398 protein-coding genes, 8 tRNA genes and 12 pseudogenes (2 of these 418 cut by a window edge) are annotated in these 456,071 nt (G+C 73.2%); 198 read left to right on the top strand and 220 right to left on the bottom strand.

What is annotated here, in order from left to right; translation table 11 throughout:
- Positions 1-968, top strand: the end of a protein-coding gene (hrpA, locus tag KSE_RS20505; protein ID WP_033259394.1) for an ATP-dependent RNA helicase HrpA. It extends 3,007 nt beyond the left edge of the window; 968 of the gene's 3,975 nt are visible here — the last part of the coding sequence; the start codon falls outside the window, past its left edge; its stop codon occupies positions 966-968.
- Positions 969-1,084: 116 nt separating this feature from the next.
- Positions 1,085-1,158 (top strand) — tRNA-Asp (locus KSE_RS20500).
- 405 nt (positions 1,159-1,563) lie between these two features.
- On the opposite strand, the gene bldC is transcribed toward KSE_RS20500, so the two are convergent.
- Together bldC and KSE_RS20490 are read right to left on the bottom strand one after the other, a co-directional pair.
- Entirely contained in the window at positions 1,564-1,770 is a 207-nt protein-coding gene (bldC, locus tag KSE_RS20495) for a developmental transcriptional regulator BldC (protein ID WP_014137253.1), read from the bottom strand.
- 547 nt (positions 1,771-2,317) lie between these two features.
- Entirely contained in the window at positions 2,318-3,220 is a 903-nt protein-coding gene (locus tag KSE_RS20490; RefSeq protein WP_407927444.1) for a hypothetical protein, read from the bottom strand.
- Positions 3,221-3,391: 171 nt separating this feature from the next.
- Between KSE_RS20490 and KSE_RS20485 the strand changes: the two genes are divergently transcribed.
- Positions 3,392-4,534 carry a Glu/Leu/Phe/Val dehydrogenase dimerization domain-containing protein gene (locus KSE_RS20485; RefSeq protein WP_033259393.1) on the top strand — a complete coding sequence of 381 codons (1,143 nt, stop codon included), beginning with the start codon at positions 3,392-3,394 and terminating at the stop codon, positions 4,532-4,534.
- 378 nt (positions 4,535-4,912) lie between these two features.
- Positions 4,913-5,158 (top strand): DUF3073 domain-containing protein, encoded by a 246-nt coding sequence (locus KSE_RS20480; protein WP_014137250.1) that lies wholly within the window; start codon positions 4,913-4,915, stop codon positions 5,156-5,158.
- A gap of 151 nt (positions 5,159-5,309) precedes the next feature.
- On the opposite strand, the gene purM is transcribed toward KSE_RS20480, so the two are convergent.
- The 3 genes from purM to KSE_RS20465 all read right to left on the bottom strand — a co-directional run bounded on the left by purM (position 5,310) and on the right by KSE_RS20465 (position 9,103).
- Positions 5,310-6,386: a phosphoribosylformylglycinamidine cyclo-ligase gene (gene purM / locus KSE_RS20475; protein WP_014137249.1), complete on the bottom strand. Its 1,077-nt coding sequence runs from the start codon at positions 6,384-6,386 to the stop codon at positions 5,310-5,312.
- A 92-nt stretch (positions 6,387-6,478) separates the two neighbouring features.
- Positions 6,479-8,059, bottom strand: a complete 1,581-nt coding sequence (gene purF, locus KSE_RS20470; RefSeq protein WP_014137248.1) for an amidophosphoribosyltransferase — start codon at positions 8,057-8,059, stop codon at positions 6,479-6,481.
- 228 nt (positions 8,060-8,287) lie between these two features.
- Entirely contained in the window at positions 8,288-9,103 is an 816-nt protein-coding gene (locus KSE_RS20465; protein ID WP_014137247.1) for a hypothetical protein, read from the bottom strand.
- A 126-nt stretch (positions 9,104-9,229) separates the two neighbouring features.
- Here KSE_RS20465 and KSE_RS20460 point away from each other — a divergent pair, with 126 nt between their 5' ends.
- Together KSE_RS20460 and KSE_RS20455 are read left to right on the top strand one after the other, a co-directional pair.
- The gene (locus KSE_RS20460) at positions 9,230-10,513 is read left to right on the top strand and encodes an adenylosuccinate synthase (protein ID WP_014137246.1); all 1,284 of its coding nucleotides are present in this window, start codon (positions 9,230-9,232) and stop codon (positions 10,511-10,513) included.
- Between the two features lie 125 nt (positions 10,514-10,638).
- Complete coding sequence (locus KSE_RS20455; RefSeq protein WP_014137245.1) at positions 10,639-11,232, top strand: GNAT family N-acetyltransferase; 594 nt, start codon at positions 10,639-10,641, stop codon at positions 11,230-11,232.
- A 22-nt stretch (positions 11,233-11,254) separates the two neighbouring features.
- On the opposite strand, the gene KSE_RS20450 is transcribed toward KSE_RS20455, so the two are convergent.
- From KSE_RS20450 to KSE_RS44865, 3 genes are all read right to left on the bottom strand, one after another.
- Positions 11,255-11,677, bottom strand: a complete 423-nt coding sequence (locus tag KSE_RS20450) for a DUF350 domain-containing protein (RefSeq protein ID WP_014137244.1) — start codon at positions 11,675-11,677, stop codon at positions 11,255-11,257.
- Positions 11,678-11,766: 89 nt separating this feature from the next.
- Positions 11,767-12,258, bottom strand: a complete 492-nt coding sequence (locus tag KSE_RS20445) for an LURP-one-related/scramblase family protein (RefSeq protein WP_014137243.1) — start codon at positions 12,256-12,258, stop codon at positions 11,767-11,769.
- Between the two features lie 72 nt (positions 12,259-12,330).
- Complete coding sequence (locus KSE_RS44865; protein WP_231873197.1) at positions 12,331-14,544, bottom strand: aminoglycoside 3'-phosphotransferase; 2,214 nt, start codon at positions 14,542-14,544, stop codon at positions 12,331-12,333.
- A gap of 164 nt (positions 14,545-14,708) precedes the next feature.
- On the opposite strand from KSE_RS44865, the gene KSE_RS20435 reads away from it, so the two are divergent.
- On the top strand, positions 14,709-16,535 hold the full coding sequence (locus tag KSE_RS20435) for an NHL domain-containing thioredoxin family protein (protein WP_014137241.1): 1,827 nt from the start codon (positions 14,709-14,711) through the stop codon (positions 16,533-16,535).
- Between the two features lie 42 nt (positions 16,536-16,577).
- Here the strand turns inward: KSE_RS20435 and KSE_RS20430 are convergent, their stop codons facing one another.
- On the bottom strand, positions 16,578-17,879 hold the full coding sequence (locus KSE_RS20430) for a M18 family aminopeptidase (protein ID WP_014137240.1): 1,302 nt from the start codon (positions 17,877-17,879) through the stop codon (positions 16,578-16,580).
- A 303-nt stretch (positions 17,880-18,182) separates the two neighbouring features.
- Positions 18,183-20,012 (bottom strand): acyl-CoA dehydrogenase, encoded by a 1,830-nt coding sequence (locus KSE_RS20425; protein ID WP_014137239.1) that lies wholly within the window; start codon positions 20,010-20,012, stop codon positions 18,183-18,185.
- A gap of 213 nt (positions 20,013-20,225) precedes the next feature.
- Between KSE_RS20425 and KSE_RS20420 the strand changes: the two genes are divergently transcribed.
- The 3 genes and pseudogenes from KSE_RS20420 to KSE_RS20410 all read left to right on the top strand — a co-directional run bounded on the left by KSE_RS20420 (position 20,226) and on the right by KSE_RS20410 (position 22,132).
- Complete coding sequence (locus KSE_RS20420; RefSeq protein ID WP_014137238.1) at positions 20,226-20,717, top strand: SseB family protein; 492 nt, start codon at positions 20,226-20,228, stop codon at positions 20,715-20,717.
- A gap of 135 nt (positions 20,718-20,852) precedes the next feature.
- Positions 20,853-21,083 (top strand): annotated as a pseudogene (locus KSE_RS20415) (pirin family protein); the annotation flags it as partial.
- A gap of 92 nt (positions 21,084-21,175) precedes the next feature.
- The gene (locus tag KSE_RS20410; RefSeq protein WP_041293901.1) at positions 21,176-22,132 is read left to right on the top strand and encodes a pirin family protein; all 957 of its coding nucleotides are present in this window, start codon (positions 21,176-21,178) and stop codon (positions 22,130-22,132) included.
- A 133-nt stretch (positions 22,133-22,265) separates the two neighbouring features.
- Here KSE_RS20410 and KSE_RS42245 read toward each other — a convergent pair whose 3' ends face one another.
- The 3 genes from KSE_RS42245 to KSE_RS42240 form a co-directional block, all read right to left on the bottom strand.
- Positions 22,266-23,105, bottom strand: coding sequence for a DUF6551 family protein (locus tag KSE_RS42245; protein WP_148283130.1), 840 nt, complete (start codon positions 23,103-23,105; stop codon positions 22,266-22,268).
- Positions 23,106-23,114: 9 nt separating this feature from the next.
- Complete coding sequence (locus tag KSE_RS40215; protein WP_231873196.1) at positions 23,115-23,705, bottom strand: hypothetical protein; 591 nt, start codon at positions 23,703-23,705, stop codon at positions 23,115-23,117.
- Positions 23,706-24,111: 406 nt separating this feature from the next.
- Positions 24,112-24,465 (bottom strand): hypothetical protein, encoded by a 354-nt coding sequence (locus tag KSE_RS42240; protein ID WP_148283129.1) that lies wholly within the window; start codon positions 24,463-24,465, stop codon positions 24,112-24,114.
- A gap of 167 nt (positions 24,466-24,632) precedes the next feature.
- Between KSE_RS42240 and KSE_RS20405 the strand changes: the two genes are divergently transcribed.
- Positions 24,633-25,166 carry an NUDIX hydrolase gene (locus tag KSE_RS20405; RefSeq protein ID WP_014137235.1) on the top strand — a complete coding sequence of 178 codons (534 nt, stop codon included), beginning with the start codon at positions 24,633-24,635 and terminating at the stop codon, positions 25,164-25,166.
- Here the strand turns inward: KSE_RS20405 and KSE_RS20400 are convergent, their stop codons facing one another.
- Positions 25,167-26,480, bottom strand: coding sequence for a hypothetical protein (locus tag KSE_RS20400; protein WP_014137234.1), 1,314 nt, complete (start codon positions 26,478-26,480; stop codon positions 25,167-25,169).
- Positions 26,481-26,653: 173 nt separating this feature from the next.
- On the opposite strand from KSE_RS20400, the gene KSE_RS20395 reads away from it, so the two are divergent.
- From KSE_RS20395 to KSE_RS38645, 10 genes are all read left to right on the top strand, one after another.
- The gene (locus KSE_RS20395; protein WP_014137233.1) at positions 26,654-27,091 is read left to right on the top strand and encodes an ATP-binding protein; all 438 of its coding nucleotides are present in this window, start codon (positions 26,654-26,656) and stop codon (positions 27,089-27,091) included.
- Complete coding sequence (locus tag KSE_RS44860) at positions 27,088-27,285, top strand: hypothetical protein (RefSeq protein ID WP_014137232.1); 198 nt, start codon at positions 27,088-27,090, stop codon at positions 27,283-27,285. Before KSE_RS20395 ends, KSE_RS44860 begins: the two co-directional genes overlap by 4 nt.
- 105 nt (positions 27,286-27,390) lie before the next feature.
- A complete protein-coding gene (locus tag KSE_RS41360; RefSeq protein WP_106437698.1) occupies positions 27,391-27,519 on the top strand; it encodes an albusnodin family lasso peptide in 129 nt (42 codons plus the stop codon).
- 78 nt (positions 27,520-27,597) lie between these two features.
- The gene (locus tag KSE_RS20390) at positions 27,598-29,289 is read left to right on the top strand and encodes an albusnodin/ikarugamycin family macrolactam cyclase (protein WP_014137231.1); all 1,692 of its coding nucleotides are present in this window, start codon (positions 27,598-27,600) and stop codon (positions 29,287-29,289) included.
- On the top strand, positions 29,286-29,903 hold the full coding sequence (locus KSE_RS20385; RefSeq protein WP_033259392.1) for a lasso peptide biosynthesis B2 protein: 618 nt from the start codon (positions 29,286-29,288) through the stop codon (positions 29,901-29,903). Before KSE_RS20390 ends, KSE_RS20385 begins: the two co-directional genes overlap by 4 nt.
- Positions 29,904-29,914: 11 nt before the next feature.
- On the top strand, positions 29,915-30,472 hold the full coding sequence (locus KSE_RS20380) for a GNAT family N-acetyltransferase (RefSeq protein WP_014137229.1): 558 nt from the start codon (positions 29,915-29,917) through the stop codon (positions 30,470-30,472).
- A gap of 1,893 nt (positions 30,473-32,365) precedes the next feature.
- Positions 32,366-32,755 carry an SCO3933 family regulatory protein gene (locus KSE_RS20375; RefSeq protein ID WP_014137228.1) on the top strand — a complete coding sequence of 130 codons (390 nt, stop codon included), beginning with the start codon at positions 32,366-32,368 and terminating at the stop codon, positions 32,753-32,755.
- Between the two features lie 127 nt (positions 32,756-32,882).
- A complete protein-coding gene (locus KSE_RS20370; protein ID WP_014137227.1) occupies positions 32,883-34,271 on the top strand; it encodes an FtsK/SpoIIIE domain-containing protein in 1,389 nt (462 codons plus the stop codon).
- A gap of 300 nt (positions 34,272-34,571) precedes the next feature.
- Positions 34,572-36,032: a replication initiator gene (locus KSE_RS20365; protein WP_014137225.1), complete on the top strand. Its 1,461-nt coding sequence runs from the start codon at positions 34,572-34,574 to the stop codon at positions 36,030-36,032.
- Positions 36,029-36,673 carry a recombination directionality factor gene (locus KSE_RS38645; protein ID WP_014137224.1) on the top strand — a complete coding sequence of 215 codons (645 nt, stop codon included), beginning with the start codon at positions 36,029-36,031 and terminating at the stop codon, positions 36,671-36,673. The genes KSE_RS20365 and KSE_RS38645 overlap by 4 nt, the downstream gene beginning before the upstream one ends.
- A gap of 71 nt (positions 36,674-36,744) precedes the next feature.
- Here the strand turns inward: KSE_RS38645 and KSE_RS20355 are convergent, their stop codons facing one another.
- Entirely contained in the window at positions 36,745-38,487 is a 1,743-nt protein-coding gene (locus KSE_RS20355; RefSeq protein WP_231873195.1) for a recombinase family protein, read from the bottom strand.
- A gap of 38 nt (positions 38,488-38,525) precedes the next feature.
- On the opposite strand from KSE_RS20355, the pseudogene KSE_RS20350 reads away from it, so the two are divergent.
- Positions 38,526-39,257: pseudogene (locus KSE_RS20350) on the top strand (pirin family protein); the annotation flags it as partial.
- Between the two features lie 75 nt (positions 39,258-39,332).
- On the opposite strand, the gene KSE_RS20345 reads toward KSE_RS20350, so the two are convergent.
- The 4 genes from KSE_RS20345 to KSE_RS20330 all read right to left on the bottom strand — a co-directional run bounded on the left by KSE_RS20345 (position 39,333) and on the right by KSE_RS20330 (position 42,666).
- Positions 39,333-40,205: a phosphotransferase gene (locus KSE_RS20345; protein WP_148283127.1), complete on the bottom strand. Its 873-nt coding sequence runs from the start codon at positions 40,203-40,205 to the stop codon at positions 39,333-39,335.
- 143 nt (positions 40,206-40,348) lie between these two features.
- The gene (locus tag KSE_RS20340) at positions 40,349-40,576 is read right to left on the bottom strand and encodes a hypothetical protein (protein WP_231873194.1); all 228 of its coding nucleotides are present in this window, start codon (positions 40,574-40,576) and stop codon (positions 40,349-40,351) included.
- Between the two features lie 157 nt (positions 40,577-40,733).
- The gene (locus KSE_RS20335) at positions 40,734-41,222 is read right to left on the bottom strand and encodes a hypothetical protein (protein WP_014137219.1); all 489 of its coding nucleotides are present in this window, start codon (positions 41,220-41,222) and stop codon (positions 40,734-40,736) included.
- 16 nt (positions 41,223-41,238) lie between these two features.
- Positions 41,239-42,666: a hypothetical protein gene (locus KSE_RS20330; protein WP_014137218.1), complete on the bottom strand. Its 1,428-nt coding sequence runs from the start codon at positions 42,664-42,666 to the stop codon at positions 41,239-41,241.
- A gap of 704 nt (positions 42,667-43,370) precedes the next feature.
- Here KSE_RS20330 and KSE_RS41355 point away from each other — a divergent pair.
- The 5 genes from KSE_RS41355 (at position 43,371) to KSE_RS40210 (ending at position 47,166) form a co-directional block, all read left to right on the top strand.
- On the top strand, positions 43,371-43,502 hold the full coding sequence (locus tag KSE_RS41355; RefSeq protein WP_106437696.1) for an albusnodin family lasso peptide: 132 nt from the start codon (positions 43,371-43,373) through the stop codon (positions 43,500-43,502).
- A gap of 78 nt (positions 43,503-43,580) precedes the next feature.
- Entirely contained in the window at positions 43,581-45,260 is a 1,680-nt protein-coding gene (locus tag KSE_RS20325; RefSeq protein WP_033259390.1) for an albusnodin/ikarugamycin family macrolactam cyclase, read from the top strand.
- Positions 45,257-45,886: a lasso peptide biosynthesis B2 protein gene (locus tag KSE_RS20320; RefSeq protein WP_014137215.1), complete on the top strand. Its 630-nt coding sequence runs from the start codon at positions 45,257-45,259 to the stop codon at positions 45,884-45,886. Before KSE_RS20325 ends, KSE_RS20320 begins: the two co-directional genes overlap by 4 nt.
- Positions 45,883-46,437, top strand: a complete 555-nt coding sequence (locus KSE_RS20315) for a GNAT family N-acetyltransferase (RefSeq protein WP_014137214.1) — start codon at positions 45,883-45,885, stop codon at positions 46,435-46,437. The genes KSE_RS20320 and KSE_RS20315 overlap by 4 nt, the downstream gene beginning before the upstream one ends.
- A gap of 150 nt (positions 46,438-46,587) precedes the next feature.
- The gene (locus tag KSE_RS40210) at positions 46,588-47,166 is read left to right on the top strand and encodes an excalibur calcium-binding domain-containing protein (protein ID WP_014137213.1); all 579 of its coding nucleotides are present in this window, start codon (positions 46,588-46,590) and stop codon (positions 47,164-47,166) included.
- On the opposite strand, the gene KSE_RS20300 is transcribed toward KSE_RS40210, so the two are convergent.
- On the bottom strand, positions 47,163-48,113 hold the full coding sequence (locus tag KSE_RS20300) for an IS481 family transposase (protein WP_014137212.1): 951 nt from the start codon (positions 48,111-48,113) through the stop codon (positions 47,163-47,165). The two genes, KSE_RS40210 and KSE_RS20300, sit on opposite strands and share 4 nt — an antisense overlap.
- A 261-nt stretch (positions 48,114-48,374) precedes the next feature.
- On the opposite strand from KSE_RS20300, the gene KSE_RS20295 reads away from it, so the two are divergent.
- The 3 genes from KSE_RS20295 to KSE_RS20285 are packed head-to-tail and all read left to right on the top strand — an operon-like array spanning position 48,375 to position 51,057.
- Entirely contained in the window at positions 48,375-48,881 is a 507-nt protein-coding gene (locus KSE_RS20295) for a SigE family RNA polymerase sigma factor (RefSeq protein ID WP_014137211.1), read from the top strand.
- 44 nt (positions 48,882-48,925) lie between these two features.
- On the top strand, positions 48,926-49,846 hold the full coding sequence (locus KSE_RS20290) for a hypothetical protein (RefSeq protein ID WP_148283126.1): 921 nt from the start codon (positions 48,926-48,928) through the stop codon (positions 49,844-49,846).
- Positions 49,843-51,057 (top strand): hypothetical protein, encoded by a 1,215-nt coding sequence (locus KSE_RS20285; RefSeq protein ID WP_014137209.1) that lies wholly within the window; start codon positions 49,843-49,845, stop codon positions 51,055-51,057. Before KSE_RS20290 ends, KSE_RS20285 begins: the two co-directional genes overlap by 4 nt.
- A 157-nt stretch (positions 51,058-51,214) precedes the next feature.
- Here KSE_RS20285 and KSE_RS20280 read toward each other — a convergent pair whose 3' ends face one another.
- On the bottom strand, positions 51,215-52,117 hold the full coding sequence (locus KSE_RS20280; protein WP_014137208.1) for a hypothetical protein: 903 nt from the start codon (positions 52,115-52,117) through the stop codon (positions 51,215-51,217).
- 110 nt (positions 52,118-52,227) lie between these two features.
- Between KSE_RS20280 and KSE_RS20275 the strand changes: the two genes are divergently transcribed.
- Entirely contained in the window at positions 52,228-52,788 is a 561-nt protein-coding gene (locus tag KSE_RS20275; protein ID WP_014137207.1) for a maltokinase N-terminal cap-like domain-containing protein, read from the top strand.
- 19 nt (positions 52,789-52,807) lie between these two features.
- Here KSE_RS20275 and KSE_RS20270 read toward each other — a convergent pair whose 3' ends face one another.
- Positions 52,808-53,629, bottom strand: coding sequence for a hypothetical protein (locus KSE_RS20270; protein WP_014137206.1), 822 nt, complete (start codon positions 53,627-53,629; stop codon positions 52,808-52,810).
- A 175-nt stretch (positions 53,630-53,804) separates the two neighbouring features.
- Here KSE_RS20270 and KSE_RS45885 point away from each other — a divergent pair, with 175 nt between their 5' ends.
- Positions 53,805-53,936: a hypothetical protein gene (locus KSE_RS45885; protein ID WP_255518965.1), complete on the top strand. Its 132-nt coding sequence runs from the start codon at positions 53,805-53,807 to the stop codon at positions 53,934-53,936.
- A gap of 86 nt (positions 53,937-54,022) precedes the next feature.
- On the top strand, positions 54,023-54,262 hold the full coding sequence (locus tag KSE_RS20265) for a DUF5302 domain-containing protein (RefSeq protein ID WP_014137205.1): 240 nt from the start codon (positions 54,023-54,025) through the stop codon (positions 54,260-54,262).
- A 143-nt stretch (positions 54,263-54,405) separates the two neighbouring features.
- Here KSE_RS20265 and KSE_RS20260 read toward each other — a convergent pair whose 3' ends face one another.
- The 6 genes from KSE_RS20260 to KSE_RS20235 all read right to left on the bottom strand — a co-directional run bounded on the left by KSE_RS20260 (position 54,406) and on the right by KSE_RS20235 (position 59,611).
- Positions 54,406-55,272, bottom strand: coding sequence for an alpha/beta hydrolase (locus KSE_RS20260; RefSeq protein ID WP_014137204.1), 867 nt, complete (start codon positions 55,270-55,272; stop codon positions 54,406-54,408).
- A gap of 125 nt (positions 55,273-55,397) precedes the next feature.
- Entirely contained in the window at positions 55,398-56,021 is a 624-nt protein-coding gene (locus tag KSE_RS20255; protein WP_014137203.1) for a TetR/AcrR family transcriptional regulator, read from the bottom strand.
- Positions 56,022-56,227: 206 nt separating this feature from the next.
- Positions 56,228-56,461, bottom strand: a complete 234-nt coding sequence (locus KSE_RS20250; RefSeq protein ID WP_033259405.1) for a hypothetical protein — start codon at positions 56,459-56,461, stop codon at positions 56,228-56,230.
- Between the two features lie 329 nt (positions 56,462-56,790).
- Positions 56,791-57,180: a YciI family protein gene (locus KSE_RS20245; RefSeq protein WP_033259404.1), complete on the bottom strand. Its 390-nt coding sequence runs from the start codon at positions 57,178-57,180 to the stop codon at positions 56,791-56,793.
- A gap of 245 nt (positions 57,181-57,425) precedes the next feature.
- On the bottom strand, positions 57,426-58,760 hold the full coding sequence (locus KSE_RS20240) for an MFS transporter (RefSeq protein ID WP_014137200.1): 1,335 nt from the start codon (positions 58,758-58,760) through the stop codon (positions 57,426-57,428).
- A 167-nt stretch (positions 58,761-58,927) separates the two neighbouring features.
- Positions 58,928-59,611 (bottom strand): ATP-binding protein, encoded by a 684-nt coding sequence (locus tag KSE_RS20235; RefSeq protein WP_014137199.1) that lies wholly within the window; start codon positions 59,609-59,611, stop codon positions 58,928-58,930.
- Between the two features lie 230 nt (positions 59,612-59,841).
- Here KSE_RS20235 and KSE_RS20230 point away from each other — a divergent pair, with 230 nt between their 5' ends.
- The 9 genes from KSE_RS20230 (at position 59,842) to KSE_RS20190 (ending at position 70,034) form a co-directional block, all read left to right on the top strand.
- The gene (locus KSE_RS20230) at positions 59,842-60,681 is read left to right on the top strand and encodes a hypothetical protein (RefSeq protein ID WP_014137198.1); all 840 of its coding nucleotides are present in this window, start codon (positions 59,842-59,844) and stop codon (positions 60,679-60,681) included.
- Between the two features lie 156 nt (positions 60,682-60,837).
- Positions 60,838-61,566: a YcnI family copper-binding membrane protein gene (locus KSE_RS20225; RefSeq protein ID WP_014137197.1), complete on the top strand. Its 729-nt coding sequence runs from the start codon at positions 60,838-60,840 to the stop codon at positions 61,564-61,566.
- 115 nt (positions 61,567-61,681) lie between these two features.
- Entirely contained in the window at positions 61,682-62,371 is a 690-nt protein-coding gene (locus KSE_RS20220; RefSeq protein WP_014137196.1) for an SCO family protein, read from the top strand.
- The gene (locus KSE_RS20215; RefSeq protein ID WP_014137195.1) at positions 62,368-62,850 is read left to right on the top strand and encodes a copper chaperone PCu(A)C; all 483 of its coding nucleotides are present in this window, start codon (positions 62,368-62,370) and stop codon (positions 62,848-62,850) included. The genes KSE_RS20220 and KSE_RS20215 overlap by 4 nt, the downstream gene beginning before the upstream one ends.
- Before the next feature lie 30 nt (positions 62,851-62,880).
- On the top strand, positions 62,881-64,896 hold the full coding sequence (locus KSE_RS20210) for a FixH family protein (RefSeq protein ID WP_231873193.1): 2,016 nt from the start codon (positions 62,881-62,883) through the stop codon (positions 64,894-64,896).
- Positions 64,893-66,137 carry an iron uptake transporter deferrochelatase/peroxidase subunit gene (efeB, locus tag KSE_RS41345; protein ID WP_014137193.1) on the top strand — a complete coding sequence of 415 codons (1,245 nt, stop codon included), beginning with the start codon at positions 64,893-64,895 and terminating at the stop codon, positions 66,135-66,137. The genes KSE_RS20210 and efeB overlap by 4 nt, the downstream gene beginning before the upstream one ends.
- A 134-nt stretch (positions 66,138-66,271) precedes the next feature.
- Positions 66,272-67,207 (top strand): prephenate dehydratase, encoded by a 936-nt coding sequence (gene pheA / locus KSE_RS20200; RefSeq protein ID WP_014137192.1) that lies wholly within the window; start codon positions 66,272-66,274, stop codon positions 67,205-67,207.
- A 702-nt stretch (positions 67,208-67,909) separates the two neighbouring features.
- Positions 67,910-69,190 (top strand): serine--tRNA ligase, encoded by a 1,281-nt coding sequence (gene serS, locus KSE_RS20195; protein ID WP_014137191.1) that lies wholly within the window; start codon positions 67,910-67,912, stop codon positions 69,188-69,190.
- 28 nt (positions 69,191-69,218) lie between these two features.
- Positions 69,219-70,034, top strand: a complete 816-nt coding sequence (locus KSE_RS20190; protein WP_014137190.1) for an HAD family hydrolase — start codon at positions 69,219-69,221, stop codon at positions 70,032-70,034.
- Between the two features lie 74 nt (positions 70,035-70,108).
- Here KSE_RS20190 and KSE_RS20185 read toward each other — a convergent pair whose 3' ends face one another.
- The 10 genes and pseudogenes from KSE_RS20185 to KSE_RS44850 form a co-directional block, all read right to left on the bottom strand.
- On the bottom strand, positions 70,109-71,944 hold the full coding sequence (locus tag KSE_RS20185) for an LCP family protein (protein ID WP_014137189.1): 1,836 nt from the start codon (positions 71,942-71,944) through the stop codon (positions 70,109-70,111).
- Between the two features lie 248 nt (positions 71,945-72,192).
- On the bottom strand, positions 72,193-73,026 hold the full coding sequence (locus KSE_RS20180) for a chitosanase (RefSeq protein ID WP_014137188.1): 834 nt from the start codon (positions 73,024-73,026) through the stop codon (positions 72,193-72,195).
- Positions 73,027-73,169: 143 nt separating this feature from the next.
- Entirely contained in the window at positions 73,170-74,186 is a 1,017-nt protein-coding gene (locus KSE_RS20175; protein ID WP_014137187.1) for an N-acetylglucosamine kinase, read from the bottom strand.
- Between the two features lie 44 nt (positions 74,187-74,230).
- Positions 74,231-75,520: a 6-phospho-beta-glucosidase gene (locus tag KSE_RS20170; protein ID WP_014137186.1), complete on the bottom strand. Its 1,290-nt coding sequence runs from the start codon at positions 75,518-75,520 to the stop codon at positions 74,231-74,233.
- Positions 75,520-76,410 carry a carbohydrate ABC transporter permease gene (locus tag KSE_RS20165; protein ID WP_014137185.1) on the bottom strand — a complete coding sequence of 297 codons (891 nt, stop codon included), beginning with the start codon at positions 76,408-76,410 and terminating at the stop codon, positions 75,520-75,522. The genes KSE_RS20170 and KSE_RS20165 overlap by 1 nt, the downstream gene beginning before the upstream one ends.
- 5 nt (positions 76,411-76,415) lie before the next feature.
- Complete coding sequence (locus KSE_RS20160; RefSeq protein ID WP_014137184.1) at positions 76,416-77,375, bottom strand: carbohydrate ABC transporter permease; 960 nt, start codon at positions 77,373-77,375, stop codon at positions 76,416-76,418.
- A 10-nt stretch (positions 77,376-77,385) separates the two neighbouring features.
- Complete coding sequence (locus KSE_RS20155; protein ID WP_014137183.1) at positions 77,386-78,735, bottom strand: ABC transporter substrate-binding protein; 1,350 nt, start codon at positions 78,733-78,735, stop codon at positions 77,386-77,388.
- A gap of 142 nt (positions 78,736-78,877) precedes the next feature.
- The gene (locus KSE_RS20150; protein ID WP_014137182.1) at positions 78,878-80,071 is read right to left on the bottom strand and encodes an ROK family transcriptional regulator; all 1,194 of its coding nucleotides are present in this window, start codon (positions 80,069-80,071) and stop codon (positions 78,878-78,880) included.
- A gap of 154 nt (positions 80,072-80,225) precedes the next feature.
- Entirely contained in the window at positions 80,226-81,065 is an 840-nt protein-coding gene (locus tag KSE_RS44855; protein WP_231873393.1) for a chitosanase, read from the bottom strand.
- Between the two features lie 51 nt (positions 81,066-81,116).
- Positions 81,117-81,527: pseudogene (locus KSE_RS44850) on the bottom strand (discoidin domain-containing protein); the annotation flags it as partial.
- A 288-nt stretch (positions 81,528-81,815) separates the two neighbouring features.
- On the opposite strand from KSE_RS44850, the gene KSE_RS20140 reads away from it, so the two are divergent.
- The gene (locus KSE_RS20140) at positions 81,816-82,625 is read left to right on the top strand and encodes an HAD family hydrolase (protein WP_014137180.1); all 810 of its coding nucleotides are present in this window, start codon (positions 81,816-81,818) and stop codon (positions 82,623-82,625) included.
- A 274-nt stretch (positions 82,626-82,899) separates the two neighbouring features.
- Here KSE_RS20140 and KSE_RS20135 read toward each other — a convergent pair whose 3' ends face one another.
- From KSE_RS20135 to KSE_RS20080, 11 genes are all read right to left on the bottom strand, one after another.
- On the bottom strand, positions 82,900-83,700 hold the full coding sequence (locus KSE_RS20135; protein ID WP_014137179.1) for a class I SAM-dependent methyltransferase: 801 nt from the start codon (positions 83,698-83,700) through the stop codon (positions 82,900-82,902).
- Positions 83,701-83,743: 43 nt separating this feature from the next.
- On the bottom strand, positions 83,744-84,607 hold the full coding sequence (locus KSE_RS20130) for a phytanoyl-CoA dioxygenase family protein (RefSeq protein ID WP_014137178.1): 864 nt from the start codon (positions 84,605-84,607) through the stop codon (positions 83,744-83,746).
- Positions 84,604-86,754, bottom strand: a complete 2,151-nt coding sequence (locus KSE_RS20125) for a phosphoketolase family protein (RefSeq protein WP_014137177.1) — start codon at positions 86,752-86,754, stop codon at positions 84,604-84,606. Before KSE_RS20125 ends, KSE_RS20130 begins: the two co-directional genes overlap by 4 nt.
- Positions 86,751-87,869, bottom strand: coding sequence for a nucleotidyl cyclase domain-containing protein (locus tag KSE_RS20120; RefSeq protein ID WP_014137176.1), 1,119 nt, complete (start codon positions 87,867-87,869; stop codon positions 86,751-86,753). The genes KSE_RS20125 and KSE_RS20120 overlap by 4 nt, the downstream gene beginning before the upstream one ends.
- A gap of 30 nt (positions 87,870-87,899) precedes the next feature.
- Positions 87,900-88,613 (bottom strand): HAD family hydrolase, encoded by a 714-nt coding sequence (locus tag KSE_RS20115; RefSeq protein WP_081539511.1) that lies wholly within the window; start codon positions 88,611-88,613, stop codon positions 87,900-87,902.
- Positions 88,610-89,809 (bottom strand): enolase C-terminal domain-like protein, encoded by a 1,200-nt coding sequence (locus KSE_RS20110; protein ID WP_014137174.1) that lies wholly within the window; start codon positions 89,807-89,809, stop codon positions 88,610-88,612. The genes KSE_RS20115 and KSE_RS20110 overlap by 4 nt, the downstream gene beginning before the upstream one ends.
- Complete coding sequence (locus KSE_RS20105) at positions 89,809-90,873, bottom strand: hypothetical protein (RefSeq protein ID WP_014137173.1); 1,065 nt, start codon at positions 90,871-90,873, stop codon at positions 89,809-89,811. Before KSE_RS20105 ends, KSE_RS20110 begins: the two co-directional genes overlap by 1 nt.
- A gap of 97 nt (positions 90,874-90,970) precedes the next feature.
- Positions 90,971-91,399, bottom strand: a complete 429-nt coding sequence (locus KSE_RS20100; protein ID WP_033257655.1) for an ATP-binding protein — start codon at positions 91,397-91,399, stop codon at positions 90,971-90,973.
- 192 nt (positions 91,400-91,591) lie between these two features.
- Positions 91,592-92,044 carry a DUF6221 family protein gene (locus tag KSE_RS42235; protein WP_148283125.1) on the bottom strand — a complete coding sequence of 151 codons (453 nt, stop codon included), beginning with the start codon at positions 92,042-92,044 and terminating at the stop codon, positions 91,592-91,594.
- Positions 92,045-92,132: 88 nt separating this feature from the next.
- Complete coding sequence (locus KSE_RS20085) at positions 92,133-93,371, bottom strand: helix-turn-helix domain-containing protein (protein WP_014137170.1); 1,239 nt, start codon at positions 93,369-93,371, stop codon at positions 92,133-92,135.
- An 84-nt stretch (positions 93,372-93,455) separates the two neighbouring features.
- Positions 93,456-94,583, bottom strand: coding sequence for a helix-turn-helix domain-containing protein (locus KSE_RS20080; RefSeq protein WP_014137169.1), 1,128 nt, complete (start codon positions 94,581-94,583; stop codon positions 93,456-93,458).
- Between the two features lie 315 nt (positions 94,584-94,898).
- On the opposite strand from KSE_RS20080, the gene KSE_RS20075 reads away from it, so the two are divergent.
- On the top strand, positions 94,899-95,618 hold the full coding sequence (locus KSE_RS20075; RefSeq protein ID WP_014137168.1) for a FadR/GntR family transcriptional regulator: 720 nt from the start codon (positions 94,899-94,901) through the stop codon (positions 95,616-95,618).
- Between the two features lie 63 nt (positions 95,619-95,681).
- Positions 95,682-96,929: a CynX/NimT family MFS transporter gene (locus KSE_RS20070; protein WP_014137167.1), complete on the top strand. Its 1,248-nt coding sequence runs from the start codon at positions 95,682-95,684 to the stop codon at positions 96,927-96,929.
- Between the two features lie 70 nt (positions 96,930-96,999).
- Here the strand turns inward: KSE_RS20070 and KSE_RS20065 are convergent, their stop codons facing one another.
- From KSE_RS20065 to KSE_RS20015, 11 genes and pseudogenes are all read right to left on the bottom strand, one after another.
- The gene (locus tag KSE_RS20065) at positions 97,000-97,716 is read right to left on the bottom strand and encodes an ABC transporter permease subunit (protein ID WP_014137166.1); all 717 of its coding nucleotides are present in this window, start codon (positions 97,714-97,716) and stop codon (positions 97,000-97,002) included.
- Positions 97,717-97,726: 10 nt separating this feature from the next.
- A complete protein-coding gene (locus tag KSE_RS20060) occupies positions 97,727-98,644 on the bottom strand; it encodes an ABC transporter ATP-binding protein (protein ID WP_014137165.1) in 918 nt (305 codons plus the stop codon).
- A gap of 9 nt (positions 98,645-98,653) precedes the next feature.
- Complete coding sequence (locus KSE_RS20055; protein WP_014137164.1) at positions 98,654-99,550, bottom strand: ABC transporter permease; 897 nt, start codon at positions 99,548-99,550, stop codon at positions 98,654-98,656.
- On the bottom strand, positions 99,547-100,581 hold the full coding sequence (locus KSE_RS20050; RefSeq protein ID WP_014137163.1) for an ABC transporter ATP-binding protein: 1,035 nt from the start codon (positions 100,579-100,581) through the stop codon (positions 99,547-99,549). Before KSE_RS20050 ends, KSE_RS20055 begins: the two co-directional genes overlap by 4 nt.
- 126 nt (positions 100,582-100,707) lie before the next feature.
- Positions 100,708-101,733: a hypothetical protein gene (locus tag KSE_RS38640; protein WP_014137162.1), complete on the bottom strand. Its 1,026-nt coding sequence runs from the start codon at positions 101,731-101,733 to the stop codon at positions 100,708-100,710.
- Positions 101,730-102,596, bottom strand: coding sequence for a hypothetical protein (locus KSE_RS42910; RefSeq protein WP_014137161.1), 867 nt, complete (start codon positions 102,594-102,596; stop codon positions 101,730-101,732). Before KSE_RS42910 ends, KSE_RS38640 begins: the two co-directional genes overlap by 4 nt.
- Positions 102,593-103,510, bottom strand: coding sequence for a hypothetical protein (locus KSE_RS38635; RefSeq protein ID WP_014137160.1), 918 nt, complete (start codon positions 103,508-103,510; stop codon positions 102,593-102,595). Before KSE_RS38635 ends, KSE_RS42910 begins: the two co-directional genes overlap by 4 nt.
- Positions 103,511-103,544: 34 nt before the next feature.
- Complete coding sequence (locus KSE_RS38630; RefSeq protein WP_014137159.1) at positions 103,545-104,285, bottom strand: hypothetical protein; 741 nt, start codon at positions 104,283-104,285, stop codon at positions 103,545-103,547.
- A 435-nt stretch (positions 104,286-104,720) separates the two neighbouring features.
- Entirely contained in the window at positions 104,721-106,037 is a 1,317-nt protein-coding gene (locus KSE_RS20025) for a hypothetical protein (protein ID WP_014137158.1), read from the bottom strand.
- Positions 106,038-106,434: 397 nt separating this feature from the next.
- Positions 106,435-107,478 (bottom strand): aspartate carbamoyltransferase, encoded by a 1,044-nt coding sequence (gene pyrB / locus KSE_RS20020; RefSeq protein ID WP_014137157.1) that lies wholly within the window; start codon positions 107,476-107,478, stop codon positions 106,435-106,437.
- 204 nt (positions 107,479-107,682) lie between these two features.
- Positions 107,683-108,363 (bottom strand): annotated as a pseudogene (locus KSE_RS20015) (LLM class flavin-dependent oxidoreductase); the annotation flags it as partial.
- A gap of 22 nt (positions 108,364-108,385) precedes the next feature.
- Here KSE_RS20015 and KSE_RS20010 point away from each other — a divergent pair.
- The 8 genes from KSE_RS20010 (at position 108,386) to KSE_RS19975 (ending at position 117,829) form a co-directional block, all read left to right on the top strand.
- Positions 108,386-109,819 (top strand): recombinase family protein, encoded by a 1,434-nt coding sequence (locus KSE_RS20010; RefSeq protein WP_014137155.1) that lies wholly within the window; start codon positions 108,386-108,388, stop codon positions 109,817-109,819.
- Between the two features lie 767 nt (positions 109,820-110,586).
- On the top strand, positions 110,587-110,844 hold the full coding sequence (locus tag KSE_RS20005; RefSeq protein WP_148283124.1) for a hypothetical protein: 258 nt from the start codon (positions 110,587-110,589) through the stop codon (positions 110,842-110,844).
- A gap of 278 nt (positions 110,845-111,122) precedes the next feature.
- A complete protein-coding gene (locus KSE_RS20000; RefSeq protein ID WP_014137154.1) occupies positions 111,123-112,577 on the top strand; it encodes a DnaB-like helicase N-terminal domain-containing protein in 1,455 nt (484 codons plus the stop codon).
- 262 nt (positions 112,578-112,839) lie between these two features.
- Positions 112,840-113,973, top strand: a complete 1,134-nt coding sequence (locus KSE_RS19995; RefSeq protein WP_014137153.1) for a DUF2637 domain-containing protein — start codon at positions 112,840-112,842, stop codon at positions 113,971-113,973.
- Between the two features lie 249 nt (positions 113,974-114,222).
- Positions 114,223-114,771, top strand: coding sequence for a plasmid mobilization protein (locus KSE_RS19990; RefSeq protein WP_148283123.1), 549 nt, complete (start codon positions 114,223-114,225; stop codon positions 114,769-114,771).
- On the top strand, positions 114,768-116,555 hold the full coding sequence (locus KSE_RS19985) for a relaxase/mobilization nuclease domain-containing protein (RefSeq protein ID WP_014137151.1): 1,788 nt from the start codon (positions 114,768-114,770) through the stop codon (positions 116,553-116,555). Before KSE_RS19990 ends, KSE_RS19985 begins: the two co-directional genes overlap by 4 nt.
- A 79-nt stretch (positions 116,556-116,634) precedes the next feature.
- Positions 116,635-117,360: a hypothetical protein gene (locus KSE_RS19980; protein WP_014137150.1), complete on the top strand. Its 726-nt coding sequence runs from the start codon at positions 116,635-116,637 to the stop codon at positions 117,358-117,360.
- A gap of 133 nt (positions 117,361-117,493) precedes the next feature.
- The gene (locus tag KSE_RS19975) at positions 117,494-117,829 is read left to right on the top strand and encodes a hypothetical protein (RefSeq protein ID WP_014137149.1); all 336 of its coding nucleotides are present in this window, start codon (positions 117,494-117,496) and stop codon (positions 117,827-117,829) included.
- Between the two features lie 44 nt (positions 117,830-117,873).
- Here KSE_RS19975 and KSE_RS19970 read toward each other — a convergent pair whose 3' ends face one another.
- Together KSE_RS19970 and KSE_RS19965 are read right to left on the bottom strand one after the other, a co-directional pair.
- Positions 117,874-118,449, bottom strand: a complete 576-nt coding sequence (locus tag KSE_RS19970; protein ID WP_014137148.1) for an HD domain-containing protein — start codon at positions 118,447-118,449, stop codon at positions 117,874-117,876.
- Between the two features lie 22 nt (positions 118,450-118,471).
- Complete coding sequence (locus KSE_RS19965; protein ID WP_269450338.1) at positions 118,472-119,527, bottom strand: helix-turn-helix domain-containing protein; 1,056 nt, start codon at positions 119,525-119,527, stop codon at positions 118,472-118,474.
- A gap of 671 nt (positions 119,528-120,198) precedes the next feature.
- Between KSE_RS19965 and KSE_RS19960 the strand changes: the two genes are divergently transcribed.
- From KSE_RS19960 to KSE_RS19935, 6 genes are all read left to right on the top strand, one after another.
- Positions 120,199-121,338 (top strand): sugar-transfer associated ATP-grasp domain-containing protein, encoded by a 1,140-nt coding sequence (locus KSE_RS19960; protein ID WP_033257660.1) that lies wholly within the window; start codon positions 120,199-120,201, stop codon positions 121,336-121,338.
- Between the two features lie 2 nt (positions 121,339-121,340).
- Positions 121,341-122,243 (top strand): hypothetical protein, encoded by a 903-nt coding sequence (locus KSE_RS19955; protein WP_033257661.1) that lies wholly within the window; start codon positions 121,341-121,343, stop codon positions 122,241-122,243.
- A gap of 127 nt (positions 122,244-122,370) precedes the next feature.
- Complete coding sequence (cysS, locus tag KSE_RS19950) at positions 122,371-123,756, top strand: cysteine--tRNA ligase (RefSeq protein ID WP_014137144.1); 1,386 nt, start codon at positions 122,371-122,373, stop codon at positions 123,754-123,756.
- The gene (locus KSE_RS38625; RefSeq protein WP_014137143.1) at positions 123,753-124,346 is read left to right on the top strand and encodes a 2OG-Fe(II) oxygenase; all 594 of its coding nucleotides are present in this window, start codon (positions 123,753-123,755) and stop codon (positions 124,344-124,346) included. The genes cysS and KSE_RS38625 overlap by 4 nt, the downstream gene beginning before the upstream one ends.
- 294 nt (positions 124,347-124,640) lie before the next feature.
- Positions 124,641-125,546: a hypothetical protein gene (locus KSE_RS19940; protein ID WP_231873190.1), complete on the top strand. Its 906-nt coding sequence runs from the start codon at positions 124,641-124,643 to the stop codon at positions 125,544-125,546.
- 45 nt (positions 125,547-125,591) lie between these two features.
- Positions 125,592-126,479, top strand: coding sequence for an LLM class flavin-dependent oxidoreductase (locus tag KSE_RS19935; protein ID WP_014137141.1), 888 nt, complete (start codon positions 125,592-125,594; stop codon positions 126,477-126,479).
- Positions 126,480-126,597: 118 nt separating this feature from the next.
- On the opposite strand, the pseudogene KSE_RS19930 reads toward KSE_RS19935, so the two are convergent.
- Positions 126,598-126,819, bottom strand: a pseudogene (locus KSE_RS19930) (LLM class flavin-dependent oxidoreductase); the annotation flags it as partial.
- Positions 126,820-126,880: 61 nt separating this feature from the next.
- On the opposite strand from KSE_RS19930, the gene KSE_RS19925 reads away from it, so the two are divergent.
- Together KSE_RS19925 and KSE_RS19920 are read left to right on the top strand one after the other, a co-directional pair.
- Positions 126,881-127,129, top strand: coding sequence for a type II toxin-antitoxin system CcdA family antitoxin (locus KSE_RS19925; protein WP_014137139.1), 249 nt, complete (start codon positions 126,881-126,883; stop codon positions 127,127-127,129).
- A complete protein-coding gene (locus tag KSE_RS19920) occupies positions 127,126-127,527 on the top strand; it encodes a PIN domain-containing protein (RefSeq protein ID WP_014137138.1) in 402 nt (133 codons plus the stop codon). The genes KSE_RS19925 and KSE_RS19920 overlap by 4 nt, the downstream gene beginning before the upstream one ends.
- A 48-nt stretch (positions 127,528-127,575) precedes the next feature.
- On the opposite strand, the pseudogene KSE_RS44845 reads toward KSE_RS19920, so the two are convergent.
- Positions 127,576-127,746 (bottom strand): annotated as a pseudogene (locus KSE_RS44845) (LLM class flavin-dependent oxidoreductase); the annotation flags it as partial.
- Here KSE_RS44845 and KSE_RS19915 point away from each other — a divergent pair.
- The 4 genes from KSE_RS19915 to KSE_RS19900 all read left to right on the top strand — a co-directional run bounded on the left by KSE_RS19915 (position 127,737) and on the right by KSE_RS19900 (position 130,077).
- Positions 127,737-128,048: a hypothetical protein gene (locus tag KSE_RS19915; RefSeq protein ID WP_014137136.1), complete on the top strand. Its 312-nt coding sequence runs from the start codon at positions 127,737-127,739 to the stop codon at positions 128,046-128,048. The pseudogene KSE_RS44845 and the gene KSE_RS19915 overlap by 10 nt on opposite strands.
- A gap of 38 nt (positions 128,049-128,086) precedes the next feature.
- Complete coding sequence (locus KSE_RS19910; RefSeq protein WP_014137135.1) at positions 128,087-129,331, top strand: hypothetical protein; 1,245 nt, start codon at positions 128,087-128,089, stop codon at positions 129,329-129,331.
- 75 nt (positions 129,332-129,406) lie between these two features.
- Positions 129,407-129,688 (top strand): hypothetical protein, encoded by a 282-nt coding sequence (locus KSE_RS19905; protein ID WP_231873189.1) that lies wholly within the window; start codon positions 129,407-129,409, stop codon positions 129,686-129,688.
- The gene (locus tag KSE_RS19900) at positions 129,685-130,077 is read left to right on the top strand and encodes a type II toxin-antitoxin system VapC family toxin (RefSeq protein WP_014137133.1); all 393 of its coding nucleotides are present in this window, start codon (positions 129,685-129,687) and stop codon (positions 130,075-130,077) included. Before KSE_RS19905 ends, KSE_RS19900 begins: the two co-directional genes overlap by 4 nt.
- Before the next feature lie 136 nt (positions 130,078-130,213).
- On the opposite strand, the gene KSE_RS19895 is transcribed toward KSE_RS19900, so the two are convergent.
- The 4 genes from KSE_RS19895 to KSE_RS42225 all read right to left on the bottom strand — a co-directional run bounded on the left by KSE_RS19895 (position 130,214) and on the right by KSE_RS42225 (position 131,951).
- Positions 130,214-130,693 (bottom strand): hypothetical protein, encoded by a 480-nt coding sequence (locus KSE_RS19895; RefSeq protein WP_033257662.1) that lies wholly within the window; start codon positions 130,691-130,693, stop codon positions 130,214-130,216.
- 21 nt (positions 130,694-130,714) lie between these two features.
- Positions 130,715-131,080 (bottom strand): RHS repeat-associated core domain-containing protein, encoded by a 366-nt coding sequence (locus KSE_RS45880; RefSeq protein WP_237419322.1) that lies wholly within the window; start codon positions 131,078-131,080, stop codon positions 130,715-130,717.
- Positions 131,081-131,172: 92 nt separating this feature from the next.
- Positions 131,173-131,643 (bottom strand): hypothetical protein, encoded by a 471-nt coding sequence (locus KSE_RS19890; protein ID WP_033257663.1) that lies wholly within the window; start codon positions 131,641-131,643, stop codon positions 131,173-131,175.
- Between the two features lie 92 nt (positions 131,644-131,735).
- Positions 131,736-131,951, bottom strand: a complete 216-nt coding sequence (locus KSE_RS42225; RefSeq protein WP_148283122.1) for a hypothetical protein — start codon at positions 131,949-131,951, stop codon at positions 131,736-131,738.
- Between the two features lie 143 nt (positions 131,952-132,094).
- Here KSE_RS42225 and KSE_RS19880 point away from each other — a divergent pair, with 143 nt between their 5' ends.
- Together KSE_RS19880 and KSE_RS19875 are read left to right on the top strand one after the other, a co-directional pair.
- On the top strand, positions 132,095-133,285 hold the full coding sequence (locus KSE_RS19880) for a hypothetical protein (RefSeq protein ID WP_041293900.1): 1,191 nt from the start codon (positions 132,095-132,097) through the stop codon (positions 133,283-133,285).
- A 219-nt stretch (positions 133,286-133,504) separates the two neighbouring features.
- Positions 133,505-134,572: a ParB-like protein gene (locus tag KSE_RS19875; protein WP_033257666.1), complete on the top strand. Its 1,068-nt coding sequence runs from the start codon at positions 133,505-133,507 to the stop codon at positions 134,570-134,572.
- 93 nt (positions 134,573-134,665) lie between these two features.
- Here KSE_RS19875 and KSE_RS19870 read toward each other — a convergent pair whose 3' ends face one another.
- Positions 134,666-135,514 (bottom strand): LamG domain-containing protein, encoded by an 849-nt coding sequence (locus KSE_RS19870; RefSeq protein ID WP_033257667.1) that lies wholly within the window; start codon positions 135,512-135,514, stop codon positions 134,666-134,668.
- Positions 135,515-135,778: 264 nt separating this feature from the next.
- Between KSE_RS19870 and KSE_RS19865 the strand changes: the two genes are divergently transcribed.
- The 3 genes from KSE_RS19865 (at position 135,779) to KSE_RS19855 (ending at position 138,208) form a co-directional block, all read left to right on the top strand.
- On the top strand, positions 135,779-136,252 hold the full coding sequence (locus KSE_RS19865; RefSeq protein ID WP_051055286.1) for a hypothetical protein: 474 nt from the start codon (positions 135,779-135,781) through the stop codon (positions 136,250-136,252).
- 98 nt (positions 136,253-136,350) lie between these two features.
- Positions 136,351-137,319, top strand: a complete 969-nt coding sequence (locus tag KSE_RS19860; RefSeq protein WP_014137125.1) for a hypothetical protein — start codon at positions 136,351-136,353, stop codon at positions 137,317-137,319.
- 73 nt (positions 137,320-137,392) lie between these two features.
- On the top strand, positions 137,393-138,208 hold the full coding sequence (locus KSE_RS19855) for an HAD family hydrolase (RefSeq protein WP_014137124.1): 816 nt from the start codon (positions 137,393-137,395) through the stop codon (positions 138,206-138,208).
- On the opposite strand, the gene KSE_RS19850 is transcribed toward KSE_RS19855, so the two are convergent.
- The 17 genes and pseudogenes from KSE_RS19850 to KSE_RS19775 form a co-directional block, all read right to left on the bottom strand.
- On the bottom strand, positions 138,186-139,067 hold the full coding sequence (locus tag KSE_RS19850) for a DUF72 domain-containing protein (RefSeq protein ID WP_014137123.1): 882 nt from the start codon (positions 139,065-139,067) through the stop codon (positions 138,186-138,188). The two genes, KSE_RS19855 and KSE_RS19850, sit on opposite strands and share 23 nt — an antisense overlap.
- A 92-nt stretch (positions 139,068-139,159) precedes the next feature.
- Positions 139,160-140,944, bottom strand: a complete 1,785-nt coding sequence (locus KSE_RS19845; RefSeq protein WP_014137122.1) for a sensor histidine kinase — start codon at positions 140,942-140,944, stop codon at positions 139,160-139,162.
- A 92-nt stretch (positions 140,945-141,036) separates the two neighbouring features.
- Complete coding sequence (gene cydD, locus KSE_RS19840) at positions 141,037-144,516, bottom strand: thiol reductant ABC exporter subunit CydD (RefSeq protein WP_014137121.1); 3,480 nt, start codon at positions 144,514-144,516, stop codon at positions 141,037-141,039.
- Between the two features lie 17 nt (positions 144,517-144,533).
- A complete protein-coding gene (gene cydB / locus KSE_RS19835; RefSeq protein ID WP_014137120.1) occupies positions 144,534-145,538 on the bottom strand; it encodes a cytochrome d ubiquinol oxidase subunit II in 1,005 nt (334 codons plus the stop codon).
- Positions 145,539-145,549: 11 nt separating this feature from the next.
- On the bottom strand, positions 145,550-147,091 hold the full coding sequence (locus KSE_RS19830) for a cytochrome ubiquinol oxidase subunit I (RefSeq protein WP_014137119.1): 1,542 nt from the start codon (positions 147,089-147,091) through the stop codon (positions 145,550-145,552).
- Between the two features lie 262 nt (positions 147,092-147,353).
- Entirely contained in the window at positions 147,354-148,820 is a 1,467-nt protein-coding gene (locus KSE_RS19825; protein WP_014137118.1) for a sensor histidine kinase, read from the bottom strand.
- Position 148,821: 1 nt separating this feature from the next.
- Positions 148,822-149,583 carry a response regulator transcription factor gene (locus KSE_RS19820; RefSeq protein ID WP_231873188.1) on the bottom strand — a complete coding sequence of 254 codons (762 nt, stop codon included), beginning with the start codon at positions 149,581-149,583 and terminating at the stop codon, positions 148,822-148,824.
- Positions 149,584-149,760: 177 nt separating this feature from the next.
- The gene (locus tag KSE_RS42905) at positions 149,761-150,354 is read right to left on the bottom strand and encodes a DUF5666 domain-containing protein (RefSeq protein WP_014137116.1); all 594 of its coding nucleotides are present in this window, start codon (positions 150,352-150,354) and stop codon (positions 149,761-149,763) included.
- 12 nt (positions 150,355-150,366) lie between these two features.
- Complete coding sequence (locus tag KSE_RS19810; RefSeq protein WP_014137115.1) at positions 150,367-151,569, bottom strand: ABC transporter permease; 1,203 nt, start codon at positions 151,567-151,569, stop codon at positions 150,367-150,369.
- Positions 151,566-152,345 carry an ABC transporter ATP-binding protein gene (locus KSE_RS19805; protein WP_014137114.1) on the bottom strand — a complete coding sequence of 260 codons (780 nt, stop codon included), beginning with the start codon at positions 152,343-152,345 and terminating at the stop codon, positions 151,566-151,568. Before KSE_RS19805 ends, KSE_RS19810 begins: the two co-directional genes overlap by 4 nt.
- The gene (locus KSE_RS19800; RefSeq protein ID WP_014137113.1) at positions 152,345-153,700 is read right to left on the bottom strand and encodes an efflux RND transporter periplasmic adaptor subunit; all 1,356 of its coding nucleotides are present in this window, start codon (positions 153,698-153,700) and stop codon (positions 152,345-152,347) included. Before KSE_RS19800 ends, KSE_RS19805 begins: the two co-directional genes overlap by 1 nt.
- Before the next feature lie 194 nt (positions 153,701-153,894).
- Positions 153,895-154,305, bottom strand: a pseudogene (locus KSE_RS19795) (IS110 family transposase); the annotation flags it as partial.
- Positions 154,306-154,540: 235 nt separating this feature from the next.
- Positions 154,541-155,671: a methyltransferase domain-containing protein gene (locus KSE_RS19790; RefSeq protein WP_014137111.1), complete on the bottom strand. Its 1,131-nt coding sequence runs from the start codon at positions 155,669-155,671 to the stop codon at positions 154,541-154,543.
- Between the two features lie 338 nt (positions 155,672-156,009).
- Positions 156,010-156,174 carry a hypothetical protein gene (locus KSE_RS42900; protein WP_157850034.1) on the bottom strand — a complete coding sequence of 55 codons (165 nt, stop codon included), beginning with the start codon at positions 156,172-156,174 and terminating at the stop codon, positions 156,010-156,012.
- Between the two features lie 278 nt (positions 156,175-156,452).
- Positions 156,453-157,307 (bottom strand): helix-turn-helix domain-containing protein, encoded by an 855-nt coding sequence (locus KSE_RS19785; protein ID WP_014137110.1) that lies wholly within the window; start codon positions 157,305-157,307, stop codon positions 156,453-156,455.
- A gap of 7 nt (positions 157,308-157,314) precedes the next feature.
- Positions 157,315-157,830: a DUF6879 family protein gene (locus KSE_RS19780; RefSeq protein ID WP_033257668.1), complete on the bottom strand. Its 516-nt coding sequence runs from the start codon at positions 157,828-157,830 to the stop codon at positions 157,315-157,317.
- The gene (locus tag KSE_RS19775; RefSeq protein ID WP_014137108.1) at positions 157,808-158,035 is read right to left on the bottom strand and encodes a BAR domain-containing protein; all 228 of its coding nucleotides are present in this window, start codon (positions 158,033-158,035) and stop codon (positions 157,808-157,810) included. The genes KSE_RS19780 and KSE_RS19775 overlap by 23 nt, the downstream gene beginning before the upstream one ends.
- A gap of 141 nt (positions 158,036-158,176) precedes the next feature.
- Between KSE_RS19775 and KSE_RS42895 the strand changes: the two genes are divergently transcribed.
- Both KSE_RS42895 and KSE_RS42890 read left to right on the top strand, forming a co-directional pair.
- Entirely contained in the window at positions 158,177-158,317 is a 141-nt protein-coding gene (locus KSE_RS42895) for a hypothetical protein (RefSeq protein WP_157850035.1), read from the top strand.
- A 42-nt stretch (positions 158,318-158,359) separates the two neighbouring features.
- Positions 158,360-158,518 (top strand): hypothetical protein, encoded by a 159-nt coding sequence (locus tag KSE_RS42890; RefSeq protein ID WP_014137106.1) that lies wholly within the window; start codon positions 158,360-158,362, stop codon positions 158,516-158,518.
- Positions 158,519-158,663: 145 nt separating this feature from the next.
- Here KSE_RS42890 and KSE_RS19770 read toward each other — a convergent pair whose 3' ends face one another.
- A complete protein-coding gene (locus tag KSE_RS19770) occupies positions 158,664-159,956 on the bottom strand; it encodes a TrpB-like pyridoxal phosphate-dependent enzyme (protein ID WP_014137105.1) in 1,293 nt (430 codons plus the stop codon).
- Between the two features lie 101 nt (positions 159,957-160,057).
- Positions 160,058-161,134: a histidinol-phosphate transaminase gene (hisC, locus tag KSE_RS19765; RefSeq protein ID WP_014137104.1), complete on the bottom strand. Its 1,077-nt coding sequence runs from the start codon at positions 161,132-161,134 to the stop codon at positions 160,058-160,060.
- A 287-nt stretch (positions 161,135-161,421) separates the two neighbouring features.
- Between hisC and KSE_RS19760 the strand changes: the two genes are divergently transcribed.
- The 3 genes from KSE_RS19760 (at position 161,422) to KSE_RS19750 (ending at position 164,999) form a co-directional block, all read left to right on the top strand.
- Complete coding sequence (locus tag KSE_RS19760; protein ID WP_014137103.1) at positions 161,422-162,579, top strand: LacI family DNA-binding transcriptional regulator; 1,158 nt, start codon at positions 161,422-161,424, stop codon at positions 162,577-162,579.
- Positions 162,580-162,767: 188 nt separating this feature from the next.
- Positions 162,768-163,952 (top strand): metallophosphoesterase, encoded by a 1,185-nt coding sequence (locus KSE_RS19755; protein ID WP_014137102.1) that lies wholly within the window; start codon positions 162,768-162,770, stop codon positions 163,950-163,952.
- A gap of 177 nt (positions 163,953-164,129) precedes the next feature.
- The gene (locus tag KSE_RS19750) at positions 164,130-164,999 is read left to right on the top strand and encodes a hypothetical protein (protein WP_014137101.1); all 870 of its coding nucleotides are present in this window, start codon (positions 164,130-164,132) and stop codon (positions 164,997-164,999) included.
- Positions 165,000-165,020: 21 nt separating this feature from the next.
- Here the strand turns inward: KSE_RS19750 and KSE_RS19745 are convergent, their stop codons facing one another.
- A complete protein-coding gene (locus KSE_RS19745) occupies positions 165,021-165,437 on the bottom strand; it encodes an ATP-binding protein (protein WP_231873187.1) in 417 nt (138 codons plus the stop codon).
- 238 nt (positions 165,438-165,675) lie between these two features.
- Between KSE_RS19745 and KSE_RS46375 the strand changes: the two are divergent.
- From KSE_RS46375 to KSE_RS19725, 4 genes and pseudogenes are all read left to right on the top strand, one after another.
- A pseudogene (locus KSE_RS46375) lies at positions 165,676-166,595 on the top strand (helix-turn-helix domain-containing protein).
- Positions 166,592-166,789 carry a DUF397 domain-containing protein gene (locus KSE_RS19730; RefSeq protein WP_014137097.1) on the top strand — a complete coding sequence of 66 codons (198 nt, stop codon included), beginning with the start codon at positions 166,592-166,594 and terminating at the stop codon, positions 166,787-166,789. The pseudogene KSE_RS46375 and the gene KSE_RS19730 overlap by 4 nt, the downstream one beginning before the upstream one ends.
- 345 nt (positions 166,790-167,134) lie before the next feature.
- Entirely contained in the window at positions 167,135-167,299 is a 165-nt protein-coding gene (locus KSE_RS40190) for a hypothetical protein (protein ID WP_231873186.1), read from the top strand.
- Positions 167,296-167,583 (top strand): hypothetical protein, encoded by a 288-nt coding sequence (locus KSE_RS19725; protein ID WP_014137095.1) that lies wholly within the window; start codon positions 167,296-167,298, stop codon positions 167,581-167,583. The genes KSE_RS40190 and KSE_RS19725 overlap by 4 nt, the downstream gene beginning before the upstream one ends.
- Here KSE_RS19725 and KSE_RS19720 read toward each other — a convergent pair.
- Positions 167,554-168,975, bottom strand: a complete 1,422-nt coding sequence (locus KSE_RS19720; RefSeq protein ID WP_014137094.1) for an MFS transporter — start codon at positions 168,973-168,975, stop codon at positions 167,554-167,556. The genes KSE_RS19725 and KSE_RS19720 overlap by 30 nt on opposite strands.
- A gap of 122 nt (positions 168,976-169,097) precedes the next feature.
- Between KSE_RS19720 and KSE_RS19715 the strand changes: the two genes are divergently transcribed.
- Complete coding sequence (locus KSE_RS19715; RefSeq protein WP_014137093.1) at positions 169,098-170,093, top strand: Lrp/AsnC family transcriptional regulator; 996 nt, start codon at positions 169,098-169,100, stop codon at positions 170,091-170,093.
- Between the two features lie 14 nt (positions 170,094-170,107).
- Here KSE_RS19715 and KSE_RS19710 read toward each other — a convergent pair whose 3' ends face one another.
- The 3 genes from KSE_RS19710 to thiC all read right to left on the bottom strand — a co-directional run bounded on the left by KSE_RS19710 (position 170,108) and on the right by thiC (position 174,147).
- Positions 170,108-171,319: a M20 metallopeptidase family protein gene (locus KSE_RS19710; protein ID WP_014137092.1), complete on the bottom strand. Its 1,212-nt coding sequence runs from the start codon at positions 171,317-171,319 to the stop codon at positions 170,108-170,110.
- 264 nt (positions 171,320-171,583) lie between these two features.
- Positions 171,584-172,129 (bottom strand): Uma2 family endonuclease, encoded by a 546-nt coding sequence (locus KSE_RS19705; RefSeq protein ID WP_014137091.1) that lies wholly within the window; start codon positions 172,127-172,129, stop codon positions 171,584-171,586.
- 224 nt (positions 172,130-172,353) lie between these two features.
- Complete coding sequence (gene thiC, locus KSE_RS19700) at positions 172,354-174,147, bottom strand: phosphomethylpyrimidine synthase ThiC (RefSeq protein WP_033257699.1); 1,794 nt, start codon at positions 174,145-174,147, stop codon at positions 172,354-172,356.
- A gap of 241 nt (positions 174,148-174,388) precedes the next feature.
- Between thiC and KSE_RS19695 the strand changes: the two genes are divergently transcribed.
- The 7 genes from KSE_RS19695 to KSE_RS19665 all read left to right on the top strand — a co-directional run bounded on the left by KSE_RS19695 (position 174,389) and on the right by KSE_RS19665 (position 181,880).
- Positions 174,389-174,589, top strand: coding sequence for a hypothetical protein (locus KSE_RS19695; protein ID WP_014137089.1), 201 nt, complete (start codon positions 174,389-174,391; stop codon positions 174,587-174,589).
- 199 nt (positions 174,590-174,788) lie between these two features.
- Positions 174,789-176,270 (top strand): SPFH domain-containing protein, encoded by a 1,482-nt coding sequence (locus KSE_RS19690; protein WP_033257700.1) that lies wholly within the window; start codon positions 174,789-174,791, stop codon positions 176,268-176,270.
- Between the two features lie 128 nt (positions 176,271-176,398).
- Positions 176,399-177,406, top strand: a complete 1,008-nt coding sequence (locus tag KSE_RS19685; protein WP_014137087.1) for a 3-oxoacyl-ACP synthase III family protein — start codon at positions 176,399-176,401, stop codon at positions 177,404-177,406.
- Positions 177,403-178,248, top strand: a complete 846-nt coding sequence (locus KSE_RS19680; RefSeq protein WP_014137086.1) for a glycosyltransferase family A protein — start codon at positions 177,403-177,405, stop codon at positions 178,246-178,248. The genes KSE_RS19685 and KSE_RS19680 overlap by 4 nt, the downstream gene beginning before the upstream one ends.
- A gap of 39 nt (positions 178,249-178,287) precedes the next feature.
- Positions 178,288-179,763 (top strand): AMP-binding protein, encoded by a 1,476-nt coding sequence (locus tag KSE_RS19675; protein WP_014137085.1) that lies wholly within the window; start codon positions 178,288-178,290, stop codon positions 179,761-179,763.
- Positions 179,764-179,862: 99 nt separating this feature from the next.
- A complete protein-coding gene (locus KSE_RS45875) occupies positions 179,863-180,915 on the top strand; it encodes a cytochrome P450 family protein (protein ID WP_014137084.1) in 1,053 nt (350 codons plus the stop codon).
- A 53-nt stretch (positions 180,916-180,968) separates the two neighbouring features.
- Positions 180,969-181,880 carry an NAD-dependent epimerase/dehydratase family protein gene (locus tag KSE_RS19665; protein ID WP_014137083.1) on the top strand — a complete coding sequence of 304 codons (912 nt, stop codon included), beginning with the start codon at positions 180,969-180,971 and terminating at the stop codon, positions 181,878-181,880.
- Here KSE_RS19665 and KSE_RS19660 read toward each other — a convergent pair.
- The 3 genes from KSE_RS19660 to KSE_RS19650 form a co-directional block, all read right to left on the bottom strand.
- The gene (locus tag KSE_RS19660; RefSeq protein WP_014137082.1) at positions 181,858-182,058 is read right to left on the bottom strand and encodes a hypothetical protein; all 201 of its coding nucleotides are present in this window, start codon (positions 182,056-182,058) and stop codon (positions 181,858-181,860) included. The two genes, KSE_RS19665 and KSE_RS19660, sit on opposite strands and share 23 nt — an antisense overlap.
- A gap of 189 nt (positions 182,059-182,247) precedes the next feature.
- Complete coding sequence (gene tenA, locus KSE_RS19655) at positions 182,248-182,904, bottom strand: thiaminase II (protein WP_014137081.1); 657 nt, start codon at positions 182,902-182,904, stop codon at positions 182,248-182,250.
- A gap of 87 nt (positions 182,905-182,991) precedes the next feature.
- On the bottom strand, positions 182,992-183,309 hold the full coding sequence (locus KSE_RS19650) for a cupin domain-containing protein (protein WP_014137080.1): 318 nt from the start codon (positions 183,307-183,309) through the stop codon (positions 182,992-182,994).
- A gap of 118 nt (positions 183,310-183,427) precedes the next feature.
- On the opposite strand from KSE_RS19650, the gene KSE_RS19645 reads away from it, so the two are divergent.
- A complete protein-coding gene (locus KSE_RS19645; RefSeq protein ID WP_014137079.1) occupies positions 183,428-183,802 on the top strand; it encodes a phage holin family protein in 375 nt (124 codons plus the stop codon).
- Positions 183,803-183,878: 76 nt separating this feature from the next.
- Here KSE_RS19645 and KSE_RS19640 read toward each other — a convergent pair whose 3' ends face one another.
- The gene (locus KSE_RS19640; RefSeq protein WP_014137078.1) at positions 183,879-184,307 is read right to left on the bottom strand and encodes an SsgA family sporulation/cell division regulator; all 429 of its coding nucleotides are present in this window, start codon (positions 184,305-184,307) and stop codon (positions 183,879-183,881) included.
- A 259-nt stretch (positions 184,308-184,566) separates the two neighbouring features.
- Positions 184,567-185,403 carry an IclR family transcriptional regulator gene (locus tag KSE_RS19635; RefSeq protein WP_014137077.1) on the bottom strand — a complete coding sequence of 279 codons (837 nt, stop codon included), beginning with the start codon at positions 185,401-185,403 and terminating at the stop codon, positions 184,567-184,569.
- Positions 185,404-185,766: 363 nt separating this feature from the next.
- On the opposite strand from KSE_RS19635, the gene KSE_RS19630 reads away from it, so the two are divergent.
- A complete protein-coding gene (locus tag KSE_RS19630) occupies positions 185,767-186,294 on the top strand; it encodes an NUDIX domain-containing protein (RefSeq protein WP_014137076.1) in 528 nt (175 codons plus the stop codon).
- 23 nt (positions 186,295-186,317) lie between these two features.
- On the opposite strand, the gene KSE_RS45870 is transcribed toward KSE_RS19630, so the two are convergent.
- The 4 genes from KSE_RS45870 to pdhA (KSE_RS19610) all read right to left on the bottom strand — a co-directional run bounded on the left by KSE_RS45870 (position 186,318) and on the right by pdhA (KSE_RS19610) (position 191,600).
- The gene (locus KSE_RS45870; protein ID WP_014137075.1) at positions 186,318-187,943 is read right to left on the bottom strand and encodes an FAD-binding oxidoreductase; all 1,626 of its coding nucleotides are present in this window, start codon (positions 187,941-187,943) and stop codon (positions 186,318-186,320) included.
- A 170-nt stretch (positions 187,944-188,113) separates the two neighbouring features.
- On the bottom strand, positions 188,114-189,412 hold the full coding sequence (locus KSE_RS19620; RefSeq protein WP_033257704.1) for a dihydrolipoamide acetyltransferase family protein: 1,299 nt from the start codon (positions 189,410-189,412) through the stop codon (positions 188,114-188,116).
- A 5-nt stretch (positions 189,413-189,417) separates the two neighbouring features.
- Positions 189,418-190,425, bottom strand: coding sequence for an alpha-ketoacid dehydrogenase subunit beta (locus tag KSE_RS19615; protein WP_014137073.1), 1,008 nt, complete (start codon positions 190,423-190,425; stop codon positions 189,418-189,420).
- On the bottom strand, positions 190,422-191,600 hold the full coding sequence (pdhA, locus tag KSE_RS19610) for a pyruvate dehydrogenase (acetyl-transferring) E1 component subunit alpha (RefSeq protein WP_033257670.1): 1,179 nt from the start codon (positions 191,598-191,600) through the stop codon (positions 190,422-190,424). Before pdhA (KSE_RS19610) ends, KSE_RS19615 begins: the two co-directional genes overlap by 4 nt.
- Positions 191,601-191,747: 147 nt before the next feature.
- On the opposite strand from pdhA (KSE_RS19610), the gene KSE_RS19605 reads away from it, so the two are divergent.
- On the top strand, positions 191,748-192,215 hold the full coding sequence (locus KSE_RS19605; RefSeq protein WP_033257671.1) for an Lrp/AsnC family transcriptional regulator: 468 nt from the start codon (positions 191,748-191,750) through the stop codon (positions 192,213-192,215).
- A gap of 12 nt (positions 192,216-192,227) precedes the next feature.
- On the opposite strand, the gene KSE_RS19600 is transcribed toward KSE_RS19605, so the two are convergent.
- From KSE_RS19600 to KSE_RS19590, 3 genes are read right to left on the bottom strand one after another with little or no spacing between them, the layout of a single operon-like run.
- Positions 192,228-192,749, bottom strand: a complete 522-nt coding sequence (locus tag KSE_RS19600) for a hypothetical protein (protein WP_014137070.1) — start codon at positions 192,747-192,749, stop codon at positions 192,228-192,230.
- Positions 192,746-193,330, bottom strand: a complete 585-nt coding sequence (locus KSE_RS19595; protein WP_014137069.1) for a TetR/AcrR family transcriptional regulator — start codon at positions 193,328-193,330, stop codon at positions 192,746-192,748. The genes KSE_RS19600 and KSE_RS19595 overlap by 4 nt, the downstream gene beginning before the upstream one ends.
- Positions 193,331-193,378: 48 nt before the next feature.
- The gene (locus tag KSE_RS19590; RefSeq protein WP_014137068.1) at positions 193,379-194,422 is read right to left on the bottom strand and encodes a glycosyltransferase family 2 protein; all 1,044 of its coding nucleotides are present in this window, start codon (positions 194,420-194,422) and stop codon (positions 193,379-193,381) included.
- Positions 194,423-194,570: 148 nt separating this feature from the next.
- Here KSE_RS19590 and KSE_RS19585 point away from each other — a divergent pair, with 148 nt between their 5' ends.
- From KSE_RS19585 to KSE_RS19570, 4 genes are all read left to right on the top strand, one after another.
- Positions 194,571-195,836: a glycosyltransferase family 39 protein gene (locus tag KSE_RS19585; protein WP_014137067.1), complete on the top strand. Its 1,266-nt coding sequence runs from the start codon at positions 194,571-194,573 to the stop codon at positions 195,834-195,836.
- Positions 195,837-196,138: 302 nt separating this feature from the next.
- A complete protein-coding gene (locus KSE_RS19580; protein ID WP_148283119.1) occupies positions 196,139-196,582 on the top strand; it encodes a hypothetical protein in 444 nt (147 codons plus the stop codon).
- A gap of 99 nt (positions 196,583-196,681) precedes the next feature.
- On the top strand, positions 196,682-198,376 hold the full coding sequence (paaN, locus tag KSE_RS19575) for a phenylacetic acid degradation protein PaaN (protein WP_014137065.1): 1,695 nt from the start codon (positions 196,682-196,684) through the stop codon (positions 198,374-198,376).
- Positions 198,377-198,528: 152 nt separating this feature from the next.
- Positions 198,529-199,095, top strand: a complete 567-nt coding sequence (locus KSE_RS19570) for an AAA family ATPase (protein WP_014137064.1) — start codon at positions 198,529-198,531, stop codon at positions 199,093-199,095.
- Positions 199,096-199,156: 61 nt separating this feature from the next.
- Here the strand turns inward: KSE_RS19570 and KSE_RS19565 are convergent, their stop codons facing one another.
- Complete coding sequence (locus tag KSE_RS19565; RefSeq protein WP_081539499.1) at positions 199,157-200,392, bottom strand: glycosyltransferase; 1,236 nt, start codon at positions 200,390-200,392, stop codon at positions 199,157-199,159.
- A 129-nt stretch (positions 200,393-200,521) separates the two neighbouring features.
- Between KSE_RS19565 and KSE_RS19560 the strand changes: the two genes are divergently transcribed.
- From KSE_RS19560 to KSE_RS19545, 4 genes are all read left to right on the top strand, one after another.
- The gene (locus KSE_RS19560; protein WP_014137062.1) at positions 200,522-201,997 is read left to right on the top strand and encodes an FAD-dependent monooxygenase; all 1,476 of its coding nucleotides are present in this window, start codon (positions 200,522-200,524) and stop codon (positions 201,995-201,997) included.
- A 177-nt stretch (positions 201,998-202,174) separates the two neighbouring features.
- Positions 202,175-204,352, top strand: a complete 2,178-nt coding sequence (locus KSE_RS19555) for a protease pro-enzyme activation domain-containing protein (protein ID WP_014137061.1) — start codon at positions 202,175-202,177, stop codon at positions 204,350-204,352.
- A gap of 249 nt (positions 204,353-204,601) precedes the next feature.
- Entirely contained in the window at positions 204,602-205,699 is a 1,098-nt protein-coding gene (locus KSE_RS19550; RefSeq protein ID WP_014137060.1) for a hypothetical protein, read from the top strand.
- 294 nt (positions 205,700-205,993) lie between these two features.
- Positions 205,994-207,313: a peptidoglycan-binding protein gene (locus KSE_RS19545; RefSeq protein WP_033257710.1), complete on the top strand. Its 1,320-nt coding sequence runs from the start codon at positions 205,994-205,996 to the stop codon at positions 207,311-207,313.
- Positions 207,314-207,373: 60 nt separating this feature from the next.
- Here KSE_RS19545 and KSE_RS19540 read toward each other — a convergent pair whose 3' ends face one another.
- From KSE_RS19540 to KSE_RS19520, 5 genes are all read right to left on the bottom strand, one after another.
- Positions 207,374-208,033: a TrmH family RNA methyltransferase gene (locus KSE_RS19540; protein WP_014137058.1), complete on the bottom strand. Its 660-nt coding sequence runs from the start codon at positions 208,031-208,033 to the stop codon at positions 207,374-207,376.
- Positions 208,030-210,174, bottom strand: a complete 2,145-nt coding sequence (locus KSE_RS19535; RefSeq protein ID WP_014137057.1) for an FUSC family protein — start codon at positions 210,172-210,174, stop codon at positions 208,030-208,032. The genes KSE_RS19540 and KSE_RS19535 overlap by 4 nt, the downstream gene beginning before the upstream one ends.
- A 38-nt stretch (positions 210,175-210,212) precedes the next feature.
- Positions 210,213-211,313: an HTTM domain-containing protein gene (locus tag KSE_RS19530; protein WP_014137056.1), complete on the bottom strand. Its 1,101-nt coding sequence runs from the start codon at positions 211,311-211,313 to the stop codon at positions 210,213-210,215.
- Positions 211,310-211,936, bottom strand: a complete 627-nt coding sequence (locus tag KSE_RS19525; protein ID WP_051055284.1) for a DUF5819 family protein — start codon at positions 211,934-211,936, stop codon at positions 211,310-211,312. The genes KSE_RS19530 and KSE_RS19525 overlap by 4 nt, the downstream gene beginning before the upstream one ends.
- A gap of 62 nt (positions 211,937-211,998) precedes the next feature.
- Positions 211,999-213,120 (bottom strand): rhodanese-like domain-containing protein, encoded by a 1,122-nt coding sequence (locus KSE_RS19520; RefSeq protein WP_014137054.1) that lies wholly within the window; start codon positions 213,118-213,120, stop codon positions 211,999-212,001.
- Between the two features lie 213 nt (positions 213,121-213,333).
- Here KSE_RS19520 and KSE_RS19515 point away from each other — a divergent pair, with 213 nt between their 5' ends.
- Entirely contained in the window at positions 213,334-215,976 is a 2,643-nt protein-coding gene (locus KSE_RS19515; RefSeq protein ID WP_014137053.1) for an ATP-binding SpoIIE family protein phosphatase, read from the top strand.
- A 50-nt stretch (positions 215,977-216,026) separates the two neighbouring features.
- Here KSE_RS19515 and KSE_RS42210 read toward each other — a convergent pair whose 3' ends face one another.
- The gene (locus KSE_RS42210; protein ID WP_148283118.1) at positions 216,027-216,701 is read right to left on the bottom strand and encodes a hypothetical protein; all 675 of its coding nucleotides are present in this window, start codon (positions 216,699-216,701) and stop codon (positions 216,027-216,029) included.
- A gap of 298 nt (positions 216,702-216,999) precedes the next feature.
- Positions 217,000-218,742 carry a phosphatidylglycerol lysyltransferase domain-containing protein gene (locus KSE_RS19505; RefSeq protein ID WP_014137051.1) on the bottom strand — a complete coding sequence of 581 codons (1,743 nt, stop codon included), beginning with the start codon at positions 218,740-218,742 and terminating at the stop codon, positions 217,000-217,002.
- Positions 218,743-218,970: 228 nt separating this feature from the next.
- Here KSE_RS19505 and KSE_RS19500 point away from each other — a divergent pair, with 228 nt between their 5' ends.
- On the top strand, positions 218,971-219,639 hold the full coding sequence (locus tag KSE_RS19500; protein ID WP_014137050.1) for a response regulator: 669 nt from the start codon (positions 218,971-218,973) through the stop codon (positions 219,637-219,639).
- Positions 219,636-220,805 (top strand): sensor histidine kinase, encoded by a 1,170-nt coding sequence (locus KSE_RS19495; protein WP_014137049.1) that lies wholly within the window; start codon positions 219,636-219,638, stop codon positions 220,803-220,805. Before KSE_RS19500 ends, KSE_RS19495 begins: the two co-directional genes overlap by 4 nt.
- Here KSE_RS19495 and KSE_RS19490 read toward each other — a convergent pair.
- Positions 220,802-221,809 (bottom strand): putative LuxR family transcriptional regulator, encoded by a 1,008-nt coding sequence (locus KSE_RS19490; protein WP_014137048.1) that lies wholly within the window; start codon positions 221,807-221,809, stop codon positions 220,802-220,804. The two genes, KSE_RS19495 and KSE_RS19490, sit on opposite strands and share 4 nt — an antisense overlap.
- A 176-nt stretch (positions 221,810-221,985) precedes the next feature.
- On the opposite strand from KSE_RS19490, the gene KSE_RS19485 reads away from it, so the two are divergent.
- Positions 221,986-222,510, top strand: coding sequence for a GNAT family N-acetyltransferase (locus tag KSE_RS19485; protein ID WP_014137047.1), 525 nt, complete (start codon positions 221,986-221,988; stop codon positions 222,508-222,510).
- A 47-nt stretch (positions 222,511-222,557) separates the two neighbouring features.
- Here KSE_RS19485 and KSE_RS19480 read toward each other — a convergent pair.
- Positions 222,558-222,641 (bottom strand) — tRNA-Leu (locus KSE_RS19480).
- Positions 222,642-222,994: 353 nt separating this feature from the next.
- Between KSE_RS19480 and KSE_RS19475 the strand changes: the two genes are divergently transcribed.
- From KSE_RS19475 to pknB, 6 genes are all read left to right on the top strand, one after another.
- Positions 222,995-223,876, top strand: coding sequence for an FhaA domain-containing protein (locus tag KSE_RS19475; protein ID WP_014137046.1), 882 nt, complete (start codon positions 222,995-222,997; stop codon positions 223,874-223,876).
- A 12-nt stretch (positions 223,877-223,888) separates the two neighbouring features.
- On the top strand, positions 223,889-224,410 hold the full coding sequence (locus KSE_RS19470) for an FHA domain-containing protein FhaB/FipA (protein WP_014137045.1): 522 nt from the start codon (positions 223,889-223,891) through the stop codon (positions 224,408-224,410).
- 45 nt (positions 224,411-224,455) lie between these two features.
- On the top strand, positions 224,456-225,976 hold the full coding sequence (locus KSE_RS19465; RefSeq protein ID WP_014137044.1) for a PP2C family protein-serine/threonine phosphatase: 1,521 nt from the start codon (positions 224,456-224,458) through the stop codon (positions 225,974-225,976).
- Positions 225,977-226,012: 36 nt separating this feature from the next.
- Complete coding sequence (locus KSE_RS19460) at positions 226,013-227,656, top strand: FtsW/RodA/SpoVE family cell cycle protein (protein ID WP_014137043.1); 1,644 nt, start codon at positions 226,013-226,015, stop codon at positions 227,654-227,656.
- Positions 227,653-229,110: a peptidoglycan D,D-transpeptidase FtsI family protein gene (locus KSE_RS19455; RefSeq protein WP_014137042.1), complete on the top strand. Its 1,458-nt coding sequence runs from the start codon at positions 227,653-227,655 to the stop codon at positions 229,108-229,110. Before KSE_RS19460 ends, KSE_RS19455 begins: the two co-directional genes overlap by 4 nt.
- Before the next feature lie 280 nt (positions 229,111-229,390).
- Positions 229,391-231,445, top strand: coding sequence for a Stk1 family PASTA domain-containing Ser/Thr kinase (gene pknB / locus KSE_RS19450; protein ID WP_014137041.1), 2,055 nt, complete (start codon positions 229,391-229,393; stop codon positions 231,443-231,445).
- A gap of 94 nt (positions 231,446-231,539) precedes the next feature.
- Here pknB and KSE_RS19445 read toward each other — a convergent pair whose 3' ends face one another.
- From KSE_RS19445 to KSE_RS19425, 5 genes are all read right to left on the bottom strand, one after another.
- Entirely contained in the window at positions 231,540-232,274 is a 735-nt protein-coding gene (locus KSE_RS19445; RefSeq protein ID WP_014137040.1) for a class E sortase, read from the bottom strand.
- 27 nt (positions 232,275-232,301) lie between these two features.
- Positions 232,302-233,264, bottom strand: a complete 963-nt coding sequence (locus KSE_RS19440) for a class E sortase (RefSeq protein WP_014137039.1) — start codon at positions 233,262-233,264, stop codon at positions 232,302-232,304.
- Between the two features lie 4 nt (positions 233,265-233,268).
- The gene (locus KSE_RS19435) at positions 233,269-233,931 is read right to left on the bottom strand and encodes an aminodeoxychorismate/anthranilate synthase component II (RefSeq protein ID WP_014137038.1); all 663 of its coding nucleotides are present in this window, start codon (positions 233,929-233,931) and stop codon (positions 233,269-233,271) included.
- Between the two features lie 58 nt (positions 233,932-233,989).
- Positions 233,990-234,160, bottom strand: a complete 171-nt coding sequence (locus tag KSE_RS43400; RefSeq protein ID WP_014137037.1) for a hypothetical protein — start codon at positions 234,158-234,160, stop codon at positions 233,990-233,992.
- 149 nt (positions 234,161-234,309) lie between these two features.
- Entirely contained in the window at positions 234,310-235,068 is a 759-nt protein-coding gene (locus tag KSE_RS19425) for a DUF881 domain-containing protein (protein ID WP_051055281.1), read from the bottom strand.
- Between the two features lie 166 nt (positions 235,069-235,234).
- Between KSE_RS19425 and crgA the strand changes: the two genes are divergently transcribed.
- Positions 235,235-235,489: a cell division protein CrgA gene (gene crgA, locus KSE_RS19420; RefSeq protein WP_014137035.1), complete on the top strand. Its 255-nt coding sequence runs from the start codon at positions 235,235-235,237 to the stop codon at positions 235,487-235,489.
- Between the two features lie 253 nt (positions 235,490-235,742).
- On the opposite strand, the gene KSE_RS19415 is transcribed toward crgA, so the two are convergent.
- Together KSE_RS19415 and KSE_RS19410 are read right to left on the bottom strand one after the other, a co-directional pair.
- Entirely contained in the window at positions 235,743-236,666 is a 924-nt protein-coding gene (locus tag KSE_RS19415; protein ID WP_014137034.1) for a rhomboid family intramembrane serine protease, read from the bottom strand.
- A gap of 141 nt (positions 236,667-236,807) precedes the next feature.
- Positions 236,808-237,335 carry a peptidylprolyl isomerase gene (locus KSE_RS19410; protein ID WP_014137033.1) on the bottom strand — a complete coding sequence of 176 codons (528 nt, stop codon included), beginning with the start codon at positions 237,333-237,335 and terminating at the stop codon, positions 236,808-236,810.
- A 166-nt stretch (positions 237,336-237,501) separates the two neighbouring features.
- Between KSE_RS19410 and KSE_RS42205 the strand changes: the two genes are divergently transcribed.
- Positions 237,502-238,428: a DUF5324 family protein gene (locus KSE_RS42205; RefSeq protein WP_014137032.1), complete on the top strand. Its 927-nt coding sequence runs from the start codon at positions 237,502-237,504 to the stop codon at positions 238,426-238,428.
- Between the two features lie 76 nt (positions 238,429-238,504).
- Here KSE_RS42205 and KSE_RS19400 read toward each other — a convergent pair.
- The 14 genes from KSE_RS19400 to dnaA form a co-directional block, all read right to left on the bottom strand.
- Positions 238,505-238,577 (bottom strand) — tRNA-Ala (locus KSE_RS19400).
- 110 nt (positions 238,578-238,687) lie between these two features.
- Positions 238,688-238,816: a DLW-39 family protein gene (locus tag KSE_RS44820; protein ID WP_014137031.1), complete on the bottom strand. Its 129-nt coding sequence runs from the start codon at positions 238,814-238,816 to the stop codon at positions 238,688-238,690.
- A 100-nt stretch (positions 238,817-238,916) separates the two neighbouring features.
- On the bottom strand, positions 238,917-239,306 hold the full coding sequence (locus KSE_RS19395; RefSeq protein WP_014137030.1) for a DUF6191 domain-containing protein: 390 nt from the start codon (positions 239,304-239,306) through the stop codon (positions 238,917-238,919).
- Between the two features lie 77 nt (positions 239,307-239,383).
- The gene (locus tag KSE_RS44815; protein WP_014137029.1) at positions 239,384-240,406 is read right to left on the bottom strand and encodes a hypothetical protein; all 1,023 of its coding nucleotides are present in this window, start codon (positions 240,404-240,406) and stop codon (positions 239,384-239,386) included.
- Between the two features lie 285 nt (positions 240,407-240,691).
- Positions 240,692-240,765, bottom strand: a tRNA-Ile gene (locus KSE_RS19385).
- A 16-nt stretch (positions 240,766-240,781) separates the two neighbouring features.
- Entirely contained in the window at positions 240,782-242,167 is a 1,386-nt protein-coding gene (locus KSE_RS19380) for an SAM-dependent methyltransferase (RefSeq protein WP_014137028.1), read from the bottom strand.
- Between the two features lie 235 nt (positions 242,168-242,402).
- Positions 242,403-243,047: a DUF3566 domain-containing protein gene (locus KSE_RS19375; protein WP_014137027.1), complete on the bottom strand. Its 645-nt coding sequence runs from the start codon at positions 243,045-243,047 to the stop codon at positions 242,403-242,405.
- A 147-nt stretch (positions 243,048-243,194) separates the two neighbouring features.
- Complete coding sequence (gene gyrA / locus KSE_RS19370; protein ID WP_014137026.1) at positions 243,195-245,798, bottom strand: DNA gyrase subunit A; 2,604 nt, start codon at positions 245,796-245,798, stop codon at positions 243,195-243,197.
- A gap of 38 nt (positions 245,799-245,836) precedes the next feature.
- Positions 245,837-247,852, bottom strand: coding sequence for a DNA topoisomerase (ATP-hydrolyzing) subunit B (gene gyrB, locus KSE_RS19365; RefSeq protein ID WP_033257672.1), 2,016 nt, complete (start codon positions 247,850-247,852; stop codon positions 245,837-245,839).
- Between the two features lie 250 nt (positions 247,853-248,102).
- Positions 248,103-248,615 carry a DUF721 domain-containing protein gene (locus KSE_RS19360; RefSeq protein ID WP_014137024.1) on the bottom strand — a complete coding sequence of 171 codons (513 nt, stop codon included), beginning with the start codon at positions 248,613-248,615 and terminating at the stop codon, positions 248,103-248,105.
- A 49-nt stretch (positions 248,616-248,664) separates the two neighbouring features.
- A complete protein-coding gene (gene recF / locus KSE_RS19355) occupies positions 248,665-249,828 on the bottom strand; it encodes a DNA replication/repair protein RecF (RefSeq protein WP_014137023.1) in 1,164 nt (387 codons plus the stop codon).
- Between the two features lie 36 nt (positions 249,829-249,864).
- Positions 249,865-250,740, bottom strand: coding sequence for a phosphogluconate dehydrogenase (NAD(+)-dependent, decarboxylating) (gene gnd / locus KSE_RS19350; RefSeq protein ID WP_014137022.1), 876 nt, complete (start codon positions 250,738-250,740; stop codon positions 249,865-249,867).
- A gap of 143 nt (positions 250,741-250,883) precedes the next feature.
- Positions 250,884-252,014, bottom strand: a complete 1,131-nt coding sequence (gene dnaN / locus KSE_RS19345; RefSeq protein WP_014137021.1) for a DNA polymerase III subunit beta — start codon at positions 252,012-252,014, stop codon at positions 250,884-250,886.
- Between the two features lie 1,265 nt (positions 252,015-253,279).
- Complete coding sequence (gene dnaA / locus KSE_RS19340) at positions 253,280-255,169, bottom strand: chromosomal replication initiator protein DnaA (protein WP_014137020.1); 1,890 nt, start codon at positions 255,167-255,169, stop codon at positions 253,280-253,282.
- A gap of 430 nt (positions 255,170-255,599) precedes the next feature.
- Between dnaA and rpmH the strand changes: the two genes are divergently transcribed.
- The 9 genes from rpmH (at position 255,600) to KSE_RS19300 (ending at position 262,298) form a co-directional block, all read left to right on the top strand.
- The gene (rpmH, locus tag KSE_RS19335; RefSeq protein ID WP_014137019.1) at positions 255,600-255,737 is read left to right on the top strand and encodes a 50S ribosomal protein L34; all 138 of its coding nucleotides are present in this window, start codon (positions 255,600-255,602) and stop codon (positions 255,735-255,737) included.
- A gap of 19 nt (positions 255,738-255,756) precedes the next feature.
- Positions 255,757-256,185, top strand: a complete 429-nt coding sequence (gene rnpA / locus KSE_RS40180; RefSeq protein WP_014137018.1) for a ribonuclease P protein component — start codon at positions 255,757-255,759, stop codon at positions 256,183-256,185.
- The gene (gene yidD / locus KSE_RS19330) at positions 256,182-256,496 is read left to right on the top strand and encodes a membrane protein insertion efficiency factor YidD (protein WP_014137017.1); all 315 of its coding nucleotides are present in this window, start codon (positions 256,182-256,184) and stop codon (positions 256,494-256,496) included. Before rnpA ends, yidD begins: the two co-directional genes overlap by 4 nt.
- Before the next feature lie 3 nt (positions 256,497-256,499).
- On the top strand, positions 256,500-257,693 hold the full coding sequence (yidC, locus tag KSE_RS19325; protein ID WP_014137016.1) for a membrane protein insertase YidC: 1,194 nt from the start codon (positions 256,500-256,502) through the stop codon (positions 257,691-257,693).
- 52 nt (positions 257,694-257,745) lie between these two features.
- Positions 257,746-258,267, top strand: coding sequence for a Jag family protein (locus tag KSE_RS19320; protein WP_014137015.1), 522 nt, complete (start codon positions 257,746-257,748; stop codon positions 258,265-258,267).
- A gap of 142 nt (positions 258,268-258,409) precedes the next feature.
- A complete protein-coding gene (gene rsmG, locus KSE_RS19315; protein ID WP_014137014.1) occupies positions 258,410-259,192 on the top strand; it encodes a 16S rRNA (guanine(527)-N(7))-methyltransferase RsmG in 783 nt (260 codons plus the stop codon).
- Positions 259,193-259,398: 206 nt separating this feature from the next.
- Positions 259,399-260,463 carry a ParA family protein gene (locus KSE_RS19310; protein ID WP_456236166.1) on the top strand — a complete coding sequence of 355 codons (1,065 nt, stop codon included), beginning with the start codon at positions 259,399-259,401 and terminating at the stop codon, positions 260,461-260,463.
- Positions 260,460-261,530: a ParB/RepB/Spo0J family partition protein gene (locus KSE_RS19305; RefSeq protein ID WP_014137012.1), complete on the top strand. Its 1,071-nt coding sequence runs from the start codon at positions 260,460-260,462 to the stop codon at positions 261,528-261,530. Before KSE_RS19310 ends, KSE_RS19305 begins: the two co-directional genes overlap by 4 nt.
- Before the next feature lie 150 nt (positions 261,531-261,680).
- Positions 261,681-262,298, top strand: a complete 618-nt coding sequence (locus KSE_RS19300) for a GNAT family N-acetyltransferase (RefSeq protein ID WP_014137011.1) — start codon at positions 261,681-261,683, stop codon at positions 262,296-262,298.
- A 260-nt stretch (positions 262,299-262,558) separates the two neighbouring features.
- Here the strand turns inward: KSE_RS19300 and trxA are convergent, their stop codons facing one another.
- The 7 genes from trxA to KSE_RS19265 form a co-directional block, all read right to left on the bottom strand.
- On the bottom strand, positions 262,559-262,885 hold the full coding sequence (gene trxA / locus KSE_RS19295; RefSeq protein ID WP_014137010.1) for a thioredoxin: 327 nt from the start codon (positions 262,883-262,885) through the stop codon (positions 262,559-262,561).
- A gap of 205 nt (positions 262,886-263,090) precedes the next feature.
- Positions 263,091-264,059, bottom strand: a complete 969-nt coding sequence (trxB, locus tag KSE_RS19290) for a thioredoxin-disulfide reductase (RefSeq protein WP_014137009.1) — start codon at positions 264,057-264,059, stop codon at positions 263,091-263,093.
- Between the two features lie 155 nt (positions 264,060-264,214).
- Complete coding sequence (locus KSE_RS38615; RefSeq protein WP_014137008.1) at positions 264,215-265,216, bottom strand: anti-sigma factor family protein; 1,002 nt, start codon at positions 265,214-265,216, stop codon at positions 264,215-264,217.
- The gene (gene sigM, locus KSE_RS19280; protein WP_014137007.1) at positions 265,213-266,040 is read right to left on the bottom strand and encodes an RNA polymerase sigma factor SigM; all 828 of its coding nucleotides are present in this window, start codon (positions 266,038-266,040) and stop codon (positions 265,213-265,215) included. Before sigM ends, KSE_RS38615 begins: the two co-directional genes overlap by 4 nt.
- A 112-nt stretch (positions 266,041-266,152) precedes the next feature.
- On the bottom strand, positions 266,153-268,423 hold the full coding sequence (locus tag KSE_RS19275) for a protein kinase family protein (protein ID WP_014137006.1): 2,271 nt from the start codon (positions 268,421-268,423) through the stop codon (positions 266,153-266,155).
- Positions 268,424-268,710: 287 nt separating this feature from the next.
- Positions 268,711-271,074 carry a murein biosynthesis integral membrane protein MurJ gene (gene murJ / locus KSE_RS19270; protein ID WP_014137005.1) on the bottom strand — a complete coding sequence of 788 codons (2,364 nt, stop codon included), beginning with the start codon at positions 271,072-271,074 and terminating at the stop codon, positions 268,711-268,713.
- Positions 271,075-271,122: 48 nt separating this feature from the next.
- Positions 271,123-273,459 (bottom strand): DUF6049 family protein, encoded by a 2,337-nt coding sequence (locus KSE_RS19265; RefSeq protein ID WP_014137004.1) that lies wholly within the window; start codon positions 273,457-273,459, stop codon positions 271,123-271,125.
- Between the two features lie 272 nt (positions 273,460-273,731).
- On the opposite strand from KSE_RS19265, the gene KSE_RS19260 reads away from it, so the two are divergent.
- Entirely contained in the window at positions 273,732-275,177 is a 1,446-nt protein-coding gene (locus tag KSE_RS19260) for a CCA tRNA nucleotidyltransferase (protein ID WP_014137003.1), read from the top strand.
- Between the two features lie 25 nt (positions 275,178-275,202).
- Here the strand turns inward: KSE_RS19260 and KSE_RS44810 are convergent, their stop codons facing one another.
- Positions 275,203-275,919 carry an LppU/SCO3897 family protein gene (locus KSE_RS44810; RefSeq protein WP_051055279.1) on the bottom strand — a complete coding sequence of 239 codons (717 nt, stop codon included), beginning with the start codon at positions 275,917-275,919 and terminating at the stop codon, positions 275,203-275,205.
- A 66-nt stretch (positions 275,920-275,985) separates the two neighbouring features.
- Positions 275,986-277,287: an MFS transporter gene (locus KSE_RS19250; protein ID WP_014137001.1), complete on the bottom strand. Its 1,302-nt coding sequence runs from the start codon at positions 277,285-277,287 to the stop codon at positions 275,986-275,988.
- A gap of 163 nt (positions 277,288-277,450) precedes the next feature.
- Here KSE_RS19250 and KSE_RS38605 point away from each other — a divergent pair, with 163 nt between their 5' ends.
- On the top strand, positions 277,451-279,268 hold the full coding sequence (locus KSE_RS38605; RefSeq protein ID WP_014137000.1) for a peptidoglycan-binding protein: 1,818 nt from the start codon (positions 277,451-277,453) through the stop codon (positions 279,266-279,268).
- Between the two features lie 81 nt (positions 279,269-279,349).
- Here the strand turns inward: KSE_RS38605 and KSE_RS19240 are convergent, their stop codons facing one another.
- Entirely contained in the window at positions 279,350-280,432 is a 1,083-nt protein-coding gene (locus tag KSE_RS19240) for an inositol-3-phosphate synthase (RefSeq protein ID WP_014136999.1), read from the bottom strand.
- Between the two features lie 146 nt (positions 280,433-280,578).
- Complete coding sequence (locus tag KSE_RS19235) at positions 280,579-281,244, bottom strand: PadR family transcriptional regulator (RefSeq protein WP_014136998.1); 666 nt, start codon at positions 281,242-281,244, stop codon at positions 280,579-280,581.
- A 308-nt stretch (positions 281,245-281,552) separates the two neighbouring features.
- Here KSE_RS19235 and KSE_RS19230 point away from each other — a divergent pair, with 308 nt between their 5' ends.
- Together KSE_RS19230 and KSE_RS19225 are read left to right on the top strand one after the other, a co-directional pair.
- The gene (locus KSE_RS19230) at positions 281,553-284,261 is read left to right on the top strand and encodes a transglycosylase domain-containing protein (protein ID WP_014136997.1); all 2,709 of its coding nucleotides are present in this window, start codon (positions 281,553-281,555) and stop codon (positions 284,259-284,261) included.
- 265 nt (positions 284,262-284,526) lie between these two features.
- Complete coding sequence (locus KSE_RS19225) at positions 284,527-286,089, top strand: glycosyltransferase family 87 protein (RefSeq protein ID WP_106437686.1); 1,563 nt, start codon at positions 284,527-284,529, stop codon at positions 286,087-286,089.
- Positions 286,090-286,156: 67 nt separating this feature from the next.
- Here KSE_RS19225 and KSE_RS19220 read toward each other — a convergent pair whose 3' ends face one another.
- The 3 genes from KSE_RS19220 to KSE_RS19210 form a co-directional block, all read right to left on the bottom strand.
- On the bottom strand, positions 286,157-287,188 hold the full coding sequence (locus KSE_RS19220; RefSeq protein WP_014136995.1) for an alanine racemase: 1,032 nt from the start codon (positions 287,186-287,188) through the stop codon (positions 286,157-286,159).
- A 55-nt stretch (positions 287,189-287,243) separates the two neighbouring features.
- Positions 287,244-288,362, bottom strand: coding sequence for a lipid II:glycine glycyltransferase FemX (locus tag KSE_RS19215; RefSeq protein ID WP_014136994.1), 1,119 nt, complete (start codon positions 288,360-288,362; stop codon positions 287,244-287,246).
- 189 nt (positions 288,363-288,551) lie between these two features.
- Positions 288,552-288,869: a hypothetical protein gene (locus tag KSE_RS19210; RefSeq protein ID WP_014136993.1), complete on the bottom strand. Its 318-nt coding sequence runs from the start codon at positions 288,867-288,869 to the stop codon at positions 288,552-288,554.
- Positions 288,870-289,102: 233 nt separating this feature from the next.
- Between KSE_RS19210 and rpsF the strand changes: the two genes are divergently transcribed.
- From rpsF to rplI, 4 genes are all read left to right on the top strand, one after another.
- On the top strand, positions 289,103-289,393 hold the full coding sequence (rpsF, locus tag KSE_RS19205) for a 30S ribosomal protein S6 (RefSeq protein WP_014136992.1): 291 nt from the start codon (positions 289,103-289,105) through the stop codon (positions 289,391-289,393).
- Between the two features lie 101 nt (positions 289,394-289,494).
- Complete coding sequence (locus KSE_RS19200) at positions 289,495-290,097, top strand: single-stranded DNA-binding protein (RefSeq protein ID WP_014136991.1); 603 nt, start codon at positions 289,495-289,497, stop codon at positions 290,095-290,097.
- 68 nt (positions 290,098-290,165) lie between these two features.
- Complete coding sequence (gene rpsR / locus KSE_RS19195) at positions 290,166-290,402, top strand: 30S ribosomal protein S18 (RefSeq protein WP_014136990.1); 237 nt, start codon at positions 290,166-290,168, stop codon at positions 290,400-290,402.
- 17 nt (positions 290,403-290,419) lie between these two features.
- A complete protein-coding gene (gene rplI, locus KSE_RS19190; protein ID WP_014136989.1) occupies positions 290,420-290,866 on the top strand; it encodes a 50S ribosomal protein L9 in 447 nt (148 codons plus the stop codon).
- A 108-nt stretch (positions 290,867-290,974) separates the two neighbouring features.
- Here rplI and KSE_RS19185 read toward each other — a convergent pair whose 3' ends face one another.
- Positions 290,975-292,348 carry an MATE family efflux transporter gene (locus KSE_RS19185; RefSeq protein WP_014136988.1) on the bottom strand — a complete coding sequence of 458 codons (1,374 nt, stop codon included), beginning with the start codon at positions 292,346-292,348 and terminating at the stop codon, positions 290,975-290,977.
- A gap of 444 nt (positions 292,349-292,792) precedes the next feature.
- Between KSE_RS19185 and dnaB the strand changes: the two genes are divergently transcribed.
- Positions 292,793-295,663: a replicative DNA helicase gene (dnaB, locus tag KSE_RS19180; RefSeq protein WP_014136987.1), complete on the top strand. Its 2,871-nt coding sequence runs from the start codon at positions 292,793-292,795 to the stop codon at positions 295,661-295,663.
- A 171-nt stretch (positions 295,664-295,834) separates the two neighbouring features.
- Here the strand turns inward: dnaB and KSE_RS19175 are convergent, their stop codons facing one another.
- The gene (locus tag KSE_RS19175) at positions 295,835-297,079 is read right to left on the bottom strand and encodes a hypothetical protein (RefSeq protein ID WP_014136986.1); all 1,245 of its coding nucleotides are present in this window, start codon (positions 297,077-297,079) and stop codon (positions 295,835-295,837) included.
- Positions 297,080-297,355: 276 nt separating this feature from the next.
- Here KSE_RS19175 and KSE_RS40175 point away from each other — a divergent pair, with 276 nt between their 5' ends.
- On the top strand, positions 297,356-298,219 hold the full coding sequence (locus KSE_RS40175; protein WP_014136985.1) for a hypothetical protein: 864 nt from the start codon (positions 297,356-297,358) through the stop codon (positions 298,217-298,219).
- A gap of 192 nt (positions 298,220-298,411) precedes the next feature.
- On the opposite strand, the gene KSE_RS19160 is transcribed toward KSE_RS40175, so the two are convergent.
- Positions 298,412-299,626, bottom strand: coding sequence for a GNAT family N-acetyltransferase (locus KSE_RS19160; protein ID WP_033257734.1), 1,215 nt, complete (start codon positions 299,624-299,626; stop codon positions 298,412-298,414).
- A gap of 115 nt (positions 299,627-299,741) precedes the next feature.
- On the opposite strand from KSE_RS19160, the gene KSE_RS19155 reads away from it, so the two are divergent.
- Complete coding sequence (locus tag KSE_RS19155; RefSeq protein ID WP_014136983.1) at positions 299,742-300,293, top strand: HD domain-containing protein; 552 nt, start codon at positions 299,742-299,744, stop codon at positions 300,291-300,293.
- A gap of 283 nt (positions 300,294-300,576) precedes the next feature.
- Positions 300,577-302,016 (top strand): hypothetical protein, encoded by a 1,440-nt coding sequence (locus KSE_RS38600; RefSeq protein ID WP_014136982.1) that lies wholly within the window; start codon positions 300,577-300,579, stop codon positions 302,014-302,016.
- A gap of 86 nt (positions 302,017-302,102) precedes the next feature.
- On the opposite strand, the gene manA is transcribed toward KSE_RS38600, so the two are convergent.
- The gene (gene manA / locus KSE_RS19145) at positions 302,103-303,302 is read right to left on the bottom strand and encodes a mannose-6-phosphate isomerase, class I (RefSeq protein ID WP_014136981.1); all 1,200 of its coding nucleotides are present in this window, start codon (positions 303,300-303,302) and stop codon (positions 302,103-302,105) included.
- A gap of 201 nt (positions 303,303-303,503) precedes the next feature.
- On the opposite strand from manA, the gene KSE_RS19140 reads away from it, so the two are divergent.
- The 3 genes and pseudogenes from KSE_RS19140 (at position 303,504) to KSE_RS19125 (ending at position 306,692) form a co-directional block, all read left to right on the top strand.
- The gene (locus KSE_RS19140) at positions 303,504-304,448 is read left to right on the top strand and encodes an MBL fold metallo-hydrolase (protein WP_148283117.1); all 945 of its coding nucleotides are present in this window, start codon (positions 303,504-303,506) and stop codon (positions 304,446-304,448) included.
- Between the two features lie 10 nt (positions 304,449-304,458).
- Positions 304,459-305,466, top strand: a pseudogene (locus KSE_RS46370) (NTP transferase domain-containing protein).
- Between the two features lie 35 nt (positions 305,467-305,501).
- Positions 305,502-306,692, top strand: a complete 1,191-nt coding sequence (locus KSE_RS19125; protein WP_407927472.1) for a molybdopterin molybdotransferase MoeA — start codon at positions 305,502-305,504, stop codon at positions 306,690-306,692.
- A gap of 125 nt (positions 306,693-306,817) precedes the next feature.
- Here the strand turns inward: KSE_RS19125 and KSE_RS19120 are convergent, their stop codons facing one another.
- Entirely contained in the window at positions 306,818-307,876 is a 1,059-nt protein-coding gene (locus KSE_RS19120) for a potassium channel family protein (RefSeq protein ID WP_051055880.1), read from the bottom strand.
- Positions 307,877-308,076: 200 nt separating this feature from the next.
- Between KSE_RS19120 and KSE_RS19115 the strand changes: the two genes are divergently transcribed.
- From KSE_RS19115 to KSE_RS19095, 5 genes are all read left to right on the top strand, one after another.
- Positions 308,077-309,060 carry an NAD(P)H-quinone oxidoreductase gene (locus KSE_RS19115; RefSeq protein WP_014136975.1) on the top strand — a complete coding sequence of 328 codons (984 nt, stop codon included), beginning with the start codon at positions 308,077-308,079 and terminating at the stop codon, positions 309,058-309,060.
- Between the two features lie 103 nt (positions 309,061-309,163).
- Positions 309,164-310,288, top strand: a complete 1,125-nt coding sequence (locus KSE_RS19110; RefSeq protein ID WP_014136974.1) for a hypothetical protein — start codon at positions 309,164-309,166, stop codon at positions 310,286-310,288.
- Between the two features lie 76 nt (positions 310,289-310,364).
- Positions 310,365-310,982: a bacterial proteasome activator family protein gene (locus KSE_RS19105; protein WP_014136973.1), complete on the top strand. Its 618-nt coding sequence runs from the start codon at positions 310,365-310,367 to the stop codon at positions 310,980-310,982.
- Between the two features lie 102 nt (positions 310,983-311,084).
- Positions 311,085-312,434 (top strand): protein kinase domain-containing protein, encoded by a 1,350-nt coding sequence (locus tag KSE_RS19100; protein WP_014136972.1) that lies wholly within the window; start codon positions 311,085-311,087, stop codon positions 312,432-312,434.
- Positions 312,435-312,651: 217 nt separating this feature from the next.
- A complete protein-coding gene (locus tag KSE_RS19095; protein ID WP_014136971.1) occupies positions 312,652-314,376 on the top strand; it encodes a protein kinase domain-containing protein in 1,725 nt (574 codons plus the stop codon).
- Positions 314,377-314,411: 35 nt separating this feature from the next.
- Here KSE_RS19095 and KSE_RS19090 read toward each other — a convergent pair whose 3' ends face one another.
- Together KSE_RS19090 and KSE_RS19085 are read right to left on the bottom strand one after the other, a co-directional pair.
- Positions 314,412-315,497 carry a phosphotransferase enzyme family protein gene (locus KSE_RS19090; protein ID WP_014136970.1) on the bottom strand — a complete coding sequence of 362 codons (1,086 nt, stop codon included), beginning with the start codon at positions 315,495-315,497 and terminating at the stop codon, positions 314,412-314,414.
- A 67-nt stretch (positions 315,498-315,564) separates the two neighbouring features.
- A complete protein-coding gene (locus KSE_RS19085) occupies positions 315,565-316,224 on the bottom strand; it encodes a response regulator (RefSeq protein ID WP_014136969.1) in 660 nt (219 codons plus the stop codon).
- 316 nt (positions 316,225-316,540) lie between these two features.
- Here KSE_RS19085 and pdhA (KSE_RS19080) point away from each other — a divergent pair, with 316 nt between their 5' ends.
- Genes pdhA (KSE_RS19080) through KSE_RS19070 form a run of 3 tightly spaced genes read left to right on the top strand, consistent with a single transcriptional unit; the run spans position 316,541 to position 320,104 of the window.
- Positions 316,541-317,692, top strand: coding sequence for a pyruvate dehydrogenase (acetyl-transferring) E1 component subunit alpha (gene pdhA / locus KSE_RS19080; protein WP_033259635.1), 1,152 nt, complete (start codon positions 316,541-316,543; stop codon positions 317,690-317,692).
- Complete coding sequence (locus KSE_RS19075) at positions 317,692-318,666, top strand: alpha-ketoacid dehydrogenase subunit beta (protein WP_014136967.1); 975 nt, start codon at positions 317,692-317,694, stop codon at positions 318,664-318,666. Before pdhA (KSE_RS19080) ends, KSE_RS19075 begins: the two co-directional genes overlap by 1 nt.
- A gap of 13 nt (positions 318,667-318,679) precedes the next feature.
- Positions 318,680-320,104, top strand: a complete 1,425-nt coding sequence (locus KSE_RS19070) for a dihydrolipoamide acetyltransferase family protein (protein ID WP_014136966.1) — start codon at positions 318,680-318,682, stop codon at positions 320,102-320,104.
- 87 nt (positions 320,105-320,191) lie between these two features.
- Here the strand turns inward: KSE_RS19070 and KSE_RS19065 are convergent, their stop codons facing one another.
- Complete coding sequence (locus KSE_RS19065; protein WP_014136965.1) at positions 320,192-320,455, bottom strand: helix-turn-helix domain-containing protein; 264 nt, start codon at positions 320,453-320,455, stop codon at positions 320,192-320,194.
- 262 nt (positions 320,456-320,717) lie between these two features.
- Here KSE_RS19065 and KSE_RS19060 point away from each other — a divergent pair, with 262 nt between their 5' ends.
- Positions 320,718-321,941 (top strand): M64 family metallopeptidase, encoded by a 1,224-nt coding sequence (locus KSE_RS19060; protein WP_157850085.1) that lies wholly within the window; start codon positions 320,718-320,720, stop codon positions 321,939-321,941.
- A gap of 65 nt (positions 321,942-322,006) precedes the next feature.
- Positions 322,007-323,353: an MFS transporter gene (locus tag KSE_RS19055; RefSeq protein ID WP_014136963.1), complete on the top strand. Its 1,347-nt coding sequence runs from the start codon at positions 322,007-322,009 to the stop codon at positions 323,351-323,353.
- Here the strand turns inward: KSE_RS19055 and KSE_RS19050 are convergent, their stop codons facing one another.
- Complete coding sequence (locus KSE_RS19050; RefSeq protein WP_014136962.1) at positions 323,354-324,181, bottom strand: maleylpyruvate isomerase family mycothiol-dependent enzyme; 828 nt, start codon at positions 324,179-324,181, stop codon at positions 323,354-323,356. It abuts the gene before it with no gap.
- A 158-nt stretch (positions 324,182-324,339) separates the two neighbouring features.
- Here KSE_RS19050 and KSE_RS19045 point away from each other — a divergent pair, with 158 nt between their 5' ends.
- The 3 genes from KSE_RS19045 to KSE_RS19035 all read left to right on the top strand — a co-directional run bounded on the left by KSE_RS19045 (position 324,340) and on the right by KSE_RS19035 (position 327,028).
- Positions 324,340-325,137, top strand: a complete 798-nt coding sequence (locus KSE_RS19045; protein WP_014136961.1) for a carbon-nitrogen family hydrolase — start codon at positions 324,340-324,342, stop codon at positions 325,135-325,137.
- Positions 325,138-325,348: 211 nt separating this feature from the next.
- A complete protein-coding gene (locus KSE_RS19040; RefSeq protein ID WP_014136960.1) occupies positions 325,349-326,335 on the top strand; it encodes a GntR family transcriptional regulator in 987 nt (328 codons plus the stop codon).
- A gap of 45 nt (positions 326,336-326,380) precedes the next feature.
- A complete protein-coding gene (locus KSE_RS19035) occupies positions 326,381-327,028 on the top strand; it encodes a hypothetical protein (protein WP_014136959.1) in 648 nt (215 codons plus the stop codon).
- Positions 327,029-327,080: 52 nt separating this feature from the next.
- On the opposite strand, the gene KSE_RS19030 is transcribed toward KSE_RS19035, so the two are convergent.
- On the bottom strand, positions 327,081-327,866 hold the full coding sequence (locus KSE_RS19030; protein ID WP_033259636.1) for an SLATT domain-containing protein: 786 nt from the start codon (positions 327,864-327,866) through the stop codon (positions 327,081-327,083).
- A gap of 494 nt (positions 327,867-328,360) precedes the next feature.
- Here KSE_RS19030 and purD point away from each other — a divergent pair, with 494 nt between their 5' ends.
- The 4 genes from purD to KSE_RS19010 all read left to right on the top strand — a co-directional run bounded on the left by purD (position 328,361) and on the right by KSE_RS19010 (position 334,187).
- Positions 328,361-329,605, top strand: coding sequence for a phosphoribosylamine--glycine ligase (gene purD, locus KSE_RS19025; protein WP_014136957.1), 1,245 nt, complete (start codon positions 328,361-328,363; stop codon positions 329,603-329,605).
- Positions 329,606-330,033: 428 nt separating this feature from the next.
- Positions 330,034-331,524: a hypothetical protein gene (locus KSE_RS19020; protein WP_014136956.1), complete on the top strand. Its 1,491-nt coding sequence runs from the start codon at positions 330,034-330,036 to the stop codon at positions 331,522-331,524.
- A gap of 163 nt (positions 331,525-331,687) precedes the next feature.
- Positions 331,688-333,229, top strand: a complete 1,542-nt coding sequence (locus KSE_RS19015; RefSeq protein WP_014136955.1) for a N,N-dimethylformamidase beta subunit family domain-containing protein — start codon at positions 331,688-331,690, stop codon at positions 333,227-333,229.
- A gap of 58 nt (positions 333,230-333,287) precedes the next feature.
- A complete protein-coding gene (locus KSE_RS19010) occupies positions 333,288-334,187 on the top strand; it encodes a phosphoribosylaminoimidazolesuccinocarboxamide synthase (RefSeq protein WP_014136954.1) in 900 nt (299 codons plus the stop codon).
- A gap of 39 nt (positions 334,188-334,226) precedes the next feature.
- Here KSE_RS19010 and KSE_RS19005 read toward each other — a convergent pair whose 3' ends face one another.
- The 7 genes from KSE_RS19005 to KSE_RS18975 form a co-directional block, all read right to left on the bottom strand.
- Complete coding sequence (locus KSE_RS19005) at positions 334,227-334,841, bottom strand: response regulator transcription factor (protein WP_033259638.1); 615 nt, start codon at positions 334,839-334,841, stop codon at positions 334,227-334,229.
- Positions 334,838-336,082: a sensor histidine kinase gene (locus KSE_RS19000; RefSeq protein ID WP_014136952.1), complete on the bottom strand. Its 1,245-nt coding sequence runs from the start codon at positions 336,080-336,082 to the stop codon at positions 334,838-334,840. The genes KSE_RS19005 and KSE_RS19000 overlap by 4 nt, the downstream gene beginning before the upstream one ends.
- 39 nt (positions 336,083-336,121) lie before the next feature.
- Positions 336,122-336,949: an ABC transporter permease gene (locus KSE_RS18995; RefSeq protein WP_014136951.1), complete on the bottom strand. Its 828-nt coding sequence runs from the start codon at positions 336,947-336,949 to the stop codon at positions 336,122-336,124.
- A complete protein-coding gene (locus KSE_RS18990) occupies positions 336,946-337,947 on the bottom strand; it encodes an ABC transporter ATP-binding protein (RefSeq protein ID WP_014136950.1) in 1,002 nt (333 codons plus the stop codon). The genes KSE_RS18995 and KSE_RS18990 overlap by 4 nt, the downstream gene beginning before the upstream one ends.
- Before the next feature lie 161 nt (positions 337,948-338,108).
- A tRNA-Gly gene (locus KSE_RS18985) sits at positions 338,109-338,181 on the bottom strand.
- A gap of 51 nt (positions 338,182-338,232) precedes the next feature.
- Positions 338,233-338,305, bottom strand: a tRNA-Gly gene (locus KSE_RS18980).
- A 154-nt stretch (positions 338,306-338,459) separates the two neighbouring features.
- Positions 338,460-338,777 (bottom strand): histone-like nucleoid-structuring protein Lsr2, encoded by a 318-nt coding sequence (locus KSE_RS18975; protein WP_014136949.1) that lies wholly within the window; start codon positions 338,775-338,777, stop codon positions 338,460-338,462.
- A 445-nt stretch (positions 338,778-339,222) separates the two neighbouring features.
- Here KSE_RS18975 and purS point away from each other — a divergent pair, with 445 nt between their 5' ends.
- The 4 genes from purS to KSE_RS18955 all read left to right on the top strand — a co-directional run bounded on the left by purS (position 339,223) and on the right by KSE_RS18955 (position 343,364).
- Entirely contained in the window at positions 339,223-339,513 is a 291-nt protein-coding gene (purS, locus tag KSE_RS18970) for a phosphoribosylformylglycinamidine synthase subunit PurS (protein ID WP_014136948.1), read from the top strand.
- Positions 339,510-340,187, top strand: coding sequence for a phosphoribosylformylglycinamidine synthase subunit PurQ (gene purQ / locus KSE_RS18965; protein WP_014136947.1), 678 nt, complete (start codon positions 339,510-339,512; stop codon positions 340,185-340,187). Before purS ends, purQ begins: the two co-directional genes overlap by 4 nt.
- A complete protein-coding gene (gene purL / locus KSE_RS18960) occupies positions 340,187-342,442 on the top strand; it encodes a phosphoribosylformylglycinamidine synthase subunit PurL (protein ID WP_014136946.1) in 2,256 nt (751 codons plus the stop codon). Before purQ ends, purL begins: the two co-directional genes overlap by 1 nt.
- Positions 342,443-342,551: 109 nt before the next feature.
- The gene (locus tag KSE_RS18955) at positions 342,552-343,364 is read left to right on the top strand and encodes a maleylpyruvate isomerase family mycothiol-dependent enzyme (RefSeq protein ID WP_041293897.1); all 813 of its coding nucleotides are present in this window, start codon (positions 342,552-342,554) and stop codon (positions 343,362-343,364) included.
- A 16-nt stretch (positions 343,365-343,380) separates the two neighbouring features.
- On the opposite strand, the gene KSE_RS18950 is transcribed toward KSE_RS18955, so the two are convergent.
- The 5 genes and pseudogenes from KSE_RS18950 to fbaA all read right to left on the bottom strand — a co-directional run bounded on the left by KSE_RS18950 (position 343,381) and on the right by fbaA (position 346,928).
- Complete coding sequence (locus tag KSE_RS18950; RefSeq protein ID WP_014136944.1) at positions 343,381-344,226, bottom strand: DUF3152 domain-containing protein; 846 nt, start codon at positions 344,224-344,226, stop codon at positions 343,381-343,383.
- A gap of 142 nt (positions 344,227-344,368) precedes the next feature.
- Entirely contained in the window at positions 344,369-344,689 is a 321-nt protein-coding gene (locus KSE_RS46365) for a nucleic acid/nucleotide deaminase domain-containing protein (RefSeq protein WP_407927471.1), read from the bottom strand.
- Positions 344,690-344,767: 78 nt separating this feature from the next.
- A pseudogene (locus tag KSE_RS46360) lies at positions 344,768-345,231 on the bottom strand (SUKH-4 family immunity protein); the annotation flags it as partial.
- Positions 345,232-345,368: 137 nt separating this feature from the next.
- On the bottom strand, positions 345,369-345,782 hold the full coding sequence (locus KSE_RS18940; protein ID WP_014136942.1) for a DUF3151 domain-containing protein: 414 nt from the start codon (positions 345,780-345,782) through the stop codon (positions 345,369-345,371).
- Between the two features lie 123 nt (positions 345,783-345,905).
- Positions 345,906-346,928 carry a class II fructose-bisphosphate aldolase gene (gene fbaA, locus KSE_RS18935; RefSeq protein WP_014136941.1) on the bottom strand — a complete coding sequence of 341 codons (1,023 nt, stop codon included), beginning with the start codon at positions 346,926-346,928 and terminating at the stop codon, positions 345,906-345,908.
- A gap of 279 nt (positions 346,929-347,207) precedes the next feature.
- Between fbaA and KSE_RS18930 the strand changes: the two genes are divergently transcribed.
- Positions 347,208-347,930 carry a DedA family protein gene (locus tag KSE_RS18930; RefSeq protein WP_014136940.1) on the top strand — a complete coding sequence of 241 codons (723 nt, stop codon included), beginning with the start codon at positions 347,208-347,210 and terminating at the stop codon, positions 347,928-347,930.
- Positions 347,931-348,048: 118 nt separating this feature from the next.
- Here KSE_RS18930 and pyrE read toward each other — a convergent pair whose 3' ends face one another.
- The 4 genes from pyrE to KSE_RS18910 all read right to left on the bottom strand — a co-directional run bounded on the left by pyrE (position 348,049) and on the right by KSE_RS18910 (position 352,086).
- Complete coding sequence (gene pyrE / locus KSE_RS18925) at positions 348,049-348,585, bottom strand: orotate phosphoribosyltransferase (RefSeq protein ID WP_014136939.1); 537 nt, start codon at positions 348,583-348,585, stop codon at positions 348,049-348,051.
- Between the two features lie 32 nt (positions 348,586-348,617).
- On the bottom strand, positions 348,618-349,499 hold the full coding sequence (locus KSE_RS18920; protein WP_014136938.1) for an SRPBCC domain-containing protein: 882 nt from the start codon (positions 349,497-349,499) through the stop codon (positions 348,618-348,620).
- 138 nt (positions 349,500-349,637) lie between these two features.
- Positions 349,638-351,344, bottom strand: a complete 1,707-nt coding sequence (locus KSE_RS18915) for a spermine/spermidine synthase domain-containing protein (protein ID WP_081539483.1) — start codon at positions 351,342-351,344, stop codon at positions 349,638-349,640.
- Positions 351,345-351,423: 79 nt separating this feature from the next.
- On the bottom strand, positions 351,424-352,086 hold the full coding sequence (locus tag KSE_RS18910) for a DUF2617 family protein (protein WP_014136936.1): 663 nt from the start codon (positions 352,084-352,086) through the stop codon (positions 351,424-351,426).
- Positions 352,087-352,557: 471 nt separating this feature from the next.
- On the opposite strand from KSE_RS18910, the gene KSE_RS18905 reads away from it, so the two are divergent.
- Complete coding sequence (locus KSE_RS18905; RefSeq protein ID WP_014136935.1) at positions 352,558-352,953, top strand: hypothetical protein; 396 nt, start codon at positions 352,558-352,560, stop codon at positions 352,951-352,953.
- 333 nt (positions 352,954-353,286) lie between these two features.
- Here the strand turns inward: KSE_RS18905 and KSE_RS18900 are convergent, their stop codons facing one another.
- On the bottom strand, positions 353,287-354,456 hold the full coding sequence (locus tag KSE_RS18900; RefSeq protein WP_014136934.1) for a pyridoxal phosphate-dependent aminotransferase: 1,170 nt from the start codon (positions 354,454-354,456) through the stop codon (positions 353,287-353,289).
- A 190-nt stretch (positions 354,457-354,646) separates the two neighbouring features.
- A complete protein-coding gene (locus tag KSE_RS18895) occupies positions 354,647-355,195 on the bottom strand; it encodes a type III secretion system chaperone family protein (protein ID WP_014136933.1) in 549 nt (182 codons plus the stop codon).
- A 305-nt stretch (positions 355,196-355,500) separates the two neighbouring features.
- Between KSE_RS18895 and KSE_RS18890 the strand changes: the two genes are divergently transcribed.
- Complete coding sequence (locus KSE_RS18890) at positions 355,501-356,412, top strand: hypothetical protein (RefSeq protein ID WP_148283116.1); 912 nt, start codon at positions 355,501-355,503, stop codon at positions 356,410-356,412.
- Between the two features lie 54 nt (positions 356,413-356,466).
- On the opposite strand, the gene clpB is transcribed toward KSE_RS18890, so the two are convergent.
- Positions 356,467-359,070: an ATP-dependent chaperone ClpB gene (gene clpB, locus KSE_RS18885; protein ID WP_014136931.1), complete on the bottom strand. Its 2,604-nt coding sequence runs from the start codon at positions 359,068-359,070 to the stop codon at positions 356,467-356,469.
- A 101-nt stretch (positions 359,071-359,171) separates the two neighbouring features.
- Complete coding sequence (locus KSE_RS18880; RefSeq protein ID WP_014136930.1) at positions 359,172-360,143, bottom strand: LysR family transcriptional regulator; 972 nt, start codon at positions 360,141-360,143, stop codon at positions 359,172-359,174.
- Between the two features lie 70 nt (positions 360,144-360,213).
- Between KSE_RS18880 and KSE_RS18875 the strand changes: the two genes are divergently transcribed.
- The 8 genes from KSE_RS18875 to KSE_RS18840 all read left to right on the top strand — a co-directional run bounded on the left by KSE_RS18875 (position 360,214) and on the right by KSE_RS18840 (position 368,492).
- On the top strand, positions 360,214-361,314 hold the full coding sequence (locus KSE_RS18875; RefSeq protein ID WP_014136929.1) for an SLAC1 family transporter: 1,101 nt from the start codon (positions 360,214-360,216) through the stop codon (positions 361,312-361,314).
- A gap of 676 nt (positions 361,315-361,990) precedes the next feature.
- Positions 361,991-363,181: a LuxR family transcriptional regulator gene (locus tag KSE_RS18870; protein WP_148283115.1), complete on the top strand. Its 1,191-nt coding sequence runs from the start codon at positions 361,991-361,993 to the stop codon at positions 363,179-363,181.
- Positions 363,174-364,259, top strand: coding sequence for a LuxR C-terminal-related transcriptional regulator (locus tag KSE_RS18865; RefSeq protein ID WP_033259640.1), 1,086 nt, complete (start codon positions 363,174-363,176; stop codon positions 364,257-364,259). The genes KSE_RS18870 and KSE_RS18865 overlap by 8 nt, the downstream gene beginning before the upstream one ends.
- 77 nt (positions 364,260-364,336) lie before the next feature.
- On the top strand, positions 364,337-364,552 hold the full coding sequence (locus KSE_RS18860) for a hypothetical protein (protein WP_014136926.1): 216 nt from the start codon (positions 364,337-364,339) through the stop codon (positions 364,550-364,552).
- Positions 364,545-365,552, top strand: a complete 1,008-nt coding sequence (locus tag KSE_RS18855) for a LuxR C-terminal-related transcriptional regulator (RefSeq protein ID WP_014136925.1) — start codon at positions 364,545-364,547, stop codon at positions 365,550-365,552. The genes KSE_RS18860 and KSE_RS18855 overlap by 8 nt, the downstream gene beginning before the upstream one ends.
- Entirely contained in the window at positions 365,549-366,502 is a 954-nt protein-coding gene (locus KSE_RS18850; RefSeq protein WP_014136924.1) for a LuxR C-terminal-related transcriptional regulator, read from the top strand. Before KSE_RS18855 ends, KSE_RS18850 begins: the two co-directional genes overlap by 4 nt.
- Positions 366,499-367,512: a LuxR C-terminal-related transcriptional regulator gene (locus KSE_RS18845; RefSeq protein ID WP_014136923.1), complete on the top strand. Its 1,014-nt coding sequence runs from the start codon at positions 366,499-366,501 to the stop codon at positions 367,510-367,512. The genes KSE_RS18850 and KSE_RS18845 overlap by 4 nt, the downstream gene beginning before the upstream one ends.
- The gene (locus KSE_RS18840; protein ID WP_014136922.1) at positions 367,509-368,492 is read left to right on the top strand and encodes a LuxR C-terminal-related transcriptional regulator; all 984 of its coding nucleotides are present in this window, start codon (positions 367,509-367,511) and stop codon (positions 368,490-368,492) included. The genes KSE_RS18845 and KSE_RS18840 overlap by 4 nt, the downstream gene beginning before the upstream one ends.
- 7 nt (positions 368,493-368,499) lie before the next feature.
- Here KSE_RS18840 and KSE_RS18835 read toward each other — a convergent pair whose 3' ends face one another.
- Positions 368,500-369,108, bottom strand: coding sequence for a TIR domain-containing protein (locus KSE_RS18835; RefSeq protein WP_014136921.1), 609 nt, complete (start codon positions 369,106-369,108; stop codon positions 368,500-368,502).
- Positions 369,109-369,444: 336 nt separating this feature from the next.
- Here KSE_RS18835 and KSE_RS42885 point away from each other — a divergent pair, with 336 nt between their 5' ends.
- Complete coding sequence (locus KSE_RS42885) at positions 369,445-369,603, top strand: hypothetical protein (RefSeq protein ID WP_157850087.1); 159 nt, start codon at positions 369,445-369,447, stop codon at positions 369,601-369,603.
- A 95-nt stretch (positions 369,604-369,698) separates the two neighbouring features.
- Here the strand turns inward: KSE_RS42885 and KSE_RS18830 are convergent, their stop codons facing one another.
- From KSE_RS18830 to dnaK, 5 genes are all read right to left on the bottom strand, one after another.
- Positions 369,699-370,682: a helix-turn-helix domain-containing protein gene (locus KSE_RS18830; protein ID WP_014136920.1), complete on the bottom strand. Its 984-nt coding sequence runs from the start codon at positions 370,680-370,682 to the stop codon at positions 369,699-369,701.
- A gap of 199 nt (positions 370,683-370,881) precedes the next feature.
- Positions 370,882-371,406, bottom strand: a complete 525-nt coding sequence (locus KSE_RS18825) for a heat shock protein transcriptional repressor HspR (protein ID WP_014136919.1) — start codon at positions 371,404-371,406, stop codon at positions 370,882-370,884.
- Between the two features lie 7 nt (positions 371,407-371,413).
- Positions 371,414-372,559, bottom strand: coding sequence for a molecular chaperone DnaJ (gene dnaJ, locus KSE_RS18820; RefSeq protein WP_014136918.1), 1,146 nt, complete (start codon positions 372,557-372,559; stop codon positions 371,414-371,416).
- 136 nt (positions 372,560-372,695) lie between these two features.
- Positions 372,696-373,286, bottom strand: a complete 591-nt coding sequence (gene grpE / locus KSE_RS18815; protein ID WP_014136917.1) for a nucleotide exchange factor GrpE — start codon at positions 373,284-373,286, stop codon at positions 372,696-372,698.
- A complete protein-coding gene (gene dnaK, locus KSE_RS18810) occupies positions 373,283-375,130 on the bottom strand; it encodes a molecular chaperone DnaK (RefSeq protein ID WP_014136916.1) in 1,848 nt (615 codons plus the stop codon). The genes grpE and dnaK overlap by 4 nt, the downstream gene beginning before the upstream one ends.
- Before the next feature lie 328 nt (positions 375,131-375,458).
- On the opposite strand from dnaK, the gene KSE_RS18805 reads away from it, so the two are divergent.
- The 5 genes and pseudogenes from KSE_RS18805 (at position 375,459) to KSE_RS18785 (ending at position 382,542) form a co-directional block, all read left to right on the top strand.
- The gene (locus KSE_RS18805; RefSeq protein WP_014136915.1) at positions 375,459-377,690 is read left to right on the top strand and encodes a (Fe-S)-binding protein; all 2,232 of its coding nucleotides are present in this window, start codon (positions 375,459-375,461) and stop codon (positions 377,688-377,690) included.
- 284 nt (positions 377,691-377,974) lie between these two features.
- Positions 377,975-379,030: a LamG domain-containing protein gene (locus KSE_RS18800; protein ID WP_014136914.1), complete on the top strand. Its 1,056-nt coding sequence runs from the start codon at positions 377,975-377,977 to the stop codon at positions 379,028-379,030.
- Between the two features lie 236 nt (positions 379,031-379,266).
- Positions 379,267-380,340 (top strand): annotated as a pseudogene (gene manB, locus KSE_RS18795) (mannose-1-phosphate guanylyltransferase); the annotation flags it as partial.
- Positions 380,341-380,572: 232 nt separating this feature from the next.
- Complete coding sequence (locus tag KSE_RS18790; RefSeq protein ID WP_014136912.1) at positions 380,573-381,565, top strand: Yip1 family protein; 993 nt, start codon at positions 380,573-380,575, stop codon at positions 381,563-381,565.
- A gap of 83 nt (positions 381,566-381,648) precedes the next feature.
- Entirely contained in the window at positions 381,649-382,542 is an 894-nt protein-coding gene (locus KSE_RS18785; RefSeq protein ID WP_014136911.1) for an alanyl-tRNA editing protein, read from the top strand.
- 94 nt (positions 382,543-382,636) lie between these two features.
- On the opposite strand, the gene dcd is transcribed toward KSE_RS18785, so the two are convergent.
- Positions 382,637-383,212 (bottom strand): dCTP deaminase, encoded by a 576-nt coding sequence (gene dcd / locus KSE_RS18780; protein WP_014136910.1) that lies wholly within the window; start codon positions 383,210-383,212, stop codon positions 382,637-382,639.
- Positions 383,213-383,283: 71 nt separating this feature from the next.
- A complete protein-coding gene (locus KSE_RS18775) occupies positions 383,284-383,505 on the bottom strand; it encodes a hypothetical protein (RefSeq protein ID WP_014136909.1) in 222 nt (73 codons plus the stop codon).
- Between the two features lie 157 nt (positions 383,506-383,662).
- Between KSE_RS18775 and KSE_RS18770 the strand changes: the two genes are divergently transcribed.
- The 4 genes from KSE_RS18770 to KSE_RS46500 all read left to right on the top strand — a co-directional run bounded on the left by KSE_RS18770 (position 383,663) and on the right by KSE_RS46500 (position 398,425).
- Positions 383,663-383,736 (top strand) — tRNA-Gly (locus KSE_RS18770).
- Between the two features lie 1,021 nt (positions 383,737-384,757).
- Positions 384,758-389,014: a ricin-type beta-trefoil lectin domain protein gene (locus KSE_RS18765; protein WP_231873185.1), complete on the top strand. Its 4,257-nt coding sequence runs from the start codon at positions 384,758-384,760 to the stop codon at positions 389,012-389,014.
- 391 nt (positions 389,015-389,405) lie between these two features.
- Positions 389,406-396,629, top strand: a complete 7,224-nt coding sequence (locus KSE_RS18760) for a polymorphic toxin-type HINT domain-containing protein (RefSeq protein ID WP_014136906.1) — start codon at positions 389,406-389,408, stop codon at positions 396,627-396,629.
- Between the two features lie 732 nt (positions 396,630-397,361).
- Positions 397,362-398,425 (top strand): IS630 family transposase gene (locus KSE_RS46500; protein ID WP_456236164.1). Its coding sequence is split into 2 segments (ribosomal slippage): positions 397,362-397,809 and positions 397,809-398,425, totalling 1,065 coding nucleotides; the frame shifts between segments, so codons are not numbered across the junction.
- A 105-nt stretch (positions 398,426-398,530) separates the two neighbouring features.
- Here KSE_RS46500 and KSE_RS42880 read toward each other — a convergent pair.
- Positions 398,531-398,671, bottom strand: coding sequence for a hypothetical protein (locus KSE_RS42880; protein ID WP_157850116.1), 141 nt, complete (start codon positions 398,669-398,671; stop codon positions 398,531-398,533).
- A 1,056-nt stretch (positions 398,672-399,727) separates the two neighbouring features.
- Positions 399,728-400,210: pseudogene (locus KSE_RS40160) on the bottom strand (tyrosine-type recombinase/integrase); the annotation flags it as partial.
- 70 nt (positions 400,211-400,280) lie between these two features.
- On the opposite strand from KSE_RS40160, the gene KSE_RS44800 reads away from it, so the two are divergent.
- Together KSE_RS44800 and KSE_RS43850 are read left to right on the top strand one after the other, a co-directional pair.
- The gene (locus KSE_RS44800) at positions 400,281-400,475 is read left to right on the top strand and encodes a helix-turn-helix domain-containing protein (RefSeq protein WP_014136903.1); all 195 of its coding nucleotides are present in this window, start codon (positions 400,281-400,283) and stop codon (positions 400,473-400,475) included.
- Positions 400,476-401,128: 653 nt separating this feature from the next.
- On the top strand, positions 401,129-401,539 hold the full coding sequence (locus KSE_RS43850; protein ID WP_014136901.1) for an integrase core domain-containing protein: 411 nt from the start codon (positions 401,129-401,131) through the stop codon (positions 401,537-401,539).
- A 1,381-nt stretch (positions 401,540-402,920) separates the two neighbouring features.
- Here the strand turns inward: KSE_RS43850 and KSE_RS40155 are convergent.
- Genes KSE_RS40155 through KSE_RS18720 form a run of 3 tightly spaced genes read right to left on the bottom strand, consistent with a single transcriptional unit; the run spans position 402,921 to position 405,892 of the window.
- Complete coding sequence (locus KSE_RS40155) at positions 402,921-403,742, bottom strand: Eco29kI family restriction endonuclease (RefSeq protein WP_014136900.1); 822 nt, start codon at positions 403,740-403,742, stop codon at positions 402,921-402,923.
- A 9-nt stretch (positions 403,743-403,751) separates the two neighbouring features.
- A complete protein-coding gene (locus KSE_RS41290) occupies positions 403,752-404,594 on the bottom strand; it encodes a very short patch repair endonuclease (protein WP_106437683.1) in 843 nt (280 codons plus the stop codon).
- Complete coding sequence (locus tag KSE_RS18720) at positions 404,591-405,892, bottom strand: DNA cytosine methyltransferase (protein WP_014136898.1); 1,302 nt, start codon at positions 405,890-405,892, stop codon at positions 404,591-404,593. The genes KSE_RS41290 and KSE_RS18720 overlap by 4 nt, the downstream gene beginning before the upstream one ends.
- 115 nt (positions 405,893-406,007) lie before the next feature.
- Between KSE_RS18720 and KSE_RS18715 the strand changes: the two genes are divergently transcribed.
- Together KSE_RS18715 and KSE_RS18710 are read left to right on the top strand one after the other, a co-directional pair.
- On the top strand, positions 406,008-406,859 hold the full coding sequence (locus tag KSE_RS18715; protein ID WP_014136897.1) for a GIY-YIG nuclease family protein: 852 nt from the start codon (positions 406,008-406,010) through the stop codon (positions 406,857-406,859).
- Between the two features lie 51 nt (positions 406,860-406,910).
- The gene (locus KSE_RS18710; protein WP_231873184.1) at positions 406,911-407,600 is read left to right on the top strand and encodes an Eco29kI family restriction endonuclease; all 690 of its coding nucleotides are present in this window, start codon (positions 406,911-406,913) and stop codon (positions 407,598-407,600) included.
- Positions 407,601-407,718: 118 nt separating this feature from the next.
- Here KSE_RS18710 and KSE_RS18705 read toward each other — a convergent pair whose 3' ends face one another.
- From KSE_RS18705 to KSE_RS45865, 3 genes are all read right to left on the bottom strand, one after another.
- Positions 407,719-409,002, bottom strand: a complete 1,284-nt coding sequence (locus tag KSE_RS18705) for an MFS transporter (protein ID WP_014136895.1) — start codon at positions 409,000-409,002, stop codon at positions 407,719-407,721.
- 7 nt (positions 409,003-409,009) lie between these two features.
- Positions 409,010-409,657: a pyridoxamine 5'-phosphate oxidase family protein gene (locus tag KSE_RS18700; protein WP_014136894.1), complete on the bottom strand. Its 648-nt coding sequence runs from the start codon at positions 409,655-409,657 to the stop codon at positions 409,010-409,012.
- Between the two features lie 154 nt (positions 409,658-409,811).
- Entirely contained in the window at positions 409,812-412,979 is a 3,168-nt protein-coding gene (locus tag KSE_RS45865; protein WP_014136893.1) for a BTAD domain-containing putative transcriptional regulator, read from the bottom strand.
- A 403-nt stretch (positions 412,980-413,382) separates the two neighbouring features.
- Here KSE_RS45865 and KSE_RS18690 point away from each other — a divergent pair, with 403 nt between their 5' ends.
- Complete coding sequence (locus tag KSE_RS18690) at positions 413,383-414,672, top strand: flavin-containing monooxygenase (RefSeq protein WP_014136892.1); 1,290 nt, start codon at positions 413,383-413,385, stop codon at positions 414,670-414,672.
- 253 nt (positions 414,673-414,925) lie between these two features.
- Here the strand turns inward: KSE_RS18690 and KSE_RS18685 are convergent, their stop codons facing one another.
- The 11 genes from KSE_RS18685 to KSE_RS18635 form a co-directional block, all read right to left on the bottom strand.
- Positions 414,926-416,035: a tryptophan dimethylallyltransferase family protein gene (locus KSE_RS18685; protein WP_202523324.1), complete on the bottom strand. Its 1,110-nt coding sequence runs from the start codon at positions 416,033-416,035 to the stop codon at positions 414,926-414,928.
- A gap of 242 nt (positions 416,036-416,277) precedes the next feature.
- Positions 416,278-417,606, bottom strand: a complete 1,329-nt coding sequence (locus KSE_RS18680; RefSeq protein WP_014136890.1) for a cytochrome P450 — start codon at positions 417,604-417,606, stop codon at positions 416,278-416,280.
- A gap of 15 nt (positions 417,607-417,621) precedes the next feature.
- Entirely contained in the window at positions 417,622-418,233 is a 612-nt protein-coding gene (locus tag KSE_RS18675) for a GTP-binding protein (RefSeq protein WP_014136889.1), read from the bottom strand.
- Positions 418,208-418,588, bottom strand: a complete 381-nt coding sequence (locus KSE_RS18670) for a DUF742 domain-containing protein (protein ID WP_014136888.1) — start codon at positions 418,586-418,588, stop codon at positions 418,208-418,210. Before KSE_RS18670 ends, KSE_RS18675 begins: the two co-directional genes overlap by 26 nt.
- Positions 418,585-418,986, bottom strand: a complete 402-nt coding sequence (locus KSE_RS18665) for a roadblock/LC7 domain-containing protein (protein ID WP_014136887.1) — start codon at positions 418,984-418,986, stop codon at positions 418,585-418,587. Before KSE_RS18665 ends, KSE_RS18670 begins: the two co-directional genes overlap by 4 nt.
- Positions 418,983-420,257 carry a sensor histidine kinase gene (locus KSE_RS18660; protein WP_014136886.1) on the bottom strand — a complete coding sequence of 425 codons (1,275 nt, stop codon included), beginning with the start codon at positions 420,255-420,257 and terminating at the stop codon, positions 418,983-418,985. Before KSE_RS18660 ends, KSE_RS18665 begins: the two co-directional genes overlap by 4 nt.
- Positions 420,258-420,868: 611 nt before the next feature.
- Complete coding sequence (locus tag KSE_RS18655) at positions 420,869-422,629, bottom strand: proline--tRNA ligase (RefSeq protein ID WP_014136885.1); 1,761 nt, start codon at positions 422,627-422,629, stop codon at positions 420,869-420,871.
- Positions 422,630-422,726: 97 nt separating this feature from the next.
- On the bottom strand, positions 422,727-423,350 hold the full coding sequence (locus tag KSE_RS43630) for an LppU/SCO3897 family protein (RefSeq protein WP_014136884.1): 624 nt from the start codon (positions 423,348-423,350) through the stop codon (positions 422,727-422,729).
- 299 nt (positions 423,351-423,649) lie between these two features.
- A complete protein-coding gene (locus tag KSE_RS18645) occupies positions 423,650-424,294 on the bottom strand; it encodes a hypothetical protein (RefSeq protein WP_014136883.1) in 645 nt (214 codons plus the stop codon).
- 47 nt (positions 424,295-424,341) lie between these two features.
- Entirely contained in the window at positions 424,342-425,880 is a 1,539-nt protein-coding gene (locus KSE_RS18640) for an LCP family protein (protein ID WP_014136882.1), read from the bottom strand.
- Between the two features lie 263 nt (positions 425,881-426,143).
- On the bottom strand, positions 426,144-426,371 hold the full coding sequence (locus KSE_RS18635; RefSeq protein WP_014136881.1) for a hypothetical protein: 228 nt from the start codon (positions 426,369-426,371) through the stop codon (positions 426,144-426,146).
- 161 nt (positions 426,372-426,532) lie between these two features.
- Between KSE_RS18635 and KSE_RS18630 the strand changes: the two genes are divergently transcribed.
- Positions 426,533-427,729: an ROK family transcriptional regulator gene (locus KSE_RS18630; RefSeq protein WP_014136880.1), complete on the top strand. Its 1,197-nt coding sequence runs from the start codon at positions 426,533-426,535 to the stop codon at positions 427,727-427,729.
- Positions 427,730-427,781: 52 nt separating this feature from the next.
- Here KSE_RS18630 and KSE_RS18625 read toward each other — a convergent pair whose 3' ends face one another.
- The 3 genes from KSE_RS18625 to KSE_RS18615 form a co-directional block, all read right to left on the bottom strand.
- Positions 427,782-429,068, bottom strand: a complete 1,287-nt coding sequence (locus KSE_RS18625) for an RNA polymerase sigma factor (RefSeq protein WP_014136879.1) — start codon at positions 429,066-429,068, stop codon at positions 427,782-427,784.
- Positions 429,065-429,418, bottom strand: coding sequence for a YciI family protein (locus KSE_RS18620; protein ID WP_033258831.1), 354 nt, complete (start codon positions 429,416-429,418; stop codon positions 429,065-429,067). Before KSE_RS18620 ends, KSE_RS18625 begins: the two co-directional genes overlap by 4 nt.
- 228 nt (positions 429,419-429,646) lie before the next feature.
- Positions 429,647-430,447, bottom strand: coding sequence for a GNAT family N-acetyltransferase (locus KSE_RS18615; RefSeq protein WP_014136877.1), 801 nt, complete (start codon positions 430,445-430,447; stop codon positions 429,647-429,649).
- A 97-nt stretch (positions 430,448-430,544) separates the two neighbouring features.
- Here KSE_RS18615 and KSE_RS18610 point away from each other — a divergent pair, with 97 nt between their 5' ends.
- The 6 genes from KSE_RS18610 (at position 430,545) to KSE_RS18585 (ending at position 434,297) form a co-directional block, all read left to right on the top strand.
- On the top strand, positions 430,545-430,961 hold the full coding sequence (locus tag KSE_RS18610; RefSeq protein ID WP_014136876.1) for a MerR family transcriptional regulator: 417 nt from the start codon (positions 430,545-430,547) through the stop codon (positions 430,959-430,961).
- A 25-nt stretch (positions 430,962-430,986) separates the two neighbouring features.
- Positions 430,987-431,301 carry a thioredoxin family protein gene (locus tag KSE_RS18605; protein ID WP_033258830.1) on the top strand — a complete coding sequence of 105 codons (315 nt, stop codon included), beginning with the start codon at positions 430,987-430,989 and terminating at the stop codon, positions 431,299-431,301.
- Between the two features lie 137 nt (positions 431,302-431,438).
- The gene (locus tag KSE_RS18600) at positions 431,439-432,479 is read left to right on the top strand and encodes a membrane protein (protein ID WP_014136874.1); all 1,041 of its coding nucleotides are present in this window, start codon (positions 431,439-431,441) and stop codon (positions 432,477-432,479) included.
- A gap of 54 nt (positions 432,480-432,533) precedes the next feature.
- Positions 432,534-432,956: a MarR family winged helix-turn-helix transcriptional regulator gene (locus KSE_RS18595; RefSeq protein WP_014136873.1), complete on the top strand. Its 423-nt coding sequence runs from the start codon at positions 432,534-432,536 to the stop codon at positions 432,954-432,956.
- Between the two features lie 25 nt (positions 432,957-432,981).
- Positions 432,982-433,416 carry a PPOX class F420-dependent oxidoreductase gene (locus tag KSE_RS18590; RefSeq protein ID WP_014136872.1) on the top strand — a complete coding sequence of 145 codons (435 nt, stop codon included), beginning with the start codon at positions 432,982-432,984 and terminating at the stop codon, positions 433,414-433,416.
- Between the two features lie 83 nt (positions 433,417-433,499).
- The gene (locus KSE_RS18585) at positions 433,500-434,297 is read left to right on the top strand and encodes a MerR family transcriptional regulator (protein WP_014136871.1); all 798 of its coding nucleotides are present in this window, start codon (positions 433,500-433,502) and stop codon (positions 434,295-434,297) included.
- 119 nt (positions 434,298-434,416) lie between these two features.
- On the opposite strand, the gene KSE_RS18580 is transcribed toward KSE_RS18585, so the two are convergent.
- The 3 genes from KSE_RS18580 to KSE_RS18570 all read right to left on the bottom strand — a co-directional run bounded on the left by KSE_RS18580 (position 434,417) and on the right by KSE_RS18570 (position 439,028).
- Complete coding sequence (locus tag KSE_RS18580) at positions 434,417-435,433, bottom strand: helix-turn-helix domain-containing protein (RefSeq protein WP_014136870.1); 1,017 nt, start codon at positions 435,431-435,433, stop codon at positions 434,417-434,419.
- Positions 435,434-435,839: 406 nt separating this feature from the next.
- Positions 435,840-437,333: an aminopeptidase P family protein gene (locus tag KSE_RS18575; protein ID WP_014136869.1), complete on the bottom strand. Its 1,494-nt coding sequence runs from the start codon at positions 437,331-437,333 to the stop codon at positions 435,840-435,842.
- A 135-nt stretch (positions 437,334-437,468) separates the two neighbouring features.
- Positions 437,469-439,028, bottom strand: coding sequence for a PP2C family protein-serine/threonine phosphatase (locus KSE_RS18570; protein ID WP_014136868.1), 1,560 nt, complete (start codon positions 439,026-439,028; stop codon positions 437,469-437,471).
- A 393-nt stretch (positions 439,029-439,421) separates the two neighbouring features.
- Between KSE_RS18570 and KSE_RS18565 the strand changes: the two genes are divergently transcribed.
- Positions 439,422-440,084, top strand: coding sequence for a bifunctional DNA primase/polymerase (locus KSE_RS18565; RefSeq protein ID WP_014136867.1), 663 nt, complete (start codon positions 439,422-439,424; stop codon positions 440,082-440,084).
- A gap of 206 nt (positions 440,085-440,290) precedes the next feature.
- Here the strand turns inward: KSE_RS18565 and KSE_RS18560 are convergent, their stop codons facing one another.
- The 4 genes from KSE_RS18560 to KSE_RS18545 all read right to left on the bottom strand — a co-directional run bounded on the left by KSE_RS18560 (position 440,291) and on the right by KSE_RS18545 (position 444,381).
- Positions 440,291-441,268: a DUF5926 family protein gene (locus KSE_RS18560; RefSeq protein ID WP_014136866.1), complete on the bottom strand. Its 978-nt coding sequence runs from the start codon at positions 441,266-441,268 to the stop codon at positions 440,291-440,293.
- Between the two features lie 77 nt (positions 441,269-441,345).
- Complete coding sequence (locus tag KSE_RS42195; protein ID WP_202523935.1) at positions 441,346-441,861, bottom strand: ATP-binding protein; 516 nt, start codon at positions 441,859-441,861, stop codon at positions 441,346-441,348.
- A 258-nt stretch (positions 441,862-442,119) separates the two neighbouring features.
- Positions 442,120-442,920 carry a glycerophosphodiester phosphodiesterase gene (locus tag KSE_RS18550; protein ID WP_014136864.1) on the bottom strand — a complete coding sequence of 267 codons (801 nt, stop codon included), beginning with the start codon at positions 442,918-442,920 and terminating at the stop codon, positions 442,120-442,122.
- Positions 442,921-442,998: 78 nt separating this feature from the next.
- Positions 442,999-444,381, bottom strand: coding sequence for a purine-cytosine permease family protein (locus tag KSE_RS18545; protein WP_014136863.1), 1,383 nt, complete (start codon positions 444,379-444,381; stop codon positions 442,999-443,001).
- Between the two features lie 384 nt (positions 444,382-444,765).
- Between KSE_RS18545 and KSE_RS18540 the strand changes: the two genes are divergently transcribed.
- The 4 genes from KSE_RS18540 to KSE_RS18525 all read left to right on the top strand — a co-directional run bounded on the left by KSE_RS18540 (position 444,766) and on the right by KSE_RS18525 (position 448,089).
- Complete coding sequence (locus tag KSE_RS18540; RefSeq protein WP_014136862.1) at positions 444,766-446,466, top strand: S1C family serine protease; 1,701 nt, start codon at positions 444,766-444,768, stop codon at positions 446,464-446,466.
- Positions 446,467-446,524: 58 nt separating this feature from the next.
- A tRNA-Ser gene (locus KSE_RS18535) sits at positions 446,525-446,610 on the top strand.
- A gap of 252 nt (positions 446,611-446,862) precedes the next feature.
- Positions 446,863-447,618: a GAF domain-containing protein gene (locus KSE_RS18530; protein WP_033258828.1), complete on the top strand. Its 756-nt coding sequence runs from the start codon at positions 446,863-446,865 to the stop codon at positions 447,616-447,618.
- Positions 447,619-447,636: 18 nt separating this feature from the next.
- Positions 447,637-448,089, top strand: coding sequence for a hypothetical protein (locus KSE_RS18525; RefSeq protein WP_033258827.1), 453 nt, complete (start codon positions 447,637-447,639; stop codon positions 448,087-448,089).
- A 108-nt stretch (positions 448,090-448,197) separates the two neighbouring features.
- Here KSE_RS18525 and KSE_RS18520 read toward each other — a convergent pair whose 3' ends face one another.
- Positions 448,198-448,434 carry a hypothetical protein gene (locus KSE_RS18520; protein WP_014136860.1) on the bottom strand — a complete coding sequence of 79 codons (237 nt, stop codon included), beginning with the start codon at positions 448,432-448,434 and terminating at the stop codon, positions 448,198-448,200.
- Between the two features lie 107 nt (positions 448,435-448,541).
- Between KSE_RS18520 and KSE_RS18515 the strand changes: the two genes are divergently transcribed.
- Positions 448,542-449,906: an FAD-binding oxidoreductase gene (locus KSE_RS18515; protein WP_014136859.1), complete on the top strand. Its 1,365-nt coding sequence runs from the start codon at positions 448,542-448,544 to the stop codon at positions 449,904-449,906.
- A 551-nt stretch (positions 449,907-450,457) separates the two neighbouring features.
- A complete protein-coding gene (locus tag KSE_RS18510) occupies positions 450,458-450,790 on the top strand; it encodes a hypothetical protein (RefSeq protein ID WP_014136858.1) in 333 nt (110 codons plus the stop codon).
- Positions 450,791-451,009: 219 nt separating this feature from the next.
- On the opposite strand, the gene KSE_RS18505 is transcribed toward KSE_RS18510, so the two are convergent.
- Positions 451,010-451,861, bottom strand: a complete 852-nt coding sequence (locus KSE_RS18505; RefSeq protein WP_014136857.1) for an EamA family transporter — start codon at positions 451,859-451,861, stop codon at positions 451,010-451,012.
- A gap of 275 nt (positions 451,862-452,136) precedes the next feature.
- Here KSE_RS18505 and KSE_RS18500 point away from each other — a divergent pair, with 275 nt between their 5' ends.
- The 3 genes from KSE_RS18500 to KSE_RS18490 all read left to right on the top strand — a co-directional run bounded on the left by KSE_RS18500 (position 452,137) and on the right by KSE_RS18490 (position 455,922).
- The gene (locus KSE_RS18500) at positions 452,137-453,234 is read left to right on the top strand and encodes a DUF1906 domain-containing protein (protein ID WP_014136856.1); all 1,098 of its coding nucleotides are present in this window, start codon (positions 452,137-452,139) and stop codon (positions 453,232-453,234) included.
- 345 nt (positions 453,235-453,579) lie between these two features.
- A complete protein-coding gene (locus tag KSE_RS18495; protein WP_014136855.1) occupies positions 453,580-455,271 on the top strand; it encodes a long-chain fatty acid--CoA ligase in 1,692 nt (563 codons plus the stop codon).
- Positions 455,272-455,391: 120 nt separating this feature from the next.
- A complete protein-coding gene (locus KSE_RS18490) occupies positions 455,392-455,922 on the top strand; it encodes a DUF4396 domain-containing protein (protein WP_014136854.1) in 531 nt (176 codons plus the stop codon).
- A gap of 19 nt (positions 455,923-455,941) precedes the next feature.
- Here KSE_RS18490 and KSE_RS18485 read toward each other — a convergent pair whose 3' ends face one another.
- Positions 455,942-456,071: the final stretch of a PepSY domain-containing protein gene (locus KSE_RS18485; RefSeq protein ID WP_014136853.1), read on the bottom strand. 623 nt of this gene lie beyond the right edge of the window; only the last 130 of its 753 coding nucleotides appear in the window; its start codon lies beyond the right edge, outside the window — the gene reads right to left on this strand; its stop codon occupies positions 455,942-455,944.

The following is a 456,071-nucleotide window of genomic DNA, read 5'->3' as shown; positions in this document are numbered from 1 at the left end:
CCGAGTCCAAGGACCTGGAGGAGCTGCGGCTGAAGCTCCAGCCGAAGCTGTCCGAGACGCTGTCCAGCGCCGCGTCCGGCCGCGGCATCGAGCGCACCGGCCTGACCGCCTGGCCGGCCGACCTGCCGGTCCTGCAGCGCACCTTCGAGCAGCGCTCCAAGGGCCACTCGCTGCGCGCCTACCCGGCGCTGGTGGACGAGGGCACGACGGTCGGCATCAAGCTGTTCGACACCCCGGAGGCCCAGCAGCGGGCGATGTGGGCGGGCACCCGCCGGCTGCTGATGCTCCAGGTCAACTCCCCGGCCAAGTCGATCCAGGGCCGGCTGGGCAACCAGGCGAAGCTCGCCCTGTCGTACAACCCGCACGGCTCGATCCCGGCCCTGTTCGAGGACGTGGTGGCGGCGGCGACCGACCGCCTGATGGCGCTGAACGGCGGCGTGGTCTGGGACGCGGAGGCGTTCGGCGCGCTGTACGACAAGGTCCGGGCGGACCTGTACGAGCTGTCGGCGGACACCACGCTGAAGACGGCGACGGCGCTGATCGCCTTCCACAAGGCGTCCACCCGGCTGAAGTCGGTCTCCAGCCCGGTGCTGCTGTCCGCGGTGAACGACGTCCGGCTGCACCTGGCCTCGCTGGTGCACCCGGGCTTCGTGACCGCCACCGGCTGGTCGCGGCTGGGCGACCTGAAGCGTTACCTGCTGGCGGTGGACCGCCGGTTGGAGGCGCTGCCCAACCACCCGCAGCGCGACCTGCAGAACCTGGTGAAGGTACAGGCCGTGCAGCAGGCGTACGGGGAGCTGCTGGCGAAGGTGCCGGCCGGGCGGGAGCCGTCGCCGGAGGTGAAGGCGGTCCGCTGGATGATCGAGGAGCTGCGGGTGAGCTTCTTCGCCCAGGGCCTCGGCACGCCGAGTCCGGTGTCGGAGAAGCGGATCCTGAAGGCGATGGAGGCCGCGGCGGCCACCCTCTGACGGCCGGGCCGGGCCGGCTCCGGGGGCCTCCGGAGCCGGTTCGACCTGGGGGGTCGTGATGCAGTACAGTCTGTCTTGTTCGCAGGCGAGAGCAGGCGGGCAAGGATCAGAACACTGGTCCCGTGGAGCAGTTGGTTAGCTCGCCACCCTGTCAAGGTGGAGGTCGCGGGTTCAAGTCCCGTCGGGATCGCAGTAGCGTAAGGCCCGGAACCGTAAGGTTCCGGGCCTTATCGCATTTCCGGGCGCCACACAAGGCGGGGCGGCTGTGATCACCGTCACTGAACCCCTTTTGAGATGCCACTTCGTGACCATCTCCGCAAAGTGCCCTGATTTAATATGTAAAATTGTACTGCCTTTCCCGGTAATGCCCCCCTCTCCCAACCGCCCCAAAGGGAATCGTCCGTTCCGCCCGGCCGGCTCCTTCTGCGGCCCTTCCGCAGCTCTTCCGCCCCCTTCCGCCGCTCCCGGGCGGCGACTTCCGGACACGCGTGAGGGCCGCCCCCTCCGACCCGGCGGAGTCGGAGGAAGCGGCCCTCAGGCTGTCGGCGGCGCCCCGGCCCGGCGGAGTCGGGGGGCTGCCTGGGAAGAACGGGGGTCAGGCCTCGGTGCGCTGGGCCGGAATACCGGCCAGCAGGGCACGCACCTCCGCCTCGCGGTAGCGGCGGTGGCCGCCGAGCGTGCGGATCGACGTGAGCTTGCCGGCCTTGGCCCAGCGCGTCACGGTCTTCGGGTCCACACGGAACATGGTGGCGACCTCTGCCGGCGTCAGCAGGGGCTCGGCGTCAGGGGTACGAGCGGTCATGAGCGGCCTCCTCGGAGAACCGAACCAGGGCGGTTCTATCCTTCAAATTCTGCACCTTGGCCCGCGATGCCCGAAATGGCACGGACGGGCCGAGTCGGTTATAGGACGAACGGCTTGTCCCGGTGTCTACAACTACACCATCCGTCCAGCCCCATCGGCCAAACCGTCAAAATTGACCCCTCACGGGTTCAAGAGCGACGGAAGGCCCCGGACCACCCCATAGCGGACAGTCACGCGGTGGTGACGTCCGGTCACGGTGCGACACGCCTGTGTGTGCTTGGGCTGGTTGTCCCATTTTGGCATATAGGTCTGAGTTCGCGTCAACGGTGAGTAGTATCACGTTCCATGGGGATTGACCCGATCCGGGACCATGGTCCCGGAAATCGTCCCAATGGTATGGACCATCCTCCCGCGCGGCACCGGGATCAGGCCAGTGGCATTTTCATGACGCGCCCTCAGGGCCCAAAGGTTGCCACCGACCTCTGTCAGCCGCTCCGGGGCGCCCGCCCCGGAGCGGCCTGCGAGCGGCTCGCCGCGCGCTCCCGGCTCAGGACGCCTGCCGCAGCGCCAGCACCCGCCGCCAGCGCGCGGTGAGCCGCTCGTAGGCCCGCAGCGCCGCCGCGGCGTCCCCGGCCCGCAGCGCGCCCAGCCCGTCCGCGAGTTCGCCCACCGAGTGCTCCTCGGCCAGCGCGCGTGGGCCGAGCAGCCGGGCCAGGCCGCCGTAGTCCAGCTCCACCAGCGAGCGCGGGTGGAACTCCTCCAGCCAGCGCCCGACCTCCTCGGCGCCGTCCGCCAGCGACCCGCCCGGCGTCCGCTCCCGCAGCACCCGGTAGGCCCGGGCCACCCGGCGGCGGGCCTGCGCCATCGGCGTCAGGTAGAACAGCGCGGCGGGCTCCGGCCGCTCGTCCTCCCCGGAGGAGCCGTACTCGCCGGCCGGCACGTGCCGCCGGTCCTCCTCGCCGAACGGCAGGAACCAGTGCAGCGGCACCTCCCAGCGGCTGGAGGCGATCCACGGCCGGGCGTCGGGGTGCTCCTGCTGCCAGTGCGCCCGCCCGGCCTCCGCGGCGGCCCGCAGGGCCGGCGGCAGCACGGTGTCCACCAGGTGCGCGGGCAGCGTCCGCTGGAGCTCCTGGAGGGCCTGCCAGGCCCGCAGCCGGGTCGTCCAGGGGCAGACGTGCAGCACCCCGTCCAGCAGCCGCAGGTAGGCCCGCCCGTCCTCCTGCTCGGGCAGCGGACGGGGCGTCAGGGCCGCCAGCTCGGCCAGCGCGGCCCGCTGTTCGGCCAGCGCCGCCGCGGTCACCGGCCGGTCCGGGCCCTCGGCGTCGGGGCCGTGCGCGGCCGCGCGGGCCTGCCAGCGGGCGCGGTCGGGCTCGGGGAAGGCGGCCAGCGGCTCGTAGACCCGCAGCTGGGCGGTGTACGGCGGAAGCACGGTCGTGCGCCAGACGGTCACGCTCCGCATCGTCGCACGCGCCCCCCGGAAGCGTCAGGGTGTCGGCCGGAAGGCTTCGGTCGTTGTGCCTCCGGGGTCTCCGAGGGGCAGATTCGAAGGCGGCCCCGCCACTAGGCTTCGACCAGACGCCCGCACCACCGCCGCGGGCCATCCCCTACTGGAGTCACCACCGTGACCGACGTACACACCACGCACCCCGCACCAGGCGTGCTGAGCCGGGTCTTCGGAGCCGGCACCGAGGACGGGGGGCACGAGCAGGTCGTGCTCTGCCACGACCGCTCCTCCGGCCTCAAGGCGATCATCGCCATCCACTCCACCGCGCTCGGCCCGGCCCTGGGCGGCACCCGCTTCTTCCCGTACCCGACCGAGGAGGAGGCGCTCCAGGACGCGCTGAACCTCTCGCGCGGGATGAGCTACAAGAACGCCCTCGCCGGGCTCGACCTCGGCGGCGGCAAGGCCGTCATCATCGGCGACCCGGCCCAGGACAAGAACGAGGCCGTGCTGCGCGCCTACGGCCGCTTCGTCGAGTCGCTGCGCGGCCGCTACGTGACCGCCTGCGACGTGGGCACCTACGTGCAGGACATGGACGTGGTGGCCCGCGAGACGTCCTTCGTGACCGGCCGCTCGCCCGAGCACGGCGGCGCCGGCGACTCGTCCATCCTGACCGCCTTCGGCGTCTTCCAGGGCATGCGCGCCTCCGCGCGGGCCCGCTGGGGCCAGCCCACCCTGCGCGGGAAGCGGGTCGGCGTGGCGGGCGTCGGCAAGGTCGGCCACTACCTGGTCGGCCACCTGGTCGAGGACGGCGCCACCGTGGTCGTCACGGACGTCTCCGAGACCGCCGTGAACCGCGTCCGGGCCGCCCACCCGGAGGTCGGGGTGGCGGCCGACACCGCCGCCCTGCTGGCCTCCGGCCTGGACGTCTACGCCCCCTGCGCGCTCGGCGGCGCGCTGACCGACGAGACCGTCGGCGCGCTCGGCGCGGCCGGCACCGCGATCGTCTGCGGCGCGGCCAACAACCAGCTCGCCCACCCCGGCGTCGAGAAGGACCTGGCCGAGCGCGGCATCCTGTACGCGCCGGACTACCTGGTGAACTCCGGCGGCGTGATCCAGGTCGCCGACGAGATCGAGGGCTTCGACTTCGACCGGGCCAAGAAGAAGGCCACCCGGATCTTCGACACCACGCTGGAGATCTTCACCCGGGCCGCCGCCGACGGGATCCCGCCCGCGCTGGCCGCCGACCGGCTCGCCGAGAAGCGGATGCGGGAGATCAGCGCGCTCCGCTCGGTGCTGCTCCCGGCGGCCCGCCGGAGCTGACCGCCGGCTCCGCGGCGCCGTGGTGCGCGGGGCCGGAACGCCGGGCCCCGCGCATCACGATGTGGAACCGGATTCTCACTCCGTCCCCCGATCGGGCGATACCGCGCCCCCTTCGGGGGATAATCTCTGCAGGAACGACGGAACCGGCCCTGGGCCGGACAGCCTGCGAAAGGCCCGGAATTCCCCTCTGACCTGGGCGGACCTGGTTCGGGGGGGCTCGGGTGCGCGCCACGTGACACCGGCGACGTACCGTCCGGCGGCGGAAACAGGTACCGTTAATGCTCCAAGGGACGGTTTCCCACTTCGGGCGGGCCGGACCTGATCATCAACACGTGTCAGACTCGGGGCCGTGAGCCCCACCGTTGAGGGGGTCGACCCATGGGGCGCGGCCGGGCCAAGGCCAAGCAGACGAAGGTCGCCCGCGAGCTGAAGTACAACAGCGGCGGGTTCGACGCTAACCGTCTGTCTCACGAGCTGGGTGTATCTCCGTCCACCGCGATCGAGCCTGAGCCGATCGAGGACGACGACGACGAGGACGACCCTTACGCGGTGTACGCGGACATGTACAACGACGACGATGACGACGAGGACGAGGACACCCCTCCGGCTCGTCGCCGCGCGTAACGCTCTTCGACCGGACCGGTCCGGCCGCCCCCCGCGGGCGCCGGGCCGGTCTTCGGCGTGCCCTCGGCAGGGCGGGCCGGCCGGGCCGGGGAGCGCGAGGGGCCCCGCCGCGGTGCGGCGGGGCCCCTCGGTGTGCCCGGGAACGCGGGGCTCAGAAAGCCTCGTAGGCGTTGTACAGCGCGGCGCCGCCGTCGTGCTCGGCGGTGCGGTCGACCACGTCGCCGAGCAGCCAGGCCTCGACGCCGCGGTCCTCCAGGACGGCGAGGACGGTGTCGACCGACTCCGGCGGGACGACGGCGACCATGCCGACGCCCATGTTCAGGGTCTTCTCGATCTCCAGGGTCTGCATGGCGCCGACCTTGGCGACGGTCCGGAACACCGGGAGCGGCGTCCAGGTGCCGCGGTCCAGCCGGGCGTGCAGGCCGTCCGGAATGACCCGGGCCAGGTTGGCGGCCAGGCCGCCGCCGGTGACGTGCGAGAAGGCGTGGATCTCGGTGGCGCGGGTGAGCGCCAGGCAGTCCAGCGAGTAGATCTTGGTGGGCTCCAGGAGCTCCTCGCCGAGGGTCCGGCCGAACTCCTCGACCCGGCGGTCCAGCGACCAGCCGGCCTGGTTCAGCAGCACGTGCCGGACCAGCGAGTAGCCGTTGGAGTGCAGGCCGGAGGCGGCCATCGCGATCACCACGTCGCCCGCGCGGACCCGCTCCGGGCCGAGCAGGGCGTCCGCCTCGACCACGCCGGTGCCGGCGCCCGCGACGTCGTACTCGTCCGGGCCGAGCAGGCCCGGGTGCTCGGCGGTCTCGCCGCCGACCAGCGCGCAGCCGGCCAGCGTGCAGCCCTCGGCGATGCCCTTGACGATCGAGGCGACCCGCTCCGGGACGACCTTGCCGACGCAGATGTAGTCGGTCATGAACAGCGGCTCGGCACCGCACACCACCAGGTCGTCGACGACCATCGCGACCAGGTCGTGGCCGATGGTGTCGTGCTTGTCCAGAGCCTGGGCGATGGCGACCTTGGTGCCGACGCCGTCGGTGGCGGTGGCCAGCAGCGGGCGCTCGTAGCGCTTGAAGGCGGAGGCGTCGAACAGTCCGGCGAAGCCGCCGAGCCCGCCGACCACCTCGGGCCGGCTGCTCTTCTTCACCCACTGCTTCATCAGCTCGACGGCGCGGTCGCCGGCCTCGATGTCGACACCCGCGGCGGCGTAGGTCGCCCCGGTCTCGTTGCTGGTCACCTGGTGTGGCCCTTTCGAAGTGGTGGTGCCGCCTCCCCCGGCCGGGGCCGGGAGCGGTGCCCCCGGCCACGTGCCGGGGGCGGTGCGCACGGTTACGGGCGTCGCAGCGCGTCCGCCGCGCCGGCGCCGCCCAGCAGCGACTGCACGCCGTCGAGGTCGCTGGTCTGCTTGCCGCCGCGGACGGGCTGCTTGGCCTGCCCGCCGGCGATTTCGGCTTCGAGGAGGAGCTTGCCGAGCAGCGCCGGGTCGGGCAGCTCCATCGGGTACTCGCCGTCGAAGCAGGCCCGGCAGAGCTGGTCCTTGGGCTGCTTGGTGGCCTCGATCATCCCGTCGATCGAGATGTAGGCCAGCGAGTCGGCGCCCAGCGAGCGGCCGATCTCGTCGACCGACAGGCCGTTGGCGATCAGCTCGGCGCGGGTGGCGAAGTCGATGCCGAAGAAGCACGGCCACTTCACCGGCGGCGAGGAGATCCGGATGTGGACCTCGGCCGCACCGGCCTCGCGGAGCATCCGGACCAGCGCGCGCTGGGTGTTGCCGCGGACGATCGAGTCGTCGACGACCACCAGGCGCTTGCCCCGGATGACCTCCTTGAGCGGGTTGAGCTTGAGCCGGATGCCGAGCTGCCGGATCGTCTGGTTCGGCTGGATGAAGGTCCGGCCGACGTAGGCGTTCTTCACCAGGCCGGAGCCGAACGGGATGCCGCTGGCCTCGGCGTAGCCGATCGCGGCGGGCGTGCCGGACTCCGGCGTGGCTATCACCAGGTCGGCCTCGGCCGGGGCCTCGGCGGCCAGCTTGCGGCCCATCTCCACCCGGGAGAGGTGCACGTTGCGGCCGGAGATGGTGGTGTCCGGGCGGGCCAGGTACACGTACTCGAAGACACAGCCCTTGGGCTTGGCCTCGGCGAAGCGCGAGGTGCGCATGCCGTTCTCGTCGATGGCGATCAGCTCGCCGGGCTCCACCTCGCGGATGAAGCTGGCGCCGACGATGTCGAGGGCGGAGGTCTCGGAGGCGACCACCCAGCCGCGCTCGATCCGGCCGAGCACCAGCGGGCGGATGCCCTGCGGGTCGCGGGCCGCGTAGAGCGTGTGCTCGTCCATGAACACCAGCGAGAAGGCGCCCTTGACGTCGGGCAGCACCTTGCGGGCCGTCTCCTCGATGGAGAGGTCCGGGTGGCCGGCCAGCAGGGCGGTCAGCAGGTCGGTGTCGTTGGTGGCCGCGGTCCGGCCGGAGCGGGAGACGTGCTCCTCGCCCGGCAGTTCGGCGACCATCGCCGCGAGTTCGGCGGTGTTGACCAGGTTTCCGTTGTGGCCGAGGGCCAGCGAACCGTGGACGGTCGCGCGGAAGGTCGGCTGGGCGTTCTCCCAGACCGAGGACCCGGTGGTCGAGTAGCGGGCATGTCCGACGGCGATATGCCCGTGCAGCGACCCCAGGGAGGTCTCGTCGAAGACCTGGGACACGAGCCCCATGTCCTTGAAGACGAGAATCTGGGAGCCGTTGCTCACTGCGATGCCCGCGGATTCCTGTCCGCGGTGCTGCAGGGCATAGAGGCCGAAGTACGTGAGCTTCGCGACCTCCTCGCCGGGGGCCCAGACCCCGAAGACGCCGCAAGCGTCCTGGGGGCCCTTCTCGCCGGGGAGCAGGTCGTGATTGAGTCGTCCGTCACCACGTGGCACGTCTCCGAGTCTAGGGCAGCCTGGGCGAACGGCCTGATGGCAGGCTCCTGGTACGCGCGTAGATACCGCCTCTTACCAGCTTTTCGGACAGCGGGCGGCCACCTTCACGCCCTTGTCATCAGGGCTTCGCACAGCGGACGGGCGCCCGGAACGTGAGCCTGCTCACCCTGGGTGACCGACAGCCCGGAAGCGGCCCGTCGGAGCCCGGAAGCAACCCGTCGGGGCCGTTCAGGGGGTCGGCAGCAGCAGCTGCCAGGACTCCGGGCGGACCGTCCAGGTGCGGTGCCGGACCGGGCCGACCGGGCAGCCGTCGGCCTCGTAGCCGAAGCCGCGCCCGGCGACGGTGAGCCGGCCGGCCCGGTGCCGCTGCGGGCGGCCGTCGAGGTCGAGGGCGAGCTCCATCGCGCCGTCGACCACGGCCACCCGCAGCTGGCGGACCCGCTGGTGGACGTCGGCCAGCAGGCGGCCGTCGGCCTCGATCCGGAGCTCCTCCGGGCCGGCGGGACTCGCCTGCTCGGCCGCAGCCAGTTTCGCCCATAGCGAACGCCATCCACCCGTTCGGCCCTGCCGGGGGCCGGTGAAGCGCACTTCGGCCAGCACCACGCCGCCGCCGTCGTCCAGCAGCAGGTCGAGCCGGCGGGCGGCGCCGGCCAGCACCGCGCGGGCCGCCGCGACCGGCTCGGCGGGCACGCCGAGCAGCCGGGCGGTGGCGGTGGCGACCGGTCCGCCGACCGGGACCAGGCCGACCGGGTCGGCGTCCAGCTCGCGCTGCCGGTGCAGGGCCTGGAGCACCCGCTGCAGGGCCTGGTCGGAGCCGATCACCACGGCCCGGCGCCGGCCCCGGTGGGCGAGCACCCGGTCGAGCTCGGACGGGCTCTCGGGCAGCGCGATCTTCACGTCGGCGCCGCCGCACAGCACGTCCTTGGCGATCCGCACCGACTCGCCGTCGGCCTCCCGCGCCGACGGGTCGAGCAGCACCAGCAGCGGCCCGGGGCCCCCGGCGGCGTCCGGGGACTGGGATGCGGGCGTGGACAGCGACGACACGACCGGTCCTTCCTCAGGTAATCTCTCGGTGCAAGAGCCCCTTGCGCCATTGCGCCAGGGGCTTCGTTCATCTCGGGCCAGACTGCGGTCTACGCAGGATGCCCCAACCGGAAGGGGTGTACGCCTGTGCCGGCACTCGTGCTCGTTGGTGCCCAGTGGGGAGACGAGGGCAAGGGGAAGGCGACCGACCTCCTCGGCGGCTCCGTCGACTACGTCGTCCGCTACCAGGGCGGCAACAACGCCGGTCACACGGTGGTCATCGGCGACCAGAAGTACGCCCTGCACCTGCTGCCCTCCGGCATCCTCAGCCCGAACGTCGTGCCGGTGATCGGCAACGGCGTCGTGATCGACCCGGGCGTGCTGCTCTCCGAACTCAAGGGCCTGGACGAGCGCGGCATCGACACCTCGAAGCTGCTGATCTCGGGCAACGCGCACCTGATCACCCCGTACCACCGGACGCTGGACAAGGTCACCGAGCGCTTCCTCGGCAAGCGCCGGATCGGCACCACCGGCCGGGGCATCGGCCCCGCCTACGCCGACAAGATCAACCGCGTCGGCATCCGGGTCCAGGACCTGTTCGACGAGTCGATCCTGCGCCAGAAGATCGAAGCCGCGCTGCACGACAAGAACCAGCTGCTGGTCAAGCTCTACAACCGGCGCGCGATCCCGGCCGAGCTGGTGCTCGAGGAGTACCTGGGCTACGCCGACAAGATCAAGCCGTACCTGGCCGACACCACCCTGGTCCTGGACGAGGCGCTGAAGGCGGACAAGGTCGTCCTGCTGGAGGGCGGCCAGGGCACCCTGCTGGACGTCGACCACGGCACGTACCCGTTCGTCACCTCGTCGAACCCGACCTCGGGCGGCGCCTGCACCGGCTCCGGCATCGGCCCGACCAAGATCGACCGGGTCATCGGCATCCTGAAGGCGTACACCACCCGCGTCGGCTCGGGCCCGTTCCCGACCGAGCTGCTGGACGCCGACGGCGACGCGCTGCGCCGGATCGGCGGCGAGCGCGGCGTCACCACCGGGCGCGACCGGCGCTGCGGCTGGTTCGACGCGGTGATCGCCCGCTACGCGACCCGGGTCAACGGCCTGACCGACTTCTTCCTCACCAAGCTGGACGTGCTGACCGGCTGGGAGCAGATCCCGGTCTGCGTCGCGTACGAGATCGACGGCAAGCGGGTCGAGGAACTCCCCTACAACCAGTCGGACTTCCACCACGCGAAGCCGATCTACGAGAACCTCCCCGGCTGGACCGAGGACATCTCGAAGGCCCAGACCTTCGCCGACCTGCCGAAGAACGCGCAGGCGTACGTGAAGGCGCTGGAGGAGATGTCGGGCGCCCCGATCTCGGCGATCGGCGTCGGCCCCGGCCGGACCGAGACCATCCAGGTCAACTCCTTCCTGTAAGGCGCGCGAAGAGGCCCGGCGCCCCCCGGTCGAGCGGGGTGCCGGGCCTCTCGCACGCCCGGACGCTTTTGCACTAGTGCAATTGAGACTTGCTACTGGTGCAATGTGCCCCTACGGTGGGGCGCATGACCGCGAAACTGCCCGCACCCGTCCTGCTGACCGGCCGGCACGTCCGGCTGGAGCCGCTGACCCGCGCCCACGTGCCCGACCTGTTCGCGGCCGGCGGCGGGGACGAGGAGGTGTGGCGGTGGATCCCGGTGCCCGTGCCGCGCACCGAGGCGGAGATGGCGGCGGTGGTCGACGCCCGGCTCGCCGACCGGACCAGCACGCCGTTCGCGGTGGTCGAGCGGGCCGGCGGCCGGGCGGTCGGGGTGAGCTGCTACTTCGACGCCAGCGCCGCCGAGGAGCAGCTGGAGATCGGCGGCACCTGGTACGGTCGCGCGGTGTGGCGGACGGCGGTCAACACCGAGGCGAAACTGCTGCTGCTCGGACACGCCTTCGAGGACCTCGGCATGGGCCGGGTCTACTGGAAGACCGACCACCTCAACGAGCGCTCGCAGAACGCGATCCGCCGCCTCGGCGCCTCCTACGAGGGCACCTTCCGGCGCGCCAAGCGGCGGGCCGACGGCAGCTGGCGGGACAGCGTGTACTTCTCGATGCTGGCCGACGAGTGGCCCGCCGCCCGGGCCCGGCTGACCGAGCGGCTGGCGGCCGGCTGAGCGGGCCGCCGGCAGCCGGCGGTCAGTAGATGGCGGCGGAGACGATCGCGGCGACCGCCAGGTTGGTGGAGGCGGTCACCCAGACCGCCGGGTGCGGCTCGTCGTCGACCAGCAGCTCGCCGAGCCGGCCGGGCGTGACCAGGTCGAGCACCCGGAACGACACCGCCATCAGCAGCAGGCCGAACAGGCCGAACACGGCGGCCGCGACCAGGCCCTTGACGAAGTCCTGGTAGGTCGACATCACGGCGGTGAACACGATCGCGCCGATCGCCAGCAGCGCCGAGCTGAGCACGACGGCGGCGTTCCGGTTGCGCTCGACCCAGATCTGCCGGCGCAGCTCGCCGGGCGTCAGCGCGTCGACCAGCAGCACCCCGAGCAGCAGCAGGACCAGGCCGACCGCGCCGTACGCCGCCGCGTACCCCAGCTGGTGAAGGATGTCGTTCATGCCCGCGGCTCCCGCCCCTCCGGCCCGTCCGCCCTCCGCCGCCGTGCCGAGGACCGGCACAACATAGCGCACGGGCCGGCCGGCGGGGCTCAGTCGTTGTGCTCGACCAGGCGGTCCAGGCAGACCGCGATCGCGATCATCAGCGGGACGTCGGCGCCGTCCTCGACCTCCACGCCGTAGGTGTCGCGGATCCGGAACCACTTGCGGGAGACCTCGGCGAGGCGGTGGCCGTCGCCCTTGACGGTGTACTCCTTGTCGAGCAGGTCGCCGTGCACCTCGTACTCGCCGCCGTCCGCCAGCTCCACGTGGTACTTGTCGTGGAACGGGGTGAACAGCTTCTTGCGGACGGTCGCGACCACGTCCCCGTCCGCGTTCTCGATCTTCATCGCGTCGCGGACGGTCAGCACCTTCTCCCGGATGGTGGCGACCGTGTTGCCCTCGGTGTCCCGCAGTTCGAAGGTGTCGCGCAGCCGCAGCACCTTGCCGTCCACCAGGAACGCCTTCTCGCCGTGCTCGTCCTCGACCCAGTAGTCGTCACCGACCGCGAAGAGGCGCTCCTTGACCACGAACTTCCGACCCATGTCCCCGACTCCTCGTCCGGTGGTGCCCGCCGGCCCGTCGTCGGGCGGCACCGGACATGGTGCCACCGGCGGCTACGACAAGTCCCACAACAGGCGGTAGTAGTCGAGCCGTTCGGCGTCCGGCTCGACGCCGTACGCCGCCAGCAGCGGGAGCTCCCAGCCGGGGCCGTAGTTCCACACCGTGCTCCAGGACGCCACCGCGAGGTCCGCCCAGCGGTCGGCGACGCCCAGCGCGCCCAGGTCGACGTGCCCGGACGGGCGGCCGTCGTCGCCGACCAGGGTGTTGGGCGCGCACGGGTCGCCGTGGCAGACCACCGCGCGGTCCACCGGCGGCGGGTCGGCCAGCACGGCCAGTGCCCGCTCCACCGTGCCGTGGTGGCGCAGCGCCGGGTACCACTCCTCCGGGGGGCGGCGCAGCTCGGCGGCCCGGGCGACACGCTCCGCGGTGGACCACTCGTACGGGCAGTCGGCGACCGGCAGCGCCTCGTGCAGGGCCCGCAGGCCCTCGCCGATCGCCCGGACCGCGGTCTCCGGGTCGGCCCGCAGCTCGGGCTCGACGGCGGAACGCCCCGGCAGCCCAGCCGTCAGCAGCCAGCTGCCGTGCTCGTCGCCGCCCAGCCCCAGCACCTCCGGGACGGCGGTGAACGGCCGGGCCCAGCGCGTCCGTTCCGCCTCGACCGCGAGGTCGACCCCGCTGCCGGCCGGCGCCCACTTCGCGAACCGGCGCCCCGGCCCGTCGCCGAGCCGGAAGGTCACGCCCTTCAGCTCGTTGCGCCACACCGCGGCGATCGGCTCGCCGACCGCCAACTCGACGACGGCGGCCGGGATCTCGGTGTCGCCCTCGGGGGCGTGTGCGATCATTCCGCCATTGTCACGCGGGCGCGGCTCGGCGGGCACCCGGTTTTCCGGGCGGCGCGGGCCGTCACCGCCGGGGAGCTCACCCCGGAGGCGGCCGGGCGGATGCTCGCCGACCTGCTGAACCGCCTGCACGCCGTGCCGCCGCGCGGCGCCGCCCGGCCCGGCCCTGCTCGTCCCGCTGCTGCGCGACCTGCCCCCGCTCGCCGCGCACCACCTCGCCGCCGCCCGGGCCCGCCGCGCCGCCGACCCGATGCTGGACGCCGCGGAGCACGCACGGCTGGACGCGGCCCTGGCGCTGGTCCGCGCCTGCGCGGCGGAGGCGGCGGGCTGAACGCTCAGGCCGTCGCCGGGGGCGCCGATCAGCCCGGTCAGGAACTCCAGCCGGGCGGTGGCCGGGCCGGCCTCGCGGGCCGCGGCCAGCGCGGCACGGGCCTCCTCGGGGCGGCCGGCCCGGTGCAGGGCCAGCGCCAGGGTCGCGTACGCCATGCCGCAGCGCAGCGGGAAGCTGCCGACGGCGGCCGCCGAGCGGGCCTCGTCGATCGCCAACCCGCCCTGGCCCAGGGCGAGTTCGCGCAGAGCCTCCAGGTCGCTGCCGGTCCGGTGCGCGCGCGGCAGCCGGCGGGCGGCGGCGTACCGGGCGTGGAAGGCCGCGCGGTCGGCGTCGTCGGCGGCGCCGGTCTCGTCCAGGTAGGCGAGCGCCCGGGCGTGGACCAGGACGGCGGTGCCGTCGCCGGCGGCGGCCACCTCAGCGGCGAGTTCGGCGGTCTCGCGGTACCGGCCCTCGGCGATCAGCACGGCCATCCGGACGTCCCGGCTGTCGAGCCCGGGCGGCAGCGCGTCCAGCAGCCGGCGGGCCTCGGCGACGTCGCGCTGCACCGCCTCGGTCACCTCCAGCAGCGCGGGGGCGGGCGCGGCGGCCGCGGGCGTCGCCTGGTGTCCGAGCAGCAGCACCACGTGGCCCGCCGCTGCCAGCAGGCAGACCATCGCGGCGGCCCGGCCGAAGTCCCCGCCCGTGAGTGCGAGCAGCCCCGCGCCGAGCAGGACGACCGCGCAGTACGCCGACAGGCCCGGCAGCAGGCCGCGCCCGTCCGCGGGTGCCTCCCGGCTGACGCCGAGCGGCCGCACCAGCGGCAGCGGGAAGCGGCGCAGCTGCCAGCCGCCGTGCACCCGCCGCGAGGAGCGCAGCGGGGCGCCGGCCCCGAACGTCCAGCCGCCGACCCGCAGTCCGGCCCGCCGTCCGGGCCCGAGCAGGTAGGCCGCCCAGAGCAGGCCCGCCGCGACCGGCCCGGCCAGCAACCCGGCGTTGAACCCCCAACCGATCCGCCCGTCCCGCGGGTCCCAGCAGGCCAGCCCCAGCACCGCCGCCGCCGCGACCGTCCCGTACCTCCGGCCGCTCCGTTGCCGGCGCCGTCTCAGTGCATCGTCCACGACGGGGGCTCGTGCCAGAACGACGCCCGCGCCGACAGCCCTTTCCGGCCCGGGGCCGGAGTCCGCGCCCTTCTCCCCGGCGATCAGCGCCCCGGAGCCGTAGCCGATCGCGTTCACCCGCTCTGCCCGGAATCCCGGTCCGGGTCGTGGGGTTGGATAGGACCATGACTTCTCGTGCACGCGTCCGGGCCCCCGAACTGGTCGGCAAGGGCGGATGGCTGAACACCGGCGGCAAGGACCTGTCGCTGGTGGACTTCCGCGGCAAGATCGTGATCGCGGACTTCTGGACTTTCTGCTGCGTCAACTGCCTTCACGTCCTGGACGAGCTCCGGGAGTTGGAGGAGAAGCACCGGGACACCGTGGTGATCGTCGGCGTGCACTCGCCGAAGTTCGTCCACGAGGCCGACCACCGGGCGGTGGTCGACGCGGTGGCCCGGTACGAGGTGCACCACCCGGTGCTGGACGATCCGGAGCTGGTGACGTGGAAGCAGTACGCGGTGCGGGCCTGGCCGACGCTGGTGGTGATCGACCCGGAGGGGTACGTGGTCGCGCAGCACGCCGGGGAGGGGCACGCGCACGCGATCGCGAAGCTGGTGGAGGAGCTGGAGGCCGAGCACGCGGCGAAGGGCACGCTGCGGCGCGGCGACGGGCCGTACGTGGCGCCCGAGCCGGCCGCGGGTGACCTGCGGTTCCCGGGGAAGGCGGTGCTGCTGCCGGACGGGCACTACCTGGTCGCGGACTCGGGGCACCACGCGCTGGTGGAGCTGGACGCGGACGGCGAGACGGTGCTGCGGCGGATCGGCGACGGCGTGCGCGGGCTGGTGGACGGCCCGGAGCCGCGGTTCAGCGAGCCGCAGGGCCTCGCGCTGGTCCCGGCCGGGCTGGCGCCGGAGCTGGGCTACGACGTGGTGGTGGCCGACACGGTGAACCACGCGCTGCGCGGGGTGCGGCTGGCGGACGGCTCGGTGACCACGCTGGCGGGCACCGGGAAGCAGTGGTGGCAGGGTTCGCCGACGGCCGGTCCGGCGCTCGGGGTGGACCTGTCCTCGCCGTGGGACGTCGCGTTCTTCGACGGCGAGGTGTGGATCGCGATGGCGGGCGTGCACCAGCTGTGGGCGTTCGACCCGGTGGCGGGCACCGTCCGGGTCGCGGCCGGCACCACCAACGAGGGCCTGGTCGACGGCCCGCCCGGCGAGGCGTGGTTCGCCCAGCCGTCCGGCCTGGCGGTGTCCGCGGACGGCGAGCGGCTGTGGGTGGCCGACTCGGAGACCTCCGCGCTGCGCTGGGTTTCACGTGGAACCCACGAGGTGCGCACCGCCGTCGGCACCGGCCTGTTCGACTTCGGGCACCGCGACGGCGCGGCCGGCCAGGCGCTGCTGCAGCACCCGCTGGGGGTGACCGTGCTGCCGGACGGCTCGGTGGCGGTCAGCGACACGTACAACCAGGCGCTGCGCCGCTACGACCCGGCGGCCGGCGAGGTCAGCACGCTGGCCACCGACCTGCGCGAGCCGTCCGGCGCGGTGGTGGTGGACGGCGACATCGTGGTGGTGGAGTCGGCCCGGCACCGGCTGACCCGGCTGCGGCTGCCCGAGGAGGCGGTCCGGGTGGAGGCGGTCGCGCACCGCACCCGGCGGGCCGCGACCGAGGTCGCGCCCGGCGCGCTCCGGCTGGACGTGGTGTTCTCCGCGCCGAACGGCCAGAAGCTGGACGAGCGCTACGGCCCGTCGACCCGGCTGCTGGTCAGCTCGACGCCGCCGGAGCTGCTGGTCTCCGGCGCGGGCGCGGACAGCGCGCTGAGCCGCGAGCTGGTGCTCTCCGGCGAGGTCGCCGAGGGCGTGCTGCACGTCTCGGCGATGGCGGCGTCCTGCGACGACGACCCGGCGGTCGAGTACCCGGCCTGCCACGTGCACCAGCAGGACTGGGGCGTGCCGGTGCGGCTGGTGCCGGGCGGCGCGAGCCGGCTGCCGCTGGTGCTGGCCGGGATGGAGTGACGGCGCGCGTACGGGGGCGGGCCCGCCCCCGTGCGCCCCGGCTCAGCCCTCCAGGAACGCCTTGATCGCGCTCGCCAGGTAGTGCGGGTCCTCGGCGCCGCACAGCTCGCGGGCGGAGTGCATGGACAGCGCGGCGATGCCGCAGTCGACGGTGGTGATGCCGAGCCGGGCCGCGGTGATCGGGCCGATCGTGGTGCCGCAGGGCATCGCGTTGTTGGAGACGAAGGTCTGCCACGGCACGCCGGCCTTCTCGCAGGCGGCGGCGAACACCGCCCGGCCGATGCCGTCGGTGGCGTACCGGTTGTTGACGTTGACCTTGAGGATCGGGCCGCCGTTGGGCATCGGGTGGTGGCCGGGCTCGTGCCGCTCGCTGTAGTTGGGGTGCACGGCGTGGCCCATGTCGGAGGAGAGGCAGACGGTGCCGGCCAGCGCGCGGGCGCGGTCCTCCAGGGTGCCGCCGCGGGCGTGGCAGGAGCGCTCCAGCACGTTGCCGAGCAGCGGGCTCTGCGCGCCGGTGTCGGACTCGCTGCCGGTCTCCTCGTGGTCGAACGCGGCCAGCACCGGGACGTACGGCAGCTCGCCGCCGGCCTCGGCGACGGCGGCCAGCGCGGCGGCGGCGGCGTGCACCGACAGCTGGTTGTCCAGCCGCGGGCCGGCCAGCAGCTCGCGGTCGCGGCCCAGGTAGGCGGGCGGCTGCACGTCGTGCGCCATCAGGTCCCAGCCCGTGACGTCGGCGGCGGCCAGCCCGGCCCGCTCGGCGACGTACTCCAGCAGCGCGCCCTCGGTGGTGCCGCCGATTCCCCAGATCGGCGTCAGGTGGCGCTGGCGGTCGAGCTTGAGGCCGTCGTTGACCCCGCGGTCGAGGTGGATGGCCAGCTGCGGGACGCGCAGCAGCGGCTCGTCCAGCCGCACCAGCCGGGTGGTGCCGTCGCGCAGCACGAGCCGGCCGGAGAGCCCGAGGTCCCGGTCCAGCCAGGTGTTGAGCGGGACGCCGCCGTAGATCTCCACCGCGACCTGCCGCCAGCCGGCCGAGCTGGTGTCGGGCACCGGCTTGACCCGCAGGTTCGGCGAGTCGGTGTGGGTGCCGACCACCCGGTACGGGGTCGCCGCGGTGGCGTTCTCCGGCACGTACCAGGCGATCAGGGCGCCGCCGCGCACCAGGTAGCGGCCGCCGCTGCCGCCGTCCCAGGCGTCCGTCTCGCTGACCCGCCGGAAGCCGACCCGTTCCAGCCGCTCGGCCGCGCTCGCCACCGCGTGGTACGGGGACGGGGAGGCGGCCAGGAAGGCGACGAGGTCGTCCGTGTGCTTCCGGTCGAAGTGGGCCGTTCGGGCGGCGGTCGACATTTTGCTCCTGGGTAGAGGGCGGGGCGGGCCTGGTGGGGTTGCGGGTCCGCACCACGAGCATATGCCCGTACACGGACAGGACCGCCGGAAGTCCGCAACGGTGACACAACAGTGAACGGAGCGCTACACAACGCCTCCGACCGGCCCCGGACGCTCCCGGACGACGCCCCGGACGGCACCCCTGGACGACGTCTCTGGACGACGTCCCGGCCGGCGCCCCGGAACGACGCCGCGGGGCCCGGTGCAGTACCGGGCCCCGCGGGGTGAGGGTGGGTCAGGCGGTCCGGTGGGGGCCGCGCCGGATCAGAACGCCTCCTCGGCCAGCTCCATCAGCTCGTTGTCGACGTTCTCGGCGATCTGGCGCTGCGCGGCGGTGGTCGGCAGCACGGTGCGGGCGAAGTGCTTCGCGGCGGCGACCTTGCCCCGGTAGAACGGGACGTCCTTATCGGAAGCGCCCGCCTCCAGCTTGGCCAGCGCGACGGCGGCCTGGCGCAGCAGCAGCCAGCCGACCACCACGTCGCCGGAGACCAGCAGCAGGCGGGTGGTGTTCTGGCCGACCTTGTACATGTTCTTCGGGTCCTGCTCGACCGCGGTCAGGTCGGCGATCAGGGTGCCGACGATGGCCTCCAGGTCGCCCGCGGCCTTGGCCAGCAGGTCGCGCTCGGCGGCCAGCGCGGCGCCGCCCTCGCCGGTGGCGAGGAACTTGCCGATCTGCTCGTTGACGGCGGTCAGCGCCTGGCCGCCGTCCTTGACGATCTTGCGGAAGAAGAAGTCCTGGCCCTGGATCGCGGTGGTGCCCTCGTACAGGGTGTCGATCTTGGCGTCCCGGATGTACTGCTCGATCGGGTACTCCTGCAGGTAGCCGGAGCCGCCGAAGGTCTGCAGCGACTGGGCGAGCTGCTCGTAGGAGCGCTCCGAGCCGTAACCCTTCACGATCGGCAGCAGCAGGTCGTTCAGGCGCTCGGCGGCGGCGTCGTGCTCGCCGCGCAGGCGGGCGGCCAGCATGTCGTCCTGCACCGAGGCGGTGTAGAGGACCAGGGCGCGCATGCCCTCGGCGTACGCCTTCTGGGTCAGCAGCGAGCGGCGCACGTCGGGGTGGTGGGTGATGGTGACGCGCGGCGCGGTCTTGTCCATGAACTGCGCGAGGTCGGCGCCCTGCACGCGCTCCTTGGCGTACTCCAGCGCGTTCAGGTAGCCGGTGGAGAGGGTGGCGATGGCCTTCGTGCCGACCATCATCCGGGCGAACTCGATGATCTTGAACATCTGGCGGATGCCGTCGACGGTCTCGCCGAGCAGCCAGCCCTTGGCCGGGTGCTTGGCGCCGAAGGTCATCTCGCAGGTGTTGGACGCCTTGAGGCCCATCTTGTGCTCGACGTTGGTGGCGTAGACGCCGTTGCGCTCGCCGAGCTCGCCGATCTCCCAGTCGAAGTCGTACTTCGGCACGATGTACAGGCCCAGGCCCTTGGTGCCCGGCTTGCCGCCCTCGGGGCGGGCCAGCACCAGGTGGACGATGTTCTCGGACATGTCGTGCTCGCCCGAGGTGATGAAGCGCTTGACGCCCTCGATGTGCCAGGAGCCGTCCTCCTGCTTGACCGCCTTGGTGCGGCCGGCGCCGACGTCGGAGCCCGCGTCCGGCTCGGTCAGCACCATGGTGGCGCCCCAGAGCCGCTCGACCATCCGCTGGGCGACCTTCTGCTGCTCCTCGGTGCCCTCGTCGAAGACGACGCCGGCGAAGGCCGGGCCGGAGGAGTACATCCAGATCGCCGGGTTCGAGCCGAGCACCTGCTCCGCGTACGCCCACACCAGCGAGTTCGGGGTGACCTGGCCGCCGATGCCCTCCGGGATGCCCAGGCGCCACCACTCGGCGTCCATGAAGGTCTGGTAGCTCTTCTTGAAGGTCTCCGGGATCGGAGCGGTGTTGGTCTCCGGGTCGAACACCGGCGGGTTGCGGTCGGCGTCGACGAACGAGGCGGCGAGGTCGTTCTCGGCCAGCCGGGAGATCTCGCTGAGGATGTTCTTCGCGGTGTCGACGTCCATCTCGGCGAACGGACCGGTGCCGTACACCTGGTCGCGGCCGAACACCTCGAAGAGGTTGAACTCCACGTCCCGCAGGTTGGACTTGTAGTGACCCATGACCGTTTCTCCGGTTCGTCTGCTCCACGGGCGGCCGCTTCCGGCGCACCGCTTACCCACCAGTACGCCCCATGATGCTACCCGTTGGTAACTTGTTCAAGCCCCCTGACGTGACAGGGGTATGAACGTGGTCACGTCCCACAATGGCGCCCCGCCCGGGATTGTGCGGATCACCCGCCCCCAAGCGGGTCGCGGCCCGATAGCCTTGTCCCCGTGTACGGCTACGAGCAGAGCGCCTACCAGGACCCCTACCAGCAGCAGCAGATGCAGCAGGGGATGTCCGGCATGCCCGGCCCCGGGTACGGCGACCCGCAGGCCGCCCAGCAGTCGCTCTACCCCGAACCCTCGCCGCCCTCGCTCGCCGACGCGGTGCGCGCCTTCACCACCGGCGCGATGCCGGTCGAGGACTTCCAGGCCATCTTCATCACCTCCAAGGTCTACTGCCCGCGCGGCGACCGCCCCGGCTTCCTGGCCCTGCACAACACCCCGACGCCGGTGATCCCGATGTTCAGCTCGCTCAAGGAGCTGAAGCGGTACGCCGGCAAGGAGTCCAAGCACTTCTCGGTGACCGGCGCCGAGATCCTCGACCTGCTGCCCACCGGCTACGGCTTCGCCCTGGACATGGAGGGCGAGCACCGGATGGTGTTCGACGCCCGCGCGGTCGAGCAGATGGTGGACTTCACCATGCGCCGCATGTACGGCTGACCCCTCCCTCCCCCTCCCCCCTTCCCTCCTCTCGGGCGGGAATGCACCCACATAGTTCAACGTTCAACCTTGCGAGTGGTTGATAGTTGAACTACTGTGGTGGACGTAGGCCACAGACCGCCGAAGGAGGCCGACATGCCCGCCGTGACCGTCGAGAACCCGCTGACCCTGCCCCGCGTCACCACCCCCGACGCGGTGCACAGCACCGCCCGCCCGGTCCTGACCGTGGCGACCGCACCCGAGGGCTACGAGGGCGAGGGCTTCCCCGTCCGCCGCGCCTTCGCCAAGATCAACCAGAAGTTCCTCGACCCGTTCATCATGATGGACCAGATGGGCGAGGTGGACTACGAGGCCGGCGAGCCCAAAAGCTAGCCCAGTTGGGGGACTACCCGCAACGAGGGTCTGACCTGCGGAAACGCAGCTGAACGTCCGAAACCGAACCCATCGAGGAGGCCGACATGCCTGCCGTGACCGTAGAGAACCCGCTGATCCTGCCGCGCGTGGCAGCCCCCGCCGAGGGCGCCAACGCCCGCCCGGTGCTGGCCGTCGCCACCGCCCCGGAGGGATTCGAGGGCGAGGGCTTCCCCGTCCGCCGCGCCTTCGCCAAGATCAACCAGAAGTTCCTCGACCCGTTCATCATGATGGACCAGATGGGCGAGGTGGACTATCAGGCGGGCGAGCCGAAGGGGACGCCTTGGCATCCGCACCGGGGCTTCGAGACGGTCACCTACATCATCGACGGCACGTTCATCCACCGGGACTCGCACGGTGGCGGCGGTACCATCACCGACGGTGACACCCAGTGGATGACGGCGGGCTCCGGCCTGCTGCACATCGAGACCCCGCCGGAGTCGCTGGTCATGTCGGGCGGCCTGTTCCACGGCCTGCAGCTCTGGGTGAACCTGCCCGCCTCGGACAAGATGATCGCCCCGAAGTACCAGGACATCCGCGGCGGCAGCGTCAAGCTCCTCGCCTCGGCCGACGGCGGCGGCCTGATCCGGGTCATCGCGGGCGAGATCGACGGCCACCAGGGCCCCGGTGCCACGCACACCCCCATCACGATGATTCACGCGTCCGTGAACCCCGGTGCGCAGGTCACCCTGCCCTGGCGCTCGGACTTCAACGCCCTCGCGTACGGCCTGGCCGGCAGCGGCTCGGCGGGCGAGGAACGGCGTCCATTCCGGATGGGCCAGGCGGTGGTCTTCGGCGACGGCGACAGCCTGACGATCCGCGCCGACGACAAGCAGGACTCGCGGTCGGCCAACTTCGAGGTGGTCCTGCTCGGCGGCCTCCCGATCCGTGAGCCCGTCGCCCACTACGGTCCGTTCGTGATGAACAGCCACCGCGAACTCCAGCAGGCCATGGAGGACTTCCAGGCCGGCCGCCTCGGCACTATCCCCGCCGACGCCCAGTAGGCGCCTATCTATGACGGTGCCTCCGCCGTCTGCACCACCTGTACCCGGGTGCAGACGGCGGAGGCACCGTCATACGTCTTACTGCTCTGCCCTGGAGAAGCTGCGGGCGGGAAGAATTTTTTGGCCGATTTATTCAGCCACCGATATTTTCTTGTACCTCACCCGATCGCGGGCCAGGAGGTCCCCATGTCGGCAGCTTGCCCGACCGTCGACCAGTGTTATAGGTCAACCGAATCACCTGGTCCACACCCTGGACTACAGTGCAGCTAGTTGCTTCCCGGAAACCTCGGCCCTTTCCAAGCAGACTGACGGGCCCACCCGCATGCCCGGCCAGCTTCTTGACCAAAACCGCCTCGTCGAGGTCTGGACAGGTCCTCAGAACAGATTCAAGCCCTTGCAGGATATGCGCGTTAACGGCATCTGGAATGTGCCCCCAAGCTCGCGTGACAATAGAAAGGCACCTTCGAAGAAGGTCGCCCGGGTTCCCAGGCACAGCTCGATAGATTGCCGTCATGGCAGCAACCGCATGGATCGTCTTAGCACCCGTCCCGTCTGCGATCTTCCAGCCAGCATCACCAGCGATTTTAACAATCGCCATCGCTTCTTCTCTGCCGGCAGTAACCTCTGCGAGGAACTTGTAGATGGGCTGGACTCGCCTATTGTCATTCAGCCCGAGAAATAGCTCCGCTTCCTCGGAAATTGTAAGTCCGTGGAAGACTTTCATGCCGATCTTGATATCGGCCCGATCTGCGGCCTTGCACAAAGCTCCACGATTCTGACCATCAACCCAGATATAGGTGCCGTCGATACGAGCCGAAACGGTGGGGACCCCCAGGCGTTTGACGTCAAATCCTTCGCGAAGCTTTCGCACGACCCATGTTTTGTCTACTGGCCTTGTATTAACCTGGGGGTCGGTAGTGATGGCCGAAGGGGCCAGTTCCTCAATGGTCGAAGTGTGGGAGGTTCTCAGCATCGGTATCTCCTAGAGCATGGACTGGATTCTGCTCAGAACTTTCTTGCTGCGTCGAATATCGGCACCCAACTGGGCCCTTTCGGCAGCCGTTAGCGGGCAGAGTTCACTGACTGCCGCCAATCCCGCACAAACTCCGGCAATACTGTCGATTCCGCGCCGAATATCGACCAATTGCCTTCTTGGTCCAGGAATTGACTCGGGGGATCGAGTTTCTTCTCGCGCAGGAAGATCCTTGACAGCATCACCGCCGGTGCCCTTCGGCTTATCCAGCTGATCCAAGCGATCGGGAATATCTCCCACTTGAAGCAAGGAGTGCAGATATTCGATTGCAGAGTAGCTCTTCCAGCCACTTGGCGGGCACTCGTAAGCTTCGACCATGAGGCGGAGAATTTTCCGCGCCCTATCAATATCCGCATCAGAAGAGATGGCCTCTTCCTGGGATTTGTGAATTACCGACCTGACTCGCCAGAGGGTGCTAGAAGAAAGGCCGACAGCCGGAGCCGTGTGCTTGTCGAACGGGAAGGAGCGAGACGACTCCCCATCTGGTCGCGGCACACCGTACAGAACGGCGGCGAGATCAACACGCTCGCGCAGGCTCATGGGGATCTCTGTAGCGGAATCGGAAGACTTAAGCTGCTCTTGCATGATTTCAGTTGCACACCGAAGGTCGTTCGCCACAAAAGCAGAAATCCGAGTGATCCCCGCCCGCTTACAGGCTGCCACCCTGCGGTATCCACTGAGAAGAGTCCTACCGTCAGAAAAAAGAACTACAGGCTGGACTAGCTTTTGCGAGGCAAGCGAAGCGACTAGGGCACGCAGATCTCCCAGTGATCCTCGAACCTGGGAGGTGGTTCTAATATCAGAAATAGAGATCTTAATATTTGCCTTCACGCTCCAGCTCCTCCGTGGCCTCATCGGGCAATTATCGGCCTCGGAGATATTTACGCAGAAGCACATGACGCAGGGCAAAAAAGTTCTCCGTCATGGGGCCATAGACCCGCAGAAATTACGCTGTTCGGGTGAACCAATCCAGGGGGTCGGGGCTAGGCAGGCACGTTGGTCTCGCTTCGTCGTAGTACTCGGCACAGCTCCGGCATGTGCCGAGCTGCACGCTTCCCACCACCGATGTATCCAGACTGCCCATGACGGAGGCCTTTACGACGTCGCCCGGCCTGTAGAAAATCGGCTCATCAGTACGGTTGGACGAGGCATAGCCAAAGGCAGATGAGACCAGCAACAGCCCTCCCCATTGCTGGAGCTGCCTGGAACCGGCCAGCTTGGCCGCGATGAACACTCCCATGTCGCCGAACGCTGGTGGAGGCACCGCATGGTCAAAACGGTCGTAGGGGGCGGCTGCCACTTGGGCAGCATGGCTAGGGCCGTCTCACCTGGGCGTCGTCAGTCCTCCAGGGCGGCCGCCATCTGCCCCGCCTCCATATTCGTCACTCTGACGCAAATTCGCCGGAGTGAGACCACCGCACTGCGTTGGTCTGACATGCTGAGGGTCCGTCGAGAGGGGCCGCAGCGATGCAGTGGAAGATCCACGGGGAACGTCCGATCTACGAGAACCCATGGGTGAACCTCTGGCTGGCTGACGTCGAGCAGCCTGATGGGCATCGTTGGGAACACCACGTGATCAAGTTGCGGCACCTGGCCGTCGCCGCCGTCGTGAACGGCGAACGGCAGGTGCTCATGATGTGGCGGCACCGCTTCATCACCAACACCTGGGCCTGGGAACTCCCGATGGGTCTGATCGAGCAGGGCGAGACCCCGGCGGACGCGGCGGTTCGGGAGGCGCTGGAAGAGACCGGCTGGAAGGTCGGCGAGGTCAAACCGCTGATCTACGCGCAACCGGCCAACGGGATCACCGACTCTGAGCACTTCGTCTTCCGCGCCGAGGCGGTGGAGTACATGGGCCCTCCGACGGAACGCAACGAGTCCGACCGGATCGAGTGGATTCCCTTGGCCGATCTGCGCGGCATGATCGACCGCCGCGAGATCGTCAGCAGTGGGACGCTGGTGGGCGTGCTCTACCTGCTGCTGGACGAGGCCGGGATCTGATCAGACGGTCACCTCGGCAATTCGTGTGACCACGTTTCGCACGGCCGTCGCGTCCGAGTAGGGCTCCAGAAGGTGCCGGAACTCCTGGAGGTGCGCGATCACCCTGGGGGATTCCACGATCGTTGCGAGGTCGAGTGCTTCCCCCACGGTGGCGCAAGCCAACTCGACCTTGTGGCGCTGGAGTTGGGTCCTGGCAAGCCAGAAGGTGTGGAAGGCGCGACCCCGGAGGTTCGTCGTGGGCCCGGCCGTCAGGGCGTCGGCGATCAGAGGTTCCGCCGCATCGGCGTCGCCGAGTTGGCCGAGGGCGATGCCGGTGTCCACGGTCAGCTTGGTCCGGTCGAAGTACTGGACCCACGCAGGATCGTCGTCCGCTTCGCTGATCCTCTCGAAGTAGTGGTGTGCCTCGCCGATCGCCTGATGGGTGGCCTCGTGGTCGCGGGCGCTGGCGTGGCCGAAGGCTTCACGAATGGACAGCATGGCCATCAGTCTCGGCGTACCGCCGTCAAGGCGTGCGCTGTCCTGCGCCGCCCGGACAAGTGCGATGGCGTCCCGAGGCTGGTCCTGGTAGGTCGCCTGGAGGCTGAGGCAGGCGAGCACGTTGGCGATGAACGGCCGGTCGTCGATCTCTCTCGCAAGGCGCAGGGACTGGGTGAAGTAGCTGCGAGCCGTGCTGTACTGCCGTGCGTCGAAGTACGTCCACCCGGTCAGGCGTGCGAGTTCGGCGGCAATGCCATGGAGACTGCGCCGGTAGTTGGGATCGGCCGTGTCCCGCAGTATGTCCGTGACGTACCTGAGCTGCCCGATGACCGCCGGGCGCAGAGCCTCCCCGCCGTGCTCGTCGTCGCGCCGCCAGTAGTCCTCAATCGATGCCTGAAGCGAGCGCAGCACCGTTGGCGTGACCTTGGTGCCGGCCGCGATGGCAAGGATGCTGTCCAGCTCGCTGCCGGGCAGCGCAGCATCAACCGGCCTGGTTTCCTTCGGAGTTCGGGCGGTCGGCACCGGGCGCTGGACGGGTACCGCCGGACGCTCCCAGCTTCGGACCGCAAGGCCGAGCATGTGCCCCGGAATCCGTAAGCCGTCCGCGATGCGCTCGATGACGGTCATGTTGGTGATCTTCCGCTTCCCCGAAATGACCTCACCCACCCTGCTTGGCGTCAGCTCGCAGGCGCGGGCGATCCGTGAAGGGTGGTAACCGCCTCTGCTCTTGGCCAGTTGGAAGATCCGAGCAAAGTCGCGCGCGGCGCACGCTGTGATCATCTCGGGTTCCGCCAGCAACCGGCCCGGCAGCCCGCGCGGCGCTCCGTACTCCGTCATGTCCGGCCTCCCCGGCGCCCTAAAGATCATCGCTCAGTGTTACGCGGGATAACTGACCGCGAGTTTACCCACGGTGGGTACACACGCTGGCCTTATCGGGAAAGGGGTCCTTTCTGGATTCTGGGACTCCTTCCGGGAAACCCCGGAGACCCGACCGAGACGGAGGCCGGCCCGTGCTGATCGGCCCGCTGGACACCACCCCCATCGACGTACCGATCGTGCAACCTACCGATTCGAGCTGCCTGCTGAGGCTCCCGTGCTGCCCCCAATCGGCCGGTTTCGCACGTAAGTTGGTGCGCTCTGCCCTGACGGCATGGTCCGCTCCGGAGTTGGACGACGTGGCCGCGCTGCTGGTCACCGAGCTGGTGGCCAATGCGGCGAAACACACGGGCTGTACGCGGATCGCGGTCGCCGTGCGGCGTCAGTCCTCCTCGGTGCGGGTGGGGGTCCGGGACTCCTCCGGTGAACTGCCTGCGCTGATGGCTCCCGCCCACGAAGCGGAGTCCGGTTACGGCCTGGGACTGGTCGCGGCACTCGCCCAGCGGTGGGGCGTGGAGTGCGCCCCGCGCGGCAAGTGGGTCTGGTTCGAGCTGAGGGTGGAAGCAACGTGAGTGATCTGTACGGAGCAGGCCGTCATCGCGGGAGCAGTGACGACCCGATCGAAGCGGTCGTGACCTTCCTGTGGCTGCTCGGGAACCTGGTCACCGTCCTGGTACTGGGGATGACGGCCTTCCTCCAAGTCGGTCACGGCCGCTTGGAACCGGTGGTGGCTCTCTCCGAGCCGGACCGCGAACCGGCGGCCTGATCGGCCCTGTGGCTCCCCGGGCCTCGTGAGTGTGGCCGGAGTCCGGGGCATCGATCCGCGGCGGGTTCTCCCGCCCCGAGTGGACCGGCAAAGGAGGTGATCAACATGCAGGAACTCACCCAGCTCGACGGAGAACCGGAGGAGGAGACCGTGCTCCTCGGTGACGCGGCGCTCCTGACTAAGGGCAGCTCGAACAACAGCGTGGAAGCCAAGCGCTCCCCGTACGACGCCTGACAGGTGATGGCGCGGCGGCACCGTCCGATTCCGGTGCCGCCGTGTCGTCGGTGGAGCACAGGTCACGGAGATGATCACATGAAGTGGTTCGGTGGGATGCTCGGCCGCCCCGTCGGCGCTCCGGTGCCGGTCGGCGCGCGGGTGCTGTGGCGCGGAGCGACGGTCTGGTCCGCCGGTGATGTGCCGGTGCGTCAGGCGCGGGGAGCCGGTGGGCTTCGGCTTGCGGTGTTCGGGCCGTGCGGTGCGACCGGCACCGAGTTGACCCGGCTTGTCGAGCGTGCCGAGTTCGGCCGGATCGACGCTGCGGCCGTCGCTTGGTCCGGCGCGTACACGTTGGTGCTGGACGACGGGCGCGGCACGGTGACGGTCTGGGCGGACCCCGCCGGTGCTGCTCCCGTCTACCTCTCCACTGCGGGCAACAACCCGGTATGGGCGTCGAGTTCGCTCGCACTCGCCTCCCTGGTCGGTGCCGGCCCCGATACTGCCTGGCTCGCCGCGCACCTTTCCGACCCCACTGCCTGGGTGCCCGGCCGCTCGGCCTGGACGGGGGTGGAACAGCTCCCGCCCGGGTATCGCTGGACGGCCACCGAACACGGGACCTGTGCGATCACGCCGTTCCGGCGGGAGCTGCGGTTGGCCTGGTCCGATGCTGTGCAGCGGCTCCGTGAAGACCTTACGGACGGCGTGGCGATCCGGGTCACGGACCGCATGGCCTCCTCTGACCTGTCGGGGGGCCTGGACTCCACCACCCTCGCCGTACTGGCCTCGAAGTGCGGCCCGGTGGTCGGCCTCACCTACCACCCCAAGGGCCGCGAGGAAGGCGGGGACCTCGACCACGCCCGTACCGTCGCCCACGCATTCCCCCGTATCCGCCACCGGTTGATGGCGCTCGGGCCGGAGCACCTGCCCTTCACCGACCTGGGCACCCTCCCCCTCACCGACGAACCCGCCCCGTCCGCGATCACTTCCGCTCAACTCCTCGCACAGTTCCGCCACTTGGCATCCGACGGGATCGCGGTACATCTGACCGGCGACGGCGGTGACTCGCTGTTCATGCCTCCTCCGGCCCATCTCGTGGACCTCGCGCGCTCCGGCCGACTGCTGCGGCTGGCCCGCGATGCCCAGACCTGGGCGCGGCTGTACCGCACGAGTCCGTGGAAAGCCGTGGCCTCCGTCGTGGGCGACCCCGGTGCGACGGCCGTCCCGATGCCATGGCTGACCACCAACACCCTCGACCTCGCCGCGTCCGCCACCATGCCGCACCCCGACACCAGCGGCCTCGGGCACGCCGATCGACTGCTGCTGCAAGAAGCCCGCTACGTCGGCCGTACCGCCGCGACGGAGAACCAGCTCGCCGCCGTGCACGGCATCACCATGCACAACCCCTTCACCGACACCCGCGTTGTGGAGTCGGTCCTCGCGGCCCCGGCCGCCGACCGCTGGTCGGCCCGCCGCTACAAGCCGATGCTGTCCGACGCCGTGGCCGGACTGCTTCCGCCGAGCGTCCTCGGCCGGGGTGCGAAAGGCATCTTCACCGCCGACCACCACCAGGGGCTACGGGCCAACCAGAGCGCGGTCCTGGACTTGGTAGACGGCCACCTCGCCGCCCTCGGCCTGCTCCGGCCGGCTGCTCTGCGCTCGCTGCTGCGCAATGCCGCCCTCGGGGCGGACGTCCCGTGGGGTCTGATCGAACCCGTCCTGGGCACCGAGCTGTGGCTCCGCGCCGCTGAGTCGGTCACCCGGACCGTCCGTTGGGAGATCCCGGCATGAGGCCGCCCCTCCCGACGGTGCACACCGTCACCGCCCTGACCCGCCGGGCGGGCGTGGTCGTCAACTACCGCAACGGGGAGACCGTCCTCCTCACCGGCGACGCGCTGAACCGGTGGCTCGCTGCTCTGGAGAACAGCCCCGCGCCCGCTCCGGTACTCGTCCACGACCCGGCCGTCTCCTGGGGCACCAGCGAAGTGCCGGTGCGCCTGCCCGCCGTCGGACGCCCGCCGCTGGCCTGGCGGATCGCTGCAACCGCCGTGCTGGCTACCACCCTTGCGGTTCGTACGGCCGGTCCCCGATCGGAGCGGTTCGGACGGCTGCGCCGCCTCGCCGAGACGGGCAGCGCGCTGCCGCCGCCCTCCGCCGCGCACGCGAGCCTCGCCGTCCGCTCGATCCGCTGGGCTGCCGGAAACGTTCCCGCCCGGGTCGCCTGCCTGGAAGAGTCGGCCGCGGCTGCCCTGCTGCTCACCCTCGGCGGGCGCGGCGGTGTCTGGCGCCACGGCATCGCCACCGACCCGATACGGCTGCACGCCTGGATATGCGACGGCGACGGCCGTCCGGTCGAAGAACCGGCGCACACCGACCACTACACCCCGATCAACCCCCGACCCTGAACGAGGCACCCATGTCCCGCACCCCGCTCGTCCTGCTCGACGGCACCCGCGTCAGCCTGGCCATGCCCAGCCGTGACCACCTGGAGGAGTACCACCGCTGGGAGAACGACCCCGGCACCATCCTCGGCTTCGGTACCCAGGTCGCCCAGTCCTGGGAGGTCCGCGCCGGTGGCTGGGAGGCGCAGGGCCGCAACCGCAACTATCCGCAGTTCGAGGTCATCGGCACCACCGACCACACCCCCCTCGGCCTGACGACCCTTCAGATTGACCCGGCCGTCCGCACCGCCGAGTTCGTCATCCTCCTCGCCCCCGAAGCCCGGGGTAAGGGCCTCGCCACCGAGGCGACCGCGCTCACGCTGCGCTGGGCCTTCCAGTACGCCGCCCTGCGCACGGTCTGGCTCAAGGTCCTCGAACCCAACGTGGCGGGCGTCGCCGCCTACCAGAAGGCCGGGTTCAAGCCCGCCGGCCGCCTGCGCCAGTCCGGATTCTGGCTCGGCCGCCTCTGCGACGAACTCCTGATGGACGCCACGGCGGAGGACAACCTCCTGATGCCCTGGACGGGTGTCTGACCCAACGCCTGACGGATCGACACAGGCTGCCCCTGGCGTTCGACAGGCGGGGGCAGCCGCATGAGGAAACCAGGGGATTTGATGGGTGAATTGCGTGCCCCGGGGCTGGTGGCCCTTGATGATCAGGTCCGCGCTGCGGGTGTTCATGCTTCGCTGTGGCTGACTGCGCAGGGCAGAAGAGAGTCCGCTCTCCCAGTGGCCCAGGCTCCGCGATGGCAGCGTGATGCCTTGGCCTTGATGATGGCCGTGAGCGAACGGGGCTCGCTCAGGTCGTGCGGACATCTGACAGACAGCCCGCAGCCGGTTGCTCTGCTGGTTGAAGAACCGGGGGTGCTGCTGTGCCTCGTCTGCTACAAGGCGAAGGAAGCGGATCGACGCTGCTCGGAGTGCGGCCAACCTTCCGGGAGGCTGTCGCTGGAGGGTGGTGTTGAGGATGCGATCCGTGGCCCGCTGGTGCTCTGGTCGCGGTGCAGGTGCATGCATTGCGTGCGGTCAACAACTTCTCCCGGCGGGACATTTGGCCACGAATAGGTATGCAGCGCAGGCATGTTGAACTCGCGCAGCCAGCACCAACAGAGGGCGTTCCCTTGTCGGGAAACCGACGATGGGGACCATTCCGGCCGGGCTCCCCGTAGCTGCCGAGAGTAGGGGTGGGCGGGTTCGGTCAAGCCCGCTTCCTGGAGCAGTAGTTGGCGATGGTGGCCAGCGTTGCGGGCTTGACGGGTTCCGTCCGCCCCGGATCATCGAGCAGCGGGGAGCCTGGACGAACGGCGCTCAGCCATCGGCTGTGACCTGCTCACGGTGCCGCCTGTGCCTGTCCGGGCTCCTGCCGGGCCCCGTGCCGCCTTCCGAACACGTTCTTGCGCCGCCAGTGGGGCCGCCCTTAGCGGGGCGCGAGACAGGAGCGGCGGGCGGAGACGCGGCGGCGCGCGGCCCGCCATCGGCGGGCCGCCCTTGATCCAGTAAAGAAAGTCTGAACACGCCCTTTCGGCTCCGCGTTCGCCTTCCCGGCCGTGTGTCCTCCGACCGTGCCCACTTGGCCGACAGCGGTTCCAAGATCCGACAGCGGCCCTGCCTCCGCCCTGCCCGCCCCCGCTGCCGTCGATCGCCTCACCGCTAGCCCGTGGGCGGTACTGCTCCGGGCTCTGCCTCGCCTTGCTCCCCGGCGTGTTCCGGAAGGCCGGTGCGGGCGGCTACCACGAGACCAGCCGGACGGGTTCGGCCGCCGGGGCCCGAGGGTGGGTCGTGCGGGGCTTCGGAGCGACCCGCGCAGACGCCTAGCACAAGATCAGCCCGATACGTCGGGCCGTCGGTGGCGGAGGGTGGGAACGCGGCCGGGTCGTCTACCAGCTTTCTCCGGCCGCACCAAGCCTGAAAACCGCAGCAAACTGCTCTCACGACGTGCCGCAGAGCCCCGAAAAGGCCATGTGGCACACACCACAAAGCAATTTGCTGCCGCCTTCAACTCGCTTGCAGCGAAAGAAGATTAACAAACTCGGAGGGTTCCAATGATGAGACAGGCAGGGGCCTGATAGCAGCAGGTGTGTCTCCCCGCCAAGTAGATGACACGGAGATACGGTCTGCGAAATTCTGTTGTCTGCGCCGCCGTCCGGAGCCACTGCCCAGCGAAAGGAAGCACCGGACCGGCGGCAGGGTGTGGGTTGCGCCACACTCCGGGTGGGCTGGTCGTTCTCGCCCGCTCGTGCCGTTTCTCATCGTCTCTCGCTTGCTCTCGGGCCGGTCGTGCGGGCTCCGAAACGCCCCTCGACAGCACCGGCAGGCGTCGGTTTCTCTTGTCCCGCACACCCCGCTCGACGGGGTGAACAAAGGGCCGGAGAAACGTTTCTCCACCTTCCCCCTCCCCTTTTCCCTTACCCCTTCCTGGAGTTTTCCATGGCTCGTATCACCATCCGTCCCGACCTGACCGGCACCGTCCACATGGTCGCCTCCCCGCCCGCCGTGAAGCTGGCGGACGCCTCGACCGGCCTGGTCGCCACCGACCGCGAGAGCGGCGCGACGCTCTACACCGTGCAGTTGGTGGAGACCTACGAGGGCACCGCACAGCTGATCAAGGTCACCGTCCCGGAGGGCGGTGTGGACACTTCCCTCGCCCCGGGTTCGGTCGTGCGCCCGGTCGGCCTGGTCGCCACCCCGTGGGCGAACGTCTTCAACGGCCAGGTGTCCAACGGCGTCGCCTACCGCGCCGAGTCGCTGTCTGTCCTCTCGGCCGTCGCGCTGCCCGCGAACGCCGCCGTGGCCGCGCCGAAGGCGGCCAAGTCGTGATCGGCAGAGCCGCCCCGGCCGGGCCGGTGGAGCCTCCCCTCCTCGGCCCGGCCGGGCCCTGCCCCCATGCTCTCTCCTGCCGGGCCCGCACACCCGGCACCGCGCCAACTCCCCTCAGGACACCCTCTTGTCGCTCACCCCAAGCCCCACCCTCGGGGCTGACTTTCTGCCCGCCCTGATCCGGGCCTTCCCCGCCCCGCTGCTCTACGGCCTCGCCGCCCTGCTGCTGGTGATGTTCGCCCGGGGGCTGTTCGTCGCCGGCCGCTACATCGCCTCGGACCGGGACACCCGGACCAGCCGTCGTCAGGCGTTCTGGATTCGCCGCCGCTGGGCCCGCCTGTCCAAGGCCCTCGGCCTGGTGACCGTCGACCGCCACCCCACCCTCGGACAGACCGTCGTCATCGACGGCCAGCGACGACGCGAACCCGCGATCCACGTCCCCAAAATCGCCACCAAGTGCGACCGCTACGGCGTGCGGATCACCGTCCGCACCACCCCCGGTGTCGGCCTCGCCGAATTCCAGCGCCACGCCGAGCACTTGGCGGAAGCCTGGAACTGCACCCGGGTCTCCGTCGCCGTGGACCGGCCCGGCTACCTGGTCCTGCGCGCCGTGCGCACCGAACCCCTCGCCGCCAAGCGCACCACCGCCCCGGACGGCTCCGCGCCCGCCGACCTGTCGGTGTGGGACCTCGGCCTCGATGAATACGCCGTGCCCGCCGTGCTGCGCATGGCCGAGGTGCCGGGAATGCTGGTCGGCGGCCTACCCGGCAAGGGCAAGAGTTCGCTGATCAACGGGCTGCTCTCCCAGCTCGCCCCATCCGGGGCCGTGCAGTTCGCCGTCGCCGACGGCAAGGTCTACAAGGCCGAGGAAGGCGACTACGCGGACGTGGCGGAGCGCCTGTTCGCCTTCGCCGGCGCGAACCTGGAGGAGGCGAACACCCTCTTCAAGCGCCTTGTCCAGCTCCGCCGCGACCGCGCCGAGCAGATCCGCCGCACCCTCGGTGTAACGAACATGTGGCACCTCGGCCCCACCCCGAAGTGGCCGCTGGTCGTCCTGGTCGTGGATGAGGCTCACACCTTCTTCCGGGACTTCCGGGGCAGTGACCCGGAGACCAAGCGTCTCGCGGCCCTCGCGCAGGAGAACGCCCGGCTGGTGGAGGAACTGGTCAAGATGGGCCGCGCGCCCGGCTTCCTGGTCATCCTGATCACCCAGAAGCCCACCGGCGACGCGATCCCCACTGCGATCCGCGACGTGTGCCCGGTCGCCCTCTCCTTCGCCCAGCGCAGCACCGAAGCCGCGGTGGCCACCCTCGGCGACAACATCCGGAAGTGGAAGGACATGGACCCCAGCACCATGCAGCACCCCGACTTCGTCGGCGTCGCCGTCATGGCCCGCGAAGGCCACGAAGGCTTCATCCGGGTCCGCACTCCCTACGTCGCCCCCGCCTACGTCGCCCGCATCGCCAAGGCCACCGCGCACCTCACCACCGACCCCGCCCACCTCCTCGCGGCCTGACGGAAGGAGAACCGCCGTGAAACCCGCCCTTCCGCTCCTCCGCCGCACAGTGGCCGCCCGACCGCCCATCCCGTCCCGCCGGACGCCCGACCGGCACCGCAACACCGCCCCCGTCCGGATCACCCGGAACCTGATCCGAGGCCCGCGCCGCATCTGTCTGCGCCTGCCGATCTGACCGCCACCGCCTGACCCACCCCTCACCCGCCTCGCGCCGACCGCGAGCACCGCAACCCCTCGCGGTCGGCGCGACGGCACCCCCATGCCCGAACCCCTCCCCAACTGCCCGGAAGGACAGCCCCGATGACCGAACCCGACCCCCGCACGGTCCCCTCCCTGTTCACCCGGGACCTGATCACCCTCGCCCAGCGCGACGACTTCGACCGCATCGAACACGCCGTCCAGCGCCTGGCCGGCTGCACCCAACCCGTCCAACTGACCGGCCGCACCACCACCCTCGACGCCACCACCCACGAAGTGCTCCGGCACTACACCACCGACACCGAACCCCTCGGCCGCCTCCTCGTCGCCTGCGGCAACCGCCGCGCGAGTCGCTGCCCGGCCTGCTCCCGCACCTACGCCGCCGACACCTACCACCTCATCCGCGCCGGACTCTCCGGCGGCAAGGGCACCCCCGAACAGGTCCGCACCCACCCGCGCGTCTTCGCCACCCTCACCGCCCCCACCTTCGGCCCCGTCCACAACCGCCCCACTACCCGCACCGGCAAGCCCTTCCCCTGCCGCTGCGGCACCCTCCACGGAGCCGACCACCCCACCCTCGGCACCCCGCTGGAGCCCACCGCCTACGACTACACCGGAGCCGTCCTCTTCAACGCCCACGCCGGAGCCCTCTGGGCCCGCTTCACCACCTACCTGCGCCGAGCCGTCGCCCACGCCGCCGGACTCACCACCACCGAACTGCGCGAGCACTGCCGCGTCTCCTTCGCCAAGGTCGCCGAGTTCCAAAAGCGCGGCCTGGTCCACTTCCACGCCATCGTCCGACTCGACGGCCCCGACGGCGGAACCACCGCCCCGCCCTCCTGGGCCACCCCCGACCTGCTGACCGGCGCCGTCCGCCAGGCCGCCGAACGCGCCGTCGTCACCGTCACCAGCGACGCCATCGGCGAACGCCAACTCCGCTGGGGCGCACAGATCGACGTCCGCGAGATCGCCCGCCCCGACCGCACCGCCGACCCCGCCGAACCGCTCACGGACGCCGCCGTCGCCGGCTACATCGCCAAGTACGCCACCAAGAGCGCAGAGGGCACCGGCACCATCGACCGCCCCCTGTACTGCGCCACCTGCAAGGGACGCGGCCGGACCCCCACCGTCCCCGGCCTCACCGCCGAATGCCGCACCTGCGACGGCACCGGCCTCGCCGACCCCCTCGCGGACCTCAAGGTCGCCGCCCACGTCCGGCAGATGATCCGCACCTGCTGGCACCTCGGCGCACTCCCCGACTTCGCCGGGCTCAACCTCACCAAGTGGGCCCACATGCTCGGCTTCCGGGGCCACTTCTCCACCAAGTCCCGCCGCTACTCCACCACCCTCGGCACCCTGCGCGGAGCCCGCCGCACCTGGCAGGCCGAACAGGCCCGCATCCGCGACGGACGGCCCGTCCTCGACCCCGCCACCACCCTCGTCCTGTCCGACTGGCGCTACCTCGCCACCGGCTACACCCCCGGCGAAGAACTCCTCGCCCAAACCGTCCGCGACAACCGCGCCGCCACCCGACGCCTCAAGCGGGAGGGGGACAGCAAGTGACCGTCCTCGCCCTACCGCTCACGGACGAACACCTTCCTCTGTGGCCGACGGCTCCGACCACGGGACGCTTCTACACCGGGCGTCGGAAGGAGAACCGCCCTGAGTCGCTGCCGAGTTGGCGGCTGTCCGACACCACTGCGGAAACGGCCTCGGCCGTCGCCCTGGTCCTCGGCGGCCTGCCGACGTTGGACGACGGACAAGCCGATCTGGTGACTCGCTCGGCCGTTCTTCCGGTTGTCCTCGACAGCCCCGCCGCCGTGTCCACCGAACTGCGGCTGTGGGGCCCGAAGGGGCTCGTCCACCACTGCGACGGAACGCTGTTCCTATCGCCTTCCGACCTGCGCGGTATGCCGTGCGGCTGCCCCGTCTCGGCCGGCGAACGCTCCGCGCTCGCCAAGCGGCTCCAAGCTCCGCAACCGGAGACCACAGTCTCCTTCCGGCTCGCCGGACACCCGGAGCTGGGCCGGTTCGAGTTCCGGTCGCCCTCCCGGCTGTTCGCCGACTCCGCCGCCGAGGTCCGTTCCCGGCTCGTCGGGGCCACGGGCGACACCATCTGCCGCCTCGCCCTCGAACTGGTCACCGTCCTCGTGTCCGGTGGCGCTGAACTGTCCTTCCGAGCACCACGGTTGGCCATCGACTGATCACTGCCCAACACAGAGAGCGTGCCCCGAACATCACCGTTCGGGGCACGCTCTTTCTGTTGCTCTTGCCGCTACAGGGCTCGTCCGGCGCTCTCCTCCGCCTGCTCGCTCCGCTTCGCAAAGTCGATCGTCACCCGCTCGTGAACGGGCGTCCGCCCACCGCGCTCCTTGGACTTGTAGACGGTGATGCGGTCCACGAAGAGCTTGATGAACTTCCGGCGCTCCGCGATGGTCGCACCCGCCCACCAGGAGCCCGGGCCGATCGGGTCGGCGGCCGGGTCTGCGGGCAGCCACTCCGCGATGGGGATCACCGGCGTGATGACCTCCTCCAACGTCGCTATCCGGGCCTCTGCGGCTTCGAGCAGGCTCAGCAGGGCAGTCTCCTCCGCAATGAACCGGCGTCGGCCGATGTCACCCCGGAAACCGCCCGCCTTGCGGTCGTCGTACAGATCTTCGAGGGCTCGCACGGCGTCAGCCCTCTCGGCCACCAGCATCGCGCGTTCACGGGCATGCTCGGGTGCCTCGTTGGCCACGCCGAAGCGACGAGTGGCCTCGGCGAGGACGGCCAGCGCTTCATGATCGTTCTCAACCTCGCGCAGCAGGGCGAAGACGCTCCGGGCCGTGTGGTCGTCAAGCGCTGGCTGGCTGATGGTGCACTCCCCGGCGTGCTGGCCCGGCAGCACCTTGCGGCGGCGGCACCGATATGACCGCTTGACCCTGCTGGCGTCGCCATGCGAGGTCTTCACCGCACCGCACTCGCAGAACAGCACGTCCATCGCACTGAGCAGCGCTTGGCCCCTCGACAGGCCCTTTCCTCGGCCCCGGCCGTCAAGCCACTCCTGGAGTTCGTACCACTCCTCGGGCGGGATGATCGGGTCGTAGATCTGGAGCGGCTTCATGGTCTCGGGGTCTCGCAGGATGCGGTAGCTCTCGATCTGGGTCGTCGTCTGGCCGTCCTCGGTGATCTTGTACACAGGTATGGCCGCGAACCCGGCTATCCGAGGATCGCGCAAGATGCGCTTGACGGTCTTCGTGTCCCACGCGCTGTCCTTGGTCTTCTTCCCGTAGGTCGCTCCGCGCGTGGGCACGATGACCTCGTTGTTCATACTGTTGACGATGCCACCCAGCGAGCCCGGGTGCCGTCGCTGCTTCGGGTCGTACGGCTCGTCCTTGTGCTTCTTGATCGTCGCCCACCAGCCCTGAATGACCTCGGGCTCTTTCTCCGTGTGCACCAGGATCTGGACGACGATGGGCTTGCCGTCCGCCGTGAACCTGGTCACTGCCTTGAGTTCGAACCCGTACGGAGCCTTGCCTCCGGTGTACCCGCCGAGGTCACGGGCGGTGTTCTTCGCCCCGGCGACGGCTTCGCTCTTGTTCTTGCTCTCGTTGTGGGACTGGTCGAGCCTCATGATCAGATGGATCAGGTCCACCAGGTTGCCCTTGCGGAACTCACCCTCGGTGACACTGACGATGGTCACGCCGAGGTTCAGCAGCTCGATCACGATCGGGATCGCATCGAGCGGGTCCAGCCGGGACAGGCGGCTGATGTAGTAGACGATCAGCAGGTTGATCCGGCCCGCGCGGCACGCCTGCAACAGCTTCTCGAAGTCCGGCCGCTCGACCCCCGTGAAGGCGGAGATGCCGAGGTCTTCGTAGTGGGTGATGGACGCGGCGTTGCGCTTCCTGGCCTCCTCAACGCCTTTTTCGCGCTGAGTGATGGTGGACGCCTCGCTCGCGTTCTCCCGCGCGTCGGACTGGCGGGAGTAGATGGCCGCATGGACGTCCATACCGGTGATGACGTTTGGTGTGGACACAAACGATGATGTTACTGGTCCCCTAACTGGCATAGGTCAAGGGCACCCCCTGGCACCCGCACCGCGGCTTCGAGACCGTCACCTACATCATCGACGGCACCTTCATCCACCGTGACTCGCACGGCGGCGGCGGCACCATCACCGACGGCGACACCCAGTGGATGACGGCCGGCTCCGGCCTGCTGCACATCGAGACCCCGCCGGAGTCGCTCGTCATGTCCGGCGGCCTCTTCCACGGCCTCCAGCTCTGGGTCAACCTGCCCGCCTCGGACAAGATGATCACCCCGAAGTACCAGGACATCCGCGGCGGCAGCGTCAAGCTCCTCACCTCGGCCGACGGCGGCGCGCTGATCCGCGTCATCGCCGGCGAGATCGACGGCCACCAGGGCCCCGGCGCCACCCACACCCCCATCACCATGGCGCACGTCTCCCTCACCCCCGGCGCCCAGCTCACCCTCCCCTGGCGCCCCGACTTCAACGCCCTCGCCTACGGCCTCGCCAGCAGCGGCTCCGCCGGCGCCGAACGCCGCCCCTTCCACACCGGCCAGGCCGTCGTCTTCGGCGACGGCGACACCCTCACCATCCGCGCCGACGAGAAGCAGGACTCCCGCTCGGCCACCTTCGAGTTCGTCCTCCTCGGCGGCCTCCCGATCCGCGAGCCCGTCGCCCACTACGGCCCGTTCGTGATGAACAGCCACCGCGAACTCCAGCAGGCCTTCGAGGACTTCCAGGCCGGCCGCCTCGGCACCATCCCGGCCGACGCCAACTGACCGACTGCTGGCAGCCGAAGAGGCTGAAACCCTTGGTGGCCCCGGGTGTTCACCCGGGGCCACCAAGGGATCGCGTCAGTGCCAGCCGGTGCGGAACCCGATCCAGGTCCGGCCGACGGCGGCCATGGCGGCCTGGTAGCCGCGCAGGTAGGGCACCCCGGGTGGGGCGGGGAGGCGGGAGCCGCGTTCCCAGTAGCCGGCCTGGGCGGCGGCGAAGGCGGTGATCGCGTCCGGTGGGGCGGCGGCCCAGGAGGCGACGTCCGCGATGAGGGCTTCGGCCTGGGCGGGGGTGTGGCCGGCGCGGATCAGTTGGGGGACCAGGAAGGCGGGGTCGATCCAGGCGGCGCCCTGGTGGAGGTAGGCCCAGTCGATGGCGAGGGCGTCGCCGTCGCGCATGAGCATGTTGTCGGCGCGCAGGTCCACGTGGAGGAGGCAGTCTCCGGCGGATTCGGCGAGCCAGTCGCGCTCGACGGCGGCGAGCCGGTCGAGGTGGCGCGCGGACCACGAGTCGAGCTCGGCCTGTTGGTCGGCGAGTGCCTGCCAGCCGTGGAAGCCGCCTTCGAGGACCGCGGCGACGGTCGGGGCGTCGGGGATCGGGGACGGGCTGACTGTCTTGGGGAGTTGGTCGAGCAGCCGGATGACGGCGGGGAGGTCGGCCGAGCCGGGGCTGAGGTCGGGGTGGCCGCCGTCGATGTCTTCGAAAGCCATCAACAGCCACCCGCCCGCCTCCCAGGAGTCGAGCATCCGCGGTACGGGGACTTGGTGGCTCAGGCTGCGGTTGATCGTCGCTTCGTCGGCGTACATCCCGTGGACGGGGTGGTCGGTGGCGACGCCCTTGAGGAACACCGCCCGGCCGTCGGCGAGGGTGGCACGGACTGCGAGGCCGGGGCTGAATCCGCCGGTCTGGGCCTGGGAGCCGGCGACGGGCGAGCCGAGGACCGCTTGCACGGACTCCCGCACGGGGAAGGGGAGTTCATCCCAGGAGGGCCTCACGGACGTGCGCGAGGAGAGATCGTTTGTGGGCACGGTACCTTCCTGATTCGGTCGGTCGGTCGAGCCTAGGGTGGCGGGAGGTGCGGGCTCCACCGAGTTCACTCTTCGGTGGTCCACCTGGCGAGGTTGTCGGTGACGCGGGCGGCCAGGAGGTCCATCAGGTACTCGGTGGCCGGCCCGCCGAGGGGAAGGGTCGGTATGACAGTCCTCGCGCGGTCGGCCAGGGCTTCGGCGCGGCGGCCGGTCGCGCGGAGCGCGCCACTGGAGACGAATGCGTCCCTGATCGCCGGGATGTCGTCGGCGGTGGCCGTCTGCCCGGAGAGCACGGCTTCGAGGACTTCAAGGCCGGCCGCCTCGGCACCATCCCGGCCGACGCCAACTGACCGACCCGCTGACGACGGCACGGAGCCCGCGCGCATCCTCTCCCCCGAGGGTGCGCGCGGGCTCCGGTCGTTCGGGCGGGTGCGGCAGGCCCCGCTCCGGTCAGCCGCTCCGGCGGGCCGCCCCGTCCGGCCACACCACCGTCACCGGCACTCCGGCCTCCCGCGCACCGGCCACGGTGTCCGCCGTACCGCCGCGCCCGCTGCCCGGCCGGCCGTCCCAGACCGCGAAGAGGTGGTCGGCGCGGCGGAGCAGTTCCCCGTTCGCGGCTTCGTACGCCTCGCGGTCGGCCTCGGCGTGCGGCATCACCACCACCTCGGCGGCGGCCCGGTGGAGGCGGTCGAACTCCTCGGCGTGGTCGGGCTTGACCTTGGCCTGCCGGTAGTCGGCCGACGGGACCACCACGACCAGTTCGCCGCCGAGCGACAGCACCGCGTCCGCGAAGATCGCGTCGGCGCCCTTCGCGATGCAGGAGACGCCGGTGAGCCCGTCGGCGGCGTGCTCGGCCAGTGCTGCCCCGAGGGCTTCGCGGACCAGGAGGACGCTCTCCTCGGTGAGGTCCATGTGGCCGGTGACGGCGATGACGGTCATGCCCGTTCCCCTTCGGTCAGTTCGCCAGTAGCTCGCGGATGCTACCGCGGGCCTCCCGCACGGCCGGGTTCGTCGAGTGGCCCACGGTGTACTGGTAGAGACCGCCGAGCTGGGTCCGGACGCGGTCGGACTTGGTGCGTGAAGCGGCGACCACGGCATGCCTGGTCCCCTCGACCGCGGCAGTGATGTCGCCGGCCAGGAACCGGGTCTCGGCGAGCCCGATCCAGTCGAGCGCGTGGGACCGCCCCGCCTCGGCTCCGCGTGCTGTCAGCGCGGCACGGATGTGTTCGGCCGCCGCTTCGGCATGGGTCCGCGGGTCGGTACGGGCGAGATCCAGCAGCCGGCCGCCGGTCACCCCGGAGATCTCGGCCTGGTCGAAGTAGGCGATCCAGTGGGGTTCGTCGTCCGTCGACCGGACGGAGGACAGTTCCTCCTCCGCCTGGCCCGTCGCACGGCGGAAGGCCGCCACCCGCCCCATCGCCGCGTAGGCCCATGCCTCGCGGGTCCGCAGCATGGCCCGGACGCGGGGGCCGGTGTGGCCCTGGCTCCCGTCCTGGGCGAGCCTGACCAGCTCGAGGGCATCGCCCGGTCGTTCGGTGTAGAGCATCTGCCGCGCCATGCCGGCGAGGACGTTCGCGCCGAATGCCCGGTCTCCTGCCTCGTGGGCGGAGCGGAGGGCGAGCCGGTAGTAGTCCTGGGCCCGGCGCTGGTACCCGGAGTCCCACATCATCGTGGCGACGGTGCCCGCCAGTTGTGCCATCACACCGTGCAGGCGCCGCTCGATCTCCGGGAGCTGGCGGTCTTCGAGCGCTGCGGCGGTGTCGTTGAGCTGACCGAGGACGGCCTTGGCCCGCAGGCCGCCGCCGTACCGGTGGTCCCACTGCCGGAAAGCGACGGCGGAGTGTTCGAGCTGGGCCACGTCGTGTCGACCGAGTCGTCCGGGACGGACACGTTCCGACGCGGCGGCGGGTGCGGCGAGCCACCCTTCGAGCGGGTCCAGGAGGGAGGTTCCGGTGATGGCGGTTGCGGCCAGCAGGCGGGCGGCGGTACGTCTGTCCGTAGCGAGATCAGTTCTCGTGAGGCGGGTGGCGAGTGCTGTTGTCATCTCCGGCCGCCACGGGAGGTCGCCGTCCGGAAGGCTGGCCCCGGCCGGTTGCTGCGGTTGTCCGGTATCGGATTCCCAGGGGCGCGATGCCAGTCCGAGGTAGTGGCCGGGAATCCCCATGCCGTCGGCGATTCGGGCGATCACCTCGTAGGAAGTGATCCGCTTCGCCGGGTCGGACATGATCGTGGAGACCTTGCCCGGAGTGAGCTGGCAGGCTGACGCGATCCTGTTCTGCGAGTACCCGCCGTACTTCTTGATCAACCCGAAGGCCGCGGCGAAGTCGTGCTCGGCGAGCGCCAGGCGGAGGTCTTCGCGCGCCAGTAACTCGGCAGACAGCAAGGGGCCTCGGGTCGGGCCTGAATGCGTCATCGAGCACTGCCTCCACTGGGGAGCATGGCGGGATACGGGTCGTCAAAAACCGCTCTGGTCACCAGTATTACCTCCTCGGTAACACCTCGCGGGCATCGTCTGGGATCTGTACCGGATCGATCCTTCTTGTACGCGCTTCACAGCGCGGTCCGAGATTTCGGACCCGAAAGGACGACATCGCCGCCGGTCGAAGGCACGTGCCGGCAGTGGCGCCGCCCGACCCGTTCGGGACAGGAGGTCAGATGTCCGCCAGCGTTGTGGCTCGGCTCGCCGGGCCTCCGAGCCGTCAGCCTTCCGAGCTGGTGGCCGTACAGCCGGGGGACGGCGGGTGCCAGATGCTGCTGCCGTGTGCTCCGGAGTCCGCTTCGGCCGCACGGTGGCTGATCGAGTCCGCGGTCGCGGTGCGGCGTCGCCCTTCGGTGCTGCGGGTCGGGGTGCGGGACTCGTCGTGCGAACTGCCTGTCCTGACGGCACTCGTCTTCGGTGCGGAGTCCGGTGACGGCATCGTGAGTGACCGGCACGCCGTCGGCGGCCGCGCTGTCCGTACCGGACCGCGATGTACCGCTGTGAGTGGCACCCGATGACTCCCCGGGCTCCGCGAGTGTGTCCGGAGCCCGGGGCCCCGATCCGCGGCGGGATCCTCCCGCCCCCGTGCTGCAAGGGAGGTGATCAGCATGCAGGAACTCACCCCGCTCGACGGCGAGCCGGAGGGGGAGACCGTGGTCCTCGGCGACGCGGCGCTCCTGACCAAGGGCAGCTCGAACAACAGCGTCGAAGGCAAGCGCTCCCCGTACGACGCCGGCTGACGGTCGGCGGGGCGGCGGCACCTCCCAACCCCGGTGCCGCCGCGCCGTTGGTGGAACACAGGTCACGGAGTTGATCACATGTGGTGGTTCGGAGGGACGCCCGGTCGGAGTACCGGTTCCCCGGTGGGTGCTCGGGGCGTGTGGCGCCGACCGGATCTCTGGTCGGCCGGGATGCCGGTACGTCAGGTGTGCGGTGCCGGCGGGCTGCGGCTGGCGGTGTTCGGGCCCTGCGGCGCGACCGACGCGGAACTGGCCCGTCTCGCCACGGTCGCCGACATCGACGCGGTGGCCACCGCCTGGTCCGGCGCGTACACGCTCGTGCTGGATGACGGACGCGGCGCGCTGACCGTGTGGGCGGACCCCGCCGGAGCGGCCCCTGTCTACGCCACCCGTACGGCCAACGGCCCTGTGTGGGCGTCGAGTTCACTCGCGCTGGCCTCGCTGACCGGTGCCGGCCCGGACACCGCGTGGCTGGCCGCGCGCTTGGCCGACCCCACCGCCTGGGCGTCCGACCGCTCGGCCTGGGTCGGGGTGGAGCAGATCCCGCCGGGACACCGCTGGACGGCCACCGAACGCGGAGCCTGCACGATCACGCCGTTCTGGCGCCGCCTCGAACTGGCCTGGCCCGACGCCGTGCGGCGACTCCGTGACGACCTGGCCGGTGCGGTGGCGGTCCGGGTCACGGACCGGGTGGTCTCCTCGGACCTGTCCGGCGGCCTGGACTCCAGCACCCTGGCCGTCCTGGCCGCGCGGCACGGGCCGGTGACCGGCTTCACCTACCACCCCAAGGGCCGCGATGAGGGCGGGGACCTCGACCACGCGCGTGCCGTCGCCCGTGCCGTCCCCCGCATCCGCCACCGGCTGATGGCGCTGGGGCCCGAACACCTCCCGTTCGCCGGCCCCGGCACGCTCCCGCCCACCGACGAACCCGCCCCGTCCGCGATGACCTTCGCCCAACTCGACGCGCAGCTGAGCGCCTTGGCATCGAACGGCGTCAGCGTGCACCTGACCGGCGACGGCGGCGACTCGCTGTTCATGCCGCCCCCGGCCCACCTGGCGGATCTCGCCCGCTCCGGCCGCCTGCTGCGCCTGGCCCGCGACGCCCAGACCTGGGCCCGGCTGTACCGGACGAGCCCGTGGACGGCCGTGGCCTCCGCCGTGGGCGACCCCGGCAAGCTCGGCACCACCGCGACGATGCCCTGGCTCACCGCCGACGCCCGCGACCTCGCCGCGTCCGTCACCACCCCGCACCGCGACACGGGCGGTCTCGGCCACGCGGACACCCTGCTGCTCCAAGAGGTCCGCCACGTCGGCCGCACCGCCGCGACGGAGAACCAACTCGCCGCCGCCCACGGCATCACCATGCACAATCCCTTCACCGACACCCGCGTCCTGGAGTCGGTCCTCGCCGCGCCCGCCGCCGACCGCTGGTCGGCCCGGCGCTACAAGCCGATGCTGTCCGACGCCGTGGCCGGACTGCTCCCGCCGAGCGTCCTCGATCGGGGCGCGAAAGGCGTCTTCACCGCCGACCACCACCACGGGCTACGCGCCAACCAGGCTGCCGTCCTGGACCTGGTGGACGGCCACCTCGCCGCCCTCGGCCTGCTCCGGCCCGCCGCGCTGCGCTCGCTGCTGCGCAATGCCGTCCTCGGGGCGGACATCCCGTGGGGCCTGATCGAACCCGTCCTCGGCACCGAACTTTGGCTCCGCACCGCCGAGTCGGCCGTCCGGGCGATCCGCTGGAAGAACACGGCATGAGGCCGCACCCGACCGCCGACACCGTCACCGCGCTGACCCGCCACGCGGGCGTGGTCGTCGACTACCGCACCGGCACGACCGTCCTGCTCACCGGCGACGCGCTGAGCCGCTGGCTCGCCGCCCTCGAAGGCAGCTCCGCGCCGGCCCCGGTGACGGTCCCCGACTCGTCCGTCTCCTGGGGCACCAGCGAAGTGCCCGTCCGGCTGCCGGCCCTCGACCGGCCCCCGCTTCCCTGGCGGCTGGCGGCAACCGCCGTACTGGCCGGCACCCTCTGCGTCCGTACCCTCGGCCCCCGCGCGGAGCGGTTCGGACGGCTGCGCCGCCTCGCCGAGACGGGCGACGCGCTGCCGCCCCCGTCCGCCCGGCACGCCCGCCTCGCGGTGCGCTCCGTCCGCTGGGCCGCGCGGAACGTCCCCGCGCGGGTGGCCTGCCTGGAAGAGTCGGTCGCCGTCGCGCTGCTGCTCGCGCTCGGCGGGCGCGGCGGTGCCTGGCGCCACGGCATCGCGGCCGATCCGATCCGGCTGCACGCCTGGGTCTGCGACGGCGACGGGCGACCGGTCGAGGAACCGGCGCCCACCGACCGCTACACCCCGATCAACCCCCGACCCCGAACGAGGCGCCCGTGACCCGCACCCCGCTCGTCCTGCTCGACGGCACCCGCGTCAGCCTGGCCGCCACCAGCCGCGACCACCTGGAGGACTACCACCGCTGGGAGAACGACCCCGGCACCATCCTCGGCTTCGGCACCCAGGTCGCCCAGTCGTGGGAGGTCCGCGCGGCCGGTTGGGAGGCGCAGGGCCGCAACCGGGACTACCCGCAGTTCGAGGTCGTCGACGCCGCCGACCGCGCCCCGCTCGGTGTCACCACGCTCTCGATCGATCCGGCCGTCCGGACCGCCGAGTTCGTGATCCTCCTCGCCCCCGAAGCCCGCGGAAAGGGCTTCGCCACCGAGGCGACCGTGCTCACCCTGCGCTGGGCCTTCGAGTACGCCGCGCTGCGCATGGTCTGGCTGAAGGTCCTGGAGCCGAACGCGGCGGGCCTCGCCGCCTACCGGAAGGCCGGGTTCCGGCCCGCCGGCCGCCTGCGCCGGGCCGGGTACTGGCGCGGGCGGGAGTGCGACGAGCTGCTGATGGACGCCACGGCGGAGGGCTTCCTGCCGGCGGCGGGCGCGGCCTGACCGCTCGCGGGTTCCGGGGGCGGTCGGTGTCCGGTTGGCGGACGCATGGCTTCCGTTTGGTCACGGCTTTGCCGAAGCCGCGCGCGGGGGCCGGGCGGGGCGAAAGGATGTTTACGCATCAACAACGTTCGATCGTCGGAGGAACCCGCCGTGCACCCGTACCAAGCCCCCGCGCCGCCGCCGCCGGATCAGCGGACGACGGGAAACCGCCTGGTGCGGATCGCGCTGCTGGTGTTCCTGCCGCCGGTGGCGGCCGTGCTGGTGTGGCGTTCGCGGCGGCTGCACGTCGGGGTGAAGGTGGCGCTGACGGCGTGGTGCCTGTTCATGTCGCTGTTCTGGCTGGCGGCGACCTTCGGGTCGGACCAGAAGAAGGACGACGCTCCCGTGCCCGCCGCCACCGTCACCGTTACCGCCTCGCCCTCGCCCTCGGCGAGCCCGACGCCGACGCCGACGCCGACGCCGACCCCGACGCCGGAACCGACCCCGACTCCCACGCCGGAGCCCACCCCGACGCCCACGCCCACGCCCACGGTGCCGGTGCCCGCCGTGACGACCAAGGCGGCGGAGCCCACCCCCGAGCCGGAGGAGCACACCACGGCGCCGGCCGCCGCGTACTACAAGAACTGCACGGAGGCGAAGGCCGCCGGCGCCGCGCCGCTGCACCGCGGGGAGCCCGGCTACCGCGCCGCGCTGGACGCGGACCACGACGGGGTCGCCTGCGAGCGCTAGCTGTTCTGACTCGTGAGGTTGGGGACGCGGCTGGCGGGTGGCAATCCCCTGAGTGCGGTGTGTCCGCGGTGGTGATTGTAGGTGTGGAGCCAGACGGGGAAGGCGTTCCGGCGTTCCTGTTCGGTGCGGTAGGGCCTGGCGTAGGCCCACTCGTCGAGCAGGGTGCGGTTGAAGCGTTCGACCTTGCCGTTGGTCTGCGGCCTGTAGGGGCGGGTGCGCTTGTGCGTGACGCCGCCGGCCGCGAGGGCTTCGCGCCACAGCCGGGAGCGGTAGCGGGAGCCGTTGTCGGTCAGTACGCGTTCGACGGTGATCCCGGCCCGGGCGAAGAACTCGTTCGCCCGAGCCCAGAACGCGGTCGCGGTCTCCTTGCGCTCGTCCGTGAGGATCTCGCTGTAGGCCAGGCGGGAGTGGTCGTCGACCGCGTTGTGCGGATAGCTGTAGCCGACGCCCGATCGGGACGGGCTGCCTCTGCGTCCGCGTACCTTGTGGCCGCCTCCGTCGGGGATGTTGCCGAGCTTCTTGATGTCGACGTGGACCAACTCTCCCGGTGTGGAACGCTCGTGGCGTCGTATCGGGCGTCCGGTGGCACGGTCGAGGTGGGCCAGGCGGGCGAGCTGGTAGCGGGCGAGGACCCGGTGCGCGGTGGCCGGGTTGAGTCGCAGCAGGTAGGCGATGCGGGCCGGTCCCCAGCGGCGGAGCACGCGGACCTTGATGATCCGGCGTTCGGTGCGGGTCGGGGTCCGGCGGGGGCCGCGGTGAGGTCGTGAGGATCGGTCGGTCATGCCGGCCTCGCCGAGCATGCGGTAGCGGTCGGCCCAGCGCTTGGCCGTGGTCGGGGAGACCTGGAAGCGCTCGGCGGCCCGCCTCAGCGGCCACCCGTCCTCGACCACGCAGCGGGCCAGGCGCAGGCGTCCGGTCTCGGTCAGCGGTGCGTTACGGTGTGGCATGAGGGCCTTTCTGGGAGCCGGTGCAGATGTCGCAATCCACACCGAGCCAGAAGGCCCTCACTCATTTCAAGATCGCACTGCCGTGAACCCCGTCACCAACCTCCGTGGTCAGTACAGCTAGCCGAGCGGGTGCCGGGAGCCCGGTCGTGCCGTCCTTCGACGGTGCGGCCGGGCTTCCGGCGGTTCGGGGCTCAACCTTCCGGGGGGCTCGCGCATTGGGAACGGTTGACAGGGGCGGACGGCCGGAGGGCGGGGGCGCGGATGCGCGGGCAGGACGAGTTGAGCTTCGAACGGTACGCGGCGGGGGCCGGACGGCGGCTCTACCGGACGGCGTACCTGCTGTGCGGGGACCGGCACCGGGCCGAGGACCTCGCCCAGACCACGCTGGCCAAGCTGTTCGCGCACTGGCGGCGGGCGTCCCGGATGGACCACCTGGACGCCTACGCCAGGACGGTGCTGACCCGGACCTTCCTCGGCGAGCAGCGCCGGCGGGCGGTGGCCCGGCGGCTCGGGGTGCTGGCGGCGGCGCCGCCCGAGGCGGCGCCGGGGCAGGACTCCGACCTGCGGGTGACGCTGCTGCTCGCGCTCGCCGAACTGCCCGCCCGGGCAAGGGCGATGGTCGTCCTGCGGTACTGGGAGGACCTGAGCGTCGAGACCGTCGCCGAGCTGCTGGGCTGCAGCACCGGCACCGTCAAGAGCCAGTGCTCGCGCGCCCTGGCCCGGCTGCGCGAGCAGTTGGGCGAGCCGCACCCGTACGCGTCGGCGTGAAGCCCGCGCCCGCGCCCGTACCCGTACGCGCCCCTGCCGGGCGGATGACCGTTGTAGCCGAGACCGTGATCGTGGAGGAGTGGGACATGCAGGAACAGGCCCCCGAGGGGTTCTTCGTCCGGGAGGCGATGGGCCGGGTCACCGACGACCTGGCCGAGCCGCCCGGCTTGGCGGCCGGGGCGGTCCGGGAGGGTCGGCGGCGGCGGTGGCGGTCGCGGCTGGCGGTCGGCGGGGCGGCGCTGGGCACGGCCGCGCTGGCGGCCGCCGGGCTGGCGGCCGTTCCCGGCACGGGCGGCAGCGGCGGCGGGGGGGTCGGCGGGGCGGGGGTGCTGCAGCCGGCCGGGCCGGGCGACCGGGTCTTCCCGACCGTCCGGATGACGACCATCCCGCCGCCGGAGCCGACCGGCACCCGGGCCCCGACCGGCCCCGCCGGGTCGCCGTCGCCCAGCCCGGACGCCGAGCAGCTGCGCTGGATCGAGACCTACCGGCAGGCGACGGCCGGCGCGCTGCAGGACCTGCTGCCGCCGGAGATCGGCGCCATCAGCGTGGTCGCCGACGGGGTCTACAGCTACCTCGGGCGGTCCGCGAACGGCGAGTACCCGCTGGTCTTCTCGGTCCGCCCGCACAGCGAGGGCGCGCCGCAGCGGAACTGCCCGCAGGAGGGGCAGCCGTCGAAGTACGGGGAGTGCCGGACGGTCCGACTGGTCGACGGCGCCTCGGCCACCGTCCGGGTCTCGCCGAGCGACGGCGGGCTGGACTCGACCGAGGCGTTCTTCCGACTGGAGCACAGCGACGTGCAGGTGATGGTCATCTCGGACGTGCCGAGGCGCCGCTCGTCGCCGGTGACGGTGGACCAGCTGATCGCCTTCCTGAACGCGCCGCGCGTCCAGGAGCTGCTGCACCAGGCCGACCTGCACCCGGTGGACAGCGCCCAGGAGATCCACTACGAGGGGGGAAACCCGTGACCCGCCGCCGCGGCGCCGCCACCACCCCCGCCGTCCCGGCCGTCCCGATCGTCCTGGCCGCGCTGGCCGCGCTGCTGCTGACCGGCACCCCGCCGGCCACCGCCGCGGACGCCCCGCCGCCCACCGCCGCGGACGCCCGCTCCGCGCCCGGCTGGACGGTGGACGCCTTCCCGGCCGGCAACGCCGCCCTGCAGGACGTGGGACGCGGCGGCGGCCGGAGCGCCTGGGCGGTCGGCCGGCGGGAGATCGGGCTGGAGCGGGGCCGCATCAGCTACCAGCCGGTCGCCTTCGTCCGCGACGAGCCGGGCGCCGCCTGGCGCCAGGTCGAGCTGCCGGCCGGCCTGGAGGCGTCCACCGTCGCCCCCGACGGCGCCGGCGGCACCTGGGTGACCGGCAGCCGGCAGGGCGACAGCGTCCCGCTCGGCCGGTACCGCGCCGGACGCTGGCAACTGCAGGAGGTGCCGCTGCCCGCGCACGTCACCGGCGGCGGCCTCACCGCCCTGGCCTCGGCGGGCGGCCCCCGGGACGAGTGGGCGGTGGGCTACTACCAGCCGGACGACCTGCTGACCTTCCACGGCCTGATCGAGCACGGGGACGGAACGTCCTGGCAGCCGGTGCCGGTCCCCGACCTCGGCACCGACTACTGGACGCTCACCGACGTCGCCGCCGCCGGCCCGTCCGACGTCTGGGCGGCCGGCTCGGTCGGCACCGCGGACGGCTGGACCAACCCGTTGCTGCTGCACTACGACGGCCGCGCCTGGAGCAAGGTCGCCGCCCCCGACCTGGACGCCCGCTACGGCGACCTCGTCCGGCTGGTCGTCGCCGGGCCCGGCGACGTCTGGGCGGTCGGCACCGAGACCGGCCCGACCCGCCAGGACCGGACGCTGGTCGCGCACTTCGACGGCCGCGCCTGGACCGTCCAGCCGACCGGCCTCGGCGACGGCAAGGCCACCGGCGCCGCCCGCACCCCCGACGGCGTCGCCGTCGTCGGCTACCGCCGCACCGGCGGCGGCTACCAGCCGATCGGCGCCCGGCTCACCCGGCACGGCTGGGAACCGCTCGGCCTCCCGGCGGGCCCCGGCCCCGAGGGCCGGATCCCCGGCGGCGTCCTCTCCGCCGGCGAGCACCTCACCGTCGTCGGCGTCGCCCCGACCGGCCGGGCCCCGGACGGCGCCCCGCTGCCGCCGCTGCCGTTCTCCCTCACCCGCTGACCGGCTCATCTCGATGACCGGCCGGTCCCGCTGACCGGCCGCCGCCCGGTGAACCCGCCGGCGCGGGCGGCGGCCTTCCACCGCGACCCTCCGGACGCCCCGCGCGTCCGGAGGGTCGCGGCGCGTCAACGGGATTGAGCGGACGACTGGTTGACGGTCAGTCCCGGGGCTGCCGCTGGGCGTGCAACTGCTCGAGTTCGGCGAGGGCGGCGGCGCCCACCTCGGCCTTGGTCGGCTCCGGGCCGATGCCGCCGGCGCTGCCGCCGGCGTCACCGTCGCCCTCGCCGGGCGCGAGCTCGGGCTCGGGCTCGCTGGCGCGCAGGCGGCGGAGGGCGTCGGTGAGGCGGTCGGTGGTGGCGCGGAGCCGGACGGCGCGTTCGGCGTGCAGGCCGGTCATCGGGTCCTCGACGACGGTGATCGGGATGCCGCGGGCGCGGGCGGTGGCGAGGATCGCCTCGCCCGCCTCCGGGATCAGGGTGAGCGCGGAGGCCGCGAACAGGCCGCCGGCCAGGTTCTTCGGACGGCCGATCAGGTTCTTGGCGACGATCTCGCAGGGCAGCGAGCGCTCCTGCCGCTCGGCAGCGGCGGTCGCGGCCATGGCGACCGTGAGCAGCGCCTCGGCGGCCCTGGTGACCAGCCACTTGCGGCCGGGGACGGGCGGCAGGAACTCGCGGATCCGGTCCACCTCGCGGTCGACGACCACGTCCGGCAGCAGGTCGAGGGTGCTGTGGCAGCGGATCTCCAGCACCTTGCCCCAGGGCGCCGACTCCCCGTCGAAGCCGACCTCGTCCGGTCCGACCGCGACCTGGCCGAGCCCGTCCAGCATGTGCAGCAGCCGCACCGCCGGGCCCGGGACGTGCGGCAGCCGGCCGACCAGGCCCGCGAGCGAGACCTCCCACTCGGCGGTCAGCGGCACCTCCGGCTTGGGGTGGGTCTCCAGCGCCCGGCGCGCCCAGTCCGAGCCCGCCTTGGCGCGCGCCGAGGCCACCGCCCCGGTCACCGCGCCGAGCGCCGCCCCGGCCCGCCGTCCGGCCCCTTCGCCGACCTGCCTGATCCCCACGCGTCCGTCCTCCCCCGTCGGCCTGTTGCGGCGCACCACGCTACCGGCCGCCCGCCGGGTTCGTAGGCTGGCGTACCGACAGCTACCGCGAGCGAGCACGGGAGAACGACGTGGCGACGATCCACCGCACCACCATGGAGCCGGGCAAGTTGGAGCTGCTGGCGGCCTGGCTGCCCGGACAGGAGTGGTTCCGGCCGGGCGGCGGCGAGTTGGTGCGGGCCGGGGGCTTCCGGCTGGACGACCCGGCGGGGGAGGTCGGGATCGAGCTGATGGTGGTCGCGGACGGCCGGGACGCCTACCTGGTGCCGATGGCCTACCGGGGCGCGCCGCTGGCGGACGCGCCGGAGGGCGCGCTGATCGGGACGGCGGAGCACGGCGTGCTGGGCACCCGCTGGTTCTACGACGGCGCCCAGGACCCGGTGGTGCGCGCCGAGTTGGCGCGGCTGCTGCGCGGGGAGGCGGTCCCGCAGCGGCAGAGCGAGAGCGACGCGGTGGACGAGGACGTGGCGGTCTCGCCGGCGTCCGGCCCGGTCGAGCCGGTGCTGCGCCGGGTGCTGGCCCCGCTCGGGGAGCCGGCCGGGGACCCGGCGCCGGGCGAGGCGGTCGCCGCCTACACCGCGCCGGACGGCTCGGTGCGGCGCGCGGTGTTCGTGGCGGACGGACGAGTCTGACGGACCGTCAAGTCGGCTGCTAAAGGCGGGCGTAGAGCGCGGCGGCGTCGTCGTGGGCCTTGCCGCGGGGCCAGCGCAGGCAGTCGGCGTCGGAGCGTTCGGCGGCCCGGACCTGGGCGATCAGCTCGGCCGGGCCGGCCTCCGCGAGCAGCCGCACCGCGTCGGCCCAACTGCCCAGCCCAAGGCGGTCGGTGTAGCGGGCGGCGCCGTCCGAGAGGGCGGCCACGCCGTACAGGTCGCCCCGGGCGACGGCGCCGGTCTCGGCGTGCTCGGCGGCGTGCGGGGTGGCGGCGGCGATCCACGGGCCGTGGCCGGTGTTCCGGGCGGCCCGGACCGCGACGGCGTACCGCATGTACAGCGCGGCCCGCTCGGCCGTGCCCTGGACGGTCGACCAGACCTGGCGGCGCAGCGCCTCGCCGCCGGGGAAGCGCTGGTTGTCGCCGATCACCCGGGGCGGGCCGTCCTTGAGGTGCAGCACGAGCAGCGAGTCGCCGAGCGCCAGGTACTCCAGGGCGTCCTCGCGCAGCCGGGCGGCGACCACCATGGCGGCGGGGGTGGCCGGGTTCGCCAGGTCGCAGTCGTCCGCGTGCAGGGCGGCGGTCTCGGCGATGGCGTCGGCCAGGCAGTCGGCGGCCGGCCGGTCGGTCCGGTCGGTGAGCCGGGCCAGCAGGTGGACGCCGAGCCGGCGCACGTACCAGGCGATGCCGTGGCGGCAGCCGGAGTCCAGCGAGTCCGGGGCGCTGGAGCCGTCCAGGAGGACGAGTGCCTCCGGGGTGGCGACCGCGAAGTCCTCGTTGGCCCGGTCGGGGCGGCGCGCGTCGACTGCCAGCTCTACCCGCATGCCCTCCAGTCTGCGTCCGCCGCCCGGTCTCGAACAGGGGGGCGACGTCGATCCGTCCCGGAAGTGGCGCGAGATTAATCGGACATAATGGTGCAAAGTCGAGCAATCGACTACGGCCCCCGGGCCCGCGGCCCCCCGCAGGCCCCGACCACTCCCCTCGCGACAGGAGCGACCCATGGTCTGGCAGTTCTTCGTACTGGTGATCGCCTCGATCGGCTTCCCGGTCCTCACCCTGCTCTTCATGATGGGCGGACTGGAGTACCACGACCGGCCGGCCCAGGCCCAGGGCGCGGCGCGCCAGGGCTGACGGAGGGCGATATCGACTGACAGCACCCCCGGTCGGCATGGCAGGGTGTGCTCCAGCACACCCGCTCCCGTCCAGGAGGTCCTCACATGAGCAGCGACACCGCCCCGACCGCCGAGCCCGCGCCGGAGACCCCCGCCGCCGAGGTCGACGCCGGCGAGGAGACCGCCGCCCCGGACGACCAGAAGGCCAAGTTCCTGGCCGCGCTGCAGCGCAAGGGCGGCAAGAACCCCGGCGCGACCGGCGGCCCCGGCGGCGACTCGAAGATCCACGGCACGCACGGCGCGGCCGGCGGCAAGCGCACCTTCCGCCGCAAGAGCGGCGGCTGACCGCCCGCCCCCGACCGGCCCCGGACGGCCGGCTCCGCGCCCCGCGCCCGGAGCCGGCCGTCCGGCGTTCCGGGAGCCGTCCGGCGTTCCGGGAGCCGTCCGGCGTTCTTCCTTCCGGCGTTCCGGCCCCGGGCCCCGCGCCCTCAGGCCGCGGCGGCGGACCGCGACTCGGCGAGGAAGGCGAGCACGTTGTCGACCACCGTCGGCTCGGACAGCACCCGGCGGTGCCCGAGGCCGCGGGTGGTGATCAGGCGCAGCCGCTCCTCCCCGTACGCCGCGAGCAGCAGGCGCGACTGGCGGTACGGGACGACGTCGTCGTCCTCGTCGTGCACCGCCAGGATCGGCGCGTCGACCAGCTCCGGGTGGCGGGTGGCGTCGAAGCGCCGCCAGACGTCGCCGGCGCCCGGCAGCAGGACCCGCTCGATCCGGCGCGCCAGATCCCGCTCCAGGCGCTCGTTCAGGCCCATGATGGCCGCGAACCCCTCGACCAGGTAACCGAATTCGGCGAGCCCCGCGATCGAGACGAACCGCCCGACCGGCACCCCCTCCGCCATCGCGAGCAGCGTGCAGCAGGCCCCGAAGGAGTGCGCCACGGCCGCCTCGAACGGGCCGTGCCGCTCGGCCAGCCGACCGATCAGCTCGCGGTACTCCAGGATCGTGGTCGCCCGCCCGCCGGAGTCGCCGTGCCCCGGCGCGTCGAAGGCGACCGGGCTCATCCCGAGGTCCAGCAGCCCCTGCACGTACGGCGCGAACCGGGACGCCCGGGACCGCCAGCCGTGCACGAGCAGCACCGGCCGCCGCCCGTCGCCCCAGCGGTAGACCCGCACCCGCTTCCCGTTCACCACCAGCTCCCCGGTCACCGCGCGCCCGTGCGCCTCCTGCTCGGCCGGGCGGACCCGGCTGCGCCGGATCGGGTGCCGGAACAGTTCGAAGGCCACCCGCCCCGGCGGGGCGACGGCGATCCGGGAGGTGGCGTTCAGGGCGGTGCGCACGAGAGCGGTAGCAGCCATGGGCGAGATATTAGCACGACCGTTCGTGCAGTTTTAGGGGTGCGGAAAGGGCGGCGAACCGTGGAACACGACCCGCCGCCCTGCCTCTGCCTGTGCCTGTGCCCCTGCCCCTGCCCGCGCCTCGCTCAGGCGACCGACGGGCACCCGAGCAGTCGGCGGATCGCCCGCATCGTGCGGTCGTAGCGGGACGGGTCGTCGTGCAGCACCGCGAGGCTGTTCGCGCTGTCCATCAGACCGGTCAGCAGCATCGCCAGCTCCTCCGGCTCGGCACCCGCCGGAAGCTCACCGGACGCCTCGGCCGCCCGGACCAGGCCGACCACCAAGCCCTCCCACTCCAGCGCCGCCTCGGCCAGCGCGTCCCGCACCGGACCGGGCTGGGCGTCGAACTCGGCCGTCACCGAGTAGAAGAAGCAGCCGCCGTCGAAGACCCGGCCCCGCGAGTACTCCAGCCAGTACTCGCACAGCGCCAGCAGCCGGGCCACCCCCTCGGGCCGCTCCAGCGCCGGGGTCACCACCCGGTCGTAGAAGATCCGCTTGGCCGCCCGGACGGTCGCCAGCTGCAGCTCCTCCTTCGACCCGAAGCCCGCGAACACCCCGCTCTTGCTCAGCCCCAGATCGCTCGCCAACCGCCCGATCGACAGCGCCCCCAGCCCCTCGACCGAAGCGATCTGCACCGCCCGCCCGAGCACCGCCCGCCGCGTCTCGTTCCCGCGCTGGACCCGGCCGTCCGTGCTGGAGTCGATGGCCACGGGAACACCTCCGGCGGAACGGTACGAGGACACCGCCAGGGTACGCCGGAGCCCCCCGCCCAAAGGGACCGCACCAGGCGGCCCAGCGGGCGGGCGGGCCGGCAGGCGGGCGGCCCGGCGGGCGGGCGGCCCGGCGGGCGGGCGGCCCGGCGGGCGGGCGGCCCGGCGGACGGGCGGGCGGGCGGACGGAGAAGCGGGGACGGCCGTCAGCCGGTGTGCTCGTCCGGGAGGTAGGGGGTCTCGCGCAGGAAGAGCGCCCCGCAGGTGTGGCAGTTGTGGTCGGGGTCGACCGTCCAGCGGGTGGCGTCCTGGAGGGGGGCGTCGGCGGCCAACTCCCGGCCGCACAGTGCAGTGAGGTCCGCGTCGCGGACGATGTGCCAGCTGACCACGGAGTCCGTGGCGCCGGTCGGGCCGGTCTCGGCGCGCATCTGGTGAATCATGATCACCATGGTCCGCCGCCCGGGCCGGACCGGCAATTCGCGCCGGGGGCGGGATCGAGGGTGGGGCCGGGGCGGGGTCCGTGCCTGAGCATCGATGCGACGGCATCAATGTCGCGACACCGATGACCCGCCATTCATGCTCCGCCACCGATGACACGACATCGATGCGCCATCACCAATGACACGACACTGATGTTGCGACACCGATGACACGACATCGATGCCGTGACACCGATGACTCGTCATTGGTGCCCCGTCATCAATGTCACGACACCGATGTGCCGTCACTGATGCCGCGACATTGATGCGACAACATCGATGACCCGTCATCAATCTGCCGCCGGGGGCTCCGACATCAGCTCCCGCACCTCGATCGGCATGTTCATCGGCCTCCCGTCATGACCCGGCGCGGCCGAGAGCAGGGCGGCGATCTCGACCACCCGGGCCTCGTCCGCGCTGTCGACCATCCACCAGCCGAACAGGAACTCCTTGCCGTCGGGGAACGGCCCGCCGGTGACGGTGGGCTCGCCGGCGGTGGCCCGGACGATCCGGGCGGTCTCGGGGAAGGCCAGACCGCGGGCCTCGACCAGTTCGCCGGTGGCGGTCAGTTCGGCCACCGACCGGCGCATGTGGGCGACGTGTGCGGCGACGGCGTCGGCGGGCCAGGTGGGGATCGGCGGGACGTCGGTGTCGTGCGCGCTGAAGTGCATCTGCAGCATGTAGGTCACGGCGGGGCTCCTCGCGGTACGGGCGCTACGGGCGGTACGGGCGGTACGGGCGGCGGCGGGGGCTCGTCCCTCCGCGCTGCTCCGTACCGGGGTCGGAGCCGGGACGCCGTTCTCGACATCTCGGCCCCGGCTCCGGCTCCAACCCCGACCCTGACGTCCGCCCCGACCCTGACGTCCGCCCCGCCCCGACCCGCCCCGCCCCGGTTCGGTTCGGGGGAGCCGGCCGCCGCCGTGGCTCAGATCGCCGGGCGCAGGGCCCGCCACGCGGTCAGGGTGGCCAGCAGGAGGGCGGCGCCGGAGATGGCGAAGCCGATGCGGGCGTCCACGTGCTGAGAGACGAAGGTGACGGCGAGGCCGGTGAAGGGGAGGGTGCCGGTCATCGCGCTGCCCCAGAGGGACATCACCCGGCCGCGCATCTCGGGGGCGGAGCGGAGCTGGGCGAGGGTGTTGGCCGTGGCGATGAACCGGATCGAGGTGAAGCCGACGGCGGCCATGCCGAGCACCGCGACGTGGATGGTCGGGGAGAGCGCGGTGAGCAGGATCGCGGCCGAGGTGGCCAGCGCCAGGGTGCGCACCCGGCGCGGGGTGGGCTCGGGCGCGGCGGCGGCGAACAGGGCGCCGGGCAGGCCGCCGATGCCGAAGGCGGCCATCAGCAGGCCGTACCCGCCGCCGCCGTAGTGCAGGGAGTAGCTGACCAGCGGCGGGAGGGTGAGGCCCATCGCGAAGATCAGGCCGCTGGCGGCGGACATCGGCAGCAGGCCGCGGATGAGCGGGGAGTGCCAGGCGTACGACAGCCCGGCCCGGGCGCCGGCCTTCGGGGCGTCGACGGGGGCCGGGGAGGCGGCGGCCGGGGGGACCGGGGAGGCGGCGGCCGGGGCGTCGACGGGGGCCGGGGAGGCGGCGGCCGGGGGGACCGGGGCGGCCGTCTCGGGGCGGGGGCCGCCGCTGGGCGGGCGGAGCTTGATCAGGGCGATCATCGGCGCGGTGTAGGCGAGCGCGTTGAAGGCGAAGCAGAACGCGGGGCCGTTGGTGGCGAGCAGGGCGCCGGCGATGCTGGGGCCGATCACCCGGGAGGCGTTGAGGGCGACCTCCCAGAGGCCGACGGCGCTGGCCACCGCCCCGGCGCCGACCAGGTCGACCACGAAGACCTGGCGGGCGGGCGAGTCGACGGTGGCGATCAGTCCGGCGCAGGTGGCGAGGGCCAGCAGGATCCAGAGGTGGATGCCGCCGAGGGAGACGAGCAGGGCCAGTGTCAGGCCGATGGCCATCATCAGGCCCTGGGTGATCAGCAGCAGGCGGCGCCGGTCCCAGCGGTCGACCAGGGCGCCGGCCCACGGGCCGAGGATCAGGGTGGGGCCCCAGGAGCAGGCCGTCAGGATGGTCAGCCAGACGGCGTCGTGGGTGAGTTCGAGGATCAGCCAGGACATCGCGACGCCCTGCGCGAGGGCGCCGGACGCGGACGTGAGCTGGCCGTAGAACCAGATGCGGAAGTCCCGCCCCTGCAGGGCCTGCCCCATCCGGGCCAGGGCGCGACGGGAGGCGGAGGCGGGCTCCGCGGTGGTGGTGGTCATGGTCCCTCCGATGGAAGGTCTAGACCTTAACCGGAGCCCCGGCGCGGCCCGCCAGCGAGTTTCGGAGCGTGAGATCGACCACGGAGGAGCGCCCGGGGAGCGGGCCGGCGAAGGGCCACCCGGCAATCAGCAGGCAGGCAGAGAGAAAGGCAGACAGGCAGGCCGGCTCAGGAGGCGGTGCGCAGCATGGCGGCGGCGGAGCCGGGGGTGAGCAGCTTGTCGAAGCTGACGGTGGCGCCGCGCAGCGGGTGGGTGCGGAGCTGGACGTGGTCGGCCAGGGCGTGGATCAGGAACAGGCCGCGGCCGCACTCGGCGTCCAGGTCGGGGACGGTGTCGGCGCAGGGCGCGGGGACGGCCGGGCGCAGCGGGGGGAGGACGTGGGTGTCGTAGGGGGCGGGGCGGTCCGCGGCGGGTCGGCGGGCGGTGAGCACCCGGGCCGGGACGGAGGCGCGGCCGCGGCGGGTGCGGCAGCGCGGCGCGGGCCGTTCGGCGGTGGGCCGGCGGGGCGCGGCCGGACGCGGCGCGGGCCGGTCGGCAGAAGCGGAAACGGAAGCGGAAGGGGAAGCGGGAGCGGGAGCGGGAGCGGCGGCCGGGAGGGCCGGGCTGGTGTTGGCGACCTCGATCCGCAGCAGGTCGCCGCTGCGCGAGGCGGTGACCTGGAAGGTGTCCCCGGCGTGGGCGGGGGCGGCGTGCTCGACGGCGTTGGCGCACGCCTCGGTGAGGGCGAGGCCGAGGTCGAAGGCGACCTGCGGGTCGACTCCGGCGGAGTCCATGGCGCCGAGCAGGATGCGGCGGGCGAGTGGCACGCTGGCCGGATCGCGCTTGAGGTGCAGAGTCCACCAGATTTCCACGGGATGTCCCTCCTGGCTGCGGCTCCACATACAACTAGCTATCTCCTCGGCGGCGCGCGGTGAATCGTCCGCCGGAGCCAAGCCCGCCCGTTCGGCGGATGGACTGGTCCTGTCGGGTGTGCCGATCAGCGCGCGGACGGGTGAGTGCGCCGGGCGGTTTCTCGCCATTCGGGGCGGGTTGCGGCCCCTGCCCCGGGGGCCGGTGTAGGCGGTGAGATGATGGCCCGGCCATGACTGAGCCCACCGCCGCCGCCCGCCGGGGCGCCGCCGTGCCCGCCGTGCGGATGCCGGTGGCCGCCTGGGACCTGCGGCTGTTGCGGGCGGTGCCGTTCGCGCTGGTGTGCACGCTGGTCGCGGCCTTCGGACACGCGCGGGCGGGTGGCGCGGTGGCGCCGGAGGTGCTGCTGCCGGGCTTCGCCGCGGTGTGCGCGGCGGCGGCGCTGGCCGGCGGGCGGGAGCGCTCGCTGGCGGCGATCGCGGCGGCGCTGGCCGGTGGGCAGGTGGGGCTTCACCTGCTGTTCCACTACCTGGGCGGCGGCCTGTTCGGGGCCGCTCCGATGGCGCACGCGGGAATGGCCGGAAACGGTTCCACGGCGTCCGTGGACCCGCTGGCGGTGGTCGCGGGCCGGCTGCTGTGCGACGACGCCCCGGGCAACGGGCTGACGGTCGTGCCGCTGGACACCACGCCGGAGCAGGTGGTGAGCGCCGCGGGCCTGGATCCGCAGGCGGTGGTGGCCGCCGCCGCGCCGCACGCCTCGGCCTGGCTGGGGCTGACTCCGGCGATGCTGCTGGGCCACTTGGCGGCGGCGCTGGTCGCGGGCTGGTGGCTGCGGCGCGGCGAGGCCGCGCTGTGGCGGCTGCTGCGGGCGGTCGCGCTGACCGCGCGGGAGTGGGCGGCGCCGGTGCGCACCGCGGTGGCGCTGCTGACGGCGCTGCTGCTGGGCACCGGGCGTCCGGTCGCCGCGGCGCGCCGGGCCGGGCGCCCGGAGGACTGGCCGCTGCCCGCCGCGGCGGCGCTGCGGCACAGCGTGCTGCGCCGGGGACCGCCGGTGGCGGCGTTCGCGCGCTGACCGGGTCCGGGGAGGAAGTGTCCGGGGCCGGGGCGCGCACCGCTGCCGCCGTGCCCGCGCCGTGAGCCTTCAGCCACCGGCGGGCCGGACGGGTCCTGTTCCTCCCCCGTGCCGACGCGCACCGCCGCGCGGCCCCCTTTCCTCAGGAGTCCCCTGATGCGTTCGCTTTCCGCCCGTCGTTCCCTCGGCACCCTGGTCGTCGCGGCCGGCGCCCTGCTGGTGTCCGCCGTCCCCGCCTTCGCGCACGTCACCGTCCAGCCGGGCAGTGTCCAGCAGGGCGGGTACAGCGCCGTGGCGTTCCGGGTGCCGAACGAGAGCGACACCGCCTCGACCGTGAAGGTCGAGGTCAACCTGCCGATGGACCACCCGATGGCCTCGGTGCGGACCCAGCCGATCCCGGGCTGGACGGCCGTGCTGGAGAAGTCGAAGCTCGACAAGCCGCTGGACTCGCACGGCCAGCAGATCACCGAGGCCGTCTCGAAGATCACCTGGACCGCGAACGACGGCACCAAGATCGGGCCCGGCCAGTACCAGGACTTCGCGGTCTCGCTCGGCGCGCTGCCGACCGACACCGACAAGCTGACCTTCAAGGCGCTGCAGACGTACGACAACGGCGACGTGGTGCGCTGGATCGAGGAGGCCAAGGACGGGCAGCCCGAGCCGTCCAAGCCCGCCCCGGCGCTGAAGCTGGCCAAGGCCGCGGACGCCGCCGCGGCCGCCGACCACCACTCGGCGGACTCCACCGGCAAGCAGGAGGCCGCGGCGCCCGCCGCGAAGTCCTCCGACTCGACGGCCCGCACGCTCGGCGTGGTCGGCATCGTGGTCGGCGTGCTCGGCGCGGCGCTCGGCGCGGCCGGGCTGCGCCGCCGTTCCGACCGGTCCTGACCCCCGGCCGGAGCGGGGCCGCGCACGCCCGGCGGCCCCGCCCCGGCCCCCTCGCCGCGACACCCGTCGCCCCGCCGTTCAGACCCGAAGCTCCCCGTACGAACAGGACAGTCCCTTGGCCTCCCTCCGTCGCCCCCGTCGCCCCCGTTCCCGGTTCCTGACCGCCGCCGCCCTCGTGCTGGGCGCCTCGCTCGCGCTGTCCGCCTGTTCCTCGTCCGGGGGCGGCGGGGAGAGCACGGGGGCGGCGAAGGTCAGCAAGAAGGCCTCGACCAGCCGGTACCAGGGCACGGTGCTGAGCAAGAACTTCGAGAAGCCGGACCTGGTGCTGGACGACACCTCCGGGCAGCCGTACGACCTGCGGGCCAGGACCGCGGGCAAGACGGTGCTGCTGTTCTTCGGGTACACCAGCTGCCCGGACGTGTGCCCGACCACGATGGGCGACATCGGGGTCGCGATGTCGAAGCTGACCGCCGAGCAGCGGGAGAAGCTGGCGATCGTGTTCGTCTCGACCGACCCGGAGCGGGACACCCCGCAGGTGCTGCGGACCTGGCTGGACTCGATGGGCAAGGACTTCGTCGGGATGACCGGCGACCTGGCGAAGGTGCGGGCCGCGGCCAGGCCGCTGGGCATCGCGGTCGAGGACCCGGTGGTCGACGCGAAGGGCGCGGTGACCTCCACGCACGGCGCGCAGGTGCTGGCGTTCCTGCCGACCGACGACAAGGCGCACCTGCTGTACATGGCGGGCACCTCGACCGACGTCTACAAGCACGACCTGGCGCTGCTGGCGGACGGGGTGGCGGTGTGAGCCGGGCCTTCCGGCGCGGCGCGCTGGGCGGGGCCGCGCTGGCGGCCGTGCTGGCGGCGGGCGCGCTCGCGGTGGCGTTCCAGTCGGACGGGGAGGGCGACGGGGTGCCGCGGCTGACCGTCGCGGACCCGTACATACCGCTGCCCGCCACCCCCGACGGGATGGGCGCGGGCTACCTGACCGTCCGCAACGACGGCGGCGCGGACACCCTGGTGAGCGTGAGCAGCCCGTCCGCCGGGTCGGTGACGATGCACCGCTCGACCGACACCTCGATGGAGGCGGTCGCGGCGATGGACGTCCCGGCCGGCGGCACCCTCGACCTGGCCCGCGGCGGCGCGCACCTGATGATCATGGACTGGGTGAAGCGGCCCGCGCTGGGCGACGAGCTGGAGCTGGACCTGCGGTTCGCCAAGGCGGGCACGGTCGTGGTGAAGGTTCCGGTGAAACCCCTGACGTACCGTCCGGGTACGGGCGACTGACCGGCGATGGCGAGAAGAGGCAGGCACGTGGTGACAGGGGCGAGGCGGCGGCTCGGCGCGCTGCTGGCGGTGCTGGTGGCGGCGCTCGGGCTGGTGCTCGGCGGGGCGACGGCGGCGTCCGCGCACGCCACCCTGGAGCAGACCGACCCGGAGCGGAACTCGGTGGTGGCGACCGCGCCCGCCGCCGTGACGCTGACCTTCAGCGAGGGCGTGTCGCTCTCCCCGGACTCGGTGCGGGTGCTCGACCCGCAGGGCAACGCCGTCGACGACGGCAAGCCCGGACACGTCGACGGCCGGGACACCACCGCCCGGGTCGGACTGCGGGCGAACCTCGGCAACGGCACCTACACGGTGGCCTGGCGGGCCGTCTCGGAGGACTCCCACCCGATCGGCGGCGCGTTCACCTTCTCGGTCGGCGCCCCGTCCGACACCTCGGTGAACGCCGCCGCCGTGCAGGGCGCCAAGGCCGACGGCGCGGTCGCCTTCGCCTACGGCACCGCCCGCACCGTCGCGTACACCGCGTTCGCGCTGCTGGCCGGCGCCGCCGCGTTCGTGATCGTGGTGTGGCCCGGCGGCGCGGCCGTGCGCGGCGTGCAGCGGCTGCTGATGTCCGCCTGGGTCGCGCTGCTGCTCTCCACCTGGGCGGTGCTGATGCTGCGCGGCCCGTACGAGCGCGGCACCGGCCTCGGGCAGACCTTCGACCTGTCGCTGGTGCGCGCCACCCTGGACGAGCGGATCGGCACCGCGCTCGCCGCCCGGATGCTGCTGCTCGCCGCCGCCGGCGTCTTCCTGTCGCTGCTGGTCGGCCAGTTGGGGCAGCAGCAGCCCGCACCCGCCCCGGTGGACGCCGCGCCGGACGAGGACGCCGACCCGGAGGAGGCCGAGCTGCGCCGGCTGGAGCGGGCCGCCGCCGAACGCCCGCAGCGCGACACCCGGCTCGGCCTCGGCCTGGCCGGACTGGCCCTGGCGCTCGCGCTCTCCGCGACCTGGGTCGGCGCCGACCACTCCGCGGTCGGCATCCAGGTCGCCCTCGCGCTGCCGCTGGCCGCCCTGCACCTGCTCGCGATGGCCGGCTGGCTCGGCGGCCTGGCCGTGCTCGCCCTCGGCCTGCGCCGCGGCCTGACCGCCGCCGCCGTCGACCGCTTCTCCCGGCTGGCGTTCTGGCTGGTCGCGGTGCTGGTGGTGACCGGCGCCTACCAGTCCTGGCGCGGCCTGGGCTCGTGGAGCGCGCTGGTCGACACCGAGTACGGGCGACTGCTGCTGATCAAGGTCGGCTGCGTGGCGGCGATGCTCGGCGTCGCCTGGATCTCCCGCGCCTGGACCGCCCGGCTGCGCACCGCCGACGAGCCGGCGCGGGCCGGGACCGCCACGGACACCCGCACGGACACGGACCTGGACGCGGACACGGACGCGGACGCGACGGGCGCCGCCGACACCGCCGACGCCGATCCGGAGCGGGCCGCCCAGCTCGCCCGGCAGCGGGCGCTGCGGGACCGCGCCCGGGGCGAGCGGGCCGCCGCCGGCTCGCCCGCGCGGGCCGGGCTGCGGCGCAGCGTGCTGGTGGAGACCGCGGTCGCGGTGCTGGTGCTGGTGGTCACCACCATGCTCACCAACTCGCCGCCCGGACGGGTCGCCCAGGCCGTCGCGGACGCCCCCGCCGCGTCGGCCCCGTCGGCGGGCGCCTCGGCGGTGCCGGGCCGGACCCAGGAGCTGAAGCTCCCGTACGACACCGGCGGCCGCACCCCGAACGCGAAGGGCACCGCCACCGTCACCGTCAACCCGGTCGCCACCGGGCCGAACGCGGTCACCCTGAAGCTGGTCGACGGCGCCGGGCAGCCCGTCGAGGTGCCGGAGGTCGAGCTGGCGTTCACCCTGCCCGACCGCGACCTCGGCCCGCTGCCGGTCACCCTGCGGGCGGAGGGCGCCGGGAGCTGGACCGGCACCGCGCAGCTGCCGCTGAACGGCGTGTGGGTGGTGTCGGTGACCGTCCGGTCCTCCGACATCGACCAGGTGACGGCGACCCAGCAGCTGAAGGTGGGGCCGTGAGCGGGCAGTCGACGACACCGGCCGGGTCCGGCGGGCTGTCCCGGCGGGCGGTGCTCGGCGGGGCCGGGGCCGGGCTCGCGGTGGGCGCGGCCGGCGGGGCGTGGGGCGGCCGGGCCTCGGCGCAGGCGCCGGCGGCCGCCGGGCCGGGCCTGGGCGCGGCCCGGGTGCCGTTCCACGGGGCCCGGCAGGGCGGGATCACCGAGCCCGCGCAGGCCCGGGTCGAGTGGGCGGCGTTCGACCTGCTGGCCAGCACCGGGCGGGACGGGCTGGCCGCGCTGCTGCGCGGCTGGTCCGCGGCCGCGGCCCGGATGGCGGCGGGCGAGCCCGCCGCCGAGGGCGAGAACCAGATCGCGCTGGACGCCGGACCGAGCTCGCTGACCGTCACCTTCGGCTTCGGCGCGGGCCTGTTCGACAAGGCCGGCCTGGCCGACCGCCGCCCCGCCGCGCTGGCCGCGCTGCCCGCCTTCCCCGGCGACGCGCTGGACCCGGCCCGTTCGGACGGCGACCTGTGGGTGCAGGTCGGCGCGGACGACGCGCTGGTCGCGGTGCACGCGCTGCGGGTGCTGCTGCGGCTGGCCACCGGGCTGGCCGCGCCGCGCTGGCTGATGTCCGGCTTCGCCCGGACGCCCGGCGCGACGCCGCACCCGATGACCGGCCGCAACCTGATGGGCCAGGTCGACGGCACCAACAACCCGCGGCCGTCCGACCCGGACTTCGAGGCCGCCGTGTTCGCGACCGGCCCCGACTGGATGGCGGGCGGCAGCTACGCCGTGCTGCGCCGGATCCGGATGCTGCTGGAGGGCTGGGACACCCTGCCGCTGGACAAGCAGGAGCGGATCATCGGCCGCCGCAAGAGCGACGGCGCCCCGCTCTCCGGCGGGCCGGGCGCGGTCGAGCGGACCCCGGTCGACCTGGCCGCCACCGACCCGGACGGCGTCCTGCGGATCGCCCCCGACGCGCACGTCCGGGTCGCCGCGGCGGCCTCCAACGGCGGGGCGGCGATGCTCCGGCGCGGCTTCTCCTTCCACGACGGCCTGCTGCCGGACGGCTCCCCCGACGCCGGGCTGCTGTTCGCCGCGTACCAGGCCGACCCGGCGCGCGGCTTCGTGCCGGTCCAGCAGCGGCTCGCCCGCGGCGACGGCCTCTCCCGCTACCTGCGGCACGAGGCGTCCGCGCTGTTCGCCGTCCCGCCGGGCGCCCCGGCGGGCGGGTACGTGGGGCAGCAGCTGCTGGAGGGCTGAGGGGCGTAGCACGCCGCCGCCCGGGCCGGTGCCCGTAGTGCGGAACGCGGGCGGGCCGGGGGGCGGGAGTGGCTATGGTGACGGGGTGGGCCGGGGCTGTCCACGCGTACGCGCTGTGAGTTTCGGAGGCGGTCATGTCGGCGACCCGTTACACCTATCTCGGACCCGCGGGCACCTTCACCGAGGCCGCGCTGCGGACGCTGCCGGAGGCGGCGACCCGGGAGCTGACGCCGGTGGCGTCGGTGTCGGCGGCGCTGGACGCGGTGCGGGCGGGCGAGGCCGCGGGCGCGATGGTGGCGATCGAGAACTCGGTGGACGGCGCGGTCACCACCACCAGCGACGAGCTGATCAACGGCAGCCCGCTGATGATCTACCGCGAGGTGCTGCTGCCGATCTCGTTCGCGGTGATGGTCCGGCCCGGGACGGCCGCGGGCGACGTGAAGACGGTCAGCGGCCACCCGGTGGCCCAGCCGCAGGTGCGGCACTGGCTGGCCGCGAACCTGCCGGACGCGCAGTGGGAGTCGGCGGCGTCCAACGCGGAGGCGGCCCGGCTGGTGCAGGAGGGCCGCTACGACGCGGCGGTGGCGGGCGCGTTCGCCGCCGAGCTGTACGGGCTGGAGGTGCTGTCGGACGCGATCAACCCCGCGACCTCGCCGACCACCCGGTTCGTGCTGGCGGGCCGGCCGGGGCGGGTCTCCTCGGCGACCGGCTGGGACAAGACCTCGATGGTGGCGTGGCTGCCGGACGACCACCCGGGCGCGCTGCTGGAGCTGCTGCAGGAGTTCGCGGTGCGCGGCATCAACCTGATGCGGATCGAGTCCCGGCCGACCGGCGAGGGCATGGGCAGCTACTGCTTCCTGTTCGACTGCGAGGGGCACCTGAGCGAGCGGCGGGTCAGCGAGGCGATGATGGGCCTGAAGCGGATCTGCCCGCAGGTGCGCTTCCTCGGCTCCTACCCGCGGGCCGACAAGGGCGCCGCCTCCCCGCTCCGCAACGGCACCTCGGACCTCGACTTCGCCAACGCCTCGGACTGGCTCTCGCGCTGCCTGGACGGGCGCGGGGAGCTCTGACCCGCGCCCCCGGCGCACCCCGCGCACCCGGGGGGCGCGAATCCGGCCGGGTCGGGACCGCACGCGGTTGCGACCCGTTCATTTTCGACACGCCCGGACGTCACCTGGCCGGCCGAACCCCGTTCACCAGCGGCGCGGCGGGCCGCGGGCCGGGCGGCGGCGGGCGGGGCGGTTCATCCACAGGGCGGCGGGCGGCGTCCACAGGCGCGGTTGTCCCCAGCTGACGGGCAGTTATCCACAGGGGCGGGTCCCGGTCGACAAAACGGTAAAGAAACCGTCGAGCCCGGTCAGATCATCAGCTAGGGGCGCGGAGTGGACTTATCGGACCAGAGTCGCCCTTGCGCCGACAAATCACCTGGGCGAGCGAGCGAATTCCCTCACTCGGGAAGCCGAATCGGGGTTTGAAACCTGGAATTCCCGGTTCGGACGTCTGCGGCCCTTCGGTTTCCCGCTGTCCACAGGCCCGCCCGGACGCCTGTGGATAACCCGCTCCCGGCGGAGTTGTCCACCGGGGTTATCCACAGGCGGAGCGGAGTTATCCCCAGGGTCGGGACGGCTTTCCCCAGGCCCCTTCCACACCCCCCGCCGACGGCCCGGCGCATCATGCCACATTCCCCGACAGAAACGGACACAACGCCCAAGTCGGCATCGGCCGGATTCCGCTCCCCGGACCGTCCGCCCGCCACCGGTAGGCTGGAGCCCGTGATCGACCTCCGCCTGCTCCGTGACGACCCCGAGCGCGTGCGCTCCTCGCAGCGCTCCCGTGGTGAGGACGTCGACCTGGTCGACGCCCTGCTCTCAGCCGACGAACGCCGCCGCGCGTCCGGCACCCGCTTCGACGAACTGCGCGCCGAGCAGAAGCAGCTCGGCAAGCTGGTGGCCGCCGCCAAGGGCGAGGAGAAGGCCGCGCTGCTGGCCCGCACCAAGGAGCTGGCCGCCGAGGTGAAGGCCGCCGACACCGCGCAGGGCGAGGCGAAGGAGGAGGCCGAGCGGCTGCAGCGCGCGCTGGCGAACCTGATCGACCCGGCCGCCCCGGTCGGCGGCGAGGAGGACTTCGTCACCCTGGAGGAGGTCGGCACCCCGCGCGACTTCGCCGCCGAGGGCTTCGAGCCCCGCGACCACGTCGAACTGGGCCGGCTGCTCGGCGCGATCGACACCGAGCGCGGCGCCAAGGTGGCCGGCGCCCGCTCCTACTACCTGACCGGCCCCGGCGCGCTGCTGGAGCTCGCCCTGGTCAACATGGCGATGGCCCAGGCCGGCGCCGCCGGCTTCACCCCGATGATCACCCCCGCGCTGGTGCGCCCCGCCGCGATGGACGGCACCGGCTTCCTCGGCCAGGCCGCCGAGAACGTGTACTACCTCGCGGACGACGACCGCTACCTGGTCGGCACCAGCGAAGTACCGCTCGCCGCCTACCACATGGACGAGATCCTGGACGCCGACAAGCTGCCGCTGCGGTACGCCGGCTTCTCCTCCTGCTTCCGCCGCGAGGCCGGCACCTACGGCAAGGACACCCGCGGCATCATCCGGGTCCACCAGTTCGAGAAGGTGGAGATGTTCGTCTTCACCACCCCCGAGGACGCCGAGGCCGAGCACCGCCGCCTGCTCCAGTGGGAGAAGGACTTCCTGAACGCCCTGGAGCTGCCCTACCGGGTGATCGACGTCGCCTCCGGCGACCTCGGCTCCTCCGCCGCCCGCAAGTTCGACATCGAGGCGTGGGTCCCGACCCAGGGCAGGTACCGCGAGGTCACCTCCACCTCCAACACCACCGAGTACCAGGCCCGCCGGCTCGCCATCCGGATGCGCGACGCCGACGGCGTCCGCCCGCTGGCCACCCTCAACGGCACCCTGGTCGCCGTCCCCCGGGTGATCGTCGCGCTGCTGGAGAACCACCAGCTCCCCGACGGCTCGGTCGCCCTGCCCGAGGCCCTGCGGCCCTTCCTCGGCGGGAAGTCCGTGCTGGAGCCCGTCGCCGCCCGGTAACACCCCTTCGTCCAGGAGCACCCGCGCCATGAGCACCCACGCCCTGCCCTACCGGCTGGTCGCCACCGACCTCGACGGGACGCTGCTCACCAGCGCCGAGAACGTCTCCGCCCGCACCCGGGAGTCCCTGGCCGCGGTCACCGCGCTCGGGGCCAAGCACATCATCGTCACCGGCCGCTCCGCGGGCTGGACCCGGCCGGTGCTCGACGAGATCGGCTACACCGGGATAGCGGTCTGCGGGCAGGGCGCCCAGGTCTACGACGCGGGCGCGCACAAGCTGCTCACCTCCGTCACCCTGGACCGGCAGCTGGCCGCGCTCGCCCTCGCCAAGATCGAGGCCGAGGTCGGCCCGCTGGCCGTCGCCGCCAACCAGGACGGCCTGGACGGCGAGGTGCTGGCCGGCCCCGGCTACAAGCTGCGGATCGGCACCGAACTGCCGCTGCGCCCGGTCGCCCCCGAGGAGCTGCTGGCCACCCCGGTCAGCAAGCTGTACATCCAGCACGCCGAGCTGACGGACGACCAACTCGCCTCCGCCGCCCAGTCGGTGGCCGGCCAGCTGGTCGGCATCACGATGGCCGGCGAGGGCATCGTCGAGCTCCTCCCGCTCGGCCTGACCAAGGCCACCGGCCTCACCCTGGCCGCCCGCCGGCTGGGCGCCACCGCCGCCGAGACCATCGCCTTCGGCGACATGCCCAACGACGTCCCGATGTTCCGCTGGGCCGGGTACGGCGTGGCGATGGGCAACGCGCACGAGCAGCTGCGCGCGGTCGCCGACGAGGTGACGGTCGGCAACGACGAGGACGGCGTGGCCGTCGTGCTGGACCGGGTGTTCGGCCTCGCCTGACACCGCGCCCCGCACGGCCCGCCGCCCCGGCCCTTCCCGGAGGGCCGGGGCAGCACGCGTCCTGGCGGGGCCGGTCAGCCGTAGCTGAGGTCGGAGCAGGCGTCCTGGTCCGCGGAGCGGGCGCCCTCGGCGACCGCCGAGGAGACCGGGCCCGGGTCCTTGCTCGCTGCGGTCGTCCCGCCGCCGGCGGTGCCCGCGTAGTCCTTGCCGAGGACCAGCGTGACGCCCGCGCCGCCGCCCGCCTCGACGGTCGCGCCGGGGAACAGCGCGGCGACGGCCTGCGCGTTCGCCTTCTGCCCGGCCGAGCCGTACTGGACCACCGTGGTGGCGTGGTTCTGGCTGGGCGCGTTGCCGGTCGTGGTGACGGTGTAGTTGGCGCCCTTCAGGGTCGCGGCCGCCTTGTTGCCGAGCCCGCCCGTGGTGGTGCCGTTCAGGACGGCGACCTTCACGCCGGCGCCGTTGACCGGCGCGGCCGGGGTAGCGGCCGGGGTCGCGGCCGGCGCCGGGTCGGCCGCCGGGGTCGGCGTCGGGCTGGCGCTGCCCGCGCTGGCGTCCTTGCCGTCCAGCGTGCGGTCGGCCCGCAGGGCGGCCCACAGCTGGTCGACCTCGGGGTGGTTGAGGCCGATCCGCTCGCCCTGGTAGTGCCAGGGTGTGGTGAGGAACTTGATGTTGGACAGGTCGATGCCCTTGAGCGTCATCGCCAGGTCGGTCAGCTTCTGGATGCTGTTCAGGCCCTCGTCCACCGTCATCGACCTGGTGGCGGCGTCAGCCAGCGGGTACAGGGCGGTCGGGCTCATCCCGTTCGACTTCACCTGCTTGATCAGCGCGGACAGGAACGCCTGCTGACGCTTCATCCGGCCGACGTCGGAGCCGTCGCCGATGCCGTGGCGCAGCCGGACGTAGTCCAGCGCGGACTGGCCCTCGACCTTCTGGACGCCCTTCTGGTAGACCACCTTGCCCTTGCGCGGCAGGTTCGGGTTGAGGTCACGCTCGTAGATGTCGTTGGGCAGGCAGACCTCGACGCCGCCGACCGCCTTGGTCATGTCGGCGAAGCCCTGGAAGTTGACCACGATGGTGTGGTCGACCCGCAGGTTGGTGAGCTTCTCGACGGTGTTCTGGGTGCAGGCCGGGTTGCCCGCGTCGGTGTCGCCCACCGAGAAGGCGCTGTTGAACATGGCGCTGGGCTGCGGCTTGGTCCACTTCTTGGTCGGCAGCATGCAGGCGGGTATCTCGACCAGCGCGTCGCGCGGGAACGAGATGCCGACGGCGTGCTTGTGGTCGGCGTAGACGTGCAACAGGATCGTGGTGTCGGAGCGGGCGCCGCCCTCGTCACCGCCGCCGAGGTCCTTGTTGGCGCCGTCGCGCGAGTCGGAGCCGATCAGCAGGATGTTCATCGGCTTGTTGCCGTCCGCGTCGGCCTGCGCCTCCGGCGGGCGGCTCTCGCTGACGCCCGCGCTGTCCCAGGAGCTCAGGTTGGAGTTCAGCTTCCAGTAGAGGAAGCCGCCGGTGCCGACCACGGCGAGGCTGGTGCCGACCAGGGCCCAGATCACGATCCGCTTGGTCCGGCGCGGCTTGCGGCGGCCCTGCGCGGCCCGGCGGGCCTCGGCCCGACCGCCGCCACCGCTGCCGCCGCCGCTGTTCCCGCCGCTTCCGCTTCCGTTGCCGCCGCCGCGCCCGCCCGCGCCGCCGCGGCCCTGGGCGGCCCGGCGGGCCTCGGCCCGGCCACCGGTCGCGGGCGCGGTCGCGGGCGCGGGGGCCGCGTCGTGGCCGCCGGAGCGGCGGCGCGGCAGGTTCGGCGCCGGGGCGTCGTCCCGCGGGGGTGCGTCCTGCCGGTAGGAATCGTCCTGCTGGGAGTGGTCCTCCCACCAGCCGGCGGCCTCACCCGACGACCCCGCCCTCTGGCCTGTCATACACCTGCACCCTTCACCGGAGGCCGCCCGCTGGGCCGCCTCTGCCACCGCTCCGTCTGCGCGGTGGACGTCGGCGGACGGATGAAGCTGGAGAGCGGAGCATACAAAGGGATCATTTCCGGGTCACTGCCCGGGGCACCACTCCGTGCAATGGAACGCCCGTGTGCGGACCGCCGGTTCCCGCCCCGGGGTGTGAGCCGCACAACGCGGCGGCTCCTCCCCCGGGTCGGGACGTCCCGGGAAGGGGGCTAGGAGATCGTGTGGGTCGCGCCGAACGCGGTGACGGTGAAGGGGCCGTCGAGGTTCCGGTTGCCGGTGCGGGCGATGCGGCGCAGTGCCTCGACCCGGTCGACGGACTGGCTCCACTCCGCCTGGGTCGCCGAGTTCGCGGGGTGGGTCAGGTCGTCGATCCGGACGTCGAAGAAGGCGTCCAGCCAGGCGTCCTCGCCCGCTGCGGCCGGGGTGCCCGCCTTGGCGCTGGTACGGGCGATCAGGGCGGGCAGCGCGTCGTACTCGGAGCCGTTGCCGTGCTGGACGGAGGCGTCGAACAGCTCCGCGCGGGCCAGCGCGGTGGTCAGGCCCAGGCGGTCGGCGTCCGCCATCGCCGGGGCGAAGTAGCGCTCGTCGACCTGCGCGTCCTGCACCCGCCGGAACGCCGGGTCGTCCGCCGCCCGCTTCCACGCCGTGACGTAGTCCGCCTCCGGCAGCCCGGAGGTGTCGCCGCTGCCCGCCGCGGCCAGCCGCTCCAGCTCGGGGACGAACGCGGCCAGCGGGTTGTCCGGCACCTGCTCGGTGTAGGCCCGCACCACCTTCAGCGCGTCGCCGTCGTTGGTGGTGAACCCGGCCCGGCCCGCCGTCACGCCGCGGCCGTCGTTGATGTTCTCCGCGTAGCCGTACTGGATCACCGTGGTGCCGTTCTCGAACACGCTGATCAGCTGGTCGGCGCGGCGCCGCTGGTCGGTGGTCAGGCCGCCGCCGGCCGCGGCCGAGGCCGGCACCAGGTTCAGGCCGAGCACGAGGGCGGCCGCGGCGGCGGCGCCGGCCAGCAGGGTGCGGCGGGCGAGGGGGCGGGCAGGGCGCATCGGGTTCTCCTTGCGAAAACGGTCGGGGGTCGTTCCTGGCGGTGGGTGGAACCGTGGACGCCGCCGGCGGGAGCGGTACGCGGCAGTGCGGTGCCTCGGACGCTCCCGCCGGCGGCGGGTCTCGGGGGGTGCGGCGCAGGAGGTCAGATCGCCGCGGGGGACGCGCTGGGGTAGGCGTCGCGCAGGCGCTGCTGGATCTCGGGTGCGGCGCCCAGGTGGTCCAGGCCGAGCAGGGCGGCGCCGAGGACGGGCGGGGCGACGACGACGCGGGGTTCGGCGAGGGGGGCGTCGGCGGCGAGGCGGGCGGTGAGGTTGTCGAGCAGCAGCGGCTGGCGGGAGGCGAGCACGCCGCCGCCGAGGACGACCGGGACCGGCCGGTCGAGCAGGTCGAGGCGGCCGAGGGTGATCACGGCGAGCCGGGCGATCTCGGCGGCCTGCCGGTCGATCACGGCGAGCGCGGTGGCGTCCCCGGCGTCGGCGGCGGCGAACAGCACCCGGGTGATCTCGTGCAGCCGGGTGCGGTCGATCCGGCCCAGGTGGATCGCCTCGGCGACGGCGTTGGCGCCGGCCAGGCCGAAGTGGGCGCCGATCATCGGGGAGAGCAGGGTGGGTGCGCCGCGGCCGTCCTCGGCCCGGGCGGCGTGCCACATGGACTCCTCGGCGAGTCCGCCGCCGCCGCCCCAGTCGCCGGTCAGCGTGCCGAGCGCGGGCCAGCGGGCGGTCTGCCCGTCGGGGCGCAGGCCGACGCAGTTGATGCCGGCGCCGCAGACCACGGCGACGCCGAGCGGTCCGTCGGTGCCGGCCCGCAGCAGGCCGAAGGTGTCGTTGGCGACGTGCGTGGACGGTGCCCAGCCGTGGCCGGTGATCGCGTCGTGCAGTTGCTGTTCCTCGATCGGCAGGTCGGCGTTGGCCAGACAGGCGCTGACGTGGGCCGCGACCGGGCCGTCGGGGGCCAGCCCGGCCTGCGCGGCGGCGGACCGGACCAGCGGGACGAGCGTGGCGACGGCGGCGGCCGGGCCGGTGTTCTGCGGTTGGAAGCCACCACCGCGGGCGGTGCCGAGGACCCGTCCGTCGGTGGAGACCAGGGCGACGTCGGTCTTGCTGTTGCCGGCGTCGACGGCGAGGACGCCGGGCAGGTGCTCCGGGTGCGGTCGGTTCATCGGTGCGTCCCCCCGTGGTGGTGCGTGCTGGCCATGTTCGGTGCTCACGCCCAGTTCAGGTGGTGGCGGTTGTGGGCGAGGAGGCGGTCGGTGAGGTGGTCGGCGAGGTCGATCTGGCCGATCAGGGGGTGGGCGAGGAGGGCGTCGAAGACGCGGTCGCGGCCGCCGTGGAGGGCGGCGTCGAGGGCGAGGTGTTCGTAGGCGGTGACGCTTGCGATCAGGCCGGCGTAGAGGGGTTCGAGGGGGCGTTGGGGCAGGGGGCGGACGCCGGTGGCGTCGACGGTGGCGGGGACCTCGATGACGGCGTCGTCGGGGAGGAAGGGCAGGATGCCGTCGTTGCGGGTGTTGACGACCTGGACGGTGGTGCGGTGGTCGGTGCCCAGCAGGGAGGCGATGAGCTGGACGGCGGCTTCGGAGTAGAAGGCGCCGCCGCGCTGGCCGAGGAGTTCGGGTTTGGTGTCGAGGGCGGGGTCGGCGTACAGCTCCAGGAGCTGCTTCTCGATGGCGGCGACCTCGGCGGCGCGGGAGCCCTTGTCCTGGAGTTCCTTGACGACCTGGTCGTGCTGGTAGAAGTAGCGCAGGTAGTAGGAGGGGACGACGCCCAGGCGCTGGATGACGGGCAGGGGGAGGTGGAGGTCGGCGGCGATGGCCTGGCCGTGTTCGGTGAGCAGTCGGGGCAGGACTTCGGTGCCGGTGGTGGCGTCGGGGGTGTCCAGGAGGGTGACGCCGCGTTCCCAGGTGAGGTGGTTGAGGCCGACGTGGTCGAGGCGGACGAGTTCGGGGTCGACGCCGAGGTGGGTGGCGAATTTGCGTTGGAAGCCGATGGCGACGTTGCACAGGCCGACGGCTTTGTGTCCGGCGCTCTGCAGGGCGCGGGTGACGATGCCGACGGGGTTGGTGAAGTCGACGATCCAGGCGTGGGGGTTGGCGGCGCGGACGCGTTCGGCGATGTCGAGGACGACGGGGACGGTGCGCAGGGCTTTGGCGAGGCCGCCGGCGCCGGTGGTCTCCTGGCCGACGCAGCCGCATTCCAGGGGCCAGGTCTCGTCCTTGTCGCGGGCGGCTTGTCCGCCGACGCGCAGTTGGAGCAGGACGGCGTCGGCGTCGTGGACGCCGGTGGTGGTGTCGGTGGTGGTGGTGACGGTGGCGTGGTGGCCTTGTCTGGCGAAGATACGGCGGGCGAGGGCGGCGATGAGTTCGAGGCGGTCGGCGGCCGGGTCGATGAGGACGAGTTCGCCGATGGGGAGGGTGTCGCGCAGGCGCGCGAAGCCGTCGATGAGTTCGGGCGTGTAGGTGGAGGCGCCGCCGACGATGGCGAGTTTGAGTGCGGACATCAGCCCTTGACCCCTGTCAGTGTGACGCCTTCGACGAAGGCGCGTTGTGCGAGGAAGAACAGGATCATCACGGGGGCCAGGACTAGGAGGGTCGCGGCCATGGTGAGGTTCCAGTTGGTGTGGTGGGCGCCTTTGAAGGATTCCAGGCCGTAGCTGAGGGTCCAGGCGCCCGGGTTCTCGGAGGCGTAGATCTGCGGTCCGAAGTAGTCGTTCCAGCAGGAGAAGAACTGGAAGAGCGCGACGGCGGCGATGGCGGGCCTCGCCATGGGGAGGATGACGCGCAGGAGGGTGCGCAGTTCGCCGCAGCCGTCGATGCGGGCGGCTTCGACGTATTCCTTGGGGATGGTGAGGAGGAACTGGCGGAGCAGGAAGATGGAGAAGGCGTCGCCGAAGGCCATCGGGATGATCAGGGGCCACAGGGTGCCGGACAGGTGCAGTTGTTTGGCCCAGAACAGGTACATCGGGATGACGGTGACCTGGGGTGGGAGCATCATCATGGAGACGACGGCCATCAGGGCCAGGTTGCGGCCGCGGAAGCGGAAGCGGGCCAGGGCGTAGGCGACGGGCAGGCTGGAGGCGATGGTCAGCGCGGTGCCCAGGGCGGCGTAGAGCAGGGTGTTGCGCCACCAGGTGAGGAAGCCGTCGGTGTTCCACACCTTGGTGTAGTTCGACCACTGCCAGTGGTGGGGCCACAGGTCGGAGGTCAGTGCCTGGCGGTCGGTCATCACCGAGGTCAGGAACACGAACACGAACGGCAGCAGGAAGAACAGCGCGGCGGCGATCGCCAGCGAGTGCACCGCGACCCAGTTCAACACCGCCTTGCGACGGGCCGCCCGGAGCGCGAGGGTGCGGGGCACGACCTTGGTGGGGAGCGAGGGTGCGAGGGTCATCGTGCTCAGTCCTCGGAGTTCAGGAAGCCGGCGCGGCGGCGCATCAGCAGCGAAGTGAAGGCCATCGAGATCGCGAACAGGATGATCGCGACCACGCAGGCCGAACCGGTGTCGAAGCGTTGGAAGCCGAGGTTGTAGACCATCTGCGGCAGCGTCCAGGTCGAGCCGTGCGGGTAGCCGGGCTCGAACTGCTGGCCGGAGCCGCCGATCACGCCGGAGGCGACCTTCCCGGCCACGATCGCCTGGGTGTAGTACTGCATCGCCTGGATCACCCCGGTGACCACGGCGAACACCACGATCGGCGCGATGTTCGGCAGCGTGACGAACCGGAACCGCTGCGGGGCGCTCGTGCCGTCCAGTTCGGCCGCCTCGTACTGCTCCCGGGGGACGTCCAGCAGCGCCGCCATGAAGATCACCATCAGGTCGCCGATGCCCCACATGGCCAGCATGGTCAGGGCCGGCTTCGACCAGGACGGGTCGGTGAACCAGCCGGGCTGCGGCAGGCCGATCTCGCCCAGCAGGTGGTTGACCGGGCCGGTGCCCGGGTTGAGCAGGAAGGCGAAGGCCATCGTGGCGGCCACCGGCGGCGCCAGGTAGGGCAGGTAGAAGGCGGTGCGGAAGAACCCGCTGCCGGTCTTGACCTTCGTCACCAGCAGGCCGACGCCCAGGCCGAACGCCACCCGCAGGGTGACCATCACCGCGACCAGCCAGAGCGTGTTGCCCATCCCCTGCCAGAACGAGGGGTACTTGGTGAAGACGAAGTCCCAGTTCCGCAGGCCCACGAAGGTCGGCGCGGCGAACCCGTCGTAGTTCATGAAGGAGAAGTAGACGGTGGACAGCAGCGGGTAGAGGAAGAAGAACCCGAACCCGATCAGCCACGGGGAGAGGAAGGCCGCCGTGCGGGCGGCCTCCCGCCGGCGCTTGCGGCGCAGCGCCGGCGGGAGGGTGGAGCTCACGTGTGCCATGGTGTGTACGTCACTTCGCCTGGGCGATGGCGTCGTCGATCTCCTTGGCGGTGGCCGTCAGGCCCGCCCTGAGGTCGTTCTGCTGGCCGGATTCGACGGCGTAGCTGAGGTTCTGGAGGGAGACCTGGTAGGCGCCGCCGTTGACGCTGGCCGGGGTGGTCGAGGAGTTCGGGTTCTTCGCGACGTCGACGAAGGTGCGGAAGTTGGGGTCGGCCTCCAGCTTCGGCGAGTCGAGGGCGGCCAGCGTGCTGGGGACGTTGTGGATGGCGTTGGCGAAGGAGACGACGGCGTCGGTGTCGGTGGTGAGGTACTTGACGAAGGTCCAGGCGGCGGTCTGCTTCCTGCTGCCGTTGGCGATGCCGACGATGGTGCCGGTCTGGTAGCCGCGCCCGTACGTGGAGGCCTGGTCGTCCGGCACCGGGAACGGGGCGGTGGCCCACTCGAAGTCGGGCTTGTCCTCGGCGAGGGAGGCGGTGCGCCACTCGCCGTCCAGGCTCATCGCGACCTGGCCGGTGGTGAAGGGGTTCTTGGCGCTGAACTCGTCGCCGAACGAGGTGCGGTACTTCTCCAGCTTGTCGAACCCGCCGAGCCGGTCGACGAGTTGCTTCTGCCAGCCGAGCGCGGCGGCGACGGTCGGGTCGGTGGCGATGTCGGACTTGCCGTCGGGGCCGAAGTAGGTGCTGCCGTACTGGCCGAGGTAGTGCGCGATCGCGGTCTCGTAGCCGTGGTAGTTCGGCATGAAGCCGAGCTGCTTGTAGGAGTCGCCGTCGGTGACGGTCAGCTTGGCGGCGTCCTCGGCGAACTCGCCGAAGGTCCTGGGCGGCGCGGTGATGCCGGCGGCGGCGAAGGCGGTCTTGTTGTAGAAGAGGCCGTAGGCGTCGCCGAGCAGCGGCAGCGAGCACTGGTTGCCCTGGTACTGGCTGTACTTGAGCATCGCGGCGGGGAAGGTCTTGGCGGGGTCGACGCCGTCCTTGGCCAGCATCGGGGCGAGGTCGGCCCACACGTGCGAGGAGCAGAACTTGCCGACGTTGTCGGTGGAGAACGAGGAGACCACGTCGGGGGCGTCGGGGCCGCCGGCGCGCAGGGCCTGCTGGGCCTTGTCGTCGGCGATGTTGCCGACCACCTTGACGTGGATGTTGGGGTGGAGCTTCTCGAAGGCGGCGACGTTGTCGTTGATCGCCTTCACCTCGTTGTCCTGGCTCCAGCCGTGCCAGAAGGTGATCGTCACGTCCTGGCCGGACGCCGAACCGTCCTGGCCGCCACCGGAGTTGGTGCCGGTGCAGGCCGAGGCCAGCAGGGTCGCGCAGACGGCGGCGGTGATCCCGGCCAGCGAGCGGCGGTGTCTACGGGTCAGATCCACGGTGGTGCTCTCCTTGCGAAGGTGGGGGCAGGGGGCGCAGGGCCCTGCTCGCGCGGGGGCGTGAGCGGGGGCGGGACGGGTCGGGGACGGGTCTGGACGGGACGGATCTGGACGGGACGGGGACGGGTCTGGACGGGTCGGGTCAGTGGGTGCTGAAGAGGGCGTCCCGGGCGGTGGTCAGCGCGCGTTGCAGGGCGCCGGTCAGGACGGGCGGCCCCGGCACGGCGGACAGCCGCACCTCCGGCCGCGGGATGGACGTCCGGCCCAGGGCGTCCTGGACCAGCTCCCGCAGGGGCTCGCCGCCCGCGGTCAGGGTGCCGCCGGAGAGGACGACCAGCTCCGGGTCGACCACCGAGGCGATCACCGCCAGCCCGACCGCCAGCCGCTCGGCCAGCTCCGCCAGGAAGCCCTCGCCGCCGGGGGCGGTCAGCGCCCCGGCGACCGCCTGCGCGGCGTCGGTGCCGGGCAGCCCGTGCTTGCGGGCCAGCGCCAGCACGGCCGGTCCGCCGGCCAGGTCCTGGAACCCGCCGGAGGGGGTCCGGCGGGCGGTCAACGACACCGGCGGGGCGTCCGGCACCGGCATGTAGCCGACCTCGCCCGCACCCCCGGTGAAACCCCGGTGGGGCCGGCCGGCCAGCACGACCGCCGCGCCGATGCCCTCCTCGGCCCACAGCAGCACGAAGTCCTCGCGGCCCGCCGCCGCCCCGCCGGCCTGCTCCGCCACGGCGGCCAGGTTCACGTCGTTCTCGAACGAGACCCCGGCGGCGACGGCCTCGGCGAGTTCCGCCGCCAGTCGCGGCGAGTGCCAGCCGGGCAGGTGCGAGGCGTAGCGGAGCTTCCCGGTCACCGGGTCCGGCGCGCCGCCGATCCCGACCACCACCTCGCGCAGCGCGCCCGGCGCCAGCCCGGCCCGGCGCACCGCCTCGGCGACCGCCTCCGCGGTCCGCGCCACGGTCTCCGCGGCCGGCCGGCCCCGGGTCGGCACGTGGTGCTCGGCCAGGACCGCGCCGGTGATGTCGGCCACCGCGACCCGGGTCCCGGTGCTGGTGACGTCCAGCCCCGCGACGTGTCCGGCCGCCGGGTCGACCTGGTAGAGCTGGGCGTTGGGCCCCGGCCGCCCGGCCATGGTGCCGACCGGCATCACCAGTCCGACCGCCTCCAGCCGGGCCAGCAGCAGCGAGGCGGTGGGCTTCGAGAGCCCGGTCAGGCTGCCGAGCTGGGCCCGGGAGAGCGGGCCGTTCGCCAGCAGCAGCTCCAGCGCCGCGCGGTCGTTGATGGCCCGCAGCAGGCTCGGCGTACCGGCCTGCGGGGGGCGGGGCGGCTTTCGGGTGGTCATGCGTCGGCCCTCCTCCGCGACTGCCGGGATCGAATGTTAGGAAAGTTTCCAAACAATGGATGGGACTGTCAACGGCGGAGACCCGTTCGTTACCGCGGGCCCCGCCCCGGGGCTCCCGGCGGCCGCCACCGGACGGCCGCCGGGAGCCGCCGGCTCAGGAGGTGATGCTGTAGGGCTCGCCGTAGACGCTCCAGGTCAGCGGCGTGTGCAGGTCGAAGTTGCCCTCGTTGAGGAACTTCCGCTGCTCGGTGCTGACCCGGGTGGTGTCGCTGTGCGCCGCCTCCTTGCGCATCTCCGCCTCGCGCGCGTCGAGGAAGGCGTTCAGCCAGGTGGTCTCGTTGCCGCCCTGCGCCGGGGGCTTGGCCTTGGCCAGGGCCGCCGACCGGATCGAGGCGAGCCCGTCCGGGCCGTGCATGACGGCCGCGTCGTAGTACGCGAACTGGCCGAGCGCGCGCAGCCCGTCCTTCTTCGCCTGGGCGACGGCCGGGTTGAAGTACACCCGGTCCCGCTCCGACTCCTGGGTCTGGGTGAAGACCGGGTCGGTGGCGGCCTGCTTCCAGGCCGCCGGGAAGCCCGGGTCGAGGCCCTGGTGCGAGTCGGTGCCGTTGACCGAGCGGAGCGCCGGCAGGTAGGAGGCCAGCACGTTGCCCGGCTTCTTGGCGGTGTACGCCTCGACCAGGTCGAGCATGTCGCCGGTGCCGGAGCAGAAGCCGATGATGCCGGCGGTGTAGCCGCGGCCGTCCTTGATGTCCTCGATGTAGGAGAACTGGGCGCGCCAGTCGAGCGAGGAGTTCTCCGCGCTGGAGACCAGCTTCATGGCGATCTCCTTCTTCGCCGGGTCGTCCAGGTTGACGCCGCCGGTCGGCGGCGTGGTCGACGACGAGGCGCTCGGCGAGGGGGAGGCCGTGGGCGACGCCGACGCGGAGGCGGAGGCGGTCGGCGAGGGCGAGGCGGTGCTACCCCCGCCGGTGCCGTACGCCTCGACCTCCCACAGCGAGTAGCCGTAGGCGGTGCCGCGCTGGGTGCCGTAGACCCGCAGGTAGCGGCCGGTGCCGCTGACCGCGAGGTCGTCGGTGCCGCCGTCGCCGCTGCTGGTGGAGTAGACCTGCCGCCAGGTGGAGCCGTCGTCGGAGAGCTCGACGCGGTACGCCTTGGCGTACGCGGCCTCCCACTTGAGCACGACCCGGTCGACGGCGGTGCCGGCGCCCAGGTCGATCCGGATCCACTGGTTGTCGACGCCCTCGGTGCTGGACCAGCGGGTGGTGCCGGAGCCGTCGACGGCCTTCGCGCCGCTGTAGCCGCTGGCCTCGGTGGAGGAGACGGTGACCGGCTTGTTCAGCGCGAGGTTGGTGCCGGCGGCGGTGGCCGGCGACAGGCCGCCGATCGCGACGGCGAGCAGACCGCCGGCGACGGCGACCGCGACGGCGGTGCCGCGCTTGCTTCCGATGAAGGACATGCCACTCCTCATGTGGGGGACGGGATGGGCGTGCACTCACTCCATTGATTAAGAAACTTTCCTAATCAATGGGGAGCGAGCGTAGGGCCAGGCCGCGACGTCCGCAATCCCCCCGCGCCAACCGGCCTGCGGCCGGGGCGAGTCGGCGCCCGGGTCGCTTGACAGGCCGTCCGGGCCCGCCCATGATGACCGACCATCAGGAAGCCTTCCTGTTAGTCGAGCCCGCCCCGAACGGAGCCCCCGCCGATGGCACCCCGCCGATGACACCCCGCCGATGACACACCGCCGATGACACACCGTCCGCCCAGGCTGGTCGCCACCGACCTCGACGGCACCGTCGTGCGCAGCGACCGCACCGTCTCGCCCCGGACCGTCGCCGCCTTCGCCCGGGTCGAACGGGCCGGCGGCCGCTTCGTCCTGGTGACCGGGCGGCCGCCCCGGCTGATGGGCCCGATCGCCGCGGCGTTCGGCGGCCGCGGCACCGCGATCTGCTCCAACGGCGCCTTCGGCTACGACCTGCGCACCGGCACCGTGACGGCCGAACGCGCCATCCCGGCACCGGCCCTCGCCGAGGCGGCGGCCCGGCTGCGCGCCGCCGCGCCGGGCATCGGCCTCGCGGTCGAGTACGCCCACGAGCTGGCCGCCGACCACGCGTACGAGCCGGGCGAGTGGGACGCCGACCTGACCGTCCGGCGGGTCCCCGACGCCGAACTGTTCGGCCGCCCCGCGCCGAAGCTGATCGGCCGCCACCCCGCACTGGACGCCGACGCGCTGCTGGCCCTGGCCCGCCCGGCGCTCGACGGGCTGGTGAGCGCCTACCACTCCAACGGGGACCGGCTGGTGGAGGCCGTCGCGGCGGGCGTCAGCAAGGCCGCCGCGCTGGACGAGCTGGCCGCCCGCGCGGGCATCGCCGCGGCGGAGGCGGTCGCCTTCGGGGACATGCCCAACGACCTCCCGATGCTGGCCTGGGCCGGCACCTCCTACGCGGTCGCCAACGCCCACCCCGCCGTCCTCGCCGCCGCGGACCGGGTGATCGGCGGCCACGACGAGGACGGCGTGGCGGAGGTCCTGGAACGGCTCTTCCCCGCCACGCCCTGAGCCCCGTCCGCCCGTTCTGCCACCCGCCGCGCCGCCCGCTCCGCCACCCGTTGTGGGCGGGCGCCGAAGATGACAGTTGACAAGCACCCTGACCTGGGCCCTGTCATCTTGCTTCCGTCAAGTGGCTCCCCTGATGAGCCGACCCAAATGACAGCCCCCCGGCCCTCGGTCCCTGGCCACCGACGTTGGACTCCGATTCGGAAGACGCGCTTCGCAAGCCGGCGGTCACGCTCTTGGCCATCTCCGCCTCGTTCGTCCTGGTTCCCGGCATCGGTCAGGGCCGGGTGGCGATGATCGCTTCGGTGCGGATGCGTTCGTCGAAGCGGCCCTCCGGGCTGAACGCGACGAGGGCCTCGCGCAGGTCGTACTCGAACGCGTCCTTCTGGTCGCCGAGTTGGGCCGGACTGCTGTAGCTGTAGGAGAACTGCAGGCCGACGACCTCGTCCAGTGTACGAGGGAGGGTGCGGTCCCAGTGGGCGGTCTCGATCTCGGAGAACGGGGAGCGGGCGACGACGTCCTGGTGGCGCTCCTTGGGGTGGCTGTAGGTGCTGGAGCCGGCCCGGCGTTCGGGACCGAGGTAGCGGGTGCGGACCTCGGCGATCACCTCCAGCCAGGGGGCGGGTTCGACGTCGCCGGGGGCCCCGCCGGAGGCCAGGACGACGGCCCCGCCGGGGGCGATGAGGTGGTCGAGGTCCTTGAGGAGCTGGTCGCGGTCGGTCCAGTGGAACGCGGCGCCCATCACGGTCAGCAGGACCTGGCCGAGGTCGAGGGTGTGCAGGGTGGTGGAGTCGCCCTGGAGCCAGGTGATGTTGGTGGTGTCCTCGGCGTCGGCAAGTTTGCGGCCTTCGGCGAGCATGCCGGGTTCGGGGTCGACGGCGACGACCTCGCCGACCAGGCGGGCGAGCGGGAGGGCGAGGACGCCGGTGCCGGTGCCCAGGTCCAGGACGCGCTGGGTGCCGTCGAGGGCGAACTTCTCCTTCAGCAGGCCGTAGAGCTCCGGGTCGTAGCCGGGCCGGAACTTCGCGTAGTAGGGGGCGGTGGAGGCGAACAGCTCGCTGGGCGTGTAGGCGGTCATGGTCACCAGTCTTTCGCGGACGCGGGTGCGGTTCGGGTGGTTTTCAGGAGGAATGCGCGGGTGTCTGGTTGACGCGGTCCCACCACTGCTGGACGGCCCGGGCGCCGGCGCCTTCGTGGGTGACCGAGCCGTCCTCGTTGCGGTCGGGGGCGCCCAGCAGCTGGCGCTCGACGTCGCCCAGATCGGTGCGTTCGCGCAGGTGCAGGGCGGGGTCGTCGAGGTCGGCGAGCCAGCGGTAGCCGTACTGCATCATCACCGCGAGGCGGGGGCGGCCGGAGGTGTTGAGGCCGCCGGCGTGCCAGGTGCGGTTCTCGAACAGGAGGACGTCCAGGGGGCCGAGGTCGGGGGTGATCGCGCGGGGCGGGTCGATGGCGCCCTGGGGGACGCTGACCGGGCCGGGGTCGTGGCTGCTGCCGGGCAGGACCATGGTCAGGCCGGCGTCGGGGGTGATGTCGCTGAGGTAGTAGGCGGCCTTGATCGCGAACCTCGGGATCTTCTCCCGGCCGAGGTCGCGGGTGGCGGCGGCCATGTCCCGGTGCCAGCCGTGCCGGGCGGGGACGCGGATGGTGCGCTTCCCGCCGGGCGGGATGGACGGCATGAAGATCAGGTTGCTGGACATCAGGTGCAGGTTCGGGCTGAGCAGGCCGACGATCGTGGGCAGGACGGCCGGATTGGCGACCAGCGGCAGGAAGACGTCGTCCATGGCGACGACGCCGCGGAAGCCGTCCTTGCCATCGGTGCTGCGGTCCCGGCCGGCGGTCCGGTCGCCGGCCAGCAGCCGCAGGCTCGCCTCGGCGAGCTTCTCCCGCAGTTCGGGGCTGATGGCGTCGCGCAGGATCAGGTAGCCGTCGCGATCGAACGCGGCGAGCCGGTCCGGGTCGGGCGGGGCCGGAAGGGGGCGGGTCATCGGCGGTTCTCCTCGATGAGTCGGGTCGCGCGGGCGGACAGCGCCGGGGCGGACAGGTCGGCGTGCTCCAGCAGCCGGTCGTTGCTGGCGGGGCGGCCGGGGTCGCGGTAGCCGACCACGTGGAAGCGCTCGGCCTCGCCGCGGGCCGCGAGCAGGGCCCGGACGGCGCCGGGGAAGGTGGGGACGGCCAGCAGGACCGGGCAGTTGTCGCCGAACAGCTCGGTGAACGCCTGCCGGGTCAGCGCGGCCGGCCAGGTTCCGGCCGGGCCGAGGACGGTGAGGTCGTTGATGTGCAGGTATCGAATCGTCGTGGCGGCCCGGGTGCGGCGGAGGGCGCTTGCGGCGTCGGCGAGTTGACGGGCCGGGATGTCCCCGGCGGAGGCCAGGACCAGGTCCGGTCGGCCTGGGCCGAAGGACAGGTGGGACCAGATCGCGGCCCCGCGGCTGAGCTCGTCGCGGAACGGGCCGGGCGGGAAGCTCACCCCGCCGTGCTTGTCGGTGATCAGGAAGTTGACGCGGTCGCGGCTGGCGAGCATCGCCGCGAGGACGGCGGCGGCCCGGGTGGCGTCGGCGGGGGTGTAGACGTGCACCGACGGGTCTTCGAGTTCGAGCATCGCCGAGGCCAGGCCGGGGTTCTGGTGAGTGTAGGTGTTGCGCCAGCCGAGCGAGGTGATCAGGTAGTTCACCGAGGGCAGGTTCGCGTGCCCGGCCGCGTAACGCAGGTTGCGGTGCTTGAGGTGCTGGACGAGCAGGCTGGTGTTGACTGGGGCGAACGCCTCGTAGGTCGCCAGCAGGGCGTCCCGGCCGGTCTCGGTGTAGCCCTGGAGCCAGGCATGGCAGATCTCCTCGTTGAGGATCTCCACCGCCCAGTCGGGAGTGCTGCCGTCCAGGTCGAGGCGGAGCCGGTTGGAGGCGATCTCGTCCGGGCTGAACAACCGGAACCCGGGATGCTCGGCCCGGGCCCGCAGGACCGCGCTGACGTCCGCCCGACTCCGCTGCGGCCCGGTCCCGAGCCGAACCGCCGGCTGGGCGACGGGCGGCTTGAGCGCGGGGCCCGGCAGTGCCTGGCGGACCAGGTCGGCCGGGCGGCCCTGGGCGGTCAGCAGCTCGGCCGGCCGGTAGGAGGCGAGCCAGTCGGCGAGGGCGGCGAACTCGGCGTCGTCCTCCAGCGGGCTGGCCAGCGGGGTCTTGTGGACGGCGGGTGTCCCGGCGATCTGCCGGCCCGCGACGTGCTCGGGGCCGGTGTGGCCCTTGGGCATGGTCAGCACCACCACCGGCTGCGGGCCCGCCTCGCCGAGCGGCCGGAGCATCGTGAACGCCTCGCCGAGCAGGCGCCGGAAGTCGGGCAGGTCGCTGCCGTCTGCGACCAGCGGCAGATAGCCGAGCCCGGTGAAGTAGGCGCCGATCTCCTCGCCGGTCAGGCCGACCAGCAGGGACGGGCCACCCATCCGCAAGCCGTTGGCCAGCACCACGGGCAGCACCGCCCCGTGCTCGCCGCTGCCCGCCAGGGCCCGGCGGGCGAGCCAGGCCGCCGCGGTGGCGCCGGTCTCCAGCTCGCCGTCGCCGATCAGCGGGACGACGAGGCGGTGCGGGGCGTCCAGGGCCATGCCCTGGGCGATGGCGAGCGCGGGGCCGAGCTGCCCGCCGGTGTGCCGGATGCCGGGGATCAGCGGGGTGATCTCGGAGCCGAACCGCTGGGCGTCGGGGAAGCTCGCGACCAGGGCCCGCAGGTCGGCCAGCGTCCAGGCGTCACTGCCGGCCTGGGGCAGGTTCTGGTTGAGGTAGGCGTGGGCGAGCGCGGACGGTCCGGCGTGTCCCGCGCCGTGCAGCACCAGCAGCTCGGAGTCGTCCGGCCGGTGGGCGGTGAGCGGGCCGAGGTGGGCGAGCAGGTAGTTCACCGGCGGGCAGACGCCCCAGTGGCCGCGCGGGGCGGCCTTGAGGTCCTCGTGCCGCAGCGGCCGGGCCAGGCGCGGGTTGTCCGCGAGATAGAGCTGGGCGGCGGACAGGTAGTTCAGGGCCCGCCAGTAGGCGTCGACGGCCTCATCCGGGACGGCGGCGCGGGCCTCGGCGGCGGCCCGTCCCCAGTCGGGCAGGCCGGCCCCGGCCTGGGCGGGACGGGGGTCGGTGGTGCTGAGGGCGGTGGTCACTTCGGGCTCCGGGTGCGGGCGGCGGCGACCGCGGCGGTGATGCGGTCGGTGCGGACCTGGGGGTCGGCGGACTCGGTGATCAGGTGGAGCATCTGGGCGCGTTCGTGGGCCGGAAGTGCCGACCAGTCGGCCCCGGCCTCCGTCAGGGCGGCGGCCAGGTCGTCGGGGACGCGGTGCGAGGTGGCCTCGCGGATTCCGCGCAGGACGAGGGGGACGCCCGCCCGGTCGGCCGGGCGCTCGACGGGAAGGGCGGCCTGGCCGGCGGCGGAGACGGCGACCAGGGTCCGGGCGCCGGTCTCGGGGAAGGTGACCCGAAGTCGGCGTCCGCGCAGGCCGGCCGGGCCCTGGCAGGGCAGCAGCAGGACGGGCCGGCCGCCCAGGCGGGAGGGTCGGGCTGTCACGTGCAGCACCCGGCCGGGCGCCGGCAGCGGCTGCAGCGTGCCGGCCGGGCCGGTGCCGGGGGCCTCTGTGACGGCGATGACGCCGCCTTCGGTCCCGGCGGTGCGGCGGGCGGCCTTGTGGGCGAACAGACAGCGGTCGACGGTGGCCAGCAGCCGGTCGGTGTAGGTGTGCTTCCAGGCGTTCCCCGCCCGGTCGGCGGGCAGGTGGCCGGGGCCTGCGACGGCGAGCGCGAAGGACACCCGGGTGGGCAGCACCTCGGCGAGCCGGTCGCGCAGGCCGCAGAGGGCCTGGTGGAAGGCCGCGGGGTCGTCGACGGCGGCGGCGATGATGACCTCGTCGCCGCCGAAGGTGGCCGCGCAGGCCGCCTCCCAGGGCTGGTCGCGGAACCAGGTGCGGGTGGTCGCCCCGAGGCGAGCCATGACCTGGTTCCCGGCCAGGTGCCCGAAGCTGGCCGCGTCCGTGGCGTTCGCCTGCTCGACGTGCTCCTTCAGCCCGTCGACGTCGCCGATCGCCAGGGCGACCAGGCCGCCCGACTCCAACTCGGCCGCGAGCGCGCGGGGGATGGAGCTGTGGAAGTCCGGGAAGGCGACCAGCCCGGTGAGCGGGTCCTCCCGGCTGCCGGTGCACCACTGGCGAAGCGGCATCGCCGACGGGTCGAAGTAGGGCACTGACGTGGCGAGCACGTCCGTGGTGGTGTTGGCGCTCTGGTCCATCGGTGGACCTCCCCCAAGGTGTGAGTGGGATCAGCTGCCGGCGGGCAGCAGGTGGCGGAGCGTGCGCAAGGTGCGGATCGTGACGGTCGGCGGCTCGGCCGGCTGCGGCAGCCGGGTGTCGCCTGGACGGTGCAGGTAGGCCGCGTGCCAGCCCGCCGCGACGGCCCCGGCGGCGTCCGCGAGGGCGGAGTCCCCGACGTGCAGCAGCTGGTGCGGATCCAGGCCGGAGATCGCCTCGACAGCGGCGAACGCGCCCGGCTCGGGCTTGCAGAAGCCGGTGTCGGCGGAGTGGACGACCGCGTCCAGCAGCGCGTGGAAGCCGGGCTCTGGGTCGGGGATCGAGCACCCGAGCGAGTTGGTCATCGCGAACAGAGCGAACCCGCGGGCCCGCAGCAGTTGCAGGGCCGCGAGTGCATCGGGGAACAGCTGCGGGGACGCCGCCCGGGTGCGGGCGCCCTCCAGCACCCGGTGCAGCGGCTCGAACGCCTCCGGGCGGCCGAAGTCGCGGGCGAGTTCTCCCGCGAGGTCGGCCGGGGTGACGCGGCGGCGCTTCGCGCGGCCCTTCATCACCTCCCGGGCCTCCTCCAGCGTGATTCCCAGGACGTGGGCGACCTGCCCGGTGGTCGGGTGGGTGTCGGTGACCAGCAGGGTGCCGCCCAGGTCGAAGCAGACCCCGCGGACCGGGGCCCAGAGCGCACTGCGCTCGGCCCCGGTCAAACGCGGCCGCGTCTGACGGCTGGTCATCGGCCCACCGACCAGACGGGATCGTCGCCGACGGTCAGCAGCCGTCCGGCCAGCCCCGGGCTGGTGCGGGCCGGGAGCCAACCGCCCTCAGCCGTCAGCGGCTGGTGGTGGATCTGCTGCCGCAGCGGCTCGACGGTCAGGTGGTATTCGACGGCCGGGATCTTGTCGCGGCAGCAGAGTGCGGCCAGCGCAAGCGCGGCGTCCAGGTGGGCCCCGTGCGGAAACACCGGGATGCCCAGGTCCGCGGCCGTCTCGACGGTGTGCAGAGCCCGCGCCAGGCCACCGCCCCAGCCCACGTCGACCTGCCAGACGTCCACCTGTCCGCCGGTCAGCAGCCTCGCCTGCTCGGCCTCGTCGACTGCGTGCTCGCCCGCCGCGAGCGGAACCCCGATGTGGACCGATCGCAGCCGCTGCCAGCCCCAGGAACTGGCCGGTACCAGTTCCTCCGCCCAGTGGACCCCGATGTCCGCGAGGACCGGCAGCAGGCGAAGCGCGTCGTCCAGGTGGCAGTGGCCAAGGCCGTCGACCATGAACGGCCCCTCCCCTGCGGCCTCCCGCAGCCGGCCCAGAACCTGGGCGACCGCGCGGGGCCCGGCGAGGATCAACTGCTTGGTCAGCGGCCACTTCTGGCCCCAGAACCCGGCCGCCGCGACCCAGGCCGCCGCCTCCGCCGCGTCCAGATGCGCGGGGTCCAGGCCGAGCGCGGACGCGTAGGCCGGGACGCGGGAGCGGACCTGCCCGCCGAGCAGGTCGACCACGCTCCGGCCGGCCGCGGCCGAGGCCAGGTCCCAGCAGGCCAGCTCGATCGCGGACGCGGCCTGCCGTGCGTGCGGGCCGCTCCGGTGGCGGCCGGTCGTCCTTCGGTAGGGCAGGCGGCGGTGCTCGGCGACGTCGTGACCGATCAGGCCGGCCGCGTGGTCGTCGCGAATCACCTGCAGCACCACTTCGCTGACCGGGCCGTGCCAGCCGAGCCCGCCGTCGGCGACCAGGCAGAGCGCGAACCGCTCGCGGTGCTCGGCCCACTGGGGCCCGGCCGGCTCGACCGCGACGGCCGCGATCTCCTTCGGCAGAGAGGCGGGCAGGCCCGGCGCCTGCGGGGGCAGGTGCCATGCCTGGACCTCCCGGATCACGGTGCCTGTCTCCCGGACCGGCCGGGCACCATTGCAGCGGGCCGCCTCGAGGGGGGTGGTGGCCATCAGATCCTCGCTCCGGTGAGCTCTTCCCCGGCGAAGGTGAAGCACCACGGGCTGCGGTAGTTCTGCCACCAGGCCGGCCGCAGCCCGGTGTCCACGAACAGCTCCTCGATGTTGCGACGCATCGTCAGGTGCCACTCGATCGTGTCGGAGCCGGGCGTGCGGTAGACGTCCATGAACGGGTTGTGGGCCTGGTAGGTCTGGAACCGGGGGAACGTCGTGGTGACGGGCACGAAGTGCTTGAGGTTCTCGACGGCCGGCTCGATCGGGTCCAGGCCGACGATGTAGGTGAAGTCGGTGGTGATCCTCCTGTCCTTCGCCGCCCCGAGGGCGGTGACCATCTGCCCGGGGGTGAGCTTGGCCTTGGACTCCTTGAGGATCTGGCGCCGCTCGGTGAAGCACTCGGCGGTCAGGGTCAGGTGGAACGGCCCCAGGTCGGCGGCGGCGTCCAGCCCGGCCTCGGCGGTCAGCACCGAGGACAGGAAGTGCAGGGTGCCGGTGCAGCCGTTAGCGCCCATCGCCGTACGGACTTCCGCCAGGTGCTCGAGCGCGAGGTGCTCATGGAGGAAGCAGCCGGTGCAGACCGTCACCGTCTCCACCGGTGTGAGGTCCTTCATGCCGGAGTTCGCGGCGAGCGCGCCGAGGTAGCCGGCCAGGTCGAGGGCTTTGATCTTCGGGTCGGAGGCGTCCTCGAGGGTGTTCGGGCAGAACACGCAACCGGTGCACTGGGAGCGGGCGTTGGAGTTGAGGGTGAGCATCTTCTTGCCGTTGCGCCAGTAGCCGAGCACGGCGTCGTCGTCCTCGATGCCGTCGACCTCGCCGACCTTCACCCCGCCCAGGCGGAGCTCGTGCTCGTCCAGCTCGAACGGGGAGTCCTGGCGGCCCAGGGACAGGATCAGGAACAGCGGGTCGGCGGGGCGGGAGTCCAGGCGGAGCCGGAAGCGCATGCGGGGCTTGGCCAGCGGCGAGCGGGCACCGCAGGCGTTCAGGGCGATCAGCAGCACGTCCTCGGTGTTGACGTTCCACTGCTTGGCCACCTTCTCCAGGTGGGCGACCGATTCGAGCATCTCTTGTCTCCGTCTCGCAGTCGTGTGCGGGCAGGACACGGCCAGGCCGGTCGGTGTCCGTGAGGAGCGGTCGTGCGAGGTGCGGCGGTACCGGAGTTCAGGCCGCGACTGCGGCCGCGGCCAGCGGCAGGCGGACCACGACCGCCTTGCCGCCGGTGGAGGCGTCGTCCACGACGTCGTGGCTGCCGTGGATCTCCTCGACCAGGCCCTTGACCAGGGCGAGCCCCCAGCCGCCCGCGCTGTGCGGGGCGGGCAGGGCCTTGGGCCGGCAGGGGTGGGCGTCCGCAACGGACACGGTCAACTCGCCCTCGTCCGCACTCAGTTCGATCGTCGCGGTCGGCGAGAGAAGAGCCGCATGCCGGACGACGTTCGTGACCAGCTCGCTGACGATCAGGCAGGACAGTTCCACCAGCTCGCCGTCCAGAGCCCAGCTCTCGAGGACGTTGCGGGTCTCCCTGCGGGCGAGCGGAACGTGCTCGGCGATCGGCAGGACCTGGAAGACGTGGCTCAACGCGTCGGCGGACATCGCAGTCCCTCCCTCCGGGCGACTCGGACGCCCTGTGATCACAGAAGGTAATGGACTGGACACGTTGCGGTGTTCACGGCTGTGAACACACTGCTCCGGGACAGCGGTCACGGGCCTTGTCGGCGAAGTCACCTGGTGAGACGTCAGAAGCAGGTGGCCGTCGAGCGCGATTGCGAGGGGTTCAGCGGCCGGTCAGAACTCACGGAGCGTCCAGGCGGGGTCGTAGTCGGGGTGGTTCTGGTAGGCCATGGCCAGTGCCCGGACGGCTTCCCGCAGGGCGGCCCAGCTCTCGGAGCCTGCCGGTGCCACCTCGGAGAGGTCGATGATCAGGCGGCGGGAGTCGATGTTGGTCCGGCCCCGGTTGGGGTGCCAGGTCTCAAGGTGGTCGGCGACGTGGCGCCAGGTCTGCACTACCTCGACGTCATGGTCATCGATGACCTTGCCGCTGCGGGGCGGGCGATGTCGCCAGGCGGTGCCGTCGCCCGAGGTGCCCTCCTCGTCCTCCTGGAGTCGGGCGTGCAGGAAGGCGGCGAGCGGGTCGTGCCGACGGTGCTCGTGGGGACGGGCTTCGAGTTCCGGTCCCAGTTGTGAGCGGTTGGGCGTGTGCTCGAGGCAGTAGGTCGGCCAGCCGGTCCGCCCGCGCATCAGCGTCCCTTCGCCCGGCTTCACCAGCCTGCGGCAGGTGGGTCAGAAGTCCTCGTACTTATTCGCCGCCATCGGATCATTGTGCGGTTCAGAGCTGCAGACCCATGCGGTGGGCCAGGCCGCGCAGGTCCCGGGCGGCGTGCGTGGGCAGCTGCCGGTCCAACAGGTCGGAGACGGTGTCGCGCACCAGCGCGTTGGCGTGGATGCGCTGGGGCGCGACGTGTTCGGCGGCCAGCAGCGAGGCGACCGCCTCGGCGTCCCGGCCGCGCAGGTGCGCGAGCGAGCGCCCCAGGTCCGCGCGGAAGGCGGCTTCCCGGCCCGGGGCGGACAGGATCTGCGGACGCACTACCCCGCCCGCGGTGACGGCCTGGCCGTGCCAGCCGAGGTCGGTGTTCAGGCTCACCTGGTGGATGCCGACGTTGGTGGGGCCGAAGTTCAGGTGCCATGCCTTGGTCTCGCCGGTGCGGGCGGCCAGGTCGGCGGCTTCCACCAGGTGCTGGTGGACCTCGTGGGTCCGCTCGGTGCCCGAGCGGCGGACGTCCTGGGTCAGGCAGGTCGCCTGGATCAGGTGCAGTTCGCCCAGCAGCGCGTGTGCGGCCGGGGTCACCAGGTGCCGCGCTACCTGATCCGCGGCCTGTTCGGCGCGGGCCAGGGCCTGGACTGGACTGCCGGCGGCCATGAGCACGTGGGTGTGGAAGAACCCCGACAGCGCGTGGTAGATCGGGTCGTCCAGCTCGGCGATCGCCTCGGCGGCCCGGGTGACAGCGATGAACGCCAGGTCGGTGTAGCCGAGGTTCTTCAGCAGCAGCGTGCAGGCCGGGTGGTAGGCGTCCGCCAGCAGCCGCAGCAGCACCTGCCGCCGGGGGCCGGTGGCCGCGTCGGCCGCCGCGTGCAGGTCCCCGAGCAGGCCGGGAAGCACGGCCGCGACCTGACCGTACTCGCAGGCGTGGTAGAGCCGGTTGGCCTCGGCGACCCGCTCGGCCAGCCCGCTGACCGGACCGATCGGCGGTCCCTGGTCCGGTGGCAGGCCCAGGTTGATGCCCATCAGCGCCAGGCGAAGCGCCGGAATGGCCTCGTGCGCGCTCGTCGCCGACGGATCGGCGGACGCGTAGGGCTGGCCGGTCAGCTCCGACGGCGCGATCCGCAGGCCCTCGGCCAGTGCGTTGATGTGACCGGTACGGTCCAAGTGGCGCTGGCCGTTCTCCACCATCGACAGGAAGCCGACTGACAGTCCGGACAGTCCCGCCAGCGTCCTCAGGCTCATCCCGCGCTGGCGGCGAGCCGACCGCAGCCGCTGGCCGATCTGCTGGGCCTGCTCTTCGCTCATCGTGTCCACCCTCGCGGTTTCCGGTGACCAAGCCGTAGCGTAAGGCGGCCGACGGACCGTCAGAACAGGTTCGCCCGAACCGGGTCACCGCATCCCGGCCCGCTCCGCGATCCAATGAACCTCTTCCGCTGCCGCCCGGTCGACGCGGGAAGGCAGGACGGCCAGCAGCTCACGGGCGAACGGGGCCAGGCGGACCCGCAGCGGCGCCTCGGCCTCCGCCTGGACCAGCAGGCGGACCGCGATCTCCTCCCGGCCGAGGCGTGTGTGCGCGGAGGCGGCGGTCACCAGCAGCCGGGCCCGCCCGGCCGCCTCCATCGTGCCCAGATCTGTCGCCCGGGCGTGTTCCACCACCTCGTCCGCGGCCCCTGCCTCCGCCGCGACCACGGCGTAGGCCGCCGACACCGCCGACCGCTCCCGGGCGTCCTGGGCCTGCGCGAGTGCCTGCCGCAGAAGCCGCTCGGCGACTGCCCGCCGCCCGGCCGCCGCGTTCGCCAGCGCTTCCAGCAGCGGCAGGTCCAGGCCGCCACCGACGCCTCGGGCCCGCTCGGTGCGGGCGAGCGCGAACTCCGGCATCCCCATGTCGATCAGCAGCCGGGCTTCCTCGGCCAGGACCGACACCGGCTCCGGCCCGCCGGGACGGGCCCGATGCAGCAGCGTCCAGGCCAGATCCCGGTATCCGAGGCGTCGCAGCAGCCCGGCCGCCGCGACGTGCCCGCGCACGCGCAGCTCGGCCGCCCGCTGCCGGGCGGCAACGGATGACGCTTCAACGAGAGCGTCACCCAGGCGGATCAGGCCCGGCAGGGCGAGGGCCAGTGCGTGTTCGTCCCCGGCTGCCTCGGCAGCCAGAACCCGCGCGGTTCGCTCGTCCAGGTCATCCACCGACCCGATCGGTGGGGCCGGGCTCGTGCCGGCGAGTTCTCTCCGCAGGTGGAACGCGACGGCCCGCACGGTGGTGTGCTCGTCTCCGGCGGGCGAGTAGGGCTGCCCGGTCAGTTCCCCGGCGTCCAGCCGCAGGGCTCCCGCCAGAGCGGCGAGCTCGCCGCGGCGGTCGACCCACTCCCGGCCGCCTTCGAGGTCCGCGAGGCGGTCCGGTGAGATCCCGGTCCGTACCGCGAGTTCCTCGACGCCGACCGCCCGGCGGGCCCGCCAGAGCGCCAGACGCCCGCCTATCGTGCCGCCGTCCGCTTGGTCGCCGTGCTCGTCGTGCCTCACGGGGCTTGCCCAATCCTCCGCCGTCGCAGCCGTGCCGTCCGCAGGCCGGCTCTCTCCGGTCCGCGGAATCCCCCGTACGAGCGCATGCGCCCTTCGCGTGCATCACAGTAGTGCCATGCCGCGGCGGCGCGAACGCCCGGCAAGGGGCGAGGGCCCGGGTCAGGGGCGCTGGCGGCGGTGGTCCTCGCGGGCGTTCGCGCAGCGGTGCGGGGCGGGGCCGTCGGCCACCTCCGGGGCCAGTTGTAGGATGACCGGGCAAGCGGTTGTAGGATGACTGGTGTCGGTCGGTCGGTGAGCGCGGAGAGGAGCCCGGGCGTGGAGGGATTGCAGGCTGCGGGGCGGCGGTCGCTGGTGGACGAGGCGATCGAGCAGTTGCGGGAGCAGCTGGCGTCCGGGGTGTGGCCGGTGGGGGCGCGGATTCCGACCGAGCACGAGTTGGCCGAGCGGTTGCGGGTGGGGCGCAACACGGTGCGGGAGGCGATCCGGGTGCTGGTGCACGCGGGGATGCTGGTCTCGCGGCAGGGGGAGGGCACGTTCGTCCGGTCGACCAGTGATCCGGCGGCGGTGCTGCGCGGGGTGCAGCGTTCGGGGGTGCGGGACGTGCTGGAGGTGCGGGCCGCGCTGGAGGCCGAGGCGGCCCGGCTGGCCGCCGTCCGGCACACCGCGGCGGACCTGGCCCGGATGCGGGCGGCGCTCGCCCGGGAGGCCGAGGTGATGGCCGCGCACCCCGAGCGGGCCGGGCGGGAGGCCACCGTCGAGCACGACCTGGAGTTCCACACGGCCGTGGTCGAGGCGGCGCACAATCCGGCGCTGACCGAGGTGTACCGGTACTTCGGGGCCTCGGTGCGGGAGTCGATGCGCACCGCGTTCGGCGACCGGGACATGCCGGAGGTGGTGATCGCCACCCACGAGGCGCTGGTCGACGCGATCGAGAGCCGGGACCCGGAGCGTGCCGAGGCGGCCTGCCGGGCGCTGCTGGCGGAGCCGACGGCGGCGGTGGAGCAGTTGCTCGCCGCGATCGCCGCGCGGAAGTGACGCGGACCCCGCGCCCGTAGCCCGCCCGTCCCGTACCACCCCGCACAGAGAGCCAGCCCAGCCATGTCCGCCGCCCGTGCCGTTCCGCCCGCCCTCGACCGTGAGGTCCGTACCCGAAGCGCCGCCCGTTTCGCGCACCCGGCCCTGCTGCTGGCCGGGATCGTGCTGGTCGCCCTGAACATGCGGGCCTGCCTGGCGGCGGTCTCCCCGATGGTCGCCGAGATCCAGCGGACCTTCGGCCTGTCGGCGACCGCGAGCGGCCTGATCACCACCGTGCCGGTGCTGTTCCAGGGCGTGGGCGCGCCGCTCACTCCCCGGCTGACCCGGCGCTTCGGCACCGAGCGGGTGGTGCTGGGCGCGGTGCTGGCGCTGGGCGCGGGCGTGCTGCTGCGGGTGCTGCCGTCGGTGGCGGCGCTGTACGCGGGCTGCGTGGTGATCGGCGTGGCGATCGCGGTGCTGAACGTGTCGATGCCGGGCCTGGTGAAGCGGGAGTTCCCGCACAAGGCCGCGATGATGACCGGCGTCTACTCGACCACCATGCTGGTCGGCGCGACCATGGCGGCCGCCCTGTCGGTGCCGTTGGAGCGGGCGCTGGGCGGCGGCTGGCGGGCCTCGCTGGGCGCCTGGTCGGTGCTGGCGCTGGTCGCCGCGGTGGCCTGGCTGCCGCAGGTGCTGCGGGCCCGGCAGGAGCGGACGGCGCCGGTGCGGGTGGCCGGGCCGGTCGCCCCGCCCAAGCCGGTGGGCAGCCCGTGGCGGTCGGCGCTGGCCTGGCAGATCAGCGTCTTCATGGGTGTCTCCTCGCTGCTGGTGTACACGCTGGTCGCCTGGATGCCGACGATCCTGGCCGACCACGGGATGCCGCGCGGCGAGGCGGGCCTGGTGTTCGCGTTCAGCAACCTGGTGCAGGTGGTCGGCGCGTTCCTGGTGCCGCTGCTGGCGGGCCGGATGACCCGGCAGCGCGGCCTGGCGCTGGCGATGGCCGGGTTGAACGGCGCGGGCGTGCTGTGGCTGCTGCTGGCGCCGGTCTCCGGGGCGTGGTTCTCGGCGGCGGTGCTGGGCCTGGCGCAGGGCGGCTCGCTGGGCCTGGGTCTGGCGTTCATCGTGCTGCGCACCGACAGCGTGCCGGGCGCGGCCCGGCTGGGCGGGATGAGCCAGGCGGTCGGCTACCTGGTCGCGGCGGCCGGCCCGGTCGGCGCGGGCGCGCTGCACCAGCTGACCGGCGGCTGGGACGTGACGCTGGTGGTGCTGCTGGCGCTGGCGGCGGTCGCGGCGGTGGCCGGCTGGGGCGCGGGGCGCGACCGGACGGTCTGAGCGGGGAGAGGCGGGGAGAGCGGAACGGCGGGGACGGTCGGTGACCGTCCCCGCCGTGTTGTCCGGGTGGCTACTCCTCGCCGCCCAGGGTGAGCCCGGCGAGCTTGACCGAGGCGAGCGCGGTGGCGCCGATCCCGACGATCGCCAGCAGCCAGATCGCGGTGGGCAGGCCGACCGGGGCGATCACGGTGCCGTCGGCGGCGACCGCCTTGGTCAGGGACAGGCCCCACTGCTGGATCGAGAAGGTCCGGGCGCCCTCGACGTAGTTGCCGATCAGGCTCTCCCAGATCAGCGCGTACGCCAGGCCGGCGATCACCGCGTGCCGGGTGACCACGCCCAGCAGCAGGAACAGCGCGCTGTACGCGGCGCCGGCGGCGAGCGCGCCGACGCCGTAGCCGAGCGCCACCCGGTCGCCGCCGCCGTACAGCACCAGGCCGGCGACGAAGGTGGGGACGGCGGCCAGCAGCCAGGTGCTGCCGATCGCGACGGCCAGCTTGGTGGTGACGATCTTCCAGCGGGGCAGCGGTTTGGCGAGCAGGTAGACGATCGAGCCGTCCTCGATCTCGGTGGCGATCACGCCGGTGCCGACGATCAGGCCGGTGATCGGCACCAGGGTGCCGAGCGCGAGGTTGCCCAGGAGGTTGTGCGCGAGGTCCAGCCGGTCCAGGTCGCTGTTGCGGGCGACCACGGAGATCGCCAGCAGCAGGACCGGGACGGCCAGCAGGATGAGGACCCGGCGGCGGCCGAACAGGCCGCGCGCGGTGAGCCGGGCGACGGTGGTGTTCATCGGGGGCCCTTCAGGACGAGACCAGGTACGAGAAGACGCTTTCCAGCGACTCGTCGGCCGGGGAGACGGTGTACAGGCGGATGCCGGCCGCCCTGGCGACCTTGGGCAGCAGGGTGGTGAAGCCCTGGAAGTCGACCGCCTGGACGCTCAGCGCCTTCTCGGCGTCGTCGAAGGCGATGCCGGAGGTGGAGCCGTCCGCGATCAGCGCCGCGGCGAGCCGGCGGTCGTCGCTGGAGCGCACCAGGTAGCGGTGCGGGCGGTCGGTCATCAGGCGGCGGATCTCCCGGAAGTCGCCGGACGCGGCGTGCCGGCCGGCCACCACCACCTCGATGTGGCGGGCGAGTTGCTCGACCTCCTCCAGGATGTGCGAGGAGAACAGCACGGTCCGCCCGTCGGCGCCGAACCGGCGCAGCAGCTCCATCAGGTGCAGGCGCTGGCGCGGGTCCATGCCGTTGAACGGCTCGTCGAGCAGCAGCACCTCGGGGTCGTGGACCAGCGCGGACGCCATCTTGACGCGCTGCTTCATGCCCTTGGAGTAGGTGCCGGTCTGCCGTTCCTGGGCGTACGCCATCTCGACCAGGGCGAGGGCCCGCTCGGCGGCGGCGCCCGGGTCGGCCAGGCCGTGCAGTTCGGCGTTGGCGAGGACGAACTCCCAGCCGGTCAGGTAGTCGTACATCGACTCCTTCTCCGGGACCAGGCCGACCTTCCGGTAGACCTGCTGGCTGCGCCAGATCGCCTGGCCGTCCAGCGCGACGGTGCCGGAGGACGGCCCCAGGAAGCCGCTCATCATGTGGATGAGGGTGGACTTGCCGGCGCCGTTGGGGCCGAGCAGGCCGGTGACGCCCGGCCCGATGGTCATCGTGACGTCGTTGACGGCGACCACGTTCCCGAACCAGCGGGAGACCTTGTCGATGGTGATGACGGCCATGGCTGCCTCTCAGACGTTCCGGTAGCGGCGCAGCACCAGCGCGTAGCCGCCGGCCGTGAGTGCGAGGAGGACGAGGGCGAACACCGCCGTGCCCGCGGCGCCCGGGGCGTGCAGGACGAACAGCTCGCCCTTCTGCAGGCCGAAGAGCTGGTTGACCAGGGCGTCGACCAGCTGCGACGGGGAGATCAGGTACGCCCAGGAGGCGGACTCCTGGCGCAGCGCGTCGAAGCCGCCGTTGATCGCGTAGACGATCGAGGCCAGCGCCCGGGTGATCATCAGCACGCCCATGATCGCGGCCACGCCGAAGCCCCGGCGCGGGGTCGCGGCGGCGATCAGCAGGCCCAGCGCGGAGTACACCAGCGCGTACAGCACCGCGGCGGCCAGGCCGTACAGCAGGTGCACCAGGTTGTCGCCGACCGGGAACTTCGCCAGCAGCGCGCCGACGAACAGCAGCAGCAGCGGCGCCGACAGCACGATCATCAGCGCGCTGAACATCGCGGCGAACTTGGCCGCCACGTAGTCGCCGCGGGTCGCCGGGCGGGAGAAGTACAGCGGGACGACGTGGTGCCGCAGGTCGCGCGACATCAGCACCGGCGCCTGCGCGGCCAGGAAGATCTGCGGCAGCACGGCGAGCGTCGACAGGTAGGCCGCGTAGTCCAGCGGCATCTTGTCCATGCCGACGAACAGCGCGATCGCCAGCATCGCCAGCGCGGGCGCGGTCATCGCGCCGAACAGCAGGAACGGCAGCACCTTGGACTTGCCGGAACGGCCCAGGCCGAACGCGGCCCGCAGGCTCTGCACGTACAGCGACCGGGTGGCGTACCGGCGGCCCAACCGCGGTCCGCCGTAAGGGCGGTAGCCGATGTCGTGGATGACGCCACCGTGGGCGTCGGCGGGAGTGGTCATGCCTGCTCGCCTCCTGCGGACGCGTCCTGGAGGGCGTCGTGGTCGGGGGTGCCGGGTGCGTCGGGGGTGCCGTCGGGCGCGCCGGGCTGGCCGGCGGGTTCGTCGGCGCGGGTGCTGAAGATCTCGGCGACCCGGTGGCGGCGCTGCTCCAGCCGCACCAGGCCCAGGCCGAGGTCGTCCACGGTGTCGCGGACGGTGTCGTACGTCTCCTCGCCGGCGATCTCCACCAGCAGGATCCGGCTGCCGTCCGGACGGACCGTCAGGCCGGCCGCGGTCAGCCGCTCGGTGAGGACGGCGTCGGCGTCGAAGGCGCGGTCCGTCGGGTGGTCGGTGACCTCGACGGCGAGCAGTCGGGTGCTGCCGGTGAACGAGGCGGTGGAGGAGGAGCGCAGCAGCTTGCCGCCGTCGATCACCACCAGGTGGTCGCAGGTCCGCTCCAGCTCGCCCAGCAGGTGGGTGGTGACCAGCACCGAGATGCCGAAGTCGCTGTGCACGCGGCGGATCAGCGCCAGCATCTCGTCCCGGCCGACCGGGTCGAGGCCGTTGGTCGGCTCGTCCAGCAGCACCAGCTTCGGGTCGTGGACGAGGGCCTGGGCCAGCTTCACCCGCTGCTTCATGCCGGTCGAGTAGCCGCCCATCGGGCGGTAGCGCTCCTCGTACAGGCCGACGTGGCGGAGGGTGTCGGCGGTGCGCTCGCGGGCCGCGGCGGCCGGCAGGCCGGACATCCGGGCCATGTGCACGACGAACTCGGTGGCGGACACGTCCGGCGGCAGGCAGTCGTGCTCCGGCATGTAGCCGACGTGCTCGCGGATCTCCGGACCCTGGGTGGCGATGTCCAGCCCGAGCACCTGGCCGGTGCCCTCGGTGGCCGGGGACAGCCCGAGGAGGATCTTGATGAGGGTGGACTTGCCCGCGCCGTTCGCCCCCACCAGGCCGACCACGCCCGGCTGCACCTCAACGGTGAGCCGGTCGAGCGCGGTGACCCGGGAGAACCTCTTGGTGAGGCCGTCCGTCTTGATGACTGTGGACACGGCATCAACGTAGCCCCGCGCCCCGGTCCGCGGAATGCGCTGGGAAGCCGGGCTTCCCTCACCCCACGGGATGACCCGCCCGGCCCGCCCCCTAGGGGAGGAGCGGACCGGACGGCTGAGTCGGCGTCAGTACAGCATGCCGCTCTGCAGCGCGAACACCTGCCGGAACGCCTGCGTCGGGACGCCCTTCGGGTTGGTCAGCTGGACCAGCGCGACCACGTCGCCGCTCTGCAGCCAGCCGATCCGGCCGGTCGCCAGGCCCGCCACCTGCTCGTCGGACACCCGGATGTCGGTCTCCCCCAGCGCCACCGGGTACTTGCTCTCGGCGTCCAGGTGGGTCGCCCCGATGTCCTTCGTCGAGGTCTGCTGGTAGGCGCGGGCGAAGAAGTCCGCCGCCTCGTCCTTCGACCCGAACCGGAACAGCCGCAGCTCGGTGCGCGTCCCGTCGGCCGCCGTCCAGCCCTGGGCGGCGGCGCCCCGGCAGGCGTCGGTGGTCAGCCGCAGCGCGTACGCGTCGTCCTTCGCCAGCATCGCGTCCCGGTCGCACGGGATCCAGCGGCCCGGCACCGACGGCAGGCCCGGGGACGGCGAGGCCGCACCCGAACCGGACGGCGAGACGGAGGCCGACGGGGACGCGGACGGCGACGCCGAGACGGACGCCGACCCGGACGCCGAGACGGACGCCGACGGCGCGGTGGCCACCGCGCCCTTCGGCAGCGGCAGCAGCAGGCCGCGCAGGTCCGCCGCGTGCGTCCGCATCTTGTACTCGTTCGGCGGCGAGGCACCGGCCGGCAGCGGCGGGAGCGCCAGCTCCGGGAACTCGTACCGGCCGTCGTTCGGCGTGGCCAGGCCCGGGATGTCGGTGCGCTCCGGCAGCGTCACCAGGACCGCCGCCGCCACCCCGGTCACCACCGCCAGCAGCGCCGCCGCGCCCAGCTGCCGGCGGCGGCGGCGCGCGGCGCGCTCCTCCGGCGTCCGCTCCGGCGCGGGCGCCGCGGCCGGCGGGGCCGGGAACAGCGGCTGCTCGGCCCCTGCGTCCGGGGTGACCGGGGCGGCCGGCTCGGGCGCGGCCTGGGCGGCCGGATCGGGTGAACTCGCCTGCTGGGCCGGGACGTTCGGCTCCGGCGGGAGGGAAGGGGTGTCGCTGCTCATACGGAGGCTCCCGGTCGGGCCAGTCGGTCCAGTTGCTGACGGAACAGGTCCACGACCTTGTTCTGGTCGAGGGGTGCTATCCCCGAGACCCGCATCTGCACCAGCAGATCGCCCTCGGCCGAGTAGCAGGTGACGTAGTCGAGCTGGTCGCCGGCCTCCAGCGTGGGCAGTCCGCAGCGGGCGTCCGGGTGGCCCGGCACCTGCGGGCCGCGCCGGAACAGGTCGCTGTCGTCGACCAGCGCGCCGAACAGCGCGTTCTGCCGCGACACCGTCTGCTGGTTGAACTGGCTGAGCTTCAGCACCGCCATCAGCCGGCTGTCCGAGCGCGCCAGGCTGCGCACCCCGACCCCGGTGAAGTGCAGGGTGGAGAGCGCGTCCTTCAGCTCGCCCCGGTACTTCTCCGGGACCTCGGAGACCATCTCCTCCTGCGCCCGGGCCAGTTCGTCGCCGACCAGCTCGTTGTCGTTGCCGAGGCCCTTGTAGTCCGGGCCGAGCCGGTAGCCGTCGGGCACCGGCAGCAGCAGGTCGCGCAGGCTGCCGAAGTGGTTGCCGTTCGACTTGGCGCCCCACGGCGCGGGCGTGCTCGCCGACGGCGCGGGCGCCGGGGCGGTGGCCGCGGCGACCGGCGCCGCGCCCCCGTCGTCGTAGCCGACCCGGATGACCACCTCGCCGATGCCGACGCCGAGCAGCGCCGCCGCGAGCACCGCGGCGACCGCCTTCGGGGCCCGCCGCGCACCGCGCCGCGGCTGCTGCGGGTCGAGGGCGGCGGGCTCGGACGCGGGCTCGGACGCGGTGGTGGGTTCGGGCGCGGTGGTGGGTTCGGGCGCGGGTTCGGGCGCGGTGGTGGGTTCGATGTCGGTCACGCGAGTCGCTCCCACTGCCGCTTGGCGATGTCTTCGAGTTGCGCGCGGTCCACCGCGTTCTTGGCGTACACCTGGACGGTCATCACCACGGTGCCCTTCCGGGCGGTGGCCTCGCCGTAGTAGTACTTCTCGGTGCTGCGCGCGTAGTTGAAGGTCTTCTTCGAGATCAGCAGGTAGCTCTCGTCGTTGCCCGGGAACTTCGAGACGTCCATGTCGACGGTGCTGTCCGGCGTGACCCCGGTGATCGCCTGGAGGGCGGAGTCCGGCGCGTACTGCACCAGCATCACCCGGTAGAGGTCCCCGTTGCTCTCCCAGCGCACCGTGGCGGCGCGGCGGAAGCCGTTGCTGAGCATCTCGCTGAACATGCGCTGGCTGTTGCCGAAGGTCTCCGCCCGGTCGGCCGGGGAGAGCCAGCCGTCGCCGTCGCCGTCGGTCCGGTCCTCGGTGCCGGACGGGCGGTCGACCAGCAGCTTGCGCAGGTCGCCGTCGATGTTCAGGGGCTGCGGCCCGGCGGCGGCCAGCGCCTTCGGGTCGACCCGCTCGGCGGGGTACGAGGGCTTGGGCGCGGTGATGGCCGGCAGCGGCGTCGGCGGCCGGGAGGACTGGATCGCGTAGCCGACCGCGGCGCCGATCACCGGCCCGGCCAGCACGGCCGTCAGGAACAGCGCGCCGGCGCCGATCCGCCGCTTCGGCCGGGCGGGCTCGCCGCCCGCTTCGAGCAGGTCGGTGGCGTCCGACGGCTCGGTGGCGTCCGGCACGGCGTGCGGGGCGGCGTACGGGACGAGCGGGGCGGGCGGGGCGAACGGGTTCGGGGGCGCGGCGGGTGCGGCGGGTGCGGCGGGTGCCGCCGGCGCGGCGGGTGGCGGCGCGGCGGCCGTCCCGGACTGCCCGGAGTCCGCGGGTTCGGTGCTCAACTGATGCTCCTGGGAAGAGAGTTCGGGACGTCCGTCAGCCGTTGGCGAGGCGGTCGTGGGCGCGCTTCATCGCGTCGGCGAGCAGCGCCTTGTCGGGGTCGCCCTGCACGTCGACGGTGACCTCGTAGACCACGTCGCCGACCACGCCGATGCCGATCAGGTGGCCGGTGTACGCCTGCTGCTCGGGCTTGAAGATGTAGCCCTTCGCGTTGGACACCCCGGCGATGTCGAAGGAGTCCTGGTCGAAGCTGCTGTTGTCGGCGAAGCCCTGGGCGCGGTCGGTCCGGCTGAACCGCTTGAGGTCGATCCGGACCTCGCTCTTCCCGTCCCGGGTGCGGTAGGTGCGGGTGGCCGCGTCCTTGAAGTTCCAGGAGTCGAGGACGCTCTTGATGTCGACGTTCTTGCTGTACTGCGCCTGCAGGTCCTCCATGCTCATCATCGCGCCGTCCGGGGAGCCGTACGGGTCCGCGTCGTCGGGCACGGGCAGCAGGAAGTACCGCAGGTCGCCGCTGTGCTTGCCGCCCGAGACGCTGCCCTGCAGGGTGCTGGACGGGCGCGGGGCCGGGGGCGGCGGCGGGGGCGTGCTGGGCGTCGGGCTCGGGGTGGGCGTCGGAGCCGCGCTCGCGCTCGCGCTCGCCGACGGGGAGGCGCCGGACCCCGACGGGGCCGGCGCGGCGGCCACCGCGCGGTCGGCGCGGTCGGGCTTGCCCACCGCGACGGTGACCACCGCGCTGGCGGCGGTCACCGCGAGCAGACCGGCCACCGACAGGGCCACACCGACCGCCCGGGGCAGCCGGCGCGGGGCGCCCGGAACCGGCGGGGCGCCAAAAGCCGTCGAGGCAAGAGAAGTTGACTGGACGTCAGAAAGCGTCGGCGCAGCGGGAGTCGGCGACTCCGGCGGGGCCGGCGCGGCGGGGTGGGGCCCGGCGTCCGGAGCTGCGGGGACGGCGGGCGGGGCTTCCGGAGCGGCCGGAGCCGGTGTCGGCTCAGCGGACGGTTCGGGAACGGACAAGGGTCTCCCCCCAGGGTTCACATGGCTGTCCGCGCGGCCGCGCGAGCCGTCCCCCCGGCCGGCCCGAACGCGGTCGTCATCACGCGGTGCACGAATTATGTGAGACCTGTGCGCCCCTCAACAACACGGTTCCGCGGTCCATTCGCCATAATCCACAGCCAAACGGACAGCCCGTGATGCAACCGCAACCAGGCGCGGTCAGCTCCCCTCCGGACCCTCTCCGGCGCCCGGCCCGGCCGGTGCGGCGGGCGGCGTCGCGGGCGGGGTCGCGGGCGGCGTCGGAACCGGCCCGGCGGGCGGGTACGAAGCGGGCGGGTACGAAGCGGGCGGGTACGAAGCGGGCTGGGCCGGGGCGGGCACGGTGGCCTGCGGGTAGCCGGAGGACTCGGCGAAGTGGATGCCCGCGGCCTCGGCCAGCGCGACGTCCAGGCGCTCGGTGCGGATCCGGCGGTCGATGTAGAGGACGCCGTTGGCCAGCGGCACCAGCGGGGAGGTCATCGTCGTGGTGAGCAGCCCCAGCAGCGCGGAGGCCAGCAGCAGGGTGGTCATCGAGCCGTGGCTGGTGGTGCCCAGGGTCGAGCCGTCCCCCGAGAAGTCCGCGCTGGCCGGCATCACGATCGCCAGGATGATCCGGAACGGGAAGCTGAGGATGCTGGTCGCGATCCCGCCGAGCACCGTGACCAGCAGGGTGAGGCCGAGGGTGCGCCACCAGTTGCCCCGGTTGAGCCGCCAGGCGCGGCGGACCGCCGCCACGGCGGTGCCCTCCTCCAGGACCGCCGCCGGGATCTGCAGCGACAGCCGGACCATGGTGTAGATCCCGCCCGCCACCAGCACCAGGAACAGCAGCACCAGCAGCAGCCAGACCGCGCCCGGGGCGTCCGTGCCGGCGAGCAGGATCAGCAGACCGGTCATCAGGACGTACGCCAGGACCACCGAGCCGAAGGTCAGCGCCAGCGCGGCGAAGGTCGTGGCCAGCCGGGGGCGGGCCTCCTTCCACGCCTGGGCGGCCTTCATCGGCCGGCCGAGCGTCGCGGCCCGCAGCACCACCGTGACCAGCGGCCCGGCGGTCGCGTACAGCAGGAACGACACCAGCGTGAGCATGCCCACCAGCAGCAGGATCGGCCGGAACACGTCCCACGCCTGGTCGGCCGTGACGTCGTCACCGGCGTTCACCAGGGCGTTGAACCCGTCGGCGAGCGGGCCCGCCAGCAGGACGCAGCCCACCGCCAACGGCACGGCGAGGACGCCGACGACCGCCAGCAGCGGCAGGTAGACCGCGGCGGTGTAGCGGCGCAGGGTGTCGAAGACCGCGCTGAACATGTCGCCGAAGGTGAGCGGGCGCAGCGGCAGCACGCCGGGCTTCGGCGCGATCGGGGGGAGGGCGCCCCAGGGGTTCTGCTGCCCCCAGCCGCCGGTGCCGCCGCCGGGCGGGCCGTAGCCCGGCCATCCGCCCGGCCCCTGCGGCTGGCCGCCACCGTACTGCTGCTGCCCCGGGCTGCCGCCGTCCCAGCTCATCCGTACCCCTCCAAGAGGCGCCTTGCCTGGCCCGTCCGTCGGGCTCCCCGCCGAGCCTAGGGCCCGGTCCGGACCACGGCCGAAGCGCCCCCTCGGACCGGACCGGGTCCCGCGCGGCCGGACCGCCCGGCCGCGCGGGCGCGGACCGGACGGGCCGTCACGAACGGTGCGCGGAGAAAGGGGACCGGCTCCGGGGAGGAACAGGGAGAAGGCGCCCGCCGCCGCGGCCGGAACGAGGGGGTTTCGGCATGCGGAGAAATCCCTTCCGGGGCGCTCCGGTTTTGTCGCGGCACCCGTGCCATTCCCGGCGCCATTCCCGGTGCCATTCCCCGTGCGCGCGATTCCGGGAACGGGTGCCGGTAATCGGGGACGCCGGGGGTGCGCTCGCGCCGTCGGCTCAGCGGGCGTTCTTGTAGAACGGGGCGTCCTCCGGCCCGGTGTACTCCGGGCGGTACCAGGTCGCCGGGCGGAGCGAGTCGGCGACCGCGTCGGCCACGCCGAGCACCGAGGCGAACAGCGCCATCCGCATCGGGATGCCGGCGTCGGTCTGCCGGAACACCGCCAGCCGCGGGTCGCCGTTGAGGTCGGTGGCCAGGTCGTTGGAGCCCGGGCGGCCGTCCCGCGGCAGCGGGTGCATGATCACCGTGTCCGGGCCGCCGACCTCGCTGAACAGGGCCTTGTCGATCCGGAAGTCGTCGCTGTACGGCACCGGCTTGTCCGCGAACCGCTCGGTCTGCAGCCGCGTCGTGTAGATCACGTCGGCGCCCTTCAGGCCGGTCCGCGGCTGGTCGCTCTGCTCGACCCGGTGGCCGCGGTTCTCGGCCAGCTCCATCAGCTCGACGGGCATCCCGAGCGAGTCGGGGGCGACGCAGACGATGGTCAGGCCCTCGTAGCGGGAGAGCAGCTTGATCAGCGAGTGCACCGTGCGGCCGTGCCGCAGGTCGCCGACCAGGGCGATCCGGCGGCCGTCCATCGGGAGGCCGATCCGGGCGAACTCCCGGTGCAGGGTGAACATGTCGAGCAGCGCCTGGGTCGGGTGCTCGCCGGCGCCGTTGCCGCAGTTGACCACCGGGATGTTGGTCGCCGCGGCGAACTCGTGCACGGCGCTCACCTCGGGGTGGCGCATCACCACCAGGTCGCAGTAGCCGGTGACCACGCGGCTGGTGTCGGCCAGCGACTCGCCCTTGGAGATCGACATGATCTCGGCGCCGGTGCTGCTGGTCACCCCGCCGCCCAGGCGCAGGAAGGCCGTCTCGCAGCTGAGCCGGGTCCGGGTGCTCGCCTCGAAGAAGAGGCTCGCCATCACCGCGCCCTCCAGCACCCGGGTGACCTGCCGGCCGCGGGCCACCGGTGCCAGCACGTCCGCCAGTTCGAAGAGCTCCTCCAGTTGGTCCCGGTCGAAGAGGTCGCTGGAGAGAATGTGCTTTCCGATGAGAGACATGGCGGTCCGACTTCCTCTGGTGACTCTGCTGCATTCGGGGCGCCCGCCAGTTTACGGGGCGGGCGATTCCGCGGTTATCCGGCTTCCCGCCGCCCCCCGGGAAACGGCGGCGCGGCGGGAAGCCGGAGCCGTCCGGATTCGGCGGCGGACGGACACCGCCGGCCGCGCCGCCGACCCGCAGCGCCGACCGCGCAGCCGGGATCCTCAGCCGAGCTGGGCGAGGCCCTCGGTGGCGATCTCCTCGAAGACCGCGAGGTCGTTGGCGAAGATCGAGTCCGGGACCGGCCAGTGGATCACCAGCTCGGTGACGCCCAGCTCCCGGTAGGTGCCCGCCCAGTCCACGAACGCGCCCACCGACCGCAGCGGCTGCTCCGCCGTCGACCCCTGCAGCAGCACCTTCTCCAGCTCGCCGACGTCCCGGCCGGCCGCCGCGCAGGCCGCCGCCAGCTTCTCCAGCTGCCTCGCGACCACCCCGGGCGCCTGCTCCACCGGCACGTCCGCCGGCCCGCGCGGGTCACCGTACGTCACCCAGCCCTGCCCGTGCTCCGCCGCCAGCCGCAGCCCGCGCGGCCCGGTCGCCGCCACGTAGAACGGCACCCGGGGCGTCTGCACGCAGCCCGGGATGTTCCGCGCCTCCACCGCCGAGTAGTACGTGCCCTCCCGGGTCACCGCGTCGTGCGTCAGCAACTCGTCCAGCAGCCCCACGAACTCCCCGAACCGGTCCGCCCGCTCCTTCGGCGACCACGCCTCCTGCCCTATCGCCGTCGCGTCGAACCCCGTCCCGCCCGCCCCGATCCCCAGCGTCAGCCGCCCCCCGGACACGTCGTCCAGCGTGATCAGCTCCTTCGCCAGCGTCACCGGATGCCGGAAGTTCGGCGAGGCCATTCCGCCTTCATACAATCGGTCCATGCGACGTAACGGGAAGCGGGAGCCGGAGATCATCCCGGGCGAGGCGGCAGCGATCTACTGCCGGATCTCCCAGGCGGACGACGAGGATCAGACCGGCGTGGACCGCCAGGAGCGGATCTGCCGGGAAATCGCCGAGCGCCGGGGCCTGGTGATCGACCCCCGCCATGTCTACGTCGACAACAGCCGGTCCGCGTGGCGCCGCAACCGGAAGCGTCCTGGCTGGGACGAGCTACTCGGGGCCGCGAGCGGCCGGGAGTTCCGCCACATCATCGCTTACCACCCCGACCGCCTGATGCGGCAGCCGAGGGACCTCGAAGAGTTGCTCACGGTCTCCGACGAGCACCAGATCCTCCTGCACGGGGAGGCGAACCGGCGGAACCTCTCGGACCCCGATGACCGGTTCATCCTGCGCATTGAGGTGGCCCACGCCTGTCGGTCGTCGGACGACACCTCGCGGCGGCTCAAGTCAGCGCTCCAGGACCGGGCGGATGCGGGCCTGCCCCACTCGGGCAAGCGTCGGTTCGGCTACGAGGTGGGCGGCATGAAGATCATCGAGGAGGAGGCGGAGATCGTCCGCGAGATCTTCGACCGCTACCTCAAGGGCGAGAACCCCTATGCCATCGCCCTCACGCTGCACAAGCGCGGCATCAAGACGGTGTACGGGAAGGCGTGGACTCAGGGCACCGTCCGCGCGCTGCTCGACTCCCGGCACGTCGCCGGAATCCGCATGCACCAGGGCGAGGAACTCGGGCCCGGCAACTGGCCCGCCATCATCGACGCCGGCACCTGGGAGGAGACACGCGCCCGGCGCGAGTTCCGATCACAGATCCACCAGACCAACCTGCAGCTGCGGAGGTTCTACCTGCTGCGCGGCCTGGTGATGTGCGGCCGGTGCGGCACCCTGATGTCCGGCACCAAGGTCGGCGGCTCCCCCTCGTACCTCTGCGTCCGAAGGACGCGCAACGACGACAAGAAGTGCGTCCGACGGATCGCGGCCATCAAGCTGGAGGACTTCGTCCGGGACGCAGCGATCGACCTCCTCGGCAAGCTCACGGTCTCGGGGCAGTTGGCCACCACCTCGCTCACGGACAGCGCCGCCGAGGCGGTCGAGGCGGACCAGCAGCAGCTCGCCGAGCTGAACGAGATGTGGACGGCCAAGGAGATCAGCACGGCCGAGTACCGGAAGATGAGGAAGGAGATCCAAGCACGCATCGCCAAGGCTCAGCGGCGGGTGGCAGTGCGGCCGATGAAGCTCCTCGAAGGGCTGACCGGACCCGGCGCGCGAGATGCCTGGTTCGCGGAGGAGATGACCGACGATAGGCGGAACGCGGTGCTGCGGTTCCTGTTCTCCGGGGTGATCATCGACGCCTCTACGAAGACCCCTGGCCTCTTCGACTGGGACCGGATCGGCATCGAGCAGAACCAGCTCTGACCGACATCCCCAAGAAGCGGCCAGCCCGCTAGCACAAGATCGGCCGAACGCATCCGGCCGAGAGTGGTCGATCGTGGTCTCGGGGGCCCGGTGGAGGGTCCGCCGTCCGAAGAGGGTGCCGTGGCCTTACCACATGATCGGCCCGATACGTCGGGCCGCGCGGGGGCGATCGTGGTGTTGCGGACCCGGTGCGGGCCCGGATAGCTCCGGGAGGAGGAAAGGCGTGAGTCGCATTTCGAGGAGGAGATCCAACGCCGCGATCAGGAGCGTCGCAGAGGAGCTTCGTCCCAGGTCGGAGGTGCTGTGGGAAATCCGGCAACGATCTCGCCGGACTCCTTGCCCGGTGGATTTCAGCGAAGTCCTTGCTCGGGAGATATCGCGGCTGCTTGAGTAATCGCATCCCCAGGTTCTTCGCCTGCGATCTCCCTTGTCCCTGCGACCTCCTGCCCGGCGCGGTCGCGCCGTCTATCACCGTCTTCCGGCCGGACCAAACCGGCCATCCCGTGGTCACTTGTGTGCGGCGACGGCCTTCGTGCCGTCGCCGGATGCCCCAGCCTGCCCTGAAACGAGGAGCTTCTGACATGACGTAGCCGCCGAGGAGCGTGCCGATACGCCTGCCAGCGTCCGGCCCGCAGCCCTGGTCCGGGCCTGGTGTTGGAGCACCAGGCCCATGGCCGCCGACTCCCTGACGACCGCCCACAACCCGCGCGACCCGGGTGCACCCCGAGGGGCCTGCCAGCCCCGTACCCGGCCGCGAGGAGGCTCAGTTGACCCTGCCCGCACACCCCGACCCCATGCACTCTCCCGGCGCCGACGGGAACGTGATCTTCCTGCGCCGACCCGGCGCCGTCCAGGCCAGTGCGGTCAGTGACCGTTCACTCTCGGGACAGCCGGCCGACGATCGCGCACGCGCCCTGGAGCGCGTCTGCTCCGGCTTCCGGACGACGATCAGCCCCCGCAGCGCGGCCCGCCTAGCCGACCTGATGGGGAGCGCCTCGGCCGGTGCCGTGGCTCGCGCGGCCTGACCGCGCCCACCCCGGGCCCCGCGCACGGCGCGGATTTCCCGGGGAAAAGGGGTCGGCCCCTGGTGTTGGAGCACCAAGGGCCGAGACGACTCCCTGACGACCGCCCACAAATAACGATCAACACGGGTGCCTTCGGCCTGCCAGCCGCAGGGCACCGCGCAAGGAGCTCCGTGTCCCAGCGTACGTTTCCCAACCCCCGGACCGCACCCCCCTTCCAGGACGACGATCCCGCCGCTCCGGCTCCGGCTCCGGCTCTGGGCGGGCTGGGCGGATTGCCGGTGCCGCCGCACGACCTGGACGCCGAGGCGATGGTGCTGGGCACCGGCATGTTCCAGGCGGAGGCGATCGACGTGATCCGCCCGATCCTGGAGCCGGGCGACTTCTACCGACCCGCCCACAGCGACATCTGGCGCGCACTGCTCGCGCTGCGCGACGAGGGCGCCCCGACCGACCCGACCGCGGTGGGAGCCCAGCTCGCCAAGGGCGGCAACCTCAGCCGCGTCGGCGGCCCCACCTACCTGCACCGCCTGTTCACCGCCTCCGTCCCGGTCTCGGGCGCGGACTACCACGCGCAGATCGTGCGGGAGAAGGCCGAGCTGCGGCGCTGGCAGGCCACCGCCGTTCGGCTGCTGCAGCAGTCCGGTGCCGAGGGCGCCGACCCGGAGCGGATCCGGGCCGCGCTCGACGCGGAGCTGACCTCGTCCGCCGACCGTGGCTTCGGCGTACGCGGGCAGCGGCTGACCAGGTTCGCGGTGGACGGCTGGTCCTTCGTCCAGGACCTCGGCGACCAGGTCGCCCCGATTTGGGGCAGCCGCGAGCAGACCGCCTGGGCGGACGGCGAGTCCCTGATGCTGGTCGGCCCGCCCGGGGTGGGAAAGACCACGATCGCCCACCAGGTCGTCCTGGCCCGCCTCGGCCTGCTGTCGGCCGTGCTCGACATGCCGGTCGCCGAGGGCGAGCGCGTCCTGTACCTGGCGATGGACCGCCCGCCGCAGATCGCCCGCGCCTTCGCCCGCCGTGTCATGCCCGCCGACCATCGCCACCTCGCGGAGCGGCTGGTGTTCTGGACCGGCCCGCTCCCCGCGTCGCTGGACCGGGAGCCGAACCTGCTCGCCGAGATGGCCGAGGCCCACCGCGCGGACACCGTGGTCATCGACAGCCTCAAGGACGTCGTCGGCAAGCTCACCGACGACGAGGCCGGCCTCGCCTACAACAACGCCCGCCAGCGGCTCCTGCGCTCCGGCACCCAGCTGCTGGAGCTGCACCACCAGCGCAAGTCCGGCGGGGACGCGAAGCGCGGCGAGCGGCCGGTCCTGGACCGGGTGTACGGGTCGGCGTGGTTCACCGCCGGAGCGGGCAGCGTGCTGTTCCTCGCGGGCGCGGCCGGGGATCCGATCGTGAAGCTGCACCAGCTCAAGACCGTCACCGGCGACGTCGGTCCGCTGTCGGTGGTCCACGACCACACCCGGGGCACCTCCACCGTCGAGGCAACCCTCGACCCGGCCGCCATCCTCACCGCCGCCCCGCAGGGCATGACCGCCCGTGAGCTGGCCTGCCGCCTGACCGGAGAGGCGGATCCCGACCGCTCCGACATCGAGAAGGCCCGCAGGCGCCTGGAAACCCTGGTCAAGACGGGCCGGGCCACCCGGCAGGACGGCGCCACCGGCGGGAGCGGTGGCGGCCAGCAGACCCGCTACCGCTCCACCGTCCGCCACATCGCCGCCGTCTCCTGACCGGCCCACCGCGCCGACGACTGTCTCGTCGGCGCGGTCCACGTCGCCGATCACGCGCCACCGGCCACGCCGGCCGCCACGCATCCCGCTCACCGCGCACGCAGCACGGTGAAACCGCAGGTCACAGACCCACGCGCTTCTGCATGCCGTTCACGCGGCCCCCGCTGCACGCGCGTTCCCCTCCTTAAGAGGGGGAACGCGTGCGCGCCCTGCGGCCTGGGCCTGCCACCACTCCCGACGATCTCGGAGCACCAGCCCTCTCATGCCCAACACCCCACCCCGCCGCACCACTCGGACCGAGCGGCGTGTCAGCGCCTGGGACCGCGTCGCGGTCGCCCTCCTCGGTGCCGCGGGCTTCGTCCTGTCCTACGACGCGCTGCAGCAGATGGCCGCCGCGATCCACGTCCGCGGGCCGCTGACCTACGTCTTCCCGATGGCCCTCGACGGGTTCATCGCGTACGGGGTGCGCGCCCTGCTCGTCCTGCGCGCCGCCCCGTGGCCGGCCCGCGCCTACACCTGGCTGCTGTTCGCCAGTGCCACCGCCGCCAGCGTCTGGGCCAACGCCCTCCACGCCGTTCGCCTCAACCACCTGCCCGACGACGGGGGCGGGCTGCGGCTGGGCGACAGCGTGGTCGGACTGCTGTCCACCCTCGCCCCGCTCGCCCTCGGTGGCGCGGTCCACCTCTTCATCCTCATCACCCGCCACGGTCCCCGTCCGGACCACTACCCCGTTCCGGACGCCGACGCAGCCCCGACCCGGACCGCGACGGCCAGGGTGTCCGGAACTCCCGGCGGTCACACCGGTGACCCGTCAGCCGCCCCGGACCACGGGGTGGCTGCGGAGCACGGCCACGAGTTCGGGCACCGGTCCGCGGCAACCCTCGGCAGCGTCCGGTTGGCTGAAGCCGGGACCGGTGGCCCGTCCGCAACTCCCGCAGGCCACCGGTCCGGGGACCGGACCGTCGAGGAGCCCGCGCGTCCCGTCGAGCTCACTGGCTGCGAAGTCGCAGGTCAGGGCCTGTCCGGAATTCCCGCCGACGAGCGGACGGGCGATGCTGCCATCGGTCCGGAGATGGCATCGGTGCCCGGCCCGGTGGGCGAGGAGCATACCGGGACTCCGGACGGCGTCGACGGTCGGACCGTCGGGGACGACCTGTCCGGAACTCTCCCGCCGGATCGGACGGGCAGGCCAGTCGGCCGTCCGCCGGGTGCGTCCGAGGAAGTGCTCGCCGACATCGGCCGCCAGGCGTGGCAGCGGACCGGACGGCTCAGCCGCGCCAGTGTCCGCAAGGCCGTCCGCTCCCAGGGCGTGACGATCTCCGGCGACCGCCTCACCGACGTCATGACCATCCTGCGCGCCGAGAAGCACGCCGCCGACCGCCGGGACCACCGCTGACCCGAGCCCCATCGGCCGTCAACCCGACCCCCACCCGCAGGCCCTGCCTCCATCCCCCCTCCACCATCAGCCCACTCCCGGAGCACCCACGTGACCGCCATCCGACAGACCCCGCCCGAGCACCCGACCAGTGCTGTAACCTCACTGGGCCGCAATGGAGTTGACTACCGGCAGGTCGACAGCGGAGCAAGCGAGTGCGTGCGGGGCCCCTACGGGGCCACGCACGCGGGCGCCCCCGCCCAGGGGGGCGTGGACGGGCCGGTGCTGCCGAGGGCGGCAGCACCGGGGCTTCACCGCGAGGGCGCGGCGAAGCAGGAAGAGACGCCCGCCGTCGAGCCGACCGTGCCCGCTCGCCCTGCCGACCGTGCTGAGGGCGCGAGCGTCCGCGGTCCCAAGCGCCGCCGCCGTGACAACGCGAACCCGAAGACGAAGAAGCTCGGCTTCCGCTGCACCGCGGAGCGCGCAGCGCAGATCAAGCGGCTCGCGCGGGAGACCGGCCTGAACGTGGCCGACTACCTGGAGCGCCAGGCGCTGACCCCGGGCGGCGCCGGCATGGTGTCCCGGGACGAGCAGTTGGACGAGGCTGTGCAGGCGCTGGATGCGGTGCGGTTCCAGGTCGCCCGGGTCGGCGTGAACGCCAACCAGATCGCCTTCCAGCTCAACGCCCAGCTCGGCATCGAGCACGGCCCTGCGCAGGCCACCCTGGACAAGGCCACGACGCTGTTGGTCGAGGCGCGCCGGGCCGTCGCGCAGGTCGACGTTGTGGCGATGCGTCTGGCGAAGGCCGTTCGCCGGTGATCACCACGGCCCGCTCCGGCACGAACACGCTCAAGGCGCTCAAGTACCTGTACGGTCCGGGCCGGCGCAACGAGCACACCGACCCGCACCTCGTCGCGTCCTGGGACGGCCTCGCGCCCGACCCGGGCCGCGACTGGGAGGCCACTCTCGCGCAGTTGCGGGACGCCCTCGACCTGCACGTCGTCCGCTACGGCAGGCCGGTCGCCAAGCACGTCTACCACCGCATGGTCCGCGCCGACCCCGGCGACCGGAACCTGAGCGACGAGGAGTGGGGCCAGGTCGCCCGCCGGGTCGTGGCCGCCGCCGGCATCGTCCCCGACGGCGACCCGGAAGGCTGCCGGTGGGTCGCCGTGCACCACGGGGACAACCACATCCACATCCTTGCCACCACGGTGCGCGCCGACCTGACCCAGGCCCGTCTGCGGGGCGACCAGTACCGGACGGAAGCCGAGCTCACCAGGATCGAGAGTGAGTTGGGGCTCAAGGACTGGTCCGGTACCCGCACCCGCGAGTACCGGGCCGGTATCCCCAAGCGCGCCAAGAGCCCGGAGCTGCGCAAGGCGGAGCGGCTGGGGCAGGGGGAGACCGGGCGGGAGCGGCTTCGGACCGGTGTTCGCCGGGCCCTGGCCGGTGCGGCCGACGAGGGAGAGTTCCTCGCCCGCCTCACCGCGCAGGGCATCGCCTTCGAGGTCCGCCGCCTTCCCTCCGGCGACGCCAAGGGCTACACGTTCGCCCTGCCCACCGGCGACCCGGGCCCTCCGGTGTGGTTCTCCGGCAGCCAGCTCGCCGCCGACCTCACCCTGCCCAAAATCCACGAGCGCTTCGCCGCCGGCCTCGACCAGCCCGCACCCAACCGCCCTGGCGACCAAGGGCGTCCGGCCGCGGTCCGCTACCGGGCCAGCACCACCGCCGACCGCGTAACCCGCAGCTTCGACGATGAGCCCCAAGCCGGGCAGGTCGCCGCGGTGGTCAGCGGCACGATCGAGACGCTCGATGCCCTCGCCCTCACCAGCCCCGTCCTGTCCAGGAAGGAGATCAACCAGGCCGCCCGCGCCCTTGAATACGCCGCCGTCGCCCGCACCCGCACCGCCCGCAGCGACCTGCGCACGATGCGCTCGGCCGCCCGCGAACTCCTCTACGCCGGCCCCACCGGCGGCCGAGGAGAGGAAGGCACGGCCGCCGCCACCATCCTGTCCAGCCTGATCCTGCTCGCGCTCGTCATCGCCAAGTGGCACGCCGCCCAAGGCCATCGGCACCAGGCCGACGCCGCCCGCACTGCGGCCGACCACCTGCGCACCGCCTACGGCAGGCACGCCGGACGACCGATCGCACTGCTCGACACCCGGGGCCGCCAGCTCCCGGAGCCGGTCCGCGAGCGGCAGACGGCGACGGTCCGGCAGGTGCTGCCCGCCGACCAGGCCGTCCGGGTACTCGCCGAGGACGACTGGGCGGCGCTCGCGGCCACATTGGCCGAAGCCGAAGCAGCAGGCCACGACCCCGCCGTCCTGCTCACCCACGCCGCCGGCCGCCGGGAACTCGCCAGCGCCGACTCGCCCGCCGCCGTCCTCACCTGGCGCATCCGCCGAGACGCCCGCCTCCCGGTACCCGCCCCGACCATCACGCCCGAAGACCACCGCACCGCGGCAGCGCTGTCCAGGAGCACCGCCGCCCGCCCCGCCCAGCCAACTCCCCAGCCCGGCATGTCCCGTGGCCCATCACTACCGGCCGCCCCAGTGCCGGGACCGCTGGCGACCACATCGCATCGACCCGTCCACCGCCCCTGAACCCGGCCTAGGAGCCCGGAGCACCCCCCCACCCCCGTCACGCCATCAGCACCCGCCTCTCTCCAGGAGATTCACCACCTTGTCCCAGCCCGACTGCCCCCTCGACATCCTCCGCCTGCTCATCGACGCCGACTTCACCATCCGCCCCGACACCGGCACCTGGTCCCACCGCGACGGCCGCCCCTTCACCGAGACCGAGCAGAACCTCGCTCACCAGGCCACCGACCTGGAGCTCGAAACCCTGATCTTCGCGTACAGGCTCGGCCTCGCCCAGGGCCTCTGCGACGACCCGGCCCGCGTTGCCCGCGTCCTCCTGCACCGGTATGCGCGCAACCTCCCCGACGGCACCGCCCGCGAGGACATCGTCGCCGCCATGACCGGCGAGGACCGCACCGAGTACGAACGCCTGAGCTACTGGGCCCGCACCGGCATCCGTCCCGAGGTCGTCGCGCTGCTGCTCGACGCCGACCTTCCCGCGTTGATCGCCACCAAGACCTTGACCCACCGCGACGGACGGCCCTTCACCCAGGCCGAACAGGCCCTGGCCGCCACTTGCACGGACCGGGAGACCGAAGCCGTCCTCGCACAGATCAAGCTCGAACTCGACTTCGACACCGAACAGGAAGCCGACGCACCCCGCGCCATGGAGGCCCTGCTCGCCAAGTACTACGGCCACGTCCCCGCCGGAACCCTGATCGGCGACCCCGGCGCCGCCATGACCGACGAGGACCGCGCCGAGTACGAAAGCCTCCTGTACGTCCTTGCGCCCGAACCCGGAGACCTCCTCGCCCACGGCGAGGACTGACCTCCAACGCCCTTGCGCAGGCGACGGCTTGGTCAAGGTGTCGATGTGATGTCTTCAGCGGCGGTCGGGAACTTGCCGGCCGCCGCACGTCTTGTGCTCCCTTGCACCACGCCACCGCGCTTGAAGGGACCGCATGACCGACTACGACCCCGACTTCCACACCCCCGCCCCCGAGCCCCACCGCCCGATCGTGCGAGCCGTCCCCCATCCCGCCGAACTCGATGCCCGCGGCATCCCCATCGTCTGCGCCCGCTGCCATGCCCGCCGCGACTGGCTCCTGCTCAACGTCCGCCACCACGTCTTCGTCCGCTGCCGCTGCGCACACGAGTGGGAGGAACCCGACCTCACCCGCGCCTACTTCGACCAGCACTTCACCGAACCCGAACACGAGTGGGAGGACTTCGACGAGGGCATGAGGGCGCTGGGCTTCGACGGCCTGCTCGCCGGAGTGGTGTGGCACGTGGCCTGAACATGGGGGAGGCCGCCGGACGGTGGTGGCCTCCCCGCGCCTGGTCAGCCGAGATAGACCTTCTGCCACTCCAGCGAGGTCATGTTGAGCGCGGCCTCGGCCAGGGTACGGGCGGAGTCGGTCTTGAGGCTGCCGAGGCTGCTGTCGATCCAGGGCTGGACGTTCTGGTAGCCCTGTTCGCGGTACTCCACGGCCTGGATCAGGCATTCGAGCTTGTCGGCGTCGTGGGCCACGGTGACTTCGAGGCTCTCGGCGTTCTCGTACTCCTCGACGATCGCCTGGACGCCGGCGAGGACGGACGGGTGCGCCGCGCTTACCTGATCGGCCGTCACCTTCTCGTTGGAGGAGGCGGTGAGATAGCGCCGACCGATGTGCGGGATGTCGCCGATCCGGGTCTCCTGCGTGTCGTGGAAGGTGCAGAGCAGCGCGACCTTCGCCGGGTCGGCGCCTTCCATCATCGCCAGCACGGCACCGACGACCGCGGTGCGGAAGCTGTGCTCGGCGATGGTCTCCGGGTCCTTGACGCCGGCGATCCACCAGCCGGACCGCTTGGCCCGCTTGAGCATCCCCATCTCCAGCAGGAAGCTCGCGGTGCCCTGCGACTGCTTGTCGTCCGTCATCGCCGTCCTTCGGTGCGTTGGATCAGTTACCGGTTGTGCCGAATCCGCCTATCCGAAGACCGTAGTGCACGGCCTCCAGCTCGCGGCGGGACTGCGTAGAAAGACTGTCCCCGTCGAGGAGGACTTGAACCCGCGAGTTCAGGTCCTGGGCGATGTGCGGGTCGGCTTCGAGCAGTCCCCGTCGTGCGATCAGCAGGGCCCAGATCGAGTGCACGTACAGGTCCGTGTATTCGACTGCCCGATCGAGTCGGACCGCGAGCTGCCGCAGCAGCGCGGAGCCGTCCCAGGCGGGGCGGTCGCGTTCGGCCATGAAGCTGTCGTCGGTCTGCGGGCGGGAGTCCAGGCCGAGCCAGTGGGCCCAGTAGTTGAGGTTCGCCGCTTCGGCTGCGTCGTTGTCGGTCAGGGAGCGGGCGATGAAGTCCCGCAGCAGGTCGGGATCGCCTTGGCGGGCGAGGGCTGCGGCGACCGATCGGGCCTCGGCCCAGCGGGGCGACCATCCGGATACGGAGGCCGTGAGCCGTCCTCGGCGCCGCATCGTGTCGAACCAGGCCGCCGCGTCCCAGTCGCGGTCGTAGGAGGACAGGTAGAACACCTGTCGTCGCAGCAGCGCGACATCGTCGCCATCACGGTCTGCCCGCTCCGCGTGCTGGCGGAGGATGTCGAAGAACCGGGCGCGGTCGGCGGTGTCGAGAAGCGGAGCGACAGCGACCGGGCCTCGTCGGGCTGCCGGGATGCTCAGCTTCGCGGACACCATGCCGGGGAGCACCCCGCTGACCGCCCACCCGATCATGTGGGTGGTGTCGCGCGTCAAGACCCAACTGGCGAGCGGGTGTTCGTCGAACGGCCGGTCGCCGGTGCCCCCGCTCAGGATCTCGGCGAGGATGAAGTCGGCATCCATAGCGATGTTGAGTGCGTCGACCAGAGCGGGTGGCGCGCCCAAGCGGATGAGCTTGCGGCGCATGGCAACGAGATTGCCGGCCCTCGTCGCTGACAGCGGACGGCGGCCGGACTCCCAGCCCTGCAGGGTGCTCTTGTCTACGCCGAGGTCAGCAGCCAACTCCTCCTGGGTACGCGGGATTTGCTCCCGGATGACCTTGAACAGGAAGCCGGCGACCAGGCCGTCCGGCCCACGTTCGGGCGTACTCCGACCGCCAGTCAGTGTTTCTCCACGCCGCGATGGCGTACGAGCAGGCATTCCGTGCGCCCCCTGGCCTCGATCGTCCGGGTAACTCGTACCGGCAGTCCGTCGAACCTCTGCATCACTGCCCGTAGTTTCATCGCTACGGCATCGCACGCGATGAGGGAAGCCTAGTTCCTGCACGGCTCCTCGGGTCTCGATCCGCGAGATGCCCGCCGCTCCGAAGGAAAGTGAAGCCGGAACCTCCGGCTCCTGGGGCCTTCGGAGCGGCCACCAGCCGGCGGTCCCGCCCAGTGAAAACCCCCGCCTGGGCGGGACCGCCTTCAAGCCACCGAGGGGAGCCGAGGGCACCAGTCATGGACGCAGCCGTGAACCAGCAACGGGGTCGCCATCGTGGCGAGCGCCGCGACCCCGTGGGAACCACACTCACCGCTCTGTGGGGGCTGGGGCACATCGTCGTGCTCACGCTGCTCGGGATCGCGATTCAGCACCAGCCCAGTGCGGGGCACGGGGCTGCGACACCGCCCGCGCGTTCCCTCCCCGACCACGAACCGGCCGCCTAGAGCGCGCCCAGCACCATCCGACCTCGCACGAGCGGAAGGAACGATGAATTGAGGTTCAACCTCCGCGCCAACATGCTCGACGAGTTCTTCCGGGCCTGGATCGGCCCGAAGGTGACGGCCCCGCTGTGGGTCGCCCACCAAGTCGAGAACACCGTGAAGACCTACCTGCCGATGTACCGGCAGACAGCCGATCGCAAGCCGATATCCCAGATCGGGTTCGAGTTGGCTGCCCTGACCGCCCAGTGGCGCTGTCTGCCGTTCCACTACTTCCGGTACGAGCTCTACCGGACCGGAGTGGACCTCACCTCGGCAGCGGCGTACGTGCCCGACACCGTCTTCTACAGCCGCCTGCTGCCCGCGGTGAACCGCTCCGCCCTCCTCCTGGACGACAAGATCGCGTGCAAGCGCATCCTCGGCGACGCGGGCGTCCCCCAGCCGCTACTCCTGATGACCGGCGAGCAGGGATCCTGGTTCGACCGGGCTGGGCGACCGGTGCCGGCCGACTCCCCCGCCGCACTGGACACTGCCCTTGGTGGCATCGCCGAGGTGGTGATCAAACCGGCCAGGCACACCAGCGGCGGCGCCGGCGTCCTCGTCCTCGACAACGAGGGCGGTGAACTGCTCCAGCAGGACGGCACGCCGTTCTCATTGGCCAGGTACGGCGCGAAGTGGGGAGGCTGGCTGATCGAGGCGTTCGTCCATCAGCACGACGAGCTGGCCGCGTTCAACCCCTACTCGCTAAACACCTTCCGGGTCATCACCCGCCTCCACCCGCTGGACGGCCCCCAGGTCCTGCACTGCCTGTTCAAGAGCAGCACGACCACGGACGCCGTCGACAACGCCTGCAACGGCGGCCTGTACGTGCGGGTCGACGCCACCACCGGCAGGGTCGACGACACCGCGCACACCACCGCCCTCACCCGCTACAGCCACCACCCCATCTCGGGCCTGGCCTTCGCCGACCAGAAGATCAGCACCATCCGCCAGGTCATCGAGGCAGCCGAGCGGGCCGCCGTCCACTTCCCCCGCACGCCCGTCATCGGCTGGGACATCGCCGTGGACAACGACGCCCAAGCGCTCATCGTCGAGGGCAACAGCAGCCCGAGCCTGATGAACCTCCAGCGCACCCACGGCGGCCTGGCCGGCACCCTCGGAAGGTCCTTGATCACCGACCACAGGAGGTCGTGAACATGCGCCGCACACCGAACAGCGCCCTCGAACTCGCGCGCGAGGCGATGACGCCACTGCTGACCGAGTGGATCGCCAAGCCCGAGGTCCAGGCCCTCTACATCCTGTCCTCCAGCGCCGACTGCCCGTCCAACCCGACCTGCTTCGACGAGGAGTCCGACTTCGATGTCGCCGTCGTCCTCGACATCCCGCTGCAGGCCGCCGAGTGGCGCCCCCACCTCGCCGACACCTGCGAGGTGATCGCCGACCGGATCCCCGACTGGGTGCCGAGGTTCCTCTTCCACGTCCCCGTCCCCTGGGGCTCGATGGAAGTCAACGTCCACCAGCTCATCTACCAGTACGAGTGCGACCCCAGGACCAACTGGCCCGGCGAGAAGTGTGACACCTACCTGCACAAGGCCCAGGTCCTCCACGACCGCAGCGGCTCGTTCCAGCAGCTCATCCACCACAAGGCCCACGCCGCCCGCACCCAGCTCGACCTGGAGCGCGAGCGGCTGGCCAACCGGATCACCTGGGACGTGCGGGAGATGTCCCTGCGCCAGGCCCGTCGGCTCGGCCCCGAGGCCGGCCACTACCTGCTCAACCTCGCGGTGGACGAGGTGATCGACTGCATCTACGCCGCCGCCGGTCAGTTCATCCCGAACAGGAAGTGGAAGCTCTCCCAGCTCGTCAGCCGCGACTTCATCACTGCGGACCAGTCCGAGATCCTCCACGAGGCGATCCGCTGCTACCCCGCCAGCCAGAGCGACCTGGAACGCCGGGTCGAGGCGCTGGAGAAGTTCTGCGCGAGCGTCGACGGCTTCGTCATCGGCGGGCCCGAGGCCCAGCAGCTCCGCAGCCACTACCAGCGCAGGCTGCAGCTGCGGGGGTCGCGGTGCGCGGATCCGGACGGAGCGGCCTGGTAGCAGCCGCGCGATAGGCTTCAAGGCCCTGTCGAAACCGGCCTGACGGTCAACCAAATCGGTTTATCGGAAAGGCTGTTGGGTCGGTTTCGGCGCACGACAGATCACCGACCGGGGAGAGGTCCGAGAGATGGCCATCAGGCTGCACAACACGCTGACCAAGCGCAAAGAGGAATTCGTCACCATGACGCCCGGCGTGGTCAGGATGTTCGTCTGCGGCCCGACCGTCTACGGGCTGAGCCACGTCGGCCACGCGAAGACCTACACCCAGTTCGACCTCGTCGCCCGCTACCTGAAGAAGCGCGGCTACCAGGTCACCTACGCCCAGAACCTCACCGACGTCGACGACAAGATCATCCGTCGCGCCAACGAGCTGGGCATGGACCCCCGCGACCTCGCCACCGAGTACGAGAAGCACTACCTCGACGACATGGCCGCCCTGCACAACACCAACGTCGACGTCTTCGGCCGCGCCCACGACCACATCGACGAGATCGTCGCCCAGGTCCAGCAGCTCATCGAGCGCGGCCACGCTTACCGGCTCGACGACGGCTGGTACTACGACCTGACCACCTTCCCTGGCTACGGCAAGCTCTCCGGCCGCACCGAGGTCAAGGCCGAGGACTCACTCGCCCGGGTGGACGAGAACGACCAGAAGCGCAACCCCGGCGACTTCGCTCTCTGGAAGGCCCGCAAGCCCGGCGAGCCCTACTGGGCCACCGCCCTCGGCGAAGGCCGGCCCGGCTGGCACATCGAGGACACCGCCATCACCGAAGCCCTCTTCGGCCCCCAGTACGACCTGCACGGCGGTGCCGTCGACCTGATCTTCCCGCACCACGAAGCCGAGATCGCCCAGATGGAGGCCGCCTCCGGCCTCGACCCGCTCGCCCGCTACTGGATGCACACCGGTCTGCTCCGCGTCGACGGCGCGAAGATGTCCAAGAGCACCGGCAACTTCCTGACCATCCGCGACATCCTCAAGACCGCGGACTTCCGCACCCTGCGCTACGCCTTCCTCAGCCAGCACTACCGCTCCTCCATGGAGCTGAACGACACCACCCTCGAACAGGCCCGGGCCGCCCGCCGGCGGGTGGAGAACTTCGCCCGCCTGATCGACCGCAACCACGAGGACAGCCCGGCGAGCGCAGCCCTGGCACGCAACGCCCGGGAGGCGATCTTCGAGCGCCTGGACGACGACCTCGACACCCCCGGCGCGCTCGCCGTCCTCTTCGACTACATCCGCGAGCAGAACCGGCGCGAGGAGCCTCCCGGCACTGCCGCCCTGGCGCTGCTCCGCGAACTCGACGAGCTCTTCGACGCCTTCGACCTCGACGACCGCACCACGGACGACGCCGAGATCGAGGCCCTGCTCGCCCGCCGGCGCGAACTGCGGCAGGCCCGCAGGTTCGAGGAAGCCGACGAGATCCGCAAGACCCTGCACCAGCGGGGGATCGTCATCGAGGACACCCCCGACACGACCCGATGGTGGTTCACAGAAGAGGTGACATCCGTATGACCTCAGCACCCTGGAACACGCTCGGCCCGCTCACCGTCGACAACGCCCTGCCCGCCGTCCTGTGCGAGGAACTGCTCCGGCACTTCGAGCACAGCACCCAGCGCCCCCGGAGTTACCAGGGCGTCGTCGACGAGGCGCTCCGCAAGTGCGAGTACGTCGAGGTGCCGGAACACCTCGCCGCTCTCGTCACGGCCGCCGTCACGCCGCACATCGACACCTTCTTCGGCGTCGAGAGCTACCCCGTCCCCGGCCAGCCGACCCTGATCTACCGCTACGGGGTCGGCGCCGGATTCGTCACCCACCACGACGAGGTGACCGCCGTCGAACTCGAACGGGCCGCCACCAACGGCCAGCCCGTCATCGGCGGTGACCTCACCACCGTGCTCTTCCTCAGCGGCCCCGACGAGTACGACGGCGGCGCCCTCTACTTCGAGCAGCCGCCGCTCGACCTCCGTCCCGCCAAGGGAGCGCTCGTCGCCTTCCCCGCCACCCGCGACTTCATGCACGGCGTCCGCCCCATAACGGCCGGAGCCCGGTACACCTTCCTGAGCCGCCGGTTCGTGAAGAGTTCGGTCCTGAGCGCCGCCTGACCTGCCCAGCCAGGCAACGGAAGGGGGCACGTCAGCTTCGGGACAAGGCCGTCTGGCCGCCCAGGAACTGCGGTACCCACACCGACCAGCACACATGGCTGGCCAGCGGCAGATGGTGAATGTGATCAAGGCCGCTAGCATCAACGTGCCTTGTGTGCCTGGTCGTTGTGGTACGTTCCGTGGTCCACCGAAAATAGGTGACCCCGGCGGTGCGCTAACACCCCGGGGTCCGGCAACAGGAGCGATCAACTCCCGATGCGTGTTCATCGTAGCGCCCACGCGCGCCATTACACCGTGCTGCCCAACGCGATGCTGCAGTACCGGTACCTGTCCTACACCGCCCGCGGCCTGCTTGCGGACCTTCTCTCCCGCCCCGACGGCTGGCGCGAGGACGGTCGGCACATGGCCGACACCAGCCCGCAGGGGCGCGGCGCGATCCGCAAGGCCCTGAAGGAGCTGACCGACGCCGGCTTCTACCGGGTCGAGAAGATCCGGATGCCCGACGGCAGAATCGTCAGCGAGATCCACGTCTACGACACCCCGCAGCTCCCGCCGCTGCCGGGTGCCACCCGTCCGGTCTCCGGTGGAGCGACCACCGGCGGTGCTGACGCCCTTCCAAAGGACCGGTACCAAGAAACCTCCCACCCCGCCGAGCCGGAGGCCGTTTCCGACGCTGCGCCGCAGGCGAAGGCGGGAGGGCGGGAGGAGAGCTGCCAGCAGGACAGCGAGGAGCCCACTGCGGTACCGGATGAACAACTCCGCGAGGCGGTCGCGGTGCTCTTCCGGGCGATCCGCCCCGAACCCCGCCTGCGCCTCGGTCAGGCCGAAGCCGAGGAACTCGCGCCCCTGGTCGCCCAGTGGCTGGAACGCGGCGCGACCCATGCCGACCTCGCCCATGCCCTGCTGCCGGGCCTGCCCGTCCCGATGCACTCACCGGCGGGGGTGCTCCGCGACCGCCTGACCCGCAAGATGCCGCCCGTCCAGGCCGCTGTACGACCCGCAGCCGCCCGGTACGCCGAGTGCGCCAAGTGCCACGACCCAGTGCCCCGCCCGGGTATCTGCCGCCCATGCGCGGGCCTCACAGCTCGAACTAGCGCGGTCGGAAAAGGATCGGATGTGGCGACTGCTGGTGCCGCGCGGGTCAGGGCCGCCCTGCAATCCGCGATGGCCAGTGGGCGACGCTCTCACGCCGCTGTGTGAGGCGCATCCGGCGCACGGCCAGTACGTCCGGCTAGGCTCGACGGCATGCGTCTGAGCACCGTGATCCTCCCCATCCACCGGTGGAGCGAGGGGCAGAAGATCTGGCGACGAGCCGAGGAACTCGGCTTCCACGCGGCCTACACCTACGACCACCTGTCGTGGCGGAGCTTCCGCGAGGAGCCCTGGTTCGGATCGGTCCCGACGCTGACGGCGGCAGCGGCGGCCACCGAGCGGCTCCGGTTGGGAACCCTGGTAACTTCGCCAAACTTTCGCCACCCCGTGACGCTCGCAAAGGAGTTGATCACTCTGGACGACGTGTCCGGCGGTCGCGTCACCCTGGGGATCGGGGCCGGGGGGACGGGGTTCGACGCGACGGCGATGGGACAGGAAGCGTGGTCGCCGAAGGAGCGGGCGGACCGGTTCGCGGAGTTCGTGCCGCTGCTGGACGAGTTGCTGCGGGAGGACGCCACCACGCGGGAGGGCACGTACTACTCGGCGGTGGAGGCGCGGAACATCCCCGGCTGCGTGCAGGTGCCACGAGTGCCGTTCTACGTGGCGGCGACCGGGCCGCGCGGGCTGAGGCTCGTCGCCGAGCACGGGCAGGGCTGGGTGACGTACGGCGACCCGAAGGGGCCCGCGGACGTGCCGGTCGAGCAGGCGCCGGCGGTGATCGCCCAGCAGATCGGGAAGTTGACGGCCGCCTGTGAGGCGACCGGGCGGGACGTGGCGACGCTGGAGAAGGTACTGCTCCAGGGTTCGACCGCGGAGAAGCCGCTCCAGTCGCTGGACGCCTTCGTCGACTGGGCCGGCCGCTACCAGGAGTTGGGCATCACCGAGTTGGTCGTCCACTGGCCGGTACCAGACTCGATCTTCGAGAACGACCTCGGCGTCTTCGAACGGATCGCCACCGAGGGCCTGGCCCAGCTCGGCTGAGAGTCACCGCCGGAGCGGGCCGTTCACCGTCCGAGCGCGCTCCGGCGGCTTCCGTGCGGGCCTTCATCGGCCGAATTCGGGCCGTTTCCGCAGGTCAGCATGTGATGCATGAAAAAGGATTGACTGACGTCACCAGCGTCCCCAACCGGATCCGCTCCGTCGCCCCGGCCGCCGCCGTCAGGGTCGGCACCGACCCGAACCACGGCTCCTCCCGGAAACTCCGCCAACTCAGGTGGTCGTACGTGTAGGCCGCGTGGAACCCCAGCTCCTCGGCCCGCCGCCACACCTGCCGCCCCTCGCTCCACCGGTGGATGGGGAGGATCACCGTGCTCAGTCGCATGGCCTGACACTATGCCGCCGAACACCCGCGAGCCGCATGCACACCGCAGTATGCTTGGCGTATGGCAGCCACTACGCGCATCACGGTTACTCTGCCGACGGAGCAGGTGGCCGAACTCAAGAAACTCACGGACAACGTGTCCGCCTACGTGGCGGAAGCCGTCGCACGACAGCTCCGACTGCAGCTGCTCGCCGAAGACCTCCGCCAGTACCAGGAGGAGCACGGCGCCTTCACCGAGGAGGAGAAAGCGAGGGCACACGAGGAGATCTTCGGGTCGGACGAGGCGACTCGGTCGGCGGAGGCCGCGTGAGCGAGCGCTTCGCGACGGTCGTTCTCGACTCCCAGGGGCTGTCCGCGTGGGTTGCGCAGGACCGCCGTCTCCTCGTCAAGCTGGACCTGTTCGTTTCCATGGGGGCCGAACTCGTGACCTGCGCGAACACCATCGTGGAGGTCATCAATGCCCGAGTGAACAGGGCACGACTGAACTGGGTGCTCTCCCGGGTCAGGGTCGAGTCCGTCACCGAGCCTGCGGCCAAAACAGCGGCGGACCTGCTCGTGGAAGCCGGCCTGCACGGTCACAAATACGCGATCGACGCCACTGTTGCCGAGATGGCACTCCGCCAACCAGGACCGGTGGCCATGCTCACCTCAGACGTCGACGACATGGCGAAACTCTGTGGCTCCCGGATCCGACTCATCGCGATCTGACTCCAAGCGGAGCCGAATGCTTCTGGTGGGCGTTCCCGCAGGTCAGTGCGTGATGGGCGAACGAGGATGGACCGACGTCACCAGCGTCCCCAGCCTGATCCGCTCCGTCGCCGTGGCCGCCGCCGTCAGCGTCGGCACCGACCCGAACCACGGCTCCTCCCGGAAACTCCGCCAGCTCAGGTGGTCGTACGCGTAGGCCGCGTGGCGCCATGCGTGCACTGGGCAGGGCCGAGCTTGAAGCCCTGATCGCTGAGGCCACCGTCGATGCCTACGGCGAGGACGAAGAGCTGACGGGCCTGTTCACCATGATCGAGGAGAGTCTGGCGGTGCCGTTCGGCACGACGGTTCTCGGTGTCGAGGTGATCGTGCGCGGGGTCGACCTCGCCCAGGACGGCCGGATCGTCGCGTTGTGCTCGCGCGGCACCGCTCGACAACGGATCGGAATCCTGGAGTTGCCGATGCCGACGCCTGCGCCGGACGGCGTCGAGTGGATCGAGGCGTACCGCCACTGGTCCCGTTGACACCACGCAACTCACGTATCGCCTCGGGAGGGCAGGGGATGGCAATCGCCGTTGGGGACGCAGGCCACGACACCGGTGAGTCCTCGCTCGAGGATCTCATCCACCGCGCCGCCGAGCTGAAGGGTGAGCTGGTCGCCTTCGGGCAGAGTGCGCGCTTCGACCGGTGGCTGACCCCGCTGCTGCTGGAAGCCGCCGGCCCCGAGCGGCGGCTGGACGAGACCGAGGCGATCCGGATCATCGACCATTTCATCCTGCTGTACCGCCTGCCGGACGGTTCGACCGTGGTGGACCGGTTCGTCACCGGACGGCGGGACTTGACCGAGGCCGAACGGGAGCTGCTGCTCGGCTGGCGTGACCCGGTCGAGGGAATCTTCGAGGTCCGACGCAAGGACGAGGATGCCGTAGTCCTGCTGAACCTGCTGGACGACCTGGAGTACCGCACGTACTCGAACGCCGGGCGGGCGGCGTTCCGCGGAGTGTCCCAGGGAGGATTCCTCCTCACCTGCCTGGTGCCCCTCCGCCCGGCCGACGGGACGTGGCTGATCTCCGGGGCGATGGAGTACCACCCCAAGTCCACCGCCACCGAGATCGCCCAGGCCGCGGTCCAACTGGTAGCCAGCCGACCTGAGTTGGTCTTCCACAACCCCGAGAAGATCGAACAGGGCTGGCAGCGGATGCGGGACGACCGGGCCGCCTTCGTCGAGTTCTGCGGCGGTGACGAACTGGTCCTCGCCCCCGCCGCAGTCGAGGAGCTGCTCAACGCCTACTACCGCCATCGGCAAGAGGCCGCCATCGCCGTACACCCCGACCGCGCACGGGGCGGACGGCTGCCCGGGCTGGACTTTCCGGCGTTCGAGCTACCGTCCGACCTCGCGGATGCGGAGTCCGTCGGTGTCATCTTCGACGACACCGACGGACTCAACTTCTACGCCGACTACGGGATGCTGCGCGACCTGTTCACCGACCCGGACCTGACGGGCCGCAGGAAGCACCAGGACCTGCTGCGCACGTACCTGCGCGAGGAGTCGATCGAGCCACTGCCGATCCGCCGCCTGGCCGCCGCCCACCCTGAGACGGCCGACACGGTCTTCCAGCGGCTGCTGCGAAGGCCCGGATTCACCTGGGCCGAGCACGGTGAGGAACTGCTGCGCAGGCGCAAGCCCTGGTACTACGCGCAGGCGCCGCGGCCCGGCGTCTCCGTGATCGGCGAGCGCCTCGGCGAACTCGCCGGCGGCGGGCGACCACGAAAGTTCGCGAAGGCACGACGTGGATCGCGACCGTGATCACCAGGGCTCGAGTGCTGGAACGAAGGCAGCACAGGGGACCGATCTTCACAAGTGATGTACTACACTTTTTCCATGGATACGCCTCGCTCCGGCAAGACCCGTGTCACCAGTGTCTCCTTGCGCGCCGAGACGCTGGAGGCGATTCGCGCGCGCGCCGGGAAGCAGGGCGTCTCCTCGTACATCGAGGAGGCCGTGCAGCGGCAGCTCCAGCGCGAAGCCATCGACGAGTACATCGCCACCGCCGAAGCGGAGCACGGCCCTGTCGACCCGGCCGAAGTGGCGGCCAGGGCCGAACGCATCCGAGCCCACCACGCCGCCCACCGCGACAACTCGGCTCCGGCGGACGCCGCGTGAGCGGAACGCTCGTTCTCGACAGCGAAGCACTCTCCAAGCTCTCCCGCCGCCACCGTGACATGACGGTCTGGCTGGACGTCGCCCGCAACCTCGACCTTCTGGTCGTCACCAGTGCGGCGACCCTGGTGGAGGCCCGCGATCCGAAAGTGCCGCAGGCAGCGTTCGACCACGCCGTCTCGCTGGCCAAGGTGCGCACCGTCACGGAGGAGATCGCACGCGCCGCGAGCAAGCTCCTCGCAGCCGAAGGGCTGCACGGTCGCAAGTACGCCATCGACGCGATGCTCGCGGCCACGGCCCACCTCGAACGCGGTGACGTCACCGTGGTCACGAGCGACACCGACGATCTCCGCCGACTCTGCCATCCGCGGGTGGCAGTCGAGCCGATCTGAGCGTCCCATCCGACGACCTGCCGCGTCTTCGCAAGTCAGACCGTGATGGGCGAACGAGGCTTGGCCGACGTCACCAGCGTCCCCAACCGGATCCGCTCCGTCGCGAACGCCACGGGACGCCGCGGGACGCCGCGGGTCAGGCTTCGAACGCACGCCGGAAGTCGTCGAGTACGCCCCGGGAAAAGCCGTCGTCTTCGGGGTTCGCCGGAGTAACGAGGGAGACCAGGAAGAACTTGGACAGCACCAGTTCGGTGCCTGCGGCCGACCGGCCCACTTCCTCGTTCTCCGTGTCCACGTTTTCCAGCCGCGCACCGATCCGGGCCCGGTGGAAGCTGTAGAAGAGCGAGAAGGGGCCCTCCCCCTTCTCGTCCAGGGCGTACCCGTGCTCTTCCCAGAACTCCTCCATCGGCGCCCCGCTGGAGAACGTCAGGATCTCCGGATACTCCTCGTCGGGGTCGACAGCCGGCCGCCATCCGGCATCCAGCGCATCGGCGGCGGGTGCGCCGCAGAAGTAGAGGGCCGGCCACCGCTCGCGCTGCGCCCGGGCGAAACGGATCACGCATTCCTCGAACGAGGAATCGATCACAAAATCCGTCGAGAATCCACTGATCTCCATCGAACCCCTCCTACTGCTCCGCTAGCTCTCCTTGTTGGTGAAGTGTCGGATGGTGACCAGTTCGGGCGGCTTGGGGGTCTCCGGCCGGCCGGAGCGACGGTCTCCCCGGTGCGGAGAGAGCCCGAGATGGCCGCTCCAGGTGTGCGGGTTGTGGACGTAGGTCTCGTTGTTGAGCACCGGAGCGAGACCGAGCGGGTCGGGGCTGGTGTACCGGGCCGTCTCAGGGTTGTAGTAGCGGTGGAGGTTGTCATGAGGCTGCCGGCGGCGTCGTAGGCGTAGCTCTCGTTCCGCTCGGGGACTGCACGGAGACGACCCGGCCGACGGGGTCGAGGCCGAAGGCGCGCGGGCCGTCCAGGGCGTCCCGACTCCTCGTCGGTGCGCGGACAGGAACCGCCGGAAGTCCGCCAGGGAAATCTCCGGGTCACGTCACCTCACGTCGTCCACCGGGATCCTGAGCGGTTCACGGGCCTCGCCGGGTATCACCCGATCACCTGCCCGGCTTCTACGGGGACGGGGGCGGAGCGCACCAGCCAGATGTCGTACTCCTCGGTCGTCACGCCGCAGGAGGTGCGGCCGTCGCGCGCCATGGTGACGAACTCGGGCTGCTGCGGGCCGTCGGTGAGGTGCGCTGCCAAGCGCGCGTCGTCGTCCCGGCGGACCAGGGCCCATCCGAGGCAGCCCATGCCGCGGCCGCCGACGTGGATGAGGAAGGTCCCGTCGGGGGCGAACAGTCCGGACTCCCGCGAGAGCCGCAGCCAGTGCTCGTCGACCCGTGCGGCCCAGTCGGGGGCGCTGAGCGCGACGGTGGCGTCGGGTTCGACGAGGAAACCGGAGACCGACGGCCAGACCTCGCCCGGGGAGGGCAGGCCGGTGGCGTCCGGCGTGCCGAGGACGGTGAGGCCGGCCGCTTCCAGGAGCAGCCTTCTCGAATCCTCCGGGGAGGCTGGCATCATTTCCTCCGATGGAAAAAGTGGTGACCTCCGCCGGGCTTGTCGATCTTATCGTAGCGCTCCATCTTCGCGTAAGCCTAGAGCGAATTTTCTCATCCGGAATTGACCAGTTCCCGACTGTCCTCACCCTTGGGTTTTCCGACTTGAAAGCTCAGGCCGGCGAGATCTTCGACGTGTTCCACGACCACGCGGGAAACTTCTTCTGTCCCTAATTGACGGAAATTTCCCCAGTAGGTGAGATCGTTGGAATGGAGGCGTCGACGCTCGGGATTGTCGGGCGGGAAATCCTGCTCGTACTCGGGCTTCATCCGGTACTCCCAGAAGCCGTCCTCGAAACCCGTCCTGCCGGCGCCGACGTCGGCGCCGGCCCTGCGCGTGAGCCGCCGGCGGGGGAGGTTCCGGCAAGGCCGAGGGGTGGTGGCCGTGTGCCCGCTAGCGTGGTGCCGTGGACATGGATACGCGCTTGCTCGCCGATCTCGTCGAACGCTCGGCCGAGTTGAAGGGTGAGCTGGTCGCCTTCGGGCAGAGTGCGCGCTTCGACCGGTGGCTGACGCCGCTGCTGCTGGAGGCGGCCGGCCCGGGGCGGGAGTTGGACGAGACCGAGGCGATCCGGATCATCGACCGCTTCCTGCTGCGGTACCGCCTGCCGGACGGTTCGACCGTGGTGGACCGGTTCGTCACCGGACGGCGGGACTTGACCGAGGCCGAACGGGAGCTGCTGCTCGGCTGGCGTGACCCGGTCGAGGGAATCTTCGAGGTCCGACGCAAGGACGAGGATGCCGTAGTCCTGCTGAACCTGCTGGACGACCTGGAGTACCGCACGTACTCGAACGTCGGGCGGGCCGCCTTTCGCGGGGTCTCCAAGGGAGGATTCCTGCTCACCTGCCTGGTGCCCCTCCTCCCCGCCGGCGGGGCGTGGCTGGTCTCCGGGGCCATGGAGCACTACCCCAGGGCGTACGCCGCCGAGATCGCCGAGGCCGCGCTGCGGTTGGCGGTCAGCGAGCCCCGGCTGGTCTTCCGCAATCCCGAGAAGGTCGAGCAGGGCTGGCAGCAGATGCGGGAGGACCGGGCCGCCTTCGTCGAGTTCTGCGGCGGCGACGAACTCGTCCTGTCCCCCGCCGCGGCCGAGGAGCTGCTCAACGCCTACTACCGGCACCGGTGGGAGGCCGCCCCCGCCGCGCGCCCCGGCCGTGGACGGGGCGGGCGGCTTCCCGGGGGCGGACTTCCCGGGGCGGACTTCCCGGTCTTCGAGCTGCCGCCCGGGCCGGCGGCGGCGAACACCGTCGGCGTCATCTACGACGAGGTCGACGGGCTCAACTTCTACGCCGACTACGGGATGCTGCGGGACCTGTTCGCCGACCCGCACCTGACCGGCCGGCGGAAGCACCAGGACCTGCTGCGCGTGTACCTGCGCGAGGAGTCGATCGCGCCGCTGCCGATCCGCCGCCTGGCCGCCGCCCACCCGGGGACGGCCGACACGGTCTTCCGGAAGCTGCTGCGGCAGCCCGGATTCACCTGGGCCGAGCACGGTGAGGAACTGCTGCGCCGGCGCAAGCCCTGGTACTACGCGGACGAGCCCCGCCCGGGCGTCTCGGTGATCGGCGAGCGCCTCGGCGAGCTCGCCGCGGGCGGCCGGCGGTGAGAGAGCCCGCGGGAGCAGCGCGCGTCCCGACGGCCTCGTCCGGGTGAAACGCCGGCGGGGCCGGTGGCGGCGGTGAGGTCCAGGTGGTCCGGCATTCCGTGCGGCCGGGGTGGCGGATCGTCCGCCCGCGTTCTCCGGGAGTCCACGGCGGCGTCCCCGGGTGTTGGCCGGTCGCTGGGACGCTCACGGCCCGGATCAAGCCATCTCGCAGGGAGTGCCATGCGTCTTCGAGTCCCGTCCGCCGTGCCGCTGTTGGCGGTCGGCGCGGCCCTGGCCACCGTCGCCGCCACCGCCCCGGCCGCGTTCGCCGCGCCGGGTGCGCCGGGTGAGCGCCCGTCGTTCTGCGGGCACGACAACCGCAAGACGCCGTTCGCCGGGTACCTGTGCGCCCAGCCGGGCCAGTTGCTGGACGTCCGGATCGGCGACGTGCACCCGACCCAGCCCGCGCTCGGCTACGACGAGGTGTACTACAAGCTGGGCCGCTACACGCTGGGCAAGGACGCGATCAACAAGAAGTTCAGCGACTGGTGCGAGGCCGACGGCCGGGTCGAGGCGGTCGCCGCGCAGCCGGGCGCGCGGCTGGACGACCCGTCCTCGTTCACCTGCGCGCTGCCGGTGGGCGCCGAGACCGCGAGCAGCACCGCCGCGATGAAGACCGTGGTGATCGGCCCGGGCGGCGAGCCGTTCCTGACCGACGGCCACCACACGCTGACCTCGTTCTACGAGACCCCGGACGGCGGCGCGGACCTGCACGTGCGGCTGCGGGTGCTGGCCAACCTGAGCACGCTGACCCAGAAGGACTTCTGGGCCCGGATGCGGGCCGAGAAGTGGGTCTACCTGAGCGACCCCGAGGGCCGCCCGGTCAAGACCAACAAGCTGCCGACCTCGGTCGGCCTGGCGAACTTCCAGGACGACACCTACCGCAGCCTGCTCTACTTCGGCCGCGACATCGGCTACACCCAGAACTCGGTGCCGTTCCAGGAGTTCTACTGGGGCAGCTGGATCCGCGACGCCGCGCCGGTCGACCTCTCCACCTGGGACCGGAACGACCTGGCGAGCTACCTGGCCGCCGTGAAGAGCACCACCCAGGCGATGACCGCGCTCCCGAAGACCGCCCCGGTCGACAGCGGTTTCACGGCCGGCGACCTGTCCGCGCTGGACCAGTGGAACGCCGGGAAGCCCGCCAACAAGGGCGAGTTCGACAAGCTGAGCAAGCCGTACACCGACGCCAAGCCGGGCAAGCTGGCCTACGCGCTGGAGTACAAGAAGGTCAACAACCTCGGCTGACAGGCTGGTTGACACCGCGACGGCACCCGCCCCCACGCCCTCGGGGACGGGTGCCGTCCGCTGGGCCCACCGAATGGACTCAGCGCTCAGGGCTCAGGGGGCGGCGGACGCCCCGGGGGCCAGGAAGCGCTCGAACGGGGTCGGCGGGCCGGGCTTCGCGTCCTTGAGCGCGCCGACCTGCTCGGCGGTCAGCGCCCGCTTCCAGAGCCGGACGTCGGCGATCGCGCCGTTCCAGGGCTTCACCCACATGCCGCTGGAGCGGATCCGGCCGAACTCCAGCGGGCCGGTGCTGGGGATGATCCGCGGCGCCGGCGAGGTCTGGGCCAGGACGCCGTCGACGTACAGCGCGATGGTGGCGTCCTGCTTGCTGTAGACGCCGGTGAGCAGCGTCCAGCGGCCCGCCACGGTGTCGGCGGCGGAGACCGCGGCGACGCTCCTGCCGACCTCGGCGTCGGTCTGGACCTTGAAGACCCAGCGGTTGCGGACCGTGTCGGTGGCGTCGTCCCGGCCGAGGAAGAAGGACGAGAACGCCGCGGCGTTCTGCGAGACGGCGGCCTTCGGGCCGCTGTCGGTGTCGACCCGGACCAGCGCGGAGACGGTGAAGTCGGCGCCGGTGTCGAGCGCCGCGCCCTCCGCCTCGGCGTAGCCGTCGGCGTTGCCGGTGACCAGCAGGGCCTGGCCGTCGTACCCGCCGGTGGTGCCGAGCGACGCGGTCGGGCCAAGGGTCAGCCTGGGCGTGGCGGCCGACGGCTCGGGCGGCGGCGCGCTGCTCGCGGCCCGCACGCTCGGCCCGCTCGGCCGGTCCGGCCCGTCCGGCCCGCCGCCCGGCAGGACCAGGACCAGCACCAGGGCGCCCGCGCCGAGCACCGCCGCGGCGGCGACGGCCGCGCCGAGCAGCAGCTTCCGCCTGCGGCGGGCCTCCCGCTCCGCGGCGTCGGCCATCGCCTGCCAGTACTCCGTGCTCCCGGAGCCCGGCCCTCCGCCCATGCCTGTGTTCGCCACGTCCCCCGCCCGTCCCCATCGGTCCGTGGCCGGTCCGCGCCCGGCCTGCTCCGTGGACGAAACTCTAGGCGCCCGGGTCGGGTTCGGGGGCCGGAACCGGGACCGGAACCGGAACCGCGGCGGACCCGGACCTGCCCCGGTGCGGCCCGGGCCGGTGGGCCGATCTCGCCCTTTCGCATACCGGGCAGGGGTATGGTGAGCGGAATGGAGCGGACAGCGCGGACCACGGGCCCCGCACCGGCCGGCCGGACGGCCGCCCGGTGGGCGGTGCTGTGCGCCCTGCTGCTCGGACTGTTCCTGATGCACGGCAGCCCGGCGAGCGCCACCGGCTGCCACCCCGCCGCCCCCGTCCCCGCGCCGCACCACGCGCCGGCGGCCGACCCCACGATGGCGGCCGCCCCCGCCCCGCACCACGCGCCGGCGGTCGGCAGCGCCCGGCCCGGGGCCGACCCGGCGAGCGCCACCGTGCCCGTGCGGCACGGGAGTTCGGCGTCCGGCTGCGTCTCCACCCAGGCCCGTGACCGCGCGCCGGTGCCCGCCCCGGGCGCGGCCCTGCCGCCGCACCCGCCGCTGCCGCCGCTCGCCGCCCCCGGCGGGGCCGGGGCCGAGCGGGGCGGGCGGGCCCCGCCGGACGACGGGCGGGACGTCCTGCTCCGGGTCTGCGTCGCCCGCAGGTGAGGGCGCCACCCGGCCGGTTCCGCGCGTCCGCGGCCGGCCGGGCGCCGCGTCCTGTCCGCGACCGCGCACCCGCGCGCGCACCCTGGAGCGAACCCCCGATGACCCGCACCCGTACGACCACCCCCCTGACCACCCCCCTGACCACCTCCCACCGGACCCGCCGCGCCCTGCTCGCCGCCGCCGCGGCCGGCGTGCTCGCCCTGACCCTGGCCGCCTGCGGCAGCGGCGGCATGGGCGGCATGGACCACGGCACCGCCCCGACCACCCCCGCCCCCGCGTCCGCGTCCGCCACCGGCCACGACATGGCCGCGATGGGCGGCATGGAGGGCATGGACCACGGCACCGCCCCGGCCGGTGCCGCCGGGGCCGACGGCCTGGCCGCCGAGCGCGGCGGCTACCGGCTGGACGGCGCGCTGGCCGGCTCCGAGTACCGGTTCACCGTGACCGGGCCGGACGGCCGGGTGCTCACCTCGTACCGGCCCGACACCACCAAGGAGATGCACTTCTACGCGATCCGCGCCGACCTGTCCGGCTTCCAGCACCTGCACCCGGTGCGGGCGGCGGACGGCGGCTGGACCGCCCCGCTGGCCGCGCTGGCCCCCGGCGACTGGCGGATGTACGCCTCGTTCGTGCCGGGCGCGGGCAGCGGCGCGGGCACCGGCCTGGTGCTCAGCCGGACGGTGACGGTGCCGGGGCAGGCCGAGCCGGTGCCGCTGCCCGCGGCGGCCGGCAGCACCACGGCGGACGGCTACACGGTGACCGTCGCGGGCGCACCGAGGGCCGGGACGGCCGGGGAGCTGACCGTCACCGTCAGCAGGGACGGGCAGCCGGTCACCGACCTGCAGCCGTACCTGGAGACGTACGCGCACCTGACCGCCTTCCACGCCGGCGACCGGGCGTTCGCGCACCTGCACCCGGAGGCGAAGGCCGTCGAGGGCGCGGGCGGCGGCCCGACCCTGGCGTTCCACGCCGAGCTGCCGAAGCCGGGTGACTGGAGGCTGTTCCTGCAGTTCCAGACCGGCGGCACGCTGCACACCGCCGCGGTCACCCTGAACGTCGCGGCCTGAGCCCGTCCCCGGGGAACCGGTCCCGTCCGCACGAACGGGACCGGTTCCCCGGGGAGTGCGCGAAGATGGACGGATGACCGCCTCCCCGCGCCCCCGCCTGATCGCCACCGACCTCGACGGCACCCTGCTGTGCTCCGGCGGCACGGTGACCGCCCGGACGGCCGCCGCGCTGGCCGCCGCGGAGGCCGCCGGGGTGCAGGTGGTGTTCGTCACCGGGCGGCCGCCGCGCTGGATGCGGCACCTCGGCCCGCACATCGGCGGCCACGGCGTGGCGATCTGCTCCAACGGCGGCGCGGTGGTCGACGTCCGGCGCGGCGAACTGCTGGAGACCTGTCCGCTCGACCCGGCCGGCGCGCTCGCCGTGGTGGAGCTGCTGCGGGCCGAACTGCCGGGCACCGCCTTCGCGTTCGAGTTCCCCGGCGGCTTCGCCCGGGAGCCGGAGTACAACGTGGCGATGTGGGAGTCCGACAAGGAGCACGCGGTCGGCCCGGCGGCCGAGCTGCTCGCCGCCGGGCTGGTGGACGGCCTGTTCAAGGTGCTCGGCAAGCACCCGGACCTCTCCCCCGACGCCTTCCTGGACCGGGCCAGGGCGGTGGTCGGCCCGCGCGCCGAGGTCACCCGCTCCAGCCCGATCCCGCTGATCGAGATCAGCGCCCCCGGCGTCACCAAGGCCAGCAGCCTGGCCCGCTGGTGCGCCCAGCAGGGCATCGGCCCGGCCGAGGTGGTGGCCTTCGGCGACATGCCCAACGACCTGGAGATGCTGGCCTGGGCCGGCCAGTCCTACGCCGTCGCCAACGCCCACCCGCTGGTGCTGGCCGCGGTCGCCCGGCACACCGTCAGCAACGAGCAGGACGGCGTCGCCGCGGTCATCGAGACCCTGCTGGGCTGACCACCGTCCCCAGCGGAGCCAGCAGGCCGGCCATCGTCTCGGCGGCCCGGACGGCGGCGTCGCCGCAGCAGTTGTTGAACAGGACGTGCGTCTCCCGGGCCCGGTCGGCCAGCGCCCGGATCCGCTCCACCCAGGGGGCGAGCTCGGCCGGCGCGTAGTCGTGCCGGTAGCGGTCCTCCTTGGAGCCGGTGCCCCAGGCCGGGCTGCGGCCGTGGAAGCGGACCACCGCGAGGTCCCGGGAGGTGACCTCGGCGACCGGCGGGACGGAGCCGGGCAGGCCCTGCGCGGTGTCCACCGCCACCGCGGCCGCGTCCAGCCCGGCCAGCAGGGCGCGGGTGGCGTCGGCCTGCTCCGGCCGCCACCAGCCGGGGTGGCGGAACTCCACCGCCAGCGGCCACCCGGCGGTGCGCTCCCGGCAGGCCCGCAGCACCGCCCGGGCCGGGGCGCCCGGGGCCAGCCCGGGCGGGAACTGGAAGAGCAGGGTGCCGAGCCGTCCGGCCGCGCGCAGCGGTTCGAGCGCGCCGCTGAACCGGGCCCACACCTCGTCCAGCAGCCCCGGGTCGTCCCGCCGGACCGGGCGCAGGTCGGCGGGCAGCGCGGCGGCCCGGGTGGGGTGGCCGGTGAGCAGCGAGAACGCCTTGACGTCGAAGCGGAAGCCGGCGGGGGTGCGCTCGGCCCACAGGGCGCTGTTGCGGGTGCTGGGCAGCGCGTAGTAGGTGGCGTCGACCTCGACCAGCGGGAACCTCGTCGCGTAGTGGCGCAGCCTGCCCTCGGCGTCCCGCCGCCCCGGCGGGTACCAGCCGCCGGCGACGAGTGCGCGGTCCGTCCAGGAGCAGGCGCCGACCCTGATCTCTCCCATGCGCCGCGCCTTCCCGGTCCGGACGGATCGATGCCCGCCGGCCCGGACGGATCGATGCCCGCAGGCCCGGGCTCGGAGCCGGGCGGTCCCGGTCAGAGCCGGGCGGTCCAGCGGACCCGGGTGCCCCGGTCGCCCGGTCCGGGCTCGTGCCAGGCGTCGCCGCCGAGCGCCTCGGCCCGGCGGGTGAGGTTGCGCAGGCCGGAGCGGCGGCCGCCGGGCGGGATGCCGACGCCGTCGTCGGTGACGGTGAGCAGCACGCCGGGCGGGCCGGTGCGGGAGGGCGAGAGCGGGCGGCCCTCCGGACCGAGGTGGACGGTGGCGTCCAGCTCGACGGCGACCCGGGAGGCGCGCGCGTGCCGGGCCGTGTTGGAGAGCATCTCCCGTAGCGCGGCCAGCAGTTGGCGGGAGGTCTTCTCGCCGACCAGGCTCTCCACCGGGCCGGTGAAGGTGATGGTGGGCTTGAACCCGAGCGCGGCGGCGGCCTGGCTGCCCTCGCGCAGCACCCGGGTGCGCAGGGTGTCCGGCTGGTCGTCGGTGTCGCCGTGCTGGAGGGCGTAGATGGTGGTGCGGACCTCCTGGATGGTGGCGTCCAGCTCGTCGACGGCCTGGCCGATCCGCTCCTGCACCTCGGGGACGGCGGCCCGGCGGGCGGCCGACTCCAGCATCATGCCGGTGGCGAACAGCCGCTGGATGACCAGGTCGTGCAGGTCGCGGGCGATCCGGTCGCGGTCCTGGAAGACCGCCAGCCGCTGCTGGTTGCGCTGGTACTCGGCCAGCCGGAGGGCGAGCGCCGCCTGCGCGGCGAAGGTCTGCGAGAGCTGCCGCTCGGTCTCGGTGAACGGCGCCGTCCCGGCCCGCCGCCACACGCACAGCGCGCCCAGCACCCGGCCAGCGGAGACCATCGGAACCGCCATCGCCGGGCCGAACTCCCTTGCCAGCCGGTCGAACTGGGCGTCGGACGAGGTCTCCGGGGCGGTCGCCAGGTCGTCCAGGTAGACCGCCTCGCCGGCCAGCACCCGGGGGGCGAAGCCGTGCTCGGGCAGCAGTTCGCCGGTCAGGTGCCCGGCCTGCTCGCCGGAGGCGTGCGCGACCCGCATCCGGTCCTCGCCGGCCGGCAGCAGGATCATCCCGAGGGCGCCGTCGGCGAGTTCGCGGACCTGCTCGGCGGCGACGGTGAGCGCGATCTGCGCCTCGTCGGTGGAGAGCAGCGCGGTGGTCACGGCGGCCGCGCCGGTGATCCAGCGCTCGCGGCGGCGGCCCTGCTCGTACAGCCGGGAGTTCTCGATCGCCACGCCCGCCGCCGCGCCGAGCGCCAGCACCACCTGCTCGTCCTCGGGCGTGAACGCGCCGCCGCCCTTCTTGCCGGTCAGGTAGAGGTTGCCGAACACCTCGCCGCGGACCCGGATCGGCACCCCGAGGAAGGACACCATCGGCGGGTGGTGCGGCGGGAAGCCGACCGAGCGCGGGTCGGTGGACAGGTCGGTGAGCCGCAGCGGGCGCGGGTCGTCGATCAGCGCGCCCAGGATGCCGCGGCCGGTCGGCAGGTGGCCGATCTCGGCGGCGGTCGCGTCGTCGATGCCGATGTGGATGAAGTCCGACAGGCCGCTGCCGTTCGGGTTCACCACGCCCATCGCGGCGTAGTCGGCGTCGACCAGCTCGGCCGCGCCGGCCGCGATCCGCTGCAGCGTGGCGTGCGGGTCCAGGCCCGCGCCGACCGACACCACCGCCTCCAGCAGGCGCTGCATCCGGTCGGTCACCGCGGCGGCCGACTGCAGCCGCTCGGAGACCTCGGTGACCAGGGTGTCGAGCCCGAGCGAGGAGATCTCGGGGATGCGCGGCCGTTCGCCCTCGGCGTCCGGCTGGTCCGGCGTCTGCATGTCACCAGTGTGCACGTCTGTCATGGTTTGCCCCATTCCCCGTGGCGTCCTGTCCCGACCGACCCGATCAGGCCGCGACCCGACCGACCCGGTCAGACCGCGACCCGCTCGCCCGCGGCCACCCGCTCGCCCGCCCGCTCCCGTTCGACCAGTTCCGCCAGCCGCCCGCCCGGCCGCCCCGCCAGCTCGGACCAGCGGCCGCGCTCGACCACCCGGCCGGCGTCCAGCACCAGCACCTCGTCGACCGCGTCGTCGTCCAGCCCGGCCAGCCGGTGGGTGATCAGCAGCGTGGTGCGGCCCGCGGTGGCGGCGAGCAGGTCGGCGGTCAGCGCGTCGGCGGTCGGGACGTCCAGGTGCTCGGCGGGCTCGTCCAGCACCAGCACCGGGAAGTCCGCGAGCAGGGCCCGGGCCAGTGCGAGGCGCTGGCGCTGGCCGCCGGAGAGCCGGGCGCCGTGCTCGCCGACCATGGTGTCGAGGCCGGCGGGCAGGCCGTCGACCCACTCCAGCAGCCGGGCCCGGTCGAGGGCCGCCCGGAGCGCGGCCTCGTCGGCGTCCGGCCGGGCGAGGCGCAGGTTCTCCCGCACCGAGCTGTCGAAGACGTGCGCGTCCTGGGCGCACAGCCCGACCACCCGGCGGACGTCCTCGCCCGCCAGCTCCCGGGTGTCGGTGCCGTCCGCCAGCCGGACCGCCCCGGCGGCGGGCTCGACGAACCGCAGCAGCGCCTGCGCCAGCGTGCTCTTGCCCGAGCCGGACGCGCCGACCACCGCGATCCGCCGCCCGGCGGCCAGCTCCAGGTCGACGCCGCGCAGCGCGTCCCGTCCGGCGCCCGGCCAGCGCACCGTCAGGCCGTCGACGGTGATCGGCAGCGCGGCGGCCGGCAGCGGCTTCGGCGCGTCCGGCTCGCGGACCGGCAGCGGGGCCGCCAGCACCTGCTCCAGCCGTTCCCGGGCGGCCCGGGCCCGCTCCCGGTACCGGACGGCGAGCGGCATCCCGGCCACCGCCTCGAACGCCGCCAGCGGGGTCAGCACCACCACCGCCAGGCACACTCCCGGCAGCGCCCCCGACGCCACCCCGCGCACCCCGACCGCCGCCGCCGCGACCACCGTCAGGCCGGACACCAGCGCCACCAGCCCGGCCGAGAGGCCGCCCGCGGCGGCCGAGCGGGCCGCCAGCCGGGTCAGCGCGCCGTCCGCGGCGGCCGCCGCGCCGAGCCGGGCCGGCAGCGCGCCCGCGACGGTCAGCTCGGCCGTGCCGGTCAGGGTGTCGACCACCGCGGTGGCCAGTTCGCCCCGGGCGGGCGCGTGCCGGCGCTCGGTCCGGCCGGAGATCCGGCGCTCCAGCGCCGGGACGCCCGCGCCCGCCAGCAGCAGGCCGAGCGCCAGCAGCAGGCCGGCCGCCGGCAGGAAGAGGGCCAGCGCCGCGGCCGCGCCCAGCGAGACCGTCGCGGCGACGGCGGCGGGCAGCCGCCAGCGCAGGTGGAAGTCCTGCACCGCGTCGACGTCCGCGACCAGCCGGGAGAGCAGGTCGCCGCGCCGGAACTGCGGCAGCCCGGCCGGGGCGAGGCGCTCCAGCCGCCGGTAGACGGCCGTCCGCACCCCGCCGAGCGCCTTCAGCACCGCGTCGTGCGCGACCAGCCGCTCCGCGTACCGGAAGACGCTCCGGCCGATCCCGAAGGCCCGCACCGAGGTCACCGCGACCATCAGGTACAGCACCGGCGGCATCTGCGAGGCCCGCGAGATCAGCCAGCCGGAGGTGCCCATCAGCGCGACGGCGCAGCCCAGCGCGAGGGCGCCGAGCAGGACGGCGAGCCGGAACCGGGGGACGCGCTGCCGGACGGCCCGCTCGGGGAGCGGCTCCTCTTCGGGCCGGGGCAGCGGGACGGTGCCTTCCGCTTCGCGCGGTTCCGGGCGCTCCTGGTGGTGCGTCCGCTCGCGCGCCCGCGGCGGAGCCGCCGGGCCGGGCAGGTGGACGTGGTGGTCGGCGAGGGCGGTGAGGGCCGGGCGGTGGGTGATCAGCAGGACGGTGCGGTCGAGGGCGCGCAGGGTGTCGAGGAGGGCGGCCTCGGTGACGGGGTCGAGGTGGGCGGTGGGTTCGTCGAGGATCAGCACGGGGCGGTCGGCGAGCAGGGCGCGGGCCAGCGCGAGGCGCTGGCGCTGGCCGGCCGAGAGGCCGTGGCCGTTCTCGGCGAGCCGGGTGTCGGGGGTGGTGAAGTCGGCGTGCGCGGCGGCGAGGGCGGCGGCGAGTTCGGCGTCGGTGGCGTCGGGGCGGGCGAGCCGGACGTTCTCGGCGACCGTCCCGGCGAACAGGTGCGGGTGCTGCGGGAGCCAGGCGATCCGGGCGTGCCAGCTCGCCGGGTCGGTGTCGGCGAGGTCCTGCCCGTCGATCAGGATCCGGCCGCCGTCGGGGCGGACGAAGCCGAGCAGGGCGTCGACCAGGGTGGTCTTGCCGGCGCCGCTGGGGCCGGTGAGGACGGTGGTGCGCCCGGCGGGGACCTCCAGCGAGACGCCGGCCAGGGTGTCGCCGGGGCGGCCGGGGCGGCGGACGGTGAGGTCCTCGACCCGGATGCCGGTGCCGGCCGGCGCGGGCCGGGTGCCGGCGGCCGGCAGCGGGGTCTCCAGCACCTCGAAGATCCTCCCGGCGGCGGCCAGGCCCTCGGCGCTGGAGTGGTAGAGCGCGCCGACCTGGCGGATCGGCAGGTAGACCTCGGGGGCGAGGACGAGCACCAGCAGGCCGGTCTCCAGGTCGAGGGTGCCGCGCACCAGCCGGAAGCCGATCGAGACGGCGACCAGGGCGACCGACAGGGTGGAGAGCAGTTCCAGCGCGAAGGAGGAGACGAAGGCGAGCCGCAGGGTGCGCAGGGTGGCCCGCCGGTAGTCCTCGGTGATCCGGCCGATCGCGGCGGCCTGGGCGCGGGCCCGGCCGAAGACCTTGAGGGTGGGCAGGCCGGCGACCACGTCGAGGAAGTGGTGGGAGAGCCGGGAGAGTCCGGCGAACTGGCGGTCGGTGCGGGCCTGGGTGGCGTACCCGATCAGGATCATGAACAGCGGGATCAGCGGCAGCGTGACGCAGACGATCGCGGCGGACTCCCAGTCCGCGCCGAGGATCCGGAGCAGCACGACCACCGGGACGACCACGGCGAGGGCGAGCTGCGGCAGGTAGCGGGCGAAGTAGTCGTCGAGGGCGTCGACGCCGCGGGTGGCGAGGGTGGCGAGGTCGCCGGTGCGGCGGCCGGTGAGGTAGCCGGGGCCGAGCGCGGTGGCGCGGTCGAGCAGCCGGCGGCGCAGCGCGGACTTCACGGTGGCGACCGAGCGGTGCGCGGTCAGTTCGGTCAGCCAGGCGACCAGCGCCCGGCCGAGGGTGACCGCGGCCAGGCCGAGCAGCTGCCCCCAGAGCGTGGAGCGGCCGTCCTGGAAGGCGCCGACCACCAACGAGGCGATCAGCGCGGCCTGCGCCACCAGCAGGAGCGCGCCCGCCCCGCCGAGCACGACGGTGCCGGCGAGGAAGGCGCGGGTGGTGCGGGCGTGCGCCAGCAGCCGGGGGTCGATCGGACGCGTCCGCTGCCGGCGTTCCATCGGGTTCTGCTCCTGGGTCAGTGGTGGGCGGCGGGGATGTGCTGGACGCCGATCCGGCGCCGGAAGACCCAGTAGGTCCAGCTCTGGTAGAGCAGCACCAGCGGGGTGAAGACCGCCGCGACGACGGTCATCACCTTGAGGGTGTAGCCGGAGGACGCGGCGTTGGAGACGGTCAGCGACCAGTCGGGGTTCAGCGTCGAGGGCATCACGTCGGGGAACAGCGACAGGAAGAGCATCCCGACGGCGGCCACCACGGTCAGGCCGCTGAGCGCGAACGCCCAGCCCTCGCGGGCCAGCCGGTTGGCGCCGAGCGCGCCGAGCAGGGCGAGGACGGCGACCACCAGGGCGGCCAGGCTCCAGCCGTTGCCGGAGTGCGCCTGCGTCCAGACCAGGAAGACCAGGGCGAGCACGGCGGTGGCCAGGCCGAGGCCGGTGGCCTGGGCGCGGGCCCGGACCCGGATCTCGCCGGCGGTCTTGAGCGAGGCGAACACCGCGCCGTGGAAGGTGAACAGCACCAGGGTGGTGAGGCCGCCGAGCAGCGCGTACGGGTTGAGCAGGTCCCAGAGCGTGCCGACGTAGTTCTTGTCCCGGTCGATGTCGACGCCGTGCACGATGTTGGCGAAGGCGACGCCCCACAGGAAGGCGGGCAGCAGCGAGGTCCAGAAGATCGCCAGCTCCCAGTTGCGCTGCCAGCGCTCGCCGTCGCGCTGGTGCCGGTACTCGAAGGAGACGCCGCGGACGATCAGGCAGACCAGGATCAGCAGCAGCGGGATGAAGAAGCCGCTGAACAGGGTGGCGTACCAGTCGGGGAAGGCCGCGAAGGTGGCGCCGCCGGCGGTCAGCAGCCACACCTCGTTGCCGTCCCAGACCGGGCCGATGGTGTTGATCAGGACGCGGCGCTCGGCGGTGTTCCGGGCCAGCGTCCGGGTCAGGATGCCGACGCCGAAGTCGAAGCCCTCCAGGAAGAAGTAGCCGATCCACAGGACGGCGATCAGGATGAACCAGAGGTCGTGCAGGTGCATGTGATCCGTCCTCAGTACGCGAAGGCGAGGGGCTGGTCGGCGTCCTCGTCGTCGGAGGGACCGCGCAGGGTCGGGTCCTTCGCGGGCGGCCGCTCGGACGTGTCGGGGCCGGCCGCGGCGTACTTGGCGAGCAGCCTGACCTCGATCACGGCGAGGATCGCGTAGAGCGCGGTCAGCGTGGCCAGGCCGACCACCTGGGTGCCGACGGTGACGTTGGGGGAGACCGCGTCGCGGGTGCGCATCAGGCCGAAGACCACCCAGGGCTGGCGGCCCATCTCGGTGAAGATCCAGCCGAAGCTGTTGGCGAGCAGCGGGAAGCCCATGGTGAGGATGCCGATCCGCCAGCTCCACCGGGTGAGGAAGACGTTCATCTCGCGCTTCTTCGTGAGCATCAGCTTCGGCGGCTCGTCCTCGCCGGTGCGGTGCTCGGGGGCGAGCCAGAACGTCCGGCGGGTGGTCCACAGGCCGATCAGCGCGGCGACGAAGGACGTCATGCCGAAGCCGATCATCAGCCGGAAGCCCCAGTAGGTGACGAAGATGTTCGGGATGTAGTCCTCGGGCTGCCCGCCGTACTTGGCGGCCTCGGCGGCGGCGGTGTCGTTGATGCCGGGCACCGAGGAGGAGAAGTCGTTGTGGGCGAGGAAGGACAGTATCCCGGGGATCTCCAGCTCGACCGAGTTGTGGCCCTGGGTGACGTCGCCGATCGCGAACACCGAGAACGGGGCGGGCGCCTGGGTGTCCCAGAGCGCCTCGGCGGCGGCCATCTTCATCGGCTGCTGCTCGAACATCACCTTGCCGAGGGTGTCGCCGCTGATCGCGGTGCCCAGGCCGGCCACCACGGCGATGGCCAGGCCGACCCGCAGCGAGGTGCGCATCGCGGCGGTCTTCCGCCGGTCGGCCTCCTTGCCGCGCTTGGCCCGCCACAGGTGGTAGCTGGCGATGCCGACCACGAAGGCGGCGCCGGTGAGGAAGGCGGCGGTCAGGGTGTGGAAGACCTGGACGACGGTGGTGTTCTGGGTCAGCACCCGGACGATGTCGGTGAGCTGGGCCTTGCCGGTGGCCGGGTCGATCTTGTACCCGACGGGGTGCTGCATCCAGGAGTTGGCGGCCAGGATGAAGTAGGCGGACAGCGCGGTGCCGATCGCCACCAGCCAGATGCAGGCCAGGTGGACCTTCTTCGGGAGCCGGTCCCAGCCGAAGATCCACAGGCCGATGAAGGTGGACTCGAAGAAGAAGGCGATCAGCGCCTCCATCGCCAGCGGGGCGCCGAACACGTCGCCGACGAAGCGGGAGTAGTCGGACCAGTTCATGCCGAACTGGAACTCCTGGACGATGCCGGTGACCACGCCCATCGCGATGTTGATCAGGAAGAGCCGGCCCCAGAACTTGGTGGCGTGGAAGTACTTCTCCTTGCCCGTGCGGACCCAGGCGGTCTGCAGTCCGGCCACGATCGAGGCCAGGCTGATCGTGAGGGGCACGAACAGGAAGTGGTAGACGGTGGTGATGCCGAACTGCCATCGCGAGATGGTCTCGTGAGCGACTGCTAGGTCCACTGCGCCCTCTCTCGGTTGTGCGCATAACGGGATACAAGGCACATGTAGCACCCAGGCGTGCCATACCCGCCCAAGCTTGTCCGCTTGTGAACGTGAACACGTTCACAAAGGCAGTATCCACGATGCTTATCGGAGTGGACGCGCGGGGGTGGGTGTTTTCGGACAAGCAGATGATCCGCTCCCCGTTCGGCCCTTCACAAGCAGCGGCCGGGCCGTCCCGCTGTACCGAACGGCGCTTGACGCCGACCCCGCTGACGGGACGTCAGCGCTGGTGGGGCAGCGAGAGTCGGAAGGCCGCGCCGTCGCCCGGCGCGGTGCGCAGGGTCAGCTCGCCGCCGTGCGCCGAGACCAGGGCGCTGGCGATCGCCAGGCCGAGCCCCGATCCCCCGGACTGGCCGGCCCGGCGGCTGCGCGAGGCGTCCGCCCGGTAGAAGCGCTCGAACACCAGGGCGGCCTGCTCCTCGGTCAGCCCCGGCCCCCGGTCGGCGACCTCCAGCAGGCAGCCGCCGTCGGAGCGGCCCACGCCGATCCGCACCGCGGTGCCGGGCGGGGTGTGCTTGACCGCGTTGCCGACCAGGTTGGTCACCACCTGGCGCAGCCGGGCCTCGTCGCCCAGCACCGGGGCGGGCTGCGGGGCGCCCAGGCCGTTCGGGCCGGTCAGCGCGACCGGGCGGCCGGGGTCGAGCGCGGTCAGGTCGTGCAGCGCGTCGGCGGCCAGCGTGCGCAGGTCCATCGGGGCCAGGTCGAGCGGGCGCTCCTCGTCGATCCGGGCCAGCATCAGCAGGTCCTCGACCAGCGCGCCGAGCCGGACCGCCTCCGACTCGATCCGGTCCATCGCCCGGTCGACGTCCCGCAGCGCGCCCATCCGGTGCAGCTCGGCGAAGCCGCGGATGCCCGCCAGCGGGGTGCGCAGCTCGTGCGAGGCGTCGGCGACGAAGCGCCGCATCCGCTCCTCGGAGGCGGCCCGGGCGGCGAACGCGGTCTCGATGTGGGTGAGCATCCCGTTCAGCGCGGCGGACAGCCGGCCCGCCTCGGTGCGGGCGGGCAGCTCCGGCATCCGGTACGACAGGTCGCCGTCGGCGATCCGCTGGGCGCCCGCCTCCAGCTGGCGCAGCGGCCGCAGCCCGGCCCGGACCGCGAACGCGCCCAGCACGGCCAGGCCGGCCAGCACCGCGGCGCCGATGCTCAGGAAGGTGGTGCGCAGGTGCGAGATGGTCGACTGGACCTCCGCCAGCGGCACCGCGACCTGCACGTACTTCGGCCCGGCCGGGTCGGCCGCGGCGGCGGACCGCTGCAGCGGCAGCACCATCGAGCGCCACTCGCTGGAGCGCGGCCCGGAGGCGGTGAACGGGTCGGCCAGCCGCTCGGTCAGCCCCTTGCGGTCCAGCGCGGGCAGCTGCGGCGGCGGGTCGGACTCGCTCAGCGGCTGCCGGATCACCGACTGCACCGCGCCGTCCTCGCCCAGGTAGCGCACCACGTACTCGCTGGGCAGGCTCTGCCCGGTCCGGCGGACCCCGCCCTGGGCGCTGCTGAACACCGAGCCGCCGGTCTGCTTGGACGGCGCCCGGCGGGAGAGCGGCTCGGCGAACCGGTCGAGCTGCTCGTCGACCCGGTCCACCAGTTGGCCGCGGACGGTGCCCAGCACCAGGGTGTCGCTCACCACCAGGCCGGTGGTGACCAGCAGCAGCGCCAGCACCAGCAGCCGCACCCGGAGCGAGAAGCGGGCCATCTCAGCCGTTCGGCGGGCGGCGCAGCGCGTAGCCGATGCCGCGCACCGTGTGGATCAGCTTGGGGCCGTGGCCCGGCCCGGAGTCGAGCTTGCGGCGCAGGTAGGAGATGTACGACTCGACGATGGAGAGGTCGCCGCCGAAGTCGTAGGCCCACACGTGGTCGAGGATCTGCGCCTTGGAGACCACCCGGCCGACGTTGGCCATCAGGTAGTGCAGCAGCTTGAACTCGGTGGGGGAGAGCGAGACCGGGACGCCGCCGCGGGTGACCTCGTGCGCGGCCGGGTCCAGGGTGAGGTCGGCGACCACCAGGCGGCCGTCGTCGGCCGGGCCGCCGGCCCGGCGCAGGATCGCCCGGATCCGGGCGATCAGCTCCTCCAGGCTGAACGGCTTGGTGACGTAGTCGTCGGCGCCGACCGCCAGGCCCTGCACCTTGTCGCCGGTGCCGTCCTTGGCGGTCAGGAACAGCACCGGGACGTGCTCGGGGCTCTGCGGCCACTGGGTCTGGTCGCGCAGCCGGCGCACCACGGTGAAGCCGTCCAGGTCGGGCAGCATCACGTCCAGCACCACCAGGTCGGGGCGCTCGGCGGCGACCGCGTCCAGCGCCTCCTGGCCGGTCGCGGCGGAGGCCACCCGGAAACCGGAGAAGCGCAGGCTGGCGGAGAGCAGCTCGCGGATGTTCGGTTCGTCGTCGACCACCAGCAGGAAGGGCTCGCCCCCGGCCTGGACCGTCGGGACCGGGTTCGACTGCACTGCGCCTGACACGATTGCTCCGCCTCCCGGCCGGACGAATGGGCCACCCCGGACACCACGGGGTCTGTCCGCGGCGTCCGCCGGACCCGTCCGGCCGAACACCGTCAGACAGACCCTAGCCCGGTCAGGCTACGCAAAGCGGATGAAGATTGGATTAGTCATCCGCTCGTGCCCGAACCGGTACCGGAATCAGCGGTTCCCGCTACCGCCGGTGGTGCCGGTCCCACCGCCGCGGTTGCCGCCGAAGCCGCCCGCCGCGCCGCCCTCGGTGAGCTGGGTGGCGCTGTAGGAGCCGTCCGCGGCCTTGCTGCCCAGCACCGTGACGGTCTGGCCGGGCTGCAGGTCGCCGACCTTGCCCTCCTTGGTGGTGGTGACCTTGGTGGAGTCCTGGGTGGTGACCTTGACGGTGTTGCCGTTGGCGTCGGTCAGGTAGACGGTGTCGCCCTCCACCGACTTCACGGTGCCCCGGGTGAAGCCGCCCGCCGCGCCGCCGCCACCGCCGTTGCCGCCGCCGGGGAACTGGCCGCCGCCGTTGCCGCCGCCGTAGCCGCCGCGGCCGGTGCCGGGGGCGCGGTCGGATCCGGCGCCCGCCCGGGTGCCGCTCCCGGTGCTGCCGCTGTCCTTCTGGTACCAGGCGCCGCCGGCGAAGGAGAGCACGGCGATGACGCAGCCGGCCAGCGCCAGGGTGGGCCAGGGGAGCTTGCGGCGCGGGGGCGCGGCCAGCTCGGCGGTGATGTCGCGGGCGTCCGGCGCGGTGGCCAGCAGCTCCTGGTCGTCTGACATGGGGCGTTCCTTCTACTCGTGCCGGAGGGCGTCGATCGGGCGCAGCGAGGCGGCCCGGTTGGCGGGGTAGCTGCCGAAGAACAGGCCGATGGCGACGGCGATGGCGAACGCGCCGAGCACCGACTCGGGGATCACCACGGGCTTGATGCCGACCACCGGGAAGTGCGAGCCGGCGATCCCGGCGGCCACGCCGAGGCCGGCGCCGATCACCGACAGCAGGGTCGACTCGGCGAGGAACTGGCCGAGGATGACCGCGCGGGGCGCGCCGAGCGCCTTGCGGATGCCGATCTCCCTGGTCCGCTCGGTGACCGTCACCAGCATGATGTTGGTGATGCCGATGCCGCCGACCAGCAGCGAGATCGCGGCGACCGCGCCGAGCAGGACGGTGAAGGTCCTGGTGGTGGACTCGCGGGCGGTCAGCAGCGAGGTCTGGTTGCTGATCCGGAAGTCGGCCTTGGCGGCGTCCTTGACGGCGTGGGTGCCCATCAGGATCCGGGTGATGTCGGACTGTGCCTCGGTGGTGGTCTCGGCCGAGGCGGCCTGCACCAGGATCTGGTTGACCGAGCCGAAGCCGGTGAACGCGTTCTGCACGGTCGGCAGCGGCGCGACCAGCACGTCGTCGGGGTCGTTGAAGCCGGTGGAGCCCTTGGTCTTCAGCACCCCGACCACGGTGAACGGGGTGCCGCCGACGGTGATCTTCTTGCCGACCGGGTCCTCGGCGGCGAACAGCTCCTTGGCGGTGGTCGAGCCGAGCACCGCGACCTTGCGGGAGTTCAGCACGTCGTCGGCGGAGAAGTAGTCGCCCTTGTCGACCTTCAGGTTGGCGGTCTCGAAGTAGGCGGGGTAGGTGCCGACGATCTGGCCGGGCTGGTACGAGATGTTCCCGTACAGCGCGGTGCCGCTGGTGGTGACCACCGGGGCGACCGACTTGATGGACGGGGTGTCGGCGGCGGTGGCGAGCGCCTTGGCGTCCTCCACGGTGAGCTTCTTGGCGGCGGTGGCCGAGCCGCGCGAGGCGGCGGAGGAGACGGTCAGCGCGTTGGTGCCGAGCGAGGTGATCGACTCCTTGACCGCCACCGAGGAGCCGTTGCCGACCGCCAGCAGCAGGATCACCGAGGCCACGCCGATCAGCACGCCGAGCATGGTCAGCGCGGAGCGGACCTTGTTGGCGGCCAGGCCGCCGACCGCGAAGCGGAGCATCTGCCAGGCGATCACGCGACCACCCCCGCGGTCGCGGCCAGGGCCGGCGGCGGTCCGTCGACCGGGGCCTGCCGGACGTCCGAGACGACCGCGCCGTCGACCAGCCGGACGACCCGCTTGGCGTGCAGCGCGACCTCGTCCTCGTGGGTGATCACCACCACGGTGCGGCCGCGCGCGTTGAGCGCGTCGATGACGGCCAGCACCTCCTCGGTGGAGCGGCTGTCGAGGTTGCCGGTGGGCTCGTCGGCGAGCAGCATCGCGGGCGCGGTGACCAGCGCCCGGGCGACCGCGACGCGCTGCTGCTGGCCGCCGGAGAGCTGGTTGGGCTTGTGCCCGGCCCGGTCGGCCAGGCCGACCAGGCCGAGCGCGGCCAGCGCCCGGCGGCGCCGCTCGGCGGCCCGGACGCCCGCGTAGGCGAGCGGCAGCTCGACCTGGGCGAGCGCGGTGGTGCGGGGCACCAGGTTGAAGGACTGGAACACGAAGCCGATCTTGCGGTTGCGGACCAGCGCGAGCTGGCCCTCGTCCAGGTGGCCGACGTCGGTGCCGTCCAGCAGGTAGCGGCCGGTGCTGGGCACGTCGAGGCAGCCGAGGATGTTCATCAGGGTGGACTTGCCCGAGCCGGAGGAGCCCATCACCGCGACGTAGTCGCCCTCGGCGATGTCCAGGTCGACGCCGAGCGGCTCACCGCCGCCGGTCATCGGCCCGCGCAGGGCGTGCACGACGGCGTCGCCGTGCCCGTACGACTTGGTGACCCGGCGGATCTGGATCACCGGGGGCTTGCCGGCGCGCATCAGCGGGTGCCCCCGCCGCCGCCGCGGGTGCCGCCGCCGAAGCCGCCGGACGCGCCGCCGAGGCCGCCCGCCGCGCCGCCGGCGCCCGGGAACTGGCCGGACGGGAAGCCGTTGCCGGTGCCCGCGGTGGTGGAGGTCAGCTCGACCTTCTCGCCCTCGGTGAGGCCCTCGGTGACCTGCACGGTGCTGTCGCCCTCGATGCCGACGGTGACCTGCACCCGCTCGGTGGAGCCGTCGTCGTGCACGACGGTCGCGGTGCGGGTGGCGCCGGTGCCCTGGAGGGCCGCGGTGGGCACCGACAGGGCGTTGTCGGCGGAGCCGGTGGTGACCGAGATGGTGGCGCTCAGGCCGGTGCGCAGCGCCGAGGTGTCGGAGCCGATCCGCAGCGTCGCGCCGTACTGCACGGCCCCGTTGGTGGAGCTGGAGGGCAGCGAGGAGACCGACAGCACGGTGGCCTGGAGCTTGGTGTCGGACTGCGCGTTCAGGGTGACGGTCGCCGGCTGGCCCTTCTTCAGCTTGAGCGAGTCCAGCTCGGAGAAGTTCGCGGTGACCTCCATCCCGGACGGGTTGGTCAGCACGATGAAGCCGGCCGGGGTGGTGCTCGAAGCGCCGCCGCCGGTCGAGGTCTTGGCGCCGGACGAGGTGCCGCCGGAGGAGGACGAGCCGCCGGAGGAGCCGGTGCCGGAGACGTTCTCGCCGACCTTGCCGGAGATCGAGGCGACGGTGCCGTCGGTGGTCGCGGTGAGGGTGGTGCCGGCCAGCGCGTCCTTGGCGTTGGCGAGCGTCGTCTCGGCGTTGTCGACCTGCTGCTGGGCGGAGGCCACCTGGGCCTGGTCGACCTTGACGGTGGTCGTGGTGGTCGGCTGCGGGGTGCTGCTCGCCCCCGCGCCGCTCGCCCCCGCGCCGCCGGTGCCGCCGGTGCGGTTGGAGCCGGACGTGCCGGGCACCGTGGTGGTGACCGTCTCGCCGGCCTCGGCCTTGGCCAGGTTGGCCTCGGCGGTGTTCAGCGCGGCCTGCGCCTGGTCGACCTGCTGCTGGACGGCGGCGGTGTCGACGGTGGCGAGCACCTGGCCCTTCTTCACCGCGTCGCCGACCGCGACCTTCACCGAGGTGAGCCTGCCCCCGGTGGTGAAGTCCTGCCCGGCGTCGGACGGGGAGAACAGCGTGCCCGATCCGGACACGGTGGCCTGGACCGTCCCCTTGGCGACCGTGGCGGTCCTGACCTTGGAGCCGGTGGCGGCCTTGCTCGTGCCGCTGTCCAGGGTGGTGTACGCCAGCGCGGCCCCGCCGAGCAGGGCCACGCCGAGCGCGGAGTTGACGAGGACGGCCCCACGCCGTCGCGGAAGCACCTTCATGGCGCAGAAGCATCGCCCCGCGCTCTTGCGCCGTTCTGTGCGGATCCTGGGCGCCGGCTGGGAGCGCCGATCCGGACAGACCGGTGCGCACCGACCGCCCGGGGGGCGGTGGCCTACCGGCGGACCACCAGCCCTTGACCCGACTCCCAGCGACCTCCCAGCGAAGTCCCGTCAGCGCTTCACCCGGGCGTCCGGCGGGCGATCCGCAGGACAGGGACGGCCCCGACCGCGCCGTCCCGGCTCTTGGGAATTCCGGTGGTCCGGCCCGACAGGACGGCCGTCGCGGCGGCGGGGGCATCGATCGGGTCGGATTTGCCCTTCGTGCGCCGGGTCTCGCGGTCGGGCCGGTCAACGTCGACGACCGTGACGCCGGCGGCGATCAGCACGCGCGCCAACTCGGCCCCGTAGGCGCCGGTGCCCTCCACGCCGACTGCGCTCAGGGCGCCGTGCGAGCGCATCCAGTCCAGGAGGTCCCGGTAGCCGCGGACGGTGGTGGGGAGCTCCCGGTCGGCCAGGTGCCGGCCGATGGGGTCGACCACCGCCGCATGGTGGGTCAGGCCGTGGGTGTCGACTCCGCCGGTGATCTCCCGGCCGCCAGGCGTCATGCTGGTCGTGCCCGTCCTTGCCGCTTGTCCGAGCCGGGGGCGGCACGCGCCGGTCGGGCGGGTGGACAAGGCAGTGGTGGGGCCTCTGGCCAGGCTCCCATGAAGTCACAAGCGCCCGTGCGGCCGCGTGCGTGGTGACGCCCGGCAGGCCGACAAATCCCAAACAGGACAGTCGAGACGTCAGTCAGTCGGCGAGTCAGACCCACCCGCAGCGTCACCACGGACATCATCACTGTCAGTCGACGACGTTGCCGGGGTCGTTCAGCCAGACGGTCTGTTGGCCGTCTGGGGTGAGGGTGAGGCCGAACTGGGACAGCGACGGCTTGCCCTCTTCCAGCCACCAGAGGCGGGCTGCGGTGATCTCGTCCCAGAGCCGGCGGGGACCGGCTTGGAGAAGAGCGTCCTCGGCGTCCCACTCGTGGTAGTGGACTGACGCCCACGAGCCTGCTCCGTCCGACATGTGCATCCGGTAGGTGCTGGTGCGGTCGGCGGTGTCCCAGCGGTGTTCGAAGCGGACTCCGGGCACCCGGAGTCCGATGGTGAACGCGGCGTCCACGTCCTCCAACGCCATTCTGGGATCCATCGGGGATGCGCTGAGGACGCTGGGGATCTCGGCGAGATCGGTTACCCGATGCGGCCGTTGGGCGCGCATCCACATGAAGGTGACGTTGTCGACGAACCGGCCGTAGGTCGGTTGGCCGTGTTCGCCGATGACGAGGCGCAGCAGCCCGGCGTTGGCGAACGGGGTGCCCCAGGGGGTGACGATGATGCCGCCGGGGGTGGTCTGGTCGATCCAGGCGCGGGGGACGGTCTGGACGGCCGCGGTGGAGTGGATGCGATCGTATGGAGCGTTGGGCAGCCAACCGGCGAGGCCGTCGCCGATGATGCGGGTTGGGTCGAAGCCGGCCTTGGCGAGCGCGGACGTGGCTCCAGCAGCCATTGCCTGATCGACTTCGATGGTGGTGACTCGTTGCTCTCCGAGCCGGGCGGACAGTAGGGCACTGGTCCAGCCGGTGCCGGTGCCGATGTCGAGGACGGTGTGTCCGTCGGCGGCGTCGAGGTGTCGGAGCATGGTGGCGACGAGGGACGGCATCGACGCGGAGGACGTTGCGGTCCCTGGCCCGTCCTCGGCCCCGTCGTCGAGCTGGGTGACGACGACGTCGTTCGCGTTGACCAGCGCCCACCAGTCGGTGGGGTCGTTGCTGCGGGTGATCCGGCGGTAGCCGGTGGGGTGGTCGGTGTCGGGGGCCCAGACGGTGTCCGGCACGAAGGCAGAGCGCGGGGCGCGCTCGAACGCGCCCCGCCACTCCTCGCCCAGGACACCAGCCGAAGTTAGTTCGGCGAGCAACTGCGCGTATTTGTCCATCAGTTGAAACTCACTTCTTCGGGGGCCACTGGCCGTCGGACTCCTTGGGGGTCTGCTTCTTGTCCCCTTCGGATCCGCCCTTGCCGTCACCGTGCTTACCCGCCATGGCTGGTTCTCCTGTCGCTCAGTTGGTCCGCTTGGTGGGGTGGGTGCAGCTTCGCGTCGGCCTGCTGCCGGGGCCGGTGTCGCCGGGCGGGCGCTCGGTGGGAGTGGGGGTTGTCATACTGGTCCCTCCTTCACGACGTGCGGATTCTGAGGGCTGGTTGGCGTTCGGATTGCGCGGTGTTGCCGGCCCGCCCCGGCCGGGTTCTTGGCAGAGCGGCGGCCGGGGCGGGAGTTCAGGGGCGTTGCGTGGCGCTGGCGTCGCCGAGGTAGGGCTCGCCGGCGTTCAGGAGGGGGAGTCCCTGGCCGGATTCGCGGGCGGCGAGGATCTCGCTGCGGGCGGCGCGGGCGCCGTTGAAGTAGCCGCCGATGCCGAAGATGCTGGTGGCGAACGAGTCCACGGGGTGCCCGTCAGGCGACGTCGTCCTGCGTGGACCGGCTGTGGTGGGCTGGGATCGGCTCGTCGGACGAGGTCGCCGACCGGAGGGCGCGGGTGCCGTCGGTCGGGTCGACCGCGTAGGTCTTGATCACGAGGCTGGGCTGCGAGGCCGGTACTTCGGTTCCTGTCCCGAGGCCGCCATGGGGTTGCTCCCGTTCGCCGGTCGAGTGTTCCTGCTTGACACGACGTTAGGAGCAGGGCGAGGGGCGTCTCCAGGAACTTGCTCGAACTTGCATGGATTCACCTGAGCGCGTCGATGGCCCCCGTGATGAGGGCGCGAGCTTTCGCGCCGTAGACGGCGATGGTGGCGAGGGTGGTGAAGGTCCGCGCGTAGAGTTCGATCTCGCGCGGCTGTGTGACGGTCACCTCGGCGGTGACGAGTTCGACGAGGACGCGTTCCTCGTCGAAGATCCAGAACCCTTCGACCGGCCACATCGCCCGGTGAGCCGACGTCGGTACGATCCCGATGCTGACGGACGGCAGTGTGGTCGCGTGCAGTAGGTAGCCGAGCTGTCCGGCCATGGTCTCGTCGTCGGCCACCCGCGCACGGAGGACTGATTCCTCCAGGAGGAAGGCGAAGGTGCCACCCTGGTGCAGCACCTGCTGGCGTTCGATGCGGGCGGCCACCGCGGCGTCGGTGTCGTCGGGGATGTGCTGAAACGCGATGATCGCGCCCATGAGCGCTGACGCGTATGCGGGTGTTTGGAGTAGGCCGGGGCAGACGCCGGGCTCGTAGATTCGGAAGTGTCGAGTGCGCTGGTAGAGCGGCACGGCGGCCTGCTGGACATGTCGTAGACCGGCCCGTGTTCGGCGGCGCCACTCGACGTACATGCCTTCGACGCTGTGCGCTGTGGCAATCAGATCATCCGCCTGCTCGGGGACGCCACAGAGTACCGTCCACAAGCGAATGTCCGACTCCGTAGGGGACGTTCGGCCGCTTTGCAGCCGTGAAGCCTTGGACTCGTGCCAGCCTGCGAGGGAGGCCAACTCCCGCGCTGTCAGGCCGGCGCCTTTCCGGATGTCCTTCAGCCTCTTGCCGAGGTCGAATCGGGCTTGTCGGGCGCTGGAGGACGGCGACTGCTGTGGATGGTCCATCGATCGATCAGGCGGGGTGGTAGTCCTCGTGCGGCACGGCACGTTCCCAGACCGCTGCGAACGCGTCGGAGCAGAGCTTGACCACAGCCGGATCGGTGACGGTCTCCGTGTCGGCCCAGTCGCCGTCTCCAGAGAAGTGGTTGATCAGTGCCAGACGGTCGTCGAAGATCCAGAAGTCGTTGCCGGGCAACGCCAGATCGGTAGCGAGCCTCCGGGGTAGCCAGCGGACCTGTTCGCCCGCCTTGACGTTGTGCGGGGCAGTGATCTCGTGTTCGAAGCGGATGTAGTCGCTCACCGGCTCGGAGACGATCCGGGCGCGGCGGACCTCTACGCCTCGGTCTACGGCCGAGCGGACCAGCGTCCGCCACTCCTGACTTTCCGGGTCGTCGAGGTCGAGCCGACGATCTTCCAGCCACGCCAGGTACGACGGGTCGTCCAGCATGTAGCCGTCCCGCATCTCCAAGTGGACTGCGGAGCTGCTACTTGCTTCGAACAGTTCCTCAAACGTCCTCTCCGAAGCCACCGTTCACCTCCGGGAAGAACTGCACCATGCGCTGCGGGAATTCGATCACGGTTTCGTGGTCGGGGATGTCCATCTGGGCGAGCCGTTCCGCGTCGAGGACCTTCCAGCCCTGCAACAGGTAGTTGCCGGTCTCCTCGTCCAGGTAGACGGTCGGTGATCCGCTGTTCTTGCTGTCGGGGTCCGTGCCGAGCTTGCGTAGGGCCATGATGTCGCTCCCAGGCAGTTGCGGACGATCGTTGTGCTAGAGCCTGCCCCATCCGCCGGCTGGGCGCGCCCAGCTTTCTCGAACTTGCTGCTGTGTGTGCGATTCGAAGTTCCGCCACGCCATCGGGAAGAGGTGGACGCCGTGGCGACGAACCAGAACCTGAGGGACCCCGACGTGGCGCTGGAGTGGATCTGGGAGTGGCGCGCCAGCGGCGAGAAGATCGCGACGTCGACCGGCCACACCGACGGCCGGTCGATCACGGTCCGGGTGATCGACCGGTGAGCCGCGACGGCGGCGACGTCACCTTCGACGGCCCTCTCCAGCGTGCTGGCGGTGCTGTGGCCGCCGTGCACCTGCTCGGCCGGGGTGTGCGGCCGGCGGATCCCGGTGTTCCGCTGGGAGGACGGCGAGGAGCCGACCGCCGACGACATGGAGGAACTGGCCAACGACATCGCCGACCATCTGCTGCCCGGCGGCGTGTAGTCGGCTCTTGCCCTGCTTACTGCCCGCCGTCCTCCGGAACTGGTGGGTGTTTTGACGCGCCCGGGTGCCCGGGCCGGACCCGGATGGAGCTGTCCTGCGGGCCGCGATCTCCTCGCGGACAGCGTCACCACGAACATCATCACTGTCAGTCGGTGAGCCGGCCGGCGAAGTGGTCCAGGTACGCCTGCATGTCGAAGTGCCCGTGTCCGGAGAGCGCGAACACGATCGCCTTCGACTCGCCGGACTCCCGGCAGGCCAGCGCCTCGTCGACCGCCGCCCGCACCGCGTGGGTGGACTCCGGCGCGGGGACCACGCCCTCGGCCCGGGCGAAGGCCACGCCCGCCTCGAAGCAGGCGGTCTGCGGCACGGCGACGGCCTCGATCAGCCCGAGCTCCTTGAGGTGGCTGACGATCGGCGACATGCCGTGGTAGCGCAGCCCGCCGGCGTGGATCGCGGGCGGGGTGAAGCCGTGCCCGAGGGTGTGCATCTTCATCAGCGGGGTGGTGCCGGCGCTGTCGCCGAAGTCGTAGTCGTAGCGGCCGCGGGTCAGCGAGGGGCAGGACGCGGGCTCGACCGCGACCGCCCGCACCGGGCGGCGGCCCGCCAACTGCTCGCCCAGGAACGGGAAGGCCAGGCCGCCGAAGTTGGAGCCGCCGCCGGCCGCGCCGATCACCACGTCCGGGTAGTCGCCGATCCGGGCGAACTGGGCCAGCGCCTCCTGGCCGATCACGGTCTGGTGCAGCAGCACGTGGTTGAGCACCGAGCCGAGCGCGTACTTGGCCCGGCCGCCGGCCGCCGCGACCCGCTCGACCGCCTCGGAGATCGCCAGGCCGAGGCTGCCGGTGGCCGCCGGGTCGGCCGCCAGCGCGGCCCGCCCGGCGGCGGTCAGCTCGGACGGCGAGGCGTGCACCGCGGCGCCGTAGGTCTCCATCAGGGCCCGCCGGTACGGCTTCTGGTCGTAGGAGACCCGGACCATGAAGACCTCGCAGTCCAGCTCCAGGAAGGAGCAGGCCAGGCCGAGCGCGCTGCCCCACTGCCCGGCGCCGGTCTCGGTGACCAGGCCGGTCACCCCGGCCGCCTTGTTGTAGTACGCCTGCGCCAGCGCGGTGTTGAGCTTGTGCGAGCCGGTCGGGTTGCCGCCCTCGTACTTGTAGTAGATCCGGGCGGGGGTGCGCAGCGCGCGTTCCAGCCGCTCGGCGCGGACCAGCGGCGCGGGGCGGAAGCGGCGGTACAGGTCGAGGACGGCGCCGGGGATGTCGACCTCGCGCGGGCCGCCGAGCTCCTGGGCGGCCAGTTCGGCGGGGAACAGCGGGGCCAGGTCGTCGGCGGTGACCGGTTCCTTGGTGCCGGGGTGCAGCATCGGCGGGACCGGCGCGGGCAGGTCCGGTCGGATGTCGTACCAGGCGGTGGGGGTCGGGTCGGTGTCGTGCCGGGTCATCCGGGCTCTCCCTGCGGTGCGTCGGGCGCTTGCCGCAGGGAGTCCTTCCCCTCCGGACCGTGCGGGCAACCCCGTTGCCCGCACGGTGGGGTGACGACCACTCAGAGCTCCTTGCGGAACGCCTCCGCGGCGCCCAGGAACAGGTCGTTGCCCTTGACCTCGCCGATCGAGACCCGGACGCCCTCGCCGGCGAACGGGCGGACCACCACGCCGGCCTCGGCGCAGGCGGCGGCGAAGTCGAGGGTGCGCTCGCCCAGCCGCAGCCAGACGAAGTTGGCCTCGGAGTCGACGACCGTCCAGCCCTGGGCGCGCAGCGCGGCGGTGACCCGGGCGCGCTCGGCGACCAGCGCGTCGACCCGCTCCAGCAGGGCGTCCTCGGCGCGCAGCGAGGCGACCGCGGCGTCCTGGGCGAGCTGGCTGACGCCGAACGGGACGGCGGTCTTGCGCAGCGCGTCGGCGACCGGCTCGTGCGCGATCGCGAAGCCGACCCGCAGGCCGGCCAGGCCGTACGCCTTGGAGAAGGTGCGCAGCACGCAGACGTTGGGGCGGTCGCGGTAGAGCTCGACGCCGTCGGGGACGTCGGCGTCGCGGATGAACTCGCGGTACGCCTCGTCCAGCACCACCAGGACGTCGGCGGGGACGGCGTCCAGGAAGCGGACCAGCTCGTCGCGGTGGAGGGCCGCGCCGGTCGGGTTGTTCGGGTTGCAGACGAAGACCAGCCGGGTGCGGTCGGTGATCGCGGCCAGCATCGCGTCCAGGTCGTGCGCCTCGTCGGCGGTCAGCGGGACCGGGACGGGGGTGGCGCCCGCGACCTGGGTGATGATCGGGTACGCCTCGAAGGAGCGCCAGGCGAAGACCACCTCGTCGCCGGGGCCGGCCGCGGAGAGGATCAGCGACTGGGCGACGCCGACCGAGCCGGTGCCGGTGGCGACGTGCTCGGCGGGGACGCCGAAGCGCTCGGCCAGCTCGGCGACCAGGCCGCTGACCGCCATGTCCGGGTAGCGGTTGAAGGAGCCGGCGGCGGCGACCGCGGCCTCCAGCACGCCGGGCAGCGGCGGGTAGGGGTTCTCGTTGGAGGAGAGCTTGAAGGCGTCGGCGCCGGCCGGCTTGCCCGGCTTGTAGCTGGGGATGCCGCCGAGGCTGGGGCGCAGGCGGGGGCCGTGTTCGGGCTGGACCACGGGTTTCTCCGTTTCTCGTTTCTCGGCGGTGGCGCCGTTCCGCCCCCGGTCGGGTGCCGTGAACGATACCGACCGCCCTCACCCGTGCGGGTGAGATGCTCGTCCGGGTTACGGGCGCGGTTCAGCCATTCTGCCCGGTTCCTTTGGCACATGTCAGAGGTATCCGGGCCGGAAAAGGGCCGTGATCGAAGGGCCGGTGTCGCTGGTGCCCGAGGAGAAACGTATCTCCGACGTCCTGTAGCGAACCGGTCACGGAACGCCGTCACGCGCCATACGATCGGTCCGCCATGACAGCAGCAGCCAACCAGAACGGTCGACGGGCCACCGCGTCCCGGCGCCTGGAGCGGGCCGGCATCCGGGACGTCGCGGCGGCCGCCGGCGTGTCCATCACCACCGTCTCGGACGCCCTGAACGGCAAGGGACGCCTCCCGGACGAGACCCGCAGCCGGGTCCGCGAAGTCGCCGAGCGACTCGGGTACCGGCCGTCCGCGGCCGCCCGCACCCTGCGCACCGGGCGGTCCGGGCTGATCGGCCTGACCGTCACCACGTACGGCGAAGAGCCGTTCACCTTCACCGAGTTCGCCTACTTCGCGGAGATGGCCCGGGCCGCCACCAGCGCCGCGCTCGGGCGCGGCTACGCCCTGGTGGTGCTGCCCGCCTCGTCCCGGCACGACGTGTGGAGCAACATCGCGCTCGACGGCACGGTGGTGATCGACCCGCCCGACCAGGACCCGCTGGTCACCGAGCTGTACCGGTCCGGCGTCCCGGTGGTCTCCGACGGCAAACCCGGCAACTGCCCGGTCACCGCCTGGGTCGACAACGACCACGAGGCCGCCGTGCTGGGCATCCTGGAGCACCTGAGCGAGGCCGGCGCCCGCCGGATCGGCCTGCTCACCGGCACCTCCACCGACACGTACACCCGGCTCTCCACCGAGGCGTACCTCGGCTGGTGCGACCGGGTCGGCCAGGAGCCGGTGTACGAGGCGTACCCGGCCCACGACCCGGCGGCCGGCGCGGTCGCCGCCGACCGGCTGCTGGCCCGCCCGGACCGCCCGGACGCGGTCTACGGCCTGTTCGACCCGAACGGCACCGACCTGCTGGCCGCCGCCCGCCGCTACGGGCTGCGGGTGCCGGACGACCTGCTGCTGGTGTGCTGCAGCGAGTCCGACGTGTACGCCAACACCGAACCGCCCATCACCACGCTGTCCCTGAAACCCCGTCGGATCGGCACCACCGTGGTCAACCTGCTGATCGACGCGATCGAGGGCGTCGACGCGGGGACCGGCGCCGCCACCGGCCGGCTCTTCCCGCCGCGCTACCGGACCGCCGGGACCGGGCCGCCGCCCGGCACCCTGATGCCCACCGAGCTGATCGTCCGGGCCTCCTCGCAGCGCCGCACCACCCGCACCACGGTCAGCCCGCCCCGTCCGCCCGGCGAGGTGTAGCCGGGCCGCCCGCCGGACCGCCCGGCCGCTCCCGGCCGCGCCCGCCCGCACCGCCCCGCCCAGACCACCGCAGACCGGTGCAGACCGGACGGCGGGCGGCCCGGCCCGGGACGGAGCGGGCGGGCCGACAGAAATCGGATACCGACCAGGTGAGGACGACGGGAGAGTGCGCTTCCTATGATGGGCGAATGACACCCGAGGACCTTTTCCGCGAGCCCGAGCACCCGCACTCGGGCCCCCGCCCCCGCCAGGACCTCGACGTGCTCCCGCAGGGCTCCTACTTCGAGCCGGCCGCACCGGCCGGCTACCCGTACGAGGAGACGCACAGCACCTACGGCGGCGCCCGCTACCTCGAACAGCACTGGGCCCCCGCAAGCCAGTTCGGCACCGAGTTCGGCTCCGAGTTCGGCACCGGCCCCGGCGCCGGCGAGCAGCCCGCCCCCGGCCACTACGCGCCCACCGGGCGGCCCCCGCACGAGGACCCGCCGACCATCGAACTCGGCCCGCCGATCGACAACCCGCCGGTCGAGGTGCACTTCCCGTACCCGCAGCCCGAGCCCGGCGAGGGGCCCGGCCCGCTGTTCGTCATCGGCGACGTGCACGGCTACCTCGACGAGCTGCTCGCCGCCCTGCACCAGCAGGGCCTGATCGACACCGAGGGCCACTGGTCGGCCGGCCGCTCCCGGATCTGGTTCCTCGGCGACTTCACCGACCGCGGCCCCGACGGCATCGGCGTCATCGACCTGGTCATGCAGCTCGCCGCCGAGGCCGCCGCCGCCGGCGGCTACTGCCGGGCCCTGATGGGCAACCACGAACTGCTCTTCCTCGGCGCCTCCCGCTACGGCGACGAGGCCGTCCAGTCGACCGCCGGCACCGCCTCCTTCCTCGCCGCCTGGCGGCTCAACGGCGGCCAGCAGCACGACCTGGAGCGCCTGCAACCGCACCACATCAGCTGGCTGTCCCGGCTGCCCGCGATGGCCCTGGAGGACGGCCACCTGCTGCTGCACTCCGACACCACCGCGTACCTGGAGTACGGCGAGACCATCGCCGACGTCAACGACGCCGTGCACGCCCTGCTCGCCGACGAGGGCATCGACGAGTGGTGGGACGCCTTCCGCAAGTTCACCAAGCGCTTCGCCTTCCGCGGCCAGGCCGGCACCATGGCCGCCCAGGAACTGCTCGCCGTCTACGGCGGCTACCGGGTCGTCCACGGCCACAGCCCGATCCCGTACCTCACCGGCGACCAGCCCGAGGACGGCACCCCGCCGCACGTGCCCGGCCCCTACATCTACGCCGACGAGCTGGCCATCGCGATGGACGGCGGCGTCACCATGGACGGACGCCTGCTGGTCGCCCGGCTGCCACTGAACTGACCCCCGCCGAAGCCCCCCGGAACTGAACACCTGAACGGCAACCGACCGGCCGCACAAGGGAACTGAGTACACGGAAGTTCCGGAAAGAGGCTGTCGGCCCGCTCCCGCGCGCCCCTACCATCGAGGCCACCGACCTCCGTCGACCTCGCGGAGTCGCCCTCGCGGAACGGGGTACCCATGAGCAACCCCCCGCGCCTGCTCGCCGAGGACCGCGCCGACTTCGCGCGGCTGCTCGACGAAGCACTGCGCGACACCGGCGTCCGACAGGCCCTCGCCGAACCCGGACGCCACCTCACCGCCGAACAACTGCACACCAAGGCGCTCGCCGACGCCGACACCGTCGCCGCCCCGGCCGCACCCGAGTACGCGCACTACCTGGCGCTGCGCACCGCCCTCGCCGAACACCCCGGCAGCGCGCCGCCCGCCGGCGCCGGACTGTTCCCCGTCCTCACCGTGCTCACCCCCGTGCTGGCCGGCACCGCCGGACTCGTCCTGCTGCTGGTCGGCTGGCTGCTGCGGACCGCCAGCCCCACCCTCGCACTCGGCCGCTCCACCGTCACCGCCGGCGTCATCGCCCTCGCCATCGCCGCCGCCGCCCTGCTCATCGGCGGCGCCGGACTCGTCCTCACCGCCCTGCGCGACGGCTCCACCGCCCCCGGCCAGGCCGACCCCCAGCAACACGCCGACCTCGCCGAAGCCCGCGACGCCTGGCGGCGGGCCCTGCGCGAACGCGCCCTGCTCCCCTGGCTGCACGCCAACCTCGCCACCACCCCCGCCACCGGCCCGCTCCCCCCGCCCCGCACCGCCCCGCCCGACCTGCACAGCCCCGGCTACAGCTCCGCCGCCTACAGCAGCCCCGGCTTCACCAGCCCCGGCGTCGAGGGCCTCACCGACGACCGGGGCCGCCCCCGCGACCACCCCGCCGAATTCACCGGCCCCGGCTACTCCTCCCCCGACTTCACCAGCCCCGGCCCCGAGGGCCTCACCGACGAACACGGCCACCTCCGCCCCGACGGACCGGGCTTCACCGGCCCCAACGAGGTCTGAGCGGTTCCCCGAGAGAGCGGTTCACGCCGTCACCTCGGCCCAGACCGCCTTCCCGCAGCGCCCCCGGACCTCGACGCCCCAGCCGACCGAGAGGTCCGCCACCAACCCGAGCCCCCGTCCGCCCTCCCGCTGCCCCTCTCCGGCGCTGCGCCGACGGGGCAGCGCGGCGGAGGTGTCGGCGACCTCGATCAGCAGCCGGTCCGCCCGCAGCGCCATCAGCACCGTCGGCCGGCCCCCGTGACGCACCGCGTTGGTCAACAGCTCGGACAGGACCAGACAGGCCGCCCAGTCGTCCCGGCCGAGCGCCCGCAAGGTGTCGCGCAACAGCCGCCGGGCGATCGGGACACCGGCCGGCGCCGCCGGCGGGCGCAGGTCGAACCGGAAGAGCTCGGGCGGCGAGGTGTCCCCCTGGGCAGGCGGTACAGGCGTTTCGAGCATGGCAGGCTCCAGTTCCCGGTATCCGTACGCTCGCCGACCGCGCTCCGTGGCCTGCCCGTCGACCACCGTCCGTGGCGAGGGCGGGATCGGGGGTGCGCTTCGGAGCCGCGCTGACCGGTCGTCAGCGGGCGATGCAGGGCCACCGTAGGGCAAGAAGGGCCAATCTTGCTACCGATACGGGATTTCATCACCCGGGCGGGGAAATCCGCCCGCCCCGCCCCCGCCCCCGCCGATCGAGATGGACCCGCTCCGACGCCGTACGGCACACTGGCGACACCTGCCAGGAGAGGGACGCATGCCACCCCGAACGTCACCCACCGTGCGCCAGCAGCGGTTGGGCATCGAACTGCGGAAGATGCGCGTCCAGGCCGACATGACCCCGCAGGCCATGGCCGCGGCCCTGGGCACCGACCCGCCCAAGATCGCGCAGATGGAGTCCGGCAAGGCAGGCATCAGCGCCGACCGGCTCCGCTCCTGGGCGGCCGCCGGCAAGTGCGACAACACCCGGCTGATCGACGCCCTGACCGCCATGACGCAGGACCGCGGCAGGCACTGGTGGGACGAGTACCGGGGCAAGCTCTCGGCGGGGTTCCTCGACACCGCCGAGATGGAGTGGCACTCCAGCGGCTCGGTCTCCTGGGCGATCACGTACATCCCCGGGCTGCTGCAGACCGTCGCCTACGCCGGCGCCATCTTCGCCCGGGTCAGGCCGCCGCTCCCGCGCCACGAGGTCGACCTGCGCACGGCGTTCCGGATCCAGCGGCAGAGCATGAGCGTGGGCGGGGAGAAACCCCACACTCCTTCATCCACGAAGCCGCACTGCGCATGCGATTCGGCGGCCCCGCGATCCTCCGGGCGCAGCTCGACAGCCTGCTGGAGGACTCCGAGCGGCCCAACGTCGTGATCCGGGTGGTGCCCTTCGAGGTGAACACCTTTCCCGGGCAGGCGGAGAACCTGCGCCTGATCGCCGGTGTCGTCCCCGAACTCGACACGGTACAGGTCGACCTCACCCACGGGACCCAGTTCGTGCATTCCGAGGCCGAACTGCACACCTACCGCAATATGATGGTCGAGGTGGAGGAGGTCGCGCTCTCCCCGCAGGAGTCGCGAGACTTCATCCACCGCGTCGGCAAGGAACTGAAAGGCAAGGCACGATGAGCAGCTGGCAGAAGTCCACCTTCAGCGGTGACTCCCACGAGTGCGTCGAGGTGCGGACCCTGGACGGGATGGTCGAGGTCCGCGAGTCGGACACCGGCGAGGTCGTCATCCGCACCACCCCGAGGAAGTTCGCCGCCTTCCTCAAGGGCGCCCGGGCCGGCGAGTTCGACCACCACGGCGACTTCTCCGCGTAGCGCCCGTACCGCTGCTCCGGCAGCGATCGCCGTCGCCCCCGCCCTCGCGGCGGGGGCTTCTCCAGTTTTCGGAGCAGCCTTGCTCCTCGACGGAGAGTAGGTCTACGGTTACGGCGAGCGCAGCCAGTCGGGCGGCCGTTGAGTCGGAGCGCAGCCATGTCTTCGGTGGATTCCCCCTCCGGCCGGTCCGGGAGCAGCACCCGTCCTCCCGTTCCGCCGGGATCAAGTCCCTTACCGCACAACGGCGTTTCCGCCGAAGCCCGCGTCCGGTGGATCACCGACGCGCTGCACCGGCTGACCGGCCGGCCGGCCGCCGCCGTGCGCCTGCGCGGAGGTGTCGTCCGGGTGACCGTCCGGATCGAAGCGCCCGGGGCGTCGGGCGAGCTGACGCTGGCGGTGATCCGGGTGCTCGCCCGGGGCGATCGGTTCGGGCACACCAGCAAGGCCGGCTGGGAACGGCTGTGGGCCGAGGTCGACCAGGCCCCCGAGAGCAAGGCGCCGCTGCTGTGAGACTCGTCGACCACTACGCGGCCGACCATCCGACCCTGCTGTGGTACGCGGTCGGGGAGGATCCCCGGGGTCTGCTGCTGGCCCAGTCGGGCGACGGCGTCTTCCTGACCGTCGCGGCCGATCACCACCGCCGCTTCCTGGTCCTCCCGCCCGACGAGTGGGCTGACCTGTGCGACGCCGTCAAGTCCGGTGAACTGGACGGGGTGTTGGGCGGACGCGTCCTGTGCGCGGATCCGCACCGCCCGCTGGATCCCCTACCGGTCGAGCAGCGGTCGACCGCCTGACCCGCGCGCCGCCCGCAGGGCCAGCGCGACCGGCACGCCCAGTCCGCAGGCCGCCGCGCAGCCCGCCCAGATCAGCGTGTAGGCGCCCTCGGCGGGGGTGCCCGGGTGTAGGAGCAGGTGGTCGAGGACGGCGGCGGCGAGGACGCCCGCCGCCGCGCCGGCCAGGGACTTCAGGGTGTTGTAGACGCCCGTTCCGATGCCGGTCTGGTCGGCGGGCAGCCGGCGCATCAGCAGGGCCGGGAGCAGGCTGAGGCCGAGGCCCGCGCCGTAGCCAGCCAGGGCGCCGCCGAGGACGAACTGCCAGGCGGCGGCGTGTCCGAGGGCGATCGCGCCGTAGCCCGCGGCGCACAGCGCGAAGCCCGCGGCGAGGACGGCGGAGGCGTCGTGGCGACGGGTCAGCCGGTGGGCGGTGAGCGCGCCCAGGGTGGCGGCCGCCGTCTGCGGGAGCACCAGCAGGCCGAGCAGCAGCGGCACCGCGGCGAGGCCGTAGCCGGTGGTGGCCGGGTCGGCGGCCTCGAAGGCGAGCGTCGGGCCCTGTGCCCCGTACAGCGCGCAGCCGAGCAGGAAGCTCAGGCCGAACACCGGGGCGGTGGCCCGGCGGGCCAGCAGCCGGACGTCCACCATCGGTTCGGCGGAGCGCAGTTCCTGCCGGACGAACAGCGCCAGCAGCAGCGCCCCGGCGCCCAGCAGCGGCAGCACCGCCGCGGCCGGCAGTGCCCCGCTCGCGCCCAGGGCGGAGAGCAGCAGGGTCAGGCCGAGCGAGAGCAGGGCCGTGCCGGCCCAGTCGATCCGGCCGGCCGCCCGGGTCGCCGACTCGGGGACGAGCCGCCAGACCACCGGCAGCGCCAGTACCGGCAGCACCGCCAGCGCCCACAGCAGCGGACGGGTCGCCGCCGGGTCCGCGCCCAGCGCGCCGACCGCGATCGCGCCCAGCGTCGAGCCGACGGTCAGCGCGCCGACCAGCGGGCCGACAGCCCGGCCGCCGCGCTCCTCGCCGAGCCGGTCGCGCAGGATCGCGAACTCCAGCGGCAGCCAGCACGCCAGGAACCCGGAGAGCGCCCGCCCGGCCAGCAGCACCGGCAGGTCCGGTGCCAGCGCCGTCACCGCGAAGCCCAGCAGGGTCAGCAGCACGGTGGCCCGCAGCAGCCGGCGGTGCCCGTACAGGTCGCCCAGCCGGGAGGTCAGCGGCACCGCGACGCCCGACACCAGGAACTCCACCCCCAGTGCCAGGCTCAGGTCGGAGGCGCGCAGGCCGAGGTGCTCGCCCAGCCGGGGCAGCAGGATCGGGAAGCCGCCCTGCAGCACGCCGCTGGCGAACTCCACCAGTGCCAGCAGCGGGACGACGGCGGACAGCGCGGGCCGGGTGGGGGGAGGTGCGACGGCGACGGTCATCGGCGGTTCCGTGGGGGGTGCGGAGGGTGGTGGGGGTGGCGGCAAGGATGGCTAACCTGGAGGCCACCGCACCGCCCACGCACGAATCCGTTCCTGCGGCCGACCCCGCGCAAGGATCAGCCATGATCGACGAACTCGACCTGGCGCTCGTCGACGCCCTCCGGGTCGACCCGCGAGCCCCCTGGTCCCGGCTGGCCGCCCCGCTCGGCGTCGACCCGGCCACCCTCTCCCGGCGCTGGGCCCGGCTCGCCGCGAACGGCGACGCCTGGGTGACCTGCTACCCCTCCGCCGACCGGATCGGCCGCGGCCTGACCGCGCTCGTCCAGGTCGACTGCCCCGCCGACCGGGTCGGCGCCGTCGCCGCGGCGCTGGCCCGGCACCCGCAGACCGCCAGCATCGAACTGGTCACCGGCGACGCCGACCTGCTGCTGACCGTCGCCGCGTACGACCACGCCGCCCTCACCGGGTACCTGGTCGACCGGCTCGGCACCGTCCCCGGCGTGCTGCGCACCCGCACCACGCTGGTCGAACGGACCCTGGTCGAGGGCAGCCGGTTCTCCAACGGCGCCCTCGACGCCGAGCAGCGCCGCGCCATCGCCGCGCCCCCGCCCGGCGCCGCCCGGCCGGGCGCCGACCGGCGGGTCGAGGAGGACCTCGCGCTGATCCGGGCCCTCGGCGCGGACGGCCGGATGCCCTACGCCGCGCTCGCCGCCCGCACCGGCCTGCCCGCCAGCACCGTCCGCCGCCGGCTCGCCGAACTCCGGGCCGGCGGCCGGGCGGTGCTGCGCTGCGACGCGTCGCCCCGGGTCACCGGCCACCCCGTCGGCGCGATGCTCTGGCTGGACGTCCCGCCCGCCGCCCTCCCCGACGCCGCCCGCCGGCTCGCCGCCCTGCCGCAGACCCGGATGTGCGCGGTCACCGTCGGCCCCGCCAACCTCGCCCTCTACCTGATCGCCCCGCAGCTCCCCGACCTCCGCCGGATCGAGCAGGACCTGGTCCAGCACCACCCGGCGATCCGGGTCCGCGACCGGCACGTCACGCTGCGCACGCCCAAGCTCGTCGGCCACCTCCTCACCCCGGACGGCCGCCGCACCGACTACGTCCCGATCGAGCCCTGACCCCTCAGGGCGGCTCAGCCGCGCCCGAGGGCCAGCGCGGCCAGCAGCGCGGCCGCGTCCCCGAGCACCCCGTCGTCGAAGCGGGCCTCCGCGGAGTGGTTGTACGGGGCGGTGAACGGGTCGGTGTCCGCCGGGCAGGCGCCGAACATCACGTACGCGCCGGGCACCTGTGCCGCCAGCACCCCGAAGTCCTCGGAGCCGGCCAGCGGCCTGGGCATCTCGACGTAGCGGTCGTCGCCGAGCAGCGCGCGCGCCGTCCGCTCGGCGTACGCGGCCTCGGCGGGGTCGTTGACCGTCACCGGGTAGCCGTGCTCGACGACCGCGTCGACCTCGCAGCCGTGCGCCGCGCCGATGCCCCGGACCACCCGGACCGCCTCGGCCAGGACCAGTTCGCGGGCCGCCGGGGAGAACGAGCGGACGGTCGCGCCGAAGGCCGCCTCGTCCGGGATGACGTTCTCGGCGGTGCCCGCGTGGAAGGTGCCGACCGTCAGCACCACCGGGTCGAAGGCGTCGAAGCGCCGGGTCACCATGGTCTGCAGGGCCAGCACCGCCTCGCAGGCGACCGGGACGGGATCGAGGGCCAGGTGCGGGCTGGAACCGTGGCCGCCGCGGCCCCGGACGACGACCCGCAGGGTGTCGGAAGCGGCCATGATCGGCCCGGGCCGCCCGGCCACGTACCCGGCGGGCAGCAGCGCGGCGCCGACGTGCAGGGCGTACGCGGCGGAGACCCGTTCGCCGGCCGCGTCCAGGACGCCGTCCTCGACCATCAGCGCCGCGCCGCCCCCGCCCTCCTCGCCCGGCTGGAACATGAACACCACGCTGCCGGCCAGCTGTTCGCGCCGCTCGGCGAGCAGCCGGGCCGCGCCGACCAGCGCGGCGGTGTGCAGGTCGTGCCCGCAGGCGTGCATCGCGTCGGGAAGCTCCGAGGCGTACGGGAGGCCGGTGTTCTCCCGGACCGGCAGCGCGTCGAGGTCGGCGCGGAGCAGCACGTTCGGGCCGGGACGGCCGCCGCGCAGCACCGCGGTGACCGAGGAGAGCCGCTCGCCGAGGGTGACCTCCAGCGGGAGGCCGTCGAGCGCGGCGAGCACCCTGGCCCGGGTGCGCGGCAGGTCGAGCCCGATCTCGGGCTCGCGGTGCAGGGCGCGGCGCAGTGCGACGAGTTCGGGCCGGAGCGCGGCGGCGTCGCGGCGCAGTCCGTCGAGCGGGGAGTGAACGTCGGCCGGCATGGGGGCGCCTCCAAGGTGGACGGGGAACGGACGGTTCCCCCGCATCCTCACCCCGGCCCGCGCCGCCGGGCCGCAGGCGCACGGATCCCCCGCGAGCGGCGGGCGCCGCGCACGGATCTTCCAGCCCGGCCCGCACCCCGACCGGCCGGAACAGCTGGTAGCCGTACGTCGTGCACGGGGTCCCCCTTCGCCACTCGCGGCCCTCGCGAACGCCCCAGGTCAACAGCGGCACCGGACGCTACTGGCCGTTCCCCGCCCCGGGCCTCAGTACGGGAGCAGGACGGCGGTGTCGAGGACGAAGCCGAAGGGCTCCGGGATGTGGACGCTCTCCCCGAAGTCGGCGTCCTCCCGCATCCGGTAGCGCCCGGCCTCGGGCTCCCCGAAGAGGGTGACGGTCTTCCGGGAGGCGTCGACCAGCAGGTAGAGCGGGATCCGCATCAGCGGATAGTCGCGGAGCTTGCCGACCCAGTCGTTCTCCGGGTTCGACGGCGAGACGATCTCGACGGCGATGAGCGCCGGTTCGGCCGGAACCTCGTTGGCCGTGGTGACCATGGCGTCCTCCGGGAGGTACGTCAGGTCGGGGTTGCGCAGCTTGGCGACCTGGGGGGACACCAGGTCCATGTTCCCGGTGGAGAGGTAGCCGTCCGGCGCGTGCGCCTCGAACTGCCGGCGGACGACCGAGAGGTTCCGCTCGTGGATGGCCGACGGCGACGCCTGCACGATGATGACGTCACCGGAGAACTCGATCTTGAAGTTCGACGGTGCGGACCTGCGGAATTCCTCGATCAGGGCGAGGTGCTCCGGGTTCATCTCTCCTCCGTGGCAGCGGCCGCCCCCACGTTACCGGCGCCGCGCGCTCAGCGCGGGACGTCGCGCACGCTGTGCCGGAGGACGTCGGGCAGGACGCCGGCGGCGGTGACGAGGGCCGCCTCGCGGGCGGCCCCCCTGGCCGCCCGGCCCACAGTCGACTGACGGGCCGTCCGGTTGACGGCCCGTCCGGTCGGGGTCGGGCGGCGGTGCGGCGTGACGATCCGTCAGTCGGCCAGCGGGAGGTAGACCTTGTTGCCCTGGGCGGCGAACTCGGCGGACTTCTCGGCCATGCCGGCGAGGGCGACGCGTTCGGCCTGTTCGGCCTCGCCGCCGTGTTCGTCGCGGATCTGGCGGCTGATCTTCATGGAGCAGAACTTCGGTCCGCACATGGAGCAGAAGTGCGCGGTCTTGGCGGGTTCGGCGGGGAGGGTCTCGTCGTGGAAGGCGCGGGCGGTCTCCGGGTCGAGGGCCAGGTTGAACTGGTCCTCCCAGCGGAACTCGAAGCGGGCGTCGGAGAGGGCGTCGTCCCAGAGCTGGGCGCCGGGGTGGCCCTTGGCGAGGTCGGCGGCGTGGGCGGCGATCTTGTAGGTGATGACGCCGGTCTTGACGTCGTCGCGGTCGGGGAGGCCGAGGTGTTCCTTGGGGGTGACGTAGCAGAGCATCGCGGTGCCCCACCAAGCGATCATCGCGGCGCCGATGCCGGAGGTGATGTGGTCGTAGCCGGGTGCGACGTCGGTGGTCAGCGGGCCGAGGGTGTAGAACGGGGCCTCGTCGCAGATCTCCTTCTGCAGGTCCATGTTCTCGCGGATCTTGTGCATCGGGACGTGTCCGGGGCCCTCGATCATCACCTGGACGTCCTTGGCGCGGGCGATCCGGCCGAGTTCGCCGAGGGTGGTGAGTTCGGCGAACTGGGCCTCGTCGTTGGCGTCGGCGATCGAGCCGGGGCGCAGGCCGTCGCCGAGCGAGAAGGTGACGTCGTAGGCGCGCAGCAGGTCGCAGAGTTCCTCGAAGTGCGTGTAGAGGAAGTTCTCCTGGTGGTGCGCCAGGCACCAGGCGGCCATGATCGAGCCGCCGCGCGAGACGATGCCGGTCTTGCGGCGGGCGGTCATCGGGACGTAGCGCAGCAGCACGCCGGCGTGCACGGTCATGTAGTCGACGCCCTGCTCGCACTGTTCGACGACGGTGTCCCGGTAGACCTCCCAGCTGAGTTCCTCGGCCCGGCCGTCGACCTTCTCCAGCGCCTGGTAGAGCGGGACGGTGCCGATCGGGACGGGGGAGTTGCGCAGGATCCACTCGCGGGTGGTGTGGATGTTGCGGCCGGTGGAGAGGTCCATGACGGTGTCGGCGCCCCAGCGGGTGGCCCAGGTCATCTTCTCGACCTCCTCCTCGATCGAGGAGGTGACGGCGGAGTTGCCGATGTTGGCGTTGATCTTCACCAGGAAGTCGGTGCCGATGATGGCCGGTTCGACCTCGGGGTGGTTCACGTTGACCGGGATGACGGCCCGGCCGCAGGCCACCTGGTCGCGGACGAACTCCGGCTCCAGGCCCTCCCGCAGCGCGACGAACTCCATCTCGGGGGTGATCAACCCACGCTTGGCGTAGGCGAGTTGGGTGACGGCCACGCCGTCGCGGGCGCGCAGCGGGCGGCGCGGGCGGCCCGGGAAGACGGCGTCCAGGTTGCGCAGGTCGCCGCCGCGCGGGGAGGTGTGCCGGACGCCGTCGTCCTCCGGCCGGGCCTCCCGGCCCTCGTACTCCTCGACGTCGCCGCGCCGGCGGATCCAGCCGTCGCGCAGCGGGGCCAGGCCGCGCCGGACGTCGGTGGGCTGCTCCGGGTCGGTGTACGGGCCGGAGGTGTCGTACAGCGGGACGGTGCGGCCGTCGGTCAGCCGCACCTCCCGGTAGGGGACCCGCAGGTCGGGGCTGCTGCCCTGGCGGTACGCCTTGTGCCAGGCCGGGGTCGGGTAGCCGGTGGTGGTCGGCTGCTGCTGGGCAGGCTTGTCTTCGGCGAATGCGGTCATGCGGTACTCCACTCCCTACGCCGGCATTACCCGGTCAGGTTCCTGCGGTCGGCGCAGCGGGTGGCACGCGTGCCGCGTGCCGTCAGCGCCCTCTCAGCCCGGTGCTCCGAGCTCCCGTTCCGCGCAGGGGCGTTCGCCGCCTGCGTTCGCCGTTCACCGTAGGGCACCCGGCACGGCTGGTCCAGCACGCCCGGGGTCCGGACGCTGTTCAGGCCACCGTCGGGCGGGGGAGAATCCGAGGATGATCGGACTGGTGGGACGGGTGTCGGGGCGGATCGGCGCGGGCCTGGTCGGCGAGGTGATGGTGCACGTTCCCGAACGCCTGGGCACCGAGGCGTTCCTGGCCTACCGGGCGGTGCCGGGCGAACCGCTGGAGCCCGGGACGATGGTGGTCGTGGTCGAGTACCAGCCACCGCGGACGGTCTACGTCGAGCCCTTCTGAAACCGCTCTCTTCCTGCGCTTCCGACGGCCTCCGCAAACCTGCGGCGGCCGTTTCCGGACAGTGAGAGTTCCCACCCGCCCGCCCCCTTCCTCCCCGGGCGGCGGCGGGCGGAGAATGCCGCTGCCACCGGCTTCCGCGCCCACTACTGCACCACCCAGCGCAGCCACGGACCGGTGTGCCATGAAGGGGGAGATCGCGATGCTGATCGGCATCGTCGGAGCGGTCGTGGCAGGTCTGGTCCTGCTGGTGCTGCTCTTCAAAATGATGTGGCGGGTCGCCGAACCGAACGAGGCGCTCGTCATCTCCGGTTCCAGGCACGGCGAGGGACTCGGCTTCCGCGTGGTCACCGGACGGGGCACCCTGGTGATCCCCGGCGTCCAGGCGGTCCGGCGGCTCTCGCTGGACCTCAACGAGGCCGCGCTGGACGTCGAGTGCGTGACCTCGCAGGGCATCCCGGTGCACGTCAAGGGCGTCGTCATCTTCAAGGTCGGCGACGACCCGGCGTCGATCGCGAACGCCGCGCGCCGCTTCCTGGACCAGCAGAAGATGATGGGCCAGCGGGTGCACAACGTGTTCGCCGGCCACCTGCGCTCGATCGTCGGCGGGCTGACCGTCGAGGACATGATCCGCGACCGCGAGCGGCTCACCGGCGAGACCCGCTCCGCCTCGGGCATCGAGATGGAGAAGCTCGGCCTGATCATCGACTCGCTGCAGATCCAGGAGATCCTGGACCCGACCGGCTACATCACCAACCTGGCCGCGCCGCACGCCGCCGCCGTCCAGCGGGACGCCCGGATCGCGGCCGCCGAGGCCGACCGCCGGGCCACCGAGGCCGAGCAGGAGGCGTTCGCCCGCAAGGCCGAGGCGACGCGCAACTCGGGGATCCAGCAGGCCGGTTACCAGGCCGAGATGGACACCGCGGCGGCCCGCGCGCTGCAGGCCGGGCCGCTCGCCCAGGCCGCCGCCCGGCAGGAGGTCGTCGTCCAGGAGACCAAGGTCGCCGAGCTGGAGGCGCACCGCAAGGAGCAGCAGCTGCAGGCCGACGTCCGCAAGCCGGCCGACGCCCGCGCGTACGAGACCCGCACCAAGGCCGAGGCCGACCGCGACGCCCGGATCTCCGCCGCCGAGGCGCTGTCCCGGGAGACCGAGCTGAAGACCGCCGCCGAGGCCAACCGGGTCAAGGTCGCCGCGGCCGCCGAGGCCGAGGCCACCCGGGCCCGCGGCCTGGCCGCCGCCGAGGCCACCCGGGCCACCGGCGAGGCGCAGGCCGCCGCCGAGGCCGCGAAGGGCCTGGCCGAGGCCGAGGCGGCCCGCGCCAAGGGCCTCGCCGAGGCGGAGGCCACCCGGGCCCAGGGCCTGGCCGAGGCGGAGGGCATCAAGGCCCGGGCCGCGGCCCTGGCCGAGAACCAGGAGGCCGTGGTCGCCCAGCAGTTGGCCGAGAACTGGCCCGCCATCGTCCGGGCCGGCGCGGACGCCTTCGGCAACGTCGAGCACATGGTGCTGCTGAACGGTGCCGAGGGCATGTCCGAGCTGTTCGCCAAGGCGCTCACCATGGGCGGCACCGGCCTCGGTCTGGCCCGCCAGCTGCTCGGCTCGATGAACGCCGCACCCGCCACCGCTCCCACCAGCGAGGCCCCGGCCGCCCAGGCCATTCCGGTGCAGGTGGACAGCGACAACTGACGCTCCGGCCGGGGGCGTTCGGCCCGGACGGCGGCACCACCGCCGTCCGGGCCGTCTCCGCATTCCCCGGCCGCGGCTGAGTACCCGTACTCACGCCCCGCCGGCCGCCCCGGCGCGAGCATCGGGGCATGGACCCGCTGCCCCGCGTCGGAATCACCGCCGTCGGCTCCCACCTCCCGCGACAGGCCGTCAGTTCACGGCAGTTGCAGGACGAGGTGGCCGCCGGCGCCCGCCTCCCGCTGCCCGACGGCATGTTCGAGAAGGCCACCGGCATCCGCACCCGCCGCTTCGCCGGGCCGGACGAACACCCCTCCACGCTCGCCCTCGGCGCGGCCCGCCGCGCCCTCGCCCGGCGCGGCCTGGAGCCCGCCGACCTCGACCTGCTGCTGTTCGCCTCCGCCTCCCGGGACGTCTGCGAACCCGCCACCGCCCACCTCGTCCAGGCCGAACTCGGCTCCCGCGCCCACGCGTTGGACGTCTCCAACGCCTGCAACAGCTTCCTCAACGGGATCGACACCGCCCGCGCGATGATCCTGGCCGGCCGGGCCCGGCGCGCCCTGGTGGTCACCGGCGAGACGCCCAGCCGGGCGATGCGCCGCGACCCGTCCGGGCTGGCCGAGTTCCGGGCGGGCTTCGCCGGCTACACCTTCGGCGACGGCGCCGCCGCCGTCCTGGTCGAACGGGTCGAGCGCGGCGGCATCCTGGACGTCGAGACCCAGACCGCCTCCGAGCACTGGGAGGTCGGCGGCATCCCCGGCGGCGGCTCGCGCCACCCGCGCGGCGACGAGTGGAGCTACTTCCGGGGCGGCGGCAAGGAGTTGCGCGGCGTCTTCGAGGAGATCGGCGCCGACATCCTGACCCGGGTCGCCGCCCGCACCGGCCTCGGCTGGGACGCCTACGCCCGCGTGCTGGTCCACCAGGTCACCCTGCCGTACCTGGAGCGCTTCGTGGAGCTGACCGGCGTCCCCGCGGAGAAGCTGGTCGTCACCGTCCCCGAGCTCGGCAACCTCGCCTCCGCCACCATCGGCGTCCAACTCGATCTCGTGATGGACGAGTTGGAGCCCGGCGAACGCGTCCTGATGGTCGGCCTGGGCGGCGGCGTCAGCCTGATGACGATGGTCTGGGAGAAGTCGTGACCGCGCCCCGGAGGGCCGAGCCCCCGACGACCGAGCCGCCGACGGCCGAGCCGCGCGGCACCGAACCACGCGGCACCGAACCACGCGGCACCGAGCCGACGACGACCGAGCTGTGGGTCGTCGTCCCCGCCTACCAGGAGGCCGACCGGATCGGCGGCACCCTGCGCGCCCTCGCCGCCCAGCGCGACCGCGACTTCACCCTGCTGGTCGTCGACAACGGCTCCACCGACTCCACCGCCGAGCAGGTCCTCGCCTTCGCCCGCACCGCGCCGTTCCCGGTCCACCTGATCACCGAGCCCGAGAAGGGCGTCGGCTGCGCCGTCGACACCGCCTTCCGGCACGCCATCGGCCGCGGCGCGACCCTGCTCGCCCGCACCGACGCCGACTGCCTGCCCGAACCCGGCTGGGCGGGCGCCGCCCGGGCCGCGCTGCGCGCCTCCGGCGGGCTGGTCTGCGGGCGGGTCACCGCCCGCCGCGACGAGCACGGCCCGGCCGGACGCGCCGTCTTCCGCGTCCTGGTCGCCCTCGGCGCGCTCTTCGGCCGGATCCGCCCCGCCCACCGCCGCCGGCACGGCTACCTCACCCCGTACCGGATGCACGCCGGCAACAACATGGCGATCACCGCCGCCCTCTACCTCGCCACCGGGGGCATGCCCCGCCGCCCCTCCCCCACCGACCGCGCCTTCATCAACCTGGTCCGCCGCCGCACCACCGCGATCGTCCACCGGCCCGACATGGTGGTCCAGAACTCCACCCGCCGGATCCGCGCCTACGGCCTGCGCGGCACCGCCCGCTGGTACCTCGAACGCGGCGCGGGCCGGCGCGACGCCGACGTCCGGTAGTCCGGTAGTCCGGCCCCCACCCACCGAAAGGACCCCGCCGTGCTCGACCAGCTCGCCCGCACCCTGCGCGAAGGCGCCTCGCGCCCCGCGCTGCTCGCCGCCACCCGCACCGGCAGCCCGCGGGTGCTGGCCCGCTGCGGCGACCTCGCCGACCTCGCCGAGCGGTACGCCGCCGCGCTGCACCACGGCCACGGGCTGCGGGCGGGGGACACCCTGGGGCTGGCGGTCCGGCCCGGGCCGGGGGCCCTCGCGCTGCTGCTGGCCGCGGACCGGCTGGGCCTGCGGTGCGCGGTGTTCGACCCGGGCGCGGGGCCCGAGGTGCTGCGGGCCCGGCTGGCGCTGGCGCCGCCCGCGCTGGTGGTGGCGGACGCGGCCGCGCAGGCCGTCGCGGGGTGGGCCCGGCCGCTGGCCCGGCGGCTGCGGCTGGAGCTGCCGCCGCTGGCGGCGTTCGGCCCGGTGGCGACGGTCGGCCCGCGCCGGCCGTGGTGCGCCCGGCCGCTCGCCGAGCCGACCGGGCCGGCCCCGGCCCGGTACGAGGGCGACGGGGACGCGGTGGTCGTGTTCACCTCCGGGACGACGTCGGCGCCGCGCGCGGTGGTGCACTCGCGGGCCTCGCTGGCGGCCGGGATGCGGGCGGTCGACGCGCTGGTGCGCCCCCGCCCGGGGCGGACGGTGCTGGGCGGGACGACGTTCGTGCTGGTCCCGGCGCTGGCCGCGGGCGCGGTCGTCGCGCTGCCGGCCGTCCGCACCGCCGTGCTGCAACGGCAGGTCGACCGGCTCGCCCCGGACGAGACCTACCTGACGCCGCCCCGGCTGCGGCCGCTGACCCGGCTGACCGGCCGGGTCTGGACCGGCTCCGCGCCCGCCGACGCCGGCCTGCTGCGCCGGGCGAAGCGGGCCGGCGCCCGGGAGGCGTGGGGGGTGTACGCGCTGACCGAGCTGTTCCCGGCCGCGGCCGTCGAGGAGCGCGACAAGAGCGCCCACGACGGCCCGGGCGACCTGCTCGGCCACCCGCTGCCGGGCGTCCGCACCCGGCTCGCGGACGACGGCGAACTGCTGCTCGCCGCCCCGGCGGCCCGCGACCGCTACCTCGGCGAGGACCCCGACCCGTGGGTCCGCACCGGTGACCGGGCCCGGCTCGACCCGGACGGGCGGATCGTGCTGGCCGGGCGGCTCAAGGACATGGTGCTGCGCCGCGCCGAGAACATCTACCCCGGGCTGTACGAGCCGTCCCTGCACCTGCCGGAGGTCGAACTCGCCGTCCTGGTGGGCGTGCCCGACCCGGACGGCGACGAGCGGCTGGTCGCCCTGGTGCAGCCCCGGCCCGGCGCGGACCCCCGCCGGCTGCGCGCCGCCCTGCACGCCCCGCTGGCCCGGATGGGCACCGCCCGCCCGGACGCCGTGCTGCTCGGCCCCGTCCCGCTGACCGGCCGCTCCCGCAAGCCCGACCGGCCGGCGGCCGCCCGCTACTGCGCCGCGCACCTCGCCCGCGCGAAGCCCCGCCGGGCCCGCTGACCGCGCCGGACCGCCGCCGTCCCGAGCCGCCGTCCCGAACCACCGAACCGAACCACCGAACCGAACCGCCGAGCCGAACCAGCCACCCCGGAGCCCCCGTTGACCGCAGCCCGGCGCGCCGACCGCGCCGTCTACCTGTTCAGCCACCCACTGCTGTTCGCCCTGCTCGGCGCGACCAGGCACCGCCCGGTGCTCCGGCTCGGCCGGACCGTGCTGGTGCACCACCCGGACGCCTACCGCGAGGTGCTGACCCGCGTCCCGCTGGACCGGACCGCCGAGCGCACCACCGGCGGCACCGCCGCCGCGCTCACCGGCGGCGGGCTGCTCTTCGACCAGCAGGGCGACGAACACCGCTCCGCCCGGGGGGAGTTGGCGCGGCTGCTGGGCCCGGCGGGGGTGGCCGCGCTGCGGCCCGAGTGGCAGCGGATCCTCGATCGGTACCTCGGCGGCCTGGAGGCACCGGTCGACCTCGTCCCGGCCGTCCGCGAGCTGGCCGGCGCGACCGCCGCCGCGCTCACCGGCAGCGCCGCCGACCCGGTCCGGCTCGCGCTGGCCGCCGAACGGGCCGCCGCCGCCACCGCCCGCGCCCACCTGCCCGCGCTGCTGCCCCGCCCGGGCGGCGAGCGCCGCGCCCGGGCGGCCGCGCTGCGGCTGAGCCGGCTGCTGCCCGACCCGCGCGACGCGATGCTCGCCACCGCCGCCGTCAACACCACCCTCGCCGCGCTGCCCCGCGCCGCCGCCTGGTGCGCCCGCGAGCGGCTCTGGGACCGGGCCCGCGCGGACGCGCCCGGGCTGGCCGCCGAACTGCTCCGCCGCACCGCCGCCTCCCCCGTCCTGCCGCGCGCCGCGGCCGCCGACGCGACCGTGCTGGGCCACCGGATCCGCCGCGGCGACCGGCTGCTGCTGGTCGCCCGGCACGCCGCCGAGGCCCAGCACGACGCCCCCGCCCACCCGTACGCCACCCGCGCGCCGTTCGGCCTCGGCCCGCACAGCTGCCCGGGCGCCGCGCTGGCCCGCGCCCAACTCGCCCTGCTGCTCACCACCCTGGCCCCGCACCGCCCCCGGGCCGTGCGCACCGTCCCGCACCCGACCAGCGCCCTGCCGTCCTACCGGTCCTGCCTGCTGCGCTCCACGGCGGGGCCGAGCTACTGACCGGGCCCGTCCCGAAAGCCCGTCCCCAGAGCCCGACCCGAAAGGTCCCGCCCGTGCCCCCGCTGACCATCGCGCTGACCGGCGCCACCGGCTTCTGCGGCTCGCACCTCGCCGCGCTGGCGACCGCCCGGGGCCACCGGGTGCTGGCGCTCGGCCGCCGTCCGGCCCGGCACGGCACGCACCTGCCGTGGGACGCCGCGTCCGGGGCGGTCCCGCCGGAGCTGCGGGCGGCGGACCTGGTGGTGCACTGCGCGGCGGCGGTCGGCGACCACCCGCCGGGGTCGCCCGCCGAGCGCGAGCAGTACGCGGTGAACGTGCGGGCGACCGAGCGGCTGCTGGCGGCGGCGGCCGGCCGCCCGTTCGTGTTCGTGAGCAGCGCCAGCGTCTACGACCCGCGCCCGGACCGCTCGCTGGTCGGCGAGGAGCACCCGACCGCGGGCGGCCACCTGAACGCGTACGGCCGGACGAAGTCGCTCGCGGACGCGCTCGCGCTGGCGGCCGGCGCCGTGGTGCTGCGCCCGCGCGCGGTGTACGGGCCGGGGGACCCGCACCTGGTGCCGCGGCTGCTGGCGGCCGTCCGGTACGGGGTGCTGCCGCTGCCGGGCGGGGACGTGCCGCTCAGCCTGACGGCGGTGGAGAACCTCGCCGAGGCGTGCCTGCTGGCGGCCGGCTGGCCGCCGGGGGCGTACAACGTCGCCGACCGCGCCCCGTACGCCCGGGACGCCGCGCTGCGCGCCGTGCTGGCCGCGCACCGCCGCCGGGCCCGGCTGCTGCACGTGCCGCCGCGGCTGGCGGCGCTGGCGGCCGGCCGCCGGCCCGGGGTGACGGCGTACGCGCTGGACCAGCTCGCGCACCCGGTGGTGCTGGACACGCGGAAGTCCCGGTCCCGGGGCTTCACCCCGGGCCGGGACCTCGGCGACTACCTGGCGGCGGGCGCCGGCGTCAGCTCTTCGCGGCCTTCTTGAGCAGGATCACCACGACCGCCGCGATGCCGACCAGCACCAGCACGTTGATCGCGAAGCCGACGATGCCGGCCACCACGCCCACGATGGTCCAGAAGACCTTCCAGGCGACGATCAGCAGCAGGATCGGGACCACGATGTTGCGCACCCACGAGGGCAGCGACTTCCAGAACCCGGCCATGTCCGTACCTTCTCCCCTCGGGGTCGGTGCCGGTGTTTCCGGCTGCGTTCCCGCTCCCTCGATCTCGACACTTCGATCGTAGGCGGGCCGGGGAGCCGAAATCGAGGGGGGACGGCCCGGAGAGAACCCGGAGATCCTCCCCTGAGACCGGGGCCGGTCCGACCTGGGGGAGACCCCCGGGGTGGAGCCTCAGACCGGCCACCGCTCGCCGCGCCAGGCGGCGTCCCAGAACATCCACTCGTAGCGCGAGGTGGTGGTGAAGTGCTCGACCACCCGCCGCCGTTCGGCCGCCGAGAGCTCGTCGCCGACCCGGTCGGTGAGCTCCAGGACGCGGCGCACCACGCTCTGGAAGCCCTCGTCGCCGTACGCGGCGATCCACTTGGCGTACAGCGGGTCGGGGGAGGAGCGGCGGGCCAGCTCCTCGCCGACCCGGGCGTAGATCCAGTAGCAGGGCAGGACGGCGCCGAGCGCCTCCGCGAACGAGCCGCCGTACGCGGTGGCCAGCAGGTAGGAGGTGTAGGCGCGGGTGGTGGGCAGCACGGTGTCGTCGCCGTCGGCGGGCCCGCCGAGCGCGGCCGTGAACTCGCCGTGCATGTCCTGCTCGGCGGCGATCGCGCCGACCGCGTCGTTGGCGAAGGCCAGCACGTCGTCCTCGCCGGGGGCCTTGGCGGCGCAGACGGCCAGCGCGCGGGCGTAGTCGCGCAGGTAGTGCGAGTCCTGGACGACGAAGTGCCGGAACGCGGCGCGCGGCAGGGTGCCGTCGGCGAGGCCGAGCAGGAAGGGGTGGTCCAGGATCCGGCGGTAGGTCGGCTCGGCGGCCGCCCACAGTTCGTCGGTGAGCTTCACGGGTCGGTCCTCCTGCGCGGGCGCGGGCCCGGTGGTCGCGGGCCCGGTGGTCGCGGGCCCAGTCGTCGCGGGCCTGGTGGTCACGGGTCAGTCCTCCGGCGGGGAGAAGACCACGAGCACCCGCAGTTCCTCGGTGATGTGGTGGAAGCGGTGCTCCGTCCCGGCGGGGACGAACACCACGCTGCCGCGCCCGACCGTGGCGGTCTCCCGGCCGACGGTCAGCTCGGCCCGGCCGCTGACCACCAGGTAGATCTCGTCCTGGGCGTGCGGGGTCTGCGGGTCGGTGTCGCCGGGGGAGAGCGCGTACAGGCCGGCGGACATCGTCGGCTGCTTCAGGAAGCGCAGGTACGCGCCGCCGCTCTCGGCGCGCTCGGCGTCGAGTCGGTCCAACCGGAACAGCTTCATCGGGCCCGGCTCCTCTCCCTGGTCGGGGCCCATTCAACCGCACGGCCGCCGGGCCGCCGCGAGAACACCCACCCGGGGAGCTTCCGCCCGGGCGGCCGGGCCTGCCACCATCCGCAGCATGAAGAATTTCGTGATCAAAACGCTCATCAACGCGGCGGCGATCTGGGTCGCCGCCTGGATCGTCACCGGGATCACGCTCACCGGCGACGACTGGCAGCACAAGACGCTCACCGTGCTCGGCGTCGCGCTGGTCTTCGGCGTGATCAACTTCCTGATCAAGCCGCTGGTGAAGCTGTTCTCGCTGCCGCTGTTCTTCCTCACCCTGGGGTTGATCACCTTCGTGATCAACGCCCTGATGCTCTGGCTGACCTCGTGGGCCTCGGACAAGCTCAGCCTGGACTTCCACGTGGACGGCTTCTGGTCGGCGCTGCTCGGCGCGCTGATCATCAGCCTGGTGTCCTGGGGCCTCAACCTGGCGCTGAAGGACGACTGACCGGCCGACGGACGGCGGTGTCGCGCCGTCTGACAGCCGGTCAGCCGCGCGGGCGGGCCCCGGAACGCACCCGGGGTCAGCCCGCGTTCTCGTGCCCGGTGGTGGAGAGGATCGAGGCGAGCTCCTCGTCCAGCTCCCCGCCGGACAGCTCCTGGCCCATCGGGACCAGCCGGTCGGTGCGGGCCAGGAAGGCCAGCAGCGGCGGGGCCGCGGCCCGCATCAGCGCGTCGCCCTCGGGGGAGCGCAGCACCAGGCAGACCTCGGCCAGGTCGTCGCCGACCGGGTGGATGTGCACGTCGCCCTCGCCGGTGGGGCGGCTGAGTCCGTCGACGAGCAACTCGCGGGCGAAGACCCAGGTGACGGGCTCGTCACCGGGCAGGTGGAAGGTGAAGCGGACGGCGAACGGGTCGTCGCCGTCGTAGTCCAGGTCGACCACGATGCGGAAGGACAGCTCGCTCGACACCACGAGGTGCATCGCCATCTGGGCTTGGACCGTGCTGTGCATGCGCCAGTACCTCTCGTTCTGCCCGCCCGGTGCGCCGCGGTGCGCGCGGTGGGTGCGGCATATCGGTTCGATCTTGTTCGCTGTGCTGGAACGGCACCCCGCTGGGGCTGGTCCGTCAGGTCGTGCGGGTACCTGCGGACGGGTGGCTGCGTCTGTGCGTCTTTGTCCCCTGTTTCCCCGTTCGAACCCCATCGTCCCTGTTTGGCGGCGATGCCGACAAGGTTCGCTTTTTCAAATGGTGAACGAACGCCTCACGGAATCACCTCACCAGCCCACCCCCGTCCCCACGGACGAACGCCGGGAACATCGCCCCGACCAGCGACCGCAGCCGGGCCGCGGCGGGGCCGAGCCGCTCGGCCTGTTCCAGCGGCAGCGAGATCGCCATGGTGGCGACCACCGAGCCGACCGTGATCGGGACGGCCGCGCAGACCGTGCCGAGCGCGTACTCCTGACGCTCCAGCACCGGCATGGTCGGCCGGACCCGCTCCAGCCGGCGCAGCACCGAGCGGACGTCGCCGGAGGTGGACGGGGTCAGCGCGGCGGGCCGGTGCCGGGAGAGGTGGTCGAGCCGCTCCTCGGTGCCCAGTTGGGAGAGCAGGCAGAGGCCGATGGCGTGCGCGTGCGCGGTGGCCCGGAAGTCGGCCCACTCCTCGACCTGGGGCTGCGCGGCGCCGGAGACCGCGTCGACCAGCAGCACCTCGCCGTCCTCGTAGACCGCGTAGTAGACGGCGGCGCCGAGCTCGTCGCGCAGCTCCTCCATCCGGCCGCGCAGGTCGACGTGCTCGGCCTGCCGGGTGTCGGCGCGGCTGATCCCGTCGACCGAGGCGCCGTAGTAGAACCGGCCGCCCTCGCGGCGCAGGTAGCCCTCGTGGGTGAGGGTCCGCAGCAGGTGGTAGGTGGTGCCGAGGGGGAGCCCGGCGCAGCGGGCGAGCTGCTTGGCGGTGGCGCCGTGGACGTGCGAGCCGACCGCCTCCAGCAGGCGCAGGGCGCGCTGCACCGAGGTGATCAGGGTGGGCGCCCGCGGCGCGCGTATGTCGCCTTCGGCGGCCGTGGCCGCCCCCGGGCCCGCGGGTTGCCCGATCCGGTGCATGCTCATCCCCATCCCCCGGGTATCGAATGGCACTCGGAGGAGACTGCTCCGAATCCGCCCGGCAGGCGGACATTTGAGCACAGGGCGGGCATCCCCGCAATGACAATGACGTACACATGGGGCAATTCACCTTCAATGCGAAGGTTTTCAGCCAAACCACCCCGAAGATTACGAGGCGTCAGCTCGTCCCGTGGCGCGAATCGAAGATCCATAGCCGATGTGTCCATCGCCACGGCCTGACACCCCCGGGCATGCCGCTCCCCCCGTACGGCGCAACAGGTTCCGCCCTTTCGCCCCCTTGTGCGAGTTTCGCGCCCGCCGCCGCGCGGGAGACTCCCGCACAACGCTCGCGCCCCGGAGGTGGCCGCCATGTCGGGCCCGGTCCGTCCAGTCGTCAAACGCACCGCCCGCGCGATCCTGCTGGAGGTCGACCCGGACGACCCGCACGCGCCCGCCTCGCTGGTGCTGATCCGCCGGGTCCGCCCCGGTTCCCCGCACCCGTACTGGATCACCCCCGGCGGCGGCGTCGAACCCACCGACCGGACGGTCGTCGCGGCCCTGCACCGGGAGGTGGACGAGGAGTTGGGCGGCAAGGTGACCGACGTGGTGCCCGCCTTCGTCGACACCGTCGCGCAGTCCCACCACGACGACGGCACCCCCGCCCACCCGCACGGCGTCAAGGTGCAGCACTTCTTCGTCTGCCGGCTCGCCGCGCTCGACGAGACCCGCCGGCACGGGCCCGAAGTCGACCGGCCCAACGGCGAGTACGCGATCGTCCGGGTCCCGTTCACCCGCGAGGGCGTCACCTCGGTCAACGTCGTCCCTCCCAGCCTCCGCGCCTACCTCGCCGCCAACATCGAGGGCGTCCGCGCCCTGCTCGCGCCGGACTTGGGCTGACCCGCCGTCAACCCCCTTCAGCCCTACCGGTCCACCGGGTCGTGCCGGACGCTCCCGTCCGGCACCCCGCAGCGCCGCAGCGCCGCCGCCCCCGAACGCACCATCGCCGCCGGGCCGCTCAGGTACGCCGCGAAGCCGTGCCACGGCGCGTACCGGGCCACCACCTCCGGCAGGTCGCCGACCAGCACCCCGGCGGGCGCCCCGGCCGGCTCCGAGACCACCGGACGGACGGTCAGCCAGGCGTTCCGGGCGGCCAGTTCGCGCAGCTCCTCCAACCGGTACAGCCCGTCCGCCCGCCGCGCCCCGTAGAACACCTCCACCCGGCGCCCGGCCGCGCCCCGCTCGGCGACCTCCTCGACCAGCGCCGCGACCGGCCCGATCCCGGTGCCGCCACCCAGGCAGAGCAGGTCCCCGCCCGCCGCGTGGTCCACCGTCATCGCGCCCTCCGCCGCGCCGAGCCGCAGCACGTCGCCCGGCCGGGCCCGGTGCACCAGCGCGTTGCTCACCCAGCCCGCCTGCACCGCCTTCACGTGCAGCGTCAGCAGCCCGTCCGGCCGCGGCGCCGAGCCGAACGAGTACGGCCGCCACACCCGCGGCCACCACGGCGTCTCCACCGCCGCCCACTGCCCGGCCCGGAACGGGTACGCCTGGTCGGGGCGGAGCGTCAGCACCGCGACGTCCCGGGTGGCCTGGCGGTGCTCCACCACCTCGGCCTGCCACCACGGCGGGGCCGTCCGGGCCTCCTCCTCCGCGCCCTCCACCATCAGCCGGGAGGCCAGCGCCAGCAGCCGCCGGCAGGCCGCCTCGGTGCGCCCGTCCCAGCCGCTGCCGCCGTACCGGGCCAGCGCCGCCACCAGGCAGTCCGCCACCGAGGCGTAGTGCCGGGTCAGCGCCCCGTACTTGCGGTGCCGACGCCCCAACGGGCCCAGGTAGTCGCGCAGCGCCTCCGGGTCGCCCGCCCGGACCGCGCACAGCCGCAGCGCCTGGAACAGCCGGGTCCGCTGCTCGTCCATCGCGGCCGGGAACATCGCCCGCAGCTCCGGGTGGCGCAGGAACATCAGCGCGTGGAAGTGCGCCATCGCCCGGTCCGCCTCCGGCGCCACCGCGGCCAGGCTCGCCCGCACCAGCACCAGGTCCTCGGCGCTCGGCGGCAGCGGCTCCACCGGGTCGGCCGGCTCCAGCACGGGCGGCGGCTCGACGGCCGACTGCACGACGCCCCACGCCCGGCTCCACCGGTCGTCCGGGCCCACCCAGTTCAGCGCCGGCGCCCGCCGGAACAGCGGCTCGAACCCGGCCGGGGCGGACGACGCGGCCTGGGCGACGGGCACCGGCGCGGGCGCGGCCGGCCGGAAGGCGGGCAGCGGCGGCACCGACACCGCCGAGGGCACCGCCGGCGCCCAGGTCGGCTTCGCCGGAACGGCCGGCACCGGGGTCAGCCCGAGCGGCCCCGGCGGCGGTACCGAGGGGACGGCCGGGGACGGCTCCGGCCGCTCCACGGCGGTCGGGGGTTCGTCGGCCGGCTCGGCCGGACCGGCCGGGGCGGGGGCGGGCGCGAGCTCGGCACCGGGCGCCACGGGGCCGGGCGTGGTGCCCCGGCCGGCCCCGGCCTTCGACGACCTGCTCTGCAGGACGAGTTGACGAGTGCTCAAGGGTTCGTTCCGCCTCCGGTCGACCTGTCTGCTGACGCCCCAGCACCCTGGCACCGCCCGCACAGTTCATCCGAAGAATCCGGCGAACCCCGGACACCCGGCCGGTCCACCCGCTACTCTTCCCGGCCGCACGCCCGGCCGGGCCCCGGGCGCGCCCCCGAAGCCCGGTCTCAGAGCGCCCGCAGCAGCAGCCCCGGCCGCTCCACGCAGTCCGCGACGAACCGCAGGAACCCGCCCGCCGTGCCGCCGTCGCAGACCCGGTGGTCGAAGGTGAAGGACAGCTGGACGACCTGGCGGACCGCCAACTCGCCCTCGTGCACCCACGGTTTGGCGGTGATCCGGCCGACCCCGAGCATCGCCGCCTCCGGGTGGTTCAGGAGCGGCGTCGACCCGTCCACCCCGAAGACGCCGTAGTTGTTCAGGGTGAACGTCCCGCCGGTCAGCTCGGCCGGGCCGAGGCTGCCCGCCCGGGCCCCCTCGGTCAGCCGGGCCAGTTCGGCGGAGAGCCGCTCGGTGCCCAGCCGCCCGGCGTCCCGGAGCACCGGCACCAGCAGGCCGCGCGGGCCCTGCGCGGCGAAGCCCAGGTGCACGGCGGGGTGGCGGCGCAGCGCCTCGCCCTCGACGCTCGCGTTCAGCTCGGGGAAGCGCTCCAGGCCGGCCAGGCAGATCCGGGCCAGCAGGGCCAGCACGCTCACCTTCGGGCCCGGCACCCGGTTCAACTCGGCGCGCAGCTCCGTCAGTCCGGTCGCGTCGGCGTCCACCCAGCAGGTCGCGGCGGGGATCTCCCGGTGGCTGCGGGTCAGCTTCTCGGCGACCGCCCGGCGCAGCCCGCGCAGCGGCACCAGCTCGCCGTCCGGGCCCGCGGCCGCCCCGGCCGCCCCGGCCGCCGGGCCGGTTCCACGTGGAACAGCGGTCTTCTCCGGGACGGCGGTCGCCAGGATCGCCCGCTCCACGTCCCGCCGGGTGACCAGCCCGTCCGGCCCGCTGCCGGCCACCGCGGCCAGGTCGAGGCCGTGCTCGCGGGCCAGCCGGCGCACCAGCGGCGAGATCACCGCGACCACCGCCGGAGCCGCGGCGGGGACGGGGACGGCGGCAGGGGCCGGCCCGGCGCCCCCCGGCAGCACCCGCCGCCGGCCGGGCCGCCGGGTCTCGGCGACCCCGTAGCCGACCAGCGGCCGCTCCACCGCCGGCTCGTCCGCGCCGCCCGGGGCGCCGCCGGGCGCGGGCGGGACGGCGACGGTCACCAGCGGGGCGCCGACCGGCACCTCCTGCCCGACCTCGCCGTACCGCGCGGTGACCACCCCGCCGTACGGGCAGGGCACCTCGACGACCGCCTTGGCGGTCTCCACCTCCACCACCGGCTGGTCGACGGCGATCACCTCGCCGACCTCGACCATCCAGCGCACCACCTCCGCCCCGGTGAGGCCCTCACCGAGGTCGGGCAGCCTGAACTCGCGGACCACCGGCACCGCCATCACTCCTCCCATTGGAGCCGGGCGACGGCGTCCAGGATCCGGTCCACCCCGGGCAGGTGGTGGTGCTCCAGCATCGGCGGCGGGTACGGGATGTCGAAGCCGGTGACCCGCAGCACCGGCGCGGCCAGGTGGTGGAAGCACTTCTCGGTCAGCCGGGCGGCGATCTCCGCCCCGGCGCCGCCGAACCCGGCCGACTCGTGCACCACCACGGCCCGGCCGAGCGAGCGGACCACCGCGCAGGCGGTCTCCTCGTCGAACGGCACCAGCGAGCGCAGGTCGAGCACCGCCAGGTCCCACCCCTCGGCCTTCGCGGCCTCGGCGGCCTCCAGGCAGACCGGCAGCGAGGGCCCGTAGCTGACCAGCACCGCCGAGGTGCCGGGGCGGCGCAGCACGGCCCGGCCGACCGGCTCGACGGCGGCCGCCGGGTCCCACTCCGCCTTGCCCCAGTAGAGCCGCTTGGGCTCCAGGAAGACCACCGGGTCGTCGGAGGCGATCGACTCGCGGAGCAGCCCGTACGCGTCGGCGACGGTGGCGGGGGTGACCACGTGCAGGCCGGGGGTGTGCGCGTAGTACGCCTCGGAGGCGTCGCTGTGGTGCTCGACGCCGCCGATGCCGCCGCCGTACGGGATCCGGACGGTGATCGGCAGCGGGAGCTTCCCGGCGGTGCGGTTGCGCATCTTGGCGACGTGCGAGAACAGCTGCTCCAGCGCCGGGTAGGCGAAGGCGTCGAACTGCATCTCGACGACCGGGCGCAGCCCGTACATGGCCATGCCGACGGCGGTGCCGAGGATGCCGGCCTCGGCCAGCGGGGTGTCCAGGCAGCGGTCCGGGCCGAACTCGGCGGTCAGGCCGTCGGTGATCCGGAAGACGCCGCCGAGCGCGCCGACGTCCTCGCCGAGGACGTGCACGGTCCGGTCGGCGCGCATCGCGTCGCGCAGCGCGAGGTTGAGGGCCTGCGCCATGGTGCCGGTGCGCAGGCCGTGCTGTTCGGTGACGGCGGTGCTCATCGGCCGGGCACCCCGCTCCCGGTGCCGTCCTCGGCCTCGGCCTCGGCGGCGAGTTCGGCGGCCAGCCGGTCGGCCTGTTCGCGCAGTTGCTGGGTGGGTTCGGCGTAGACGTGCGCGAACAGCGACATCGGGTCGGGCGCGGGGTCGGTGTGGAACTCGGCGCGCATCCGGGCGGCCAGCCGCTCGGCCTGTTCGGCGGCGTCGGCGACCAGCCGCTCGTCGAGCAGGCCGCGCTCGCGCAGGGCGTCCTCCAGCAGCCGGACCGGGTCGTGCGCCCGCCAGGCGTCGACCTCCTCGGGCTGCCGGTAGCGGGTGGCGTCGTCGGCGTTGGTGTGCGCCTCGATCCGGTAGGTGAGCGCCTCGACCAGGGTGGGGCCGCCGCCGGCCCGGGCCCGCTCGACGGCCTCGGTGAGCACGGCGTGCACGGCCGCCGCGTCGTTGCCGTCGACCAGCCGGCCGGGCACGCCGTAGCCGACGGCCTTGTGGGCGAGGGTCGGCGCGGCGGACTGCCGGGTCAGCGGGACGGATATCGCGTAGCCGTTGTTCTGCACCAGGAACACCACGGGGGCGTGCAGCACGGCCGCGAAGTTCAGGCCCTCGTGGAAGTCGCCCTCGCTGGTGCCGCCGTCGCCGAGCAGGGCGAGCGCCACGGTGTCGTCGCCGGCCAGCCGGGCGGCGTGCGCCAGGCCGACGGCGTGCGGGACCTGCGTCGCCAGCGGGGTGCACAGCGGGGCGGTGCGGGTGGCGCGCGGGTCGTAGCCGGTGTGGGCGTCACCGCGCAGCAGGGTGAGCGCCTGCAGCGGGTCGACGCCGCGGGCGACCACGGCGAGGGTGTCCCGGTAGGACGGGAACAGCCAGTCGGCGGGGCGCAGCGCGAGCGCGGCGGCGACCTGGCAGGCCTCCTGGCCGGTGGAGGCCGGGTAGACGGCGAGCCGGCCCTGCTTGGTGAGGGTGGTGGCCTGCTGGTTGTAGCGGCGGCCGGCGACCAGCCGCCGGTACAGCTCGCGCAGCAGCTCCGGGTCGGTGCCGGCGGCCGCGGGGGTGCCCAGCACCCGGTACGGCTCGGCGTCGGGCAGCAGCGGGGCGGGGTCGGTGCGGGGCGCGGTGGCACCGGGCCGCCAGCCGGGGACGGGGGCGGCCTCGGCGGGCTGGTTCCTGTGGTCCAGGACGGTCATCTCGGGCACCTCCGGGGTGGTGGGGGCTCCCTACCGATTGTTCGGTCGTCTGTTCATCTTGACCATATCCCCGTCAAGACGGTGGACAGTCGGCCGAAAGGGGGGTCTGCTGGGGCCAGCACGTCCAATCGCGAGGGGTGGGGGGCCATGTCGGCTGAACAGGTGTCCAGGCTCGACCGGGTCGACCGCTCGATCCTGCGGCTGCTGCGGCAGGACGGCCGCGCCTCGATCCGCTCGGTGGCCGAGCGGGTGCACGTCTCCCGGGCGAACGCGTACGCCCGGATCTCCAGGATGGTCGACGACGGCGTGATCCGCGGCTTCACCGCCCGGGTCGACCACGAGAAGGCCGGGCAGGGCGCGTCCGCGTACGTCACGCTGCGGATCGTGCAGAACTCCTGGCGCACCGTGCGCGAGCAACTGCTGCGGCTGCCGGGGGTCGCGCACATCGCGCTGGTCGGCGGCGACTACGACGTGCTGATGCTGGTCCACACGGCGGACAACCGGGCGCTGCGCGAGCTGGTGCTGGGCAGCATCCAGTCGATCCCGGAGGTGCTGGGGACCCGCACCATGCTGGTCTTCGAGGAGACCGACCAGATCCCGGCGGACGGGCTGTAGGCCCTGCCCGGCTCAGTCCTCGCCGGTGGAGACGGCCACCACGGTGTACCCGTTCCCGATGCCGACCAGCGCGGCGTCGAAGGTCCAGACGGTGACCGGGCTCCAGCTCGCGTTGCGCCCGGCGGGCGGGGGGTGGGCGGCGTGGCCGTTGGCCCGCCAGTCGGCGTCCGGGCCGAGCAGTTCGGCCAGCGGTCCGGCCAGCACCCGGGCCTCCCGGACGGCGCTGAGCGAGCCGTACACCAGGTTCTGTCCGAGCGTGAAGGCCATCCAGTCCGCCGCGTCCGCCGCCGGGACGCGCACCTTGAGCCGTTCGTGCAGGTCCCGGGCGCTCGCGGGGCCGTGGTGCCGGCGGCGGCACCGGCAGGCGGCGAGCGGGTGCACCGTGCCGTCGGGCTCCAGCGCGTCCCAGCAGAGCCGGCCGTGGTCGAGGCCGCGGTCCTCGCCGATCACCACCCGCAGGTCCTCGGTGCGGCCGGTCCACTCGTCCAGCAGTGCGCGCAGCGCCGCCAGCTCGCCCGGCAGGTGGACGCTCACCGGGCGCGCAGGCCCTCGAAGGCGAACCGGGCGACCGCGTCGGGCAGCGCGTCGGCGCCGCGCTGGCCGGGGCGGTACCACTCGACCAGCGAGTTGACCGTGCCGAACAGCAGCCGGGTGGCCAGCCGGGGCTCGACGTCGGCGCGCAGCTGCCCGGCGGCGACGGCGGCCTGGACGAGTTCGGCGACCCGGTGGTCGAAGTCGCGGCGCCGCTCCAGCGCCCACAGCTCGGTGGCGGTGTTGCCGCGCACCCGCAGCAGCAGCGTCACGTACGGCAGTTCGGCGATCAGCACCTCGGCGGTGCGGCGCACCACGTGCTCCAGCCGGTCCACCGGGCGGCCCGCGGCGGCGGCCGGCTCGTCGAGGATCGCGAACAGCGCGTCCAGCGCCCGGCCGACGGCGAGCCGCAGCAGTTCCTCCTTGCCGCGCACGTGGTGGTAGATCGAGGACTTCGAGATCCCGGCGGCCCTGGACAGGTCCTCCATCGAAGTGCCGTCGTAGCCGCGTTCGTTGAAGACCCGCACGGTGACGGCGAGCAGCGAGTCGACGGTGTAGGCGGCGCGCGTGGAGTGGTCGGCCATGCTGACGAGTATCCCCGGGCCGGGCGCGCCGCGCCCCGGGGGGTGGCCTCAGCCGCCGAGCCCGGCTCCGGGCCCGCTACCGCTCCCGGCGCCGAGCCCGGCGCCGGTCTCCCCGGCGGTGTCCCGGGCGGTGTCCCGGGCGGTGTCCCGGGCGGTGTCCTCGGCGATGAAGTAGGCGGGGCGGCGCTGCACCGCGGTGTAGATCCGGGCCACGTACTCGCCGAGCAGGCCGACGCAGATCAGCTGGATGCCGCCGATGAACAGCAGGCCGACGAAGAGCGAGGTCCAGCCGGGCACGGTGGCGCCGAACAGGTAGACGGTGAGCGAGAAGCCGAGCAGCAGCAGGCAGGTGAAGAAGGCGACGGTGCCGAGCCAGGTGGCCAGCCGCAGCGGGGCGGCGGAGAAGCCGGTGACGCTGTCCAGGGCGAGCCGGACCATCTTGGCCAGCGGGTACTTGGTGCTGCCGGCCACCCGCTCCTCGCGGACGTAGCGCACCTCGCCGCTGGGGAAGCCCAGCCAGGGCACCAGCAGCCGGTAGACCCGCTGCTGGTCGGGGAGTTCCTTGAGCGCCTCGACGGCCTCCCGGCTGAGCAGCCGGAAGTCGCCCGCGTTGGCCGGGACCTGGCGGCCGACCAGGCGGCGCATCAGCCAGTAGTAGCCGCCGGCCGTCCAGCGCTTGAAGCCGGTGTCGGTGGAGCGGTCCTCGCGCACCCCGTAGACGATGTCCAGGCCCTCGGCGCGGGCGAGTTCCAGCATCTCGGGGATCTTCTCCGGCGGGTCCTGGAGGTCGGCGTCGATGCTGGCCACGTAGTCGCCGACGGCGTGGTCGAGGCCGGCGGTGAGCGCCGCCTGGTGGCCGCTGTTGCGGCGCAGCCGGACCATCCGCAGCTCGGGCCAGTCGGCGGCCAGGTCGCGCAGCAGGGCGGCGGTCTTGTCGGCGCTGCCGTCGTCCACCGCGACCACCTCGTAGCGGACGCCCAGGCCGTCCAGGACGGGCCGCATCCGGGCGGCGAAGGAGGGGAGCGCGTCCTCCTCGTTGTACATCGGGACGACCACCGACAGCAGGGTGCCCGCTCGCGCCGCCGCGCTCATCTGTCTCTCCCGCCGGGTGGTGACGTCCGTCTGTTGCTGGGGAGTGTAGCCACGTGCCCTCCCATCAGGTACAGACCAGAGGTATGTGCCGTAGGCTCGCCCGAGCATCCGGGCGGCCCGGCGGGGCCCGAGACCCAGACAGGACCTGATGGCGATGGCAGCGAGCCCCGACACCGAAGTGGTCGAGCGACCGGACCCGCCCGCGGACGCCGGCACGGCGCAGGAGGGTCCGCGCGCCTGGCTGCGCCGGGCGGCGGCCGAGTACGGGCCGGCCCTGGCGGTGTTCGCGGCGGTCCGGCTGATCGCCTTCACCAGCTTCATGTGGCTGCTGTCCTGGTCGGGCGAGTACCTGACGAAGAACCCGAGGTTCGGCGGCGGCAAGCACGTCTGGGACGTGCTCGGCGGCTGGGACGGCTGGTGGTACCAGCAGGTCGCGCTGAACGGCTACGACCCGAAGCTGGTGCCGACCACCTCCGGGCCGTGGACGCTGGAGCAGAACTCGGTCGCGTTCTTCCCGCTGTACCCCGGCATGATCAAGATGGTCTCGACGGTGACCGGCCTGGGCCCGCAGGGCGCGGGCATCGCGGTGTCGGTGCTGTCCTCGTTCGTCGCGGCGGCCGGCGTCTACGCGGTGGCCAAGCTGCTGGCCGGGCGGCGGGCGGCGGTGATCGCGGCCGGCGTGTGGGGCGTCTTCCCGGGCTCGGGCGTGGAGTGGGCGGTCTACTCGGACTCGCTGTTCGTCGCGCTGGCCGCCTGGGCCTGCTACTTCGTGCTGACCCGCAACTGGCTGGCCGCGGGCGTCACCTCGTTCGTCGCCGGCCTGAACCGCCCGACCTCGGCCGCGCTGGCCGCCGCGGTCGGCGTGGCCGCGCTGATCGCGCTGTGGAAGCGGAAGGACGGCGTGCTCGGCCCGCTGTCCGCGCTGGTGATCGCCCCGCTCGGGTTCGTCGGCTACATCGCCTGGGCCAGCTGGCGGATGGGCAGTTGGAGCGCCTACTTCGAGCTGCAGCGCGGCGCCTGGCTGCACTACTTCGACTGGGGCAAGCACACCGGCAACGTGATCGAGAACCTGCTCTTCGGTCACCACGACTACATCTTCGGCTACCCCACCGAGGACCTGATCGCGCTGTTCCTGGTGTTCAGCCTGCCGATCCTGATCTTCCTGCTGGTCCGGATGCGCCCGCCGGTCTTCCTGCTCGTCTACACCGGCATCACCATCGTGCTGGTCCTCGGCAGCCAGCAGATCTTCGGCAACACCTCGCGCTACCTGCTGCCCTGCTTCCCGCTCTTCCTGCCGATCGCGGTCGCCCTCAAGCGGCTCTCCCGCGCGTCGCTGGCGGTGACCCTGGGCACGATCGCGGCGGCCTCCGGCTGGTACGCCGGCTACGTCCTGTTCGAGCTGGGCATCCCGTAACCGGCGGTCAAGCCGGGGTGAAGAACCGCCGCCCGGTGCGCGGGGCCCACTCCGCGCACCGGCATGCTCACGCATCCGCTCCCGGTACGAACGAACCACGGACGCACCGCATGCGCACCACCCGGCCGTCGGGCCGCCCGCGCCCTCGCCGCCCTCGCCCTGGGCGGGCCGGCCGCCTGCGGCCCGACGACCGCCCCGGGAGCCGCGGCCCCGTCCCCGCCTCCCCGACGCCGACCGGTCAGCCCGCGGCCGAGGTCGCCGCGAACGCCAGGGCCGCGGGCGCCCGGCTGCACAGCGCCACCATGGCCATCAGCCTCCCGGGCCACGACGGCGGCCCGCTGGAGGGCACCTTCTCCGCCGACACCGACGGCGGCCGCACCGGGCACGTCGCCATCACCGGCATGGGCGCGGCCGGCACCTGGTTCCCGGACACCCCCGGCGACCCGTTGGACTCCTCCTCCTGCTGCGAGCCGGACCTGCGGATCCAGCGGCAGGCCGGCCTGAACGAGGACGGCACCCCCGGCCGGAACCTGGCCGCCGCCGCCCCCCGGCGGGTCGACGGGGTGCCGACCGGCACCGTCACGCCGACCGACCCCCGGGGCCTGCTAGTCCGCTACGACATCGCCGCCGAGGGCGAGCCGCGGGTGCTGTCGACGGAGAGCGGCGCCGGGAACACGACCGCGCGGTTCAACGGCTTCGACCAGCCGGTGCGGGCCGCCGCGCCGGCCGCCCCCCGGCGCGGCTGAGGCCCGCGCCCGGCCGGAAAGCCCGGCAGGGCCCTTGCACCGACCGATCGTTCGGTTACCCTGAGGAGCGTCCCGCCCCGCCCCCGTGAGGAGCGCACCATGGCCGCTGCGACCCCCGCCCTGCCGGTCGCCGAACTGCTCGCCCGCCACCAGGACACCCTCGACCGCGCGCTGACCGCGATCGCCGAACGCGACTACTGGTCGCCGTACCCGGAGTTCCCCAAGGCGTACGGCGAGAGCGCCGCCGCCGACGGCAAGGCCGCCTTCGAGGCGCTGCTGGGGCGGGAGTTCGAGCTGCCCGGCCACCCCGGCGGCGGCACCCCGGTGACCGGCGAGAGCTCCCCGTACGGCCTCGAACTCGGCGTCTCCTACCCGCACGCCGAGCCGGACGCGCTGCTGGCCGCGCTGGCGGCGGCCCGGCCCGGCTGGGCGCGGGCGACGCCGGCCGAGCGGGCCGCGGTCTGCCTGGAGGTGCTGGCCCGGATCAACGCCCGCTCGCACGAGTTCGCGCAGGCCGTGACGCACACCACCGGCCAGGCGTACGGCATGGCCTTCCAGGCCGGCGGCCCGCACGCGCAGGACCGCGGCCTGGAGGCGGTGGCGTACGCGTACGCCGAGCAGACCCGGCTGCCCCGCTCGGCGCGCTGGACGAAGCCGCAGGGCAAGCGCGAACCCCTGGTGCTGACCAAGGAGTTCACCGTCGTCCCGCGCGGCACCGCGCTGCTGGTCGGCTGCAACACCTTCCCGACCTGGAACGGCTACCCGGGCCTGTTCGCCTCGCTGGCCACCGGCAACGGCGTGCTGGTCAAGCCGCACCCGCGCGCGGTGCTGCCGCTGGCGCTGACCGTCCGGATCGCCCGCGAGGTGCTCGCCGAGGCCGGCTTCGACCCGAACCTGGTCTGCCTGGCCGCCGAGCACGAGGGCTCGGCGATCGCCAGGACGCTGGCGCTGCGGCCGGAGGTGAAGCTGATCGACTACACCGGCTCCACCGGCTTCGGCGACTGGCTGGAGGACAACGCCCGGCAGGCGCGGGTCTACACCGAGAAGGCCGGCGTCAACACCGTCGTCATCGACTCCACCGACGACTACCGCGGCATGCTGGACAACCTGGCGTTCGCGCTCAGCCTGTACAGCGGCCAGATGTGCACCACCCCGCAGAACCTGCTGATCCCGCGCACCGGCATCCGCACCGAGGGCGGCGAGCGCTCCTACGAGCAGGTGGTCGCCGACCTCGCCGCCGCGATCGAGGGCCTGCTCGGCGACGACGCCCGGGCCGCCGCGATCCTCGGCGCCGTGGTCAACCCGGCCGTGCTGGCCCGCAGCGCCGCCGCCGCCAGCGGCGAACTGGGCGAACCCGCCCTCGCGCCGAGGGTGGTGGCCTCCGCCGAGTTCCCCGGCGCGACCATCCGCACCCCCGCCCTGCTGAAGGCCGACGCCGACAAGCCGGACGACCGCGCCCGCTTCCTGACCGAGTGCTTCGGCCCGGTCTCCTTCGCGGTCGCCGTCGAGTCCACCGCCGCCGCCGTCGACCTGCTGCGCCGCACCACCACCGAGCACGGCGCGATGACCGCCGGCGCCTACACCACCGACCCGGCCGTCGAGTCGGCCCTGGTCGACGCCTGCCTGGAGGCCGGCGTCTCGCTCTCGCTCAACCTGACCGGCGGCGTCTACGTCAACCAGACCGCCGCCTTCTCCGACCTGCACGGCACCGGCGCCAACCCGGCCGCCAACTCGGCGTACTGCGACGCCGCGTTCGTCGCCGACCGGTTCCGGGTCGTCGAGGTCCGCAAGTAGCCCGGGCCGTCCCCGCGGGTCCCGCCCGGTGAAGGCCACGGGCGGGGCCGGCGGGGGCGGTCGCCGAACCGGCCGGCCCCCGCCGACCCCCGACCACCCGGCAGAATGTGCGTGGCCGTCACCACCCGGGTGGGCCGGAACAGGGGGCGGCAGTGCGGGAACTCGGTTCCGCGGTGATCCTGGTCACCGGGGTCATGGCGTCCGGCAAGTCCACCGTCGCCCACCTGCTGGCCGAGCGGCTCCCGCGCTCCGTGCACCTGCGCGGCGACGGCTTCCGCCGGATGATCGTGTCCGGCCGCGAGGACTTCACCCCCCGGCCGTCCGCCGAGGCCACCGCGCAGCTGCACCTGCGCTACCGGGCGGCCGCGGCGGTCGCCGACCTGTACGCGGGAGCGGGCTGGACCGTCGTCACCCAGGACGTCGTCCTGGGCGAACACCTCGACGCCTACCTCGACCTGGTGACGACCAGACCGCTCTACCTGGTCGTCCTCGCCCCGACCCCCGCCGAGGTCGCCCGCCGGGAGGCCGGCCGCCCCAAGCACGGCTACCGCGGCCCCTGGACGGTCGAACTCCTCGACGAGGCCCTGCGCCGCACCCCGCGCAAGGGCCTCTGGCTGGACACCTCCCACCAGACCCCCGCCCAGACCGCGGACCGGATCCTCGCCGACCTCCCCGCCGCCCGCGTCGACACCGGGCCGGAGGTGGGCGACGGCACGTGACCGACGGGCAGCGGGCCCGGTCCGGAGAGGAGGAGGGGCGGAGGGGTCGGGGTGCGTCCGCTCAGGCGCGCCGCGGGTTGAAGACCCACACCCGCAGCAGGACGAACCGCGCCAGCGTCGCGGCCGCGTTGGCCGCGACCAGCACCGCGAGTTCGACGCCGTGCCCGGCGTCCGGCGAGGCGAGGTGCAGTGCGGTGACGGCGCCGCTGGTCAGGGCCAGGCCGACCAGGAAGGCCAGTCCGCCCTCCAGTTGGTGTCTGAGGGCGTCCCGGCGGCCGGTCACGCCGAAGGTGAAGCGCCGGTTGGCGGCGGTGTTGAAGACGGCGGTGACGGCCAGCGCCAGCGCGTTGGCGGCCAGCGCGGGGACGAGCTGCCGCAGTCCCAGGTAGAGCAGCAGGTAGGCGAGCGTGCACAGGCCGCCGATCGCCGCGAAGCTGACGGACTGCCAGCCCAGGCCGGGCGGCACCCTGGCCTGCCGGACCAGGTCGGGCAGGTCGACGCTGCCGCGCCCGGCCAGGGTGCGCCGGGCGACCCGGGCCATGCCCCTGAGGTCGTCGATCACCGTGCGGACGATGTCCACCCGGCTGTCCGGGTCGTCCACCCAGTCGACCGGCACCTCGTGGATCCGCAGTCCGGAGGCTTCGGCGAGCAGCAGCAGCTCGGTGTCGAAGAACCAGGCGTCGTCCTCGACCTGGTCGAGCAGCCGCTTGACCACCTCGGTGCGGCCGGCCTTGAACCCGCACTGGGCGTCGGAGAACTTGGCCGCCATGGTGGCCCGCAGCAGGAAGTTGTAGGTCCGCGAGATGAACTCCCGCTTGGGGCCGCGGACCACCGCCGAGCCCCGGTGCAGCCGGCTGCCGATCGCCAGGTCGCTGTGGCCGGAGAGCAGCGGCGCGACCAGGGGCAGGAACGCCTCCAGGCCGGTCGACAGGTCGACGTCCATGTAGGCCACCACGTCGGCCTCGCTGGCGCCCCACGCCTGGCGCAGCGCCCGGCCGCGGCCCTTGAGGTCGAGGTGCACGGCGCGCACCGGCCCGAGCTCGGCGGCGAGCGCGGTGGCGACCTCCCAGGTGGCGTCCACCGAGGCGTTGTCCGCCACCGTGATCAGGTAGTCGTACGGGAACGTCTCCGCGAGGTAGGCGTGCAGCTCACGGACGCAGCGCTCCAGCGAGTGCTGCTCGTTGTACACGGGTACGACGATCTCCACGAGCCTGGTCCTGACCACGGTGTCGGCCGGGTCCCGGCCGTCGACCGCCGGAACGGACCGCGGGGTCTGGCGCATCGCTGGCTGTGTCATGGAAAGGAGGTTCACAGCCCCTGATGGGCCCGCGATGATGGCAGTCTGAGAGCCCGCTGAGAACCCGGCGCCGCGGGACGGCGGCCCGGGGCCCGGCCGGCCGCGCGGCAAGACGAACGGGAGTGACGGATGTCCGAGACGGAGTTCACCGCCGACGTGCTGGTGGTCGGCGCCGGCCCGACCGGCCTGCTGCTGGCCGGCGACCTGGCCGCGGCCGGGCTGCGCGTGACGGTGCTGGAGAAGCGGGCCGAGGAGTCCGGCCTGACCAGGGCGTTCGCCGTGCACGCCCGCAGCCTGGAGCTGCTGGACGCCCGCGGCCTGGCCGACGAGCTGATCGCCACCGGCCGGGCGGTGCCCTCGCTGCGGCTGTTCGGCCGGATCCGGGTCGACCTGGCGAACCTGCCCACCCGCTTCCCGTTCGTGCTGGTCACCCCGCAGTACAACACCGAGCGGGTGCTGCGCGAGCGGGCCGTCAAGGCCGGTGCCGACCTGCGCCGCGGCGCCGAGGTGACCGGCCTGCGGCAGGACGCCGGCGGTGTCGTGCTGACCGCCCGGACCGCCGACGGCGAGCGGGAGTTCCGGGCCCGGTACGCGGTCGGCGCGGACGGCGCGCACTCGGCGGTGCGCGACCTGCTGGGCATCCCGTTCCCCGGCGAGTCCGTGGTGCGCTCGGTGATGCTGGCCGACGTCCGGCTGGCGGACGAGCCCGAGGAGCCGCTGACGGCGGGCGCGGGCGAGGCCGGGTTCGCCTTCCTGGCGCCGTTCGGCGACGGCTGGTACCGGGCGATCGGCTGGAGCCGCGAGGACCAGGCGGCGGACTCCGACCCGGTGGTGCTGGGCGAACTCGCCGACCTGCTGCGCGAGGTGACCGGCCGTGACCTGGGGGTGGGGGAGGCCCGCTGGACCTCGCGCTTCCACAGCGACGAGCGGCAGGCCGCCAGTTACCGCTCCGGCCGGGTCTTCCTGGCCGGCGACGCCGCGCACTGCCACTCCCCGGCCGGCGGCCAGGGCCTGAACACCGGCCTGCAGGACGCCGCCAACCTGGGCTGGAAGCTGGTCGCCGCCGTCCGCGGCTGGGCCCCGGACGCCCTGCTGGACACCTACCAGACCGAGCGGCACCCGGTCGGCCGGGCCGTGCTGCGCTCCTCCGGCGCGCTGGTCCGGCTCGCCCTGGGCCGGCACGCCCCGACCCGGGCGCTGCGCTCGGCGCTCGGCGCGGCCGGCGGCCACCTCGGCCCGCTGGCCGAGCTGGGCGCCAAGCAGGTCTCCGGCATCGGCTACGCCTACCCGGCCGAGAAGGGCGCCCACCCGCTGGTCGGCCGCCGGGTCCCCGACCTGCGGCTGGCGGTGGACGTGCCGGGCGGCCCGGCCCGGCTGCACGAGGCGCTGCGCTCCGGCAAGGCGGTGCTGGTCAGCAACGACGAGCTGTCGGTGGCCGACTCCTGGGCGGAGCGGGTGGTCACCGCCGCCCCGGCCGACCCGCACGGCAAGCTGCGCGACACCGTGCTGCTGGTCCGTCCGGACGGGCACGCGGCCTGGGCCTGCGCCGACCCGACCCGGGGCGAGCTGCGGGCGGCGCTGAGCCAGTGGCTGGGGCGCCCCTGACATTCAGTTCCGCCGGCCCGCGAATTGAACCAATTCACTGAATTGTCCGACACTTTCACAGTTGACTGTTTTTTAGTAAGCAATTGCCCGGCCATGGGCCCATTCCTGTGAGCTCTCTGAGAGATTCTGGCGAGCGTTTTCGAAACCCGGAACGCCGCCAGATTTCCGGAGGAGCCCGTGCGACCCCGCTCGCTCGCCCTTGCCGCCGCCCTCGCGGTCCTTCCCCTCGCCGCGATCAGCCTGGGAGCCGTCCCCGCCCAGGCCGCGCCGTCCCCGAACGCCACCGCCCGGGTGGCCCTGCCGCAGACCGTCACCCCGGCCGTCGCCCGCTCGCACCGGCAGGGCGACGTGCCGGCCGACCGCGAGATATCCGTGGCGGTCTCGCTGAAATTGCGGAACACCGCCGAACTGGACCGTTTCCTGACCGCGGTCGCCACCCCCGGCACCGCCGAGTACGGGCACTACCTGACGCCCGCGCAATTCACCGACCGATTCGGACCGACCGCGGCCGACGTCGAACGGGTCCGGGCGTTCCTCACCGCCCAGGGCCTGCGGGTCGACTCGGTCAGCGCCAACCGCCAGGTGGTGAACGCCACCGGCACCAGCGCCCGGCTGTCCGCCGCGTTCGGCACCCACGAGTCGACGTACACCGACCCGCAGCAGGGCGGCCGGGCGTTCTTCGCCAACGACGCCGCCGCCTCGGTCCCGGCCGAGCTGGCCGGCCTGGTCGAGGGCGTCAGCGGCCTGAACGACCACACCGTGCGCACCAGCCGGATCGCCAAGCCCGGCGCGGCCGCCCCGCAGGCCACCCCGCTGGCCACCCCGTCCGGCTTCGGCCCGGCCGCCTACGACGGCGCGTACCGGCTGAACCAGCTGGGCGCGGACGGCACCGGCTCGACCGTCGCGCTCTGGGAGTTCGACGGCTACAAGTCCGACAACCTGACCGCCTACGACAGCCAGTTCGGCCTGTCCGGCCCGGCGGTGAGCACCGTGTCGGTGGACGGCGCGAACTACGACTCGGCGCCCGGCGGCGGCCAGGGCGAGGTGGAGCTGGACTCCGAGATCGTCCGCGGCGTCGCCCCGAAGGCCACCCAGCTGGTGTACGAGGCGCCCAACAGCGACCAGGGCGAGATCGACATGGCGGCGAAGATCGTCGCGGACAACCGGGTCTCGGTCATCTCGATCTCCTGGGGCTCCTGCGAGCCGGACACCACGGCCGCCTCGATGACGGCGGTGAACAACTCCTTCAAGCAGGCCGCCGCCCAGGGCATCTCGATCTTCTCGGCCTCCGGCGACGACGGCTCCCGGGACTGCACCCGCTCGACCTCGGGCTCCACCGTGAAGGCCGTGGACTTCCCCGCCTCCAGCCCGTACAACACCGGGGTCGGCGGCACCAACCTGAAGGTCTCCGGCACCGCCTACGCCTCGGAGAGCGCCTGGTCGACGGCGGGCGGCGGCGTCTCCACCCAGTTCGCCAAGCCGAGCTGGCAGACCGGCACCAACGTCACCGGCACCCTGCGCACCGTCCCGGACGTCTCCTCGAACGCCGACCCGAACAGCGGCTTCGCGATCTACACCCAGGGCAGCACCAGCCCCGGCTGGCAGGTCTACGGCGGCACCTCGGCGGCCGCCCCGCTGTGGTCCGGCTTCGCCGCGCTGTACAACCAGAAGGCGCTGGCCGCCGCCAAGCCGGTGCTCGGCGAGGCCAACCCGAAGATCTACGCCGTCGCCAACTCCGCCTCGTACGGCGGCGCCTTCCACGACGTCACCACCGGCGCCAACCAGGACTTCCCGGCCAAGGCCGGCTACGACCAGGTCACCGGCTGGGGCACCCCGGTCGCCGACGGCCTGGCCGCAGCGCTGCTCGGCTCCGGCGGCACCACCCCGCCGCCCACCGGCTGCACCGCCGCCCAGCTGCTCGGCAACCCGGGCTTCGAGACCGGCACCGCCGCACCGTGGACCTCCTCCACCGGCGTGGTCGACAACAGCGCCTCCGAGGCCGCGCACGGCGGCTCCTGGAAGGCGTGGCTGAACGGCTACGGCTCGGCCCACACCGACACCCTGAGCCAGTCGGTGGCGGTCCCGGCCGGCTGCGCCGCCAAGCTGACCTTCTGGCTGCACGTCGACACCGCCGAGACCAGCACCACCACCGCGTACGACAAGCTGACCGTCTCGGTCAACGGCACCACCGCCGCGACCTACTCCAACCTGGACCACAACACCGGCTACGCGCAGCGGACGGTCGACCTGTCCGGGTACGCCGGGCAGACCGTCACGGTGAAGTTCACCGGCGTCGAGGACGCCTCGCTGCAGACCTCGTTCGTGGTCGACGACACCGCGCTCACGGTGTCCTGACCCCTCGTCCGCACCGCTGCCGGAGGCCCTGGGCAGAGCCTCCGGCAGCGGTGTGTCCGGAGTGTTTCCGGTTCGATCCGCGCGCGAAATAGTTGTCGTGACCACTGTCATATGTCCGGATTGATGACGTAGCCTCTCAACCCTCAATAGGGTTCCCACACGCTCGGCGGCGCACCACCGAAGCCCCGTCGACGCACCGTGGAGCCGGGGGGCGATCCCGCCGAACCCGCCGGGTGGGGAAGGTGTCGCATGGGTTCACAACAACCGCAGCACTCCGGCCGGCTCCGCCTGGTCGGCCAGCGCGAGCACAGCGGCGAGCACGGCGGTGAGCGCAACGGCGAGCGCAACGGCGGGCACAGCGGCGAGCAGCCGCCGTCCGAAGCCCGGATATCCGCCCCGGGCGGGCCCGCCGCCGCGCCCGCGGGGATGTCCGCGGCCGCGGCGCCGGCCGCCCGGGGCGGCTTCGCCGAGGTGCTGAACGCCGCGATCGAGAGCAGCGGCCTGAGCCTGGACCGGATCCGGGCGGCGCTCGCCAAACAGGGCGTCAGGGTCAGCGTCACCACCCTCAGTTACTGGCGGCGCGGCCGCAGCCAGCCCGAGCGCGCCACCTCGCTGCGCGCGGTCCACCTGCTGGAGGAGCTGCTCGGCCTGCGGCACAGCGCGCTCACCGCGCTGCTCGGCCCGCCCCGCCCGCGCGGCCGCTGGGTCACCCAGGGCCCGGCCCCCGACGGCCTGCGGCTGGAGCAGGTCTGGCCGGGCCAGGACGAGCTGGTCGAGGTCTTCGCCGAGCTGGACGCCCCGCCGGCCGGCCAGCTGGAGCGCCAGTCCATCCACGACGCCTACTACGTCGACGCCTCCCGGCGCGGCTACCTGCTGCGGATGCGCCAGGTGGTCCGGGCCACCGTGGACGGCGTCACCCGGCACGTGGTGGTGCACAAGGCGGACGAGGGCGTCGAGAGCTGCCCCGAGGTCACCGCCGTCCGGCACGCCCGGCTCGGCCGGGTCCGCCGCCGCCCGCTGAGCGGCCTGCTGGTCGCCGAGCTGCTGCTGGACCGGCCGCTGGCCCTCGGGGACACCACCGTCCTGGAGTACGAGGTGCACATCCCCGACTCCGGGCCCACCATCGACTACGGGCGGTTCTTCCCCGCGCCGGTGCGGGAGTACGTCCTCCAGGTCCACTTCGACCCCGGCACCGTTCCCGTCCAGTGCGAGCGCTTCGACCGCGCCCCCGGCACCGAGGTCGACCGGCACCGCGAGCCGCTGTGGATCGGCGCCTCGGCCAGCGCGCACGTGCTCACCGCCGACCAGCAGCCGGGCCAGGTGGGCATCCGCTGGCAGTGGGAGTAGCGCCGCACTCCTCCGCTTCCCTCCCCATTCTTCCCCATCCTTCCCTTTCGGGACCATTCCTTCCCTTTTGCTCCCTTTCCTTCCACTTTGTCACCTTTCGCACCATTGGCGTGCTTTGTCCACCCGTCAGCACCGGATCCGCCGCTCCCCCGCGCCACGCCCGACCCCGCGGGGCGCGCGTTCACCCGAACCGCCCTGCCCGGGAGCCGACCGGCTGGTCCGCACCGCCCCCGCCGAGGAACGTGAGTCCCACTCACCGCGCTCACCGAGGAAAGGCGGGTCCCACCCGTGCTGATGGAGTTCAGCGACGTCGAACCGGACGACTCCTGCGCCTGCGGCGGCTGCGCCGACCGCCGCCGCTCCCGGCTGCTGGCCGCCCGCTCCGGCCCGCGCACCGCCCCGCGCCGGGCCCGCCGGGCGGCCGTCCTGCTGGCCGCCGCCGGCAGCGTGCTGGGCGGCGCCGCGGCCTCGGTGGCCGCCGCGGCCGCGCCGCGCACCGACAGCAGCCCGCTGATACCCGACTCCCCGCAGGGCGGGGTGGCCGGCCCGTACGGCGCGGACGCCGCCCGCCGCTCGATAGCCCCGCAGCCCGCCACCACCCGGGCCGAGATCATGCGGCGGGCGCAGACCTGGGTCGACCAGAAGGTGCCGTACAGCATGAGCAGGTACTGGTCGGACGGCTACCGCCAGGACTGCTCGGGCTTCGTCTCGATGGCCTGGGGCCTGGGCAGCAGCCAGACCACCTGGACGCTGCCGGACTTCGCCGAGCGGATCGGCAAGGACGACCTGCAGCCGGGCGACGCGCTGGTCTACAACAACCCGAAGGACCCGGAGGGCGGCTCGCACACCGTCCTGTTCGGCGGCTGGCTGGACGCCGCGCACACCCGCTACACCGCCCTGGAGCAGACCCGCCCGGGCACCACCAGGCGCAGCACCCCGTACGCGTACTGGAGCAACGCGGGCGGCTACCTCCCGTACCGCTACAAGGGGCTGAGCCAGCCGATGCCGGCCCCCGAGGACGCGGACGCCTTCCCGGGGGCGGACAAGTTCGGCCCGGGGAAGGTCAACCCGTACGTGACCCGGCTGGGAAGGATGCTGGTCGAGCGCGGCGGCGGCCGGTTCTACCGGGAGGGGCCCAGCCCGGACTGGGGCGAGGCCGACCGGCAGGCCACCGAGGCGTTCCAGCTGGCCCAGGGCTGGCGCGGCGCCGAGGCCGACGGCTACCCGGGCAAGGACACCTGGGACTTCCTGGTCCACCACAAGGGCAAGGACATCGCGCCCGCCGCCACCCCGGGCACCCCGAGCACCCCGAGCACGCCGACGACCCCGACGACGCCCCCGCCGCCGGCCCCCAAGCCCCCGCCGCCCGCCGCCGTCCCGCCCTTCCCGGGCGCCGACCGGTTCGGCCCCGGCCGGGTCAACGACGACGTGCTGCTGCTCGGCCGGCAGCTGGTGGCCAAGGGCCACGGCGCCGCCTACCGGGAGGGCCCGAGCCGGGACTGGGGCGAGGCCGACCGGGCCTGCGTCCGGTCCTTCCAGCTCGCCCAGGGCTGGACCGGCGCCGAGGCCGACGGCTACCCGGGCCCGCACACCTGGCGGCTGCTGTTCTCCTGAGCCCGGCCGGCGGGAGCGCGCGCAGGACGGCGGGAGCGCGCTCAGGCCGGCCCGGCGCGCTCAGGCCGGCCCGGCGTGCTCCCGCACCCAGGCGTGCATGGCGATCGCGGCGGCCGCGCCCGCGTTGATCGAGCGGGTGGAGCCGAACTGCGCGATCGAGCAGACCGCCGTCGCGTGCCGCCACGCCTCCTCGGTCAGCCCGGGGCCCTCCTGCCCGAACAGCAGCACGCAGCGCTCCGGCAGCCGGAAGGTCTCCAGCGGCACCGCGCCCGGCAGGTTGTCGATGCCGATCACCGGCATCCCCAGCCCGGCGGCGTAGGCCGCCAGCGAGGCCACCGAGTCGTGGTGGCGGACGTGCTGGTAGCGGTCGGTGACCATGGCGCCGCGCCGGTTCCAGCGCCGCCGCCCGACGATGTGCACCCCGCCGGCCAGGAAGGCGTTCGCGGTGCGCACCACCGAGCCGATGTTGAAGTCGTGCTGCCAGTTCTCCACGGCGACGTGGAAACCGTGCCGCCGGGTGTCCAGGTCGGCGACGATCGCCTCGTGCCGCCAGTACCGGTAGCCGTCGACCACGTTGCGCCGGTCGCCCGCGGCCAGCAGCTCCGGGTCGTAGCGGGGGTCGTCGGGCCACGGCTCGGGGTGCGGGCCGACGCCGATCTCGCGGTCGTCGGCGAGGTGGTCGTACTGCTCGCCCAGCTGGGGCACCGAGGTGTCGCTCACGCCCCCAACGGTACGGGCTCGGGCCTGGCCTCCCGCGGCCGCGTCCGGACCGCGCGCTCCAGCTCGGTGAGGGCCTGCACGGCGAGCCGGGCGCCGGCCCGGGTGACGTCGGTGCGGTCGTCCGGCGGCAGCTTGGCGAGCTGGTGGTCCCAGGTCCGGTGGGCGTCCCGGAGCGCGGTGAAGTCGACGTCCTGGCCGAGCAGGATCGCGGCGGCGGCCAGCGCGGTGGCGTCCCGCAGCTCCTCGCCGAACGCGCCGGCGCCGGGCACCGGCGGGGAGTCCTCGCCGGGCAGGTGGGCCTCCAGCAGCACGGTGCAGCGGTCCAGCATGCCGACCGCCGAGCGGGCCCTGTCGAACTGCTTGCGGCTCAGCTCCGGCACCTGGTCGGAGTGCCGCACCGGCTCCACCTCGGCCCGGTCCAGCGCCGCCAGCATCTCGCTGCGGGCCTCCCGCACGTCCAGCAGCGCCGGCCGCACGTCCCGCTCGGCGTGCCCGCCCGCCGGGTCCCCGTACGCGGTGAACACCGCCGCCGCGTACCGCCCCGCCGAGGCCAGCCACTCGGCGAGGCGCTCCGGCAGCCGGGCGGTCTGCCAGGTCGGGAACAGCGCGTACGCGGCGAGCGCGACGAAACCGCCGAGCAGCGTCATCGACACCCGGTCGAACGCCAGCTTCACCGGGTCGCCGGGCTGCAGGCCGAGCAGGAACACCACGTACGAGGAGATCGCCACCGTCATCACCGCGTACCCGGTGCGCATGGTCAGGTAGGCCAGGCCCATGCAGGACACCGCCAGCACCGCCAGCACCCAGTTCCCCGGGTCGAAGAGCTGCACCACGGTGGTGGACAGCAGCACCCCGGCCGCGGTGCCCGCCACCCGGGCCACGCCCCGGCTGAAGGTCTGCGCGAAGTCCGGGCGCATCACCATCGCCGAGGTCATCGGCGCCCAGTAGCCGTGCTCGATCCGCAGCAGCCGGGCCGCCAGGTACGCGGAGGTCACCACCACGGCCATCCGCACCGCGTGGTGGAAGATCGCCGAGTGCCGGTGCAGCTGCCGCCCGACGGTGGCCAGCGCGGCGGGCGCCACCTTCACCAGCGGCGGACGGCGCAGCCCGGTGGCGGGCGGCGCGCCGCGGGTCGGGACGGTGGTGCGGTCCTGCCGGTCGAGCCGGTCGGCGGCCCGGCCCAGCAGGCCGGAGAGCCGGCGGGCCGAGCGGCGGGCGCCGCCGCGCAGCAGGTCCTCGCCGGTGCCGGGGCGGGCCAGCGCCAGCGCCGGGGTGTCCTTCGGCAGCCGGACCGGGTCGCCGCTGCGGATCGCCCGGGCCAGCGCGTCCAGCACGTCGGCGGCGGCGGCCAGCACCTCGCGGGCCCGGTCCCGCTCGGCGCCCTCCTCGGCGGCGCCGACCCGCGGGTCGGCCAGCGCGGCCAGCGCCGGGCGGATCCGCTCGGCGATGGTCCGCAGGCCGCGCAGCTCGGGCGGGCGGCGCTTGGCCTGCCAGGCGGTCAGCCGGGCGGCCTGCCGGCCGACGATGAACGGCTCCGGGTCGACCTGTGCGACCGGGTCGTGCCGCAGCCGCCGGGCGTAGTCGCCCAGGCCCGCGTAGATGTCGGCGAGCGCGTCGCGCTGGGCCCGCCAGCTGTCGATCGGCCAGACGGTGACCACCAGCGCCTGCACGGCGCCGCCGACCGAGCAGAGCAGCCCGTGCTCGATCGCGGTCGGCACCGACACCGGCAGCTGCACCACCACCATCATCACGGCCAGCGTGTTCGCGGCGACCACGCCCGCGGTCGGCCCGATCGCCCAGGCCAGCCCGGCGCCGAACGCCCACAGCGCCAGCAGCACCGGGAACGCCCCCGGGACGCCGACCGCGACGTACCCCAGGAACGTCGACAGGCCCAGCCCGGCCGCCGCCGCCAGCGCCAGCGAGGCGCGCGGCCGGAACGAGCGCTGGAAGGTCGCGGTGCCCGCGATGAACGCGCCCATCGCCGCCGAGGTGGCCTGGGCGGGCCCGTAGAGGAACAGCACCGGGAAGACCACCAGCGCGGCGGCCACCGCCCCGCGCAGCGCCCGCCGGGGGTTGGTCAGCGAGCGGTCCACGGTCAGCCCGGCCTTCGCGGTGTCGCGCAGGGCCGTGAACCAGGACATACCGCGAGCTTAACGACTTTTCGCCCACCGGCTCGTCGTCAGTCGCGCTGCTCGCCCACCGGCTCCGCGACGACGGGCGGCTCGTCGACAGCCGGGTCGGCCGCGGCAACCGGGTCGGCCGGGTCGGCCGTGGCAACCGGGGCGGCCGGCTCGGGCCCGACCGGCGGAGCCGCCCGCCGCCGCAGGCCGGTCAGCCGCGCCTGCACCGCCAGCAGGAAGGCCGTCGGCAGGAACACCGCGTCCGCCGCGACCATCGCCAGCGAGAAGAACGGCAGCCCGAGCAGCAGCGCGATCGCCAGGTGCTCGCACACCATCACCGCCAGCAGCACGTTCTTCAGCCGCCGGGCGGCCAGCGAGAACGGGAAGCCGACCTGCATGACCACGGTGCCGTAGGTGAGCGCGAAGGTGACCAGCAGGCTGCCGCCGAGCAGTCCGGACAGCTCCGGCCAGGGCGTGAAGTAGCCGAGCTTGAGCGGGTAGAAGACGGCGGTGCCGTCCTGCCAGCGGGCGCCCTGGACCTTGTACCAGCCGGCCGTGGCGTACACCAGCACCACCTGGGCGGCGACCACCAGCATCGCGCAGTTGTGCAGCATCGCGGCCAGCGCGTCGGCCAGCGCCCGCGGCTCGCCCCACTCGGCCGGGTCCTTGCCCGGCCGGCGGGCCCGGCGGCGGGCGTCCAGCGACCAGACCGTGCCGCAGCGGGTGAACACCAGGTAGATCGCCATCAGGTGGACGAGGTTGTCGCCGCCGTCGCCCAGGAAGACGTTCCGGTTCTGCAGCGACAGCACGGTCAGCGCGAACAGCACGGCGGAGGCCCTGGTCCGCCAGCCCAGCGCGAGCGCGCCGGCCGAGAGCAGCGCCAGCAGGTAGACCGCCTCGAACCACCAGCGGCCGTCGCTCCAGGAGAGCGCGGTGAAGGCGTGGGTGTCGGCCAGCAGCCGGGCGTTCAGCTCGGCCGACCAGGGCGAGCGGTCGCCGTACAGCACCCGCCGGTCGGGCCACTCGCGGAGCAGGAAGGCGCCCCAGGTGCCGGCCACGCCGATCCGCAGCACGGCGGCCTGGTAGGGGGCGAGGGTGGTCAGCAGCCGGGGCAGCGCGGCCTTCGCGGCGGCGGTCGTCCGGGTCGCGGCGGGGATCACGTCAGGCCCTTCCAGTCCGCTTCCCCGACCGGCCACCAGGGCAGCTCGCGGCTGTGCGGGGCGGTGTCGGTCTGCTGCCGGCTCCAGGCGGGCGGGGCGACCGCGGTGACGGTGACCCGCAGCTGGACCTGGATCGCCCGGTCGCCGCCGCGGCCGATCCGCTGCAGCGCGATCCGCTCCAGGTAGCGCTCGGCCAGCTGCCCGCGCGAGCCGTCCGCGGCCTTCGCGTCGTTCTCGCCGTGGGTGGACTCGTAGAAGTCCCAGGCCCGGCGCAGCAGGTTCTGGTCGAGGTGGCTGGGCGCCGGGTCGTGCCGGATCGCCGCCCAGTCCTCGGCGGTCAGGCCGTGCCAGTCGCCGGTGGCGACGGCCCCGTCCGCGCCGATGGTCTGCACCCGGGCGTCCACCGCGACGTTGCGCTGCAGCGGGTCCGGCGCGAACAGCTTCCAGTTCTGCTCGAACTCGGGGTACACCACCCAGTCGACCTGGGTCCGGTACTCCTGGGAGACCGAGTTGGCGGGCGCCACGTGCAGGAAGAGCGCGCCGAGGAACGCCAGGACCGCGGACCCCAGGCCCACCCCGGCGAGCACCAGCACCACCCGGGCGGGCTTGGACCAGACGCGCACGGCGGACATCCTGCCGTACCGACCAGCCGTTCGAACAGGGGTCCGCCCCCTTGCGACCGCTCCTACAGGACGAAGGGCTGCTGACCGGTGCCGCTGACCATCGGGCGGCCCGCCGCCTCCCAGGCGAACATCCCGCCGTCCACGTTGACCGCGTCCCGGCCGTTGCCCACCAGGTACTGCACGACCTGCGCGGACCGGCCGCCGACCCGGCACATCACGTACAGCCGGCCGTCGGGCAGCTCGTCGAGGCGGGCCACCACCTGGCCGATCGGGATGTGCAGCGCGCCCTCCACGTGACCGGCGTCCCACTCGTCCTGTTCGCGGACGTCGAGCAGGACGGCGTCGGCGGGCACCGAGGCGGCGTCGGCGGTGGGCAGCTGAGCGAACATCGGGGGCGTCTCCTGAGGGGTGTCGGACGGTTCTTTCGCGCCATTGTCGGGCAGCAGCGCCGCCAGTCTCGCCTGCCGTTCGGCGGCGGTGGCCAGCAGCCGCTCGGCGAGGTCCTCCAGCAGCCGCTCCGGCTCGTCCGGGCGCAGCAGCAGGACCTCGCCCATCGGGGTGCGCTCCAGCCGGACCCGCTCCACGGCCAGCGCGGTGATCCGGCCGGTCAGCCACTCCAGCCGCTGGCGCAGCCAGGCCAGCCGGTCGGGGGAGTCGGCGGCGGGCGCGGAGTCCGGCGAGGAGGACCACTCCTCGGCCAGCCGCTCCAGCTCCTCGGCGTCGGCCAGCGCGTACGCCTCGTTGACCCGGGCGATGAACGCCGAGCGGCGCTCCCGCTCGTCCGGGTCGGTGGTCAGGTCGGGGTGCGCCCGGCGGGCCAGCTCGCGGTAGACCCGCTGGGCCTCCTTGGCGGGCCGCACCCGGCGGGCCTCCGGCTCGCCCTCGCGCGGGCCGCGCTCCTCGGGCGGCTCGACCCGCTCCCGGGCCTCGCGGGCCCGCCGCAGGTCCTCCGGGTCGCCGCTGAGCGCCGCCACCGTCTCGGCGATCAGCGCGTCCAGCTCGTCCAGCTCGGCGTAGAGCGGGCCGAGCAGCTGGTGGTGGGCCAGCGCGAAGTTGTCGATCTCCACCCGCAGGGTGGCCACGTCGACGTCCAGGGTCAGCCAGGCCAGCTCGGCCGCCGCGACCCGCTCCTCCAGGTCCTGCCGCTCCGGATCGGCCCACACCTCGACGCTCGGTACGCTCACCCTGGCCACCCTACCGGGGCACGGCGCACCGCCGATCGGGTGGCGCCGGGGCACCCCGGGGGCGCGCGGCCGACGACACGCAACTGATACGGACGAATCTGCCCGATTAGCTACCTCACGTCGGCATCTCCGTGCTTCATTGGAGGGCGCGCGCAAGGACGCGCGCACCGGCCAGGAGGAGCAGCGAGCACAAAAAGGGGCAGACCGATACCCATGGTGGACCAGCCCGATTCCCCACCCCCCGCCGGAGTGGTCGCCCTGCTCCGGGTCGCCGCCGTGCTGGTCGACCCCGACGGCCGGATCGCGCTGTGGAACCGCACCGCGGAGGAGTTGTTCGGCCACCGCGCCGAGGTCGCCCTCGGCCGCGCCGCGCACGGCCTGCTGCCCGCCGTCGACCCCCGGTCGGACGGCCCCGCCCACCAGTGCGACGCCTTCGACACCCTCGACGACCTGGCCCTGACCGGCCCCTGGGCCGGCCCGATGACCGTGCAGGACCGCGAGGAGCGGCCGCGCGACGTCCTGTGGTGGGCCTACCCGCTGGTCGAGCCGACCGGCCGCTCGCTGCTGGTGCTGGCCGCCGACGCCCGCCCGCTGCGCTCCGCCGGGCCGAGGATCGCGCTCGGCGAGCGCCTCGTCCCGTACGCCGCCGCGCCCGCCGCGGCCCGCCCGCGGCAGGTCGCCGCCGCGTTCGCGCCGCCCGGCCCGGCCGCCGCCGCCGGGGCGCTGGCCGCGCTGCTGCCGCCGGGTGCCGAGGAGCGCCGCCGCCGGGTGGCCGAGGCGCTGGCCGAGGCCGGCCCGCCCGCCCTGCGGGTGGACGGCGCGATCCGGCTGCCGGTGGTGCCCTACCAGACCTCCCCCGAGGGCGCCGGCACCGCCCGGCTGGCCGCCGGGATCGGCCGCCGCTACCCGACCGCCCAGCAGCGGGCCGCCCGCCGCGCGGACGGGCCGCCGCCGGGCACGGGTGCCGCGGGCCCCGCCGGGGTACGGATACCGCCGGCCGGGCCGGCCGTCCGGCGGCCCGGCAGCACCGTCCCTGGACCACGCGAAGCCGCCGCCCACGGCCCGAACCCGGGAGGCCCCGCCATCGACCCCGCCGCAGCCGCCGTCCCCGAACCGACCTCCGCCCCCGCCGCCGCCGTCCCACCGAGCCGGACCGCCGACCCCGGCACCGGCGTGGAGGTGGTCCGCGGCCTGCCCGACGACGGCGACCTCGCGCTGCTCGCCTCGGTCGGCAGCCAGGTCGGCACCACCCTCGACCTGGACACCACCGCCCGCGAGCTGTGCGAGGTGCTGGTCCCCCGGGTCGCCGACTTCGCCTGCGTCGACCTGCTCGACAGCCTGATCTCGGACGGCGAGCTGCCCGTCGACCCGCCCGGCGACACGACGATGCTGCGCCGGGTCGCCCGCACCTTCAACCCGTCCCCGCAGCGCTGGGACCACGTCCTGGACGAGGGCGCGCTGCTCGCCATGCCGCGCTCCACCCCGCCCGGCCTGGCCCTGCAGGAGAACCAGCCGGTGCTGGTGCCGCTGATCTCGGCGGACGTCGCGGTCGACTACGCGGCCTCGCTCGGCGGCCCCGAGCTGGAGCCGGCCGTGGTCGGCCGCTCGATGCTGGTGCTGCCGCTGTCCGCCCGCGGCGCGGTGCTCGGCATCCTGAAGCTGCTGCGGCTCTCCGACCGGACGCCGTTCAGCCGCTCCGACGCCGACACCCTCAAGGAGATCGCCGCCCGGGCCGCGCTCTCGCTGGACAACGCCCGGCTGCACCGGGCCGAGTCCAAGGTCGCCACCACCCTGCAGCGCTCGATGATCCCGACCCGCCCGCCGCGGATCCCCGGCGTCCAGGTCGCCCACCGCTACATGCCGGGCGACCGCAAGGCCGAGGTCGGCGGCGACTGGTTCGACGCCATCCAGCTGCCCGGCAGCCGGGTCGCCCTGGTGGTCGGCGACGTGATGGGCCACGGCCTGCACTCGGCCGCCGCGATGGGCCGCTTCCGCACCGCCATGCAGACCCTGGCCGCCCTCGACCTGCCACCGGGCCAGCTGCTGCGACACCTCGACAACCTGGCCCACAAACTCGGCGACGACCACCTGGCGACCTGCCTGTACGCCGTCTACGACCCGATCAACCGGACCTGCGAACTCGCCTCGGCCGGCCACGTCCCGCCGGTCCTGGTCCACCCCGACGGCCGCGGCGAACTGCTGGAACTGCCCTCGGGCGCGCCGATCGGCGTCGGCGGGGTGCCGTTCCAGACCAAGAAGATCGACGTCTCGGACGGCTCGATGCTGGTGATGTGCACCGACGGCCTGGTCGAGGTCCGCGGCGGCGACATAGGAGAGGGCCTGGCCGCGCTCTGCGGCAACCTGATCGACCCCAAGCAGACCCCGGACGAGGCCTGCGACACCGTGCTGAACACCCTGCACTCCGAGGACCGGCAGGACGACATCGCGCTGCTGGTGGCCCGCTTCGACGGCGTCCCGCCGACCGAGGTCGCCACCTGGCAGCTCGGCGTCACCGAACTGGAGGTCGGCCGGGCCCGCCGGCTGGTCCGCGACCAGCTCGCCGCCTGGCAGCTGACCGCGCTCACCGAGACGGTCGAACTGCTGGTCTCCGAGCTGGTCACCAACGCCGTCCGGGTGGCCCGCGCCGAGGTGCAGCTGCAGCTGATCCGGGTCGACAAGCTGCTGGTCGAGGTCAGCGACGACAACCACAACCTGCCCTCGCTGGAGCCCGCCGACGCCGACGCCGAGCACGGCCGCGGCCTCAACCTGGTCAGCAAGCTGGCCGAGAAGTGGGGCACCTCCCGCAAGGCGGTCGGCAAGGTCGTCTACTTCGAGATGCCGCTGCCGCGGAGCTGAACCGGAGCCGGACCGGAGCCGGACCGGGAGACCCGCCGCCGAGGGCCGGGTCAGGGCGTGATGACGGCCCTGGTCCGGCCCTGGGCGGCCACCGAGGCGGCCGCGCCGACCCCGGTCAGCACCCGCGGCCAGTAGTCGCCGAACACCTCCACCCAGATCGCGATCAGCACCGCCGCGCTGATCGCCACCAGGTGCTCCATCCCGGCCAGGTTCGGCAGCAGCACCGCCTCCACCGCCATCGACACCACCACCGCGCCGCCCGTCCACCACGCCCGGCAGCGGAACGCCACCACCACGGCCAGCGCCACCACCGCCGCCGACGGGCCGGTGTCCCGCACGTGCGCCACCCACCGCGGGAAGCCCAGCGCGTGCTGCGGCCCGAGCGCCACCCCGACCCGGGCGAACAGCGTGCCCGCCAGGGTGCAGGCGTACGCGACCACCAGGGTCAGCCGGCGGCCCAGCACGATCTCGGCCACCCCGAACACCAGGAACACCTGCGCCAGCGCCCCCCACACCGGCAGGTCCAGGGCCGGCACGTACAGCGACAGCGGGGTGCGCAGCAGCGAGACGTCCAGCGGCAGCGCCGCCTTCACCACTCCGATGTCGGCGACGAACCGGTCCCCGCCCGGCAGGTGCTGCACGATCGAGAACAGCAGCACCAGCAGGGTCGCCGCGCTCGCCAGCGGCACGGCGGCGAATTTCCGCCGCACCAGCTGGTCCTTCACGGAGGCGAAAAGCTCCCCCCACTCAGCGACCGCGGCGCGGCGGAATACCGCCCACCACTTCGGTCGCACGCCCCCCGCGTGGGTGATCTTCTGCACGTCCCGGTTCTCCCGTCCGACTTATCCGCCGACCTTCGCCGTCGATTACCGCGCCTCGTACCCGACACTACGCAGCGGACCGGCCCCCGGCATCAGCTCGGAGGCCATTCCCCCGTCATCCCGGAGAATGACTCCGGGCCCGCTCCGCCCCCCGGCGGAGGGACCTCCCCCCTCCCGTGCCGAACCGGCCGGGAGCCTCCGCTCAGCGGTGCCGGCGGCGGAACAGCACCGGCATGCTCGGCACCGTGATGAAACCCTCCGCGCGGGCCGAGGCGATGCCGATCCGGGGAATCTCACTGCTCTTCTCGAAGAGCAGATAACGCGGTTCCCAGATCGGCCGGTATTTCGCGTTCGCCCGGTAGAGCGACTCGATCTGCCACCAGCGCGAGAAGAAACCCAGCACCGCGCGCCACAGCCGCAGGACCGGGCCGGCGCCCAGCTTGGAACCGCGCTCGAAAACCGACCGGAACATCGCGAAGTTCAGCGAGACCCGTTCCAGTTCGACCTCCCGCGCGCGCTGCAGCAGCTCGATGACCATGAACTCCATCAGGCCGTTCTCGCTGTCCCGGTCCCGGCGCATCAGGTCCAGCGACAGGCCGTTCGCGCCCCACGGGACGAAGCTGAGCAGCGCCCGCAGCTCGCCCTCGCCGTCGAAGCACTCCAGCATCACGCAGCGCCCGTCGCCCGCGTCGCCGAGCCGGCCCAGCGCCATCGAGAAGCCGCGCTCGGTCGCGCCGTCCCGCCACTGGTCGGCCTTGGCCACCAGCTCCGCCATGTCGCACTCGGGGATGTCGCCGTGCCGGCGGATCCGCACCGTGTACCCGGCCCGCTTGACCCGGTTGTAGGCCTGCCGGACCACCCGCATCGCCCGGCCGTCCAGCGAGAACTCGTCCAGCTCGACGATCGCCTCGTCGCCCAGCTCCAGCGCGTCCAGGCCGTGCCGGGCGTAGATCACCCCGGCCTCCTCGGAGGCGCCCATCACGGCCGGCACCCAGGCGTGCTCGCGGGCCTCGGCCAGCCAGGCGTCGATCGCCCCCGGCCAGGCCTCCGGGTCGCCGATCGGGTCGCCCGAGGCCAGCGTGACCCCGCCGACCACCCGGTACGCCACCGCCGCCTTCCCGGACGGCGAGAACACCACCGCCTTGTCCCGGCGCAGCGCGAAGTAGCCCAGCGAGTCCCGCTCGCCCTGCTTCTCCAGCAGGGCCCGCAGCCGGTCCTGGTCCTCGTCGGTCTGCAGCTCCTCGCCGCGCGGCGAGCGAAACGCCACCCACAGCACGAACAGGAACAGCACCGCGCTCATCGCGTTGATCGCCGCGTTCACCCAGGTCGGCACCAGCACCACGTCGCGGATCCGCTCGGCGGGCTCCAGCGTGATCATCCGGTGCACCGCGTAGCTGAACCGGGTGCCGAAGCCCGCGCCGGAGACCTCGTTGGTCAGCTGCACCAGCACCGAACCGACCAGCCCGCCCAGCGCCAGCCCGCCCACCGCGGCGGCCGCCGCGGTCTTCGGGTTGGAGCGGTCGCCCTTCGAGGTGAACTCCCTGCGGGAGACCAGCAGCGCCGCCAGGAACAGCCCGGTCAGGACCACCGAGAAGTAGTTCCAGACGTGGTCCTTGTAGTGGTCGCCCCAGGCCAGCAGCACCAGGAAACCGAGGAAGGTCGCCCCGGACAGGCCGGTGTTGAAGATCCACGCCGCCCGCTTGCGGCGGCGCATCGCCACCGCCAGGAACAGCGCCAGCAGCACCGAGGTCAGGCCCGCGGTCATCAGGTAGGGGGTGAAGAACTCACCCGTGTTGTGCCGCCTGACCTCGTCCCGGAACGGCACCGAGAGCACCGCCACCAGGTTCAGCAGCGCCAGCAGCCGCAGGTACCAGACGGTCGACGCGGCGGCCCGCGGCCGCCACCGCTCCAGCGGACCTGGGCCTTCGCCCCCGGTCGGGGACACGGCGGGGGAATCCGTCTTCACAGTGGACACAGCAACCATTCCAGACGATCGATCACAGGGGCGCATCCGCTCGCGGTTCGGCGCACTCGACCCCGATTTCCATGGTTGCCCAGCGGAGATGAGAATTGCGTGAATCCGGTAGCGGATTCCCACCCCCGCCGATCGGCGGGGGTCCGGGAACCGCGCCGGGACCGAACCCGCCCCCACCGGGGAGAGACAGGGAGAGACATGACGCCGACCCGGGTCCTGATCGTGGACGACGAGGTGCTGGTCCGCTCCGGACTCGGACTGATCGTCGGCACCGCGCCCGACCTGGAGGTGGTCGGCGGCTGCTCGGGCGGCCAGGCCGAGCGGATGGTCCGCGAGCTCGCCCCGCGGGTCGTCCTGCTCGACGTCCGGATGCCCGACCTGGACGGCATCAGCGTGCTGCGCCGGCTGCGCGCGCTGCCCGAGCCGCCCGCCGTCGCGATGCTCACCACCTTCGACACCGACGAGCACATCGGCACCGCGCTGCGGGCCGGCGCCGCCGGGTTCCTGCTCAAGGACACCGCCCCCGAGCAGCTGGTGCACGCCGTCCGGGTGCTCGCGGCCGGCGGCAGCGTGCTCTCCCCCAGCGTCGCCCGCACCGTGATCAGCGGCTACGTCGAGGGCGGCGCCGCCGACACCACCGCCGCCACCCTCACCGGCCGGCTCACCGGCCGCGAGCTCGACGTGCTGGCGCTGCTCGGCGAGGGCCTGTCCAACGCCGAGATAGCCGACCGGCTGTTCCTCGGCACCGGCACCGTCAAGGACCACATCAGCGCCATCCTGGGCAAGCTCGGCGCCGCCAACCGCGTCCAGGCCGCCGTCATCGCGCACCGCGCCGGACTGGTCCGCGACCGGCGGGACGGCGAGTGACCCCCGAGGAGCCCGCGGAGCCCGCCGCCCCGCGCCACCTCGCCTGGCTGCGCTCCCCGCGCACCGCCCTGCTCGCCCCGGTGCTGCTCGCCGCGATGGACTCCGCGCTGGTCGCCAAGGGCTCCGAGCCCTGGCAGCTGGCCCTCTCCGCGCTCTCCGTGATCGCCCTGCTCTGGCGCCGCCGCCGCCCGCTGCTGGTCGCCCTGCTCACCCTGCCCGGGGCGTTCTTCAACGAGATCTGGCTGGCCCCGGTCACCGCCGTCTACTCGGTCGCCGCGGTCCACCCCAGGCCGCCCGTCCCGGTCGCCTGCGCCACCGCCTTCGCCCTGGTCGAGTTCTTCCACTGGCCGCTCGCCCCCGACCTGTTCGAACTCAGCCGGGACAACGCCCTGTACGCCATCCAGTCGGTGATGCTCGGCGCCGGCCCGGCCGCCCTCGGCATGCTCGCCCGCACCCGCGGCGAACTCGCCGAACGGGTCACCGAACTCACCGCCGGCCGCCGGCGCGAGAGCCGGCTGCTCGCCGAGCGGGTGCTCGCCGCCGAACGCGCCCGGCTGGCCCGCGAGATGCACGACGTGGTCTCCCACCAGGTCAGCCTGATCTCGATCCAGGCCGGGGCGATCCAGGTCGCCAGCACCGACCCCGCCTCCCGGGACGGCGCCCGCACCATCCGCGAGCTCTCCGTCCGCACCCTGGACGAGCTGCGCCAGATGGTCGGCGTGCTGCGCGCCGCCGGCGGCCCCGGCACCCCGCTCGCCCCGCAGCCCACCCTGGCCGACCTGCCCCGGCTGATCGAGGGCAGCGGCCTGTGCGTCACCAGCCGCCTCGACCCCGGCCGCCGCGCCTGGCCCGAAGCCGTCGAACGGGCCGCCTACCGCACCGTCCAGGAGGGCCTGACCAACATCAGCAAGCACGCCCCCGGCGCCCCCGTCACCGTCCGGGTCACCGGCCGCGGCGGCCGGCTGCACGTCGAGGTCCGCAACGGCCCCCCGCCGGCCCGCCCCGCCGACCCCGCCGCCGACCGGCCCGGCCTCCCCCTCCCCGGCGGCGGCCACGGCCTGATCGGCCTGCGCGAACGCGCCGCCCTGCTCGGCGGCACCTTCACCGCCGCCCCCACCCCGGACGGCGGCTTCCTGCTGCACGCGGTGCTGCCCGCCACGGCCTAGGAGGGCCCGCCCTCCTCCCCCGCCAGCCCGAGCCGGGCCGCCAGCACGCCCGCCTGGAAGCGGCTCTCGACGCCCCACTCGCGCATCAGCTCGGCGATGTGCCGGCGGCAGGTGCGCACCGACATGTTGGTGCGGTGCGCGATCGCCTCGTCCTTGTGGCCCGCCGCCAGCAGGCGGACGATGGCGCGCTTGACGCCGTCCGCCGCGTCCCCGTAGCCGAGCGGGGTGCGGGCGAACGGGCGGGCGTGGTCCCAGTCCCGCTCCAGCACCCGGTGCAGGTAGTCGACGGCGGCCGGCTCGCGGACCACCAAGGCGCCCGGCGGGCCGGGGCGGGAGCGGTCGGGCAGGAAGGCGATCCGGCGGTCGAAGACGATCAGCCGGTCGACCACCTCGCCGGTGGTGCGGATCTCCGCGCCGGCCTCCGTCATCAGCGCGAAGTGCCGCTGCACCACCGGGGAGGCCAGCACCACGTGCGGGTAGAGCGTGCGGATCCGGACGCCGCGGGCCAGCAGGTCCAGGTCGCGCGGGCGGCTGTCCAGCAGCGTCGCCCCCTCCAGCGCCTCCGGCTGGCTGACCAGCACCTCCCGGGCGCACGACCGGGAGACCTCGTCCAGCAGCGCCCGGACCTGCCCGACCTCCGGCAGCAGTTCGACGGCGGCGCTGCGGCCGCGCTCCCGGTGGGCCTCGGCGTACAGCGAGCGCAGCGGCCGGAGCAGCGTCCTGGTCCGCTCGGCCTCCAGCCGGCGGCGGCGGATCTCCAGTTCCAGCGGCCCGACCAGTTCGGCGGCGGCCGCCTCCGGGCTGGCCGGGACCCAGCGGCCCGGCCCGGACGGGCGCAGCAGCCGCAGCCCGGCCAGTTGCCCGCGGGCGGCGGCGATCCGCTCCGGCGCCCAGTCCAGCCCCTCCCGGCCGGCCAGCAGGACGCCCTCGCCGAGCGCCCTGGCGTACAGCGCGGTGGCGTCGGGGGTGAGTTCGGCGGGCGGGTCGGCCGCGGGGTCGGACATCGGGTCGCTCTCCTCCGGCCCGGCCGGAACGGCGCTCGGGGCCGCTGCGGGAGCCCGACGGCCTCCGGTGTGATTTTGCTGCCGCGCAAGTTTATGTCAGCGCCGGGCCCTCGCCCGGGCCCCGCGCGCTGCGCCAGGCTGCGGGGGAACCGCCCACCACCCTCCGAGGAGAACGCGTGACCCCGCACGACCGCACCACCGGGCCGATCCCGGCCGGCCCCGTCCAGCTGCGCGAACTGCTGCCCGCCGAGGCCGAGCTGCTCAAGGACGGCGACCCGGCCGGCCGGCACTGGCTCGGCGGAGCGCCCGGCGACGGCAGCCGGGTGGCCGCCCGGATGCTGGCCGGCGCCGCCGCCGCTGGCCTGCACCGGCCCGGCTGGGGCATGTACCTGGTGCTCCGGGCCGAGGACGGCGCCGCGGTCGGCGGCATCGGCTTCCACGGCCCGCCGCACGACGGCCTGGTCGAGATCGGCTTCGACCTGGTCGAGCCCGCCCGCGGCCGCGGCTACGCCACCTCCGCGCTGACCGCGCTCGCCCGCTGGGCGCTCGCCCGCCCCGGCGTGGACCGGGTGCTCGCCACCACCACCCCCGACAACACCGCCTCCCAGCGCGTGATGGAACGCGCCGGATTCACCCGGCAGCCCGACGCCGACGGCCTGTTCGCGTACCTGCTGACCGGGGAGCCCACCGGAAAGCCCTGAGACGACGAGAAAGCCCCCCAGATCCGAAGATCTGGGGGGCTTCGCTGTGCGCGAGGGGGGAGTTGAACCCCCACGCCCTTTCGGGCACTGGAACCTGAATCCAGCGCGTCTGCCTATTCCGCCACCCGCGCATGGGTGTTGTCTTCAGTTGCTTACCGCTTCTTCCGACCTGTCGAGAAGCTTACCGCATCTCTCGGGGTCTTCCGTTCGGCTCCCTTGCGGGCGCCCCTTCCGACATGGAAAACATTAGCACGCCCCGAGCCGGACCTGCGAATCCATTCCGGACCGGCCCCCGGCACGACCTCCGGCGACCCGCAACCGGAGGCGGGGCGAACGAGTGAGCGGGCCGCCCGGCGGGTACCCCTCCGGGCGCGACCTAGGCGGGGAACCGTACGGAAGGGCCGGGCGTGGATACGATCAGTACGGAAGTACCGCTTTCCAGCCGACGAGCCGGCCCGTCCGACGCCCTGAGAGGGGGTGCCCCGTGGGAGTCCTGAAGAAGTTCGAACAGCGACTTGAGGGTCTCGTGAACGGCACCTTCGCGAAGGTGTTCAAGTCGGAGGTCCAGCCGGTGGAGATCGCCGGCGCCCTCCAGCGCGAGTGCGACAACAACGCCACCATCTGGAACCGGGACCGCACGGTCGTACCGAACGACTTCATCGTCGAGCTCAGCCCGCACGACCACGAGCGGCTCAGCCCGTACGCCTCCCAGCTCGGCACCGAGCTGGCCGGGATGGTGCGCGAGTACGCCGAGGCCCAGCGGTACACCTTCATGGGGCCGCTGAACGTCGCCCTGGAGAAGGCCGACGACCTGGACACCGGCCTCTACCGGGTGCGCAGCCGGACGCTGACCGCCGAGGAGCCGCAGCGCGCGCCCGCGCAGCCGCCGGCCGCCCCGCCCGGCTACGGCCGCCCGCCGACCCCGCCCGCGCCCGGCGCCCCCTGGCACCAGGGCGCGGCCGCCGCCCCCTACGGCGCCCCGCCGCCGCCGGCCGCCCCGCCGGCGATGCCGTCCGCCCCGCCCGCCGCCGCCCCGCCCGCCGGGAACGTGCGGCCCTTCCCCGGCGCGGGCCACGGCGGCGCCGGCACCCGGCGCTGGATCGAGGTGAACGGCGCCCGGCACCAGATCAGCCAGAACGCGGTGGTGCTGGGCCGCTCCACCGAGGCGGACATCCGGATCGACGACCCCGGGGTGTCCCGCAAGCACGCGGAGATCCGTCCCGGTACGCCCGCGATGGTCCTGGATCTGGGGTCCACCAACGGCATCGTGGTGGACGGGCAGCACACCCAGCGCGCTACGCTCCGCGACGGCTCCCGGATCGTCCTGGGGTCGACCACCATCGTCTACCGACAGGTCGAAGGGTAGAAGCGGGCCGGTATGTCTGATCTGACCCTGACGGTCATGCGGCTGGGTTTCCTGGCCGTGCTGTGGCTGTTCGTCATCGTCGCGGTGCAGGTGATCCGCAGCGACCTGTTCAACACCAAGGGCGCGGCGCGCACCGCCCAGCGGGCCGCCGCCCCCGCCCCGGCCGGGGCGGGCCGCCCGCCGCAGGGACAGCCCGCCCCCGCGGCCGCCCAGCAGGCGCAGGCCCGGCAGCGCCGCGGCCAGCCCACCCACCTGGTGGTGACCCAGGGCTCGCTGGCCGGGACCACGGTCGCGCTGCAGGGCCAGACCATCACGCTGGGCCGCGCGCACGACTCGACCATCGTGCTCGACGACGACTACGCGTCCTCGCGTCATGCCAGGATCTACCCCGATCAGGCTGGGCAGTGGACGGTGGAGGATCTAGGCTCCACCAACGGCACCTATCTGGAGCGGCAGCGGCTCACCACGCCGACACCGCTCCAGATCGGCACGCCGATCCGAATCGGCAGGACCGTCATCGAGCTGCGGAAGTAGTCAGCGCATGAGGACCAGCTCCACCCGAAGGAGGGCCCGGACAGCATGAGTCTCGTGCTGCGCTTCGCCGCCGGCTCGCACAAGGGCCTGATCCGCGAAGGGAACGAGGATTCCGGCTACGCCGGGCCCCGGCTGCTCGCGGTGTCCGACGGCATGGGCGGGGCGGCGGCCGGCGAGGTCGCCTCCTCCGAGGTCCTCGGCTCGATCGTCCGGCTCGACGAGCCGCACCCCGGCGCCGACCTGCTGACCCTGCTCAACGACGCGGTGCAGGCCGGCAACGACCGGCTGCGGCAGATGGTCGAGCAGGACCCGCAGCTGGAGGGCATGGGCTGCACCCTGACCGCGCTGCTCTGGGACGGCCAGCGGATGGGCCAGGTGCACATCGGCGACTCCCGCGCCTACCTGCTGCGGGACGGCCGGCTCGACCAGATCACCCAGGACCACACCTGGGTGCAGCGGCTGGTCGACGAGGGCCGGATCACCGCCGAGGAGGCCGAGACCCACCCGCAGCGCTCGCTGCTGATGCGCGCCCTGGACGGCCGCGGCCAGGTCGAGCCCGACCTGTCGATCCGCGAGGTCCGGGCCGGCGACCGGTACCTGATCTGCTCCGACGGCCTGTCCGGGCCGGTCAGCCACCAGACCCTGGAGGAGACGCTCGGCAGCTACTACGCGCCCGAGCAGACCGTCCAGGAGCTGATCCAGCTGGCGCTGCGCGGCGGCGGCCCGGACAACATCACCTGCGTCGTCGCCGACGTGATCGACGTCGGCGCCACCGACCCGCTCAGCGGCCAGGCCGCCGAGGCGCCGGTCGTGGTCGGCGCCGTCGCCGACAACCAGGCGCACCACTACAACGACCCGCAGCTGCTGGACACCCCGGCCGGCCGGGCGGCCGGCCTCGGCCGCGGCCCGCAGCCCCCGCAGGGCGCCTTCGGCCCCGCGCAGGGCTACGGCGCCCCGGAGGGCGGCTACGACCCGCAGCAGCCCGGCTACGGCGCCCCCGCGGGCGACTTCGGCCCCGCCGAGGGCTACGGCGCCCCGGAGGGCGGCTTCCCGCCCGCCGAGGGGTACGGCGAGGGCGGCTACGGCGCGGCCGGCGAGGAGTACGGCCAGGACGCCCCGGTCGACCGCCGGAAGAAGAAGCGCGGCCTGAAGCTGACCCTGATCGGCGTGCTGGTGCTGGCGCTGCTCGGCGCCGGCGGCTTCTTCGCCTGGCAGTGGAGCCAGGACCAGTACTACGTCGGCGCCCAGGACGGCCACGTCGCGGTCTACCGCGGCCTGGACCAGAACCTGGCCGGCCTCGACCTCAGCTCGGTCTACCAGCCGTACGCCGACGTCGAGCTCAAGTACCTGCCCGCCTACCAGCGCGACCAGGTGGCCAAGAACATCCAGGCCGACGGCCTGGCCGACGCCCAGCGGCAGGTGGAGGCGCTGCGCGCGCAGGCCGCCGTCTGCAAGAAGGTCGCCGAGTCCAAGACCGCCCCGGCCGCCGGGGAGGGCACCCAGCCGTCCGCACCGCCGCTGACCGAACAGGAGCAGCAGCTCGCCGCGTCCTGCCAGGCCCAGTAGGGCCGCGGGCGAACCCGGGGGGTTTCACACAGGCCTATGAGCACCTTCGACGTGAGCGGCGGACGCCCGCCCGCCACCGGGCGGCGGCGCGCCGCCTCCGGGTCCTCCGGCCCGGAGGCCGTCCCGACCCGCCGCAACACCGAGCTGCTGATGCTGCTCTTCGCGGTGGCCGTCCCGATCCTCGGGTACGCCAACGTGGGGCTGGCGATGGACGGCACGCTGCCCGCCAACATCCTGGCGTACGGCCTGGGCCTGGCCGTGCTGGCCGCCGTCGCGCACCTCGCGGTGCGCCGGTTCGCGCCGTACGCCGACCCGCTGCTGCTGCCGCTGGCGACGCTGCTGAACGGGCTCGGCCTGGTGATGATCTGGCGGCTCGACAAGGCCGGCAAGCTGCTGAAGAACAACTTCCCGGCGACCACCAACCAGCTGATGTGGTCGGGGCTCGGGGTCGGCCTGTTCATCGGCGTGATGTGGCTGCTCAAGGACCACCGGATCCTGCAGCGCTACACCTACATCTCGATGGTGGCGGCGCTGGTGCTGCTGGCCGCGCCGGCCTTCTTCCCGTCCCGGAAGGAGGACTTCGGCGCGAAGATCTGGATCCGCTTCGGGAGCTTCTCGATCCAGCCCGGCGAGTTCGCCAAGATCATCCTGACCATCTTCTTCGCCGGCTTCCTGATGGTGAAGAAGGACGCCCTGGCGCTGGCCAGCCGCAAGTTCATGGGCCTGTACCTGCCGCGCGGGCGCGACCTCGGCCCGATCGTGGTGGTCTGGCTGCTGTCGATCCTGATCCTGGTGTTCGAGACCGACCTCGGCACGTCCTTCCTGTTCTTCGGCCTGTTCGTGGTGATGCTGTACGTCGCCACCGAGCGGACCAGCTGGATCGTCTTCGGTCTGCTGATGTCCTTCGGCGGCGCCGCCGTGGTGGCCAGCACCGAGTCGCACGTGAAGACCCGGATCAACGCCTGGCTTGACCCGATGGCCGCGTTCGCGCCCAACCACAGCCAGGACAGCTCGGAGCAGATCGGCCAGACCCTGATGTCGCTGGGCTCCGGCGGCACCGTCGGCACCGGCCTCGGCCAGGGCCGCAGCTGGCTGATCCAGTTCGCCGCGAAGAGCGACTTCATCCTCGGCTCGTTCGGCGAGGAGCTGGGCCTGACCGGCCTGATGGCGATCTTCCTGCTGTACGGGCTGGTCGTGCAGCGCGGCCTGCGCACCGCGCTGGCGGCCCGCGACCCGTTCGGCAAGCTGCTCGCGGTCGGCCTGAGCTCGGCGTTCGCGCTGCAGGTCTTCGTGGTCGCGGGCGGCGTGACCGGCCTGATCCCGCTGACCGGCATGACGATGCCGTTCCTGGCCCAGGGCGGTTCCTCGGTGGTCGCCAACTGGGCGCTGATCGCCGTCCTGATGAAGATCAGCGACACCGCCCGCCGCCCGGCCGCCGAACCCGCCGCCGAACCCGCCCCGGCCGCCATCCCCGAACCGGCCGCCGCCCCCGACCGGCACGCCCAGCAGCCGGAGCACGGGCAGCAGCCGGGCCACGGGCAGCCCCAGGGCCACGGCCGGCAACCGGGTCACGGCCAGCCGCCCGGCTACGGGCAGCCCCAGGGCTACGGCCAGCCGCCCGGCTACGGGCAGCCCCAGGGCTACGGGCAGTCGGACCAGAGCAGGGGAGCGTCCTCGTGAACAAGCCGATCCGCCGGGTCTCGATCTTCTGCCTGGTGCTGATCCTGGCGCTGATGGTCCGGGTCAACTGGGTGCAGGGCGTGCAGGCCGCGGCCTGGGCGAACAACACCCACAACGAGCGGGTGAAGTACGACCGGTACGCCTACCCGCGCGGCAACATCATCGTCGGCGGGCAGCCCGTCACCAAGTCCGACTTCGTCAACGGCCTGCGCTACAAGTACAAGCGGTCCTGGGTGGAGGGGCCGCTGTACGCCCCGGTGACCGGCTACTCCTCGCAGATCTTCGACGCCAGCCAGCTGGAGAAGCTGGAGGACGGCGTGCTCTCCGGCACCGACTCCCGGCTGTTCTTCCGCAACACCCTGGACATGCTGACCGGCAAGCCCAAGCAGGGCGGCGACGTGGTCACCACCATCGACCCGAAGGTGCAGAAGGCCGGCTTCGAGGGCCTCGGCAACCGGAAGGGCGCCGCGGTGGCGATCGACCCGCGCACCGGGGCGATCCTGGCGGTGGTCTCCACCCCGTCGTACGACCCGGGCACCTTCTCCGGCGGCACCGACGCGGACTCCGCCGCCTACAAGGCGCTGCAGGACGACCCGAACCGCCCGCTGGTGAACCGCGCGCTGCGCGAGACCTACCCGCCCGGCTCGACGTTCAAGCTGATCACCGCGGCGACCGCGTTCGAGACCGGCAAGTACCAGAACCCGAACGACACCACCCAGACCCCGAACCCGTACGTCCTGCCCGGCACCAACACGCCGCTGCGCAACGCCAGCGCCACCGAGCCCTGCGAGGACGCCACCGTCATGGTGGCGATGGACTACTCCTGCAACACGGTGTTCGGCAAGATGGGCGCCGAGCTGGGCCGCGACCAACTGCGCGCGCAGGCCGAGAAGTTCGGCTTCAACAACGACAAGGTGGACATCCCGATCCGGGCCACCGCCAGCTACTACCCGAGCGGCTCCTCCCCCGACGGCACCGCGATGGACGCCATCGGCCAGCACGACACCCGGGCCACCCCGCTGCAGATGGCGATGGTCGCGGCGGCGATCGCCAACAACGGCTCGCTGATGCAGCCGTACCTGGTCGCCCAGGAGGGCGCGGCGGGCAACGCCATCTCCACCCACTCCGAGCACCAGATGAGCCAGGCCGTCTCGCCGGCCACCGCGCAGAAGCTGCAGCAGCTGATGGAGTCGGTGGTGCAGAACGGCACCGGCAAGAAGGCCGCGATCCCGGGCCTGACCGTCGGCGGCAAGACCGGCACCGCGCAGCACGGCCAGGACAACTCGGGCCTGCCGTTCGCCTGGTTCGTCTCCTACGCCAAGGACGCGTCCGGCAAGCAGGTCGCGGTCGCGGTGGTGGTCGAGGACGGCGCGGCGGAGAGCGCGGAGATCTCCGGCGGCTCGCTGGCCGCGCCGATCGCCAAGTCGATGATGCAGGCGGCGCTGGGCAAGTAGGGCCGGTCGCATGCGTCACATTCCGGCCGCCGGTCCTCGATCGGCGGCCGGAGTTGTCACAATGGGACGGTCCCGGTCGGTACCGGTCTGGTCTCAGCTGACGGCCTGCCCGGGGCCGCTCGGGTTCGCCCGGTAGCGTATCCGCCAGCAGCGGGTGTACCCGCGGCCGGATTCCGTGGCCCGACCGTGAAACCGCGGCGGCGGGCGGCGCGTCCGAAGAGAGCGTGCGGGGACACCTACGTCACATCCTCACCTGCCGGTGGGGGAGAGGGTCGGAGATATGGAAGAGCCTCGTCGCCTCGGCGGCAGGTACGAGCTCGGCGGCGTCCTGGGACGCGGTGGCATGGCCGAGGTGTACCTCGGCCACGACACCAGGCTCGGCCGCACGGTCGCCGTGAAGACCCTCCGTACCGACATGGCCCGCGACCCGTCCTTCCAGGCCCGGTTCCGCCGCGAGGCGCAGTCCGCGGCCTCGCTCAACCACCCGGCGATCGTCGCGGTCTACGACACCGGCGAGGACTACATCGACGGGATCTCCATCCCGTACATCGTCATGGAGTACGTCGAGGGCTCCACCCTGCGCGAGCTGCTGCACACCGGGCGGCGGCTGCTGCCCGAGCGGGCGCTGGAGATGACCATCGGCATCCTGCAGGCCCTGGAGTACTCGCACCGGGCCGGCATCGTGCACCGCGACATCAAGCCCGCCAACGTGATGCTGACCCGGCAGGGCAACGTCAAGGTGATGGACTTCGGCATCGCGCGCGCGATGGGCGACGCCGGCATGACGATGACCCAGACCTCCGCGGTCATCGGCACCGCCCAGTACCTCTCCCCCGAGCAGGCCAAGGGCGAGACCGTCGACGCCCGCTCCGACCTGTACTCCACCGGCTGCCTGCTGTACGAACTGCTGACCGTCCGGCCGCCGTTCGTCGGCGACTCGCCGGTCGCGGTGGCCTACCAGCACGTCCGCGAGGAGCCGGCGCCGCCGTCCTCGTACGACCCCGAGGTGCGCCCCGAGATCGACGCGATCGTGCTCAAGGCGCTGGCCAAGGAGCGCGACTACCGCTACCAGTCGGCCGACGAGATGCGCGACGACATCGAGCGCTTCCTCGACGGCCTGCCGGTGAACGCCGCCCAGCAGGCGGCCTACGGCATGGGCGCGGCCGGCTACGGCTACGACCAGGGCGGCAACCAGTACGACCCGTACGGCCAGACCAACGTGCTGCCCCAGCAGGGCGGCGGCCCGACCACCATGCTGCCGCAGGCCGGCAACCAGCAGCCCGCCCCCTACGGCGGCTACCAGGACAACGGCTACAACGGCGGCGGCGGGGACGGCTACGACAACGGCTACGAGGGCCGGTCCGGGCGCCGCCGCGAGGAGCCGTCGAAGAAGAACAACACCTCCTGGATCGTGCTCGCCGTCGCGGCGGTGCTGGTCCTGGTCGGCGCGTTCTTCGTGGTGCAGTCGATGATGAAGACCAACAAGGGCGCCGGGAAGACCAGCGTCCCGAGCCTGTCCGGGCTGAGCCTGGCCGACGCCACCAGCGCCGCGAAGGCGCAGAGCCCCAACCTCAAGGTGCAGGCCGGCGACCCGGCCGCCAGCTGCCCGGACACCAAGGTCCAGAAGGACCAGGTCTGCACCCAGTCGCCGGCGGCCGGCGGGCAGATGGACGACAACGGCACCATCGTCGTGCACCTGGCCGCCGCGGCGGCCCAGGTCGACGTGCCCGACGTGGCCGGCCAGGGCAAGGACGCCGCGTCCAAGGCGCTCAAGGACAAGGGCTTCGACGTCAAGGTCACCTACGCCAACGACGACAAGGTCGAGCAGGACAAGGTGGTCTCGCAGGACGTCAAGGGCAAGGCCGCCCCGGGCGCCACGGTGACCCTGACGGTCTCCTCCGGCCAGCAGAAGATCGCGGTGCAGAGCATGGTCGGCAAGTCCCAGGACGTGGCCACCCAGACCCTCAGCGACGCCGGCCTCACCGTCACGGTGACCACCAAGCAGGTCACCGACAGCTCGCAGATCGGCCAGGTCGTCGACCAGAGCCCGAAGACCGGCCAGGTCAAGCAGGGCACCCCGGTCACCATCGTGGTCGGCAAGCAGGCCGACAAGGTGCTGGTGCCGATCACCGTCGGGCACACCTACAAGCAGGCGTTCGCCGACCTGCAGAAGGCCGGCCTGATCCCGCAGGTGGTGGCCGGCCCGCAGGACGACAACGCGATCGTCATGAACAGCAACCCGGGCTCCGGCCAGGTCGAGCCGAACACCGTGGTCCAGCTCTGGACCCGGCCGGGCGACAAGCAGCAGCCGACCACCCCCGGCGGCAACAACTGACGCCCCGAGCGGCACCGCACGACGGCCGGGGGGCCGTACCGTCCGTCGACGGTACGGCCCCCCGGCCGTTCGTTCGCGCCGGGCGCCCGGCCGGTCAGCGCAGTTCGGGCGGCGGGGTGCGCTTCGCGTCCACCGGGTCGACCCGGACCAGCTCGGCCCAGACCGCCATCCGGTAGCGGGAGGTGTACACCGGCGTGCAGGTGGTCAGCGTCAGGTAGCGGCCCGGGCCGGTGAACGGCGAGCCCTCGGGGACCGGTGCGACCACGCCCACGTCGTACTTGGAGGTCTGCGGCAGCGTCCCGGCGACCTTGTAGACGTACCAGGAGTCCCGGGTCTCCACCACCACCGGGTCGCCCGGCGCCAGCCGGTCCAGGTCGTGGAACTTCGCGCCGTGCCCGTCCCGGTGCGCCGCCAGCGCGAAGTTGCCCTCGGCGTCCCAGGGCATCGCCGAGCGGTACGGCTCCTCGTAGACCCCGGCCACGCCCTCGTTCAGCACCTCCGCGGTGGTGCCCATCCGGATCAGCGTCTGGTCGCCCCGGCCGAAGGCGGGCACGTGCAGGAAGCCCACGCCGTCCCCCGCCGCGTACTGCGGCACCGGCTCGGCGGCCGCCGGGCCGCCCGGGGGCGCCGCCGGGACGGTCCAGGTCTGCCGCAGCCGGTCCCCGGCCCGGCCGGCGGCCCGGTCGGCCACCACGTCGGTCCACCACAGCGAGTACCCGACGAACAGCGCCAGCACCAGCCCCAGGGTGATCAGCAGCTCCCCCGCGAGGCCCAGGGCCACCGCCAGCCGTCCGCGCCGTCCCCGCCCGCCCCGAATGGCTGTGCCCATGGTGCCGTGCCTCGCTAGCTCATCAGCTCATCGCCCGGTCAGCGCCTCCGGCTGGCCCTGGCTCCTCGGCCGTTCCTCGACCATCTTGCCAAAGACGATCAGTCTTCCCCGGGCACTGAACTCCGGCGTGCATGTCGTCATGGTCAGGTAGCGGCCCGGCGCGGTGAACGGCGAGCCCTTCGGGATCTTCTGCAGCACCGTCACGTTGGTCGGCGGCGTCTCCGGGATGCCGCCCGCCACCTCGTACGTGTAGTAGGAGGTCGCGGTCTCCACCACGATCTTGTCGCCCGGCACCAGCTGGCCGATCTTCCGGAACGGCTGGCCGTGCGTGGTGCGGTGCGCGGCGACCGAGAAGTTGCCCTCCGGGTCGGACGGCATCGCGGTGCCCGCGTAGTGGCCCACCAGGCCGTGGTCGAGCACCTTCTGCTTGTCGGTGCCCTCGGCGATCGGGTAGTCCAGTCCCAGCTTCGGGATGTGGATGATGGCGAAGCCCTGACCGGGCTCGAACGCGGTCGGCGGCGCCGCCGTGGCCCCGCCGCCCCCGCCGCCGGACGGCACCGGCTGCTGGGCCCACTGCTGCTCCAGCTTGTCGCTGGCGGCCCCGGCGTCCCGGTCGGCCAGCACGTTGGTCCACCACAGCTGGTACGAGACGAACAGCAGCATCAGGGCGCCGAGCGTGATGAACAGCTCGCCCACCAGCCGGGCGAACACCACCCGCTTGCGCTCCTTGGGACGCGGCGGCCGCGGCCCGGTGCGCTTCCCGCTGGCCCGGCGGCGGCCGCTGCCCGCGCCGCGGCGCCGGTCGGGCGGGGGGCCGGCCGACCGGCCGTGCCCGGGTATCGGACCGGGTACCGGCCCGGCCGCGGCGGCCGCGGTGTCGGACAGCCGCAGCTTCAGGGTCTGCTCGGCCGGGGCCTCCTCGTACACGCCCCAGTCGTCCGGCTCCCCCAGCTCCTCGGGAACGCCCCCCTCCGGGCGCACGGCGGTCACCGCGTCAGCCCCGGCCGATGACCGGGGCGAGGCCCGCCGAGCGGTCCACCGCTTCCGGGTATCCGCACTCGGCGAGCCAGTTGGCGAGCATCCGGTGGCCGCCCTCGGTGAGCACCGACTCCGGGTGGAACTGGACGCCCTCGATCGGCAGCTCGCGGTGCCGCAGGCCCATGATCACGCCGCTGTCGGTCCGCGAGGTCACCACCAGCTCGGCCGGCACGGTGGCCGGGTCGACCGCCAGCGAGTGGTAGCGGGTCGCGGTCAGCGGCGAGGGCAGGCCGGCGAAGACGCCGCCGTCCTCGTGCACCACCGGCGAGGTCTTGCCGTGCAGCAGCTCGGGCGCCCGCCCGACCACCGCGCCGTGCGCCACCGCGATCGACTGCAGGCCCAGGCAGACCCCGAACAGCGGCAGCCCGGCCGCCGCGCAGTGGCGCACCATCTCCACGCACACGCCGGCCTCCTCGGGCGTCCCGGGCCCGGGGGAGAGCAGCACCCCGTCGTAGCCCTCCTCGCCCGAGCGCGGCCGGGCGTCGGCCACGGTCAGCTCGTCGTTGCGGACCACCTCGCAGACCGCGCCCAGCTGGTACAGGTACTGGACGATGTTGAAGACGAAGCTGTCGTAGTTGTCGACCACGAGGATCCGGGGCGGTCTGCCGGCGGAGGTCATCGCTACTCCTGGGGTACGGGTGCGTCGGGGATCGGGCGGAGGCGGAGCGGTGCCGGGCTCAGCCGCCGGCGCCCTGGTCCACCGTCACGTTCCCGAAGGGGAGCAGCGGCTCGGCCCACGGGAAGACGTACTGGAACAGGACGTAGACCACCCCGAGGACGAGCAGCAGCGCGATCAGCGCGCGGACCGGCGCGGGGCCCGGGAGATGCCGCCAGATCCAGCCGTACATGGTGCTCCTCGGTGTTTCGGGTCTGCACAAGCGTAGACGCCCACCGGCCCGGCCCAGGAAGGTATCCGGGCAACAGCCCTGTCACAGCGGGTCGGACGGCCGGCGGCGGGGGCCGGAAGGGCCCGGAGGGGTTCTCCGGCGGGGTTCTCTCAGGGGGCGCCGGCGGACCGGAGGTCGGCGGAGCCGGTGTAGCCGGGCAGGGTCAGCTCGCCGCTCTCCTGGACCTTCCAGCCCAGCCCGTAGGCGGTCACGTAGCCCAGGTAGTTGCGGATGGTCGGGTCGGCGTCCACCGCGGCGCGCAGCGCGTCGGTCCGGCCGACCGCGCGGATCACGTACGGCGGCGAGTAGACCCGGCCCTGCAGCAGCAGGGTGTTGCCGACGCAGCGCACCGCGCTGGTCGAGATCAGCCGCTGGTCCATCACCTGGATCCCCTCGGCGCCGCCCCGCCACAGGGCGTTCACCACGGCCTGGATGTCCTGCTGGTGGATCACCAGGTCGTTGACGCCGGGCGCGGGGACGCCCGGGATCCGCGCGGTGGCGTCCGGCGGGGCGTCGTCCAGGGTGACGGTCAGCCCGGGCCCGCGCAGCGGGTCGAGGCCCGCGGCCCGCTCCAGCTCGGCCAGCCTGGCGGTGTCGTCCGGGCTCTGCCCCTGCTGCCGGGCCAGCCGGTCGGCCCGGTCCCGGTCCTCGGAGACCTGTTCGGAGAGCTGCTGGTTCTGGGTGGAGCGCTGCTGTATGACGTCGCTCAGCTTGAGCAGCGAGTTGTCGGTCCGCAGATCGGTGCCGTGCGCGGTCTGCGCGCTGACGTAGAACAACAATCCGGCGAGCGCGAAAACGGTGCAGGTCAGGGCACGTCCGACAATTCGCCCGCGGCGGGGGCGCGGAGTCGGGGACGGCGAAGAAATCATCGAATCAGGCACCGTACCCTTATCTCCTTATGACCCGGCGAGCCACTACGCTAACGGACGCCGGTGGCATGTGCGGAGGACCGACCGTACGGACCGGCCCACCATTTGCCGCCCGCCCACGCTGACCCACCCGCGCGGTCACAGCGCATCGACAGGAGAACCCCTCGTGCCGAAGTCTCGACTCCGCAAGAAGGCCGACTACACGCCGCCTCCGAGCACCGCGACGGCCGTGAAGATCAGTTCCGGCCGGAGCTGGGTGGCACCGCTCATGCTGGTGTTCTTCCTGGTCGGCCTGGTCTGGATCGTCACCTACTACGTGACCAGCGGCAACTGGCCGGTCGGCAGCTGGGGCAACTGGAACATCCTGGCCGGCTTCGGCTTCATCGCGGCGGGCTTCGGCGTCTCCACCCAGTGGAAGTGACGCCGGGCCGCACCGCCCGGCGGGCCCCGGCCTGACCGCCCCGCAGCACCCCCGCACCGCTCCGGCCCCGCGCCGGGGCGGTGCGCGTGCTGCGCCGGCCGGGGCCGTGACGCAGCGTCCGAACGTTTATCCACAGGGTTGTCCACAGTGGGGAAAACTCGCCCGAGCCTGTGGATAACTCGCAACGCGGCAGCATAACGCGCGTAGAGCGGGGAGGGCCAATCGCCCGGCGCGCCCCCGCTGTGGACAGACCTCAGCCGGGCAGCCGGGCCGTGCCCAGCAGCATCATCAGCAGGCTCGCCGCCAGTACCCCGGCCACCGTCAACCCCTGCACCAGCCGCCGGTTCTCCCGTGCGGGGTACATCATCCCGGCGGCGAGCGCGACGCCGGCCGCCAGGCCGCCGAGGTGGCCCCGCCAGTCGATGACGCTGTGCAGCGAGAAGGTCATCACCAGGTTCACCACCAGCAGCGCGATCACCGGCTGCATCGGCGTCCTGGTGACCCGGAACAGCACCGCGGTGGCACCCAGCAGGCCGAAGATCGCACCCGAGGCGCCGACCGCCCACATGTCGGCCCCGGTCAGCAGGTAGCCCAACGCGTTGCCCGCGATGCCCGACACCAGGTAGAGCGTCAGGTACCGGGCCCGGCCCAGCACCCGTTCCAACTGCGGCCCGAGCACCCAGAGCGAGAACACGTTGGCCGCGATGTGCATCAGGCCGCCGTGCACGAACTGCGCGCTGACCAGCCGGTACCACTCCAGCGGGCCCTCGGCCACGCCGTGCCGCTCCCAGGGCGCCGGCGCCCAGCTGTACATGCCCAGGGGGTTCTTCTGCCAGGACTGGTCGACGTACTGGGTGAACAGGAAGACCAGGAGGTTGATCCCGATCAGCACCTTGGTGACCAGCGCCCCGTCCCCGAGCGCCAGCAGCCCGCCGGCCGAGGTCCGGGGCTGCCGGGCGGCCCGCTCCTGGCGGGCCTCGGCGCCGTGCACGCACTCCGGGCACTGGAAGCCCACCGCGGCGGGCAGCATGCACTCCGGGCAGATCGGCCGCCCGCACCTGGCGCAGCCCACCCCGGTCTCCCGCTCGGGGTGCCGGTGGCAGCCGGGCAGTCCGCTCCCCCGGCCCTGGCCCTGGCCGTCCGCCGGCGTCGGCCGCGCGGGCTCCTCCGGATGCATCGCCGCTGTCCCTCCTCAACGAGACGGTCCCGGCGCCGCCGCCGTCACAGTGACGGGGCACCACCGGGACCGTCCAGGCTACTGCCCGCGGCCCTCCCGGGCGGCGGACCCGTCCGGCCCGGGGCCGGGACGCGGCCGTCCTCAGCCGCGCGAGACGACGACCTGCTCGATCACCACGTCCTCGACCGGGCGGTCGTACGGCTTGGTGGTGGCGGTGGTGGCGATCGCGTCGACGACCTGCCGGCTGGCCGGGTCGGTGACCTCGCCGAAGATGCTGTGCTTGCGGTTCAGCCAGCTGGTCGCGCCGACCGTGATGAAGAACTGCGAGCCGTTGGTGCCCGGGCCGGCGTTGGCCATGGCCAGCAGGTACGGGCGGTCGAACGAGAGGTCCGGGTGGAACTCGTCGGCGAACTTGTAGCCCGGGCCGCCGGTGCCGTTGCCCAGCGGGTCGCCGCCCTGGATCATGAAGCCGTCGATGACCCGGTGGAAGACCGTGCCGTCGTACAGCGGCTTCGCGGCCAGCTCGCCGGTCTCCGGGTTCCGCCACTCGCGGGTGCCCTCGGCCAGCTCCACGAAGTTGGCGACCGTCTTCGGCGCGTGGTTCGGGAAGAGCTTGACCACGATGTCGCCGCGGTTCGTCTTCAGGGTGGCGGTGAGTTCCTCAGCCACGGAAGTACCTTCCTATCGCTTGCCTGACTATCCGATGAATCATCCCACGCGGGTCGCGGACGGCTCAGTCGAAGGTGCTCGGCGGACCGGCGGGATGCATGATCTCCTAGCAGGTGGAAAAGTGCATACCGGACAACGCCGGACACCCGCCGAGAAGGAGAAGCCCGTGAGCCGTACGGACACCGCGCGCGAGACCGCCGGACGGGCGAAGGACGCCGTGGCGCCCTACGCCGTCTCCGCCAAGGAGACCGCCCTGCACTACGCGGAGGAGGCCAAGCAGGTGCTCGGCCCCAGGCTGGAGGCGCTCGGCCCGAAGGCCGCGGCCGCCGGCGCGCAGGCCAGGGCCGGGGCCGGGCAGGCCGCGCACGCCGCCCGGGTGCAGTACGTCAAGCACGTCGCCCCGCACCTGGAGCACGCCTTCACCAGCCTTCCCCCGGAGACCCAGAAGGCCGCGCTCCGGGCCGTCCACCGGGCCCAGGAGGCCGCCCTCGCCGCCAAGCTGTCCGCCGGGCAGGCGGCGGGCCAGGCCCGCGCCACCGTGGTGCCCAAGGTCGCCGAGACCTTCCAGGCCGCCCGGGAGAGCGTCACCCCGATCGCCCAGGAGGCGCAGACCCGCGGCGCCGCGGCGGTCAGCGCGCTGCACGGCAACGTCACCGCCGCCGAGATCAGCGCGCTGGCCGCGAAGAACGCCAAGAAGCAGCACCGCAACGGCTGGGCCACCGGCCTCGCGGTGGCCGGCACCCTGGCCATCGGCACCGGCGTGCTGGCCTGGCAGTGGTACCGCAAGCAGAACAACCCCGAGTGGCTGACCGAACCCCCGGCCCCGGTCACCCCGCCGACCACCCAGCCCGCCAGCACCGGCCCGGCCGGCGCCTCCCCCGCCACCGCCGCCCCGGGCGCTCCGGGCGCTCCGGCCGCCCCGGACGCCGCCGGCCCGACGGGCACCGCCGGCACCGCGGCGGGCGCCCCGGTCGGCAAGACCGTGCTCAACGGCTCCGTCCCGCGCGAGGAGCCCGCGGACGGCGGCCGGCCGGAGGCCGCGCCCGCCGACGACGACCGCCCCAAGCCGCACGACCCGCGCAAGCCGCACTGAACCCACCCGCGTACCCGCGGGCACGCGAACGGCCCCCGACCCGGAGGAACCGGATCGGGGGCCGTTCGTCGACTTGTGGAGCCTAGGGGAGTCGAACCCCTGACATCTGCCATGCAAAGACAGCGCTCTACCAACTGAGCTAAGGCCCCGAGCAACGGGGGATAGCCTACCCGCTCACGGGCAGCCGCCCACGCGGGTTTCGGACCGGCCGCGGCCCGTGCTCCGCGGACCGGTCCGAGCGGACTTCGTCAGTCGGCGCTCAGCGGCCGGCCGGGACCGGGTCGGTCGCCTCGGTCCACAGGTCCTGCTCGGCGCGGTCCGCCTGGACCTGACGGTAGACAAAGAAGCCGCCGAGGGCGACCAGGGCGACCAGGAGGAGCTTCTTCACCGCGGGACCTCGTCCTTCTTGCTTGCTTGGATGTGGGAGCACGAACCAGCGGTCAGGGTGCAGACCGCCCTGGGGCCGATGATACACACCGGTAACCGGTTCAAGAGCGGCCCCCGCCACCGTCAACCAACCGATCCGCCACCGGCTTTGACACCTCGGCATCGGTAGGATCGTCCGACCGCGAATGGCCGGCGCGGATCACCGCCACCCCGCCCTCCAGGTCGACCCGGGAGCGGGGCGGCGCGCCCTCGCCCTCCTCGTCCCGGAGCATCAGGGTGGTCTTCCGCTGCTCCAGCTCGGCCTGCTTGCCCGCCGCGAACTGGGCGTGCAACTGCTCGAAGCCGGTCGCCGAGACCTGCCCCTCCCGGCCCGTGCCGCGCCAGGGGACCCAGCGGCTGCGGCGCGCCCGCAGCGCGAGCTGGTCCACGAACGCCAACAGCACCAGCGCGCAGACCAGGCCCGGCAGGCTCATCGCCCAGAAGATGCCCACGCCCCCGACAACGCGCCCGGGCGCGCCGCCGTTCCCGCCCGGCGGCGCGCCCGCGCACTCCCGCTACCGGTCACCCGTCACCTGCGGCGCCGCCTCCCCCGCAGGTGGGCCACGTCCCGGCGGATCGCCCGCACGTCGTCGGCCAGGCCGTCCAGCCGGGCGCCCACGGCGTCGATCCGGGTCTCCTGCCGGGCGATCCGCTCACCGATCGCGGTGATCAGCACCCCCTGCGCGTCCAGCCGCCGCTCGACCGACCCGACCGACAGCGCCAGCCCCGAGACCACCGCCGGCAGGTCCTCCAGCGTGAACGCGTACGCCGGCCCCTCCGCGTACGGCGGCACCACCGGCTCGTCCTCCCAGGACGGCAGCGCCGCCCCGAACGGCTCCAGCCCGTCGATCCGCCGCCGCCAGGCCGCCGCTGCCGGGTCCCGCCGACCCGCCTCGTACTCGTCCCAGCGCAACTCGCTCCACCGTCGCCACGGCCGCGCCCGGAACGCGTGCACCACCGGCGGCTCCACCACCGGCCGCGCCGCCGCCTCCACCGCGTCCAGCAGCCGCCCGCGCACCCGCCGGGCCACCTCGCTGTCCCGCAGCAGCATCGCGACGTTCAGGACGGCCCGCCGGGAGTAGAGGGCGACGCCGTTGCCGCCGCCCTGGGGGCGGAGGTTATCCACAGGTGGGGTGGGGGCGGAGAAGGCTCCGTCACCTCCTTCGGTACCGCTGACCTGCCAGAAGTGCACTTTGCACTTCTGGTTCTCGTTGTCCACAGGGTGCGCCGGTCGCTCGGCCCCGTCGGACCGCCGGACACCCCCCTGCGGGTCGCTGACCTGCCAGCCATTCGTTTTGAATGTCTGGTTCCCGGGGTTATCCACAGGCTTGAGGACGGTGAACCCGTTGCCCTCCAACTCCTGCCGGTGGCGGCGGAGCAGGCTGTAGATGGCGGGCTCGCCGACCTCGAAGTAGTCCGCCACCATCCGCGTGGTGACGTACAGCCCGTCGGGCAGCAGGACGAGGGCCTTGACCTCGTCGAGGACTTCGGTGCGCTCGCACAGGCCGCTGCGGAGCGTCCTGGATTCGAGCAGCGCGGCTTCCATGGACATGGGAGTTGCCTCACAGGGGTGAATGAAGACATGACGTGGGAACCGCCCTGTCGCCCGGGGCGGGCGGGGCCGGATCATCCGCCGGCCGGAGCAGAGGTCGCGCTACGTCCCACGTCACCCAATGGCCGGTTCTGTCGCCCGGCTATCCCAGACTTCACATCAGTTTCGAGTCGGCTCACCCTGTGTTGCCTCTGCGCACCGGGCCCAACGAGCGGGAAGCGGCGCGGTTACGGGCCCAACACGTCGAAGGCCCCGATCACCTGGTGATCGGAGCCTTCGCGCCGGTGGGCCTAACAGGACTTGAACCTGTGGCCTCTTCCTTATCAGGGAAGCGCTCTAACCGTCTGAGCTATAGGCCCTTGCCGCACTCAAAGATTAGCGGACCGTCGGCCGATCTCCCAAATCCGTATCCCGGGGGCCCTCCGGACGGCTCTGCTCGCGGTGCTGCTCAGCGGCCCCGGCGAGCCACTCGGGGCGGGTCGGGGGGAGGCCCGAGGCGCCGGCGGGGGTGGGGCGGACGGCGAGGACCTGGTTGACGCCGATGTGGTTCTGCTCGAAGGCGACGGCGGAGGCGGCCATGTAGAGCCGCCAGACCCGGGCCCGGCCGCGGCCGACCAGGTCGACGGCCTCGGGCCAGTGCGCCTCCAGGTTGGCGACCCACTCGCGCAGGGTGCGGCCGTAGTGCTCGCGCAGCGCCTCGACGTCGCGGACCTCCAGGCCGGCCTGCTCCAGCCGGGAGACGGTGGTGCCGACGGGGGAGAGCTCGCCGTCGGGGAAGACGTAGCGGTCGATGAAGGGGGAGAGCCGGTAGGTCTCGCCGGGCGGCAGCGGGCGGCGGGCGATCTGGTGGTTGAGCAGGCGGCCGCCGGGGGCCAGCAGGTCGTGCAGGTGGCGGGCGTAGACGAGGTACTGGGCGGAGCCGACGTGCTCGGCCATGCCGACGCTGGAGATGGCGTCGAAGGGGCCGTCGGGGATCTCCCGGTAGTCCTGGAGCCGGACGTCGACCCGGTCGGCGAGGCCGGCCTCGGCGATCCGCTGCCGGGCGAGGGCGACCTGTTCGGTGGAGATGGAGACGCCGACCGCCTCCACGCCGTAGTGCCGGGCCGCGTGCAGGACCAGCGAGCCCCAGCCGCAGCCGACGTCCAGCAGGCGCATGCCGGGGCGCAGGCCGAGCTTGCGGCAGATCAGGTCGAGCTTGGCGGCCTGGGCGTCCTCCAGGCTCTTCGCGGCGGGCTCCCAGTAGGCGCACGAGTAGACCAGGCTGGGGCCCAGGACGAGCCGGTAGAAGTCGTTGCCGACGTCGTAGTGGTGGCTGATCGCGGCGCGGTCCCGGCGGCGGCTGTGGGCCGGGCCGCGGCGGCGGCGGACCTCCTCGGGCGGGGGCGCCGGGTTCGGGCCGAGGACGCCCTGCCGCAGGGCGGCGGCGAGCAGGCGGCGGCCGGGGGCGCCGAGGTACTGCCGGGGGCCGATCCGGCGGCGGGGGGCGTCCGGGTCCTCGGCGAAGGCGGTGACGGCGGCCAGCACCTCGTACAGGTCGGTGTCGGGGGCGACGTCGAGGTCGCCGGCGACGTAGGCGCGGGCCAGGCCGAGTTCGCCGGGGGCCCAGAGCAGGCGGCGCAGGGCGCGGCGGTTGCGCAGGACGACGGTGGGGGCTCCGGGCGGGCCGGCCGTGGAGCCGTCCCGGGCGCGTACCCGCAGGGGGACCGGGCGGCCGATCACGTCCTCTACCGCGCCGACCAGTTGGTGGGCTTGCTGTGCCATGGCGGACCTTCCCGAGCCGTCGTACCCGTCCGGGTCGCCCGGTGGCCGCCGCGCGCGGCCGGGCGGCCCGCTGGCCGTTCCCGTTCTTCCATCTGTGCACGTGGGGCCCGGGTGCCGCTACCGGTGCGCCGGGCGGTTCACCCGGTTGCCGCTGGGACGGCGAAGGGCCCCGGAGGCTTCAACAGCCTCCGGGGCCCGGGTCATTCCGCTCGGGGGAGGGAAAACTGACCGGGGGTCAGTCCTCCTCGGCGAGGGTCAGCTCGACGCCGCCGGTGAAGCCCGCCGCCGAGTTGTAGATGAACGCGGCGAGGGTGGCCAGGGCGGTCATCAGGACGATGTCGACCAGGGCGATCAGGACGGTGAAGAGCATGACCTTGCCGAACCCGATGTAGTCCATCAGGTTGAAGGCGCTGGAGCCGTCGCCGCCGCTGCCGGTGACGTCCTTCAGGGTGCCGGTCAGCGAGGAGAAGACGCCGAGGCCGTCGAGGGTCATCCAGAGCACCGCGGCGGCCACGATGATGATCACGCCGAGGGCCAGCGAGAGCAGGAAGCTGACCTTCATCACCGACCAGGGGTCGACCTTGGTGACCCGCAGCCGGGCCCGGCGGGTCCGGCCGGGGGCGCCGGCGGCCGGGGCCGGGCCGGGACGGCGGGCCGGGCCGCCGGCGCCGCCCTGGCCGCCGGAGCCGGGCGCGCCCGGGGCGCCGGGGACGCGGGTGCCGCGCGGCGGGGTGGGCTGGCCCTTGGCGTAAGTGGTCGGCTGCGAGAAGCCGCCCGCGGGCGGGGTGCTCGGCGGCGGGGGCGGGGTCGGGGCTCCGTAAGCCTGCTGCCCGCCCGCCAGGCCGCCCGTGGCACCTCCAGCACCCGTGGCTCCGCTCACCGTGGTCCTCCCGAACCGTCCGCCAGGGCGATCGCACCGTCCTGGACCGTGTTGTGCTCGTGCGCCGCGGGCCCCGGTGGCCCGCGGTCGGCCCGTGGTGCCCGCCCCGCCGGCGGCGGGGCGGGCACCACGGGGCGCGTCCGTGCGTCAGCCCTGGTCGGGCGTGCCGGTCGCGTCCTGCTCGGTGGCGGCCGCGGCGGACTCCGTCTCGTCGACGGTGTCGTCCGCGCCCTCCTCCTCGTCCGCCTCCGCGTTGCGGGCCATGCCCACCACCGCGTCGCGCTTTCCGAGGTTGATCAGTTGGACGCCCATGGTGTCACGTCCGGTTTCACGCACTTCGGAAACCCTGGTCCGGATCACGCCGCCGGAGAGGGTGATGGCCATGATCTCGTCGCTCTCCTCGACCACCAGCGCGCCGACCAGCGAGCCCCGGCCCTCGACGATCTTCGCCGCCTTGATACCGAAACCACCGCGTCCCTGGACACGGTACTCGTCAACCGAGGTCCGCTTCGCGTACCCGCCGTCGGTGGCGGTGAAGACGTAGGTGCCGGGCCGCACCACGTTCATCGAGAGCAGTTCGTCGTCCTCGCGGAAGGCCATGCCCTTCACTCCGGAGGTGGCCCGGCTCATCGGGCGGAGCGCCTCGTCGGTGGCCTTGAAGCGGATCGACTGGGCCTTCCTGGAGATCAGCAGCAGGTCGTCGTCGGCGGAGACCAGCTCGGCGCCGATCAGCTCGTCGCCTTGGCCCTCCTCGTCCTGGCGGAGGTTGATCGCGATCAGGCCGCCGGAGCGCGGGGAGTCGTAGTCCTTGAGCGGGGTCTTCTTGACCAGGCCGCCGCGGGTGGCGAGGACCAGGTAGGGCTTGTCCTCGTAGGTGCGGACGGCCATCACCTGGGTGATGTGCTCCTCCGGCTGGAAGGCCAGCAGGTTGGCGACGTGCTGGCCGCGGGCGTCGCGGCCGGCGTCGGGGAGCTCGTAGCCCTTGGCGCGGTAGACCCGGCCCTTGTTCGTGAAGAACAGGATCCAGTTGTGGGTGGTGGTCACGAAGAAGTGGTCGACGATGTCGTCCTGCTTCAGCTGCGCGCCGCGCACGCCCTTGCCGCCGCGCTTCTGCGAGCGGTAGAGGTCGGAGCGGGTGCGCTTGACGTAGCCGCCGCGGGTGATGGTGACGACGATGTCCTCCTCGGCGATGAGGTCCTCGATGGAGAGGTCGCCGTCGGAGGGGATCAGGGTGGAGCGCCGCTCGTCGCCGTACTTCTCGACGATCGCGGTGAGCTCCTCGGAGACGATCTCGCGCTGCCGGGCGGGCGAGGCGAGGATCGCGTTGTACTCGTTGATCTTGGCCTGGAGCTCGTCGTGCTCGCTGAGGATGCGGGCGCTCTCCAGCGCGGCCAGCCGGCGCAGCTGCATCTCCAGGATCGCGTTGGCCTGCAGCTCGTCGATGTCGAGCAGCCGCATCAGGCCGGTGCGGGCGGCGTCGGCGCTCTCCGAGGCGCGGATCAGGGCGATCACGGCGTCGATCTGGTCGAGCGCCTTGAGCAGGGCGCGCAGGATGTGCGCGCGCTCCTCGGCCTTGCGCAGCCGGAAGGTGGTCCGGCGGACGATGACCTCGATCTGGTGGGCGACCCAGTGCCGGATGAACGCGTCCAGCGAGAGGGTGCGCGGCACGCCGTCGACCAGGGCCAGCATGTTGGCGCCGAAGTTGGTCTGCAGGTCGGTGTGCTTGTACAGGTTGTTCAGGACGACCTTGGCGACCGCGTCCCGCTTGAGGACGATGACCAGGCGCTGGCCGGTCCGCGAGGAGGACTCGTCGCGGACGTCGGCGATGCCGGCGATCCGGCCGTCCTTGACCAGGTCGGCGATCTTGAGGGCGAGGTTGTCCGGGTTGACCTGGAACGGCAGCTCGGTGATCACCAGGCACTGGCGGCCCTGGATCTCCTCGACCTCGACCACCGCGCGCATGGTGATCGAGCCGCGGCCGGTGCGGTAGGCGTCCTCGATGCCGCGGCGGCCGACGATCAGCGCGCCGGTCGGGAAGTCGGGGCCCTTGATCCGCTCGACCAGGGCCTCCAGCAGCTCCTCGTTGGAGGCACCGGGGTGCTCCAGCGCCCAGAGCGCGCCGGAGGCGACCTCGCGGAGGTTGTGCGGCGGGATGTTGGTCGCCATGCCGACCGCGATGCCGGTGGCGCCGTTGACCAGCAGGTTGGGGATCCGCGAGGGCAGGACGGTCGGCTCCTGCTGCCGGCCGTCGTAGTTGGCGGCGAAGTCGACGGTCTCCTCGTCGATGTCGCGCATCATCTCCATCGCGAGCGGCATCATCTTGCACTCGGTGTAGCGCATCGCCGCGGCCGGGTCGTTGCCCGGGGAGCCGAAGTTGCCGTTGCCGTCGACCAGCGGCATCCGCATCGACCAGGGCTGGGCGAGCCGGACCAGGGTGTCGTAGATCGAGGTGTCGCCGTGCGGGTGGTAGTTGCCCATCACGTCGCCGACCACGCGGGCGCACTTGTAGTAGCCCTTCTCGGGCCGGTAGCCGCCGTCGTACATCGCGTAGAGCACCCGGCGGTGCACCGGCTTGAGGCCGTCGCGGACCTCGGGCAGGGCGCGCGAGACGATCACGCTCATCGCGTAGTCGAGGTAGGAGCGCTGCATCTCGGTCTCGAGCTCGATGAGCTCGACCCGGTTGCCGGCCTGGGCGGGGGTGGTGCTGTCCTCGGGCTGTTCGCCGCCGTCGGGACGGTTGTCGTCGACCACTGGTGGTCAGTTTCCTTTCAACGATCCTTGGCGGGACGTCAGACGTCCAGGAAGCGGACGTCCTTCGCGTTGCGCTGGATGAAGGAGCGGCGGGCCTCGACGTCCTCGCCCATCAGGACGGAGAACAGGTCGTCGGCGCGGGCGGCGTCCTCCAGCGTGACCTGGAGCAGCAGGCGGTGCGCGGCGTCCATCGTGGTGACGCGCAGCTCCTCGGCGTTCATCTCGCCGAGGCCCTTGAAGCGCTGGATCGCGTCGTCCTTGGGGAGCCGGCGGCCGGCCTCGACGCCGGCCGCGATCAGCGCGTCGCGCTCGCGGTCGGAGTAGGCGTACTCGAACTCGTCCCGGCCCCACTTGATCTTGTAGAGCGGGGGCATCGCGAGGTAGACGTACCCGGCCTCGACCAGCGGGCGCATGAAGCGGAACAGCAGGGTCAGCAGCAGGGTGCGGATGTGCTGTCCGTCGACGTCGGCGTCGGCCATCAGCACGATCTTGTGGTACCGCAGCTTCGCGGCGTCGTAGTCCTCCTGGATGCCGCAGCCGAAGGCCGAGATCAGCGCCTGGACCTCGGTGTTCTGCAGCACCTTGTCGATCCGGGCCTTCTCGACGTTCAGGATCTTGCCGCGGATCGGGAGGATCGCCTGGGTGCGCGGGTCGCGGCCCTGCTTGGCGGAGCCGCCGGCCGAGTCGCCCTCGACGATGAAGATCTCGCACTCGGCCGGGTCCTTGGACTGGCAGTCCGAGAGCTTGCCGGGCAGCGAGGCGGACTCCAGCAGGCCCTTGCGCCGGGTCAGGTCGCGGGCCTTGCGGGCGGCGACCCGGGCGCTGGCGGCCTGGATGGACTTGCGGATGATGTCCGCGGCCTCGGCGGGGTTGCGGTCCAGCCAGTCGGCGAGGTGCTCGTTGACCACCTTCTGGACGAAGGTCTTGGCCTCGGTGTTGCCGAGCTTGTCCTTGGTCTGGCCCTCGAACTGCGGCTCGCCGAGCTTGACCGAGATGATCGCGGTCAGGCCCTCGCGGATGTCCTCGCCGGAGAGGTTGTCGTCCTTCTCGCGGAGCAGCTTCTTGTCGCGCGCGTACCGGTTCATCAGACCGGTGAGCGCGGCCCGGAAGCCCTCCTCGTGGGTGCCGCCGCCGTGGGTGTGGATGGTGTTGGCGAACGAGTACACGCCCTCGGTGTAGGACGAGTTCCACTGCATGGCGATCTCGGCCGAGATCGTCTTGTCCTTGTCCTCGGCCTCGAAGTCGATCACCGAGGGGTGGATCACCTCGCCCTTGCGGGAGTTGAGGTGGGCCACGAAGTCCGCGATGCCGCCGTCGTACCGGTAGGTGACCGAGAGCGGCTTGCCCTCGTCGTCCACGTGCTCGGGGCGCTCGTCGGTCAGCGCGATGGTCAGGCCCTTGTTGAGGAAGGCCATCTCCTGGAAGCGCCGGGAGAGCGTCTCGAACGAGTAGACGGTGGTCTCGAAGATGTCCGGGTCGGCCCAGAAGGTGACCGTGGTGCCGGTCTCCCCGGTCTCCTCGTGCCGGGCCAGCGGAGCGGTCGGGGCGCCGGACTTGTACTCCTGCGTCCAGCGCGCGCCGTCGGTGCTGATGTCCACCGCGAGGCGGGTGGAGAGCGCGTTCACCACCGAGATGCCGACGCCGTGCAGACCGCCGGAGACCGCGTAGCCGCCGCCGCCGAACTTGCCGCCCGCGTGCAGCACGGTCAGCACGACCTCGACGGCCGGCCGGTCCTGGCCGGGCATGATGCCGACCGGGATGCCTCGCCCGTTGTCCACCACCCGGACGCCGCCGTCGGCCAGGATCGTGACGCCGATGGTGTCGGCGTGGCCGGCCAGCGCCTCGTCGACCGAGTTGTCGACGATCTCGTAGACGAGGTGGTGCAGGCCGCGCTCACCGGTCGAGCCGATGTACATGCCCGGGCGCTTGCGGACGGCGTCGAGGCCCTCCAGCACCTGGATCGCGCTGGCGTCGTAGGCCTTCTGGTCGGACGGGTCTGGGGTCTGGCTGGGGTTGCCGGAATCGGCCACGAAGCGCCCTCTCTGGCACAGCACGGGCCGCGCCCCCGCCCGGGTGTCCGGGCAGGTGTGCGACCACGGCGGTTCGACTCGATTTGCTGCACACGACGGTGTTTGCTCTCCAGTCTACCGGTACGACCGACAGTGAGGGGCGTTTGGCAGCCTCTGAAGGCAGATGTGCCGCCCTGAATCCCCTCTGGACGTGTCCCGATACTCGACAGGGGGGCTCAGAGCGCCTGGCAGGGCCGCCAGCGATTCCGGAGCCCGCCGGTCCGCTCCGCCCGGCTCAGCCCCAGGTGTCGCCCGGCCCCTTGCTGCCGGGCGCCCGCAGCCGCCCGTAGCCGCGCACCGGCGCGTCCGGCCCCAGCACCTTGATCACCCGGACCGTGCCGTGCCCCAGCTCGTGGTTCAGCCTGGCCACCAACTGGCGTGCCAGCAAACGGAGTTGGGTCGCCCAGGCGGTGGAGTCGCACTGCACGGTGAGCACCGCCTCGGCCTCCGCGTACGACTTGGGCTCGCAGTGCGCCGCGATGTCCGGGCCGACGATCTGCGACCAGCGGCCCATCACCCCGCCGACCGCGGCCGGCGCCTCCCAGCCCCGCTCGGTGATCAGCCGGTTCAGCGCGGCCCCCAGCGGCACCGGGTCCCGGCCGTCCGCCCGGGCGCCGCTGCGCAGCCCGGTCCGCTTGGCCTCCCGCCGCTCGCGCACCTGCTCGCCGCGCTGCCTGGCCTGCTCCTTGGCGGCGCGCAGCGCGACCCGGGCCAGGTCCACGCCCGAAAGCTCCGGTTCCTGCGCCATCACGCTCCATCCCCAGGCTGTGGACGACTGCTCGGACGAGCCGTCCAGGCTACGCGGTTCCCGGGGCCCGCGGGGCACACGGGGTCAGCCGGTCCACCGTGCCGCCCGAGACGCCGTAGCGGGCGCCGTGCAGCGCCTTCGGCACGTCCTCGGCGACCGCGGCGGTGACCAGCACCTGCTCGCCGCCGGCCACCAGCTCGGCCAGCCGGTCCCGGCGGCGGGCGTCCAGCTCGGCGAAGACGTCGTCCAGCACCAGCACCGGCTCCTCGCCCTCCGCGCGCAGCAGCTCGTACGAGGCCAGCCGGAGCGCCAGCGCGTACGACCAGGACTCGCCGTGGCTGGCGTAGCCCTTGGCGGGCAGCGGGCCCAGCCGGAGCAGGAGTTCGTCGCGGTGCGGGCCGACCAGGGTCAGGCCGCGCTCGATCTCCTGCCGGCGGAGCGACTGGAGGGCGTCGAGCAGCTGCCGCTCGGCCTGCTCGCGGCTGGTCGGGAGCTCGCCCTCGAAGGAGGAGCGGTACTCCAGGACGGTGTCGCCGCCGTCGGGGGCGAGCTGCCGGTATGCCTCGGCGACCAGCGGCTGCAGGGCGGCCACCAGCTGGATCCGGAAGGCGGTCAGCTCGGCGCCGGCCCGGGCCAGGTGGCCGTCCCAGACCTCCAGGGTGGCCAGGTCGGCGGACTTGCCGCCGCCGGCCCGGCGGGCCGTCGCGGCGGTCTTCAGCAGGGCGTTGCGCTGCTTGAGCACCCGCTCGTAGTCGGAGCGCACCCCGGCCAGCCGGGGGGTGCGGGCGGTCAGCAGCTCGTCCAGGAAGCGCCGGCGCTCGCCCGGGTCGCCCTTGACCAGGGCGAGGTCCTCGGGGGCGAACAGCACGGTGCGCAGCACGCCCAGCACGTCCCGCGGGCGGACGTTGTCGGAGCGGTTCAGCCGGGCCCGGTTGGCCTTGCCCGCGGTGAGCTCCAGCTCGACCAGGGTGGCGCGGCCGCCCCCGGCGACCACGCTGGCCCGGATCACCGCCCGCTCGGCGCCGAGCCGGATCAGCGGGGCGTCGGTGGCCACCCGGTGGCTGCCCAGGGTGGCGACGTAGCCGACCGCCTCGACCAGGTTGGTCTTGCCCTGGCCGTTGGGGCCGACGAACGCGGTGACGCCCGGGTCGAGCGGAACCTCGACCCGGGCGTAGGAACGGAAGTCGGCGAGCGACAGGTGCGCGACGTGCATGACGGTGACCGCACTCGCCTTCTGGACCGTGGGTGCTTACTTGGACTCGACCGCGTGGCCGCCGAACTGGTTGCGCAGCGCGGCGATCATCTTCATCTGCGGCGAGTCCTCCTGGCGGGAGGCGAAGCGGGCGAACAGCGAGGCGGTGATCGCGGGCAGCGGCACCGCGTGGTCGATGGCGGCCTCGACCGTCCAGCGGCCCTCGCCGGAGTCGGCGGCCCAGCCCTTGAGCTTGGCCAGGTGCTCGTCGTCGTCCAGCGCGCGGACGGCCAGGTCGAGCAGCCAGGAGCGGATCACCGTGCCCTCCTGCCAGCTGCGGAAGACCTCGCGCACGTCGGTCACCTCGGGGGCGGCCTCCAGCAGCTCCCAGCCCTCGGCGAAGGCCTGCATCATCGCGTACTCGATGCCGTTGTGGACCATCTTGGCGAAGTGGCCGGCGCCGACCTTGCCGGCGTGCACCGAGCCGAACTCGCCCTCGGGCTTGAGCGCGTCGAAGACCGGCTGGACCTTCGCGACGTGCTCGGCGGCGCCGCCGTACATCAGCGCGTAGCCGTTCTCCAGGCCCCAGACGCCGCCGGAGACGCCGCAGTCGACGAAGCCGATGCCCTTCTCCGCCAGCTGCTCGGCGTGCTTGACGTCGTCGGTCCAGCGCGAGTTGCCGCCGTCGACCACCACGTCGCCGGGGGAGAGCAGCTCGGCCAGGTGCTCGACGGTCTCCTGGGTCGGGCCGCCGGCCGGGACCATCACCCACACCACGCGGGGGGCCTCCAGCGAGGCGACCAGCTGCTCGACGCTGTCGACGTCGGCGAGGTCCGGGTTGCGGTCGTAGCCGATGACGGTGTGGCCGGCGCGGCGGATGCGCTCGCGCATGTTGCCGCCCATCTTGCCGAGACCGATGAGGCCGAGCTGCATGACAAGTCCTTCACTGTGGTGTCGTGCCTGATGACGGCGCCGTTGCCGCACTCACTGAGCCTACGCCGACGCTGAGGGGGCGCCGGGCAGCCACAGGGGCGCGGAGGCTGCCCGCCCCTCGCGCCCCTGGTGGTGCCGGACGGTCAGCCGGAGAGGCGGACCGGCATGATCAGGTACTGGTAGGCGTCGTCCGGCTCGGCGTCGACCGCGGGCTTGCCGGTCAGCAGGGCCGGCTTGGTCGGGGTGGTGAAGCTCAGCTGCGCGTACGCGGCGTCGATCGCCTTGAGCCCTTCCTCCAGGTAGCCGGGGTTGAAGGCGATCGAGATGTCGTCGCCCTCCAGGTCGGCGTCGACCCGCTCGGTGGCCTGCGCGTCGTCGCCCGAGCCGGCCTCCAGGGTGAGCACGCCCTGCTCGAAGTTCAGCCGGACCGGGGTGTTGCGCTCGGCCACCAGCGAGACGCGCTTGAGCGCCTCCAGGAAGGGCTGGGTCTGCACCGCGGCGACCGCCGAGAACTCGGTCGGGAAGATCGACCGGAACTTGGGGAACTCGCCCTCCAGCAGGCGGGTGGTGGTCCGCCGGCCGGCGCCCTCGAAGCCGATCAGGCCCTCGCCGGCGCCGCCGGCGGAGAGCGCGATGGTGACCTGGTCGCCGCTGCCGAGCGACTTGGCGATGTCCTGCAGGGTCTTGGCGGGGACCAGCGCGACCGCGTTGATGTCGTCCTGCTCGGGCTTCCAGAGCAGCTCGCGGACGGCGAACCGGTACCGGTCGGTGGCGGCCAGGGTGATCCCGCTGCCGTTGATCTCGACCCGGACGCCGGTGAGCACCGGCAGGGTGTCGTCGCGGCCGGCGGCGACCGCGGCCTGGCTGACCGCCGAGGCGAACACGTCGCCCGGGACGGTGCCGGTGGCGGTCGGCATCTGCGGCAGCGCCGGGTACTCGTCGACCGGCAGGGTCGGCAGCGTGAAGCGCGAGCTGCCGCAGACCACGCTGACCCGGGCGCCGTCGGTGGAGATCTCCACCGGGCGGTTCGGCAGGTTGCGCGAGATGTCGTTGAGCAGGCGGCCGGAGACCAGGACGGTGCCGGCCTCCTCGACGTCCGCCTCCAGCTCGACCCGGGCCGACACCTCGTAGTCGAACCCGGAGAGCGCCAGGCTGCCCTCCTGCGCGGTCAGCAGCAGGCCGGCCAGCACCGGCACCGGCGGCCGCGCGGGGAGGCTGCGGGCAGCCCAGGCCACCGCCTCCGCGAGGACATCACGCTCCACCCGGAACTTCACCGGTAACCGCCTCCTGGCTGCTGTCGCCGCACGGCCGGCCGGTACCGCCGGTCCGTGCTGTTGATCGTCTGATCCTCTGCGGCCCCCGGCCGGTCGCTCGGCGGATCAGCTCCGCCCCGTCCTGCTTCCGGTTGCCGAAGGACAGTCTGACGTACTCGGCTGACAGCCGGGGCAGATGGGCTCAAGCGGGCCGAACAAATGTCGGAGCCCGGTTGTCCACAGATTCGGGCCGCACCCACTGTTGATCAAGTTCCGAGCTCTCTATGTGTAGCAGTAGTAGTAGGGCCTGTGGATACCGTGGATAACCCCGTTTTCGCAGGTCAGCGGCCGGATTTTGTCCACAGGTCCTGTGGACGGCGGCTGTGGACAACCGGGGCCACCTGTGGACAGCGGAGAGTAATCCACAGGGCACGCTGAGTATCCACAGGTTATCCACAGCTGTATCCACAGAAATCCCCAGAGTTATCCACCGCCGCCGATCAACATCACGTGACGCCTTTCACACCCAGGGCTGACAAGGCAGTTGATGTTGCCGAACTGTGGACAGAGCTGTGGACAACCTGGGGATAACCCACCCGATCCTGTGGACAGCCGGTGGATAACTCCGTGGAGCGGCTGACGGGCCCTCAGTTCTCCACAGGCTGTGGATAACTGTTGTGCACAAGTCCACAGGGGGTTGACCTGCGCGGAAGAGCGTAGCGGCGATCCACCTGTGGAGGAACCTCTGGATAACTCGCCCCCGCGCACCCTGTGGACGGGGAAAACCCACCCGTTCCTGTGGAAAACAGGGGTGCGCGCCCGAACCGTTCGATTCACTGCGCACCTGTTCGCAGCGTCGGCCGGCCCCGGCGGCGGTCCTTCGGGCGGACTCCTGCCCCGCCGCCGGCCCCTCCACACCCCCGAACAGCGGCCGGCCGGGTCGACCGGCCCGATCCGGCCACCACCCGGATGCCGCGCGGACGCCACCCGGACGGCCCCGTCGGCCGCTGTTCGGATCCGCTCCGCGTTCGAACGACCCGACTTGTCGGGTCCCTACTACAGACCGCCCGCGACGGCCCGCGGAAGGCCCTCGCGTGCACTCGGACGAGTGCACGGCGCCGACGGCCGACCACTCGTCCGGGTAACGCCGCGGGCATGCGGAAGGGGAGCCGGGCCGCCTCGGCCCGACTCCCCTTCTCCTCGACAACTGCCTTTGCCAGCAAGGTTTTTGACGCTTCACCCGACACTCGGTGCAGCCGCCCCCGACCCTCCCGGGGTTTTGTTAGCTAGCTCTTGATGCGGTTGGTCAACTCGGTGACCTGGTTGTAGATGGACCGGCGCTCGGCCATCAGCGAGCGGATCTTGCGGTCGGCGTGCATGACCGTGGTGTGGTCCCGGCCGCCGAACTGGGCGCCGATCTTCGGCAGCGACAGGTCGGTCAGCTCCCGGCAGAGGTACATCGCGATCTGACGGGCCGTCACCAGCACCCGGCTGCGCGAGGACCCGCACAGGTCCTCGACGCCGAGGCCGAAGTACGCCGCGGTCTGCTGCATGATCACCTGCGCCGTGATCTCCGGCCCGGCGTCCTCGTCGCCGCCCGGGATCAGGTCCTTGAGGACGATGCCGGCCAGCTCCAGGTCGACCGGCGCCCGGTTCAGGTTGGCGAACGCGGTGACCCGGATCAGCGCGCCCTCCAGCTCCCGGATGTTCCGGGTGATCCGGGAGGCGATGAACTCCAGCACGTCGGCCGGGGCGTTCAGCTGCTCCTGGATCGCCTTCTTGCGCAGGATCGCGATCCGGGTCTCCAGCTCCGGCGGGGTGACGTCGGTGATCAGCCCCCACTCGAAGCGGTTGCGCAGCCGGTCCTCCAGGGTGATCAGCTGCTTGGGCGGCCGGTCCGAGGAGAGGACGATCTGCTTGTTCGCGTTGTGCAGGGTGTTGAAGGTGTGGAAGAACTCCTCCTGCGTCGACTCCTTGCTGGCCAGGAACTGGATGTCGTCGACCAGCAGGATGTCGATGTCCCGGTAGCGCTTGCGGAACGCGTCCGCCTTGCCGTCCCGGATCGAGTTGATGAACTCGTTGGTGAACTCCTCCGAGCTCACGTACCGGACCCGGGTGCCCGGGAACAGGCTGCGCGAGTAGTGCCCGATGGCGTGCAGCAGGTGGGTCTTGCCGAGCCCGGACTCGCCGTAGACGAAGAGCGGGTTGTACGCCTTGGCCGGCGCCTCGGCCACCGCCACCGCCGCGGCGTGCGCGAAGCGGTTGGAGGCGCCGATCACGAAGGTGTCGAACAGGTACTTCGGGTTCAGCCGGGCGTTCGGCTCGTCCTTGCGCGGGCCGCCGGCCGGGGGGGCGCCGGGCGGCGCCGGGACGCCGGGCTGGCGCTCGACCTGGGCGTGCTGCTGCGCGGCGGGCCGGCCGCCGCGGCGGGTGCCGCCCTGGCGCGGCCGGTCCTCGTCCGGGGAGCCGAGCGCCCCGCCGAACAGGTCGCCCTGCGCGGAGTCCGGGCCGGGCCGGTGCGAGCGCCGCGGCGCCGGGTCGGGCCGCCGCTCGGGCATCGGGGCGGGATCGCCCCAGCCGCCGGCCTCCGCGCCGGGCTGGTGCTCGCGGTACGGGCCCTGGGCGGGCGTCCGGTAGGGCTCGCCCGCCGGGTACGCGGCCGGGTAGGGCGGCCGCTGGTAGTCGTCCCCGCCGCGGCCCGGCCAGCTCCCGGGCGGCGGGCCCTGCTGCGGGTAGCCGGGCCCGGACGGGTACTGCTGCTCGCCCTGGTAGGGCTGCTCGGCCCGGACGGGGTAGGGCTGCTCGGCGCGCGCCGGGTACGCCTGCTCGGGCCGCGGGTGCGGCCACTCCGGGACGGGCTCGTGGTCGAGCTCCTGGTCCTGGTCCTGGTCCGGCTCGGAGACCGGGGCGGCGTTGGCGTCGACCATCACCGCGATCCGGACCTGCCGGCCGAACTCGTGCGAGATGGCCTCGGTCAGCTGCGGCAGCAGCCGGCCCTCCAGCACCTGCTTGGCGAACTCGTTGGGGGCCGCGAGCAGGGCGGTGTCGTGCATCATCCACATCGGCTGGGTCCGGCGGACCCAGTTCTTGTCCTTCTCCACGACGTCGCTGTCGCTCACCAGTCGCTCGACGACCCTCGACCACATCAGGACGAGATCGCTGTTGACATCAGCCACTGGTACACGCTTTCTCGTTCCCCGAGCGGGGCAGCCAGGCAAGGTCACGGGGAGGGGGTTCGGGTGCCGCGGCGGCGGTGCGGCCGCGGCACAGAACAAAAGAGACAAGTCCTGCAACGGTAGTCAGCGCGCAGAGCTGATTCAAGTTTCTGTCCACAGGCTGTGGGCAAGGGCGCGGCAGCCACCTGGTTTGACCCTCGGACCCGCTCCCGCGTACCGTAACCAGGTCGAGTTGTCGATGGCCGCTGCCGCATGTCCGCGGGTCCGCCCGCTTCCATGACGCGCGCAGCACGGGCGCCGTGGTGCTCCTCAACCCAGCAGATCTGGGCCCGGGAGCCGGATTTCCCAAGTGCAAGGGGAGGTCGCGCGGACGCACGGTGACGGCCAAGCGATTCCCCGTCATCCTACGATTCACCCCAGGAGCCCCCGAGTGAGCAAGCGCACCTTCCAGCCGAACAACCGTCGCCGCGCCAAGACCCACGGCTTCCGGCTGCGCATGCGTACCCGCGCCGGCCGCGCCATCCTGGCGAACCGCCGTGCCAAGGGCCGCACCGAACTGTCCGCCTGAACCGCGTAGAGGGTCTGCAGTGCTGCCCACCGAGAATCGGCTGCGGCGGCGCCAGGACTTCGCGGCCGCGGTGAAACGCGGTCGACGCGCCGGCCGGCCCCTGCTGGTGGTCCACCTCCAGAGAGAGGCGGTACCCGAGGCGGGGTCCGACCGGAACAGCGACTCACGCCCGCACGTCGCCGAGGGGCTTCCTCCGGCGCGTGCGGGTTTCGTCGTGAGCAAGGCCGTGGGTCCGGCGGTGGTCCGCAACGCGGTGAAGCGCCGCCTGCGCCACCTGGTCGGCGAACGCCTGTCCCGGTTGCCCGCAGGTAGCCTGATAGTGGTACGGGCGCTGCCCGCCGCGGCGACGGCTCCGTACCCGGACCTCGCGCACGACCTGGACGCGGCACTGCGCCGGGTGCTCAGGTCGGAACCGGCCGGTGGTGCCCCGACGGGAACAGGGCGATGAAGTACCTGCTGATGGGCCTGATCAGGCTCTACCAGTGGACCATCAGTCCGCTGCTCGGTCCGGTGTGCCGTTATTACCCCTCGTGCTCCCGCTACGGGTACGAGGCGGTCCGCGTCCACGGCGCGATCAAGGGCGGGTGGCTGACGGTCTGGCGCATCCTGCGCTGCAATCCTTGGTCTCCCGGTGGGGTCGACCATGTTCCGCCGCGAAAGCACCCGGTGTGGCACCGCCGGCTGCGCAATCTGCTGAGCCCCACGAGCGGGACCGCCGAGCCGGAGCCGGTGGCGAAGCCCGATGCCCAAGGAGTCTGACCGGTGACCTTCGGTTTTCTGAGTCCCCTCTACACAGCGGTGTCCTGGATCATCGTCCAGTTCCACTCGCTGTTCAGCCACGTCTTCGACCCCGACGGCGGCCTGGCGTGGGGTCTGTCCATCGTGATGATGGTGGTCGTCATCCGGATCTGCCTGATCCCGCTCTTCGTGAAGCAGATCAAGGCGACCCGGGCCATGCAGGCGATCCAGCCGAAGATGAAGGCCATCCAGGAGCGCTACAAGAACGACAAGCAGCGCCAGTCCGAAGAGATGATGAAGCTGTACAAGGAGGCGGGCACCAACCCGTTCTCCTCGTGCCTTCCGATCCTCGTGCAGGCGCCGTTCTTCACCGCCCTCTACGGCGTGCTCGCCTCGATCGCCAACGACAAGACGATCGGCGTCATCGACCAGCCGCTGCTGGAGAGCGCCAAGCAGGCGCACATCTTCGGCGCCCCGCTGTCGGCCAAGTTCGTCGGCGCGGAGACCGTCCAGATCCAGATCGTCTGCGCGGTCATGATCGTGCTGATGTCGCTGTCGCAGTTCGTCACCCAGCGCCAGCTGATGACCAAGAACGTCGACCTGTCGGTCAAGACGCCGTTCATGCAGCAGCAGAAGATGCTGATGTACGTCTTCCCGATCATGTTCGCGGTGATGGGCATCAACTTCCCGGTCGGTGTGCTGGTCTACTGGCTCACCACCAACGTCTGGTCGATGGCCCAGCAGCTGGTCGTCATCCGCAACAACCCGACGCCGGGCAGCCGGGCGTGGGACGAGCGCCAGGCCCGCCTGAAGAAGGCCGGCCGGATCAACCCGGACGGCTCGATCCAGAAGGTCGGCCTGGCGGCCATGCTCAAGGGCGGCTCCAAGGGCAGCGCGACGGCCGACGCCCAGGCGGCGGTCGAGGAGAGCGTGCAGGTCCGCCGGCAGCAGCCGCGCAAGCAGAGCAAGGCCCAGCGCCAGGCGACCGCGGCGCACCAGGCGCACACCGCCGAGCAGTCGGACGCCCAGGACACCCAGGACGCGGCGGACGCGGCCGACGCGTCGGCCCGGGCCGACGAGGGCCAGGCCGCGGCGGCCGGCGCCGGCAAGTCCGGCGCGAAGGCGGGCGGGGCGAAGCCGGGCGGCCAGTCGGGCCAGCCGCAGCGCCAGCAGCCGCGGCGCGGCGGCCAGGCCGGCCAGCGGCCGAAGAAGAAGTAGTCCCCCACCCTTCGGCCCCACCCGAGGGCCTCGTTTCCGAAGGAGTCCACCTGTGACGGATGGCACCACCTCCGCCGTCGACACCGCCCCGGCCGGTGAGAGCGTCCTCTCGCGTCTGGAGCACGAGGGTGACATCGCCGCCGACTACCTGGAGGGTCTGCTGGACATCGCGGACCTGGACGGCGACATCGACATGGACGTCGAGGGGGACCGGGCCCTGGTCTCCATCGTCAGCGAGGGCGACGACCGGACGCTGCAGCGGCTGGTGGGCCAGGACGGCGAGGTGCTGGAGGCGCTCCAGGAGCTGACCCGGCTGGCCGTGCACCGGGAGACCGGTGAGCGCAGCCGGCTGATGCTGGACGTCGCGGGCTTCCGGGCGCGCAAGCGGACCGAGCTGGCGGAACTGGGCGCGGAGGCGGCCGAACGGGTGAAGGGCACCGGCGAGCAGGTCAAGCTGCGCCCGATGACCCCGTTCGAGCGCAAGGTGGTGCACGACGCGGTGGCCGCGGCGGGCCTGCGCAGCGAGTCGGAGGGCGAGGAGCCCCAGCGCTGCGTGGTCGTGCTGCCGGCCTGAGGCCGGTGGCCCTGCCGTTCCGGCGTCCGACCCCGCCCGCCTCGTGCGGGCGGGGTCGTCGGCTCTGCGGCGGAGTGGCGTTTCACGTGGAACAGTGCTGGTAGGGCGGGTGGATTCGACGGTGAGCGGAGAGGCAGCAGAGATGGACAGGGACGGCACGGCGTCCGAGGCGCCGCTGGAGGGGCCGGGACAGACGCCGGAGGCGGCGGGACGGATCTTCGGTGACCGGCTGCCGCAGGCCGTGCGCTACACCGAGCTGCTGGCGACCGCCGGCGTGCAGCGCGGGCTGATCGGCCCGCGCGAGGTGCCCCGGCTGTGGGACCGGCACGTGCTCAACTGCGCGGTGCTGGCCGAGCTGCTGCCCGCCGACGTCTCGCTGTGCGACGTCGGCTCCGGCGCCGGCCTGCCCGGCATCCCGGTGGCGCTGGCCCGGCCGGACGTCTCGGTGACCCTGCTGGAGCCGCTGCTCCGGCGCACCACCTTCCTGGAGGAGGTGGTGCGCGAGCTCGGCCTGGAGAACGTCACGGTGCTGCGCGGCCGGGCCGAGGAGACCGTCGGCAAGCTGGCGGTGGACGTGGTCACCGCCCGCGCGGTCGCGCCGCTGGACCGGCTGGCCGGCTGGGGCATGCCGCTGCTGCGCCCGTACGGCCAGATGCTGGCGCTCAAGGGCGACACCGCGGAGCAGGAGCTGACCGAGTCGCGGGCGGCGCTGACCCGGCTGGGCGCGGTGAAGTGGTCGGTGATCGGGGTCGGCGAGGGCGTGCTGGTCACCCCGACCCGGGTGGTCCGGGTGGAGGCGGGGGAGAGCCCCGGCGGCGTCAAGGCGGCCACCCGCCGGGCCAAGGCGGCCCGGGCCGGGCGCGGCGGCAAGGGCGGCGAGGCCGGCGGCCGGCGCACCGGCGGCGGTGGTCGCGGCCGGCGCTGAGCCGGTTCGTACGGGAGTTCGGGGCGGGTGGCCGGCGGGCCGCCCGCCCCTCGCCGTTCAGGCCGCCGTTTCCGTCGTCGTTTCCGTCGTCGTTCGGGCGGGGCTCGGGCGGGGCTCGGAGTGTCGGGCCGGTTGATCCCGACATTCCGGGCATGGTGTTCCACGTGAAACGTCGCTTCCTGCTCTCCGGCGTACTTGATCAAGACCTGAACCGGACCCGGGATCGTCACCCGGAGGTGACTGTCGCGGGCCAGGTTTCACGTGAAACACTGACCCCCATGCAGGAGTCGGAGATCGTCGATCAGGTGGATGACACCCCCGTCGCACGGGCCGCGCACACCGCCTTCCCGGTGCTCGGGAACGCCGGTGAGGCACTGCCCCGGCCCGCCGCGACCCGGGTGATGGTGGTCGCCAACCAGAAGGGCGGGGTGGGCAAGACCACCACCACCGTCAACATGGCCGCCGGCCTGGCGATGAACGGGCTCCGGGTGCTGGTCATCGACCTCGACCCGCAGGGCAACGCCTCGACCGCGCTCGGCATCGACCACCACGCCGAGGTGCCGTCGATCTACGACGTGCTGGTCGAGGGCAAGCCGCTGGCCGACGTGGTGCAGCCGGTGGTCGACGTCGAGGGCCTGTTCTGCTGCCCGGCGACCATCGACCTGGCCGGCGCCGAGATCGAGCTGGTCTCGCTGGTCGCCCGGGAGAGCCGGCTGCAGCGCGCCATCGCCGCGTACGAGCAGCCGCTGGACTACATCCTGATCGACTGCCCGCCCTCGCTGGGGCTGCTGACCGTCAACGCGATGGTGGCCGGCCAGGAGGTGCTGATCCCGATCCAGTGCGAGTACTACGCGCTGGAGGGCCTCGGCCAGCTGCTGCGGAACGTGGAGCTGGTGCGGGCGCACCTGAACCCGTCGCTGCACGTGTCGACCATCCTGCTCACCATGTACGACGCCCGGACCAGGCTGGCCGCGCAGGTCGCCGAGGAGGTGCGGACGCACTTCGAGAAGGAGGTGCTGGCCACCGCCATCCCGCGGTCGGTGCGCATCTCCGAGGCCCCCAGCTACGGGCAGACCGTGCTGAGCTACGATCCGGGCTCCAGCGGCGCGCTCTCCTACCTGGAGGCGGCCCGCGAGCTGGCGCTGCGGGCCGAGGTCGCCAAGACGACGGTCGGGCGGCACCGGGCGGGCGCGGCGGTCGTTCCGCCGCGCAGCGGCGGGGAGACGTCCGCGCCGACGGCACAGCACAGTTCGATGGAGGGCAAGCGGTGAGTGGCACGCGCAGGGGTCTGGGCAGGGGACTGGGGGCGCTGATCCCGGCGACCCAGCCGGTGGCCGCCGAGCTGGCGGCCCCGGCGGCCGAACCCGCCGGGGCCGGCCAGGTCGCGGTGGCGCCGGTGGTGCCGACCGACCGGGGCACGGTGGCGGCGAAGGCCGCCGCGGAGAGCCTGCGCGAGCTGGCCGGTGACCAGCGCCGCAGCGTGCTGGAGGCGGCGCTGGCCCCGGTGGACGGCGCCCGGTTCGCCGAGCTGCCGCTGGAGTCGATCCGTCCCAACCCGCGCCAGCCGCGCGAGGTGTTCGACGAGGAGAAGCTCGCCGAACTGGTCGCCTCGATCAAGGAGGTCGGCCTGCTGCAGCCCGTGGTGGTCCGTCAGACCGGCCCCGACCGGTACGAGCTGATCATGGGCGAGCGGCGCTGGCGGGCCTCCCGGGAGGCCGGTCTCGACGTCATCCCGGCGATCGTCCGGGCCACCGACGACGACAAGCTGCTGCTGGACGCGCTGCTGGAGAACCTGCACCGGGCCGAGCTGAACGCGTTGGAGGAGGCGGCCGCGTACGACCAGCTGCTGCGCGACTTCGACTGCACGCACCTGCAGTTGGCGACCCGGGTCGGCAAGTCCCGCGAGCACGTGTCGAACACGCTGCGGCTGATGAAGCTCCCGGTGTCGGTGCAGCTGAAGGTGGCGGCGGGGCAGGTCACCGCCGGGCACGCCAAGGCGATCCTGATGGCGCCGGACGCGCAGCAGGAGAAGCTGGCCAACCGGGTGCTGGCCGAGGGCCTGTCGGTGCGCACCACCGAGGAGATCGCCAAGCTGCTCTCCGGCAAGGAGCCGAAGAAGAAGCGGGCCCCGCGCGCGGAGCCGCTGCCCACTCCGGCCTTCGACGAGCTGGCCGGGCGGCTCTCGGACCGCTTCGAGACCCGGGTCAAGGTCGAGGTCGCCCAGAGCGGCGGCAGGTTCGGCCGGGGCAAGGTGGTGCTGGAGTTCGGTTCGGTCGAGGACCTGAACCGGATCCTGGACAGCCTGGCCCCGGGCGAGCGGGGTCTGCCGCTGTCCTGAACCGGCTGCCCGGGCGGCCCCGGGCGCGGTTCCGGACGCCTCGGACGGCGAATCGGCGGGTGCATGTTTCACGTGAAACGTGCACCCGTTCCGCTACCCGGAGCAGACTGGAGGTCCGGGCCGTTCGAGCCCGGAGGAGGAGGTGCGGGCGTGGGACGGAGGGTCGTTCCGCTGACGCTGGACAACCTCTCGGATCTGCCGAACACCTGCCGCTCCTGCGTCTTCTGGGAGCTGGACCCGGTCAGCGGGCGGGACGCGCAGGACGCCGGCAAGGGGGAGTTGGAGAAGGAGGGCTGGATCTCCGCGGTGCTGCTGGAGTGGGGCTCCTGCGGGCGGGTGGCCTACGTGGACGACCGCCCGGCCGGGTTCGTGCTCTACGCGCCGCCCGCGTACGTGCCGCGCGGGCAGTCCTTCCCGACCAGTCCGATCGCGCCGGACGCGGTGCAGCTGATGGTCTCCCGGGTGCTGCCGGAGTTCCAGGGGCAGGGGCTGGGGCGGGTGTTGGTGCAGTCGGTGGCCAAGGACCTGGTGCGGCGCGGCTTCCGGGCGATCGAGGCGTTCGGCGCGCAGGGGCGGGAGGTGCCGAGCTGCGTGCTGCCCGCCGAGCACCTGTTGGCGGTGGGCTTCAAGACCGTCCGCCCGCACCACCGGTACCCGCGGCTGCGGTTGGAGGCGCGCACCACGCTCTCCTGGAAGGAGGACGTCGAGGGCGCGCTGGAGCGGCTGCTCGGCGGCCGGCGCAAGGAGCCGGCGCTGCGGCCGTTCTGAGGGAGCGGTTCCGGCACCGGGGAGCCGTTCCGAGGGAGCCGTTCTCCGCCCGGTGGCGGGTCGGCCGGCGCGGCCGCCGGAGCGCTGAGGGCTTCTCAGTGAAGCCTCCTGCCCGCCGCCGGCCACGGCCCGGCGGCGGGCGCCGTGCTCTCGGGGCTTCCTGACGAAGCCTCCGGGAGCCCCGGGGGACCTGGGGGAGGCGCCGGGAACGCCGAAGGGCCCGGACGGGGATCCCCGTCCGGGCCCTTCGGCGTCGAGACCTAGAGGTACTCGGCGAGCTCGCGCAGCAGCGCGGCCTTCGGGCGGGCGCCGGTGATGGTCTTCACCAGCTCGCCGCCCTTGTAGACGTTGAGCGTCGGGATGGAGATCACGTTGTACGCCGCGGCGGTCTCCTGGTTCGCGTCCACGTCGAGCTTGACGACGGTGAGCTTGTCACCGTGCTCGGCCGCGATGTCCTCCAGGACCGGGGCGACCTGGCGGCACGGGCCGCACCAGGTGGCCCAGAAGTCGACGAGCACGGGCTTGTCGCTCTTGAGGACCTCGGCGTCGAAGGTCGCGTCGGTTACTTCCTTGGTGGCGCCGGCCACGGGGACTCCTTGGGGTCGGAGAAGAGGTGCGTCATGAATAACAACGGCGGGGGCGGATCTGTTTCTTCCGCCGGGACGGGCCTGTCGCTGCGTCAGGCCCGCCGCGGCCGCCGGGCGGTGCTGCCGGTGGTGGTGCGGGTGCCGCGGGGTGTGTGGGTCCCCGCGGCGGATGGTGCGGTCGGGCCGCGCCGTCGTGGTGGTCGGGTCAGACCGCGAGCGCGGCGGCCGGGGCCTCGTCGGCGTCGGACAGCGCGGCCAGGTAGCGCTCGGCGTCCAGCGCGGCGGAGCAGCCGGTGCCGGCGGCGGTGATGGCCTGGCGGTAGGTGTGGTCGACCACGTCGCCGGCGGCGAAGACGCCGGGGACGTTGGTGCGGGTGGAGGGGGCCTCGACCTTGAGGTAGCCCTCGGCGTCCAGGTCGAGCTGGCCCTTGAACAGGTCGGTGCGCGGGTCGTGGCCGATCGCGATGAACAGGCCGGTGACGGGCAGCTCGCGCAGGTCGCCGGTGTTGGTGTCGCGCAGGGTCAGACCGGAGAGCTTCGGGTCGCCGTGGATCTCCTCGACCGCGCTGTCCCAGGCGAAGGTGATCTTCGGGTCGGCGAAGGCGCGCTCCTGCATCGCCTTGGAGGCGCGCAGCGAGTTGCGGCGGTGGATGACCGTGACGCTCTTCGCGAAGCGGGACAGGAAGGTGGCCTCCTCCAGGGCGGTGTCGCCGCCGCCGACCACCGCGATGTCCTGGTCGCGGAAGAAGAAGCCGTCGCAGGTCGCGCACCAGGAGACGCCGCGGCCGGAGAGCTTGTCCTCGTTCGGGAGGTCGAGCTTGCGGTGCTGCGAGCCGGTGGCGACGATCACGGCGCGGGCGCGGTGCACGGTGCCCTCGGAGTCGGTGACGGTCTTGATGTCACCGGTGAGGTCGACGGCGATGACGTCGTCCGGCACCAGCTCGGCGCCGAAGCGCTCGGCCTGGGCGCGCATGTTGTCCATCAGCTCGGGGCCCATGATGCCGTCGCGGTAGCCGGGGAAGTTCTCCACCTCGGTGGTGTTCATCAGGGCGCCGCCGGCGGTGACCGCACCCTCGAAGACCAGCGGCTTCAGCGAAGCGCGCGCGGTGTACAGCGCAGCGGTGTACCCGGACGGGCCGGAACCGATGATGATCACGTTTCGGACGTCGCTCACTGCTTCTCCTGGTTCGCCTGGCATCCCGCTGGTGCGGGGGGGAGGGCGGTCTGCTCCGCCGCCCCGGACAACGACTGACCAGTCTTCCGCATTCCCAGGCCGGGTCGCACCCCTCGCCCGCACTTCGGGCGCGCTGCGTCAGGTCGGGTGAGGAATCAGGGGGACGGGACGGTGCTGTGCAGCAGGATCGTCGAGCCGGGGCAGTCCGGGGTGGCCAGGTAGACGTCCAGCGGTCCGCCGCCGCCCGCCGGGCGGAACACCAGGGCCAGCACCGGCCGGCCCCGGTAGCGGCCGGGGCCGGCGGCGGCCGGGGACTCGCCGGGGTGCCCGACGGCCGCCAGCGCGCAGGCCGGGGCCGTCGGGTCGGCGGGGCTGGCCTGGCCGAGCTGGTGCGGTGCCTTTCCCGCCAGCAGCTGCCGGACCTGGGCGGGCAGCAGCTCGGGGGTGAAGTCCGGGCCCGGACCGTCGCCCCGGTCGTCCGGGGCGACCTGCTGGGGCGCGGAGGCGTCGCTGCCGGAGCTCTTGGCGGCCTGGTCCTGGACGCCCACCGGCGCCCCGGCGGCGGCGCCGGTCGGGGTGGCGTCGGGGGAGAGCAGCGAGCCCGTCAGACCGGCGGCGAGCGCCACCGCCGCGACGGCCGCGGCGGCGAGCAGCAGCCGGGCCCGGCGCCGCCGGGGCGGGCGGCCGGGGCCGGTGGCGGCGCTCGGGGCGCCGGGCGGTGCGGTGCGGCCGGGCGAGGTGGTGCGGCCGGGGGTGGCGGGAGAGGGGGCGGGGGCGTCGGCCGGGGGCGTCGGCCGGGCCTCGGTGCGGGCGGCGGACTCGGCGGCCAGGGCGGCCGCCAGCCGGTCCGCGACGTCGCTCGGCAGCGCGGGTGCGGGTGCGTCGGCGAGCAGCGCGGGCAGGCCGCGCAGGGCGGCGTGGTCCTCCGCGCAGGCCGGGCAGCCTGCCAGGTGCGCGTGCACGGCCGCGGCCCGCTCGGGCGGCAGCAGCTCCTCGGCGAGGTCGGCGAGGTCGTCCAGCCCGGGGTGGTCCGAGGCGGGGTGGTCCGGGTCGAGGCGGTCCGGGTCGAGGTGGTTCGGGTCAAGGCGGTCCGGCCCGGGGCGGCTCGGGTCGGGCTCGTCCGGGTCGGGGCGGTCGGAAGGCGGGTGCGGCGTCATCGCGGGGTCGCATCTCCTTCCAGGGCGGGCGAGGGATCCGTGGGTGGGACGGGGGAGGGGCGGTTCGGGTTCCCGACCCGGGGGGCGGGCGGGGCGGGTGCGGGGGTGGCCGGTGGTGTTCCACGTGGAACGGCCGCGGGGCCGGCGCCGGGGGATGTTCCACGTGGAACACCGGCGGGGTGGCCGTGACCGGTCGAGGGTGTTCCACGTGGAACACCGGCGCTCCGGGCGTCGGGCGGGGTTTCACGTGGAACCCCGGCGGGGCCGAGGTGGCGCAGCAGCGGGAGCAGGCGGGCCCGGCCTCGGGCGCAGCGGCTCTTCACGGTGCCGACCGGGACGCCGAGCACCTCGGCGGCCTCGGCCACCGGGTAGCCCTGCATGTCGACCAGCACCAGGGCGGCCCGCTGGTCGGCGGGCAGCTCGGCCAGCGCGTCGGCCACCTCGCGGCGGGTCTCGGCGCGCACCGCGTGGTTCTCCGCGTCCTCGGCGGCGCCGAGCGCGCGCTCCGCGGTGCCGTCCGGGCGCTGGTCCAGCGACTCGGCCCGGCGGACCGCGCCGCGCCGGGCGCGGTCCAGGCAGGCGTTGACCACGATCCGGTGCAGCCAGGTGGTGACCGCCGAGCGGCCCTGGAACCCGGCGGCGGCCCGGAACGCGGAGACCATGGCGTCCTGGAGGGCGTCGGCGGCCTCCTCGCGGTCGCCGAGGGTGCGCACCGCGACCGCCCACAGGCGGTCCCGGTGGCGGTGCACCAGCAGCCCGAAGGCGTCCGGGTCGCCCGCCGTGTGCCGGGCGAGCAGTTCGGCGTCGCTGGGCTCCTCGGCCATCCGCCCCCTCCTTGCGATTCGGCCGTCCGCTCCGGCGGTCGCGGTTCACATCGTTGGGGATGCGCCGGAGCGGATCAAGAGTGTCGGTGGTACCGGCTGCCGCCGCTTGGAGCTAGCCGTTGACCTGGACCTCGGCGACCTTGCCGCGGAAGCCGCCGGTGCCGTCGTCGTTGGCCGGGACGTTGGTCAGCCAGATCAGCAGGTACCGGGTGGTGACCGGGCTGTCGGGCTTGAGGGTGACCTTGGTGCCGGAGCCGGTGGCGACCGAGACGCCGAAGCTGCGGAAGCCGGCGTCGTCGGCGGTCGGCTGGGCGGTGGCGCCGGCCGGTGCGGCCTTCAGTTCGGCCTTGGTGTCGCCGAGGAACTGGAGGTCCACCGAGCCGACCCGGCGGGCCGAGCCGAGGTCGATCAGCAGGCCGGTGCCGGGCCGGTAGGCGCCGCCGAACTGGTCGTTGTAGCGCTGGGTGGTCCAGGCGGTGGCCGGGTTGCCGTCGGTGGCGTTCGGGAGTTCGGAGACGTGCTCGTCCTTGGTCTCGCCGAAGGCGTTGAACGGGGCGACCGAGGTGATGGCCAGCTTCTCGCCGGTCGCGGCCGGTGCCGAGCCGGACGGAGTGGGGGCGGGTGCGGCGTGGACGCCGGTGGTGTCCTCCTGGTCGTTCACGTACTGGGCCAGCTGCCAGGAGCCGATCGCCACCGCGGAGAGCGCGAGCAGCGAGGCGGTCCACTTGAGCAGTCGGCGCAGCCCGCGCCGGGGGCGGGCGGCGGGGGCCGGCGCGGGGGCGGCCGGCCGGGGCTCGGTGCGCGGGAGCACCTGGGTCGGCGCGTTGCCGGCGTAGTGCGGCCGGGGGGCGGCGGGCAGCGCGCGCAGCGCGGGCGGGGCGGGCTGCTCGGGCTGCCGGATCTTCGGCATCCGGCTGATCTCCGCAGCCAGTTCGGCCGGGCTGGTGATCGGCTCCTTGTGGTGCGGGGGCTGCTCGCACAGGATGCGCGCGGCCAGCTCGGCGAGGCCCTTGTGGACGCCGGCCCGGACCTGGTCCGGGGGGACGCAGCCGAGGCCCTTGGGCAGGCCCTGGAGGTCGTAGCGGTCCTCGGGGTAGGGCCAGCGGTGGGTGAGCGCCGCGTACAGCAGGGCGCCGATCGCCCGGACGTCGGTCAGTTCGGCGTCCTCGGCGGGCAGGCCGCGCAGCGCCGCGTCCACCGCGATGCCGTTGATCCGGTACTGGCCGCCGTCGGTGCGCAGCACGCAGGTGGGGGTGAGCCGCAGGTGCGCCTGGCCGCGCTCGTGGGCGGCGGCGATCGCGTCGGTGACCTGCCGGACCATCTGGTAGGCGTCGTACGGCTCCATCGGGCCGTCGGCCAGCAGCTCGCCGAGGTCGCGGGCACCGGGCAGCCACTCGCGGATGACGTAGACCAGCTCGCCCTCCTGCACGGCGTCCAGCACCTGGACGAAGCGCGGGTCGCCGAGCAGGGCGGCGCTGCGGGCGGCGGTGAGCACCGACTTGGCGCGGCGGTGGCCGGCCGAGAGCAGGTGGACGCCGACGGCGCGGCGGAGCTTCTCGTCGACGGCGCGCCAACTGGTGAAGGTCTCCGACTCGGAGATGCACTCCTCCAGCCGGTAGCGGGCGCCGATCTTGTCGCCGCTGCGCCGCTGCGGGGCGGGCAGCACGGCGGGCAGGGTGGCGGTGTCGGCGTCCAGGGTCTCGGTGCTGGTGGGCGGGGCGGGCTCGGACGGCTCGACCGGGGGCAGCGGGCGGCGCACCCCGCGGGTGCGGGAGGGGCGCTCGGGGCGGGTGCCCTGGGCGGTGAGCTCGGCGTCGATCTCCTTGGCCGAGAGCGGGGCGGTGGCCTCGGCGGGGACGGGGGCCGCCGGGGGTTCGGCTGCCGGAGCCGGAGCTGCGGCCGCAGGGCTCTCGGCGCCCTTGGCGCCCCCAGCGGCCCCAGCGGCTCCGGGCGTCCCGGTGGCGGCCGCGGGGGCGTCGGAGGGGGCTTCGACGGCTCCGGTGGCGGCCGTTGCGGCCGTGGTGGCGGCCGCGGCGGCCGCCGTCCTCGCGGCAGCCGCTTTCGCGCCCGTGGTCTTCGCGCCCGTGGTCTTCGTGTTCGCGGCGCGCAGCGGGGTGGTCTTCGGGTCCGCCTTGGCGGTGTCCTTGCCGTTGCTCCGGGCGCTGTTCTTCCCGGCGGCCTTCGCCCCGTTCCTCCCGGCGGCCTTGGCCGGGCCGTTGGCGGCGGCGGCCCGCACCGCGCCGCCCGGGGCGCCCGTGCCGGCCGGGGTGCCCGTGGCGGGCCGTTCGGAGTCGGCCCCGCGTTCCGCGTCCGTCGGTGCGGCCTCGGTCGCCGCCCCGTCCGCCTCGGACGTGTCGACGATCGCCTTGGTGCCGTCAGCCACCGTGGTCCTGCCTCCCCTTGTGTCGCCCCGGTCCATCCCTGGACGGTCGACGCCTCGTTGCCGGAGGGGTCGGCCGTGCAGGGTCAATTGTGCCCACTACCGGACGTCAGGTACGACCTCTGGGGGTGGCGGGAGGTTGCCCGATTGCCCACTTCCGGTGGAACAGCAGACGAATGGGCCGGAACCGGGGGTGTGCCCCGACTCCGGCCCAGGGAAAGCGTACTGAGGTTCCGACGGTTCGTTCTCGTCCGGGTTGACGGCTCGTCAACCGGGCGCCCGCGGGCGGTTCAGCGGCCGAGCCGCCTGCGGACCATTCCGGTGAGGGCGCTCAGCTCCTCGATGCGCATCTTCCGGGCGAGCACCAGGAAGACCGCGAGCTGGGCGCCGGCCGCGACCAGCAGGGTCAGGACGTTGCCGATCCACCCGTCCAGCACCTGGAGGGCGAGCAGCTCCAGCACCAGGCCGACCACCGCGGCGGGCAGCGAGGCGATCGCCAGCCGGACGTACGTCTTGGTGATCCGGGCGGTGTCCAGGTCGCCGACCTTGGCCTTGAGCTTGGGCACCGCGACGAACACGCCGACCGCGTAGGACAGGCCGTAGCCCAGCGCCATGCCGGTGACCGCCCACTGCGCGGGCAGCAGCAGCCAGCACAGCACGGCGGTGAGGGCCTGGGTGAGCGCCACCCAGACGGTGTTGGAGAACGGCGTGCGGGTGTCCTCGTACGCGTAGAAGCCGCGCAGCAGCACGTACTGCACCGAGTACGGGATCAGGCCGAGGGCGAACGCGGAGAGCATGTAGCCGACCGCGGTGGTGCCGTGCGCGACCGCGCCGCCGTTGCCCAGGCCGTAGATCGAGGAGCCGATCACCGGGCCGAGCGACAGGAACAGGAACGCGGCGGGGACGATCGCCACCGCCGAGGTGCGCAGGCCGTACGAGAGGTCGTCGCGGACGGCGCCGGCGTCCTGGTCGGCGGCGGCCCGGGAGAGCCGGGGGAGCACCGCGCTCATCACCGAGACGGTGACGACGGCCATCGGCAGCTGCCAGATCAGCAGCGCGTTGGAGTACGCGGCCAGGCCGACGCCGAGGTGGCCGTCCGCCTCGGCGTCCTGGCCGGCGGCGGTGGCCAGCTGGGTGACGACCAGGAAGCCGGCCTGGTTGGCCAGCACGAACAGGAAGGTCCACTTGGCGAGCCGGGCGGCCTTGCCCAGGCCGTGGCCGCGCCAGTCGAACCGGGGCCCGAACGAGAAGCCCGCCGCCCGCAGGTACGGGATCATCGACAGCGCCTGCACGGCCAGGCCGAGCATGGTGCCGATGCCGAGCAGCCGGACGCCCTCGGGGGAGATCGACTGCGGGGTGACCTCGGTGTGCTGGAAGGTGCCGTACACCGCGATGTACATCACGAAGGTGAAGATCACCACGACGTTGTTCAGGACCGGCGTCCACATCATCGCGCCGAACCGGCCGCGGGCGTTGAGGATCTGGCCCATCACCACGTGCACGCCCATGAAGAAGATGGTCGGCAGGCAGTAGCGGGCCAGCGCCACCGTGGTGTCGGCGCTGGCCTGGTCGCGCATCAGCGCGTGCGAGATCAGCTGCACCAGCACCGGCGCGGCCAGCACCGCCACGAACACCACGCCCGCCAGGCCGGTCACCACCAGGGTGAGCAGCCGGTTGGCGTACGCGGTGCCGCCGTCCTCGTCGTTCTTCATGCTGCGCACCAGCTGCGGCACGAACACCGCGTTCAGCGCGCCGCCGCCGATCAGGATGTACAGCAGGGTGGGCAGCGTGTTGGCGGCGTTGTACGAGTCGCCCATCGAGGCGACGCCGATCGCGGCGGCGATCACCATGGTGCGCAGGAAGCCGGTGCCGCGGGAGACCAGGGTGCCGGCCGCCATCACGGCGCTGGAGCTCAGCAGCCCGGCGACCCGGCCCGCGCCGCCGCCGTGGTCGCCGTCGGTGGCGGCCGGGGCGGGGGAGAGGGCGGGCGGCTCGGCCGGGACGGGCTCGGCGGCCGCCGCGTCGGCCTCCAGCACGGCGGCGTCGGCCCGCAGCACCGCCTCCTCCTCGGACAGCGGCGGGTCGAACTCGATCGGCGGCACGTACGGGCGCGCGGCCGCCGGCCCGTCCTCGGCGCCCTCGTCCTCGCTCCGGCTCTCGTCCTCGCTCCCGGGGCCGGCGTCGGGCTCCTCGGAGAGCAGCGAGTCCACCCCGACGTACCCGGCGGGGTCCTCGGCGGGCCCGACCTCCCAGCGGGGGGCCGGGCCGTCCCGCTCCGGGGCCTCCCCGGCGGGGGCCGCGGCGTCCAGCGCGGGGGCGCCGGCCGCGACCTCGGCGGCGATCGACGCCCAGCGCGGGGCCGGGGCGGTCAGCCGCAGGGTGGGCTCGGTGGCGGGGCCGTCCGGCTGGCCGGGCACCGCGGCCGAGCCCTCCGGGGTGTCGGTCTCGCCTGGTCCGGCGCCCGGCAGGTCGATCGGGCCGTACGGGTCGGCGCTGCCGAACGCCTCGGGCGCGTACGGGTCGTTGGCGTAGGTGTCGGCGACGTACCAGTCGGCGGCCGGCTCCGCGGGGGCGGCGGGGCGGGGTCCGCCCGCCCGGTCTCGGGACCGGCCGCCGCCCTGGTCCTGGGTTGCTCGCTCGCTCCGCTCGTTCATGCCACCAATCCACGTCAGAGAGGGGGGTGGGCGCCCGGGGGGTGGGGCCTAGTGATCCACCTTCTCATCACCGGCGACCCGATCGGTGTCATCCGCGGCGGCGGCCGGGTCCGCGTCGGCGGGCGCCCCGTCCCCGGCCAGCCGCTCCGGGTCCTCGTCGACCTCGCCGGCCGCCCGGCGCTTCTTGCGCTGCAGCGAGAACCGCACCCCGGCGAGGAGCATCAGCACGGTGCCGCCGACGATCACGTACGTCACGCCGCTGGCCACCGAGGTGACGTCGACGGTGAACACGACCGCCTCGCCGTAGGGGCGGGCGTTCGGGCCGGTGGTCCACAGCTGCGCGGTGACCTGGACCGGGCCGTTGACCTGTGCCTCGGCGGGGAAGTGGAAGGTGCGGCTGGTGGCCGCGTCCAGCACCACCGGCTGGGCCGGGTAGTCGATCCGCAGCCGGTTCGGCTGGGCGGAGCTCATCCGCAGCTCCAGGTTGCCGACCGCCTGGGTCAGCCCGTTGCGGACGCTGACCAGCAGCGTCGCGTTGTCGCCCGGCAGCGTCACCACGGTCTTCTTCGGCACCCGGACGGCGGACTTCAGGTTGTCCAGGTAGCTGCGTACCCCGCGCCGGTACTCGGTGCCGGCCTTCGGCTGGTCGCGCCACTCGGTGGACATCGAGCGGACCATCGCCGCGCTGAACGGGCCGCGGACCCGCTCCGGCTCGGTGAGGATCATCATCAGCTGGTCCACGCCGTCCTGCAGCTGCATGGTGGCCGCCAGCTCGTCGGCGGACAGCTCGTTGCCGGTCGCCTCCTTCGGGTACGACTCCGGGACGGCGGTGTTCGCGGCCGGGTCCGCCTTCATCTCGACGACCTTCTGCAGCGTCGCGGGCGCCAGCCAGCCGCCGGCCGCCGCCTCCCGCACCGAGTCGCGCAGCGCCAGCGCGGTGCCCACGCTGAGCGAGCGGGGCGGCAGCACCAGCAGGCCGCCCGGGTGCTCCGGCTCCTGGTGGGCGATGGTCAGGGTCTCGCCCAGGAAGCGCTGCACCGCCAGCGTGCGCTCGCTCTCCGAGGACAGGTCGCGCTGGAACAGCGAGGCCAGCTCGAAGTCGGAGACCACCGCGGTCTGCCCGTTGCCGATCGGCCGGGCCGCGCTCGGCGTGTGCGACAGCTTGTCGGACTCCGGCAGCACCGAGCCGTCGACCAGCAGGATCCGGCCGCCCGCCGCGCCCGCCACGGCGGCGGTGCGCTGGTCCAGCAGGCCCAGGTAGGGCCAGGCCACGTCGGAGGAGGCGTCGACCGAGAGCCGGGCCTCGGTGGTGATCTGACCGGCCGTCACCGCCTTGCGCAGCGCGGTGTCCATCCCGCCGAGCCCCGCGCCGTTGTGCGCGATCGAGGCGAGGTCCGGGTCGGCGTACGGCAGCGACAGCACCTGGCCGTCGGAGGAGGCCAGCACGGTGCGCAGCTTGGCCAGCCAGGCCGTCGCCGCGTCCCGGCCGGTGCCGGGGACGGTGTTCTCCTCGCTCGCCGAGTCACCGGAGGTGCCGGGCTTCTGCACCCGGTACGACTTGGTCATCGCGAACACGGTGTCCAGCAGGTTCGGGTCGACCGCCCAGGTCAGCCCGTGCATCTTGGAGCCGATCTCGACCAGCTGGTTGAGCCGCCCGTCGCCGGTCAGCTCGGCGGCCAGGGTGTCGTCGCGCAGCACCGGCGTCTGGTCGGTGTCGGCCATGGTCTGGGCGACCAGCACCGGCGTGTGGGTGAGCGGCCAGACCACGGCGAGCTGGGAGGGCTGGGCGGTCTCCTTGCCCTGGTAGGGCAGGTACGTCCGGCCGATGCCCAGCGGGTGGGGCTGTTCGCCGCCGGTGCTGCCCCAGACGTCCACCGCGAGTTCGTAGGTGCCGGTGTCCTTCGCCTTCAGCGCGGAGACCGGCAGCGGGGCGAGGGCGAACTCGTGGCTCTGGCCGGGCTCCAGGTCGCCGACGTCCTGCGCGGGGCTGGCCAGCGCGGTGCCGTCCAGGGTGCTCGGGGTGGTCCGGGAGGCGGTCATGGCGAGCTCGCTGCGGGTCCGCATCGGCCGGGCCTGCGGCTGCGGCAGCCGGACCTTCACGGTCGGCGACTTGAGCTTCGTGGTACCGGAGTTGGTGATCTTGCCGGTGATCGTGACGGTGTCGTTGTCGTGCGCGGTCCTCGGCGCCACGGTGGCGATCTCGACCACCGCCGGGTACTCGGTCGCGGCGGCCGGCGCCAGTGCGGGGGAGGCGGCCGAGGGGGCGGCGCACACGGCCCCGAGCAGTCCGCCCGCCAGCAGGGCGGCCGCGATCCTGGCCGGTCGGCCCGTCCGCCGCCCGCCGCGCGCCGCCACTGCCGCGCTCCGCCCGGTCCGCTCGTCCACGCGCGCCCTCGCCGTTCCGCTGGTCTCGATCACTCCACGCACCGCCGCGGCCGGTCCGACCGGCGGCCCTCCGACACAGGAGCGTCCACCCGGCATGGTAACGACGCCGCCCGGTCCGCAGTGTCGCGGGCCGGGTGCTGCCGGAGGGAGCGGGGGCGGAACGGGCGGGCGGGCGAAACGGGCGGGCGGCGGGGCAGGCGGGGCACGTACCCTTGTGAGTCGTGTCCACTGCCAATGCGTCCAGCGCCAATCATTCCAGCTCCGTCGACCGGGTGGCCCTGCCGGGGCTGACCGAGGCGCAGACCCTCGGCCTGCAGGAGCTGCTGCGGGTCTCCCCGGTCGCCGACGAGATCGCCCGCCGCTTCCAGGAGGCCGGCCACCGGCTGTCGCTGGTCGGCGGCTCGGTCCGGGACGCCCTGCTCGGCCGGCTCGGCAACGACCTCGACTTCACCACCGACGCCCGCCCGCAGCAGATCCTCAAGCTGGTCAAGGGCTGGGCGGACGCGGTCTGGGACGTGGGCATCGCGTTCGGCACCGTCGGCGCCCGCAAGGACACTCCCGAGGGCTCGTTCCTGATCGAGATCACCACGTACCGCAGCGAGGCGTACGACCGCAGCTCGCGCAAGCCCGAGGTGAGCTACGGCGACTCGATCGAGCAGGACCTGGTCCGCCGCGACTTCACCGTCAACGCGATGGCCGTCGACCTGCCCGGCCGCGGCTTCGTCGACCCGCACCGCGGCCTGGACGACCTGGAGGCCCGGGTGCTGCGCACGCCCGCGACCCCCGAGGAGTCGTTCTCCGACGACCCGCTGCGGATGATGCGGGCCGCCCGGTTCGCCGCCCAGCTGGACTTCGACCCGGCGCCCGAGGTGGTCGCCGCGATGACCGCGATGGCCGACCGGATCGGCATCGTCTCGGCCGAGCGGGTCCAGGCCGAGCTGAACAAGCTGCTGCTCGCCGAGCACCCGGTCAAGGGCCTGCGGCTGCTGGTCGACACCGGCCTGGCCGACCACGTGCTGCCCGAACTGCCCGCGCTGCGGCTGGAGAGCGACGAGCACCACCGGCACAAGGACGTCTACGAGCACTCGCTGACGGTGCTGGAGCAGGCGATCGCGCTGGAGACCGACGGCCCCGACCTGGTGCTGCGGCTGGCCGCGCTGCTGCACGACATCGGCAAGCCGCGCACCCGCCGCTTCGAGTCGGACGGCCGGGTCTCCTTCCACCACCACGAGGTGGTCGGCGCCAAGATGACCCGCAAGCGGATGCGCGAGCTCAAGTACTCCAACGAGCTGGTCAACGAGGTCTCCCGGCTGGTCGAGCTGCACCTGCGCTTCCACGGCTACGGCGGCGGCGAGTGGACCGACTCGGCGGTCCGCCGCTACGTCGCCGACGCCGGGCCGCTGCTGAGCCGGCTGCACAAGCTGACCCGCTCCGACTGCACCACCCGCAACAAGCGCAAGGCCGCCGCGCTGGCCCGCACCTACGACTCGCTGGAGGAGCGGATCACCGCCCTCCAGGCGCAGGAGGAGCTGGACGCGATCCGCCCCGCGCTGGACGGCAACCGGATCATGGAGCTGCTCGGCCTGCGGCCCGGCCCCGAGGTCGGCCGGGCCTACAAGCACCTGCTCGAACTGCGCCTGGAGCACGGCCCGATGGAGCCGGCCGAGGCGGAGGCCGCGCTCCGCGCCTGGTGGGCGGAGCAGCCGGCGCGGGACTGAGGCCCCGCCCGACCCGCCCCGGCCCTCAGTGCTTGCCGACGGCCGGGGCCGGCGCGCCCTTCAGCGGGTTCAGGCACAGCCGGTACTTGGTGGTGTGCTTCTTCACCCGGTACTGGCCGTCGTAGGGCGTGCTGCCCGGGAACTCCTCGCCGCAGTGGTACGAGGTGATCAGGCTGGTCTTCCGGCCGACCACCTTCCAGCTGGCGTCCGAGGCGCTGCAGGACACCTTCTTGTGCCCGCCGTTCAGGCAGTCGCCGACCGACGGGCCCTTGTCCCCGGCGCCGAACAGCGCGCCCAGCCCCCACAGGCCACCGAACACCACCACGAGGATGCCCACGCCGAGCGCCGCGCCGCGCACCCGGGCGCCGGTGCTGACCCGCTTCGCGGGCGCCTGCGGCGGCGCCTGCCCCCAGGCCGGCAACTGCCCGTCCCCGGTGGGCGGTTGGCCGTACGGAGCGGGCTGCTGGCCGTACGCCGGCGGCTGCTGGCCGTACCCGGGGGGCTGCTGGCCCCAGCCGGGCTGCTGCTCGTACCCGGGCGCGGGCGCGGGCTGCGCGTAGCCGGAGGCGGGCGGCTGCTGGCCGTACGCGGGCGGGGGCGTGCCGTAGCCGGAGGGCTGCCCGTACGCGGGCGCGGGCTGGGCGTAGCCGGACGGGCCGCCGTACGGCGGTGGCTGCTGCTGGCCCGGCGGGCCGTACGGATTGGGCTGCCCGTAGGACCCGGGCGGCGGCGGTGTGCTCATCTGGTCTTCCCCCATGTGCGGCTTTCGCGGTGCCGTGCGCCCACGTACCCTAGCGGCCGCCCGGGATCAACTGCGGCGCGAGGCCCGGAAGTAGAGCAGCGCACCGAGCGCGTACAGCGCGGCCAGCGCCAGCACCACCGGCGCCGAGCGGCCGTCCAGCGGCAGCACCAGCGCGGTGGCGGCGGCCGCGGCGACGTACGAGACGTTCATCAGGACGTCGTAGATCGCGAACACCCGGCCGCGGTACTCGTCCTCGACCGACTCCTGCACCAGGGTGTCGGCGCAGATCTTGGTGCCCTGGGTGACCACGCCCAGCAGCAGCGCCGCCGCCATGGTCGGGGCCGTCCGGAAGAACAGGCCGAGCGCCGGGACGAACACGGCGGCCGCGGCCAGGCAGAGCGTCATCCAGCCGTGCAGGCCGAGCCGGCGGGTGGCCCACGGGCTGACCGCGGCGGCCAGGAAGAAGCCCACCGCGGACATCCCGACTGCCAGCCCCAGGGTGGCCAGGCCGCCGTCGACGTCCTCGGCCCGGTTGAAGGTGTAGCGGCACAGCATCAGCACCACCACGGTCAGCACGCCGTAGCAGAACCGGGCCAGGCTGACCGCGGCCAGCGCCCGCACCGCCGGGCGGCACTCCCGCAGCAGGTGGCCCAGGCCGGCCCGCAGGTCGTGCCAGGCGGTGGCCAGCGCCTGCCGCAGCGGCGGGAGTTCGAGCGGCAGGTCGGGGCCCAGCTCGTCCGGCCCGATCGGCCGCACGGCCAGCGCGGCGACCAGGTACAGCAGCGCGGAGAGCCCCACCGTCAGCGCGCCCCCGGCCGCACCGGAGGCCACCAGGCCCAGCCCCAGGCCGAGGAAGCCGCCGGCCGTCGCCGCGACCGTGCCCAGGGTCGGCGAGACCGCGTTCGCGGTGACCAGCGCGGACGGCTCCACCACCCGGGGCAGCGAGGCCGACAGGCCGGACAGGATGAACCGGTTGATCCCGATCACCAGCAGCGCCGCCGCGTAGAACCCCCACCTCGGCACCCCGCCGAGCAGCAGCAGGGCGGTCAGCAGGCAGAGCCCGCCGCGGACCAGATTGCCCGTCAGCAGCACCTGCCGGCGCCGCCAGCGGTCCAGCATCACGCCGGTGAACGGGCCGACCACCGAGAACGGCAGCGTCACCACCGCCAGCGCGGCGGCGATCTCGCCGGGCGAGGACTGCTTGTCCGGCGAGAACAGCGCGAAGGCCGCCAACGAGGCCTGGAACACCCCGTCCGAGAACTGCGAGAGCAGCCGGACCGTCAGCAGCCGCCGGAACCCCGGGCCGCGCAGCAGCCCGAGCAGCAGCCCGAACAGGGAGGCCTCGCGTGGAGGGCGTTCGGTGATCACCCGCCAAGGGTGCCACGCGTCCGAGCCCGTTTCACGTGAAACATCGGTCGACTTCCGGCGAACGGACGCCCCCCGCGCGCTCCCGCACCACCGATGACCCGGCGCTTCCCGGCTCGTTGACCCCGCAGGGAGGGAAGAACCAGTTCGGACAACGGGAGGCCCCATGCGGGACGAGTTCACCGCCCTTCTGCTCGGCCAGGTCGGCCGGCACGAAGGCCGCGACCCCGACGGAACCTGGAACAACCGCCAGCGCTACAGCACCGAGACCCCCGGCCTGGAATGGTCCGACGGCCAGCCCTGGTGCGCCACCTTCGAAGCCTGGGCCGCCCACCGGGCCGGCATGGACGCCCTCTGGCCGATGACCGCCTCCTGCCTCGCCGCCGTCACCTGGTGGCGCGACCGCGGCCGCTGGACCGACTACCCCGTCCTCGGCGGTCCCTTCTACCTCGGCCCCGACGGCGGCAGCCACACCGGCGTGGTCGTCGCCTACGACGCCGACACCATCCGGACGGTGGAGGGCAACGCCCTCCCGCTGCACGCCGGGGTGCTCACCCCCACCGGCTACCGGAGGATGGGTGACCTGCGGGTCGGAGATCCCGTCGTGGATCCGGAGGGCCGGCCCTCCGAGATCACCGGCGTCCACCCCAAGGGCATCCGACCGGTGCACCGGATCACCCTCCGGGACGGCTCCGCCGCCGAGGCGTGCGAGGAGCACCTCTGGCAGGTCGCGATCGACGGCCGGGCCCGCCCGAGGGTGGTCACGACCCTGGAACTCGCCGCCCTGGTCTCCCGCCCCGGTTCCCGGGTGCGCGTGCCCCTCATCGAACCCGTCGAGTACCGGCAGACGGGCGAGCCGCTCCCGATCGACCCGTACCTGCTCGGGCTGCTCATCGGGGACGGCGGCGCCAGCGGCGGCGGACTGCATTTCACCAACACCGACCCGGACGTCCTCGCCGAGCTGCGCTCCTGCCTGCCGGACGGTCACCGATTGGTTCCGCACATCGCCGATGAGCACGCTGTGGAGGGGAACTGGCGCATCATCGGACCCGGCGGCCGGGGCAGGAACCAGCTGATCGAGGAACTGCGCGCGTTCGGCCTGATGGGCGTCACGGCCCCGCACAAGTTCCTGCCCGCCTGCTACCGCAGAGCCGGTATCAAGGACCGGCTGGCGCTCCTGCGAGGACTGATGGACACCGACGGGTCGATTGACGCCCGGGGGCGGATCGAGTTCACCTCGGCCTCCGAGCGCCTGGCCGGGGACGTTCAGGAGCTCGTTCGCTCACTCGGCGGCCGGGCCGCGGTGAACGTCAGGCGCGATGTGCACTACACCTCGCCCCGACAGCCGAACCGCACCCCTGCCAGGGACGCGTACCGCGTGCAGAACGTCAACATGCCGCACTTCAACCCGTTCAGGACACCACGCAAGGCAGAGCGTTTCGTCCCGCGGAACGCCGCGTGGGCCCGCCGGGTCGTCTCCGTCGAGTACGTGCGCGACGAAGAGGTCCAGTGCATCGCGGTGTCGGCACCCTCCCGCCTGTTCGTCACCGACGACTTCATCCCCACCCACAACACCAACGACAGCGGCTCCGCCGAGGGCGACGGCGTCTACCTCAAGTCCCGCCCGCGCCGCGGCCCCGGCTCGCCGTACGGGTACGGGGTGCCGGCCTTCCCGGAGGGCACCGTCTCGGCCGACCCGGCGCTCGGCGGCGTGCCCGCCGCGCGGACGGCGGGGCAGGCCACCGCGCCGGCGTCCGGTCCGCCGCGCTGGCCCGGGCGGTACCTGCGGACGCAGACGCCGATGCTGCACGGGGACGACGTGCTGATGTGGCAGCGGCGGCTGGCCGCCCGGGGCTGGTCGATCAGCGCCGACGGCTGGTACGGGCCCGACTCCGCCCGGGTCTGCCGGGCCTTCCAGCAGCGGCACGGGCTCGCGGTGGACGGCGTGGTCGGCCCGGCCACCTGGGACGCCGCCTGGTCCTGAACGCGCCGGAGGGCCGCCCCGCGCGAGGCGGGACGGCCCTCCGGCCGACGAGTCAGTGCTCGGGGATCAAGGACCGGGCGCTCAGCGCTCGACCTCGCCGCGGATGAACTTCTCGACGTTCTCCTTGGCCTCGTCGTCGAAGTACTGCACCGGCGGGGACTTCATGAAGTACGAGGACGCGGAGAGGATCGGGCCGCCGATGCCGCGGTCCTTGGCGATCTTCGCGGCGCGCACGGCGTCGATGATGACACCGGCCGAGTTCGGGGAGTCCCAGACCTCGAGCTTGTACTCGAGGTTCAGCGGGACGTCGCCGAACGCGCGGCCCTCGAGGCGGACGTACGCCCACTTGCGGTCGTCGAGCCACGCGACGTAGTCGGACGGGCCGATGTGGACGTTCTTGGCGCCCAGCTCGCGGTCGCGGATCTGCGAGGTGACGGCCTGGGTCTTGGAGATCTTCTTGGACTCCAGGCGCTCGCGCTCGAGCATGTTCTTGAAGTCCATGTTGCCGCCGACGTTCAGCTGCATGGTGCGCTCGAGGATGACACCGCGGTCCTCGAAGAGCTTCGCCATCACGCGGTGCGTGATGGTGGCGCCGACCTGCGACTTGATGTCGTCGCCGACGATCGGGACACCGGCCTCGGTGAACTTGTCGGCCCACTCCTTGGTGCCGGCGATGAACACCGGGAGGGCGTTCACGAAGGCGACCTTGGCGTCGATGGCGCACTGGGCGTAGAACTTCGCGGCGGCCTCGGAGCCGACCGGCAGGTAGCAGACCAGGACGTCGACCTGGCGGTCCTTGAGGACCTGCACGACGTCGGCCGGAGCCTCGTCGGACTCCTCGATGGTCTCGCGGTAGTACTTGCCCAGGCCGTCGAGGGTGTGGCCGCGCTGCACGGTGACGCCGGTCGGCGGCACGTCGCAGATCTTGATGGTGTTGTTCTCGCTGTTGCCGATGGCGTCGGCCAGGTCGAAGCCGACCTTCTTGGCGTCCACGTCGAACGCGGCGACGAACTCGACGTCCTTGACGTGGTAGTCGCCGAACTGGACGTGCATCAGGCCCGGGACCTTACCGGCCGGGTCGGCGTCCTTGTAGTACTCGACACCCTGCACCAGCGAGGCGGCGCAGTTGCCCACGCCGACGATGGCTACGCGAACCGAACCCATTCCGGTTGCTCCCTGAATCTCATGAGGTCCGCCGTGCTGTGGCGGGGACCTCGTTCCACAACTGTTCTGATCTGTCCGAATCGGGCGCGCGGGGCGCCCGGGCCGCGCCGCGGGCGGCGGGGCCGGCGCGGTGCTGCAGCGCTCCGCTAGGAGGAGCGCCCCGGGCGGTCGTACGGTGGCCCGGGCGGGTCGGAGGACCCGTCGGCCGGACCACGGCCGTCCGAAGACTGGGGGGACGCGGGGCCGCGTCCGGTTCTGGTGGCCCGCTCGGTCTCGATCAGCTCGTTGAGCCAGCGGACCTCGCGCTCCACCGACTCCAGGCCGTGGCGCTGGAGTTCGAGGGTGTAGTCGTCGAAGCGCTCACGGGTGCGGGCGATGGAGCTGCGCATCCGCTCCAGCCGCTCCTCCAGCCGGCTGCGGCGGCCTTCCAGCACGCGCATCCGGACCGCCCGGTCGGTCTGGCCGAAGAACGCGAAGCGGACGCCGAAGTGCTCGTCCTCCCAGGCCTCCGGGCCGGAGTCGGCGAGCAGCTCCTCGAAGCGCTGCTTGCCCTCCGGGGAGAGCCGGTAGGTGATCTTCGACCGCTTGCCGTTCAGGGCGGTGGCCGGGACGTACTCGACGTCCGGGTTGTCCTCCACCAGGAAGCCCTGGGCGACCAGGCTCTTCAGGCAGGGGTAGAGCGTTCCGTACGAGAAGGCCCGGAACGAGCCCAGCAGCACGTTCAGCCGCTTGCGCAGCTCGTACCCGTGCATGGGCGCGTCGTGGAGCAGGCCGAGGACGGCGAATTCGAGGACGCCTGAGCGTCGGCTCATCCCGCCTTCCTCCTTCCGTGGGGGGTTCCTGCTCGTCGGGTGCGGGCCCGGGGTTCGGCAGTGCATGCCGAAGTATGCCGAGCCGATGTGTCGCGTCGATGTATCGGCTCGATATATCGGCAACAGTAACCCTGGGTCACGGAAGGAGCAAGGGGGGCACGCGTAACCGCGATCACAAGGCATCTGGGCAACGGGCGTGTAATGAATCGCGGTCGGTTCGTCCCGGTTGGCTTCCAATGCCCGAATAGGTGGCTTTCGGGGAGCCGTACTCTTTCGCCTGTGCACCCTGACCGAGGAGCCGCGGAGAGATGAGCGAACACCGGCGCAGGTCGGCGAACCCCGGGGGCGAGCAGCAGCCGCCGAGGCAGCCCGACCCCGGACAGCCGTACGCCTACGGCAGCCCGGTCCAGGGCGCACCCGAGTACGGCCGTGACACCCCGGCCGGCGGCACCCCCGGCCTGAACCGGGTCGGCCGACCCGGCCAGGTGCCGGGCCAGGGCCCCGGCCCCGGCGCCGGCCGGCGGGCCGAGCGCGGGACCGCGCAGCAGCCCCGGATGACCCGGGCGGAGATGCGCAAGCAGTCCCGCAAGGGCGGCTCCGGCGGTTCCGGCGGCGGTGACGCGGGCGGCCCGCCGAACGGCCGCGCCGCCGGGCGCGGCGGCAAGCCGGGCAAGAAGCGGATCATCGACTACCCGCGGTTCGGCAAGCAGGGCTTCCGGCGCTGGATGCCGTCCTGGCGGCAGGTGCTGAGCGTGTTCCTGATCTTCTTCGGCAGCTGCGTGGCCGCGGTCTACACCGCGTACGCGATGGTCAAGGTGCCGGACGAGAAGGTCCCGCTGCAGATCCAGAGCAACGTCTACTACTGGGCCGACGGCAGCGAGATGGCCCGCACCGGCACCGAGAACCAGCAGCTGGTCGACCTCTCGAAGATCAGCCGCCAGGCGCAGGACGCGGTCATCGCGGCGGAGAACGACACCTTCCGCACCGACTCCGGCATCGACCCGAAGGGCATCGCCCGCGCCGTCTACAAGATGGCGACCGGCGGCGAGACCCAGGGCGGTTCGACCATCACCCAGCAGTACGTGAAGAACGTCTACCTCTCGCAGGACCAGACGCTCTCGCGGAAGGCCAAGGAATTCTTCATCACCCTCAAGGTCAACGACGAGAAGACCAAGGAGCAGATCCTCGAGGGCTACCTGAACACCAGCTGGTTCGGCCGCGGCGCGACCGGCATCCAGGCCGCCGCGCAGGCGTACTACGGCGTGGACGCCAGCAAGATCGACGTCTGCCAGGGCGCCATGCTGGCCGGCCTGCTGAAGGGCGCGGGCCTGTTCGACCCGAGCCTGAGCCCGGCCAACCACGAGCGGATGGTCAGCCGCTGGAGCTGGATCCTGGACCGGATGGTCACCACCAAGGTGCTGTCCGCCGAGGACCGGGCCAAGTGCAAGGACTTCCCCGAGCCGATCGAGACCCAGAAGGTCACCAAGACCACCGGCGAGGTCTCGTACCTGATCGAGACCGCCAAGCAGTACGTGACCTCCAAGGACTCGACGATCACGGCGGCGGCGCTGGACCGCGGCGGCTACCAGATCCACACCACCTTCCAGAAGGACAAGGTGGACGCCCTGAAGAAGGCCGTGGACGACTTCCAGGCGGCCACCCTGAAGCCGGACAGCCGGGAGGCGGACAAGTTCGTCCAGGTCGGCGCCGCCTCGGTGCTGCCGGGCGACGGCGCGATCGTGGCGATCTACGGCGGCCCGGGCTTCGAGAACAACCACTACACCAACAACGCCGACGCCAAGGGCGTCCCGGTCGGCTCGACCTTCAAGCCGATCGTGCTGGCCGCCGCGATGCAGGACGGCGTCCTCACCAAGAACGGCGAGGACGGCAAGCCGGCCCAGATCAACCCGGACTCGCGCTACCTGGCCGACGACATGGCGCAGATCTACCGGGCCGACGGCAGCAAGGCGATGGAGAACGGTCAGCCGTACCACCAGCGCAACAGCGACCCCGGCAAGAAGGGGTACGTGACGCTGCGGACGGCCATGCAGTGGTCGTACAACGTGCCGTTCGTGCAGCTCGGCCAGGACGTCGGCGGCGACAAGGTCCGGGCGATGGCGCAGACCCTGGGCCTGCACGACGACACCCTGGCCGGGGCCAGCACGCTGACCCTGCCGCTGGGCACCTCGACGCCGAGCGCGATCCGGATGGCCTCGGTGTACTCGGTGTTCGCGGCGCACGGCCAGCAGACCGACCCGTACTCGGTGACCGCCGTGCAGTTCCACGGCAAGGACCTGCCGAACTTCGCCAGGCCGACGCCGAAGACGGCGCTGGACCCGGCCGTCGCCGACAACATCACCGACGTGCTGCAGAACGTGGCGAAGAACGGCACCGGCAACAAGACCGCCGCGCTGGGCTTCCCGGTGGCCGGCAAGACCGGTACCACCGACGACAGCATGTCGGCCTGGTGGGTCGGCTACACGCCCAGCCTGGTCACCTCGGTCAGCATGTGGCGCGAGGAGCCGGGCAAGGCCAAGCTGCTCGACCTCAAGGGCACCGGTGGCAAGAACGAGGTCCACGGTGGTGACTACCCGACCGACATCTTCACCCGCTACATGAAGATCATCGGCCCGGGCAACCCGAAGAACTTCACCCCGCCGACCCCCTGGGGCCAGGAGGTCGACTCCTCCGGCGCCCCGGTCAGTGCCTCGCCGTCGGCCTCGGCCACCGAGTCCGCGCCCGCCGTCCCGACCGAGCAGCCGAGCGTCCCGGTCGAGCAGCCGTCGCCGACCGAGAGCGCGTCGTCGACCGGCAAGCCGACCGGGAAGCCCTCGGGCTCCCCGACCGCGTCGCCGTCGACCTGCCTGCCGGTGATCTGCAACCCGGGCACCACCGGCGGCACGGGAACCACCGGCGGCACCGGCACCACCACCGGAACCACCAACGGCGGCACCAACACCGGCACCCCCACCGGCACCCCCACCGGAACCGGGACGACCACCGGCCGCACCAACTGACGGAGCGGCCGGATTCCGGCCGACGTCCCCGGAGGGGGCACCCGATCGCCCGCGCGATCAGGTGCCCCCTCCGGCGTGCGGCGGGCGTCCTCCGGGCCCCGCGTCGGGCCCCGCGCCGGTGCCCGGGAACGGCCGGTAGCGGCCGGTTCGCGGCGGCGGGCGGGGGTTTGTGTCTGCGGGCGTCCGGTATGTCACCGGGGTCGGGGGCGCGGATCGGGGGCGCGATCCCGTGCCCCTCTTCGATTGCGCGGATGGGTGCGGCAGTATGTGCGCCATGACCTCCAGCCTTCGTGACGAGACCGCGCCGCCCGGCCCCGCGCCGGCCGGCGGTCCGCTGCCCAACACCGTGGTGGTGCCCGCGGACGAGGATCCGGTCGCGGAGGCCGGCAGTGAGCTGTTCGGCGGGCCGCCCGGCCGCCGGGCGCTGCTGGGGGTGTCCTGGTGGACGCCGGCCAAGTTCCTCGCGCTGGCGGTGATCGCGGTCTACCTGCTGGGGCTGATCCAGAAGGCGCCGTGCTACAACGACGGCTGGTTCCACGGCGCCACCACCCAGTACACGAAGGCCTGTTACAGCGACATCCCGCACCTGTTCTCGGGCCGCGGCTTCGCCACCGGGCTGCACCCGTACCTGGACCCGATCCCGCAGGGTTCGCCGGACATGCAGTACCTGGAGTACCCGGTGCTGACCGGCCTGTTCATGCAGGTCGCGGCGTGGCTGACCACCAAGAGCGGCGACCTGATGAGCCGCGAGCAGTGGTTCTGGATGGTCAACGCCGGGATGCTGATGATCTGCGCGGTGGTCGCGGTGGTCGCCACCTCCCGCGCCCAGCGCCGCCGTCCGTGGGACGCGCTGCTGTTCGCGCTGGCCCCGGCGCTGGCGTTGAACGCCACCATCAACTGGGACCTGCTGGCGGTCGCGCTGGCCGCCGTCGCGATGGCCTACTGGTCGGGCTCCAAGCCGGTCTGGGCCGGTGTGTTCATCGGTCTGGCGACCGCGGCGAAGCTCTACCCGGCGCTGCTGCTCGGTCCGCTGCTGGTGCTCTGCCTGCGCTCCGGCAAGTGGAAGGAGCTCGGCCAGGTCTTCGGCGGCGCGGTCGGCGCCTGGCTGGTGGTCAACCTGCCGATCATGATGGCCAACTGGAAGGGCTGGCTGACCTTCTACAGCTTCAGCCAGACCCGCAAGGAGGACTACGGCTCGTTCTGGCTGATCCTCATGCAGGCCGTCCGGAACAAGAACCTGGAGACCCTGAACACCTGGATCGCGGGCCTGCTGGTCCTCAGCTGCCTGGCGATCGGCTGGCTGGCGCTCAGCGCCCCGCGCCGCCCGCGCTTCGCCCAGCTGGCCTTCCTGGTGGTGGCGGCCTTCGTGCTGACCAACAAGGTCTACTCGCCGCAGTACGTGCTCTGGCTGATCCCGCTGGCGGCGCTGGCCCGGCCGCGCTGGCGCGACTTCCTGATCTGGCAGGCCTGCGAGGTGCTGTACTTCCTCGGTGTCTGGTCGTACCTGGCCTACAACGGCGACGGCAAGCACCACGGCATCGACCAGGAGTGGTACCACTTCGCGATCGCCCTGCACCTGGTCGGCACCCTGTACCTCTGCTACATGGTGGTCCGCGACGTCCTCCGCCCCGAGTACGACCCGGTCCGCTGGGACGGCAGCGACGACCCGTCCGGCGGCGTGCTGGACGGTGCCCCGGACAGGTTCGTGCTCGGCTCCGCGCGCGGCCTGCGCGAGGCGGAGACGTACGCGGCCTACGCGCCGACGGCGGACTGGCTGGACAAGGAGCCGACCGCCGACGCGGATCCCGGCCCCGAGCCCGCGAAGTAGCCGCCCGCACAGCACGGAGCCCGCCCGCCGAACCGTCGGCGGGCGGGCTCCGTGCTGTGCGCGGGTCCTAGCGCTCGACCACCCGGTCGAAGTGGGTGGTGGTGTGCCGGACGGTCAGCGACAGCTCGTCGCCGATCGCGGGCGGCTTGAGCTCGCCGGGCAGGAACAGGATCGACACCTGCATGTGCGGCGGCTCGGCGAACCAGAGCTGCTTGCCCTGCCAGGAGTACGGCGAGAGCGTCCGGTTCACGGTGGCCAGGCCGGCCCGGGCCAGGCCCTTGGCGCGCGGCAGCACCCCGTGCACGTACTTGGGGGCCTCCAGGCCGACGCCGTGCGCGGTGCCGCCGGTGGCGACCAGCAGGTGGCCGTCGGAGGGGGCCTTGTGCTGCCGGTAGCCGTAGCGCTCGCCGCGGACCACCGGGGTGACGTCCAGGACGCTGGCCCGGGAGGTCAGCGCCTCCACCTCGCCGAGCCACAGCCGGGTGCCGATCCGGGAGCGGAACTCCGTGTCGGGGAAGCGCTCGGCCAGCCGCCGCCCGTCCTTGGCGGACAGGTGGCTGAGGTAGACGGTGCCGGTGGGCAGCCCGGCCTCGCCGATCGCCCGGACCAGGGCGGCCACCTCGTCCACCGGGTCGGAGCCGTCCGGCCGGTCCAGCGGCAGGTGCAGCGCGAAGCCCTCGACGGTCAGGTGCCGCACCGGCAGCCGGGGCAGCTCGCCGAGCGCGACGCCGTGCCGGCGCATCGAGGTCATGCACTCGACCACCACCCGGCTGCCCGCGGGCAGCGCGGCCAGCGCCTCGGCGTGCGCGACGGTGCGCACCACCCGGTCCGCGGGCAGGTCGGCCTCCGGCTCGCCGGCCCGGTACGGGGTCAGCACCAGCAGGTCGCCGGCGAAGCCGCCGGCCACCGCCTCGGCCTCCGCCGCGGTGCCGACCGCCAGCATCGGGACGCCCAGCCGGGTCGCCTCGGCGGCCAGCCGGCCGTTGCCGAAGCCGTAGCCGTTGCCCTTGGCGACCGGGACCAGCCCGGCGAACTCGGCCAGCAGCCCGCGCTGGTGCGCCCGCCAGCGGCCGGTGTCCACGTACATCGTCAAGGTCATGGTGTTCTTCTCCCCGTGCTCCCCGTGCGCCCCATGGTTCTTCCTCGGGTGTGGCTCAACGGCGCGACATGTAGAGGTCGAGCGCCTTGTGCAGCAGCTTGTTGAGCGGGAAGTCCCACTCGCCCAGGTACTCGGCGGCCTGGCCTCCGGTGCCGACCTTGAACTGGATCAGCCCGAAGAGGTGGTCGTCCTCGTCCAGGGTGTCGCTGATCCCGCGCAGGTCGTAGACGCTCGCGCCGAGCGCGTAGGAGTCCCGGATCATCCGCCACTGGACCGCGTTGGACGGCTTGACCTCGCGCTTGTGGTTGGCGGAGGCGCCGTACGAGTACCAGACGTGCTCGCCGACGACCAGCATCGTGGTCGCGGCCAGCGGCTCGCCGTCGTGGTAGGCGATGTAGAGCCGCATCCGGTTCGGGTCCTCGGCGGTGAGGGCCGTCCACATCCGCTGGAAGTAGGACAGCGGCCGCGGCGTGAAGCGGTCGCGCTCGGCGGTGACCACGTACAGCTTGTGGAAGACCGCGAGGTCCTCGTAGCCGCCCTGGACCACCTCGACGCCGCTCTTCTCGGCCTTCTTGATGTTGCGCCGCCACAGCTGGTTGAAGCCGCGCTGCACGTCGTCCAGCGAGCGGTCGCCCAGCGGCACCTGGAACACGTACCGGGGCTGGACGTCGCCGAAGCCCGCGCCGCCGTCCTCGCCCTGCAGCCAGCCGGAGCGGCGCAGCCGCTCGGCGGTCTCCAGGGCGCGGGCCTCGCAGAAGTCGGGCTCGACGTCGCGCAGCCGCTTGGCCTGCTTGCCGGCGATCGCGTCCTTGATGGTGCCGGCCTCCCAGCGGCGGACCACCACCGGCGGGCCCATCTTCACCGTGAACGCGCCCTGCGCCTTCAGGTGCGCCAGCATCGGCTTCAGCCAGCGGTCGAGGTCCTGGTCGAACCAGTCGATCACCGGGCCCTCCGGCAGGTAGGCCAGGTACCGCTTGACCTTGGGCAGCTGCCGGTAGAGCACCAGGCCGACGCCGACCAGCTCGCCGGAGGGCTCGAACCAGCCCAGGCTCTCGGCGCGCCACTCCGCCTTCACGTCCGCCCAGGCGGGCACCTGCATGTGGCTGGCCGAGGGCCGGCTCCGCACGAAAGCCAGGTGTTCCTCACGCGTGATGGTCCGCAGCCGCAGGCTCATGCTCCGTGCTCCTCCTCGTCGGATCTACCCATGGTGACCCTATCGCCCGAATGGTCCGATTCGACCGGGAACCGACCCGACATGATGATGCCCCCCTGAGCGCGCCTGCTGGTACAGGTACTACGCCGGGAGGGCACCGGAGGTTGCGGGCGCTCGGGCGGGTTCACCCCGCCCCGCGCCCGCCGGGCGTCACCACACGCCCCCGAACAGGCCGCCGTGCGCGACGCCGAGCATCAGGCCGAAGGCGGCGGCGCCGGTGCCGATCACGACGGCGAACCGCTCGGCGGTGGTCACCGAGAGGAACAGCGCGGTCAGGCCGGCCAGCACGCCGAACAGGCCGGTCCACGAGGTCAGGATGTGCAGGTTGTGGAAGAACGAGGTGACGAAGGCGATCGCGCCGAGCAGGACGGTCACGCCGACCAGGGCGTTCTCCCGCGGGTGCGGGTGCCCGTCGGTGTTGAGGGTGAACTTCGGCCGGTGCTGCGGCCGGGGTGCGGCCTGTGCCATGGGACCCACCTCCTGGGGGAGGGAACGTTCGTTCTGTCCAGGTTGCGGCCGAATCGGCCGGAGTGACAACCGCGACAGCCAACTGTTTTGTCCGCTGGTCGGCTCACCCGGTAGGCTGGCCCCTCTGCACTGGTGTAGGGGCGTGCTTCCATGCCCGGAACCGGTGCCGACGCGCACAACCCTCCTGCCACGGAAACGCCGTGGCCGTTGAGTCCAAAGGAGGTGGGTTACACATGCGTCACTACGAGGTGATGGTCATCCTCGACCCCTCGGTCGAGGAACGCGCCGTCTCCCCCCTGATCGAGAGCTTCCTCAACGTCGTCCGCACCGGCGGCGGCAAGATCGAGAAGATCGACACCTGGGGCCGTCGTCGCCTGGCGTACGAGATCAACAAGCAGTCCGAGGGCATCTACTCGGTCATCGACCTCAAGGCCACGCCCGAGGTCGTCAAGGAGCTCGACCGCCAGTTCAGCCTGAGCGAGTCGGTTCTGCGGACCAAGGTCCTGCGCCCGGACACCCACTGAGCCCGCTTCCGGCGTCCGCGCCGGAGGGTTCACGTCCGGTGTTCCACGTGGAACACCGCTGACGAGCACCGCAGAACTTCTTTCCGAGAGGTCATCACCACATGGCAGGCGAGACCGTCATCACCCTCGTCGGCAACCTCGTCGACGACCCCGAGCTGCGCTTCACCCCGTCGGGTGCCGCGGTGGCCAAGTTCCGTATCGCGTCCACCCCGCGCACCTTCGACCGGCAGACCAACGAGTGGAAGGACGGCGAGAGCCTCTTCCTCACGTGCAACGTCTGGCGCCAGCCGGCGGAGAACGTCGCCGAGTCGCTGCAGCGCGGCATGCGCGTGATCGTGCAGGGCCGACTGCGCCAGCGGTCTTACGAGACCAAGGAAGGCGAGAAGCGGACGGTCTTCGAGGTCGAGGTCGATGAGGTCGGCCCGAGCCTGCGCTCGGCGACCGCCAAGGTCACCCGTGCCAACCGGACCGGCGGTCCGGGCGGCGGCGGTGGCGGCTTCGGCGGTGGCGGCGGCCAGCAGGGTGGCGGCGGCTACGGCGGCGGCGGGAACCAGGGCGGCGGCGGCTGGGGTGGCAACTCCGGCGGCGGCAACCAGGCTCCCTCCGACGACCCGTGGGCGTCCAGCGCCCCCTCGTCCAACCAGGGTGGCGGCAGCTGGGGTGGCAACTCCGGCGGCGGCTACTCGGAAGAGCCCCCGTTCTAAGCGGTGCTTTGCCGGGCCCCCCGCGGGCCCGGTGACGCTGACAGATCTCGTACTCAACGGAGCACACAATGGCGAAGCCGCCTCCTCGCAAGCCGAAGAAGAAGGTTTGCGTCTTCTGCAAGGACAAGGCCACGTACGTGGACTACAAGGACACGAACCTGCTGCGGAAGTTCATCTCCGACCGCGGCAAGATCCGTGCCCGCCGGGTCACCGGCAACTGCACCCAGCACCAGCGTGACGTCGCCACGGCTGTGAAGAACAGCCGTGAGGTGGCCCTGCTGCCCTACACCTCCACCACGCGCTAAGAGAGGGTGACCGAACAATGAAGATCATCCTCACGCACGAGGTCCCCGGCCTCGGCAGCGCCGGCGAGGTCGTCGAGGTCAAGGACGGCTACGCCCGCAACTTCCTGGTCCCGCGCGGCTTCGCCATCCGCTGGACCAAGGGCGGTCAGAAGGACGTCGACGCCATCCGTCGCGCCCGGAAGATCCACGCCATCCAGACCCTGGAGGCCGCCAACGAGGTCAAGGCCAAGCTGGAGGGCCTGCAGGTCAAGCTGGCCGTCCGCTCCGGCGACGCCGGCCGCCTCTTCGGCTCGGTGACCCAGGCCGACGTCGTGGAGGCCATCAAGGCCGCCAGCGGCCCGGCCGTGGACAAGCGCGCCGTCGCGATCGCCTCGCCGATCAAGACCGTGGGCAGCCACAAGGTCTCGGTCAAGCTGCACGCCGACGTCCAGGCCAACCTCGACGTCAACGTCGTCGCCGCCTGAGCGCAGCCGTCACGCAGTCGGAGGGCCGGATCCCGTTCGCGGGGTCCGGCCCTCCGGCCGTCCGGGCCGCCGCGCGGCCCGGGCCGCGGTTCGGCTACGGGCCGCGGCTCAGCTCCGGACGGCGCCGGTCACCATCCAGTGGCCGGTGCGGACCCGGCCGACCAGGAAGGCGGCCCGGCTCAGCATGAACAGGTTCATCGCCCACCACAGCCCGGCCAGCCCCAGGTCCAGCGCGGGCACCGCCAGCGCCGCCGGGACGAACGCCAGCAGGGTCGCCAGCATCGCCCAGGCCAGGTAGCGGCCGTCGCCCGCGCCCATCAGCACGCCGTCCAGCACGAACACCAGCCCGCCCACCGGCTGGGTCAGCGCGGCCAGCAGCAGCGCGGTCGACAACTGGGCCCGCACGCCCGGGTCGGAGCTGAACAGCGGGACGTACAGCGGCCGGCCCAGCACCATCAGCAGCCCGAACAGCACGCCCGCGCCCAGGCCCCACTCGACCATCCGCCGGGTCGCCGCCCGGGTGCCGGGCAGGTCGCCCGCGCCCAGGTAGCGGCCGATGATGGCCTGGCCGGCGATCGCCACCGCGTCCAGCGCGAAGGCGACGAAGGACCAGACCGTCATGGTGATCTGATGAGCCGCCACCTCGGCGTCGCCCAGGTTCGCGGCCACCGCGGTGGCCAGCAGCAGCACCGCGCGCAGGCTCAGCGTGCGCACCAGCAGCGGGCCGCCGGCCCGGGCCGAGGCCCGGATGCCCGCGCGGTCCGGCCGCAGGCCCGCGCCCTCCCGGCGGGCGCCGCGGACCACCACGGCGACGTAGACCGCGGCCATCGCGTTCTGCGCGATCACGGTGCCCCAGGCGGAGCCGGCCACCCCGAGGCCGGCGCCGTAGACCAGGCCCAGGTTGAGCACCAGGTTGGCGGCGAACCCGCCGATCGCGACCAGCAGCGGGGTGCGGGTGTCCTGGAAGCCGCGCAGCACGCCGGTGGCGGCCAGCACCAGCAGCATCGCGGGCACCCCGAGCGCGCTGATCCGCAGGTAGGTCACCGCGTACGGGGCGGCGGTCGCGGAGGCGCCGAGCAGCCGGGCGGCCTGCGGGGCGAGCAGCAGGGTGAGCAGCACCAGGCCGGCCGAGAGCAGCAGCGCCAGCCAGATGCCGTCGACCCCCTGCTGGACGGCGGCCCGCCGGTCGCCCGCCCCGATCCGGCGGGCCACCGCGGCGGTGGTGGCGTACGCCAGGAAGGCGAACACCCCGACCACGGTGGTGAGCGCGGCGGAGGCCACGCCCAGGCCGGCGAGCTGGGCGGTGCCGAGGTGGCCGACGATCGCGGAGTCGGCCATCAGGAACAGCGGCTCGGCGACCAGCGCGCCGAAGGCCGGGACGGCCAGGGCGAGGATCTCCCGGTCGTGGCGGCGGCGGTCGGCGCGGCGGTCGCGGCGCTGCTCGCGGCGCTGGTCGGTGGTGGCTGGGGATCTGGCGGGCATGGGGTCAGCCTACTCATCCACAGGTAATGGTTGCACTTGCTTTGCGACTCTTACTCCACCGGTGGACGAGTGTGCCGTCGAACACGTCTTCGGTGGCGGGCCCGGTCGTGTGAAGAATTTCTCATGCACAGGCCGAAGGGGGAGTAGTACCAGGTCAGCGAGTTGACATTGGGGGGATAGGATGGTTATCCACAGGGTTGTACACAGCTCGGGCCGGGTTCTCCACAGCTTGTGAGCGGTTATCCACACCCCCTGTGGATAACCCGCCCGCCACCCGGGTGCCGCGCACCGCGGCACCGGCCGGATCCGGCAGCCGTTCAGGGACCGACCCGCGCGGGGCGGGTGCTGTCGGCTCGGTACCGTAAGAAGGACAGGCGCCGAAGACGGTACGCCACCGGCCAGGCCCGCACCAAACTCGCACCGCTCGCTGAACGGGGAACACGCGTGACCGGCCCCCAGTACGACGACCACGACGCCCCGCCCCCCGAGGACGACTGGCAGCCGTCCGACGACGCCTTCCCGCCGGACGCCTTCCCCGACGGCCCGGGCGACCGGCTGCCGGTCTCCCGCCGTTCGAACGGCCCGGCCGGCGGCCGCGAGGGCGGTTCCGGGGGCGGTTCGGGGGGCCGCGAGGGTGGGTCCGGCGGCTCCGGTGGCTCGGGCGGCTTCCAGCGGCGCGACGGCGGCAAGGGCGGCGACCGCTTCCCCGGCAAGGGCGAGCGCCGCGACCGGGACGGCGACCGCGAGGGCGGCTTCGGCGGCGGCGAGGGCTTCGAACGCGTCCCCCCGCAGGACCTGGCGGCCGAGCAGTCCGTGCTCGGCGGCATGCTGCTCTCCAAGGACGCCATCGCGGACGTCGTCGAGGTGCTCAAGCCCGCCGACTACTACCGCCCCGCCCACGAGCTGATCCACGGCGCGATCCTCGACCTCTACGCCCGCGGCGAGCCCGCCGACCCGATCACCGTGGCCGGCGAGCTCACCAAGCGCGGCGAACTGGCCCGCGTCGGCGGCGCCTCCTACCTGCACACCCTGGTCAACTCCGTCCCCACCGCGGCCAACGCCGAGTACTACGCCGAGATCGTCCACGAGCGCGCCGTCCTGCGCCGCCTGGTCGAGGCCGGCACCCGGATCGCCGGCATGGGCTACGCCGCCGAGGGCGACGTCGACGACATCGTCAACGCCGCCCAGGCCGAGATCTACGCCGTCACCGAACAGCGCACCAACGAGGACTACGCCCCGCTCGCCGACATCATGGAGGGCGCCCTCGACGAGATCGAGGCCATCGGCTCCCGCTCCGGCCAGATGTCCGGCGTCCCCACCGGCTTCGCCGACTTCGACGCCCTCACCAACGGCCTCCACCCCGGCCAGATGATCGTCATCGCGGCCCGCCCGGCCATGGGCAAGGCACTCGCCCTGGACACCCCGCTGCCCACCCCGGACGGCTGGACCACCATGGGCGAGGTCGCCGTGGGTGACCTGCTGCTCGACGCCGACGGCCGCCCCACCCGGGTGGTCGCCGCCACCGAGGTGATGGCCGACCGGCCCTGCTACGAGGTCCGTTTCGACGACGGCACCACCGTGATCGCCGACGCCGACCACCAGTGGCTCACCGAGACCCGGGCGACCCGCCGGAGCGGCGGGACCGGACGGGTCGTCACCACCAAGGAGATCGCCGCCACCCTGCGCTGCGACACCTCGGACGGCCGCGCCAACCACTCGGTGCGCAACACCTCCGCGCTCGACCTGCCCGAGCGGGACCTGCCCGTCCCGCCCTACGCCCTCGGCGCCTGGCTGGGCGACGGCCACACCGACGCCGCCCGGATCACCACCACCGACCCGGAGGTCCTGGAACGCCTCGCCGCGGACGGCCTGACGGCCCGCCGGATCGGCGACACCCCGACCTACGCGCTGCGCTACGACGTGGCGGAGCCGGAGACCTTCGAGCGGGCCTGCGTGGTCTGCGGCACGGTCTTCACCCCGAAGCTCGCCCACGTCCGCTCCTGCGGGCGCTCCTGCGGCGGCCGGGCCCGGCTGGTCTCCGCGCCCGTCCCGCCGACCACCTGCGCGGACTGCGGCGCTCCGTGCTCCTCGCCGTTCTCCGAGCCCCGCTGTGACGCCTGCACCCGGCGGCACGGCAGCCTGCTGACCGCCCTGCGCGACCTCGGCGTGCTCGGCCGCAAGCACATCCCGGCGCCCTACCTGCGGGGCTCCGAGGCCCAGCGGCGGGCCCTGCTGGCCGGGCTGCTGGACAGCGACGGCACCGTCAACGCCACCGGGTCGGTGCAGTTCGCGGTGACCAGCCGCGAACTCGCCGAGGGCTTCCGCGACCTGGTCGTGGGCCTCGGCCACCGGTGCGGCGTGGCCACCAGGCGGGTCGCCGGCCGCTCCGAGGCGTCCTCGACGGTCTGGACCGTCACCTTCACCCCCACCGGTGAGGTCTTCGGCCTGGCCCGCAAGCGGGCGGTCCACGCCGAGCGCCGGCGCCCGGCCACCCCGAGGCTCCGGCAGCGCTACGTGGTGGAGGTCCGCGAGATCGACAGCGTGCCCGTCCGGTGCGTCGAGGTCGACAACCCCGACCACCTGTACCTGGCCACCCGGTCGATGGTGCCCACCCACAACTCGACCCTCGCACTGGACTTCGCGCGGGCCTGCTCGATCCACCACAACCTGCCGAGCGTGATCTTCTCGCTCGAAATGGGCCGCAACGAGATCGCCATGCGCCTGCTGTCGGCGGAGGCGCGGGTGGCGCTGCACCACATGCGGTCGGGGAACATGACCGACGACGACTGGACGCGGGTGGCGCGGCGGATGCCGGACGTCAGCGCGGCGCCGCTGTACATCGACGACTCGCCGAACCTGTCGATGATGGAGATCCGGGCCAAGTGCCGGCGGCTCAAGCAGCGCAACGACCTGCGGCTGGTGGTCATCGACTACCTGCAGCTGATGCAGTCCGGCGGTTCGCGGCGGGCGGAGAGCCGGCAGCAGGAGGTCTCCGACATGTCCCGAAACCTCAAGCTGCTGGCGAAGGAGCTGGAGGTCCCGGTGATCGCGCTCTCCCAGCTGAACCGAGGCCCCGAGCAGCGCACCGACAAGAAGCCGATGGTCTCCGACCTGCGCGAGTCCGGCTCGATCGAGCAGGACGCCGACATGGTCATCCTGCTGCACCGGGAGGACGCCTACGAGAAGGAGTCCCCGCGGGCCGGCGAGGCCGACCTGATCGTGGCCAAGCACCGCAACGGCCCGACCGCGACCATCACCGTCGCCTTCCAGGGCCACTACTCGCGCTTCGTCGACATGACCCGGGACGTGACCTGACGCGCAGGTTCCCGAACCTCGTGCCATCGAGCCTCCGCAGGGCGGTCGCCTTCGCGGGCGGCGACGAGCACGGTGACCCGCTCGACGTCCCGGGCAGCCGGCCGCCACCCGATGGGTGGCCGCCCGGGGGCGGCCCGGTGGGTCGCCGCTTCTCCACGCGGGTGCCCGCGTTCACCCGCTGGTGGGCTCCGTCGCCGGCGGGATGCCGCACCGCCGGCAGTCGTTCGCGTGGTCGTCCTGGCAGACGTAGCCGATGCTGCCTTCCACGCACCACTCAGCGGCTTCCTCGGACAGCAGGTCGGGCCCGGCAAGGAGCAGTCGACGAAGTTCCGTGCTGTCCGCGATGTCGGCCGGGCGGTTGGTGGACCACTCGTCGAACCAGGGCTTGTCCCGGTGGACGCTCCAGTGCGCGTTCTCCCGGTCGTCGGCGGCCGTGAGGAACCGATCGACGACGCGCCCCCAACTCGGAGCTCCGAACCAGCCGTTGTCGTACGCGCAGAAGAACTCGATCAGGGTCCGCAGGCCGAACTCCTTCTCGTGCAGGCGGTACGTCCGCCCCCATGAGATCGCGACCTGTGCCATCTCCGCGAGTTCTTCTCGCGGATCGACCTGGTGCGCCGGGTCGTCGGCGTTGTGGCAGGCCAGCCCGAGTTCGAGCACGGACTGCCCGGTCGGTAGCACCCGGGACGGGTCGACGACCGCGAGACCGACGGCGATCCAGTCGACGTGGTCGAACGACAGCATCGAGCGCACGAGCCGGGTGGTGGCCACGTTGATCCGCATCATCGTGCCGTCGTGGAGCGGACTCGTACCGGCGTGCCAGTTCTCGACGGGTGTGTTGCGCCACACGGCGAGCGTGATGCGCGTGGCGGCCAGCCACAGCAGGGCGTCGTCGTCGAGGTGCCCGAACCGCTTGGCACACTCCTGGGCCCCGTAGGGGATCAACTCTCCCGGTTTCGGCCACCCGTGGCTGCCAGGCCCTTCGGGCTCTTCCGGCGCGTACTCGTAGTCGTCGGCGTACTCGTCGAGGATCTCTCTCAACTCGGCGGTGCTGTAAGCCTCGTTGTACTCGTAGCCGTCCGCGACGGTGTACACGTCGTGGTCCCATGACACGTGTACGTCGTCCCAGAGGACGACGTCGTCGCACTCGATGGCGTCATCCGTCACGACCGGCCTGATGGCGATCGGCGCGGTGCGCCCGTCGGTTCGCTCGTCGTCCTTGTCGGCGGCCCAGGCGGTGATGACGCCGAGCGGCTTCGGAAGGAGAGGGCCGATCTCGGTGATGCCGAACGGCTCGTCGTCGTCCTCGGTGTCGAACCGGCTGTTGACGAACGCGACCGCCTCGGAGGGCGTGCTGACGACGGACTGGGCACCGCTCTCGTTGTCGACCACTCGCCACAACGCGCTGTTCTTCACGATGTTCTCCGATCGCGGTGAGCGCACCCGCTGCGGGTGCCGCGCGCCGGGTCGCTCGGCGCTGACTCGAATTATGAACCGATCAATCCGTCCGTAGGCCGGCAGGCGCTTGCCGGCGACGGCTCTCGGGACGTTCCGTCAGAGAAACGTCCAGGTCGCAGGACCGTTACCTGACAGTGAAGTTGAGAACCCGCAGGACCTCACACGCGGTTGCCGGGCCCCACGGCGGGGAGCCGGTGCCGGCGGCTGTCGCACCGGGAGGACACAATTCAGCGCATGCACGAGACCTTTGTCGACCTGGGAACCGTCGATGCGCCGTCCGGTGTGCTGGTGCTCGGCATGGCCGGGTGGATCGACCACTGGCGGGAGCTGGGGCAGCCCCTGTCCGAGCGGGCCGGGGCGGCGGCCGCGGCGGGCGGAGGGCACCTGCGCGACTGGTTGTGCGAGGTGGTCGCGGTGCCGGCGGCCGCGGATCGGCCGCTGAGGGTGAGGGCGAGCACCTCGCCGTCCCCGTTCGACGAGGAACCGGCGATCGCGACCCTGGAGATCGGCCTCGGCCTTCCGTGGCCCGGGCCCGTGGACCGGTCGGTGCCGGTCCCGCTCGGGGACCTGCCCGTCGACCGGTGCGGCACGGTCATCGGTGACGCGGCGGGGCTGGACACGTGGACGGGGATGAACGGCGAGCCGGCCGACGGGCTCGCCGACGTCTTCTACTGGGGCCGGTACGCGGACGACGCGCACGCCGAGTTCGGCGGCGGGCGGATCGCGCAGCACGGCGTCGACGGGCCGCACGGGTGGCTCGACCTCCCGTTGGCCGAGGCGGCCGCCCGCGCGGCCGAACTCACCGCCTGGTGCGACCGCCTCCACGGCAGGGGCCTCATGGTCTCGATCGACAAGCACACCGACGACCACCGCTTCCGGCGCGCCGGGTGGCACCACCCGCTCCGCGCCGGAGCGATCGAGGTCGGCGGCTGCCGGGTGCTCGGCGTCGAATGGGACCAGGGTGACCACTCGATCAGGCACCGCGGCGAGCGGGACGCCGGCCAGGTCTATCCGGTCACGCTCGAAGCCGACGAGGCGGGCGAGACGGTGCTGCGGTGGACCATCCCGCCCCACGACTTCGACGACGGGGACGAGTGACGAGCCCGGTCCGGTGGAACCGCCGCCGTGCCGGCCGGTCTCCGGCTGGTCGGCGGGGACGAGCGGCAGGCCGCCGGTGCGCGGGCTGGGCGTGTCGGCGGCGGTCGGGCCGTGCGGGAGGAGCAGGTGCGTGCGGGCAGGGTGCGCACCGGGTCGGACGGGGTGGCCGGGGACGGGTGGTGGCCGCCGGGGTCAGAACCAGTGCAGGCAGTGCGGTTCGCGGTCGGAGCGGAACAGGGCGTCGGCGCGGGCGGGGGCGTCGGGGTGGTGGGCGTGGAGGTGGCCGGCGCGGACCAGGGTGCTGGGGAGGGTGCCGCCGAGCAGGATCGAGCCGAGGTCGCTGATGTCGAGGGAGAGGTCGGGGGCGCGGTCGGTGGGGACGCAGGACGCCTCGCCGCCGCGGACGGTCAGCAGGTGGCGGTGGTGCTCACCGAGGAAGGGGTCGTCGACGTCGAGGACGAGTTCGCCGTCGGTGCTCCAGCCGCGGGCGGTGAGCGCGGCGGGCACGTCCAGCACCCGGGCCCAGAGCCAGTCGGTGTGCTTGCCCTGTTCGGCGGCGTTGTAGTCGGCGAGCTGCCAGGGCAGCGGGTGGTCCGGCGGGACGTGCCGGAACACCACCTGCTGGACGAGGTCGTGGCCGAGCAGGTAGCGGGCGAGCGCGGTGTACGCGGCGTCGGTGGCGGCGACGGTCTCGTCCACGACCAGGCTGCGCTTGTCCTCGATCGCGTAGCTGGCGTACCCGTCGGGGGTGCCGTCGGCGTCCCGGTGCAGGGCGACGTAGCGGGGCTTGGGGGCGATCGGGGGCTGGCCGGCGCCGCGGGCCCACCAGCGGTGCGGCCGGGAGACGGCGCCGGGGCGGGTGCGCCGGTGGCGGTCGTAGACCTGCTCCAGCAGGTCGACGGCCTGGTCGCGGTGCAGGAGTTCGACCGTTCCGGCGGGTTCGGCGGCGCCGGAGCGCGGCGGGGTGAGCGCGGCCTTGTGCCGGGGGACGGTCAGCGCGCGGGTGTAGGTGGCGGGGCCGTAGCCGAAGCGCCGGTAGATCAGCGCCTCGGAGGCGAGCAGGACGGCCACCGCCTCGCCGCGGGCCCGCAGGTCGGCGAGCTGGCGGCGCATCATCGCGGTGAGCACGCCCCGCCGCCGGTGCGAGGGCAGCACGCCGACGGCGGTCACGCCGGAGACCGGGACGATCCGCCCGCCGGGGAGGGTGAGTTCGAGGGTGTAGGCGCCGGCGGTGCCGATCGCCCGGCCGTCCGCGTCGCGGGCGAGCAGGCCGCGCTCCGGCTCGAACGCCGACCACCAGGCGCCGGTGCCGTCCTCGCCGACCGGGTCGACGAACAGCGCGAACGCGGCGTGCATCGTCTCGACGAAGAGCTGGTGGTCCTGCGCGCTGGTGGGCCTGATGTCGATCACTGCCGTCGCTTTCCGGGGTCGCCGTCTCGGTCGTCCGGGACAGTGCAGCCGGAGCGCGCGCACACGGTCAAGTGATTAAGCGGGGGCGCCCGTTCGGGTAGGGTCGCCCGCCATGGACGATGGTCTGGAGTTGCGCCCGCTGCCGGACGGAGTGCTGTCGCTGCTGGCGGGTCTGGCCGCTCCGCCGCGGCTGGTGGCGCACCTGCGGCTGGTGCACGACGTGGCCGCCCGGCTGGTCGACTGGACGGCCGGGCACTGTCCGGAGCTGCCGGTGGACCGGGCCGCGGTGCTGTTCGGGGCGGCCACCCACGACATCGGGAAGGTCCGGCACCGCTCGGAGCTGTCCGGTCCCGGCTCGGCGCACGAGCCGACCGGGCGGGAGCTGCTGCTGGCCGCCGGGGTGCCGCCCGAGCTGGCCCGGTTCGCGGCCGGGCACGCCGACTGGGGCCCGTCCTCCCCGCCCGAGGACCTGCTGGTCAGCCTGGCCGACAAGATCTGGAAGGACCGGCGGGTGCCCGAGCTGGAGGACCTGTTGGTGGACGCGCTGGCCCGGGCGGGCGGCGGCGAGCGCTGGTCCTGGTTCCTGGCGCTGGACGAGGAGTTGACCGCGATCGGCGCTGGCGCGCCGGCCCGGCTGGCCCACCAGGCGGCGTTCCCGCTCTAGGCGTTCCCGCTGCTCGGAGGGGTCCCGCCGGGCGGCGTTTTCCCTGTCATGGCCACGACATTACGTCCGGAGTCGGACTGGCGGGTTGGGGACAGCCGGAACCCCTACCGGGGGCTTCCGGGCCGGGCGAAGCTGGTGACCGCCGCCAGGGGGAAGCCCGAACGGCCACCGGACGAAGCGCCGACCGCTGTTCCTGCAGGACAGCCGTCCGCCGAATCCCGCCGAGCGGCCCGAGGGCCCGGCACACCACCCACTGACCGCACCGCTGTGAAGGGGATCCGCCATGTCTTCCACCCGTACCTCCAAGGTCCTGCGCACCGCCCTGGCCGCCGCCATCGCCCTCTCCGGCGCGATCGCCACCACCGCCGTCACGGTCGCCACCGCGACCACCGCGCAGGCCGCGTCCTCGGTCGACGGCCAGATCACCCGCGGCGAGGTGATCCAGCGCGCCCAGTACTGGTACGGCAAGACCATCGCCTACAACCAGGGCGCCACCTACCCGGACTCCTCCGGCCGCGCCTACCGCACCGACTGCTCCGGCTACGTCTCGATGGCCTGGCACCTCGGCGCCAGCCCCAGCACCCAGGGCCTGCCCGGCTACGCCACCGAGATCCCGCGCAGCCAGCTCAAGGCGGGCGACATCCTGAACAGCTTCTACGACCACGTGATCCTGTTCGAGAAGTGGGACGACGCCGCGCACACCACCTTCTCCTACTACTCGTTCGGCTCGACCCCGGTGAAGCACCGCACCGGCATCTCGATCAACGCCGCGACCTTCGACTCGCACCCCAACGGCGACTACAAGGCCTACCGCTACAACAAGATCGTCGACGACGCCGTGTCCGACTCCTGGGGCGTCACCCAGTCGATCACCGTCGCCGCCACCGGCACCACCGCGCGGCTCAACCTGATCGGCTCGGACGGCGCGCTCTACAGCACCGACGGCGACTACGCGGGCGCCGGCTGGACCAACGTCTGGGGCCGGCTGGACGGCAGCGCGCTGAAGGGCCTGACCAGCGTCACCGCCAACAACGTGGTGCACGTCTTCGCGCTGGGCTCCAACGGCCGCGTGTACGGCAAGGACGCGGACTACACCACCGGCCAGTGGTCGGCCTGGGCCGAGGTGCCCGGCGGCGCGGCCGGCGCGACCTCGCTCTCCGCCGCGATGGTCGGCAACACCGTCCACCTGCAGATCGTCGGCGCGGACGGCGCGCTCTACAACACCGACGGCGACTACGCGGGCGGCGGCTGGACCGGCCGCTGGGACCGGCTGGACAGCAGCGGGCTGAAGGGCCTCACCAGCGTGTCGTCCGGCAACGTGGTGCACGTCTTCGCGCTCGGCTCCAACGGCGAGGTCTACGGCAAGGACGCGGACTACGGCACCGGCCAGTGGTCGGGCTGGAGCGCCGTGCCCGGCGGCGCGGCCGGCGCCAGGTCGCTGACCGCCGCGATGACCGGCAACACCGTCCACCTGCAGATCGTCGGCGCGGACGGCGCGCTCTACACCACGGACGGCAACTACTCGACCGGCAACTGGAACGCCACCTGGGTCAAGCAGGACGCCAAGGCGATGAAGTCGCTGACCAGCACGGTCGTCAACAACGTGGTGCACGTCTTCGGCGTCGGCGCCGACGACCGGGTCTACGGCAAGGACGCGGACTACAACACCGGCCAGTGGAGCGGCTGGAGCGAGGTCCCGGGCGGCGCGGTCGCCACCTCCTGACCCCGGAACCCCGGCGCCCGAGCGGGCCGCCCCGTCCCTCCGCGGACCGGGCGGTCCGTCCGCGTCGGCGGGCCGGTCAGGGCCGGTCAGGGCCGGTCGAGGGTGACGGTGGCGCGGAAGACCGTCGCGCCGGGGCCGTCGAGCAGCGTGTCGGTGCCGGTCGCCGGGAGGAACGCGGACTCGCCCCGGTGGAGCGTCAACTCCTTGCCACCGGAGGTGAGTCGGGCCGTGCCGGCGGTACAGAGCAGGATCTGCGGGGCGCTGCCGGGCAGGACGGCGGGACGGTCGGCGAGCTCGTGGCGGGAGAGCCGGAACTCGTCGACCGGCACCGGGTAGAGCCGCTCCCCGTCCGGGCCGGCGGCCGGGCGCAGCACCTCCGGGAGGCCGCTGCGGAAGCCGACCACCTTCAGCAGTTCGGGGACGTCCACGTGCTTGGGCGTGAAGCCGCAGCGCAGCACGTTGTCGGAGTTGGCCATGATCTCGATGCCGGTGCCGCGCAGGTAGGCGTGCGGCAGGCCGGCGCCGAGGTACAGCGCCTCGCCGTCCGCCAGCCGGACGTGGTTGAGCAGCAGGGCGGCGACCAGCCCGGGGTCGCCGGGGTACTCGGCGGCGGCGAAGGCGTACCCGGCCAGCGCGCCGGTCGGGTCGGACGCGGCGCCGGCGGTGACGGCCCGGGCGACGGCCTCCACGGTGGCGCGGCCCGCGGGCCCGGTCAGGGCGAGCGCCCCGGCCAGCGCACCGGCCAGCGCCTCCGGCTCCGGCTTGGTGCGGAGCAGCTCGACCAGCGGCTCCAGGCCGGGCACGTCGAGCGAGGCCATCAGGTCGGCCGCGTCGGCGGGCGCCCGGAAGCCGCACAGGCCCTCCAGGTCGCCGAGCGCGCAGATCAGTTCGGGCTTGTGGTTGGCGTCCCGGTAGTTGCGCTGCGGCGCGTCGACCGGGACGCCGCGGGCCTCCTCGGCGGCGAACCCGGCGCGGGCCTGGGCGAGGGTCGGGTGCACCTGGAGGGAGAGCGGCACGGCGGCGGCGAGCACCTTGAGCAGGAACGGCAGCGTCGGCCCGAACCGTTCGACGGACCCGGCCCCCAGCTCGGCGACCGGGTCGGCGGCGATCACCGCGTCCAGCGCGACCGGCCCGGCGCCGCGGTCGACCCGGGACGGCGCGCCGGGGTGGGCGCCCATCCACAGCTCGGCCTGCGGGGCACCGGTGGCGGGCCGGCCGAGCAGCCCGGGCAGGGCGGTCGCCGAGCCCCAGGCGTAGTCGCGGACGGTGTTGTCGAGCCGGTCCATCAAGTGCTCCCGGAATGGTGTGTGCAGAGGTACCCGGTGCCCGGAGACCACCGAGAATAGTCGACGCCCGCGAGCCGCCGGGGGGCGGTGGTGATCACCCTCCTGGGCGCGCCCACCCGGCGGCGCGGGGGCCTTCCGGCCAGGCTGGACGGTACGGGACCGCCTCGGTCCCGCCGCCGTCCACCGACCAGGGGAGCAGCCGTGACCGCTTCAGTGTCCGACGAGAGCGGCCACGGCCCGGTACCGGCCTACCGCCCGCTGGAGGTGGAGGTCTTCACCGGCCCGGAGAGCGCGTTCTTCGCCACCTCCAGCCTGGTGATGGGCGAGCGGACGGCGATCCTGGTCGACGCCCAGCTGACCCGGAGCGCCGGGCGCGAACTGGCCGAGTGGATCGCCGGCAAGGGCCGCGAGCTGCTCGCCATCGTGATCAGCCACCAGCACCCCGACCACTACTTCGGCGCCGAGGAGGTGCTGCGGCTGTTCCCGACCGCGCGGCTGCTGGCCGCGCCCTCGGTGGTGGAGGGCATCGGGCAGACCGCGGCCGCCAAGGTCGCGCAGTGGAAGCCGGTCTACGGCGACGACATCCCGGACCAGCCGCTGCTGCCCGCGCCGCTGCTGCCGCAGCCGCTGATGATCGACGGCCAGCTGATCCGGGTCCTGCAGCTCGGCCAGGGCGACAGCGCCGGCTCCACCCTCACCCACCTGCCGAGCGTCCGCACCGTGATCGCGGGCGACTTCGCGTACAACGGCACCCACGTCTGGACGGCCGACACCGACCCGGCCGCCCGCGACCAGTGGTCGCACAACCTGGGCCTGATCGCCGACCTCGGCGTCGACCGGGTGATCGCCGGCCACCGCGCCCCCGGCATGGACGACGCCGCGCACCGGGTGCTCGCCTTCACCGCCGGCTACCTGCGCGACTTCGACGAGGCCCTGCACGACCACCCCGAGGACGCGGAGGCGCTGGCCGCGGCCGTCAACGAGCGCTACGGCGGCCTCACCCTGCCGGCGATCCTGGAGCACGGCGCGGCGGCGAACGTCGCCCGCCGGGAGATCCCGGTCGAGGAGCCGGTCGACGAGGGGGCGGCCGCGCGGGAGCCGGCGGAGGGGCCCGGCGCGGAGGGGCCCGGCGGCGGGGAGCGGTGATACTGCCGGGGTGACGTGGACGCGGGAGCGGGCGGGGACGGCGGGCGGGTACGACGCGGTGGCCGCGGCGGGCGGGGCCGGCCGCCGGCTCGGCGGGGCGGACAAGCCGGCCCTGACGGTCGGCGGGCGCCCGCTGCTCGACCTGGTCCTGGCGGCCTGCCCGGACGCCCGGCAGCTGCTGGTGGTCGGCCCCGAGCGCCGCACCGAACGCGCCGGGGTCCGCTGGCTGCGCGAGGACCCGCCGGGCGGCGGCCCGGTCGCGGCGGTGGCCGCCGCGCTCCCCGAGGTCACCGCGCCCCGGCTGCTGCTGCTCGCCGCCGACCTGCCCTTCCTGGACGTCGCGACGGTCCGGCGGCTGCTCGCCGCGCTCGACGACCCCGCCCGCGACGGCGCCCTGCTGGTCGACGCGGACGGCCGCGACCAGCCGCTCGCCGCCGCCTACCGCACCGCCGCGCTGCGCACCGCGCTCGCCGCCCTCGGCGACCCGGCCGGCCGGCCGCTGCGCGCCCTGCTCGCCGGGCTCCGGCTGGCCCGGCTGCCCGACCCGGCGGACGCCTCCTTCGACTGCGACACCTGGACCGACCTGGCCGAGGCCCGCGAGCGGGCGGAACGCCGGTAGCGGGCGTTCCGGGCGGCCGCACCGGGGGCCGGACGGGACGGTGGGGAAACGACGTGAGGCACTCGCACCCGCGGGTGAGGGGTGCGGCGCCGCGGATCGGGCAGCATGGGCCCCATGGAGCGCACATTGGACGAGTGGATGGCCGCGGCCGGAGCCGAGTTGGGCCTGGACCTGGCGGTGGACGTCCGCGGGCTGCTGGACATGACGCGGGTGGTCGCGCACGGCGTCGAGCGCCCGGCCGCGCCGCTCACCGCGTTCCTGGTGGGCTACGCGGCGGCCCGGCGCGGCGGCGGCGCGGCGGCGGTGGCCGAGGCGAACGCCGCCGTGACGGCGCTGGCCGAGCGCTGGGCCGCCGAGGCGGCGGCCGGGGCGCGGGCCGGGGACGGGGAGGGGCCGTGAGCCAGGCGGCGGCGGAGCGGACCGGCGGCGTCCGGGTGACCTCGGTGGCGGCCACGCTGCGCGGCGGCCCGTGGCCGGCCGCCCGCCGGGCGGCGGTGGCGGCGGGGCGCCCGCTGCCGGTGGAACGGGTCGAGCTGGCGGCGGCGGCCGGGCGGACGCTGGCCGAACCGCTGGTCGCGCTCACCGACCTGCCGGCCTTCGACACCTCCGCGATGGACGGCTGGGCGGTGGCCGGCCCCGGCCCGTGGCGGCTGGCCGGCCGGGTGCTGGCGGGCCAGGAGTGCGCGCCGCTGGCGGACGGCGCGGCGGTGGAGATCGCCACCGGCGCCCAACTGCCGCCCGGCGCCACCGGCGTGCTCCGGCGCGAGCACGGCACCCGCACCGAACTGCCGGGCGGTGGAGCCGAGTTGCGCGGCGCGGTGCTGCCGGGGCAGGACGTCAGGCCGCGCGGGCAGGAGTGCGGCAGCGGCGAGGAGCTGCTGCCCGCGGGGCTGCCGGTGACCCCGGCGGTGCTCGGGCTGGCCGCCGCCGCCGGACACGACCGGCTGGCCGTGCACCGCCGTCCGACCGTGGAACTGCTGGTGCTGGGCGACGAGTTGCTGACCTCCGGGCTGCCCGGCCCGGGTCGGGTGCGGGACGCGCTCGGCCCGCTGCTGCCGCCCTGGCTGGCCGCGGCGGGAGCGGAACTGCTGGGCGGCCGCCACGTCCGGGACGACTTCGGGCTGCTGCGGGACGCGATCCGGCACTCGCCCGCCGACCTGGTGCTCACCACCGGCGGCACCGCGGCCGGGCCGGTGGACTTCCTGCACGCCGCGCTGGAGGCGACCGGCGGGCACCCGCTGGTGGACGGGGTGGCGGTGCGCCCCGGGCACCCGATGCTGCTGGCGGCGCTGCCCGGCGGCCGCCACCTGGTGGGCCTGCCCGGCAACCCGCTGGCGGCGGTGGCCGGCACCGTCACGCTGGCCCTGCCGCTGCTGCACGCGCTGTCCGGCCGCGCCGTCCCGCCCGGCGGCCCGGCCGAACCGCTGGCCGCCGCGCTGCCCGGCCACCCGCGCGACACCCGCCTGCACCCGGTCCGCCGCACCGCCGCCGGACTGGCGCCCCTGCCGCACGACGGCCCCGCCATGCTCCGCGGCCTGGCCCGCGCCGACGCCCTGGCCGTCGTCCCGCCCGGCGGCCTGGCGGCGGGGGAGTACGCGGAGGTGCTGGCGCTGCCCGCGTTCTGACCGGGGCGTTCCACGTGGAACCGGCCGCCCCGGGGCACCGCTGCCGCCAGCGCTGGCCGAAAACGGGGTGTTCCACGTGGAACACCCCGGAAGCGGATGTTCCACGTGGAACCGGGCGGGGGTGGTCAGTGGGTGACCGGGGCGCCCGGCTTGATGACGATCAGGCGGTCGGTGAGCTGCAGGGTGGCCGCCTCCGGTTCGGTGTAGTTGAGCACCCGGCGGCCGCGGACCACCGCGACCACCAGGTCGGGCAGTTCGCGCGGGCTGAGGCCGGCCTCGGCCTTGGTGACCGGGCGCTCGGCGACGTCCAGGCCGTCGCCGTAGGTCAGCAGGTCCTCCATCACCGCGCCCGCGTTGGGGCTGAGCATCGACATGCCGAGCAGGCGGCCGGCCGAGCTGGAGGAGGTGACGACGACGTCCGCGCCGCTCTGCCGGAGCAGCGGGGCGTTCTCGTCCTCGCGGACGGCGGCGACCACGGTGGCGCCCTTGTTGAGCTGGCGGGCGGTCAGGGTGATCAGCGCGGCGGTGTCGTCGCGCTCGGGGGCGACCACCACCTTGGCGGCGCGCGGGAGTTCGGCCCGGATCAGGGTGGCGGCCCGGGTGGCGTCGCCGAGCACGCCGACCAGGCCGTCGTGGGTGGCCTGGTCGATCGCCTTGGCCTGCGGGTCGACCACCACGATCGAGTCCTTCGGGACGCCCTGGCCGAGCAGGGTGTCGACGGCGCTGCGGCCCTTGGTGCCGTAGCCGATGACGACGGTGTGGTCCCGCACGGTCTGCCTCCAGCGTTCGATCCGCCACTGCAGGCGGGTGCGTTCGGTCAGCACTTCGAGGGTCGTGCCGACCAGGATGATCAGGAAGACCACGCGCAGCGGGGTGATCACGAAGATGTTCACCAGCCGCGCGGTGTCGCTCACCGGGGTGATGTCGCCGTACCCGGTGGTGGAGAGGGTGACGGTGGCGTAGTACGCCGAGTCGAGCAGGCTGACCGAGGAGTCGGCGTTGTCGTTGTAGCCGGCGTGGTCCGCGTACACGATCAGCGTGGTGGCGATCAGCACGCCCAGCGCCAGCAGCAGCCGGCGGGCGACCTGCCGCAGCGGTGGCCGGCCGGGGCGGGCCGGGAGGGCGATCCGGCGGGTGGGGTCGGTGGTGTCGGTGCCCGCGTCCCGGACTCGACTGCGCGTCAGGCGGGACGGCCGGGCACCCGGGTCGTCGGGCTGGTTGGATTTCGGCACAGGCACAAGGATGCGGGGTCCCGACGCCGCCGGGTGACGGCGGGGCCGGAGTGTCACCACCTTGTCGGAACGCCCGCCGGAGCCCTGACGGACTGTCCGTCGACGGCGAGGGGGCCGGGGCGCGGGGCGGGCGGGGGCGTAGCGTGGCGGCCATGCGAGCCATCACGATTCCCGAGCCCGGCGGCCCCGAGCGGCTGGTCTGGGCCGAGGTACCCGATCCCGTTCCGGCGGCCGGCGAGGTGCTGGTCGAGGTCGCCGCCACCGCGGTCAACCGCGCCGACCTGCTCCAGCGCCAGGGCTTCTACGACCCGCCGCCGGGCAGTTCGCCGTACCCCGGGCTGGAGTGCGCGGGCCGGATCGCCGCGCTCGGCCCCGGGGTGGCCGGCTGGGCGGTCGGCGACGAGGTGTGCGCGCTGCTCGCGGGCGGCGGCTACGCGCAGCGGGTGGCCGTGCCGGTGGGTCAACTGCTGCCGGTGCCGAAGGGGTTGACGCCGCAGCAGGCGGCGGCGCTGCCCGAGGTGGCCTGCACGGTGTGGTCGAACGTGTTCCAGGTCGCGCACCTGCGCCCCGGCGAGACGGTGCTGCTGCACGGCGGCGCCAGCGGGATCGGCACCATGGCGATCCAGCTGGCCAAGGCGGTCGGGGCCCGGGTCGCGGTCACCGCGGGCGGCCCGGAGAAGCTGGCCCGGTGCGCGGAGCTCGGCGCCGACCTGCTGATCGACTACCGGCGGCAGGACTTCGTCGCGGAGCTGGCCGCGCTCGGCGGCGCCGACGTCATCCTCGACATCATCGGCGCCAAGTACCTGGAGCGGAACGTCGAGGCCCTCGCGGTCAACGGCCGGCTGGTGGTGATCGGCCTGCAGGGCGGCGCCAAGGCCGAGGTGAACCTCTCCACCCTGCTCGCCAGGCGGGCCGCCCTGGTCGCCACCAACCTGCGCGGCCGCCCGCTCGGCGAGAAGGCGGCGATCGTGGCCGCCGTCCGCGAGCACGTCTGGCCGCTGGTCGAGGCGGGCGTGGTGCGGCCGGTGGTCGACCGGGTGCTGCCGATCGCCGAGGCCGCCGAGGCGCACCGGGTGGTCGAGGCCGGCGCCCAGGTCGGCAAGGTCGTGCTGGAGGTGCCCGCCGGCACCGGCTGAGCACCGAAATGCCCGGAGTGTCCGAGTATGTGAGTCTGGTCACAAGCTGTTCCGCCTCCGCCCCCAGCCCGCTGCGGGCGGCCGTCGGGAGGACCTGCTTTCCATGCTCGCTCGCCGCCGCTCCGTGCCCGCCGCCCCGACCCGGGCCGCCGCCCGCCCGCCCGCGCTGCGCCGCTGGGCGGCGCTGACCGGGGTGGCGCTCCCGCTGCTGCTGGCCGCCCCCGGGCTGGCCGCCGATCCGGCGGCCGGCGCCCGACAGCAGGCGCAGGGGCAGCTGGACGCGGCCCGGCAGCAGGCCAGGACGCAGCTGGACGCGGCGCGGCAGGCGGTCGCCGGGCAGGCGGCGGCCGGGCAGCAGGCCGCCGGGCCGCCGGTGGCCGGGGCCTCGGCGGTGCCGGGGGGCGAGGCGTCCGCGGTCGGGGCGGGGCTGCCGCCCGGCGGCGCGATACCCGGGGCGGCCGCGCCCTCCGCCGCCGCGGCCTCCGCCGCCGCCACGCCGCCCGCCGAGGTGGTGGCGGCGACGCCGCCCGCGAGCGCCACGGCCACCGCGAGCGCCACCGCCACCGCCACCCGTACGGTCCCCGCGCCGGTCGAGCCCTCGGCGGAGCCGTCCGCCGGGCCGTCCGCCCCGGAGCCGTCGCCGACCCCGTCGCCCGTTCCCGCCCCGACGCCGTCGCCCGTTCCGGACCCGACTCCGATCCCGAGCCCCGAGCCGACGCCGGAGGCTCCGGCGTCCTCGGCGGGCCCGGAGGCCCAGCCGTCCCAGACCGCGGCGGAGCGGCCGGCGGCGTCCGGGCACGGGCGGCACCAGCAGGCGGTGGTGCCGCTGCTGCCGCAGGAGCCGGGGCCGTCCGAGGGCGGCTGGGGGAGCGGCGGGAGCGGCGGGACGGGCGGCGGGGAGCCGGCGGAGCCGGAGGCGGTGTCGCCGGGGTGGGGCGCGGGGCAGGACGGTGACGCGGCCGCTCCGGAGGCGGGCGCGGGCGCGACGGCCGGCGCGGGCACGACGGCGGGCGCGGGTACGGGGGCGGGAACGGACGCGGGCCAGGGCGAGGACGCGGTCGCGGTCGCGGGCGGGGAGCTGGCGGCCGGTCCGGTGGTGCCGGTGGTGCCGCTGGTGCCGTCGCCGCTGTGGGGCGACCCGTCGGCGCGGCAGCTCCCGCTGGGTGTCGGCCTGGGGCTGATGGGCGTGGGTCTGGGGTTGGTCGGCTGGAAACTGCGCAGGCGTTAGCCGAGGGGGCGGGTACGGGACGATCCGGGGGTCGGCTTCGTTGACCTTCGCGGTGGACGGAGCATATGAAGGAGCTATGACCAACCCGATGAACGAGCGGTCGCAGCAGGAGCCCTACCAGGCGTCACAGGCGTCGGGCGGCAGGGCGGAGGAGAACCCGAAGGTGCTGATCGTCGGGCCGGACGGGATGGCGTTGGGCACCGCGCCGGCCGGCGGGCTGGGGCGGGGCGACGAGGACGACGAGCCGCGCGAGCTGCCGGTGACCGAGATGGTCGAGCAGCCGGCGAAGGTGATGCGGATCGGCAGCATGATCAAGCAGCTGCTGGAGGAGGTGCGGGCGGCGCCCCTCGACGAGGCGAGCCGGGCCCGGTTGAAGGACATCCACGCCAGCTCTATCAAGGAGCTGGAGATGGGCCTGGCCCCGGAGCTGGTCGAGGAGCTGGAGCGGCTGTCGCTGCCGTTCGCCGACGACAGCATTCCGACCGAGGCCGAACTGCGGATCGCCCAGGCGCAGTTGGTGGGCTGGCTGGAGGGCCTGTTCCACGGCATCCAGACCGCGCTGTTCGCCCAGCAGATGGCGGCGCGGGCCCAGTTGGAGCAGATGCGGCGGGCGCTGCCCCCCGGTCTGCACGGCGCGGAGGGCGATCCGGAGGAGGGCCCGGGGCGCGGGATCCGTTCCGGTCCGTACCTGTAGCCCTACCCACGGTGGCCTCGCGGGGGCCGCGTTTCGGCGCGGCCCCGAACCGCTACCCTGACCGGTGTCCGGAAGTACCGCGCGCCGAGGGGGAGCTGGGACATGACTGAGGGCAGCACCGAGGGGCACTCGCTCGGGCACGGCCGGTACGTGCTGCAGCGGTTGCTCGGGCAGGGCGGCATGGCGTCCGTCCACCTCGCCTACGACACGGTGCTCGACCGTCAGGTCGCGGTGAAGACGCTCCACACCGAGCTGGGCCGGGAGGCCTCGTTCAAGGAGCGGTTCCGGCGCGAGGCGCAGGCGGTGGCGCGGCTCCAGCACACCAACATCGTCTCGGTGTTCGACTCCGGCGAGGACGTCGCGCCGGACGGGTCGACCACGCCGTACATCGTGATGGAGTTCGTCGAGGGCCGTTCGCTCAAGGACGTGCTGGACGAGCAGGTGACCACGCTCGGGGCGATGCCCAACGAGCAGGCGCTGAAGATCACCGGTGCGGTGCTGGCGGCGCTGGAGGCCTCGCACGACCAGGGGCTGGTGCACCGCGACATCAAGCCGGCCAACGTGATGGTGTCCACCAAGGGCGTCGTCAAGGTGATGGACTTCGGCATCGCGCGCGCCCTGCAGTCCGGCGTCACCTCGATGACGCAGACCGGCATGGTGGTCGGCACCCCGCAGTACCTGTCGCCGGAGCAGGCGCTCGGCAAGAGCGTGGACGCCCGCTCCGACCTGTACTCGGTCGGCTGCATGCTGTTCGAACTGCTCAGCGGGCAGCTGCCGTTCGACGGCGACTCGGCGTTCTCGATCGCGTACAAGCACGTGCAGGAGACCCCGCCGGCGCCGTCCACGCTGAACCGGGCGGTCACGCCCGGGATCGACGCGCTGGTGGAGCGGGCGCTGCGGAAGGACCCGGCGCACCGGTTCCCGACCGCGGAGGCGATGCGCGAGGAGCTGGAGCGGGTCCTGGCGGGCGGGCAGGGCGGCGGCAACACGCCGCTGCAGGCGTCCACCCCGCTGGTGATCGGCGAGGGGCCGCGCTCGGTGCACGCCGCGCCGTCGCTGACGAACTTCCCGCCGGTGCCCGGCCCGCAGGGCCCGCCGTCGGTGCAGCAGCCGTACCAGCCGGTGCCCGGCCCGCCGACGCCGCCGCCGTACGCCGCGCAGACCCCGCCGCCGTACGCGGCCCAGACGCCGGCGCCGTTCCCGCCGGCCGCGCAGACCCCGCCGCCGTTCCCGCAGCCGGCCTACCAGCAGCAGTTCCAGCCGCAGACCCCGGCGCCGTTCCCGGCGCAGGCCCCCGGGCCGATGGCGATGCCGTACCCGCCGCCGGCCCCGGCGAGCGGCCGCGGCGGGTGCGGGACGGCGGCGATCGTGATCTGCGTGATCGCGGGCGTGCTGCTGCTGGCGTTCATCGTCGTGGTGATCGCGGTGGCGGCGGCCGACGGCAACGCCTGACCGGACGGACGCGGCACCCCGGTGCCGGGCCCGCCGACCGCGCGGGCAGAGCCGGTCGACACGGTACTCGAAGCCGGGCCCCGGCCGGGCCCGCAGCGGTCGAACCGACCCCCGCGCGCGCCCTCTCGTTCCACGCCGGAGGGCGCGAGACGGTAGCGTGCTGAGGAAGAACCGACAGGGCGAGCGCGCGCCGAGCGGGTGCCCGGGGCGAGGAGCGATGGGTCAGAGCGAACGACCGGACGACGGCGGGGACCGCGGGGACCAGCGGTGGGACGTGTCCGGCACGGACGCCCACGGGCAGGACCGGGGCCGTCCGGAAGAGGTCACCGGCCCCACCGAGGTGCTGTCGGTCGGCCCCCGAACTCCCGGACGCGGCAGTGCCGTTCCGTTCACCACCATCGGTGACGGCCGCTACCGGCTGACCCACCGGCTGGGCCGCGGCGGGATGGCCGAGGTGTTCGCCGCCCAGGACATCCGGCTGGGCCGGACCGTCGCGGTCAAGCTGCTGCGCTCGGAGCTCGCCGAGGACGACACCGCCCGGCTGCGCTTCACCCGGGAGGCGCACGCGGTCGCGGCGCTCAACCACCACTCGATCGTCGCGGTCTACGACACCGGCGAGGAGCAGCACGGCGGCGAGTCCACCCCGTACATCGTGATGGAGCTGGTCGAGGGCCGGACCGTGCGCGAGCTGCTGGTGGACGAGGAGGCGCCGCCGGTCGACCAGGCGCTGATCATCACCGCCGGGGTGCTGGAGGCGCTGGCCTACAGCCACCGGCACGGCATCGTGCACCGGGACATCAAGCCCGCCAACGTCATCATCACCACCGGCGGCGCGGTCAAGGTGATGGACTTCGGCATCGCCCGGGCGCTGGCCGGCGGCGCCACCACCATGACGCAGACCGGCATGGTGATGGGCACCCCGCAGTACCTCTCGCCGGAGCAGGCGCTCGGCAAGGCCGTCGACCACCGCTCCGACCTGTACGCGGCCGGCTGCATGCTGTACGAACTGCTCACGCTGCGGCCGCCGTTCACCGGGGAGACGCCGCTCTCGGTGGTCTACCAGCACGTCCAGGACGCGCCGGTGCCGCCGTCCCGGGCCAACGACCGGGTGCCGGCGCCGCTGGACGGGCTGGTGCTGCGGGCGCTGGAGAAGAACCCGGACGACCGGTTCCAGAGCGCCGACGAGTTCCGCGCCCACGTGCAGCACGCGCTGCGGCAGATGCACGGCGCGGCCGGCGCGGGCTACCCGGCGGGCGCCGCGGGCCTGGCGGCGGCGGCCGCGGCCGGGGCCTGGGAGCACACCCCGCCGACCGGCTCCGCCTCGCTCACCGAGCCGATGAACCCGGTCGCCGGGTCGGCGCCGACCGAGGCGATGCCGTACCAGGTCACCTCGGCCTACCAGACGCCCGCGACGCCCTACCAGGGCCCGGGCGGTGGCGGTGGCGACGGTGGCGGCGGGGACGACGGCGAGGAGCCCGGCAAGCCGCACCGCCGCAACCCGTGGGGCTGGGTGCTCGGCGTGGTCGCGCTGGTGCTGGCCGCCACCATCGGGGTCGCGCTGGCGCTGACCGCCAACAACGACAAGCCGACGCCGAAGGACGAGCAGACCACGGCGCCGGTGCAGAGCCCCAGCCCCCAGCCGACCGGGAGCACCCCGGTCGAGCGGCCGACCCCGTCGACGCCCACCCGCAGCCAGGCCGCCAGCCACCAGCCGGAGACCCCGGTCAGCACGCCGCCGGCCACCCCGACCCGCTCGACCAGCCCGTCGCCGTCCCCCTCGGCCAGCTCCTCGCGCTCGACCAGCCCGTCCCCGTCGCCGTCGCCCAGCGCCAGCGACAAGGCCACCGGCCCGGCCAGCAGCCCGCCGCCGGCCACCGGCACCGCCAACCCGGCGCCGACCGGCACCGGCGGGCCGGGGCACGTGAACCTGCCGATCCACTAGGCCCTGCGAGGCCCTGTCCGGCCGGTGCGGGCGGGTCAGTTGGCGAACGCGTCCATGACCTGCTCGTACTCCGCGCACCACCAGGCGAGTTGGCCGGCCGCGGCGGGGAACAGCGGGTCGGCGCGGCGGTCGTGGCGCTGGTAGCGCCACTGCAGCATCCACAGGTCGTTCAGCCGTTCCCACCACACCCGGTGGACGGCGCGGGCGACCTGTTCGGCGTCGGCGGCGCCGGTGGCCCGGTAGGCGCGGGCCCAGTGGCGGACCCGGGGCAGGTCGAGGACGCCGGTGACGCGGTCGTTGAAGAGCAGGGTGGCGGCCCGGACGGCCTCCTCGGCGACCGGGTGCGGGGCGAGCTTGTCCCAGTCGAGGACGGCGTTGACGGTGTCACCGAGGTAGAGCACGTTCAGGCCGTGGAAGTCGCCGTGGGTCCAGCCGGTGGGCGGGGCGTCGGCCGGGCCCGGGCGGCGGTGGCGGTGGGCGGCGAGCAGGTCGAGGCGCTGTGCGAGGTGCTGTTCGGCCCGCCGGTCGAAGGCGTCGTACGGGCGGTGCGCCCGGGCCAGCGCGCGGAGCTCGGCGACGATCCGCTCGGTCTCCGCGACCTCGGCGCTGAGCACCCCGTCGGGCTGTCGCAGCGGCGGGCAGACCTCGGCCAGCGCGCCGTGCAACCGGCCGAGCAGGGTGCCGAGTTCGCCGCACCTGGCGGGGTCGAGGCCGGTGCCGTGCCGGTGGTTTCCGGCCACCCACGGGTAGAGCGCGAACAGCCGTCCGCCGTGCGCGGTGACGGTGCGGCCGTCCCCGTCCGGGAGCGGGGCGGCGACCGGCAGGCCGCGGGCGGCCAGCGCGGTGGTGGCGCGGTGCTGGGCGGTGATCGCGGCCCGGTCGGCGGTGGCCGGGTCGACGTAGCACTTGAGGAAGTACCCGCCGTCGGTGGTGGAGATCCGGTAGCCCCGGTTGAGCAGGCCCTCCGCGACCGGTTCGACCGCGGTGGGCGGCGGGATCCGGTAGGCGCGCAGGACCCCGGCCACGGCGGCGTGCGCGACCGGGGGGCTGAGGGTTCCGACGGGGGGAGCGGTGGCGTCCGGGCGGGCCGGCGCGAGGGAGAGGGTCTGTCCGTCCGTCACGCACCGAGCGTATTACTCGGCGTGACGGTGACTTGACACAGCGTGTGCGACTGTGCTCTCGGCGCGCTCAGTGCCGCTGGTCGGCCTGGCGGCGGGCGACGTAGGCGGCGGCCTGGGTGCGGCGCTCCATGCCCATCTTGGCCAGCAGGCTGCTGACGTAGTTCTTCACGGTCTTCTCGGCCAGGTGCAGCTCGTTGCCGATCTGCCGGTTGGTCATCCCCTCGCCGATCAGGTCGAGGATCCGGCGCTCCTGTTTCGTCAACTGCGCGATCCGCTCGTCCTCCTTCTCACCCCCGTCGCGCAGCCGGGCCAGCACCCGGCTGGTGGCCACCGGGTCGAGCAGTGACTTCCCGGCGGCGACGTCGCGGACCGCGGAGAGCAGGTCGGTGCCGCGGATCGCTTTCAGGACATATCCCGAGGCCCCCGCCATGATCGAGTCGAACAGCGCCTCGTCGTCCGAGAACGACGTCAGCATCAGGCATTTCACGGACGGGTCCTGGGAGCGGATCTCCCGGCACACCTCGACGCCGTTCCCGTCCGGCAACCGGACGTCGAGCACCGCCACGTCCGGGTGGACCGCGGGAATGCGGTTCAGCGCCTCGGCGGCCGTTCCGGCCTCGCCGACCACCTCGATGTCGCCCTCCATGGAGAGCAGGTCGTGCACGCCGCGCCGGACCACTTCGTGATCATCGAGGAGAAAGACCCTGATATGTCCGTTATCAGTCATTTGCAAAGCGTCGCACAAATCGAGTCCCGTTACCCCCTTTCGCAGCGGGCCGGGCCCGGATACCGTGCGCTGGTGTCCTGACCGGAACGGGCCAACCGCAGCACACCGGCGGTTTCCCGGTAGGAGAACAACTAGGACGTCCTAGCGCAAAGGCGCCGGGGGGCGTCGCTGGGTAACGTTCTCGTGAGTGAGGGACGCCGTCGGAAAGGGAACACCGCCCGCCGCACTGGTGCGCACACCCACGCGCACGAGCCGGAGGGGCGATCCGGACCGGCCACCGGCGACCCCGGGCGGCCGGACAGACCGAGGAGTGAACGTGACCGTCAAGAGCACGTCGAGGGCGCGCAAGAAGGCCGCACCCGGCGTCCCCGATCCCGCCCGGGCCGGTGTCGGCGCCGAGCCGGAGCTCGTGCAGCTGCTGACCCCGGAGGGCGAGCGGGTCGAGCACCCGGAGTTCCCGCTCACCGTGACGCCGGAGGAGCTGCGCTCCCTGTACCGGGACCTGGTCCTGGTCCGGCGCTTCGACGCGGAGGCCACCTCGCTCCAGCGGCAGGGCGAACTGGGCCTGTGGGCCTCGCTGTTGGGCCAGGAGGCGGCCCAGGTCGGCTCCGGCCGGGCGATGCGGGCCGGCGACTACGCCTTCCCCACCTACCGCGAGCACGGCGTGGCCTGGTGCCGCGACGTCGACCCGCTGAACCTGCTCGGCATGTTCCGCGGCGTGAACAACGGCGGCTGGGACCCGAACGAGAAGAACTTCCACCTCTACACCATCGTGATCGGCGCGCAGACCCTGCACGCCACCGGCTACGCGATGGGCATCGCCAAGGACGGCGCGGACGACGCGGTGATCGCCTACTTCGGCGACGGCGCCTCCAGCCAGGGCGACGTCAACGAGGCCTTCACCTTCGCCTCGGTCTACAACTCGCCGGTGGTGTTCTTCTGCCAGAACAACCAGTGGGCGATCTCCGAGCCCACCGCGGTGCAGACCCGCATCCCGCTGTACCGCCGCGCCTCCGGCTTCGGCTTCCCCGGCGTCCGGGTCGACGGCAACGACGTGCTCGCCGTCCTCGCGGTCACCCGCTGGGCGCTCGACCACGCCCGCACCGGCCAGGGCCCGGTCCTGGTCGAGGCGTTCACCTACCGGATGGGCGCGCACACCACCTCCGACGACCCGACCCGCTACCGGCAGTCCGAGGAGACCGAGTCCTGGAAGGCCAAGGACCCGATCCTGCGGCTGAAGGCCCACCTGGAGAAGGAGGGCCTCGCCGACGAGGCGTTCTTCGCCGCCGTCGAGGCCGAGAGCGAGACGCTGGGCCTGCGGGTCCGCGAGGGGGTCCGCTCGATGCCCGACCCCGACCCGACGCTGATCTTCGACCACGTGTACAGCGAGCCGCACCCCCTGGTGGACGAGGAACGCGCCGAGTACGAGGCGTACGCCGCCTCCTTCGAGGGTGGGGAGCACCACTGATGGCAGGCCAGCTCAGCATCGCCAAGGCGCTCAACGGGGCGCTGCGCAAGTCGCTGGAGAGCGACCCGAAGACCGTCCTGATGGGCGAGGACATCGGAAAGCTCGGCGGCGTCTTCCGGATCACCGACGGCCTGCAGAAGGACTTCGGGGACGACCGGGTGATCGACACCCCGCTCGCCGAGTCCGGCATCGTCGGTACCGCGATCGGCCTCGCGCTGCGCGGCTACCGCCCGGTGGTGGAGATCCAGTTCGACGGCTTCGTCTACCCGGCCTTCGACCAGATCGTCTCCCAGCTCGCCAAGATGCACGCCCGCGCGCTCGGCCACGTCAAGATGCCGATCACCGTCCGCATCCCGTACGGCGGCGGCATCGGCGCGGTCGAGCACCACAGCGAGTCGCACGAGGCGTACTTCGCGCACACCGCCGGCCTGCGGGTGGTCAGCCCGTCCAACGCGCACGACGCGCACTGGATGCTGCGCCAGTCCATCGAGTCGGACGACCCGGTGGTCTTCCTGGAGCCCAAGCGCCGCTACTGGGACAAGGGCGAGGTCGGCGAGGACCCGCTGCTGCCGCTGCACGCGGCGCGGATCGTCCGGCCCGGCACCGACGCCACGCTGATCGCCTACGGGCCGATGGTCAAGGTCTGCCAGGAGGCCGCGCAGGCCGCCGAGGAGGACGGCCGCCGGCTGGAGGTGGTCGACCTGCGCTCGCTGTCGCCGGTCGACTTCGCCACCCTGGAGGAGTCCGTCAAGCGCACCGGCCGCGGCATCGTCGTCCACGAGGCCCCGGTCTTCCTCGGCCTCGGCGCCGAGCTCGCCGCCCGGCTCACCGAGCGCTGCTTCTACCACCTGGAGGCGCCGATCCTGCGGGTCGGCGGCTACCACGCGCCCTACCCGCCGTCGCGGGTCGAGGAGACCTACCTCCCCGACCTGGACCGGGTGCTGGACGCCGTCGACCGCGCGCTGGCGTTCTGAACAGGGGGCCGAGATGACCACTGACGTCCACTCGCTCCGCGAGTTCAAGATGCCCGACGTGGGCGAGGGCCTCACCGAGGCCGAGATCCTCACCTGGTACGTGAAGCCGGGCGACACCGTCACCGACGGGCAGGTGGTCTGCGAGGTGGAGACCGCCAAGGCCGCCGTCGAACTGCCGATCCCGTTCACCGGCGTGGTCGAGGCGCTGCACTTCCCGGCGGGCACCACCGTCGACGTCGGCACCTCGATCATCGCGGTCGCCGTCGCCGGCGCCGCTCCGGCCGCGCCCACGGCGGCCGCTCCCGCCGCCGCTCCGGCGGCCTCGGCGGCCTCGGCGGCCGAGCCGGAGCCGGAGCGCCGCGAGGTGCTGGTCGGCTACGGGCCGCGCACCGGCTCGGCGCAGCGCCGGGCCCGGCGCACCAACGGCGCCGCCGCCGCGCCGGCCGTGCCCGCCGCGCCGGCCGTGCCCGCCGTGCCGGTCACCCCGGTCGCCCCGGTGGCCGAGGGGGAGCGCCCGCTGGCCAAGCCGCCGGTGCGCAAGCTCGCCAAGGACCTCGGGATCGACCTGCGCGCCGTGGTGCCGACCGGCCCGAACGGCGTGATCACCCGCGAGGACGTGCACGCCGCGGCGAACACCGCCGCCGAGGCGGTCGTCGAGCCGGTGGCCGCGGCCCCCGCGCCGGCGGCCGAGCCGGTCGCCCCGGCGGCGGCGCCGGTGTCGGTGCCGAACGCGGCCGGGGACGTCCGGGTGCCGGTGAAGGGCGTGCGGAAGGCGACCGCGCAGGCGATGGTGGCCTCCGCGTTCACCGCGCCGCACGTCACCGAGTTCGTCCAGGTGGACGTGACCCGGACGATGAAGCTGGTCCGCAAGCTCAAGGAGAGCGGCGAGCTGGGCGCCGGGGTGCGGGTCAGCCCGCTGCTGCTGGTGGCGAAGGCGCTGCTCACCGCCGTCAAGCGGCACCCGGAGATCAACGCCAGCTGGGACGAGCCGGCCCAGGAGATCGTCATCCGGGGCGCGGTCAACCTCGGGATCGCCGCGGCCACCCCGCGCGGCCTGATCGTCCCGAACATCAAGGACGCGGGCTCCCGGACGCTCTCGCAACTGGCGGTCGCGCTCGGTGAGTTGGTGGAGACCGCGCGGCAGGGCAAGACCTCGCCGGCCGACATGGCGGGCGGCAGCATCACGATCACCAACGTCGGCGTCTTCGGCGTCGACACCGGCACCCCGATCCTGAACCCGGGCGAGGCGGCCATCCTGGCCTTCGGCGCCGTCCGGGAGCTGCCCTGGGTGCACAAGGGCAAGGTGGTGCCCCGGCAGGTCACCACGCTGGCGCTGTCCTTCGACCACCGGCTGGTCGACGGCGAGCTCGGCTCCAAGGTGCTGGCGGACACCGCCGCGATCCTGGAGTACCCGAAGCGCCTGATCACCTGGGGCTGACCCGCCCCAGGCCCCCGGGCCCGCCGCGGGGCCCCGTTCCGGACGCCGGAGCGGGGCCCCGCGGGCGTTCCCGGACGGAGCCCGGTTTCAGCGCCGGGCGGAGCGCCAGCCGGCCAGCGCGAGGGCGTGGAAGCCCTCGGCGGCCGGGCGGGCCAGGTCGAGGGCGGCGACCAGCAGGGCGGCGGTGGCGGGGCGCGGGGCGGCGGTGCCGCGTTCGAGGTCGCAGAGGGTGCGGATGCCGAGCCCGGCCTTGGCGGCGAGCTCCCGCTGGGTCAGCCGGGCGCCGCGCCGGTGGGCGCGCAGGGCGTGTCCGAAGGCCGTCCGCGGGTCGGTTTCGAGCCGGTTCTCCATGTGTCGTTTCCCCCTCGTGGTGCCGCTGTTCCCCGCCCGGCAGGTTATCCCGCCGGTTCGGTCGCCAACTCGGCTGGGGTGCTGCGGAATTGGGGATTCCGGCGGGTCGCCGGGGGTGGGTCGGCGGCGGGTCGCGCATTGGGCCGCCCGAGGGAGTTTCGCGCCCGCCGGGCCGGGGCCCCGGCCCGGATGGGTACGTGTGTGCGACCAAGCCACCCGCGCAGTCAGGCCGGGTGACCGTCGCAGCGGAGGACTCCCGCGTATGCCGACTGGTGCTCCCGGCCCCGTGATGCGTTGCGCGGCCGCCCTGCTCCTGGTGGCCACCGCCGTGCTGCCCGCCGTGGTGGAACTCGCCTCGCCCGCGCCGTCGACCGCGATAGGGCCGCCGCCCGGCCCGGACCGGGCCGCGCCGCCGGTCGTCCGCCCCGACCTGCGGGCCCCGGGCGCGCCCTCGGTGGACCTGCGGCTGACCGGCGACGCGACCAACCGGATCACCCTGGTGCTGCTCGGCGACGGCTACACCGCCGCCCAGCAGCCGCTGTTCCGGGAGCAGGCGGACCGGGCCTGGCGGGCGCTGCTGGAGATCGAGCCGTTCCGCACCTACCAGGGGTTCTTCAACATACGGCGGGTGGACGTGGTCTCCCCGGTCGCCGGGATCGCGGAGAGCGAGAACGCCGGGAAGTCCACCGCGACCCCGCTCGGCATGCGCTTCTGGTGCGAGGGCACCGCCCGCCTGCTCTGCGCCGACGAGGAGGCCACCGCCCGCTGGGCCGGCCAGGGCGAGGGCCCGCAGTACCTGATCGCGCTGGCCAACTCGACCGAGTACGGCGGGGCGGGCGGCACCGGGGTGACCACCCTGGCGGGCGGCAGCCCGGACGCCGGGCGGATCATCCAGCACGAGATCGGCCACACCGTCGGCACCCTCGGCGACGAGTACGACTCGGCCCCGAACGACCCGGACTACCCGAACCTGTCCGAGCTGGACGCCGAGCAGATGCTCCGCGAGAAGACCAAGTGGTGGCACTGGCTGGGCGCCGAGTCGCCGGACGGCGGCGGCGTGGTCGGCGCGTACCGCAGCGCCAACGGCCTGTACCGGCCGACCGCGGACTCGGTGATGCGGACCCTCGGCGGCGCGTACAACCTGCCCTCCCGGGAGGCGATCGTCGAGCAGCTGTACCGCCGGGTGAAGCCGACCGACCCGCCGGAGCCGGCCCCCGGCGACGTCGGCGGGCGGCCGAAGCTGCACGTCCGGCCGCTGGCGCTGACCGGGGCGCGGCAGCTGCGGATCGACTGGACGCTGGACGGGAAGCCGGTGGACGCCGGCAGCGCGGACGGCACCTGGCTGGACACCGGGGCGCTGGCGCTGGAGCCGGGCGGCCGGCACACCGTCACCGCGACCGTCCGGGACACCACCGACTGGGTGCGGGACGAGGCGTTCCGGGCCCAGTACATGACCCGGGCGGTGAGCTGGACGCTGACCGGCTGAAAGCGGACGTCCGGGACGACCCCGGCCCAAAGGTCAGGTGATGGGATGACTAGCCTGGTTCCACTATGAGCGTGGACCCCGCCCGCACCGTCCCGTCCCTGTCCGCCTCCCTCCCGCGCCCCCGCGCCGACGCCCCGGCCCGGGGCGTCCCGGTGTTCCACCCGCCCGGGGGCCGGGCCGCCTGGCTCGCCTGGTCGGTCGGCGTCAGCGTCTACGTGCTCGCCGTGGTGCACCGCACCAGCCTCGGCGTGGCCGGCCTGGACGCCGCCGCCCGGTTCGGCATCGGCGCCTCGGCGCTGTCCACCTTCTCGATCCTCCAGGTCCTGGTGTACGCCGGGATGCAGGTGCCGGTCGGGCTGCTGGTCGACCGGATCGGCCCGCGCCGGGTGCTGCTGCTGGGCGTGGCGCTGATGAGCGCCGGGCAGCTGGCGTTCGCCTTCTCCACCGCGTTCGCGCCCGCGCTGGCCTCCCGGGCGGTGCTCGGCTGCGGCGACGCGATGACCTTCATCAGCGTGCTGCGGGTCGCCGCCCGCTGGTTCCCGGCCGCCCGCAACCCGTTCGTCGCCCAGCTCACCGGCCTGGTCGGCACCGGCGGCAACCTGTTCACCACCGTGGTGCTCGCGCAGGCGCTGCACAGCGCCGGGTGGAGCGCCACCTTCGGCGCGATCGCGCTGACCGGCGCGGTGGTGTTCGCCGCCGTCCTGGGGCTGCTGAAGGAGGCCCCGCCCGGGGCGCCCGCGCCGTTCGCGCCGGGCAGCGCGCGGCTGCCGGTCGGGCAGCAGATCCGGGCCGCCTGGTCCGAGCCCGGCACCCGGCTCGGCATGTGGGTGCACTTCACCACGGCGTTCCCGGCGTCCGCGTTCGGCCTGCTCTGGGGGATGCCCTACCTGGTCGAGGGGCAGGGCATGTCGCACGCCGGGGCGGGCGGCCTGCTCAGCCTGCTGGTGCTCAGCGGGATGGCCTTCGGCCTGCTGTTCGGCCGGCTGGTCTCGCGCACCGCCGCCAGCCGGCTGCCGATCGCCTTCACCGTGCTCGGCGCCACCGCGCTCTGCTGGACGGCCGCGCTGGCCTGGCCGCACGGCCACCCGCCGCTGTGGCTGCTGGTGGTGCTGATGCTGGTGATGGGCAGCAACGGCCCGGCCTCGCTGATCGGCCTCGACTACGCCCGCGCCCACAACCCGGCCGAGCGGATGGGCACCGCCACCGGCATCGCCAACATGGGCGGCTTCATCGGCTCGATGGTCACCCTGCTCGGCGTCGGCGTGCTGCTGGACGCGCTGGCCGACCCGGGCGGCGACACCCACGGGGCGCACGCCTACCAGGTCGCGTTCTGCTTCCAGCTGCTGCCGCTGCTGCTCGGGACGGCGATGATCCTGCGGCTGCGCCGCAGGCTGGACCGGCCCGCCGGGTGACTAGGGGGTGCTCACCAGGTGGGTGAGCACCCGGGCGCCCAGCTCCTGGTCGCCGATCACGTTGACCAGCGCGGTCTCCGGGCGGACCCGGCCGCAGCACAGCCGGACGAAGGTCTGCCAGTCCATCGACAGCCGCACCTCGGGGGCCAGCACCACCGACTCGTCCACGCTGCCCCGGCCGTCCGCGCCGACCCGCACGGTGCGCTGGAAGGGCAGCGCGCCCGCGACGTCGAAGGCCACGGTCGAGCCGATCGGCGCGCCCGCCAGCTTGGCGACCTGCTTGGGCAGCGTCCCGATCAGCCAGTCCCTGGTCACCACGGCGGCCGGCGAGTCCAGGTTGCCCGGCACCCGCAGGGCGCGGCGCAGGTCCTGCTCGTGCGCCCAGACGTCGAAGGCGCGCAGCCGCAGCAGCGTCGCGTACGGGACGTCCCGGGCCAGCGGGCCGGCGGGGAAGCGCACCAGGTCGTCCGGCTGCTGCTTGGCGTTGCGCAGCGCCCGGGAGCGGCGGATCACCGTGTACTCCAGCTCGCTGGTGATCTCCACCGGCGTCCAGCAGCGGCGCTTGTCGACCGGCAGCTCCATGTACCGGGTGAACTCGTCGGTGACGTGCCGCAGGTCGCGCGGGAGGGCGTGGATCGGGCGCGGGTCGCCGAGCAGTTCCGACTCGACGCCGATGATGTGCGAGACGACGTCCCGGACCGACCAGCCGGCGCACTCGGTGGCCCGGTTCCAGGCGTCGGTCGGCAGCGGGGCGAGCAGCTCGGATATCGACTCGATCGACTGCGTCCACGCGTCGGTGTACGCCTGCACGGTCTGGTTGTCCGCCACTGGTATCTCCGGCCCCTCCGTCGGCTTGCGTCGTCCCACGTCGCCCGGGCTGCCGAGACCTCGCACGGACGCGCATACGGCACGTTACGCTGCCGGGTGAGAGCAGGGCAGCGCTTTCGGGTGACGATCGTAGGACTCTTGCCGTGGACGGTGGTACTGTGCGCGCTTCATTGATCCAACTCGCGGTGTCGGACGCCGAACCGCCCGCCGAGCGGCGGGCCCGCGCCGCGGCCCTGGTCCGCGCCCAGGAGGGCGCCGACCTGGTCGTGCTGCCGGAGCTGTGGCCGGTCGGCGGCTTCGCGTACGACGCCTGGTCGGCCGCCGCCGAACCGCTGGACGGGCCGACCGCCGAGGCGATGGCGGCCGCCGCGAAGGCGGTCGGCTGCTGGCTGCACGCCGGGTCGATCGTCGAACGGGACCCGGACGGCCCGATCTACAACACCTCGCTGCTGTTCGCGCCCGACGGCGAGCTGGTCCGCACCTACCGCAAGATCCACCGCTTCGGCTTCGACAGCGGCGAGGCCGTCGCGATGGGCGCCGGCCAGGAGATCGTCACCGCGGACGCGGGCTTCGCCGTGCTGGGCCTGGCCACCTGCTACGACCTGCGCTTCCCCGAGCTGTTCCGGGCGCTGCTGGACGGCGGGGCCGAACTGCTGGTCGTCCCCGCCGCCTGGCCGGCCCGCCGGGCCGAGCACTGGAACCTGCTGGCCCGGGCCCGGGCCGTCGAGGAGCAGGCGTTCGTGCTGGCCTGCAACACCGCGGGCACCCACGGCGGGGTCGAGCAGGCCGGCCGCAGCATCGTGGTCGACCCGTGGGGCCGGGTGCTGGCCGAGGCCGGGCCGGACGAGCAGGTGCTGACGGTGGAGTTCGACCCGGCGGAGGCGGCGAAGAGCCGCGCCGAGTTCCCGGTGCACCGGGACCGGCTGCTCGGCATCCCCGCGCCCGTGCAGCGCTGAGGCCCGCGTGGCGCTGAGGCCGCTGAGGCCGCTGCGGCGCTGAGGCCCGCGCGGGGCTGCCCGGGCGCGGGTCCGGCCGCCCCGGAGCTGACGGCAAGGGCACGGAATTCTCCGTGCCCTTGGTCCGGATTGACCATTCCGGGGTACTCTGTGCGCGTTTTGTGAGCCGGGTTCCGGCCGCACGAGGGCGCGGCACGGAGAGGGGGCGGCCATGACCGCTGCGGGGTCCGGGGGCGGGCGCGCCCTGATCCGGCGCCACAGCCTCCGCGAGCAGATCGCCGAAGCCCTGCGCGACGAGATGATGGCCGGCCGGCTCCCGGCCGGGCGGAACTTCACCGTCAAGGAGATCGCCGACATCTACGGCGTCTCCGCCACCCCCGCCCGGGAGGCGCTGGTCGACCTCGCCGCCCAGGGCCTGCTGGTCACCGAACCGCACCGGGGCTTCACCGTCCCCGAGTTCACCTGGGCCGACTTCCTGGAGATCTTCGAGGCCCGCACCCTGCTCACCGACAACGCGCTGCGCCACCTGGCCGCCCGCGGCGAGCACGCCTACGACTGGTCCCGGCTGCCCTCGCTGCGCCGCCGGGCCGACGCGGCGGCCCGGGCCGCCCGGGCCGGGCAGCTGGACGTCCTGGTCGGCTGCGACCTGCGGTTCTGGCAGGAGGCCGCCGGGGTGCTGTGCAACGACCGGATCGCCGACTACCTGGGCTGGCTGCGGATCCAGTCCTGGATGTTCGCGGCCCCGCACCTGCGGGCGGCCGGCGCCGAGCTGGCCGGCGTCTGCTGGGACCGGCACGGCGAGCTGGTCGACCGGATCGAGGCCCGGGACCGGGCCGGGGCGCACCGGATCGTCAACGAGTACAACCTGTTCACCATCGAGCTGCTGGCCCGGCGGCTCGGTGAGTCGCTGGACGGGGTGGCCGTGCTCCGGCTGCTGCGCGAGCCGGCCGTGCCCGCGCCCGCTTCCGCGCCCGCTTCTGCGCCCGTGCCCGCGCCCGCTTCCGCGGCGCCGTCGTCGGCGTCCGCCGATCCGGTGCCGCCGGCGGCCCCCGCGGTGGCGCGGCCGACCGGGATCGTCCCCCAACCGGCGTCCGCCACCGTCGGGTTGGGCCTGGTGCCGATGCCGCGCTTCGTGCCCCCGGGGCGGTTCGCCCGGTCGTTCCGCCCGGGCAGCGGGGAGCCCGCCGCGGGCCGGTAGGGTTGGGGCCCACCGCCCCCGCCAGCAGAGAGGACGAGCCGGCTGATGGCCTGCGACCTCTGGCTCGTCCCGCTCGTGGACGTGCTCTCCCACAGCCCCGAGAACCCGTTCCGCGACGACCTCGCCCGCTACGACGCGGTGCTCGCCCAGCACGGGCTGCCCCCCGTCCCGGTGCACCCGTACGTGCCGGGCTTCTCCGGGGACGTCGAGGCGATAGCCGCCTTCGACTACGACTCGCTGCACTTCCTGCGCCGCGCCTACCTGTTGGGGCTGACCGGGTTCGACGTGACGCCGGTGGACGCGCTCGGCGGCGACTACGAGCAGCTGCTGGAGATGTTCGAGTCCACCGCCGAACAGTCGCACCTGGTTTGGCACTTCGACCACGCGGGCGCGTACCTGCCGGTGGACTTCCACACCCCGCTGGTCGGTGACGAACTCCTGGCCGCGGGCGGCCCGTTGGGCTCCTCGTACGGTCTGCTGCGTGAACTCCAGGCGGTGGCACCGCTGTTGGGGATCGATCCGCTCAACCCCCCGATGCCCACGAAGCCGTTGGGGCCGACCCAGCTGGAGCAGTCCTTCGGGCCGCCGATCGACGACTGCCACCCCTACGCGCGCGAGCGGCACGCCTGGTCCGGCCTGTACGCGGCGGCGACCCGCAGCGTCACCCAGGGCTCGATGGTCGTCTTCGCCTAGGACGCGCGGGGCGGCGCGCGGTGGCGGAGCCCGGTGGCCGGCTCCGCCGCCGTCAGCGCAGCGGGCCCTCCGGCGGGCGCTGGCGCGGCATGGTGGGCCGGGTGCCGGGCGGCGGCAGGACGCGGACCTGGGCGCCGGAGCCGCCCTCGTGGCGGCCGCCCCAGCTGCCGGGGGCCTGGGTGGGGAGCTGGCTCATGCCGGCCCGGAACTCCAGCATCCACTCCGAGGTCTCGGTGCGGACCATGTCGGAGACGTCCTCGCAGAAGCGGCGCAGCACGCCCAGACAGCGCTCGGCGGCCTCGCCCGCGGTGCCCTCGGTGGGGCCGAGCACCTCGCGGACGCACTCGGAGGCCCAGTCGAACTGGAACGCCTCCAGGCGGCGCTGCAGGGCCTGCGCGGTGGAGACGTCCCGCATCCAGCCGGAGGTGAGGCCGAAGGCCCGGTCGGCGAGCAGCGCGGCGGCGGTCAGCGCCAGGCCGGTGTAGCCCCACTCCATCGCGTGCGGGAGCTCGCCGGTGAGCGAGACCAGCGGGGCGGTGACGCCGCCGACGCCGGACACCGCGGCGGAGAACCGCAGCAGGCGGGCCCAGCGGCGCTTCCAGACCCGGTCCCGGCGGTACCAGTCGATCGCCTCGACCGCGCGCTCCTCCGACCAGCGGTAGAGCTCCTCCAGCCGCTCGGCCGGCTCGCCCCAGTCGCCGAGCGGGAACTGACGGGCGCTCAGGTCGGCGCGGCGGCGGGTCGGGGTCCGTCCGCCGGCGCCCGGGACGGACTGGTCGTCGTCGGCGACCTCCTTGCCCCAGGGGCTCTCCTCGGGCTGCATTTCCGGCTGGCTCACCTGTGGCGCTCCCTGTGGCGGGGTGACTGCGGAGGCCCGGCGGGTACCGGGACTGATCGGTACGGAGGCCGATCGTCCGGGGGGTCGGGCGGTCGGTTCGTGGAACTGGCGGTTCGTGGCACGGCGGTGCGGACCCGTGGCGCCGCGGGCGGGTCGCAGCCGCCCATGGTGCCGGTTCCGGCGGTGCGGCCGGATCCGGGTCCAACAGCACTTCTTACCGCCAAATGGCTGACCGTGGGGGCGCTTCCGCAGCGATCGTTATGTGATTTCACCTCCGGAAGCCGAGCGGAAGCCGAGGTGGGAGGGTTGCGGCGGGTGGCCGGATTTCACCCGTCCGAGCGAGGGTCGCGCGGGTCGTCGGTGTGACGGCACGGCTGTTCGGGGAAGTTCCTGTGCCTTCCTACGAATCCCCGCCGCCGGGCGGGCCGGGGCGCTGGAGCTTCCGCCGGAGCCGCCGACGGTGCGGAACCGGCCACCGGCTAGGGTTGGCAGGCGTGAAGGTCCTCGTCATCGGAACCGGCGCCCGCGAACACGCCCTGTGCCGCTCTCTGTCCCAAGACCCCGCTGTCACCGAGCTGCACTGCGCCCCGGGCAACGCCGGCATCGCGCGGGTCGCCGCACTGCACCCCGTCGACCAGCTGGACGGCGCCGCCGTCACCGCGCTGGCCCGGGAGCTGGGCGCCGACCTGGTGGTGGTCGGCCCGGAGGCCCCGCTGGTGGCCGGCGTCGCCGAGCCGCTGCGGGCGGCCGGCTTCCCGGTCTTCGGCCCGGGCAAGGAGGCCGCCCAGCTGGAGGGCTCCAAGGCGTTCGCCAAGGACGTGATGGCCGCGGCCGGTGTCCCCACCGCGCGCTCCTACGTCTGCGCCACCGAGCGGGAGGCCGCCGAGGCGCTGGACGCGTTCGGCGCCCCGTACGTGGTGAAGGACGACGGCCTGGCCGCCGGCAAGGGCGTCGTGGTCACCGAGGACCGGGCCGCCGCGCTGGCGCACGCCGCGGCCTGCGAGCGGGTGGTCATCGAGGAGTACCTGGACGGCCCCGAGGTGTCGCTGTTCGCGATCACCGACGGCACCACCGTGCTCCCGCTCGTCCCCGCGCAGGACTTCAAGCGCGCGCTGGACGGCGACCAGGGCCCCAACACCGGCGGCATGGGCGCCTACTCGCCGCTGCCCTGGGCCCCCGAGGGCCTGGTCGCCGAGGTGCTGGAGACCGTCCTGCAGCCGACCGTGGACGAGCTGCGGCACCGTGGCACCCCGTTCTCCGGCCTGCTGTACGCGGGCCTGGCGCTGACCTCGCGCGGCACCCGGGTGATCGAGTTCAACGCCCGGTTCGGCGACCCGGAGACCCAGGTCGTGCTGGCCCGGCTGCGCACCCCGCTGGCCGGCGTGCTGCTGGCCGCCGCGAACGGCACGCTCGGCGGGCTGGAGCCGCTGCGCTGGTCCGACGAGGCCGCGGTCACCGTGGTGATGGCCTCCGAGGGCTACCCGGCGAACCCGCGCACCGGCGACCCGATCGAGGGCCTGGCCGAGGCGGAGGCCGACGGCACCGCCTCGGTGCTGCACGCGGGCACCAAGGCCGGCCCGGACGGCGCGGTGCTGACCGCGGGCGGCCGGGTGCTGTCCGTCACCGCCGTCGGCGCGGACCTCGCCGAGGCCCGGGAGCGGGCCTACGCGGGCGTCGCCCGGATCTCCTTCAAGGGCGGCCAGCACCGCACCGACATCGCGGCCGAGGCCGCCCGGTAGCAGAACGCCGGCGCGGGGCGCTGTGCCCGGACCGACCCGTCCGGACGCAGCGCCCCGCGGTGTTTCCCGAGGTCGCGGCGGTCAGCCCGGCAAACGGAAAACCAGTCCTTCGGGTGATGGGCGGCGCATCCTGCTGACGGGGCGCGAGCGCGGGCCTTAGGGTGCGCTGCATCGCGCCGGAGCGGGGACCCGGGCGCGGACGCGGCTCGTCGCCCCGGCGCGCCGGGGGGATGCTGGGAGCGGTGGCGCGCCCCGTCGCGGCGTCACCAGGACGGGTGGAATCGCCGGAGTTCCGGAACACCCGCCCGCACCGCGGCGTCGAGACTCACGGAGAGCGCCGCGCGAGTCGTACCACCGGGTTCGGCATCCGCCGCTTCCCGTACCGGAATCGATCGAGTCGAGTCGGCTGCGAAGGGGGTGCCGCGGCGATGGCTGCAGTGGACACCGCACGCGCACGAGCCCAGGCCGTCCTGCGTCTGCGCGGACGGGTCGTGGCGGCCGCCGCGCTGCCCGCCGCCTGCGCGGTGGTGCTGCTGGCCGGGCGGTTCACCGGACACATAGGCGCCCCCGGGGCGCCGGACGCCCCGCTCTGGGACGGCGTGCGCTGGGCGGTCGGCGCGGTCGCCGCGCTGACCCTGGCGCTGGCCGCGCTGGCGGCCCGGGCGCACCGCCGGGCCGTCCCCCCGGCCACCCCGGCGGTGCCGCTGGAGCGCGCCGACGCGCCCGAGCTGTACCGGCTGATCGAGGAGCTGGCCGAGCGGCTGGACGTCCCGGCGCCCGCCGCGATCGCGCTCACGCCGGACTGCGACAGCTGGCTGGAGGAGCCGCACGCCGCGGGCCGTCGCGCCGAGCCGCCCGGCCCGGTGCTGGTGATCGGCTCCCCGTTCCTGTGGTGGATGCGGGCCGGCGAGCTGCGCGCCCTGCTGGCCCCCGTGGTGGCCGGCGCCGCCGCGGCCGCCGACCCGGACATCGCCGCCGCCCGCCGCTGGCTGCGCACCCTGGACGCCTCGCTCGGCGACCGGCACCGCGGCCCCGCCGCGCTGGTCGACCTGGTCGACCGGCGGCTGCTGGGCGCCTGCCGCGAGCACTCCGCCGAGCTGGAGCACGCCGTCGCCGCCTGGGCCTCCGAGCGGGCCAGGGCGGTCGACTACGGGCCGCGGATCGCCGCCCAGGCCCAGGTCGGCCTGGCCTACGCGGGCTGGGACCGGCTGCTCACCCGGGTCGCGCTGCCCGCCTGGCGGCTCGGCCTGCACCCCGCGCACCTGAACGCGGGCGTGGTCTCCGCGCTGACCGAGCTGTCCCGCCGCGACCGGCTCGCCGACGGCTACGAGAGCCGGCTCGGCGACCGCCCCGCCTGCGACCTGCTGGAGGAGCCCGGCCTGCTCGACGCCCGGGTCTCCCGGCTGGCCGCCGAACTGCTGCACGAGGAGCCCGCCGAGGGCTGGCGGCCGCTCGACTGGGAGGACTACCCGCGGCTGGTGGTCGACCGGGGCTGGCGGGCCCGGGCCGCCGCGCTGCAGGCCGCGCTCGGCGACGACCGCCCGGGCGGCGGCCCGGTGCTGGACCAGCTGCTGGCCCGGCTGGCGGCCGGTGGGGCCGAGGAGCTGTCCGCCGCGCTGGCCGGCCAGGTGGCGCGCGCCGCCCGGGTCGCGCCCCCGCTGCCACCCGTGCGCAGCGGCCGCGACCTGCTGGTCGAGCACCTCACCGCGACGGTCTGCTGCGCCGCGGTGGACGCCGGCACCGCCACCCCGGGGCTGGACTGGCTGGACGGCCCGGTGCTGCTCTGCTCCGCCGCGCCCCGGGCCGAGCTGGCCCCGGCGGTGGCGATGGCGGTCGAGGACGGGCAGGACGGCCCGCTGCGGGCGTGGCTGGAGAAGGCCGGGATCAGGGTGGAGCGCCCGGTGCGCCTTTCGGGCTGAACCGGGACGCTTTCGGACCGTCCCGGGAAACCCGGTTTCACCGGTACCAATTGCTACGGTGGGGTGACGCTTCGCGGTCCAACTGTGGTGTGCTGTTCGGCACGCACATCCGCATGGCAATTGCCAACCCTCGGCGGGCGTGCGAAGGGGTGGGGAGGGGCGTGTGGGGACGGAGTCCAACCGCCGGTGGGAGTCCGGCACGTTGGCGCACGGGGTGACCGACCCGTTCGGCCAGGGCCCGCTGCCCTGGCTGCGCAGCACGGACCACTACCTGGCGGACGGCGACGGCGTGGTCCCCTGGTACGTGAGCGTGGACGCCCCCGGGCAGCGGCCGGTGGACGGCCCGGCCCGGCCGCGGCCGGCGGTGAGCGGCCCGCGCAACGCGGACGACGTGCGCCGGCAGATCAAGGGCTTCGCCTCGCCCGGGGTGGCCCGCCCGGGCGGCGCGGTGGACCTGCGGGTGACGGTGGAGCCGACGCAGGAGTTCCAGGTCGACGTCTACCGGATCGGCCACGACGGCGGCGACGGCGCCCGCCAGGTGTACTCCAGCCCGCTGATCTCCGGCCTGGCCCAGCCCGCCCCGATGGTGGCCGGCCGCACCGTCTCCTGCCACCACTGGTGGCTGTCCTGGCGGCTGCAGGTCCCGGCGGACTGGCGCCCCGGCGCGTACGTCGCCGTGCTGACCACCGCGGACGGCGGCCACCGCAGCCACATCCCGTTCACCGTGCGGGACTTCGCCCCGGCCGACCTGCTGCTGGTGCTGCCGGACGTCACCTGGCAGGCGTACAACCTGTTCCCCGAGGACGGGCACCTGGGCGCCAGCCTCTACCACGCCTGGGACGCGGCCGGGCACCTGGTGGGGGAGGGCGAGGCGGCCGTCACGGTCTCCTTCGACCGGCCGCACGCCGGGGCCGGGCTGCCGCTGCACGTCGGGCACGCCTACGACTTCATCCGCTGGGCCGAGCGCTACGGCTACGACCTGGCCTACGCCACCGCGACCGACCTGCACGCCGGGCTGGTGGACGCCTCCCGCTACCGGGGGCTGGTCTTCCCCGGGCACGACGAGTACTGGTCGGAGCCGATGCGGCGGGCCGCCGAGCGGGCCCGGGACGGCGGCACCTCGCTGGTGTTCCTCTCCGCGAACAGCGTGTACTGGCGGGTCGAGCTGTCGGCGGGCGCCGACGGCGCGCCGTCCCGGCTGCTGAACTGCCGCAAGCGCCAGCGGGTCGCGGCCGGCCACCCCGCCGCCGGGGTGCCGGGCGCGGCCTCCGCGCTCTGGCGGGACGCCGGGGAGCCCGAGCAGCACCTGCTGGGCGTCCAGTACGCGGGCAGCGTGCCCGCGCCGGTGCCGCTGGTGGCCCGCAACACCGGCCACTGGCTCTGGCAGGGCACCGGCCTGGCGGACGGCGACGAGCTGCCCGGCCTGGTCGCCGGCGAGGCCGACCGCTACTACCCGAAGGTCCAACTGCCCGCGCACACCGAGCGGGTGCTGCTCGCGCACTCCCCGTACCGGGACGCGGCCGGCCGGGCCACCCACCAGGAGACCTCGCTGTACCGGGCGCCCAGCGGCGCGTACGTGTTCGCCGCCGGGACGTTCGCCTGGTCGCCCGCGCTGGACCGGCCCGGGCACACCGACGAGCGGATCCAGCGCGCCACCGCCAACCTGCTGGACCGGCTGTGCAAGGAGGGGCGCACCGGCGGCTGACCCGCCGGGCGTGAAAGACTCGGTCGCAGAGCCCCCCAGCTGTGAGGACTGACTGAGCGTGAGCGGATTCGTCACCAAGCCCGAGCCGGTCCAGGTGCCCGGCCTGGTCCACCTGCACACCGGCAAGGTGCGCGACCTGTACCGGGACGGCGCCGGCAACCTGGTGATGGTCGCCAGCGACCGGACCTCCGCCTACGACTGGGTGCTGCCCAACGAGATCCCGGACAAGGGCCGGATCCTCACCCAGCTGTCGCTCTGGTGGTTCGAGCGGATCGCCGACCTCGTCCCCAACCACGTCCTCTCCACCGAGCTGCCGGCCGGCGCCCCCGCCGACTGGGCCGGGCGCACCCTGATCTGCCGCAGCCTCGACATGGTGCCGGTGGAGTGCGTCGCCCGCGGCTACCTGGCCGGCTCCGGCCTGGAGGAGTACCGGGTCTCCCGCACGGTGTGCGGCGTCGCGCTGCCCGAGGGCCTGGACAACGGCTCCGAGCTGCCCGGCCCGATCTACACCCCGGCGCTCAAGGCCGAGGTCGGCGAGCACGACGAGAACGTCCCCTACGAGGAGACCGCCCGCCGGGTCGGCGCCGAACTCGCCGCCACGCTGCGCCAGACCACCCTCGCGGTGTACGCCCGGGCCCGGGACATCGCCCGCGACCGCGGCCTGATCCTGGCCGACACCAAGTTCGAGTTCGGCCTGCTGGACGGCGAGCTGGTGATCGGCGACGAGGTGCTCACCCCCGACTCCTCGCGCTTCTGGCCCGCCGACGAGTGGCAGCCCGGCCGCGACCAGCCGTCCTTCGACAAGCAGATCATCCGCGACTGGCTGACCTCGCCGGCCTCCGGCTGGGACCGCAAGAGCGAGAACCCGCCGCCGCGGCTGCCCGACGAGGTGATCGCGCACACCCGGCAGCGCTACATCGACGCCTACGAGAAGCTCACCGGCCTCGCCTGGAAGTGACGCCCCCGTACGGCCGGCTGTGGGGCCTCCCGGCAGGGCTCACAGCCAGCCGTGCTCGCGGGCGATCCGGACCGCCGCGTGGCGGTTCTCCGCGCCCAGCTTGCCCGCCGCCGAGGACAGGTAGTTGCGGACGGTGCCCGGCGAGAGCGCGGCCCGCTCGGCGATCTCGGCGACCGGGGAGCCGTCCGCGGCCAGCTCCAGCACGTCCGTCTCGCGCGGGGTCAGCGGGGAGTCGCCCGCGCTGATCGCCTCGGCGGCCAGCTCCGGGTCCACGTAGCGGCCGCCGGCCCGGACGGTGCGGATGATCCCGGCCAGGTCGGAGGCGGAGACCGTCTTCGGCAGGAAGCCGCGCACCCCGACCTCCAGGGCCCGCTTCAGGTAGCCCGGCCGGCCGTGCCCGGTCACGATCATCACCCGGCACTCCGGCAGCCGGTGCCGCAGCTCGGCCGCCACCTCGATGCCGTCCAGGCCCGGCATCTGGAGGTCCAGCACCGCGACGTCCGGGCGGTGCGCGGCGGCCATCGCCAGCGCCTCCGGGCCGGACGCCGCCTCCGCGACCACCGTCAGGTCGTCCTCCAGCGCGAGCAGCGCCGCCAGGGCGCCGCGGATCAGGTGCTCGTCGTCCGCGAGCAGCACCCGCACCAGGTCGGTCACTTCACGGACTCCTTCTCGGTGATCGGTAGTTCGGCGGTCAGCCGGAACCGCCCGGGGGCGCCGCCGGCCGTGCTCAGGGTGCCGCCGTGCGCGGCCAGCCGCTCGCCCAGGCCGCGCAGGCCGCTGCCCGCGCCCTCCGCGCGCGGCGGCGGAACGGCGGGCACGCCGTCGTTCTCCACCTCCAGCAGCGCGGTGCCGCCCGAGACCCGCAGCCGGAACCGGCAGTTCGCCGCCTCCGAGTGCCGCAGCACGTTGGTCGCGGCCTCCCGCACCACCCAGCCGAGCACCGACTGCGCCTCGGCGGGCAGGCCGTCCGCGCCGGACAGCTCGGTCCGGCAGTCGACGTTCGCGGCCCGCAACACCGAGGCGGCGCCGGCCAGTTCGGTGTGCAGCTCGACGGTGCGGTAGCCGCGCACCACCTCGCGCACCTCGCGCTGCGACTCCTGGGCGATCCGCTGCACCTCGGTCATCTGGTCCACCGCCTCCGGGCGCCCGCGGCGCGCCAGTCGCACGGCCAGCTCGCTCTTCAGCGCGATGGTGGCCAGGTTGCGTCCCAGCACGTCGTGCAGGTCCCGGGAGAACCGCAGCCGCTCCTCGGCCACCGCCAGCCGGGCCTGGGTCTCCCGGGCGGCGTCCAGCTCCCAGACCACCCTGGCGGTCCAGATCGAGCCGCGGGCGGTGACGGCGGCGAGCGCCGCCCCGATCAGGCAGCCGACCGCCATCCCGGCGACGGAGCCGGGGGAGACGCCGGTCAGCAGCAGCGGCAGGGCGAGCAGCAGCAGGCCCGCCACGGCGGCGACGGCCGTCTCCGCGGTCCGCAGCGCGACCGCGGTGGTGGCGATCCAGAAGGTCATGGTCAGGACCGCGACGGTGACCGGGAGCGAGCCGTCCGCGTCCCGGGGGCGCGGTCCGAGCAGCAGTGCCGCCACCGAGACGGCCACCGACACCGCGCCCGCCGCCACCACCCAGGAGTAGGGACGGGGCCGCCGGCCCAGGTAGCCGGCCAGGCCGGTGCGGACCAGCACCGCGTTCAGGGCCGCCGCCGCCGAGCCGAGCGCGCACACCACCGCCTCGGCCGTCGACACCCCGCCGCGACCGGCGCTCCCGACCGCCATGCCGACCGTCACCACCGGCTGCATCAGCGCCACGGTGTACAGCGACCACCGGACGTACAGCTCGGTGCGCTGCGGCTTGGACAGCCCCCGCCAGCGGTGGATCGGTCGTGGCCTGCTGACCCGCACGGTTGAGGTCCCCTGTTCTTCGGCGGTCGTCGGACGAATCTAGCGGCGCGGCTCCCAGCGGAACCAGCGGCGGGCGCCCCAGGCCGCGGCGGCGGCCCAGGCCAGGGCCAGCAGCAGGGGCGGGACGGCCAGGCCCCAGGTCGCGGCGAAGCCCTCGGACGGGCCGGTGCCGTCGGTGCCGAGCCAGCCGATCCGCAGCAGTTGCAGCGCGGGGGTGGTCGGCAGCAGGCGGCAGACGTTCGCCACGGTGTCCGGCATCGACTCCAGCGGGATCATCAGGCCGGAGCCGAACTGGGCGGCCAGCATCAGCGGGAGGGTGGTGATGCCGGCCGTCTCCACGGTCTTGGTGACCGCGCTGGACAGCGCGGCCAGGCCGGTCAGCAGCAGCGCGGACAGCGCCAGCCCGGCCAGCACCAGCAGCGGGTTCGCGGGGGCCCGCAGGTCGAGCAGCGCGAAGCCGCCGACGCCCAGCAGCAGGCACTGCACCAGCGCCAGGCCGATCGACGGGACGGCGGTGCCGAGCAGGATCTCGGCGTCCGCGGCCTCGCCGGTGCGCAGCCGCTTCAGCACCAGTTCGTTGCGGCGGGCGGTGTAGGCGGTGGTCAGGTTGGTGTAGACGACCACCAGCAGGACGATGCCCATCGAGCTGGTGACCAGGTTGCCGTTCACGTCCAGGCCGGGGGTCTTCTCGGCGGCGGCCTTCAGGATCGAGCGGAGCGAGCCGACCAGCAGGAACGGCAGCACCAGCGCCAGGAACACCGCGGTGCGGTTGCGCCGCAGCAGTACGGCCTCGGCCCGGCCCAGCGCCAGCAGCCGGGAGAGCGGCGTCAGGGTGGCGGGGGCGGCGGCGGGGGCGGCGGTGCTCATGCGGCACGTCCGATCTTCGACGGGGCGGGGGCGGCGGGGGCGGCGGCCGGGTCGACCGCCGACGCGGCGACGGCCAGGAAGGCTTCCTCCAGCGAGGCGCTGCGGGCGTCCAGCCGGGCCAGTTCGACCCGGTGGCGGGCGGCCCAGCCGAGCAGCTCGGTCAGCGTGCCCTGGAGGTCGGGGGTGCGCAGCAGCACCCGGCGGCCGTCCAGTTCGGTGCTGGTGCCGGGCAGCGCGGGCAGGTCGAGGGCGGCGTTCGGGCCGGTCCGCTCGGGGAGTTCGAAGGCGATCCGGGCGGGGTGCGCGGCCAGCACCTCGGCGACCGTGCCGCCGGTGACCACCCGGCCGCGGTGCATGATGGCCAGCCGGTCGGCGAGTTCCTCGGCTTCTTCCAGGTAGTGCGTGGTGAGCACCACCGTGGTGCCGGCCGCCCGCAGTTCGCGGATCAGCCGCCAGACCGAGGCCCGGGCCTCCGGGTCCAGGCCGGTGGACGGCTCGTCCAGGAACAGCACCTCGGGGCGGCCGAGCAGGGCCATCGCCAGGTCGAGCCGGCGGCGTTCGCCGCCGGACAGCTGCTTGACCCGCACCGTGCGCCGGGGCAGCAGGCCGACCAGGTCGAGCGCCTCGTCGACGGCCCGGGCGCCGGTGGTCAGGCCGGCCCAGCAGCGGCCGGTCTCGGCCAGCGTCAGCTCGCCGGGGAAGCCGCCCTCCTGCAGCATGATGCCGATCCGCGGCCGCAGCGCGGCGCGCTCCCGGCGCGGGTCGAGGCCGAGCACCCGGACCTCGCCGGCGCTCGGCTCGGCGAGCCCCTCCAGCACCTCCAGGGTGGAGGTCTTGCCCGCGCCGTTGGTGCCGAGCAGGGCGAACAGCTCGCCGGGCGCGACGGCGAGGTCCAGGCCGCGGACGGCCTCGAACCCGCCCTGGCCGGACGGCCCGTAGCGGCGGTGCAGCCCGCGGGCCTCGACGGCGGCGGGGCGGGGACGGCTGGTGTCGGTCATGGCTCCAGCCTCCCGTCGCCCGGGGTCCGCCAGTAGTGCGCTCCCTCACCGGGCGCCGGTGCGTCCGCACGGGTCGGCGGTGACAAATGTCAGGGGTGCGGCGAACGGGAGGGCGGGAACGCCGAAGGCCCCCCTCGGTGGAGGGGGGCCTTCGGTACCGGAGCGGACGACGAGATTCGAACTCGCGACCCTCACCTTGGCAAGGTGATGCTCTACCAACTGAGCCACGTCCGCAGGTATGTACTTGTACTGCCGGTACTGCAACAGTCTTTCACGCTGACTGCGAGCGGACGACGAGATTCGAACTCGCGACCCTCACCTTGGCAAGGTGATGCTCTACCAACTGAGCCACGTCCGCACGGTGCCTGGGCACCGGCCGCCCCGCTCGGGTTGTTCCCCCGGTTGCGGCGACGAGAAATACTCTACAACATCAATCGGCCTGCTCGCCCCACCCTTCCCCGGCGGCAGCGCCGGGGAAGGGTGGCAGGCCGGCAACGGGCCTGCGGCGAGGGTCAGTTGCTCTCGGCGAACGCCTCGTAGACGTGCTTCGGGATGCGGCCGCGGGCGGGCAGCTCGTGGCCGTTCGACTGCGCCCAGGCGCGCACGGCGGCCGGGTCCGGGGTGAGCGCGGTGCGGCGGAAGGACTTCCCGCTGCGGCTCTGCCGGCGGCCGGCGGCGACGAACGGGGCGAGGGCCTCCCGGAGCTTTTCCGCGTTGTCGGCGGACAGGTCGATCTCGTAGGACTTACCGTCCACGCCGAAGTGCACGGTTTCCGCGGCGGTGCCGCCGTCCAGATCGTCGGAGAGCGTGACGACTACACGCTGAGCCATGGGTGTCAATCCTCTCGGGCAATTCGGCCGTCGGGGGCCTCGGATGCCCCGCCGGTCCGTTGGGCCGGAACGCGGCATCCGCCGGCGGGCAGGGAGCCCGTGCCGAGATGCGGCGCGTTCGGCTGCCGGTCGCCCTATTCTGCACCCGACGGCCGGTGAAATCGTAGAGTTGGGGATTCCTTTTTTCCGGATATTCACGGGCTTCCGGCCGGGCGGGTTAGCCGGGCCGGCTATCCGGGGCCGATACCGCCCCGGATAGCCGCCGCCGGAGACGGGATTAAAGCGGGTAAATCGGATGCGCGCCGCGCGTGTCCGGGGTGCGCGGCCCTTGGGGCGTAAGGGGTGTGGGTCTACGCGCGTTACCAACGGTGGCCCGCAAGAAGGCCCAGCGGTCCGGGTAGTCTGGAGTTCCCCCGCCTTCACGCAATCACCACCGGGAGTGCCAGTGGCACGCGTCGTAGTCGACGTCATGCTCAAGCCGGAGATCCTCGACCCCCAGGGCCAGGCGGTGCAGCGCGCGCTGCCGCGTCTCGGGTTCGCCGGGATCGCCGACGTCCGCCAGGGCAAGCGTTTCGAGCTGGAGCTGGAGGGGCCGGTCGACGACGCCGCGCTCGCCCGCATCCGCGAGGCCGCCGAGACCTTCCTCGCCAACACCGTGATCGAGGACTTCACCGTCCGCGTCGAGGAGGCCGCGACATCGGCCCCCTCCTCCTCCGTCGTCGGAGACGCGAAGTGACCACCCGTATCGGCGTCGTCACTTTCCCCGGTTCCCTCGACGACCGCGACGCCCAGCGCGCGGTCCGCCTGGCCGGCGCCGAGCCGGTCGCCCTCTGGCACCGTGACAAGGATCTCCACCAGGTCGACGCCGTCGTCCTGCCCGGCGGATTCTCCTACGGCGACTATCTGCGCTGCGGCGCCATCTCCCGCTTCTCCCCGGTGATGGACACCATCATCGAGCAGGCGAAGCTCGGAATGCCGGTCCTCGGTATCTGCAACGGCTTCCAGGTGCTGTGCGAATCGCACCTGCTGCCCGGCGCGCTCACCCGGAACGACTCGCTGCACTTCATCTGCCGCGACCAGAAGCTCCGCATCGAGAACGCCGGGACCGCCTGGACCCGCGATTACTCGGCCGGGCAGGAAATCGTCGTTCCGCTGAAGAACGGCGAGGGCCGGTTCGTCGCCGACGAGCGCGTCCTCGACGAGCTGGAGGCGGAGGGCCGGATCGTGGCCCGCTACCTCGATGTGAACCCGAACGGTTCGTACCGCGACATCGCCGGCATCACCAACGCCGCCGGCAATGTCGTCGGCCTGATGCCGCACCCGGAGCACGCCGTGGAGCCGCTCACCGGCCCGACCACCGAGGGCCTGGGCTTCTTCACTTCCGTCCTGAAGCAGCTGGTGAACGCCTGATGAGCCTCGACACCGTCAAGAACGCCGAGCAGACCCCGGACGCCGCCCAGCCCTGGGCCGAACTCGGCCTGAAGCAGGACGAGTACGCCCGGATCCGGGAGATCCTGGAGCGCCGCCCGACCGGCGCCGAGCTGGCGATGTACTCGGTGATGTGGTCGGAGCACTGCTCGTACAAGAGCTCCAAGGTCCACCTCAAGCAGTTCGGCGAGAAGGCCCCGGAGAACGACGCGATGCTCGTCGGCATCGGCGAGAACGCCGGCGTCGTCGACGTCGGCCAGGGCTACGCGGTCACCTTCAAGGTCGAGTCGCACAACCACCCGTCGTACATCGAGCCCTACCAGGGCGCGGCCACCGGCATCGGCGGCATCGTGCGCGACATCCTGGCGATGGGCGCCCGCCCGGTCGCCGTGATGGACCCGCTGCGCTTCGGCGCGGCCGACCACCCGGACACCCGGCGCGTGCTGCCCGGGATCGTCGCGGGCATCGGCGGCTACGGCAACTGCCTGGGCCTGCCGAACATCGGCGGCGAGGTCGTCTTCGACTCCTGCTACCAGGGCAACCCGCTGGTCAACGCGCTCTGCGTGGGCGTGATGAAGCACGAGGACATCCACCTCGCGAAGGCGTCCGGCCCCGGCAACAAGGTCATCCTGTACGGAGCCCGCACCGGCGGCGACGGCATCGGCGGCGTCTCGGTGCTCGCCTCGGAGACCTTCGACGCGACCGGCCCGGCCAAGCGCCCCGCCGTCCAGGTCGGCGACCCGTTCCAGGAGAAGCTGCTCATCGAGTGCACCCTGGAGATCTTCAAGGAAGACCTCGTCGCGGGCATCCAGGACCTCGGCGGCGCCGGCCTGTCCTGCGCGACCAGCGAGCTCGCGAGCGCCGGCACCGGCGGCATGCGGATCGAGCTGGACACCGTCCCGCTGCGCGACCACACGCTCTCTCCTGAGGAGATCCTCATGAGCGAGTCGCAGGAGCGCATGTGCGCGATCGTCGAGCCCGGCAAGGTCGACCGCTTCCTGGAGATCTGCGAGAAGTGGGACGTCATCGCCACCGTCATCGGCGAGGTGACCGACGGCGAGCGGCTGGAGATCTTCTGGCACGGTGAGCTGGTCGTCGACGTGCCGCCGCGCACCGTCGCCCACGAGGGCCCGACCTACCACCGCCCGTACGCCCGCCCGTCCTGGCAGGACGCGCTGCAGGCCGACGCCCCGACCGCCGAGCGGCTGGCCCGCCCGGCGAACGGCGCCGAGCTCAAGGACGCGCTGCTCAAGGTCGCCGGCTCGCCGAACCAGGCGTCCAAGGCGTGGATCACCGACCAGTACGACCGCTACGTGCTGGGCAACACGGTGCTCGCCACCCCCGAGGACTCCGGCATGATCCGGATCGACGAGGAGACCAACCTCGGCGTCTCGGTCGCCACCGACGGCAACGGCCGCTACGCCAAGCTGGACCCGTACACCGGCGCCCAGCTGGCCCTGGCCGAGGCGTACCGGAACGTCGCGGCCGGCGGCGCCAAGCCGCTCGCGGTCTCCGACTGCCTCAACTTCGGCTCCCCCGAGGACCCGGACGTGATGTGGCAGTTCGCCGAGGCCACCCGCGGCCTGGCCGACGCCTGCCAGGTGCTCGGCACCCCGGTCACCGGCGGCAACGTCTCGCTGTACAACCAGACCGGCGACGTCGCCATCCACCCGACCCCGGTGGTCGCGGTACTCGGCGTCATCGACGACGTCACCCGGCGCACCCCGGTCGGCTTCGCCGAGGAGGGCCAGCTGCTCTACCTGCTCGGCGACACCGCCGACGAGCTGGGCGGCTCCGCCTGGTCGCAGGTCGTGCACAACCACCTCGGCGGCCTGCCGCCCAAGGTCGACCTGGAGCGCGAGCGGCTGCTCGGCGAGATCCTGATCGCCGCCTCCCGCGACGGCATGGTCGACGCCGCGCACGACCTCTCCGACGGCGGCCTCGCGCAGGCCCTGGTGGAGAGCTGCCTCAAGGGCGGCAAGGGCGCCCGGGTGGTCGTCCCCGAGGGCCTCGACCCCTTCGTGTTCCTGTTCTCCGAGTCCGCCGGTCGTGCCGTGGTGGCCGTCCCGCGCAGCGAGGAGCTCCGGTTCAACGACATGTGCGGCGCCCGCGGCCTGCCCGCCACCCGGATCGGCGTGGTGGACGGCGAGGCGCTGGAGGTCCAGGGCCAGTTCACCGTCACCCTGGCCGAGCTGCGCGACGCCCACACCGGCGTCATCGAGGCGCTGCTCGCCTGACGGCGGCTCGTCTGACGGCAGCTCGTCTGACGGTTGCTCAACCCGGCGGGCGGCCGGCTCCGGTGGACACCGGAGCCGGCCGCCCGCCGGTCTTTTGTACGCTGCGGTCATGCCTACCGTGAAGCCCCGAACCTACGACCCGGTGAAGGTGCGCGCCGCGCTCACCGGGCAGTTCGACGCGATCTCCGCCGCCGTCCGGGAGCTGGACGACGAACGACTCGCCCTCCCCACCCGGCTGGGGGACTGGCGGGTCCGCGAACTCGTCGCCCACCTCGGCATGGTGGCCAGCTGGGTGCCGCTGCACCTGCGCGAACCGCTGCCGCCGCAGCCCCCGATCACGCCGCTGCACTGGGCCGCCAGCACCCGCACCGCCGCCGCCGCGATCAACGCCACCGCCGTCGAGCTGGTGGCCGAGCAGTTCGCCGGGGATGCCGCCCAGGTGTCCGGTGAACTCGACCGGCAGATCGGCGAGTTGTGGAAGGCCGTGGACAGCCCGGAGGGGCGCGAGCCCGGCCGGGTCATCCCGATGCGGTTCGGCCCGATGGCGCTCGCCGACTTCCTGGTCACCCGGCTGGTGGAGACCGTGGTGCACGCCGACGACCTGGCCGCCGCGCTCGGCCTCCCCGACTTCCCGCACGACCCCTTCGCGCTGGCCTCCACGTCCCGGCTGCTCGCCGACGCCTTCGCCGCCCAGGTGCCCGGCGGCGCGGTCGAACTGCGGATCCCCCCGTACGCGGTCGTCCAGGCGGTCGAGGGCCCCCGGCACACCCGGGGCACCCCGCCCAACGTGGTCGAGACCGACCCGCTGACCTGGATCCGACTCGCCACCGGCCGGCAGGAGTGGTCCGCCGTCCTGGACACCGCGCTCACCGCCAGCGGCGAGCGCAGCGACCTGTCGGCCTACCTGCCGGTGCTCGGCTGACCGGCCGCGGGGCCGGTCAGGGGACGGCCGGCCCGCTCAGGTAGTCGCCCTCGGCGTCGTACGGCCAGGCGTTGGCGGTGCAGCCCTTGAGGCCGTAGATCTGCTGCATCATCGCGGGGGCGGGCTTGCCCTTGCCGGGGCAGGTCTCGTGGCCGTGGCCGATCCGGTGGCCGACCTCGTGGTTGACGATCAGGGCCCGGTACTCGGCCGGCGGGCCGTCGAACTCGGGCGAACCGGTCAGCCAGCGCTTGGAGTTGACCACGACCTGCTTGCCGACGTCGCAGTTCACCTCGCCCCGGGTGTCCAGCCCGCCGGTGGCGCAGATCGCGTCGGCGGTGGCGGGCGAGGCGATCTTGACGGTGAAGTCGTAGCTGCCCGAGGAGACCAGCTGGAAGCTGTCGCGCTTGTCGGCGGTCCAGCTGCGCGGGTCGGCCAGGACGGCCTGGACGGCCCGCGCGGCGGCCTCCGGGTCGATGCCGGTGCCGTCCTCCACCTCGACCCGGTAGCGGCGCAGGGTCGCGCCGCTGCCCACCTTGTCGCCGCTGGCGGTCGCGACGGTGAACGAGCCCGTGCCCCGGGCGACGACCTCCGGCGGAGCGCTGGAGGCGGGCGGCGTCGGCGTCGGGCTGGGGGTCGGCGTCGGGCTGGGGGTGGGGCTGGGGGAGGACGCGGGCGTCTCGGCCAACGGCGGGACGGCACGGGCCTGGACGGTCGCGTCGTCCCCGGCGGACCGCCGGGGCTCGGAGTGCAGCGAGGCGTACCCGGCGGTGCCCAGCACGGTCAGGGCCGCCAGGCAGCCGACACCGAAGGCCGTCCGGCGGCGGGCGCGCCGGCGGCGGATCGTCCTGCGGGCTGAGCGCATCTGGGTCCCCCGGGGCGGTGACGGTCTGGGCGGCCCGTCCGGAGCGGGGCCACACCGAGAACATACGCGGTATGCCCCTGATTGGTTCCGGGTGCCCCTGGATCGGCCGCCGCGACCCGCCCCCGGGGGCCCCGGGGGCTGGTCAGCCCTGGCGGGCGGCCAGGTCGGCGGCGAGTTCGCGGACGCCCGCCTCGCGTTCGGCGGCGGTGTCGCCGTAGTCGAAGCTGTGGGTGAACTCGGCGTGCGGGAGGGTCCTGGCCAGCCGGGCGCTGCAGTAGTGGCCGGGGCTGAAGCAGGCCTGCAGCTCGGTGTAGACCTCCAGCACGTCGGCGGGCCGCACGCCGGCCTCGGCCAGGTGGTCGAGCAGGGTCTCCTCGGGGTGCCGGGCGAGCGAGCCGTCGGCGGTGACGACCTGCTCCCCGCCCTGTCCGTCGCGGTACTTGAACGCGGCGTAGCCGGGCACGCCGCAGGTGTGCCGGACGTCCTCCAGCACCCGGGGCCACCAGTTCTCGTCGCTCTCGAAGGCCCGCAGGTCGGTGCCGCGCAGCCGGCTCTCGGCCGAGCCGAACAGGCCGAACACCTCCTGCGGGAGTTCGGCGGCGGCCAGGCCGCGCAGCGTGTCGTCGAGCGCGGCGAGCGAGTCGAGGAAGGCCGCGAGCGTGGTGCTGACCAGCACGGACGGCTCCCGGAAGACGAGGTACACCGCCCAGACCCGGCCGGGTCGACGCACAGCTCGGCGCCCCGGTCGGTGCCGAGCCGGGCCCAGCGGTCCTCGCCGCCGCTCGGCGCGGGCAGGTCGTACCGGGCGGCGAAGTCGGCGAGCGGCAGGGCGTCGCCGGCCGCGGTGGCGAAGTACGGGCCGACCCGGAGCGGGAGCCCGCAGTCGGCGAGCAGCGCGGCCGCCCCGGCGGGCAGGTCGGTCGCGGCGAGTTCCGCCGCGGTGGGGCGGCGCAGGCCGTCGGGGCCGAAGCGGTCGAGCAGGCGCCGGGAGAGTTCTGCGGTCATACCGGAAGCCTAGGCCGGGCCCGCGGGTGCCCGGGAACGGGAACGGGAACGGGAATGGGAACGCCGCCCGGCGCGGGGCCGGGCGGCGTGCGGTCCGCGGCTCGCGCGGGTCATGCAGGTCGCGCGGGTCGCGCGGGTCAGTTCAGGGTGTCGGCCGCGGTCGGGGAGGAGTCGCGCAGGAACTGGGTGCAGCGCTCCGCCTCGTCCTTCTCGCCGATCGCGTCGGCGGCCCGGCCCAGCGCGTGCAGCGCGCGCAGGAAGCCGCGGTTCGGCTCGTGCTCCCACGGCACCGGTCCGTGGCCCTTCCAGCCGTTGCGGCGCAGCGCGTCCAGCCCGCGGTGGTAGCCGGTGCGGGCGTACGCGTAGGACTCGACGGTGCGGCCGGCCGCGAAGGCGTCGTCCGCCAGCTGGGCCCAGGCGAGCGAGGAGGTCGGGTACGCGGCCGTGACCTCGGCGGGGGTGGCACCAGAGGCCAGCAGCTCCAGCGGGCCGGTCTCGGCCGGCAGGTGGGTCGGCGGCGGGCCGCCGAGCAGGTTCTCGTGAATGCTCATGGCCCCCAGTCAACCATCTCCGGCCCGGTCCCCGGGCCGGGGACCCCGGACGGCCCGGGCCGGCCCCGGACGCGCCGGTGCCCCCGTCCCGGAGCGGGACGGGGGCACCGACGAGGAAGGGACCTACTTCATCCGCTTGCCGGCCGAGCGCAGCTGCTGCGCGGCCTCGGTGACGCGGTGGGCCATGCCGGCCTCGGCCAGCTTGCCCCAGGTGCGCGGGTCGTAGGTGTTCTTCTTGCCGACCTCGCCGTCGACCTTCAGCACGCCGTCGTAGTTGCGGAACACGTGGTCCACGACGGGGCGGGTGAAGGCGTACTGGGTGTCGGTGTCGAGGTTCATCTTGACGACGCCGTTCTCCAGCGCGGTCAGGATCTCCTGCTCGGTGGAGCCGGAGCCGCCGTGGAAGACGAAGTCGAACGGGTCCTGCTTGCCGTACTGCTTGCCGATCTCGGCCTGCAGGTCGGCGAGCAGCTCCGGGCGGAGCACGACGTTGCCCGGCTTGTAGACGCCGTGCACGTTGCCGAACGAGGCGGCCAGCAGGTAGCGGCCCTTCTCGCCCAGGCCGAGGGCCTCGGCGGTGCGCACCGCGTCGGCGACGGTGGTGTACAGCTCGTCGTTGATCTCGTGGGTGACGCCGTCCTCCTCGCCGCCGGTCGGGGTGATCTCGACCTCGAGGATGATCCGGGCGGCGGCGGCCTGGGCGAGCAGCTCCTGGCCGATGGCCAGGTTGTCGGCCAGCGTCTCGGCCGAGCCGTCCCACATGTGCGACTGGAACAGCGGGTTCTCGCCGCGGGCCACGCGCTCGGCGGAGATCGCGATCAGCGGGCGGACGTAGCCGTCCAGCTTGTCCTTCGGGCAGTGGTCGGTGTGCAGGGCCACGGTGATGTCGTACTTGGCCGCGACGATGTGCGCGAACTCGGCCAGCGCGACGGCGCCCGTCACCATGTCCTTGTTGTACTGGCCACCCAGGAACTCCGCACCACCGGTGGAGATCTGGATGATGCCGTCGCTCTCGGCCTCGGCGAAGCCGCGCAGGGCGGCGTGCAGGGTCTGCGTCGAGGTGACGTTGATGGCCGGGTAGGCGAACTTGCCCGCCTTGGCCCGGTCGAGCATCTCGTTGTAGGCCTCGGGAGTTGCGATGGGCATGCGAATCCGCTCCTGTCGGTGTGGGGCGATCGGACGACGCTGTCCGAAGGCTCGATACGCCTGTGGTTCACGACATCGATGCGGTACGAGCGATGAGGGTGGTAGCTCGACCGCGGGCCGGACACCTCCGCCATCCTCCCAGACTCGCCCCCGGGACACACTCAGCGGCCCGCCACTTGGGACGGCGCCCTCCCGGACACCCCCCGGCGGCCCCCGCCGGAGGGCGTTCGGAGGGCCTCTGTTAAGGCTTCGCAAAGCAGTACGGGCTATCCTGCGCCCGTGGACCAACACCTCCAGCTCGCCGTCAACGTCCTTGACGCCAAATCGCTCGTCGCCTCCGTCGGCGTCATCGGAATCCTGGCGATCATCTTCGCCGAGACCGGCCTGCTGGTCGGGTTCTTCTTCCCCGGTGACTCGCTGCTGATCCTGGCCGGTGTCGCGGCCTCCAGCGCCGCCGAGAAGGTGCTCGGCCCCGGGGCCCAGATGAGCATCGCCGCCCTGCTGATCGGCGCACCGCTGTGCGCGATCGCCGGGGCGCAGCTCGGGCACCTGCTCGGCCGCAAGGTCGGCCCGAAGATGTTCGACAAGCCGAACTCGAAGATCTTCCGGCCCGAGTACGTGGGGAAGGCCGAGGAGTACTTCGAGAAGTTCGGCCCGGCCAAGGCCGTCGTGATGGCCCGCTTCATCCCGATCGTGCGGACCTTCCTGAACCCGGTCGCCGGCACCCTGCAGATGCCGGCCAAGACCTTCTTCCTCTGGAACGTGGTCGGCGCGTTCCTGTGGACCGAGACCATGCTGCTGATCGGGTACTTCACCGGCGACCAGCTCGCCCCGGTGATCGACAAGTACCTGCTGCCCGCGATGGCGCTGATCATCCTGATCTCGGTCTCGCCGATCTTCGTCGAGATCATCCGCGAGCGGAAGAAGAAGAAGGCCGCCGCGGCGGCCGGCGGCGCCGAGGACGGCGAGCCGGTCGGCAGCGGCCGGCACCGCAAGGGCTGAGCCCGGCACCCGCCCGGGAAGCGGCGAGGGCCCCGACCACCGGAGACGGTGGTCGGGGCCCTCGCCGCTTCCCGGGCCGCCCGGTGTTCCACGTGGAACACGGACGGTCACCCCGGGCTCACAGGCCCAGGTCGTCCAGGGTGTACGCGGTGACGTACGGCAGGCCCGCCTCGGCGATCGCCGGGGCCGCGCCGCGCTCCACGATCACCGCGACGCCGACCACCTCGGCGCCCGCCTCGCGCAGCGCCTCGACCGCGGTCAGCACCGAGCCGCCGGTGGTCGAGGTGTCCTCCACCGCCAGCACCCGGCGGCCCTTCACGTCCGGGCCCTCGATCCGGCGCTGCAGGCCGTGCGCCTTGCCCGCCTTGCGGACCACGAACGCGTCCAGCTTCCGGCCGCGGGCGGCCGCCGCGTGCAGCATGGCCGCGGCCACCGGGTCGGCGCCCAGGGTCAGGCCGCCCACCGCGTCGAACTCCAGGTCCGCGGCCGCGTCCAGCATCACCGTGCCGACCAGCGGCGCCGCCTCGGCGTCCAGCGTGATCCGGCGCAGGTCGACGTAGTAGTCGGCCTCGCGGCCGGAGGAGAGGGTGACCTTGCCGTGCACGACGGCCTTGTCCTTGATCTGCGCCAGCAGGGCGTCGCGGTCGTTGCTCATGGGCAGCCAGTTTAGTGGGTGCCCACGGCGCGTCAGCGCCGCCGAAGGGCCCGGACCAGGACCACCGCGCCGCCGATCAGCGCGACCCCGCCGCCGATCATCCACGGCAGCGCGCTGCGCTCGCCGGGCAGCACCGGCAGCATGGTCGGCTCGGCGCCGCCCCAGCGGGACGCGGCCCGGGCCCGGGCGCTGTGGGCCGGCGGGGCGGGGGCGTAGCGGCCGTGCGGCGGGGCGTGGTCGACCTCCTCGGCGGAGCGGCCGACGATGCTGCGCCGCACCGGGGCGCCCTCCGGCTCGTGGCCCGGCTCGGGGCGGGGGCCGGCCGGGGGCGGGGCGGGCAGGTCGTCCACGTCGTCGAAGGCGATCAGGTCGGAGAGGTCGTCGTCGAGGTCCTGGCCGCGCTCGCGGTCGTCCAGGAAGACCACGGTGGCGCCGCCGGGGCCCTCGCCGTCCTCGTCGCCGTCCTCGTGGTCGGCGGGCTCGGACAGCTCGGCGACCAGCGCGGCCACCGCCCGGTCGATCAGCCGGCGGCCGGCGGACTCCAGCGCCTCGTCCTCGAAGCCGGCCAGCCGGCCGGTCGCGGTCAGGGCGGTCTCGAAGCGGACGGCGGTCTCGCCGGTGCGCTCGGCCAGGGTGATCCGCAGGTCGGCGCCGACCGGGGCGGCGCCGCGGATCTCCTCGCCGCTCAGCCGCAGGGTGAGCACGCCGTCCCGCCAGCCGTCCACGGTCAGCCGGCCGGCGAAGGTGATGGTGGACCCGGCGATCCGGACCCTGAGCCGGCTGTCCGCGTCGGCGGGCGCGGACGCCGACGCGACCGCGCTCAGCCCGGGGACGCAGCGGGCCACCAGCTCGCGGTCCACCAGCGCCTCCCGGACCACCTCGGCGGGTACCGGGACGACAACCTCATGCTCCATACCGGCGAGCCTACCGACCGCCCGCCGCGCTGCCGAGCCTTCCACGCGAAGCGGAGGTGTCCAACCCGCCAATGGACGCACCGCGGTCCGGGACCGGACCGCCCGGCACGACCGAACTCCCGGGCGCGCCGGGCGGGTTCACGGCCCCAGCAGGGTGTGCGGGGGCGGCAGCGGGGACGGGCGGTCGGCGGCCAGCCGCCGCTCGGCGGCACGCAGCGCGGGCACGCTCAGCGAGCGCGGGGCCGGGGCGTCCGGGGCCAGGCCGAGGACGGGGACGGCGCGGGCGGCCAGCAGGAAGGCGGACGGCGGGCCGGGGTGCCCGCAGTCCGCGCCGGCGGGCGGGCCGCCCTGGTACGCGACGGCGGCCAGGCCGACGGCCTCCAGACCGGCCGCGGCCGTCCACAGTCCGCCGTCCGGGGCGCCGCCGCGGACCGCCAGCCGGCCCTGGGGGGCCAGCCGCCGGGCGGCCAGGCCGTAGAACTCCAGCGAGCGGTACGCGCCGTCGCCGGCGGCGCCGTCCAGGTCCGAGACGATCACGTCGAAGCGCTCGGCGGACCCGCGCAGCCAGCCCATCGGCTCGGCCCGCACCAGCCGGACCCGCGGGTCGTCGTAGGCGTGCCCGGTCAGCGCGGCGTACGCGGCGTCCCGGCGGGCCAGCGCGGGCAGCTCCGGGTCGCGCTCGACCACCAGCACCTCGCGCACCGCCGGGTGGCCCAGCACCTCGCGCAGCGCCAGGCCGTCGCCGCCCAGCACCAGTACCCGGCCGCTCGGCCCGGCGGCCAGCGCGGGGCGGACCAGCGCCTCGTGGTCGCGGTACTCGTCGGGGCCGCAGACCGCGAGGCGGCCGTCCAGGAACAGCTCCAGCGGCGGGGCGGCCCGCTGGACGGGCACCCGGGGCCCGGCCTCCCCGGGCCCGTCCGGGCCTCCGGCCAGCACGATCTCCTGGTAGCGGCTCTGGGCGGCGAACCGGATCGGGCCGCCGTACAGCGCGTGCCGGGCGGCCCGCTCGATCGCGCCGGTGCAGGCGGCGGCCAGCGCGAGCAGCGCCAGCACCAGGCCGCAGCCGGTCCACAGCAGCAGCCGGGTGCGCGGGGCGGGCTCGGAGCGGAACAGCCAGAGCACCACCACCGAGCCCGCCACCGCGTTCACCGCGCCGGTCAGCAGCGCCCCGGCGCTCTGGCCGACGGTCGGCAGCAGGACGAACGGGAAGGCCAGGCCGCCGATCAGCGCGCCCACGTAGTCGGCGGCGAACAGGTCGGCGACGGCCCGGCCCGCGTGCTCCTGGCGGATCCGCTGGATCAGCGTCATCAGCAGCGGGATCTCCGCGCCGATCAGCAGGCCGATCAGCACGGTGGCGGCGATCAGCGCCGCCAGGGTGGCGCGCGGCTGGTGCAGCCAGGCCCAGCCGCAGTACAGGGCGAGCGCGGACAGGCCGCCGACCAGCGACAGCGCGTACTCGACCAGGGCGAAGGAGGTGGCCGGGCGGCGGGTGAGGCCCTTGGCGAGCAGCGAGCCGACACCCATCGCGAACACCATCACGGACAGCACCACGGAGGTCTGGGCGACCGACTCGCCCAGCAGGTAGTTGCCGAGTGCGACCAGTTCCAGCTCGTACACCAGGCCGCAGGCCGCGCAGACGAACGCGGCCAGCAGGACCAGCACCCGGGCCGGCCGGGGGGCCACCGCCAGCGGTATGGCCCCGCCGGCCCGGACCGCGCCGCCGCGGCCCGCGGGCCGGGGGCCGGCGGTGCGGGCGGCCGCGGGTGTCGGCGGGGGCGCTGGGGGTGGTGCGGCGGCGCGGTCCGGACCCGGCTGCGCGGGCCGTCCGACCGGGGGCTTGATCATGAATGAACGCTAGGCGAGAGCCCGGGTGAATGGCTGCACCCATCCGGGGGACAGGGCGGTGGGCCGGATTGACGCCCGCTCACCGGGCGGCCCGGGCCGGTTCCGCCGTCGGCACCGCCGCCGGCACCGCCGCCGGCACCGCCTCCCGCGCCCCGGCCGGGACGGTCGCCGGGAGGGCCGTCGTGGCGTCCTCCGGGACGGCCCACCCGGCCGCGGGCAGCGAGAGCGAGGAACGGGTGCAGACCAGCCGGCCCTCCTGCGGGTAGGCGTGCCAGGTCCGCCAGTGCACCCGGCGGTCCTCGCAGTGCGCGACCAGCGCGGTGAAGGCGCTCGGGTCGCCCGGGAAGACGCCCGCCAGCGCCCGCGGGTGGCCCTCGACCAGGGCCAGCAGCTCCTGGGCGCGGGCCGCGAACACGTGCGGCGGCAGCTCCTCGATCCGGGCGGCGAACTCGTACTCCCAGCCGGCCACCTGCTCCGCGACCCGGGCGGGCAGCGGGGTGCGGCGGCCGGGCAGGCAGGCCACCGTCTCCAGGCAGTCGCCCGGGCCGGCCGCCAGCACCACCTGGTGCGAGGCGCCCAGCAGCCGCAGCTGGAGGGTGCCGCGGACGCCGGCCGGGGCGCCGGAGGCCGCGTCGAGTCTGAGGTCGCGGACGGCCAGCGCGGGCAGCGGTTCGCCGCCCAGCTGCCAGGCCAGGTCGCCGGCGCGGGTGTCCGTGTAGGAGGTCTGCAGGGTGGTGAGCATGCTCGGCTCCGCGTTTCAGCTCCGTGCGCGCCCCCGCTGTGACCGGAGTCCGCCCCTCATCCGTGAGGCTGTTCGAGACTGTCCGATCCGGGGCGCGGCCGACCGTGGAAGGAAGGATTCCGGCTGGAGATTCAGCAGCAGAGAAGCACGAATTCTCCGGGTCCGTCGGGGATTTACCCATGTTTGGCACTCATTCACCGTTCTGGGGCCTGTGTCCGACTGGGTGTGATCGGTCCCGAGTTGCACTCTGCCCGGCGCACGCCCATGCGCGGGTATCGCGCGCCGTGCACGCCGGTGGCGCACCGCCCGCACCCCCGCTCCCACCCGCTCCCGCCCGCCGGTTCGTCCGCCCGCCCTCTCGTCCGCCCGCCCGCTCGCCCGTCCGTCCATCCGTTCGGAACCGCCGGAGCCGGCGGATCGTCCTGGACGGCGGGCATCACGGGGGTGCCCGTGCTCGGGGGAGGGGGCGACGTGTCGCTCGAACTGCCGCCAGAAGGGGAACCCGTGGGCTTCCGGCCGTCCGACCTCCCGCACCACGCCACCGACCCGGGGGTCGAGGCGTTCTTCCGGTACGCCCTGTCGCACGAGTTCGTCCGGGACCTGCCCGAGTACCGGGCGGACACGAGGCGGGTAGGGCCGGTGTTCGGGCGGCACCTGCGGGAGGCGTTCGAGTACCTGCTGCGGGAGCGGCCGTGCGACGTCATCGACTGGTCCCGGCTGACCAGGGTCGCCTTCGAGGACGAGGCGCGCCTGTACGACTACCTGCGGGGTGTCTTCGACCACCTCTTCGGTGACCGGCCGGAGCCGCCGGTCCCGCCCGACCCGGAGGCCCCGCCGCCCGACTGGGTCGACCTGCTCTGGTCCTGACCGCCCCTCCGCCCCCGGAAGGAAGCCGCCGCACCACGCCGCTCCGTGACGGACTCCCGCCCCGCACCGGGCCGAGGACGCGCCGCGGACGGCGGCGCCGGAGCACCACGACCTCTCGCCGGTCCTGCCGTTCGAGGAGGTCCACGGGCCGTTCCGGGAGTGCGCGGACAAGGCGACCGCGATCGCGATCGACCCGCGCGAGCCGTACACGGCGGACGGGGAGGTCGACTGCGTCTGCGCGGACTTCCTGACCCTCGGGCTGCTGCACGGCGTCCACCAGCCCGCCACAGGCCCGCCGCAGGCCCCCGGACCGGCCCCGGCCCGGGGCCCGGGTCAGCCCGCGCGCAGGGTGCCCAGCCGGCTGACGGCCTCCTCGATCACCCGGACCCTCTTGCAGAAGGCGAACCGCACGAGGCTCCGGCCGGCCTCGGCGTCGTCGTAGAAGACGACGTTGGGGACGGCGACCACGCCGCAGCGCGCGGGCAGGGTGCGGCAGAACTCCAGGCCGTCCTTCTCGCCGAGCGGGGTGATGTCGGTGGTGATGAAGTACGTGCCCTGCGGCTCGTGCACCCCGAAGCCGGCCGCGGCGAGGCCGGCGGCGAGCAGGTCGCGCTTGCGGTGCAGGTCGGCGCGGAAGTCGGCGTAGTAGGCGTCGGGCAGCCGCAGGGCCTCGGCGACGGCGTACTGGAACGGGCCGGCGCTGACGTAGGTGAGGTACTGCTTGGCGGTGCGGACGGCGGCCACCAGGGCGGGGGAGGCGGTGACCCAGCCGACCTTCCAGCCGGTGAAGGAGAAGGTCTTGCCGGCCGAGGAGATCGAGACGGTGCGCTCGCGCATGCCGGGCAGGGCGGCGAGCGGGTGGTGGGCGCCGGTGAAGACCAGGTGCTCGTAGACCTCGTCGGTGATCACCAGCAGGTCGTGCTCGACGGCGAGTTCGGCGATGGCGGCGAGCTCCTCGGGGGTGAGGACGGTGCCGGTGGGGTTGTGCGGGGTGTTGACCAGCAGCAGCCGGGTGCGCGGGGTGATCAGGGCGCGCAGCTCGTCGAGGTCGGGCCGGAAGGCGGGGGCGCGCAGGGTGAGCGGGACGCGCTTGGCGCCGGCCATCGCGATGCAGGCGGCGTACGAGTCGTAGAACGGCTCGAAGGCGATCACCTCGTCGCCGGGCTCCAGCAGGGCGAGCAGCGCGGCGGCGAGCGCCTCGGTGGCGCCGGCGGTGACCAGCACCTCGGTGTCCGGGTCGTAGGACAACCCGTAGAAGCGGTGCTGGTGTTCGGCGATGGCGGTGCGCAGTTCGGGGATGCCGGGGCCGGGCGGGTACTGGTTGCCGCGGCCCTCCAGGACGGCCCGGGCGGCGGCTTCGGCGATCTCGCGCGGTCCGTCGGTGTCGGGGAAGCCCTGGCCGAGGTTGATCGCGCCGGTGGCGGTGGCCAGCGCGGACATCTCGGCGAAGATGGTCGTCCCCATGCCCGCCAGACTGCGGTTCAGCAGCGGCCTCGTGCTCATCGGTGGCTCCTCGCGAACGGTGGTGGGGCCATCATCCCGGGGTGCGCGGCGGACGCCAAGGGCGTCCTGTCCGGGGCCGGGCCCGGGCGGGCCGTGGGGACCGGGCCCGGTGCGCCGCCCGAGCGCGGAGAACGGCCGGGCCCGGCACCCGCGCGGGGTGCCGGGCCCGACCGGGGGACGGGGGAGCGGCTCAGCTCTCGTCGGCCGGCTTCTCCTCGGCGGCGGCGGCCTCGCCGTCGGCCTCCTCGGCGGTGCCGTCCAGGCGCTCGGCCATCCAACGCTCGAAGCCGACCGCGGCCTCGGTCCAGTTGGCGGTGGTGCCGACGAAGAAGTCCGGGTTGACGCCGCCGCCGACGATCATCTGCGACTCGCCGATCAGCCGGATCACGCCGTCGTGGGTGTGCGTGTAGACCTTGGGCCACAGGGTCTCGCGGTTCCACTCGTCGATCATCGCGAGCACCTCGGGCTTCTGCTCCGAGGTGAACGCGCGGTCGTAGAACGCCCGGACCGCGAACAGCTCCTTCTGGTCACCGCGGAACATGTAGTAGACGCGGAAGTTCTCCCAGGGGGCGGTGAGGTCGCCCTCCTCGTCCACCACGTGCTTGAGCTGCATCTGGTCGAGCAGCTGGGCGACCAGGTCCTGGTTCGGGACGATCACGGGCGGCGGACCGGCCGGAGTGCCACCCTGCGGCGGCTGCGGCAGGCCGAAGGACGGGATGGACGACGGGTCGATGCTCACGGGGGTGTCCCTTTCACGGTGCACGGTCGGCTGCCGATGGGGGGCCGCCTCTCCTGGCACCATCCTGCCTCATTCGGGGCCCGTGGCACAGGGTGTGCCCCGGCTCGTGACCGTGTCCGGGCAAGCCGTTCCGGGGCGGTCCGGAGCCTCCCGGGCGGGGGTCCCCCGGACGGGTGCTCAGCACGCCCGGGAGGTGCGGGAGTTGCGACCGCCGGGGCGGGCGGTTAGCGTCCGACCGGATCCGTCGCGGGCCGTGGCGCAGGGGAGCGCCGCAGGCCGGCGGCACCGCACGGCTGGGGGAGCGCATGACGGTACGCAGTGGTTCCGGTAGGGGTCGGCGCGCCGGCGGGGCCCTGGCGGTGGCCGTCGCGGCCGCCGCGGCGGGCCTGCTGCTGGCGGGCTGCACCTCGTCCGCCGGGGGGACGCCCGGCGGCCGCGGCCTGCCCTCGCCGTCGATCGCCGCCGCCCCGGCCGCCCCGGCGGACGCCAGGACCGGGCTGACCGGCCTGCCGCTGGCCGCGTACGGCAGCGGCGACGAGCTGGTGCAGCAGCGCTTCCAGGCGCTCCAGTTGCTGATCGGGCGGTGCATGCGGGAGGCCGGGTACTCCTCGTACACCCCGGCGGACAGCTTCGAGGCCCCGTCCGGGGGCGGTGCGGGCGGCGCGGTCGCGGGCGCGTTCGGCTACCTCGGGGCGGACGCGGCGACGGCCGGCTTCCGCAGCCCCCGGCCGGCCGCGTCGGCGGCCGGGCCGGCCCCGCGCCGGCAGGTGCCGGCGGACGAGCGGAGCGCGAGCGACGACTGCACCCGCCGGAGCCTGGGGAGGATCAGCTCGGCCGCCCCGAAGAGCTCCGACCTGTACCAGCGGCTGTACGGGGAGTCCCTCCAGGTCACCGCGCTGGACGGCCGGGTGGTGGCGGCGACGGCGGCCTGGCGGGAGTGCATGGGCCGGGTCGGCGTCCCGGCCGAGGACCCGCAGGCGCTGGCCCGGACGTACCAGGGCGCGGGCGCCGAGGTCAGCGCGCAGGAGCGGACCGCGGCCGAGGCCGACGCCCGCTGCACCGCCGAGACCGGCCTGGCCGGCACCTGGTTCGCGGTGCTGGCCGGCTACCAGCGCGAGCAGGTCGAGCGGCACGCCGACGAGCTGGAGCCGCTCCGGCAGTCGCTCGCCGAGCAGGCCAGGCAGTACGCGCGGATCCTGGCCAACGGCGGCTCCTGAGGCCGGACGCGGTTCGGCGGGCGGGCCCCGGGGGACCCGCCCGCCGACCGGGCGTCACGCCTCCGGCGCGGGGCGCGGCCCGACGGTCAGCCGGTCGTCGCCGATCCCGTGGTCGACCACCACGGTGTCGCCGTCCCGGACCCGGCCGGAGAGGATCTCCTTGGCCAGCTGGTCGCCGATCGCGGACTGCACCAGCCGGCGCAGCGGCCGGGCGCCGTACGCCGGGTCGTAGCCGGTGAGCGAGAGCCAGTCCCGGGCGGCCGGGGTGACGTCCAGGGTGAGCCGGCGCTCGCGCAGCCGGCGGGAGAGCGCGTCGACCTGGAGGTCGACGATCCGGCTGAGCTCCTCGGTGCCGAGCGGGTCGAAGACCACGATGTCGTCCAGCCGGTTCAGGAACTCCGGCTTGAAGGACTGCCGGACGGTCTCCAGCACCAGCTCCTTCTTCCGCTCCTCCGGCGTGCCCGGGTTCACCAGGTACTGCGAGCCCAGGTTGGAGGTGAGGATCAGGATCGCGTTGCGGAAGTCGACGGTCCGGCCCTGGCCGTCGGTGAGCCGGCCGTCGTCCAGCACCTGGAGCAGCACGTCGAACACCTCGGGGTGGGCCTTCTCCACCTCGTCCAGCAGGACGACGCTGTACGGGCGGCGGCGGACCGCCTCGGTGAGCTGGCCGCCCTCCTCGTAGCCGACGTACCCGGGCGGGGCGCCGACCAGGCGGGAGACCGAGTGCTTCTCGCCGTACTCGCTCATGTCGATCCGGACCATGGCGCGCTCGTCGTCGAAGAGGAAGTCCGCCAGGGCCTTGGCCAGTTCGGTCTTGCCGACGCCGGTCGGGCCGAGGAAGAGGAACGAGCCGGTCGGGCGGTCCGGGTCGGCGATGCCGGAGCGGGTGCGGCGGACCGCGTCGGAGACCGCGCGGACGGCCTCGTGCTGGCCGATCAGGCGCCGGCCGAGCTCCTCCTCCATCCGCAGCAGCTTGGCGCTCTCGCCCTCCAGCAGCCGGCCGGCCGGGATGCCCGTCCAGGACGCGACCACGTCGGCGACGTCGTCCGGGCCGACCTGCTCCTTGACCATGCTGGTGTTCGGCTCGTCCGCCGCGCGGTCCTGCGCCTCGGTGAGCTCGCGCTCGGCGGCCGGGATCTCGGCGTACATCAGCTTGGAGGCGCGCTCGAAGTCGCCGTCGCGCTGGGCGCGGTCCAGGGCGCCGCGCAGTTCGTCGAGCCGGCCCTTGAGCTCGCCGACCCGGTTGAGCGACTTCTTCTCCTGCTCCCAGCGGGCGTTGAGGGTGCTGAGCTGCTCCTGCTTGTCGGCGAGGTCGCGGCGGAGCCGGCCGAGCCGCTCGACCGAGGCCGGGTCGGACTCCTTCTCCAGGGCCAGCTCCTCCATCCGCAGCCGGTCGACGGAGCGCTGCAGCTCGTCGATCTCGACCGGGGAGGAGTCGATCTCCATCCGGAGCCGGGAGGCGGACTCGTCGACCAGGTCGATCGCCTTGTCGGGCAGGAAGCGCGAGGTGATGTACCGGTGGGACAGCGTGGCGGCGGCGACCAGGGCGGCGTCGGTGATCTCCACCTTGTGGTGCGCCTCGTAGCGGCCCTTGAGGCCGCGCAGGATCGCGATGGTGTCCTCGACGGTGGGCTCGCCGACCATCACCTGCTGGAAGCGGCGCTCCAGGGCCGGGTCCTTCTCGATCCGCTCGCGGTACTCGTCCAGCGTGGTGGCGCCGACCATCCGCAGCTCGCCGCGGGCCAGCATCGGCTTGAGCATGTTGCCCGCGTCCATCGCGGAGTCGCCGCCGGCGCCCGCGCCGACCATGGTGTGCAGCTCGTCGATGAAGGTGACGACCTGGCCGTCGGACGCCTTGATGTCGTTCAGGACGGCCTTCAGCCGCTCCTCGAACTCGCCGCGGAACTTCGCGCCCGCGACCATCGCCGCCAGGTCGAGCGAGACCAGCCGCTTGCCGCGCAGCGACTCCGGCACGTCGCCGGCCACGATCCGCTGGGCCAGGCCCTCGACCACGGCGGTCTTGCCGACGCCGGGCTCGCCGATCAGCACCGGGTTGTTCTTGGTGCGCCGGGACAGCACCTGCACCACCCGGCGGATCTCCTGGTCGCGGCCGATCACCGGGTCGAGCTTGCCGTCCCGGGCGGCCTGGGTCAGGTCCGAGCCGTACTTCTCCAGCGCCTTGTAGGTGCCCTCCGGGTCCGGCGAGGTGACCCGGGCGCTGCCGCGGACCTCCTTGAACGCGGCGAGCAGCGCCTTGGCGGTGGCGCCGTGCTGCTTCAGCAGGTCGGCGACCGGGCCGCCCTCGGCGGCCAGGCCGACCAGCAGGTGCTCGGTGGAGACGTACTGGTCGTCCAGGTCGGCGGCGCGCTTGCCGGCCTCCTCCAGCACCGCGAGGGTGTCCCGGGCGAGGTTGGGCGCGGCGACGGTGGAGCCCTGGGCGGCGGGCTGGGCGGCGGCCTGCCGACGGGCCTCGGCGGTGACGCGCGCGGCGTCCGCCCCGACGGCCTCCAGCAGCGGGCGGGCCAGGCCGTCCGGCTGGTCGAGCAGGGCCAGCAGGATGTGCACCGGCTTGACGTCCGGGTTCCCCGCGGCGCTGGCCTGCCGGATGGCGGAGGACAGGGCCTCCTGCGTCTTGCTGGTGAACTTACTGGCGTCCACTGCGGGCATACCCCTTTCGGCTCGGGACTGGTACGGGTCTGCTGACTACAGCATGCACGAAGTTGAGTCTATTCCGCTCAACTTTAACGAAGGCTTCACGCTCAGTTCTTCCGCGGGGGCCGCGCGGGCGCCGGGGCGGGGGTATGCGGAGGCGGCCCGGGCGGCGTCGGCGCGGGCGCCCGGGTCAGGCCGAGCAGCTGCCGGGCCGGGCCGGCCGGGCGCTGGCCGGCCGGCCAGACCGCGCGCAGCGGGCGCTGCAGCTCCACTCCCGCCAGCGGGACGGCGACCAGCCGGCGGGTGGCCAGCTCCTCGGTCACCGCCAGCTCGCTCAGGCAGACCGGGTCCGCGCCGGTCATCGCGGCCGCCTTGAGCGCCGTCGAGGAGGCCAGCTCCAGCCGGGGCGCGGCCGGGCCGCCGTACGGGGCGAGCGCCTCCTCCAGCACCTCGCGGGTGCCGGAGCCGACCTCGCGCAGCACCAGCGGGGTGGCGGCCAGCTCGGCGCCGGTGACCGGGGTGCGGCGGCGGGCCCAGCGGTGCTCGGGGGAGACCACCACGACCAGCCGGTCGGCGGCCACCACCGCGCCGGACAGGCCGGGCGGGGTGGAGGTGCCCTCGACGAAGCCCAGGTCGGCCTCGCCGGCCAGCACCTGGGCGGCGACGTCGTGCGAGTTGGCGGTGCGCAGGGTGACGGCGGTGCCCGGGCTGGCCCCGTGCAGGGCGAGCAGCCAGCCGGGCATCAGGTACTCGGCGACGGTCAGGCTGGCCACCACCCGCAGCCGGGCGTCCCGGCGGCCGCGCAGCGCGTCGATCCCGGCGTCCAGCGCCTGCGCGGCCTCGACCACCTGCCGGGCCCACTCGACCACCAACCGGCCCGCCTCGGTCGGCCGGGAGCCGCGCGGCGAGCGCTCCAGCAGGGCGACCCCGATCTGCCGCTCCATGCCCTTGATCCGGGCGCTGGCGGCGGGCTGGCTGACGCCCAGCTCGGCGGCGGCCCGGCCGACGCTGCCCAGCCGGGCCACGGCGAGCAGCAGCTCCAGGGCGCCGAGTTCCGGGACGTGCGGGGAGAGGGCCATAGGCCCAGGCTATGCCCTCATAGCGGACGGGTCGCTACCGCCGCCCCCGGAACCGGCCCAGGCTGGAGCCATGGCCACCCTCCTCGCCCCGCGCACCGCCCTCCGGCCGCTCGACCTCTCCCGGCTCGGCCCCAACTGGTACGCCGCCGTGATGGGCACCGCGATCACCGGCAACGCCGCCGCCGCGCTGCCGGTCCGGGTCCCGGGCCGGACGGTGTTCGCCGAGGCGGTCTGGACGCTCTCGCTGCTGATGCTGGCCGCCCTGCTGGCCGGTCGCGCCGTCCACCTCTCCCGCCACCGCGAGCAGGCCCGCCGCACCCTGCTGGACGACCCGTCCGCCGCCGTCTTCTACGGCTGCCCGCCGATGGCCCTGCTGGCCGTCGGCTACGGCGCGCTGACCGTCGGCGGCCCGGTGCTCGGCGAGCGGCCCGCGCTGGCGCTGGACGCGCTGCTCTGGACGGTCGGCACGGCGTACGCGCTGGCGGTGGCCGCCGGGCTGCCCTACCTGATGATCACCCGGCACCGGCTGTCCGTGCTGGAGGCCAACCCGACCTGGCTGCTGCCGGTGGTCGCGCCGATGGTCTCCGCCGCGCTCGGCCCCGCGCTGGTGCCGCACCTGCCCGAGGGGGCGGCCCGGCAGGCGCTGCTGTACGCGTGCGTGGCGATGTTCGGCGCCAGCCTGCTGGCCACCCTGGCGCTGCTGCCGGTGGTGCTCGGCGGCCTGCTGCACGGCAAGCTGCCCGCGCTGGTGCTGACCCCGTCGCTGTTCCTGGTGCTCGGCCCGCTCGGCCAGTCCACCACCGCCGTGCACCAGTTCGCCGACGCGCTGCCGCTCGCCCTGCCCGGGGCCGGCCCCGGCGCCGCGGCGGCCGCCCGCGGCCTGGCCGGGGCGTACGGCGTCGCGGTGATGGGATTCGCACTGCTCTGGCTCGCGGTGGCGCTCGCCGCCAACCTGCGGGCGCTGCGCGCCGAAATGCCGTTCGCGATGACCTGGTGGGCATTCACCTTCCCGGTCGGCACCCTCGTCACCGGCGCCACCGCACTGGCCCGGCACACCGGATTCGGCGGATTCACCGCGCTGGCCGCCGCGCTCTACCTGCTGCTGCTCGCCGCCTGGTCGGTGGCGCTGGCCCGCACCGCGGCCGGACTGCGGGCGGGCCGACTGCTCTGATCCCGGCTCCGGCCCAGGTCGGGGCGGGTGCGGGCGGTCCGACGGGTGGTGCTGCGGGTACGCCCGTTATTCGGCGTCGGCGATTCCGGATCCGTGGATCCGGTAAAGGATTGCCGAATTCCGTCCCGGGGCAGTGACATTCCGGGCCGCCGCGACGCCACCGGACGGACGCCCCCGCCACCGGCCCCCGAATGCCTGTTCGGCAGAGGGGGGGAATGCCCGGGGAAAGCGGCATTCCGGATACCGCGCCGGGGCGTTTGCTGCAGGTTCCTGCACTTGCGGGAACCTGCACCCGGTGAGCACTTGTTCGGGGTTCGCCGCGCTGTGAAGGTGTAGTCACGCCAGGTCGTCCGGGGCAGCCGCAGCCCAGTCGGCGACTTGCTCTTCGCGTGGGGGCGACAGGTGCGTTCGTATCTGCGCAACGGGGGGAAGAGCACCGGCCGGCACGCCACGTGTGGTGGTGGCTGCCGTGACCGGATCGGTGAGGCGTTGCTGCTCCGCCTCGCCGAAGCGCCATGACGCTGGCGTAACACGAGCGGGTCCTCCGGGATCCGGGTGCCTGGCACCCGCCCCGGAGGACGCGCCCGTAGCGCGGAGGTGACTCCCGCCGTCGACCGCGACGGCTCTGCTGGGATCATCATCCGCAAACGGAGGAACACGGCAGGGAGTGCTCGACGTGGCAGCGGACCACCCGAAGTCCGACCCGGACGCCGCTACGTCCCACCCGGACGGGGGCGCGTCCCACCCGCACGGCCGACCCGCGGACCGGGCCGCCGCACCGCACGACACCGACTCCGCGCGCAACGGCACCCGGCCGCCCGGAGGCCCCGCCGCGGGGGCCGCCGGAGGGCCCGTCGGAGGGCCGGAGGCCGGTCCGTCGTCCGGTCCGGAGGCCGGGCTGCCCGAGGAGGACGCCAGCCGGATCTACCTGGCCGTCCTCGCCGCCGGCGGCCGGATCCCGCTCGACGCGCCCGCCCCGCTCGGGACGGAACTCAGCCCGGAACGCCAACAGGCCCTGCTGGACCAGCTGGTGGCGATCGGCCTGGTGATGCCCAACCGGATCGACGGCTGCTACGTCGCGATCAGCCCGCGCGCCGTCGCCGAACGCCTCGGCGCCGACCTGCGCTCCCGCGCGACCCGCCTGCTGCTCGACGCCGGTCGGCTGCCGGGCGCGCTCGCGCCGCTCGCCCGCGCCTACGACGCCGTGCCCCGGCCCGCCGACCGGACCAGGCCGGCCGTCTACGTCGACGGCCAGGAGGACATCCGGCTGCGGATCGCCCAACTGGTCTCCGACTGCCGCCTCGAACTGCTCAGCGCCCAGCCCGGCCTGCGCCCGCCCGCCGTCCTCGAACTCGCCAACGCCCAGGACCAGCGGATGCTCAGCCGCGGCGCCACCCTGCGCGCGCTCTACCAGCCGGTCGCGCTGACCGCGGACAGCGCGGTCCGGCACGCCACCTCGATGACCGAGCACGGCGCCCAACTGCGGGTCCTGGACGAGCCGTTCCGCCGGCTGATCGTGATCGACCGGCGGATCGCGGTGATCCCCGCCGCCGAGGACCACAGCCGCGCCGCGTTCGTCGAGGACCCCGCCGCGATCGCCTACCTGGTGGCCGGTTTCGAACGCGACTGGGACCGCGCCGACCAGGTCCACTGGCACGGCCTGGACACCCGCACCCTCACCCGCGCCCTCACCGACCGGGTCGGCCGGCTGCTCGCCCAGGGCCTGACCCAGCGCGCCGTCGCCTCCCGGCTCGGCCTGTCCGAGCGCACCGTCGCCGGGCACATCTCCCGGCTGCGCGACCTGTACGGCGCCGGCACCCTGTTCCAGCTCGGCTGGCTGATGAGAGGCGGCGGCGGACGTGGCTGACCCGACGACCACCCCCGCCCCCGCGCCGACCCCCGCCCCCGTGCCGACCCCCGTGCCGACCCCCGTCCCGGCGTCCGCGCCCGGGCCCGTTCCGGCGCCGGTGTCCCGGCCCCGGCCCGAGGCGGGCACCGGGCCGATCGACGAGCCCGCCTGGCGCCTCTACCTGGAGGTCCTGGAGGCGGGCGGCCGGGTCGCGGCCGGCTCCGTCCCCGACGCGCGCCGGCCCGCCCTCGCCGGGCTGCTGCGCACCGGGCTGCTGGCGACGGACGGCCTGGACGGCACCTACCTGGCCGTCGACCCCCGGTTCGTCGCCGACACCCTCGGCACCGAGATGAACACCGAGGCCGCCCGCCTGCTCAACCGGGCCGAACGCCTCGCCGCCGACCTCGACCCGCTGATCGCCGCCTACGACAGCGTGCCCCGGCAGGCCGCGCCGGCCCGCGCCGACGAGCACGTCACCGGACGCGAGCACATCCGCCAGCGGATCGCCCAGCTCGGCGCCGCCTGCCGGCAGGAGGCCATCACCGCGCGGCCCGGCCCCGCGCAGCCCGCCGCCCTGGAGCTGTCGCTGGCCCAGGAGCTGCCGGTGCTCCGCCGGGGCTGCCGGATCCGCACCCTCTACCAGCCGGTCGTGCTCACCGAGCCCGCCGTGATCCGCTACGCCGAGACCGTCACCGAGGCCGGCGGCGAGGTCCGGCTGCTCGACGAGCCCTTCCAGCGGGCCCTGGTCTTCGACCGCGCCACCGCCGTCGTCCCGGCCACCGAGGACCGCAGCCGGGTCGCCGTGCTCTCCGACCCCGCGACCGTGGCGATGATCGTCGCCGCCTTCGAACGCGACTGGGAGCGGGCCGAACGGGTCTGCTGGAGGAGCCTGTCGGCCAGCGCCCCCAGCCAGGCCGCCGCCGACCAGGTCGGCCGGCTGCTCGCCCGGGGCCTGACCCAGAAGTCGATCGCGGCCCGGCTCGGCCTGTCCGAGCGCACCGTCGCCGGGCACATCTCCCGGCTGCGCGACCTGTACGGCGCCGAGACGCTGTTCCAGCTCGGCTGGCTGATGCGGAGGAGCAAGGACGATGCCTGACGCCGCGCCCCCGTACGCCGCCCCCGCCGCCGGGGCGCCGGTCCGGCCCGGCCGCCCGGTGCGGGACGGCGGCCGGCGTGGCTGAACGGGCAGCGTTCCGCCGGGTCCTTGACGGGGCCTTCGGCCGGGTGATCATCTTCGATGGCGAGGCGGCGACCGTCCCGGCCGCCCCCGCCGCCCCCGATGCCGCCTTCCCCGAGGATCCCGCCGTGGTCGACCAGCTGGCCGCCGTCACCCCGCCCGACGCGGACACCCCCGGCGGCCCCGCCCGGGACGGCGTCCGCCATGGCTGAACCGGCCCCCACCGACCGCTCCGCCCCCGCCGCCCCCACCGTCACCACGGCTCCCGCCCCCGCCGCCGCGCCCACCGCCGCCGAGAAGGCGCTGTACCTGGCCGTGCTGCGGGCCGGCGGCCGGGTCTCGGTGCGGGAGGCCGCCGAGCAGGACGCCGCCGCCACCGCCCGGCTGCTCGCGCTCGGCCTGCTGGTCCACCACGACGAGAGCGAGCAGCTCACCGCCGTCAACCCGCGCACCGCCGGCGGCCGGCTCAGCCGGGAGCTGCGCGAGGCCGGCACCCGGCTGTTCGAGGCGGCCGAGCACGTCCCGGCGGGCCTCGACGCCCTCGCCGACGCGTACGACAGCGCCCCCCGCCCCGGCGACGGCCGGCGGCAGATCACCCACCTGCTGGACGTGGACCGGATCCGGCACCGGCTGCTGCAGATCGAGGCGGACTTCCGCGAGGAGGTGCTGGCCGCCCAGCCCGGCTGCCGTCCCGGGATCTACCTGGAGAAGAGCGCCCGCACCGAGAAGGCCCTGGCGGGCGGCGCCCGGATGGACATCCTCTACCAGCCGGTGGTCAAGTCCGACCCGGCGGTGGTCGACTACGCGGTCCGGGCCACCGGCTGGGGCATGCGGCTGCGCTCGCTGGACGAGGACTTCACCCGGATGCTGATCTTCGACCGCCGGGTGGCGATCCTCTCCGCCTCCGCCGACAACCGCACCGCCGCGTTCGTCGAGGACCCCGCCGTGGTCGACCACCTGGTCCGGCTCTTCCAACGCGACTGGGAGCGCGCCGAACGCGTCCCCTGGCACGACCTGGCCGGCGCCGGCGTCCCCCCGACCGCCGAGCAGATCGGCCGCCTGCTCGCCACCGGCCTCACCCAGAAGGCGATCGCCACCCGCCTCGCCCTCTCCGAGCGCACCGTCGCCGAGCACATCGCCCGGCTGCGCGAACGCTACGACGCGGCCACCCTCTTCCAACTCGGCTGGCTGATGCGGGAGGCGGACCGGTGAGCCCCCGCCTGCCGAACGACGCCGAGCGCACCCTGTACCGGGAGGTGCTCGCCCAGGGCGGCCTGGTGCTGCTGCGGGAGGCGATGGAGCAGGACCCGGACGCCACGCTGCGGTTGGTCGAGCTGGGCCTGCTGGTGCGGCACGACACCGACCGGTCGCTGACGGCGGTCAACCCGCGCACGGTCGGCGCCCGGCTCAGCGCCGAACTGCGCGGCGCGGCCGGCCGCAAACTCGACCAGGCCGAGCACGCCGCGGGCCAGCTCGACGCCCTCGCCCACGCGTACGACAGCGCGCCGCGGCACGCGGCTCGGCGCAGCGAGGTGCAGCACGTCGCCACCCACCAGCAGATCAGGCACCGGATCATGCAGATCGAGGCCGAGATGCACGAGGAGACCCTCGCCGCCCAGCCCGGCGGCGCCCGCCCCACCCGCTTCATGCGCCAGGCCCTGCTCCGCGACCGGCACTTCCTCGCCGCCGGCGTCGTGCTGCGCACCCTCTACCAGCCGGGCGCCGAGGCGCACCGGCCGACCGTCTCGTACGCGGCCGCCGCGACCCGCGCGGGCGAGCGGTTCCGGGTGCTGGACGAGCCGTTCCAGCGGATGCTGATCTTCGACCGGAAGACCGCGGTGATCCCCGCCGCCGCCGACGACAGCACCGCCGCGTTCATCGAGGACCCGGCCGTGGTCGCCCTGCTGGTCGAGCGCTTCGAGCGCGACTGGGCCCGGGCGGAGCGGGTCGACTGGCAGGCGCTGGCCGGCCGGCCGCGGGAGAGCGGCGTCCCGCCCGAGCTGACCGAGCTGCTCGCGGCGGGCCTGACCCAGAAGGCGATCGCCTCCCGCCTCGCCCTGTCCGAGCGCACCGTCGCCGCCCACATCGCCCGGCTGCGCGAGCACCACGGCGCGGCGACCCTCGTCCAACTCGGCTGGCTGATGCGGGAGTCCGCGCGGTGACCGCCCGGCTGCCGAACGAGGCCGAGCGCCGGCTCTACCGCGAGGTGCTCGCCCGGGGCGGCCGGGTGCCGTTCCGCGAGGCGGTGGCGTGGGACCGGGAGGCCGCCCGGAACCTGGTCGCCCTCGGCCTGCTGGTGCACTTCGAGAGCGACGAGTCGCTGACGGCGGTCAACCCGAGGGCGGTGGGTGCCCGGCTCAGCGCCGAGCTGCGGGCCGACGCGGGCCGCCGCCTGGCCGAGGCGGAGCGGGCCGCCGCCCACCTGGACGGGATGGCGCAGTCGTTCGATGCGCTGTCGGGGCGGGAGGGCCGCAGCCCGGTGGTGCGGCACGTCGACCGGATGGAGGAGATCCGGCACCGCGTCATGCAGATCGAGTCCGAGACGGCCGAGGAGATCCTGGCCGCCCAGCCGGGCGGCGCCCGCCCGGTCACCCGGATGTCGGGGACCCGGCGGCACAACGAGCGCGCCCTCGCCCGCGGCATGCGGCTGCGGACGCTCTACCAGCCGGGCGCCCTCACCGACCCGGCCACCGTCGGCTACGCCGCCGAACTCTCCGCCGCGGGGGAGCGGTTCAAGGTCCTGGACGAGCCGTTCCAGCGGATGCTGATCTTCGACCGCCGCACCGCGGTCATCCCCGCCGCCCCGGGCGACACCAGCGCCGCGTTCGTCGAGGACCCGACCGTGGTCGCCCTGCTGGTCGAGCGCTTCGAGCGCGACTGGGCCCGCGCCGAGCAGGTCGACTGGCAGGCGCTGGCCGGCCGCCCGCGGGAGAGCGGCGTCCCGCCGGAGCTGACCGGGCTGCTCGCCGCCGGGCTGACCCAGCGGGCGATCGCCTCCCGGCTGGGGCTCTCGGAGCGGACGGTGGCCAGTCACATCGCCCGACTGCGCGAGCTCTACGATGCGGGGACGCTGTTCCAGCTCGGCTGGCAGTTGCGCGGGGCGGCCGGACGACCCACCGCACCGCCGGAGCGAGGAACGGCGCGGACGGGCGAGGAGGAGTGGGACCAGTGAGCGAGCCGAGCGGAGCGGCGCTGCCGACCGAGTCGGAGCGGCGGCTGTACCAGCAGGTCCTGGACCAGGGTGGCCGGGTGTCGTTCCGCGAGGCGGTCGAGCAGGACCCGACCGGGGTGCTGCGGCTGATGGAGCTCGGCCTGCTGCAGCACGACGCCGCCGAGCAGGCGCTCACCGCGGTGAACCCGCGCGCGGTCAGCGACCGGATCAGCGCCGAGCTGCGCGCCGAGGGCACCCGGATGCTGCTGCGCGCCGAGGAGATGCCGACGCTGCTGGAGGACCTCACCCACGCCTACGACGCGACCCCGCGCCGGGCGGACCGCTCCAGCGTGGTGCAGCACGTCGACCGGAGCGAGCAGATCCGGCTCCGGGTACGGCAGTTGGCGAGCGAGGCGTACGAGGAGGAGCTGTCGCTGCACCCGGGCGGAGCCGGGCCGGCGGACCTGCTGGAGGACGCGCTGGACCGCACCCGGCGCTTCCTGGAGCGCGGCGGGACCATCCGCACCGTCTACGAGCCGACCGCGCTGCTGGACGCCACCACGGTGCGCTGGGCGGAGCGGCTCACCGGCTGGGGAGGCCGGTTCCGCACCCTGAGCGAACCGTTCAGCCGGCTGCTGGTCTTCGACCGCCGGATCGCCGTCGTCCCGGCGTCGGCCGACAACTCCAGTGCCGCGTTCATCGAGGACCCGGCGGTGGTCTCGTTCCTGGTCGCCGCCTTCGAGCGGGACTGGGAGCGGGCCGACCTGGTCCAGTGGCGCGCCGCCGGGCACGAGCCGGAGGGCGAGAGCGTCGTCCCGGTGCACGAGCAGGTGGGCCGGCTGCTCGCCCAGGGCCTGACCCAGAAGACCGTCGCCTCCCGGCTGGGCCTCGGCGAACGCACCGTCGCCGCGCACATCTCGCGGCTGCGCGAACTCCACGACGCGGAGACCCTGTTCCAACTCGGTTGGCAGATGCGGGGAGCCGGGGAACAGGGTGACTGACGCGGCGTCAGCCGGTGGCGATCTCGGGGGACCAGAAGCCGTACGGGCCGGCCGCCTCGCGGCGCGGGCGCGGGAACTGCTCGCCGGGCGCGGTCCAGAAGCCGCCGCGCAGCGACAGCGCCATCCCGGCCCAGTCCAGCGCGGTCTCCACGGTGTGGTGCAGCGCCTCCTGCGACCAGGTGTCGTCGAAGACCAGCGGCAGCACCGGCGAGACCTGCTCGATGGTGGCGATCAGCGGGTTGTGCGTGATCGCCTCGTCCACCAGCAGCACGATCGGCTTGCGCAGCGCGGAGGCCCAGCCGAGCTCCAGGCTGACTCCGGCCGACAGCGGCGCCCCGATGTACGCGAAGACCAGGTCCGCGCTCTGCATCGCCCGGAAGTCCGACGGCACCCGCTGCTCCGGCGCCCGCCCGGCGATCGTCCACGCGTCGCTGTGGTGCGCGCTGTAGACCGCGGCGCCGCTGTCCAGCAGCGTGCTGCGCAGCGTGGTCAGCCGGGTCCGGCTCGCGAGGGTCACCACACTGTCCGCCGGCCCGGTCAGCCGCATCAGCGGCGCGGCCAGGAAGACCCGTGCCCGGCGCCCCTCGGCGCGGTGTTGCGTGTGGTGCTCACTCATGTCGACTCCGGGGGAATGCCTTCCGGGCGGGGGCAAGATCCCGGAAGGTGATTTAGACGATGGCTGCTCAGTGCGTTCGGGAACCGCTGTCGATCCTTCATTTGAATGAGCATCGGCAAGTGTGGTGGACTTAGTGATGCTCCTGAAAGCGAACTGATCGTCCATCGCCGCCTGTGCCTGCGTCCAGCGTTCCGGTGTGTCATCTCCATGCATGGCAGAGAGATGACATGGTGCCCAGCGTTAGGAGTCAGTGACAGCAGGGAGGCGGCTGCGATACCTTCGTTCGGTGGTTGGTTTGTCCAGCCCGTCGACAAGTGAGCGAGAGGAGTGGGGAGAATGTCTCGTCTGTGGCGTTTTACGCTGAGGGCGGTACTGCCGACGGCCCTTGGAGCAGCGGTGCTGGTGGGCTTCTCGGCGCTCGCTGGTCAGGACGACGGAGCGGACCAGGCGAGGCGGGATATCGTGGCCACCGCCCTGGACTTCAACTGGAACTAGCGGCGCCGCCGGTGTGCCGGCACCCCCTCGGCCCGCGCGGTCAAGGGGTCGCTCGCCTGCTGGCAGTCCGACCGCGGGCACGCGGTGGCGGGGCGTCAGGAGCCGGGCGAGCCTTTACCCAGTACGTAGCCCAACTGGAACAGTGATTCCACGTTGTAGTCCTCGCGCATTTCGGCGAGATGCCGTGCCAGCGTGCGTTCGCTGATTCCGAGTTGCCTGGCGATGACCCGGTGATTGGTGCCGGCGAGCAGCAGGTCGATGATGGTCTGCCGGAGCCGGGACACCACTTCCTGCGGGACGGTCCGCTCGCCGTCGAAATCCAGCGCCTTGTTCCACAGGCGCTCGAATATCTCCTCGGCCAGGAAGTTCACCACGGACTGGTCGTGGATGAAGGCGGCCAGGCTCATGTCCGAAGCGACCGGGATGACGGCCATCCGGCGGTCGAGGATGAACAGGCGGCTGTAGGGCTCGTCCAGGGTGCGGAACTGCCACCCGGAAGCCGACAGCGTGCTGACGTAGTCGCGGGTCGGCTGGTGGTAGCGGGTGCTCGCGTGGTAGATCGTCCGCATCGCGGTGCCCTGCCGCAGGGTCTTGAGATCGCTCTCCATGCTCGCCGCGAGCATCTCGGGCGGCCGGGGGCCGCCCGGCTGCATTGCCAGGGCCTCTTCCCTGGTCGTGCTGGTGAGCTGCTGGAGCCGCTGATTGATCAGGGCTTTCCCGCGGATGTATTCGACGAATCCGCTGTTCTGTTTCGGGGAGTGGAAAGCCTCCGAGAGCTCGTGGAGCTCGGTCGGAATCGAAATGGCCTGGGACAGGAGTTCCAGGGCCTGCTGCTGCCAGCGGGTGCTGAGCGTCGAGGAGAGCTGGGCGGGATCCATCGCGATCAGGGTCCCCGGTTCGTCCACATCCGGGACCAGCAGGCCGAGGGCGAGGAGTTCGCGGACGTCCTCCTCGGCGTCGTCCGGGTTTCCGAGGCTGATTCGCCCCTGTTGTTCGAGTGCGTGGAGATAGAGGGTGCGGGCTCCTTGGGACAGACGGCCGGGGCGGTTCGTGGCGCCTGACTGATCCTGCGTGTTCATCCCCACCTCTTGTCATCGACCAGCCGCCTGGTCAACGGGACGTAAAGGGTCCCCCTCGATGCCCCCAGGCCCGAAGTCCTCTCCGGAAGGCGCCGACCGGTGCCGCCCACCGATCGTTGTGCACTCTCTCACGGGAGGCAGAGCCGCCGACACCCCCCGATGGGCAGGGTCCCGGCGGCTCGGCGGCTTTCGGACGCGCTCAGCGCTTGGGCCGCCAGACCACCAGCGCGCTGGACTGCTGGACCTGCTGGTAGGGGACCAGGTCGCGGCGGTAGGAGGCGTGCACGGCGGCCTCGCGCTGCTGGAGGGTGGCGGCGGCGCTCTCCAGCGCGTCGACCAGTTCGGCGACCCGGGACTGCAGGGCGGCGACCTGGTTCTCCAGTTCGATGATGCGCTTGATGCCGGCCAGGTTGATGCCCTCGTCCTGGGAGAGCCGCTGCACCTCGCGCAACTGCTGGATGTCCCGGGCGGAGTAGCGGCGGCCGCGGCCGGCCGTGCGGTCGGGGCTGACCAGGCCGAGCCGGTCGTACTGGCGGAGGGTCTGCGGGTGCAGGCCGGACAGCTCGGCGGCGACCGAGATGACGTAGACCGGGGTGTCCTCGGTGAGGACGTACGGCGGGGCGGCGGCGCGCGGGCGGCCGCCGCCGGGCAGGCCCTCGCCGAGGCCGGGGCCGGGGCCGATCCGGCCGGTGCCGTCGTGGCTGCTGTCGGGGTGTGGGCTCATCGGGGTCTCACGCTCCCTCCGCCGCCTTGAACAGGGCGGCTCGCGGGTCGTCCGAGGCGGTGGCCTCGCGGTACTGCTCCAGCGCGGTCAGCGCCTCTCCGGTGACGTGCTTGGGCACCGTGACCTCCACGGTGACCAGCAGGTCGCCGCGGGTGCCGTCCTTGCGGGTGGCGCCCTTGCCGCGGGCCCGCATGGTCAGGCCGTTGGCGCTGCCGGGCGGCAGCTTGAGCTTCACGGCCGGGCCGTTCAGGGTCGGCACCTCGATGGTGCCGCCCAGCGCGGCTTCGGGGAAGCTCACCGGCACGGTCACCGTGAGGTTGTCGCCCTTGCGCCCGAACACCGGGTGCGGGTCGACGTGCACGCTGACGTACAGGTCGCCGGGCTGGCCGCCGCGCTCGCCCTGGGCGCCCTTGCCCTTGAGCCGGATCCGCTGCCCGTCCTGCACCCCGGCCGGGATCCGGACCTGCATGGTGCGGGCCGAGGAGGCCCGGCCGCTGCCGTGGCAGACGGTGCACGGGTCGTCGACGATCATGCCGCGGCCCTTGCAGTCCCGGCAGGGCTCGGAGAGCGCGAAGGCGCCCTGGCCGCGGCTGACGGTGCCGGCGCCGACGCAGGTCGGGCAGACCCGCGGCGTGGTGCCGGCCTTGGCGCCGGTGCCCGCGCAGGCGCGGCAGGCCGCCTGGGAGGTCATCCGCAGCGGCACGGTGGCGCCGTCCACGGCCTCCTCGAAGTTCAGCGTGACCTCGGTCTCGACGTCCGCGCCGCGGCGCGGCTGGGCCGCCTGTCGGCCGCCGCGGTTGAACAGGCCGCCGAACACGTCGCCGATCCCGCCGCCGCCCGGCGAGCCGCCGTTGAACAGGTCACCGAAGTCGAACCCGCCGGCCGCGCCCGCCCCGCCGGGCCGGAAGCCGCCGCCCGCGAACAGCGAGCGGGCCTCGTCGTACTCCTTGCGGCGCTTCTCGTCCGAGAGCACGTCGTACGCCTCGGAGATGTCCTTGAAGCGCTCCTCCGCCTTGGCGTCGCCCTTGTTCGCGTCCGGGTGGAACTCGCGGGCCAGCTTGCGGTAGGTCTTCTTGATCTCTGCGGCGGTGGCGTCCTTGGGCACGCCGAGGACCTTGTAGTAGTCCTTCTCCACGTAGTCCTTAGCGCTCATGGCCTTTGACCGCCACCTCCCGGGAAACCGAAGTTCTGTTGCCTGCCGGCACCGCGGCGCGGTGCCCTGATACGGCGCTGCGGAGCCGGCCGTCGTACTGGACGACGTACGACTCCGCAGCGCACGGGTGCTCCACTCAGCTGTCGGACGGACCGTCGGCCTTGTCGCCGTCCGGCTCTCCGGTGGTCTGGGTGCCCGGCTGGGGCTCCGCGACCGCGACCATCGCCGGGCGGATGATCCGCTCGCCGATCCGGTACCCCGGCTGGAGGATCTGCACGCAGGTGTCCTCCGTCACGTCCGACGAGTAGCTGTGCATCAGCGCCTCATGGATCGTCGGGTCGAAGGGCTCGCCCTCCTTGCCGAACTGCTGCAGCCCGAGCTTGGCGACCACCGTCTCCAGCGACTCGGCCACCGACTTGAAGCCGCCGGTCACCTCGCCGTGCTCGCGGGCCCGGCCGATGTCGTCCAGCACCGGGACCAGCGACTCCAGGATGTTGGAGACGGCGATCTCGCGGACGGTGGAGCGGTCCCGCTCGACCCGCTTGCGGTAGTTCTGGTACTCGGCCTGGAGCCGCTGCAGGTCGGCGGTGCGCTCGCCGGCCTCGCGCTTGGCGGCGGCCAGTTCGTCGGCCCCGGCACCCGCGACGGCTTCCTCGGCCGCCTTCAGCACGGCCTCCTCGGCGGCGGAGTCGTCGCCGGGCTGCTCGCCCTGCGGCTTCTCCGTCATGCCGCACCGCCCTTGGGCTTCTCGTCGTCGACGATCTCGGCGTCGACCACGTCGTCGTCCTTGGCGCCCGCCTCGCCGGCCCCGGCCGCGCCGGCCGCCGCGCCCGCGCCGTCGGCCTGCGCGTACAGCGCCGCGCCGAGCTTCTGGGCGGTGGTGGAGACCTTCTCGGTGGCGGTGCGGATGGCCGCGATGTCGTCGCCCTTGAGGGTCTCCTTGAGCTCGCCGATGGCGGTCTCGACCTCGGTCTTGACGTCGGCCGGGAGCTTGTCCGCGTTGTCCGCGATGAACTTCTCGGTCGAGTAGACGAGCTGCTCGCCCTGGTTGCGGGTCTCGACGGCCTCGCGGCGCTTGGTGTCCTCCTCCGCGTAGCGCTCGGCCTCCTCGCGCATGCGGTTGACCTCGTCCTTCGGCAGCGAGGAGCCGCCGGTGACGGTCATCTTCTGCTCCTTGCCGGTGCCGAGGTCCTTCGCGGCCACGTGCATGATGCCGTTGGCGTCGATGTCGAAGGTCACCTCGATCTGCGGCAGGCCGCGCGGCGCCGGCGGCAGGCCGGTCAGCTCGAACATGCCGAGCTTCTTGTTGTACGCCGCGATCTCGCGCTCGCCCTGGTAGACCTGGATCTGCACGGAGGGCTGGTTGTCCTCGGCGGTGGTGAAGATCTCGGAGCGCTTGGTCGGGATCGTGGTGTTGCGCTCGATCAGCTTGGTCATGATGCCGCCCTTGGTCTCGATGCCGAGGGACAGCGGGGTGACGTCGAGCAGCAGGACGTCCTTGACCTCGCCCTTGAGCACACCGGCCTGCAGGGAGGCGCCGATCGCGACGACCTCGTCCGGGTTGACGCCCTTGTTGGCGTCCTTGCCGCCGGTCAGCTCCTTGACCAGCTCGGCGACGGCCGGCATGCGGGTGGAGCCGCCGACCAGGACCACGTGGTCGATCTCGGACAGCTGGATGCCGGCGTCCTTGATCACGTTGTGGAACGGGACCTTGCAGCGGTCCAGCAGGTCGGCGGTGAGCTGCTGGAACTGCGAGCGGGTGAGCTTCTCGTCCAGGTGCAGCGGGCCCTCGGCGGAGGCCGTGATGTAGGGCAGGTTGATCGAGGTCTCCGAGGAGGAGGACAGCTCGATCTTGGCCTTCTCGGCGGCCTCGCGCAGGCGCTGGACGGCCATCTTGTCCTTGGACAGGTCGACGCCGTGGCCGGACTGGAAGACCTTCACCAGGTGGTCGACGACCCGCTGGTCCCAGTCGTCGCCGCCGAGGTGGTTGTCGCCGTTGGTGGCCTTGACCTCGACCACGCCGTCGCCGATCTCCAGCAGCGACACGTCGAAGGTGCCGCCGCCGAGGTCGAAGACCAGGATGGTCTGGTCGTCCTTGTCCAGGCCGTAGGCCAGGGCGGCCGCGGTCGGCTCGTTGACGATGCGCAGGACGTTCAGGCCCGCGATCTCGCCGGCCTCCTTCGTCGCCTGGCGCTCGGAGTCGTTGAAGTACGCCGGGACGGTGATGACGGCGTCGGTGACCGTCTCGCCCAGGTAGGACTCGGCGTCCCGCTTGAGCTTCTGCAGGACGAAGGCGGAGATCTGCTGCGGCGTGAAGTCCTTGCCGTCGATGCCGATCTTCCAGTCGGTGCCCATGTGGCGCTTGACCGAGCGGATGGTGCGGTCGACGTTGGTGACCGCCTGGCGCTTGGCCACCTCGCCGACGAGCACCTCGCCGTTCTTGGCGAAGGCGACGACGGACGGCGTGGTCCGAGCGCCCTCGGCGTTGGTGATGACCGTGGGCTCACCGCCCTCAAGAACACTGACGACGGAGTTCGTCGTACCGAGGTCGATGCCGACCGCGCGTGCCATCGTGAATACCTCCGGGGAAGAAGTTGAGCAGTACGGACTCAAGGATGCACGACCATCCCGAGGACGTCAACAGCTTTGAGTCCGTGCCGCTCAACTTTACTGAGCGCTTATCTCGCGCCGGGCCCGCCGAGTGCTCCGGACGGGTGGCTCCGGGCGGAGTGACTGCCGCCATACCTTGAACATCTTCTGGAAGGGTGTTAACGCCCGGTAATGTCCGGCGCGTCGACCCGGAAAGTTACCGACCAGTACAATCCGGGGGGACGACTGGGAACACTGGGAAGCCCGGGGGGACGAAGCCCCGGGCCCGAGCCGCTGGAGACGGAGAGCGATGCAGCTAGCAGCGATCGTCATCTCGCTGGTCACCTTCGTGATCGGCACCGCGCTCGCCGCCCGTGCGGCGCTGTACATCTACAAGGTGGTGCGCACCGGCTCCGCCGACGCGACCCGCTTCGGACAGCCCGCGCAGCGGGTCGCCACCGTGGTCAAGGAATTCCTCGGCCACACCCGGATGAACCGCTGGGGCGTGGTCGGCGTCGCCCACTGGTTCGTCGCGGTCGGCTTCTTCTCGCTGGTGCTCACCCTGGTGAACGCCTTCGGCCAGCTCTTCGACGCCGAGTTCGCGCTCCCGGTGATCGGCCACTGGCTGCCCTGGAACATCTTCGTCGAGCTGATCGGCACCCTCACCACCCTGGGCATCCTCACCCTGATCGTGGTCCGGCTGCTCAGCCTGCCCTCCCGGGCCGGCCGCAAGTCCCGGTTCGCCGGCTCGATCGCCTGGCAGGCGTTCTACGTCGAGTACACGATCCTCGGCATCGGCCTGTGCATCATGATGCTCCGCGGCCTGGAGGGCGCCCTGGAGGGCGTCGACTCCTACGACCCGGCCTACCTGGTCTCGTACCCGATCGCCGCCGCCTTCCACGGCACCGCGCACGGCACCCTGGTCAACCTGGTCTACCTGTTCGCGATGCTGAAGATCTGCATCTCCTTCGCCTGGGCGATCACCATCGGCGTCAACCCCTCGATGGGCGTCGCCTGGCACCGCTTCCTGGCGTTCTTCAACATCTACTTCAAGCGCGAGGACGACGGCGGCACCGCGCTCGGCGCGCTCCGCCCGATGACCAGCGGCGGCGCCCCGATCGACTTCGAGGACCCGGCCGACGACGCCGTCTTCGGCGTCTCCCAGGTCGAGCACTTCTCCTGGAAGGGCATCCTCGACTTCTCCACCTGCACCGAGTGCGGCCGCTGCCAGTCGCAGTGCCCCGCCTGGAACACCGGCAAGCCGCTGTCGCCCAAGCTGCTGATCATGAGCCTGCGCGAGCACGCCTTCGCCAAGGCCCCGTACCTGCTCGCGGGCGGCGGCAAGTCCATGGAGGGCGAGGAGAGGGCCACCGCCGAGCAGCTGGCCGGCGTCCCCGCCGCCGCCCTCGCCGAGGCCGAGCGCCCGCTGATCGGCACCGCCGAGGCCGGCCCCAATGGTGAGTTGGGCGGCGTCATCGACCCGGACGTGCTGTGGTCCTGCACCACCTGCGGCGCCTGCGTCGAGCAGTGCCCGGTCGACATCGAGCACATCGACCACATCGTCGACATGCGCCGCTACCAGGTGATGATCGAGAGCAGCTTCCCGACCGAGGCCGGGACGATGCTCAAGAACCTGGAGAACAAGGGCAACCCGTGGGGCCTGGCCACCAAGGCCCGGCTCGACTGGGTCAAGGAGCTCAAGAAGGAGACCGGCATCGAGGTGCCGGTGATCGGCGAGGACATCGACCCCGCCGAGGTCGAGTACCTCTACTGGGTCGGCTGCGCCGGCGCCCTGGAGGACCGGGCCAAGAAGACCACCAAGGCGTTCGCCGAACTGCTGCACACCGCGGGCGTGAAGTTCGCCATCCTCGGCAAGGAGGAGACCTGCACCGGCGACTCCCCGCGCCGGCTGGGCAACGAGTTCCTGTTCCAGATGCTCGGCGCGCAGAACGTCGAGACCCTGAACGCCGCCCTGGAGGACGCCCCCACCAAGCGGATCGTCGCCACCTGCCCGCACTGCTTCAACACCATCGCCAACGAGTACCCGCAGCTCGGCGGCCACTTCGAGGTCATCCACCACACCCAGCTGCTCCAGCACCTGATCGACGAGGGCAAGCTGCTGCCGGTGAACCCGGTGGAGGGCCTGATCACCTACCACGACCCGTGCTACCTCGGCCGGCACAACAAGGTCTACACCCCGCCGCGCGAGATCATCGGCAGGGTGCCCGGCCTGCGCAACGAGGAGATGCACCGCCACAAGGAGCGCGGCTTCTGCTGCGGCGCCGGCGGCGCCCGGATGTGGATGGAGGAGCGGATCGGCAAGCGGATCAACACCGAGCGGGTGGACGAGGCGCTCTCCCTCAACCCGGACATCGTCTCCACCGCCTGCCCGTTCTGCCTGGTGATGCTCTCCGACTCGGTCAACGGGAAGAAGAACGAGGGCGCGGCCAAGGAGCACCTGAAGGTCGTCGACGTGGCCCAGCTGCTGCTGGAGTCGGTCAAGGCCACCCCCGGCGCCGAGACGGAGCCGGTCGACGCCTGACCCGCGCCGCCACCGCACCGCCACCGCACCGCCCCCGCACCGCCACCGTCCCGGACCCCGGCCGCCCCCACGGGCCGCCGGGGTCCGGCGCGTCCGCTCCCGGCGGGACCCGCGTGTGGCGGCGCCCGTGTGCGGCGCGTCCCGCGTGCGGCGGGGCCGCACGTCACAGCCCTGTCCCGGCCCCCGCCCGGCCGTGTACCGGCCGGAGGCGATGTCCTAGCATCGGCCGCATGAGTCCTGACGGGGGAACACCGGGGCCCGGGGGGCCCGCCTACCTGCCGCCGGTGAGCAGCGCGACGCCCGACTGGGCCGCCCTCGCCGAGGCCCGGGAGCGGGAGCAGCGCCGCAAGCGGATGATCCGGATCGGCGGCGGCGCGGCCGCGGTCGCCGTGGTCGGCGCCCTGGTGGCCGGCGCCCTGGTGCTCACCCGCCCGTCCACCGTCCCCGAGGCCGACCCGGGACCGGCCGCCGCCACCGTCCAGCCCGACGGCGACGCCGTGCCCGGGGGCGGCTCCGGCCTGACCCCGGCGCCGTCCGGCACCCCCTCCGGATCCGCGTCCGCCTCCGCCTCCGCCTCCGGTCCGGCGTCCGGCTCGGTGTCCGCCCCGGTGTCCGCGTCCGGCAGCGGGAAGCCGACCGGGAAGGCCAGCGGGAAGGCCGGCGGCGTGCCGAGCGGCGGGGCGCCGGCCTCCGGGGCGCCCGCCGCGCTGAACGGGATGGTGCTCGGCGGCGGGACGGCGATCGGCCCGACCGAGGGCCACAGCGGGCCCACCATGCAGCTGTTCGGCAACAGCATCGGCTGGGCCGACAGCCAGGCCCCCGTGGTCGACACCGGGCACTCCTTCACGGTGTCCGCGGTGGTCCGCAACAACGCGCCGACCGGCGGCCGGGCGGTGGTCACCCAGGGCGGCGCCAGCTACTACTCCTTCTACCTGGGCCGCGACTACTGGGGCACGCACAACCAGTGGGTCTTCAAGGTGCAGACCGCCGCCGGCGACCAGGACAACACCACCTACCAGGCGTTCAGCACCGCCCCCGCCACCACCGGCCAGTGGACGCTGCTCACCGGCGTCTACGACGCGGCCGCGAAGCGGATCCTGCTGTACGTCGACGGGACGCTCCAGCAGGCCACCCCGGTCACCGGCATCTGGCAGACCACCGGCGGCCTGCAGATCGGCCGGGTCCGCTACAAGTCCCAGTGGACCGACTTCTGGGACGGCGCGATCGCCGACGTCCAGGTCTGGGACCAGGCGCTGCCGGCCGCCGCGGTGGGCCGCCTGCACGGCTCCGGCGGCACGGCGGCGGGCACGCCCGCCGACCGCTCCTGGCTGCTGCCGTAGCCCGGACGGGGCCGGGGCGGTGCCCCGCCGGTAGCCCGACGTGCTGATCCGTACACCCGATCGACCGGGGTAGCGGCACTCAGACGCTGTTCGAGCAAATAGAGTATGCGGCGGGACCGAGGCAAGGACCGGTCCCGTCGGAGGCCATGGCACGCCGCCCCGGCCAGGACACCGAGCGAGCGCACCGGACCCACGTCGTGCCGGGCCGCCGGAATTCGACCACGGGAGACAGCAACATGACCCAGGCGATCATGCTGGTCGGCGGCAAGGGCACCCGCCTCCGCCCGTTGACCACCCACACGCCGAAACCCATGCTGCCCGTGGCGGGCGTCCCGTTCATCGCCCACCAGCTGGCCCGGGCCGCCGCCGCCGGCGTCACCCGCGTGGTGCTCGCCACCTCCTACCTGGCCGACGTCTTCGTCGACCACTTCCAGGACGGCAGCCCGTACGGCATCGAACTGGTCTACCTCACCGAGGAGGAGCCGCTCGGCACCGGCGGCGCCATCCGCAACGCCGCCACCGGCCTCACCTGCGGCCCGGACGAGCCGGTCCTGGTCTTCAACGGCGACATCCTCTCCGGCCTGGACATCGCCGCCCTGCGCGACGGACACCGCGCCTCCGGCGCCGACGTCACCCTGCACCTCACCCGGGTGGCCGATCCGCGCGCCTTCGGCCTCGTCCCGACCGACCCGGACGGCCGGGTGCTCGCCTTCCTGGAGAAGCCCGAGACCCCCGAGCAGATCGTCACCGACCAGATCAACGCGGGCTGCTACGTCTTCACCCGCTCGGTGATCGACCGGATCCCGGCCGGCCGCGAGGTCTCCGTCGAGCGCGAGACCTTCCCCGAGCTGCTCACCACCGGCGCGCTGCTGCGCGGCGTCGTCGACACCTCCTACTGGCTGGACCTGGGCACCCCCGGCGCGTTCGTCCGCGGCTCGGCCGACCTGGTGCTCGGCAAGGTCGACTCCCCGGCCGTCCCCGGGCCCACCGGCGAGGCGCTGCTGCTGCCCGGCTCGGCCGTCGACCCGGCCGCCGTGCTGAGCTCCGGCACCGTGGTCTCCGAGGGCGCCTCGATCGCCGCCGGGGCCATCGTCGAGGGCAGCGTCGTGCTGCCGGGCGCCCGGATCGCGGCCGGCGCCTACGTCAGGGACTCCATCGTCGGCGCCTACGCCGAGGTCGGCGAGCGCTGCTCGCTGGACGGCGTGGTGGTCGGCGACGGCGCCGTCCTGGAGGCCGAGAACGAGCTCCCGGCCGGCCTGCGGATCGCCTGCGGCACCCGGCTCCCGGTCGGCGCCGTCCGGCTCTCGGCCGGCCCCGGCGGCTGCGAGGCCGGCCTCAGCAACGCCGCCGCCGTGCACGCCCCCGTAGCCCCCGTCACCGGCTGAGCCGCCGACGCCCGCGGGACCGGTCGCGGGGCCGGTCGCGGGGCCGGTCGTGAGGGTGCCCGCCGGGGCGGGGCGCACCGTCACAGGACGGCTGCAATCCGGCCCCGGCGGCCATGATCACCCGACGGAGGGTCAGCCGTCCGGGTACCGTCGAGTCGTGGCTGGCAATCGACACGACGACGGACCGGGCGCCGACCCCCGGCAGCACTGGTCCGCGCCCCAGGGCGACCCGTACCCGGGCGACCCCCACCCGGGCCCGTCCACCGGCGCCCCGGAGTACTTCACCGCCCCGCACCCCGCCCCGCCGGGCCCCGGCCCGGTCCCCGGCGACCAGCCCGGCCACACCAGGGCCTTCGCGGCCGGCGAGCAGTACGGGTACGCCCCGTACGAGCAGCAGCCGTACGGGTACGAGGGCGGCGGCTACGACGGCGGCCACCCGCAGGGCGGCTACCCGCAGGGCGGTGGCTACGACGGCGCTGGCGGCTACGACGGTGGCGGCGGGTACCCGCAGGGCCATCACCCGGACGGCTACCCGGCGGCCGGGGGCCCCGCCGACAACGTCGCCGTCTACCGGGCCGGCGGCCAGGCCGCGCCGCACGCCGGCGGGCCCCGGCTGCCCTGGCGGCAGCTGCTGCTGGGCATCTACCGCAGCCCCAGCGCCACCTTCGACCGGATGCGCGACCACCAGGTCTGGCTGCCCGCGCTGTGCGTGTCGCTGCTGTACGGCGTGCTGGCGGTGTTCGCCCTCGACTCCACCTACGACCAGGTGGTGAACTCCACCTTCGCGGTCGCGCTCTGGGCGATCGGCGGCGCCGCCGTCGGCTTCACGCTGGCCGGCGCGGTGCTCTCCGCGGTCACCTACGCGCTGGCCCGGCAGTCCGGCGGCGACGGCCCCTGGCAGTCCACCGTCGGCCTGGCCGCGCTGATCAGCTGGACCACCGACGCGCCGCGGCTGCTGCTCGCGCTCTTCCTGCCGGTCGCCAACCCGGTCGTGCAGGTGGTCGGCTGGGCGACCTGGGTGGGCTGCGCGGTGCTGCTGACCATCATGGTGCGCCGGATCCACGACCTGCCCTGGGGCAAGGCGGCCGGCGCGGCGGCGGTGCAGCTGCTGGCGCTGCTGGTGCTGATCAAGCTGCCGGTCCTGGGCTGATCCGGTCCGGGCGGGTTTGTAGGGTGGGGTGTTCGGCCCGCCCTCAGACACCCTCACCCTCAGACCCCGCCCGGAGCCCGCGCATGAGCCTGCCCACCACCCACGTCAGCTTTCCGGCCGGGGCGGTGACCGGCCGGTCGCCGGTCCTCGCGGTGCGCGCGCTGCCCGACGGCCGCACCGCGGTGGTCACCGCGGCCACCCCGTTCCACCCGGTCGACCACACCTGGCCCGACCAGCCCGCCGACCACGGCACCCTCACCGTCGACGGCACCGCGCACCCCGTCGTCGACTGCCTGACCGGCGCGTACGGGCCCGACGGCGAGTTCGCGGCCGGCGCCGACATCCCGGTCCGGCGCGGCGACGAGGAGTGGGCCTGGCTGGTGCTGCACGTGCTGCCGGCCGGCGCGCTCGGGCCCGAGGCCGTCGGACGCACCGCCGAACTCGCCGTCGACGCCGACCGCCGGGCCCGGCTCTCCGCCGCGCACACCGGCTGCCACCTGCTCGCCCTCGCCCTGAACGCGGCGCTCGCGCCCCGCTGGCGCAAGGACCCGGGCCGCGCCGATGCCCTCGGCCACCCCGACTTCGACAGCCTCGCCATGGACGCCTCGGTGATGGACACCGCCGCCAGTACCGACACCTACCGGCTCGGCAAGTCGCTGAAGAAGAAGGGCTTCACCATCGAGGCCACCGACACCCTCCCGGCCCTCGCCGACGCCCTCCCCGCCCTCACCGCGGACGTCAACGCCCGCCTCGCCGCCTGGGTCGCCGCCGAGGCCCCGGTCGGCATCGAGGCCCCCGGCCCCGAACTCACCGCCCGCCGCCGCTGGCACGCCGACCTCCCCGAGGGCACCGCCGCGATCGCCTGCGGCGGCACCCACCTCCACCATCTCGGCGAACTCACCGGCCTGAGCACCGTCCTCACCCTCGCCGCGGACGGCACCGAACTCGTCGCGGTCACCACCCCCGTCCGCGCCTGAGCCCCCGCCGCGCGCACCCGCGCACCTGCTCCGCGAACGCCGAGGGCCGACCCCGTACGCCGGGATCGGCCCTCGTCCGCGACCGCGGTCCCGCTCAGACCTCGGTGCGGTGGAAGTTCATGAACGAGCGGGACGCCGTCGGGCCGCGCTGGCCCTGGTAGCGCGAGCCGTAGCGCTCCGAACCGTACGGGTGCTCGGCCGGCGAGGACAGCCGGAACAGGCACAGCTGCCCGATCTTCATCCCCGGGTACAGCTTGATCGGCAGCGTCGCCACGTTCGACAGCTCCAGCGTCACGTGCCCGCTGAACCCCGGATCGATGAACCCGGCCGTCGAGTGCGTCAGCAGCCCGAGCCGGCCCAGGCTCGACTTGCCCTCCAACCGCGAGGCCACGTCGTTCGGCAGCGTGATCACCTCGTAGGTCGACGCCAGCACGAACTCGCCCGGGTGCAGGATGAACGCCTCGTCCCCCTCCGGCTCCACCAGCCGGGTCAGGTCGGGCTGCTCCTCGGAGGGGTCGATGTGCGGGTAGCGGTGGTTCTCGAAGACCCGGAAGAACCGGTCCAGTCGGACGTCGATACTCGACGGCTGGACCATCGACGGCTCGAACGGGTCGACCACGACCCGCCCCTTGTCGATCTCGGCACGGATGTCGTTGTCGGAGAGCAGCACGCCCCCGAGGGTACGTGCCACGGGGCGGACGCCCAAAAGCCGCCCGCCCCGTGGACCGCGCCGGGCACCCGCTACGCCAGCGACTCCACCGCCACCAGCCGCAACCCGCGCGCCAGTTCGTCCGCCGTCAACTCCGACACGTCCGCCGGCACCGAACTCCGCAACCGCCCGCACCGCGGACACCGCAACAACCGCCCCGGCCCCAACCGCCCGACCTGCAGGTGCTGCATCGGAAACGCCGCCGTACTGAACACGTGCCCCTCGGCACAACGAACCACGGTGCGCTGCTCCATCGGTCCCCTTCCCGAACTTCCGCCGACAGCGTCACATTAGGGGATCTACCGGACACCCCGCCCCCAGGCTCGCCGCCACCGGAAACCCTGCGGCCACCACCCCGTGCCATGGGGTACAGTGGTCCTTGATCGGGCCGTCACTGACGGTTCGTCAGATGCGGGTGTAGTTTAATGGTAGAACATGAGCTTCCCAAGCTTAGAGCGCGAGTTCGATTCTCGTCACCCGCTCCACTGCAAAGCCCCAGGTCAGCGACCTGGGGCTTCTTGTTGTCCAGACCAATTCGGGGTTTCAGGACACGACTTTGGTTTTTCTCTATTTCTCTGGAGATGTGGCGGCAGTCTGGCCGTAGGTGCTGCCAGGTCGGGGTCGTGGGGGCTGTCGGGGTGAAACCTGTGGTCATGCCAAATGCCGCTCTTGTGCGGGGACTTGACGTCAACTGCCCGATGGGGACCGGGGTTCTTGCTGGTGGGTGAGCCCTTTCGAGTGTGGCTGAGCCGGCTGTTGGCGGGTGGGGTTGACGGACTTGGCCGTAGTTGCGCACGAGTAGCGCACGAGTAGCTCAGGGGCCTGCGGGGGGCGCTGGATTCCGCGCCACGTCGCCTCCGTACCCCGTCCGAGGACATGGGCTTCCGAGCTTGTGTCCTCCCTGAGGTCATTCGGGGCCCGGAGTGGACTTGGGGTCTGGCTGCGTGGCCCGTCGGTGCTGACGCCCGGGCTCCGGTTCGCCTCGGCGACTCTCGGATCCAGGGGCGGTGCGAGCTCGATCGCGTTCTGCTTGGACGCCGCCGCGTATCGCTTGCATCCGTCGTTCTGCTGGCCCATCTCCTGGGGCGGTTTCCTTCGGAGCGAGTCTCCCAATGCCAACCCGTCCAGGTCGGTGGGGCTTCGACTCTCGACTGTGCGACCAAAAGGTCTTTTAGGCCTAAATATTCTGTAATTGGTAACTGTTTGACGAATTGGTGCTATTTGCTGGATATGACAGGATGGCGAACCTTCTGCGCGCAAAGTGGAATAAATTCTTCGGATGACCTCAGTAAATATGCGGGAAAATAGTGGGCATATCACCCGGCGGCTTGAATTTTCCATGACGGACGTGATCGTTTTAGGGTGAATGCCTGTCCGTGGGGGGTGGGCTGTCGTGAGGGGGCCATGCACGCCATGTCCGATATAGCCCAGTTGGAGCATCGTAGACAAAGAGTCAATTCCAGGGGGAGAGGTGCGCTTGGCCGGGCTGCGGTGGCCGCGGCCACGGTGCTTGTGCTCACCGCGCTCTCCTCCCCGGCGGCCTGGGCCGCCGACCCGACGCCCGCGCCGGCGTCCACCGCGAGCGCGGACGGCGCGCAGCCGCAGGCCGAGAGCGAGCAGACGAAGGCGATCCGCTCGGCGCTCCAGCGGGCGAAGGAGACCGGCAAGCAGGTCCGGATCGACTCGATGACCGACGAGACGACCGAGGTCTTCGCCGACGCCGACGGCCGGACGCTCTACTCGGAGGCCCACGCCCAGGACGTCCGGACCAAGCGCAACGGCAGCTGGCAGACCTTGGACCCGAGCCTGCGGGCCAACGCGGACGGCACCGTCACCCCGGCGCTGACCGGTTCCGACCTGGTGCTCTCCGGGGGCGGCAGCGGCCCGCTGGCGAGGATCACCACGGCCGACGGCGCCTCGATGGCGATCAGCGCCCCGTTCCCGCTGCCGAAGCCGACGCTGGACGGCGCGACCGCGACCTACGCCTCCGTGCTGCCCGACGTGGACCTGCGGGTGACGGCCCGTCCGGACGGCGGCTGGCGCGACGTGATCGTGGTCAGGACCGCGCGGGCCGCCGCCGACCCGCGGCTGAAGAGCCTGCGCTTCGCGCTGCAGGCCGTCGGTGTCAAGGCCGGCACCGACGAGGCGGGCAACGTCTCGTTCAAGGACGCGCAGGGCAAGACGCGCTTCCACGCGCCGACCCCGTTCCAGTGGGACTCCAGCACCGCCCCCGCACCGGCCCCGCTGCTGAAGTCGGACGGGGGTCAGACGAAGTCGCAGTTCGCCGCGCCCGGCGCCACCGAGCCACAGGACCAGGCGGGCGTCTCGACCACCGAGCGTCCTGGGGCGGCCGCCAAGGTCTCCGCCATCGCAGTCGCCGCTGGCGAGAGCGAGTTGGTGCTGACCCCGGACCCGGCGACCTTCGGCCAGGGTGCCGGCCCCTGGTACCTCGACCCCGAGATCAGCGTCGACAACGGCCGCGAGGTCAACGCGCAGGTCCAGGAGAACCACCCCGAAACGGCCAACGTCAACACGCTCAGCGCGCTGGGTGTCGGCTACTGCGGCTATTCCAACTGCACCGGCTACGGCCGCTACCGCGCGTACTACCAGATGTCCGCCCCCAAGGGCCTGTTCGAGGGCGGCGGCCACGGTCCCGCGACCGTCAACCGGGCCACCCTGTTCGTCGACGTGGTCGACGCCTCCTCGCCCGGCACCAAGTCGACGATCAACCTCTACAGCGTGCCGGCGTTCCAGGGCACCACCACCTGGAAGAACCAGCCCTGCGGCGTCAGTGGCAAGATGGACGGCTGCGACTGGGTCGCCAACGCCGACATCACCGGCACCGGCCAGATCGCCTACGACGTCAAGTGGTGGATGCAGACCGTCATCAACGGCCAGTACCCGACCTGGACGATCGGCTTCTCCGCCGACAACGAGAACGACAAGTTGCTGCGGCACCACCTCGGTCCGAACCCGCACATCGTCACCTACTACGACATCACGCCGACCATCTGGTCGCCCCGGACCACTCCGAAGCCGGGCTTCACCAACGACCCGGTCTTCGGCACCCAGGCCAACGACTGCCAGACCCCGGGCGGTAGCGCCTGGTACAACCCGGGCTGGGTCGGCGCCAACCAGTACGTCTACCTGAACGCCAGCGCCTGGTCGCCGATCGGCGCCGGCACCACCGTCAACTTCCACGCCTGGGACGACAACGACGGCAACTGGAGCGCGGTACCCGCCAGCGGCGGAGCCGGCGGCTACGGCACCGCCACCGTCTCCGTCGACCGGCTGGCCGACGGTCACCAGTACGGCTGGACGGCCAACGTCACCGACGGCTCGCTGACCTCGGGCAACACCCCCTGGTGCTACTTCCGGGTCGACAAGACCCCGCCCCGGGTGGGCATCTCCTCCGCCGACTTCCCGGCCAGCGGCACCATCGGCGCCGCCCCCGGGAAGAAGGCCGGCCAGAGCGGCACCTTCACCCTCACCGCCGACGACCCGGCGCCCGCGTCCGGCCTGAACGCCTCCGGCGTGGCCTGCGTGCGCTGGAGCACCGACCCGACCGCCGTCACCGGCTGGTCCTGCGACGCCACCGGTACGCCCAACAAGAACGGCGTGGTCAAGGGCGCCTCCGGCACCTTCCCGTTCACCCCGCCCCGCTGGGGCACCAACATCCTGTACGTGCAGGCGATGGACGTGGCCGGCAACTACAGCCAGCCCCAGCCGTACACCTTCTACGCCCCCTGGGACCCGGCCACCGGCACCACCGGCGTCCCCGGCGACCTGAACAAGGACGGCCGCGGCGACGTCCTGCTCCCCGACGACCAGGGCAACCTGAAGGTCGTCGGCCTGGACAGCGACGCGACCGCGATCCAGGGCGCCCCGCTCGGCCTCGCGCCCGGCGGCACCACCTGGAAGAGCGACGCCACCACGACCGTCCGCACCACCCACCTCGGCGCCCTGCGCTCGTCGCCCTACGCCGTCGACGACGCCATCGTGTGGACCAACGCCACCGTTGACGGAACGTCACTGGCGCGGAACCTCTACCTGTACCAGAACAACGGCGATGGCACCTTCAAGGCACCCGTGGCCGTGGTCAAGCCGACCACCTGGACCGGCGCCGACGGCACCCTGCTCACCACCGCCCCCGCCGGCTGGAGCCGTTACTGGACCAACCTGACCCAGGTGGTGGCGCTCGGCCCGCCGAACGCCCGCATCGAGGACGGCGACAGCCTGATCGCAGTCGAGCAGACCTCGCTCCTCACGGTCGAGGGCGGCAGCTTGTGGTTCTACCGCACCGACCCCACCAACCAACTCGACGCGCCCGTGCTCAAGGTCTCGGCCGCCAATTGGGACAACTACGAGCTGATCAACCCCGGCAAGGCGTCCGGCACCGCGCAGCCCACCGTGTGGACCCGGGACAAGACCGACGGCACCATCCGGGCCTACGACATCACGCTCGACGCCAACGGCCACCTGGACTTCGGCAACCTGGTCGACCCGACCAGCAAGGCCCGTGTCGTCGGCACCCAGAAGTTCACCGTCGCCGCCTATCCGAAGATCGGCTCCAGTGGCGACGCCACCAAGGACGGCCTGCCCGACCTGTGGGCCCTCGATGCCGCCAACCACCTCAAGGTATGGCCCGGCACGGCCGCCACCGGCACCACCGTGGTGACCGGCTTCGCCGCCACCCCGGGCGACCAGGGCGACACCCGCAAGGCCGTCGGCCGGATCAAGCTCGACAACCCCGTCGTCACCGACGTCTACGGCAAGAGCCCGATGACGGCCGGCAGCGGGGTCACCTTCCCGGCCGACACGGTCAACGGCCAGAGCACCACCGTCGCGCACTTCGGCGGCGGGACTGGCGCGGCCAACATGATCACGTACGGCGCCGGCCAGACCCAGCAGGTCAAGGTCGACACCTCGAAGTCCTTCACCGTCAGCGTCTGGGCCAAGCCCGCTGGCGTGGGCGGCCCGGTGCTGTCCACCAAGGGCGCCACCTCCAGCGGGTTCATCCTCTGGCCGGACAAGGACGGCACCTGGCACTTCGGCCTGGCCACCACCGACAACGCCAACTGGAACTACCACCAGACGTCGGACACCAGCACCAGCGCCGCCCGCTACCAGGCGAACCGCTGGGACCGCCTGACCGCCAGCTACAACGCCACCACCGGCGGCATGTCGCTGTACGTCAACGGTGTGCTCGCCGGCAGCAGCTACCACGTCGGCAAGTTCGGCTACAGCGCCCCGCTGGTGATCGGCGGCTACCAGGACGCCGGCGCGCTCGCCAGCGTGTTCAACGGCAACGCTAGCGACGTCGTGCTGTACGACACCCCGACCGATCCGGGGGGCTCCACCAGCCGGATGATGCTCGACCTGCCCGCCTCCGTCGGCACCAACAAGTGCCTGGACCCCCGCGACGCCGTGGACGCCAACGGCACCGCGATCCAGCTCTGGGACTGCAACAACACCGCCGCCCAGCAGGCCACCGCGCAGCCGAACGGCGCCGTCAAGGTGCTCACCCGCTGCCTGGACGTCACCAACGCGGCCACCGCCAACGGCACCCCGATCCAACTCTGGGACTGCAACAACACCGCCGCCCAGAAGTGGATACCCCGGGCCGACGGCTCCCTGTTCAACCCCCTGTCCGGCCGCTGCCTGGACCTCCCCGGCGGCACCAGCGACAACGGGACGCGGCTGCAGATCTGGGACTGCAACCAGGGCTACGCCCAGCGCTGGGGCATGGGGGCAGCCGCCTGACCTGACCAGCCTGACCAGCCCGGCAGGGCCCCCGCATCGGCCCGCCGCCCCGGAAAAGCGCTCGGAATTTATCGACGCAATTTCGCCGCGGCGGTTTCAGGCACACCTTTAAGCGGGTCAATTTCGATCTTCGGCAAGATTTTCCAGGCGTTCCAATGGAAGGTAACGAGATGGTTAAATCACCCGGAGTTGGCTGGTGCTGACGGTGCGTCTATCTCTAGTTTCGGTGTCGACCATCGCGCATGCAATTCGTGGCGTCCTGTTTCCTGACGGGGCGTCTTTTGTGCGTGGTCCCACATAATCTGGGGAGATTCATATGGGGGAGCAGCGTGAACGCGCCCCGCGCCACCGGTTGAGAGGCCGGTCGAGGGCGCTGGGGTTGCTGACGCTCATGGCGGTGACCGGGTCACTGGTCGGTGCGCCGCCGGCGTTCGCCGAGAAGCCGCCGAAGGTCTGGGTGCCGCCCACCACGCCGCTGCAGGAAGTGAAGTCGGTGTCCGGGCGTTCCGACAACGTCACCGGGACGGCCGCCGTCGGCGGTGTGCCGCGGGAGTGGAAGCGTGCGGCGGTGGCTCCGGCGAAGGCCGGCAGTGCGACCGTCGACGTCACGGACGTGTCGGCGGAGCAGGAGGCGGCGCGCCGGCTGGGCGGCGGGGCCGCTCCGGCGGCCGGCGGCAAGGCGAAGGTCAAGGCCGGTGACCTGCCGGTGTTCCTGACCGACCTGGGCGCCGCGAACGACAGGGACAGGGCTGCGGGTGTGCCCTCGGTCAAGGTCGACCTGCTGGACGAGGGCCGGGCCAAGGCGGCCGGTTCGACCGGTCCGGTGGTGCGGCTGGAGGGGGCCGGCGGCGCCGCGAAGGGCGGCCACAAGCTCCAGGTCTCGCTGGACGTCAAGGCGTTGACCGGCAACGCGATGTGGTCGGACCGGGCCCGGCTGGTGCTGCTGCCCGAGTGCGCGCTCACCACGCCGGACGCCGAGCAGTGCCGTACCAGCACGCCGGTGCCGTCGACGGTGGATCCGCTGTCGGGTCTGCTGACGGCTGATGTGCAGCTGCCGGAGGCGCCCGCCGTGCCTGCCGGCACCGCGACGCAGGCCGGCTTCGTTCAGCAGGCCGGGTTCGTGCAGCAGGCCTCCGCCGCGTCGTCGGGTGCGATGGTGTTGGCCGCGCAGGCGGCGCCGTCGGGTTCGTCGGGTTCGTTCGCGGCGACCGCGATCGCGCCGTCGGCGGCCTGGAGCGCGGGTTCCGGTTCGGGCAACTTCACGTACTCGTACACCTTCGACATGCCGACCGCGGTCGGCGGGGCGGCTCCCAGTGTGGTGCTGGGCTACGACTCCTCGTCGGTGGACGGGCGCACGGCGTCGACCAACTCGCAGTCGGGCTGGGTCGGTGACGGCTGGGACTACTCGGCCGGTTCGATCTCGCGCTCGTACAAGGCGTGTCTGAAGTCCGGCATCGACATGTCGGGTGACGAGTGCTGGGCGGGGCAGGCGCTGCAGCTCAACCTGGCGGGCCACTCCGGCACGGTGGTCAAGGACGACACCACCGGTGTGCTGCGGCTGCAGGGCGACGACGGGACCCTGGTCACCCCGCTGACGGGCCTGGCCAACGGGGCGTGGAACGGCGAGGGCTTCAAGGTCACCACGACCGACGGCACCCAGTACTACTTCGGTGCCAACCACCTGCCCGGCGGTGACAACACCGATCCGGCCAGCAACTCGGTCAACACCGTGCCGGTGTACCACCCGCACGCGGGCGACCCGTGCTACAGCTCCTCGACCGGCCTGGCCTCGTGGTGCCAGATGGGCTGGCAGTGGAACCTCGACTACATCGTCGACCTGCACGGCAACCTGATCAAGTACCAGTACGCGAAGGAGTCCAACTCCTACGCGCGCGGCGGCGGCCAGAACAACGGCACCGGCACCCGCACCGCGTACGACCGGTACTCCAACGTCTCCTCGATCCAGTACGGCCTGCGGCTGTCCGACCAGATCGCCTCCAAGGGCGCGGGCAACCCCGCGGCGAAGATCGACTTCACGACGGCGGAGCGCTGCTTCGCCTCGGGTTCGATCACCTGCAGTGACGCCCAGCGGGTGGTGGCCAACCAGTCGTCCTGGCCGGACACCCCCCTCGACCAGGCCTGCACGGCCTCGGGTACGTGCACCAACTACGGTCCGTCGTTCTGGACTTCGAAGCGGCTGACCGGCATCCAGACCACCGTGTACGTGGGCGGCGCGGCCCGGGTGGTGGACTCCTGGGCGCTCAACCAGGTCTTCTCCGACCCGGGTGACGGCAACGCGCCGACGCTGTGGCTGAGCTCGATCCAGCGCACCGGCAAGAACGGCCAGGCGGACATCGCGCTGCCGGCCGTGTCGTTCACGGCGATGCAGATGGCCAACCGGGTCGACGGCCTCGTCCCGGCGGCCCCGCAGTTCAACCGGCCCCGGATGAAGGAGATCACCACCGAGACCGGTGGCCGGATCACCGTCAACTACAAGCCCGCCGAGTGCTCCCGGGTCAACAACACCATGCCGGCTTCCGAGGCCGGGAACACCATGGCGTGCATGCCGGTGAAGTGGGTCCCGCCGGGTTCGCAGGCCGGCACCAAGCCGATCGACGACTGGTTCCACAAGTACCTGGTCTCCTCGATCGTGGAGTCCTCGCTGGTCACCAGCTCGATCGTGGCGAAGGAGACGCAGTACGCCTACGGCGGCGGCGCCGCCTGGCACCGCAACGACTCCGAGTTCGCGGACGACGACACCCGCACCTACGACAACTTCCGCGGCTACCAGTCCGTCACCACCACGACGGGCTCCGGCTCGGACGGCCCCCGCACCAAGTCGGTCAGCACCTTCCTGCGCGGCATGGGCGGCCAGGTCACCGACAGCTGGGGCTCCACCATCACCGACGCCGAGGAACTGGCCGGCTTCGTCCGCGAGACCCAGAACTACGAGTCGGACGCCGCGGGCGCCAAGGTCATCGGCGGCGAGCTCACCACCCCGTGGCTCTCCAAGATCACCGCGACCCACACCCAGAGCGGCAACCTGCCCAAGGTCACCGCCCGCTACATCAACACCGCCAACGTCAAGAACCGCTCACTGCTGTCCAACGGCCAATGGCGCACCACCGAGCGCAGCGCCACCTACGACGAGGACCACGCCGGACGCCTCGTCACCATGGACGTCCTCGGCGACACCACGCTCAGCGGGCTGCCGCAGCGCCAGTGCACCGCCGTGACGTACGCCTCGGGCAGCAACCCGGCGCTGGTCGAGTTCCCCTCCCGGATGCTGACCCTGGCCGGGGCCTGCGCGCAGACGCCCAGCGCCACCAACACCATCTCCGACGCGCTGACCTACTACGACGGCCAGGCCCTCGGCGTCATCGGTGACAAGGGCGACCAGACCGAGACCCGCGTCCTGGAGTCCTACGGGACGGGCAACACCCCGAACTACAAGGTGACCGCGAAGGCGCAGTTCGACGCCTACGGCCGCCAGACCTCCACCACCGACCCCAACCGCACCGACACTGCCCACCCCAACGGCGCGACCACCAGCACGGCGTACACCCCCGCCACCGGTGAACTGCCCTCGAAGGTGGAGGTCACCAACCCGCTCGGCTGGAAGTCCACCACGCTCGTCGACCCCGCTCGCGGCCTGCCCACCAAGGCGACCGACGAGAACGGCCGCACCACGCTGGAGACCTACGACGCGCTCGGCCGCCTCACCGCGGTCTGGCTGCCCGGCCGCGACCCCAACGACCTCGACGGCAACGACACCCCGAACCGCAAGTTCACCTACGCGCTGAACGGCTCGACCTCTCCGTCGGTCGTCACCAGCGAGAGCATCCGCGAGGACCGCACCTACGCCAAGAGCCTGCAGATCTACGACGGCCTCGGCCGCGTCCGGCAGTCCCAGTCGATCCCGGTGCAGGGCCAGGTCGGCCGGCTGATCTCCGAGTCGTTCTACGACTCGCACGGCTGGCAGATCAAGTCCACCCCGTCCTACTACAACGCCGACTCCGGCCCGATCGCCACCGTCTACCTCCCGGAGGACTCCGAGGTCCCGACCCAGACCTGGAACGAGTACGACGGCCTCGGCCGCATCACCGCCAGCAAGTTCATCTCCTACGGCCAGGAGCAGTGGCGCAGCACGGCCTCCTACCCGGGCACCGAGCGCACCGACGCGACCCCGCCGCCCGGCGGCTACGCCACCACCACGCTCACCGACGCCACCGGCGCGGCCGTCGAGGTACGGCAGTACAAGGCCGGCACCCCGACCGGGCCCTACGACGCGACCACCTACGGGTACGACGTCGCGGGCAAGCCGACCTGGGTCCAGGACAGCAGCACCCCGGCCCACCGCTGGACGTATACCTATGACCTGCTCGGCCAGCGGACCGGCTCGACCGACCCGGACACCGGCACGTCGGCCACGGTCTACGACAAGGCCGGGCACGCCGTCACCACCACCGACGCGCGCGGCAAGTCGACCAGCATCACCTATGACCTGCTTGGTCGCCAGGTTGCCTCGTACGACGGGACCAGCACCACCGACGCGAGCAAGAAGCTCATCGAGTGGACGTACGACTCGCTGGCCCTTGGCAAGCCCGCCGCCACGACCACCTATGCCGATGTTCCCAACGGCACCGGCAAGGTCGCCTACGTGGGTGCGGTCACCGGCTACGACATCGGCTACCGGCCGACCGGAATGTCGATGACGATCCCGTCCGTCACCGGCGAAGAGGCCCTGGCCAAGACCTACACCTGGTCGACCACCTACACACCGGTCCTCGGGCTGGTCAAGAACACCAAGCTGCCCGCGGTGGGCGGTCTGGCGGCCGAGACCGTCGGCAACTCCTACGACGTCGACGGCAACTTCCAGACCTCCAGCGGCCTGGACTACTACGTCCAGGACATGCAGTACGACGCCTTCGGCCGCCCCACCCGCACCACGGTGGGCAAGGCCGGCAAGCAGGTCGTCTCCACCCAGCAGTACGACCCGGGCACGGGCAACGTCGTGCAGTCCACCCTGGACAAGCAGACCGCCACCACCACCCACGTCGACTTCACGAACTACACCTACAACAAGGTGGGTTCGATGACCTCGGCGAAGACGATCCAGGACGGTACCTCCACCGACCTGCAGTGCTTCACCTACGACTACCTCGGCCGCCTCAGCTCGGCCTGGACCGACAAGGGCACCACCACCACCGCCCCCGCACCCTCCGTGCAGGGCATCGGCAACTGCACCAACGCCACCGAACCCACCGCGCTCACCGCCTCGGCCCGGATCGGCGGCCCCGCCCCCTACTGGCAGACCTACTCCTACGACCTGACCGGCAACCGCACCAAGCTCGTCCAGCACGACACCACCGGCGCGGTCGTCAACGACAAGCAGACCGACCAGACCTTCGCCCCGGGCCCGAACACCGCCACCACCGACCCCACCACGGGCGGCGGCACCGGCGGACCCCACGCGCTGCTCACCTCCAAGACCAGCTCGAACGGCACCAGCAAGGTCACCACGTCCACCTACGACGCGACCGGCAACACCACGTCCCTCACCAGCACCAGCGGCACCAAGACGCTGACCTGGAACAACCAGGGCAAGCTCGCCAAGGTCCACGACACCGCGGCACCCGCCAACGACACCAGCTACGTCTACGACGCGGACGGTAACCAGCTGGTCCGCCGGGTGGGCGGCAAGACCACCATCAACCTGGGCACCGACGAGCTCACCCTCGACACCGCCACCGGCAAGACCACCGCCACCCGCTACTACGCGGCCCCCGGCGGCCTGACCATCACCCGCACCGCCGACGCCGCCGGCGCCACGACGCTCTACTACCAGGCGTCCGATCCGCACGGGACCGCCGGCGTCCAGATGGACGCCGCCAACCTGGGCGTCACCCGACGCCCCACCGACCCCTTCGGCAACGCCCGCGGCACCCAGCCCGGCAACGGCGCCTGGGCCGGCGACAAGGGCTTCGTCGGCGGCACCATCGAAGGCACCGGATTCACCAACCTCGGCGCCCGCCAGTACGACCCGGCCACCGCACGCTTCCTCTCCGTCGACCCGCTCTTCGACAACTCCGACCCGCAGTCGTGGAACGGCTACGCCTACGCCAACAACAACCCCGTCGACGGCTCCGACCCCAACGGCACCTGCCGCGTCCTGGACGACGGCTATTGCCACGGCGCACCTTTCATCCCCGTCAACCACAACAGCGGGGACGACGGAAGCGGAACCGACACCAGCACCTCCACCAGCGCCACCGGCAAGGCCGCACACGACGCCTCCCAGGAAGCCCTGCGCCAGAAGCAGGCCGCTGACGAGGCACTCGCCAAGGCCAAGCAGGCCCGCGAGGAACTGATCAGCAAGATCGTCGACGTCGTCGGCGACCTGATCGGCTTCAACGACGCCCGCGACTGCTTCACCAAGGGCGACGTCATGGGCTGCATCAACACCGCACTCAACTTCGTCCCCTGGGCCAAGGTCTTCAAGGCCGTCAAGATCGGCATCAAGGCGTTCAAGCTCTGGCGCGAAGGCGAGAAGGCCTACACCGCCATCCGCAGCGCCGAACGCGTCGCCAAGGAAGCACAACAAGCCTTCAGCGTCGCCCGCAAGACCGAGAAGGAGGTCGCCGAAGCCGAACAACAAGCAGCCAAGGCAGCCGAAGCAGACGCAGCGAAGACCGCGAAGGAAGCCGACGCCGCCAAGGCGGACAGCGCGGGAACAAGCGAATCCAGCGCTTCATGCCCGGCCGGGAACAGCTTCCCAGCCGGAACCCTCGTCCAGCTCGCAGACGGAACCACCAAGCCGATCGACCAGCTCGAACCCGGCGACACGGTCCTGGCCACCGACCCCCAGACCGGCGAGACCCGTGCTGAACCCGTCACCGCCACCATCACCGGCCACAACGACACCGAATTCACCCAACTCACACTGCAAGGCACCGAGTCCGGTGATTCACTGACTGTCACCTCCACGGCACACCACCCCTACTGGGACGAAACCTCCCACCAGTGGGTCGACGCCCTCGACGTGAAGGCCGGCCACCAGCTCCGAACCGCCGACGGAACCCTCATCACCGTCACCGCTCTCCGGACCTACAGCACCCAACCCAGCAGCGCCCACAACCTCACCGTCGCGAACCTCCACACGTACTATGTGCTGGCAGGTGCCACGCCGGTCCTGGTCCACAATTGCGGTGGCGAGCTCCTCGATAGGGCGCGCGAGCTTTACGGTACGCGAGCTGATGAGGCATCGACTGTCGCAGTTGCCCGGGTCCGGAGCACGAGTAATCCGGACAAGGTTGAAACCTGGGTGGCCACTGAACGTACCGGACTCCCTGACGAATGGAAGGGCGGCAATGCACCGCTTCGTGGTGAGCGTTATATCTCGGGGCAAGGGCATGCCGAAGCAACGATCATGAATCGCCTGGGGAGTGACTGGGAGATCGTAGGGATGGCTTCGTCGACTAGGATGTGCCCTACGTGCTTCGCGCAAGCAACAGGCCCAGGCGTGGGCCTTACGCCGAGCCCGATAGGCAAGGGCGCTGGGGTGTCGAGAACTGGAAATACGCCATGGCGAGTGGTTCTAGGGGGCGGTGGCTGATGGACTTGTGGAGTCTGACAGGAGGGCTGTCCCTCGCCAGGATGCGGCCCATCCTTGAAGCTGCCGGGGCCCCGCGCCTGGCAGAGATCGATGACGTAGTTGCTGGCTGCAGCGCCCCAGGGGTTCCTGGAAGCGCAGAGAAGATCGCTTCGCTGAGGAGCTGGCGAAGCGAGATCGGCGCCCTAGAGGACTCGTCTACCCCGACCTATTTTCAATCGACAGCTGCTGGTGTTGCGATTCTGGTGGCGTCGTACGAGATCCCTGCAAGCGATCGCGAGTGGAGGATCAGGTCGAGCGTGGGAAATTTTTGGGATTCCTGCGATGACCTGTTGCAGGCTAGCGGCGGATATTCGAGGGAAGAGTTTCAGGGAATTAAGACGACCCTGCGGGGAGTTGAGGACATCTGGCGCGATGGGGATATCCGCCTACTGTCCGGCGAGGGAGTCGATGTCGCGGCAGTATATGCGGAACGCCTCTCTAGGATTCGCTCGAATTATCCGAAGCGCAGGCAGATCGCGCGAGTTGTAGCGGAGTGTGCCGGGTGGAAAATTCCGACCATTTATCCGTAATCTCAGACTGGGTTGCCAAAATCTGGTAGCAGTGTGACGGGGCCCTCATCGACAGTGATGCCGATGAGGGCCCCGCGACGTTTGACGGCAGTACTGAACTTGATTGGGTGATGTCGGAGCTGTTCGCCCGACAGGGCCGAACTGGTTCCGGTAGCCCTGGGACATGAGGTATGCGCAGGGCGGTGGGTTGACCGACGCCGGGAGGGCCGCGCGGGAGCGGTTGCGGCTGCAGGCTGTGGAACGCTTCGAGGGCGGGCAGAAGAACGGGGAGATCGCTGCCGGGCTGCGGGTGAGTGAGCGGTCGGTGGAGCGGTGGCGCCGGGCCTGGCGCGAGCGTGGGGAGGCCGGGGTCCTGTCCAAGGGATCGCCCGGGCGCCCGAGGCTCAGTGACAAGCAGATCGCCAGGCTGGAGCGGGAGTTGGAGCGCGGCCCGCTGGTCCACGGCTGGGCCGATCAGCGGTGGACGCTGGCGCGGGTGAAGACGCTGGTCGGCCGGCTGTTCCGCGTGTCGTACACGGTGGAGGGCACCTGGCGGCTGTTGAAGCGGCACGGCTGGTCGTGGCAGCAGCCGGCCCGCCGGGCGATCGAGCGCGACGACGCGGCGGTGGAGTTGTGGAAGAAGGAGACCTGGCCGTTGGTAAGAGCACCGCGGCGGCCCTCGGCGCCTGGGTCGTCTTCGAGGACGAGGCCGGGCAGTCGATGACTCCGCCGCGCGCCAGAACCTGGGGCCGCATCGGGCGCACGCCGGTGGTCCGCGTGCGCGGACGGGGATCCGGCCGCGTCTCGATGGCGGGCATGGCCTGCTACAAGCCGGGCGAACGGTCCCGGCTGATCTACGCGATCCGCGAGTACCGGGGACGCAAGGGCGAGCCGAAGGGCTTCGGCTGGCGCGACTTCCGCGACCTGGTCGTCCGCGCCCGCGTCCAGCTCGGCGGCCCGCTCGTCCTCGTGTGGGACAACGCCCGCATCCACCTCGTGCCACCGCTCAGGGCGTTCTTCGAGGCCAACGCGCACTGGCTGACCGTCTTTCAGCTGCCCACCTACGCGCCCGACCTCAACCCGCAGGAGGGTATCTGGTCACTGGTCAAACGCGACATCGGAAACCTCGCGGCCGCCGACCTCGGCCAGCTGACCCGGGCCGTCAAACGCAAGCTCAAGATGATCCAGTACCGTCCCCACCTCGTCGACGGCTGCCTCGTCGGGACCGGCTTGATCATGGATGGCTGACCGACATCACGAGTTCAAGTTCAGTACTATGTGCTGGCGGGTGCCACTCCGGTACTCGTTCACAACTGTGGGTTGTCCAACCGGGCTTCGGATGCAGACCAGGCACTAGAAATTCAGGCAGCCGAGCGTCGTGGTGTAGTGCCAGCAGTTTTGGGCGAAGGCGCGGGATATGACGGTCTCCGTTCGGCGCTTGGCGGTGAGACGGACTTCAAATGGGCTGTCGTGGCTGGTGAAGGCGGCGGTCATGAACTGCGGGTGATGCCTGCGTATGCCGGTGGAAGCAGCGGTGGATGGCCTCGAATGGAAATGGCGCATACCGTGCTGGCTGGTCGAGGTGGTCGCGTACTCTCCGCAGGATCGGGGAACATCGATGATCTATTTGGGATGGCGGCCATCAACAACTGGAGCGGTCATTTCCGGCCGGGTGACGAACTGATGGGGATAGGGGAAGCGGCTTTTGGGCGGGCGGGTGTGAACTTCATGACTGTCCCGCGCCCAAGGGGGTGAGTCTCTTTGAATCCTCCGGAACTTCCGAATGCGAGAAACGTGCCCTCTGTGTCTCACCCGGATGAGGTAGCAGAGATCCTTTCTCTTGTGGAGTCCTTCACTCCTCCGTTCTCATGGTGGACTGCCCTGATCGCGTCGTGTTCGACACGTTTTGCAGCAGCGGACCCTGGGAGTCGGGAAATGGGGCGATGGGGAGAAAGTCTGCTGCTCACTCTAAGATCTGCGCGGACGCGCGGCGGGTTGCCCTGGGAGGAAACTCTTCATCGTGAGGTAATTGCCAAAATCGCAATGGCCTCGGAGTGGGTCGAGAGTGCAGAGATCCCTGATGGAGTAGATGGGATTTGGAGGGAATTCGTTCGAGATCTGATCGACGAGGGCGAAAGCCTGGAGGGCTTGAGGTCCGAAATGGCTTCGCTTCGATCGATGGGCGCAGAATCGATTTCGCCGGTTCGCGTTCAGCAGCTCATGCGGATCCGATTCGTGCTGCGCGAGTTTCTTCGGAACAGGGAGCGTCTGACGAATGATGTGGAGGAGGATCTGAATCGCTGGTCGGAATGTCTTGCTGTTGAGTAAGTGCTCGTTGGAGTTGTCGTTTGCCCTTCTCGTGGGGAGAGAGAAGTAGCTGACTGGATTCGAGCTTGCCGAGCGCCCGGATTGATCGCTAGCGGGCCATATCTCCATCCTTTCCCCAAGCTTTCCTTCGCGGGAAAGTGTTCGCGATAGCGAATCGAAGCCCCGCCGGGTGCGTCCTGGCGGGGCTTCTGCGTGGGGTGACGGCAGTAGATGACGGCAACGTCAGCGGACGATGGTGCAGGGCGGCGGTTCGGCGGTGTCATCGTTGGCCTTGGTGATCGCCGGGCTGCCGAGCGCGGTGCTGAGGGTGTCGATGGCGTCGCGTTGGAGGCGAAGTCGTACGTGTGCGTAGACGGTGGCGGTGACACCGATGTGGGCGTGGCCGAGGAGTTCCTTGATCACGACGAGCTCGACGCCCTGTTCCAGGAGCAGGGTGGCGGTCGAGTGGCGGAGGCCGTGGAAGCGGATGCGGCGGAGGTCGGCCTTGCGGAGGAGCGTGGTGAAGGCGCGGGTGAGGTTGGTCGGGTCGATTGGGCCGCCTTGCGCAGTGGTGAACACGTGCCCGTTGTGCTGCCACGTGGCGCCCTTGGTCTCGCGCTCGCGCTGCTGCTGGTCGTGGTGGTGCTTCAGTGACTGGACGCAGCGGGTGGGGAGTGCGATGCGGCGTTCAGAGGCCCGCGTCTTGGTTGGCAGTGTGGTGAGTCTGTCGCGCGTCAGACTTTGTGGCAGGGCTCGTTTGTTGCGGGTCCTGCTGCGTGAAGGAGTCTGATCGATCATGGTGAGGCCACCGGCACTGCCGCCGGAGGAGAAGGTCCGGATCGTGCTGTCGATCCTGGCCGGTGAGATGACCGTCGCCGAGGCCGCGCGGCGGGCGAAGGTGTCGGGGCAGTCGATCGGGACGTGGAAGCGCCGGTTCCTGGAGTCCGGCCGGGCCGGCCTCGCGGGCAAGTCCGGCCCCGGCACCCGGTAACGGCAACTCGAAGCCCAGGTCGCCGACTTGACCCAGGCGCTGGGTGAGGCGGCAGTCGAGCTGCGGGTGTGGAAGAAGTCCGCGGAGGGCCGGCTGGGCCCTTCGAGGACCTCGAGGTGATCCGCGCCGAGGCGGGCATGCCGACCGCGAGGTTCTGTCGGCTGATCGGCGTGCCCGAGCGGACCTGGCGCCGCCACCAGGCCCGCGCCCGCCAGGGCGCGCCTACCAGAGGACCGTGGCCGCGCCCGGCCCGCGAGGGTGCGCGGGCAGCCGCGCATTGGCACGCGCTCGCGCACCCGGCCCGGGGCCACCGCAAGGTCTGGGCGATGTGCCGCCACGACGGCCACCGCGTCTCCCAGGTGACCGTGCTGCGGCTGCTGCGGGACGAGGGCCCTGCTCCTGGAAGCGAACTACCAGCGGGAGCGGCGCCGGCTCGCCGCCCGCCGCAAGGCCGCCTTCGCCACCGGGCCGACCGGCCCGAACCAGGTCCGGCAGCTCGACTTCTCCGAGTTCGAGACGACCGGCGGCGGCACCTGGCGGCTCGCGGGCTGCCGCGACTACTGGTCGAAGTGCGAGCTCGGCTGGCACGTGTCGCCCACCGCGAACCAGCACGACGCCGTCGCTGCGATTGAACTCGTCTTGAGGGAACGGAGTTGCTGGCCGGGAAGCCACTGGCCGAGTTCGCCCCGCGCGACGCGGGCGGGACCGTGAAGCCGCTGGTCACCATCGTGACCGACAACGGCGGACCGTTCCGCTCCTTCCGCATCGAGGCGTTCATCGCCACCCGACCGGAGTTGCGGCACGTCCGCACCCGGGTCCGTACGCCCGGGCAGAACGGCTCACGTGAGCGCGGCTTCGGCTCGCTCAAGTACGAGAAGCTGTTCCTCGAGGAGATCCCCGACGCCCTCGATCTGGTCCGGCACGCCGAGGACTACCGGCGCGACTACAACACCGTCCGACCGCACGAGGCCCTGGCCTGGAACCGGCCCCACGACGTCCACACCGGCGCCGCGGACCCGCTCGTCCCCAATTTTCCCGAACCCGAAAACCTGCCAACTGCTTGACGCGGGACACTTCGTCGAGGAAGGCGGGCAGGTGGACGGTGCGGGTGCCTGCCTCGGACTTGGGGCGGCCGGTGGTGCGTCTGCCGTTGGGGAGTTCGGGTGAGGCGGAAGTGATGCGGATCAGGCGTCGGGGGACATCGATGTCCTCGCGCCTGAGGGAGGCGAGTTCCTCGGGCCGGAGGGTGGCGAATGCGCCGAGGAGGACGAGCAGGCGCCACCGTTCGCCGACGACGTTGGCGAGCGTGAAGACCTGGGCGACGGTGGCGGTGTGGCGTTCGGCCGGGTGCTCGCTGCCGGCGCTGCGGATGCGGCATGGGTTGCGGGGGAGTGTCTCGTCGTCGGCGACGGCGGTCTCCATGATCGCCTTGAGGAGCCGGTAGGCATGGGCGGCGACTGATTCGCCGTGTCTGTCCAGTTGTTCGGAGTTCCAGTGCCGGACTTTCGCGAAGGTGATGCGGGTGACGGGGGTGCTGCCGAAGGTGGGCAGGATGCATGCCTTCAGCAGGCGCTGGTAGAGCCCGCGGGTAGTGGCCGCGAGGGGGCGGTTGTCGATCCAGTCCTTGGCGTAGTCCTTGAACAGGACGCCCTTGAGTGGGGAGGTGATGGGAGTGCGGCGGCCATGGGCGAGGTCAGCCTGAACGAGTGCGAGCCAGGTCAGGGCGTCGAGCTCGGTGTCGAAAGTTTCCGGAGACCGCTGTGTCCGGCCGTTGCGGTCGGTGTAGGTCGCGCTCCAGCGGCCTGACCTGTATGGGCGGGCGTTGCCGAAACCGGCGACGTGCCTTCTGCTTGCGCGGCATGGCAGACCTTCTTGGAGGACTCCACCGAGCCCTGGGTCGGTTGGGCGGCAGATGCCCAGAGCACCGATGCGGCAAGCCGACTGGCCGTGCGGGGGTCTTCGGGCCGTCGGCGCTCTTGGTCGGGGAAATGTTCCTCGGTGTCATTATATGTCGCGTTCATGTCGCATGGCGGGAGCCTTTCGGTCTCATCGCTGCGCGCCCAGGGGGAGTGAAGCGCTGGGGGCATCGACCAGGTGGCCCGGCGGCAGCCTTGCTCGCCGAGGAGCGGTCGGTGTCTCGTGGCTGTTCGATCGGTTGCGCCGGGGCGCGATCGGGGCGACTTCGAGGCGGCGAATCGAAGCGGTTGTGGAGCGTCGTGCGCGACTGTTGCGCGAGTAGGGGCGGTATGCCGGGGCCGGCGGCGGTCAAGGATTCCATGATCCACGACGCCCCGAGCAGGAGCCTGCAAGGCTTTTGACCTGCGGAAATGACCGATTCGGGGCAAAAGCTTCCCAAGCTTAGAGCGCGAGTTCGATTCTCGTCACCCGCTCCACGGGAGAAGCCCCAGGCCAACGGCCTGGGGCTTCTCCTAATGCTGGGGCATGTCATTCGCCGTGCGATGCCTCTTCGATCTCATTGGCGTGGCGCCATGTTGTGGCATCGACCGAGACCTCGAAGTACTCGTTCTCCTCGATGAAAGTATCCACCCGGTAGACCAGTGTTCGCTTGTCATCGCCCCTGGATGCTGACCAGATAATTTTCTGGGGCTGGTTCCTGAGATTTTCCAGGGCTGCACTCCGCGAGCTTCCCGGAGGCATGAGGGAAATTTCAATTCCCTTCGAAATCATCTCCACGAGTTCAGCTCGACTGTGCTTCCGGTAGCAGAGTGAATCTTTTGCCCGTGCTCGCCCTGGGTGGATGGAATCCCAGATGGATCGACCGTTCTTCCTGTCCATCCCTGATGCGTTGGCGCCGAATCCTGTCATGAGGGTGTTCCACAGTACAGGGCTGTGGGCGCGCAGTAGCGCGCGCTCTCCCAGGACGATCCAAATGTCATCCAGGACTAGGTAGCGCACGTCGAAGTGTGAGGCATCGAGGTTGGATGCTTGATTGATGCTTGCGCGGTGATCTGCTATACGATCGAAGAGCTTCGGCTTGGACTGGTCCGGCGGATAACCGTAGCTACTGTTCCCTGCCTCAGCTTTTCCGATATAGATCGGGGTGTCTGCTTCCTTGAGTTTCTGGTACAGCGGGAGATCGCCCTTGTAGTACAGCGCGTAAAGCCCTGCCCCGGTGAACCTCTCGACCGAATCGAGTGGAATTTTCTGGCGACGGTCGAGTTCTTCGCGGAGATTCCTGCTCAGTAGATCGAGGCTCAAGGGATTGAAGTTCGGTGCGGTGGTCGATCCGCTGGGGCTGTAACTCATGAGATGACTCTAGCCACCCGCCCCAGCGGCTGTCCCTGGTGTATTCGGCCCGGTTGGAGGATTGGCGTCCCCTCGCACCGGTGTCGGCCTTCCGACGATGGCCGTGATTCTGGATGCCGCTTCGGCCGGATCCTCGTGCTCCCAGACGCGCACGACCGTCCAGCCGGCCTCTCCGAGGAGGCGGTCGGTCTCTCTGTCTCGAGCGCGGTTTCCTTCTATCTTGGCCTGCCAGAACTCCACGTTCTTGCTGGAGGCCCGCAGGTGATCGGGGCATCCGTGCCAGTAGCAGCCGTCGACGAAGACGGCCACCTTCGGTTTCGGGAAGAGCACATCGGCGGTGCGACGCAGCTCTGGCAGCGGCCTGGCCGCCACGCGATACCGGAGGCCCCGCTTGTGAAGCAGGGAGCGCAGTCGGAGTTCGGGCTTCGTGTCCTTGTTCCGATTGCCTCGCATCGAGGATCGAACTGCCGCTGAGGACGCCCAGGAGCCCTCCGCTAGAGGTTCCTCGGCCAGGAGTCCTTTCTGCCGAGCCAGCTTCCAGCCTTCGGCGAGGTTGGCCGCGCGGTTGTCATGTTCGACCTCACCCAGATAGCGGGCGGGAGATTTGCCAGCGTCCGACCAGCGCAAATACGCCCGGATGCGCCGCGTGCTCGGCAGTAGCTTCAGTTCCACAGAGGCTCTGGCGAATCGGCTTTCAGCGAGGGCGACCGATCGTCGATGGCGGCCGCCGGCGGCCCGGTCCTGCTCGGCGGACAGTGCTTCACGGCTGCGGTGGGGCCGTCCCTTCCAGGCACGGTCAGGCGGTGAACCGTGCTTCCAACGGCCCTGTGTCGTACTGGTCGGCGCGGTCACTTCTGGCGCCCCTCCGCCTTGTCCAACACGGTGGCGACAGCCTTCGCGAAAACCTCCCCCAGGAGTACGGGGACCGCGTTTCCGAGCTGGCGCATCTTCTCACCGCGGGGGCCCTTGAGCTCCCAGTCATCCGGGAAGGTCATCACGCGAGCCGTCTCACGGACCGTCATGTACCGGTGCTTGTAAGTGATTTTGTCGGGCATCAGCTCATCGGTGAGCATGACGGACTCGCCGCCCGGTACTCCGTGGACGCCTGCCTTGACGGTCTTGGCAGGACGGTCCAACTCGTTGGGTGTGTGGCCGTCGTAGATGCGTGCTCCCGGCCACCCGATGTGCTCCGTGAAACCCTCGATGTAGCGCTCGGTCCGGTCCAGCATGTCATCGGTGATCTTCGGCAGCGGCTTGTTGTCGCCGATTCCCTTGATCGCGTCCCTAAGGGTGCGCCAGGGCAGTAGCCCGTCGTCCTTGGGTGAAACCTTCGGCAGACGCTTCTCTACCCACTCACGGACGTGCGGCGGAACATCCGCGTGATGTTCCCAGTAGCCGCCGGCCATCATGGATCGGATCAGGGCGGTCTCGGAGTGAGTCGGCTTCACGAGCTCCTTGAACAGCTCGATGTCGACCTTGAGATCGCGGCGGAAGGCGACAATGATGACCCGGTTGCGGATCTGTGGAACACCGTAGTCGGCCGCGTTCACTGGTGTCATGACGACCTGGTACCGCTTCTTGGCATCCTCCGGCTCCTGCTGGAGCCGTTCCAGCAGGGTCGCGTCGTGCTTCTTCCAGTCCACACCTGCGGCGCGCTCTTCGAAGGGGAGCTCCAGCTCGCGCAGGATGTACTGGAAGTAGTCGTTGAACGAAGGCCGCAGCAGTCCGCGGACATTCTCGCAGATGACCGCTTTGGGTTGGATCTCGCGGACGGCCCTGAACATCTGCGGGAACATGTTTCGCTTGTCCTCGTCGCCCTTCGCGACGCCTCCGAGACTGAAGGGCTGGCAAGGGGGGCCGCCGGCGAGGACGTCCACCTGGCCCTTCAGGTAGTTCATGTCCAAATCCTGGACGTCACCGGCCACGAGGGGGACCTTCTTGCCGCTCTCGGGTGCCCGGGTCGGCTTCTGGCCGTCCGGGAGCCACTCCGCCCCGTTGGCTTCCAGGGTCTCGCAGGCGCGCTTGGCGAACTCGTTGAACAGCAGGGGGCGGAACCCCGCGCGGTGTACGGACATGGCCAGGCCGCCCGCGCCGGCGAACAGTTCGACACCGGTGCGGTCATTCTTTGGTTTTTTGCGCAGCTCAGCCATGTTCAAAGCATACCGCGGAGTTGTCGATCTTCAAGCCATCTGGCGGGAAAACTCGTCCGGGCGTGGCGAGCACCGATAGGGTTTTCTTGATCACGTCTATTGGGGAGTGGTGTCGATGGCGACGGTGCTGGAGTCCGGTGATGGGACGCCGTACCACAAGGACTTCACGCTGAGTATCACCAAGGCTCTCGGTGACCAGCTCGCGGCCGCGCTGGCAGGCCTGGACCGGGCTCCGCTGCACGAGGAGAGCATCAAGGAGCTCAAGGAGCGGGCCGGCGTCTACCAGCTCTACCTGGACGGTGAGTTCGTATATGTCGGCAAGGCCGACAAGTCCCTCCCGGCCCGACTGCGCAACCACCTCCGCAAGCTCTCCGGCCGTCGCCGGATCGCCCTGGGTGAGATGACCTTCTCATGTCTCTATGTGGCGGAGGACTTCTCCGCGCTCGCCCCGGAGCAGCTGTTGATCAGCCACCACAAGGAGATGGGAAATATTCCCTGGAACAACAACGGCTTCGGCAACAAGGACCCTGGCCGCCAGCGGGACAGCACCATCCTGAAGCGGAATCACTTCGATGTACTGTTCCCCATTGATCTCGGGCGGCCTGTCGAAGGGCTGGAGGTCGGTGAATTCACACTCCATGACCTGTTGGAGAGGGTGAAGGCGGGCCTTCCGTACAACTTCAGGTACGGGAAATCCGCCGAGTTCAAGAAGCGGGTGATCCAGGTTTCGGCCGACCGGATGACGGCTGACGAGGTCTTCCGGTTGATCTCCGCCGAGATGCCCGACGGGTGGCAGATTGCCGCGCTCATGGGCTACGTGATCATGTACGACGACAGTCCGGCGCACTACAAGAGCGCGTGGCGGTATTACCGCGGTGGTCAGGTCGTCGACGCGGAGCCCGAAGCGGAGTCCGTCAGTGACGAGCCCGTCGACGAAGCGGATTCGGAAGCGGCGGACCCGGAGTAGCCGGGTTCCCCGGGCTCGGACGCCGAGATGTGGATCATGAGAGGAAGCCCGATGGCAACCCCGCCGGAGCGTTGGCCGAGCAAGCCCGTAAAGCCGAAGAACTGGCAGGCCAAGGCGCTGGAACCAACGCCGTATAACCCGCTTGAGCTGGATAATCTCGGCCGAAGTGTCGAGTTGGAACTGCTGAAGCACACTCCGGAACGGCTCGACTCCATAGCGATCATGAAGGGGGCGGGTGTATACGCGCTCTACTACACCGGCTCTCACCCGCTCTATCAAGCCATTCGTGGCACCGAAAGACCGATCTACGTCGGCCAGGCGCGTCCTGTGGGTACCCGAAAGGGCAACGCGGATCCGTCGAAGATCGGCTGCCCGTTGTGGGACCGGCTCGGCGAGCACCGGATATCCATCGAACAAGTGGAAGACCTGAATATAACCGACTTCAAGGTCCGCTACCTGGTCGCCATCGAAGCCTTCGTATCCCTTGCCGAACGAGTCATGATCAAAGACGCTCGGCCGGTTTGGAACAGCGTCATCGACGGTTTCGGTAACCATGACCCCGGGGCTGAGCGTCGACGGACCGGTAAGCGCCCTCCGTGGGACGAGCTTCACCCCGGGCGTTGGTGGTCCCACCCGCATCACATGCCCACGCCGAGCCTGATGTCTCCCGAGCAGTCACGGCAACGGATCGCTGCCCATTTCGCGGGCGAGACCGTCGAGGTCGTCGAGTCTGAGGCATAGGCCACCTCCCACCAAGGTGGTGGTGACTTGTGGGGCAGGGGCTGGTCGAGCCCTGGACTCGATGGAGTTCGGGCTCGCCACTGGCCCTGGGTTTTGACCGTGGAGCGATTGGGATGGGTCAGTCGGCCGGGCGGTCGGGGACGCGGGGGAGGGTGCGGATCGGGCGGGTGAGGAGGAGGGCGAGGGGGGTGAGGAGGGCCACCAGGGTGCCGGCGGTGAGGACTTGGGTGGTGCCGAAGGCGTGGGTGGCGGGGCCGGTGAGGGCGGAGCCGAGGGGGTAGAGGCCGACGGAGCCGGCGACTTCGTAGGCGTGGACGCGGTTGAGGACCTCGCCGGGGACCTGGGTCTGGACGGCGGTGGACCACATGACGCCCCAGACGCCGATGCCGGCGCCGACCAGGACCTGGGCGGCGGCGAGCAGCCAGACCGGGGCGTTCAGCAGGATGGCGAGGGGGTAGAGGGGGTAGGCGAACATGGCGACCGCGCCGGCGGCGAGCGGGCGGCGGGGCTTGTAGCGGATGGCGAGCAGGCCGCCGGCCACGGTGCCCGCGCCGAGGGCGCAGTTGATCAGGCCGAACGCGGTGGGGCCGTGGGCGGGGACGATGACGCCCGCGGCGAGGGAGAGTTGCGGGCCCCAGGCGAGGACGGCGTACACCATCCAGATCAGGATGACGCTCCACAGCCAGTCGCGGGAGCGGAACTCGTGCCAGCCGACGGCCAGGTTGTGCCAGAGCGAGTGCCCGGCGGGCGGGGCGGGGACGGTGCCGAGGCGGAGCGCGAACAGGCAGGCGGCGCTGGTGGCGTAGGCGAGCGCGGAGAGGGCCATCACCGCGCCGGTGGAGCCGAAGCCGACCAGCACGCCGGCCAGGGCCGGGCCGCCGAGGCCGGTGATCGCCTCGGAGGTGCGCAGCACGCCGTTGGCGCCCTGGACGTCGCGGGCGATCAGCGGGACGGTCGAGGAGGCGCCCGGCTGGAACAGGGCGTTGGCGGTACCGGCCACCGCGAGCAGGGCGTACAGCTGCCAGAGCCGGTCGACGCCGTGCCAGAACAGGACGGCCAGCAGGACGTGCGCGGTGAGGTTGGCCAGGTCGGCGATGATCATCATCCGGCGGGCGGTGAACCGGTCGGCGAGGACGCCGCCGAACAGCACCAGGCCGGCGAACGGGGCGACCAGGAAGGCCATCGCGTAGCCCGCGGTGTCCAGGCCGTGCCCGGCGGACAGCAGTCCGGCGGAGACGGCGACGGGCAGCATCGCCCAGCTGAGCAGGCCGGCGCTGCGGGCGGTGAAGTAGCGGCGGAAGTTGCGGGACCAGATGGCGGGTTCGGGGGAGGGGGAGGAAGAGGGGAGGGACGAGGGGGAAGGAGAGGAGGGCGCGGGCTGGTCGGTCAGGTGGGCGGACACGGCGGGGTCAGTCCTTCGAGGGGTCGGTGCGGGCGGCGAGTTCGGCGCGGAGCCGGGCGTTCTCCCGTTCCAGCAGGGCGAGGCGGTCGCGGACCGGGTTCAGGGCGTCGGCGAGTTCGCGTTCGGTGAAGCGCGGGGTGATGTGGTTGGGGCAGTTCCAGGCGTGCGCCTCGACCCGGACGGTGACGAGCTGTTCGACCCGGCCCTCGGTGCGCGGGGTGCCGAGGCGCTCGGCCAGGGCCGGGTCCTGCGCGGCGGGGACGGCGGTGGCGCGGCCGAAGACCTTGAGGCGGGCCTGCCGGGCGTGGTCGAGGAAGAACAGGGCGACCCGGCCGTCGCCGCCGCGCAGGTTGCCGGTGGTCAGGTACTGCCGGTTGCCGCGGACGTCGAGGTAGCCGAGGGTGTGCGCGTCCAGGACGTGCACGAAGCCGGGCGGGCCGCCGCGGAACTGGATGTACGGCCAGCCGTCCTCGTTGACCGTCGCGAACAGGAAGCCGTCCAGGCTGCGGACGAAGGCGGCCTCGGTGTCGGTGAGCGGGTCGGGCCGGTCGCCGCCGGGCGCGTGCCGGCGGCGGTCGGCCGCGGCGGCGCTGCCCATCTCCTGCTGGAGGCGGCGGACGGCGGGGGTGTGGGCGAGTCGGTCGTAGCGGCTCAAGGTGTCACCTCGGGGTCCGGGGCGGGGAGGTGCGACCACCGTAGGGAGCCGGGCTGTGCGGTCGGCTGTAGCGGAACCAGAGCGGTCGGGCGCGGCAACTGGCCTGTGGGGGTGGGGTTTTGGGGCGGGGCGGAAGTTCCGGGGAACTTCCGGGTCAGTTCGGCGGGATGCTGCCGGCCGCGGCCCGGGTGATCAGCAGGGCCTCCCGGCGGTGCCGGACGGCCTCGGCGTCGGAGCCGAGCGCAGCGGCGGCCTGGGCCAGGGCGAGGTGGGCCCGGGCCTCGCCGGGGCGGTGGCCGGTCTCGCGCTGCCGGGCGAGGGCGTCGCGGCCGAGGGACAGCGCGGTGTGCGGATCGCCGAGGCGGGCCCGGACCCGGGTCAGGACGGTGAGCGCCTCGCCCTCCAGCACCCGGAACTCGGCCGCGCGGGCGAGCGCCAGCGCCCGTTCGGCGGTGCGCAGCGCGGCCCGCGGGTCGGTGTCGAGCAGCGCGGCGGCCAGGCCGGCCAGGGCGGCGGCTTGCGGGTGGCGGTCGCCGGACGCCTCGGCCAGCGCCAGCGCCTCGCGGTGGGCCGCGGCCGCCTCGGCGGTCCGCCGGGCGGTGAAGTGGGACTCCGCCAGGGCGAGTTGGGCGTTCGCCTGGAGGGCCCGGTGGCGTACCGCGCGGGCGGCGGTGAGCGCGCTGTGGGCGAGCAGCTGTCCGGTGGCGTGGTCGCCCAGGTCGGTGTGGGCGGCGGAGAGGCAGGTCAGGGCGACCGCCGCGCTGAACCGGTTGTGGTGCCGGCGGTGCACCGGCAGCGTCTCGCCGAGCAGCCGGATCGCCTCCGCGGGCCGCCCCAGCGCCCGCTGGACGACGGCCAGGTTGGTCCGGGCGATCGCCTCCCGGTCGGCGTCCTCCCGGTCGCGGTCCTCCCGGTCGCGGTCCTCCCGGTCGGCCGCCCCGCCGGGGCCGTCGTCGCGGCTCGGAGCGCCGAGCAGCCGGGCGGCGTGGGCGAAGTGGTCGGCGGCCTCGGGCAGTCGGCCGAGCTTCCAGCAGATCAGGCCCAGGACGGTGATGTCGTCGGGGTACGGGCCGGGCTGGGGCTGCCGGGCGGGTGTGCGGGGGAGGGAGGGGGTGCGGGAGAGGGAGGGAGTGAGGAGGGGCAGCACCTTGCGGTCGGTCGTTCGAGTGAGGTCAATCAGTTGATTGTGCTCGGGGTCGCGATCGAGGTCGCTCGCCCGCTTGGCGTCAGGCAGTTGATTGACGTCAAGCGGCCGACCGGTCTCGTCCGGCAGCCCCGCGGCGTACGGGTGGAGCAGCCCGGGCAGCCGGTAGTGGCCGGGGGGACGTTCGTGGAGGAGGTGGGCGTCGGCGAGTCGGGCGAGCTGGGTGGCGGTCTCGGCGGGGGTGGTGGCGGCCAGGGTGGCGGCGGTTTCGGCGGTGAGGCCGGCGGCGGGGGCGTGGCCGAGGAGGCGGAACAGGTGGCGGGCGGGGGCGGGGAGGGCGCGGTAGGAGCGGTCGAAGGCGACGCGGAGGCCGGTGTGCGGGTCGTCGGGGAGGTCGAGGCGGGCGAGCAGGGCGGCGTCGGGGCGGGCGGGGGCGTAGTCGGTGAGGGCGGTGCCGCGGGTGGTCAGGTCGGCGGCGGCGATCCGGAGGGCGAGGGGGAGGCCGCCGCAGGCGTGGACGAGGCGGCGGGCGGCGGCGGGTTCGGCGGCGACCCGGGAGGGGCCGAGGACGGTGCCGAGCAGCAGGCTGCCCTCCGCAGGGTCGAGCGGGTCGAGGGTGAGGCGGCGGGCGCCGTCGCCGGCCAGCAGGCCGGTGAGCCGGCCGCGGCCGGTGACCAGGACGGTGCAGCCGGGGGCGCCGGGGAGCAGCGGGCGGACCTGGGCGGCGTCGCGGGCGTCGTCGAGGACGATCAGCAGGCGGCGGTCGGCGAGCAGGGTGCGGTAGAGCGCGGCGGCTTCGTCGGGGTCGGCGGGCAGCCGGTCGGGTGGGGTGCCGAGGGCGCGCAGGAAGCGGGCGAGGACGGTGTCGGGCCGGGCCGGGGGCCGGTCGGCGTGCCCGCGCAGGTCGGCGTGGAGCCGGCCGTCGGGGAAGCGGTCGCGGTGCCCGTGCGCCCAGTGCGCGACGAGGGCGCTCTTGCCGACGCCGGGCGGCCCGACCACCGCGACGAGCGGGGAGCCGTCGGCGGGGGCGGCCGGGAGCAGGGCGTCGAGTTCGCGCAGTTGGCGGTCGCGGCCGACGAACTGGCGTGGTGGGGAGGAGAGTTGGGCGGGGACGGGGACGGGGAGGGTGGTGGAGGCGGGGGCCGGGGCGGGGGTGGTGCGCGGGTGGCCGCGCAGGACGCGGAGGTGGGCGTCCTGGAGTTCGGGCCCCGGGGTGACGCCGAGCTCCTCGTCGAGGCGGGCGCGCAGCCGGGCGTAGGCGTCGAGGGCGGCGTCCTGGCGGCCGCTCGCGGCGAGGGTGAGGACCAGCCGGGCGTGCAGGCCCTCGTGCAGGGGCTCGGTGTGGGCGAGTTCGCGCAGCAGGGGGACGGCGTGGTCGGGGCGGCGCAGCAGCAGCGCGGTGTCGGCGTGCAGCAGGGCGGCGCGGATCCGTCGTTCGTTGGCGGCGACCGCTGCGGGGTGGCGGCGCAGGACCGGGTCGGCGTCGGCGAGGACGGGGCCGCGCCACCAGCGCAGGGCGCGGGTGAGGTCCTGGTGCGCGGCGTCCGGGTCGGGGGCGTGCCGCAGGGAGGTGGTGCGGGCCAGGAGTTCGTCGAAGCGGCCGAGGTCGATCCGGTGGCGAGGCAGGTCGAGCCGGTAGCCGGCGGGGGTGCGGGCGACGGCGGGGGCCGGTCCTTCGGGGTCGAGGAGGCGGCGCAGTTGGCTGACGTAGGTGTGGATCAGGCTCTGCTGCGAGTCGGGCGGCCCGGACGGCCACAGGGTGTCGGTGATCTCCTGCCGGGTGGCGGCGGCCGGGTGGGCGAGGGCGAGCAGGCCGAGCAGCCGGCGCAGGGTGGGGCTGCCGACCGGGACGGTGTCGCGGCCGCGGCGCAGGGAGAGCGGGCCGAGCACCAGCAGGGTGGTCCGGCCGGGCTCGGGCGGCCCGTCGGCTTCGCCGCCGCGGGCGGCGGCCGCGCGCAGCGCGCCGGTCTCGCCGGCGCTCAGGCCGAGGGCGTCGGCCAGCCGCCGGACGGTCTGCTCGCGGGGCCGCCGCACCCGCCCGTGTTCGAGGTCGCGCAGCGCCCGGGCGCTGATCCCGGCGCGGGCGGCGGTGGCCTGCTGGCTGCTCCCGGCGCGGGTGCGCAGGTCGCGGAGCAGCGGGCCGAAGGCGGACGGCTGGTCCGTCCCGTGCTCCGCCATGGCGCCCCCTCATCCGTCGTCCGACATCCCGACGGCCCGACATTCCGACAGCCCGACAGTTCGACAGTGTGATGGGTCGACGGCCCGACGACCGGATCAGTGGCCGACCGGACAACCGTACAGACGGATGGAAGGACGGACGGTCAGAAGGACGGTAGGGAAGTCGGATGGTGGGAGATTCCGAGGATCGGCTGGGCTGGATACCGGATGAGCGGCTGGGCGGATAAGCGGCTGGGCGGATGGTGGGAAAGGCGGAACGGCTGACAACCGGACAGTCGGATGGTCGGATGTCGGAGCGGCTGCCCCGTGATTCCGGGGGCCGGTGTGAAGGGCGTCCGTGTGGGGGAGTCAAGATCGTTGGGGAAGCGGTCGGTTGGTTCCTGACGAGTCGTGGAGGTAAGCGGTGAGTGTCTGTGTGATCGGTGCGGGCCTGTCGGGCCTGGCGGCGGCGTACGCGTTGCGCGAGGGCGGGCTGGACTTCGTCTGCCTGGAGAAGTCCCCCGGCGTGGGCGGGATCTGGCGGCGGTCGGCGGCGGGGGAGCCGGGCCCGGCGTACCGGGCGCTGCACCTGAACAGTGCGCGGGAGCTGACCTGCTTCGAGGCGTTCCCGATGGACGAGGAGCACGGGATGTACCCGAGCCACCGGGACATGGCGGTCTACCTGCGGGAGTTCGCGGAGTGGGCGGGCCTGCTGCCGCACATCGAGTTCGGCACCGAGGCGGTGTCGGTGCGTCAGGGCGCGGACGGCATATGGACGGTGGTGAGCCGGGGCGCGGACGGGGCGGAGTCGGTCCGGACCTTCGACCAGGTGGTGGTGGCGGCGGGGCACCACGACGTGGCGCTGCTGCCGAACCCGCTGCCGGCGGGCGCGGAGTCGTTCACGGGTCGGCTGCTGCACTCGATGGACTACGTGGACGGCGCGGAGTTCGCCGGGCGCCGGGTGGTCGTGGTGGGCCTCGGGGCGTCGGCGGTGGACATCGCGGCGGACGTGTCGCGGCACGCGGAGCGCACGGTGCTCTCGGTGCGCAACGGCCAGCACGTGGTGCCCAAGCAGCTGTTCGGCGTCTCGGTGGACGCGATCGCGGTGGCGCCGTGGTTCACCGAGAAGTCGCTGCCGGAGCAGCAGGAGTTCATCGAGGAGGCGCTGCGGGTGGCGCGCGGCCCGCTGACCGACTACGGGCTGCCGGAGCCGCCGTACCGGATCTTCCAGTCGCCGGTGACGGTCTCGGACGAGATCCTGCCGCGGATCCGGCAGGGGGCGGTCCGGCCGCGGCCGGGCATCGAGTCGCTGTCCGGGTCGACCGTCCGGTTCACGGACGGGAGCACGGAGGAGGCGGACGCGATCGTGTTCTGCACCGGGTTCGGGTGGCGGATGCCGTTCCTGGCGGAGGACCACCCGGCGGGCGGGCGGGGGCCGGTGCGGCTGTACCAGCGGATGGTGGACCCGGACCGGCCGGGCCTGTTCTTCCTGGGCCTGATCCGCCCGGTGGGGTCGATCACCCGGCTGGTGGAGGCGCAGGCGCGCTGGGTGGTGCGGCTGGCCAAGGGCGAGTCGGTGCTGCCGGCGGCCGACGTGATGCACAAGGAGGTCGACGACTTCCTGGCCGGGATCGAGCGCCGGTACGGCCTGTCGGCGGGCGCCTCGGTGCACGTCGACGTGACGCCCTACCAGCGCCGGCTCGCGGAGCTCTAGCCGGCAGGCCCGGGCAGCCCGGGAGGCCCGGGTAGCCGGGCGGCCGCAGTGGAGGGGGCCGGAGGACGCCCGTGATGCAGGGGGTCACGGGTGTTCGCCGGCAGCTGCGGCCGACCGGTCGTGCGGTGCGTGCGGTGCGTACGGCCGGCGCGGTGCGGGGGACGGGTGGTGCGGTGCGTGCGGCGTCGCCGGGCAGCGTGTGTGGCGCGGTGCGGCGGGCCGCATGCGGGCATGCGGGGGCGGGTGGTGCTGTTCAGCGGACGGGGCGCGGACCGGTCGGTCGTCGGTTGGGCGTGCGGACGCGGTAGGCCTCGGAGGAGAGGTAGGCGGTCAGCCGGGGGAGGCGTCCGTCCTGGTGGACCATGGCCAGGTAGGCGATCAGGCCGACGCCGTCCTCGGGGCGGCGCGGGGTGAGGGCGCCGAGGGCGTCGCCGAGGATGCCGGGGGCGATCCCGTACCGGGTCAGCAGGGTCTCGGCGCGGCCGAGCGCCTCGCGGTCGTCCTGGGCGTAGTCGCGGACCGGGACGTGCAGGGTGAAGCCGCTGGGGCGGTCCGCCGCCGGGTCGGTGAAGGAGTGGCAGCTCAGGACGGGGCGCCGGTCGAAGACGGCGTCCTGGTCGGCGGGCAGTCCGGCGGCGGTGTGCAGGAAGGCTTCGGTCTCGGCGGCCGGGGGGCCGCCGGCCATCCGGTTGAGGGTGCCGACGGTGGAGGCCCGCAGCCCGTGGTGGGCGGTGTAGACCTTGAGCCGGGGGGTCTCCCAGGCGCCGAGGTCGAGGGCGAGGAAGAGCAGCCGGTCGGCGGGCGGGAGGCTGTCGTACGCCTGGTGGTGGCCGAGCCGGCGCAGGGCCTCGCGGATGGTGGCGGCGGCCCGGTCGGGGCCGGTGGCGGCGGGGTTGAGGTAGACCTTCATCCGGGGGGTGCCGCCGGGGGTGAGCTCCAGGGCGATCCAGAGGGCGAAGCTGCCCTGCGGGTCGTCGGGCAGGAAGAGGTCCTGGACCAGGTCGAGTTGGTCGGTGGCGATGTCCCAGCGGCGGGCGAGGGAGCGGAGCGCGCGCAGGCCGAGCCGGCTGCTCTCGCCGAGGTCGCCGAAGCCGCTGGCGGGTTCGAGCAGCACCCGGAGGGCGGGGGTGCCGCCGGGGGACATCGACAGCGAGAACTCGACGGGGGTGTGGTCGTCGGAGAGGAAGGTCGGTACGGCGGGCGGCAGGTCGAGGGTCCGGTGCACCACCGGCCCGAGCGCATCGGTCAGGGCGCGGGCGTAACTCGCGGAGTCGCCCCCGTCCAGACCCACCAGCTCGGACAGGGCGAGCAGTTGACGTGCCGTGTGGCTCCCGACCGTGCGTCCGGCGGGTCTGGGTGGCAACACCGACGTCCCCCGGCCGAGGGGCCGGGGGACGTCGGTGCCGAGTGGGAGCCGACCGGGGACGGTCGGCCCGGGAACCAGCGGGCCGCGGGTCTGGGCGGTGTTCCTGGATATGTGGTCCATAACACCCTCCTGTTCTCCGGAAACATCGATGCCACGGCATATGGCATCGGCATTCGCGCTGATTACCCGGGTTTTTGGGGGTCCATGCCGTAATCATGGGCACATAAATGTTGCCTAGGTCACTTGGCGAGCCAGTTGAGGAACTGGCTCCAACGCCCTATCTTCTCGGTCGACTTGGCGCTCTGCGCGGGCTTGGCGGGGGCCTCGGTGGCGGCCTGCGGGCGCCGCACCGACTCGTCCGGGGTGAACCGGGCGGGCAGCGAGACCAGGGCGCGGTTGAACGGGCCCGGACGCCAGCTCAGCATCTCGCCGGGGACGGCCAGTTCGATGTCCGGGAGCTGGTTGAACAGGTTCTCCAGCGCGGTCATCGCGATCTGCCGGGCCGGGTCCTTGGCCGGGCAGGCGTGCGGTCCGGCGCTCCAGGCCAGGTGGGCGCGGCTGCTGGCGCGGCGCTCGGCGGCCAGGATCGGGCTGCTGTTGGCGGCCGCGTAACTGACCATCAGCAGCTCGCCCGCCTGCACCTTCTGGCCGGCGAACTCCCCGTCGGCGGCGGGGTAGTGCGGGCCGAGGTTGGTGATCGGCGGGTTCTCCCACAGGGTGTCGTCGATCGCCTCGTCGATCAGGCCGCCCTGGTGCGCGTAGGTGTCGTGGGTGAGCAGCCGGTGCAGGGTGTTGCCGATCAGGTTGCCCAGCGGCTCGGCGCCGGCGCCCAGCAGCACGGCCAGCTGGTGCGTCATCTCCTCGTCGGTGAGGTTGGCGTGGTGCTGCAGCATCCAGGAGGTGACGTCGTCGCCGGGGCGGCTGCGCTTGAGCGCGATCAGCTCGCCGATCGCGCCGAACATCACCTGGGCGGCCTTCTCGGCGTTGATGCCGTCGAACATGCCGGCGATGCCGAACATCACCCGGTCGCCGATGTCGGCGGGGCAGCCGAACAGCTGGTTGAAGACGAACAGCGGCAGCTGCTTGGCGTACGAGCTCAGCAGGTCGGCGGAGCCGCGGTAGCCGAACTGGGCGATCAGGAAGTCGGAGGTCTGCCGGGTGGTGCGGGCCAGCCGGCGCTGGTCGATCCGGGCCAGGCAGTCGGTGATGGTCTGGCGCAGCCGCAGGTGCTCGGCGCCGTCGGTGAACAGGGTGTTCGGACGGTAGACCAGCAGCGGCAGGACCGGGCTGTCCATCGGGATCCGGCCCTCGTTGAGGTCCCGCCAGCGCCGGGAGTCCCGGCGGTAGGAGGACGGGTCCTGCAGCAGCTGCAGGGCGGCCGAGTACTCGGTCACCAGGGTGGCCTCCACCCCGGGGGCGATCTCGACCGGAGCGGTCGGACCGTAGTGCCGCAGGTAGTCGTAGTACGACTGCGGGTCGGCGGCGAACTCGGCCCCGTACAGCGGCACTCGGCCGCCGTGGGCCGGGCACCCGGGCGGGGGGACCGGGGCGGAGGAGTGGGTGTCCATGGCTGCGTGTTGCTCCTAGCTGGCGCGGTCCAGCAAATAGCGGACGAGAGTGGTGAGTGCGGCGGCAGACGACTGCTCGTTGCGCGCGTCGCAGGTGACGACCGGGGTTTCGTCGAGCAGGTCGAGGGCCTCCCGCAGCGCCCGTTCGGCGCGCTCCGGGTTGCCGTCGAAGTGGTTGACGGCGATGGCGTAGTCCAGCCCGTACTGCTCGATCAGGTCGATGACGGGGAAGGAGTCGGCGAGCCGTTCGGGGTCGACCAGGATCAGCGCGCCGAGGGCGCCGCGGGCCATGTCCTCCCACATCTGGACGAAGCGGGTCTGGCCGGGGGTGCCGAACAGGTACAGCACCACGCGTTCGCTGAGGGTGAGGCGGCCGAAGTCCAGCGCGACCGTGGTGGTGGTCTTGCCGCGGACGCCCTTGAGGTCGTCGACGGCCTCGGCCGCCTGGGTCATGGTCTCTTCGGTCGACAGCGGCTCGATCTCGGAGATCGAGCCGATGAAGGTGGTCTTGCCGACCGCGAAGTGCCCGACCACCAGGATCTTCACGGCGGTCTGGGTCGCGCCGCCGGCGACGTAGTCGTCGGTGGTCAGCCCGCGCCGGTCACCCGAACTTGCGGTGGAGCCCATTGAGCACCTCCTCCAGAAGGTCCTTGTCGGCGGTCCGGGCCCTCGGGACCGGCGGACGGGTCATCAGGTGGCCGCTGTCGGTGAGCGCGGCCAGGACGATGCGCACCACCCCCAGCGGGAGCCGGGTGTGGCCGGCCACCTCCGCGACCGACAGGTAGCCGGCCGAGCAGATGTCCAGCAGCCGCTGCTCCTCCGGGGTGAGCCGGCCGGGGCGGCGGCGCTCCTCGGGAGTGGCGGTGACCAGGGTGATCAGGGACAGCTGCTGCTCGTCCGGCAGGTCGCGGCCCTTGGTGATGATGTAGGCGCGGACTAAGTCCACGGGTTCGAACTCGAAGTCCTCCCCCTCGGCCCTCACCGGCGGAGCCCGATGTCCTCGCGCGGCGGTGCGGCGAGGAACTTGCCCAGCTGACCGACCAGTTGCTGCATCCGGAAGGTGATGTCCTGCATGTCGACGTCCGGCAGCGCGGAGACGCCCAGGTAGGCGCCGTCACCGGCCGAGATCAGGAACACCCAGCCGCCGTCGAACTCCACCAGGGTCTGCTGCCAGCGCTGCGTCGGGTTGTCGCAGAAGAAGCCGAGCGAGCGGCTGAGCGACTGGACGCCGCTCATCGCGGCGGCGACCCGGTCGGCGTTGTCCTTGTCGATGTCCCTGGTGCGGGCCATCAGCAGGCCGTCGGCGGAGATCAGGACCGCGTGCAGGGCCCCCGGGATCTCCAGCGCGCTGTCGAGCATCCAAGACAGATCGTCGTTCACGAGAACTCATGCCCTTCACTGCTTGTACCGCGGGTGCTGGTCGTCTGGTGCGCGTCGTCGTGCTGCGTCGCCCGACCCGACCTGGTGCCGCGCTGGAAAGCCCCCAGCATCGCCGCGGTCTGCGCCCCGGAGCGGGACGCGCCGGCGGCGGGCGCCACGGGCGCGCCGTAGGGGTCGGTCTCGGTCGCCGGGACGATCGCCATCGGCCGCTTGCGGCGGCGGATCGGCAGCCCGTCCTCGGTGGAGCCGTACGACTCGATCGGCTGCGGGGGAACCGCGGCGGCGGGGGCGGCCGGCTGTGCCGCCGGGCGCGCCACCGGTCGGGCGGGCGGCACGGGGGCCTGCGCCTGCTGCCGGTCGAGCTGCGGCCGGTCGGCCTGCGGCGCGGGCGGCTGGGAGCGCCGCTCGGGCACGCCGGTCAGCAGCTCGTGCGGCAGCAGCAGCACCGAGCGCACGCCGCCGTACGGGGAGGAGGAGTCCACCGACACCTCGAAGCCGAAGCGCTCGGAGAGCACGCCGATCACGGCGAGGCCGAACTGCGGCGGGTTGCCGAGGCCGCTGACGCCGGTGACCCGCTCGGTGGTGAGCAGCCGCTCGGCGCGGTTCCGCTCCTCGTCGTTCATGCCGACGCCGGCGTCGTCCACCACGATCACCACGCCCTTGGGCACGGTGCGGATGTTGATCTCCACCACGGTGTCGGGGCTGGAGTACGAGGTCGCGTTGTCGAGCAGCTCGGCCAGCGCCAGGGCGACCGGCTCCACCGCGCGGCTGGAGACGCCGAAGTCCACCTGGGAGAGGATCTCCACCCGGCGGTAGTGGCGGATGCGGCCCTGCGCGGAGCGCACCACGTCGTAGACCGAGGCGACGTCCCGGTGGCGGCCGAGCCAGCCGCCGCACAGGACGGCGATGGACTGGGCGCGGCGGCCGAACTGGGAGTTCGTGTGGTCGACCTCCAGCAGGTCCTGCAGGATCACCGACTCGCCGTACTTGTCCTGCAGGCGGGAGAGGATCAACTGCTGCTCCGCCGCGAGGCCCTGGAGCGTCCGCATGGCGGACTTCAACACCGTCTTGGTCGCTTCGTCAGCTTGTTCCTGAGCGGAGGCGACCGACTGCGTATAGTGGTGTTCCAGGTCGGTGTAGTGCTCCCGGAGCCCGCCGATCTCCTGTCGGAGTGCCGCGGACGCCTTGCGCTGGCGGACCACGACGAGGACCGCGGCGGCCAGGACGAGGAAGAGAACCCAGAGCAACGGGTTCGCTGTGTATTTCGTCATAAGACTCTCTTCAGGCGACTGGCGGCCGACTGCTGAATCCCCGTCATCGCAGGGTGAACCCGCCGCTCCCCCAAGCGGGATGATCGTATCATCGGGCGAACAGGTGAACGGTCGCCCACATCGACGTGAAGATCCGTCTCCTCCGGCGTGCACAAGGGTAGTTGGAAGCCCAGGTCAGAGCGTTGATCGTCGGTCAACGCACCCGCCCGGACGCCGGATCCGGCCGCCGCACCGCCTCCCACCGGGCCATTTACCACAGGGGCAGCCGGGCGGGAGGGAGCAACGCGCGAGTTCCCGGCTTTTTCTGACGAACCGTCCGGCTGGGGCCCGACGAGCTGCTAGGCCGCCGCCGCGGGCCGGAACGTCATGGCGCGCAACCTGCTGTTAAGGCACGGACACACGCCCGCCGGGCCGACGGGCGGCCAGGGCCGGCCGCAGCGCCCTCCGGCACGAAGTCTCCACCGAATCCGCCGCCGATCCGCACCCGGGAGCCCCGGCGGGGGACGGGCGAGGGAACGGCAGCGGACCGGCGAGGGCAGGGGGAGAAGGGCGGCGAGAGGGGCGGCGAGAGGGGTGGACGAGGGAGCGGCGGGGAGCGGCGGTGAAGCGGCTCAGCCGGCCAGCGCGCGCAGCTCCGGCACCGCCGCGTCCAGCCCGAGCTCCCGGGTCGAGCCGTCCGCCCGGGCGGTCAGCTCGGCGGTGCCCGCGGCCAGCCCGCGCGCGCCCAGGGTCAGCCGCCAGGGCACGCCGATCAGTTCGGCGTCCGCGAACTTCACCCCGGGGCGCTCGGCCCGGTCGTCCAGCAGCACCCGCACGCCCGCCGCGCCCAGCTCGCCGCACAGCCGCTCGGCGGCCTCGGCGACCGCGCCGCCCCGGTCGGGCAGCACCGTCAGCACCAGGTCGAACGGGGCGACGGCGGCGGGCCAGCGGATGCCCCGCTCGTCGTGGTGCGCCTCGACCAGGGCGGCCAGCAGCCGCTCCACGCCGATGCCGTAACTGCCCATCAGCGGCACCACCCGCTCACCGGCCGGGCCGGCCACCGCGACGCCGAGCGCCTCGGTGTAGCGGCGGCCGAGCTGGAAGATGTGGCCGACCTCGATGGTGCGCAGCACCTCCAGCGCGGCGCCGCACTCGGCGCAGGGCTCGCCGGCGGTGACCTCGCGCAGGTCCGCCCAGCGGGTGACCCGGACGTCCCGCCCGATCGACACGCCCCGCAGGTGGAAGCCGTCCCGGTTGGCGCCGCAGGTCAGGCCGGTGCGCCCGCGCAGCGCCTCGTCGGCGAGCACGGGCAGGCCGTGCCCGCCGAGCGGGCCGAGGCTGCCGGGCGAGGCGCCGAGCGCCGCCGCGATCTCCTCGGCGGTGGCGGGGCGGGCGGCCGAGGCGCCCAGCGCGTCCAGCAGCTTCTGCTCGACCAGCGCGTGGTCGCCGCGCAGCAGCACCAGCGTCAGCGCGCCGTCGACCACCTGCACCAGGGTCTTCAGCTGCCGCTCGGGCGCGATGCCGTGGCGCTCCGCCAGCTCCTCGATGCCGCGCGCGCCGGGCGTCGCGAACTCCTCGACCGCGAACGTCCCGGCCTGGTCGCTCCGGTCGGTCCGCTCGGTCTGCTCGGCCGGGCCGGTCCGCTCGGTCCGCTCGGCCGGGTCGGCGACGGCGGGCAGTGCGGAGAGCGCCTTCTCGGTGTTGGCCGCGTAGCCGCAGCCCGGGCAGCGCACCACCAGGTCCTCGCCGGCCGCCGAGGGGCTCATGAACTCGACCGACCCGCTGCCGCCCATCGCCCCGCTGGAGGCCCGCACCCCGAACGCGGGCAGCCCGAGCCGCTCGAAGATCCGCAGGTAGGCCAGCCGGTGCGCCTCGAAGGAGCGGGCCATCCCGGCCTCGTCGAGGTCGAAGCTGTACGAGTCCTTCATGGTGAACTCGCGCACCCGCAGCAGGCCCGAGCGGGGGCGCGCCTCGTCCCGGAACTTGGTCTGGAACTGGTACCAGGTCTGGGGCAGTTGCCGGTACGAGCGGAGCTCCTCGGCGAGGTGCGCGAAGACCTCCTCGTGCGTCATCCCGAGGGCCTGCTCGGCGCCCTTGCGGTCGGTCAGGCGGAACATCTCCTCGCCCATCGACTCCCAGCGCCCGGTGCGCCGCCACAGCTCGGCCGGGTGCAGCGCGGGCAGCAGGAACTCCTGGGCGCCGATCCGCTCCATCTCCTCGCGGACCACCGCGACGATCCGGGCCCGGACCCGGGCCGCCAGCGGTAGCAGCGAGTAGTGGCCGGCCGCCAACTGCCGCACGTAGCCGGCCCGGACCAGCAGGCGGTGGCTCGCGGCGTCGGCGTCGGCCGGGTCCTCCCGCAGAGTGGGTACGTACAGCTGCGACCAGCGCATGGGGAACACCGTCCTCTCGGCCCGCGGGTGAAGGGGTTCGGAGTCTAACCACCCTCGGGGGCGCCGCGCTCCGAATAAAACCGCAGGCCGGGAGGGGTCAGGGCGTCTTCGCGACGAAGCAGAGCGTGAAGGCCTTGCGCTTCCTCGACTCGGAGTAGCGCCCGGTCTCCTCGGGCAGGCCGTCGCAGGCGGACGGGTCGTAGCTCTGTACGACCTTGACCACCTTGTAGACGGCCTTGCTGTCGCTGCACGGCAGCACGGTGAGGGTCGGCCGGGTCGACGTCCCGCCGGACTTGTACATGCAGTCGCCGACCTTGGCGCTGTCCGCGCCGTCGTCCGGCGCGAACAGCCAGACGGCGCCGAGGACGAGCGCCCCGACGACGGCCGCGACCACCGTCAGGACCTGCTTCGGCCGCCAGCGCGACACGGTGCGCGCCTGGTAGCCGCCCGGCGGCGGGTACACCACGGGCTGGCCGGGCGGCGGGTACTGCTGCCCGGGCGGGGCGTACTGGGCGGGCGGCGGCGGGGGCGGCGGGTACTGCTGGCCGTACGGGGCCGGGGCGGGCTGGCCGTACGGGCCGGGCGGCGGGTACGAGCCGGGCTGGCCGTACGGGGCCGGGCCGGGTTGGCCGTACGGGCCGGGCTGCGGCGGGGGGTAGCCCCCGGTGGGCGGGGGGTACTGGCCCGGCGGCGGGTACTGGCCCGGCTGGGGTGTGCTCACTGGGTGCTCTTCCTTCGGCGGCGCGAGAGGCGGACAGGCCGACGAAGCGTAGACGCCCGCACCGCGTGGAAAGCGGCGTTCGCGGGGGAAATATTGCCCGCTCTTTACCTTTCAACCGGTCGCAATCCGGCATTTGCCCGCGAATTGCCGCGCATTGTGAAGCGCTCCGACGAGGTTATTTCCGTTCCGACGGCCCGTTAACCGCCCGGGCCGCCGCCGTTCCTGACGCCCTTTCGAGCCGACAGCGGGCGCCCGGGCTGGGGCGCCCGGCTCGGGCGTCCGGTCTCGGGCGTCCGGTCTCAGGCGTCCGGGCGGGAGCGCAGGAAGGGCAGCAGGCCGCGTTCCAGCAGGGCGGTCCGCCAGGCGGACCGGGCGGCGGCCAGCTGCCCGGCGTGCCGCGGGTCGGCGGGCGGGTCGGCGCGCCGCAGGGCGGCGGTCAGCAGCAGCCCGGCCAGCCCGGTCAGCGCGCCGGTGACGGCGACCGCGACGGCGCTCCAGGCGGCGGTGCGCAGTGCGTCGGTGACGCCGGGGTGCGGGTGCGACAGGTCGAGGACGGCGCCGAGCAGGAAGAACACGGCGGCCGCGCTGCCGCTGACCACCGGCACGACCAGGGCCAGGGCGCCCAGCCAGCCGGTCAGCCGCTCGCCGGGGGCGGTGGCGCGGGCGGGCGGCGCGGGGGCGGCGTCGCGCAGCCGGCGGTAGGCCAGGTACTCGGGTGCGGCGGCGGCCAGGATCGGTGCGGCCTGCTGCCGGGCCAGCGCGCGCAGCCGGGCGGCCCGCCGGGGGTCGCCGGCCGTCGCGGCGCGCACGGCGGGGTCGGCCAGGGCCAGGCCGAGGGCGTGCTCGAAGTCGGCCCGGTCCTGCTGGGTCGGGGCGGTCCCGGGAAGCGGGTCGTGGGGGTGCGGGTCGTGGGGGTGCGGGTCGCGGGGGTGCGGGTCGTCCATCGCCGTCCCTCCGTGAGGGGTGGAGTCGGGGGTGGAAGGGGGCACGGTCAGCCGTAGGTGAGGTCGGCGCAGGCGTCCTGGTCGGCGGAGCGGGCCTGGCTGACGCTGCTGGGCAGCGGTCCGGTGGGGACCGGCGGGGCGGCGGCGGTGCCGCCGCCGGCCGCGTAGTCGGCGCCCAGGGTGAGGGCGATCCCGGTGCGGGAGCCGGGCTGCAGGACGGCGCCGGGGAACAGCGCGGCGACCTTCTCGGCGGCGGCCCGCTCACCCGTCCCGTACTCGACCAGGGTGGTGCGGTGGGTGCGGGAGGCGGCGTTGGCCCGGCCGGTGACGGTGAATCCGGAGTTCTCCAGCGCCTCGGCGGCCCGGCCGGTCAGCCCGGCGGTCTCGGTGCCGTTGTAGACGGCGACCCGGACGCCGGCGCCGTCGGGCTTCGGCGGCGCGGTGGACGCGGGGGCGGCGGGGGTGGCGGTCGCGGTGGGGGTGGCGGACGGGACGGCCGAGGCGTCCTGGCCGTCCAGGGTGTGGTCGGAGCGGAGCGCGGCCCACAGCTGGTCGGCGTCCGGGTGCACGATCGCGACGCGTTCGCCCTGGTAGCGCCAGGGGACGGTGAGGAACTTGATGTCGTGCAGGTCGACGCCCTTGAGCGTCATGGCGAAGTCGATCAGCTTGCTCGCCGAGCCCAGGCCCTCGTCCACGGTGAGCGCCTTGGTGGCGGCGTCGGCCAGCGGCAGCAGGGTGGTGGGGTCCATGCCGGCCGACTTGACCTGCTTGATCAGCGAGGAGAGGAAGGCCTGCTGGCGCTTGGTGCGGCCGATGTCGGAGCCGTCGCCGAGGCCGTGCCGGATCCGGACGTAGTCGAGCGCGGCCTGGCCGGAGATGGTCTGGTGGCCGGCCTTGAACAGCTCCTGGCCGCGGTGGCCGAGGTTGGGGTTGAGGTCGCCCTCGTAGACGGCCTTGGGCAGGCAGACGTCGACGCCGCCGACGGCCTTGGTCATGTCGGCGAAGCCCTGGAAGTTGACCACCATGGTGTGGTCGATCCGCAGCCCGGTGAGCTTCTCGACGGTGTTCTGGGTGCAGGCCGGGTTGCCCGCGTCGGTGTCGCCGACCGAGAAGGCGCTGTTGAACATGGCACTGGGCTGGTCCTTGGTCCAGCTCTTGTTCGGCAGCATGCAGGGCGGGATCTCGACCAGCGAGTCGCGCGGGATGGACACCCCGACGGCGTGCTTGTGGTCGGCGTAGACGTGCAGCAGGATCGCGGTGTCCGAGCGGGCGCCGCCGTCGTCGCCGCCGCCGAGGCTCTTGTTGGAGCCGGAGCGCGAGTCGGAGCCGATCAGCAGCAGGTTGACCGGGGTGCGGCCCTCGGCGTCGGCACTGGCCGCGGCCGGGCGGTCCTTGCTGACGCCGTCGCTGCCGAAGGTGCTCAGGTTGCCGTTCAGCCGGTAGTAGACGAGGCCGCCGGCCAGCACGACCAGCGCGACCACGCTCGCGGTGGTCCACAGGGCGATCCGCCTGCCCCGGTGGCCGCGGCCGCGGTCCCGGCCGTGTGCGCGTGCGCCGTGGCCGCTCTTCGCCCTGCGCGCCGACATGGCGCCCCCTCGTCCGTAGCCGCCGACCGAACTTCTACAGGTCTGTAGAAGTCGAGCGAAGCATACAAACCCGATTCGGTGAAGTCACACCCGTCCGGAGGAGGGGGCGCGGAGGCGCGGGGCGCGGGGGCGCGGGGGCGCCGGAGGGCCGGCCGGGGGTGGTCACCGGGGCGGCGCGCGGCGTGCGGGGCGCGGAGGTGCTGCGGGGCGGTACGGGGTGGTGCGGGAAAGCCGGATCCCCCGCGGCCGGGGGCGGCGGGGGATCAGTGCGAGCGGAGCAGTCCGAGGTGGACCACGGTGACCTGGGCGAGGTCCAGGTCGGCGTCGCGTCGGTGGCGGCGGGCCTCGGCCGACTCGGCGCGCTCGATCGCCTCGCGGCGGGCGTCGTCCTCGGCGGCGGCGTCCACGATGAACAGGTGGCGGCCGGAGCGGATCTCGTTGGCGTGCGGAATCTCGACGCACCAGCGATGACGGCTCTGGGTGGCGTTCATCGGCCTTCCTCTCCCGGCGCGTCCTCCGTACCGGCGCATGAGGTGCTGCTACTGCCCTAGACCATAGGTATAGGCCAATTCGTCCGTCAAGAGGACGAGCAGAACGTCAAATAATCCGTTCAACGGTGAAAATGGGGAACGGGTCCGCTACCGTTCCGTTCATGACAGCCCCCGCCGCCGCCCCCGCGCCCTCGGCCCGCCGCCTGCGCACCCGGGCCACCCTGCTCGCCGCCCTCGGCGAGCACGGCACCCTCAGCCGCGCCGAGATCAGCCGGCTCACCGGGCTCTCCCGCTCCGCCGTCAGCAGCGCCGTCACCGACCTGCTCGACGAAGGGCTCGTCAGCGAGACCACCTCGCCCTCGCCGGCCGCGGCCGGCCGCGGCCGCCGCGCCGCCGCCGTCACCCTGCGCCGCGCCCACGCCCTGGTGCTCGCCTTCGACTTCGGCCACACCCACGTCACCGCCGCCGTCGCCGACACCACCGGCACCCTCCTCGGCGAGGCCACCGCCCACCTGGACGTCGACAACCACCCGCGCGAAGTCCTCGACGCCGCCGAGAACCTCGCCCGGCAGGCCCTCGACGCCGCCGGCCACCGCCTCGACGAGATCACCGCCATCGCCGCCGGCATCCCCGGCGCCCTCGACACCCGCACCAACGTGGTCCGCGCCCCCTCCACCCTCTCCCAGTGGATCGGCATGGACCCCGCCGCCGAACTCGGCCGCCTCTTCGACCGGCCCGTCACCGTCGGCAACGACGCCGAGATGGGCGCCCGCGGCGAACGCGCCTACGGCACCGGCCGCACCGTCAACGACCTCGTCTACGTCAAGGCGTCCACCGGCATCGGCGCCGGACTCCTCCTCGACGGACGCATCTACCGCGGCGCCAGCGGCATCTCCGGCGAGATCGGCCACATCCAGCTCCCCGACACCGGCACCTGGTGCCGCTGCGGCAACCGCGGCTGCCTGGAGTCCGTCGCCTCCATCGTCGAGGTCCGCCGCCGGCTCGTCCACGTCCTCGCCCCCGGCGCCCGCCCCGGCGAGACCGTCGACCTCCCGCCGCTCGACCGCCTCGCCGAGATCCCGGCCGCCGCCCGCGTCATCGGCGAAGCCGGCCGCACCATCGGCCGCGTCCTCGCCGACCTGGTCAACTGCCTCAACCCCGCCGCCATCATCATCGGCGGCGAACTCGGCCAGGCCGGCGCCCCCCTCGTCCACGGCATCCGCGAATCCGTCGACCGCTACGCCCAACCCGCCGTCGCCGAAGCCGTCGACATCCGCGCCTCCCGCCTCGGCCTCCGCTCCGAGCTCTACGGCGCCATCGACGCGGCCATCGCCACCGCCACCGCCACCACCCGCTGAGACCCGCTGCGCGGGGCTTTCGCTGCGCGGGGCTTTGGGGCAGGTGCTGTCGTCAACCGCCGTTTTCCGGGCCGGGGTTGGCCATGTCGGCGGTGGTGGCAGCGGTGGTGTTGGCGCGTTCGGTGAGGTGGCGGCGTTCGGGGAGGCTGGGGGCGAGGGTGGCGGCTCGGCGGAAGGCTTGGGTGGCGGCGGGGGTGTGGCCGGTGCGGGTGAGGAGTTCGGCGCGGACGGCGTGGTAGCGGTGGTGGCGGGCGAGTGCGGGTTCGAGGGCGGCGAGTTCGCGCAGGGCGGGTTCGGGGCCGCGGACTTCGGCGAGGGCGACGATCCGGTTGAGGGCGGGCATCGGGCCGGGGGCGACGCGCAGCAGCAGGTCGTACAGGGCGAGGATCTGCGGCCAGTCGGTGGCGGCGACGTCGGGGGCCTCGTCGTGCAGGGCGGCGATCGCGGCCTGTAGTTGGTAGGGGCCGGGTCGGCCGGTCGGGAGGGCGCGTTCGACGAGGGCGGTGCCTTCGGCGATGGCGGCGGCGTCCCAGCGGCCGCGGTCCTGTTCGGGGAGCGGGACGAGTTCGCCGTGCGGGCCGGTCCGGGCGGGGCGGCGGGCGTCGGTGAGCAGCATCAGGGCGAGCAGGCCCGTCACTTCTGCGTCGGCGGGCAGTAGGCGGTGCAGCAGCCGGGTCAGCCGGATCGCCTCGTCGGAGAGGGCGGGGGCGGTCAGGCCGTCGCCGGTGGTGGCGGTGTAGCCCTCGTTGAAGACCAGGTAGAGCACTTGCAGGACTTCGCGGAGCCGGCCGTCCTGCTCGTCGGGGCCGGGGAGCGCGAACGGCAGGCCGGAGGTGCGGATGGTCTGTTTGGCGCGGCTGATCCGCTGCGCCATCGTCGCCTCGGGCACCAGGAAGGCGGCGGCGATCTGGGCGGTGCTCAGGCCGCCGACGGCGCGCAGGGTGAGCGCGATCCGGCTGGGGGCGGTGAGGGCGGGGTGGCAGCAGAGGAAGAGCAGGGCGAGCGAGTCGTCCCGGTCGGCGTCCGGGCCGGCGTCGGCGGGGCGGCCGAGGAGTTCGGACTGCGGGGTGGCGAGGAACAGCCGTTCCTCGCGTTCGCGCCGGGCCCGGTCGGACCGGACCAGGTCGACCAGCCGGCGGGAGGCGACGGTCACCAGCCAGCCGCGCGGGTTCTCCGGGGTCCCGTCCCGGGGCCACTGCTCGGCGGCGGCGAGCAGCGCCTCCTGCACGGCGTCCTCGCAGGCGTCGAACGCCCCGGCGTGCCGGCGCAGCAGCGCGGCCAGGACCTGAGGCGCGAGGGCGCGCAGCAGGTCCTGGCCGGCCGGGGCGGGGAGGGTCACTTCGCCTCGTGCAGGATCGGCCAGAGCTCGACCGGTTCGCGGTCGGCCCACGGCATGTCGGCGGCGATCTCCAGGGCGCGCTGCTCGCTGTCGACGTCGAGCAGGTAGAAGCTGGCCATGTACTCCTTGGTCTCCAGGTACGGCCCGTCGCTGACCACCGGCAGCCCGTCCTGGCGCCCGACCATCCGGCAGGCCGCGGCGTCGCCGAGGCCGTACGCGCCGATGAGTTCGCCGCTCTCCTGGTAGCGCTTGTTGAAGGCGTCCTGCTGGGCGATCGCCTCGGTCCAGCCCTCGGCCGGCAGCGAGTCCCACTTCTCCTGGTTGCCGTAGGTCATCAGCAGGTACTTCACGTGGACCACTTCCTCGTCTGGTGCGTCGTGCGGTGTCGTGCTTGCGTCCAGTGGTCGGAGCCGGGGGAGCGGTTCTCTACACGCTCCCCGGAGAATTCTCGGAAATTTTCCGGACGGGTTCGCCACCGGCACGTCCGCCCAGCTCGGCGGCGCGTCGCCGCCCCCGCCTGCCCGCTGTCCTGTTCCCGCCGCGCGCAGCGCCCCCGCTGCCGCGCACGGTCGCGGGGGTCAGGCGGTGGGCGGGGTCCAGACGTACGGGGTGGTGGTGGTCACGGCGTGCATGCCGAGGCGGCGGAGGATCGGGGTGCTGTCGGGGGAGGCGTCGACCTGGAGGTAGCGGATGCCGTGGTCGAGGGCCCAGCGGGCGCGGTGGGCGACCAGGGCGCGGTAGATGCCGCGGCCGCGCCAGGCGGCGAGGGTGGAGCCGCCCCAGAGGCCGCCGAACTCGCTGCCGGGGGTGCGGGTGAGCCAGGCGGCGGAGACCACCTGGGGGCGCGGGTCGTCGGTCTCGGCGACCAGGACGAGGAAGTCCTCGGCGTGGTCGGCCCGGGTGGTGAGGTCGTCGGCGAGCCAGGACCAGTCCTCGTCCCAGACCTCGGTCTCCATCGCGGCGATCCGCCGCATGTCGGCGGGGTCGGTGACGCGGCGGATGGTGATGTCCTCGGGGGCGGGGGTGGGGGTGGCGAGTTCGGCGGCGAGGCCGATCAGGACGGTCTCGGGGTCCTCGCCGACGAAGCCGGCGGCGGCGAGCCGGTCCGGGAGGTCGGCGGGGAGGTCGTGGCCGCGGGTCTTCCACTCGACGGACTCGCCCCGGGCGGCGAAGAACTCGCGCTGGCGGGTGATGAGTTCGTCGAGTTCGGGGCCGCGCAGGCCGAGGTCGGGGCGGGGGGAGGTGACGAAGCCGCGGAAGCCGCCGTACTTGCGCAGCAGCGGTCCGTCGCTGTCGTGGGTCTCGTCCTCGCCGCGGGCGCCGAGGCCGCGCATGTGCTCGTCGTAGGCCGCGAGCAGGGCCGTGGTCAGTTCGGTCATCAGGCGAGCGTAACGATCATCGCAAGGGGGCCGGCGGAGCGGCCGCGGACGGATCGGGGCTGGCGTTGACGCGGGGGTGAAGGTCTAGCGTCGTGGCATGCGGATCGGCGAACTGGCACGGCGGGCGGGCACCACCACGCGGGCGTTGCGGTACTACGAGTCGCGCGGGCTGCTGCCCGCGCGGCGCGGCGGCAACGGCTACCGGGCGTACGACGAGGAGGACCTGCGGCTGCTGCGGCAGATCCGGGTGCTGCGGGACTTCGGGTTCGAGCTGGAGGAGACCCGGCCGTTCGTGGAGTGCCTGCGGGCGGGTCATCCGGAGGGCGACTCGTGCCCGGCCTCGCTGGAGGTGTACCGGGCGAAGCTGGCCGAGCTGGACGCGATGGTGGCCCGGCTGACCGAGGTCCGGGAGGAGGTGGCGGGGCAGCTGGCCCGGGCCGAGGCGGCGCGCGACGCGCTGGCGGGGGCCGGGGGCGGTGAGCCGCGCTGCGAGCTGGTCCGCACCGACGGGTGACGACGACAGGGACGAGGAGGACGTGATGGGTGGCGTGGTGCGCAGTGTGACGGACCGGGACTTCGCGGGGGAGGTGCTGGCGGCCCAGGGCCCGGTGCTGGTGGAGTTCACCGCCGAGTGGTGCCCGCCGTGCAGGCAGTTGGCGCCGGTGCTGGCGGAGTTGGCGGGCCGGCTGGAGGTGGTGGCGCTGGACGTGGACGCGAACCCGGAGACCCGGATCGCGTACGGGGTGATGTCGATGCCGACGCTGATGGTGTTCAAGGGCGGCGAGCCGGTGCGGTCGCTGGTGGGGGCGCGGGCGAAGAGCCGGCTGCTGCGGGAGCTGGACGACCTGCTGTAGCCGGCCGCCCGGCGGCCTGCCGGGTGTCCGGGGTGGGTGAGGTGGGTCACGGAGCGGGGTGCGGGGTGGATGCGAAGCATCTTCGCGTTGTAAAGTGCAACTAAATATTAGTTGTACTTGCCAACTATGGAGTTGCGATGTCCTCGCCCTCGGCAGCCTCCGCCCCCGCCCTGCGGCACGTCCTCACCCACCTGGTCACCCCGCTGCTGATGTGCCTGGGCATGGGGATCGCGTACCTCTCCGCCTTCCACGCCCCCGCCCCGCACCACCTCCCGGTGGCCGTGGTCGGCGAGGGCCCGCAGGCCCGGGCGCTGGCCCAGGGACTCCAGGAGAAGGCCGGCGACAAGCTGGAGGTCACCACCGCCGCCGACGCCGACGCCGCCCGGACCCGGCTGCTCGACCGCGGGCTGGCCGCCGCCTACCTGCCGGACGCCGACGCGCCGACCCTGCTGGTGGCCACCGCGAACTCGGAGACCTCGGCGAGCGCCGCCGAGAAGGTCTTCACCCAGGTCGCCACCCAGCAGGGCAGGCCGCTGGCCGTCCAGGAGCTGACCCCGATGGCGGCCGGCGACCCGACCGGGCAGGGCCTGTTCTTCCTGCTGGTGGCCCTGAGCATCGGCTCCTACGGCTCGGTCGCGGTGCTCGGCGCGGCCGGCGGGGCGCTGGCGATGCGGGTGCGGGCGCTGCTCGGCCTGGGCGTGGCGCTGGTGGTCAGCCTGTTCGGCGCGGCGCTGGCCGGGCCGGTGTTCCACCTGGTCGACCACGGGCTGTTCGGCGTCTGGGCGATGAGCTGGCTGTACGCGGCGGGCATCGTCGCGATCGGCACCGCCCTGCATACCTTCCTCGGCCGGTGGACCACGCTCACCATGATGGCGCTGTTCGTGATGCTCAACTTCACCAGCTCCGGCGGCATCTTCCAGCCCGAGCTGCAGAACGGCTTCTACGGCGCGCTGCACTCGTTCTGGAACGGCGCGGGCTTCCTGGAGGCCGCCCGCGACCACGTCTACTTCGGCGGCCGGGCCGGCCTCGGCGGCCACCTCGCGACCCTGTTCGGCTGGCTCGCGGCCGGCGCCGCGCTGCTCGTCCTGGCGGGTCGCGCCGAGCGGCGGCGGACCCTCGCGCGCACCCCCGGGCAGCCCGCCGAGGAGGAGGAGATGGAGGAGGCGGTCGGCGTCTGACCGCGGCTGGCCCTACCGTGGTCGGCAACACCGCACGACGAAGGAGCCACCGCCATGCCCGACCGCGACGCCGCGCTGGAGACCATCCAGCGCGAGCTCACCGCGTTCGCCCGCCGGGCCCGCCACAAGGCAGCCCAGCTGCACCCCGAGCTCTCGCTGGTCACGTACAGCATGCTCGACCTGGTCAAGGAGCGCGGTTCCTGCCGGGCCGCCGACCTGGCGGCGCACTTCATGCTCGACAAGTCGACCGTCAGCCGGCAGGTCGGCGCGCTGGAACGGCTCGGGCTGCTCGGCCGCAAGGCCGACCCGGACGACCAGCGCGGCCAGCTGCTGCACCTGACGGACGCCGGGGAGCAGCTCCTCGCGGAGGCGTACGAGCAGCGCCGGCGGGCCTTCACCGACCGCTTCACCTCGTGGGGCGACGAGGACCTGGACCGGTTCGCCGCCTATCTGGTCCGCTACGGCGAGTCCGAGTAGGCGCGGGGGCGGGGCAGTCGCGAGGATGGCGGCCATGCCCACGATGACCGAGCCCGAGTGGCGCGCCTTCCTCGCCCACGGCACCCGAACCGGAAAACTCGCCACCACCCGCGCCGACGGCCGCCCGCACGTCGCCCCGGTCTGGTTCCTGCTGGACGGCGGCGACCTGGTCTTCAACACCGGCCGGGACACCGTCAAGGGCCGCACCCTGCGGCGCGACGGCCGGGCCGCGCTGTGCGTGGACGACGACCGGCCGCCGTTCGCCTTCGTGCTGGTCGAGGGGGTGGCCGCGGTCAGCGAGGAGCTCGCCGAGGTCCGGCACTGGGCGGGCCGGATCGCCGCCCGCTACATGGGCGAGGACCGCGCCGAGGAGTACGCGGCCCGCAACGGCGTCCCCGGCGAACTGCTGGTCCGGCTGCGGATCGACAAGGTCATCGCCCAGGGCGGCGTCGCCGACTGAACCCCCGCCCGCCGCCACCGGCTTGACCCTCACGCCGCGTGAGCCCCCAGGCTGGTCGCGGCGAACGGGAAGGAGGGAACGCGATGGACGACGGGGACCACGACCCGGGCTACACGGTCGGCCGGCTCGCCGGGATCGCCAAGGTCACGGTGCGCACCCTGCACCACTACGACGAGATCGGCCTGCTGTCGCCCGGCGGCCGCACCCCGGCCGGCTACCGGCGCTACGGCGAGGCCGAACTGGACCGGCTGCAGCAGATCCTGTTCTACCGCGAACTCGGCTTCCCGCTGGAGGAGATCGCGGCGATCCTGGACGACCGGACGGTCGGCCCGAGCGAGCACCTGCGCCGGCAGCGCGAGCTGATCGGCGACCGGATCCGCAAGCTGGAGGAACTCGCCGCGGCAGTCGAACGAGCGATGGAGGCGAGGACCTTGGGGATCCAGTTGACCCCGGAGGAGAAGTTCGAGGTGTTCGGCGCGGACTACCAGGAGGACTGGGAGGACGAGGCCCAGCAGCGCTGGGGCGAGACCGCCGCCTGGCAGCAGTCCCGGCAGCGCACCGCCCGCTACACCAAGGCGGACTGGGAGCGGATCAAGACCGAGGCCGACGCCGTCAACGACGCCCTGGTGGCGGCGTACACGGCCGGCGCGGCCCCGGACGGCGAGTCGGCCGCGGCCGCGGTCGAGCGGCACCGCGAGCACATCGGCCTGAACTTCTACGACTGCGGCCCGCGGATGCACCGCTGCCTCGGCGACATGTACGTCGCCGACCCGCGGTTCACCGAGACGTACGAGAAGCTCGCGCCGGGCCTGGCACAGTGGCTGCGCGACGCGATCCACGCCAACGCGGACCGGCTGGAGCGCGGCGGCGAGCAGGGCTGACGACCCGCCGGACGGCCCGGCCCGACGGGGGGCCGGGCCGTCCGGCGCCCGCTTCCCGGCGCGGCGCCCGCTTCCCGGCGCGGCGCCCGCTTCCCGTCCGGCCCGGCTGCGTGCCCCGGCTACGCGGCCCGGCCGAAGGTGCGCCGGTAGGCGGTCGGCGAGGTGCGCATGGTGCGGCCGAAGTGGTGCCGGAAGGTCGCGGCCGACTCGAAGCCCACCGCGGCGGCGATCTCCTCGACGCTGCCCTCCGGCGATTCCAGCAGCGGCAGGCTGGCCGCGATGCGCTGGATCGCCACCCAGCGCATCGGGCTGACCCCGTTGCGGGCGGTGAAGTGCCGCAGGTAGGAGCGGTCGGACATGCCGGCCGCCCGGGCCAGCAGCGGCACGGTCAGCGGCCGGGCGAGCTGGTCCAGCGCCCAGCGCATCGACCGGGCCACCCCGTCCTCCGGCTCCTCGACCGGCCGGACCGCGGCCTGGATGAACTGGGCCTGCCCGCCGTCCCGGTGCGGCGGGACGACGAAGCGGCGGGCGACGGTGTTGGCGACCTTGGCGCCGTGGTCCTGCCGGACCAGGTGCAGGCACAGGTCGATGCCGGCGGCGCTGCCCGCGCTGGTCAGCACCTGCCCGTTGTCGACGTACAGCACGTCCGGGTCGACCCGGACCTCCGGGTGGCGGCGGCCCAGCTCCGCCGCGTACCGCCAGTGCGTGGTCGCGGGCAGGCCGTCCAGCAGTCCGGCGGCGGCCAGCGCGAAGGCGCCGGAGCAGATCGACACCATCCGGGCGCCGCGGGAGTGCGCGGTGCGCAGCGCGGCGGTCACGGCGGGCGGGACCTCGCCGTACGGGTCGGGGACCCCGGCGACCACGACGGTGTCGGCGGCGGCCAGTTCCTCCAGCCCGTGCCGGGGGGTCAGCGAGAACCCGCCGACCACCTCCAGCGGGTGCCCGGGCCGCTCGGCGCAGACCCGGACGTCGTACCAGGGGGCGGCCAGCAGCCCGGCGAGCTCGGGCCGGGCCAGCGCGAACACCTCGACCACCACGCCGAGTTCGAACGGGGCCATGCCCGCGAAGGCGTACACGGCGACGGTGTGCACCGGCGGCGGGCGCTTGCCGATGGTGAGGGGTACGGGCTCGGGCATCTGGTGCTCCCGGGGGCGGCCGTCGGCGGGGGTTCGCGTCGAGTCTAGTGCGGGCGGCGGGACGGGCGGCGGGAGCGGCCGACCGGTGGGCCGCGGGTGGACGGGTGCGCACGGACCGCGGCGGAGGCTGATCGGACGGGCCCGGACGGCGGCGGAAAACCTTTGGAACCGGGGGACAACCACCCGGGAAGATGGGGCGTCACCATAGGGGGCCGGTGCGGCCGTTCCCGATCCCCCGCTTCCACCACCACGTTCGGAGAGCTTCAGATGTCCACGTCGAATTGTGTCCGTTATGCGAAGAGTATCCCGGTCTGCTCGGCCTGTTCGGGCTGGGGGCGGCGCCACTGAGCGCGCCGGAGCCCCCGCCGGGCGGGCCGGACGGGGGCTCCGTGGAGAGCGCGGCGGGTCAGGCGGTGAGCCCGGCCATCCAGGACTCGACCTCGTCGGCCCGGCGGGGCAGGCCCGCGGACAGGTTCTCGTTGCCGTCGGCGGTGACCAGGATGTCGTCCTCGATCCGGACGCCGATGCCCCGGTACTCCTCCGGCACGGTCAGGTCGTCGGCCTGGAAGTACAGGCCGGGCTCGACGGTCAGCACCATGCCGGGCTCCAGCAGCGCGTCCACGTACTGCTCGCGGCGGGCGTGCGCGCAGTCGTGCACGTCGAGGCCGAGCATGTGGCCGGTGCCGTGCAGGGTCCAGCGGCGCTGCAGGCCGAGCTCCAGGACCTTCTCCAGGTCGTACACCGAGGCGTCGATCAGGCCCCACTCCAGCAGGCGCGCGGCGAGCACCCGCTGCGCGGCGTCGTGGAAGTCGCGGAACCGCCCGCCCGGCCGGACCGCGGCGATGCCGGCCTCCTGGGCGTCGTACACCGCGTCGTAGATCCTGCGCTGCAGCGGGTCGAAGATGCCGTTGACCGGCAGCGTGCGGGTGACGTCGGCGGTGTAGAGGGTGTGGGTCTCCACGCCCGCGTCCAGCAGCAGCAGCTCGCCGGGGCGGACGTCGCCGTCGTTGCGGACCCAGTGCAGGGTGGTGGCGTGCGGGCCGGCCGCGGCGATGGTGCCGTAGCCGACGTCGTTGCCCTCGACCCGGGCGCGGCGCCAGAAGGTGCCCTCGATCCAGCGCTCGGAGCTGGCGACGGCCCGGTCCAGCTCGCGCACCACGTCGGTGAAGCCCTTGACGGTGGCGTCGCAGGCGGCGCGCAGCTCGCCGACCTCCCACGCGTCCTTGACCAGGCGCAGCCCGGACAGGAACACCTTCAGCTCGTCGTCCCTCTCCTCGTCGAGCTGCTCGGCGAGGGCGGCCTCCAGGCCGGCGTCGTAGCCGCGGACGATCCGGGTCGGGACGGTGGCGGCGGCCAGCTCCTCGGCGGCCTTGCGGACGTCCCGCACCGGCAGGCCGTACAGCTGCTCGGACTCGGCCAGCGAGTAGCGGCGGCCGACCCACAGCTCGCCCTGGCCGCTCAGCCAGAACTCGCCGTTCTCCCGGTCGGAGCGCGGCAGCAGGTACAGCGCGAAGTCGTGGCCGCCGTCGACCGGCTCGCCGACCAGGACGGCGTCCTCGGTCCGGTTGCCGGTCAGGTGGACGTACTCGCTGGCGGCCCGGAACGCGTACTCGGTGTCGTTGGCGCGGGTGCGCAGGTTGCCCGCGGGCACCACCAGGCGCTCGCCGGGGAACGCGGCCGACAGCCGGGCGCGGCGCTCGGCCGCGTACGGGGCCTGGACGTCCGGCTCCAGGCCGTGCAGCTCGGTGTCGGCCCAGCCGGCCCGCATGGACGCGGCGAGCTCGTCCGAGATCTCGCCGTACAGGCCGTTCTTGCGGCTCTTGACCGGCTTCTCGGCCTCCTCGCCCTCGACGGAACCCTCGGGGTTCTCGGCCACCGCCGGGCTGCGGTCCTCGGTCACTACGTCGCCTCCTCGCGCGCGCTACCGCCCGCCCGTCCCCGGATCGCGGGGCGTGCGGGCGGATGTCGCCCCCATGGTACGTAGACCCGTTCGAGCGGAGGAAGGGCGTCCGCTATCCGATCGCGGCCGTCCGGGTCACTCGAAGCGGGCCGCCAGCAGCACCAGGTCGTCCACGCCCGGCTCGCCGCCGCCGGCCTGCTCCAGCAGGTGGGCGCAGAGCCGCTCGGGGTCGAGCCGGACGTCCCGCGGGGCGTCGGCGGCGGCCCGGCGCAGCGCGCTCTGCCCGGCGTGCAGGCTCGGGGCGAAGCGGCGGGCCAGGCCCTCGGTGTACAGCACCAGCACGTCGCCGCGCTCGGCGGTCAGCTCCACGCCGGGCGCCTCCCAGCAGCTGAGCATGCCGAGCGGGGCGGAGAGCGAGGTCTCCACGAAGTTCGCGCCGTAGCGGGTGAGCAGCACCGGCGGGCAGTTCGCGGCGCCGGCCAGCGCGATCCGGCGCTCGGCCGGGTCGACGCAGGCGTAGACGGCGGTCGCGGAGCGGGTCGGCTCGGTGGTCTTCAGCAGCAGTTCGAGGTCGCCGAGCACCGAGACCGGGTCCTCGCCCTCCAGCACCGCGTAGGCGCGCAGCGCGGCCCGCACCCGGCCCATCGCGGCGGCCGCGCCGACCCCCGCGCCCGGCCCGGCGCTCGGGCCGCCGCCGAGCACGCTGCCCACGGTCAGGCCCATGGTGTCGTCGGGCAGCGCGATCGCGTCGTACCAGTCGCTGCCGGCGGCCCGCTCCAGCACGGCGGGGACGCAGCGGGCGGCGACCTTCAGGCCGGGACGGGTCGGCAGGTGGTCGGGCAGCAGCGCGCGGCGCAGCGTCTCGGCGGCCCGCACCGCCCGGTCCGCGGCCAGCTGCCGGTCCACCAGCGGGGCGGCGAACTCGCAGTAGCGGCGGACGAGTTGCTCGCGGCGCTCGTCCGGGCTGCCGGGCTCGTCGTAGAACCAGGCGGCGGCGCCGAGCGGCTGCCCGTCGGCGGCGGTCAGCGGCAGCGCGTAGCAGGCGCCGAGGCCGAGCTGGGCGGCGACCTCGCGGAAGCGCGGGCCGACGGCGGGGTCGGCGGCCAGGTCGGCGATCAGCAGCCGGCCCTCGGGGCCGGGCCGGCCGAGCAGCCCGGCGAACGGGCCGTGCTCGACCGGGACGGTCTCCAGCGCGCCGAGCATCGCCCGGTCCAGTCCGAGCCCGACCGGGCGGGACGGCGAGCGGTCCGGGTCGGCGCCGCGGTCGGCGGAGCGCTCGGTGCCCCGGCCGGCGGAGTGGCCCGCGGAGTGGCCGGCGGTGCGGTCGGGGGCGTGGCCGGGGGAGAGCGTCACCACCAGGCCGCGGCGGGCGCCGAGCAGGGCCGCGCCGGAGTCCAGCAGCGCGTCCAGGGTGCCGGGCAGGCCGTCGGCGCGGGCCAGCAGCTCCAGGTGCTCCTGGAGGCTGGTGAAATCGGACAGCCATCCGGCCAAACGGTCCTGCAGGTCGGCCCCGGGGCCCTCGCCGAGCTCCGGCAGCAGCGCGGCCAGCGGATCCGCCAGCGGGTCGGCCAGCGGATCCGCGCACCGGTCCGGCGGCAGCGCCGGACCGGCCTCCGGCGCCGCCGGGGCGCTGGTGCAGGCCGCCGGGGCGGTGGCCGCCGGGGCGGCGGACGTCAACGGGTGGACGTCGGTCATGTCGCAACTCCCCACAATCCGGAACGTGTCACGCAAGACCACCGAGACCGACCGAAACGATGTCTTTACTCACTACTCGGCATGTTTCCCCCACTTGTACACAGGCCGATCGGGGCATGTCCAGGAGTGTGGCGGCCGAACGTGCCAGGGATCGTATGCGCAGGCCGCCGGGGCGCCAGTCGGGGCGGCGCGGGCTCACTCGTACGGTGGAACCGGGGCCCGCCCGGCCGCGTCCATCCGGACGTATGGGGGATTCTCGTTCCAGCGGCGGGTAGCCGAGACGCACACGCACCGCCAGGCACCGCCCGCACCCCGACCACGCCGATCCGAACGATCAGACGATCGCACCGACCGTGCCGTGCGCCCCTTGGACGCGGAAAGGAACGAGCCGCCATGCGCCCATCCCGCCGAGAGCAGCTGCCGGAGCGCGTCGGCCGGTGGTGGCCGGGCCGCCGGAGTCGTTCGCTGGCCCTCGCCGCTGCCCTGGAGGCCGCCGTCGGGTGCGGCTGGCCGGTCCTGCCGGGGGCGCGGGCGCTGCGCGGCGCGGACGGGCCCTGCTCGTGCGCCGACCGGTCCTGCGCGCTGCCCGGCGGGCACCCGCACGACCCGCCGCTGGAGGCGGCCACCACCGACCCGCGGATGGTGCGCTGGTGGTGGGAGCGGCGCGCGCCGGGCGCCCCGGTGCTGGCGGCCACCGGGCGGGCGCTGGGCGCGGTGAGCCTGCCGCGGCCGGCCGGGCCGTGGCTGCTGCGGCACCTGGAGGAGATCGGCGTCCCGTACGGCCCGGTGCTGGGCACGCCGGGCCGGTTCGTGCTGCTGACCGCGCCGTACACGCTGCCGGAGCTGGGCGGGCTGCTGGCCGAACGGCCTTGGGTGCCTGGGGTGTTGCGCTACCACGGGCCGGGCGGCTACCTGGTGCTGCCGCCGTCCCGGACGGCGGCGGGCCCGGTGCACTGGGTGCGCCGGCCAGAGCCGGGGCGGCCCTGGCTGCCGGAGGTCGGGACGTTGCTGGGCGGGCTGATCACGGCCAGCGCGGTGGCGCTGCCGCAGCGCTGAGCGGGCCCGCCGGACTGTCTTGATGATGTGCAGTCAGATAGGCTGCCCGGAGCGCGAAAAAGTCCGACCGCTGGCGACGGGGGATGCACCAGCGGTCGGACCTTTCAAACAGTAACAAAGATCCGGCTCCGCGCCAATTTGTCCAGGTGGAAAGGGCGTTGAAGGAGCCGGAAATGTGACTCAACTCACTCGGCGGACGATTGCGCTCAGTTCAGGGTGATCTGACGGCTCACCAGGTTGGCCCGGGCCCGGCGCTCCTCCGCGGTCAGCGGGGCGGGTGCGGCCAGCACCTCGGCCAGCTTCGCGGCGAACTCCACGGCGGGCTTCTCCACCTCGGCGGCGGTCATGTCCACCGGCAGGTCCCACACCGGGACGGTCAGGCCGTGCGCCCGGAACGAGCCGACCAGCTTGGTGCCCTCGCCCAGCGAGCTCTCGCCGGCCGCCGACAGCCGGGCCAGCGCGTCCAGCAGCTGCTCCTCGGGGACGGTCATCACCCAGCGCAGGTGGTTCTTGTCCGGGGTGCCGCACCAGTACGCGGAGTCCACGCCGGCCAGCTTCTCGGTCGGGATCGCCGAGGCGTTGGCCCGCTCCAGCGAGGCCGCGACCTCGCCGGCCGCCGTCTCGGCGTCCTCCAGCCAGAACTCGAAGCCGGTGTGCACCGCGGGCTCGAACGCGGCCGTGGTGTCCAGCAGTTCCTGCAGCCGGCGGCCGCCCGGGTTGGTCCGGCGGGCCGGCACCGGGGTGCCCGGCTCGGTGGCCAGCGCCAGCTCCAGCGCGTCCGCCAGGTCACGGCTCAGGTCGCCCGAGGAGGACTGCGTCTGCAGGCCCAGCAGGATCGACCCGTCCGCCCGGCGCAGCGCCGGCCAGGCCAGCGGCAGCACGGTCGCCAGCGTCACCGAGGGCACCTCGCCGACGGCCTGCTCGGCCACCCCGGCGGCCAGCGCCAGCGGCACCGTCGCGGCCGGGACCAGCTCGCGCAGCGCGACCCAGTCGGCCTCGCCCGGCAGGCCCTCGAACGGGCGGTGCACCAACTCCTGCACCGCGTGCGCGGCCTGACGGCCGTGGCACGCCTTGTAGCGGCGGCCGGAGCCGCACGGGCACGCCTCGCGCGCCCCGACGACGGGGACCTCGCCCTCGACGGCGGTGGACTGGCTGGGCTGCTTCTTCGCGGCCTTCTTGGCCATGGTGCGGCTCTCCCGGGGAGGTCGGACGGTTGCACCGGGCAGCCTACTTCGCCCGCGCCGCCCGGCCCCGGCCGCGCTCAGGCGCTGCGCCGCCGCCCGCCCCCCGCGACCTGCCCGAACGCGGACAGCTCGGCCCAGACCGTCACCTGACCGGGTGCGTGCCGCACCCCCCAGTCCTGCGCCAGCTCGCCCACGATGCTCAGCCCCCGGCCGCCGTGCGCCGTCACCGACGGCCGGGCCGGGACGGGACGGGTGCTGGCGCCGCCGTCCGTCACCTCCAGGGTCAGCAGGCCGTCGCCGCGCATCCGCCAACTCACCAGCACGGTGCCGGCGTCGTCGTCGCCGTCGCCACCGTCGCCGTGCTGCTCGCCGGCCGGGCCCACCGCGCGCAGCGGTCTCGCGTGCCGACAGGAATTGCTGAGCAGTTCGGAGAGGATCAACACCGCGTCGTCAATCACCGCTTCCGGGATCGACCGGTCACCGAGATCGCCGCGCAGCCTGCGCCGCGCGGTCGAAACGCTGGCCGGCCCGTGCGGAACCGCCATGGCCGATGAGGTCGACCCGGCCTGAACTGGCACAGCTCGCGCCACCATCAACGCCACCCCCGGACCTCCTTCAGCTTCTGCCGAGGGATGGATGCCCGCCGGTAATGCGTCGGAAACGGGCGTTCGACGATCCGATGGACGCATTAACGGCGTCCGTACGGACAGTGGGCAAAAGGTGAGCCGGGTCTCACGTTCCGTTGTGGCGGGCGACGGGAAACCCGGCCGGAAATACCCCGTTCGGTATTTCTGTCGCCTGATTGGATGGTTTCACCACCCGATCCGCCGTCCGATCAGCGGCTCGGCGGCTCAGCGGCCGAGCCGGGCCAGCACCTCGGCCGGGCGGTTGGTGATCAGCGCCTCCACGCCCAGCTCCAGGCAGAGTTCGACGTCCTCCGGGCGGTCCACCGTCCACACGTGCACCCGGTGCCCGGCCCGGCGCAGCGCCGTCACCAGGCCCGGGTCGCGGCGCACCAGGTCGATGCCCGGGCCGGCGATCGCGGCGCCGCCCGGCAGCGACCTGGTCCGGCCGAGCACCGGCAGCCGGCGCTCCCACAGGTACACCCGGGGCACCGCCGGGGCGGCCCGCCGGACGCGGTGCAGGGCCAGCTCGGAGAAGCTCATCACCCGCACCGCGGACTCCTCGGGGGCGGCCGGCAGCAGCCCGAACCGGCCCAGCGCGCGCAGCAGTTCGGCCTCCACCCGGCCCGCGTACCGCACCGGGTGCTTGGTCTCGATCGCCAGCTCCACCCGGCGCCCGGCGTCCGCGACCAGCTCCAGCAGCCGCTCCAGGGTCAGCACCGAGCCGGGCCGGGGCGCCCCGGGGTGCTTCCAGGAGCCGAAGTCCAGCGCGGACAGCTGCGCCAGCGTCATCGACGACACCGTGCCCCGCCCGTCCGAGGTGCGGGCCACCGTGCGGTCGTGCACGCACACCAAGTGCCCGTCGGCGGTGACCCGGACGTCGCACTCCAGCCCGTCCGCACCCTCCTCCAGCGCCCGCCGGTACGCCTCCTCGGTGTGCTCCGGCAGCGCCGCCGAGGAGCCCCGGTGGGCGATCACCTTCACCGCCGAGCGGTCCGCGCGCCCGTTCGCGCCGTACGTGGTGTCCACGCCGCCCACCGTACGCGGCGCCCGCCGGCCGCCGTCCCCCGGCACGGCGACGGGCGGGTGAACAACAGGCCCTCAGCCTCAGCCGGCCCGGTCCGCCTTCGGCCGCTCCAGCGCGGTCACCGCGAGGGTGACCAGCGCGGCGACCAGGAACGAGAACAGCGAGGCCGAGGTCCAGGCCCGCGGCTCGAAGTGCAGCGCCCGCCGGAGGCCCTCCCAGATCCCGGTCCACCAGCCGCCGATCCTCGACGGGGCGAGCAGCTGGTACACCGCGAAGCCCACCGCCCACGGCAGCAGCATCACCCAGCGCGCCGGGGCGTCCTGCCCCAGGTTCCAGCCGCGCCGGCCCGCGCCCAGGAAGTAGTCCGCGGCCAGCACCGCGAACAGCGGCACGAACACCGAGCCGATCAGGCCCAGGAAGCCGTAGTACGAGTCGGTGAACTCCTTGATCCGCAGCGCCAGCACCGTCACCAGCACGCCGATCCCGGCGGTCAGCACCCGGCGGTCCACCCGCGGCCACAGGTTGTGCACCGACATCGCCGTCGAGTACACGTTCGCGAACGACTGGTCGGTCTCCCGCAGCACCAGCACCAGCAGGAACGCCCAGCCCGCCGCGACGCCGGTGAACGAGTCGAAGATCCGGTTCGGGTCGCCGCCGGACTGCAGCAGCGCCACCACGCCCAGCACGTAGCACCACACCTGGGCCACCGTGTAGCCGGAGAACGTCGCCCAGAACGCCTTCGCCGAGCTGCGCGCGTGCCGGGTGTAGTCCGCGGCCAGTGGCACGAAGGACACCGACACCGCGATCACCGCGTCCGTCGCGCCCAGGAAGCCGTCCCAGTTGCCCGCGCCCGGGTCGGGGAAGCCCTGCCGGGCGAACTGCACCGTGAAGTAGACCATCGCCACGCCCACCGCGACCGCCACGTACTTGCGCAGCACCGCGATCGCGCCCAGCGGCCAGATCGTCAGCACCGTGGTCAGCACGCCCGCCAGCAGCACGAACAGCCACCGCCAGCCCGCCGTGCCCGCCACCGTCTGCGCGCCCCAGGCGACCACCGTCAGCTCGTAGACGCCCCAGCCGACGCACTGCACGATGTTCAGCACCGTCGGCACGTACGACAGCCGGGTGCCGAACAGGCCGCGCAGCACCGCCATCGCCGGCGCGCCGGTGCGGGCACCCACCAGGGCCGCCACCGCCAGCATCGCGGTGCCGATCGCGGTGCCCGCCACGATCGCGGTCACCGCCGCGGTGAAGCCCAGCTCGTGGCCCTGCTCGCCGAGCACCGTCGCGGCGCTGGTGAAGCCGATCAGGCTGACGCCCAGATTGGCCCAGAGCGCGAACAGCGCCCGGAAGTCCAGGGTGCGCGGCGGGGCGGTGTCGAGGGTCAGCGGGGCCTCGGGCCGCGCCCCGGGCCGGGCCTCGGGGGCGAGATCGTTCGTTTGGGCAGACGGAACAGCCGTCATGGCCGATACTCCCTACGCCGGCATTATCCGGACAGGTTCCGGCGGTCAGCGCCCCCTCGCCCGTGGTGGCGTCACCGCCATGCCCTACGGTCGAACCGGCGCACTCTCAGCCTGGCTGGTCCAAGCTCCCGCGACGTTCTTCGGTTTACAGGAGCGACAGGCTAGCCTCCGGGCGGGGGAACGCCAAGACCGGGGGGTCGGGCGTCCGCACCGCGGGACCACTGATGTCCATGTCAGAGCGGCCTAAGGCTTCTCATGATTTATTCAGGGGCCCGCTTACGGTGTCCGAATCCGGCATAGGAAAAACTGTGCCCCGAGGTCCCGCACCGTGCCCCAGCGCCGCGGTTCGCGACCGAAGGTTCTGTTCAGCGATGGAGGTCGTCCGTGAGCACCGAGCACGCGAGTGGTACCACCCCGCCGGAGAAGGCCAACGAGCCGTCCGGCACCGAGGCGGTGGCCGCCGGCTCCGGTACGCCCGCCGCCGCGCCCTCCTACCTGGACGCGCCGCCGCCGGCCGCCCCGGCCCCGGCTCCGGCCCCGGCTCCGGCTCCGGCCGCTCCGGAGGCGCCCGCGGTCGACCAGACCATCCAGCTCGGCAAGGTCCCGTCCGCGCCCGCCGCCGCGCCCTCCTACCTGGACGCGCCGCCGCCGGCCGCCCCGGCCCCGGCCCCGGCCCCGGCTCCGCACCCGTACGGCCGGCCCGACGAGGCGCAGACCGCGATCGCCCCGGCCGTGCCCGCCGCACCCGCCGCGCCCTTCGCGCCCGCCGCGTCCGCTCCGCTCCTCCAGGACGGCGGCCCGGCCGCCCCGCAGCAGCCGCACCACCCGTTCGGCGCCGGCCAGCCGGTCGGCGGCTGGGGCAACCCGTCCGGCGGAGAACTGCCCGGCGGACCGGCCGGCCCCGGCGGCCCCGGCTCCCCCTGGGCCGTCCAGCAGCCCGGCGCGGGCGGCCCCGGCAAGCGCAAGCGCGGCTCGCTGGTCGCCCTGGTCGCGGCCGTCGCCCTGCTCGCGGGCCTGGCCGGCGGCGCGATCGGCGCCTCCGTCACCGACCACCGCAAGGAGAACAGCGCGGGCGGCGCCAACCACAGCTCCACCACCGTCGCGGTCGGCAACACCCACCAGAACCTCGACCGGGCCCCCGAGTCGGTCGCCGGCATCGCCGCGAAGGCCCTGCCGTCCACCGTCACCATCAAGGCCGAGGGCTCCAGCGAGTCCGGCACCGGCACCGGTTTCGTCTTCGACACCGAGGGCCACATCCTGACCAACAACCACGTGGTCGCCCCCGCCGCCAACGGCGGCAAGCTCACCGTCAAGTTCTCCGACGGCTCCTCGTACAGCGCCTCCGTGGTCGGCCGCGCCCAGGGCTACGACGTCGCCGTCGTCCGCCTGGACAACCCGCCGACCGACAAGCTCACCCCGCTGCCGCTCGGCGACTCCGACAAGGTCGCCATCGGCGACGCCACCATCGCCATCGGCGCCCCCTACGGCCTCGAAGGCACCGTCACCACCGGCATCATCTCCGCCAAGGACCGCCCGGTCGCCTCCGGCGACGAGACCGGCGCCCAGGCCTCCTACATGAACGCCCTGCAGACCGACGCCTCGATCAACCCCGGCAACTCCGGCGGCCCGCTCCTCGACGCCTCCGGCTCCGTGATCGGCATCAACTCGGCCATCCAGTCCAACACCAGCGGCAGCGGCCGGGCCGGCTCCATCGGCCTCGGCTTCGCCATCCCGATCAACCAGGCCAAGTGGGTCGCCCAGACCCTCATCAAGGACGGCACCCCCGTCTACGCCATCCTCGGCGTCCTCCGCAACGACAACTACAAGGGCGACGGCGCCCAGATCGCCACCGCCCCCGTCCAGGGCACCCCCGCCGTCACCCCCGGCGGCCCCGCCGACCTCGCCGGCCTCAAGGCCGGCGACGTCATCACCAAGCTCGGCGGCATCGCCATCGACAGCGGCCCCACCCTGGTCAGCGAGATCTGGACCCACAAGCCCGGCGAGAAGGTCGAGATCGAGTACAAGCGCGACGACAAGCCCGCCAAGACCACCGTCACCCTCGGCGAACGCAAGGGCGACAACTGACCGTCCCGAAACGGAGTGCACCTGCACCGCTCCGACCCGTTAGGCTGGCCTCCGCCGAGGAGGGTTGCCCGAGCGGCCTAAGGGACCAGTCTTGAAAACTGTCGTGGCCTCGCGCCACCGTGGGTTCAAATCCCACACCCTCCGCGCAGGTGGCTGAACCACCAGCTCAGGGCGGGTATCGGAGCCTCTCCGATACCCGCCCTGAGTCGTTCCGTGCCGGGCTGTCCCACCGCTGTGCCGCCTCCGGTCAGTGTTCGTGGGCCAGCCGTGGGCCGGGTCTGCCCAACCCACCGCCACCAGTCGAGTGGCCGCCGTGCGCCGCGTAAGTGGAAAAACTTCGGGGTAGTGAGGGACCGGGGTCACGCGTCGCGGAACACCCACGTCACTGGGGGGAACATGTCACCTGAGGTCAAGGACCGCATCATCAATTTCGCTCTCGGTGCGGCTACCATTTTCTTCACCGCTTTCGCCTTCGCTGCCAGTATTTTTGGCGGGAAGGACGGAGGGAATCAGCAGTACTGGATCATGGCTGGCGTGATTGCTTCCGCCCTGGCTGTATATGCCGGTAATACGGAGAAGGTTAGGCTCTCGGCATACCGCGAGAAGATGATGAGGTTGGCGACACGAGCGGAGCGGAACTACGAGAACCTCGTTGCCAACCTTGCCCCTACCGCCGCCCAGGCCGCTGTCATAGCGGACCGCTCGCTTTCGGCGGCCGATCAGAACGTTCGTAGGGGGCGACTCGACCAGTCGATCGTGGTGGGTGTTTCGGAAATTGCCGAAGGAGTGCGGGGAATCTATTACGAGTGGGACGGGAGCAGCGTCTTCACGTTGGTGTCGCAGTGGCCCGCATCGGCGGTTTCAGCGATCAACGGCGGGATGCCCGCCTACGCAGTGCTCGAGTTGGTAGCGAAGGACGGCCAGGTCCTCGTGCGTAAAAATACGGTCTCCCCGTTCAACTGGACGTCGCCGTCCACTCCGGACGAGAGGGTTGCGGCGGTGCAGGTGAAGGTCAACAACAAGGTGATCGGCATCCTGGCCATGGACGGGAAGATGTCGAAGTCCGCCCAGGATCCGGGATTCGCTGCGCGGGACGTCCGAGAGCTTCTGCTCTACGCGGATGTACTCGCAGCCGCCATCGGCGCCAACTGACGACAAGGAAGGCATTCTATGTCCACGCCTGCGGCCCGAGGGCCTAGATTCCGTCGCTTCACCTCCCCGTTCGGTTCTCCTCCTGGGGTCGACTCCGATTCGATTGACCATGATCTGAGTGAGGACGGTTACCGGTGGGACCTCAATTCCGAAAGCGTTCTGCAGAGCCTGCATTCTGCGAACGAGTACATTTCGGCGCGCGGCGATGCGGAACGCCTGGCCGAGATCGAGATGCGTCAACAATTTGCGCGCGTGTACGAGGAACTTCCCGGGGCGCGGAAAGCTCTTTCGTTCGCTGGAGTCGGCGCCGGGGCGGCGGCGGTGTTCCTCGTGGTCGTGGGAACCCTGTGGTTCATTCTGGCGGCTGCCCTGGCGGCGCTTTTCCTGGTGGTTTCCTACTGGTCAGGAAGGGATCTACGGCCAGCGCCGAGCCGCTGGACAGACACGCGGGTCGATGTCGACAGTAGGTGAGCCAGGGAAGGGGCGCCGCCGCGTGACGGATCCCGAACTGGGAAGCCGTGGAGTGGGGCAACGGCTTCTTCGAGTCAGGGTTTGAGGGTCGTGGCGCCCGTCCGCAGCTCAGAACAGCGTCGGCGGCGCGTCGGCGGCCTGCCCTGGTGCTCCGGGCAGGCCGGGTAGCGCGTCCTGCCACAGCACGGCGTCGGTGAGCGGGAGTTGGCGCATGCTGCCGGTGCAGAGGCTGAGTGAGCGGCGGTCGCGCTTGTGGTCGTGGACGATGCCGTAGCCGGCCCGGCGGGTGGGCATGAGGGCGACCGGGCGGTCGCAGTCGGGGCACTGGATCCGGGGTGCGCGCATGGGTCCAGGGTGCCGGAACGGACCGACAGCCGGACAGGGGGCGGTCGGTGGTTGCCGGGGGTGGGGCGGGGGAGGAGAGTGCGGACGATGCGAGTGTGGAGGTTGCGGTGGGCGAGTTGGTCGAACGGTTGCGCGCGGGGCTGCCGGACGGGGCGGTCGCGGTCGATCCGGACGTGACGGCCGCGTACGCGCGGGACATGGCCGGGTTCTGCGAGGCGGGCGAGCCGGCGGTGCTGGTGTTCCCGGAGGACGTGGAGCAGGTGCGGTTCGTGCTGCGGACGGCGACCGAGCTGCGGGTGCCGGTCGTGCCGCAGGGCGCCCGGACGGGGCTCTCGGGCGGGGCGAACGCGGTGGACGGCTGCATCCTGCTCTCGCTGACCCGGATGAACCGGATCCTGAGCATCGACCCGGTCGACCGGATCGCCGTGGTCCAGCCGGGCGTGGTCAACGCCGAGCTGTCCCGGGCCGCCGAGGCCGTCGGACTGTCCTACCCGCCGGACCCGTCGAGCTGGGAGTCCTGCACCATCGGCGGCAACATCGGCACCGGCGCCGGCGGCCTGTGCTGCGTGAAGTACGGCGTGACCGCCGAGTACGTGCTCGGGCTCGACGTGGTGCTGGCGGACGGCCGGCTGCTGCGGACCGGCCGGCGCACCGCGAAGGGCGTCGCCGGCTACGACCTGACCCGGCTGCTGGTCGGCTCGGAGGGCACGCTGGGCGTGGTCGTCGAGGCGGCGCTGGCGCTGCGGCCCGCGCCGGGGCCGCAGTTGGTGCTGGCCGCGGAGTTCGACTCGGTGGACGCGGCGGGGGCCGCGGTGTGCGAGGTGATGGCGGCCGGGCACACGCCCTCGCTGATGGAGCTGATGGACGCCACCACCGTCCGCGCGGTGAACGAGATGGCCCGGATGGGACTGCCGGAGTCGACCCGGGCCCTGCTGCTGGTCGCCTTCGACGGCCCGGACCAGCGCGAACGGCTGGCCGAGGTGGAGGCGCTGTGCAAGGCCGCCGGGGCGACCGGCGTGGTCCCGGCCGAGGACCGGGCGGAGTCCGAGCTGCTGCTGCAGGCCCGGCGGCTCTCGCTGCCCGCGCTGGAGCGGCTGGGCACCACGATGATCGACGACGTGGCCGTCCCGCGCAGCGCGCTGGCCGCGATGCTGAACGGCGTCGCGGCCATCGCCGACCGCCACGGCCTCACCATCGGCGTGGTCTCGCACGCGGGCGACGGCAACACCCACCCGGTGGTGATCTTCGACGCCAAGGACGAGGACCAGACCGCCCGGGCCCGGACCTCCTTCGACGAGATCATGGCCCTCGGCCTGGAACTCGGCGGAACGGTCACCGGGGAGCACGGCGTCGGCCTGCTGAAGCGCGAGTGGCTGGCCCGGGAGCTCGGCCCGGTCGGCCTGGAGCTGCAGCGGCAGATCAAGGCGGCGTTCGACCCGCTGGGCATCCTCAACCCGGGCAAGATGCTCTGACCCCTCGGGTGTCTCCGGCCCTTCGGGTGCTTTTTCCGGGCTGCTGCCGCGCCTGCCGAATCGAACGCGCAGGGCTACTTCCCGACCATCACAAGATGATGGTCGGGAAATTCACATGCAATTAATCTGCTCATCATCATCGGACATCCGGATGGTATGAGAAATCCGGTGAATGGCGAAATATCGACATCGTGCGGTCACCTCACCTCCGCAGGGCGCGAGCGGTTCGTTCGTGCGCCCCGAGGCTCGTGCGACTCGCCGAAAACCGGTCGGTGTGCGCCCGTCCGGGTGGGGGTCCGGCTGCGGCCGTACGAGGGAAATGCCAGCTCGTAGGCGGTGTGTCTGTCGACGAACCGATCCGCGCGGGATTATGCGCCGCTGCTGCCGCGTCACGCTAATGGGGGAAAAGGCTCAGTGATGCTGGTGCTTTGTCGATTTGTTGCGGAAGTCTGTTCCTCGGCGTCGCAGCCCCCGGAGCCCCGTCTGGCCACGGACTCCGGAACACCTTTTCCATCTGTCAGTGCCCGGCAAGAACCAACGGAGGAAATCCCATGGCGCGCTTCCGCACCACACGCCTGGCCGCGCTGGTCGCGTCCGTCCCGCTCGCCGCCGGTCTGCTGCTGGCCGGGGCGGGTGCCGCGGCGGCCGACAACGGTGCGGCTGCCGGCCACGGCTCGAACAGCGGCGTGGTCTCGAACTTCGGCAGCGGCAACATCTTCGGATCGGTCGACGGCAACTACAACTCCACCCAGCAGACGGCGACCGGTGCCGGTGCGTCGAACCAGAACAACACCCTCGGAGTGAAGGACAACGCGGGCATCGTCTACGCGGACCAGTCCAACAAGAACTTCAACTTCGTCTTCGCGCCGGTCTACTCGTACTGACCCGCCGGCGGGAGGTGCGGACGGGACGGCGGGGGCGCCGGACCGGACGGAGCACGGACCGCCGCGACACCCGGGAGTGGAAAGGGTCAACCGCCTCGGGGCACGGGCACAGACGACGAACAGAACCCCTCGGGGGCGCGGCAACCGCCACGGCGGTCACCGCGCCCCCGAGGCGTTCCCCGAGGCGTTCCCCGACGGGGCGCGGGGCGGGGCGGGGCGTCAGCGCCGCGCGGTGAGCGTCGCGCCGACGCTCGCGGCGACCACGCAGCAGATGCCCAGCAGTTGCGGCAGGCCCAGCACCTGGCCGAGCACCAGCAGGCCGACCAGGGCGCTGACCGCCGGGTCGAGGCTGACGATCACGCTGAACACCCGCTGCGACATCCGCCGCAGCGCGGTCATCTCCAGCGCGTACGGCAGCACCGGGAAGAGCAGGGCGACGCCCGCGACGGCCAGCAGCAGCAGGCCGGGGGAGTCGGAACCGGCCAGGCCGCGCACGGCCTCGGCGGCGCCGAACGGGGCGAGGACGACGGTGGCGATGGTGAACGAGACCGCCAGACCCTCGAAGCCCTTGAAGGCCGCGCCGACCTTGTGGGTGAACAGGATGTAGCCGGCGTAGCAGGCGGCCGCGCCGAACGCGTAGGCCAGGCCGACCGGGTCGAGGCCGCCGGAGCCGCCCTCGCCGCCGCCCAGCAGGGTGAGCAGGGCGACGCCGCCGGCCGCGAGCAGGGCCCACAGCACGTGTCCGGCGCGGCGGGCGAAGACCAGGGCGACGGCCAGTGGGCCGAGGAACTCGATGGTGGCGGCGGTGCCCATCGGCAGCCGGTCGACGGCGCCGGCGAACAGCAGGGTCATCCCGGCGGAGGCGACGCCGAGCAGGCCGGCCATCGCCAGGTCGCGCGGGCTGCGGCCGCGCAGCCGGGGCCGGGTGAAGGCGAGCAGGACGGCGGCGGCGAAGGAGATTCGCAGGAAGGTCGCGCCCGCCACCCCCAGCACGCCGAACAGCGGCTTCGACGCCGCCACACCGAGCTGCACCGCCAGCATCGACACCAGGCACAGCACCGGCGCGGGCACCCGCCCGAGCCGTCGCCGGGCCCGGCCGACCCGCCCGGATCCGGTGGCGGCCTTCGAAGCGGAGGTGACCTTCGAAACGGAGGTGCTGCTCGGGATTTCTCTTGTGCTTTCAACGGTGAGGGACGCGCCTGACATGTGATCGAGTCTGACGTAAGGACTGCATATGGTCAAAGCCAGTTACCGGTGGGCTGCGTCACGGGGCCACCCGGGTGACCGGTCGGCACCGGCGGCGTGTCCTGCCGGGCGACCTGGCGGCACCTCAGTAGTTCTGGAGGGTGCGCTACCTCGGCCCGGCGGCCCTGACGGCCGCGTCACTCGTTCTGCTGCTCGCCACCGACCAGGACGCCATCGGAATGCTGGCGGCCGGTCCGTCGGCCGCCCCTGCTCGGGCGGAGTCCCGGGCGGAGTCCCGGGCCGGGGCCCAGGCCGCTGCCCCGGCCGGATCACGGGCGGAGCCTGCCGCCGGAGCGCAGCAGCTGCTCGCCCCGGAGCTCGCCGCCCAGCGCCTGCCCGCCGTCGCGCACCAGGCCGTCGCGCACCAGGCCGTCGCGCTGACGGCCGCCGCGCTCACCGCCGCCGTGCCGGCCGAGGCGCCGCCCGTCCGGTTGCGCCGCACGCTGCTGGCCGACCCGCTGCGCTCGCGCCGGAGCCCGCTGCCGGCCGAGGTGTTCACGGGAGCGGGGTTCGACGCGTGCACCGCGCCCCCGCTGGAGACCCTGCGCGCCTGGTGGGGCACCTCTCCGTACGGCGCGGTCGGGATCTACAGCAGCGGGCGGCAGCGGGCCTGTGCCCAGCCCCGGCTGACCGCCGCCTGGGTGCGCGAGGCGCGGGCGATGGGCTGGCGGCTGATCCCGACGCACGTGGGGCGGCAGGCGCCGTGCATGGCGGCGGGCGGGAAGTCGCAGCGGATCGATCCGGCGAAGGCGGTGCAGCAGGGCAAGGAGGAGGCGGCCGAGGCGGTGCGCGCGGTGAAGGACCTCGGCCTGCGCACCGGCACCCCGGTCTACCTGGACATCGAGGCGTACCCGCGCGGCGATTCGGCGTGCAGCCAGGCGGTGACGGACTTCACCGTCGGGTGGACGCAGGCGCTGCACAAGGCCGGTTTCCGGTCGGGCTTCTACTCCTCGACCGACGCCGGGGTGGCCGACCTGGCCGCCGCCGCCCGGGCCGGCAGCGGCCCGCTGCCGGACGCGGTCTGGTACGCCCGCTGGGACGACCGGGCGACCACCACCGACGGCGCGGGCCGGCTCGGCGACGACCTGTGGGTCGACCACGCCCGGATCCACCAGCACCACGGCAACGTCCAGGAGACGTACGGCGGCGCCGCGCTGACCATCGACCGCGACCAGTTGGACGGTCCGGTCGCCCGCTGAGCGGGTAGGAACAGGGGGAGAGGTACGGGGACGGGCGGTCCCGCCCCGCTCGTCACCGGCGCGGCCGCGCTGCGGCCCGGTCGCCGTCCCGCACGCCTCCGTGCGCCCCGTCCCCGTACTCCGGCCCCGCGCCCCTGTCGTCCCGGGGTCCCGGGGTCCCGGCGTCTCCGCCCCCGGCGTCGCCACACCCCGGTTCCGGGCGGACACGCCGCGCGACCTGCGGGGCGAGGGGTCGGTCTCATCTCGGTTGCGACTACTGACAGCGGGGGTGCCCCGGGGAAAGAATCGGATGAATCGCTTGCTACCTGCGGGTAGCAACGTGCCGGCCGGTCAAGGAGGACCCGCGTGTACAGCACGATGCAGGACGTTCCGCTCACCGTCGCCCGAATTCTGCAGCACGGGTCCACCATCCACGGCCGGTCGACCGTCACCACCTGGACCGAGGACGGCCCCGTGGTGCGGACCTTCGCCGAGGTCGGCGCCCGCGCCGGGCAGCTCGCGCACGCGCTGCGCGAGGAGTTCGGGGTGGCGGAGGGCGAGCCGGTCGGCACGCTGATGTGGAACAACGCCGAGCACCAGGAGGCGTACCTGGCGATACCGTCGATGGGCGCGGTGCTGCACACCCTGAACCTGCGGCTGCCCGCCCACCAGCTGGTCTACATCGTCAAGCACGCCGCGGACCGGGTGGTCATCGTCAACGGCTCGGTGCTGCCGCTGCTGGCCGCCGTGCTGCCGCAGCTGGCCGGCACCGTCGAGCACGTCGTGGTGGCGGGGGCGTACGACCCGGCGCTGCTGGCCGGGTTCGGCGGGACGGTGCACGGCTACGAGGAGCTGCTGGCCGGCCGGCCGACCGACTACCCGTGGCAGACCGACATCGACGAGAAGCAGGCCGCCGCGCTCTGCTACACCTCCGGGACCACCGGCGATCCCAAGGGCGTGGTCTACAGCCACCGCTCGATCTACCTGCACTCGATGCAGATCATCGCCGCGTCCAGCTTCGGCCTGACCGCCCGCGACACCGTGCTCCCGGTCGTGCCCATGTTCCACGTGAACGCCTGGGGCATCCCGCACGCGGCGTTCATGACCGGCGCGAGCCTGCTGATGCCGGACCGCTTCCTGCAGCCCAAGCCGCTCGCCGCGATGATCGACCGGGTCAAGCCGACCTTCGGCGCCGCTGTCCCGACCATCTGGACCGGCCTGCTGGACGAGCTGGACGCCGGCGGCTACGACACCTCCACCCTGGAGACCGTCGTCATCGGCGGCTCGGCCTGCCCGCCCGCGCTGATGAAGGCGTTCGAGGAGCGGCACGGCATCCGGGTGGTCCACGCCTGGGGCATGACCGAGACGTCCCCGCTGGGCACCGTCGCCCACCCGCCGGCCGGCGTCACCGGCGAGGACGAGTGGGCGTACCGGGTCACCCAGGGCGTCTTCCCGGCCTCGGTGCAGGCCCGGCTGATCGGCCCCGGCGGCGAGACGATGCCGCACGACGGCGTCGCCGAGGGCGAGTTGGAGGTGCGCGGGCCGTGGATCGCCGCGGCGTACTTCGGCGGCGCGGGCAACGCGGCCGAGGCCCCCGAGGACAAGTTCAGCCCGGACGGCTGGCTGCGCACCGGCGACGTCGGCACCATCACCGCCGACGGCTACCTGACGCTCACCGACCGCGCCAAGGACGTGATCAAGTCCGGCGGCGAGTGGATCAGCTCGGTCGCGCTGGAGAACCACCTGATGGCGCACCCCGAGGTCGCCGAGGCCGCCGTGGTGGCCGTCCCGGACGAGAAGTGGGGCGAGCGCCCGCTGGCCACCGTCGTGCTGCGCCCCGGCGCCACGGCCGGCCTCGCCGAGCTGCGGGCCTTCCTGGCCGGGCGGGTCGCCTCCTGGCAGCTGCCGGAGCGCTGGTCGGTGATCGAGTCGGTGCCGAAGACCTCGGTGGGCAAGTTCGACAAGAAGGTGATCCGCGCGGACTACGCCGCCGACCGGCTGGACGTGACGGTGCTCGGCGGCAAGGCGGACGGCGCCGGGAAGGCCGTGCGGGGCTGACCCGCGGGCCGTCGGGCGGCCCTCCTCGCGAAGATCCGGAAATCCGGTTCGGAATACCCCTGGGGGGTATGACGTTCCTCGGAGTCGGGAACCCCGCCGGGTCGGACGAGGAGGGCCGTCATGGAACAGCACAGCGCGCACGGGCACCACGCGGGTCACGAGCACCACGCGGGTCACGAACAGCACGCCCACGCCCACACCCACGCCCACGGCGTCGGCACCAGCTGGCGCACCGCCGCGCAGGCGACGCTGCACTGCCTGACCGGCTGCGCCATCGGCGAGGTGCTCGGCCAGGTGATCGGCGTCGGTTTCGGCCTGCACAACGGCGCGACCGTGGTGCTGTCGATCGCGCTCGCCTTCGTCTTCGGCTACGCGCTGACGATGCGCGGCGTGCTGAAGGCCGGCCTGTCGTTCCAGGACGCGCTGAAGGTCGCGCTGGCCGCCGACACCGTGTCGATCATCGTCATGGAGCTGATCGACAACGGCGTCATGGTGGCGGTCCCGGGGGCGATGGACGCGGGTCTCGGCCAGCTCCTGTTCTGGGTGTCGCTGGCCGGTTCGCTGGTGCTGGCCTTCCTGGTCACCGTCCCGGTCAACCGCTGGCTGATCGGCCGCGGCCGGGGTCACGCGGTGGTCCACGCCTACCACTGACCCCGGCCCGGTCCGGGGCTCAGCGCCCGTCGGTGGTGGTGTTGCCGGTGACCGACCCGTCGGTGCCGTCCACGGTCACCAGGTGGCGGACGCCGTCCGCGCCCAGCACCTCCACCGACCAGGAGCTGCCGCCGCCCTCGCGGTTGACC

It is taken from the genome of Kitasatospora setae KM-6054 (assembly GCF_000269985.1).
Taxonomy (GTDB): domain Bacteria; phylum Actinomycetota; class Actinomycetes; order Streptomycetales; family Streptomycetaceae; genus Kitasatospora; species Kitasatospora setae.
The sequence above is the reverse complement of the archived record's forward strand: the minus strand, read 5'-3'. Positions and strand labels throughout refer to the sequence as shown.

What these genes read in the sequence shown, in the direction of transcription:
- bldC (WP_014137253.1), bottom strand. Translation starts at nt 1,770, where the DNA reads ATGACCGCTCGTACCCCTGACGCCGAGCCCCTGCTGACGCCGGCAGAG.
- KSE_RS20480 (WP_014137250.1), top strand. Translation starts at nt 4,913, where the DNA reads ATGGGGCGCGGCCGGGCCAAGGCCAAGCAGACGAAGGTCGCCCGCGAG.
- KSE_RS20455 (WP_014137245.1), top strand. Translation starts at nt 10,639, where the DNA reads ATGACCGCGAAACTGCCCGCACCCGTCCTGCTGACCGGCCGGCACGTC.
- KSE_RS20450 (WP_014137244.1), bottom strand. Translation starts at nt 11,677, where the DNA reads ATGAACGACATCCTTCACCAGCTGGGGTACGCGGCGGCGTACGGCGCG.
- KSE_RS20445 (WP_014137243.1), bottom strand. Translation starts at nt 12,258, where the DNA reads ATGGGTCGGAAGTTCGTGGTCAAGGAGCGCCTCTTCGCGGTCGGTGAC.
- KSE_RS20435 (WP_014137241.1), top strand. Translation starts at nt 14,709, where the DNA reads ATGACTTCTCGTGCACGCGTCCGGGCCCCCGAACTGGTCGGCAAGGGC.
- KSE_RS20430 (WP_014137240.1), bottom strand. Translation starts at nt 17,879, where the DNA reads ATGTCGACCGCCGCCCGAACGGCCCACTTCGACCGGAAGCACACGGAC.
- KSE_RS20425 (WP_014137239.1), bottom strand. Translation starts at nt 20,012, where the DNA reads ATGGGTCACTACAAGTCCAACCTGCGGGACGTGGAGTTCAACCTCTTC.
- KSE_RS20410 (WP_041293901.1), top strand. Translation starts at nt 21,176, where the DNA reads ATGCCTGCCGTGACCGTAGAGAACCCGCTGATCCTGCCGCGCGTGGCA.
- KSE_RS42245 (WP_148283130.1), bottom strand. Translation starts at nt 23,105, where the DNA reads ATGCTGAGAACCTCCCACACTTCGACCATTGAGGAACTGGCCCCTTCG.
- KSE_RS40215 (WP_231873196.1), bottom strand. Translation starts at nt 23,705, where the DNA reads ATGAGCCTGCGCGAGCGTGTTGATCTCGCCGCCGTTCTGTACGGTGTG.
- KSE_RS20405 (WP_014137235.1), top strand. Translation starts at nt 24,633, where the DNA reads ATGCAGTGGAAGATCCACGGGGAACGTCCGATCTACGAGAACCCATGG.
- KSE_RS20400 (WP_014137234.1), bottom strand. Translation starts at nt 26,480, where the DNA reads ATGACGGAGTACGGAGCGCCGCGCGGGCTGCCGGGCCGGTTGCTGGCG.
- KSE_RS41360 (WP_106437698.1), top strand. Translation starts at nt 27,391, where the DNA reads ATGCAGGAACTCACCCAGCTCGACGGAGAACCGGAGGAGGAGACCGTG.
- KSE_RS20390 (WP_014137231.1), top strand. Translation starts at nt 27,598, where the DNA reads ATGAAGTGGTTCGGTGGGATGCTCGGCCGCCCCGTCGGCGCTCCGGTG.
- KSE_RS20385 (WP_033259392.1), top strand. Translation starts at nt 29,286, where the DNA reads ATGAGGCCGCCCCTCCCGACGGTGCACACCGTCACCGCCCTGACCCGC.
- KSE_RS20380 (WP_014137229.1), top strand. Translation starts at nt 29,915, where the DNA reads ATGTCCCGCACCCCGCTCGTCCTGCTCGACGGCACCCGCGTCAGCCTG.
- KSE_RS20375 (WP_014137228.1), top strand. Translation starts at nt 32,366, where the DNA reads ATGGCTCGTATCACCATCCGTCCCGACCTGACCGGCACCGTCCACATG.
- KSE_RS20365 (WP_014137225.1), top strand. Translation starts at nt 34,572, where the DNA reads ATGACCGAACCCGACCCCCGCACGGTCCCCTCCCTGTTCACCCGGGAC.
- KSE_RS20335 (WP_014137219.1), bottom strand. Translation starts at nt 41,222, where the DNA reads ATGACCGTCATCGCCGTCACCGGCCACATGGACCTCACCGAGGAGAGC.
- KSE_RS41355 (WP_106437696.1), top strand. Translation starts at nt 43,371, where the DNA reads ATGCAGGAACTCACCCCGCTCGACGGCGAGCCGGAGGGGGAGACCGTG.
- KSE_RS20325 (WP_033259390.1), top strand. Translation starts at nt 43,581, where the DNA reads ATGTGGTGGTTCGGAGGGACGCCCGGTCGGAGTACCGGTTCCCCGGTG.
- KSE_RS20320 (WP_014137215.1), top strand. Translation starts at nt 45,257, where the DNA reads ATGAGGCCGCACCCGACCGCCGACACCGTCACCGCGCTGACCCGCCAC.
- KSE_RS20300 (WP_014137212.1), bottom strand. Translation starts at nt 48,113, where the DNA reads ATGCCACACCGTAACGCACCGCTGACCGAGACCGGACGCCTGCGCCTG.
- KSE_RS20295 (WP_014137211.1), top strand. Translation starts at nt 48,375, where the DNA reads ATGCGCGGGCAGGACGAGTTGAGCTTCGAACGGTACGCGGCGGGGGCC.
- KSE_RS20290 (WP_148283126.1), top strand. Translation starts at nt 48,926, where the DNA reads ATGACCGTTGTAGCCGAGACCGTGATCGTGGAGGAGTGGGACATGCAG.
- KSE_RS20270 (WP_014137206.1), bottom strand. Translation starts at nt 53,629, where the DNA reads ATGCGGGTAGAGCTGGCAGTCGACGCGCGCCGCCCCGACCGGGCCAAC.
- KSE_RS45885 (WP_255518965.1), top strand. Translation starts at nt 53,805, where the DNA reads ATGGTCTGGCAGTTCTTCGTACTGGTGATCGCCTCGATCGGCTTCCCG.
- KSE_RS20265 (WP_014137205.1), top strand. Translation starts at nt 54,023, where the DNA reads ATGAGCAGCGACACCGCCCCGACCGCCGAGCCCGCGCCGGAGACCCCC.
- KSE_RS20260 (WP_014137204.1), bottom strand. Translation starts at nt 55,272, where the DNA reads ATGGCTGCTACCGCTCTCGTGCGCACCGCCCTGAACGCCACCTCCCGG.
- KSE_RS20250 (WP_033259405.1), bottom strand. Translation starts at nt 56,461, where the DNA reads ATGATTCACCAGATGCGCGCCGAGACCGGCCCGACCGGCGCCACGGAC.
- KSE_RS20245 (WP_033259404.1), bottom strand. Translation starts at nt 57,180, where the DNA reads ATGCTGCAGATGCACTTCAGCGCGCACGACACCGACGTCCCGCCGATC.
- KSE_RS20240 (WP_014137200.1), bottom strand. Translation starts at nt 58,760, where the DNA reads ATGACCACCACCACCGCGGAGCCCGCCTCCGCCTCCCGTCGCGCCCTG.
- KSE_RS20230 (WP_014137198.1), top strand. Translation starts at nt 59,842, where the DNA reads ATGACTGAGCCCACCGCCGCCGCCCGCCGGGGCGCCGCCGTGCCCGCC.
- KSE_RS20225 (WP_014137197.1), top strand. Translation starts at nt 60,838, where the DNA reads ATGCGTTCGCTTTCCGCCCGTCGTTCCCTCGGCACCCTGGTCGTCGCG.
- pheA (WP_014137192.1), top strand. Translation starts at nt 66,272, where the DNA reads ATGTCGGCGACCCGTTACACCTATCTCGGACCCGCGGGCACCTTCACC.
- KSE_RS20190 (WP_014137190.1), top strand. Translation starts at nt 69,219, where the DNA reads ATGAGCACCCACGCCCTGCCCTACCGGCTGGTCGCCACCGACCTCGAC.
- KSE_RS20185 (WP_014137189.1), bottom strand. Translation starts at nt 71,944, where the DNA reads ATGACAGGCCAGAGGGCGGGGTCGTCGGGTGAGGCCGCCGGCTGGTGG.
- KSE_RS20180 (WP_014137188.1), bottom strand. Translation starts at nt 73,026, where the DNA reads ATGCGCCCTGCCCGCCCCCTCGCCCGCCGCACCCTGCTGGCCGGCGCC.
- KSE_RS20175 (WP_014137187.1), bottom strand. Translation starts at nt 74,186, where the DNA reads ATGAACCGACCGCACCCGGAGCACCTGCCCGGCGTCCTCGCCGTCGAC.
- KSE_RS20170 (WP_014137186.1), bottom strand. Translation starts at nt 75,520, where the DNA reads ATGTCCGCACTCAAACTCGCCATCGTCGGCGGCGCCTCCACCTACACG.
- KSE_RS20165 (WP_014137185.1), bottom strand. Translation starts at nt 76,410, where the DNA reads ATGACCCTCGCACCCTCGCTCCCCACCAAGGTCGTGCCCCGCACCCTC.
- KSE_RS20160 (WP_014137184.1), bottom strand. Translation starts at nt 77,375, where the DNA reads ATGGCACACGTGAGCTCCACCCTCCCGCCGGCGCTGCGCCGCAAGCGC.
- KSE_RS20150 (WP_014137182.1), bottom strand. Translation starts at nt 80,071, where the DNA reads ATGACCACCCGAAAGCCGCCCCGCCCCCCGCAGGCCGGTACGCCGAGC.
- KSE_RS20140 (WP_014137180.1), top strand. Translation starts at nt 81,816, where the DNA reads ATGACACACCGTCCGCCCAGGCTGGTCGCCACCGACCTCGACGGCACC.
- KSE_RS20135 (WP_014137179.1), bottom strand. Translation starts at nt 83,700, where the DNA reads ATGACCGCCTACACGCCCAGCGAGCTGTTCGCCTCCACCGCCCCCTAC.
- KSE_RS20130 (WP_014137178.1), bottom strand. Translation starts at nt 84,607, where the DNA reads ATGACCCGCCCCCTTCCGGCCCCGCCCGACCCGGACCGGCTCGCCGCG.
- KSE_RS20120 (WP_014137176.1), bottom strand. Translation starts at nt 87,869, where the DNA reads ATGGACCAGAGCGCCAACACCACCACGGACGTGCTCGCCACGTCAGTG.
- KSE_RS20115 (WP_081539511.1), bottom strand. Translation starts at nt 88,613, where the DNA reads ATGACCAGCCGTCAGACGCGGCCGCGTTTGACCGGGGCCGAGCGCAGT.
- KSE_RS20110 (WP_014137174.1), bottom strand. Translation starts at nt 89,809, where the DNA reads ATGGCCACCACCCCCCTCGAGGCGGCCCGCTGCAATGGTGCCCGGCCG.
- KSE_RS20105 (WP_014137173.1), bottom strand. Translation starts at nt 90,873, where the DNA reads ATGCTCGAATCGGTCGCCCACCTGGAGAAGGTGGCCAAGCAGTGGAAC.
- KSE_RS20100 (WP_033257655.1), bottom strand. Translation starts at nt 91,399, where the DNA reads ATGTCCGCCGACGCGTTGAGCCACGTCTTCCAGGTCCTGCCGATCGCC.
- KSE_RS42235 (WP_148283125.1), bottom strand. Translation starts at nt 92,044, where the DNA reads ATGCGCGGGCGGACCGGCTGGCCGACCTACTGCCTCGAGCACACGCCC.
- KSE_RS20085 (WP_014137170.1), bottom strand. Translation starts at nt 93,371, where the DNA reads ATGAGCGAAGAGCAGGCCCAGCAGATCGGCCAGCGGCTGCGGTCGGCT.
- KSE_RS20070 (WP_014137167.1), top strand. Translation starts at nt 95,682, where the DNA reads ATGTCCGCCGCCCGTGCCGTTCCGCCCGCCCTCGACCGTGAGGTCCGT.
- KSE_RS20065 (WP_014137166.1), bottom strand. Translation starts at nt 97,716, where the DNA reads ATGAACACCACCGTCGCCCGGCTCACCGCGCGCGGCCTGTTCGGCCGC.
- KSE_RS20060 (WP_014137165.1), bottom strand. Translation starts at nt 98,644, where the DNA reads ATGGCCGTCATCACCATCGACAAGGTCTCCCGCTGGTTCGGGAACGTG.
- KSE_RS20055 (WP_014137164.1), bottom strand. Translation starts at nt 99,550, where the DNA reads ATGACCACTCCCGCCGACGCCCACGGTGGCGTCATCCACGACATCGGC.
- KSE_RS38640 (WP_014137162.1), bottom strand. Translation starts at nt 101,733, where the DNA reads ATGAGCAGCGACACCCCTTCCCTCCCGCCGGAGCCGAACGTCCCGGCC.
- KSE_RS20025 (WP_014137158.1), bottom strand. Translation starts at nt 106,037, where the DNA reads ATGAGCTGGGACGGCGGCAGCCCGGGGCAGCAGCAGTACGGTGGCGGC.
- pyrB (WP_014137157.1), bottom strand. Translation starts at nt 107,478, where the DNA reads ATGTCTCTCATCGGAAAGCACATTCTCTCCAGCGACCTCTTCGACCGG.
- KSE_RS20010 (WP_014137155.1), top strand. Translation starts at nt 108,386, where the DNA reads ATGCGACGTAACGGGAAGCGGGAGCCGGAGATCATCCCGGGCGAGGCG.
- KSE_RS19995 (WP_014137153.1), top strand. Translation starts at nt 112,840, where the DNA reads ATGCCCAACACCCCACCCCGCCGCACCACTCGGACCGAGCGGCGTGTC.
- KSE_RS19975 (WP_014137149.1), top strand. Translation starts at nt 117,494, where the DNA reads ATGACCGACTACGACCCCGACTTCCACACCCCCGCCCCCGAGCCCCAC.
- KSE_RS19970 (WP_014137148.1), bottom strand. Translation starts at nt 118,449, where the DNA reads ATGACGGACGACAAGCAGTCGCAGGGCACCGCGAGCTTCCTGCTGGAG.
- KSE_RS19955 (WP_033257661.1), top strand. Translation starts at nt 121,341, where the DNA reads ATGCGCCGCACACCGAACAGCGCCCTCGAACTCGCGCGCGAGGCGATG.
- cysS (WP_014137144.1), top strand. Translation starts at nt 122,371, where the DNA reads ATGGCCATCAGGCTGCACAACACGCTGACCAAGCGCAAAGAGGAATTC.
- KSE_RS38625 (WP_014137143.1), top strand. Translation starts at nt 123,753, where the DNA reads ATGACCTCAGCACCCTGGAACACGCTCGGCCCGCTCACCGTCGACAAC.
- KSE_RS19935 (WP_014137141.1), top strand. Translation starts at nt 125,592, where the DNA reads ATGCGTCTGAGCACCGTGATCCTCCCCATCCACCGGTGGAGCGAGGGG.
- KSE_RS19925 (WP_014137139.1), top strand. Translation starts at nt 126,881, where the DNA reads ATGGCAGCCACTACGCGCATCACGGTTACTCTGCCGACGGAGCAGGTG.
- KSE_RS19915 (WP_014137136.1), top strand. Translation starts at nt 127,737, where the DNA reads ATGCGTGCACTGGGCAGGGCCGAGCTTGAAGCCCTGATCGCTGAGGCC.
- KSE_RS19910 (WP_014137135.1), top strand. Translation starts at nt 128,087, where the DNA reads ATGGCAATCGCCGTTGGGGACGCAGGCCACGACACCGGTGAGTCCTCG.
- KSE_RS19905 (WP_231873189.1), top strand. Translation starts at nt 129,407, where the DNA reads ATGGATACGCCTCGCTCCGGCAAGACCCGTGTCACCAGTGTCTCCTTG.
- KSE_RS19895 (WP_033257662.1), bottom strand. Translation starts at nt 130,693, where the DNA reads ATGGAGATCAGTGGATTCTCGACGGATTTTGTGATCGATTCCTCGTTC.
- KSE_RS19890 (WP_033257663.1), bottom strand. Translation starts at nt 131,643, where the DNA reads ATGCCAGCCTCCCCGGAGGATTCGAGAAGGCTGCTCCTGGAAGCGGCC.
- KSE_RS42225 (WP_148283122.1), bottom strand. Translation starts at nt 131,951, where the DNA reads ATGAAGCCCGAGTACGAGCAGGATTTCCCGCCCGACAATCCCGAGCGT.
- KSE_RS19880 (WP_041293900.1), top strand. Translation starts at nt 132,095, where the DNA reads ATGGATACGCGCTTGCTCGCCGATCTCGTCGAACGCTCGGCCGAGTTG.
- KSE_RS19875 (WP_033257666.1), top strand. Translation starts at nt 133,505, where the DNA reads ATGCGTCTTCGAGTCCCGTCCGCCGTGCCGCTGTTGGCGGTCGGCGCG.
- KSE_RS19870 (WP_033257667.1), bottom strand. Translation starts at nt 135,514, where the DNA reads ATGGCCGACGCCGCGGAGCGGGAGGCCCGCCGCAGGCGGAAGCTGCTG.
- KSE_RS19865 (WP_051055286.1), top strand. Translation starts at nt 135,779, where the DNA reads ATGGAGCGGACAGCGCGGACCACGGGCCCCGCACCGGCCGGCCGGACG.
- KSE_RS19860 (WP_014137125.1), top strand. Translation starts at nt 136,351, where the DNA reads ATGACCCGCACCCGTACGACCACCCCCCTGACCACCCCCCTGACCACC.
- KSE_RS19855 (WP_014137124.1), top strand. Translation starts at nt 137,393, where the DNA reads ATGACCGCCTCCCCGCGCCCCCGCCTGATCGCCACCGACCTCGACGGC.
- KSE_RS19850 (WP_014137123.1), bottom strand. Translation starts at nt 139,067, where the DNA reads ATGGGAGAGATCAGGGTCGGCGCCTGCTCCTGGACGGACCGCGCACTC.
- KSE_RS19845 (WP_014137122.1), bottom strand. Translation starts at nt 140,944, where the DNA reads ATGCAGACGCCGGACCAGCCGGACGCCGAGGGCGAACGGCCGCGCATC.
- cydD (WP_014137121.1), bottom strand. Translation starts at nt 144,516, where the DNA reads ATGGAACGCCGGCAGCGGACGCGTCCGATCGACCCCCGGCTGCTGGCG.
- cydB (WP_014137120.1), bottom strand. Translation starts at nt 145,538, where the DNA reads ATGCACCTGCACGACCTCTGGTTCATCCTGATCGCCGTCCTGTGGATC.
- KSE_RS19825 (WP_014137118.1), bottom strand. Translation starts at nt 148,820, where the DNA reads ATGGCCCGCTTCTCGCTCCGGGTGCGGCTGCTGGTGCTGGCGCTGCTG.
- KSE_RS42905 (WP_014137116.1), bottom strand. Translation starts at nt 150,354, where the DNA reads ATGTCAGACGACCAGGAGCTGCTGGCCACCGCGCCGGACGCCCGCGAC.
- KSE_RS19805 (WP_014137114.1), bottom strand. Translation starts at nt 152,345, where the DNA reads ATGCGCGCCGGCAAGCCCCCGGTGATCCAGATCCGCCGGGTCACCAAG.
- KSE_RS19800 (WP_014137113.1), bottom strand. Translation starts at nt 153,700, where the DNA reads ATGAAGGTGCTTCCGCGACGGCGTGGGGCCGTCCTCGTCAACTCCGCG.
- KSE_RS19790 (WP_014137111.1), bottom strand. Translation starts at nt 155,671, where the DNA reads ATGGACAAATACGCGCAGTTGCTCGCCGAACTAACTTCGGCTGGTGTC.
- KSE_RS19785 (WP_014137110.1), bottom strand. Translation starts at nt 157,307, where the DNA reads ATGGACCATCCACAGCAGTCGCCGTCCTCCAGCGCCCGACAAGCCCGA.
- KSE_RS19775 (WP_014137108.1), bottom strand. Translation starts at nt 158,035, where the DNA reads ATGGCCCTACGCAAGCTCGGCACGGACCCCGACAGCAAGAACAGCGGA.
- KSE_RS19770 (WP_014137105.1), bottom strand. Translation starts at nt 159,956, where the DNA reads ATGACCCGGCACGACACCGACCCGACCCCCACCGCCTGGTACGACATC.
- KSE_RS19760 (WP_014137103.1), top strand. Translation starts at nt 161,422, where the DNA reads ATGACAGCAGCAGCCAACCAGAACGGTCGACGGGCCACCGCGTCCCGG.
- KSE_RS19755 (WP_014137102.1), top strand. Translation starts at nt 162,768, where the DNA reads ATGACACCCGAGGACCTTTTCCGCGAGCCCGAGCACCCGCACTCGGGC.
- KSE_RS19750 (WP_014137101.1), top strand. Translation starts at nt 164,130, where the DNA reads ATGAGCAACCCCCCGCGCCTGCTCGCCGAGGACCGCGCCGACTTCGCG.
- KSE_RS19745 (WP_231873187.1), bottom strand. Translation starts at nt 165,437, where the DNA reads ATGCTCGAAACGCCTGTACCGCCTGCCCAGGGGGACACCTCGCCGCCC.
- KSE_RS19730 (WP_014137097.1), top strand. Translation starts at nt 166,592, where the DNA reads ATGAGCAGCTGGCAGAAGTCCACCTTCAGCGGTGACTCCCACGAGTGC.
- KSE_RS19720 (WP_014137094.1), bottom strand. Translation starts at nt 168,975, where the DNA reads ATGACCGTCGCCGTCGCACCTCCCCCCACCCGGCCCGCGCTGTCCGCC.
- KSE_RS19715 (WP_014137093.1), top strand. Translation starts at nt 169,098, where the DNA reads ATGATCGACGAACTCGACCTGGCGCTCGTCGACGCCCTCCGGGTCGAC.
- KSE_RS19710 (WP_014137092.1), bottom strand. Translation starts at nt 171,319, where the DNA reads ATGCCGGCCGACGTTCACTCCCCGCTCGACGGACTGCGCCGCGACGCC.
- KSE_RS19705 (WP_014137091.1), bottom strand. Translation starts at nt 172,129, where the DNA reads ATGAACCCGGAGCACCTCGCCCTGATCGAGGAATTCCGCAGGTCCGCA.
- thiC (WP_033257699.1), bottom strand. Translation starts at nt 174,147, where the DNA reads ATGACCGCATTCGCCGAAGACAAGCCTGCCCAGCAGCAGCCGACCACC.
- KSE_RS19695 (WP_014137089.1), top strand. Translation starts at nt 174,389, where the DNA reads ATGATCGGACTGGTGGGACGGGTGTCGGGGCGGATCGGCGCGGGCCTG.
- KSE_RS19690 (WP_033257700.1), top strand. Translation starts at nt 174,789, where the DNA reads ATGCTGATCGGCATCGTCGGAGCGGTCGTGGCAGGTCTGGTCCTGCTG.
- KSE_RS19685 (WP_014137087.1), top strand. Translation starts at nt 176,399, where the DNA reads ATGGACCCGCTGCCCCGCGTCGGAATCACCGCCGTCGGCTCCCACCTC.
- KSE_RS19660 (WP_014137082.1), bottom strand. Translation starts at nt 182,058, where the DNA reads ATGGCCGGGTTCTGGAAGTCGCTGCCCTCGTGGGTGCGCAACATCGTG.
- KSE_RS19650 (WP_014137080.1), bottom strand. Translation starts at nt 183,309, where the DNA reads ATGAAGCTGTTCCGGTTGGACCGACTCGACGCCGAGCGCGCCGAGAGC.
- KSE_RS19645 (WP_014137079.1), top strand. Translation starts at nt 183,428, where the DNA reads ATGAAGAATTTCGTGATCAAAACGCTCATCAACGCGGCGGCGATCTGG.
- KSE_RS19640 (WP_014137078.1), bottom strand. Translation starts at nt 184,307, where the DNA reads ATGCACAGCACGGTCCAAGCCCAGATGGCGATGCACCTCGTGGTGTCG.
- KSE_RS19635 (WP_014137077.1), bottom strand. Translation starts at nt 185,403, where the DNA reads ATGAGCATGCACCGGATCGGGCAACCCGCGGGCCCGGGGGCGGCCACG.
- KSE_RS19630 (WP_014137076.1), top strand. Translation starts at nt 185,767, where the DNA reads ATGTCGGGCCCGGTCCGTCCAGTCGTCAAACGCACCGCCCGCGCGATC.
- KSE_RS19615 (WP_014137073.1), bottom strand. Translation starts at nt 190,425, where the DNA reads ATGAGCACCGCCGTCACCGAACAGCACGGCCTGCGCACCGGCACCATG.
- pdhA (WP_033257670.1), bottom strand. Translation starts at nt 191,600, where the DNA reads ATGACCGTCCTGGACCACAGGAACCAGCCCGCCGAGGCCGCCCCCGTC.
- KSE_RS19605 (WP_033257671.1), top strand. Translation starts at nt 191,748, where the DNA reads ATGTCGGCTGAACAGGTGTCCAGGCTCGACCGGGTCGACCGCTCGATC.
- KSE_RS19595 (WP_014137069.1), bottom strand. Translation starts at nt 193,330, where the DNA reads ATGGCCGACCACTCCACGCGCGCCGCCTACACCGTCGACTCGCTGCTC.
- KSE_RS19590 (WP_014137068.1), bottom strand. Translation starts at nt 194,422, where the DNA reads ATGAGCGCGGCGGCGCGAGCGGGCACCCTGCTGTCGGTGGTCGTCCCG.
- KSE_RS19585 (WP_014137067.1), top strand. Translation starts at nt 194,571, where the DNA reads ATGGCGATGGCAGCGAGCCCCGACACCGAAGTGGTCGAGCGACCGGAC.
- KSE_RS19580 (WP_148283119.1), top strand. Translation starts at nt 196,139, where the DNA reads ATGGCCATCAGCCTCCCGGGCCACGACGGCGGCCCGCTGGAGGGCACC.
- paaN (WP_014137065.1), top strand. Translation starts at nt 196,682, where the DNA reads ATGGCCGCTGCGACCCCCGCCCTGCCGGTCGCCGAACTGCTCGCCCGC.
- KSE_RS19565 (WP_081539499.1), bottom strand. Translation starts at nt 200,392, where the DNA reads ATGACACAGCCAGCGATGCGCCAGACCCCGCGGTCCGTTCCGGCGGTC.
- KSE_RS19560 (WP_014137062.1), top strand. Translation starts at nt 200,522, where the DNA reads ATGTCCGAGACGGAGTTCACCGCCGACGTGCTGGTGGTCGGCGCCGGC.
- KSE_RS19550 (WP_014137060.1), top strand. Translation starts at nt 204,602, where the DNA reads ATGGGTTCACAACAACCGCAGCACTCCGGCCGGCTCCGCCTGGTCGGC.
- KSE_RS19545 (WP_033257710.1), top strand. Translation starts at nt 205,994, where the DNA reads ATGGAGTTCAGCGACGTCGAACCGGACGACTCCTGCGCCTGCGGCGGC.
- KSE_RS19535 (WP_014137057.1), bottom strand. Translation starts at nt 210,174, where the DNA reads ATGTCCTGGTTCACGGCCCTGCGCGACACCGCGAAGGCCGGGCTGACC.
- KSE_RS19515 (WP_014137053.1), top strand. Translation starts at nt 213,334, where the DNA reads ATGGTGGACCAGCCCGATTCCCCACCCCCCGCCGGAGTGGTCGCCCTG.
- KSE_RS19500 (WP_014137050.1), top strand. Translation starts at nt 218,971, where the DNA reads ATGACGCCGACCCGGGTCCTGATCGTGGACGACGAGGTGCTGGTCCGC.
- KSE_RS19490 (WP_014137048.1), bottom strand. Translation starts at nt 221,809, where the DNA reads ATGTCCGACCCCGCGGCCGACCCGCCCGCCGAACTCACCCCCGACGCC.
- KSE_RS19470 (WP_014137045.1), top strand. Translation starts at nt 223,889, where the DNA reads ATGTCTGATCTGACCCTGACGGTCATGCGGCTGGGTTTCCTGGCCGTG.
- KSE_RS19465 (WP_014137044.1), top strand. Translation starts at nt 224,456, where the DNA reads ATGAGTCTCGTGCTGCGCTTCGCCGCCGGCTCGCACAAGGGCCTGATC.
- KSE_RS19460 (WP_014137043.1), top strand. Translation starts at nt 226,013, where the DNA reads ATGAGCACCTTCGACGTGAGCGGCGGACGCCCGCCCGCCACCGGGCGG.
- pknB (WP_014137041.1), top strand. Translation starts at nt 229,391, where the DNA reads ATGGAAGAGCCTCGTCGCCTCGGCGGCAGGTACGAGCTCGGCGGCGTC.
- KSE_RS19445 (WP_014137040.1), bottom strand. Translation starts at nt 232,274, where the DNA reads ATGGGCACAGCCATTCGGGGCGGGCGGGGACGGCGCGGACGGCTGGCG.
- KSE_RS19435 (WP_014137038.1), bottom strand. Translation starts at nt 233,931, where the DNA reads ATGACCTCCGCCGGCAGACCGCCCCGGATCCTCGTGGTCGACAACTAC.
- KSE_RS43400 (WP_014137037.1), bottom strand. Translation starts at nt 234,160, where the DNA reads ATGTACGGCTGGATCTGGCGGCATCTCCCGGGCCCCGCGCCGGTCCGC.
- KSE_RS19425 (WP_051055281.1), bottom strand. Translation starts at nt 235,068, where the DNA reads ATGATTTCTTCGCCGTCCCCGACTCCGCGCCCCCGCCGCGGGCGAATT.
- KSE_RS19415 (WP_014137034.1), bottom strand. Translation starts at nt 236,666, where the DNA reads ATGCATCCGGAGGAGCCCGCGCGGCCGACGCCGGCGGACGGCCAGGGC.
- KSE_RS44815 (WP_014137029.1), bottom strand. Translation starts at nt 240,406, where the DNA reads ATGTCCATGGAAGCCGCGCTGCTCGAATCCAGGACGCTCCGCAGCGGC.
- KSE_RS19380 (WP_014137028.1), bottom strand. Translation starts at nt 242,167, where the DNA reads ATGGCACAGCAAGCCCACCAACTGGTCGGCGCGGTAGAGGACGTGATC.
- KSE_RS19360 (WP_014137024.1), bottom strand. Translation starts at nt 248,615, where the DNA reads ATGGCGCAGGAACCGGAGCTTTCGGGCGTGGACCTGGCCCGGGTCGCG.
- recF (WP_014137023.1), bottom strand. Translation starts at nt 249,828, where the DNA reads ATGCACGTCGCGCACCTGTCGCTCGCCGACTTCCGTTCCTACGCCCGG.
- gnd (WP_014137022.1), bottom strand. Translation starts at nt 250,740, where the DNA reads ATGCAGCTCGGCCTCATCGGTCTCGGCAAGATGGGCGGCAACATGCGC.
- yidD (WP_014137017.1), top strand. Translation starts at nt 256,182, where the DNA reads ATGAAGTACCTGCTGATGGGCCTGATCAGGCTCTACCAGTGGACCATC.
- rsmG (WP_014137014.1), top strand. Translation starts at nt 258,410, where the DNA reads ATGGACAGGGACGGCACGGCGTCCGAGGCGCCGCTGGAGGGGCCGGGA.
- KSE_RS38615 (WP_014137008.1), bottom strand. Translation starts at nt 265,216, where the DNA reads ATGACGCCGCACCCGCCTTCCGACCGCCCCGACCCGGACGAGCCCGAC.
- sigM (WP_014137007.1), bottom strand. Translation starts at nt 266,040, where the DNA reads ATGGCCGAGGAGCCCAGCGACGCCGAACTGCTCGCCCGGCACACGGCG.
- murJ (WP_014137005.1), bottom strand. Translation starts at nt 271,074, where the DNA reads ATGAACGAGCGGAGCGAGCGAGCAACCCAGGACCAGGGCGGCGGCCGG.
- KSE_RS44810 (WP_051055279.1), bottom strand. Translation starts at nt 275,919, where the DNA reads ATGAGCACACCGCCGCCGCCCGGGTCCTACGGGCAGCCCAATCCGTAC.
- KSE_RS38605 (WP_014137000.1), top strand. Translation starts at nt 277,451, where the DNA reads ATGCGGGACGAGTTCACCGCCCTTCTGCTCGGCCAGGTCGGCCGGCAC.
- KSE_RS19240 (WP_014136999.1), bottom strand. Translation starts at nt 280,432, where the DNA reads ATGGGTTCGGTTCGCGTAGCCATCGTCGGCGTGGGCAACTGCGCCGCC.
- KSE_RS19235 (WP_014136998.1), bottom strand. Translation starts at nt 281,244, where the DNA reads ATGAGCCGACGCTCAGGCGTCCTCGAATTCGCCGTCCTCGGCCTGCTC.
- KSE_RS19230 (WP_014136997.1), top strand. Translation starts at nt 281,553, where the DNA reads ATGAGCGAACACCGGCGCAGGTCGGCGAACCCCGGGGGCGAGCAGCAG.
- KSE_RS19225 (WP_106437686.1), top strand. Translation starts at nt 284,527, where the DNA reads ATGTGCGCCATGACCTCCAGCCTTCGTGACGAGACCGCGCCGCCCGGC.
- KSE_RS19220 (WP_014136995.1), bottom strand. Translation starts at nt 287,188, where the DNA reads ATGACCTTGACGATGTACGTGGACACCGGCCGCTGGCGGGCGCACCAG.
- KSE_RS19215 (WP_014136994.1), bottom strand. Translation starts at nt 288,362, where the DNA reads ATGAGCCTGCGGCTGCGGACCATCACGCGTGAGGAACACCTGGCTTTC.
- KSE_RS19210 (WP_014136993.1), bottom strand. Translation starts at nt 288,869, where the DNA reads ATGGCACAGGCCGCACCCCGGCCGCAGCACCGGCCGAAGTTCACCCTC.
- rpsF (WP_014136992.1), top strand. Translation starts at nt 289,103, where the DNA reads ATGCGTCACTACGAGGTGATGGTCATCCTCGACCCCTCGGTCGAGGAA.
- KSE_RS19200 (WP_014136991.1), top strand. Translation starts at nt 289,495, where the DNA reads ATGGCAGGCGAGACCGTCATCACCCTCGTCGGCAACCTCGTCGACGAC.
- rpsR (WP_014136990.1), top strand. Translation starts at nt 290,166, where the DNA reads ATGGCGAAGCCGCCTCCTCGCAAGCCGAAGAAGAAGGTTTGCGTCTTC.
- rplI (WP_014136989.1), top strand. Translation starts at nt 290,420, where the DNA reads ATGAAGATCATCCTCACGCACGAGGTCCCCGGCCTCGGCAGCGCCGGC.
- KSE_RS19185 (WP_014136988.1), bottom strand. Translation starts at nt 292,348, where the DNA reads ATGCCCGCCAGATCCCCAGCCACCACCGACCAGCGCCGCGAGCAGCGC.
- KSE_RS40175 (WP_014136985.1), top strand. Translation starts at nt 297,356, where the DNA reads ATGCACGAGACCTTTGTCGACCTGGGAACCGTCGATGCGCCGTCCGGT.
- KSE_RS19155 (WP_014136983.1), top strand. Translation starts at nt 299,742, where the DNA reads ATGGACGATGGTCTGGAGTTGCGCCCGCTGCCGGACGGAGTGCTGTCG.
- KSE_RS38600 (WP_014136982.1), top strand. Translation starts at nt 300,577, where the DNA reads ATGTCTTCCACCCGTACCTCCAAGGTCCTGCGCACCGCCCTGGCCGCC.
- manA (WP_014136981.1), bottom strand. Translation starts at nt 303,302, where the DNA reads ATGGACCGGCTCGACAACACCGTCCGCGACTACGCCTGGGGCTCGGCG.
- KSE_RS19115 (WP_014136975.1), top strand. Translation starts at nt 308,077, where the DNA reads ATGCGAGCCATCACGATTCCCGAGCCCGGCGGCCCCGAGCGGCTGGTC.
- KSE_RS19110 (WP_014136974.1), top strand. Translation starts at nt 309,164, where the DNA reads ATGCTCGCTCGCCGCCGCTCCGTGCCCGCCGCCCCGACCCGGGCCGCC.
- KSE_RS19105 (WP_014136973.1), top strand. Translation starts at nt 310,365, where the DNA reads ATGACCAACCCGATGAACGAGCGGTCGCAGCAGGAGCCCTACCAGGCG.
- KSE_RS19100 (WP_014136972.1), top strand. Translation starts at nt 311,085, where the DNA reads ATGACTGAGGGCAGCACCGAGGGGCACTCGCTCGGGCACGGCCGGTAC.
- KSE_RS19095 (WP_014136971.1), top strand. Translation starts at nt 312,652, where the DNA reads ATGGGTCAGAGCGAACGACCGGACGACGGCGGGGACCGCGGGGACCAG.
- KSE_RS19085 (WP_014136969.1), bottom strand. Translation starts at nt 316,224, where the DNA reads ATGACTGATAACGGACATATCAGGGTCTTTCTCCTCGATGATCACGAA.
- KSE_RS19075 (WP_014136967.1), top strand. Translation starts at nt 317,692, where the DNA reads ATGGCAGGCCAGCTCAGCATCGCCAAGGCGCTCAACGGGGCGCTGCGC.
- KSE_RS19070 (WP_014136966.1), top strand. Translation starts at nt 318,680, where the DNA reads ATGACCACTGACGTCCACTCGCTCCGCGAGTTCAAGATGCCCGACGTG.
- KSE_RS19065 (WP_014136965.1), bottom strand. Translation starts at nt 320,455, where the DNA reads ATGGAGAACCGGCTCGAAACCGACCCGCGGACGGCCTTCGGACACGCC.
- KSE_RS19060 (WP_157850085.1), top strand. Translation starts at nt 320,718, where the DNA reads ATGCCGACTGGTGCTCCCGGCCCCGTGATGCGTTGCGCGGCCGCCCTG.
- KSE_RS19055 (WP_014136963.1), top strand. Translation starts at nt 322,007, where the DNA reads ATGAGCGTGGACCCCGCCCGCACCGTCCCGTCCCTGTCCGCCTCCCTC.
- KSE_RS19040 (WP_014136960.1), top strand. Translation starts at nt 325,349, where the DNA reads ATGACCGCTGCGGGGTCCGGGGGCGGGCGCGCCCTGATCCGGCGCCAC.
- KSE_RS19035 (WP_014136959.1), top strand. Translation starts at nt 326,381, where the DNA reads ATGGCCTGCGACCTCTGGCTCGTCCCGCTCGTGGACGTGCTCTCCCAC.
- KSE_RS19020 (WP_014136956.1), top strand. Translation starts at nt 330,034, where the DNA reads ATGGCTGCAGTGGACACCGCACGCGCACGAGCCCAGGCCGTCCTGCGT.
- KSE_RS18995 (WP_014136951.1), bottom strand. Translation starts at nt 336,949, where the DNA reads ATGAGCACCGCCGCCCCCGCCGCCGCCCCCGCCACCCTGACGCCGCTC.
- KSE_RS18990 (WP_014136950.1), bottom strand. Translation starts at nt 337,947, where the DNA reads ATGACCGACACCAGCCGTCCCCGCCCCGCCGCCGTCGAGGCCCGCGGG.
- KSE_RS18975 (WP_014136949.1), bottom strand. Translation starts at nt 338,777, where the DNA reads ATGGCTCAGCGTGTAGTCGTCACGCTCTCCGACGATCTGGACGGCGGC.
- purL (WP_014136946.1), top strand. Translation starts at nt 340,187, where the DNA reads ATGAGCCTCGACACCGTCAAGAACGCCGAGCAGACCCCGGACGCCGCC.
- KSE_RS18955 (WP_041293897.1), top strand. Translation starts at nt 342,552, where the DNA reads ATGCCTACCGTGAAGCCCCGAACCTACGACCCGGTGAAGGTGCGCGCC.
- KSE_RS18950 (WP_014136944.1), bottom strand. Translation starts at nt 344,226, where the DNA reads ATGCGCTCAGCCCGCAGGACGATCCGCCGCCGGCGCGCCCGCCGCCGG.
- KSE_RS18940 (WP_014136942.1), bottom strand. Translation starts at nt 345,782, where the DNA reads ATGAGCATTCACGAGAACCTGCTCGGCGGCCCGCCGCCGACCCACCTG.
- fbaA (WP_014136941.1), bottom strand. Translation starts at nt 346,928, where the DNA reads ATGCCCATCGCAACTCCCGAGGCCTACAACGAGATGCTCGACCGGGCC.
- pyrE (WP_014136939.1), bottom strand. Translation starts at nt 348,585, where the DNA reads ATGAGCAACGACCGCGACGCCCTGCTGGCGCAGATCAAGGACAAGGCC.
- KSE_RS18920 (WP_014136938.1), bottom strand. Translation starts at nt 349,499, where the DNA reads ATGGAGCATGAGGTTGTCGTCCCGGTACCCGCCGAGGTGGTCCGGGAG.
- KSE_RS18915 (WP_081539483.1), bottom strand. Translation starts at nt 351,344, where the DNA reads ATGATCAAGCCCCCGGTCGGACGGCCCGCGCAGCCGGGTCCGGACCGC.
- KSE_RS18910 (WP_014136936.1), bottom strand. Translation starts at nt 352,086, where the DNA reads ATGCTCACCACCCTGCAGACCTCCTACACGGACACCCGCGCCGGCGAC.
- KSE_RS18900 (WP_014136934.1), bottom strand. Translation starts at nt 354,456, where the DNA reads ATGAGCACGAGGCCGCTGCTGAACCGCAGTCTGGCGGGCATGGGGACG.
- KSE_RS18890 (WP_148283116.1), top strand. Translation starts at nt 355,501, where the DNA reads ATGACGGTACGCAGTGGTTCCGGTAGGGGTCGGCGCGCCGGCGGGGCC.
- KSE_RS18880 (WP_014136930.1), bottom strand. Translation starts at nt 360,143, where the DNA reads ATGGCCCTCTCCCCGCACGTCCCGGAACTCGGCGCCCTGGAGCTGCTG.
- KSE_RS18875 (WP_014136929.1), top strand. Translation starts at nt 360,214, where the DNA reads ATGGCCACCCTCCTCGCCCCGCGCACCGCCCTCCGGCCGCTCGACCTC.
- KSE_RS18855 (WP_014136925.1), top strand. Translation starts at nt 364,545, where the DNA reads ATGGCTGAACCGGCCCCCACCGACCGCTCCGCCCCCGCCGCCCCCACC.
- KSE_RS18835 (WP_014136921.1), bottom strand. Translation starts at nt 369,108, where the DNA reads ATGAGTGAGCACCACACGCAACACCGCGCCGAGGGGCGCCGGGCACGG.
- KSE_RS42885 (WP_157850087.1), top strand. Translation starts at nt 369,445, where the DNA reads ATGTCTCGTCTGTGGCGTTTTACGCTGAGGGCGGTACTGCCGACGGCC.
- KSE_RS18830 (WP_014136920.1), bottom strand. Translation starts at nt 370,682, where the DNA reads ATGAACACGCAGGATCAGTCAGGCGCCACGAACCGCCCCGGCCGTCTG.
- KSE_RS18825 (WP_014136919.1), bottom strand. Translation starts at nt 371,406, where the DNA reads ATGAGCCCACACCCCGACAGCAGCCACGACGGCACCGGCCGGATCGGC.
- dnaJ (WP_014136918.1), bottom strand. Translation starts at nt 372,559, where the DNA reads ATGAGCGCTAAGGACTACGTGGAGAAGGACTACTACAAGGTCCTCGGC.
- grpE (WP_014136917.1), bottom strand. Translation starts at nt 373,286, where the DNA reads ATGACGGAGAAGCCGCAGGGCGAGCAGCCCGGCGACGACTCCGCCGCC.
- dnaK (WP_014136916.1), bottom strand. Translation starts at nt 375,130, where the DNA reads ATGGCACGCGCGGTCGGCATCGACCTCGGTACGACGAACTCCGTCGTC.
- KSE_RS18805 (WP_014136915.1), top strand. Translation starts at nt 375,459, where the DNA reads ATGCAGCTAGCAGCGATCGTCATCTCGCTGGTCACCTTCGTGATCGGC.
- KSE_RS18785 (WP_014136911.1), top strand. Translation starts at nt 381,649, where the DNA reads ATGAGCCTGCCCACCACCCACGTCAGCTTTCCGGCCGGGGCGGTGACC.
- KSE_RS18775 (WP_014136909.1), bottom strand. Translation starts at nt 383,505, where the DNA reads ATGGAGCAGCGCACCGTGGTTCGTTGTGCCGAGGGGCACGTGTTCAGT.
- KSE_RS18760 (WP_014136906.1), top strand. Translation starts at nt 389,406, where the DNA reads ATGGCGGTGACCGGGTCACTGGTCGGTGCGCCGCCGGCGTTCGCCGAG.
- KSE_RS42880 (WP_157850116.1), bottom strand. Translation starts at nt 398,671, where the DNA reads ATGACCGCCGCCTTCACCAGCCACGACAGCCCATTTGAAGTCCGTCTC.
- KSE_RS44800 (WP_014136903.1), top strand. Translation starts at nt 400,281, where the DNA reads ATGGTGAGGCCACCGGCACTGCCGCCGGAGGAGAAGGTCCGGATCGTG.
- KSE_RS40155 (WP_014136900.1), bottom strand. Translation starts at nt 403,742, where the DNA reads ATGAGTTACAGCCCCAGCGGATCGACCACCGCACCGAACTTCAATCCC.
- KSE_RS18720 (WP_014136898.1), bottom strand. Translation starts at nt 405,892, where the DNA reads ATGGCTGAGCTGCGCAAAAAACCAAAGAATGACCGCACCGGTGTCGAA.
- KSE_RS18715 (WP_014136897.1), top strand. Translation starts at nt 406,008, where the DNA reads ATGGCGACGGTGCTGGAGTCCGGTGATGGGACGCCGTACCACAAGGAC.
- KSE_RS18710 (WP_231873184.1), top strand. Translation starts at nt 406,911, where the DNA reads ATGGCAACCCCGCCGGAGCGTTGGCCGAGCAAGCCCGTAAAGCCGAAG.
- KSE_RS45865 (WP_014136893.1), bottom strand. Translation starts at nt 412,979, where the DNA reads ATGGCGGAGCACGGGACGGACCAGCCGTCCGCCTTCGGCCCGCTGCTC.
- KSE_RS18680 (WP_014136890.1), bottom strand. Translation starts at nt 417,606, where the DNA reads ATGGACACCCACTCCTCCGCCCCGGTCCCCCCGCCCGGGTGCCCGGCC.
- KSE_RS18675 (WP_014136889.1), bottom strand. Translation starts at nt 418,233, where the DNA reads ATGGGCTCCACCGCAAGTTCGGGTGACCGGCGCGGGCTGACCACCGAC.
- KSE_RS18660 (WP_014136886.1), bottom strand. Translation starts at nt 420,257, where the DNA reads ATGACGAAATACACAGCGAACCCGTTGCTCTGGGTTCTCTTCCTCGTC.
- KSE_RS18655 (WP_014136885.1), bottom strand. Translation starts at nt 422,629, where the DNA reads ATGCGCTGGTCGCAGCTGTACGTACCCACTCTGCGGGAGGACCCGGCC.
- KSE_RS18645 (WP_014136883.1), bottom strand. Translation starts at nt 424,294, where the DNA reads ATGGACGACCCGCACCCCCGCGACCCGCACCCCCACGACCCGCACCCC.
- KSE_RS18640 (WP_014136882.1), bottom strand. Translation starts at nt 425,880, where the DNA reads ATGTCGGCGCGCAGGGCGAAGAGCGGCCACGGCGCACGCGCACACGGC.
- KSE_RS18635 (WP_014136881.1), bottom strand. Translation starts at nt 426,371, where the DNA reads ATGAACGCCACCCAGAGCCGTCATCGCTGGTGCGTCGAGATTCCGCAC.
- KSE_RS18630 (WP_014136880.1), top strand. Translation starts at nt 426,533, where the DNA reads ATGACAGCCCCCGCCGCCGCCCCCGCGCCCTCGGCCCGCCGCCTGCGC.
- KSE_RS18615 (WP_014136877.1), bottom strand. Translation starts at nt 430,447, where the DNA reads ATGACCGAACTGACCACGGCCCTGCTCGCGGCCTACGACGAGCACATG.
- KSE_RS18610 (WP_014136876.1), top strand. Translation starts at nt 430,545, where the DNA reads ATGCGGATCGGCGAACTGGCACGGCGGGCGGGCACCACCACGCGGGCG.
- KSE_RS18605 (WP_033258830.1), top strand. Translation starts at nt 430,987, where the DNA reads ATGGGTGGCGTGGTGCGCAGTGTGACGGACCGGGACTTCGCGGGGGAG.
- KSE_RS18600 (WP_014136874.1), top strand. Translation starts at nt 431,439, where the DNA reads ATGTCCTCGCCCTCGGCAGCCTCCGCCCCCGCCCTGCGGCACGTCCTC.
- KSE_RS18595 (WP_014136873.1), top strand. Translation starts at nt 432,534, where the DNA reads ATGCCCGACCGCGACGCCGCGCTGGAGACCATCCAGCGCGAGCTCACC.
- KSE_RS18590 (WP_014136872.1), top strand. Translation starts at nt 432,982, where the DNA reads ATGGCGGCCATGCCCACGATGACCGAGCCCGAGTGGCGCGCCTTCCTC.
- KSE_RS18585 (WP_014136871.1), top strand. Translation starts at nt 433,500, where the DNA reads ATGGACGACGGGGACCACGACCCGGGCTACACGGTCGGCCGGCTCGCC.
- KSE_RS18580 (WP_014136870.1), bottom strand. Translation starts at nt 435,433, where the DNA reads ATGCCCGAGCCCGTACCCCTCACCATCGGCAAGCGCCCGCCGCCGGTG.
- KSE_RS18570 (WP_014136868.1), bottom strand. Translation starts at nt 439,028, where the DNA reads ATGACCGACGTCCACCCGTTGACGTCCGCCGCCCCGGCGGCCACCGCC.
- KSE_RS18565 (WP_014136867.1), top strand. Translation starts at nt 439,422, where the DNA reads ATGCGCCCATCCCGCCGAGAGCAGCTGCCGGAGCGCGTCGGCCGGTGG.
- KSE_RS18560 (WP_014136866.1), bottom strand. Translation starts at nt 441,268, where the DNA reads ATGGCCAAGAAGGCCGCGAAGAAGCAGCCCAGCCAGTCCACCGCCGTC.
- KSE_RS42195 (WP_202523935.1), bottom strand. Translation starts at nt 441,861, where the DNA reads ATGGTGGCGCGAGCTGTGCCAGTTCAGGCCGGGTCGACCTCATCGGCC.
- KSE_RS18545 (WP_014136863.1), bottom strand. Translation starts at nt 444,381, where the DNA reads ATGACGGCTGTTCCGTCTGCCCAAACGAACGATCTCGCCCCCGAGGCC.
- KSE_RS18530 (WP_033258828.1), top strand. Translation starts at nt 446,863, where the DNA reads ATGTCACCTGAGGTCAAGGACCGCATCATCAATTTCGCTCTCGGTGCG.
- KSE_RS18525 (WP_033258827.1), top strand. Translation starts at nt 447,637, where the DNA reads ATGTCCACGCCTGCGGCCCGAGGGCCTAGATTCCGTCGCTTCACCTCC.
- KSE_RS18520 (WP_014136860.1), bottom strand. Translation starts at nt 448,434, where the DNA reads ATGCGCGCACCCCGGATCCAGTGCCCCGACTGCGACCGCCCGGTCGCC.
- KSE_RS18510 (WP_014136858.1), top strand. Translation starts at nt 450,458, where the DNA reads ATGGCGCGCTTCCGCACCACACGCCTGGCCGCGCTGGTCGCGTCCGTC.
- KSE_RS18490 (WP_014136854.1), top strand. Translation starts at nt 455,392, where the DNA reads ATGGAACAGCACAGCGCGCACGGGCACCACGCGGGTCACGAGCACCAC.